Here is a 461373-nt window from a genome sequence, read left to right as displayed (position 1 = left end):
TCGCCCATACCGATGATGCCACCAGAACAGATCTTCATTCCGGCATCACGCACATGAGATAACGTATCTAAACGATCTTGGTAAGTACGAGTGGTAATAATGCTGCCGTAGAATTCTGGAGACGTATCAAGGTTATGGTTGTAGTAGTCCAAACCTGCGTCGGCTAGCTCACCTGCTTGATCCGGCGTTAACATGCCCAGTGTCATACAGGTTTCTAACCCCATACCTTTCACACCTTTGATCATGTCAGTTAGGTGAGGCATATCGCGTTCTTTCGGGTTTTTCCATGCCGCGCCCATACAGAAGCGAGTTGAGCCCGCATTCTTGGCTTTTTGCGCCGCATCCAAAACACGCTCAACTTCCATTAAGCGTTCTTTGTCGACATCCGTTCGGTAGTGAGCACTTTGAGGGCAATACTTACAATCTTCAGGACAAGCACCTGTCTTTATCGATAAAAGCGTACTCACTTGCACGTGGTTGTGCTCTTGGTACTGTCTATGAACGACTTGAGCTTCAAACATTAAATCCATAAACGGTTTTTCAAGCAGCGCTGTTACTTCAGCAACTGTCCAGTCATGACGAACTTCCACGTGTCGATCCTTTTTTTATTTTTTGATGTTACAACTCTGTGTCTAGAGTTTGCATTTATGCTTGGCTAGTCTACCGACAAGCTTTAGACTGTCAACACATTGATAATGTCAAAAGTTTACATCTGGTTATTTTTTGATCAACACCAAGAATGGAAGTTACTATGGATCTCGCCTTTGATCGCCAGCATATCTGGCATCCCTACACATCAACGTTAACACCTCTGACCTGCTACCCAGTCACCAATGCAGACGGCGTTTACTTAGAATTAGAAGGCGGAAAACGAATTATTGATGGCATGTCGTCTTGGTGGTCAACCATTCACGGCTACAATCATCCAGAGCTGAATGCCGCTGCTCATAGCCAGATCGATAAGGTTTCACACGTTATGTTTGGTGGTATCACCCACCAGCCTGCCATCGATTTATGTAAGAGGCTTCTCAATCTAGCACCAAGTAATCTTGAACATGTATTCTTGGCCGATTCAGGCTCAGTTGCCGTAGAAGTGAGCCTTAAAATGGCGCTTCAATACTGGCATGCCAAAGGACAACCTCGTTCAAAGTTCCTCACACTCAGAGATGGCTACCACGGTGATACCTTTGCAGCGATGTCAGTGACCGACCCTGAAAACTCTATGCACAGCCTCTACAAAGGCTTTTTGCCTGAACACATTTTTGCCGATTCACCGAAAACAGGCTTTTGGGATCAATGGGACGCTAACGACATAAACAGCTTCCGTGAAAAGCTAGCAACACATCATCAAGAAGTCGCAGCCGTTATCTTGGAGCCGATCGTTCAAGGCGCTGGCGGTATGCGTATTTACCACCCTGAATTTCTGAAACAGGTGCGCTTGCTGTGCGATGAATTCAACGTATTGCTGATTTTGGATGAGATTGCGACCGGGTTTGGTCGCACTGGGAAACTGTTCGCGTGTGAGCATGCCGATATTCAACCGGACATTCTATGCTTGGGTAAAGCGCTGACTGGCGGCTACATGACCCTTTCAGCAACGCTAGCGAGCAAAGAAGTCGCTGATACGGTATGTGGCGGTGAAGCAGGCTGCTTTATGCACGGGCCAACCTTTATGGGTAACCCATTAGCTTGCGCGGTCGGTGCGGCAAGTTTATCGATCATAGAGCAAGGTCATTGGCAGAGTCAGACTCAGCAGATTGAACAGCTTTTCTCTGAATTGCTGCCACCTTTGCGAGAGCATGCATTGGTTAAAGACGTTCGCTGGTTGGGCGCGATTGGTGTAGTTGAAACCCATTCACCTGTCGATATGGAAACCATTCAAGCTCACTTTGTTGAACAAGGCGTTTGGATACGCCCATTCGGCAAGTTGATCTATATGATGCCTCCTTTCATTAGCAAACCTGAACATATTGAACAGCTCGTTTCAGCCATTGATAAGGCACTTAAACGTCCTGATTGTTTCAAAGAGACCTAATTGTTTTAAATAAATCTGAATGTGTTCAATATAAAAATTATCGATTCAGCCTGTGAAACACAGGCTGAATTATTAAAATTAAACCTCTGTTTAAGAAGGGATTTATTGAAAATACAATCACAATTCTTATTTACCCTCTCGACAAAAATAAATTCAAAAATTGTATTAGCAGCTGAATAAAATGTCGTCATAGAATGCGGGACTTTTCATCGCTCGCTAACTTTATGAAGACCCTGTTTCTCTTATTAATCGCTCTAACTTCACTCTCTTTTTCCAGCACAGCTGAAGAAACCACATTAAGTGCAGCCCAGCATAGCTATATCCAAAATAAGCAGAAGCTAGTCATTGCGAAACCTATGTACCTGTTTAATCAAGTTTGGGAAGACTTTGTCGTCAATCGCAATCAAGACACGTGCGATAGCGTCCAAGGTATGCTTAGGGATTACTTGAATATAGAAGTGGAAGTAAAAGAGTACTTCTCTTCCAGAGCTTTATTATCTGCGATTGCTAGCGGTGAAGCTGACTTAACCATTGGCTTTGCGGAAACACGCAGAAGAGCTGAACAATTTGAGTTTTCAGACAGCTTATATGACATTCAAAATGTGTATTGGTACAGAGATGACGTCGCCAAGAATACGCCGCACGACCAACTAAAATGGGTATGCATTAAAAGTTCACTGTTCTGCCAACTGCTCAATCAGCAGGGAGTGTCTGACCCTATGGTTGTGAATAGCACTTCTGAACTGTTACCTGCGATAGCGAATGGCTTTGCCGATGCGACGATTTTAGATCTGACATCAGTACAAAGTTACTACTCCGTCATGACCCCCGGAGAATGGCAAGGTGCACTCTCGTTCAGCCAAGATCTGCCCAAATTTCCCGTTCAGATCATGATGAACCAGAATGACAGCGTAATGCACAGCATCATCGAAAAATTCATTCACGACAAAGAAAACGACATTGCCAATTTGTCTTCGGAACAGTTCTATCATTTTTACGATGATCTCGTGAACCAGATAATCCAAAGCCAATATGGCAAACGCCCTATTCGCTTCACGGTGACGGAAGGGATCTATCCATATTCATATTTTGATCCTACAACTCAAGAGGCCGTAGGGTTCATTCATGATGCGATCAAGCTGATTTCGAGAAAGCTAGGATTGAAGTTTGAATATGTGCCGCCAGAAGGCAGAAACATCATCGATATGCTCAAGAATGGTGAGGTTGAGTTTTTGCCCGGTTTCGATGTAGAGAACGTAGATTCTACTCAGTTTATCGCCAGCGAACCCTTCATGACATTCGAATGGGCGTTGATTGAAACTAACCGAGAGTCTTTAAATAAAAAGACCGCTATTTTGGATCGAACGGGCTACTTCATTCCAAAGTCGAGTTTAGAAGATCATTTAGCTGACGCTTTGATGTACAAAGACATGGACTCAATCATTACCGCGATGAGCAACGGTCAGATTACGCATGCCTATATTCCAAAGAGTATTGCTAACCTATACATTTTTAATGGTTATGATGCGCTGTTTAACATCGTTCCACAAACTGCTGAAGTTTCACTGCAACGTAAAATGGGCGTCATTTTAAATCCGAGTTCGTCGTTCTTACAAAGCGTGATCGACTCAGCTATTTCGGTCACAACACAAAATGAAATTGATCTTCTAACACTGAAGCATCACAACATCGTTGCTCAATACGGATTCAGTAAAGAGCGAATTGTGGCGTATACCTTAGCGATATCAGGAGTGATATTCGCTTTGATTACCTTTGGCTTAATGAAGACTCGTCGACTGTCTCTATCGCTGTCGCGTGCTCAACAGTCTGAACAGCGCAGTTATGATCAGATCCAATGGCTAACGACCTTGCTAGATAACTTACCTAGCCTGATTGCGATTCACGATAAAAGCGGCCAATTGGTTCTTTCCAACAGTGCTTTTGATAAGCAAATGGCACACTGCTTTACACAGCAACACGATGAAAACCCAGAATTTTGCTGGCTTAGAGATAACGATGAAAAAACAGGGAACAAATTAGGCGTTTGGAGCACCATCAAGTGTGACTGCAGTGGCGGCGAACAGCATTTTCGCGTGATTCGTCAGTGTTTGGCCAACGCATCAGAGAAAGACCCTTACGTAATCACGGTACTTGATGACCTCACAAGGTGGGAAAAACAACAGCGTGAGCTTGAGATATCTAATAAGAAAGCGCAAGAAGCGATCAAAGCTCGAGATCTATTCTTAGCCATCGTCAGCCACGAATTGCGCACGCCTATCGCGGCCATGATTGGCCTGATGGAGCTACTCAGTACCAAGATAGAAAACAAAGATGACATGGAGCTTCTTAGCAATGCTCAGTTGTCAGCTGAACGTTTGAAATTGCTGGTCAGTGACATTCTCGACATCTCAAAAATGGAGGCGAATCAGCTTCATTTAGAGTCGAAGATAAGCAATATCTATGACGAGCTGTGCCCGATATTTAGGACATTTGAGAGCAATGCTCGACTCAACAATCTTAACTTTAAATTAGATTGGAAAGTCGACTCGATATCCAGAGCAAGCTTGGATTGGCTTCGAGTCACTCAGATTCTTAATAACCTATTGAACAATGCGATTAAGTTCACCGAGAACGGCTTTGTGTTGGTTACGGTAAAAACATCGAGCGAACAACTGCAGCTTTCGATTACGGATACAGGCTGCGGTATGTCTGACCAACAAATAGCGCGTGCGTTTCAACCTTTCGCACAAGGCGACCGCAGTATTAGTCGACGCTACGGCGGCACAGGTCTTGGGATTACGGTGGTCCAACGCCTAGTCAACATGATGGATGGTGACCTAAAAATTGAAAGCAAGTTGGGGCTAGGCACTAAGGTTTCGGTGAGCTTACCAATTAAAGGAACAGCGAGCCCAATAAAAGTGGTTACACCTATGCACTCTGAAGATAGAGAGATCTTAGCGTGGTTTAAAGCTTGGAAAATCGAGAATCAGATGAACGATTACAGTCAGGCAATTGAGCGCTCCACACAATGGCAGAACCTGTATCCAGACCTATTGCTGAGCGATATCACGGCTCAAGGCAAAAGCGTGACTCACGCTCCGGCGTCAGAGTACCACTTTACCGGAACCGTGCTTATCGCCGATGACGACCCAATCAACCGCTTGTTGTTTGCAAAACAGCTTAAGCGCTTTGGGTTAAAGACGGTCATCGTAAAAGACGGCCAAGAAGCGATGGAAGAATTAGAAAATAGCGAAACACTGGTGGATATCATCATCACCGATTGCCATATGCCGAACATGGATGGCTATCAATTGACTGAGAAGATTCGTTCACTCGACAAGCTGAAACACTTGCCAATTATTGGCTGTACAGCCGAAGACTCGAAGCTGGTTATTGAGAAGGCTGAACGTGTGGGGATGGATCAAGTGATCTACAAGCCTTATTCGTTTGAAGAGCTCGCATGTGCGATTGAGGAATTACTGCCCCAACAAGCGATAGAAACAATCCAAGCAGACCAATCCTGGGCACAGAATTACAGCCCAGAAGAGCAGCTTCAAATGGCGACTGTTATTTTGGATTCGTTCAGCTCAGATAAAGCGATGTTGCTAGAGACAGACCCAAACATCAAAGCGATAGCACACAGAATCAAGGGTTCGGCAAGCCTACTCGGCTTAGATTCTCTCAATCATGCAGCAAAGGATTGTGAGAAAAATGCAGAAGACCCTATGTATTGTCACAAGTTAATTGAAGAGCTGGACTTAGCGATTGCCTCAGCTCAAGCGGTTATAAACAGGTTAGATTCACTATGAAAATTCTCATCGTTGAGGATTCATTGTTACAAGCAACACAAATTCAGATCCTACTGAAACGCTACAGCGTGGATGAGGTGTATACCGCTTACAACGGCGAAGATGCGATAGAGCTATGCAAACAACATCGCTTTGATATTGCGTTCTGTGACCTTCAGTTGCCACAGATTGATGGCGTGTCGTTACTGGCCTCTTCGGAAGCTCAAGGTTCAATACAAACTGTTGTCATCTTGAGTGCGATGGCTGATGCTGCGTTGGATTCAACCAAAAGCATGTGCAAACTCATTGGCTATAACGAAGTCGAAGCGATACCGAAACCGGTAGATGAAACGCATATCCAGCGTTTGCTGTCGTCGTATAAACGCATCCAAACCGCTAAGTCTATTCTGCCGACCGAAGTTAAGTTAGATGAACAGCAGACCATTGAAGCCTTTGAAAATGAATGGTTCACCAATGCTTATCAGACGCAACATGACGTTGAACAATCGAAATTGGTGGGTGTTGAGGTACTTGCTCGCATTATGCATCCAGAATTAGGGTTGCTCACACCTTTCCATTTCATGGACACATTGCGTCAACTTGGGCTGATGGATCGACTTTTCTTCACTGTGCTTGAACTGGCTCTGAAAGATATCTCGTCGATGCGTATGCCGATCCACTTTGCGATCAATATTGAGCAGTCAACATTAAAGCTTGAGATTGCGGACCAAGTCGCAAGCTTATGTGACAAGTACAAAATTGATCCGTCACTGCTGACATTAGAAATTACAGAGCACGAAACGATCCTGCTGGATGCGCATTGCTATAAGAACATCGCAAAACTCAGCATGTTAGGCGTTGGATTGTCAGTTGATGATTTCGGGACAGGTTATGCGTCTCTGTCTCAGTTGTCGAGTTTGCCTTTTACTGAGCTAAAAGTAGACCGCAGTTTTGTAAACAACATTAGCGAAAACAAAAAGAATCAGATTCTAACGAAAGCTTGCATCAATTTGGCAGAAAACCTTGGCCTTTCTTGTATTGTCGAAGGTGTAGAACAGCAGCAAGACCTTGAATACTTAAAAACAATTGGCATGACCAAATATCAAGGTTTTATTACTTCAAAGCCTGCAAGCTTTTCGGAATTCACGTCAGTAAATAATTTAAAATAAACATGAAATTAACTCAATTAAATGCACTTATCGTTGATGACTCAGCGATAGTGCTATCCACTATTCGCAATATGCTGGTTCATATTGGCTTCTCAGAGCGTTTGATTTCAATTGCTAAGTCACCTCGTATCGCAATGGCTCTCACCAGCGAAACAACCTTTGATGTGATCATTTGCGATTATAACTTTGGCAACACCATCAACGGCAAACAGTTATTCGAAGAGTTGAAGCAATCCAAAAGATTAAAAGACGACGGGATATTTATCCTGGTAACAGGCGAGAATTCAGCTTTGTCGATCCGCCCTATCTTAGAGCTTCGACCAGATAACTACCTATTAAAGCCGTTCAACCGCGAAACGTTGAAGCAACGTATTACCAGTTCTCTGAAAAAGAAGCTGGTGTTGCAGAATATCTACAAGGCTGAAAGAGAGAACAACTACCAAGCGGGTTTAGAATTTTGCGAAGAGTTAGTCGCATTCCATCCAGAATATTTCGCGACGATTCAACAGTTCCGTGGAAGCTTTCTATCAAAGCTTGAACTCTACGACGAAGCTAAGCGTGTTTATGAAAAAGCTCTTGATGAAGGCAGTTTCGATTGGGCTCAAGCTGGGCTTGCGAACAGCCTTGCGAACTTAGGCCAGCTTAATGAAGCACAACGCATGATCGAAAGCTTGATTGATTCAGCGCCCACCAGCACTTTGTATCGAGACCAAGCCGCTCAGGTCAATCTGATCAGCAACAAGATTCCTGCGGCGATTGCACACTTTAAGTTGGCGAGCGAACTCACCCCTGGAAACTCAGAACGAGAGTTGGCAATCGCGAATCTATGTTTGTCGGTAAATGACTCGAGAACTGCACTGCTTCACTATCAAAACTACGTGCAGATAAACAGAGACACCTTCCGTGACAACTTGTACATGAAGTTGAATCATATTCGGTTCTTGCTCTACTGCGCGTCGGATGGCATTGATAAGCAAGCGAATTTGGATCAGGTCAATTACCTGATTTCTAAAATCCCGACCGAGGCAAGATCTGGACTTCAAACCGACTTGGCATTGATAGCAGCTCACATAGCGATGGAATCCAAGCAGTATCAAAAGGCGGTGACAATTTTGACCGCACTGCACGACAAGAATGACTTCAACGCATTTCCTGTGATTTATCACCATGCATGGTTGTTGGATAGAATGAGTTGTGAGAACGAATTCAAAGTCGCTGAGAATCGCTGCGGCATGTTGATCATCAAAACAGCAAACGAAACCGTCGTTTCGAGTCAAATGACGATGTGTACCGAGATGAAAAATCGCAACACAGAAAAAATGACATGGCTTAAAGAGAAAAACATCATTATTAAGCAAGGCCAATCAGATTATAAATTGGTGCTCGTGGCTTACTTAGATATTCATAAGCGCTGCCCGATGATCAAAAACGTCTGTATGAACATCGTGAAACTGCTTTCTGTGATTTGGCCAGATTCTATGGGTGCTAAGCAAGTGCTCACTATCATCAAGCAATGTGATGAAGTGATCACCCAGCTTTATACCATTGATGAGCTGACAAAAAACAACTATCAAAACTACTACCGAAAGGCGCTTCTAGCGTGTAAGCAAGCAGATACTGCGGCTAACGCCAGCTTCTCTTTTATGTAACGGTTCTTTGAATTAGCTTCTCTAAATAACTGTCGCATACAAAAAATAACGCCACATATAAAAAAGGCTTTGCCATTACAGCAAAGCCTTTTAAATAATCTATTTCGCGCGAGGCGCTAAATAATTAGATTAACCGATGTGCGTTACGCCGCCCATGTATGGCTGAAGTACTGCTGGGATAGCAATACGGCCGTCAGCTTCTTGGTTGTTCTCAAGAATAGCAACCATAGTACGACCTACAGCAAGGCCAGAACCATTTAGTGTGTGTACAAGTTCAGGTTTCTTCTCGCCTTTACGACGGAAGCGAGCTTGCATACGACGCGCTTGGAAATCCCACATGTTTGAACAAGAAGAGATTTCACGGTAAGTCTCTTGTGCTGGAACCCATACTTCTAAGTCGTAAGTTTTCGCAGAACCGAAGCCCATGTCGCCCGTACATAGAATCACTTTACGGTAAGGAAGCTCTAGAAGTTGAAGTACTTTCTCAGCGTGACCTGTTAGCTCTTCAAGAGCTGCCATAGAGTCTTCTGGTTTAGTGATTTGTACTAGTTCAACTTTGTCGAATTGGTGCATACGGATAAGACCACGAGTGTCACGACCGTAAGAACCTGCTTCAGAACGGAAACATGGTGTGTGAGCTGTCATCTTAAGTGGCAGTTCAGCTTCATCAGTAATCGTGTCACGAACCATGTTCGTTACCGGTACTTCTGCCGTTGGGATAAGCGATAGAGTCTTAAGAGGTACGTCACTTACTTGCTCAGTTAGCGGGCTCGTGTGAAACAAGTCTTCGCCGAACTTAGGAAGTTGACCAGTACCGTATAGGCTATCGTGGTTCACTAGGTACGGTACGTACATTTCTGTGTAGCCGTGCTCATCAGTGTGAAGATCCAACATGAACTGAGCAATAGCACGGTGTAGACGTGCAAATTTGCCTTTCATCACGATGAAACGAGAACCAGAGATTTTAACTGCGCTAGCAAAATCAAGGCCGCCAGACATTTCGCCTAGGTCAACGTGATCTTTAACTTCGAAGTCGTAAGTCTTAGGTTGGCCCCAACGAGAAACTTCTACGTTATCGTCTTCATCTTTACCATCTGGCACTTCTGCGTCAGGAAGGTTAGGAATAGACATTGTGATCGTTTCTAGCTCAGATTGAAGGTCAGCCAATGCTACTTTAGCTTGGTCTAGTTCTGCGCCTAAGTTGCCTACTTCTGCAAGGATACGCTCAGCTTCTTCATGGTCGCCTTTTGCTTTCGCTTGACCAATGGACTTCGATCGAGAGTTACGTAACGCTTGCAGCTCTTCAGTTTTCATCTGAAGGGACTTACGTTTTTCTTCAAGTTCACGAATTGTCTCTACATCAAGGGCGAAGCCTCGACGTGCTAATTTTGCCGCTGTTTCATCCAGCTCAGCTCGAAGTAATTTAGAATCCAGCATTGCTAATCCTATGCTTTAGTTATTTGAATATTCAGTAGTTTGCTACTGAATCACTGCTAAACCCCTAAAATTGGTGCTATTTCGACCAACTTTTAACGATTTAATATAAATTTTATGACTAGGTAACGATATCCAAAAAAGACTACTTTTCATAGCGTTTTTGTGGGCTTTTTGCGTCCAAATCCGCCAGATAATCTAGCTTCTCGCCAATTTTGGTCTCTAAGCCTCGTTTTGTTGGGAAATAGTATTGTTTCTCTCCCATTTCAGGAGGCAGATACTTTTCGCCAGCCGCGTAGGCACCCGGTTCGTCATGAGCATAACGGTATTCTTGTCCGTAGCCCATGTCCTTCATCAAAGTTGTCGGTGCATTTCGTAAATGATGAGGCACTTCATACTCAGGAAGGTTGTGCGCATCAGTTAACGCTTGCTTCCAAGCGGTGTAGACGGCATTACTCTTTGGCGCACAAGCTAAATACACAACCGCTTGAGCAATCGCACGTTCTCCTTCAGCAGGCCCAATACGTGTGAAGCAATCCCAAGCCGACATCGCGACCTGCATCGCCCTTGGGTCTGCGTTACCAATATCTTCAGAGGCAATCGCCAGTAAACGCCTTACGATATACAGAGGGTCACAACCCGCGGCAATCATTCGCGCCGACCAATACAGCGCTGCATCAGGGTTCGAACCACGAATCGATTTGTGAACCGCAGAGATTAGGTCGTACCAAATATCGCCCTTGTTATCAAAGCGAGCGACTTTCTCACCTGCTACTTCAGCAAGCAACTGCAAAGTTATCGCTTTCTCGCCCTTATCGTTGTCTTCTGCCATGTCATACAGCAACTCAAGATAGTTGAGCGACATACGCGCATCACCGTTCACCAACTCAGCGAGACGGTCTAAGACGTTATCAGCGAAGTCGGCAGACACATCACCCAATCCACGCTGTTTATCTTCAATCGCTTGGCGAATAACAAGGGAGATGTCGTCAGTATTGAGGGAAGTCAGTTTGTAGACACGCGCACGTGACAACAAAGCGTTGTTCAATTCAAAAGAAGGGTTTTCTGTAGTCGCGCCGATAAAGGTAACCGTGCCATCTTCAATATGAGGAAGAAAGGCATCTTGCTGGCTTTTGTTAAAGCGATGGACCTCATCCACAAACAGAATCGTTCTGCGTCCTGCTTGTTTGTTTTCTCGGGCTTTCTCAATGGCGACCCGAATGTCTTTCACACCCGATGTTACCGCTGATACACGCTCCACTTCTGCATTGGCGTAATTTGCAGCCACTTCCGCCAACGTGGTTTTACCGGTACCCGGAGGCCCCCATAAAATCATGGAGTGAATATGGCCCGCTTCCAACGCTCTGCGAAGTGGTTTACCAGGGCCTAATATATGCTGCTGACCGATGTACTGTTCAACAGTTTCAGGTCTCATACGAGCAGCAAGGGGACGAAAATCTTCGTCCCCTGCAAAATCTAAGCTGTAATTACTCAATTGCAATCTCTTGATTCGTTGATGGCATAATGCCTATCGACTTACGACCAAACGATCTGCCTGTTTGGATCAATTTCTTTGGTCGTCGACCTCGACACCTTCTGGCGCCACAAAAGTAAAGCGGTCTGCTGATGGTTTACCTAAATCAACATTGCTGAAAGTAAACTCACCTTTCTGGCCATCTTGTTCAATCACGTTAAAGCCCTGAACAATGCCCTTTTCGGTGATGTTAATTTGGAAATCACCTTGGTTAGAGTCCACTGCCGTTGGCGTTAGCGTAAATTGGTTACCCGTTTGCGCGACGTTGTAGTTATCCCAATCGCTTTCTTGGTTGCGAGTCAGCAGTACGAAAGGCGTTTGCGATGTCGCTTGTTCTTGCCAGTAAATGCTCACTTGCTCAATGAACGGGCTGTAGTACCACAAGCTTTGGCCATCAGATACCAATAAGTTCTCATCAGGGAACGTAGTTTCCCAACGGAACAAGCTAGGACGTGCAATCTCAACGGTGCCCTCGCCTTCCATCACCACATCGCCCTCAGGGCTGGTCACGACTTGTTTAAAGTCAGCACTAAAACCTGCGTTCAATGCCAAACGGCTACTCAGCTCTTCTTTCGGAGAAGCAAACACTGAGAAGCTCATAAATAAAAGTGCGAATACTTTTTTCATCAATAATCCTGTTAAAACATAAGTCGGTCATATTCTCGATTTGACCGACTTAATGGGCATGAGTTCCTAGTAGAACTAATCTTTTGGTGGCGCTGGTGCTAAGACTTCTCGGTTACCGTTATGACCCGGCGCACTTACAATACCTTGAGCTTCAAGTTGCTCGACAATACGTGCAGCACGATTGTAACCGATCTTGAATCGACGCTGTACGCCAGAGACCGAACCACGACGTGAATGAACAACGTGTTCTACTACTTGATCAAACAGAGGATCAACCTCTTCATCACCTTCCATCTTCTCGCCCGGAAGCAAGGTTTCAGGAGTTTGTTCACCGTTGGTGATTTCATCAATATAGTTTGGCTTACCACGCGCCTTCCAGTTATTCACCACCGCGTGTACATCATCATCCGATGCAAAAGCACCGTGAACACGGATGGTATGACTAGAGCCCGGCGGTAAGTAAAGCATATCACCCATACCAAGTAGCGACTCTGCACCACCTTGGTCAAGAATGGTTCGAGAGTCGGTTTTGGTTGATACGGTAAAGGCAACACGCGTTGGAATGTTGGCTTTAATTAGACCGGTAATTACGTCTACCGATGGACGTTGAGTCGCAAGAATCAAGTGAACACCCGCCGCACGTGCTTTTTGTGCCAAACGCGCAATCAGTTCTTCAACCTTCTTACCGACCACCATGATTAGGTCGGCAAATTCATCGACGATAACCACGATGTAAGGCAGCTTCTCTAGCAATGGCGCTTCTGGATCCATGCTATCGCCCGGTTTCCATAATGGATCATGGATTGGGTGACCCGCATCAGCGGCCATCTTAAGCTTATCGTTGTAGCCTTTAATGTTACGAACGCCTAACGCTGACATTAGCTTGTAACGACGTTCCATTTCGCCTACACACCAACGAAGGGCATTCGACGCATCTTTCATGTCAGTAACGACTTCAGATAGTAGGTGAGGAATACCCTCATAAACTGATAACTCAAGCATTTTCGGGTCAATCATGATGAAGCGAACATCTTCTGGAGATGCTTTATATAGCATACTCAAGATCATCACGTTCACACCTACCGACTTACCTGAACCAGTCGTACCCGCAACAAGAACGTGCGGCATTTTCGACAGGTCAGCAATCACCGCTTCACCTGCGATATCTTGCCCTAGAACCACTGTCGTTGGCGATTTCGCTTCTTGGAACTGAGTGCTGCCCACAACATCTGAGAAGAATACCGTTTGACGACTCATGTTCGGCAGTTCTAGACCCACATAAGGTTTTCCTGGAATAACTTCAACCACACGTACTGCTAATGCAGACAGTGAACGAGCCAAGTCCATAGAAAGGCCAGAGATACGGCTTACTTTCACACCTGGAGCCAAATCCAACTCAAATCGAGTGATCACTGGACCTGGGAAAATATCGACGACGTCGGCTTTAATTTTGTAATCCGCAAGTTTCGACTCAACCAAACGAGCAATCGCTTCTAGTGCATCACGGTCAATGAATGTTTCACGCTTTTCAGGGTGGAACAACAGCTCAAGCGTTGGTAGAGGTTCTGCAGGCTTCGGTAAGTTAACATCTTGTTGAACCAAGAACGGGTTCTGTGCCGCCGCCATATTGGCTTGCGCTTCAGAGACAATGCTTTGGAATGCTTCTACGTCTTTATCTTGGTTCAGAGGCTCATCTTCTGTCACCTCTTCCCAAGGAAGATCAATCGCTGACTCTAGGCTTTGTTCTGTTGGCTGTGAATCTTCTTCTTGGTAAGAGAAAGGTTCAAATTGCTCATCAGCTAATTCTTCATCAGCTTGATCGGCTTCAGTCTGTTGCGCTGCAGGAGCGAAAACCTGTTCGTCACTCTGATCTTCAACTGCATCAAACGGTGAAGCTTGTGCAGAGAAATCTTCTTGTATTGTTTCTTCTGGCTCACCCATTGGTGAAGCATATAGAGATTCAGGCTGAACCTCTTCAGCATCGAATTCACTCGTTACTTCTGGCGAGCTATTGATTTCTGGTTCTGCACTTTCAAGATCCGTATCTGTAGGAGTAACGTCTTGTTGCTCATTCTGCATGTATTGCTGATACGCGACCTGAGATTCATGCGCATCAACCTGCTCTTGCTCAGCAAGGTCATCTTCATACATAGCGGCGTTTTCTAGCTGCTCGATAGTGGCATTGAGCTGCTTAGAACGTTCAACACCTTCTTCTAAAGGCTCTTCTGGTGCTTGGTAAACCGGCGCTACAGGGATCGGCTCAGGTTCAACTTGAGGTTGAATTTGAGGCTCAGCTTGAGCTGAAGCATCTTGTTTCGCAGGTGCCTCAACGGGCATGTGAATATTGTAATGGCGCTTCGGTGTCGCAGCGCTCTCTAGCGCACTTGCAGTCGTATCTGACGAATCATTAGTCGCAGAGAAGCTCAGTGCAGGATCAAGCGGGTCTTGCTCTGTTGAGTATTTGTTGTCTTCTATAGCAGGAACGTCGCGGTAAGTAGGCTCTTGGTGACGTTCTTCGATTAAATCGCGGTCAGCTGATTCTCTTAACTGAGGCTCAAGCAACTCTTGGTCTTGGCCACGCGCTTTGTTTACAACTGACGTGAACAGTTTGATCGCACGTTCACCCAACCATTCAACAATGCTTAACCAAGAAATACCCGTAAGTAGAGTAAAACCAGCACCCCATAAGAAAAGAAGAACTAACGTACTGCCAAGAACATTTAGAGTTGGAAGTGCAAGGCTAGTTAATACATCACCCACCACACCACCTGATGAGAAGTACCAGATGTCGTCAAAGTTGATATCCGCTAGACCACAACTAGTCAGAATAAGGACAGTAAGGCCAAGTAAGCGAGTACCCCAAAGCATAAAGTCGATCTGTTCATCTTCATTACGCTTGCGGAACAATACCCACGCTGCAACCGTGACTAGGATAGGCAGAGGGTAAGCCAAAGAACCAAATACAAAGAACAGCGTATCCGCTAACCATGCACCTAGGTAACCACCGGCATTCTGAATGTCCCCCCCCCACGCCGTTTGCGACCATGATGGGTCTGCAGGGCTAAAGGTTAATAACGCAACGGCAAGTAGAATAGAGAAGAGAACACCCAAAATCAGGCTGCACTCTTTGAGACGTTGAGAGCCATTCAAACGAGGAGACTGAGGCTCTTCACTCGTTTTAATGATTGTTTCTACTTTATTACTGCTCTGCTTGAACATAAACCAACTTAATAATTAAACGGGATAAAAACATAGCGAGCGGCACACGCCGCTCGTTTCAATGAAACTACTGTTGATTTAACCATATCAAACCAAAAAACCCAATTCCAGAAAGCAAGAAAGCGGAACAAAAGTCCGCTTTCTTTCATTTCACCAATTGTGATTAACGAGTTTTAATCACAAGTTGATTAGTTTGTTTCACTTCTTCCATTACAACGTAGGTACGAGTGTCGTTTACGCCTGGTAGACGCAGTAACGTATCACCCAGTAACTTACGGTAAGCACCCATATCCGATACACGTGTTTTTAGAAGATAGTCAAAATCACCCGACACTAAATGACACTCTTGGATGTCATCAAGTTTCTGAACAGCGGTGTTGAATTGTTCGAACACATCTGGCGCACCACGGTTCAAAGTAATTTCAACAAACACTAAAAGTGAAGCATCAAGGTACTGTGGGTTCAGCAACGCTGTGTACCCAGTAATGTAACCTTGACGTTCTAAACGACGAACACGCTCAAGACATGGAGTTGGAGAAAGTCCTACTCGTTTTGAGAGTTCAACGTTTGAGATACGACCGTCTTTTTGCAACTCATTAAGAATGTTGCGGTCAATACGATCTAGTTCCTTGGACGGCTTCTTATAATTGTCTGCCATTTTTTATTCCACCTTATTACTTCCTTGCAAAAAAATATACTACAACTTTTTAATATTCAGTATCAAATTTTATCTGAACATATCTATACTAGATATTAATTCGACAGAATTACCCTACACATAGATAAAACAACCAAAATAAAATGAGGAGTCAGGATGATCATTGGCGTACCTAAGGAAATCAAAAACCACGAATACCGCGTTGGTATGACCCCAGCTAGCGTGAGAGAACTAATCTCACACGGCCACCAAGTTTTTGTAGAAACCAATGCCGGTACTGGTATCGGTTTTTCAGACGATGATTACATCGCTGTAGGCGCATCCATTCTTCCTACTGCTGCTGACGTTTTCGCGAAAGCAGAGATGATTGTAAAGGTTAAAGAACCTCAAGCTGTCGAGCGAGCTATGCTTCGCGAAGGGCAAATATTATTTACCTATTTACACCTTGCACCAGATTTTCCACAAACTGAAGAGCTGATCAAGAGCAAAGCTGTCTGCGTAGCCTATGAGACTGTAACAGATAATATGGGTCGCTTGCCACTATTAGCACCAATGTCTGAAGTCGCTGGTCGCATGTCTATTCAAGCAGGTGCACAAACATTAGAGAAATCTAACGGTGGTTGTGGTCTTCTTCTTGGTGGCGTTCCTGGCGTTGAACCAGCAAAAGTTGTTGTTGTTGGCGGCGGTGTTGTAGGTGCTAACGCAGCACGTATGGCTGTTGGTCTTCGCGCAGATGTTACAATTCTTGACCGTAACGTAGATACACTTCGTCGCCTTGACGAAGAATTCCAAGGTCGCGCAAAAGTGGTTTATTCTACTGAAGACGCTATCGAGAAGCATGTTCTAGAAGCAGACCTAGTGATTGGTGCAGTACTAATCCCAGGTGCAGCGGCTCCAAAACTTGTGACAAAAGATCACATCGCTAAGATGAAGCCAGGTTCAGCTGTTGTTGACGTTGCAATCGACCAAGGTGGTTGTTTCGAAACTTCACACGCTACAACGCACGCAGCCCCAACTTACATCGTTGACGATGTCGTTCACTACTGTGTTGCTAACATGCCAGGTGCCGTTGCTCGTACTTCAACTTACGCACTAAACAATGCAACACTTCCTTACATTGTTAAGCTAGCGAACAAAGGCTACCGCGAAGCACTTCTATCTGATAAAGGCTTCCTAGAAGGTCTAAACGTAATCCACGGTAAAGTGACTTGTAAAGAAGTTGCAGAGAGCTTTGACCTAGAATACGTAGACCCAGCAGAAGCTATCGCAATGTTTAACTAATCATGTAGTGACTAACTGAGCGTAAATTTTCTCGTTGAAGCGTTCAGTTACAACACACATTAAAAAAGCCAGTCCGACATTTGTCGAACTGGCTTTTTTGTATCTATAGCACTATCACTCGTGAACTATGATCAACAGCTTGTCTTATACTCGTGAGATTTATCAGCCGCTCTTAACACCATGAATCAACAGATTTCGTGGCGTGACACTGCGTTCACAAAACTCTTCGATGCTTGCCTCATAGCCTTGCTCTTTCAGGTAAAGAGCGCGATCCAAAGCTAGCCATATCTCCAATGGTCGCCTGAAAACTTGCTGAACTAAGCTCAGCTTCTCCATTTCCCAGAAAAGTTTCTCTCCTTGAGCAAAATAGAATTCAAAATCCATATCCGAACCAAGTGGTAACTCTTTCACTTCAGAAGCCCACAGACAAAACGATTCAAACCCTTCAGATAATTCTGATTTTTTGATGCTCGGTACTGGGATGTATTCATCGATGTTTAGTTCAGACTTAAGTAGTTGGCTAAAACCCAAACGATAGCTCATCTCTAACTGACGATGTCGCTTTACTCTTTCACCACCAGTAACCGTTTCTTGAAGTGGGATTCGTAAATCACTCTTGCTCAATGTTAAAGCCGAGCTTTTCGCAACCGAAGACATTGGTTGATAGTTTTCTTCACGAATAAGGTGATAACAACAAGGAGAGATAGTGACTGCTGGTAGACCATGTGACACAGATTTTTTAACCAACTCAACATGAAGGTCACCACAGGCATGCAGTGCCACAGCGTGTTGATTTGGATTAAATACCTCATCTGCACTTTCAGAAAACGCATCACCTTGAACAAACGTCATTTCTAAACGTTGTGCATCTGCAATCTTTTGCCCGCTTTCGCACAGCGATTGCTGCCACTCGAAACTGGTCACCTTTTGCTTAGATTGTTGAGATAAGATTCGACCAAGGAAGCCCTTTCCAGAACACCACTCCAGCCACTCTTTGCCATGATGATGTTCAAGCGAAGCCTCGCCCATCGAAACAATCTGTTGTAGCTTTCTTCCCGGAATACCATCTTCGGTACCTCGTGGAAGTGTTAACCCTTTAAGTGCTGTGGTAGTGAACTGAATGCTTTGATTCGCTTCCTCTAATTCGGGAAGAAAACCAATAAGCTCTTCTACCAACACTTGAGGCTGCTCTTTTAGAATCTGAATACTCTCAATACTCAAGCTATCCAACCAATCGACAAGCGGGCGATTCACATCAAACCAAGGTTGTTGCTGGGTTTGGCATAGGTGAAAAGGCTCTGAACGCCAGTAAACCTGGTGCTCAAGCAGAAATGAATCGAGTGTTTTAAATCGTGAATGCATGCTTCCCCCTATGGTGCGAGGATTGTAGGGGTAACAAACGGAAATGGAAAGGCTCGATATAAAAGAGAGCAGTAAAGAGAGTTCGAAATCAGAAAGAGAAACGGCCTGTAGATACAGGCCGAATAAGAATATAGATTTGCACGATGAGATTAACGAACAGGTAACTCGATATCTTTAAACATCTCTTCAATCTCTTCATTAGATTTCAAAGAAATAGCCTGCTCAACAACAGGACGAGTTAAGTGCGGTGCAAAGCGCTCCATGAAATCAAACATGTAAGAACGCAGGAAAGTGCCCTTTCTAAAGCCGATGCTTGTCGTGCTCGCACCAAATAGGTGGCTTGCATCAATGGCAACCAAATCGGTATCTTGCTCATGGTCAATCGCCATACTCGCGATAACACCAACACCAATGCCCATACGAACATAAGTTTTGATTACATCGGCATCCGTTGCTGTAAATACCACGCGTGGTGTTAGACCCACTTTGTTAAATGCTGTATCAAGCTCAGAACGGCCAGTAAAACCGAATACGTAGGTCACTAGAGAGTAAGCAGCAAGATCTTCAATGGTAATATTTTGCTTTTGAGCGAGAGGGTGATCTTTGGTTACTACGATTGAGCGGTTCCAGTGGTAACAAGGCAGCATGATCGCGTCTTGGTAAAGATGAAGTGCTTCAGTCGCAATCGCAAAGTTTGCAGTCCCTTTCGCCACGGCCTCAGACATTTGGCTCGGTGTACCTTGGTGCATGTGAAGTGAAACTTTAGGGTAACGTGCTGTGAAACCTTTAATCACATCAGGAAGTGCGTAACGTGCTTGGGTATGAGTCGTTGAAATGTTCAATGTACCCATCTCAGGATGAGTATGCTCACCCGCTACCGCTTTAATACTTTCAACACGAGCTAAAATCTCTTGAGAGATACGAATGATATCCTCGCCAGCTTGAGTCACCTGTGTTAAGTGCTTGCCGCTTCGCTCAAAGATCTGAATACCCAGCTCATCCTCAAGCAATCTAACCTGCTTACTGATGCCTGGCTGAGATGTGTATAAACTCTCTGCGGTCGCAGAAACATTTAGGTTATGGTTTACAACCTCAACAATGTACTTCAGTTGCTGTAACTTCATATCTAACCTCGTAATCCTTTACTCATTTCTGTGCTAACTTATTTGCAAAGAGAGCGTTATAGTCTCGTGTAATATAATTAATAGTTATAACGCTTCAAGCACAAAAATGACAGAAAAATTGAGCTTTTATAGCTTAACAAACAAAAACATCACTAACACTTTGCAACCCACTCCTCATTCTCATACATTAATTGGTAAATTTTGATTGCCGATTGCGCTCAACAAGAGATAATCAGAAATTGCAATTTACGAGTGCCGATACATAATGGAATCGTGTATCCTCTCCAGTTAGCTATAGAAAACAACAAGCAGACACAAATATATGAATATTGGTTTAATAATCGCCTTAGTAGCCGTTCTTTTGGTGTTGGTTTTAGGCTACAACATCATGCTTCAATACAAAGTTAAGGTAGAAACAGCGAAGAAACAGGAAGCTTCTCGTTATCTAACCATTATTGACGGAACTGAAGAGCTGATTGGCAATGCTCACCATATGCCGTTTAGCCAAGATCTTCTTGTATGCTTAAATAATCGAATTCTTGATGCATTAGAAAACATGTATCAGCTCGACCCTAAAAATAAGCAACTCGCTCAACGTATCGAAAGCGTAAAGCAGCAAATCACTCAGCTTAAAGAGAACTACCAAGGTGGCGAAAGTACAGCTTTCCGCGTGCCAAGCAGTGATAAGCAAGCGATCATGATGCTTAAGCTAGTCAAACGCCTTCGCGATACAGTTCGTAATGAACACAACAAAGGTCGTTTTGAAACCCAAGCTTATGTGGTTGAGAACGCTCGTCTTGAGACAATTCAAATTCGCATTAACATCGAGAACGTTATCAAACGTGCAAACGACTCAATTTCACGCGGCCAACCAGGCACAGCGATTCAGTTACTGCGTAAAGGTATTGATGCGTTAGCAACCAAAAACGACTCATACTCTAATCAAGCAAAAGAGAAGCTTCAGCAGATGCTTAACGACCTTGATCAGAAGCGCCAAGATAAAAACGCGCAAGATTTGCAACAGATGGAATCTAAAGAGCGTGACGACGATATGGATGCCCTATTCGGTCAGAAGAAGAAATGGTAATCGTCTAACCCAAACAAGAAAAGGCCGCCTTATTTACTTAAATAGGCGGCCTTAATTATATGGTCCGCCTCACTCTCAAGCCCTTAAGCTTAGAGTAGGCTCTCAGAATGAGGTGAACCATATGTCTTCTATTCATATTTTAGGTATCGACCTAGGTAAACATTGCTTCCATGCTATCGCACATAACCGTTGTGGAGTGGAGGTGCTTCGTCGTAAATTTAATCGTAACCAACTCTTAATCTTTCTTAGTAAAATAGAACCAACAACTATTGCTTTCGAAGCCTGTGGCGGTGCTCATTGGCTTGCTCGAAAGTGTGGTGAACTTGGTCATCAACCCCGACTTATTCCTCCTCAGTATGTAAAGCCTTATGTCAAAGGCAATAAAAACGATTTCATCGATGCTTCAGCGATCGCAGAGGCTGCGGGTCGACCGACCATGAGGTTTGTAGCTGTAAAAAGTGAAGAGGCTCAAGTCATCGCAGCGATTCATCGAGTCAGAGATAGTTATATCAAGGAGAGAACTGCCACTATGTCGCGGATCGGCGCGATCTTACTTGAGTTCGGCCTTAGCTTTCCCAAAGGGCATGCAAAGATGAAGTCTCTGTTTCAATGGTTAGCTGAACAAACCGTCTCATTACCAAAAAGCTTGCTATGTGAATTGATATCTATCCACGAACATTACAAGTACCTTAATGAACAAATCAAAACTCAAGATAACAAGCTTCAAACTATTGTTAATAACAATGAAAGTGCTCAATTATTAAAAACTATCCCTGGAATTGGCGATCTTACCTCCACATTGTGTATAGCCGATGTAAGCTCTCCGAATAACTTTACCAATGGCCGTGAGATGGCGGCTTGGTTGGGGCTTGTGCCAAGGCAATTCTCAACGGGAGGAAAGACCAAACTACTTGGTATGAGTAAACGAGGGAATAAACACCTCAGAACTCTGTTTGTCCATGGGGCAAGGGCTGTACTCTCTAGACTAGAGACGACAGGGAAAGTGTTCGGAGAGTGGCTTGCGAACCTACGAGCCACCAAACCATTTAATGTAGTGGTAGTCGCATTAGCCAACAAGCTAGTGAGGATAGCTTGGGCGGTGTTATACCACCGCCAAGCTTTTAAGGCTGTTTAGCTATAACCAAGTTTGCAACGCCAATGAACGTGATGACAAAAACGGTCAATCGGCCAGATTAAGAACCTGACACAAAAAATAGCAATCAATGCTTTGGGCTTTTTAAGGATAATCTGGCGCGGATATCATCGTGGAGCTGGGAAGCTAGTGCTCCCAACAAGGACTCCGAATACATTAGCGCAAACCAACTCCGTTATTACTTAATTGTAGTTGCAATAACGGGGCGGACCATACATTTTTGTACCTAGTTAATTTCCTTTCTCTGTATAGGGAGATCTAGTGAGCTGTGATAAAATCCCGCATTATCAACAAACTTGCCCCGACCATGTATCAAGAACTATTAGCTCCAATTCACTCCTTTCTTAAAGCTGAAACGCCAGATTCATGGATCGATGAAGCCAAAAAGCCAGAAAACCTTCACATCATTCTTCGTGATCACATGCTTTGTGAGCTAAAAGCAGCTCAAAACGCTCTGTTCCTTATCCGCAAGTACGCGGTTGATAAAGAAAGCGCCAAGCAACTGAATGAGTGGATCTTGCCATACGAGCAGTTTGCTTACCGCCGTATTGGAGATCTAGAGTCACTTCGTGGTAAGAGCAACGTATCAAAGCAAATCACAGCGAAAGAAGGCTGTAATTACGGTGCTGACCTTATCGACAAAATGGTTCTACTGATTAAAGAAGAATTGCACCATTTCTATCAAGTGATGGAATTGATGGAAAAGAAAGGCGTGACTTACCAACCGATTGAAGCGGGTCGTTACGCGAAAGGATTGATCAAGCAAGTTAAAACTTACGAGCCAGACGCGCTAGTTGATAAGCTGATCATCGGTGCGTTTATTGAAGCTCGTTCTTGTGAACGCTTCGCTAAATTAGCTCCTTTCTTAGAAGAAGACATGGCGAAGTTTTACGTGTCTCTACTTCGCTCAGAAGCCCGTCATTATCAAGATTACCTTGAGCTAGCAGAGCAGATCGCTGGTAAAGATATCTCTGAACGTATCGCACACTTTGCTCAAGTGGAAGCTGACCTGATTACTTCAGAAGACAGTGACTTTAAATTCCATAGTGGTGCACCGGTTTAAGTTAAACCAGTCTAGTACAAATGAGTTCTGTTTATCGCAAACAAGAAGGCCAGCAACTTGCTGGCCTTCTTTATTCGTATCATTAGCTTAGAAAAGAAACTTAAGCCAGAGTACCGTTAATCTCAGCAAGAACCGCTGCAGGGTCTATAGCTTGAGTAATTGGACGACCGATAACAAGGTAGTCAGAACCCGACTCAATCGCTTTAGAAGGCGTCATGATACGCTTCTGGTCACCAACATCGGCACCCACAGGACGAATACCTGGAGTCACTAGTTTGAACTCCTGACCAAGTGCACCTTTCAACAATGAAGCCTCTTGTGCTGAACATACCACACCGTCTAGACCAGAGTTTTTAGTAAGAGAAGCCAAGCGCATTACTTGCTGTTGTGGCTCCAGGTCTAAACCGATACCTGCTAGATCAGACTGCTCCATACTGGTTAGTACTGTCACACCGATAAGCAGCGGACGATCTTTACCATACGGTTCTAAGATTTCACGAGAAGCCGTCATCATACGCTCACCGCCACTTGCGTGTACGTTCACCATCCATACACCAAGCTCAGCAGCAGCACGCACTGCTTTTGAACATGTGTTAGGGATGTCGTGGAATTTAAGGTCTAAGAATACTGAGAAACCACGCTTATGTAATTCACGAACAAACTCAGGGCCAAACAAGGTAAACATCTCTTTACCGACTTTTAAGCGGCAAGATGCTGGGTCAATACGATCAACGAAGGCTAACGCATCCGCTTGGTTGTCATAATCCAAGGCTACAATGATTTTTTGGTCGTTCATTTCATCTCCTAACGCAGTTAACTTTCTACAAAATATTTACTCACCTACACATAGCAGGTGATAAATAACAGTCATAAAAATGCAGCCCGAAAGCTGCAATTAAAAATTTGGTCTTAAAATGACCACAAATCTATTCACCATCAAGCCCACGAATAGGCTTGATCGTCCCCCACCCTTTACATGAAGGACAGTGCCAATACATTGAGTGTGTTGAGAAACCACACTGGCGGCAACGGTAATGAGGCTTAACTTTAAGCTGCTCACCAACCATGGATTGAAGCGTGGTTAAGCTATCTTTCGCTCGACCTTCTTCTGCTTCTGCTAGGTGGTAATCGATTAATCGATAAAAACCTTTCATGGTTGGGTTTTTAACAAGTTGCTTGGTCAGTAGTTCTTGAGCAGAGCCAACATCTTCATGGTGAGCAACCAATTGAGCAAGCATCAGTTCCGCAGATACGCCAGCTTTCTTCTGGATACACGCTTTAAGGAATTCGACCAGTTGAGCTTCTTGTCCAAGCTTGTGGTAACACTCAGCAAGTGTTGGCAACACTTCACTAATGAAGTCGATATCTTGCTCAAGTACCGATTCAAGACAATCGATGGTCTTTTGGTAATCTTCGTTCGCTAAATGGAACTTACCTAAAGCAATACTAGCACGAACACATTTAGGGTCCTCAGACAGAGCTTTCTTGAAGTGTTGAAGTGCCTTAGAGCGGTTACCGTCGGCTTGTTCTTGCATCGCAAGCTCACACCAGAAATGCGCGACTGTGGCACGCATCTTCATTTTCTTCTTACCGAGTTTAACTAAGATATTTCCGTAATGGATCGCTTTGTTCCACTCACGTGTTTGCTGATAAATAGCAACCAACTGTTGCAGTGCACCCTCTTTATGGTCGGGTTCTTCTACAAGCTGTTCAAAGATTTTTTCGGCGCGATCAAGAAAGCCAGAGACCATATAGTCTTTAGCTAATTGTTGCAATGCGAGGTTTTTCTGATCGAGAGTTAATCCCGAACGAGAGATAAGATTTTGGTGAATGCGAATCGCGCGGTCGACTTCGCCTCTTGAACGGAACAAGTTGCCCAAAGCCAAGTGAGTATCGATGGTTTCATTGTCTACTTGAAGTAGCTCGATGAAGTGATCAACCGCCTTGTCAGATTGGTCTGACAGTAATAGGTTCAAACCCGTCACGTATTGACGGGAGATCTGGTGTGATTGTTTTTGTTTTTCTTGCTGAGCGTTACGATTACCCATATACCAACCATAAGCGGCTGCGATAGGCAAAAGTAAGAACAGTAACTCTAACATCAAATATAGCCTTTAAGCTTTAGTATCAGCAGCGACCTGCTTTGATTGCTTATTGAGTTGCTTCTTCAAGCGATGAATTTTTAGCTGAGACCGCATGTGCATGTTACCAAAGACTAACCAAGCAAGGCCAAAGCCAGAAACGAATACAACACCTAATAAACTTGATAGGTGGAAGTCACCTTGTGCAAGCAGATAGTTGAAATTCACAGTTGTTTGGTTTTGAGAGCCTAAAGCCAGTGCAATTAGGAAAAGTGCGATAACGGCGACTATTTTTATAATTTTCATAGTTCATCACTCATTGGTTGGTTAGCTGTACGATTATGCAGGAAAATTACTAATCAGACCACCATATTATGGTCATAAAAAAGCGGCATACATTATAGTATGCCGCTTTTCTTAATTCCGATAAGTAGACTACATTCCTGAGTTTACTCGTTCACGCAGCTCTTTACCTGGTTTGAAGTGAGGAACGTATTTACCTTCTAACTCTACTTTGTCACCAGTCTTTGGGTTACGTCCAACACGAGGCTCACGATAATGCAGAGAAAAGCTGCCAAAACCGCGAATTTCGATTCGATCACCACTTTCTAGTGTTGAAGCCATATGCTCTAAAATGTCTTTTACAGCGTCTTCAATTTCTTTTGCAGAAAGATGCGTTTGCTCAGCGCACAGTCTTTCAATCAATTCAGACTTAGTCATAGTTACCCTCGTTGGTTTTCTTTTTAGAAATTATAGACCTATCGGAAAAATAAGCAAAAAAAAAGGAGCCTTACGGCTCCTTTCTTAGCGAAAAATTAAATTATTCGCCTTTAGCAGCTTTGAATGCGTCTGCCATTGCGTTACCGAACGCGCCTTCTTCAGACTTGTTCAGTGAAGCCATTGCTTCTTGCTCATCAGCTTCATCTTTAGCTTTGATAGATAGGTTGATTACGCGGTTCTTACGGTCTACACCAGTGAACTTCGCTTCAACGCTGTCGCCAACGCTTAGGATTAGAGATGCATCTTCGATACGATCGCGAGAAACTTCAGAAGCGCGGATGTAACCTTCAACGCCTTCGATTAGCTCGATAGTAGCGCCTTTCGCGTCAACTGCAGTAACAGTACCGTTTACAAGAACACCTTTCTTGTTGTCAGCAACGTATGCGTTGAACGGGTCGTTTTCCATTTGCTTAACGCCAAGAGAAATACGCTCACGCTCTGCATCTACTGCTAGAACAACTGCTGAGATTTCGTCGCCTTTCTTGTACTCACGTACAGCGTCTTCGCCAGCAACATTCCAAGAAATGTCAGATAGGTGTACAAGACCGTCGATACCGCCTTCTAGACCGATGAAGATACCAAAGTCAGTGATAGACTTGATCTTACCAGTAACTTTGTCGCCCTTAGCTTGCATTTCTGCAAATGACTGCCATGGGTTAGCTTTACACTGTTTCAGACCTAGAGAGATACGACGACGTTCTTCGTCGATATCAAGAACCATAACCTCAACTTCGTCGCCAACATTAACAACTTTAGAAGGGTGGATGTTCTTGTTAGTCCAATCCATTTCAGAAACGTGTACTAGACCTTCAACGCCTTCTTCGATTTCAACGAAGCAGCCGTAGTCAGTTAGGTTAGTAACACGACCAGAAAGCTTGTGACCTTCTGGGTAACGCTTAGCGATTGCTACCCATGGATCTTCGCCTAGTTGCTTAAGACCTAGTGAAACACGAGTGCGCTCACGATCGAACTTAAGAACTTTAACTAGGATTTCGTCACCAACGTTAACGATCTCTGATGGGTGCTTAACGCGCTTCCAAGCCATATCTGTGATATGTAGAAGACCGTCAACACCGCCAAGGTCAACGAATGCACCGTAGTCAGTAAGGTTCTTAACGATACCTTTAACTTCAGTACCTTCTTGTAGAGTTTCAAGAAGTTCGTCACGCTCAACACTGTTTTCAGATTCGATAACAGCACGACGAGAAACAACAACGTTGTTACGCTTCTGGTCTAGCTTGATTACTTTGAACTCTAGCTCTTTGTTTTCTAGGTGAGCAGTGTCACGGATAGGACGTACGTCTACTAGAGAACCTGGAAGGAAAGCACGGATACCGTTAAGTTCAACAGTGAAACCGCCTTTAACTTTACCGTTGATGATACCAACAACAGTTTCAGCTTCTTCGCAAGCTTTCTCAAGTACGATCCAAGCTTCGTGGCGCTTAGCTTTCTCACGAGAAAGTTGAGTCTCACCGAAACCATCTTCAACAGCGTCTAGAGCTACGTCTACTTCAGCACCAACTTCAACTTCAAGTTCGCCAGCAGCGTTCTTGAATTGTTCAGCAGGGATAGCAGATTCAGACTTAAGACCAGCGTCTACAAGAACGAAACCGTTCTCGATAGCTACTACAGTACCTTTAACGATGCTGCCTTGTTGGAATTCTGTTTCGTTTAGAAACTCTTCAAAGAGTTGAGCAAAAGATTCAGTCATTATTTAATCTTCAATAATTAAACGTCCATGGGTATCCTACCGCATGGGGTTGATAAATTCGCCGGTCATCATCCTTGCGACCAACGTTCTTGCCAGCCGGGTAGAATTACCCAGCTAGTTTCGATTCAATATAGTGTAGTGCTTTTTCTACTACCTGCTCAATATTCATTGAGGTGGAATCAAGCACTAGAGCATCCTCTGCAGGGCGAAGTGGCGCCACTGGGCGATTACGATCTCGGTCGTCTCGCTCTTGGATCTCGCTCAAAAGGTCGTCAAATTTAACATCTAACCCCTTCTGTTGCAACTGTTTAAGGCGGCGACTCGCACGCTCTTCTGCACTTGCATCTAAAAATATTTTTGCTTCAGCTTCAGGGAACACAACCGTTCCCATGTCACGGCCATCAGCCACTAGGCCAGGCGCTGCGCTGAATGCACGCTGACGACGAAGCAGAGCTTCACGAACGCGAGGTAAAGCCGCTACTTTCGAGGCCGCCATGCCAGTCTCTTCTTTACGAAGTTCACCCGACACGTCTTCGCCTTCTAAGATAACCTTAACTAGGTCGCCTTCAGCAATAAACTGCACGTCTAAGTGAGTTGCAAGAGGTACTAAAGCGTCTTCTGATTCAGTATCTACACCGTGATGAATTGCCGCTAATGCCAGTACGCGATAGATCGCACCTGAGTCTAGAAGATGAAAGCCTAGCTTATCTGCTAGCAACATACACAGGGTACCTTTACCTGCACCACTTGGTCCATCAACCGTAATCACTGGGCTTTGAGAAGGCATCTTTTACTCCACGTTTTGTCGTAAGTTTTATTCTGTACTAGCGATTCGCCACTACTTTATAGGCGGCATATTATAGAGAAAAATTGGAAGTCGAGCGAGGTAAATCTCAGATAATTCAGAGTTGATGATGCATTGACGAATGCAACCGACTCAATATCCACTAGCTTAGGTCAATAAGACACGCAAACATTTTCTATCGGCATAAAAAAGCCTCGCAATAAGCAAGGCTCATGATTTTGCACTTCATAGCGCAAAGAAGTGTTCGCTCAAAGACGCTTAACCAATGATGGCGCGAACCGCTTCTAGGTCTTCAGGGGTATCGACACCCGCTGCAGGCGCTTCAACCGCAACGTCAACGTGGATCTTCTCTCCGTACCAAAGTACGCGAAGTTGCTCTAGGCACTCAATGCGTTCCAAAGTACTTGGTTCCCAATTGATGTACGTATTGATGAAACCCGCTCGGTAAGCGTAGATACCAATATGACGAAGCAAAGGAGATTCCGCAGCTGTACCGTTGTTCGCGTAAGCATCGCGATCCCAAGGAATCGTCGCACGACTAAAATACAGTGCGTAACCGTCTTTATCCGTCACGACTTTTACAGCGTTAGGATTAAACACTTCATCAGCGTGAGTAATTTCTACGCCTAACGTTGCCATTGGTGCGGTGCTGTTTGCGAGGTTATTCGCCACTTGATTAATAATGGCAGGCGGGATAAGTGGCTCATCACCTTGAACATTCACTATGATGTGGTCATCAGGAATCTTCATTACCTCAATCACTTCAGCTAAGCGCTCAGTACCTGATTCATGATTCGGTGATGTCATACAAACGGTTGCACCAAATGCTTTCGCCGCTTTTTCAACTCGAGCGTCATCGGTAGCGATAATAACGTTATCAGCACCTGCCTTCATTGACTGTTCGTATACCCATTGAATCATCGGCTTGCCGCCAATGTCAGCCAAAGGCTTACCTGGCAAACGGCTCGATTGGTATCTTGCCGGTATAACAACCGTGTAAGACATTATTTGCCCTCGTCCATTGAAAGAGTGCGAGCTTCAGGTTCAAGAAGAACAGGAATACCCTCTTTGATTGGGTAAGCTAAGCGATCGATTTTACAAACAAGCTCTTGCTTATCCTTGTCATAAGTTAGTTTACCTTTACATACAGGGCAAGCAACGATCTCAAGCAGACGGTGATCCATAGTATTCCATAACCTCATTTATTCTTTTTAAAATTTGCTGTTGCGAACCTTCATCGAACTGTGCAGAAACTGGAAGATACCACCAGTTATCTTGAGCATATTCTCCGCATTTAACAGCGTCTTTTTCTGTCATAATCATATTCATACCTTTCTTTGCTAAGGCATGAAGTTCATCTTTATCAAAATCCTGATGATCGGCGAAGCCTTGTGTGAAAACCACATCACCAGCAAGATCATCTAATGTTTTAAAAAAGCGTGGCGGATGACCTATTCCTGCAAAAGCCACCAGCTTTGGTAATTCAGCAACCGATACTTTCTGACCAGTTTTTAGATTGACTGCTTGGCTTGGTAGCAAAGACATTGAGAGCTCTCGCCCTTGCGCCTTTCCGCCATTGTTAATCAAAAAATCAACATCATCTAAACGTGATACTGGCTCTCGTAATGGACCGAGGGGAATCAGGCTCTCATTACCGAAACGTCTTGCACCGTCAATAACTGAAAATTCAATGTCGCGTTCAAGTGCATAATGCTGTAACCCATCATCAGTGATAATGACATTAACACCTTCACTCAGCAAAGCCTTTACGGCATTCGCACGTACAGGGTCAACCGCAACAGGGCAACCGGTTCGCTTGCGAATCAAACGAGGCTCATCACCCGAATGTTCGGCTGGTGTATTTTCGTCTAGCACAAGTGGATAGTTTGGCGCTTTAGCTCCATAACCTCGAGACACCACACCAGGTTTAAAGCCATTGGCTTGCAGCATCTCAACCAACCAGATCACAACGGGTGTTTTACCGTTCCCACCAGCGGTTATGTTGCCAACAACAATCACTGGCAGAGGTGGTCGATAGGTCTCTTTTTTACCAGAAAGGTACGCATCACGACGTTGACTACTGATCATTTTGAACAGCTGACTCAGTGGCCACAGAAGTGGCCAAAGTAGATATTTCAACGGATGATTGTTAAACCAAATCTTTTCGATCACAACAACGACCTAATCTTATCCGCTGAACTGAATTCGGTGCAGCTGCGCGTACGCACCGTCATGTTCAATAAGTTCTGCGTGTGCGCCTCTTTCTACAATTTGGCCATCATCAACCACTAAGATCTCATCGGCTTGCTCGATAGTCGATAGACGGTGAGCAATCACCAACACAGTCTTATCTTTTTGTAGTTCTTCCAATGCAGACTGAATCGCTCTCTCTGATTCAGTATCCAATGCAGACGTCGCCTCATCAAGAATCAGCACAGGTGCATCTCTTAATAGAGCACGTGCAATTGCAATACGCTGTCGTTGACCGCCAGAAAGGCTCGCGCCATTTTCACCAACAACGGTATCGATGCCATTTTCCATGCCTTCAATAAACTCACTTGCATGAGCAAGTTTAGCCGCATGTTCAATCTGTTCGCGAGTATATTGCTCTTCTGCGGCATACGCGATGTTGTTCGCGACCGTATCGTTAAACAGGTGAACATTTTGAGAAACCAGAGCAAAATGCTCACGTAGGTTTCTCAGTTCATAATCGCGAATGTCGTGCCCATCCAATTCGATAGAGCCCGAATCTACGTCATAGAAACGAGTAAACAGGTTAGCAATAGTACTCTTACCCGAGCCTGAACGGCCGACAAGTGCGACCGTCTTACCTTTCGGTATATTAAAGCTGACCTTATCGAGAGCAGGTTTCTCTGCACCATCATAAGTAAACGTCACATCTTTGACAGCAACCTCACCAGTCACCGTTTTAGGCTTCAACGTACCTGTGTTTTGCTCAGTATCTAGATCCATCAAACCAAACAGAGTTGTGCTAGCTGCCATACCGCGTTGGAATTCAGACGTTACGTTCGTTAGCGCTTTTAGTGGACGCATTAAACCAAACATTGCTGAGAACACAACCGTGAACGTACCTGGCGTTAGCTCAGCCTTGATAGAATCAACACTCGCAAGCACAAGAACCACCACAATCGCCACTGAAGCGATCATTTGAATGATCGGGTTCGCAGCTGCTTGTGCCGTTACTAGCTTCATGCTTTGTTGACGCATCTGGTTACTCACTTTGTCAAAGCGGTGTTTTTCTAGATCCTGACCACCGTAAGTGAGAACCACCTTGTGGCCTTTCAACATTTGTTCAGCTGAAGAAGCAACGTGACCCATGCTGGTTTGCATATTTTTAGAAATCTTTCTAAATCGCTTCGATACGATGCTGATCGCCCACGCAACAAGGGGAGCAACCGCAAATAGAACCAAAGACAACTGCCAGCTGTTCCAGAACATCAATGTTAGCAAACCAATAATACTTGCACCTTCACGTACAATGCTTACTAGCGCTTTGCTTGTTGCGGCAGACACTTGCTCTGAATCGTAAGTAATTCGAGATAACAGCGCACCCGTCTGTTCTTTATCGAAGAAAGAAACAGGCATATGCATGAAATGACTGAAAATTTTTCGACGAATTTCCATAACCACATTGCCAGAAACCCAGCTCAAGCAATAGGTTGAGACGAAACCACTGACACCACGAATGAACATCATGGCAAAGATAATGATTGGAAGCGTGCGTAAAAAGTCAGATTCAGCATTACCAAAGCCTTCATCAAGTAACGGCTTTAGTAAGGAAATCATATAGGTATCAGAGACGGCATTTATAATAAGCGCAATAACCGCAACACCAAGGCCAGCCTTATATAGTCGAATATAAGTCCAAAGTCTTTTAAACGTGACCCAGGTAGTTTCATCTGTTTGTGTTGACATAGAATCGCTTAATTTTCTCACAATAATCTGTCTATTCTACTCCCTTACGGAGCATCTGCCTATACCACTGCCTGCCTTGTTCCTCTCTAATCGTATGATATTGCCAACCTTCTTGGGTGAGAGTGATGGTTATTTGTCCGCTTTCTCCTGTATCAAGCCAGGTGCTCCCCACTTCTTGATAACGTGCAATCACCGATTCGCTCGGCATTCCCCATTGATTTCCTTTGCCTAGAGAAGCTATCGACAACTGAGGTGACACAGCCTCAATAAACGGCTTAATCGATGACGAATCGCTACCATGATGCGGAACCAACATGGCATAACTTTTAAGTCGTTCACCTTGACGAGCAAGTAACCACTCACTTACTAGTTCGATATCACCCGTTAACAGCATCGAAAACCCTGAGTTTGACTCATATATTCTGACAACACAAGAGTGCGGGTTATATGCCCTCTTCACTTGTTTGGGAGGCCACAGCACCTCAAACTTAATGCCCTGCCAGTTCCAAGCCTCTCCAATAGTACATGCTTGAATATTAGACTGAGCTTGAGTGATAGGTTGAGTTTGTAGGCTAATGTTCTGACTGGTTCTTATCCACTTAGGATCGTAACTGTCAAGTAATGCGGGATAGCCACCAGCATGGTCTGAATCAAAGTGGCTGATTATCACACCTTCGATATCTCTTATGCCTCTACTATTTAATGTAGGGATCAACAAAGATTCGACAATCGACCCACCCGGCCATGCATTACCAAGGTCATAAACCACAACTTGATTGTTCTTTTCTAAAACCAAAGACAGTCCGTGTCCAACATCCAAGATATCAATGGTGAAACTATCTGATTTGGATTCGTTAAGTTCCCACCACAATATAAATACAGAGACTGTTAATATTGATAACTTCGATTGGATGTATCGGCTGACAAAACCGAAAAACACGATCAGGAATACAATTAGCTCACTCGTGTGGTTGTCCACCTGAATCCAAAACTGTTCAGAGAAAGGGAGACTAAAAACCAAAGGTTCCAGTGATAAATCAACCAGCTTCCACAACTTAAAAGCGAAACCATGAGTTAAAGTATTCGATCCAAACAAAAATTCGGAGAACAAGCTCAAAAACATCGCCAGAAACAGCAATGGAATCGTAACTATCGACACCCAAGGCAGCAACAGCAGGTTATAGAAAACAGAGACCAGACTCACCCCTTGGAAAAACAACATCGAAAAAGGAGCAATTAGTAACGTCAACAGGAACTGTATCTTTATGAGCTTGAATACTCGGCCGACAAAGGTGGGGCTTGCAGAAGATGAGATGTTGTTCAAAGCAATGTAGAGCACCGCGCCTAACGCACCAAAGGATAGCCAAAAGCTACTCGATAATGCTGAAAATGGCCAAATCAACAAAACCACACACAAGCTCAATGCCACATAGCGAATCAAACTGATACTTTGGCCACGCCACAAAAAGTAACTCGCGAGAACACACATCACCAGAGCTCTGAGTGTAGGCAAAGTAAATCCTGCAAACCAACTGTAGAAATAGGCCAAACCAAGACCAAATAGCGTGGGTAACCAGAGCAGTGAAGGAGAAATCAATCGGACGACCTTCCCCAATTGATAACCAATGCCAAAAGCAATCCCAATATGGAGCCCTGAAATAGCCATCAAGTGAATTAACCCGCTACTTTTAAGCAAGTCCCATCGCTGAGGGTGAATGAGTTCTCGATAACCAAAGCTCAGTGCCACAATAAGATCGGTGTTGGCCAGCCTATTTAGCCTTTGTAGGCTGCTCTCAAACCACTGAGAGCGCAAGTTGGTGCTAGAGTGAATCCGATATCCAGTACCTGCTCGGTAAGTGACATTAGCCACAACCCCCTCACTGAACAGATACTTTTCCAGATCAAAGCCCGCCTCGTTGAGCTTGCCCCAAACGGGCTTTATTGAAGCCGACAAATAAACTTCATCTCCGAGCGTCAACTTGAAAGGCGTAAACAACCGCAATTTTATCAATTGAGGAAAGATTAATTTTTCGCCGCCAATTGTTCTGACTACTATTACGCTTTCAAAACCGTGGCTATTTTCACTAAAAAGGCTAACAACCGACGCATTTATGGTAGTATTCTGCCCTGATTGGAATAATCGATTCGTTTGTATTTCAATTGCATTCCCTAGGCAGATAACTAGTATCAATGCTGTTACTGGACCTCTTGCACTCCGGAAAACGCTATACTTTATTGATGCTATCAGTAACAACAGTATCAATGGTGCCCAAACCCGATGTGGCATCACAGGCCAAAAGCTGGCAGACACAACTGTCGCAGCGAATGAAATCAAGAACCAAGTGTTAAACAAGAGAGTAGCTTCCTCCTATGCCAAGAAAGTTTATCAAACGATTTATGCCTGACCATGAGCTCATCAAGCGTCAGAAAGCATTGAAAGTTTTTGGCAATGTTTTGTACAACCCCAACTTATGGTGCCTTAATCGTCGCTCTGCGGCTGGCGCGTTTGCTGTTGGGTTATTCATGGCGTTTGTCCCTCTACCAAGTCAAATGATTATGTCTGCAGGCCTCGCTGTCGCATGCGGCGTTAATCTACCCTTGTCTGTCGCTCTTGTTTGGATCAGCAACCCGGTCACCATGCCTGTACTCTTCTACTTTGCGTATAAAGTCGGGGCGTTTGTGATGCATGTGCCACCTCAAGCCTTTCACTTCGAGTTGTCTTGGGACTTTATCTTGGCGCAAATGAGCACGATAGGACCTCCGTTCCTACTAGGTTGTCTGATTTGTGGCGTGGTTTCAGCGATGATTGGCTACTTTGGTATTCGCGGCTTATGGCGTTACTCAGTAGTGAGAAGCTGGAAGAAACGAAAAGCAAGGTACTAAGCGACCTACTCTGTTTTTAGATCTACCCTTGTATCCGATCCGAGTAAAACGGAAACAAGAAGAAATCAGATGAACAGCTTACCTCTGCAACAATGGCATGTAAGAAAAGTCGTAAGAAATGCAATTTGAATTCAATAAAAAAGGATCCCATCGGGGATCCTTTTTTGCATCTAGAGAAAGACAATTTATTTGTTATTAGAAGCGAATGTTATATAGAGCTACCATTATTTAGAACTTAACACCGAGGCAGGGTTCAACTTCGCTGCTCGCGATGCTGGGTACCATGTCGCCAATAAACTTAAAACAATCGCAGTACCGGACACGACAATAACATCCGTCATGTTCAGCTGTGATGGCAGGAAGTCGACAAAGTAGATATCGCCCGATAGGAACTGATGGTCGATCAACTTCTCAAGCCCTTTTATAATCGTGGTTAGATTAAGGGCGACTAAAACACCAAATGCACTACCAACTAAGCTACCTAACACTCCCGAGAATACGCCCTGCCAAACAAAGATGCGTTTTACCAATCCATCAGATGCGCCCATGGTTCGTAGTATCGCTATCTCTGATGCTCTGTCTTTTACTGCCATCATCAAAGTCGAGACAATATTGAAACAAGCCACACCGATTACTAGCACCATAACTAGGTACATGATGGTGCGAACCAGCTGAATATCTCGGTATAAGAAACCAAACTTCTGTTGCCAACTGCGCAGATACACATACACATCTAGCTGATTGCCGACTTCACGCACAATCGAGTTGGCATTCAGTACATCGGTTACTTTCAAAGAAACACCTGTCACCGCTTCACCTAGGTTTGCGTAAACCTGAGCATCACCAAGAGGGATCAAAGCCAAGCTGTGATCAATCTGGCCATTAAGAGTCAGCAGACCAACCACTTTGACTCGAACTCGTTTTGGCGCTTGAACCTTCACCGTACCGTTCACAGTTGGAATCATCAGGGTTAGGTAATCACCGACTTTAGCGCCGAGCACATTCGCAACACCGGAGCCTAAGATGATCTGCTGTTGCCCTGCTTTAAATTCACTCCAAGCTTGTTTATCGATAAAGTTAGACAGGCTTGATACTTCTTGCTCACGCTTAGGATCAACACCGCGCACTTCAATCGCTTTCAGCTCTTTGCCCTTTTCAGCAAGCGCCGTAATTTTCACATAAGGCGCTGCTGCCACAACCTTGTCGTGTTTCTCTGACTGTTCAATCACATGTTCCCAGCGAGTGACTGGTTCATTCACGCCCTCAAACTCACCGTGTGGAATAACAGAAAGCACACGCGATTCAAGCTCACGTTCGAAACCATTCATGGCCGACAAACCAATAATGATCACCGCAACACCAACCGCAATGCCAATTGTCGAAGACAAAGAGATGAACGACACCATCTTGTCTCGTTGTTTGGCTCGACTAAAGCGGCCGCCTATCAATAGAGATAAAGAAGAAAACACTTAGCCCTCCTCTTTTTCTACGTTAACCAACAAACCATCTTGCATGTGCAGTTGACGATCCATCTTGCCAGCGAGCTCACCATCATGGGTTACCACCAAGAAAGCAGTATCGTATTCACGGTTGAGCTCACGCATTAAGTCGTATATAGAAAGCGCAGTGTTATGATCAAGGTTACCCGTCGGTTCATCAGCTAAAACTAAAGCTGGTTTATTTACCAATGCACGAGCAATTGCCACACGCTGTCTTTCACCACCAGAAAGTTCAGAAGGTCGATGATCAACACGATGACTCAGCCCGACTTTATCAAGTAACAGTTGTGCTTCTTGTTTTGCTTTCGCAGGTTTCTCGCCGCCGATAAGTAACGGCATAGCTACGTTTTCTAGTGCAGAAAAATCAGAAAGCAGATGGTGGAATTGATAAACAAAACCAAGGTGCTGGTTGCGCAGCTTAGCTTGCTTGTTCGAACTTAAAGACGCTAAATCTTGACCAAGAAAACTCACACTGCCCGCAGAGGCATCATCTAAAGCGCCTAATATATGCAGTAGCGTACTTTTACCTGAACCAGAGGTACCGATGATCGAGACCAGTTCCCCTTTCTCAATGTCAAAGCTAACACCTTTAAGGACTTCGGTATCCAACGAGCCTTCACGGTACGTTTTACGGATATCATTACATTGAAGAAAATTACTCATAACGAAGGGCCTCAGCAGGTTTCACAGACGATGCACGATAAGAAGGGAAAACAGTGGCAATCAAGCTAAGTGCAATAGCCAGAACCACAACAACTGCGATTTGAATTGGGTTAATCATTATTGGCAGTTGACCACCAAACGAGAACAGAGCAACACCCATCGCCTCTAAGATAGTATTCAAGTTCATGGCCAAGACAACGCCTAACACGCCACCTGAGAGCGCACCAATCACGCCGCTACTTGCACCTTGAACCATAAAGATACCCATTACTTGACCATCAGTCATACCTTGGGTTTTAAGAATCGCAACTTCAGATTGCTTCTCCATCACCACCATAATCAGTGCAGAGATAATATTGAATGCAGCAACACCGATGATCAGCCCAAGCATCAAGCCCATCATGTTTTTCTCCATGCGCACGGCTTGGAACAGCTCGCCGCGTTGGTCACGCCAATCACTCCACAACCAGCCATCTGGCAACAGTTGATTTGATAGCTCCGCGACTTCAAACGGGTCATCAAAAAACAATCGCCAGCCTGAAATGGTGTCTGACTTGTAACGCATCAAACGCCCTGCATCTTGAATGTTGCTTACCATGAGCTGAGCATCAATATCCGAACCCGTGTTAAAGATACCGGCTACGGTGAAATTTCGTTGGCTTGGAATACGCCCTAATGGTGTGTATTGACTCGCGCTGGTCACCATTAGACGAACTTTATCGCCCATGGATACTTTCAAGTTTCTCGCCAAAGTATGACCAAGGAACAGCTGATATTGCCCTGCTTTGAGTGAAGATAAGCGACCTGCAATTAAGTGGTCCTGAAGAGGGTCATCGGAATTTGGCTCGATACCTATCAAAAGACCAGCCGACAATTGAGCCGGGCTCTGAATCACCGCCTCACTACGTACAATCGGTTCGACGTGGCCATTAAGCGAGATCTGTTCTGCGAAGCTTGGGGCTTTTTCAGAAAGTGAGGTCGTGCCCCCTTGCTCGTAGACCACAGCCTGAGGCAGAACGCCGAGAATTCGGTCTTTTAATTGCGCTTCGAATCCATTCATTACCGATAAAACAGTAATCAAAGACAGCACACCAATGGTGATACCTGCCGTCGACATGTAAGAAACAAAACGGCTAAAGCGATCACCTGAACGGCCTTTCAAATAACGCAGGCCAACAAACATTGAAATAGGATGAAACATACTTTGAACCATCAAAAAGGGATGCGGGTTAATGTAACGGGTATTGCTGTTACTGTGTAGGGGTTAATTGAAAATATAGAGTGAATTAACTCAATTAGTTAGGCTTCAAAAACAGAACCTTGTCAAATAGCGATATTTCAAACAACTATTTGAGACTTTCAATTAACTGACCTTGATTACTGCGGCCACATAGCGATAATCAATAGATCACTTCAAGGAACTAACGCATGACAGAACAAGAGTTTTTCACCGTTCACCACAGCCTTACCGCTAATATAGAACCAATGGAAAGTAACTTCACTTTACCTTCTCAAATTCAGTTCGAATCCGAGATCCCTGCCCCTTTCGTTGTGGCGAGTGAATTTAGCCAATTGGACCTGTTAGCCGACAGTGCTCGCGCTGAACTGAAAAACAGCGACTTGAAGAATGTCACCAGTTTATTGGATGCACAGAACTCTAAATTAAACCTGTTGTTGAGCTTTATGTTATCACAGCAAGATGAAGAGAAGTTTCGTACTCACACCTACTCTTTCGGTGCGAGTCAATTTTCCTGTTTTTCAAAAACAGATATCGAAGCGGGACGTTTGGTAAAAGCTAAACTGTTCCTAGAACACCCAGCCGCAGCCATTTATTGCTATGCGGAAGTGTTTGCGAGCCAACCTAAAGATTCAGGTTTCGAAATCAACTTCAAATACGCTCATCTTCGCGATACTGACCAAGACCTGCTAATTAAAGCGGCACTTCATCAACAACAGAAACTTTTGCGTCAACGCTCTCTAGAACGAGATAACAAGTAAATTAACATGACCAAACAATCTATTTTTACACTACCTACACTCAAAGGAGCCGGTGACAAAAAGCACATCGGTAACCTAGTCGGTTCGTCTCTCGCTCTGGCCATCGCTAAACTCGCAGAGCAGCACAACAGCCATACCGTACTTGCAGTACCAGACCCACAAGTCGCTCTGAAGCTGCAATCTGAAATTGAACAGTTTACGGCACATGAAGTCGCACTATTCCCAGACTGGGAAACACTGCCTTACGACAGCTTTTCTCCACACCAAGAGATCATTTCAGATCGTATTGCACGCCTTTATGCCTTACCGACATTAAAAGACGGCATCACGATCGTACCGATTAGCACGCTACTTCAGCGCCAATCACCGCGTGACTTTTTGCTGCAACACACCCTAATGGTGAAAACAGGCGATCTTTACTCTTTAGAGAAACTGCGCCTGCAGCTTGAAAAATCAGGCTATCGTTACGTAGATCAAGTGTTTGGTCCGGGTGAATACGCAAGTCGTGGTTCGATTCTTGACCTGTTCCCAATGGGCAGTAAAGACCCGTATCGCATCGACTTCTTCGATGATGAGATCGATACCATTCGTACCTTCGATCCTGAAAACCAACGTTCTATCGAAGACATCTCTGAGATCCGCCTGTTACCTGCTCACGAATTCCCAACCTCGGAAACAGCAATTGAAGATTTCCGTATTCGTTGGCGCCAACAGTTTGATGCACGCCGTGAACCAGAATCGGTTTATATGCAGGTATCTAAAGGCACATGGCCAGCTGGTATTGAGTATTGGCAACCGCTGTTCTTCGATCACACAGAAACGCTTTTTGACTATGTTGCCGACGAAGCGCAACTCTTGGTTCTGGGTGATGTAGAAACCGCTGTTGATTCTTTCCTTGCTGATGTCGCTCATAGATACGAGCAACGTGGTGTTGATCCACTACGACCACTGCTGACACCTGAGCAACTTTGGTTGAAGAAAGACGAGCTGTTCGCTCACTTCAAACAGAAGCCACAGGTCAACCTAAGCCTAGAGTCGATTGAAGAAAAAGCAGGCCGCACCAACTTGCCTGTCGTGTCATTGCCTGACCTTAGCGTTCAACATCAAAATAAAGAGCCTTTAGCTAACCTAAGAAAGTTCACAGAGGCCTTCGATGGCAAAGTGGTATTTTCGGTTGAATCAGAAGGTCGTCGTGAAGCACTGAGTGAACTACTTCGTGGTATTAAAGTACGACCAAGTGAAGTTGAAAACCTCGATGCTGCCATTAAAGCGAAAGACAAGTTCAGCCTCATTCTTGGTTCAGCTGAACACGGCTTTATCCATGAAGAACAAAACATTGCACTTATCTGTGAAAGCGACTTACTTGGCGATCGTGTTGTTCAGCGTCGTAAGAAAGATAAGAAAAGCGTCAACAGCGACACGGTAATTCGTCACCTTGCGGAATTGAAACCGGGTCAGCCTGTTGTTCACATTGACCACGGTATTGGTCGCTACATCGGCCTGCAGACTCTCGAAGCCGGTGGCATGAAAACCGAATACGTAACCCTTGAGTATCAAAATGATGCCAAGTTGTACGTGCCTGTTGCTTCTTTGAACCTCATTGGACGCTACTCTGGCGGAGCTGAAGACTCTGCACCACTGCATAAACTCGGTGGCGAAGCCTGGCAAAAAGCGCGTAAACGTGCCGCTGAAAAAGTGCGTGACGTTGCCGCAGAGCTACTTGATGTTTACGCCAAGCGTGAACTCAAACCGGGTTACAAATTTGTATTGGATCGCGGTCAATACGCAACCTTCAAATCTGACTTCCCGTTTGAAGAAACCGATGACCAAGCAATGGCAATTAATGCGGTTATGTCTGACATGTGCCAAGCAAAAGCCATGGACCGCCTAGTGTGTGGTGATGTTGGTTTTGGTAAGACAGAAGTGGCGATGCGCGCAGCGTTTGTATGCACTGATAACAGCAAACAAGTGGCAGTGTTAGTTCCTACCACCCTACTTGCTCAACAACACTTCGAAAACTTCCGCGACCGTTTTGCCAACTTGCCGATTCGTGTCGAAGTTCTGTCTCGATTCAAATCAGCTAAAGAGCAGAAATTAATCATGCAAGATGTCGCCGACGGTAAGGTCGATATCTTGGTCGGTACTCACAAGCTACTTTCTAGCGATATTAAGTTCAAAGATCTTGGCTTGTTGGTTGTCGATGAAGAACACCGCTTTGGTGTACGTCAGAAAGAGAAAGTGAAAGCGATGCGTGCAGATGTCGACATCTTAACGTTAACTGCAACGCCTATTCCACGAACGCTAAATATGGCGATGAGTGGCATGCGTGACTTGTCTATCATCGCAACGCCTCCTGCACGACGCTTAGCAATCAAAACCTTTGTTCGTCAAAGTGATGATGCAGTGGTGAGAGAAGCGGTACTGCGTGAAATCATGCGTGGTGGGCAGGTGTACTTCCTACACAACCAAGTTGATACGATAGAGAAAACGGCTGAGTCACTACAGAAACTGATTCCAGAAGCGCGCGTAACTGTGGCTCATGGTCAAATGCGAGAGCGCGAACTAGAACGTATAATGAATGACTTCTACCACCAGCGTTTTAACCTTCTGGTGTGTACAACCATCATTGAGACCGGTATCGATGTTCCAACGGCGAATACCATCTTAATGGACAGAGCCGATAACCTTGGTTTGGCACAACTGCACCAATTGCGCGGCCGTGTAGGTCGTTCTCACCACCAAGCTTATGCTTACTTGTTAACGCCACATCCAAAGGCGATGACCAAAGATGCAATCAAGCGACTAGACGCGATTGCCTCTCTGGAAGACTTGGGCGCGGGTTTCACCCTCGCAACTCACGACTTAGAGATTCGTGGTGCTGGTGAACTATTGGGTGATGAGCAGAGTGGTCAGATCCAGTCGGTTGGTTTCACCTTGTACATGGAGATGCTTGAGCAAGCAGTAGAGGCATTGAAAGAAGGTCGCGAGCCTTCACTTGATGACCTATTGCGTGAGCAAACTGAGATTGAAATGCGCTTGCCGGCTCTATTGCCAGATGACTATATCCCAGACATCAACACACGTTTATCAACCTACAAACGTATTGCGAGCGTGAGTGATACCGATGAATTGGCTGAGCTTAAAGTTGAGTTGATCGATCGCTTCGGTATCCTTCCAGATGCCACCAAGAACTTGTTGTCAGTTTCTGAGCTTAAATTAGCGGCTGCGTCTATCAAAGCTAAGAAAATTGAAGCTCACGATAAGGGCGGATTCTTAGAATTCTACCCGGATGCTGACATAAACCCGGCCTACCTTGTTAAACTGTTGCAATCTCAACCGCAAAAGTTTTCAATGGAAGGACCAACTAAGTTCAAGTTTACGATACCATTGGTCGACAGACGGAAACGAATTCAATTTGTTAGTGATTTATTGGGCGAATTCAGACAGAACTTGCTGCCTTCAGCATAAGTCCCAATCCACTTGCACATATAAATTATCCAGCCGGTAGTTCGGCTGGAAGACGGAGTAAAAATGAAAAGACTGATCCCACTGCTACTATTGTTCGTCTCACTGCCAAGTTTGGCGCAGAGACAATTTGATATAGAAGTGATCATTTTTAAGCGCGCTGTTGATGCAGAAAAAGTAAATGAATCTTGGCCAAACACACAGCCTAAGATTTCACTTGAGCGCGTTGGTTCATTTCAAGATACCCAATACCGAGCGAAGAAAGGCGTGCAGATGCTTCCTTACTCGGAATACAAGTTAACACCTCAGAAAGACAAGCTACGTAAACACGCAGGCTTTGAAGTTCTGATGCACACTGCTTGGCGTCAAGGTGACCAAGGTAAGAGCTCAGCACCTGTTTTCCATATTCAAGCAGGTAAAGACTTCTCTAAACAGTTCAATGCCGACGGCTCTGAGAAAGGTGCTGTGACTGCATCAAATCCGGATGGTTTCCAAGAAGAGACCATTGATAAGCCGCTTTACGAATTAGATGGCAAGCTACAAATCTACGTACAGCACTACCTATATGCTGAAACGACGCTTGATTTAAAAGCGCCAAGCGTTCGTGAAGTGACGCTGCAAGAACAGCAAATCGAACTAGATTCGCCAGTAAGTGGTGCAGAGAGCAATGTTCAGGTGGGTAACCTTACCGAGATCTCTCCGACCGTTGAAGTGCAAGAGTTCCTTAAGAGCTACCGCATGGAACAAAAACGTCGCATGCGCAGTACAGAGACTCACTACCTAGACCACCCGCTTCTTGGCATGGTGATTCAAGTACGTCGCGTCGCTCAATAAGCCACGTAATCAGTCTTCAGCTAGCAGCTCAACTATTCTTATAGAGAGTGGAACTTGATATAAAGAATTGAAGTTGTATTAAGCATTGAATACGCCCTCCGTTGTGAGGGCGTTTTATTAGCCGTTACATGTTATTTGGTGCGTCCTATGAGCCCAGACTTTCAGATCAATACACAGAATCTAAGCCTCAAAATCATTGAAGCCTCAGATGCTCAAGAGTTTGCTCAGCTGATAAAATCTTCACCGAGCTTATTACCTTGGGTAGACTGGTGTCATGATGAGTTTTCTATTGTCGAAGCCGAAAAATTCATTCTGGCAACTCGTCTGAACTGGGTCAAAGCCGATGCGTTTGGTTTTGGTATTTTTGAGCGAAAAACCGATAAGCTGGTCGGAATGGTTGCGATCAATGAGCTTTACCACACCTTCAATATGGCAAGTTTAGGTTATTGGGTCGGTGACGAGTTTCAAAGGAGAGGCATTGCCAAAGAAGCGATGCTGGCCTTGTTTGAGTTCTGCTTTGCTCAGCTTAAGCTAACGCGACTAGAGATCGTTTGTGATACCGAAAATCTACCAAGCCAAAAGCTGATAGCAAAGTGTGGTGCAGAGCGAGAAACCATTGCCAAGAATCGATTTCTGTTTGACGGAAAACCGAAAGATGGCGTCGTTTACTCTGTATTGCCGCCAACGGCTTAACCGCTACAACTCAGTGATAAGCGTAAATCACTAAACTGGGTAAATGTCACTAAACTGGCACGATCAAAAAAGAGCTCCGAAGAGCTCTTTTTTATTATCAGCGTGAAGCCATTTATCAGGCTTACCTGATTAGTGAAGCTTTAGGTTTGGACGAAGTACACGGTTAATACGACCAACCAACATCATCAGTGATGTTTTGATCAAACCGTGAAGTGCCATCTGGTGCATGCGGTACAAAGAGATGTAAACCACACGCGCAATACGACCTTCAACCATCATCGAACCTTTAGTCAGGTTACCCATCAAGCTACCTACAGTAGAGAAACGGCTTAGTGAAACCAGTGAGCCTTTATCTTTGTAGATGTAGTCTTTCAGGTCACGACCATTCAGCTTAGCAATGATGTTGCTAAACGCGCAGCTTGCCATTTGGTGAGCCGCTTGTGCACGTGGTGGAACGAATGAACCATCCGCTTGCGTACATTGCGCCAAGTCACCAATAGCAAAGATGTTGTCATCAAGCGTCGTTTGCAGCGTGTTTTTCACAACCAGTTGATTGATACGGTTAGTCTCAAGACCACCAATATCTTTCATGAAATCTGGCGCTTTAATACCAGCCGCCCATACCATGATTTGTGCAGGGATCTTGTCGCCGTCTTTGGTTGTTAGGCCATCAGCATCAGCTTGCGTCACCATAGTATTCGTACGAACGTTTACACCAAGCTTCGTTAGCTCAGAGTGCGCTGCGCTTGAAATACGAGGAGGAAGAGCAGGAAGAATACGCTCACCCGCTTCCACTAGGTTTACGTTCAGCTTGCTTGAATCTAGATCACCGAAACCGTAAGTACGAAGCTCTTTAACCGCGTTATGTAGCTCTGCAGAAAGCTCAACACCTGTCGCACCAGCACCAACAATCGCGATGTCTACCGTGCCTTGACCATTTTTAGCGTGCAGCTTTAAGAACTGGTTGTTCATTTCAGTACGGAAACGGTGCGCTTGTTCTGGGCTATCAAGGAAAATACAGTTGTCACGAACACCTGGAGTGTTGAAGTCGTTCGACGTTGAACCTAGTGCCATAACAAGAATGTCGTATTCAAGTTCACGGCTTGGCATCAGCAGTTCACCGTGCTCATCTTTCAGTTCGCTCAGTGCAATCACTTTGCGCTCACGATCGATGTCGTTCAGGCTGCCCATTTGGAAGTCGAAGTAATGGTTTTTTGCATGTGCGCGGTAGCTTAATGCATCAACACCTTCATCCAGTGAGCCAGTTGCTACTTCATGAAGTAATGGTTTCCATAGGTGGCTTGCTTTACGGTCTACCAGAGTGATCTGGGCACGTTTCTTACGACCTAAAGTTCGGCCTAGCTTAGTTGCTAGTTCTAAACCACCAGCACCGCCGCCTACTACGATAATTTTTGTCACAATGACAATCCTCTACAAAATGAATAAATGGGGTTCGGTCCGATTGCTCCAACCGATAAATTCTATGTATCTACTCGGCCTTGTTGATAAGGCTGTGACATATTGGATAACCGCGAAAAAGAATAACGACAGCTCACCGAGTAGTTAGAGGGATTACAAACAACAAACATTCGTTTGTCGCTCTGCTCACATGGATAAAAAAGGCGTCTAGCTGAGAGATAGAACGCAAATTATGGGCAAGTTCTTCACTCGCTCTCAATTTTTTTTGATATTTGTCAAAATATTTTGCTTGGGAACATTATATATAGCAAAAAGATGACCGCAACAAAAATCCTTACCCGCAATGAGGATTCGCGGCTAATTAGTTAACGTTTGCGCAAACTTATCTATAAATGCACAAACTGAGCAATAAAACATATACAACTGCTTTATCAATACCAATCTCCAAGATTCAGATGTGAAAAAGCAGCACCCAAATGAGTGCTGCTTTTATAAAATAACCGGAGTGATTAGGCGTTCTTAAACGCTTTCATTGCCTGAAGGTGCTGAGAGATCTTTTTGAATTTATGACTCTCTTTCTCGTCCCAGATTACGTCGTAGTAATCTTCGAGCGCAGCGGCTGTTTTGCTATTGTCGTGAATTTCATCTTCACGAGAAAGCACCACCAAACAGCGACCTTTGTTCTTCATACGATATTGAGCAACACACTTAGTGGCGATATCTTCGTACTCTTCTGGACGGTCAATGCGACCCACCATGTTGTTCTCAGGGTGTAGATTCGGGTTGAAGACCACCTGCTTAATACCACATAAGAAACCAATACGCTCAGACCAAAAACCACCTAAACCAACACCACAAATGATTGGATGCGGATCATCGGATTGCTCTATCACTTTATGCACTTCTTTTAGCAAATGCTGCATATCGTGTTTTGGATGCAAAGTACTGTAGTTAATGAAACGAACATCATCATCAATGAATTGCAACTGCAGTATTTTTTCGTGATTGCCCGGGCTTGTTGAGTCGAAGCCATGTAGATAGATAATCATTGTACCTCCCCCGTTGAATATTGGTACGTTTTGATCAATCTAACACGAAAAACAAGGTTTTAAAGGGAAGACCACCGAAATTATATTTTTCACTTCCTAAACGTGATCCTAGCTACATAAAGTGTGACTTAGAGCCTCTGCTTCGCGCAGGTAACTTTCATCACCCCATAACTGGTGAGCAAGCAAATACCATAACATCGCCATCATTTGGCTTCTTGGTAACCATGCTTCTACACCATCAAGCCAAGGCTGAACATCATGAATACCTCGCAGCTGACAATACTTGTTAACCGCTTCCGAAACTGGTACACCTGCAACCGCAATGGTTAAGGTTAGATCAAGCCTAGGGTCAGCTAGCGCGGCGTATTCCCAATCAATAATCTTAATCTCGTCGCTGCTTCTCACTAGGTTGTAACCACCTAAATCAAAATGGCACAAAGACAGATCAACGCTTGGAATACTTGGAGCGGTTCGCCACTCTTGGTAAATTTTGGTGCAGGTTTCCGTCTTATGAATCGCATCAAGCTGCAGCCAGTAATGGTCAACTCTCGCTGTAAAACTGAAAGGTTGGAGCGGCAATCGCGCAGTGTTAACCAGATGCACTGAGATCAACGTTTTCAACAGGTCTTCAATGTCTAACCCTTCATAAAGAGTCTCACCATCAATCCATTCAACCAGTAGCCCTTGCTCATTCACTACCACCGGGCTTGGGCCAATACCAAGACGCTCAATCGCAGAGAGCACTTGATACTCCTCATGGCGAGAGATAAAGAAGGCTTTGGTAATCGGTGTGATTGGGCGCCACACATACGCTGTGCCATCGGCTGAAACCAACTTCCAACATCGATTAGTCAAACCGCCTGTCAGAGTCTGCGCCCTAACTGGGGGCTCAGAAAAGTAACCATCAAGCGAACTCAAACTGGTATCAAGAAGCTTAGCCTCAGACCAAGAAAAAATTGCCATTGCTTATTCCCTATAAACGTCTTTGTTTCCCTACAAAAAAGACACTGACAAAAAGCCAGTGTCTCTTCATTAACAGCACATCATGTACTGCATTGGCGTGTGACCAAGCTATGCACTCTCAAGATTAAGCACCGTCAAGATCAAGCTCTTTCAAGAGTAAGCGCTGTCAAAACTGGCGGCGCATAGTTGGCAAGTAAGCGAAATTAAAGACCCAGTAGGCTCTTAGATTGTTGCTTACGGATTTCAGTCTCGTCAGCCCATTCAATCAAGCCAGACTCAAGATCCATCAGACGCATCGTCATTTTGTAGTATACGTCTTCATCGCTACCGTCTTTCTTAACGATGCTTGATAGGTTGCCGTACAACATGTACTGAGCACCAACCATTTTACCGAACTGGATTGCTGAGCTTTGGTTAACTAGCTCATCATTGTTTTGGAAGTTCAGTTGGTCACGAACAGACTCTACACGGTCCATATCAACGAAACGGAACTTACCAGAGTTCAACATCTTAGTACTGATTGTGTCAGTGATTGACTCAGTATCGATGTGCTCGCTTGTTTTGTTCTTGATTCGCTCAACGAACACGATTGGACGCTGTTCACGAGTAATGTAAGACACTGAACCAGAAGCCATCATGCTATCGACCATTTCACCCGCAATCGTTTGAAGGTCAGTTGAACCGAAATCGATTGTCGTGGTTTCTACTGCTTGTGCATCACCGTAGCTTACCTTGTTCGAACAACCGCCTAAAATAACCGCTAAACCTAGTAGCGCAATGACACTCTTTTTCATTTTGTTTCCTCAACTTATCACTGAGTGGGGTTACCCACACTCTTAAATTCTTGTCTGTGCGAATCAATGAATTCGCTTTCTGAAACTCTAGTTGATGTTAACTAAAGCCAGTTGTCACTAAATCTATTCTAATCGAGCTTACTGCTCTCGGAACTGAACTCGGAACTGAGTTGCCTTCGGGTTTACCGACACTTCCGACAACGAAAGACTTTCAAAGCCACGAACAATCGCTTGTTTCCAAGGGCCTTGTTTTAGGTTGACCTCAAGCCCAGCATCGTCGTACCAGTAAAAACGATAAAGGATATGTTGATCGCCTTTATAGTTACTGTTTAAACGAACGATTCCTCGCGTATGACCGTCGACTAGATCGGTGCGGATATCTTCAACCTGTAAACGGCTACCCAATACCTTGTCACCAAAGAAAACGTTCTGAGTCAGACTATCAACCCTTACGCCAGCTGTATTATCAGCACAACCAGCCAGAGCCATAACCGCTGCTAAGCTCACTAACCACTTTTTCATTACAGCCTCCCTAGCTGTTTATGCCACATTGTTGCGTTATTCCCTTGTCGAGAAATCCAAACCAAGGTGGTTTGCCCTTCTCGAATATCAAAGTCATACGTTTTAGCGCCCGCTTCTAACGTATATTGACCGCTATTTGCTACAAACGTGCTGCTCTTAATCTCTGCAGGCAAAGATTGCCAACTGCGCGTATCTGGTTGCTCTGTCAGTGTGTTCCACACATTGAACAAGATATTACCGACATCATCGCCCTTGGTTGCTTCTTTACGAATGCGATCTTTCGCGACCACACGCAGCGCTTGGCGAATAACAATTGTCGTCATACGCTCAGATAAATCGTTCTGAGCCATCGCGTTTACATCCGTAATCAAGTGTTCTTGTAACGGTTGTCCGCTGATTCGTAACGCAGAAAAACGCTCTACGTTTTGGCTCGGGTAATATGGCAGCGCAAGAGAATATATTGCCCCTTGATCGCGACTGTCATAAACAGGTAAATCCAATCGCCAACTGTCCATTGCTTGAACAGCGCTTTGCTCTTGAAGAACAATCACACGGCCTTGACCGCCAGCAAGCTTAGACGATTGCTTGTAACGCTTTTCAAGTGTCTCTAAATCTTGTCGCATGCCTAAACGAGCGGCTGTCGCCATCGTTCTATCGATGATCTCTTGGTTCTCCGGCATAACCGCCAAAGCGCGTCGATAGTCGACATAAGCACTGTTTAAATCGTTTGAAGCTTCATAAAACAGCCCCGACAAAAACATCAAATACGCATTCTGGACTGACTGTAACTTCTTACCCGCATCCGGATAATTTGCAAGGATACTACCGACATTGGCAGACAAGCCTTGCTTCTTCGCATCGTTAGCGGCTCTTTCTAGCTCGGCTTCACGTTGTTTCTTTGCTTGTTCTTGAACTTGGTTGGCGCGACGCATTTCAATCACCGCACCTTCTAAATCGTTTTTCTTGAGGTAGTTCAAACCGAGGTAGAGATGAAGAAAGCCTAACTCGTAATCAGGCGGCACATACTCGGTAATGTTGTCGTTAACAGCCAACGCACCTACGCTGGTCGCACTGTCTGAAATAGAGATCACAGCTTTGTTTTGTTGATCTTTTACGGCCTGATCAGCCAGTTCAAACGAAGACTTACTCTCAGGGTATTTTTGATCCAGCAGGTTAATTCTGCCTCTTTCAAAGTTATCAAGGATGTCGCCTGCTGCGTAATCTGGTAACTCTTGTTGAGCCTCTGAATAATCTCCAGATTTCACTGCTTGATAGATAGCTTTGTTTTGCGCGCTGTAATGACTGAACAGGCTGCCTGCAGACATACTCGCACAACCCGCGGTCAACGCCGATAACAGGGCAATGGAAGCGAATCTAAACTGTTGCTTCACTTATCGTCTCCGTGCATGTTTAAAATGCCAACTTTATGTGTCTCATTATCAAAACGAAACGTGTTGTTAAAAGGATCTTAAGCAAGTGGATACCTTGCTTTTTAGGCTCTACCTAATCGATGCCGATATTCAGACAACAGATAAAACTTAAAGTTGGCATACAAACTACAAATTTTCCAACTAGCTACTTATGTTACTTAACTCGTTAGCTTTTTTGGCTAGCTCATTAACTAACGCACTAGCTCATTAGCAGAGGGCCAAGTGGACGGCCACCCACTAAGTGCATGTGAATGTGGTAAACCTCTTGGCCACCGTGAGAATTACAGTTCACGATAAGACGGTAACCATCTTCTGCGATGCCTTCTTCTTTTGCTAACTTACGAGCAACAGTAAACATACGTCCCATCATCGCTTCATCTTCCACTTCAACATCGTTGGTCGTTGGAATCAGCTTGTTCGGGATAATTAGGATATGACTAGGAGCGCGAGGGTTAATATCGCGAAACGCCGTTACTAAGTCGTCTTGGTATAGCAGATCTGCAGGAATTTCTTTATTGATGATCTTACTAAAGATGGTTTCTTCAGCCATGTTTTTCTCCGATAAAACATTTACTTTTTAATGTTTTGAGTATGCGCTATGCCGCACCAAACCACAATAAATCCGCTTTAAAGCATAATAAAAAACACCGTTCAAATCAAAGAAAACCAGTGTTAGCTCTCAAGAATGGCATGTTGATTATAACTGAGGGTTATTTTTGCCGTATGCGTCATAAAATGCGTAAGCGGAGCTCAATAGAATGCTGACAATTTTGTTAGTTTTACTTTGACCTGACATTAGGTCTGCATTTTTATTAGGGAGAAAGCCATGAAGGGATCTGTGATCAAGCGTATGTACGCTGGTTTCGCACTGATCATCATCATGTTCGCAGTCACGATAACCATCATGATGAACAGCATGAATCAGATACACAGCAATTTTGAGAGTGTCTCAGAAACCTCATTACCGCTTGTTGCGCTTTCAAATCAAACAAGTGTTCAATTGCTCTCTGCTGACAAGTCATTCAAAGACTTCTTAACCACACAAAACGCTGAACGCATGTCTGCAATGCGCACAGAGTTTGCTGCATCTCAAAACTCTTTTTCTGAAGTTCTAAGCAATCTAGAAGCGGCAAGCCAGAACGACTCAACACTCATCGAACGCATCGCACAATTACGAGCGATGGAAGAACGCTACTTTACAGAAGCAGACGAAGCAATGAACAACTACGTCGCGATGTTTGAAGCACAAGAACAAGTACAAAAAGCATCACGTGACTTCCAACGCCTGCATTCAGAATTAACGGTTGGCATGAAAGAGTACGTTGCTGACCAAAAAAGTATCTCTGTAAAAGTGATGGCGAAGAGCTACTTCATCAAACTGCAAGACGCTGAAGTAATCACTTCAGATGCACTAGCAAGCTCTGATGTTGCCTTCGTACAGAAAGCCGTAAACCAAAACAAGAAAGCAGTGACACACCTAAACTACGCATACCGTGGTTTAGCGACACAGCTGCCTGCTCTTAAAAATGTCTTCGATGAATCGGTTCAGAAATTCACTAAAGACGTTGGTCAAAAAGGCGGCGTTTTAGACAAACACAACAACTACCTGCAAGCGAAACAAGCACTGTACGTCAACATTGCAAACCTAGCAGTCGAAGTAGACCAAGCGATGGCAGTATTGGATTCATTCAACGTAACTGCAGAAGAGCAACTTAACGCTTCACTGGCAGACGCGAGCAGCATTTACGATAAAGGCCTATTCAACGCAATTGCGATTGGTATTGTTGTAACGGTATTCGCTGCTGCAATCGGCTACCACATTGCACACAGTGTAAGAGAGCCACTAACTCGCATTTTAGGGACATTAGAAGGCCTAACTGAAGGTGACATGACTCAGCGTATCGACATTCGTTACGACAACGAATTCAGCCGCGTGAGCCGCCATATCAATACCTTGGCCGATAACCTACACAATATCCTTGTGAAGTTGAATGACGCTTCAGATGACTTAACTAAAACGGCAAGCGTAAACCAGAAAACATCTTCTGAAACGCAGGCTCAACTGAACAGCCAACGTGAACAAACCGCGACCGTTGCGACAGCAATGACAGAGATGTCTCATTCTGTACAAGAAGTGGCGAACAGCGCGCAAAGCTCATTAACCATGGTTCAGCAGGTAGAGTCGGCTTCTGAATCTGGTCGTCAAATCATGAACACCAACATCAGCACCATCAACCAACTAGAGGTTCGCTTGAACGAATCTGTAGGTGCTGTGGGTGAGCTGCAACAGATGAGTAGCCAGATTGGTTCAATCCTAGATGTGATTCGTGGCATCGCAGAGCAAACCAACCTACTCGCACTAAACGCAGCCATCGAGGCAGCGCGTGCGGGTGAGCAAGGTCGTGGCTTTGCGGTCGTTGCCGATGAAGTTCGAGTACTAGCACAGAAGACGACGCAATCGACGTCTGAAATCGAAACAATGATCAGCAACCTGCAATCAAGCTCGAAAACGGCAAGTAACGTGATTGAAAGCTGTATGAGCGATATGGACATGTCGGTTCAACAAGCGTCGAGTGCGAACAGTGCGATGGAAGAAATCCAAGCATTGATTCTAGAGATCAGCCACATGAGTACACATATTTCTCAAGCTGCCGCGGAGCAGAGTGAAACGTCTGGCGATATTGCACGTAACATCGAAGACATCAACCACATCGCAGACAAGAGTTACCAAGCGATGTCATCGATTGCAGAAGCGAGCCAAAACCTAACAATTCTGGCAAATCAGCAGGGTGATTTAGTACATCAATTCAAACTATAGATAAATGAAGAATCGATAGATATTTAGTGAGATTCTTGAGACTTCTTACCCAATAGTGGTAACTAATTGAGCTAGGGCAACTTTTATCAAGGGTTGCCCTTGTTTTTTATGAGCTTTGTCATTATATGATTATTAAGGCTTGCTGCTTCCCGTTTTTTCTTTCACCTTTATGAGCGAGCCGCTATTAAGGAATTTATATGGCTGTTCATGTTGGCATTATCGATCAAGACCCCATTCGCTTGCTCACCCCTTTACTTGATAACCGAACGGTCAGCACTCACATCGTGTTTATCGGCGACAAAAATCAAGTCAGTATGTACAAACGTTTAGACAGCGTTTTGCAGAAGCGCGACATTACCAGTGAGTTTTTCGAGATTCCGACCATCGTAAACACATCCGTTATTAAAGAATCTATCCAAACTCTTGCCGAAGACCTCAAAGCTCGCGGTCAAGAAGTGAAGCTCAACGCAAGTTGTGGCCTACGTCACCGCCTACTTTCCGTTTACGAAGTATTCCGCACTTACCACTGGCCAATCTTCGTGGTTGAACCAAACAGTGACAAGCTTTGCTGGTTGTACCCAAATGGCAAAGAAGACGCACAAGTTCAAGACCGCATTACTATCGACGACTACCTAACGGTATTTGGTGCTCGTGGTGAATTCAGCGATGTACAACTGTCTCCGCAACTTGATCAGAAACTGTATGAACTTGGTGAACGTTGGGCAAGTAACGCACTCGAATTAGGTCCTGGCCTTGCGACATTAAACTACCTAGCAACGACCTGCCGTAAAGAACAGAAACTTGATGTTGGACTATCTGAGAAGCAACAAGGTTACCGTGAACTGAACATGCTATTGAGTGATTTGGTTGAAGCGAAGATTGCGACTTACGACAACGGTATTTTAACCTTTGCCAACGAAGACGCGCGCCGCTTCTCAAACGGTGAATGGTTAGAAACTCTGGTTCACAGCACAGTGAAACAAATCCAAGATGACATGCCGACTATCCAAGACCGTTCGTTGAATGTTCAGGTATACCGTCAACTTGGTGAGCGTGAGGTTCGAAACGAGCTTGACGTAGCATCAGTAGTGAACAATAAGCTGCACATCATCGAATGTAAGACCAAGGGCATGCGTGACGATGGTGATGACACCTTGTACAAACTGGAATCGCTGAGAGACCTACTAGGTGGCCTACAAGCGCGTGCAATGTTGGTCAGCTTCCGCCCGCTTCGCCATAACGACATCACACGAGCAGAAGATCTTGGCCTTGCACTGATTGGCCCTGACGAACTGAAAGATCTTAAGACACACCTAACAGCATGGTTTACAGCTGCTGGCGGTAATGAAGATTTAGAGTACTAAAAACAAATTGACTCTTGGAGCTCAACGCTCTTAAGCAAATCTAAAAAAGGCGAATGACCATTAAGTCACTCGCCTTTTTTGTTGTCTGTTTTCTCTATTGATTACTTTCAGACGGCACAAAAAATGGCCGCATTATTCAATGCGGCCATTTTCAAAATTTAATGTCACTTGAAGACTTAATGCTCTCTAAAACTTAGAGCACTTTAAGACTTAAAGCATTTTTCGAGCAGCTTCTACAACCACTTTGATTGAACGTGCTTCAGTTACTTTTAGCGTATCGTGGTCAGGCGTCTCTTTTTGAGTACGGTTGATGATTACACCCGCAACACAACCCGCTTTCAGACCAGAACTTGCACACATAGTTAGCAGCGTTGCAGATTCCATCTCGAAGTTTAGAACGCCCATGTCTTGCCATTCTTGCATAGAACCTTGGAAACGCTTAACAACGCGACCAGAGAAGGTGTCGTAACGCTCTTGACCTGGGTAGAAAGTATCACTTGAAGCCGTTACGCCCATGTGAACTGCAGCGCCAGACTCTTCAACGGCTGCTTTCATTGCTGTTGCCACTTCGAAGTCAGCTACTGCAGGGAACTCCATTGGAGCAAAGTGCAGGCTAGCGCCGTCTAGACGAACAGAACCAGTAGAAACAATCATGTCACCCACGTTTACGTGAGGTTGGATAGCACCAGTAGTACCAACACGAAGGAAAGTGCGAACACCCAGTTGAGCTAGCTCTTCTACAGCGATAGAAGTAGATGGACCACCGATACCTGTTGAACATACAACAACTGGCTTGCCGTCTAGTTCTGCGCGGTAAAGTGTGTATTCACGATGGCTAGCAAGAAATACTGGATTCTCCATCTCTTCTGCAATTTTTTGTACACGAGCAGGATCACCAGGGATGATCGCAAGAGTAGCACCGTTAAGATCTGCTTCAGTAACACCTAAATGGAAAACAGCTTGAGACATAGTTCGCTCCTTTTGGCTTATTGGGATTTTTACCCTTATTTAAGCTCATAGTAAATTCGTGGGGTACGAACACACTCTAACCAAGCTCACCACAAAATGAAGTGATACCCGTCACATGAATGATCGCAACAAGATTTCAAGTTTCACGAAAAACCGATTGGCATCACAAAAATAAGCAATCCATACGCCTGTGTTGCATACTAATGAGACAAAAAGCGCCTTTAGCGTATTACCGCTAAAGGCGCTTTTTATATTAAGAATGCTCTATGTCGGTGAGCTCGATTTAATCCGCTTTAGATTTGAATCGAAGCAGACGCAATGCGTTCAATGTCACCAATGCAGTTGCGCCACTATCGGCTAACACTGCAACCCACAGACCGGTAATTCCGAACAAGCTCGTCACCAAGAACACACCTTTCAAACCGAGCGCGAGAGCCACGTTTTGACGAATATTGTTCATGGTTGCTTGCGATAGCTCAATCATCGCTGGCAGTTCTGTTAAGCGGTTATGAGTCAGTGCTGAATCCGCCGTTTCTAACGCAACATCAGTCCCTCCGCCCATCGCGATACCCACGTTGGCGGTTTTCATCGCTGGCGCATCATTGATGCCATCCCCGACCATCGCAACGTGCGATTGTTGAGAAAGCTCTTCAACATAAGATACTTTATCGCTTGGAAGTAGGCTCGCCTTGTACTGCATACCAATCTTGCTACTTATAGCCGCCGCACTGCGTGGGTTGTCACCCGTCAACATGATAGATTGAATACCCAAGTCGTTAAGTCGTTCAATCGCAACCTTAGCGTCACTGCGTAACGTATCTTGCCACGCAATCAAACCAATCGGTGTCGCTTGCTCTGCTGATTCTTCTTGATGCTTAAGCTCTAAGGCAATAACAACCGTCTTACCCTCGCCTTCTAGAGCTTCTACCTGAGACACAACCTCAGTATCAAGATCGAAAGTCACTTTAGAAGGAGCTAGAACTTGGTATTTAACACCATCGACATCGCCTTCCACACCACTACCAATCAGCGCTTTCTTGTTGTGCGATTCTGGGATCTCAATATTCAGATCGTTTACTTTAGCCACCAGCGACTGCGCCAATGGATGAGTAGATCCCACTTCGATAGCACCAACCACACGAAGCATCGCGTTTTGTTGCCAATCTGATAATGCCTGAATATCGGTTACTTGAGGTTTACCCTCAGTCAATGTACCCGTCTTATCAAAAGCAATGGTTTGAATCTTGCCAAGCTGCTCTAGTGCTGCGCCGCCTTTAATTAGCGCGCCACGCTTCGCTGCTGCTGCTAAGCCTGAAGTAATCGCAGCTGGCGTCGAGATAACCAAGGCACACGGACAAGCAATCAACAATAACGCTAGACCACGGTAGACCCATGTTTCCCAAGGTTGAGCGAACAACAGTGGCGGCGTGATGATCACCAACAAAGCAACCAACATCATTAACGGCGTGTACCAACGGCTGAACTTATCAAGGAAACGTTCCAGTGGTGCTTTACGAGATTCCGCCTCTTCAATCAGGTGAAGAATACGGTCAATCGCATTTTCACCTTGCTTAGAGGTGATAGTAATACGCACGACTTTATCGACCACCACAGCGCCTGCCATGATGCTGTTACCTTCGATGTGTTCAACAGGAACAGATTCACCCGTTAACGCGCTTTCATCAAAGCTCGCGGCATCAGTCATCAGCTGACCGTCAGCAGGCAAACGAGAACCCGCCGCCACTTCAATGACATCACCAGGGACAAGTTCACTTACCGCCACTTCAACACGTTCACCGTTGATAATCTTGGTCGCGTTCTCTGGTACTAATGCCATTAAAGCTTGAACGCCACTTCTTGCTCTTGATGACGCAAACGCTTCTAGGCGCTCACCAATCAAGAACAACAGCAACACCATCGCCGCTTCCGCGGTTTCACCAAGATACAAAGCACCGAGCGCAGCGACACTCATTAAGGTTTCGATGGCAAAAGGCGTACCCGAGCGAGCCAATTGCACGGCTTTCTTCGCTACCGGGTATAAACCGAGTAAACAGGTGACAGTGAATAAGCCTTCACTTAATTGAGGAGAAGTACTTTTCAGAAGCGCAGCGAACAGCATTGCAGCTGCAATCGCTATGATCTGTAAATTGGGTTGAATATGAGCTTGCCAAAAGGTCTCTGGTTGTTGTTTTTCTTTCTTAGAACCCACTTCCGTTAATGGGAAGCCAGTTTTGATAGAGACTTGTTCAATGGTGTCAGCAAGACTTTCATTATCAAATTTCACAACCAGCTTTTCGGTAGCAAAGAGAACCTGCGCTTGAATCACACCGTCAATGTTACTGATCGCGTTTTCTATTTTTCTTGCACAAGCTGGGCAGTCCATTCCGGCAACCAACCAACTTTTGGAAAATTGGGCATCGAGAGATAAGGTTGAGGACTGACTGTCTTCTTCTCCACTATCCGATCCACAGCAATCATCTCCAGACGACGATGACGCCGCTGCAGAAGAGCTGCAACATCCTGACGAAACGCCAGCTGCAGTGATGCTTGAAATTTTAGGGCTAGAGCAACCGGCTCCCACCGCTTGAGGTTGAACGTCCACTTTTGCTGAGCGGCACGCTGCGTGTTTTGCGCACATAATGTATCTCCTTAATACTCAAAAGCCTTGAGGCCGTTGTCGTTTAAGCACAACAACAGAACCTTAAGTTCATCGAAAGTATAAACCTTGGAGGTAGCTCCAAGGTCAAGGAGAAGTTATCGTTTAATGCAATTTATTTAAAAGTCTCAACCAAGTAGGTCACTCTTACTGAGGCTTAAGCTCGGCACACTCTTCTCTATTTGCGGATACATCATCAATCAGAACGGCATCGTGTGAACAGAAAGGCTGTGTATTCAAGCTCACAATAGACACATCGTCTTCGACAGGGTCGACCTGAGATCCTTCCATCAACTCTGAGATATGGTAACGAAGCACCAAGATACCCAACAAACCGAACAAGATATTACCCAGCGCTTGTCCGTACAGCACACCTAACGCGCCATACCATTGTGAACCCAAGTAAACGAATGGCAGAGTACCCAGTGTCGCCTTACCTAAGTTCAACGCCGTTGAGTAAAGAGGCTTACCTAGATTATTGAATGAAGTGTTCGCGACAAACAGGGCACCGTTAAAGGTGAAGGTCAGCGCTACATAAGTACAAAACGCAGCAACAATAACGGCCGCATCACCTTGCAGGCTGAAGCCTTGAATCACATAGCCTTGCATGAAGTACAAAAGAATACACACAGCGATGGTGTACACCGTGGTCACTAACAGCGAGTTATTCAGCGTCTCTTTGACTCTGTCCATTCGCTCGGCACCGAAGTTCTGACCAATGATGGGGCCTACCGCACCAGACAAGGCAAAAATCACAGCAAAACACACGGGCGTTAAACGGCCAATCACAGCAAAGCCTGCGACGAAGTCTTCACCGTATTGCGCAATACCGGTCGTCACAATCGCATTACCGATCGGTGTGGCGGTATTAGTGATAATTGCGGGGATCGCGATTGCTAAGATTGGGCGAATATTGATGCGCCACTGCACCAGTGACGGAGGAGCTACAAGCTCATGGCTGCGAATCAAAGGATAAAGCGAGAAGAAAAGAACCGAAAAGCGTGCAACGACAGAAGCAATGGCCGCCCCTTCGATGTTCCAACCAAAACCAAAGATAAATAGAGGATCCAAGATTGCATTAACAATACCGCCAGACAAGGTCGCCCACATTGAACGCTTCGCATCTCCAGCTGCTCTTAAACCGGCACCCGCCGCCATTGCCAAGGCTAGGAATGGCCCACTAGGGAGCAAAATCTGTAAATACGCTTGTGCACGTTCTGCCGCCAAACCTTTCGCACCAATCGCCGCGAGCAGTTCAGGGATGTAAGCGTACATAATCGCAGTGACCGTCGAACTGATCACAAACGCGGTTAACATGATACTGGTGCTGAGGTTTCTTGCGTGGTCTCTGTCTTTAGAGCCTATCGCCTTTGAAACCAACGCGCCCATTGCAATAGAGGTGCCGATCGAAACGGAAGTAGAGAAGAAAGTGAGAGTACCTGCAAAACCGACTGCGGCGGCCAATTCAACTTGTCCCAACATACTGATAAACAGCATATCGAGTAAATCGACCACAAACAGTGCCATCAAGCCAACAGAGCCAGCCCCCGACATCACCAAGATGTGGCGCATCGTTGAACCTTCTACAAACTTTGCAGTTTGGTTTGACATGAAACCTCCAAAAGCTGGAACACCACAAGTCAAAGCTTCGCTGTTTGAGCTCTATGACAACAGATCTACAAAAACTCTACGAAGAAAAAGGCGCTAGTGCGCCTTTTGTCATTTATGGGTGTTGAGAAAAATAATCGTTCTTAACACGTCACTATACAGGATGTTTGAAGCATTCATCTAAGTTCTTGCCAATTGCTCTTAAAACATCTGTCCTGGTGATAATTCCGACCAACTTTCTGTTGTCGATCACAGGGTAAGCTTTTGGTTTACCCACTTGCATCATGTCTGCCAATTCAATAATGGATAGATCTGGCGATACCGACAACACCTCTTGATACATGCAATCGCCAACAATGTGTGTGTCTTGACAGAAGTAACTTACCTTAACCAATTTTTCTAATAAATCTTGCTCTGAAAGGAAACCAATTACTTGTTCATTATCATCAATAACTGGGCCGCCCATGTGATGACTGCGCATCACTTTGTCTAGCGCTAGACTTAACGGCATATCAGGAGTGAATGTCACAACCTGCTGCGTCATGTAATCTTTCACTTTAATTGAATGCATTGCGTTCTCCCTAAAATACTTTCGTGATGTCTTTATCTATCTCGTTAACTTAATTGTTGTCTAAAATCTTGATTTTACTAAATGGATTTCAACAATTTTATTGATAGGTAAAACCTAACAAGCCTTAAAAACGAGACAGCAAAAGGCTCGGGAGAGTTTTTGTGGCACAGAAAAAAGAAAAAAAAGAGCCCTTACAAAGCCTTACTTTCTCTTGCTTAGCCTTACTTAGCCGAACTAGCCTGAATAGATAAACCCTGTAATCTTCACCACACTAATAATTAGAAAGTCCCGATTTAGGTAGTTTATGCAACACGACAACAACATGTACGCGTACGTTTATTCAGGTAACGACGGTACAGAAAACACACTCATCGCCACTGTCGATAACCAAGAGCAACCACTTATCTCAAGCTGTGTTCACGAGATAAAACGCATGTCGAGCTTGGCGATTGATTTAGCGGCGCAACACAACCTGAAAGTGAAGCTCATCAAATATCAGAGAGAACAAGAGATCGACTTCGGTCTCTTCGTAAAGTAGTCCGTCAAAAGCACAAATTTGGTGGAATGATCATAGGCAGTCGCTCAAGTAGCGTTAAAGCATTAGCCGTAATAGCGATAACAATGGTGCGATAACCACGACTGCCTAATTCGATCTGACAATCTTATCTGTGAAGCGTTATAATAAAGACAACGGTGCCTTTGCCGCTTTTCATTGTCTCAACACGGTTCACTATGCCCTCTCCAACCTCAAATCAAACTTATGTCTCTAAGTATCGCTCTAAGTTAAAGGCCTACTTCAACGAGTTATTGGATTTCCAATCGCGTATTTGGGTTGTACATATTTTTGAAGATTCCATCACTGATCAATCATTTGTGATAAACGAAGATGGTTTTAAAGAACCGTTAGAGTGGATGAAAAAACGTGACTACCAAGCCAAGATGCTTGATCGTGTTGATAAGATGAAAATCTCACAAGTGATTGAGATTCAGTTTGAAGATAAGATGCACCAACTGATGCGAGTTAAATAACCTTTAGTATCGGTTCATTGTCGGTAATACCTATGTCAAAAAAGTACTCACGACTCATCAGACACAAAAAAGGCCAGCACTCGCTGACCTTCTCTTAATGATTTTTCAAACCGCTTTACACTTATGAGCAAGTGCTAGCGAGCACAATACGCATCCCAAAGACGGATAGCTTTTGTGTAGGCTTCAGTTTTATCGTGCGTTTCAGCGAAAAGAATCGCCGTCATGCTGTCGACAACAGTGTTTGCCATCAATTCCATCTCATCTTCCGGCGTACCCAGAACACACTCACTCGGCAATGAAATATCAGAGTTCATCATCTCTTCCCAATAGAAAGATTCAACCTTGTCAGGAGAACTCATCCACACCGTTTGGCTAACCTTAGGGTTGTATTCCGACTCACCATTCATGCCTTTAAATGAAATTACCGAGTGGGATTTATTACCAATCACACTCTCAACTTCGGCATGAAGTTGTGGGAAGCCTGGATGGAAACTGCCGCGCAAACCCAAACGACCGCCACCAGGGTTTAATGCACGAACCACAGTGTTGATTGGCGTACGCAAACCGTAACGGTGTTTCCAACCAATCATCGTTTGAGCTTCTGGCGCAAAGTTGGCGAGCGGTAAGTAAGCAATACCATCCTCTTCCAGAATTTGCTTGGCCTGTTGCGGATCAGCAGCACTACGAACACCGACAAGATCGAGGTGAGTCTCTACGTGTGTGCGTCCACTTGGCTTGTCCATGTAGCCATGCATCAATACCTTGTAACCATCGTCAGCCAGTATCTTCGCTGCTAGCAAATTCCAAGGCTTACCACTCGCAGTATCATTACGCTTACCCGCGTAGCAAGGCCAATCAATATCGGCCCCTAAATCCGGAACGCGAGATTGAAATGCTTTTACAAAGCCTGCAATTTCTTCATTGGTTTCATTCTGCACACGAATCAACATAAGTAGCATTGCCATTTGGTCGTCGCCGACCTCACCGCTTAAATACTCATCCATGATGCGATAGGCTTGTTCGAACGATAAAGGCTTGCGCCCTCTTTCCCCTCGTCCAACAGTACGAATACACTCTAAAATACTACTCATTGACTATTAATTCTCTTCCGTAGACATCAATAAAATTTAATACCTCTTCGATTCTATGACACCAATAGCGCGTTGCATAGCGATTCAAGTACTTCTCATCGCTATCCCACTCCACTTCCTCAATCTAAAGGCAACTGAATTCGGAGGAGAAAAGGAAACGGACTGCGGTTCTAAAAGTAAACTTAGTGGTGTAAAATTGGCGTATGCAATACTAACCGCCAGATTGAGTAGTACCCAAATGACTGTCAAAAAAACACTGAGCCAGAAGAAACGTGAATCTATCGTTGCTGCCGCTATCGCAGAGTTTACCGAGCGTGGTTATAAGGCCACCAGCATGGATAAAATCTCTAGCCGAGCCGAAGTATCGAAGCGCACGGTGTATAACCACTTCGCCAGTAAAGAGTTATTACTGGATGAGATATTAGACAGCATTTGGAGCAAAACACTCGCCGCGACCCATTTCCCATACCAAGCTGAACAACCATTGGCCGAACAGTTGACGTCTATTGCCAATCAAGAGCTTGAGCTTTTAGAGTCCGAAGGCTTCATCGACTTATCTCGCGTGCTGTTCTCCGAGTATTTCCATAATGCCGAACTTGCTCATCAAGCGATGGAGAAATATTCCCAAGCCGAGAGTGGCCTGACGATTTGGATCAAAGCCGCTTTAGCTGACGGTCGTTTAGTCGAGCTCGACCCACTGTTTGCCTCAACTCAATTCATCGCCTTGCTTAAGTCGTTTGCCTTTTGGCCGCAGATCATCGGCCATGCACCGTCACCGGACGCACAGCACAAGCAAGTGATCATTAACTCTAGTGTCGAGATGTTCCTTAAACAGTATCAAGCGTAATACTGGCGGTTAATGGGAATTCAACCACAATGAAACCATCACTGGTATCCGTGGTTATTTTCCCTATACTGCAACCCAATTTCGTGACTCACGATTCAACAAATTCAAACTTTAGGTAGCCCTATGATTACTTTCACCACCAACTTTGGCGATATCGAGATTGAACTCAACCTTGAGAAAGCACCAGTAACCTCGAAAAACTTCCTGAAATACTGCCAAGATGGCTTTTATGAAGGCACCACGTTTCACCGTGTGATCGAAGGTTTTATGATTCAAGGTGGCGGCCACACTATCGACATGACAGAAAAGCCAACGCGTGCCCCTATCGTGAACGAAGCGAACCGTGGCCTCAAGAACGTGATTGGTTCTGTAGCTATGGCTCGTACCGATGCACCACATTCGGCAACGGCGCAGTTCTTTATCAACCTTAATGACAACGATTTCCTAGACCACACATCAACGACCAACGCAGGTTGGGGTTACGCTGTGTTTGGTAAAGTGTCGGCAGGTATGGATGTGGTAAACAAGATTGCTGTAGCTCCAACGACCACTCGCTGGGGACATGAAGATGTGCCATGCGAAGACATTGTGATCTCAAAAGTTACTATCAACGACTAAATCAGATTCAATAAGCTACGAGCTATAAGTAGCAACCAAGAAACAACCCTCAAATGGTGGGAGCCCTTCTCACCATTTTTACTGTCCATGTTATCAATTGCTCTTATTTTTGTACGGTATATTTCCAATACCTACCGTTCCTCTGCTATTAATCAGTATTCGTGACGTGTTATTATCGCCGCTCGCCGACTATGAAAGTTGAATGCGATTCACTATACATTGGACGTAACACCAACCATGACTCGACACTCTTTTCTGACAGCAGCCTTCTCTTGCTCTGTTGCCAGTTTCTCTGTATCTGCCTTTGAAGTTGATACCCGAGAATCACAAGAACCTGAACTCGATGACCAATTTCGTGTCATTGCTATCCCCTTCTACGATCCAAGTGTCGATACTGGGATTTCGGTTGTTCCTATCTACAACTTTTACGCAGATGGTGAAACCAAGAACGCATCAACCTTATCGGCAACCCTTACTTATACCCAAAACGACAGCTACTACATCAAAGTCAATGCCGACCTTTTATTGAACGGTGATTCCCTGCGCTTTACTGGTGAGATGGGCTTTTCGAGCACCAACATTACCTTGGTCGATTTGGTCGATACTAACCACCAAGAGTACAGCTTCGATGGCGACTTCTACTTTAAGGTTTACGACAACATCTACCTTGGTATGGGTTTAGACTACTCAACGGCTCGCTATCTAGCAGATACACCACGCGACAAACTTTTGCTTAAACTCACAGGGTTCAGTGAAGAATATGAAGCGGACACGGGTGCCAAGCTTTCATTCTTATGGGATGAAAGGGAGCATTACTACTATCCGTACCATGGCTTCTTGTTTGAGCTGACTTATGAAGATCATGGCGCTTGGTTAGGTAATGATGAAGATGCGACTTACTCTTCGCTGTTTTCTGACTACCGTTTTTTCTACAGCTTGACGCACAACGACAATCACATCATCGCAAGCCGATGGGTCACGCGTTACCTACTTGATGCCGAGAATGCCCCTAGCAGTGCCTACAGTACCTATGGTCGACAAGGACGAAACGTTCAACGTGGTTTCGTCGCGGGTGATCACATCGCTTCACACATGACCAACCTTGAGATGGAATACCGCTACTCGATTTCTGGCTCATCAATTAATTTTCTAAACAACGTCGCCGTAGTCGGTTTAACGGGTGTCGGTAAAGTGTTTGGCGAAAGGCTCAACCCGAAAGACCCTTATCATAGCTTTGATGATGGCGACCTTCTGACCATGGTTGGCCTCGGATTGCGCTATCGATTAATGCGCCAAGAACGTATCAATGTACGTATGGACTTCACCTACAACAACGAAGATGAAGTGCTGGCGTATTTTAGTTTGGGTGAGAACATTTAACCCAACCTATCTAACCTAAGCTCTAGCGCACTTGCTTACTTATTTGCATACCGTACCAAGCCTGTCGCGATTCGATTCGCACAGGCTTTGTTGTTTTTAAGCCTCTCAAAATGACTTACCAACGCGAACGATAAGTACGATGACACGCTCGGCACGTGTTGTTGGCCGCATCTAAACCACGTTTAGCCTTGCTAAGGTCCTGCTCAATACTCGCCTGTTGTAACTCCGTAAAACCTTGATTCATCTGTAGCATCAGCTGATTGAATTTCTCTGGCTTACTCCACACCGTTTCTTTTGCCTTACCGCCAGTGTCACTCTCAGCAAAACTGCTGTTCAGTACAATTCCATGTTCAACCAAACTCTCACTTAACTCCTCAACCTTTTTCCAATCTGTATTTCGGTTTCCTAATTCTGAAGACACTTGTTTATTGAGTTTTTCAATGGAACTGAAAGCCTGTTGGCGATTATTCACAACTTCCGTTGCAGCTATAGCCATTACTGGCACGGCGATAAGTAAAGCGATTGTCAGTTTTTTCATAGTGTTATTCCTATTCATTGGTCAGTTGATTTGTTGAGCTTTCAATCGGGAATCGATGAGATGCATTTAATTCACACAACAACAGTTGCGAACGCAACTATTGTTGTGTAAATTAATCTCACCTTAAAAATGACAAGCAGGAAATTGAACAATGAAAATTTGGGATCTACCAACTCGACTCTATCACTGGCTGCAGGCCGCTCTGTTTATTGGCCTTGCTGGATCAGGCTTTAGTGGCAATGGCCCGCACATTTATCTAGGACTCGCACTGTTTAGTTTGATTCTATGGCGCTTGGTCTGGGGAATGATTGGTAGTGATACCAGCCGTTTTTCGCAGTTTATGAGCTCACCTCGATCTGCTTGGCAGTACTTACGAGGCCGAGTTCAACCTAAGCCGGGGCATAATCCTCTAGGTGCTTGGATGGTTGTGGGGATGATTACAACCTTATTCGTCCAGTGCATCACTGGCCTAGCGATAGCGGGGTTCTTCGACACATTGCCGTATTCAGAAGTCATCATCACAGACGCTGTGTTTGACCTACTCGTCACCGCTCATGCTATTGCCGCACGTATGTTAATCGCTTTTGTAGCACTGCATTTATTGGCTATCTTGGTCTACAAACTGCGCTCAAAGCCTTTAGTGCTCGCTATGATCACAGGCAAACAAAATCAATCGTTATCTACCGCTCATTTCGGAAATGGCACTCAATTGGCTTTTTCATCAAATAGGAAAGCGTTGTTGGTGCTAATTGCGTCGGTATTAGTTACGATTGCAATAGTTGTTATGTCATAAGAATTAGGGGCTAATCAATGCCAGAAGAGTTTGATAGACAGAATAGTTTTGGATGGATGATCAATGTGATCGCCAACAAAGCGACCAAAGATTTCGATCTTGAGCTAAAGAAACACGGCTTAAGCATCGCATTGTGGCCAACCCTGATGTGTTTATGGGAAGAAGAAGGCGTTACCCAGCGTGATATTGCCGCTAAGTCGAAAGTAGAAAACTCAACGACAACACGAACCTTAGATAAGTTGGAAAAGCTTGAACTGGTAGAACGCAGAGCTGATCCACACAGCCGCCGCTCTTTTAGAATCTACCTAACAGAGAAAGGTAAAGCACTTGAAGAAGTGTTAATACCCATCCCTGTGAAGTTGAATGAAGAGCTAATGGCCGCGCTTGATGCAAAAGAGCAGCAACAGATGATCGGTTTACTTAAAAAAATGGTCGCCGCTGTTTAGTTCGAAGCTAACACTAAAGAAACCACTTAGAAACTGAATGAGACCCTCGCCCTAAACGAGGGTTTATTTTTTCCGCGACCATTTGATGTAGCAAAACAGCGAAGCAATGATCACCGCTCCACCGATCAATTTTTGCACCTCGACCGTTTCACCTAGCATGCTCACACTGAGTAGCAGTGTCCATACTGGTTCTAGAATCATGATAAGTGCCGCCACTTCCATGTTCACTGAGTGCTGGCCCACCGTTTGTAATAGGTAGCGAATAGACGTCGCAACAACCGCCGACACAATGAACCAGAACACTAACGTTTTGGTGATTTCAAATTCCGGCTGTGTCGTCATCGAGGCAAACGCCAAACCACTGACTCCGACTACGAAAAGCTGAATACAAATCGAGGCAATTGGCTTGATGTTGGTGATCACACGTTTGTTCATCACAAAATGAATCGAGAGCAACATTGACGCTAACAAGAAGTAGATCTGGCTTTGCTCAACGTGCCAACCGTTGGTGAGAGTAAGCAGCAACATACCAAGGATTGCGATAGGAAATGACATCCAGAATGCACGATTTGGCTTCACTCGAAACAGAACCCAAGAGACAAACGGCGCAATGATCATCGCCAAGCTCATGATGAAAGCCCCTTCCGATAAACTCTCCGTGACCGAAACGGCAAACACCCAAACCTGAAGTGAAGCAGACAAGAGTAAACCGACACCGCACAATGACAGGACCTGCTTAAATGACAGCTTGCGAATATGATGAATACAGAATGGCAGTAGAATCAGACTCGCGACAACAAAACGCACACCAATGAACACCGGGCCCGGCATTTCCATGACCACCAGCTTAGATGCAATCCATCCTACCCCAGCCAATAAAGTGGCACACAAGAGGTAAAGCTCGCCACGCATCGCTTTTACGTTCATCATTTTTATTCGTTCCAATAACAAAAAAGCAACCCGACTCTGCAAGGTTGCTTTTTATAAACTCTTAACAGGATCAAGATACTATCTTAATACTCTGTTTCAGGCAGCAGTTTTTAGCCTGCGTATTCTGGGTAATCCGTTAAGCCTTTTTCAGCACCGCCAAACAGCGTGTTTGGATCGTGCGGAGCTAGAGGAAAACCATTTTGAATACGAGCTGGTAAGTCTGGGTTTGCTACGAATGGACGACCAAAGCCAACCATATCTGTCACGCCTTCTGCGACCGCTTGCTCGCCACGTTGACTGTCGTATTTACCTGCGTAAATCAGTACACCTTTGAATGCTTCACGAACCGCAGCTTTGAATGCTTTTGGCGTTTCAGGCGCATCGTCCCAGTCTACTTCTGCGATGTGCAGGTAAACGATCTTGTATAGGTTTAGGTACGCGGCCGCTGCTGTGTAAGTTTCAACTGGCGTCGCGTCAACCGTGCCATTTAGCGAAGTAAACGGAGCAAGACGAACACCAACACGGTCAGCACCAATCGCTTCAACCATAGCTTCAACCACCTCACCTAAGAAACGTAGGCGGTTTTCAATTGAACCACCGTATTCATCGGTACGGTTGTTTGCTTCAGAATCAATGAATTGGTTAATCAAATAGCCATTTGCCGCGTGAAGCTCAATGCCATCAAACCCTGCTTCGATTGCGTTAAGCGCTGCTTGGCGGTATTGCTCAACCACTTCTTTGATGTCTTCTTTGGTCATTTCACGAGGTTCAACCACGTCAACAAAACCCGGTTCATCAGTGCCGTTATCGATGAAGACTTTCACGTTTTCCGCTTTGATAGCTGAAGACGAAATTGGCTGTTCACCACCGATGTTATCTGGGTGAGTTACACGACCTACATGCCAAAGCTGAGCAAAAATAACGCCGCCTTTTTCATGTACGGCATCGGTTACTTTTTTCCAACCAGCAATTTGCTCGTCAGAGTAGATACCCGGTGTCCAAGCGTAACCCTGACCCAATGGAGAAATCTGTGTGCCTTCTGCGACAATCAAACCCGCAGAAGCGCGTTGAGCGTAGTAAGCCGCCATCATTTCGTTTGCTGAGTTACCAGGTTGCGTTGCACGAGAGCGAGTCATCGGAGGCATAACAATACGGTTTTTTAGTTCGATATTACCAAGTTGAATTGGTTGAAATAGTGCGTTTGTCATTGTTATTTCCTCGATTAACCTAGTTGAATCAGTTCGATTTGGTAGCCGTCTGGGTCAGTGATAAAAGCGATGTGTGTTGAACCACCTTTTACAGGGCCCGCTTCACGAGTCACATTACCACCTAGCGATTTAATCTTGTCACATGCCGCGTAAATATCTTCCACACCCAATGCTAAATGGCCAAATGCGTTGCCCATTTCGTATTCGTTGGTATCCCAGTTGTAAGTCAGTTCGATGGTTGTGCCACCTTGCTCGTAGCCAACAAAAACCAACGTGTAGCGGTAATCATTATTGTCATGACGCTCAAGTTCTTTCATACCCAATACCTTGGTGTAGAACTCAATAGACTTATCTAGATCAGCAACTCGAATCATTGTGTGTAGGAATTTCATATTTCACCCTTATTAGCACCACAAGCATGGCGCCGTTATTATTTTGAGTGGAGGTTATCCACTAATCTCTGGGTGAAATAATACGATTCAGCGAGGAATTAAGGAAATTATCAAAAATTCTCAATGTGATAATTTTTTGTTATGAACTTTATGACTAGCACGAACTCAATGACACAAAAAAGGGAAGCCAATGCTTCCCTTCGAGTTAGACCCTAAATTAAAACCGCAAACGCCTATCTTTAAGCGCCTTCGACATTGCATCTGACGTACTGATGACTTGTTCTCTGAACCATTTATGAGCGGGGTCGCTGTTCTGCTTCTTCAACCAAATCAGGTAGTGAGACATCGGCTGATACTCAAAGGGTGGCTTGAACAGCTGTAAACTTAACTTTTCTTGGAACTGCACGGCCATAGATAAAGGCACGACAGTGATGTAATCGGATTGGCTACACAGCAAGATATTACTGAACAGCGAACGCCCATGAAATACGATTTTACGTTGGGACAGATCCAAAGAAGTGTAGTGATTCAAACTGCGAACTTTGCGTCGTGTTCTGTCTAATACGGCATGCTTTTCACTTAGGAACTGAGCTTCGCTGATTTCACCTTGGATTCGCGGGTGATCAGCTCGACACACGATCACAAACTCGCCCTCATAAAGTGTTTCACTGACGATACTTGGGTGTTCAGGCACCACAATATCGATCATCGCATCGAATTCTTGAGTCAAAAGGTCTTCGTAAATACGCTCATCACTGTCTGGTTGATCAAAGACTTCTAATGACAAGTTTTGATTAGGAAGCGCCGCAAAACTATTGAGCAGCACCCACTGTAAGTGCTCAGGCGCAGAAATCACAAACTTACGTTCAGAAGATTGCTCATCAAAGTTGGTCATCGACTGAAACACGCCATTGAGTTCATTGATCGGCGCTTTAATTTGTTCATACAAGCTTTGGGCATAAGACGTAGGCGCAACCCCTCTTCCTTTACGAACAAAAAGCTCTTGGCCAATCTCTTTTTTTAAGCGGGCTAATGCGGTACTGATGGTCGACTGGTTGGTACTGAGTTGATCCGCAGCTTTACTTAAACTGCCCTGCTCCATTACCGCAGAAAACACGGCAAGTAGATTGAAGTTTGGGATGTCGTTGCTCATATATCATTACTCGTTAGGCGACCATGAGCACCATGCTATCGTAAAAACGATAGAATGAAATGTTAATTCGCTATTTTTCGACCCAATTTGTGAGACTACTATCAGCGCCTTAAAAACAGCTCCCAAAATAGGTTCTATTCCATGAAAAAACACGCACTTGCCATTGTAGTGTCAACGCTTTCAACCCATGCAATGGCGGCTGGCCCATTGCTTCCTGAATTAGGTTCATTGAACGCAAGTACTGCAGGAGCTGGTACCGCAGCTCTAGCAGAGAGTGCTTTAACAGCTTGGACTAACCCGGCCGGCATGTCTCAACTCAAAGAAACCAACGTTACTGTAAATGCTTCCATTTTAGACACGACATTTGATTACGCTGATCAAGGATCAACAGGCCCCGCATTTTCAAATGGGGAGAACGCAGATGGCGGGACAACAACCCCAGCAGGCAGTTTCTACTTTGTCACACCAATCAACGATCAATTCCACACAGGCCTTTCAGTTGCATCACAGGGTGGTTCCGGCGTTGATTATGGTGACAATTTCCACGGTGGTAATCTATTAGAAAACGTGGAGTTTATTACCGTACAAATTGCACCAGCTATATCGTATAAAGTAACTGACAAGTTTGCTGTTGGTGCTGCCATCAATCTGGAATACTTCTCGGCAAATGGTGAGCTCGATGTATTTCCTGGAGTTATCTCAACGATTGGAGAGGGCAAGCTTGAGGCCAATGCCGACGATTTTAACGTAGGTTATACACTCAGTGCCTTTTACAAATTCAACGAAGCACATCGTATCGGTTTGATTTATCGCTCTGAGATCGCTCACTACGGTGAAGGTGATGTCAAAACAACGCAGCCAGGATTCAGAGGCAATATCGTCAACATGGATGTTGGACTAGATTTCATCATGCCACAACACGTTCAAGCAAGTGGTGTTCATGCCGTTAATCCGCAATGGGACATGCTTTGGAGTGTGACTTGGTATGACTTATCAACTTGGACAGACCTAACGCTCGACCTGAACAATGCACCAATTGAAATCGTTCAACGCGATTTTGATGATGTATGGAATTTCGCGATCGGTACACACTACCAACTTAATGAACAATGGCGATTAGAAACCGGAGTGAGTTACGAAACCTCACCGCAAGATGATCCGACAAAGGTATACATGGACCTCCCGATAAGCGACATATGGCGCTATGGAGTCGGTGCGACTTATCGAGTAAATGATTACTGGCAAGTACGTGGTTACTACGACTACATCGACCTAGGTACGCCAAACATTGATTACACACTCGGCCTTGCACCTTCGCTAGGTAACCTTAACGGTCAATACAAGAGTTATGCACACTACTTTGGCCTACAAGCGAACTATCGCTTCAAGTAACGTTCAGTCCTGATCAACACTCACTCAGATAAGAATTAAACTTAGTCATTTGGTTAACTCTATACTAAATACCTGAAACTTTTATCTAAATATAAAGCTTAGTGCCCTGCTCGCTAAGCTTTTTTATTTGGACTAAGCATTTCATTTACTTCTCTTTTTGCTCTCCATCGATAAGTCATTTGTCACCGTTTTTATTTGTATTGATTATCAACCTAATACAACGCACAAACAAGGGCTTATTGTCTCATTTTTCATGACACTGTTTCACAGTCGCTTTCAGCTACTCAGCAAAGCTCTTTGTCTTTTTCACAACGCAGGCTGAAAATTGTGCATTTCACAAAACACGGTTCTTTCAACTAAACCTCTTAATTATCGAGCGTTATAAGCTTCAGCCCTTATTCAGCCTAATGTCGGAAATTGGAGGAGCGCTTTATCTACACGCTATTTATCTAAAGCCCAACAAATATATCAGTTCAAAAAATAGCCCCTTATTTTTATAAAACTCGCTACTAATGAATAAAAAGCATCAGCTATCGTATTTGCGATGATTACAAAACGAATTATTACGTAGATTCATATTATTCACATCTTCTATATTTCTCGCCAACGAATAAACACTTCATGACTGTGAAGGTGAAGTGAACCCCCAACAAGTTATGACTAAGAGTATAGATATGCTTAAAATTAAAAAGAGCTTCCTTTCTGTTGCCATTACTGCAGCAGCATTACTTTCAACAACAGCAAGTGCGCAAGAACAATTATCAGTACAAGAAGCAGCAAAAAAATCAGCCAACCCTGTGTCAGATGTATGGATGCTAATTACTCAAAATGATTATACCTTTCTAGAAAAAGAAGATGGTCACCATGAGATGCAAAACCGCTTCAGCTTTCAACCAGTAATGCCTGTACCTATCATGGATGGAGAATGGAACTTGGTGAACCGTTTGGTTGCCAACCACTACAGTTCACCAGGCGATCGTGAAAACGGTGATTTCTTTGAAGGACGTACAAACGGTATGGGAGACACTGTCTTTCTATCAATGGCAGCCCCTAACCGTGATGATGGGTGGATTTGGGGTGTTGGTCCAACGATGATCATGCCAACAGGTACTGATGGTTTAACGCAAGACAAGTGGCAAGTCGGCCCTGCAGCAATGGTCGCTCGCCTTGGTAAAGAAACAGGTAACCCAACCAGTATTGAAAGCTGGAACGTTGGTTTCTTAGCTCAGCAATGGTGGGACGTGGGCGGCAGTGACAGCGTTACTGATTCAACCAATCAAGCGGACATCCAGTATTTCTTAAACTATCGTGTCAGCAACACCGCGTTAATTGGTATGACACCTAATATTCAAATTGATTGGACAAAAGATGGTTCCGACCAATTTACTGTACCTGTCGGATTAGGCTATATCGATATGTTTAAGGTTGGGCCAATGCCAGTTCGTTGGGGTGTAGAACTTCAATATTACGTAATGAAACCAGATGCAAATGTTAATACAACCAATCCAGCTGAGTATGTGCCATATGCACCAGATTGGAACCTGAAATTCTTTATTGCTCCTGTTACATTAAACCCGTTCAAATAATCGATTAAAATCCCCCTACAGGTTGGTCTAATTTATTTAATATTTTATGCCAGTCTTTTTAGCACTTTTCATCGACTTCTATGATCCAAACCAAGTTAATGAACAATGTTTTTTATCTGTATATGAGCCTTTTCAAATAAATCGACCTACCGATTTAGAGTTATAACTACTAATCGTAATTACGATATTATCAAATCGTAATTCTAGGTAGATACTGGTCAAAACTCTTCCTATTATCCTGCTAACAAATCAATTATTAGCCAAAACAGAATGCTGACAAATGTTTTACTTTGGTATGTCAATTGTCATGGAAGAGCCCCTCGATTGCCGAGGTAATACACGTAATAAAGACAGTAGCTGAAAGAAGCACGAATATTAATTCGAACGCCTCATAGCCATCTAATTTACGTCTGCTGACAAATAATAAAGATTGATTTGTAGAGGAGCATATTCGCTTCTTGATACCGAGAATCGGTTGTCTAGACTGAGCAATATCACTTTAAATATCATCTGTTACTTTTGTTTATTATGAGCACCAATCTACCCACATAATAGACATCTACTTTTTAAGATGTCATTTAAGGTGACTTCTAGGCTGCAAATTCTCTCTTCTTATTGATGTAGGTTGAGATATGAACTTTATAAAAATCGTTTTCCAGAAGATCTGGGCCGTTGTGATGGTCTTGATTAAATTCTGCCTGTTTATGGCGGTAATGTTTGCTGGCGCATGGGCTCTTGCACCGTTAGGCACTATCCATTCTAAAGACATCGACATGTCTCAATTCAACAACCATCCCAATGAAATGATGATGAACTTCTTCCAGATGGAGTACTTCTCAGGTTACTTGTTCTCGGTGACAATTGCTGTGGTATTAGCCGGTGTTTACGGCATGTGGCAGTTGCATGAACTGGGTGTGCATAAAGCAAAAGAGCACAAAAGCGCCCACGTACAAATCGTGTTTGCACTGTCACTTTGTGGACTGTTCATCAGCAAAACATTCTGGGTTATCGCCTTGGTTATCGCATTGGCGAACTGGAAACATATTGGTCAATCACTGAGTGATGTTATTCGCCGTGGTGTTCAGCCTAAACAAGATGCGACCAATACAGAGACAGCCGCAGTCCACGTATCACCTGAACAACCGGTAACAGAGCCGTCTTCAGTAGAGCAATCTTCAAAAGAACAGGCTTCAGAAGAAAAGACTCCAACAACACCATCCGCTACAGAAAAAGAGGTCGCATAATGAAAGAGATGATGATCCCATACATCCTAATTGTATGGTCACTATTTGCGACAGGCGCACTTAAGAAGAACTTCAAGAACTATACATGGGCTGCCATTGGCGGTGTAACGATTCTTGCGGTACTAGCGGTTATCTCTCGCTTGTGGGCACCCGTTGATTTAACCAACTCAACCACAGTCAAAGCACCACACGCGGTGATGTCACCAATTTTTGGCCAGCAGATCGACCAAGTACTTGTTGAGCACAACCAAATGGTTAAAGAAGGCGACATAATCTACACGCTCGTCGACATCGATTCTGCCGCAGACAAAGCAAAGATCGAATCTTCAATTGTTCAGAAAGAAGAAGAGATCAAGCAAATGACTCGCGACTTAGAGCGCGCTGAAACGTCACCTGAAATCTTCAATATGCGTGACGTAGAAAAGTACGAATCCGATCTTCGAGTGCTGCACGCTGAACTTGTGTCGTTAAAAGCCGATCTTCAAAAAGTAAATTGGGCGCAAGAGAAGAAAACCATTAGAGCTGAATTTGATGGTCAGGTATCGATCGTGAATATTGCTGAAGGTTCTGTCATGGGTAACATGCACCTCTACAACACCAGCAAAAAATTCCTTGAGATGCGCATTTCAGACCAAACTTACGGCTATGTTCAAGTAGGAGACTTCGCAGAGTTCTTCGTTGATGCCTACCCAGGGCATGTGTTCCGAGCAAAAGTACACAGCTTTAATGCAGGTACGGGTGAGTCGAGTATTTCTCCACTTCAGGGGCCACAAAGCGTCGGTCAACACGTGGTAAGAAACGGTAACGGTTTAGGCCGTACCATCGTACTTGAGATCATCGAACCAGAAGGTTTCAATATCCCAATTGGTTCAGCTGGCGCAGCTTGGATTTCTGCTGAGAAGCCACATCCGTTCTGGGGCTTTATTGATGTAATCGGCGCAGCAACGGTTCGCCTACAATCTTACAAGTCATACTTAGGTGCTTGGTAAGCGCTTAAGCTCTTGGTATACGATTAGCTCTTGGCAAACGATTAAGCATTCAATGATGTGACTGTTATTCACTCGTATAACAGCCACTCATTAGCCTGCTACTAATTTCCAAACAAATGCCCCGAATTTCGGGGCATTTTTATATCTGTTGCAAGCTCATTTACTAATTGATTCAGATCAATATAAATCGTCAGTACAATTATTTGGTGAGCAAATCATCGAAAAAACGATGAGTTGAAATCTTATTAGCGCGTAGATAGCAACCTCCCCCACCTCTATCATTTGGCTCAAGAAATCCAATTCCTGTATCCAAATATAAGGTCACGACCATGACTAATACATTCAAAAAAATGGCGCTTCCTGTTGCTATCGCCAGCGCTCTACTTGCTTCTGGTTTTGCATCTGCAACTCCAACTGTAGAAGCGACATCCAAAGTAGGCCAAGAACTTCAGACGGCAAACGCAGCGCAATACCAAAACATTGACCTTGATGCTCGCTACAAGAGCGAAGTTCTATTCGAACACAAATCAAACATGTTCTGGGGCAAAGGCGAGCGCATCCAAGTTGTTTCGAAAACGGGCGACTCTCTGGCTTACACAGAAGAATCTGATCACGTTCATCCGATCCTAACCAAGCATGGTCGTAAAATGGACCAAGCAATCATCAAAGTGGATGACAATGTTTACCTAGGTTACGGTTTTGGCCTAGATACACCAGTAATGATCGAAGGTACGGACGGCATCATCATTGTTGATCCAGGCGAGTCGGTAGAAATGGCTCAGTCTGTTAAAGAGCAGTTCCGTCAAATCACAGACAAGCCGGTTAAAGCCATCATCTATTCTCACAACCACATCGACCACATCTCTGGTGTGCGAGCATGGGTTACTGATGAAGAAGTGGCGTCTGGTGAAGTTAAAATCATCGCAGAAGAAGGTTTAACCGCAGCGGTTGCTAACTGGTCTTCAAACCTAGGTACTCTATTTGGTCACCGTACTTCTTACACAGGCGCTAAGCACGTAGAAGAAGGCGAGCACGGCACAGTAAACGACGGCCTTGGTCCACGCTTTATGCAAGGTGCTATCTCGTTCATTGAACCAAACCTGCTAGTACCAAGCCAAAGCCACATCGAAATCGAAATTGCTGGCGTAAAAATGCACATCGAGAACGTGCCATCTGAAACTAAAGATGAGTTAGTGGTTTACTTCCCAGATCAAAAAATCCTGCACGCAGCTGAAGTACTTCAAGGTGAGAACTTCCCTAACCTTCACACCATTCGTGGTACTAAATTCCGTGACCCATCAATGTGGTTCAAGGGCATCGACGTAATGCGTAAGTTCGACACTGAGATCATGATTAACTCTCACGGTCGTCCTGTTGAAGGTAAAGAAGCAGTAGCTGACGTACTAACGGCTTACCGTGATGCGATTCAATACACTCATGATCAAACTATCCGTTACATGAACAAAGGTATGACGCCAGACGAGCTAGTTGAAGTAGTTAAACTTCCTAAGCACCTTGCAGAACACCCTTGGTTAGGTGAACACTACGGTACTGTTGCACACGCCGTGCGTCAGATTTACGTAGGTTACAACGGTTTCTTCGAAGCGGATCCATGGCAGCTAGAGCCAATGGCTTACGAGCAACGCGCTAAAGCCTTCGTAGAGATCATGGGCGGTCGCGACAACATCCTTACTACTGCACAAGCGGCAATTAAGGCTGAGAACTACACATTTGCAGCAGAAATTCTTTCTTACCCAATCACGGTAAACAAGCAAGATATGGAAGCTCGCGAGATGAAAGCACAAGCTTACAAAGCATGGGCTGCAGACCAAGTGAACATCAACTGGCGTAACTGGGCGCTTAACGCGGCGGCTGAACTAGAGAACAAACGTGACTTCTCTAACATGATCAGCTTCGCTTCTGTTGACGTTCTTACTGCGCTACCAAGCAAGCAGATCTTCGACATGATGACTTCAACGCTTATCGCAGAAAATTCGTTAGACGTGAACATGATGCTAACGTACAACTTCTCTGATACGAACGAAGCATTCACTATCGAAATCCGTAACGGTATTGCTCAGTTACACGAAGAAGCAGTAAAAGGCGCAGACGTTCAAATCGACACCACTCGTGCAGTATTGAACCAAATCTTGATTGCAGGTCCAAACGCTCAACAAGTGATTGGTACCAACCTACAGTCTGGTGCATTCAAGTTCTCGAACGGCGACATCAAAGGCTTCGGTCAATTCATGAGCTACTTCGATAAGCCAATGACTCCAGAAGAGATCATGCTCATCGTTCGCTAATAGCGAGCTCGAACGGTCGCTCTTCGACGATAGCTACTTAGCAAACAATCTCGCTAAATATCTATCAGTCGATTCGCTGACCGCTTCACATGGACGACAAACAAATACAGGGACCCTTTGTGGTCCCTTTTTTATCGTTAGGTTCGGCTTCTGCCGTCAGATTCTTAATCCTTTTACAGGTCTCGATAACCATTATGTTAAAACGATTTGCTTTGATTCTTTCACTCTCCTCTTCACTCACGTTTGCCTGTGGTCTTCACCAAGATACCGGATTTAGTTTGGTGACAGAGCCCGGTTCACTCGAGGTGTTTGGCAACGTCATCACAGCCAGACAAGACAATGAATTCAACAACCTCAATAAGCCAGATCACTTTCGACTCTTTGCCATCAAAGCTGCGCTTGCGAAACCCCACCCAAGCAAAATTGAGTTCAATTTATTCGAAGCAATTAAAGGTCATTACAGCCAAGTGAAGTTTGAGAAGGGTGTCGATGTGTCAGGCAGAGATACTTTGCCTACCGAGGAAGATCTATTACTGATTACGGAACTCGATGTGTTCGATGCGCTAGCAACTGGCACCATCTCTTGGGATCACGCGATACTAAACGGCTTAGTGATCATCAACGGCCCACAAGATAAACGAGAACAGCTTGAAGATTGGCTTGGTGATATTTTTGAAGAGCAATAGCTTAAAGCGGAACAGATAAAAGGTCGTCGAACGCTCGGATTTCAAAACATTGAAGGTTCAACGACAAAACTAAATCAAAAAAGCGTAGGCAACGGAATCAGTTCCAGTCCAAGTACGCCGCTGATGCTCATCACCACCAGAAGAGAGACCTTGAAGACAGTCTTTGACCACTGAATGTAGTTGAGGCAATCGACCTTGCGGAATGTCACTTTGGTCCACATAAAACAAACAGCCGCCGACACCGCTAGGTATTCGTAACCCGCTTCTCCGAGCAAAAATAGTCCCAGAGCAACCGCGCCAAACGCGACAACATACGCTTTCATGTGCTGATGTGCTTTGTCGACACCCTCTTTGACCGGTAACACAGGTATACCTGCATCGCGGTAGTCTTGAATGCGGAACATCGCAATCGCATACGAGTGTGGCATCTGCCATAAACAGAACATGATGAACAATAGAACGGCTTCTAAGCTCAGGTAGTTAGTCACGCCAAGGTAGCCAACCAATGGAGGAACCGCGCCAGAGATGCTTCCCACTAAGGTGCCGTAAACCGAATTACGCTTGTACCACATGGTGTAGAAAAAGACGTAAAACACATAGCCAAGCAACACCACCACCGCAGACATCGGATTAACGAATTGAAACAGCAACGCCGTGCCTGCCAACAACATGACCAATGCATAGATAAATGCCACGTCTGTGTTGATGTTGCCCTGAACCAATTCACGGTTCTGGGTTCGTTTCATTTTCTGGTCGATATCTCGGTCAAAGATGTTGTTCACCACACAACCTGATGCAATCACAAGCCCTACACCCGCTAATGTCGTCAGTAACAACATCGCACTGGCTGGTTCTGTTTTTGCGGCGAGGAAGAACCCCGCCGCAACAGAAATCAGGTTGCCGAAAATGATGCCCGGTTTGGTGATAGACAAATAACTTTTCAGCATACCCTAGCCTACAACTTCATGTTGACGTTCATGTTGTAGATGATCCATACCGAGCCAGCGATAAGGATCAATACAACAATGGCGGTAAACATCAATGACACCAAGTTCCAACGTCCATCGGACGATTTCGCTTCCATGTGCAAGAAGTACTTAAAGTGCACAAAGATCTGTACCAACGCACAACCGAACAAGATCACGTAAGTTTCAGTGCTTGGCAGCGCATGTGCCCACACAATGTAGAACGGAATAATGGTTAGAATTAGTGACGCAATAAAGCCTTTCACGTAATCCGTTGCACCGCTATCTAGATGCTGTTCCATTACATCACCCCCATTAAGTACACGATGGTAAATACACAAATCCAAACAATATCAAGGAAGTGCCAGAACAAGCTCAAGCACTGGAAACGCATCGACATGTTGTCGTTCAAGCCTTTGGTTGAAAGCTGGTGATAAGCCACTGCCATCCAGATAAGGCCGAACGTTACGTGCAAACCGTGTGTACCAACCAAGGTAAAGAACGCAGAAAGAAACGCACTCTCTTGAGGACCATAGCCTTCTGCAATCAAGTGATGGAACTCATACACTTCCATACAGATAAAGGCTAAGCCCAATAAGAAAGTCACTTTGATCCATCGCTTCAGTCCTAAAACATCTTTTCGCTTCATTGCAATCATGCCAAAGCCAAAGGTGATACTACTGAACAGCAGCATCATGGTTTCGACAAACACAAATGGCAGTTCAAAGATGTCTTTGCCTGTAGGGCCTGCGATTGATCCACTCTCAAGCACGGCATAAGTCGCGAAAAGCGTGGCAAACAGGACACAGTCACTCATCAAGTAAACCCAGAAGCCGAACAACTTGTTGCCCGCAGCTTCGTGGTGATGATCATGCGAGTGTGCAAGATCATAAGTGTGTGACGGAGTATTAGCTTGCATACGTCGTCTCCAAATCATCTTTGTTTTCGTTGTTATCACTGTCACCGTCAGCGCTGCTACCACGACCAGAGTTGTCGCCTTTCACTGACTGTTTCTTAGCTTCTTCAAGCTGTGCACGTCGAGCCGCTTCAATCGCTTTGATCTCTTCAACTTCAACGTAGTAGTCCACATCGTCGTTGTAGCTGTGTTGAATACACGTCACCACGATACCTACCAAGCTTGCTGCTGCTAACCACCAGATGTACCAAATCATTGCGAAGCCAAATGCCAACGCCCATGCCGATACATAAATGCCTGTCGGTGTGTTCTTCGGCATATGAATACGTTCGTATTCTTCTTCCTGAGTTGGGTCAAACTCACCACTTTGCTTTTGATACCAGAATGCATCTAGCTCATCGCCCTTAGGCAGTTTTGCAAAGTTGTAGAACGGCGGTGGTGAAGACGTTGCCCATTCAAAGGTACGTCCGCCCCACGGGTCACCCGTTAGATCTCGGTTTTGGTCTCGGTCACGAACACTCACGTAAATTTGAACGAACTGACAAACAACACCCATCGCAATTACGCCTGTACCTGCAGCTGCAACCGCCAGTAGAGGGAAGAACTCAGGGTTGATGTCTTGGCTCAAACGACGCGTCATGCCCATAAAGCCCAGAGCGTAAAGCGGTAAGAACGCCATCAAGAAACCGATGATCCAGCAGTAGAATGCGCGTTTACCCCAAAGCTCGTTAAGAGTGAAACCGGTCGCTTTCGGGAACCAGTAACCAATCGCAGCAAAACAACCGAATACTACGCCACCGATGATTACGTTGTGGAAGTGCGCAATCAGGAATACTGAGTTATGCAGAATGAAATCTGCGCCCGGTACCGCCATTAACACGCCCGTCATACCACCAACGGTGAAGGTGATAAGGAAGCCAACTGTCCACAGCATAGGCGTTGTGAAACGGATGCGACCTTTGTACATAGTGAACAACCAGTTGAAAATCTTAACCCCGGTCGGGATAGAGATAATCATGGTTGCGATGCCGAAGAAGGCATTCACATTGGCGCCTGAACCCATGGTAAAGAAGTGATGCAGCCAAACCACAAACGCAAGGATAGTGATAGCCACCGTCGCCCATACCAGCGAGGTATAACCAAACAGTTTTTTGCGAGAGAAGGTTGCAGTCACTTCAGAAAACACACCGAAGATAGGCAAGATTAGGATGTACACCTCAGGGTGTCCCCATGCCCAAATCAGATTCACATACATCATCACGTTGCCACCAAGGTCATTGGTGAAGAAGTGCGTGCCGATGTATCTATCCAAAGTCAGTAACGCGATGGTCACCGTCAGGATTGGGAAAGAGATGATGATCAGGATGTTGGCACACAGAGACGCCCACGTGAATACTGGCATCTTCATCATTGGCATAGACGGAGTACGCATGCGCAAAATAGTCGCGAAGAAGTTCACACCCGTTAATGTGGTACCCACACCAGATATTTGCAGCGCCCATATCCAGTAATCGACACCCACTCCAGGGCTTGCCTCAATGCCGGAAAGCGGCGGATACGCCAACCAACCCGTACGGCCAAATTCACCCAAGCCCAGCGACATGTTGGTGAGGATAATACCCACAACAAACAGCCAGAAGCTCAGGTTATTCAGATAAGGGAATGCAACATCACGAGCACCGATTTGCAGCGGCACGATGATGTTCATCAAACCGATAACCAAAGGCATCGCTACGAAGAAAATCATGATCACGCCGTGAGCCGTGAAGATCTGGTCGTAGTGATGTGGCGGTAAATAGCCCGTTTCACCGGCAGCAGAAAGCAATTGCTGACTACGCATCATGACCGCATCGGCAAAGCCACGAACTAACATCACCATTGCTACAGCAATGTACATGAAGCCCAATTTTTTGTGGTCTACAGAAGTAAACCATTCATTCCAAAGGTATTGCCACTTACCGGCTTTGGTTACCGCATACACCACTAAACTGCCCACTAGAGCGATCATGGTTAACGTGACCAAAATAATGGGTTCGTGGTAGGGAATTGAGTCTAGAGTTAATCTTCCAAACATGACGATTATCCTTGGGTTTCCGGCAAACAGTTCATTGAACCAGGGTGCTGGGTCACGACATCGGTGAATAAAAATGGTGGGATACTGGAGAACAGAGTGACGGGTTCAGCCACACTTGGCGCAGCCAATGAACGGAACTGCTCCCAATCTTCAATGCGGTCAGGGCTTGCTTTCACTTTTTCCACCCAGTTTAGAAATGCCACTTGATCAGGCATGGCTGATGCAGTGAATTTCATCTGCGAGAACCCTTTACCACTGTAGTTCGATGCAAAACCTTTGAAGTCACCTTCATGGTTAGCAATCAAGTTCAGCTTGGTCACCATTCCCGGCATCGCATAGATCTGCGAACCAAGACGCGGGATAAAGAACGCGTTCATGATGTTGTCTGAAGTTAGCTTAAACGTCACCGGAACATCTTTCGGGAACGCAACATAGTTAACCGTCGCAATGTTTTGCTCCGGATAGATGAACAGCCACTTCCAGTCCAGAGAGACCACTTCGATCACCATAGGTTGCACATCACTTTCCAGAGGCTTTGAAGGCTCTAGTTCATGTGTTGTTCGCCAAGTGATGGTGGCAAGAATCGCGATGATGATGATTGGAATCGTCCATACCACCACTTCGATCTTGGTTGAGTGCGCCCAGTCAGGTGCATACTCTTCTGTGGTATTACTTTCGCGGTATCTATAAGCAAAGTAGATGGTCATCAGAATCACGGGGATGACGACTATTAGCATCAGCAACAAAGCCGTGATAATCAGCTCCTTTTCCTGAACGCCAACGCTACCTTTTGGGTCGAGCAATGCGGAGTTACATCCTTCGAGCATCAGGACGGTTCCCACCAAACCAATCCTCGACAGATTTGCTCTCGATAAAATGCGTTTATATCTTGAAGCTTCCATTAACTTTCTCGATGGTTATCCAGCCTCAGAACGAACGCCCGAGTACTGGTTGTCATGGTCATTAGAATATTTATGTGTTGAGCATGTGAAACGACGCATCTCAAAGCGAAACGGAATTAAACCCATCTCTGCATAGTTAAAACTGCCAAATTAAAACGACAGCACAGCGTAGCCGAAACATTGCCGCACGGTTAAAACCACACAAAAAATATGACTTAATTGTTACACTTTGAAACACATTGTTACATTTGGCGCATTATGAGGAGTCGAAATTGAAAGCTCACCAAACAAACTTGGAAACTAACCTTCCAGTTATGAAAGTGAAACATGGGAAATAGATAGAAAATCAGCCGCACGACATAGGCGTGCTACACGCGTAAAACCAACACTGATAAGGGATGAGTAAGAATCTTAGAAACTAGCGACCAACAATGACGAAGCGAAGTGATGTTTGAGTACATTAGAAATAGCGAATTAAACAAAGTGTGACGATTATCAAATTTATGAATTCACATAGAATTTTAATGGTATTTAGAAAAGATATTACTCTGACCAGCAACTCATTAACCACTCGAATAACACACTGCTTTTCATTGATAATAATGCCAGTTAGGTGTCGAGAATTAATGGCAAAGATCGACCTAAAAAGCCGATTTGATGAGTATTTTGATCTGTTTCAAGTGGGTATTACTCCCCTCAAAAGAGAGGAGTAATAGTCATTAAGAGAGGGATTATGCTGTTGCTGTGACGACTTTCTTGCTCTGATTTTTAGTCATTAAGTGATAAACCACAGGCACAAAGTAGAAAGAAATAAGCGTGGTTAACACGGTTCCGCCAACAATCGCGACCGCGAACGGAGGCCAAAAGCCACCACCAGCGATGATCAAGGGCATAAAGCCCCCAACCGTCGTAATCGTGGTTGAGCTGATATGACGCGTACACGACATCACCGCCTCAACTACCGCATCCACATTGCCTGATGAAGCTTGTTCATCGAGTTTCAATTCCGTCAGAATCACGATGGCAGCGTTAATCGCTAAGCCCGCAATCCCGAGCATGGCGATGATCACCGTAAAACCAAATGGATAACCGAAGATCCACACCGACAGTAACCCTAGACCACCAGCCAATCCCGCAACCATGAAGATGATGCTACTCATTCGGAACGAGTTGAACGACATCACCACCACCAACACCATCAATACCACCACAACGGCGACATTCGAGATAAGGCTGTTGACTGAATTGTCACGCTCAGCGGATTCACCACCAAAACCAATCGTATAACCCGATGGCATCTCATAGCTTTCTAAGCGTTTCTGGAATTCATTAAGCACGGTTTGAGGTAAAACACCCGCTTCAATGTAACCTTCAATAGTATTCACTCGTTGCCCGTTACGACGAGTAATCGCGCCGCGACTGGTCGTCAGTTCAAGCTCTGCCAGAGTCGAAACGTTAATCCCCGTTGAGTAAACATCAGAACTGATCGGCAAACGAATATTGCTTAAGTGCGCTAGATTTTCACGCGCATCATCTGCGACACGAACACGAATCGGCACCGATTCACTGCCCTCAATCACTGAGCCACTTTCACGACCAGTTAGCGTAGTTTGCAGCATACCAGCAAACTGATTCAGTGATATACCGTTGAGTTTTGCCGTGTCTTCATCGACCTTCAACCACACCTTAGGCGTACCTGGTTGCAATGTTTCTCGTGTGTGAGTCACATGAGGAACACCTGCCAGAATCAGTCGAACATCTTCACCAATCGCTTTTAATGTATCGAGGTTTTCACCATAAACACGCAGCTCAACGGGCGCAGTAAATGGAGGCCCTTGATTAAGCTTCCGTACCAAGATTTGTGCTTCCGGCACCTCGTTATCTAACACCTTTTGCAACTCAGGAATCAGCGCATTGGCTTGGTCAAAGTTCTCTGTTTTGACCATAGCTTGAGAGAAGTAAGGCGCATTATTTTGCCTTGCCTGCAAGTTGTAATAGAAAGATGGGAAGTTAGCGCCCACTAGCCAATCAATACGCTCCACTTCTGGATAGCGATGAATGATGTCGTCTATTTTTTCAGAGGTATTTTTCGTCGCATAAATGCTAGCTTGAGGCGGCATGTATACCTGAATCTCAAACATGTCTCTATCTGATGGCGGGAAGAACTGCTCAGTCAGCTGGGACATACTCCAGTAGCCAGTAAACGGAACCAACAAAACCAAAGCAATAGTGATGATTGGATGCGTGACACCAAAGCGAACAGAAGACGAAAACCAACGTGTTAAAGCGGGGATTCTTAAGCCCGTCATGTACCAACGGTGCTGCCCTTTCTTATCGACATCACTGAGTTGTTTCGGCAGTAGCTTGGTCGCTAAACCTGCAATCAAGGTATGCGAAATTACATAAGAACCGATCAATGAGAACGACACAGTAATCGCAATACCACCGACAAACTCACCCGATGCACCCGGCATTAGAATAATCGGTGCAAACGCCAATACCGTGGTTAATGTTGAGCCCAGTAACGGCACCCATAAATGTTTCAACGCATTCATGGTCGCTTCCGCTCGCTGTTGCCCTTTCAAGCGATATGCCTGAATGGTATCAACCATCACCACCGCGTTATCCACCATGATCCCGAGTGCAACAATTAAGCCCGTCACCGACATCTGGTTTATTGGCACACCGGTCATCTTCATGATCGACAGCGTAAGAAGTGAAGTCAGTGGCAGAGAAATCGCCACCAATATTGCGGCGCGCACACCTAAGGTCACGAACAGAACAATCAAGATCAAGCCAAAACCGGTCATCAAGCTCTTGCCTAAATCGTCTAAACGAGTTTCGGTATAGCCTTGCTGATTGAACAACACGGTGACATCGATATTGCTTGGCAGTTCTTGTTGAAACTTCTCAATCAGAGCATTTGCTCGCGACGTCCAGTTATCGACTCGGAGATCAGGATGCATTCTTGCGGCGACAATCACACCCGGTTCACCATCAATAATGGCAATCTGGTCTTGTGGGGTTTTCTCGCCACGCCTCACCGATGCAATGTCTTCCATGCGGATGATATGACCATTGCTGTCAGTCGCGATTGGGACTTGTTTAATACGTTCAATCGAATCAAGTTCCGATTCAATCTCTAAACCAAAACGAGAATAAGCACTGACCAATTCACCCGCCGAGTTCTTAGCATCTGCGCCTTCTAAAGATTCGGCGATATTAGCACTCGAACGCCCAAGCGCTGCCGCATCAGCCGTTCGTAGACTTATCTGGATTTCTTCTTGTGGCATCCCATATTCGTCAACGAATTCAGTACCCGACAAAGTTCGTAATCGCTTAGCCAGTTCTTTGGCATAGCGCCCGAGTGTTAATCGGTCTGGCTCGCCTGCACCAGACCAAGTCAGAGAAGCAATGGTTGTAAATGCGTAGGTATGGTCGCTGTCGAGATCGGGAGAATGCGCACCCGCAGGTAAAATGGATTCGATATCAGACAGTTTGTCGCGCGCTTGTGACCAAACCGGTTCAGGCTCGGTGATGGTGTCATTAAGCTCAAGCGTAACAATCGACACGCTCGGCCTTGAAGTTGAGCTCACCAGTTTAACTTCACTCAGCTCACGTAACTTGTTCTCAATCACCTCAGTGACTAAGGTTTCTACACGTTCGGCACTGGCACCGGGAAAGCTGGTTATGATGTTTGCATAACGGTTGATGATGACAGGGTCTTCTGCGCGTGGCAGCGTCATAAACGCAGAAATACCACTCACCATCAGCAACGCTGTCATCAAGATGAGCAGTCGAGTATTGGAAATAGTCTCTATGATTTTCATACTATTTCCTATTCAGCAGTAACGCTGGCTGGCTTCACGGTTTGACCGGGAACCAAGCGATGTAAACCACTCGCGATCACCTGTTCGCCGTCCTCGATTGCACCACTCACGTACGCTTGTTGATTGTTGGCAAACAACACTTGAACACTGCGGCGCTCGACCTTATTGTCTTCACCGACTACGAAAATGTTCCACACACCGCGTAAACCATCAATCAAACCCGTTAATGGCACCCAATAACCTTGGTCGTCGATTTGCTCGTCAAACTTAAGGTAAGCAAGTTGACCTTCTAAAACAGTTGCTTGCTCAGGGAAAAGATAACGTAAGCCAACACTGCGAGATTGCGTGTCAACCATAGCACCCGGATTTAGCAGCGTCACTGCATAATCATCTCGCCCAACACGAATGCTTGGCGAAGAGAGTGAGGTTACCTTTGTCATCTGGTGGGCAGGAATACCGATAAAGGCTTCTTTGCCTTCCGATGCCAATAGAGTAAGCGTTGGATTACCGACATTGACCACATCGCCGAGCGATACAAAACGCGTTGCGATGGTGCCCGAATACGGCGCAAGAATTGTCGATTTTACTAGTTTGAGATCGTTGCCTTTTACCGAGGCATCAATGCGCAGTAAGTTAGCTTGTAACACACGTTGTTCACTGGTTAGCGAATCAATTTCCGCTTCGGCACTGAAGCCTTTTGCTTTTAGTGAACGTTGACGTTTCAAGTTCGCAGCAACAAGGCTCAGTTGAGCTTTCACTTCTTCGGCTTGCGCTTTTAGTTGGCTCGATTCAGTCTGTAACAGTTGAGTGTCTAATCGAATCAGGGGCTGATCTTCGGTTACTGTATCACCGACATCAACTAGAATCTCATTCACTTTACCCGCCAGTTCGAAACCTAAATTGGCTTGCTGACCCGCCTTAACCACACCAACATACTCACGCTGCACGGCATAAGAGGAAGACAGCGCTAGGGCCATCGTTTCTACAGTTAAAATGGTTTGGACGCTCGAAGCCGTTTGATTGGCTGAATCAACCGAATCTTGGGCTTGTTCCTTTTCGCCACATCCAACAAGAAAAGCCGATAGAGACAACGCCACCGCACTTCCCTTCATCAATTTATACATACTCACTGTTCCTATGCAGTACTCAATCATGTTCTTTTTTTAGACTAACCAAACCAAACTAGACTGTCTAGTTTGGTTGTGTTAAAGATAAGTTTCATCGTTAATGATTGATAAAACCATCACAAAAAGCATAATGCTTAGCGCAGAACCAAGTGTATTAAGCTGAGCAACACTAAGTACCAAGTAAGTAACGAGAAGCAGCACGTGACTAAAATCATCAAGAGTGAACAGAAGAGATCGCAGATCTTAACCGCAGCAAGCCAGCTTTTCTCTGAGCATGGCTTCAAAATCAATATGGATCAGATAGCCAAAGCGGCGAACGTTTCCAAGCAAACGGTCTACTCTCACTTTAAAAACAAAGACGAACTTTTCGAAACCTGCATGCAAACCAAGTGTGCAGAGCGCGAACTTAGCCCTGCTGCCTTTGATATGAATGCGGCGGTGGGTGATGAGTTGGTGAAATTTGGTGTGAAGTTTCAGGATTTGTTACTTGATGAGCAATCTCGACAAACCTTTCAGAACGCGGTGAGTCAATCCAACACGCATCCAGAAATTGCCTCTATTTATTTAGAAACGGGGCCACAGAAGACCACTAAGTTACTCGCCGATTACTTGCAGACTAAGATAGAGTCTGGCGACTTAACGCTCTCTTCTACAAGCTCGCCAATCATAGCGGCGCGCCAACTGCTGCTGATGTTTCATGGCAAGTCGGCGTATTGGTCATTCTTCGGCCACGATAGCGGAGAATCTGAAGAAGAAAGGCTTCACTACACTCGTGAATGTGTCGCACTATTCTTGAACGGTAACCTGCCTCGTTAATAGCTCATAGCTAACTATCTCATAACTAAATGTCTCATAGCACTTAGTCCGCGTTCTGGGCTGATTCAAGAAGCAGTTCATAAAAACGCTTTGCGGCTGGGCCTGTCTTCGCACCTTTCGGCAGAGTCAGATGCAGCGGCACGTGATAGCCACTGCCATTTTCTACATTTAACACAGTGAGCTTGTTACTTCCTCGGCTATCAACAATATGTTTAGGTAGCCTGCAATACCCTGCACCCTGCTCTACCGCACCAAAGGCATGGTCGAAATTATCAACCGTAATACGCTGACTCGACTTCAACCAACCCACATCCTTCTTCTCTCCCAACTTTTCAACCGAGCCTAAATCTCTCACCACTATTTGTGGCAACGACGACAGTTGATTGAGCGATATGGATGACACGTTAGCTAAAGAGTGCGAACTTGCTACAACGGGCTCCATCTTAGTAAACCCAAAAGCTTCAGCCGAGTAATTGGTAATTGGCAAATTAATGATGGCAACATCGGCTCGTTCTTGAGTGACCATTTCAGTGGTCTTCGACAAGGATGTTTCTACCACTTGAATTGAGGTGGTGTTGTTCTCTGCCATAAACGCAGCCATCGGTTTATAAAGGCGCTCAAGGCAGCACAAATGGTCAACGGCGACCACAATTTCTGACTCCACACCCTTTGCTAACTGCTCACTGATCAACTCCAATTCCCGAGCTTGTTCCAGCATGCTGCTCGCTCTACGCAATAAGGCTTTGCCATCTTCCGATAACACTGCCCTACGGCCTTCAACCTGAACCAAAGACACGCCCAATTGATCTTCCAGTTTTCTCAACGCATAAATCAGCGTGGTGTGGCTCTTATTCAATTGCAGTGCCGCCGCCTGAATGCTGCCAGCGCGGTCTATCTCATAGAGGGTTTGCCATTGGTCTAGGGTGGTCTTCAATCTCATCGGTCTAAAATCCTGACAGTTAATGGCAATATTATGAACTTTTCTGTCTGTTTTTTACAGGTAATATCTATTTCAACAGGCAATATAAATCTCAACAACAAACGAGAATGGCTTGTTTGTCTTACACACCTATTTTTAAGCGGATTTTGTTAAACGAAATTTGTTAAACGGAGAAACACCATGAAACTACTACAAGTTGATTTTGAATTTAACGGCCCTTTCGGTGAAGAGATGTCGAACGCACTCGTTGACCTAGCCAAGTCCATCAACAACGAACCGGGCATGATCTGGAAAATCTGGACAGAAAACCAAGCCGAGAAACTGGGCGGTGGTGTCTACCTTTTTGAAGATCAACTTAGCGCTGAGGCTTACTTAGCCATGCATGCCGCTCGCTTAAAAGAGATGGGCGTAGAAGAAGTACGCGGCGTGATTTTTGACGTGAACCAGCCATTAACTACCATTAACAAAGGCCCAATCAACGGCTAATGGAATGAATAAAGAGCTAGCGAAAGACACGAGATAGAGAGATAACAGATGAACAATAAAACGTTTTTAAGCCTACACGGCATCATTTACGCAGGATTTGCCTTCGCGTTGTTTTTCCTACCAACGGTCATGTGGCCTATGTACGGCGTGGAAATTAATGATAAGTACGCTTACTTTCTCTCTCAACACACCAGTATCTTCCTTGGTGGTATTGCAGCGATAACATGGTTACTGCGAGATATTGAAGCGGGAATCAGTGCTAAGAAACTCATCCAAGGCTTGGTTGTCACCAATATGCTGGGTGCCATTATCACTTTGTATGCCGCTTTCACGGGTATATTTGTTGGCTTTGGTTGGAGCGATCCTGCGTTCTTCCTTTCGCTATCAGTACTGAGCGTGTTGCAGGTTCGCAAGCAAGCTTAGTGCGTATGATTTATAGGTAGCACAAACAAAAAAACACTCGGTATATGCCGAGTGTTTTTATATTCACCTTTCAACCAAGACCAAAATTAGATTCGTTAAATAAGAGATAATCTTGATGTCTGATTTTGCTATTTACTAACAGACGATGAACGACCAAACATGCGGCTCAGTGTGCCATCTTTGTCGACTAATTGGTGTTTCAATGCACCCAAAACATGCAGAGCAAACGCCACCATAATCAAGTTCACCGCATTAACGTGAACGAAAGAAGCCGCAGACTGCAACCACTCCGTTTTCTCACCTGCAGCAATCAACTCTATGCCGAATAGCTCTAATGCACGTCCACCAGCAACACTCATCACGGCACCAGAGATTGGCATCGCTAACGTCACTAATAACAAGAAATGATGAACGCCTTTCGCGGCAATTTCTTGTGCTCTTGTTAATACAGCCACACTCTCAATTGCCCCTTCTTTCAAACGCCATACAAAACGTGAAAGTGCGACAACCAAAACAATCAAACCTAATGATTTGTGCAGCCCCATTAACTCGCCTTTTTCGGGACCTCGAGGCATGCCTTCGAATTGAAGTCCAATAACAAACACAGCGATAAACAAAATGCCGGTAAGCCAATGGAAAATAACCGTCTGTTTCGATAATGATTTATTCATAATGACCGCTCTATGTCTCTGACCTAGATGTTATTTTGACTCATTATCATTACACTTAACATGGTCTTTGCGTAAAGTTACGTAAAGACCAAGAAACCGCTACATACCGTTATTTTGAGTGCTCGACGTAAATCAATTCATCGGTGTTGAAGCCACGCTCTTTCGACATCGCTTTGAACTTCTCCATAACCTCAGATGAGACTTCTGGGGTTCGAGAAAGCAGCCATAGGTAATCGGTATCTGGGCCAGAAACAAACGCGTATTGGTAGTTCTCTTTATCCAACTCGAACACCACATAAGCGCCATAGAATGGACCAAAGAACGACACTTTCAGATAGCCCTGATCGCTGCCTTCGACAAAATACGCCTTACCTTCCGCTTCATTCCATTCGCCATCTTCATCTGAATAGCCGCGGTTAATCACCTTCACGCCACCATCATCACGCAGGCTGTATTCAGCACTGATGCTATTGAGGCCACGCTCAAACGAATGGTCCAAACGAGCCACCTCGTACCATTTGCCTAAGTATCTATCCAATTCAAACTGTTGAACGGGCTTGACTGTTTCAGGCATGCCCACGCATCCACCCAACAGAATGACACTCAGCAGCAATAATATTTTCTTCATCCTAACCTCGACTTGTTTTCATAGTAATTCGAGTAAGTCATGTGAGAGCCCTAACTTACATCCTTGGTAATACGTAAATCCATTTTTAAAGTTCATATAACAGTAAATTATTCAGAAGCTTATGGGAATTGTTTCGTTGGTGAATGAATCAGTGATGCTTCATTGCCGCGCGATATTGAGTCGGTGTGACCTGCTTATAGAATTTAAACTGGCGATTGAAGTTAGCTTGGTTGTCGTAACCCACCTTCTCTAGAATCAAGCTAATAGGTAGTGATGTATTGAGCAACAAATCACATGCCACATTGAGCCTAATTTTCTTTAACCGCTGACTAAAACTCTCATTATAGTGCTTTTGAAAAAGCCGCCTAACACTGCTCTCACTGATATAGAGATGCTTGGCTAAGTCGTTAACTGAGATATCTCGAATAAAGTTGTTCACCAAGAAGGCTTCAACCTTGTCCAACTTATCGCTGACCTCATCTTCATCATCCGAATTGAAGACAGGGTTTATCAACTGCACCACTTCTTGATCCTCAAGCAACAGCGCAAACAGAGAGAACAAGGTCAGCAGTTGCTGATGTGGTGACTGGTCCATCACCTTATTCAACAGTCCCGTCGCTTTTTCTGCGGTAACAGGCGAAAACTGCAGCCCTTTTTTTGAATCTTCCAACAAAGCACGCAGCGGTTCTAGCTCGCGGCAGCACGCGATTAATTGCTCTATCCAATCTTTGCGAAACCAAACCACGTGGGTTTCACATATTCGCGAGTCGTCTGCACTCTCTTCTGAGTAGATAGCATGTGGCAAATCTGGGCCAACCAAAATCATGTGATTGTGAAACACATCGCTTTGGTGATGGCCGATAAAGCTATGTCCAGAAAAGTGACGATGTATCGCTATCTCGTACTCTTCATGTCTATGCCAACCGTAGCTTTTACTGTTCTCGACAATTTTCTTATAGCGCCATGATGTGCCAATTCGTTGTGGCACCTTTTCCAAGTAACCCTTCATTGCGATGCTCAGTGACTTTTTAATATTGAAAGTATACGCATCAAACCATTCAAATGAGCACATTGACTGAAAAGTATTGAACATTGCGCTAACGATACTCATCCGGTGGTCACCGCTAAATATACTGCAGGTGAACTCAACCAGGAGAGCAACTATGGACACTTTATTATTAAAAATCCGCGCTATGATTCTTGCCACACGTCAGCAGTGGATCGGAGAGATCACCTACAACCACAACATTAAGGGTGATCACACTTGGAAACTCTATGGCTATAACTCTTATGACGAATACAAAAAAGATCTGCGTAAAAGCCTAAGGCAGAGTCGTAATTAAAAGCTCATTCAAACGACAGCTTGTTGATTAAACGCAGTTTTTATTTGTCATTCATGTAGAGTTTCACACTGGCCACTCGCTTTCTATACTTATTAAACAGTGGAACATGGAATACATAAGAATGAACAACAAGCTCACTTTGCCACGCACTACATGGATCGCTTTACTCGCCAGTTTAGGCGCTGTTTCGCCCGTACTTGGACAAGACAACATCGTTGTACAAGAGAAAACAACGGCCCAAAGCCAAGCCGCAACTAATAGCCAAACCGCTGATCAAATCTTTACTAATGCCGATATCTACGGGCATCGTGAATCTGACTCGATCGTTACCCATAAAGGCAAGATCATCTTCATTGGTGAACGCTCGCAAGCGAAAACTTTTCAAGGGCAGAATACCGATGTCATCGACTTAGACAATGCCTTTGTTCTTCCGGGCTTCATTGATAATCATAACCATGTTTTCGAAGCCGCCTCAGAGCTGGGTGGTAATTGTGAACTGGATTCTGAAGCCACATTAGAAGAACAAATCCCCTACCTAGAAGCGTGTAAGATCAATGCTGATACCGATGGCAGAGGTTGGCTAATGGGTTATGGTTTTTCTTTGGAACCGACTCTCGACAGCGATTCTGAATACACACCACTAGAGATCATCGACAGTGTCTTCCCAAACCGCCCCGTAGTCATCATGGAGCAAACCTCACACTCGATGTGGGTCAACTCTAAAGCACTGAAAATCGCACGAATCAGCCAACAATCTCCAGACCCACAAGGCGGTGCATATCTAAAAGATCCTGATAGCGGAAAGCTTAACGGCATCTTATTGGATAACGCTGGCGATCAAGTCATGGAGATGGCGTGGAACAGTCAAAGCGAGTTGTTTGAACAGAGCTACCAAGGCTTAATGTTCGGGCTTGAGGAAGCCGCAGCACATGGCATTACCACCATTGGGGACGGTCGGATGTATTGGAAGCGAGGTTGGTATGATGTTTGGCTAGAAGCGGAGCAAAACCAAGATTTAACTGCGCGCGTATCGTTACGTCCTTGGGTTTACCCATCAATGGCGATCCCGTCTCAGCTCGAGGTATTCGAGAAGATGTATTCCGATAACAAAAGCCGTCTGCTACTGGTCGATCAGGTAAAAATGTACAGCGATGGTATCTTCATTAATGGCACAGCAAAAACACTCGCACCCTACTTAGAGACTTACTTGCCACAGTCGCCGAACGGCTTAAACTACATTCCACCAGCACAGATGAAAGAGTGGCTCAGCGCACTCGATAAAATTGGTTTTAGTGCACACATTCATGCAATTGGTGACGGTGCCGTTCGTGAATCCCTTGATGCAATCGAAAGCGTGCGTCAACAAGGCTCGCAAAAACCATACACGTTAACCCACGTTGAATTGATCAATGATGAGGATGTTCCCCGCTTCAAGCAGCTTAATGTGTCGGCGGATTTCCAAGTAGGATCTGATTACATTGCAAGGCATCAGCACCAGTGGGCGGAAGCTTTCCTAGGCGCTCGACGAGCCAAAGCCATGATGAACCTCGACGCGATACTCAAAACCGACGCCAATATCACCCTAAGCAGTGACTGGAACGTGCACGACATCAACCCTTTAGTTGGCATCGCGAACAGCTTAATCATGGGCAAAACAGGCCTAACCGATATCTACACAGCCATCGACGCTTACACACTCAACGCAGCCAAGAGCCTAGGAATTGAAGACGTAACAGGTTCTATTGAAGTTGGAAAATCGGCTGACTTCGCCATTCTTGATAAAGACATCACCACCTTGTCAGCAAGAGGCATCGCCAAGACTCAAGTGTTGATGACGGTGTTACGAGGGGATGTGGTTTACGAGAAGTAAAACCAACAAATGTATCGGATAGATTAAGGTTATACATCACACAAACGAAAACGAGCCAGCAATTAGCTGGCTCGTTTTTTATGTCAGTCTCAACTGGGCGATGGACTCGCCTTTAATTATGATTGCGCTGCTGGTTTGCCTTCAGCGGCTTTATCATCAAGCGCAAAGTAGATCTTCGATACAATCACTTCAGCAATCAGAATCGTAAATACCACTGCGAAGAACGCTACTACACCATTCCAAGGGCCAGTAAAGCTCACCTTCTCTCCGAACAATAAGTTAATCGCTTCTAGCATCACGAATTTTGAACCCACCAAGATGATGTAAGTAGTGATTGCTCGGTAAACCTTAGGCGCTGTACCCGGCTTACTTTTGAAGTGCTCGGCAATCTTGTGTTCCAAACCAATAGAGAGCTTCAACAATAGCTGTAGCAATAACGCCGCTATCAAAGAAATAGTGAAAGACTCAATGTTTACGAAGTCCCAGTACTCATCGAAGAAGTTAAGGACCACTAAGTCTACAAGCACAGCTAACGTGTAACCTACGAATAGACGTTGTGGTGTGTTGAATCCGTAAACTTTGTCTGATTTAGTCATTCTGTTTCTCTCTAATTGGATAAGTAGTCTCGATTTGAAATACATCTTAGCGTTCGAATCGGAGCAAAACTTACCATTTGATGACACCACAACCATTCCATTCGAAATTATTAGCTTTTATTGATTGATCATTTCTCACACCAATAATTAGCTTCCTGCTATAAAGCAATTTTCAAAAATATAGAAAAGCACCAAAAGATAAGTCTCATCATTGCTTGTCACCAAATGGCCATTTTTCAAATGCTGCCCGCCATAAGATAACTCCATCAGCGACACACACTCATTTCCAAAAGGTGCAGACTATGAAAAAGCTAATCACTAACGCGAACGTATTTAACGGTGTTGATAACAACCTAATCGAGAACGTATCACTTCTTATTGAAGACAACTTGATTACTCAAATTGGCGAGGTTGATGCAACGTTAGCGGATGAAATTATCGATGCTCAAGGTGGCACGGTAATGCCAGGTTTGATTGATGCGCACGTTCATATCACGCTATCTGCACCTTTCAATGTGATTGATACCATGACTCGTGAAGAAGTGGCGATTCGCTCGGCGAAGATTTCAGAAGAGATGCTGATGCGCGGCTTTACCACCATTCGTGATGTCGCGGGTAACACGCTTGGCCTTAAGAAAAGTATCGACAACGGTTACGCAACTGGCCCACGTATTCTGCCTTCAATGGCCGCGATTTCACAAACTAGTGGTCACTCAGATTACCGACAAAACCAAGCGCAAGAACGTTTGGCTAACGGGCACGAAGACTCGCCAATGATGAAGCTTGGCGCAATGCGAGTGGCTGATGGCCGTTCAGAAGTTTTGAAAGCGGTACGTGAGCAACTGTTTATGGGCGCGTCACAAATCAAGATCATGGCAGGTGGCGGTGCATCATCAACCTTCGACCCGCTAGACACATTGCAGTTTACTTCGGACGAAATGGAAGCCGCAGTACAAGCCGCTTCAGACTACGGTACTTATGTTGCCGCGCACATCCACACTTCTGATGCGATGCGCCGAGCTGCAGAAGCGGGTGTGATGTCTTTCGAACACGCGACCATCATGGATGACGACATTGCCGAGATCATCAAAGAGAAAGGTATTTGGGTGATTCCGTCTTACTTTACCTCTTCACTGATTGCAGCGCGTAAGATCCCACTGCCAAACGAAGAGACATACCGCAAAACAGAGCGTGTAGGTAAGGCCATGTTCAAGTCGGCAGAGCTTATCAAGAAATACGATATCCAAAACATCGCCTTTGGTACCGACTGTGTGGGTGAAACCAATGTGCACGCAACTCAACTGAATGAGCTTGGTGCGATTGAACAAGTGTTCGATACCATCACGGCACTTCGCATGGCGACATCAAACTGCGGACGCTTGTTCGAAATGTCGACTTACCAAAACCCTTACCAAGAAGGCAAGCTAGGTCAGATTGTTGAAGGTGCGTATGCCGACCTATTGATTATCGACGGTAACCCGCTGGAAGGCGTGGCATGTGTGGCAAATACAGAGACACAAAAGCTGATCATGAAAGACGGCAAAGTGTATAAAAACAGCCTTTAATCGAAAGTCTAAAGATTAAAATAACAGCGGTGCTATGGCGAATTCGTCATGGCACCGTTTTATTTCACCCTCTAATCCTCTTCCTTTAAACACCCTCACCCCACTTCTCACAGAAACCTAATCCACTGATTATTAAAAATTAAATCCATTCAAAATATAGCCATCCCTAAAGAAAACCATAAACCACAAGCACGCTTAACCTAGTCTGTTTTCAATTAACTTAAATATACACACTTGCACGATTGCGCATGTGTGTATATGATTCAACCTCTTTTCACTTGCTAGAGATTCCAATTGTGGATGCTAAATTAGTTATTGCGTTAAATGAGTTCTTTTATGTGGCCAAAGGTCTGGTCGTTATCATCGCCATTGTGTCGGTTCTGACTGGCATCATGCGAGAGTATATCCCTCAAGATAAACTCCAAGCGACGCTGACCAAACACGATAAATGGGGAACCTTATTGGGCGCGTTGTTCGGGATGTTGACCCCATTTTGTAGCGCAGCTGTGGTTCCGGTGACCATGGCAATGGCGTCGATGGGTGCATCATTAGGTACTGTGATGAGCTTCATCATCTCGGCGCCACTGTGTAACTTCATCGTATTGGCTATGGTGTACGCCGCGTTCGGATTGAAGATCACCGTGGTGTACTTCTTGGTGACCTTTACCGCAGCGGTTCTTGGTGGTTACTTGATTTCTAAATCTCCTTGGAGAAACGAGATCAAACGCGGTGCTGAGCTAGAAGACACCAAAGGCAAAGGCTGCTCAGGTTCAAGCAATACCAAAAACACAGGCAACACCTGTGGCGCGGCTCCTTCTTCAGCATCAAGAATGCGTAATGCAATGGGCGGAGCTTGGGCTTTGTTCAAGCGAATCATCCCGTATGTACTATTGGGTGCGGCGATCAGTGGGTTCTCGGCAGCTTACTTACCTGCAGATCTGGTAGAGAAGTACGTGGGCGGTGACAGCTTCCAATCTATCGTGGTCGCTTCCTTGATTGGTATCCCACTTTACCTACGTATCGAGATGGCAATTCCGCTGCTTAACGTATTAATTGCTAAAGGAATGGGCTTAGGCGCGGCATTGGCACTAATTATTGGCGGTACAGGTGCCAGTTTGCCGGAAATCGCGCTAGTATCTGCAGTTCTAAAAAGAAAAGCCGTAATTGCGTTTGTAGGAATCGTCTTAACGACAGCCATCATTGGTGGCGCTATCTTCCAATACGTTGTGTAAAATCGGTTACTCAGAACAAAATAAAACTTCGCGCCGCTCATAAAGAGTGGCGCTACTCAGTTGGAAGGGTAAAACCATGATGGATGAAAAATACATTGATTCGCTAAAAGCCTTATCAGAACCAAATCGACTGCGATTGTTCTGGTTGTTCCTGCATGTGGATGAATGCATGGCAGTGGCTGAAGCAATGGACATCATTGGTGAAACTCAATACAACGTGTCTCGTAATCTTAAAATGCTCTACAAAGCTGGCCTGCTCAATCATGAGAAGAAAGGCAAATGGGTGTTCTACACCTTAAAAGAGCAAACCGCTCCGCACTGCAAAGCCTTGGTCGATTCAGTAAGACACTTACCTGAAGACGATTTCAAAGAAGTGGTCAAACGCTGCTTGATTCGTTTATCAATGCGAGTGGATGGCGAATGTGTTGTCGGCCCAGACAGCGAGATTTGGCACAGCAAGATTAGCTAGCTCTCGATAGAAAGAAGCTCAATAGACAGAAACACGATAACAAAAGAGAGACAGCGAGAGACGCAACAAAGGGATGCCCAATATCAGTATCCCTGTGAAAATGGTGGTGTGAACTATGAATACCTACACTCAGCAAGAGCTTGATTCTATTCTTCAACAACACAAACTGTGGCTAGAAAACCAAGGCGGAGAAAGAGCGCAATTACGTAATGCCGACCTAAGCCACTTAGCACTTCAAAACCTAGACCTGCGTTGTGCCAACCTAATCCGAGCCAACTTTAGTGGTGCCGATTTATCAGGCACAAACATGAATGAGGCTGACATCACCTACGCCAATTTCAGCCACGCGAACCTGAACAACGCGACATTCCGTGATGCTGATTTGCGAAACGCAGACATGAGCCACGCACAAATGCTCAACGTCGATCTGTATCGCGCGGATCTATTCCGTACCGATTTCAATCACGCCAATCTTAGTGATGACTCGCTGAATCGTATCGACCCAAGCAAAACGATCATCAAACTGCGTAACCCGAACCAAGAATGTTTCGCGGCCTCGTTAGGCAAGCAATAACCACACAACTCCGCTCTATGGCTAAAGAGCCTCCTCCCTCTTTAGCTTATTACTCCCCGTAAACTTTCGCTCCAGATGAATCTCGAATCCAAACAAAGTGCAGTACAAAGTCACTCTCACCCAAGTTAAACCTGCCTACAACCGCTCCCAAAAAACGATCTTTAAAGATCTTGCGTCCCTCATTGTTGTTGTATATTATCCGCACCATGAACTACAGACCGGATAGTCGGTTTGTAAATTAATTGAGTGATTCCCATGGACAAGAAGCAGCAAGCAATCCAAGCCGCGATTGAATTATTCGCGACACAAGGCTTTGAAAAAACGTCTATCGCGCAAGTGTGTGAAACGGCAAAAGTATCGAAGGGTTTAGTTTTTCATCATTTCAAAAACAAAGATGATCTACTAAGACAAGTGTTTGTTCGCATGGCTGAAATCATTAGCGAAGTGGGCGAAAGTGTTGACCAATCGAGTGAAGGAATGTCGGCAAAAGAGAGGTTTATTAACCTTATCGAGCACATCTTCTTGTCGATGGCCGACCCACAACAAAAACGGTTTTATCAACTTGATTACCAATTGAAATGCCAGCCCTCAACAAGGCTGATATTGAAAGACCTATTAGATGAACGCTATCAACTGATGATGGAATCTTTCGAAGTGATTGTTCGTGATATTCCAAACACCAACAGCATGGTTGATGGCCATATGTTGATCGCCGATATCGATGGTATCGCACTCAATTACTTGTTCTCGGAAGGTGATTACCCGTTAGAACAAATTAAAGAACGCTTCATAGCTAAGTACTTACTGCTGCTGGATTTATAAGTACCTCGCTTAAAGCTCAATAAAACGTTGTTGGCTATCTAAAGCAATCAGATACCTGAAACGCCAACGACAATTAATTTAAGTTAGGAATTTTTCAAATGAAAACCCCTTATGAAATTCAATACGAAGCTTTCGCCGCCGCAGGCGGGCTTTACGACGAACGCCATGCAAAACTGTACGCAGAGTTTGCCGACGATCTTATTGCTGACGGCAGCTTTTCTATCGTGCATGAAGGCGTAGCACACGCATGCTATACCCCAATCACAATAGACGCAGCACCACACCTGAAGTGTTATGTACTTGCACCTTTAGCTGTGGTGCCAGAATACCAAGGCAAAGGCTACGCGACTCGATTAATGGAAGAAGCCGAGAAACAACTCGACGCTGACGTTATCTTCGTGATGGGCGAACCGTTCCACTACGGCAACCGCTACAACACGCCACACAACGTGCTTCCACCAGTAAGAACACTTGCACCACTTGAGTGCTGGTTCGCTAAAGCACTGACCCCTGGCGCACTAGACGGCGTAGGTGAATCTACCTCAAGCGTCACTGGCCCTTACGCAAGCGAGCTAATGTGGGGACACCCAAGCGAGCAAGTTTAAGGTAAATCAGATACGAAAAATGGAACGCTCAGGCGTTCCATTTTTTTGGGTGAAGCGTAATACTATTCTGAATTGAGAGCGTTGATATCCCGTGCGTTCGGTCTGATTTAGAACACCCTCCCCTTCTAACTCCCCTCATGTTAAGTTCATCAACCTCTTTAGATCTGCGACCGAGGGGGAGAATCTTCTTTGCCGCTGAATGTGTATCTGCGTATGTAACGATCGGCATTCTGTCCCTCCCCTTTCCACGAACCACAATGGATCGAAGATGCTGATTAAGGGGAGGCTAGGAGGGGATTTAATTATGAGCTAACACGGATTTGCCCCAAAGCTTGCTTCAGCAATATTGTGAATGATTTACTGACCTACAAAGTCGACCAAAGTATGGTACTACGACAAAATATGCTGCAAGCGTCTGGTTTTCTAAGTTATTTTCTGATGAACTGAATGTAAAGAGGATAAACTAAACTGATTTAACTTTGATGATTAGTGAATTGCAACGCATAAATCAAAAGTATACGGGCGAATTATGAGCGCGAAAAAACAAACAACAGCTCAAAGTAAGTTAATCGGTGAACATCCTAGGTCGGGTTTGTTTTTTGATTGGTTTGAGTGTGAAGATACACTTGCAACAGTCAACAAAAAACATAGAAAGCTTACAAATAAAGGTATAAGCAGCGCTACTCTAGTTGATCATTTGTCGCAATGGGTAATTAAACATCATGCAACCGAAGCTCGTATCGCTAGGATAGAGAGGAAAAAACAAATCTTAGCTAAGCATGGCTTCGCTCAGTATATGGAAGGAAAAGTTCCTTTTCCGATTAAGTCTGCAACTACGCAAAAAGGTAATCTAGGCGAAATAATCCTTGCAGAATACCTTACTGAAACATCAGGTTTAGAAATCCTTGTGTACAAACTGCGGTACAACCCGAATGTAGAGCAGTCTATGAAAGGAGACGATTTATTACTATTTGAAAAACAGAATATTCAAAATAGAGTAATAATGGGAGAAGCAAAATTCCGTTCGACTAAAAACAAAAAAGCTTTAGATGATATTGTTGAATCGTTATCGAACAAAAATTTACCCATATCTTTGACCTTTGTTAGTGACAGACTAGAAGAAATGGGAGATGAACTTTTAGCAAACGAAATTGATGATTTGATCACGAACCTTCATACCCAAAAAACTCCAGTTACATATGTTGGCTTTTATCACAGTGAAGCTTCTACATATAAGACCATAGAGAAACACTTAAACTCTAATAATAAAAACCTTGTCATAGTATCTTATGGTGAAGATAACCCAGCTCAGCTTGTTAAGAATAGCTTTGACGAAGCACTAAAAATGGTGATGGAGTAGAAATGGATACCGTAAAAGCTCAGAAGCTGTTTGATAAGCTTGAAAACGATGAATTCGCTCAGAACTTAATTGCGCAAGCCAACGCGAAGAATATTCTTTTAGCTGTCAAAGAAGATGAAGCTAACTTTCCAAATTTTACAGAAGGATTAACGGATAGGGTTAATAGTATTGCCTTCGCATATTTATCTATAGGTTGTGCCATAACTGAAAAAAGTGAAATTGATGATGTTGCTCTGCAAGCATTTGAGAAAGCAGGCGACATTATACATTACATTCACGCCCCTAATACTGAACTTAGCAAGAAAAGTAGCTTTTACTTGGTTGTTAGTAGTTTATCTTTTTACCTAGCTTCTCAGTATTCAAAATCGTTTATAGCGATTAAAAATGTCAAAGCTAAAACGCCATTAATTAATCTATTTAGCAGTTTTCTGAGAAAAGATCTGCAAGCACTTATTCACGAAATTAACAACATTCAGTTTGACGATGAATATGATAAAGTTTCTGAGGACGAACTAGAACAGAACAACAAGCATTATGCAATTATCTTATCTAAATCCCTAAATTTAGTGTTGGAATACATTTACTCGGGCAAAGAAGAATATCTTTATCTCGGACAAGAATCTCTAACTGACTTGAAAGAATTGGCTTCTATTGATGACGAACCTACTATTTGGTGGTTGTCGAGGTTGTTAATAATATTACTTAATGTTTTTAAGAAGTACTCATTTTGGAATGTGATACCAAAATTAATTAAGAGTGATATTACAGATGATTATGTAGCACAACTAGCATTACGAACACCACCAATTATGGAGTTATTCTTTGCTCAATATAATGCATTACAGGCAATGCAAGATGATAATGATATTGTCCTGAGTCTACCAACAAGTAGTGGCAAAACCAGAATAGCTGAGATCGCTATTTTGGAAGCTTTGATTGATAACCCTTTTTCCAAAGTACTATACCTTGCTCCATTCCGTTCATTATCTTATGAGGTAGAGGAATCAATGGAGAAGACATTAGCCCCCTTGGGGTTTTCTACTACGTTCCTATATGGCGGAGGACAATTTAGTAAGCTAGATAAGGCACTAATCGAAAACTCAAATGTGATTATTGCAACCCCTGAAAAAGCCAAGGCGATAGTTAGGGCAGATGAAGATATCGCCAATGGAATTAGTTTACTTATTATTGATGAGGGACACCTGCTTGGGGCAGAAGAAAGATTAATTAAAATTGAGTTGTTTATCGAAGAGCTAAAGCATCACGTCAATAAAAATGATGGCAAGATTATGCTTCTTTCCGCTGTCCTACCTAATACAAATGATATTGCCCAATGGATAGCCGAGGATAGTAGCAGTGTTTATCAAACCGATAAGACAATTGCAGACAAGCGATTTGGAACAATTAAATGGACTCACGCTAAAAATGTAACAATAGAATGGTTTGGCGAACCAACCTCATTTAACAAAAATTTTGTCGAAAAGTTCTTACCACCTCGCGCAAGAACTAAATATTTTCCGAGTGACAAAAATGAAGGAATTGCAGCTACAGCATTAAAGCTATCGCAACTTGGGACTGTCTTGATGTTTGTTGCTCAGGCTAGATATGTCGTATCTTCAGCTAATAGGGTACTGAAGGCAATGGGAGGAACTCCCGAATTACACAACTATAATAACGAAGTACTTTTTGAGTCATTTAGGCTCGCTTGCGATGAAGCTGGCGTTAGTGACATATATGAACTGGCTCGATATGGAATTCTATGTCATTTCGGAAAATTACCTACCGATGTCCGAATTTTGACTGAGCAACTAATGCGAACGGACAATGTTAAGGTTATTGTTTCGACCACTAGTCTAGGGCAGGGAGTTAATATAGGCATATCAACAGTGATTTTTGCTGATGTATTTATGAATCACCAAGACGCGGTAAAAATAGATTCAAAAGATTTTTGGAATATTGCTGGGCGAGCAGGAAGAGCCTTTACAGATATTGAAGGAAAAGTCTTGTATTGTATTGATGAGACTAATTGGAGCTATCAAAGGGATCTTGGTTTTTGCCATGAATACTTTGACTCATCGAAAATGGAACATGCCAAGAGTGGATTGCTGGCACTAGTAAAATATTTAAAGGATATATCAATACAATGTAATGTTAGTTTTGAATTATTGTTAGATCTAGTTGCTACTAATGATTTTTCTCAGTTTAAATCTGATAATACAGATTACTCAAATATATTTCCGCAAGTATTCGACTGGATTGATGACACACTTTTAGCATTAGACTATAAAAATAAAGCACACGAATTACCAGATCCTTCGAACTGGATTGACACAGTTTTTAGGAACTCATTGGCTTATATTCAAGCAGGAGATGATGAGGTGGTATCTCAAGAAGATATCATTAATTTTCTTAAAAGCAGAAATAGAGCAGTGCTCAACATGGCTGGTGCTTATGTGAATTGGGAAGGTATGGTTAAGTCTGGCATTCCATTAAGCTCGTCAAAAGCATTAGACGATTATATTGACCCAATAAAAGAGAGCATAAAGGTTTACAAAGAGTCAGAAGGTTGTGCTACTGACCTAGCAGAATTTTCAAAAAGTATTGAAAAGTTAGTTCAACAACTCCCAACAGTTACTTTTAAGCATGATTATGAAGAAGCTGAGTTAGATGAAGTCCGATTGAAGTGGTTTAGCGCAAAACCACTGTCACAAATAGCTATTCACGAGAATGGTCAAGAGATATGTGTTTCTTATTTTTCAATGACGCTACCTTGGGCTATTAATGCAATTACAAGAAAGCTATTTGACTTAGAATTAGATGACGAAGCTAAATTGCTCGAAGAATTAGCGCTTTATTGCGAAATAGGCGTTCCTAATATGGATTCGGTGAAGATCTATTTGGCGGGATTAAAATCACGAGTAGCAGCATTTGAACTTTCTAATATACCACTAGGAAAACTTACTAGTTTAAACAAAGTAAAGTTAGTTAAGTTGCTAAAAGATAATTCAGTAAACATTGAATTACTCTGCGATGAAGTAACAAAAAAATGGGTAGAGTTGTTTACTAAGGAACAAGATGGCAAAGAAGAAGATGAATTGACTCAAATTAGTAATTTTGTCTTAAAAAACACTGAGCCTGAAAGCCATCAGCTAAATGTTCGTAGTTTCAATGGTAGCCTATATTTATGCAATGCAGGTTTGACTGAGAAAATATTGATATCTTCCAGTAAAAAATTCCCGTTTAAAGCCATCGCTGACAACCCTAAAGTCTACTTTGAAAAAGAAGCTTCGTACTGGGCTATGAAAGTCAGAGCCAATCGGAACTCAAAAATATAGTATTGAAGTCTCAAGGTGTCTTCTCCAGTGATATCAAATGAGTTAGCTTTTTTCTAACTCATTTATGTCCAAATCCAATTTAGCCTCCCAAAACAAAAGGGATTGGTATCTCTACCAATCCCTCTCCTAAGATCTCTTTCTACTTACAAGCTCTCAATTGCCTTTTGAACTGCAGGGCCAATCTGGCGCTTACGTGAAGTGACGCCTTCCAAAGTCAGCATGTCGCTGTTTGGTTCAGCATTGAAAGCCGATTTAATGACTTGATAGTCGCTTTCGTCCACCCACAATAGGTTAGCTTCTTTGTTCTTGGTGTCTGTGATTGAGAAGAACAGATGGTCTAAGCCGTTTTCTGCCTTGTAAGACTTCATTGCCGCCAAAAGCTCGTCTTTACGGTCAATCAGTTGTTGAGCGGTTAGTGTTTCAGCAACGCCGATTCCCACCTGTTTTCCACCGTACTTAAAGTTCTTGTAGTCCAGCGTCAGAATGGTTTCAGAAGAAAGATGGCTAAGGTCTGATTTAGCAATCAACATCTGTTGACCGAAGTCTTCGATATCTGAAATGTCTGCAATTTTTGCCAACTTCTCTGCGTATTCACGATCGTGCTCAGTCGTGGTTGCAGATTGGAATACCACGGTGTCAGAAAGAATTGCCCCTAATCCAACACAAGCAAGGTGTTTAGGTAAGGTCACATCGAGCTTTTCAGCGTTGTCCGCCAGAATAGTCGCAGCTGAACCCCAACCTCGAATATCCATCTCAACTATTTGAGGCGTATTAATCGGTGAGCCACCAATCGCATGATGATCGACCACTGCCACAATAGATGCTTGATCAATGGTTGGCGCTAGTTGAGTCACTTGGTTGAAGTCCACCAGCCCCACTCGGTATGAAGAGTAATCTGCCTCTACTCTTGGTGATTCAGCATTACAGTAGTTCAAGATAAACGTTGATTCAGGGTTGATAGGCTCAGGCACTGTCGCCGTACCACCATAAATATGAGCCGCGAGCATCGCAGACATTACCGTGTCGCTGTCTGGGCTAAGGTGCCCCGTCCATACGAGATCTTCACTGTTTTCATTGGCTGATTGTTGCAAGCTAAAAGCAAAACTTGCTGAACTGAAAGACATGATTACGGCGGCAACGGCAGGTGTTAGCTTCACGGGTATTTCCTTATTTGGATTCGTTTTAGAACCCCATAAGCTAGCCATCAAAAATTTCAGAACCGTTTCAGCGATGTTTCAGATTTACTTCAATGAGTAACGAAATGTAATTCGCCTTTCCTTTCCCATTGCTAGCCAAGTTGCACATCATTTGGGGTTAGGTCAGCTTTTCATTATTTCACAATGAATTTTAGTGAAGCTTGATGAGCCGACATTTAAACTACTGAATCATGGAGATATAAAAGACCCAATTCAAATTCTTAGAATTAGCTAACCTAATTAAAATGATACTAAGAAGGATCAAAAAAGGCTGCAAACGCAGCCTAATCAAATAAGCATAAATGTACTGTACATTCATCAAGGTCGACGGTTAGTTCCTCCCCTTTCCATTGCTGGTAAGGGAGCGGAGATGTAAACCAAGGGGAGGTTAGGAGGGGATTCTAATGCTTATACCTAAAGGTATTGCTGTCATCAACAATCTCGATTTTGACAGGCACGGTGCCTTGCTTAACATCACCGATTTTTGCAAATGCCTTGTGCGAAAGGTCGATCACTCGGCCTTTGACGTAGGGGCCTCGATCGTTAATTTTCACATCAACAGACTTGTTATTGTCTGTATTGGTCACTCTCACTATAGTCCCGAATGGCAAGGTTTTATGAGCCGCCGTATTCGCATTCATATTATACGTTTCACCACTTGCTGTGAGCCTTCCATGGAATTTATCACCATACCAAGAAGCTTTACCAGTCAGAGCATGTGACTTGGCATATTCCTTTGTTTTAGAACTGCCGACCGCCGACGTTGAGGTGCATCCGGCTAATATCATGAGAATAAGAGCGGTAAAGATAATATGTGATTTTTTCATGTTATGTGGGTGCGCTAATCTATGCATTTTCTCTATTTTCGTTGTTATTGGTTAGCAATGTAGTGCTGAGTATAGTCACTGCTCAGCCAAGGCTACCATTCGGTATGATGGCGCAATGTTTTCATGAACAACGCTTTATTCCGTCATATTCATGAAAGGTTTTATCGTCAAAACGTCAAATTTAACAAAGCCTTAAAATTGCATATTTCTCATTCACCTCATATAGATATAGCCACTCAACCAAAAAAATCCAAACAAAAAAGGACTGGCATCTCTACCAATCCTCTTTAGGGGGGCGGTTTTCCTACCTATGGAAGGCAGTAACGCTATTACTCGTAATCAGTCGCGTATGTATCTTCGTATGTGTGCGAGCAAGGTTTGAATGCTACACCTCATAAGCATTAATTCGGCTCACTATTCTGATCAATAGAGTGCCTAATTAAAATACACTAACTACAGTCCTGCATAATCATCGACTTCAATATCTCTCTAATAGAAGTGAATACATTGTCAATAACACCAACATTCTGAATAATATCAACATTTTCAACCCATCCTAGATGTTCATGTTCTAAGACTAAAGGAACTAATTTCCCTTCTTCAACTGCCGACTTAGCAATAGGTGCAGGCAAAATTGTCCAACCTAAAGAAGCTTTAGCCATCTCTAAGAGAACATAGTAGTTATCGGCATACCAGATATCAGGAGAAATAGGTAACTGTCGAAATTTATTCTCATTATTCTTAGATTCTATTTTCAGCTGTCTATGTAGCTTTAATGAGTCTTTAGTAAATTGAACACTTCCAGCTAAGGGGTGCTGTGAGCTCACATAAGCCTCGAATTTAATTGACCCTATATTCTCAGAGTTCATTTTATTCGGTTGTAAATGCTGACTGAATACAACACCCACCTGTGCTCGATCGTTAGACACCAGTTCTAAAACATCATGACTATTAGCAATAAGTACTTCGAGTTGTAACTGAGGATAATTGTTAACTAACTGGGGGAGTAGAGCGGCTAGTTGCGTATATGGAGCTCCTTCATCTAAGGCAATGGTAACCTTTTTCGACTCATTTACACCGAGTGCTTCCAATTGCATCTCAAGCCGATTGTGTTGCTCGACAACAGCTAAGGCATATGGAAGCAAGTTCATTCCTGCTTCGGTCAACTGAGGATAGCGACCAGTTCGATTAAACAAGATCTGATTACAATCAATTTCCATATTAATAATATTTTGACTAATTGTAGATTGTGCTTTGCCTAGCTCTCGCGCTGCTTTAGAAAATGAGCCAACTTTCACTGTAGTCGTAAAAGAAAGCAGTTGCTCCAAGTTCAACATATCGTCCCAACCGATGGATTGTAATTTTCATAAAGATTAAAGGTCAGTGATAATTCTTGCAATAGCTTTATCAGACTTACTAATTTTTGGAGAATTAAATGAATGTACTAGGTTATCTACAACGGCTCGGCAAAGCCCTAATGTTGCCTATCGCCACCCTCCCAATTGCCGGGATTTTGTTACGCTTGGGGCAACCCGATGTATTTGATATCCCTTTCATTGCAGAGGCGGGCAATGCCATTTTTAGCCAGTTGCCGCTCTTATTTGCCGCAGCCTTAGCTGCAGGCCTGAATAAAGATAATGATGCAGCAGGAGCGATTGCTGGTATTGTTGGCTACTTTGTATTGACCGAAGCTCTTGCTGTTTTGGACCCGAGCCTAAATCTAGGTGTCTTTGGTGGCGTCATTATGGGTATAACTGCGGGCGAGTTATATCGTCGCTTCCATACTATTCGCCTTCCTGAGTTTTTAGGGTTCTTTGCTGGCAAACGGTTTGTTCCAATAATCACCGGAGTGAGCGCATTAGTGATAGCTCTCATCATGAGTGTTGTATGGCCGACAGTCAGTTCCGGTATAGACATCATGAGTAATTGGATGCTTGAGAGTGATATTGGAGGTAAGTTTGGTTATGGCTTCGTTAATAGGATGCTACTGCCCATTGGTTTACACCATATTCTAAACTCAATTGTTTGGTTTGGTATGGGCGAATATGAGGGTGTTACAGGTGAAATGCTACGTTTTGCTGCAGGTGACCCATCAGCAGGCCTAATGCTATCTGGTTATTATGTCGTGACTTTATTTGCTCTACCTGCTGCCTGTTTAGCTATTTACCAATGCGCGCACAAAGATAAAAAAGCTGCAGTTGGTGGAATGTTAGCCAGTATTGCGTTTACCGCATTTTTAACAGGAATAACAGAACCGATAGAATATACATTCATGTTCTTAGCACCAGTTTTGTACTTCTTCCATGCAATATTAACTGGTCTAGCATTAGTTATAGCTGCTGCACTTAATATTCATATGTCATTTGGCTTTTCTTCTGGCCTAATTGATTACTTCATTTTCTTTAATGCACCTGCCGCCAATAATGCATGGATGCTACTTCCACTGAGCCTAGTGTTTGCACTTATTTATTACACACTATTTGTATTTGCAATCAAACGTTTTGATATCAAGACACCAGGCCGAGAAGATGAAGTAGAAGCAACGGTTGTTGCATCAAAAAATGAAGATGAGTTAGCACAACAATACTTATTGGCCTTAGGTGGTAAATCTAACTTAGATTCAATTGATGCATGTATTACTCGCTTACGTTTAACGCTTATTAACCCAAGTTTAGTTGACGAAGATACGTTGAAACAACTAGGGGCAAAGGGAGTCGTCAAAGTGGGTGAAAAGAATTTACAAGTAGTTCTGGGACCCCTTGCAGAAATTATGGCTGGTAAAATGAAAAATACGTCAGCTTAACGAATCAAAGGGAATTCCCTCCCCTTTGTTGCACTCTAGTCAAGTGCAGGAGGGCTAATCAGCCCTCCGATTCAGGTGGTCATTTTATGGCCACCTTCTTCACTCTAATATATTCAAAACGGGACACAAAAAAAGGACTGGTATCTCTACCAATCCTCTTTAGGGGGTGTTTCGGTTTTTCTACCTATGGAAGGCAGTAACGCTATTACTCGTAATCAGTCGCGTATGTATCTTCGTATGTGTGCGAGTAGAATTCGAATAGGTTGCCAAACGGGTCTTCTAGGTAAACCATTTGTGCTTGTTTTAGTTCGTCTTCTGGGTGGTAACGCATTATGTCCATACGAACCTTACCGCCATACTCTTCAACACGCTTGATTGCTGAATGGAACTGCTCTTTTGGAAGCTGTAGACAGAAGTGGAAGATGCCTAGGCGAGAGAAATCAACTTCGTGACGCTCTTGGCGATCTTTCATTTCGAATAGCTCAACACCGATGCCATCAGATGTTACTAGGTGTGCAATGTTGAAGCCTTTGAAGCCTTCACCAAATACTGCGATACACATACGGCCGATTGCTGATTCGCGCTCTTCCATCACTTTGGTGTTGTTCATTACGATTCTTAGACCTAAAGCTTTCGTGTAGAACTCTACTGCTTGGTCCATGTCGCCTACCATGATGCCTACGTGATTCATTTTCATAACTTTCTCCAATTCGTTTTTATTCTGTGCTTTTCGAAGTCTAGCTTCGGTATTTCGTTTCGATGGAGAGAGTATAGGGAGACAGGCTGATTAACTGAAATTATCATAAATTATATTAATGATAATTTTTTGTTATTAAATGTTCTTTGAATTTTGAATGGCGTTGGTTAACGAACATGTGCCCTAAGAGCTATTGCTCTTAGAACACATAGATCATATTGACGATTGTTAGTGGTAATTATTAGACATTAATTCAGTGCTTCGATGAGCGTGATCTCACGTTTGATATGCTCACTCTCTTGCTCAGTCGCTTGTACCAGTTTGTTTTTACGTTCCGTTATGGCTGCTTGTTTAGCTTCTGCGGTGTCGAACATCAGACCTTTTACATTGATTGAAGCGATATTCGTGTAGCGGCCATCGTCACTTGTTGGGACTGATATAGCTTCATCATTTATCAGTGATTTTACGATCTCACGCTGTGCGTCGTAACGACTCTCTAAACCAGAAAGTGTCCAGCGCTGTTGAGGCTTGCCTTCATACTGGCCATTCTTTTCTTCTGTTAGATACTTGATGGTCATGTTACGAATTGTGCCGGCTTCCTCACCATACTCTTCCTCTGTATCAAACAATACAGGGAATGATTCGCCTTCTAGAACGCCACCTTTTTTAGTTAGGTGACCCATTCGATAGCTATTCATACCAATACGGATTTCGGTTTCATCTTTAACAGGTGTGCCATCAGCAAACTCAAGGTTGGTAATACGTTTACCTGCAGGCTGAGTTAGGTCAATGGTATAAGTCACTCCCGCAAAGAAATCATTGGTCGAGTATTTGGATGCTCTGCGATCTGGATTAAAGCTGTAGGTGACATCCCCAGGTTGTACCGAGTTGAAGTAACCAGCAGACCACTCCATGTAGGTTTTGAGTTCTTTACCTGTCATTTGATAAACAGTGATTTCGCCACCAGCATATTGGTAGTTGTAAGCGATGTCTTTGGCTTTAATCGGACCAACATCCAGCTCAGCATTGTCATTATCAATTTGGAGTGCGATGACATTAGCTTTTGGTGCATAGAAGAAGCTCGCTTCTTGGTATAAAGCACTAATACCGGTGTCTTGAATATGAACTTGAGGGATACCGCGGATTTCATTTTCAGGGACCAAGTCAACGCCAGTTAGCTGAGCCACAGGTCGATTTGCCATTTCTCGAAGTTGTTTGTGATATGGCTGATACAGCGCATCCATATCCTCATCGGAATCGACGCCATTAATCTTGTAGGTGAAGCTGTCTTTATTCACGAGAGTAAATTTGCCATCGCGCTCTTCAAATTGAAGATCGATGCGAGATAGCGCTCGGCCATACTTGTCGGGCTCGGTAATGATCACTCCGTTCACAACCGCCTTATCGATACGTGTGTGCATATGACCCGCAACAATGGCATCCAGCTCTGGGTTAGCATTCGCAATGTCGGTGACACCTGTATTCGCGATGTCATTTTCGTTTTCAATACCCATGTGTGCGACCAATACGATGGCATCGACTTGGTCATCAATCTCTTTGACTATTTTCTTAACTTCCAGTGTTGGGTTCGTGAAAGTGACCCCTTCTAAACGGTTGGTGCCTTGTGCAAAGACCTCTGTCATTGGTGTGTCCATTCCTATCACACCGATCTTAACTCCGCCGCGTTCTAGAATGGTATAACCCGGCAGGAATGGGTTTCCATTTTTGTTCTTGATGTTGCCACCTAAAGACTGGCCTTTAAATTGAGTCACGGCTCTGTTGAGCGTTTTAAGGCCGAAGTCGAACTCATGATTACCTAAAACCCACACATCATATTTCATGTGATTAAAGCCAAGCATCATTGGATCAACGGGATCATCTTTGAATGTTTCTACGAAGTTACCTTGGATGGTATCGCCAGCGTCTACGAGGATAATGTTTGATTGCTCTTTGCGGATATCACCCACTTTCGTTGCTATTTGGCTTAAGCTGCCACGAGTGTTGAGTTTATCTGACGCGTAATCCCATGCCATAAAATGACCGTGGATATCTGAAGTTCCGAGTATCGTGACGTCGTGTATATCGCCATCAGCGGCGAAAGCAGGAAAGGTAAGAGAAAGTAGGATTGCACTGGATAATAAATGTCTTTTCATCTGCGTGTTCACATAGTGGATTAAAGTATGACGCCACCATATAGAATTGAGCCTACCTTATGGGTGACTAGTGTCATACTTTTAATGATACAAGCTTTTGATATTTCAAATAAACGTGACTGATGACAACCTTAAAACAACTTATGTAACTATGCGAGCCACACCAGCAGCAAGTAAATGACAGAGCCACATATCAAGTCATGTGGCTCTGCTTAAACGTCCCAATTTGAACCCTAGTCAAACCACTACGCTTTACTGGTTTGTACTGAATTCGTCATCGGTTTGGTTTTGTTTTCAGGTACCAAAGACATCAACCCGGTAATCACAAGCGCAGCGATGCCCGACATCGTTACTGGTGAGCCAAATATGCTTTGCGCTAGCTTGGGTGCTTCTTTCAACAAGTCTGGCACTAGCATTACTCCAAGTCCTAAACCTAATGAGATGGCAATCGTCATGATTCTACGTCTATCCAACTTTTCATTAGCAATAATTTTGATACCCGCAGCAGCAACCGTACCGAACATCACCAATGTCGCTCCGCCCAATACTGGTTTTGGAATCGTCATTAATACCGCGCCTAAGATGGGAAATAGCCCTAACAGAAAAAGAATGGCTGCAATGAAGTAGCCAATGTAGCGACTCGCGATTCCGGTAAAGTGAATCACACCATTGTTCTGACTGAAGGTCGTGTTTGGAAAAGTATTGAATACAGCCGCGATAAGCGAGTTCACGCCGTCACCTAGCACGCCAGCCTTGAGTCGATTGATGTATTTCGGCCCCTTAACTGGTTGGCCTGAGAACATGCTGTTGGCGGTAAGGTCACCCGTCGTTTCAATCACGGTAATTAAGTAGATAAACGCAATAGGTAGGAAGGCTTGCCAATCAAAAGCGAAACCATATTTAAACGGAACTGGGATACTCAATAACGGTTGAGATTCAAAAGAAACCATGGGGGCTTTGCCCATCAGAATAGCAACACCCCACCCGACAACCAGACCGACCAAAATCGACGACAGCCTTACCATAGTGTTGTTGCTTAGGTTAAGTGCCACTATGGTTCCGAGCACAATCGCACCCAGCAGCAGGTTACTTCCAGAGCCAAAATCTTCCGCGCCAACGCCACCCGCAATATCAGTAACACCAACTTTAATCAAAGAGATACCTATCGTCGTGATAACGATTCCGGTCACAACTGGCGTGATAACCACTTTGAGTTTTTCGATAAAGCGCGAAAGTACGATTTCAACAAAGGCACCAAAGAAGCAGACACCGAAAATGGTCGCGAGCATTTCATCCGGCCCGCCTCCATTCGCTTTAACCAGAAAACCTGCCCCTAGCACTGACCCTAAGAACGCAAAGCTGGTTCCTTGGACACAAATCATCCCTGCGCCAACTGGCCCTATTTTTCTCGCTTGAATGAAGGTACCGACCCCAGACACCATGAGTGCCATGCTGATCAAATAAGGGATGTGTTCACCCAATCCTAAGACACCGCCAATAATGAGTGTGGGCGTGATAATGCCAACAAAGCTTGCTAATACATGCTGCAGCGCTGCATAGCTGGCTGCTCTGACTGATGGTCGATCGTCTAATCCGTAGATCAATTCACTGTTCTGTTCCATGTGACTTCCTTTATGTATTTTTTATTGTATACAATTTACATAAAGGCAATAGAGCAACATATATGCCAATGGTTTAACATCATACTTATCAATCAGTTAAGTTTCATATCTAGCCATTGCTGCACTATAGAGCAACACTGTCGGCTTGTTTTAGTGCAACGGAGAACACAAAGCACTCCTTTGACCTGGTTTATCCGTAACCTCTCACCCAATAACGCAGACACGAAAAAAGGATTGGTATTTCTACCAATCCTCTTTAGGGGGTGTTTCGTTTTCTACCTTACGATAGGTAGGTAGCGCCTATTACTCGTAATCAGTCGCGTACGTATCTTCGTATGAGTGCGAGTAGAATTCGAACAGGTTGCCAAACGGGTCTTCTAGGTAAACCATTTGTGCTTGTTTTAGTTCGTCTTCTGGATGGTAACGGTGAATATCCATACGTACCTTACCGCCAAACTCTTCAACGCGCTTGATAGCTGAATGAAACTGCTCTTTTGGAAGCTGCAGACAGAAGTGGAAAATGCCTAGGCGAGAGAAATCAACGTTATGACGCTCTTCACGGTCAACCATTTCGAACAGCTCAACACCGATACCATCTGAAGTTACTAGGTGAGCAATGTTGAAGCCTTTGAAGCCTTCGCCAAATACAGCGATACACATACGGCCGATTGCTGATTCGCGCTCTTCCATCACTTTGGTGTTGTTCATTACGATTCTTAGACCTAGCGCTTTCGTGTAAAACTCTACAGCTTGGTCCATGTCACCTACCATGATGCCTACGTGATTCATTTTCATAACTTTCTCCAATTCGTTTTTTATTCTGTGCTTTCGAAGTCTAGCTTCGGTATTTCGTTTCGATGAAGAGAGTATAGGGAGAGACCGTGATTAACTTAAATTATCATAAATTATATTAATGATAATTTTTCGTTATTTATGGATTAGTAGTAGATCTCAGCTCACTTAAAGAAACACTGTCTACATAGCTGTTCACGCTATACATAGATACTCACACGATAAATCGATGTTCACGCTAATAGAGATAAGCCAAATGTAGAGGGCAGCTTAAAGAGCATAGCTCCTCAAATCTGTGAGGCTGATGTTTAATGACTTTTGCTAATAGTTTTTGTTGATAGCTTTTATCGATAACTATCTTCTATCAAAGATAGGATTTGCCTATTGAATCTATAGAAATGTCCGATTTCACTAATTTTCGGTGCCAATGCAATATATCTCCATCGACGCGGGATAGCGTTAAACACTACAAATTAGAAAGAGAGTCCAACATGATCAACACAGAAATCAAACCATTCAACGCAACAGCATTCAAAAACGGCGAATTCGTAGAAATCACTGAGCAAGACGTTAAAGGCAAGTGGGCTGTATTCTTCTTCTACCCAGCAGACTTCACGTTTGTATGTCCAACTGAGCTAGTTGACCTACAAGACAAATACGCAGAGCTTCAATCTCGCGGCGTAGAAGTTTTCTCAGTATCAACTGACACGCACTTCTCTCACAAAGCATGGCACGACACGTCTGACAAAATCGGCACTATCGAATACTTCATGGTAGGCGACCAAACAGGCAACATCACCAACAACTTCAATGTTATGCGTGAAGGTCAGGGCCTTGCAGACCGTGCAACTTTCCTAATCGACCCTGAAGGCGTTATCCAAGCAATGGAAATCACAGCTGAAGGCATCGGCCGTGACGCTGAAGACCTACTACGCAAGGTTAAAGCAGCACAATACGTAGCCGCTCACCCAGGTGAAGTTTGCCCAGCAAAATGGAAAGAAGGCGAAGAGACTCTAGCGCCATCTCTAGACCTAGTAGGCAAGATTTAATCTAAGCCCAGCTAAACGAAAGAACAAATAAAGCAGAACAGTTAAACGGTTCTACAGGCGCGCTTCGGCCTCCCTCCTAAAGGGCAGTTGCGCGCCACCCTTTCAAGCCATCAACAACACAATATTTGCCGACTTGCGCCCCCTTTTTATTTTCCTTTTTCAGCAAGAAGGTATTGGTCAATACCAAGACACAGAATTTAAGAGCAGGCACGATTATGTTAGATCAAGCAATGAAGCAGCAGCTAAAAGCATACCTAGAAAACCTAAAAACCAATGTTCAGTTAGTGCTGAGCCTTGATAGCAGCGATACCGCGAACAAACTTCAAGATCTGGCGAATGATATCGCCTCTCTCACCGACAAAATTGAAGTAATTCGTGATGATAACGCAAGCACTCGCCGCCCTATCATGCAGGTAGTGAACCAAGAGAAAGGCACTGCGATCGGTTTCGCCGGTTTACCTATGGGTCACGAATTCACATCATTGGTACTGGCACTGCTTCATAGTGGTGGTCACCCTATCAAGCTTGAAGCTGACGTAATCGAACAAATTAAAGAGCTTAATCAAGAGCTTAATGTAGAGATTTTCATCTCACTATCGTGCCAAAACTGTCCAGAAGTGGTTCAGGCATTCAACATGATGTCGGCGATTAACCCTCTGGTTAAGACAACCATGATCGATGGCGCAGCATTCCAAGACGAAGTGAAGTCTCGCGACATCATGGCAGTTCCAAGCGTGTTTATTAACGGTGAGCTATTTGGTCAAGGCCGTATGTCTCTGGCTGAGATCCTGAACAAAGTTGACTCAGGCGCAGCAGAAAAGAAAGCGGCTAACCTAAACGAACAAGCGCCGTTTGATGTATTGGTTGTCGGCGGTGGCCCTGCGGGTTCTTCAGCGGCTATCTACGCAGCACGTAAAGGCATTCGTACCGGTGTGGTTGCTGATCGATTCGGTGGTCAAGTGATGGATACGATGGCGATTGAGAACTTTATCTCCGTGAAAGCGACAACAGGTCCTAAGCTAGTAGCTAGCCTTGAAGAGCACGTAAAAGAGTACGGTGTTGAGATAATGACTGAGCAGCGCGCTGCGAACATCATTGCAGCCGAAGACACAGAAGACGGCTACATCCACGTTGAACTAGAAAGCGGCGCAACATTACGCTCTCGCACAGTTATCACAAGTACGGGTGCTCGCTGGCGTGAAATGAACGTTCCGGGTGAGCAAGATTACCGCAATAAAGGTGTCGCTTACTGCCCACACTGTGACGGTCCATTGTTCAAAGGCAAGAAAACAGCGGTTATCGGCGGTGGTAACTCAGGTATTGAAGCCGCTATCGACCTAGCAGGCATTGTTGAACACGTAACCGTGCTTGAATTTGCAGATACACTGCGCGCTGACCAAGTGCTTATCGACAAAGCGAACGCAACACCAAACATCGAAATCATTAAGATGGCTCAAACGACACAAGTATTGGGTGATGGAAATCGTGTAACCGGTCTGGAATACAAAGACCGTAACACAGACGAACTGAAACAAATCGAACTCGCGGGTATCTTCGTTCAAATCGGCCTAATGCCAAACAGCGAATGGTTGAAGGGAACGAAGGTAGAACTATCACCACGCGGTGAGATCGAGATTAACGCTCATGGCGCAACATCAATGAAAGGTGTATTCGCAGCGGGTGACGTAACAACCGTACCTTACAAACAGATCATCATTGCGATGGGTGAAGGTGCGAAAGCAAGTTTAGGTGCGTTTGACCACCTAATCCGTAACTCAGCTCCGGTTAAAGAGGCTGAAACCGCTTAAATCTTTTAAGCAAACATTCCTTAAAACGTTCTTGTTAACTTACGAGTTATTAGTAATTTACTAATTATTGTTAACCACTTAGTCGATTTTTAGACACCACTCCTATGGATTTAGGAGTGGTTTTTTTATTTGTAGCGAAGCTTTATGCTGGTTGATAAAGCATAAAGGCAACCACTAGTGCGAGACTTCCGCCCAAACAACGGTTTACCACCATCATCTGTTTTGGTGATTGAAGCAGCTTTTTAAGCATAGTGCCGCAATACGCCCACACCAACATGCACGGTACGCCCGTGATCACCATGCCTGCAATAATGGTCACCACTTGAATCAGATAGTCTGCATTCGGAGTGATGAACTGCGAAAACACAGTTAACGAAGCAATCCAACCTTTAGGGTTCAAAACCTGAACCAACACACCCGACACAAAGCCCGAACGGTTATCGGTGGTACTCTCTTCGATTTGCATATTGGCAATCGACCATGCCATGAACAGCAAATAAGCTGCGCCCGCGTACTTCAAAATGTTGTATAGCTCTGGGTAAAGAGTGAATAGGCTCACCAAACCGACACTGGATCCTGCCAGTACGATGATGATGCCAAAAGCGTTCCCAGAGATAAAAGGCAAAGTTGCAGCAAACCCATAACGACTTGAAATCCCAAGTAATGCGATATTCCCTGCCCCAGGTGTAATTGCAATCGATGTTGAAAATAGCAAGAACGCCAGCATTAATTGAGAGCTCATTTCCTCTCACTCCTAGTAAGTAAAGTATTGATAGGGAGAGAGTTTACAGATTCGACTAGGAATTAAATTGCTATATAGGCTAAGATTAATGCAAATTTGAGCAAAACTTTTCTAAAATAACCATGAAACAGAAAGAATCCACCAAAGAAGTATTAGATGACACAGATATCGCCATCTTAGGGCATATCCAACAAGACGGTCGCATGAGCAACAGTAAGCTCGCCGAGAAGGTAAACCTCAGTGAAACTCCATGTTGGCGCCGTTGGAAACGCATGGAAGAAACAGGCTATATCGACGGTTATGCTGCCAAACTCAATCGCAAGAAATTAGGCTTTCATGTGGCAGGTTTTACCTTAGTCACGCTGGGTAACCACGAAGTTGAAAACACAGAACCATTCGAAGAATTTGTTGCCGTTACCGATTGGATTCCGATGTGTCACTGTATTGCAGGCGGTGCCGACTACATGGTGCAAGTGTTAGCAAAGGATTTGGAAGAGTACTTTGAGCGTATTAGCTCAATAAGACGAGTCAAAGGCGTGAGTGCGATTCAATCCAATATCTCCGTGAAAGAACTGAAAAACAGCTATCAACTTCCTCTTGAGGACTAGTTCACTTCTTCTGACTGCCCTGTTCTTTCAGCAAAACAAAAGCCCAGCGCCCTAGGTTTCTGAAACTTAGGGGCTGGGCTTTGTTTGAAACAACTATCGTTATTTACGCTTTCTATTCACAAGGGTGAGCTAAATGAATCAACGCTAAGCCGCCAAGAGACGTTTCACGATACTTCTTATTCATGTCTTTACCCGTTTGGTACATGGTCGCGATGACCTTATCCAACGAAATCAAAGATTTGCTATTGCGTTTCAATGCCATGCGAGACGCATTAATCGCCTTCATCGCACCCATCGCATTTCGTTCAATACACGGTACTTGTACTAAGCCACCAATCGGATCACACGTCATACCGAGTGAATGTTCCATCGCAATCTCTGCAGCAATGCAGATCTGCTCATTACTGCCACCGCGCAGCGCAGTTAAACCTGCAGCCGCCATAGAAGATGACACACCTACTTCACCTTGGCACCCAACTTCGGCACCTGAAATCGAAGCATTGGTTTTGTACAAAATACCAATCGCACCCGACACCGCTAAGAAGTCTTTGAGCTGCTTGGTATCCAACTCTTTAATAAAGCGATGGTAATACATCAATACCGCAGGAATCACGCCCGCGGCACCATTAGTTGGTGACGTCACCACTTGGCCACCCGCCGCGTTTTCTTCACTGACGGCAAAGGCAAACAAGTTAATCCAATCCATGATTTCCATTGGGTCGTTCTCAACGGCTGCATTCGCTTCTAGCTTTTTCAATAGGTTTGGCGCACGGCGAGTTACATTCAACCCACCATCAAGAATACCTTCAGTTTCAAAACCGCGTTCCATACAACGCGACATCACGCGCCAGATCTGGTCTGCCTTTTCTGCAATAGCATCTGCATCTTGGAAGGCCGACTCATTTTTCAGAATCATTCCACCTAGGCTCATGCCGTTGTCTTCAGCTTGTTTCAGCATTTCATCGGCATTCTTGAAAGGGTAAGTCACTTCTACCGATTCAGTTTTGGTACCGTTTTGCAGCTCATCCGCGGTTGCAATAAAACCACCACCAATCGAATAGTAGGTTTCATCGATAATCGCATTTCCAGCTTGATCAAACGCGGTAATCATCATGCCGTTTTCATGCAGGGGCAGATTGTCTTCGTGAAAGAGCATGTCGGTTTGGTAGTTAAAGCCAATCGCGTGGTTGCCACTCAATTGCATTTCACCACTGTCGATAGCACGTCGCATCGCTTCATTAGCGCTGGTGATCTTAATGGTGTCTGGCTTATTACCAAGCAAACCCAAGATGGTCGCTCTATCGGTGTGGTGCCCTATTCCGGTTAACGATAACGAACCATAAAGATCGACCTGAACACGTACCACCTCTGTGATTCTGTCTGCGACTAATTGAGTGAAATGAAAACCCGCAATCATTGGGCCGTTAGTGTGTGAGCTCGATGGCCCCACACCAATTTTGTAGATATCAAAGATCGATAACATAGATATACCAGTAAAGAATCGGTCAATTAAGAAAGAGCGGCATAAAGCCAATCAGGGATAACAGTACAAGCAGCGATCGTCACAACCGCAAAGACCAACAAGCCGTAATGACTCGCGGTAGGCTTAGCGAACAAGTGCTTTTGCTTGGCGATAAATTCGTGTTGTTGCTGTGTCACCTCTCCCCAGAGACGGCTCACAACAACACCTAGAACTAAGAAAACCACCGTGCCAATTAAGGCAAACCAAGGCCAAGAGATGCCACTGTATTTGGCAATAAATACCACTACGACACTGCCGATACTGCCCGCTATAACGCCTTTTTCATTCGCTTGCTTGAAGAACAACCCAAGGATGAAAGAGCCAAGGCGAATACCAACAAAAATTGAAGTTAGGCTGGCAATAGTTTTAAGCACTGATTCATTAGAGACCGCCAGTAAAGCAGGCACAACAACCGAAGCGGCAGCAACGAGACTCATTTTTCTTGCCACCGATTCATAATGCGCATTGGAGGCTGTTTTACGGAAAAAGCGCTTATAGAAATCGAATGTCGCCACAGTTGCCATTGAGTTATAAGTAGAATCCAGTGTCGACATCGCTGCTGCCGACAATGCAGAAATTACAAGCCCAACAATGATTGGGTTAGTATGGTTAAACACGAAATCGAGAATCACTTCATTGCTGTTCTCAAAGCTGGTGTCTTGATAAAAGACACTTAGCAACACACCCATCACAGCAAAAAACAGATAGATGAAGAACGCGCCGTAACCACAAAGCAGCATGGATTTTTGCGCTGTCTGAACGTTTTTTGTCGCCAGTGTTCTTTGAATAATCAGTTGGTTAGTGCCATATACGCTCAGGTGTAAAAAGCTCACTGCCACTACACCCGCCCACAATGTGGTGTCGACGCCAAGATCAAAATCTAGGTTGATGATATTCAGATGCTCAGGAGACAACATCTCGCCCGCATCGATTTTCATCAGCAATAAAACAAAGATCGCAATGCTGCCAATAATCAACACTGCTGACTGAAGCATGTCTGTCCATATGACGGTTGAGATGCCCCCCGCATAGGTATACAAGGCGGTAAACAGGCTGATGTAGATGATCGCCTCGGAGATACTCACCGGCAGCACTTGCACCAAGATCAATGCCACCGCATACAAAATCACCCCCGCCGAAATACACTGAACCACAATAAACACGATGGAATTGATCGTGCGAGCAACAACGCCAAAGCGGTGCTCTAAGTATTCATAAATCGAGGTCAGGCCGAGTTTGTAGAACACTGGAACAAAGAAAACCACAGCGAAAAAGATCACTATTGGGTAATTCAGATGAACGCTCATCGCTTCCATGCCAGAGCTATAAACCCAGCCCGGCATACCCACGAACGTCATCGCACTAATGTAGGTTGCAAGAATCGACACACCCGCCGTAAACCAACCAAATTGTTTTCCACCAGTCGAAAAGTCGCCACCAACGCTATAGCGTTTGTTTACTAAGTAGCTGATAAATAAAGTAGTTAACACATAAAGAGCAATAACCACAAAACTTGAGTACGTAACCATTTTTAGATTCCGTTTATTGTATTCTTCTAATCATTCGCCGCCAATATTACTCAAAATTGGATATTTTCCCTCAAAAACCCACAGTAAGTGTGACTATTATCACTAAGATAGACGATTAAACACTCAAATCGTCCCACAAAGCACAAAAACGCAGTTAAATGAGATCAAGATCACTAAAATACACAAAATGGGTACGCACTCATTTTAAAATTGACTTTGATCACGGATCTAATAACCACAAAAATTCTATTATCTCTCCCGAAATGAAGACGGTGTGATGAAGCTAAATAATCAACACACAATAATTAAAACCAAAATCACCCTATATAAAATAAAGGTTTATCGGTCATGACCATTAAAAAACACATGAGCGAAGTTCCTATGATTCAAAGGGTAGCCGCATATCTAGCAATTCTAGTCGGCTACTTTTTCTATTGTTATAACTTTGTAATTATTGACTACGTACGCCCATACATCGTGGAAGAATATGCTGGTATTAGCCTTTCTGATACCGCTCAGTTCTACACTTGGCAGTCAGTTGGTGCCCTGATTGGTGCACTAAGCTGTGCATGGTTCGCAACAAAATTTGGTAAGAAATCCACTCTTATTGCCATCACAGCGCTAAACGGTGGTGCAACCATCATCAATATGATGTTCACCGACTACGCCACTTGGGCTGCAATGCGTTTCATCATTGGTTTATCACTGGGTGGTTACTTCACTGTAGCAGTGAGCCTAATGATCGGCCTATTCACACCGACGGTACGTGGTAAGTTGACCGCATTTGCTTCTTCAATGTTCTCTGTTGCCTTAGTAGCAATGGGCGCTTACGCAGCCTTCATTACAAGTGTTGATGCACCTTGGCAGAGCCTAATGTGGGTAGGTGGTATTCCACCGCTTGTAGCAGCAGCGTTAATGATCTTTGTATTACCAAGCGACAAAACAGTGATCGCCTACGGTGAAGAAGATCAGCAAACAACAACCAATGCAGCTGGCGAAGTAACCGAAGCTAAAAAAGGTTCTTGGGGTGAGATGTTAAGCAAGCCTTACCGCAAAATTACGATTACTTGTTTACTTCTTTCTGGTCTTAACTTCTACGGATTCCAATTCTTCGGTGGCTTTGTAACTACCTACCTGAAAGATGTTCGTATGTTTGATGGTGCAACCATCGGTTTGATCTTCTCTATCTCAGCATTTGGTTCACTCTTCGGTGCATGGTTCTGGGGATGGGCAGCAGATAAGTACGGTCGTAAGATCAACGCATTCGGCTTCATCCTCGCAGGTATCATGGTTTCTATCTTCTTTGTCGCACCTGGCGACATGGTGATTGGTGGCTTAAACATGCTGGCTCTTCTAGGCCTTATCTACAACTTCGGCCTATCTGCTTCTGCAGTATGGGGCGGTTACTTCTCTGAATTGTTCCCAGCACGCTTGCGTAGCTATGGTGCAGCTTTATTCCATGGCGGTCGTATTATCGGCATGTGGGCACCAATGGTTCTTATCTTCATCCAAGAGCGTACCGACCTACAAACAGCAATGTGGGGCTCACCAATCGTATGGATTATCGCCGGCCTACTATGGCTAACACTGCCTGAAACTCTTAAAGGTGGCGTCTTCGATAAGAGCAAAAAAGCTGAAGCAGCAAAAGCTTAATTCGACACTCATACGCTGAAGTTCAAATACGAAAAATGTAAAGCCGGCTGATAAGTCAGCCGGTAACAAAATCCAAATCGAGTCCTGTTCCGAATGTTGACTCGACAACACAAAGAGAAATTATTATGTCTAAATATCAAGAAGCTAAACGCATTGTTCGTGAATACTTCGATGCAATGGAAAACGCAACTCACGAGAACGTTGCTGAAGTTTTAAAAGCACACACTTCTGAAGATTACTTGTGGCGCGGTGTTTACCCATTCCGTGAGCAAGAAGGCGCACAAGCAGCAGCTGACGTATTCTGGGCGCCAATGATGAAGTCGATGACTCGCATGCAGCGTCGTCAAGACATCTTCATCGGTGGTAACAACGAAGTTAACCCAGATGAGATTTGGGTAATGAGCATGGGTCACTTCATGGGTCTATTCGACGCTGAATACCTAGGCATGCGCCCTACTGGCAAGATTATGAACGTTCGCTACGCAGAATTTAACTGTGTTGTTGATGGCAAAATCACTAAGACAGGCTTGTTCCTAGACCTTCTAGGCATGATGGATCAAGCGGGTTGTTACCCACTTCCACCGTCAACTGGTAAGCACTTCGTATACCCTGGCCCACGCAACCACGATGGTCTGCTATTCGAAGACGCGGCTCCAGAGGAAGGTGTTGCGACACTTGCTCTAGTAAACAAAATGGTTGATGACCTGTCTGCTCTTAACGACAGCGGTGCGATGGGTTGCCCACCAGAAGTGCTAGCGAAGAGCTGGTCAAAAGACATGATTTGGTACGGCCCATGTGGTATCGGCGCGTCTTACACAATTCCTCGTTACCAACAGCAGCACCAACTTCCTTTCCGTAACAACCTGAAAGACAAGAAGTTCAACGGCCACGTTTGTCGTTTCGCTGAAGGTAACTTCTCTTGTTTCTTCGGTTGGCCAAACCTATCAAACACACCAACAGGTGGCTTCCTAGGTATGACTGGTGGTGAAGTACGTGCAAACATGCAAGTAGTTGACGTTTACTACCGTGACGGTGACAAACTGTCTGAGAACTGGGTTCTTATCGACCTTCCTTACTGGCTACAACAGCAAGGTCTAGACGTGTTCGAACGCACTTCAACCATCATGAACCCAACGCTGTAACTGTGTCCTATTGTCTATCTAGTCCTTACCTACACTAGATAAACATGACTGTCGAGGGCTCCTTCTCGCCCTCGGCAACTTGCTCCACCCAAGATAACCAACTTGTGCCTAACGGATGGGCACACCCTGCCAAACCATTACCTATATAACGGGCTTGAAAGCACGGTGGCTTTCTACGGCTTGAATAAAGAGAATTACAATGAAAAAGTCGATTCTTTCTGCAGTGATCCTGACAGCACTTACCTCAGGTTCTGCTTTTGCTGCACACACTTTTACCAATGACGCGGGCGATAGCCTGACTCTAGATGGTCGTTTCGACGTTCGTTACCAAGACAAAGGTGGCGACCATAACGGCGAATGGAACAGCGGTAGTTCTCGTTTCGGCCTTAAAGGTCAAATGGGACTAGACAACGACTGGACTGGCTTTGGCCATGCCGAATGGGGTTACAACTCAGGTGCTAACGGCGACAATATTTACGACCGACTTCTATACGCTGGCGTAGAGCACGAAAAATACGGCAAGATTGCTGCGGGTACTAAGCAATGGTCGACCTTCTACGATGTGGCTTGGTTTACCGATATGGGCCGCGTATTTGGTTCACGTGGTTCTGGCTATTACAACCTATCTGACTGGGGTATTGCTTCTGGTACAGGCCGTGCCGAGAACTCAATCACCTACCGCAACAACATCAACGACAACTGGAAATACGGCTTCACTTACCAAACCACTCGTGAAAATGTTGGCCTAGCTGACGGTTTAACCGCAACGCTGAAAAACGGTATGGGTGCATCAACGCTTTACACTGTGATGGATGGCTTAACCATTGGTTTGGCTTACCACCAAAATGAGTTTGATGATGTTGATGCAGGCGTGCAAAACATTAAAGATGGCGATACCCAGCGCATCGGTTTGTTGGGTGTGAACTACACCAATGATGGCCTATTTGTTGGTTTCACCTACAGCCAGGGCTCAAACTGGGAAACCACCAGCCAAGCTGAATTCTACGACCACCGTGGTGCTGAATTCTTCACGTACTACCACTTTGAAAACGGTCTGCGTCCAACATTTAACGTTAACTACTTAACGGATACAGACGACAACGCTAACGGCTATGAACGTCAGCTGATCATCCCTGGCCTTGAGTACCACTTTAAGAAAAACAAATTCTTAGTGTGGACGGAATACCAATTCGACAACGGCAACGACAAGTCAGTGGGTAACCGTTACGAAAACAGCGACGACCAATTCGCTGCTGGTATTCGTTACTACTTCTAATGGCTGAATAAGGCATTAGACAAGTAAGAAATATTGAACAAAACTGTCCAACTAAAGCTCTACAATATGTTTATGCATGTACGTAGAGCTTTCTTTTGGGTCATACCCAAGGTAATACCCAACAACCTCAATTAGCCCTTATCTTTCATAACATTCTCATGCATTGCTTTTTTGAATACGTACCTATCTATGGTACTCTATAGGCCGTTAAATTGGCTTAAAAGCATGGTCTATGAACTCACCAAAACACTCCACGGCGTCAAAGCCAACCGTCACATCTAAAGATGTCGCTAAACTTGCGGGCGTTTCTCAATCAACTGTATCTCGCGTATTTGTACCGGGCAGTTCAGTGTCTGAAAAGACCAAGCAGAAAGTGTTCGATGCAGCAAAATCGTTGAATTATCGTCCCAATGCGTTTGCCCGTAGTCTGACGACAAATGAATCCAAATTGATTGGCTTAGTTTTCCCAGATGCCGACTACCCAATTCACATGAAAACCCTGCAGCTCATCTCTACTGAGTTACAAAAACAGGGCTATTCTGCGGTGCTTATCCCGTGGCAAGTCGATGGCAATGACAACCACTCGATTCCTAACATCTTCCAGTATCGAGTTGATGGTGTGATTGCCGCTTCTGCGACGTTCAATAAGTCACTTTATGAAGAGTGTGAAGAGTTCGACATCCCTATTGTTCAGTATGCTCGTGTAGTTGAAGGCACGAAGAGCAGCCATGTGGTGAGCGATAACTATGCAGCAGGCCAAGTTGCTGCTCAGCATTTACATAGCGTAGGAACAAAGTCAGCGGTTTACCTAACAGGTAACGTGCCGACTTACACCAATGGCGAACGTGAAGCGGGCTTTTGTTCAGAGTTCGAAGACCTAACAGGCAAGCAAGCTCGTGTTGTTGAAGCGGATTATGACTACCTTGATTCACTGGATACGATTCGCGCTCTGTTTTCCGAGCCAACACAGCCGCAAGCGATATTCTGTGCGACAGATAACCTCGCTATGGCGGTCATGGATGTAGCGCGCTTAGAGTTCAATCTGCGTATTCCTGAAGATCTGCAAGTAATTGGTTTTGATGATATTCCACAGACTCAGTGGTTAAACTACCAACTCACCACCTTCAAGCAAGACTTCAGACGCCTTGCCCGTGAGTCAGTGAAAATTGTCGTTAGCCAGATTCAAGAGCAAGACACTAGCTTGGTTAAATTGATGGTACCAGTGAAGTTCATAGAGCGGGAAACAACGCTAAAATAGAGCTAAAGTTAAGACGCATTCCAATTAAAAATCCCGCTCACACAGAGCGGGATTTTTTATGATATTTAACTAATTCCCCACACCACCGGTTTTCTCAGCCGGAGATTCAGGTGTTACTGGCGGCCACTCTTCGAAGGTTGCTAAGTGTTGCTGAATAGCGGCTTGAGCAGGGCCAAACGCCCACATCTTCTGTCCCATCCATTTCAAGTACATCCCAGATTCTTCAGCTGCTCGCTCGTAAGGGTCGCGGCGCAGGTTGAACAGTAGTGGTGCATTAAGCTCTTCTTTAGGACCGCTCCAACCGTGATTCTGAACCACGAAGTGCGCTTTCCAATCTCCAACTCGAACGGCTTGTAGCTTGTCTCGCTCGTAGTAGTAAATCTCTTTACGATTCGACTCGCCTTTTTCCGTTAACATATCGACTTGGTTGTAACCATCGAGGTGTGCTTTAAAACCATCGTGACCTTTCAGCATTTTCTCTTTCAAGTCTGTCGGGCCGCCCGCCGCTGCAATCAGTGTTGGTAACCAATCCATACCATCGAAGATGCCATTGCCGACACTGCCAGCTGGGATTTTGCCCGGCCAACTCACCAATGCAGGAGCACGAACACCACCTTCCCATGTTGTGCCTTTCTCACCATGGAATGGTGTCATACCGCCATCTGGCCATGTCATGATTTCAGGGCCATTATCGGCCGTGAAAATGATGATGGTGTTATCTGCAATGCCGAGTTCTTCCATTTTGGCAAGCATTTCACCAACGTGATCATCGAGATCTTTCATCACCACTTCTTGCAATCCCCACCCGTTCTGGCCAAGCATAGCTTCATACTCTTCCGAAAGGTGCGTCCAAACGTGACCTCGTGATGGGCAATACCAAGTAAAGAATGGTTTCTCCGCTTCCACCGCCCTTTCGATAAAGTTAATAGCGTGTTTGTTGACTTCATCATCCAGTGTACGCATACGCTCAATCGACAGCGCGCCATCATCCTCGATGGTTTGTCCGCCCTTACCATCCGCTCTTGAATAGATCACGTTACGAGGCGCAAATGCGTCTAACGAGCCGTCTTTTGGCCAATCCGGGTCTTCGGTGTATTCCATCGCATTCAAGTGATACAACCAACCCCAATATTCATCAAAACCGTGCATTGTCGGTAGGAATTCATCTCGGTCACCTAAGTGGTTTTTACCAAATTGCCCTGTCACATAACCCATGCTCTTGAGCATTTCTGGAAGCGTTGGGGTATCCGCACTCAAACCTACAGGGCCACCCGGTAATCCAACAGAGTGCATTCCTGTTCGTACTGGTAACTGCCCAGTTAAGAAGGCGGAACGACCCGCGGTACACGAAGGTTGAGCGTAGTAATCGGTAAGTAACATGCCCTTCTCGGCAATGCTGTCGATATTCGGTGTTTCACTGCTCATCACGCCATTATGATAGGCACTCAGGTTTGAGATCCCCACATCATCAGTGAAGATAACAAAGATATTTGGCTGCTCTTGATCTGACCATGCTGATAGCGAAAAGCTACTCAACACACTCAGGATAAGAAGATGGAAAATCCTTTTCATAAAATGTCCTTATACTGTTTCAGATTGCTCGTTATGAATCATTTTTAAACCGACTAAACCAAAGCCAAGTTCCAAGATCAGATAGACGAAAAGTAGCCAATGCGGCATGCCATCCAATACCAAGCTGATGACTCGGCCCGCAGCTAAACCCAACATGAAGACCACCAAGCTATACAACGCAGGCAGTCGATACTTTTTGATCAATGCGCCACCGATCCAAAACAGAGCCAACGCCAAATAAAGCCCCATCACAGCGCGAAATATATGTGTCACGTTAATCGGACTCGCATCGATCCCGAAAAGGTAATTCATAGAAATAGCCGGTGCAAAGCCGTACGACAATGCAATGGGTGTTAAACCCAGAACCGCGACTAACAAGAAAATACTTTGTGGCTTCATATCCTTACTCTCAAAATTTGGCTCTTTAAAAAAAACATAGTCTACAATCAGAGATATACAAGTTGCATATAGGCAAAGTGACTCAAAGATCTAACCATTCATTAAGGCGCTGTTTCACATCGAATATAGGGATATCAATATGGCTAAGTGGCATTACCTAATCGCACCAATGTTAGTTGTCAGTTCAACCGTTACTGCTCAAGAAGCAAGCTCAGAAACGAGCATGAAAAAATGGCAGCACAGCATTGAGATCTATGCTCAAGCTCTGAATATTCGTGGTGACACCACCATTGGAAACCTATCCGGCGAAGTCGATGTTGACCCAGCATTCATCATGGATAATTTCGATATGGGCGCAATGCTTCGCCTTGAAGGGATTTATGATAATCAATGGGGTTACTACCTTGATTACAGCTTTATGGATTTAAGTGCTAAGTCCAACTCGGTCATAGGTAATGCAGAGATCCTCAATGGTAAACTTGAGATCAGGCAAGGCGTGTTAGAGGTAAAAGGGTTCAAACGTTATCAATACGATATTGGTAATATTGATTACATGGTCGGATTACGCTGGTGGGACAACGATATTGATTCGAAGCTCTATACAAGCAACGGAACAACTTTGAATTCAAGGTCTTTGGAGGAAGATTGGATTGATTACCTTATCGGGGTTCGTTGGACCAAAGCACTCCACAAAAATTGGATGGTACACACTAGCCTAGACATAGGACTTGGCAGCGATACTGACTTTACCAGCTCTTTATTAACTGGGGTTCGCTATCAAATCAACGATTGGTCAGATTTAAACATCGCGTACAAATCCACTTGGGTTGATTACGAAAACAAAGGCACTTTTGAATATGACACCGCATCACAAGGTTTCTTAGTAGGTTGGGCTGCTCATTTTTAATCCAACGTATTCGGCTGATTGATGAAGCTCTCACGCTAGGTTTCGCATGAGACGTTTAATACTTATTAAAATGTTGCCTCGACAGATTTAAGTCCCAGCGATAGCTCAATCGCTGGGACTCATTGCAACCAATGTGAACTATTCCATTCAACAGAGAAAAACACCTATAAATCAAACACAAACACTCACCAAAGCACCAGTCACAGATCTAAAAAAATATCTTTTTTGAACTAAAAAAACAATCTTCAGATTTTGATTAATTTAATCTTTATTGAATATCTCACACAGCATTCGAACAGTGTTTTTTATTTTCAGAATGTCGCTAGAATTCTCTCCCGAAATATACAAACTTCGGAGAATAATATGAAAAAACTACGCTTAGCGGTGCTTATAGCGATTGCCGCTATGACAACTAACTCAGCTTTTGCATCCAATGAAATGTATGTATTGGGTGGTGCAGGTGTGGATAGCGGCGACATTGGCGCTCAGTTCACACTAGGTAGCCAGATTGTACAAAGTAACTGGTATATTGAATCGACATTACTGGTTATCAGTACAGATTATAAACATACTCAATCTTACGACGATACTTGGCGACGTACAGAAGAAGAGTTTGATTCTTTGATCGTGTCATTAGCACCTATGTATAAGCACAGCTTCAACGAAAACTTCTCTATTTACGGTAAAGCGGGGGCTCTCTACACATACTCAAAGACCAAATTGGTGTTCAGCTCTAATAATAGTTATGACGTTCACAAAGGATCACATGATGACTTAGGTCTAACCTACGGTATAGGGGCTGAATACAAGTCATTAAAACCGGTATTTGGTCACTCTAAATTTGTCACTCGAGCGAGCTTTGACTGGTATGAATTTGGTGGGACTACTGGTCGGAACCTTCCTGAATCGGTTCTGGGTATACAAGCTGGCTTAACCTTTTAAGCGTTATAATACCATTAAGATAAGTAAGCCTTGTGCTAAACAGGGCTTATTTAACGACACACTCTTTCTTCATGATCGTTAGACCAGCATCGAGAGTTTCCGCCCACGCTTGTTCAACTTGATCATTATAGTGTGGGTCATATTTCTTGACGGTATTCAGTAATGAGTGAAACCACTCGTTGAGCTCTTGTTCAGAAATGTCCATCCCGAGATCTTTGTGTTGCTTACCAAGCCTTTTTACAGAGCTCCGCACACTGGGTAAACCAGAAGAGTTATAAATCAGGATGATTGAGGCCTTGAGCATCTTAGTTTGTTGCTCTAGTCCTATGTTTTCAAAACGCTCTGAAAACCTAGGATTATGCTCACAGAAATCAGCCAAGAATGTTTCTAAGAATTCTTGGTCGATTCTGCAACGCTCAAAGCTCTCATAAAACAATTCGTTTGGTGTCATCTAGCCAATCCTTTGCAATGGTTCGTTCGCACTGAACAACCGAGATGACTTAATTATACGCCACTGTGGCATAAAATGAACTATGCCTTAAACCGAACTGAGGCATAACGTGAACTGAGGATTAAGGAGAGCTAAGGCATAAAGTGAGTTGCACAGATCTTGTTTCCATCAGGATCTCGCAAATAAGCCATGTAAAGTCGGCGCTCGTCAGAACCTCTCGCACCCGGGCCATTTTCAATGCTCGTGCCACCATTTTCTACGCCAACACGATGCCATTCGTCCACTAGCTCAGGGGAAGATGCTAGGAAGCCGATCGTCATACCATTGCCGTGCGTTGCAGGCTGACCATCAATCGGTTTGGTTAAACCTAATACACCAGTTTGGCTCACGTAAATGCAGCGACCTTTAGGGTCGACAGAACCTTCGCTGTAGCCAAGCACCTTCATGATTGGGTCATAGAAAGACTTCGCGCGTTCAATATCTTCGGTTCCAAGAAAAACATGGCTGAACATAACTAACCTCTTCTTATAGTGAAAGAACATCCTAAACTAGACCCTTAGTTCCGGTTTGTCTAGAGGCGCATCTACTACAACTGCTGCTTCATCCATTGAGCAAAAACCTGGAACTTGGTGCGTTGTTCCATCCCTTTTGGGCACACCAAATCATAGCCCTTGCCAGATTCAATACTCATCAATGGAGCCACTAACAGCCCCTGCTCTATTTGCGGTTTCATGAACTCTAAACGCCCTAATGCGACGCCCATCGACAATATTGCAGCATCCATTGCTAGGCGGTTATCACTGTAGTAATCGCACATTAGCGTGCAATCGACATCACTTTGCTCTTCAGCTAACCAACGTTGCCAAGAGGTTACATCTCCACTATGAATAAATTGCACACCCGCTAATTGTTGGGAGCCCTTCTCAAGGTTAAACCTCTTGGCATATTCAGGACTACACACAGGCGTTCTAACTCCGGAAAATAACCGCTCACTATAGTGATTAGGATAGTGGCCTTCGCTATAGAAAATTGCCACATCATAAGGTTCAAACTGGAAATCAGATTGGTTCTGTTTGGTTTGCAATTTCAGGCTTAAGCCTGGGTAGAGTTTTCTAAACTCAGGCAGTCGTGGCATCAACCAAGAAGATGCAAAATAAGGAGAGGTTGCGATATAGAGCTCACCACTCAGCTCGCCCGTTTGAATATCCATCAGCTCAGAGAATATCGATTCAAAAGAGACATTAAGCATAGATAGAACTCTTTGCCCTTCCGGTGTGAGTTCCAGCTTGCGAGTTTTGCGCACGAATAAGCTGAATTTCAGCTGCTGCTCCAACTTTTTAATACGATGACTGACGCCACCCTGAGTTAAAAACAGCTCATCAGCAGCTACAGTAAAACTCAAATGTTTGGCAGCGACACTGAATGTGTGCAGCAATGACAGCGTTTGTTGTCTGTTCTCAAACAACCCCATGGATTACCCTTACTAATTCATATATAGCCGATACTGGTTTGTCGGCTTAGTTACTCATCATATAGATTAAATCACGTAATCTAAAAATATAATGGTGAAGAACATGAAACAAGAACATAAATTGAAAGTCGCCGTGATTGGTGGTGGTTCAAGTTACACCCCAGAGCTAGTTGAAGGCTTGTTAAAACGTCATCACGAACTGCCTATCTCGGATCTTTGGTTAGTTGATATCGAAGCTGGATTAGAAAAAGCACAGGTGATTGCGGATCTAACTGAGCGCATGATCAATAAAGCCAACTGTCAAATCAAAGTGCATCTCACCACTGACCGAAAATTAGCTTTGAAAGACGCGGATTTCGTCTGTTCACAATTCAGGGCGGGTCGAATGGAAGCAAGATTACGTGACGAGAGGATTGCTCTGAAGTATCGCATGATAGGACAAGAGACCAACGGTTTAGGTGGTTTTTCGAACGCCTGCCGCACTATCCCCATTGCATTAGAAATCGCAAAAGAGATGGAAACACTGTGCCCTAATGCATGGCTACTTAATTTTACCAACCCATCAGGCATGGTCACTGAAGCGTTGGTTAAGCACTCAACCATCAAAACTGTCGGCTTGTGTAATGTGCCAGTGAACATGGAGCGCGGCGCAGCCAAAATGCTTGGTGCCAAACGTGAAGATATGACGATGCAAATTGCGGGCTTAAACCACTTAGTATGGGCTCGTAAAGTGCTTCATGAAGGCCAAGATAAACTTGGCGAGCTGATCGAAGAGCTTATTGCGGGAAATGATCAAATGATGCCGAAAAACATCCCACCTTTCGAGTGGGACGGTGAGTTGATTCACTCACTTAACATCGTTCCGTGTGCTTACCTACGTTATTACTACCAATCACGAGATATTCTAGACAAAGAGTTTGCAGCTTCAGAGAGCAAAACTAACCGTGCCGACCTAGTAGCTGAAGTTGAAAAACAGCTGCTTGAGATCTATCAAGATCCAATGCTAGATACCAAACCTCAATTGTTAGAAGAGCGTGGTGGCGCATACTACTCTGAAGCAGCTTGTGAGTTGATGAGCAGTATTCACAACAACAAACGTTCTATCATGCACGTCAACACGCGCAACAATGGTGCGATTCAAGGATTACCTGATGACTGTGCGGTAGAAGTAAGTTCGGTGATCACCAGCAGTGCGATCCTGCCACTAAACGTCGAACCTTTTGATAGCGACACGCTGCGCTTGATTCAACAAATGAAAGAGTTTGAAACCTTAACCGTTAAAGCGGCCATGACCGGAGATATTGCGTTAGCCAAGCGCGCTTTGATTCTAAACCCTATTGTCGATTCAGGCTCGCACATCGATGAGGCTTTACTAGAAACGATTCGTGAGAACTTAGACTTCATGCCTGCGTTTGCTCACCGACTCGCTCAAAGTGAGCAATAACCCAGCCCATATTAGCTCAGTTTACGCTGGGCTAATCTAAGTCGCTTAGTCCAACATAGCCAAAAGAGTCTAACCATGAAACTGATACTAAACGCCGATGATTTCGGCCTCACAGAAAGCGTGAACCTTGGCATCATCGACTGCTTTAAAGCGGGTATGGTCAAATCCACCACCATCATGATGAACCAACCAGGCACACAACATGCCATCGAACTGTACCACAAGGGTCTGGTTCCTGAAGTGGGGCTGCATTTTACGGTCACCGCAGGGAAACCACTGACGTCGCCAGAGCTGGTTCCGAGCTTGGTCGACGAACACGGCAACTTCTTTAGCAACGTGACCCTGTTCGATAAATCAGATGTGAATGAAGATGAAGTAATACTCGAACTCAACGCACAATACCAAGCAGCTATCGATGCGGGTTTAAAGATTAATCATATCGATAGCCATCACTTCGGTGGCGTCTTTCAACCTCTTAAAGCTGCGTTTGCTCGAGCTGCCAATAACATCGGCCTGCCCGTGAGACGAATCGACAATATTGTGAGCGGGCAAGATTCACTTTTAGTGCCAACGCCAGATGCGTTTGATATGCGATTTTTTGATGACGGGGTTTCACTAACCGGTTTACAAGATTTGCTGTTGAGCCACCAATCCATGATGCCTAACGGCACAGTCGAGTTAATGTGCCATCCCGCGATGTTTGCCAGTGACGAACTGAGATCACTGTCTAGCTATCTTACTAAGCGAGTGGAAGAACACGCCTTACTAACTGCCCCAGCCTTGCGACAGTGGCTCTCTGACAATGGTATTGAATGTATTGGATTCGATCACCTTTAAGCTAAGGTTTTAATCTAGGCTAATCAACAATACGCTGAGCGCCCTGCCCTTGGTCATGCAGAATATCTTCTGGGTTTAATAGATGGCACTTTTGCATGCTCAAACAGCCGCAGCCAATACAACCGGTAAGGTTCTCTTGTAGCGAGCGGATCTGTGCCATCTTGCTGTCGAGTTGTCCTTGCCATTTCTTCGCCACTCGCTCCCAATCACGCTTGGTTGCGGTGTGGTTCATCGGCAAACTAGACAACTCTTCGGTGATCTCTTCAAGCGTAAAGCCTATCGATTGGGCGACTTGAATCAAAGCGATTCGACGCAGCATTGCAGATTGGTAGCGGCGCTGATTACCATTGGTTCGAATAGAGGCAATTAACCCTTTGGTTTCGTAAAAACGCAGCGCTGAAGGTGCCACGCCGCTGCGCTCCGAGAGTTGACCAATCGTTAAATACACGATGTTTTTCATGTTGTTACTTCCCTTTTCGAATATCCAATACGTGCTCTAATTTCTGCAATCCAATACACTTAAGAGCACTATACAAAGCTCAGCATATAAAACAGCAGAGTTCACTTTAACTTTAGGTCTAGATCTGAATTTAGGTAAATCTCTCACCGAGGATTGATAACTGATATCTACAATGATCGATTATGGCTTCGCGGTACGATTACCATACATCTCATCAAAACCCGCAATACCCTGCTCCCAAATTGGCAGTTCTTCCCCGACTATCGATTTTAAAGTATCAATAAACAACTTGGTTTTTATCGGCGCGTCTCGATGAGGGTAAACCGCATAAAAGGTACCAAAATCATCCAATGCCAAATGCGTCATGATAGGCACTAACTCGCCCTTTGATATTTCATCAGTAATCATTTGTGCCGTGACCACCGCCAAGGTGTTGCCTGTTAGCGCACTCTTGGGAATCATCTCCACATCATTCACCTTATAGGTCGCATTAAGCTGAAAATGCTGTGTATTGCCCTTATCATCGCGGTAAGAGAATTTGTCTATCACCAAGCCCGGTGCGGCATAAATGGTGGCAGGCAATGATTCTAGTTTTTCTATGGTGTTAATAGCCCCATGCTTTTCAATGAACTCAGGTGACGCGACAATCAAGAGTCGGCTTCTCGCTATCTTGCGACTGATTAAGCTAGAGTTTTTAGGCTTACCAATACGAAAACCAATATCAAACCCTTCTTTGACCATATCAACGATGCGATCTTCGAGTCTCAGTTCAAAATCCACATCCGGATACTGTTTCTGAAACACTGATATTGCCTGCTGAACATATTGCCTGCCAAACATGGTAGAGCTGGTAATTCTTAACAGACCTCTAGGCTCGGAATGATAATTCTGTGCCAAGCGTTGTGTGTCGTTGAGCAAGGCTCGCAATTGATGGGCTTGGTTGACCATTTCGTTGCCTGCTGCCGTGAGCGACAAAGAACGAGTGGTTCTGTTCAACAGTCGAACATCGAGTTCTTCTTCAAGACGACTGATCTGTTTAGAGATGACAGATCGGTCAACGTTCCTCTGCTCCGCGACTTTGACAAACGAACCTAACTCAACCACTTCTAGCAGCAATAATAAACGACTTGATGTATCCATAACGACCTTTGTTGCATTTAGAGCACCAATTAAGTGCCAATATGACTATTTTTCTCATCTTATTGCAAATTTATAGTAGCTGCACATAACGGAGACAATATTCAGTCCCAAATTATTAGAGGAAACAAAGATGACACTACTATCAATTACTAATCAAAATGGCATTGCTACTGTATCAATCAACAATCCACCAGTGAACGTATTAACTTTCGATTTAATTAATGAAATCAATGAGTTTGTTCTATCTCTAAAAGATGACCGTGATACTAAAGTGGTGGTATTCAAATCACTGCATGCTGAGTTCTTCCTAGCTCATTTAGATCTTAATGTGATCAACGGCACTCAGGGTGGACAGGCTGGCTCAATCGAATTCAACCACATGATTGAAAACATCAAAGCGATGAAACAAGTGTCTGTCGCTGTTGTTGATGGTGTTGCTCGTGGGGGCGGTAATGAATTTGTGATGGCGTGTGACTTAGCTTATGGCACTGAAAACTCGGCGTTCGCACAACCAGAAATTCATGTAAACATCCCAACAGGTGGTCAAGGTGCGGTGCAGTTTGCAAGACGCATGGGCAAAAACAAAGCACTACAAGCCCTGTTGCTAGGTAACGATTTTACGGCGCAACAAGCTGAAAGCCGCAATATCATTACTCAGTTCGTGCCAAAAGCAGAGCTTGAAGATTTCTTAGCGGCAACGCTAGGTGTGATCAGCCAATTAGAAGTACGTGACATCGTGATGTACAAAGAGATCATCGCTACCTCAATCAAAGATGAGCAAGCGGGTGCAGAGCTAGAATTGCGTTACTTCTTAGAGCGTGCAAAAGAGCAAAAAACAGCAGCCATCATTGCAGCATTCCTAAAGCACGGTGGTCAAACTGAGCGCGAAGCAAAAGACATTCAAGGTATCTTCGTTGATACCGCCGCTGAGTTATCAAACTAATACAGCACCTAAGGCAGCCATGACGTTATGGCTGCCTCTTCATTTATGATCTACCCGCCCACGGCATGAAGCGAATGAACTGAGTGTACAAAAGCTACTTAACCGATCTTTTTCATGATCATCTTAAGATTGTCGATCATCTCTAGGTTAGTCATCTCGCCCGTTTCCATATCGAAGTTATCGTAGAAGCTCGGAACAGACATCGATCCTTTTACATCGGCATCGAAGTAAGGCGCAGAGTTAACCGCAGAAGATAACACCGACGTCGCACCACCAGGGCCCGGAGAGGTAGCCAGCATTACCACAGGTTTGCCTTGGTACACTTTCATATCGATGCGCGATGCCCAATCAAATACGTTTTTAAAGGCCGCTGTGTATGAGCCGTTGTATTCCGCAAAGGAGATGACGACCGCATCTGACTCTCCAATCTTCTCGAAGAAGCGTTGAGCGTGTTGATGAACACCTGAATCTTGCTCTCTTTTCTCGCTGTAAATTGGCATCTCGAAATCATTAAGGTCGAGCACCTCGACTTGTGCGCCTTCGACTAAACCTGCTGTGTACGCTGCAAGTTGTTGGTTAATTGATGTTGTACTGTTGGTCGCACCAATCGCTAATACTTTCATTATTTATCCTCAAATTTGGTTAGAAACATTTCTTTAAAAGTGAAAAAGGTACGTTGAGTGTGAGCCCAAAGTAAGTTTGTAAGGCTGCAAAGTAAGACGCCTCGTCCTCTAATGACCACTCTTCGGTAATGCCGTTTTTGGTCACTTTGATGGTTTGGTTGAGTAGCGTGACAATCCCATCTTCAATAGGCAGCGCTGCAATACAGTTCGATGTAAAAATCGATTTCGGGCTGTTAGAGGTAAAGAAGTTACTCGACTCTAAATCGTTCGCACACACGTGAGTCATGTCTAGGCTGTATACCTTCATCCACTCTTCGCCCTGCTTAATTTGCAGTAGCAAGCCGTATAGCTCGTCTTCTACGAAGCGGAAGGTTTGTAAGTCATTAGATTGTTCCAGAGCGGTTTCTAGCAGCAATGGAGCTCGAGGTGTAAAGGTGCCAAAGCCCGCATCCACCAACCACTGCTTGTCATCGATGGTCACCATGGTGACTCGATGGCTGCGCCCTGTCGGCTCGCCGACTAGGTGCACTCGGCCAAGTAAACTTCTTGCTTCAAAGCCCAAATGGGTGAGCACGTTCAACAACAGTCCATTTAACTCTTGGCAGTAACCGCCTCGTTGATTTACCACCAGCTTTTGATGCAGTGCCTCTGCTGAAAGCTGAATAGGTTGACCATTAATCACATCAAAGTTTTCAAACGGGATACTTCTGTGTTGATTTTGATGAATCGCCTTTAGGCTTTCGATTGTGGTGTTGCTTGGCTGAGATAAGCCGATTCTTGAAAAATACTCGGTGATCTGACGCTGCTCCATACCTAACCCCTGATTCGTTTTCATCACCTAATGACTGACGTCTTCCAAGCTTACAATACTCAAAAATGACAAGGTGATTGTTTATGTTTTTCGATTGGGGAGGATGATAAAACCTCAAGTTAACTTGAGGTAAAGCGATATTTTCAAAAAATAGAAAATAATTTAAAAACGACTATAAATCATATGATTACAATGGATGGAGCATGGCATCGTATGACACAGGCAAAAATAAGCACACCTACAAATGCAGTAGGTGTGCTTTATTGAAAGGTTATTTACTTAAGTTTATTTAATGAACTGAAACCCGAATAAGCAACGCCCGATAGCTCCGCCATTTCACGATTCCATGTGGCTAAATCATGAGGGTTAAATTGATTCAAATGATCATGCCCACATGCCCTCGCCATCACTTGCATTAATTCTGTCGAGGCTTCGAAGAAGTTCTTAAGCTGATTCGATGCCTTCTCAACATTTAAACGCTGGCGTAAGTCGGCCTTTTGAGTCGCAATACCCGCTGGGCAATTATTGGTGTTACACATTCTTGCCGCCACACAACCTATCGACTGCATAGCACTGTTTGAGATAGCGACACCATCAGCACCAAGTGCCATCGCTTTCACAAAGTCCATCGGCACGCGCAAACCGCCTGTAATGATCAATGTGACTCTGTCACTGACCCCTTGTTTATCGAGATACGCTCTAGCACGAGCGAGGGCTGGGATAGTGGGAACACTGATATGGTCACGGAACATCTCTGGCGCCGCCCCAGTACCGCCGCCACGCCCATCCAAGATGATGTAATCGGCACTGGCATCAAGCGCGAACTGAATGTCTTCTTCGATGTGATTAGCACTTAACTTAAAGCCAATCGGGATGCCGCCCGTCACCTCTCTAACTCGGTCGGCGAACTGTTTGAAATCCTCGACCGTTTTAAGGTCGACAAAGGTGGGTGGAGAAATCGCAGCCGTGCCCGCTTCTATGCCACGCACTTCCGCGATTTTACCTATGTTCTTCGCGCCCGGTAAGTGCCCGCCCGTTCCGGTTTTGGCACCCTGCCCACCTTTAAAGTGAAAGGCTTGAACGTTCTTGAGCTTGGCTTCATCGTAACCAAACTGAGCACTGGCTAACTCATAAAAATAACGAGAGTTCGCCGCTTGCTCTTCGGGTAACATACCGCCTTCACCGGAGCAGATGCCCGTCCCTGCGAGTTCAGCACCTTTCGCCAATGAGACTTTTGCTTCTTCAGACAGCGAGCCAAAGCTCATATCAGACACAAACAAAGAGATGTCCAATTTAAGTGGCTTCTTCGCTTTGGGACCAATAATCAGTTCAGTTCCAACTTGCACGTTCTCCAGCAAAGGCTTGGTGGCCATTTGCGTGACCATTACTTGAATATCATCCCAGTGAGGCAATAGGTGTCTTGGCACGCCCATGGAGGTCATTGGCCCATGATGTCCGACCTTGGATAAACCATCACGCGCTAACTGATGAATAAACTCGACGGTCGGTTCTTCTTTGGTTGCGCTCGCAGCCGGCGACAAATCTGGCGCAGCCGCTTGAATGTGAACCTCTGGGCCTTCTTGCCCAACTTGTTCAGCAGTAAACTGTTTATGAGTGCCATCGCAGAAAGGAAGGTTGTTGGAATACTTACAGCGGCAAAGGTAGGCGTCTCCGCTTTCTTCGGCGACAAAGCTTTTCGGTTTGAAACCCGTACCGGCATGGGAACCGTCACAAAAGGGCTGACTTTTAGATCGGCCGCAGGTACAAAAGTAATACTCTTCTCCCTCTGTCAGCTCGACTTTGACGGGTTTGTTATCCGCGATTACTGGACTCTTCATTGTTCGTTCACCTTTTCTTTTTTATGATTTGATGACTGAAGCGATGACTTGCTCACAAGAGTAAAGTAAAGGTGAGATACGCGGCTAATTCAATAAATGGCCAGATCGGTGAAGTTGATGTACTAGATCGATAGAAACAAAAATGGCCACCCAGTAGGCAGCCATTATGTGTGAGCTTAGTCAAAGCTAATGCATGAAGGGTTAATCGAACAGTTCGATGACCAGCTTATTGTCTCTGATCACCAGATTGGGTTCTGATGATTTAATCAACGACTCTTGAACTTTGTTGCTATCGAGTTTGTAAACGGGAGACTGAGACAAAGCAAAACCTATCATCGATACCGCTGGTTTGAGTAGTGTTTCTATTTCAGGCGAAAGCTGTTTGCCTTTTTCTTCAAAGCGCTCTAGTCGCAGCGACTTTAGATATACCTCGCCACTTTCCTTGTCGTATTCAGGAATCGCGCTGAACTCTAAGTCTAAATCCAACCCCATATTAGGCATATTGAACACTTGAACTTTTGCATTGGTATTCGCCAACACGGACACGCGTTGTTCATCGGCTCGGCCAATTTGTACTTCTAGATCATCCACAGCCACTTGTGCGTACATAACGTTTTGTACACCCACTTCCTGTTCTAACATCACGGAATCTTCAAGGTACTTCGTCATTTCTTGTTCGGTAATGCTATAGCTAACACAACCACTGAGCATCAGGGCTGTCACAGCTATAATCAAACGGTTCATTAACTTTGTTGTCATTGGAGATAGGCTCTTATTTTTTAAATGCATGGAACGGATGTTACCTCGAGATGATACTGTAAATTAGTTGTCACAATAACAGTGTCGGATAACTGGGCAGAATGATCCACCTAAATGGTAATGTCGTATCAATTGAAATTGATGAAAATAGTAAGGAAAACAATGACTGCATTAACGATATTTTACGATGGAACCTGTCCACTTTGTGCAAAAGAGATGGCAGCGCTGACTATGTCTGATTCCAAAGATCAGATCCAGACCGTCGATATCTACAGTGAAGCGTTTTCAAACTACCCGCAAATAGATGCCGAGGCAGCCAATACAATCTTGCATGCACTGGACGAAAACGGAAAGCTGTTGCTTGGTTTAGATGTGACTTACCAAGCGTGGAAGCTAGTAGGAAAGGGTTGGCTGTATGCCCCATTACGTTGGGCGATCTTTAAGCCAATGGCAGACTGGTGTTATCTACGGTTTGCCAAGAATCGATATAAAATTTCGTTCTGGCTAACCGGAAAGTCACGTTGCAACGGTAACAGCTGCACTAAATAGCTGTACTAAATTGCATTGGAATTAAGACATGCCGCTGGCGACTTTGTAGTACACGATGCCAAACAGAGCTCCGAACACCAATACCGTAACGGCCACTTTCAACCAAATAAATTTCATGCTTTGTCCTTTTAATTCTGTTTACTGTTCCACGCGACAAGTTAGCACAACAAAACATACGGTTGTGTAATGATTGATAGAACTTTGTAGTCATACCAATCACAGTAAGTAAGTGTCCAGAAATAGCGCAGGAAAAAAGCTTGAGAACAAGGCGGCTCTTTTCGACAAGAAGTTTCGATAAGTAGTTATTCTACAATCAAAAAAATCTAACGACGTTATCGAGATTTTTAACAAGCTAGGGTGAACAGTTATTTACTACGATTGGTATCAACCCTGATTCCCAGAGAGAACCTTTATGTCGGCAAAAGAGAGAAACCTTCCCACACATCGAATTTCTAGATTCAGTAAGTTTGCCTCGCTGGCGACAAGGGTCGCGGGCAATGTGCTAACGGAAGGCACCAAACAGATTGCACAGGGCAACAGGCCCAAAGCAAAAGACTTATTGTTAACGCCACAAAACATTGCTCGCCTGACCGATCAACTCGCACACCTGCGCGGTGCGGCTATGAAGTTAGGGCAGATGCTGTCAATGGATGCGGGTGACGTCTTGGAGCCGGAGTTAGCCGACATTCTTTCTCGCCTGCGTTCAGACGCCGATCCGCTGCCAACCAAACAACTCAATCAAGTCTTAGAAAGCTCGCTCGGGAACCATTGGAAAACAGAATTCCTGTCCTTCAACTTTAAACCGATTGCCAGTGCGTCTATCGGCCAAGTTCACCAAGCCTATAGCGATGCGGGGGACAAACTCGCCGTCAAAGTCCAATACCCAGGCATTCGAAAAAGCATCGACAGCGATGTTGATAACGTCGGCACACTGCTCAATATTGTTGGCTTGATACCAAAGTCGGTCGACTACAAAGGCTTGTTAGAAGAGGCAAAGAAACAGCTCCACGATGAAGCGGACTATGCTCGTGAGGCTGACTACGCGACTCGTTATCATGATGCATTAAAAGCGCACTCTCACTTCGTGGTACCTAAGATCCATCAGCAAGTCTCTTCAGAATCCGTGCTCGCCATGGACTTCATCGAGGGCGTTTCGATAGAGCAAATCGAAAGTTACGACCAAAGCACACGTGACTTTGTAATGCACAGCTTGCTCGAGCTTCTGTTCAGAGAATTGTTCGATTTCAAGATGGTGCAAACCGATCCCAATTTCGCCAACTACTTATACGTTGAAAACACCCGACAAATTGGCTTATTAGATTTCGGAGCAACCCGAGAATACAGCGACCGCTTCAGTGAGGGTTATCGCTTAGCCTTTTCGTCAGTGATTAATAACGATGAGCAAGGGCTCAACCAAGCGTTAGAGCAAATTGGATTCTTTAGCGAGACAATCCTCCCCGATCAACGCCAAGCGATTCTAAACCTCGTAACAATGGCCTGTGAACCGATGTTGGTTGACGAAGAGTACGACTTCAAAGCCAGTGGATTAGCACAAAAGCTTCGTGAAGCGGGCACCATATTGAGCATGGAGCAAGAGTATTGGCACACACCGCCCGCCGATGCGCTGTTCCTACACCGAAAAATTGGTGGCATGTATCTATTAGCGGCGCGTCTTGGTGCGAAAGTGAATATCAGCCGTTTGGTCGCTCCATATCTTATGTCAGAGAGCAAAAGCACAACTAAAAACGAGAGGGGAAACGATAGCGAAAGCGACAGTAAATAACGAGCAAAGTGATCATTTCAACGTGCTCAAGAGTAATAACCATTACGCTAACTAAAATGAGCCAAACCTATGAAATGTTCACTACTTTGCTCAACCGTATTGATTACCAGCCTAACAAGCTCTATCGCTTTTGCAGCGAGTTGCCCCGAGATACTTAATGGCAAACAACGCTTGTTAAACTCAACCGAAGAAATCGCCCTGTGTGATGAATTTCAAGGCAAGACTTTGTTAGTGGTTAATACGGCAAGCCAATGTGGCTTTACTCCGCAATTTGAGCAGCTCGAGCAACTTCATCAAACCTATAAAGACCAAGGATTCACGGTTATCGGTTTTCCAAGTAATGATTTTCGCCAAGACAAGGGAAGCGAAGAGAAATCAGCTAAAGTCTGTTACCTCGACTACGGTGTGACATTCCCTATGATGGCGCGAGCTTCGCTGTCTGGCACTAGTGCCAACCCAGTATTTGCCGAGATACAGCAGCAAGCAGGCGTAACACCCAAGTGGAACTTCTACAAATTCTTGATCAGTAAAGAAGGCAAAGTGGTCGCAACCTTTCCTAGCTCAATATCTCCAGTGAGTGCCACACTCAAAAACGCGATTGAGCAACAGTTATGAGGGCGGATTACATGGCGACAACTCAAACCCGTAACACCATGGCCAAGTTGGGGTACATGGGGTTAGTCCCTTTTCTATTCGGCCTACTGCTGTCTCTGACCGACAGCCAATTCATCGGAATAAGTGGGGAAACGCTATTCATCACCTACAGCGTGGTTATCTTGAGTTTTCTTTCAGGAATCTTGTGGGGAAATGGCATCGAAAACTTCGAAAGCCAAACCAGTAACAAGGCGCTAATTCTCAGCAACGTGATTGTATTAATCGCATGGTTGGCAGTGTTGCTTGGAGAGCAAAAAGAGTTTCTCACTACTCTGATTCTCATCCTTGGATATATTGCGGTTTGGCGAGCAGAAAGAGCTATGAGAGAAGAGAACCAAAGTGAAGGTCCTGATGGATACTTTGACATGAGAACTCGGCTCACCTCTAGCGTGGTATTGATGCACGGTATCGTGATGCTAACATAGCCCTGTGAGAGTTTGGTTGAAGCGTAAGCCTTTGACCAAAACCGTTAGCAAAAATCTAGATGATGAGCTGCATCACCAGTCTTGCCTCATCATCACCAAAGTAGTTTTCTTCTTGCGTAATAGTAACGAACCCCATCGATGCGTAAAGCGCACAAGCCGATGCGTTATTTGGATCCACAGTTAGTAGTAGCTTAGACTCTTGAGGAAGTTGCGCTATTGCATGCTGCATCAGTTTTCGGCCAATCCCCATCCCACGATAATTCGGATCCACCGCCAATGATAATATCCAAAACTCATGCTGCTTATCTGTGGTTGTCATCAAAGCATAGCCCGCAATCTTAGATTCTTGCTTAGCAACCAATAAGCCTTTGCCCCAGCAATCAAATGCCTGACGAAAGAAAAACTGCGGATAGGCATGGTCGCCAAACAAAGCATGTTCAAGCTGATAGATATCAGCCAGTTCTTGTTTTTCCGCACAGACAATATTCATAGATAGACCTCATTTAAACCGAACCTCAAGTTTAAACATGCAAGCTCAAAGGTGCTATTAATAATATATATCAACAGCCTAAAGGCTTTCGGACTGCCTTAGCTGCCATTTAACTGATGCCTGAGGGATAGATTAGGTTACTTATGTTTTACTGTCGACTAACCAACAGATTGGCGCCAGATAAGGCAAGAAAAACCGAGCACGCTTTGTTGAAACGTTTTGCCATTTGTGGCTTGGAGAACCAGTTTCTGAGGTATAAGCCAAATGCAGCGTAGATAGAAATCGCGAGCATTTCTAACACTAAGAAGGTGCTTCCTAAGATAAAGAATTGTGTGTTCACATTCGCGGTAACATCAACGAATTGAGGTAGGAACGCAGTAAAAATAAGTATTGCTTTTGGATTACCAGCGGCCAGTGCGAATTCTTGTTTAACAAGGCCAAACCAATTCTTATTACGTTCAATGTCTGCTACTGGGCTGGCTTGTGAACGCCATAGGTTGTACGCAATCCACAGCAGGTACATTGCACCAAAAAGCTTGATAAGAAAGAACAAGGTTTCAGAAGTATAAAGAACAACAGCCAAACCCGATGCAGCTAGCGCGATCATGCCAGAAAATGCTGTAATTCGACCTAACCCCGCGACTAGAGCCGCTTGAAATCCATAACAACGAGCGTTGTTCATTGATAACAAATTGTTGGGGCCCGGGGTCATATTGAGCGCAAAACAAGCCGGGATAAACAGCAGTAACTTCCAGATTTCCATTGGTGCTTCCTAATTGCCAAATGCCGCGATTATAAAATCCTTAAACAAGGTCTTATCGTTTATAACAGCATTTAATATCTTTTGTAACTGCATAAAAAGAAGCACCAAATCTATACAGTCACTTTTTCAATCAGTTCTCAAAAAACTGTTCGTACTCAGGTGTCGATAGATTTTCAGCAACGCCAATCTCACCGACGAAATAGATGGCACTCGCAATTGTGTCTATCGTTGGGTTTGATTCTCGCTCTGGAAAATCGCCAACAACGGGAACCGATTTTGGCGCAGACACCGAACTGCAAACAAGGCTGTTACATACCCTGTTTTGATTTTCTAAGGAGATAGCTTCAGGTACGTCGAAGAGCTGGTCCTGTATGTCGTGGTTAGACAATTCAGAAGAAGCGTACGATAAGGTTGAGAATAGAGCTGAGAGCACAATCCACTTGTTCATGTATCTTTCCATTGATGGTATTCATTGAATTTATAAATACTATCGAACCTTACACATTATGAACAGTGTTTTATTTCAATTTGCGTGAGACTGCTTTCCCAGCATCAACTTGTCGAGCAGAGCTTGCGGGACAACGATCACAGAGTATTTCACAAAGGCCACCAGCGTAATTAGACCAACAGCCGTCCCAAGGATAAAGTCATGGACATCAACCAACACCAATCCCAGAAGTTGATCACTCGCTATCGCCACTAATGCGATGCTGACTGCGGTTACCCACTTGCTGTGTTCATAAGGTAATTGTTCCATCGCTTGGCTTACAACATACAGAAGCATGAGTCGCACAACATAAGTTGCACAAAGAACCACGACAACACCCCACACGCCATAAATAGGCGTCACTGTGAAATAACCAATGGCCGCTAAGACAGCACATCCACCTTGAATCCACATTTGAGATTGGCTTGAATCACCGCTAAAACAACCCAGATTCAAATAATCACCTGCATTTTTGATAACGCTAATCGCAAGCAGCGCAACAACAATGGTCCCCGCGTATTGATAACTGCTCGGTAAAATGAGAGATATAAATCCGGGTACCGTTAGAATCATCAACGAACCTAAAACAATAGCGAGGTTCACTCCGACCAACGCCCTATCGGCGCACAATTTGCTGCCACCCGGCTGTTGAAGCATAGCGACACGGTTTGGAAACCACCAAAGCGCGTAAGGCTGTAGCAACAAACCAAGAATCAACGCGAACTTTCCGCTAACCGCATAAATCGCGAGTTCTTCGACACCGACGAAGCTTGCCATCACCCAGCGGTCGAGCCCCATGATCATATACATTGATGCCCCGCCAACCAAAACGGGCAGTCCGAATTTTAAGATCTTCGCTGAGTATTTGAAGCAACCAAAAGATCCCATCTCTTGCCATTGATAACGCACCAAGCAAACCATTAGCAACACACTGGATACCGCAGCTGAAATCAACACACCATCTATACCATATCCAGCCTCAAGTAGAACAAAAGTCATGATGGCTTGAACACCGGCTTTCAAAACATTGAGCATGCAAAAACGTTTCGCCATCGCGTTCATTCGCATCAGCGTTAGCGGGATAGAAATCGCCCCATCGAGCATGGTAGGAATAAGCAGAAGCAGTATCTGGTAAGGCTGGAATTCAACAGGCAACATTAAGATTAACAACGGCATACTGAGGGCAATCAAGGCGCCCCCAAGCACGCACACCAACACACTCAATGTGAAGCAGTTCGAGACGAGCTTTCGCTTTTCATCACCTTCGGCGACACCCACATAACGATACATGGCATCGACAATACCGAAGCTGAACAATATCGTCCCAATGTCTGCCAGCAAGACGATGGCTTCTAAGGAACCATATTCTGCCAACGTCATATTGTGCGTAATGTACGGGATCATCACCAATGAGATCCCTTTCATCATTAATATGCCGATGGCGTAATAAGCCGACTGCTTTAGTGAACCCATAGTCGTCACCTATTCCTTACCAAGCTGGCTTTAGGAAACTTTTACAGTCTCCAATTAGGTGTCGCAATGTGCGTTTTTGAGGTGACATGACCAAAGAACGGAAACTGTAGGCAATAGCCTGTCTGTTCTGTTGTAAACCTCGATAATAGTCAGCATAACCTTCAAGTATTCTCGCCTTGGCAATATTGAAGCTAGACTGCGGTAGGTTCCAACTTTCGCTATCGTCTTGATAGCGTTGAAGAATGGATTCTATGGACTGCAAGTTCCTAAGTTTGAGATTTTCAGTTTGGGTCACTGAGGTGGCTCTCATCAAGTACCCAACCTGCACCGAGTTCAGCACACCTATCTGATGATTTTCACTCATTCGGAGCCATAACTCCCAATCTTCACCGTACTTGATGTCTGCATTAAAGCTGTCTGTTTTAGAGAACACCTCAGCCTTGACCATGACGGTCGAGGTCCCAATCACGTTGTTTTCGATAATGAACTCTAAAGGGTTTTCTATATTGATGAACAACTCGTCTTGGTCTTGAAATTGTGACCAATAACTAAAGCAGTCAACAATGACTTCGTAATCTTCAGTTAGGTGTTCGTAATTGGTAAAGCTCATCGCCAGATCAGGGTATCGCTCATGAAACTCAAGTTGGCGTTCGATTTTTTCTGGGAGCCAAAAGTCATCCGCATCTAAAAATGCGATGTACTCTCCGGTCGCTTTCTCAATACCAAGATTTCTAGCTTGAGGCGCGCCAACACCTAAGGTCGATACCTTAATAATGCGTTCGTCGTGTATCGTCGCAAGATAGGTCGACGTCCCATCGTTGCTGTTGTCGTCAATAATGATCAGTTCGACATCTTGATGAGTCTGTTTAAGCACACTACCGATCGCTTTCGGTAGATAGTCTAAACAGTTGTAGGTAGGAATAATGATACTTACTTTAGCCATAATGACGCTCTCACAGTTATACGTTATATGACCAACATTGCATGTTCTGTGCCGATCACTTATCTCTACTGGATTGCTTTTATATCAGCGACCTACAAGCCTATTCGCAAAATGACGACGAGACGTAAACAACGGAGAAACTCAAAATTCCAATTTGATTTCCATTTTGAGAAAACCAGCTCTATTTGAGCGATAACCGCAGGAAAATCATCCCTATCCCCTCTAAAACGCCCTTTAAAACCCCATTCAATCTTGGTTCGTATTTTGCTTTATTAGTTATTACCTTGGCTTAATAGCTTTAATCACATGAATTTGAGGAGTAAGGAATGAAGAAAGTAGCATTTGTGGCGCCAACCTACCCAGTACTCAGTGAGACATTCATTCAAACAGAAGTCGAGTCTGTGAAAGCTTGTGGGCATGATGTTTGTGTAATGACGTTCAAAATTGAAAACAGCGAAAAGCAGTTCGACTACGACATTGTCGAAATAGGTAAGAATGTACGGATGGGTAAAATCCCCAGCATTAACTGGCTAGGGTTCATCAAGGCTGTTTCATTTGTCTCCAAGCAAAACAGCATGCCCAAAAGATCGCTTTTCGTTTATGGCTTTAAACTGGCTCTGCAACTAGCAGAAAAAGAGATCGACCATGTTCATGCACACTTCTGCCAACACACAACCGCGCATGCCATTGTTGCCGCGAAACTTCTCAACATTACTTGCTCGTTTGTCGCCCACGGACACGATGTATACGAGTTTTCTTATGATATTGAACACAAGATTTCATCGAGCGATTTCGTGGTAGCGGTCTGTAAAGACATGCTCACCGATTTCAATAACATGGCAAAAGGCAACATCAAACTGCTGCATTGTGGTGTGAACACCAACCAATTTAAGCTGCAACCCAAAACGGATACCAAGCTTCTGCGCCTTGTGTTCCTTGGCCGACTCGTCGAGCAAAAAGGCATTCATTACTTGATAGACGCGTTGGCACCGATTGCTCAACCTCTGAATATCCACTTGGACATCGTTGGGACTGGGGACATGGAGCAGCAATTGAAAACCCAAGTAGATCAACACGGGCTAACTCAAAATGTCACCTTTCTTGGCGCACAACCTCACGAATGGGTAAAAGAAAACCTACCCAATTACGATAGCCTAATCGCCCCATTCTGTTTTTCAGAAACAGGCTGTGTCGACACAGGGCCACTCGTATTAAAAGAAGCGATGGCTGTTGGTACGCCTGTAATCACGACCAACATTATGGGGTGTAAGGAGATTGTCACGCCAGAGACTGGATTTTTGGTCAATGAGAAAAGTGTCGAGGAATTAAGAGAAACCATTGAGCGTTTTGCACAGCTCAGCAGCAACGACAAAACAGAAATGGGGATGAAGGCAAGAACAAGAGTCGAGCAGAACTTCAATTCATTTAAGCAGGCACAGCAGCTGTCTCACTGGATAGAAAACCCAGCTTAACGCCATAAGAAATAAGAAATAAGAGATAAGAGATAAGAGATAAGAGATAAGCGTTATAAAATGAGGCAGGAACAAAGCGTTACATTGATGCACACTGTAACGCGATGGCTGTGATGCTTTAACTATCGAGCCTTCTTATCCGGCGCGCAAAGCTAAGATTTCAGTGAGATCGTCAGTGTCTGAATATCGACTCAGGTTCTGCTCTTTAGAAGAAATCGCCACAATAGACATGCGGTCGGCCAGTTCGTTGCCTTCAATACCTACGTGACCATTAACGTGGTGGATGGTAATTTGAGAAGCGAGTTCTTGATAAAGCGCATAAGCAGGCTTGATGATATCGAGGTTTTTGATCTCGCCTCCCGACTTCGTCCAACCTTTTTTCTCCCAACCTGATGCCCACTTAGTAATGCAGTCTATCGAGTATTTCGAGTCACAATAAATCGCCACAGATAAACCCGCTCGGAGCTTTTCTTGCGCGAGGATGAAGGCTTGCTTTAAGCCTTGAAGCTCTGCGGTATTGTTCGTGCCCATCGGTTGATACAAGCCATACCACAACTCGGTTAGCTCATTCTGCAAGTAGACCGCTAACCCCGTTCCTGCTTCACCAGGGTTTGGCTCACAGGCACCATCGGTAAAGATCTTGATGTCAAAAGGCATATCCGTAATTTGCTGCTGAGAAAGAGGCGGAACCTTCGCTTTAGTGGCTGTACGTGGCTTCGCAAATGCAGGCTTAGCACCTGAACTCGACTGAGATGCAGAAGACGCTTTACCACCGAAAGCAGACTCAGCTTCGCCTAATGTTGGAAACGATTTATATCTCGCACCAGCAAAACCATCAACTTGCGACTTACACTCATTCCAAGTGGTAAAAATACCCGGTGTACGACCTTTCCAAACCACATAATACTTCTTAGCCAAATTAACTCCTTACCTGAACCTAAATACACAAATAGTGAATCAATACATTAGAAGTCACCGCGCCATACGTTGCAAGGTCAATCAGTCAAAAACAGGTCTAAAGAAGCTACGTTCATAACTAACAATACAATCGACCTCATCAGCAAATTCGAAGGCTTTGATACACTCAGGATCATTTAGCGACTGAGTACGATACTCTTCATAAGCCGCCAAACTATCAAAAGAGAATAGTGCTAACGCGATATTGTTCGCTCCCTCTGATGGCAAAAAGTAACCATTGTGTTGACCGCCAAATTTAGCCACTAAAGGAATCCACATTTTTGCGTAGGTCTCGAACTCCTTTATCTTTTTAGGATCAATCACATATCGAACATAACAAGTAATCATATTTATACAGCCCTTAAATTATGAGGAAGGAATAAACCTATAATGGCAATCAAGAAAAAAGATATTCAACCGCGACAAGATTGTAGAACAAGAACACCGCCATGCTGACACCGATCGTTAGTAACACATTACCCGTTTTCCATATCAACAGACCTGTCACCACCGCTCCAATCAGGTATGGGTTCTCTAGGCTTGGCCAAAGTGTTTGTTCTGGTGCAAACACAATCGGCCCCCAAATCGCAGTCAGCACTGCGGGGCTTGAATAACGTAGCAAACGTCGCGCTGTTTGGTTTAATCGAAGTGGAATGGCAGGCTCAAGAAACAGATACCGGCTAAAGAACACAATCGCTGTCATGAGTAATATCGTTAACCAAATCATCTCTATTTCCCTTCTGCGATGGGCTTGTTGCCATTGTTTCGCTCTTGAAACGACTCACTGAAAAAGCCCGCTAACATGCCAGCAATCGCTGCAATCATGAGTCCACCTTCAACGTTGTTGACCGACATAGCAACCGATGTAACCAGAGAAACCACCACACATACAACTACAGGCAATGTTCTGATTAACGGGAATACCAACGCGATAAACGTCGCAGCTACCGCGAAGTCGAGACCGATTTCATTGAGTGACGGGATTTGGCTTCCTGCGACAATGCCAACGAAGCTCGCGATATTCCAAACCAGATAAAAACCGCCTCCTACACCCGCCGCGTACCAACGATTAAACTCTTGTTGAGATTGCCCACTGCATATCGCAAACAGTTCGTCAGTGAGCCAAAAACCGAGTAATAGACGCCAGCGAGCCGGAAGATGACTGATTTTGTCGCGCATCGATACACTGTATAAAAAGTGCCTTGAGGTGATGAACAGCGTGGTCAGCAACATAGTGCCAAGGCCAATACCCGCTTTGAACATACCCGCTGCGACCAGTTGCGCCGAGCCTGCGAACAGAATCGCTGACATCGCTTGTGCTTGCAGTTGATTCAATCCAGCGTCTATCGCGTATGAGCCCGCGAGAATTCCCCACGGGATCACGGCGATACTCAGCGGCATTCCAGCTAAAACGCCCTTCCATAACTGAGTGCGCCTATCCATCTTTTGATTATCCATATGATTCTTTTCTCTCTTCACATTGGTTATTCAATGTAAAAACACCTGAGTGGGTTCGATTGTACAAACTTGCTCGATTTCGCGACCGAACTAACGAGTCCAATTTAGAGCATTTTAATGTATTGCCCCGGCGTGTAGCCGTTGGCTTTTTTAAAGTGTCGATGAAAATGGCTTTGATCATGAAAGCCACACTCTTGCGCGGTATCTGAAATCGTATGCCCTTGCTTCAATAACTTGCGAGAAAGCCTCAACCGAGATTGGATCTGATATGCGTGCGGCGGAAGACCAAACTCTTTTTGGAAAGAGCGCACTAAATGAAACGGGCTTAAAGCAGCCAGCTTAGAGAGTTCCTCTAGGGAGACATCGGCCTGCGGAAAATCATCTAAAAACTCTTTCACCAGAACAAGCTGACGCTGAGTTTTGCCATCTAATTGGGGTTTAAGGCTCGATTTCCCATGTCGGCTAATCAGCTTAACCAACATTCCGTACATCAAGGTTTCGCGTAACAGGCGATTATCCGATTCATCAATCGCGTTGAACACCAACCTCAACTGATTAGCGAGCTCAGGATCTTCAACCACCGCTCTTGGGAAATAAGGCGCGCCGTAATTGGGTAAATTAAGCTCTTGAGTGATTTTGGCGAGTTGTTCTGGAAGTGGATACATTGCGCGATACGCCCAACCACCTTCAGTGGCAGAGTGTCCACTGTGAACTTCGTCGGCATTGACCAGAATGATGGCATCTTGTGGTGCGATATGATGCCCGCCCGTACGATAAAAACGTTGAGCACCCTGCTCAATAACACCAAGTGTGTAGCCCTCGTGGCTGTGGCGAGAGAAGTTCTGCTTTTCGTATTCAGCATTCAGGATTTCAAGGCCACCGAGTTCTTCTGTGATCTTATATTCGGCCTTTTCTTTAGAGCGTTTCTTGTTCTCCATAACAATTCCCAAGCCTGTTAATTATCGAGCGACTTATCAGTCTACTCTATAGGCTCTGTCAGCTTTTGTACAAAATTGCGCTTTTGGCGGTTGATGCACTTTTTGACCGAAGAATTAAACGGCTCAATAACGCGTTCTAATTGCGAGCAAGATCGTGCTCTTTAAGCAGTTGGCGAAGAATTGACAAATCAGTGACTTAATCATGCTCATAATTCCCGCCAACTATTGGTAACTGTTCAGAGATATGATGAAGAAAGCCTTAGCATTGATCTTTTTCTTGAGCCTTACAGGCTGCACGCACAATCAATCCAAAGCACTAAGCATGAACTCCTCGTCGGTTAATACATACCCACAATCGATGTCGAACCTGCAACTATGCGACACCTTGTATTACGGGCGCTCAAGCAATCAAACATTGGCAGCGATTGGCAGTGAGTTTAATCGAAGAGGATTATCAAAGAGTTGGTGTGATACCGAAACCAACAAGCTATATCTAACAAAGACAATTGATTGGGTAGCTGAGCAAGTCGAAGACAAGGAAGATTCAGAGGAAGAAGCGTCTGCGGTTGTGCTGCCTGCGAATTAAATTAGGAAATTAGAACTGAACGTCTCTTCGCACTTAATTACCTCGTTTGCTTAGGTAACTGTGTGACCTATTTTTACTCAAAAACTCCCAAGTTAACCTTGCTGCATTCGAAGAAAAACAACCACTTCTTTTCGCTACACAAATATTACGAGGGTACTCCGGCGCAAGAGGAATAACATTTACGCTGGGATGAGATTCTGGAACGGCAAGCTCTGCAACAATAGAAACACCTAAGCCCGCTCTAATCAAAGCAAGTATCGAGGTCAATTGAACAATGGTGTGTTTTTCCTTAAGGCGAGATTTTGATAGCTTAAACCATTCTCTAATGAGCGCCTCGCTGCCCCCTTTACTCAATATAAAATCTCGGTCTTCGATATCCACAGCTGACAAAACTGGTAACTGGGATAAAGGGTCATCTTCATGAACTAAAGCCACCATACGGTCAGTAAAAACTGGGATGATATCTAGATCCAAATACTCTTTATCAACTGCGATTGCAAAATCTACGCGCCCCTCTCGCAATGCCAGTAATGCTTCTTCGTCTGTAAACTCGCTTATTTCAATTTTAATTTGAGGTAAGTGTTGGCTGATCGCATGAATTAGGTTAGGTAAAATATGCGTGGAAGCGGATGCGCCAAAAGAAGCCACTTTCACCTGTCCAGCACCATCTTTTTGAATAAGTCGAAGCTGTCTTAATAGCACTTCTCCCTGCAATTCTTGCTGTTTAGCGAACTCAGCAATTAGCCTTCCTTCCTCAGTTAACAGTAACGGACGACTGTCTCTTCGAATTAAAGCGAAACCTAACACATCTTCAGCACGTCGAAGTGCTTTGCTCGCAGCGGGTTGACTGACTCCTAATACCTGAGCGGCATCAGTGATACTTCCGAGCGCTATTAGCTGTAGAAGTAATTTAGGAACTAATGATGGAATGCTCTCCAAGTCTTCAACCATTTATATAACCTCAAGTTATTTTGATATCTATCTCTATGCTAGCAGACTACTTTTTCCGAAAAATAGAGACTAGTCACCCGGAGAAAACAAATGACTATAGAAACATGGCTAACCTTCTGCCTCGCTTCACTTATCTTAACCATGACGCCAGGTCCCAGCATTTTGTTGGGAGTCATTCATTCAATGAAATATGGCGTTAATAAAGCTATTTTTACGGCACTAGGTGATATCTCAGCAAACTTCATACAGATGATCATTGTTGCAATTGGACTTGGCGTCATAATGTCAGCGTCTGAACTAGCGTTCGCCGTTATCAAGTGGCTTGGGGTCACAACATTGCTGTATATGGGTATCAAGATGTTGTTTGATAAACCTGAGTATGAAGCACAGATAGTCAACAATTCACCCACTGTAATTTCAGGCCACAGACTCTATTTAAGTGGGTTCTTCGTTGCAGCTGGCAACCCCAAAGCGATTGTGTTTTTCACCGCATTCTTCCCCCAGTTCATTGTTCCAACCAAACCCTTGTTATCACAAATGTTGGTGATGTGCCCCACAATGGCAGTGTTGGATTTTACGTGGGTTATGATTTACGCCATATCTGCCAAGAAGCTTCTTGGGGTTATGCAAGATCGCCCAACGTACCTGAATAAAATCAGTGGCTCAGCGCTGTTAATCGCAGCGGTTGTACTCGCTGTCACAAATCACGGTTCCAACCTATAGTCGAGCTAGTAAAGAATAATTACCTTTCATTTGAGAGGTAACAAATTGCTTTCTAGAATTATATTCTGTTGTGATTGTTTACTAGCTTAGAGAGAGTTTTAAAAATTGGGAATTGTCATCGTTCGTCTAAGATATGTAAACACATCTAAGTATTGTACAAACTGCAGATAGCAAAAAGCCGCTCATTAAGAGCGGCTTTTCATATGGGTGGAAGCCCCAGCCACATCCCGGCACACACGTCGCCTGCTGCGGCTGCTCCCTTCCAGGCCTGACCGAGTTCACAAGTTAGTGTTGCGGGAGGACCAGAGCCTCCATAGATTCTTTTTCTAAGAGGCTTGCCTCAAAGAGTGATTGGATTATTAAGCATCGCAGCAACCATTGCAAGCACAAAGCGACTCTTTTTAAACAAATGTGGTTCAAGTGATTACCCTTTACCCAACACACTGTAAAACTGTCGGATAAAGCATCACCTTTGTCTTTGTTTCGCAACACATTCATTCAAACTGCCAGTGCTTAGCTCTGTTCAGGAAAAACGAACCATTACCGAATCACAACTAGAGATCGGTATCTTCGTTCTCTTCCGTTCGAATGATGTAGTCTGTCATCCATGCGGTACCCAACAAACACAACCACACCACAAACACAGGGCTTGGTACTTCAATGCTTGGCGTTATCACCAAAGCAGCAAAACCAACCGTGGGCAATGTCCAACACAGGAGTTTGTTCCAACGGAAAGTTTTCAATCGATTGAGTGTTTCCATCGATGCCATGATACCCGTGACACACAAGGCCACTAAAGCTGCATAAGGTAAGTCAGCTATCCATAATGGCAATATCAAGCCCAATGACCACCAGCTGTGTCGACTCGCGGGTTTCAGATGATTCGCAGCCCACCAAATCACGATGATAGACAACGTCTGCAGTGTGGTTATCCAAGGTGCGCCATCAAGCTTTCCTGCCGATTGCGTGACCATAATCCCAACCTGTAAGGTGGTGACAATCAAACCTGAAATAATCACGACGGACAAACTGCTGCGTCTTGAGAACACAACCATAAGCAGTGGGAATAGCACCCATGCACTGACTGAAAGCGTGATTGGCTGTAAAGGAAGGGTTAAACCGTAAGTCGTCATAGCAGCAAGCAAAGCTAAACCTGCGATACCACCCTGCGGCAGAATCCATAATGCAGGAATGACCATAGCAAGCACTGGGATGTCCCCTTCACTCAAACTGATTGCTCTAGCGCAAACAACGGCTAATAATGTCGTAATTAGAAATTGAAATGTCGAAAAAACCATAGCTCTCTCCTTCTACCGATCCGTGGTATTAATGAACTAGGAACATTTAGTATGGACCAATTTTTGAGCCAAATCTTTGCTGTGATTCACCAAATTCCATATGGGAAAGTAACAACTTATGGAGACATAGCACGTTTTTCAGGATTTCCGGGCTATGCGCGGCATGTAGGAAAAGCGCTGGGGAATTTACCAGAAGGAAGCAAACTGCCTTGGTATCGTGTGATCAACAGTAAAGGCGAGATCTCTTTGAAGGGTGATTCGTTTGATCGCCAGAAGAAACATCTGGTTGCAGAAGGGATTGAAGTGAGTGACGTAGGAAAGGTCAAGCTCAGAATATACAAATGGCAGCCCTAGAGCTGCCACTAATCACCGAGTTAGCTAAAAGACGAATTAGCTAATTAAGATGCCTTAACTGTGGCATCCATTTCTAATTAACGAACACCAACCAAGCGTAGGTCTGCTTGTTGCGTGTTTTCTACGTCTGTAATCACTGACTTAATCGTGTCAGTTGTGAAGCGCAGTTTGCCGTCAACATGAATCGATGCGCGCATGTTGTAACGGTGGTTAGGTTGAATTTTGTTGTTGTCGTAACTCAGTTCGAATGCGAACGGTACTTGCTTACCGTCAGTGGTGAATTCTTGAGTTGCGATAACTGTCGATGGTGCGTCAGCCAGTGAAATATCTTCTAGCGTAACGGTAACCACTGCATTCTCTGGCAATGCAATTCTTTCGCGATAGCTTACTGTTCCTGAAATCACTTGAGTGTTCTCTGCAGCCACTTCCTGAGAAGCGTTCGTTTCTGATGTTGCTTGGCAGCCAACAAGTAGGCCAAACGATACTAAAGACGTAATAAGAATTAGAGCCTTTTTCATATTCAATTTCTCTCAACATGTTTGCCGGACTCGGCAAATCTACCCACCAATTATAAGAGAGCTTTCATATTCTGTCTTGAAACCCTATGATTTATTGACAGATATCTGACTAATCTTAATGATTAACACCATAATCTGACATCCATTTTACGAAGAGGAATGCTGGCGATGAGTCAACCTTTACAAGAATTACTAAGTTTACTTCAGCTAGAGAAACTGGAAGAAGGTTTATTCCGTGGGCAAAGTGAGAACCTTGGTCTGCCACAAGTTTACGGCGGTCAGGTATTGGGACAAGCGCTTTCTGCTGCTCGTTATACTGTTCAAGATGACCGTAGTGTTCACTCGTTCCACAGTTATTTTCTGTTTCCCGGCGATCCTGAAAAGCCAATTATTTACGATGTTGAGAACCTAAGAGATGGACGCAGCTTCAGCACACGCCGTGTTAAAGCGATTCAAAATGGCCGCCCTATTTTCTATCTCACGGCTTCTTACCATGGTGATGCACCAGGTTTTGAGCACCAGAATGAAATGCCAAACATCCCTGGGCCAGAGAACTTTGCCTCTGAAACTGAGCTAGCAAGCCACATTGCGGAGTTCTTACCAGAGAAGCTACGTAAGACTTTCTGTGGCGAAAAGCCGATTGAGATGCGCCCTGTTACTGTTGTTAACCCACTGAAGCCTAAAAAGACCGAAGCAAAGCAGTACCTTTGGGTGAGAGCGAATGGTGCGCTGCCAGATAACCAACTTATTCACCAATACCTGCTTGCTTACGCATCGGATTGGGGGTTCTTGGTGACAGCGCTTCACCCTCATGAAGTGTCTATCATGACACCAAACTTCCAAGTCGCGACGATTGACCACTCAATCTGGTTCCACCGCCCATTCAAGATGGATGAGTGGTTACTTTACGCGATTGAAAGCCCGACAGCGGCTAATACTCGTGGTCTAGTGCGCGGCGAGATCTATAACCAGAAAGGTGAGCTAGTAGCGACCGCCGTTCAAGAAGGTGTGATGCGCTTTACTAAGTAATGAGTAGGCGTTTTTTACAAACACAACACACGCACACCAAATAACAAGGGGCTAGGTATGATACCTAGCCCCTTTCTTTTCATGACATCAACGAAGAGTCGTTGTTCAAGAATCAATAATTCTATTCAGTTTCTAGCGTCGGCTCGAATTCACTTTGTACTCGCGTTTTAATGCCGTCTCCCGCATCTCTAAGCAGGTTGAATGGTGACAACACCACCCCTTTCACAGCACCTTCGGCAGCGCCCTGAGCGAGTGCTTTACTCTTATCGGCCAGTAGGTTTGCTTGATCCAAGATACCCGGCACTTCGGCTCTCAGCATTTCAGATTCAGCCACAACAACTGGGATCGTTTGTTCGCGGTAAGATTTACTTTCCGCAAGCATTGGTGGCATCACATCGACACGGTAGCGTTTCAACTCAGTCAGTGTTGGTGGGATAACTTCGGTTCTTACCTGCTCAACTTCGGTGCGAACGTTTTTCACTTCATCCAAAATCGCGGGGATTTTGCCATCAACAGACGAAACGGTTTGGTTAACTTGGTCAATGGTCTTTCTCACTTCATCAACCGTGTCTAACACCTGAGGAGCCAATTCACTGACATGCTCAGCAAACGCTAACATCTCTTCGACTTTTAACCCTTTGGTGAGGCCTGATAAATCCTCGATAACCTGCGGGTAAGTATCGACGATTTCACCGACTTTATTGGTGAACGAGTAGATGGTGTAGCCCAAATAAAAAATGGAGACAGCTAACACCAATTGGATAGCGGTAGAGACTTTTGCAAACATGAATAATCCTTTTCTTTATCGCAGAGGCGATGTCTAAACTGAGACAAGATGTAGCGTGGTGCTAAGGCTAACTATAGTGGCAGTGCTGTTGTGTACTTCAATGGTTCCATAGCAAACGTTGAAGTCACATTAGAAATCCCATCAATGCTGTTAACCAAACGCTTATAGAAGTCATCAAAGCACTTCATGTCTTTAACCTGCACCTTCATCATATAATCATACTCACCGGCCATGCGATAGAACTCCATCACTTCTGGAAAGTCCGACACAGTATTCACAAAGCGCCCATACCACTCATGAGAATGGTCGCTGGTTTTCACCAATACGAACGCGGTAAAAGAAAGATCTAACTTCTCAGGATTGAGCAACGCCACCCTTTTTTCGATGATGCCGTTCTCTTCAAGACGCTTGAGTCGCTTCCAGCAGGGCGTTGTTGTGAGGTTAACGGCTTCAGAAATATCGTTCAGTGACAGCGTGCTGTCTTCCTGTAACAACCCTAATATTTTTTTATCTACGGCATCTATCACACTTTCACCAAATCGCATTTAAATAGAATAATTTTCTACATTTTAGTCAAAATAAAGCAAATATGGCAAAGTTTTTCTCTCCAGTTCTAGCTAAATTATAACCATACCAATTACAAAGAATTCCTACACAAGATCAGGAGAACGCTTATGTGCACTGACCATCAATGGATTAACAATGCGATTCGTAAAATTGAAGCCGACTACCAACGCTCAGCGGATACGCACCTTATCAAGCTAGACCTTCCAAGCATCGAAGGCATTGATATCTACCTTAAAGATGAAAGCACACACCCAACAGGCTCTTTGAAGCACCGTTTAGCGCGTTCTCTGTTCTTATACGCTATCTGTAACGGTTGGGTTGGCCCAGAAACGACGATCATTGAATCGTCATCTGGTAGCACGGCTGTGTCTGAAGCGTACTTTGCTCGCCTACTTGGTCTTCCGTTTATTGCGGTAATGCCAAAATGCACAGCGAAGAAAAAGATTGAACAGATTGAATTCTACGGCGGCCAAGCACACCTTGTTGACCGTTCAGATGAAATTTACGACGAGTCTCGCCGCTTAGCGACGGAACTTAATGGCCACTACATGGACCAATTTACTTACGCCGAACGTGCAACCGACTGGCGTGGTAACAACAACATCGCGAACTCGATTTTCAATCAAATGCAGATGGAAGATCACCCGGTTCCAACTTGGGTAGTCATGAGCCCGGGTACAGGTGGTACTTCTGCAACAATCGGCCGTTTCATTCGTTACCAACAACATGAGACTAAGCTTTGTGTTGTCGACCCTGAGAATTCAGTATTCCATGAGTACTTCAAAACGGGCAATACGAATGTGAAAGGCAACACATTCAGCAAGATTGAAGGCATCGGTCGTCCACGAGCAGAACCAAGCTTCATTCCAGGTGTGGTTGACGAAATGCGTAAGATTCCAGACGCAGCAAGCATCGCTACGACACATTGGTTGTCAGACATTCTTGGTCGCAAGGTTGGCGCATCTACAGGTACCAACATGTACGGTGTGCTTCAACTGGCAAGCGAGATGAAAGCACGCGGTGAGAAAGGCTCTATCGTGACTTTGCTTTGTGATAGCGGCGAGCGTTACCTAGACACTTACTTCAATGACGAGTGGGTGAACAACAACATTGGTGACCTACAACCTTACGCAGCGAAGTTGGAAGCTTTCTCTCAAACGGGTGAACTGGCTTAAGTTCATTAACTAACAAGTTTACAATAACAAAAAGGACGAAGTTAACTTCGTCCTTTTTCTTTATAACAAGCCCCTATTAAGAAACTTATTAATCGCTATTACTGTGTTATTTTTGTCACTACAGACAAAGATGCATTATCACTATAAGTATCTACAAACAAAAACCCTTCCAGTTTAATTTTACCTTTTGTGTTAAACAGAGTTTCAAACGCATTATCAATATATTTATCTAATGAACAACATGACACTAGAAAGTTATCTGTTTGCACTAAAAAGCTACACCCCGGATAAGAAATATCATCGACAGGTTGAATATTCTTTTTAGTCAGGCTACTTTTCACAATAAAACCCGTCACGCCAAATTGATTCATATTAATATCCTGAAAGTTTGATTATTAATCGTAAATATTAGAAATAATAGGCGAACAATAAAGTTCACTTTAACAATGGATGATTATGAGCTCACTTCAAATGCTTCTGATAACGCCTCTACAGAGGTTTCAGAGACAAACTCACCATCAACAAAGTACTTAACGTTTGCACCTTCCTTCACGCCGGTTACCGTTGAAGAAGTGCCGTCAACATAAGTCACTTCCATCTCAATAGTATTTTCGTCAATGGTTCTTATGTGGCTGTCTTCAATGTTGTGGTACGTCAGAGGATCAATCGGTGCATCACGCAGTGAAGGATCAAGATCTCCATTAATATCAATCATTGTCTCGACTTTACTATCAAAGATATGCGGAGTGCCGTCGAAAGGGTTTGACCCCGTCCAGAACTCGATTGAGTTAACAACGAAGTAATCTGCCAATGTTGTAAAGCCATAAACGGGTACCAATAAGAAGTTAACACCGCCACGTGCATAGCGGTTATCAACAACCTTTATGTTGAATTCCATTAACTTTTTAGTCGTGAAATTGCTACCGACACAACCGCTAAGAATTGGGACAAGTAACAGGATACCCGCAAGCTTGATTGAGCTCTTTTTACTGAAGATTTTCATTTCATCTACCTACAACTTAGAAATAGTAACCGAATTCGATACCAACAGAGGTATCGTCAAATTCATACATAGTTACGGATGCATTCACATCAACATTGCCGTTAGTCCAACCCAGAGCATTTTCAAACACAGTGTCGACATCAGAATCCAAGAAGTAAGTAAAATCACCGCGGTAATACATGTTACCAAATGGCACCAAAACGCCCGCTTCTAGGTCAAAACCGTCGCTCACATCACCCGTTGAATAGTTGGCGCCCACGTTCCATGCACCAAAGCCAGCATCAGCGACGTAGTTACCACCGACGGTAAGATTGTCGTAGTCTCCAGAGATATTCCACTCACCATCAATAACAATGTTATTTGAAATATTGTATTGGCCAGATAGTGTAATGACATCTTCTCTATCATAATGGTCATTTAATTTATCATTACCAAAGTCAATATCAAGAGTATCGTAGCTTAAACCGATGCTAGCTTTATCATTAATACCGTAGGTAGCTTCAACGCCTATTATATTCACGTCATATCGATCAAACTCTTGTGTATCGTATCCAGCTTTAATACTACTCTGAACATTTCTGATATCTTGATTGTGATAATTATTTTCAGCTTGTACCTCTTGTTCTACATTTTCTGCATTCGTTGTATCGTTTGCAGATACTACACTAGAAAAAGAAATAACAAATAAAGAAGATAATGTTAAAAATTGTGTTTTCATGATATTCCAATGGTTAAATTTCAATGCCAAAATGGCAGCGTTAAAATTAGGCTATTAAATTAGCCGTTGTTTTTAGGTAATAAAAAGCCACGCCATAATTTTAAAAACATGGATTTTTATTAATGTGAATTAATTAGATGTTAATTATCGATATAAATCGTAAGGCGATAGATTATTTTTCTACCGCACCGCCGAGAGTTTTACCCAATCGAAAGTTGATGACCTTATGAGAAATTGCATTGTCCTGATAATGGAGTTCAGACATGTCGACAATATTATTGTAAGCAACCGTCACTTGACCGTTTTCTTCAGTCACTAATACTTTTTGGCCAAAAGCATCCAATCCAATACTTGGGAAATCGGTCATTGCTTTTGCACCTGGCGCTGGCCCACCAAAAACGAGCAGGGTCGCATTAGGTAGTGACTCACCAATCGCTTCTGCTCTAGCCTTAAAATCCCAGTTCATAAACCAAACCGTGTCACCTTGAGCAAGAACATCTCGTTTAATATTGTTCAGTGTCGTTTCAAAATCATACTCTGATACTAATGTTTCAATGCCGTAGTTCTTTGTTAAGCCTTCGCTCTGAACTGGTGCAATGTTATCTAGCCCATTAGTTAGCGATGCCGTTTTTTCTGCGTACTGCTCAAGGGCTTCGTTATCCATTATTCCGTGTCGCTTTTGAATAAACTGAGCATCGGTATAAATTACTTTTTGCTCGCCATTTTCAACATAATTCAAAACACGAAATGGTAAATCGAGCCCTACTTGTAAACTGTCTTTGAGCAACTGAATATTCAGCTGGTCGTCGGTATAAAAGTCCACTCGACTTGGTGCTAAATATTCACTTGCCTGTTCTGCTAATCGAGAATGGTCGATAGTTAACACTTTATCTAACCCGTTATCTTCAGCGTTTCGATCAACAATGAGCACACTATCATCAACGGCATTTAGTTGAGATTGATGAGCGTTCTGATCAACGGTCGTTTCGCAACCTAGAATGGGCAGAACAAACAAAGCAATTAAAGACAGTTTTTTCATAGATAACCTCTCTAGAGTTTGAAAATGATTGAAGGCAAACGAAACAATCAAATCTATTGAATATTATGTTCGGAAACAAAGTCTTCAAGGACCGAGTGGGCGCGCTTTAGGTCACCATCATTCAAATGGACTAAGTACCCATACAGCGCTTTTTCATGCTCAACCATATAAGTCATTTCTTTTTCATAACCGACTGGGCTGGATGCTTGAATATCCTTGAGCTGATGAACAAATCGCTCTGCGCTGCCCTCTAAATATCTCGCCCCTAAATATGGCATCACTTTCAAAGACAACGTCACTGTTTTAGCAAAAAACTTATCTTTACAATGAATAGTGCTATCAACGCCATGTTGTTTGCGGACAGGGTTCATCACAATGGTATTGTGTTGCTCCATTTTACTGAGCAAGTCCAAGCTGTTTGCTGTCATACTGCCTGGCGGGTTATGTTTGAGTTCAGAAAATACCTGTTTACCTAAGTTTCGAAATACCAACTCATACTTAAGTCCCTTCGCAAACTCTCTGTACTCAGCTTTCTCAATTCTCGTCATCATATTTTCTCCACTCATAGCAACGAACGATGGCAAAGTTAACACCATTATCATGAGGAACTTGCCCCACTTTAGTTGGCTGTTATAGCAAATCATCAACAGGGGTCTCGCCTAGCCAGATATTCCTTAAAGCAACACTCTGTTTTGAAGATGCTTTAGCCTGATACACAACGTCATTGTTATATTGAATCTGCATCGTTTCCCCTCTGTAGATAATGGCAATCACATCGCCTTTAATCAGCGGCATGGATAGGCTATCCATTAGTTTTTGAATATTTGAGTCTTTCATATTGATGCCTGGGTTTGACTCTTCCAGCGCCTCAATCGTGGCTGTTGTGACTTTTCCTTGTGTTAACTTCTCAGGCGTAAACGTCAATAGAAGTGCGCTATCACCTTCTTTGCTTTTCAAGTGTCTAATATCGTAATAGTCGACAAACCATAATGTGCGAGTATTTTCTGCGACCATTCGATAATCATCGTATACCCACGAATCAAATTGCGCATGCGAAGACTCGGCTTTTAGCTCATGACTGAACGCTTCCCCGGCCATCACAAGAGTCATCAACAAAAATGTTACTTTGTATCTCATTGGTATCTCTTCCTACATTCAGGTTTAAACATCGCAGGTACTCGCTCATGCCGAGATGGGGCTAAGACGCTAGCTTCATCATGTCGAGAGAATCTAATCTCTCCACCTTTCTTGAGCTCGGAAATGTCAAATGAACCAAAATGCTGTTTGCAATATTCGATGCTTGAATTGGTCGATATTTTTTCATTCTGCCGATCATCATCGGCTTAAGTACCTTAAGAGCACCTTGAAGTAACTTTTCATCAGTTCTCTTCTCCTGTCGATCCCCCGCCAACGGGCCCGGATGTAGGAAAGTCGTTTTCTCAAAATCAAGTAATTCAACGTCATTTTCCATCTCCCCTTTGCAGCGAAGGTAATGTGAGCGAGCTTTACTATCAGCTCCAAGACATGACACGACGATCAGGTGTTTTACTCCAAGATCTTTCATGTTTGCTGCAGTCGACACGACTAGGTCAACATCAATTGCGCGAAGTTTATCTTTGGTACCCGATTTTTTAATCGTGCTACCTAAAGCGATAATCCCAACGTCCGGAAGATCTGAATCTAAATGGATTGCAGGAACACTTAGATTACTGTCAATTATCTGCTTCAATTTCTGATGTTGCGTATTGAGTTCACGTCGAGACAGTGCGTAAACAGTACTGATATTCTGACTGCCTAATAAAGTACTCAGCGTTTCTCGTCCAACTAAGCCACTCGAACCAGCAATAATGATTGATCTATTCATATGGAATTCACCGTTTAAAGTTATGTCGTCTCGACGTTGTATATATAATAAACGCAACAAACCGACCGGTCTAGTCAGAATATTGTCAACTTTGTCAGAATTAGACTGATCGGTTTACATATTCGAAGCTGAAACGCATTGGGATATGGAATATAGATCTGATTAGTGAGGGGTTAAAATGCGAACGCTCGACAAGTTTTGGGGAGATCATTACTGATACTACAAGAACCGGTAAGAGCCGATTTAAGTATCAGTATAGATATAGATGACTTGGTCATTAAATGAGCCGTTGAAATGTTTGGTACTTAAAACCGAGCGAGAGCTCAATGAGGATATCTAGGGGGATAATAGCTTTCAAATCGCCAATGGCAACGAAACAACATGAACACTTTACGTGTTAGGAGTTAGACTGCGTTTTGCTCACTGCAAGTTGTATAAATTGATCTATTTATTGCTGAATATTCTCAAGAACAGACTCGGGAATAATGTTCTCTATCGCCACATACTGACCAACATCTAGGAATGCAAAACAGCTATAAGCCAAGCTACTCCAGCCTAAAATAGACAATGTAAGCATGCCAAATGTTTTCACGCCACTTTGATTCAATCTTTTCGAAACAAAGGTATAACTCGGAATTCCGACTAAAACAGGAGCCAAAATAGCCATTGAAAGTTGACCATATTGATTCCATTTTTTCATGAATTTCCTGAGCTTAGGTTTAAAGACAGCGCCTTTTTGTTTCTTAAATAAAGTTGAATAGACGGGAGCAATTTTCCAACCTGCATACGCAGCAATCATCGCTGGGATTAAATTAAACAACAGCATTTCTGGGTAGGAGTAAGATAGAAACGCGGCAATAGCAGGCCCTGAATAGGTTTTCCAAAGGCTTAACAACGCCATCGATAAACCAATAGCCAAGTATGTTTCAAATGCTAATGTCATGCTTTGATCTCCTCTCTCCGGTTTACTGCTTCAATGATCTGATTGTCTAATTTGAAGTGTTGAATGAATAATACACAATACAGACCGACCGGTCTAGTTGTAATTTTATTATCCTACGAGGACCTAGAAATATGAGGGGTACATACTCAAACCAGAGTGAATGAGTATTGGCGTCAATCTCGCAGCCGTGTAGACTCTAATTAAGGATAATCATTAACTTGAAAAGGAAAGAGTTTTGGCTGAATTCAAATACAAGCAACTAACTCAAGAAGAACAAGACAAGCTAGATGCCGCTTCATTTCGTCGCCTATTATCTCATCTAGACAACAATAAAGACGTGGCTGGTCTAAATAGTTAAGAACTAATCAAACTATCAAGTTGAATTTTAAGTTATTGAATTTTAGCTTTTTAAGTGTTCTTTTTTTTGATTGAGTTTGATTGTTTATAATCAAAGTCCTCTGTGTATGTGTTTACAAATGAACACTCGATACTTTCGCTTCTATGCGAGTACTAATAGTCATATCTACAAGCCATATAACGATACACTAACCTTTCCGCTACCTAAGTGCTTCTACAGCTACCGATGTATTACCTAACGAAATTTATACACCTCTCGACATCTGTTCTTTGTCTTGATCACAACTGGGAAAATTCGACCTATGAAGCTTTTGGACAAAAGCGATTTAGAGGTATAAACCCAAACCGTTTCTGATAAATTAGAAAAAGTATCTTGAAACTTCACCTATGAGTTAACACAATCGCCCCGTAGTAGCATTTTTCATTTGTAACATTGGAAATGTATAACTTGTTAACGTACTCCAATTCAGAATTACTATCTTTGGGAAGCTTGTCTCTAACAAAGTCTCGAACATCAGATATACCGCTACCAAGCCAGTGATGTTTTGTTTCATGGGACAGGTCTTTATTCAATGTGAATTGCTCAGTACTAGATTCGTAATCAACAACGATATGATCAAAAGATGCAAAGTCCTTAAGATCGATTTCTTCCTGCAATGTAATGAAACGCGCAGTACCAGCTAGTTTATCTCTAGCTCTTTCATTACCACCTGCGTTGAGTATGAATGAGTTATGGGTGTGGCTTAGATTTCTCGCTATTTGGGTGTCATTAAAACCAAGCTCCTGAAAAACAAAATATATTAACAATGTTAAAAGGCGATCCTTTATTTGAACTTCTTTAGTTATTTCTCCTTCTATCATCGTCTTGTAATTTAGCCCGTGCGCTACACTATTTCTAAGTCTCTTTAGTACATTAAAATCATAGTCACTGAAGGAAATAGCTTCTTTAATTTCATTGCTTGTTTTGCTCATCAAGAAGTCATATTTATGCTGAAGAGTCGGGTGGGATGTATTTCTTAGGTTAGCGAGAGCACTCGAAAACCCTTCTAGAACCAATCGGTCCTCAGATGAAAGAACATTATCATCAATAAATGCTTCTAGCGTTTTGTTAAGCTGTGACGTTAACTCATTATATTTTTCTTTGTTTAATTTATGTCCATTGCCCTTTGACTCTTGTTCACAGTACATTTCGAGTGTTACAACGACAGATAGAATCTCATATTCCCAAATTCCAGAACTAGAACGAGCTAAAGGGGCAACTAAGCGGTTCCAAATCGTACGGAACGATTTAACACTGAAGTAGTTTTTTATGATGGGTTCCCAAAGATCCCAGTTGAACAAATTATTAACGTGGCAAAGCGCTTGGTGGTAATGATCAAACGGTTTCTCTTCATAGGCTACACTTGGGAAAGTAACGGATTGATAATCATGTCGCTTCCCTGAAGGAACCAAGTAAAGGTTTTTGATAGAGAGGGAATACCCCAATAGAAGTGAAAATAGGCTTCTTATCTCCAAAGCAATACTTTTTGCTTCATTTAGTGTAAATCCGCCATTTTTCTTTTTAACGATAAAACAATCTTGTATTCTTATGTGATGATCGGTTGATGTGATCGCAGTTGATGATACGTAACGATGATTTTCTATCGAGTAGTCATTTTTATTATAGTTAAAGTTAACTAAGAATTTGTCTATAGAAGTACATCGCTTGAACTCCGTTTCTGTTATCTCTGAGCTTCGTAACCTTTCAAACCAAGTAGATATACCTGTCAGGTGTACTTCTATCAGATTAATGTCATTCGTAATTAAAGATCCAGTAGTGACAAATCCACATATAATGACCCCACCTCTTTGAAGTTCTGATTGATGTAGAGTAAATGTCTTATTCGAACCAATTTCATGACAAGTGATTGGATATTGAATTATTCTGCGTTCTTCGAACTGCAAGCTGTGATTTTCTGTGTGTATTTTAAGCTGTGGGATACCTGCCTGATTAATAGAAAGAACGCCAGTAAAATCAGTATCATCAAAGTTGAACTTTACCGTAAATTCGTAACTTTCGAAGAAATTTAGATCCCTTTTTAACATTCTTTTACTCTCCCATTTTTCTATTGAAATAGTGTACTCTCTCATTAGTTTGAAAAAAATAGGTAGTTATAAATAGAGTAGAAAGGAACTGTTATTGCTTCATTTTTTCCATAAGTTCAAGTATTGCAAAAGTGGAACACTTAAATCAACGCGAGGGTCGTTGCTGAAGAGCTTCGGGGCAGAAGCAAGCTTGCCACATACAGTTCTTAGCTTTAAACTAACGTTGAGAGCCTCGGGTATCCCTGCTTTTTCTTGGATGTACTATTTACTGTCTGGCCAGAAGTAATTGTATCGAATTGAACTTGGCTTAATTGCAAAGCAGACCACCGAGGACATATGATAAGTCTAGGTGCTTTCCCTTCCATATACTTTGGTGATAAAACACCCGACGCTGCACACAGAATGTGTTCCCTCTTCGTTTTGAATGACAAACATTCTGTAGCTGTTTACAAAGCCATAGGCATTGCCTGTGGCTTTGTCGTATCTGGGACTAAAAAAACTGGTGCAACAGGCTTACACACAAATTAATCTATTGATAGTTTCTTATGCTCTAAACGTTTAGGGGCAAAAGTGTGTCGCTTCGCGCAGTCAACACAATAGTCTGCCCCTATAGTGTGTTAATCAGAAGCACGTATCCCCCTTCTTACAGAAAGCAATATTTCAGGTGGTTTTAACTTCACATCGCAACCTGCGCATCGCAACTTGCGATGTGGGTAATCACTTAAGAAGCACCCGCGTAAACTACAAAGGATTAGTAATTAAAGTCAATAACTTAAACCTAATAACACTATGGTATTACTAATAATTAGGCTTCGAGTTGAGAGAGCACATCGCATAAAAAAGCTCTCCAGAATTGAGAGCTTTGATGGGTTATCGGTAGTATTGGTTTTGGCGCTTCGAGTTATACTTCCAACTTTTTGCTAGGCCATACACATAAGACGGGTAGTCGTCCCATGGGTTAGCTAATGCTCTTCCTCGCGTGGCGCGCAGCTTAACTGGGTACTCTCTGCACTCAATCTTGTGAAGAAAGTAATAGCTCTTTTCCTGCTTGGTAGAAAAGTGCTTGTGGGTTCCACTACGAACGCTCGGATAAAGATCCAAAAGGTGTTGGCGCTGGTATTTAATGCGCTCTCGGTACTGCTGTTTTAGCTGTTTCATTTGCCCTCCAGGTTTACATTACCTAGAAGGGGTCCTCTGCAAAGTAATTCATTCTGGCCTCCCCAATGTGCCTTTAGTGAAAATGTAGCCTATGGTTTCTTCAATTACATGGAAGAGAAAGCCGAGATCACTCTCTGCTTAAATGCCCCAAGTCGAAGCTCATCAAACATTCCTAATGCTCCATAGAGACTATTTGAACTTTCTGTACTGCTTTCCCAAGATACTGTTGTTCTCGCGCTGTTTTGGGGCTCAAGCGGAGGCGCGACACTTAAGCTATTTCGTCGACCAGAGAACTCTGTTTCGATAGGTTTCCCCATACTTACATAGAGACGAGACTCAGGAATATCCTGTTCAATCCTTTCAGAAAACTCAATCAGGCTTTGCTCTGCAAAAGTGAATAACCACGCTTGTTGGTTTATTGTATTATTCACACGAAGTATTCGTCCGAGCACCTGCCTGAAATACAATTCAGTTTTGACTGAACTCATATGGCAACATACTTGAAGGCGCGGAATATCAGTACCCTCACTGATCATACCTACACTAACAATCCATTGTGCGTCGCTTTGTCGATAACGCTCTATTTCTGCTAGCGGCTCTTCATGTCGATAAGTGACGATAGAAACGGTTTGCCCAAACTTTTGAGATAGTATCTCTTTGATTGTTTGCGCATGTTGAACCGAAGCTGCAACAATCAGCCCACCGGCATTGGGTGATCTGAGACGTGCTTTTTCTAGCTGCTCACATCCTAAACCGAGTAGATATTCCATCGCCTCTTGGTTGTGAATAACACTCTGGTAGGATGCTTTTGTCTGTTTAAGCATCTCTAATATTGATGAAAAGGATTCGACTTTTTCTCTACTACTAACAGACAAGTGTTCATTATCAACCAAGACGATTTTGGGCGTTCTACAAACACCATCAGCTATAGCTTGTTTAAGAGTGTATTGGTAATCGACAAGAAGCTGCCCGTCTGGGTCGCTGTACTCACCCATCACAATGGGTAAAGAGTCTGAACGCCACGGTGTACCTGAAAGTGCGAGGGTAAAAGTAGCAAGCCCTTGAATCTTAGTGAGAACTTGCTGCCCCCAAATGTTCGCATTTTCAACCTCAGAGCCAGAGCAATGGTGTATTTCATCAAAGACAACAAAGACCCTGTGATTCCGCAATGTTTGCCAAAATTCGTCATTGAGGAATTGGATAGATTGGTATGTTAAAGATTGCCCGACAGATCCCATGCCACCATTAAACGTACACTTAAGTCTCGACGAAAAGGTTCTTTTTATACCATCAGAAACCGTCAACGATGGTGAGAAGCACAATACAAGGTCTACCATGTCACTTTGTAACAACCTTGACGCAATATTAGCGGCAAGCACTGTCTTACCTGCTCCAGGTGTAGCTTGGCAAAAGAAATGGGAGCAGTTGGATTGATATTTTTTCAACGCTCTGTCAGAGCATTCACTTTGCCACTTCCTTAACACTGTTCATTTCCTTCATAGAGAGTATTAAGAACCTTTGTTAAAACGTTCACTTTTCCGAGCAATAAAGCGGCGCGCTCTTTAGCCTCTTGATGCAAAGGGGCCAGTTTATTCTCTAGCTCAGGAAATCGAGATACGATCGACTGATACTCGTCAATCTCCCCAAGTATTATTTCCAATTCGCCCTTATATTCGTTACGTTCATTGCTTAAAATGGAATAGTTTTGAATGGGTACTTTAGGCTTCATATCCGCTTGGTTATTCGTTGTTACATTGTTATGTAACTCTTTAAATTGTTGCGTTTGAAAGTAGCGTTTTTTCCGGCCTGAGCCCTCACTTCGCAACCAACTTTTCTTTTCAAAGTGAAAAATTGCTCGGTACACCTTTTTGTGAGCTTCGGCAGAATTGGAGTCCACATTATCAAGGGATAGCCACAAATCTCTCGCTTCTAGCACGGTGAATCCATCTAACCCATTTTCTATCAATAACTTGTGCATGACAGCACTAATTCTTCGAGCCCGTTTCATTTCCAAAATTACACCAACCAAAAACTAAGGATTGCTTAGTATACAGAAATCCATAAAACTAAGAAAATCTTAGTTAACTTGAGATCAGAGAAATGAAATCTAAGTGTCATTTAAAAACCCAATCCCAGAGCGACTCAAACAAGCTCGAAAAAAAGCAAAGCTCTCTCAAAAATCCCTGGGAGAAAGCATAGGTATGGATGCAAGTTCAGCAAGCCCTCGAATGAATCAATACGAGAAAGGCAAGCACGCCCCAGATGTTCAAACCTTAAAGCTAATCGCCGATGAGCTTGGTGTGCCGCTCAATTATTTCTTCTGTGAAGATGAAAGCTCTGCTGAACTGGCGTGCATGATCTATGAAATGACAGAGAGCGAAAGAAAGAAACTTATTGCAGCACTGAGCCAGAAGAAAGACTTATAATAAGAGAGTTTACTTTAAGTAATACTGATGTTGCTTATGGCGGGAGAGTGAAGTAACGGCAAATTCAAAAGTTATGAACAAAGCTCTGGGTTTAGGTATGCTTATTAAGAACTTAACAGGTAGGTTATGTGAGGTAAGTGATTCCAGCCTGATTTTAAGTAATAACGTAGTGATAGCGTCTTATGCTATCCAAATTGTCTATGAGGTTCGTATCTATGCAGTTTCTGGACATAAATCAGTTTCGGAAAATCGAATATTAGCAACCCATGAATAACTTCAAGTATGGCAAATGAAGTTTTACTCGTTTTTCGACCTACCCAGAACCGGGCTAATCACTTACACAGTCTAATGCCTTAAGAATATAACTAAGGCGAAGTTACCACTAAATATGATCGCATAATTTACATATAGAAGAATCAGACTTGTTCAACACTCGGGATTAAGTTTATTCACGCGCCATGGCTTTCATAAAATTTGTCACATCCTCGAATTCTGGAAAATCGCTTCCCTGTCTTCCCCAAAACTCACCTACATCTACAAACAATAGGTACAAGTAAAAGTGATACTTTAGATAGAAATCGGTTAAGTTGAGGTCTTTAGTACGCTCATAAGACGCATGACCAGCAACCTTGTTACGATAAACCCTAAAGTCCTTTGCAAATGATTCTGGTATAGGTAGAAGTTTTTCATAGTGCGATATGTCATTTTCATAACTTGGAGCCTGTCCACGACTAATACGGTCAATTCTTGCATTTACCGCACGATAAGCATCCTCTTCAATTAGTGAGTCTATGAAATGATTTTTCTGAGGACCTTTTTTGTCGGTTATATTTTTATTTTCAAAGTCTCTTGCGTGGCAAGCAATGAGAAACTCGTACAGGTGATGTATAAAATATGAATATGAATTGTATGTTCGATAAGATTTGTACTTATCATGACCGGACAGAATTAAATGTTCGGCGGATTGCCGAAATTGTTCAAAAGCATCGCGACACTTGAAGTATTCATGTTTAATTGCGATACACTGGTGGTAATCCGCCTCTGTACCTGTTTTTATCTTCATATGCTGAACTCCAGATAAACTTAAGATTTTATTGTGTGCCTGTTCCTGCATAGTGATCTTGGACTATTTCCATAGCAGACTTTATGGCGGCACTATGGTCATCAAACGTTTGTTTATAGAAATAGAAAAACGCGACCCCAAACTCAGCTAACTCTATGAATATAAAATTATTTGTAGAATGAAAGAAATGAAAGTCTTTGTTTGTAGTATGGATAATACAAAGGGAATTAAGCTTATCAGCCTTTGATTTCACACTCAATACTTGCAATGCCGAACGAAAATTTGAGAACACCTTTGCAGGACTCGTATCCATAGAGCCTTGGAACATAGCAATAGGCATTTTGCCAATAAAAGGAATGTACTCTGCACCTTTTACCTTATTTAAATTTCTGCGAAGGTCGAGTACTTGAAATTTGTATTCTAGAGTTTCTAACCATAGGATGATTAACTCTAAGGTCTCTTGTGAGAACTCTTGGTGACTAACATCGACTTTTTCAAATTCATGCTTCAAATGTCTCTCCAAATAACCAAGGAGATTCGAGTTACAATCTTTGCATGCAGGTAGTGTGGTTTTATTGTAAGTCTGAGAAATACCGTTAGTTGTTGTTTCGAATGTTCGTTTCGTACAACGATTATAGACCCATTGAGGTATCACATGCTCTCTAGTCAATTGATCTTGAGAACCACAAATTATGCACATTTCTGCTGAGTGATCGTCAATGATTGCGCTAGTTACTTTCTTTTTATTTGCTCTGATTTTCTTTCGAAGTTGAACCAACTTTAACTGAATACTCATGTAAGACATGACTCCTAACTCGCTCTGGCACATAACGCTATCTGTACGACTATACTTCGTATTTTATGTACATATAATGCAACCTTTCTTCGGGAACTTCAATTTATAATCAATAGGTTAGTGGCTATGTTGATAGGTTAGACCACACTGTGAAGCATAATTTATAAATGTGCTGCATTCGGATAAGTTTTGGTAGGTCAAACGCACATTAACAGGATATGTATGAGTAATAGGTCTAATGCAAAAAGGGGCAGAACTGAGCTAGCTGGCACTTTTTAGAAAAGTGCCATGAGTAAAACTTCAGGTCTATCAAGCCTCTGGACAAAAGTTACTTAGAGCAATTACGTAAATTAAGGAAATACAGATAACGTCAGGTATGGGAAAGTCGCTTAGTGAAGTGTCCAGTCTGATTGGAGCAGATCAGAATTAGCACTTAATGGATTAGGTGATTTCCTGTAAACGTACTTTTAGGTGCTCAAAATCAGAACCTATAATATGGTCGCTGCTATCTCAACGCATATACTCGTTGAAGAACCCCTTAAAGAATAACTGGCACTCAGCAAAGTATCACAAATTCTAACTAGCCTGATATCGTAATAAGAGAACAGGCTCACAACGTCGATATCACGTTATATAATCACTAATATTTACTTCATCAATTTGCTCAGGCTGTAAATAGTCATTGGCAAAGCGTTTATAAACCCCTGAACTTAAAAATAAAGCGAACAGATCTGGGTCAATATGTTGATCTTTAACCATAAAACTCATTATCTTAATCGACTCCGATAACGTTTTTGCTTTCTTATAAGGCCGATCGGAACTGGTCAATGCTTCAAAGATATCGGCGATGGCCATGACTTTTGTGGTAAGAGACATCTCTGCTCCCGTTAAACCCATTGGGTAACCTTCACCATTCATTTTTTCATGATGGCCTCCCGCAATTTTTGCTACGTTTCGCATATGTCGTGGGAACGGCAGTGACTCCAAAATATGGATGGTTTGAACAATGTGATCGTTGATTATAAACCGTTCTTCCTCTGTCAATGTGCCACGCTGTATACCTAAGTTGTGGACTTCTCCCTTGTTTGCCTGATATTGAGTCGGCTTCATTGTGAATCTATCATCAAATTTGTCTGTGTGATTCCAATCAATAAGATGTTCGGGCCGGTCGCTAAGCAATTTTTCTTCAGTTGGGTATTCATCTTTTTCCGTGTACTGATTCATTTCCTCTGAAGAGATACCTAGTTGTTTACTTAAGGTTCGAGTCCACGTTCGTGATGCAATTTCATTTAATCTATCAAGGTCAGTTTGTGTGACAAACTCTGATCCCAAATTAAGCTGAGCCACAAACTCAAAATCTTGATTCAACTGTTCACATTTTTCCATTAGTTGATCTCGCCATCCAACTGGATACGCTTGGACCAAAGACTTCAAGCTCGTAATTTCTTCATCGCGCTTGAGAACCTCGAAGCGCATTCTGACCTCGTGGATTCGGTTATAAATTGTTTCTAGCTTTGTTGCTTTGTCGACCACATATTCGGGAGTAGTGATTTTTCCACAATCATGCAGCCAACTCGCCATTTTCAACTCTTGCCACTCTTTTGAGTTAAGAGAAAAATGCTCAAACGACGGTAATGTAGATTCTTGAGCTGCGAGAGTTAACCACTCGGTTAATATTGGAACACGTTGGCAATGGTTACCTGTATAAGGCGATTTTTTATCTAACGACCCTGCAATAACTTTGATGAATGAGTCAAGAAGAGCTTGCTGAGCAGCCATCATGGTGTTCGTTTCTATTGCAACGGATGAAAAGCCTAATAACGAATCTAAATAATCAGCAAATCGCTCATACTGAGCTTGGGCTTTACCGCCATCATACAATACACCAAAAGACCCAATCACAACCCCTTCGCGATCTTTCAAAGGTATAATCACCACCTGACTAGTTTGGTTATCCTTCCAATCAACCTCTAAGTTCGGGAGTTCGCTTGCTTGGAATATATGGTATTTCTTTTCAATGAATATCTGCCGAATAAATTGGCCCGACTCAGCGGTGGGAACCTTAGAATTTAATACTCGATTTATATCGGCTTTTGTTGCGCCTTCCCACCAAACGTATTTGGGTACTAAGCACTTGTTCTCTGCGTCTAACAAATAGAGAAACACACCATTGGCTTCTGCTGCACTAATGGTATCGCGACAGACGAGTTCTAGCAGTGCCTCTAGGTTTTCTTCGTGGGCAATGTTATTCGTTAAAGAAATGAATCGGCTAATTGTGTTTTGAGTGGCGATTTGAGCGTTGTTGAGATCTTGGATTTCTTTTATGTAACTCTGGGAGTTAATAGGAGTAGAAAAATTAAAACCCTGAATCTCTTTCGCTTTTTGTGTCGCCATTTTTATAGGTTTAGAAATTGAACGGGAAACTAAGTAGATGACAGGCAACATCAAAGCAAAAATCAACAACGAGCCAAAGAGTGTCTGGCGTTTGATTAATCCACCTTGGTCAAATAATTCTGAAGCTTTTGCTGCCATTAACAAATGGACATGGTTACTTTTTAGTGGTTTTAGCGTGATTATCTCACCAAACCAACGTTCTTTTTCAAACTCAAAGATCCCTAACTTGCCATCACGGTGATATTGCTCAATAGCGAATTGCACTAAAGGGTTATCTAGCTTCTCAAAGCTTGATAATGACATATGCGATGAGGGTTCAGAACGAGAAGTTTCGCTATATGCAAGAACGGTTTTTGAATCGTCATAAAGCACTCGTATCGAGGATTCATTGGCTAACGTATCGGTTAACGAATCCCGCAACCCAGCCAATAATACTTCAGCGGCAACAACCGCTCCGTTATTACTTGCTCGATAAATAGTTATCCCCGGCTCATTAACGCCTCTGAGTAGGCTTGGTTCTGAAATTATATTTTTGTCTTGCACTGCGTTGTAAAATTGGTGCTGTTTATCAAACTCCAAGGAGTGTGATGTATCAATGTTTTCGGTGAAAACTAACGATGAATTCAAACCTTTAATACTAACGAAGTTTGAGCTTCGATGAGTGGCCACAAAAATAGTATCTTTTTGTAGCCCCATACGCTCCCTCATCTCAAGGTCGTTTATCCTCGTCACGGAAAAAACATCTTCATTAGGGTAATAAATAGCGTACGACGTGACATGTGTGTATTCGGTAAGCAGGTGAGTAAGTTCTGGCAGAAAATCATTTCTTTTTTCTATCGTTTCAGCTTGAACAATTTTTCCCTTTGAAAAAGTACCAATTGCGGTAAAAGCAGCGCCATAGTGTGCATTCATTTGACTGCGCGTTTGAGCCGCGATCCTTTGAAATACATTCCTATTAGTTTCAAAGATTACGTCTGTTAATCCTTTATTGGTAAGCCAAATTTGAACACCAGAGACCATAACAACAAGCACAATAATGACAGTGGCGATGTGGATATGAATAGGGAATGTTCTAGGTGCTTTATTCATCTACTGTTAAGGCCTATTTACTTTAGAGTTATAATGAGAATAGTTGTATTTAATTGAATCGGTAGTGTCTCTCTTCAATTTTGGCGTTTTTGCTTAAAAAACATTTAATTAATGAGCTAGAAGCGCCTTTAGTGCAGTACCTAAATTGCTCGTGTAGAATTACGAAATTTATGAGATAAATAATCTTGAGAATAAAGTGGGAAATGCAGTCAATTCGAATGAAAATAGCAATGAAGAACCTAAAGTATCAATTCCGATACGGGGTGCTTCCAATTGATGGACAATACAAAACCATCGTAGGAAGCAACCACTTACGAACATCATATAAGAATGATTGAGTAAATGGGAATATTTATCCGATTAGGGTGGGAGCCTTACAACTCATTTTGAGGCAAACCCTAGCTAGCTTATGGACAAAAGCTTGTTAGATGTGATGTTCAAAAACAATCTATAAATACGGGATGATTGTTTCGGACCTATCCCTTTACCAGGTTTTATCTAAATCTTGTGCATATAAAGAAATCGCTCTCTGATAGGCTTTAATTGCTTCGCTGTTCGTGGTTGATACTAAAAGCTCGAGCAGTAATGAAGTCGCTTCTTTATGACGCCCTAAGTTGTAAAGGCACATTGCATAAAAAGGTTGAACCGCAACAGAGCTAGGATAATCTTTAAGAGTTTGTTCAAAATAGTTTAGTGCCTCTGCGTACATACCAAGGCTTTGGTAAGTACTCGCCAGACCGAACAAGGCATCAAACCTTTCCGTCAAAGAGAGAACACCCGAGAGCGACAACAAATAATGAGTGATTGCCTCTTTCTCTTTACCCTCATTGTCATACGACCATGCGATTTGCAAATGAGCCCTCGCAGAATACTTGTCATTGTTCAACAAAGAGCCAAGCAAAGCTCTAGACTCTCTGTACTTAGCTTCTTTACGCCGTTCTATTGCTTGCTCTTGCTCGATGATTTTTTCCATTATTTTCCTTTAGACTGAACAACAGCTGTTTAGATCTTTGGTGATGGATATCAATTCAATTCTAACTACTTTGGAGGATAAATGTATGTTTTTTTCCCTATAAAACTAACTCCCTATCAATGCTGAATTAGGTTATCAACTTGATAGGGTGGCGTGGTTATTATTTACATTTCAGACACTTCTGTTACATTTGGGTGTATGTGTAAACTATTCACTCAAGGATGAGAGTCGTATGAAAAAATTACTAGCTTTAATAGCAACCTTACTTGCTTCAAACTCCGTTTATTCAGATACCTTTCAAGTGACTAGTAATGCCGCTTCAGGAAGTGGGACCTTGCGATGGGCGATTGAACAAGCGAATCAAAACCCAGGACCAGACATTGTTGAAATTCGTGCGGGTTTTGGCAGTAACGACCCGATATACCCTGGTCTCGCAGGTAATGGTGTCTCTTTTAACCCGATTCTTATTGAAGATGATGTAATAATTCGTGGGCTCGGTAGCGAAAGAACAGTCATAGATGACAAGCAAAGGTGGATAACAACCGATGGCCTTCTCAATACAGGTTACCCATTTAGTTCTGGTGTAACCATACTCAAACCCTCTGCATTACTGTTCAGAGTGAATCGGAATAATGTTGCAGGACGAATTATTGATGTCACGATTGAAAATATTGCAGTGACTCATACAGGCAGTGTGCTCAATGCTGATGATGCGAACGTTACTCTGAACAATGTCGCATTGTTTAATAACGTCGCACATTCAAGCGCTTATAATTTAATTTTACAAGGCACAACAGATACATCGGGATCAACAGTGGGTAGCCTTACCATTAATGACAGTTTGATTTTTGAAAATCGCGTTAATGACGGTAAAGAGATAATTCTAACTAGTAATACTAACCTCACTATTTCTAACACGGCCATAGCAGATAACTTTACTGGTGTGCAAGGGGTAACCTCATCTCGCATCCTTTTCCATATATCAGAAGAGCAAAGCAAGGCGACGTTAAAAGATTCATATTTTTCAGGATTTTCGGCTGCTGGTTTACATTTTAAACAAGCGGATGTTGAAATAGCAAACTCACTTTTCGATGGCAGAAGCTCTGTTGCTACTCGCAGCTTACGAGTCGATGATGGCGATCTGACATTGACTAATAGCACTTTGTACTTTACACCACAAACTTCAGGCGGCTTTCCCAGTGTTTTCAATGCGACACATATTGATCTTTTGGGCTCGGCACAACTTATCGCAAGCAATAATTTGATTTTTTCTACGGATCCAGAAAAAAATACATTGCCATTGATCTCTCCATCAGATTGGGACGATACGGCAACATACCCAAGGGCTGTAAATAAAAGCAACTACCTTTCTATTAATGGTGTTGCTGATACTGCTTTGAACTTAAATCCACTTGGCTGCTTTAATCGTAATCGCTGCTTTGTTCCAAATGAGCTATCGGCGCCGCTTGTTGATATGGGTGACAATGCAGCCGCGAACTATGCGGATGGAACTTCAATCACTAGCGACTACCTTAAGGAAGTTCGTCCACAAGGTGGGGCCATTGATATTGGTGCCTATGAAAAGCACGAATCGCTTTATCCTCATAACGACACTTATACCACCGAAGAGGGTGTCGCTATTCTCACAAATAGCGCAGATGGCGTTCTAGCCAACGACACCACGCCCGGAGGTTTAGATGCCACTCTAACTAAAGATGTTCTGCACGGCACTCTAACGCTCGAGGCAGATGGCGCATTCTTATATACACCCAACGATGGTTATTATGGTCATGATTCCTTCGAGTATGAACTAGGAGGAAAAACGGCAACAGTAAACATTGATATACAATCAACTAACTGGATTTCCATTCCAGCCAACACCCGACCAACGACTCTACAAGATACGTACAGCCTTCATACAACAGAAGTGTTAACCATTAGTGGACCAGGAGTTCTTGCCAATGACAGAGACGATCAAAATAGTTCAGAGCCATTCTATCAGGGACTAACATCAAGGCTTTACAGTGATGTTTCTAACGGACGGCTTCTACTTAACTCTGATGGAAGTTTCACTTATACACCAGATGCTAACTTTGTAGGTATTGACGAGTTTTATTATGACGCAGTCGATCTAAACCTCGCACACAGTTTTCCTCAAAGAGTGACTTTGCAAGTCAAGGCGGGTGAACCTCTGATAACTGAGGAAGCCAGTTCAGGAAAAGCTGTCGTAGGTGGTTCAGTAGGATATTCCGGCTTGATGGTTTTGCTATTGCTCATCTATAGACGTCTAACTTCAATTAGAAGCGGTCTACTAGCAGTAGCATTATCGTCAGTTGCGTTATCCGCCAATGCATCGTCTAATGACAATAGTAATGAGGATAAGGGGTTTTTCGTTAACGCCGATTTAGGAATGTCTTACTTATCTCCTGATTTAGGCGATACACAATGGAAACAAGATGATAAGTACCAGCCTGCTTTTGGTATCGGCTTTGGCTACCAATTCGATTCCAGCTTGTCTACCTATGTTAGCTATAACTGGTTAAATGAGGCAACACTAGAATCAGACGCTGTCGGCTACCCCAATACTGATGTTCAGTATCACTTGTTTAGAGTGAATGCAAAATACCGTATTAACCAGCTTTGGGGAGAAAACTTTGCCCCTTTCGTAGTGCTTGGGATTAGCTATATAGAGCCGAGTATTGATGGTGCATCAGAGCTTGTCGATGTAGATGAAAATACTCATTTCAATTACGGGATAGGTATTAACCTTAACCGAAATGACTACGGGAAAATCGACTTGCTGTGGGAAAATGTTTCTGACGATGTACAAATTGTCAGCGCACAATTTGTATTTGACTTACCGCTTTAGCCATCTGCTTGAGGCTTATCGAGGGCCTCTTTACCTATGGATAATGCCTTCGTAGCAACTGAAGCCCCAAAGTTTTTGTAACACACTTTGGGGCAGAACTGATTTAGCACAACCTGTCAGAGATGGTCACATCGAGTAAACGAAACTAACAGATTACGTTCAGACTAATTAAAATAATTATATCGAAGGATAGAAATAAGCCTCGCATTCGCGAGGCTTAATAATAGTTATTTGTAGTACTGGTGACGTCTTTTCGAATTATGCTTCCAGCACTTAGCAACGTCATATACGTATGTAGGATAATCATCCCAAGGATTGGCCAGTATTTTCCCTCTAGCCGCTCGCAGTTTGATTGGGTACTCACGATACTCAACTTCATGAAGGAAAAAGTAACTCTTTTCCTGCTTAGTTGAAAAGTGCTTATGAGTCCCACTGCGAATACAAGGATACACATCCCATATAATACGGCCATTAGATTTGATATGGCTTCGGTACTGTTGCTTTAGTTTTTTCATTTGCCCTCCAGGCTTACATTACCTAGAAGGGGTCCTCCGCAAAGTAGTTCATTCATCCACCTTTATGTACAGTCTTACTTAGTCTAGCAAATTAGCGTTAGAGCCTGAAATCGGAGTCAGAGCTTATCAACCAAAACATATTTTTTAAAACACCTCGAGGCTGATGCTTGTCATTTGTCCCAAAGTTACGATACGAGCAAGACTCCCTATCTAAAACTGATAACAAATTTGTCTAGATTTAAGCTTGTACCCAAAAATGATAATTGGAATTGTATCCCTCCCAAAGAGTTTTTTTAGTTAGACGTCATTTAACAAATGGTTCAGGAATAGCATGAATAAAGAGGGCGCCGTTATTAATAAAATAATAATCACTTACTTGATGGGATGTTAAGATGACCTCAGGTGTGGTTAAAAGGTGCCCCAGCGGACTAAGAGACAGGCATATAAAAGAATGGAGCTCTAAGGTACATTAAGTTAGGAGAGCTTGCTTTGCTACCATAACTTCTTGTTCTGGTTGGCTACTAAAAGGATAAACAATGATTTTCTGGATCCCCTCAACTGTCATTCAACCACTACATTTCTGGGCTAATCAAAAGTCATATACTCCCTTGCATTGCCAGGTGAGTGATTGGAACGGTACGTTTTACCCAGATTTTGAATTGTTATTGGAAGAGCAATTAGGGATAACATGCCTATCCATAGAGCTAGATGGTTCGAATATTGGCCAGTGCATTGATACGATTTATCGCTACGCTTTAAAAGATAAAGCAACAACTTTAAAGTACATACATACTCAAAAAGAGTCTCGTCGAGAACTTTTTTTAAATCAGCAAAAGAACCATGGAAAGATTGATATTGGGCTTTATGACTGTGGTAACCTCCTCTCATTATTAGATGAAGAAGTTTTACTCTGCTTTCGTTTGAATGGTTCTGTTCCTGATTATCTGACGTTCTGGTTGGACTACACTGCTAAAAGAGCCCAAATAAAACCGTTACTTCTGACAAATGAAGGAACTAAGTTTCTCGATAGGTTGAAGGGTGTTGAGAAAGTCACGTTACCAGACATCACCAGTGATGAGGTTTTGTCAGCTTGCTTAAGCGCACTTAAGTCATTAACAGGGAAAACCATCGAAAGAGTCGACATAGAAGAACTGCTATCTATGAGTGATTCATGGGAGAAGTTTTTGCGCCTAATTCAACTCAGAGCGGTACAGGGAACGCTTACAAAAATTGAATAATGTGTGTGATTCATAGACATCCTTTCAACTATACTGGGTGTCTATGGACAGAGAAATCCAACAAAGACTACGGTGGGTAAAAATGTATGAGGAATGTGGTGATGCAGGCCTTGTATGTCGACGCTGTGGTATTTCCAGACCAACATTACGTAAGTGGGCTAAACGATATAAGCAGTATGGAATCGCTGGTCTGGAAAGCCAGAGCAGACGCCCTCATTCATCTCCAGATACCAAACTCAATGATGAGCTAAGAGCATTGATCCTTACGATGCGTGAGAAACGCAATTTAGGGGCGCGGCGTTTACAAACGGAATTAATCCGACTTCACCAAATACACCTAAGCACAGCGACACTCCATAAAGTTTTATCCGAAGCATCAGTCAAACCCATCGTAACTTACCGACGCAAAAAAGATTTCCAAAGATATGAGCACCCAATTCCTGGTGATAGAGTCCAGATGGACACCTGTAAAATAGCGTCTGGAATTTACCAGTATACAGCTATTGATGACTGCTCTCGCTATCGGGTTCTAAGGTGCTACTCTCGGCGCACAGCAGCAAATACAGTCGACTTTATCGATTGTGTCGTGGAAGAGATGCCATTTCCTATCCAGCGTATTCAGACGGACAGAGGGCGTGAATTCTTTGCTGAGAAAGTCCAGAAACAACTCATGATTTATGGGATCAAGTTTCGCCCAAATAAGCCTGGCTCACCTCACTTGAATGGTAAAGTGGAACGGTCGCAGAAAACAGATAAAAGTGAGTTCTATCCGACCATAGATGTCTCTGTAGGGTTGGAAGAACTGGATCTGCTGCTAGCTGAATGGCAACACTACTACAACTGGGAGCGGCCCCACAGCTCGTTAAATGGGCTAACTCCGATAGACAGGATTACTGAGATATCTGATCAAACCCCTTTGTCTGAAGAGGTATCTCAGAACTACCAGACCAAGAAAGAGAGGTTTCAAGAGCAGAATTACAAGCTCGACCTTCAGCTAAGAAAAGTGAAACCATCTCTATGAATCACACAGCTCAATTACTTAGACTCGTTTTTAATCTGGCGAGCTTCGAATGCTGCCAATTGCTCCGGCGTCGCCTTAGGTTGGTGATTTGCTTTCCACTCGTTATAAGTCATGCCATAAACGCGCTCTCGTGCATCATCTAAGTTTATGTCTACACCTTGTTGTTCTGCTTCTTCTGCATACCATTTACTGAAACAATTACGGCAGAAGCCAGCTAAGATCATCAGGTCTATATTGGCAACTTCTTTGTGACCGTCTAAATGTGCTAATAGGCGACGAAATGCCGCAGCATCTAGTTTATCTTGTTGATCTTGAGACAACTGCTTGTATTTAAATTGAGCCACAATGTTTTCCTTTTTTAAACTTTGCTTTTAGATGTTATGGTTTATGACGCAATGCTACTTAATCAAATGCTAAATTGATAGAGCTGTTTCATCCATCTTTTATAGTATCTATAGTGATTATTTTACCGATTGCATCTGCGAATCCTATTTCAAAGACCTCAGCACCGTTGGCATTCTCAATGCTACCGCCTTCCCCCAACTTTAGACCAAACGTTTTTAGTCTTTCTGGATCAATTGCAGATTTAAGTGAATCAAAGTCAGTTTCGGTTAAGTGAGAACTCGTATTATAAGATTGAATTCGTGATTGAGTTAGGGTAACTACTAGGTCATTTTTGTTAGCAAGAAGGTTGCGCAGTACTTTGTTTTCGTCCCTTAATTTTTTCAACTCGGACTGCATGATCAGAACGTTACCTTTGATGCCCGGTTGTTGTATCTGGTCAATCCAATTTCTAGATGTAGATGTTTTCAGCTTTATGGGTAGCGGGTAGGCTCGTTGATATGCATTTATCAAATCTCGATATCGTTGACCGTTTTTGTTACTGATTGATTGTGCGCTTGGTCCTCCTTTAGATTTTGCTAAATTACCTACTACGGAAGTACTAAAATCCCTCGAACCCTGCGCTATTTCGGAACATGTTTTGTTTATAATATCTATGCTGTTTTTAGAGCGTGCCGTTTTACATTCAGTCCGCAAGGATTGATATATAGCGTCAATCTCTCTACACAACTTTTCATCTTTAACTTCTATGCTTTCACTACTCATTATTAACTCTCGACTTTTTGCACGCTCATAGGATAGGTCTCAATGTTAGAGCCATTAATGATCAGCGACATTTCCTCTTTGAGTATTTGAAAATTGCCATCATTGTCAGTCATTAAGTCTAACAGTTGCATATCACCATAGATTAGTTTTTCTACGCTCTTCCAACCTTTTAGTCGATTTAGCAATAGTTTTTGCATTTGATTTCCGATGAACCTTGATTGTTCTTCATCAAGTTGAAAAAACATTGCGTCAAAGCCGTTGTTTGTAAGCATGGAATCAAGATATTTTGCACGTAGGTTTACCGCTTCACTATCATCGATACTGTCATAAATTTGTGCATCTTCACACACCTCTGCCAATATCCTGAAGTCGCTTGACTCATTTAATGACACACCAACCTCAGCCTTGGTCCTGTTTAGAATTAGCGCAACGCCTTGCGTATCATTTTTTTCATAGCTTGCGTCATTTATCTTCCTGATGCATTTCAGAACCTTACCGAAAATTGCCGCTTGATCTGTTGAAATATCATAGAACTTTACTTGTTCAGCATCTATGGATGTATTGATTTGTTCTAATTGAAGTTTAATATTATCCGTCGGCAGTTGTTGATCTTCGGTCTGTTTCTTTTTCAATCGTATTTTTTTCTTTTTACCTTCTAGCGATTCAATACGACTATTCGCGCGTTTTCTAGCAACATTAACCTCATTGAATTTGGCAACTAGTCCTCCGAGAAAAGCAGGTCCTGTAACAAAAAAACGACATTGGTAGCAGGACTTCGCTCTAGCATAGATCAATGTTTTTGCGTTGGGATTGATTGGCAGCCCACCTTCATCGCAACGACCATTTGCGACTGGGCAGATTCCGCTGTCTTTAAAGCGCATTGCTGAGTTTTCCCAAGCTACCTGACCAGCGCCATTACTAAGATAAATAAGCTCGCCTTTGGCTTCTTCTAGGTTCCGTGATAGTAGAGATGCTTGATATTGCTTTTGTTTATTCGCAGCTATTTCTTTGTATTGACTTGTTAACTTATCACGCATTTGCTCGCTATTTATAACTCCGTAGTATATTGTCATAACTAAATTGGCGTGGCCAACGAGCTTTTGAACAATAACAGGGTCGAGTCCATCTCCTTCAAATAAAAGGGCTGAAACATGGCTAACGCGTAGGGAGTGTGGTGAATAATTTGATTGGAAATCACTATCACGACTTCCATTCCTGCCTGTTCGTATTTGTGCCAGCGGTATGTCATCGTTTTGGATTAAATATAGTAACTTCTCAAATGCGCGGTATGCTGAATTAGGAAGAAATGGTTGACTGCCTGGTGGGTTAGTTTTTCTTTTCAGAGAATCACGTGGGTCTCTGAACAAGAAACACTGACCGCCACGTTTTTTTAGTACTTTTTGGTGCATTTCAGTAGGCGTGGCGATGTCACTCCAAGATGTAGGTGCATTAAGAGGGTTATATGTTGACTGCCAGTCTCGAAGACGAATTACCCACTTCGCTACATCTAGTGGCATCCACGGTACTGTGTACCCTCCTTCTTTTGTGCTGGTTTTATTTGTCGATACGTTCATTCCAACTTCATCACCAATTTCTCGGTGTAAGAAACCTTTGTTATTAAGTTGTCCAGCAAGGAGGTTGTCATTCGGCACCCATGCAAGACTTCCATCTTCTTGCTCAATCAGTTTGTCACTATCTGCTTCACCACTATCAAGATAGCAAACCTGGATGCCTCGGAGTGGTAATGAAAACAATAGATACATAGCGATAGCTCTAACAGGTGACCAAATTTTATAAACTTTTTGTGTTGCTTCTTTTAACTCAACTTTTTTTGTGATTACTTGAGTTTTAGTGGCACAACTAGGGTCGTTTATTGCACGCTTATATGTATTTTTATCTACTTCAAACCAATCTGATTCGAATAGTTTGTGTGCATTAATGAGGTCCGAAAAGGAAGTACAAGGTCGCTTATTGCCTTTATCATCATGAACAAAATCAGGAATGATGAATTGTTTTGCGGTATCTATATAGACAAAATCTAGAGGTGGTTTAATCGTTTGGTTCGGTCTACCTTTTGATTCGAGCTCTACATTTACGTTTTGGTAAGGATGGCGAAAGTGAAAGTCTGGGTTAATGGAAATTAGTTCACCAGTATCCTCGTCGCGGTCGTAACAGCAATCTTCCATCACGAATTTTACAAACTCAATGATTGTGGACTCTAGGTATTTTCCGTTATGTGATCGCTTTATCAGCGGTTCTATCGGTTCGATATAGTTGCCTGCTATAAATAATTTGAACGGTTTACTAGGCAGTGCATTTTTAGATATCAGATGTATTAGAAATTGATTTATGTGTTTACTTTTTGTTTGAAAACCACGTTTGGCATTGCTACTTAGAAATTGTCGCGCTATTTTTGCCCATTGTTTAAATCCTAAGTATTCAATGTTATCAAATAGATTTGCTTTATATAGAAATTCACTAGCTTTGGTAAATCCCTCAATTGCTTGGTACCTAACTTTCAAGTAGACATTTTTTTTTGCATGTATAATGTATTCTCGGATGGAAGATATTTTGTTGTCTTCACAGTACTTTTTGACATGTTTGATGTCCCAGTAACTAAACTCAACGAACTCTTCATAGCTGCTTAGGCCATAATATTTGACTGGTTCAGCAGGTAATTTAACATCGTTACGATAGTTTTTTTCATATTCTTTGTACCTGAACCATTTATTCTCTACGGCAACCGCACGAGCTTTGTCTATATCGTACTTCATGGTTCCAGAAAACTCTTTCCATCCTTTCCATTCATCTTGATATGGTTTATACCGATCAATAGATGGAGGTAACCTCGCGTCTAATTTTGCAATCTCAGGGTAAGTTCGACTAGTGATTTTAATTCCTAATTGGTTAGCTATTTTTACTGCTGAGCGTTGTGCATCACTGAGAGTGTTATAACGTCCGTCATTGACACCAAAAAAATGCTGTAGAGTGCGCCACTGACTCAAATAAGCTTTTTCAGGGTACTGAGGAAACATTGAGTCTTCGATACGTAGGCGAGCATAAGATAGCGTAGTCGCTTCGTTTTCAGTATAGCCTTTGCATTTTGCTATTTGCCGAGCTTCTAAGAAGTTATAGAAGCTTTTTCGTTGGCAGAAGTACTCGAATCCTAGCCAGTGTTCCCTATAAACGACATTAGGGCTATCTGGCATTTTAGGATCGTTTTCAGCTATTAGGTCAACAAGATGAGTTAGAGTGATTTTATTAAGGTTTATGTTTTCATTCTTTTTTAAATAGGCTTGAATTGCATTCTGGGCTTCATGGTAGCTGTACCATCTTGATTCGCTCAAACCAAACAGGTTACGATAATTTTTCCAGCCTTTATCTGCGTAATAGGTCTGTGGAGTTGAGGGCATACGGACATCTTGTTTACGCAGGATAATATATTCATTTCTCAAAGAATTAATTGACTCAGGTTCGACTTTTTTTTGTTTTAGTTTTTGTTTGATTACGAATTTAAGCTCTTCAAATGGATAGTACTCAAAACCAAAGAGGTCACGGAAATTTGTCCACCCCTTTTTTGCGTAATAGGTATGTGGGGTTGAAGGCATGCGAACATCTTTTTCTCGCAAGGCGTGATACTTCTTTTGTAGTCGTCCAAGAGAGATAGGTTCAGAGTTTTCTTGTTTCAGCATTTGCTTAATCGTAGATTGAAGCTCTTCGAATAAGTAGAAATCTTTTTCAGGTAGATCAAACAAATTATAAAGGCCTTTCCATCCCTTACTTGCGTAATAGGTTCCTGGAGTTGAAGGCATACGAGCATCATTTTTACGTAGGGCAGAATATTTTTCTGTTAAAGCACTAATGGATTCAAGCCCAGTATCTTCTTGGTTTAATCTGTATTTGATTGTTGATTTAAGCTCTTTAAGTGAGTAGTACTTTATGTTTGGTAGGCCAAACAGATCCCGATAACCTTTCCATTCTGTTTTAGGGTAATATTCACTTGGGTGTGAGGGCATACGATCATCATTTTCACGTAGGACAAGATATTTTCTGTACAAATTACTTATCGACTCTGGTTTAGTGCCTTCTTGTTCAAGAGTCTGTCTTATAATAGATTTTAGAACTTTCATTTGGTAAAACTCTGCGTCCGGTAGCCCAAACAGGTCAGGAAAGCTTTTCCATCCCTTTTTTTCGTAATAGATATTTGGATGTGCAGGCATACGAACGTCTTTTACACTCAGAGCGCGATATTTATGACATGTACTGATAATTGATTCAGGTTCGGTACCTTCTCGTTTTAGTATTTGTTTAATCGTGGACTTTAGCTCTTCGAATGGGTAGAACTCTATATCCGGTAGACCAAAGAGGTCAGGAAGACTTTTCCATCCCTTTTTCGAGTAATAGCTATACGGAACTGCAGGCATACGAGAGTTATTTCGACGCAGAATTTGGTATTTGTTTGTTAATCCACGAATTGATTCAGGCGTAATGCCTTCTTGTGTCAGAGTTTGTCTTATCGCGGATTTAAGTTCTTCTAGTGAGTAAAAATCTATGCTCGGTAGACCAAAGAGGTCGCGATAACTTTTCCAACCTTTGTGAACGTAATACTTGTGGGGAGTCGAAGGTATACGAGTATTTGTTTTACGTAAGGTGTCATACTTGGTATTGAGGTTACTAATTGTATCTGGCTCGGTACCTTCTTGTTTTAACGTTTGTCTAATCACAGACCTCAGTTCTTCAAATGAGTAGAGTTCTGCGTCCGGTAGACCAAATAGGTCGCGATATCCTTTCCACCCTTCTTTAGCGTAATACTTGTCTGGGTTCGAAGGCATATAAACATCATTTTTTCGTAAGGCGTGGTACTTATTTTGTATTTGGCCAATTGAATTAGAATCGATGCCTTCTTGATTCAGGGCTTGTGCGATCGCCGATTTCAGCTCTGTGAGCGAGTATAAATTTATGTCCGGTAGACCAAATAAGTTACGATAACTTTTCCACCCTTTTAAAGCATAATAGGTACGTGGAGTTGAAGGCATACGAGCGTCTTTTTCTCTCAAAGCACGATACTTATTTTGTAAATGTACAATTGAATTTGGCTCGGTGTTCTCTTGTTCCAGAGCTTCTTTGATCACGGATCTCAACTCTTCTATTGGATAGAACTTTGTTTCTGATAGACCAAATAGATCACGATAACTGATCCAACCGTTTTTTGAGTAATGGGCATTTGGTCTTGCAGGCATACGAGAATCATTTTTGCGCAGTGTTTGATATTTACGGGGCATAGAATCAATCGATTCAGGTTTGGTGCCTTCTTGTTCAAGAGCTTGTGTTATATATAATTTTATCTCTAACAGTGTATACAGTTTATGTTTCTTCATAATAACTAACTTAAGTATTCAGATAATCGAGAGAAGGTTTCCGTACTGGTATCTTTTATTGAATCAGAAAGTAGTTCGAGTGCATTACGTTCGTTTGCAATCTCTTTCAATGCGGCAAAGCCATTATGTAACTCTGACCTGATTGTTTCATCGGATGGGTGTATATAGACGTATTGCGATAATGGGCTCGAATGTCGTAGTACTTTTTGTAATATGACGGGATCTTTTGTCACTTCCCAAACGTCAGAACCATATCTATGGCGGTGTGAGTGGGGGGTGGTGCCATTCTCTTTGGCTACAATAAGCCCTATTCGTTCTACTGCGCGTTTGTGTGCCTGTAGAAAACTACCGTAAGAGGCAGGGTCCCCGTTTCTGCTTGTAAATGCAAATGGATGAATTCGGTCTTGAGATGACTCGACCCGCTGTTGCGTCATATAAAGAACCCAAAGCTCCCAAAACCATTTTCCCGCCTCAACAGGAAACCATTTAACAGTCGTTACTTCATTGATGTATTGGCTTTTCCAGCCTGAGTAGTATGAATGTGGATTATGCTTATCTGTCCTTGGCCTTAATCCCATCTTTGCTAATTTTTCCCTGCGACTATCTGGATGATATAGCTTTACTAGCGCTTCACCCGAGTGGTTTGGATTCTCCATTATATCTTCAACAAAAAGGTGAAACGGTTCAGATACGCGTAATCCTCCAAAATGCATGAGTATAGTAATGAGTATGTCACGCAGGTTGTGTGTCTGTATAAAACTACCGACTTTTACTCGTGTACCGAAAGCATATAGCAGGTCGAATATTCGCTCTCTATCAAAGGTGTAAAGTTTGGTTTGCTTTTGCATTCGATACTGGGACTTAATGTTATACGCAGCGTTGATTTGGTCTTTATCTAACGTTTTTGTGTGAGCCAGAAATGAGTTTGAGTGTTTATGGTGCCAGGCTGCAAGGTTTACATGTTTCTCATAGAGACTAGCAGTTCGTTTTTTATTTAAGAGTATAGCTTTAAGTGGTACTTGCTTTTCGACTGCCAGTTCCTTTGCTCTTTTGTAATTGTATTCGTTAAATTGAGTAATATAATTTATTGTTTTATTTAGATTTTTTAAAGATTTTGGCGCCCAGAATAGATTGCTTGGGTCTTCTGAGGTTGTTGGGTCGATCGTACCGAACTCAAGATCATCAATGAACGATTTGAAGCAAGAAACAGGATCAGAAAAATCTTTGCGACGATTTATTAAATATCTAATGAACAACGCTACCGAGCTAGCACTTTTCTGATGCCAAGAAGATGACTTGTTTCTCTTTTCGTATGCATATTGGGCATAGGAAACAAGCAGATTTTCATTTACAAAGATCAAAGGGAGGGCAAACACATTCGCATCACGAACAGTCATCCGTATTGAAATTTTTGCAACTAAGACTATGGACTCATTTTTTGTCATTTCTATTGGTAGTTTAATTGTTTTTTATATATTAAATACTAGTCCAAAAAGAAATCCTTGCAGCTTTAAATACTAGTTTTCTAGCAACTTTTTGAGGGTTTGATTAGTTGATTGTAACTATTAAGACTGCAAAACATCGACCTAATGATCTTGGCTGGCTTTTGCCGAAATTGCTTTAGCAAATGGTATGCAGCAGAAGCTGAATTGATGGGAGTCGATTTAGATTTAGACGATGCACGTGAACGTGTTTATGGCATGACTTACGATGAATGGAAAGTTAACCATCAACCGAAAGCGACGCCTGAACAATTGGCCGCGTTTGAAGCTCGCCAAGCGAAAAAGAGTTAAGAAATTGAACACCAAATAAGAATTCGTATCCTGAGCGAAGTTTTATTTTCGATTGAACGCATTCCTACTTTCAATCATCAATATTTAGCAAACAAAAAGCCCGACAACTAACAGGTTATCGGGCTTTATTGATTAGCGTTGCTACTAATCGACGTGATTAAGCACTCAGATTAACCGTGGCTGGTTCTGCCCACGTTGTCATGGCTTAGCTCTTTGTTTAGAAGCGCTTCTACGTGACCCGGAGAACGTGTCGTACCAGAAATCAATCGATACATCGCAGGGATTACGAACAGAGTAACCAAAGTCGCAAAGCCCATACCGAAGAAGATAACCGTACCCACAGCCACTCGGCTTTCATAGCCTGCACCCGTTGAGGTAATCAATGGAATTGCGCCTGCTAGCGTAGTAAATGCTGTCATCATGATTGGACGTAAACGTCGAGCCGAAGCATCAATGATTGCCTTTTCAAACTCGATACCACGGTCACGAAGTTGGTTAGCAAACTCTACGATCAAGATACCGTTTTTGGTTACCATACCGATCAACATGATCATACCGATCTGGCTGTACACGTTGAGGCCTTGACTCATCAGCACCAAGCCTAAGAAGCCACCAAAGATACCCATAGGTACGGTGAACATCACCACCAGCGGGTTAATGAAGCTCTCAAACTGCGCCGCAAGTACCAAGTACGCCACCAACATCGCTAACGCAAATACCACTAAAATGCTCGATTGGTTCTCTTTGAAGTCTTTAGACTCACCTGAGTAGCTTACTGAGATATCACCCGGCAGCTGTTCAATCGCTTGCTCATCAAGGAAATCTAGCGCATCGCCCAGCGTGTAACCTTCCATTAAGTTCGCTTTGATGGTCACCGACTTCTGCTTGTTGTAGTGCGACAAACGAATCGATGATGCCACTTCTTCAATGTGTGTCAGCGTATCAAGCGTGACTAATTCGCCAGACTGAGTTCGCATGTAGATTTGGCTTAAATCGTTGGCGTTGTTGAAGCTGTTTTCATCACCACGCAGGTAAACATCGTACTCTTCACCACGGTCAACAAAGGTGGTTTCACTGCGACCGCCAAGCATGATTTCTAAGGTATCTGAAATATCAGAAACGCTCACACCTAACTCTGCGGCACGCTGCTTATCTACGGTTACCAATAGCTCTGGTGTTTTCTCAGAGTAATCGATGTCCGCGCCTTCCATCATTGGTGAATCTTCAGCGGCTTGCTTTAACAGTTCGCCCCACTTCTGAAGTTCGGTGTAATCAGAACCGCCCAGTACGAATTGAACGGGCTCACTTGAACCACCTTTGAAGCCCGGCATGAACGGGAATACACGTACATCAGGGATGCCATTCAACGATTTACGAACTTCATTCAAGGCTTCTTGCGCGGTCACATCACGCTCGTCCCAATCTTCTAGAATCATGATAACGAAGCCTGTTTGATCACCCGCATTACCACCAAACGCTGGTGATTGAATGCTGAATGATTTCAAGAAACCTTGACCAAGCAACGGCATTAGGCGCTCTTCAACGATGTCCATGTTGGCAGACATACGGTTATAACTGGTTGCATCTGCACCACGTACGAACGCAAAGATAACACCACGGTCTTCTTGCGGAGTAAGTTGCGAAGGCACTTGTTGCATCAAACCATAACTACCGCCCATACACGCAATAATGATGATTGGAGCTGCCCAACGCCAGTTTAGAGCACGGCGCAATACCGCTCTGTAACCTTTTTCAAGCTTGCCGAACACGCGCTCAATGAATAAGTTGAAGCGGTTAGGTTTCACATTCGCTTTTAGGATCTTACTGCCCAGAACTGGCGTTAACGTTAATGCCACGACAGACGAGAAGATCACCGACATCGCCAGCAATACTGAGAACTCAGTAAACAGGAGGCCTACCATGCCATCCATGAACGAGATTGGTAGGAATACCATTACCAATACAAGCGTCGTTGCGATTACCGCAAAGCCTACTTCACGGGTACCTTTATAAGCGGCAAGTAGTGGTGATTCGCCACGTTCAATGTGGTGGAAAATATTCTCTACTACCACGATGGCGTCATCTACAACCAGACCGATAGACAGGATAAGTGCCATCAAGGTAATCAGGTTGATAGAGAAACCGAAGTAGTACGCCGCGATAAACGACGAGATCAGAGATACAGGAACCGTCACCGCTGGGATCAATGTTGCACGTGCTTGACCAATAAAGACGTAGAGCACAAGGATAACCAAGCCACCCGTAATAAAGAGTGTGCTGTATACCTCTGAGATAGAACGATCGATAAAGACCGTTGAGTCATAATCGACAGCCAAACGCGTACCGTCAGGCAGGAATTTTTGAATCGCTTCAACTTCTTTATGGACTAAGTCTGCCACCTCAAGTGGGTTTGCATCTGATTGAGGCACAATACCCATACTTACGTTAACAACGCCGTCACTCTTAAAGGTCGAGTTTTCGTTCTCTGCACCGATGTAAACATCTGCTACGTCTTTCAAGTAAATAGGCGTGTTATCAGAAGCACGTTTTACAACGAGGTATTCGAAGTCTTTTGCTTCAGTATAAGAACGCGCAGTACGGACCGACATCACTATCGCATCGTTACGTACTTCACCACCCGGGCTTTCAATATTCTCACTGTTCAGCGCTGCAGTAATGTCAGACGCTGTTACACCGCGGCCAGCCATCAGAGCAGGTTTCAGCTTCACGTACATTACTTTGTACAAACCACCCGAGATATCCACCGAGCTCACGCCAGAGATCAGACTGAAACGGTCAATCAACACACGTTCTGTGTAGTCGGTTAACTGCGTTCGGTCCATCTCGGTTGAACTTAGGTTGATGTAAACCGATGCTTCGCCGCTACCGTTGTTCTTATAAACAATCGGATCGTCGGCTTCATCTGGCAAAGAACGTTGCGCACGAGCTACCGCATCACGAACATCACTGACACCCGTATTAAGGTCGTAACCCAATTCGAAAGTAATCGTGATACGCGACATACCGTTACGCGTCGTGGACTCGATCTCATCGATACCACTGATACCGGATAACTGGTCTTCAAGATTGGAGGTTATTTGGCTTTCAATGATGGTGGCCGATGCACCCTCGTAACGAGTACTGATCGAAACCACTGGGCTTTCAATATCAGGCATCTCACGCACGGCGAGCTTATTGAAAGAGACAATACCAAACACAACCAATAGCAGGCTCAATACGACAGCCGCTACTGGTCTCTTTACAGAAACATCAGATAACAACATTAGTTAGCGCCTTCTTGTGCTTTTTTATCACTTGAAGCATCCGCAGGGCGATTAACAGCGAGCTCTTGAACCAACACACCGTCACGCATATTCACAATGCCTTGAACAACGATTTTCTGGCCAATCTCGATGCCCTTTTCGATCACAACTTCGTTATCGATACGTGCGCCAAGGAAAACTTCGGTACGAGTCGCTTTATCATCTTCACCAATCACGTAAACAAAGCGTTTAGTACCTGAGTATTCCAACGCTTGTACAGGGATGATCGGCGCTTCAACCGGCGGGAAGTCCATATCAGCCGACACTAACATGCCCGGCTTTAGGTAATCGTTATTGTTGTCGAAGTGAATTCGAACTCGCAGGTTCAGAGTTTCAGCATTGATACGAGAATCAATGCCAACCACTGTACCGGTAAATTGAGTATCACCCCACGCGCTAGTGCGAGCGGTGACTTTCATGCCTTTTGATAGCATTGAAAGGTAGCGTTCTGGGATCTGCAGGTCTAACTGCATCACAGACAGATCATCTAGAGTCACCAGTTCAGTGCCTGATGTCACCATTTTGCCTCGGCTAAAGTCGATAAAACCGACCGTGCCAGAGAAAGGCGCGCTGATGTGAAGATCTTTTAGGTTGGCATTTGCTGCTGCTAAACGAGCGTTCGCAATCTCAACATTGGTTTTCTGTGCATCGATTTCCGTTTGAGTGATCGCGTTACGTTTCACTAGGCGTTGAAATTCCGCTAGCTTACGTTGCTCATCTTTTAAATACGCTTGAGCTTCTGCAACGGCTGCTTTCGCTTTGTCGTCGTCTAGCTGAACCAACATCTGCCCTTTAGTGACATCTTGGTTCGCTTTGATCTTGATAGAGTCGACTCGGCCAGCCACTTCAGAAGTGATCATTACAGATTGTTCGGCTTCTAACTTACCGACTAAAGAAAGAGATTGGCTAACTTGGTGAATATCAACCTGCTCAGTAACAACAGTGACAGTGCTAGGGCCCATACGTTTAGCAAGTGCGGCTGGAGACGCCATAAGGATAGACAAGCTAAGCAGGGTTATAACAGATTTATGCTTCATAATAATGGTCTGCAAGTAAGGTTATACCAATCACAGTGAGCAAGTGGTCAGAAATAGCGTAGGAAAAAGGCTTGAGAACAAGACAGGATTTTCGATAAGTAGTTATTCTACAATCAAAAATTCTAACGCCGTTATCGAGCATTTTAACAAGCTAGGATGACACCTAGATTTACTACGATTGGTATTATTATCTATAAATGAAATTAACCGTATTCTATCAACTAATGAATACTGTAACGTCAAGAAGTGTAAATCTAGATTAAATTCCATTTACGTTTCATCACGCTTTAGACACATTGAACACAATACAGAAAGCCAATTACCTCAAGGTGTTACCCCTCAGTACGTAAACCTTAGTACAGATGTTCACTTCACGAGCAATATGCGTACTTTTCGCCATCTTTGCCCAAAAAGGCAGCATTTAACACAAAACCATAAGAAAAACCCTTTACACGTTTAACGTGTTTGCTATGATGCGCTCCGCACTTGAGAGATGCGTTGGGAAAAACATCTCTTTAGCCTATCCATTATGAGTTAGGAAAAAACACCCTGGAGGGGTTCCCGAGTGGCCAAAGGGAGCAGACTGTAAATCTGCCGGCTCCGCCTTCGATGGTTCGAATCCGTCTCCCTCCACCATATTTCTTCTTACCTCTTTCGAGAGTTAAGAGAGCAATCTGATTGATGGGCTTATGGGAAAACATCAATTTAGGCTTACTTTGTGAAGAGTAAGACACACCCTGGAGGGGTTCCCGAGTGGCCAAAGGGAGCAGACTGTAAATCTGCCGGCACTGCCTTCGATGGTTCGAATCCGTCTCCCTCCACCATATTCTTCTTACCTCTTTTAAGAGTTAAGAGAACAACCTGATTGATGGGCTTATGGGAAAACATCAATTTAGGCTTACTTTGTGAAAAGTAAGACACACCCTGGAGGGGTTCCCGAGTGGCCAAAGGGAGCAGACTGTAAATCTGCCGGCACTGCCTTCGATGGTTCGAATCCATCTCCCTCCACCATATTCTTCTTACCTCTTTCGAGAGTTAAGAGAACAACCTGATTGATGGGCTTATGGGAAAACATCAATTTAGGCTTACTTTGTGAAAAGTAAGACACACCCTGGAGGGGTTCCCGAGTGGCCAAAGGGAGCAGACTGTAAATCTGCCGGCACTGCCTTCGATGGTTCGAATCCGTCTCCCTCCACCATATTCTTCTTACCTCTTTCGAGAGTTAAGAGAACAACCTGATTGATGGGCTTATGGGAAAACATCAGTTTAGGCTTACTTTGTGAAAAGTAAGACACACCCTGGAGGGGTTCCCGAGTGGCCAAAGGGAGCAGACTGTAAATCTGCCGGCACTGCCTTCGATGGTTCGAATCCGTCTCCCTCCACCATATTCTTCTTACCTCTTTCGAGAGTTAAGAGAACAACCTGATTGATGGGCTTATGGGAAAACATCAATTTAGGCTTACTTTGTGAAAAGTAAGACACACCCTGGAGGGGTTCCCGAGTGGCCAAAGGGAGCAGACTGTAAATCTGCCGGCACTGCCTTCGATGGTTCGAATCCGTCTCCCTCCACCATATTCTTCTTACCTCTTTCAAGAGTTAAGAGAACAACCTAGTTGATGGGCTTATGGGAAAACATCAATTTAGGCTTACTTTGTGAAAAGTAAGACACACCCTGGAGGGGTTCCCGAGTGGCCAAAGGGAGCAGACTGTAAATCTGCCGGCACTGCCTTCGATGGTTCGAATCCGTCTCCCTCCACCATACTCTCCTTAATTGGAAAATCGAAAAGCCAACTCATTGAGTTGGCTTTTTTCGTTTCTGAACGCTTTATTGGTAAGCCCTGCCTTATCAAAGCTAAATTTAAACCGCTTCTGTCTAAGTTCAACACTTCAAACTTCTATCCGTAGATCTCACAACAAGATTGAATCTCTTGAAGATCACTGAGCGCTCAGTCTCTCCAGACTTCCATGTGGCGTTCACATACCAAGTAAGCAGCGCAGCCTAAGCAGTTTGTAGACACATGCTCCTCACACTTATCCGCTATTTGTTGTTTCTGCTGTAGTGGTATTTCAGGTTCTAGTATCGGCTCGAAAAACTCAGTCGTCACGATTAACACCTCTATCTTGGCTAGATACCCAAATTGAATATCTAAATAGCGTTCAGCCTAACTCACCGTTAGCACAAAGTATCACTCTAAATAATTGTCGTGATGATACCGTTTTCTACCAACGCAAATATCTAAAGAACTACATTTTCTATAACCCGAAGACAAGCGCCCTTCTTAAAATTTACAGTTCCAAACAACCAGACACAAAAAAGCCCCTACAGATTTCTCCGTAGGGGCTTTCAATAATCAAAGTAATGTCTCGTTAACTCATTTTTAGTTAACTATCGAGATTAACCTTGAATACCAACAATTAGCCAAGGCGCATTGTCAGTAGTTAGATCGCGCTCTAAGTGCCAGATATCGGTGATATCTTCTTCGATGCCATCCGCTGTATCACGGTAACGACCACTAAACTGTAAGCTTAGTTGTGCTTTGCTACCATCGTGGTCAGCACGAACGATTTCAGCATCAACGTACATTACGTCTGTGTGCTGATCACCATCTAGCTTGTTACGCTCAGCTTTTAGGTCTTCAAACAGGCTTGGAGACACGTACTCTTCAATCGTGTTTAGCTCGTTGTGGTTCCATGCACCTTGCAGTGTACGGTAGTGCTCACGAGAGCCATTGATGAAGGCCGCTTGATCAAAGCCCGGTGGGTAGTTATGTGGAACATCGCTTTGCGCACCAAAACCGAAACCACCAGCAGTACCTTGTGATTGAGGTTGTGCTTGCTCGAAGTTATGAACATTTGGCTGTTGCTGCTTTGGTTGTTCAAACTTGTTCTGACCCATGCCGCCGAATGCTGGCTGTTGACCACGTGCATTCTGCTGATTCATAGAGCCCTGCTTAGCACCCAGCATTCCGCGTAGGAATTTAAACGCTAGGAAAGCGATCAGACCCATAATCAGAATATCCATGAACTGGATACCTTCAAATGCGCCACCAAAGAACGCCGCTAATAGACCACCAGCAAGTAGACCACCTAGCAGACCGCCCATAAGGCCTTTCTTGCTAGAGTTCGCAGCTGTGTTCTTACCCGTTTGATCTTGACGGATCGAATTCGTATTTTGTTGTTTTGGTGCTGGAGCCGTTTTAAAGCTTTTGCCAAATGACTTACCACCACCAAACTTTTTCGCTTCCGCGATTGGCGTCACCGCGACTGTTACCAACAGGATCGCGACTAGTGAGAAAAATCGTTTCATTATTATCCTTTATAGGTTTCTTTATCTTTCGACACCTTAATCATACTCGTTAACAAAGAACAATGAAATATTCACGGTGTTTACACATGTATCATAATATTGCGGCTATTAATTGGTTACTTAATTAGCGGAAGGATTGACGGCTATCGGGGAGGGCATTAAAATATTGAACGATGTTCATTTACTAGAAACTAATCATGGCACGCAGAAACGATCACACTCGAGAACAATTAGTTCAGCTGACTTTAAAGACAGTGACAGACTTTTTAGACCAGCACTCTTATCACGAGTTAAGTCTACGTAAAATTGCCAATATGATTGGTTACGTTCCTAGTACATTGGTGAATGTATTCGGCAACTACAACCTACTGCTTTTGCACGTTGTTGCTCAAACATTAGATGAACTGGCGTCTGAATCAGCGGCCGCAGTTGAACAATCGAGCAATCCTCAGCAAGCTCTATTCAACCTTGCTTACTGCTACCATGACTTCGCACAAAAACACCCTCACCGTTGGCAGCTTATTTTCGAGCACAACATGAACGGTGAAAACCTTCCTGAATGGCAATCGAACCGTATCGATAAAATGACCGGTATGCTTGAGCAGCTTCTAGTCGCGATTGCTCCTGAACATACAGAAAGTGAAGTCGTTAAAGCCAGCCGTGTATTATGGTCTGGAGTACATGGAATTACTCTACTTAGCGTTGATGATAAGTTTTTTGCTTCTGAGCCTATCGATGGTAAAGAACTGATCAATAACCTAGTCTCAAACTACCTAACCAACTGGTAAGCATCCAAGGAAAGAGAATGAACAACAGCAGCCAATCTTCGCTGTTAACGCAAAAAAGGTTCCTACCCTACTTTATCACCCAATTTCTGGGAGCCTTTAATGACAACATATTCAAAAATGTTCTGTTACTGTTTGTTGCTTTCGCCAGCGTAGACACGCTGCCTATCTCCAGTAATTTATTCATAAACTTGGCTGCAGGCCTGTTTATTCTGCCCTTCTTCCTATTTTCTGCATTAGCCGGTGTACTGGCTGATAAATACGAAAAATCTTGGTTTATCCGAAAAGTTAAGCTCCTGGAAGTGGTGATTATGTCACTGGGTGCGATCGGATTTATCTATGAAAGCTACGGAATATTGCTACTACTGCTGTTTCTGATGGGGACACAAAGTGCCTTCTTTGGCCCAGTAAAATACGCCCTACTTCCACAGCAACTAAAGACAAAAGAGCTCGTTTCTGGCAATGCTCTGGTTGAGACAGGTACATTCCTAGCGATTCTGATTGGTACTCTTGGTGCTGGCATTATTGCTTCAGAAGAAGGCGCTAAGCTTATTGCTGCGGTGTGCATCGTGTCATTCGCCGTTCTTGGTTACGTATCAAGCTGCTTTATTCCTGAAGCGCCAAGTAACGCCCCTGATTTGAAAGTGAAGTGGCAGCCAGTAAAGCTGACCCGAGCAACACTTGCGATTGCCAAAAAAGACCGCCCAACCTTCCAAGCGCTGATGTCTATCAGCTGGTTCTGGTTCCTTGGCGCGGCTTATCTCACTCAATTCCCAAATTTCACTAAGCTGCACCTAAATGGCACTGAAAGTTCGGTCGCCTTTTTATTGGCACTTTTCTCGGTAGGCATTGCCATCGGTTCTTTAGCGTGTGACAAGTTATCCAATCACCGAATTGAAATCGGCATCGTGCCAATGGGCAGCTTGGGGATTTCAGTATTTGGCCTATTGATGGCGATATCGATTCCTGAGTCGTTGCCTGATTTCGGCTCATTCCACCAATTCGTCACCCACTCCGAACTTTGGCCACTGTTTGCTTACTTGTTACTGCTTGGGATATCTGGCGGTATCTTTATTGTCCCTCTGTACTCCTTGATGCAGTTACGAGCAAAGCCAGATGAGCGAGCGCAAGTGATTGCCGGTCTCAATATTTACAACTCACTGTTCATGGTGGGAAGTGCTGTACTCGGCATCGTTTGCCTGAGTGTGCTTGATCTTTCCATTCCACAGCTGTTTGTGTTGCTGGCGGCAGGTAACACTTTGGTGATGCTGTACCTGTTTTATCAGGTGCCTATCTATGCGTTCCGCTTTTTCACTTGGGTGGTGACTCACACCATGTATCGTGTAAAGCATAAGAACCTACATCACTTGCCCGAGAAAGGCGGCGCACTAATCGTCTGCAATCATGTGAGTTATATGGATGCACTGCTGCTGAGTGCGGTTTGTCCACGTTTGATTCGCTTTGTGATGGAAGAGGATTACACCAAGTTACCGCCGATTCGACGCTTCTTGAAAAGAGCTGGGGTTATTCCAATCTCCGCGACCAATCGCGGCTCTATTCGTAACGCTTTCAAAGAAGTGGAACAAGCGCTTCATGAAGGTCACATCGTGTGTATCTTCCCTGAAGGTAAACTCACCTCTGATGGTGAAGTAGCAGAGTTCATGCGTGGCATGGAGCTGATTATTAGACGCTCTCCTGTCCCAGTGATTCCAATGGCACTCAAAGGCCTTTGGGGCAGTTACTTTAGCCGCTTCAAAGGGCGAGCATGCAAAGGGCTACCAAGCCGTTTCTGGACTAAGTTAGAGATTGAAGCTGGCAAGCCCATCTCACCGAAGGAAGCGACGTGCGAGACACTTCGTCAATCGGTTGCTGAGCTCCGTGGATCGCTACGATAACTCGATGAACTCACGCTTTATTACGCCAAATTCATAGCCATGAACAAGCGTTCAGTTTTTCTTAACGTTTGTTCAATTCATTTAGACTTACTTATCATTAAGTTAAGCGTATAGTCTTCGCTATGCTGCCATAACCAGAAATGACAAAAACAATATAATGAAAATGAATAAGTCCATTCCGTTTTATCTTGCTGCTCTATTTTGCTTAACCCCATGGGTAAGCTCCCCTACAGCACTGGTTATCGGCTTTCTTCTTGCGAGCTTAGGCTTAGTGCCTGAGAATGTAGAAGTTGGCAAACTGACTAAAAAGCTTCTGGCCTACTCGATTGTCGGCTTAGGTTTTGGTATTCAATTCGAGAAAGCGCTAGCAGTAACAGGTGACGGTATCGGTTTGATTATCACTACCATCATCGGCACGCTAGTTATCGGTTGGTTCTTAGCGAAACGCATGGGACTAGATCGCACCACGGGCTATCTTATCTCTTCTGGCACCGCTATTTGTGGTGGTAGCGCTATCGCAGCAGTAGCGCCAGCCATCAAAGCAGAAGATGAGCAGATTGGCTTGGCGTTGGCTACCGTCTTCGTGCTGAACTCAGTGGCGCTGTTTCTATTTCCAATGATTGGCCATGCGCTTGAATTAAGCCAACAGACGTTCGGTACTTGGGCAGCAATCGCGATTCATGATACCTCTTCGGTTGTGGGTGCAGCATCAGCTTATGGTGAGGAAGCACTGACTACCGCGACAACACTTAAGCTAGCGCGTGCACTTTGGATCATCCCAATTGCTTTGGTCAGCGCAATGATCTTCAAGAGCGATCAAAAGAAGATTACTGTTCCCTACTTCATTTTCTTCTATTGTGCGGCTATCGCTGTTAGTGACTTATTGCCACAGTTTGAGATGGTGTATCAGGGGATCTTTGATGTGTCTAAGCGTGCGTTGGTTGTGTGTCTGTTCTTGATTGGCTGCGGCATCTCAGTAGAGAAACTGAAAGCAGCTGGGCCAAAGCCATTGATGTTTGGTATTTCGATGTGGGTGATGATTTCTACAGGTTCGTTAGCTTGGTTAACTCTCGCTTAATCTACCTAAAACTTAGCCGCTCGTAAAAATAACGAACAACAAAACAAAAAGGCAAAGCTCGTATGGGCTTTGCCTTTATCGTTTGTCATCTATATTGACCAAACTACTAATCAAACAGGGGCTTATCACTCTTCTTACTCTCTCTTTTCATCAAAACTAATACCACAACTAATACAAACGCGGTGAGCTCAGCTAACGAGCGTGTCAGCCCTGACGATGTTATCGCTTGGCCTATCTGCAGTAATACCGCAATGATGAGCGCAATTTTCATAATAAGACCTTATTCTATAATCCGTTATTTATATGGCTTATTATGATGGATGGTTATAAAGATAATAAATTCTGTTTTGAACTATCTAATTGCTAAATTAACTAACCTAGTTCAACTGCCCCTCTAACCACTTAATAAAGGTTCTGACTTTAGGTCGCTTTTCAGTGCCTAGCGGACAAATTAAGTCATACCCTTTGTCTGTCTCCATGCTCGGATAAGGCGTGATCAGCTCGCCTGTCTCTATGTATTGTTTAACAAAGTGATAGCGTCCCATCGCGACACCGATGTTGTACAGAGCGCTCTTCACACCCATATCTCGATGGCTCACACAGTAAAACTGTTCGAACAGGTTCACATCCAAATTATTGTGCTTAATCCAACGTTGCCACACGTCGGAACCTAATGCATGAATGAAGTTAATCCTATGGAGCGAATCCAAACCATCATCAAAGATCTTGTGTTCCGCGGCATAACTCGGCGTACAGACCGGAATGTACTTTTCACCAAACAGGCGTTGTCGGTGCATGTCTTTGAGGTCTTCCGCGCCGTAATAGATAGCAACATCAAGGTGATTCTGATGAAAGTCCTGCTCCTCTTGCGAGAAGATATTGAGGTTAAATTTAGGATATCTCTGCTTAAAATCAGCGAGCCTTGGTAGTAACCAACTATTGGCAAATGCTGGACTAGTGCCGATATTGATCTGCCCATAGAGATCGGTGTTGGTAATGTCTTCAATCTCACCAAAAATCGAGCTCAACGACTTAGACAAGGTTCTTTGGAAGCGCTGACCTTCTTCCGTTAACTCCAGTTTGCGAGTGCCTCGAACAAACAAGTTAAACCCAAGCTCACCTTCTAACACCTTGATTCGATGACTCACCGCCCCTTGCGTCAGATGGAGCTTTTTCGCAGCCAGCGTGAAGCTCATTTTCTCTGCGGCGACATTGAAGGTATGAAGATTTCTAAGTAAAGACTGATGGTTGGCCATAAGCATTCATGCATTAAAAATTTTAATTCATACTACTACCCGTTTCGTTTGTTTGCATTAAGAAATAAGTTTCTAATAGCCGCTGTTACTTAAAATACTGCATTGATCAATATTTGGTTCCAAGTCTTGATGTGCGGGAACATTAAAAAAATTAATTTAAAAATTTAGGGGCACGTATGAATATACTCGGGTATATGCAAAAAGTAGGTAAGGCATTGATGGTTCCAGTCGCCACACTGCCAGCTGCGGCAATCCTTATGGGGATAGGCTACTGGTTGGATCCTGTTGGGTGGGGTTCAGAAAATATCCTAGCCGCATTCTTGATCAAATCTGGTGGTGCGATCATCGACAACATGGCGGTTCTATTCGCAGTAGGTGTCGCATTTGGCTTGAGCCGAGACAAGAACGGTTCTGCTGCGCTATCTGGTTTTGTGATGTTCCTTGTTGTGACCACACTACTTGCACCGGGCTCTGTGGCTCAGCTAATCGATGTCGAGTTAAATCAAGTACCCGCCGCTTTTGACAAAATCAGCAACCAATTTGTGGGTATCATTGTTGGTATCATCTCGGCTGAAATCTACAATCGCTACTCGACCGTTGAGCTGCCTCAAGCTCTCGCATTCTTTAGTGGCAAGCGCTTAGTGCCTATCCTGACGTCGATTGCAGGCATGGCGCTTTCATTTGCTCTTCTTTACATCTGGCCTGCTGTTTACGATGCGCTTATCGTTCTGGGTATCAAGCTAGAGAGTATGGGTGCTGTTGGTGCAGGTCTGTTTGGTTTCTTCAACCGCTTGTTCCTATCCGTAGGTATGCACCACGCGCTTTACCCTGTGTTCTGGTTCGACGTTGTCGGCATCAACGACATTCCAAACTTCCTAGGTGGTGCTCAATCTATTGCTAACGGTACTGGTATTCCTGGTAAAACAGGCATGTATCAAGCGGGCTTCTTCCCAATCATGATGTTCGGCTTACCAGCGGCAGCATTGGCTATGTACCACTGCTCTGATGCGAAAAACAAAAACCAAGTATTCGCAATCATGCTTGCAGCGGCAATGGCTTCATTCTTCACTGGTATCACAGAGCCGCTAGAGTTCAGCTTTATGTTCCTTGCTCCGGTACTGTTCCTACTGCACGCTGTGTTAACGGGTCTATCACTTTACATCGCGGCAAGTATGGAGTGGATGGCAGGCTTCGGATTCTCAGCAGGTTTTGTTGACTTAGTATTGTCTAGCCAAAACCCACTCGCGGTAAACTGGTACATGCTATTGGTACAAGGTGTGGTGTTCTTCGCGCTTTACTACGGCATCTTCCGCTTCGCTATCATCAAGTTCAACCTACGTACTCCAGGTCGTGGTGAAGAGATGGAAGCAGAAGGCGAGACTGCATCTCCTGAAGCTCTGATTAACCTAACCAACAACTACATTGAAGCGATTGGCGGTGCTGACAATATCCTTGAAGTCGACAACTGCATTACTCGCCTACGTCTAACGGTAAAAGACTCATCTATCGCTGACAGTGACAAACTGAAAAAGCTAGGTGCTGCCGGCGTGGTTCCAGTAGGTAAAGGTGGACTACAAGTTATCATTGGCCTAGGAAAAGTGGATAAAGTCGCAGAACAAATGAAGAAGGCTCTCGCTTAACACGGCACCTTTGATGACAAAATAGAACAGTAAGAATTTGTGATGGCTTCACCACCATCACAACCCCCTGAAGCGCAATTACGACTAGTCACCGTGTATTGCGCTTCGTTTTATTTGGAGCGAACCTCTTGTAACCACAGAGCTAATCCCGCTCTCGATACCTTGATACCCTGTTGTTCTTGCTCTGGCATGCGGTAGTATTCAATTGGAAACTTAAAACGCTCTAGGCTTCCTTGTAGCTGTTCTGCGAACCATTCTTTGTTTGGCACTTCATCACAATCCACAATGGCAACTGGCCTAAAACCAAATTCACTGTCTTCAACGGGTACGATAAAGGCTTGCTTAACTTCGGGCAGCTGATTGAGGGCACGCTCAATTTCTTCACAGTGAATGTTCTCACCTCCAGAAATAAACTGATTGTCGGCTCTGCCAATAATCGACACTTGCTCACCAACCCACAAGCCAAGATCTTTGCTATCAAACCAACCGTGCTCGTCCACCAATGGCGTTAATTGGCCTTGATAGTAGTAACCGGAAGCGAGGGTGTCACCTCCAATATAGATACGTTGGTTTTCAATTTTTAATTGACGATGATTAAGCACGACACCAGCAGTGCTGCTTGCCTCAACAGGTTTTGCAGTCACCGTTGAGGCTGCTTCTGTCATACCGTAGCCAAGCCAAGTCTCAATTCCCATTTGCTGAGCTTCAAGACCAAGCGCTTCTGGAATATGGCTTCCACCCAACAACACATGGGTCAAAGTAAGTGCTTGCTTACCCTTTAATAATCTGTGCAGCTGAGTAGCGACTAACGAGGCATGACTGCAACCTTCAATGTCTGATTCAAGCTTACCAGAGCCTATTTTAATACAGCCACCAGCAGCTAACCAACGATGGACAATCGCCAATCCTGACACATGGTACATAGGCAAGCTAAGTAACCAAGTATCGTTACCTTGAAATTGGAATACATCCAATAATCCAACGGCAGAGCAAAGGTGTTGCTCAAATGTATGAGCCACTGATTTTGGGTTTCCAGTAGAGCCGGAAGTAAATACGATGCTTGCGAGATTGTGAGGATTAAAACTAGAAGAATCTAAAGGAGCGACTAGCTGTTCATCGACATCCAGTTCATTCAAACAAGGTAAGGTAAGTAACTGAGTGTTTGGTTCAGCAACGTCTGATTGATTTAAACTACCGCCCTCTAACAACCATAGATAACGTCTATCCGATGGACTATACAGCGATTCAAGCTTTTGCATTAATCGAGCTACAGGCTGAGGCATAGTGAACGCACAAAGCACACCCAAATTAAGCGCCGCAAGATAAACGGGGATCACTTCAGCTTGGTTCTTACCAACAATGGACAACACATCGCCTTCAGAGAGACCTTGTTCGGATAACTGTTGTTGGTAACTACTCACTAATGCTGAAACTTGCAGCCAAGTATAAGTCCAGTTGGGAGTCACTAACGCTGTTTGATGTGGGTTCTGCTGCGCCCACTGTACCCAGAGCGGGTGATGATTAGATTGTGGGCGCATCATAAGATAACCAAGTTATAGATTGAAACTGACTAAGCCAACCGAACAATAAGCCTAAGAAGACCAAATCAGTTGCTGCTGCTCAAGAGTCGCAACGGGAAGTTGGCAACCCGGCCATGACACTTCTAGCTGTTGTTGATACAAGCCAATTGTATCAAGCCCCGGCACTTCATTAGGTAAGTATTGCTGTGCTAATCGTGCAATCTGAGTTAAGCCAAGGCTCGACTCAATGCTTGAGCTTAATACTGGTTTAATCCCAAGTTGTTGTGCACGCTCAATGATTGCCACACAACGCTCTACCGAGCCAATCAAGGTTGGTTTAATCACGACCGCTTTAACACCAGTCAGATCGCTGAGATCAAACTCAGGGCTTCTTACCGCTTCTTGCAAGGTTTCATCCCACGCAATTGCAACGCCGTGGTCGATGGCAAATGCCAAGCTGTCTTCTGGCTTTTGGCAAGGCTCTTCAATAAAGCTAATACGCTGACGCAGAGATGGCGAGATGTACTTGATGAACTGCTTCGCTTTTTCAGGTTTCCACACGCGGTTAGCATCAAGTCTTAACGTTAAATCAGGAATCGATTCAAGGAATAAGCTCACCAGCATGCCATCACGGATCGCTTCATAAAGACCAACTTTTACCTTAGCGACCTTCTCACCTTCCATCTCATTAAGCACAGGAATAAGTTCATCAGGGTCACCGGTACATAAAGGTGCAGCTTGATAGTTACCTTCCGCGTTGAGTTCGCCTTTAAGCTCCATCAATGCCATCGAAAAGCCAAACGCAACTGACGGATATAACTCATCGAATGAGGTGTGAGGCTTATTGTGACTCCAAAGCTCTAGCTCGTTTTGCAACTGAATACCGGCTTGCTCAGCATCTTCTTGGCTAAAGCCCGGCAGAGGCGCAACTTCACCAAAACCAGTTTTACCATCACACTCAAGCTGGATGATGTAACCAACGCGCTCGTTCAGCTTATTGTTACGCAGCACCACACCGCTATCCATAGGTAATTGATAACGATACAGTTTAGCGTGACGCTGGGAATTCATTGAATTCATAATGGTTTCCTAAAAAACGGGAACATCAAAACAAAACGAGCCGCTATTTAGCGACTCATTTTGAAGAGGGTAAAGCTATGGGTTACGCGGGAATTTGTCGAAATCAGGTCGACGTTTCTCGTTAAACGCATTGCGGCCTTCTTGGCCTTCCTCTGTCATGTAAAACATCATAGTTGCGTTACCTGCTAGCTCTTGCAGACCCGCTTGACCATCACAGTCAGCATTAAGAGCGGCTTTCAAGCAACGTAGAGCCATTGGGCTATGTTGAAGTACTTCACGACACCAACGAACGGTTTCTTTTTCTAGGTCAGCGACAGGAACAACCGTGTTTACAAGGCCCATGTCCAATGCTTCATGAGCATCGTAGAAACGACATAAGAACCAGATTTCACGCGCTTTCTTCTGACCAACAATACGAGCCATGTAAGAAGCACCCCAACCGCCGTCGAACGACCCTACTTTAGGACCAGTCTGACCGAATTGTGCGTTTTCAGCGGCAATAGTAAGGTCTGCCATCATATGAAGAACATGACCACCACCTACAGCCCAGCCAGATACCGCTGCGATAACTGGTTTTGGACAAGTACGAATTTGACGTTGGAAATCCAGCACGTTCAAGTGGTGTGTACCTGAATCATCTTGGTAGCCGCCGTAGTCACCACGGATACTTTGGTCACCACCAGAACAGAACGCCTTTTCACCAAGACCCGTCAAAATGATTACGCCAACTTTCTCGTCATAACGAGCATCAGCCAATGCATTGATCATCTCTTTTACGGTTTGTGGACGGAACGCATTGTGTAATTGAGGACGAGCAATCGTGATTTTCGCAATACCGTCGTCAGACTTGTGGTACTGAATATCTTCAAATTGACTGCTTTCATCGCGCCAGTTAACGGCTGCGTAAAGTTCTTCTTCGGTGATGCCTACTGTTTTAGCCATGGTGATTCCCATTGTTCTATTAGAGACCACGACTAACGAATAGTCGTGACGGTGTTGCTCTGCTTTTGATAGTGCTTGATACGAGAGAACCGCTCAGTCAGTTTAGCGACGACTGGCGATACATTGAATAATCAGATTTGAAAACAACTCTGGTTGCTCGAAATGAACATTATGACCAGCGTAATCAACCTGACTATATTCAAAGCCACTATTCTCAGCTAGCTCCATGAATTTACGATCTTTTTCACCACACACATAATGCAATTGATGCTCATGAGATTTCAATGTGGCACGTAAATCCGGTTGCTTAGCTAACGAAGTAGATAACAACATATTTGCTACGGATACTCCAAGGTTACCACTACGCTTTATGACCAAAGTTTGTCTTTGCTCATGATTTAGTGAAGAAAAGACGCTTTGTTGATACCAATCGTCTAAAACATCTTCAATCGACTGCTGCGCGAAGCGAACGGCCCATTGCGTATCATGTACTAACCTTTGTGCTCTTTCTTCATCACACTCCAAGCCAAAGTTGCCACCTTCGATGATGACTTTCTCTAGGTTAAGAGTTTCGAAGCAAGGGCTTGTTACCCCATACATGGCAAGCCTTCCGCCCATCGAATAGCCAATCACTACGATAGGATAATCGGCAGGAAGATCATTCGCTGCCAGTTGATAAGTGATGCACTGAACTATTTTGGTACAGCAATGATCAAAGCCTACAGGGTCGATAAAGCGGCTTTGTCCGTGTCCGGGCAAATCTATGCAAAGACGAGGAAAATCCTCGAGGAAGGGGTGACATGCACTCCAATCATCCCCGCTTCCGAGTAAACCATGTAAAAAAACAAGCAAAGGTTTGTCAGAAGATTCTTGTACTGCTGGGTAATAATTGGAGTAAAGCATGTAAAGTCCTTAGGCTAATGCCTCAGTGAGCATTGAGCTGAATTGCTTCAGCAAAGTAGACGCTTGTTCGGGAGGCGTCTTAACTTCTACGAGCAAGGTACCCTGACCTTGTTCGAAATGTTGTTCGATAAGCGTTTGATAGCAATTCAAGGTTTCTGGCGCTGCATAACCAAGCTGGAATTGCGCAGCAGCATGTTCAAAATTGAAACCGTGAGGCATCTGATATAGAGATTGTTTTTGTTGCTCAGGAACTGGCAACAAATCAAAGATTGCCCCGCCATCGTTATTGGTGACCACAATAACCATTGGCGTTGTGTTATGAGTGAGCAACGCCAGTGAATTGAGGTCATACAACAAAGAGGTGTCGCCAATCAGCATCATCAAAGGGTTTTGGTTGGCTTTTATCACGCCCGCAGCCGTCGCAACCAAGCCATCAATGCCCGATGCACCACGGTTGCTGTAAACTTGAGTCGTAGATATTGATGACAACATATCCACCAGCCTTACCATCAAGCTATTTCCCACAAACAGCTCTCTGCCCTTAAGTCTAGACGACAAGTCAACGGCCACGCTCAACTCTGTCAGTTGGTCGTTATTAGAGATTTGCGCCAACGCTAACTGCTGAACCGTATTCGCTACTTCCACTAAAGGCGTCGCCCAATCAGAATGTTCACCCAACAAGCTTGGTAAATGCTGCTCTGATAGCCATTGTTCGATGTTTGCAACGATATGAGTTTGAGGCAGATGGTCTTGATTAATACGGTGAGAATCTGGTGAAACCACAACGTATTGCAATGAGTGAAACAGAGCGGCTTGCGCCTTTATCCATTGGTTAAGACGCTTAGAAACGATACGCTCGCCAAACTGAAGAATAAAATCACACTGGCTAAGCTGCGCTTTGGCTACGTCACTTTGCATCCATAAATCATAGTGTTGCCAATCACTGTTTACACCCGATTGAGGGTCACAAAAGATAGGCCAGCCCAGAGCAGAAGCAAACTGCTTGGCTTTGGTTGCGGCTTCGTTATCGATAGAGCCAATAACCACCGCACCTTTTCGTGCGACATAATCACTCGGCACAACCGGTTGCACATTCAAATGATTAGCTAAATAAGTATTGGAATAAAGGCTTGCTGAGTCTCTCCACCCTGCCACACTCTTGGTGTAATCCGCATATATCTCAGCGCTGTTGGCTGAATAAAGTGGCTCTGGGAACGGACAGTTGATGTGAATGGCTCCGCCAACACTGCGTTGTTTCGCGAGTGCGTTATCAACTGATGTCAAAAGCCAGTTCAATGAAACTTGTGTGGTTGGGCTTGGGAGGTTGAGCGCCGTTTCAACATGGGAAGAAAAGATACCCTGCTGCTGAATCGCTTGGTTAGCACCACAGTCGACTAAATCGATAGGTCGATCTGAGGTCAACAAGATCAGCTTCTCTCTTGTTAATCCAGACTCAGCGGTCGCAGGCAGAAGGTTAGCCACCGCAGTTCCTGAGGTCACAATCACTGCAACTGGCTTGTTGCTCGCCTTCGCTAAACCTAAAGCTAGAAACCCAAGACCACGCTCATCAAAGTGTGTGTGTAAAGTGAGCTTAGAGTTAGCTTCGGCTTCGAGTGTTAATGGTGTTGAGCGAGAGCCCGGTGCGATACAAACATGTTCAACACCGCTGCGTGCAAGCTCTTCAAGTAATGTGTTACACCAAACTCTGTTTAATACAGCTTGGTCGTGATTCATGATGCCACACCCAATGGTGGGTGATCTGAAATTAGGCTCAATAGGGTCGACATTTTTTTGTTCAATTCTTGCCACTCATGTTCGGCAACCGATCCTGGCACGATCCCCGCGCCCGCAAACAGTTGTACTTGATCGTTTACAACCAATGCACTTCGAATTGCCACACAGAACTCCGCACGTTGATGGCTAATATATCCTACTGAACCTGCATACCACCCTCTCGCAAACGGTTCGTGTTCCAGAATGAAGTCCATTGCTTCTTTACGTGGTAAGCCGGCAACGGCTGCGGTTGGTTGCAAAGCAGCAAGCAACTGGACACCGTTAACACCGTTATTAAGCTGTGCGTGAATATTACGCTTGAGATGCTGCACCTTACGCAGACGCACTAGACGCGCTTCTTTCTCTACGTGTACCGATTGGGAATGAGGAGTCAGACGCTCAATGATGTCGTCAACCACATATTGATTCTCATTGAGGTTTTTAGTGTCTTGTGAAAGCCAGTTCGCTAGCTCCATGTCTTCGGTAGCGTTTTCTCCGCGACCGATGGTACCCGCAAGTGCTTCGGTGTCGAGCTCAGTGCCATGACGGCTATATAAGCGCTCTGGCGTCGAGCCAATAAAGCTGTGTTTAGAATCCAACACCAACATGAAATGGAAGCTGTGGTGGTTTTGCAGATAGCTCGCTTTTAAGAGTTGAGCTGCACAAATAGGCGCATCAAGCTGGAGCGTGGTTTTACGCGCTAAAACGACTTTCTTGTATTCTTTGTCGCTAATACCTTTTAGAACTTTCTCAACCAAACCGCCCCACTGTTCTCTTTCTGGAACGTGGTTTATTTCTTCTATATGGGCAGATAACGGCGCTAATATCGCCGCTTCAACAGAAAGCTTATTTAAGGCATTAATAGAAGCAACGCGATCAGGAGACAAATTAACGGCCAGCGACCAAGTATTGTCAAAGCGGATTAGTTCAACCTGAGGAAGGAAGAAAAACGATTCCATGCAGCGACGATTCTTTGCGGTGTGCCCGTCAAATGAACGTCCACCCCAGATGCGTTGGTCTTCACCTAAAATCGCATATGCGGGTGCTGGATCTGAAAATGTATGTAACTGCCCGAGCGCAACAACCTCTTCACGAGTGTCGCGTGACTGCCAGTAGAACTTAGGAAAGAGCGGTTGAGCATGAAGCCATTCAATAAATGCAAACGATGGTTTTTGCGTTAGAACTTCAACACAACGAACTTCGCTTGCTTGGGCATTTTGTACTCGCTCAATCAAAGCGGAGATAGTTTGCTGGAAATGTGACAAATCGACCTCGTTCACATCTAAATTATTATTATATTAGTTTGATACTTTAAGGAGAGCACCCACTTAGATCAAGAATGTACTGTATCTTTTCAACATTCCTGTGATTTTAAGCGATCCTACCCCTTTATTCATCTTAGCCAATAACCAAGAAAGCGATTAATTAAAATTTAGAAAACAGTGACAACAAAAAGACCAAACGTGACACTGAAATGCGACATTCATCAGATTTTTATTCTATCAAACGCCATTTTGCGGTACTTTAATAAAGTATTTAAATTAATTTCAGGAAATCGGCAATGCAAAATATCGGGATGTCGTCAAAACTCAACAGCGTATGCTACGAAATCAGGGGGCCTGTACTCAAACATGCTAAGCGCATGGAAGAAGAAGGGCATAAAATACTAAAGCTTAATATTGGTAACCCCGCCCCATTTGGTTTTGACGCCCCTGATGAAATCCTTGTTGACGTAATCCGTAACCTACCGACATCTCAAGGTTATTGCGACTCAAAAGGTATCTACTCAGCCCGTAAAGCGGTTGTTCAACACTACCAGAAAAAAGGCCTACGTAACCTTGACGTAGAAGACGTTTACATCGGTAACGGTGCGTCTGAGCTTATCGTTATGTCTATGCAGGCGCTACTGGATAATGGTGATGAAATCTTAGTTCCCGCTCCAGACTACCCACTATGGACAGCTTCAGTGGCACTTTCTGGGGGCACTCCGGTTCACTACATGTGTGATGAAGATGCCGATTGGTACCCAGACCTTGATGACATGCGCGCGAAGATCTCTCCAAAGACTCGCGGCATAGTTCTTATCAACCCGAACAACCCAACAGGTGCGGTTTACAGCCGTGACTTCCTACTGCAAGTTGTAGAGATTGCACGTGAACATGGCCTAATCATCTTCGCTGACGAAATCTACGACAAAGTACTTTACGATGGTGCAGTGCATACCTCTGTTGCAACACTTGCTGAAGACGTATTAATGGTCACGTTCAACGGTCTGTCTAAGGCTTACCGTGTATGTGGTTTCCGTGGTGGTTGGATGTTCTTAACGGGGCCTAAACACCTAGCAAAAGGCTATGTCGAAGGGCTAGAGATGCTCGCCTCGATGCGTTTGTGTGCCAACGTACCAATGCAGCACGCCATCCAAACGGCATTAGGCGGCTATCAGAGTATCAATGAGTTGATTCTTCCTGGTGGTCGACTGCTTGAGCAACGTGACCGCGCATGGGAATTGATCAACAAGATTCCTGGCGTTTCTTGTGTGAAACCAAAAGGCGCGATGTACCTGTTCCCTAAGATCGATACCAAGATGTACAACATCAAAGACGATCAGAAATTCGTACTCGACTTCCTGAAACAAGAGAAAGTGTTATTGGTTCAAGGCACGGGCTTCAATTGGCCTAAGCCTGATCACTTCCGTATCGTGACTTTGCCACACATTGAAGATCTTGAAGTGGCGATTGGTCGACTAGAGCGCTTCTTGCAAACTTACAGCCAAGACGATCTTATCGACGCTAAATAAACACTACAAGAGGTGGCTACAATTTGCTGTTTTAAAAGACTTTAACTTGTATTCAATCACTTCTATGCTTAAAAGGCTCCTGTTTAGGAGCCTTTTTTGTATCCGCTGTCTCGTGCAGTTTGTGGCAAACACAAGGTACGAGTGGAGCACTCTCTAGATAGGACACTTATGAAACAGAGCCATTTCTTCGCCCATCTCGCACGCATGAGGCTTATCCAGCGCTGGCCTTTGATGCGCTCAGTCTCAAGCGAAAACATTTCAGAACACAGCCTACAAGTTGCTTTCGTTGCCCACGCCTTAGCACTTATCAAAAACAAGAAATTTGATGGCAAACTCAACCCAGAACACATAGCCCTACTCGGAATGTACCATGACACCAGTGAGGTACTGACTGGTGATTTACCTACTCCGGTTAAATACTACAACCCAGATATCGCCCAAGAGTATAAAAAGATAGAGGCCGCAGCAGAGCAAAGACTGCTTTCAATGCTGCCAGAAGAGTTTCAAGACGACTTCGCGCCCTTCTTAATTTCAGGAACAGCCAGTAAAGAAGAACAAAGCATCGTAAAACAAGCCGATACCATCTGTGCTTACCTCAAGTGTTTGGAGGAGCTCAGTGCGGGCAACCATGAGTACGAGCAAGCCAAGCGCCGACTCGAAGAGACACTCGAACAGCGTAAAAGCCCAGAAATGGACTATTTTCTCACCACATTTGCGCCGAGCTTTGAATTATCACTAGACGAGATAAGCTAGCTGGGTATAAGTTGTTTTTAATTAGCTAAATAAAATCAATTTGATAGGTGCTATTTTGAATTCTCAACTCGAACCACCCTTTGTACTCGAACAAGAATGGCAACATCGAAATGACGATGAACATAAAATAAGACGTGACGATCACCGCAGCCCGTATCAGCGTGACCGCGCGCGCGTGCTTCACTCTGCTGCTTTCCGTCGCCTACAAGCTAAAACCCAGATTCATGGTACCACGGTGAACGACTTTCACCGTACACGCCTCACCCACTCGCTAGAAGCCGCTCAGCTTGGCACCGGTATTGTCGCCCAGCTTAAGAAGAAGCAACCCGAATTCAGAGACCTATTACCTTCAGACAGTTTGATTGATTCTTTGTGTTTGGCGCACGATATTGGTCACCCTCCCTATGGGCATGGTGGTGAAGTGGCGCTGAACTACATGATGCGCGACCACGGCGGCTTTGAGGGTAATGCCCAAACATTTCGTATTGTCACTCAGCTCGAGCCTTACACTGAACATCACGGTATGAACCTGTCTCGACGCACGCTACTCGGGCTAATTAAATACCCTTCGCTGCTCAGCCAAGTCCAAGCGAGATTACAGTCTGAACCTGTAAAACATCAACGTCAGTTAAGAGCAAAAGATTGGATGCCAGCGAAAGGTATCTACGATCATGATGAAGAGCTATTCAATTGGGTGCTTGAGCCGCTCTCAAGCAACGACCAACAGCTTCTCAAACAGAAAAGAAAATCACACACCGAGCCTCTTGAGCACAATAAAACCAAGTACAAGTCACTCGATTGTTCCATTATGGAGTTGGCTGATGACATCGCTTATGGCGTGCATGATCTAGAAGATGCGATTGTGCTTGGTTCAGTGACCAAAGCGCAATGGGTCGAATCTGCTTATCCTCAATTGAAAGAGATGGCTGACCCTTGGATTTGCGAGCACCTAGATTCAATTACGGAAATGCTGTTTTCTGGAGAACAATACCGCCGTAAAGACGCCATTGGCGGAATAGTTAATGCGCTGCTGACCAGCATCTCGATTAAGCGAGTGGATGAAGCTTTTGAGAATGTACTGCTTGCCTACAATGCCGTGCTTGAACCAAGCATGGACGCCACGCTTGATAAGCTGAAACACTTTGTCAGCGAGTTCGTGATTCAGGTGCCACAGGTTCAGGTGATCGAATACAAAGGACAGCAGATCATCATGGATATGTTTGAGGCATTCAGCGCCGACCCTGAACGTCTGTTGCCACTGCCGATCAAAAAGCAATGGCTATTGCATGACGATGAATCGAGAAAGATGCGAGTGATCGCCGATTACATCTCATCAATGACCGATGATCTTGCGCAGAAAATGCATCAGCAACTGTTCTCAGCACATACCGAGTTTTAGCTGCTGACTCATTTGGTTAAAGCAGCTTAATCTAGGTAGTTTTTCTCAAATACACCGGGCGGCATTTGATTGATTTGAAATTGAATCATTTGGTCAAATGCCGTTAGCAGCGGACTGAAATCTCGGTCGCCCTCTAACAAATTCAGCAAGTGATATCCGGCTTCTACCGTCGACAAGCTGTTTTCGCTCGGCGCCTTACGAATTCGATAGTTACCTTTAAGGTCTTTGGGTAGGTGGACGGTTTGTAACGCGTGCAAGTTACTCGACACCTGCCACATCTTAAATGCCTTCTTCCACGTGCCGTCCAATAAAATCACACGCATTTTTTTGCTTGGGCGTGTTGCAGACTCAACAGACACAGAGTGCTCACTTGGGTACAAAATCACGTGTTGGTAATCTTCATCGGCCAGCAGTTCGTTCAGTTTTGTATTATCTGAAAAGTCTTCCCCAACAAGCGTCACGCTGTTTTTTAGAGATAACAAGAGAATACGTGCGGTTCCCATCGGGCGATGCTCTTCTGATGGGTGCTGAAGAATGATAAGCTCAACGTTCGATTCTAGTGGCGTAACCCACTGACAAATACAAGCTTTCAAAGCCTTGCTGCATTGGCGGCAATAACGAGACATGGATTTAATGTGTACCCTGTTTTAATTTTCACTTCACTTTTATGCGTCTTATTCCAACTAGAGCCTGTGCAGGCTTGGGTAGTTTGGGATAACAGTGCGATTGCCGACGGGCAATGGTGGCGAATCCTAACAGGAAACTTTTCACATACCAACTACTCGCACCTTGTGATGAATTTAGCAGGCTTGTGGATCATCAGCTATCTGTTTCAACCGAGCAAAAAACAGCTTGTTGTTGCTTTACTTGTGATTAGTTTAGTCACGGGATTGGCGCTGCTGCTGTCGAGCATTCAAATTTATGTGGGTTTGTCGGGGACTTTGCATGGGCTGTTTGGCTTGTTCGCGCTCAGAGAAGCGTTAAACGGCAGAAAATCGAGTTGGCTGTTAGTGGCAGGACTAATAGCTAAGATAGCGTGGGAGCAGTTTGTCGGCCCTTCTAGTACGACTGGCGAGCTGATCAATGCTCGCGTTGCGATTGAAGCCCACCTAGCAGGAGCACTGACTGGAGGCTTCATGGCTATCGCTTCATTTGTAATGAATAAGAAAACCGATCAAAGCTGAATTCTTTCGCGGTTCTTTTCAACCGTTGCCTCACCTATCCCTTTCACGTTAACCAAGCTGTCTGCGGAGGAGAATTCTCCGTTTTTCTCTCTGTAATCGACGATCTCTTTCGCCTTCTTGTTACCCACACCTACCAATAATGCTGATAGCTCTTCTGCTGTCGCTGTGTTGATGTTTACCGTGATCTCAATGCCATCATATAGCTCAGCTTTAGTTGGGCTATCAGCAAACACTGCAGAGCTGAAGGTAACAAGAAGTGAAAGAAGTAATGTTGAATATATCGCGCGCATAAACCGTTCCTTTGTACAAAAAACGTAACTTATGCATTTGTAATGAGAGAGAACACAATCACCAGATAAAAATAAAGCGGGTCACCTAAGTGACCCGCTTTGTTATACATATTGTTTTCATCAGCTTGCTTGTTGGCTCACAAATCTCTTATCACCCAACCATCGCATGATGAATCTCGGTAGTCAGTCGCTAAACAGGCTTAACTACCAAGGTAATCGATGCTTACTGACCTTGACCTACTACGTAGTATTCAACGTCTGCGTTTTTGCGTAGTACGTTTAGTACGTTAGTCAGATCTTGCTGATTACCAACACGTTCCAACTGCGCACCAATTTGAGTGCTGTAAGCTGGATTAATTTCAGCTGTCACTTTAGAAAGCTCAACAACAACGATGTTACCGTCTTGGTCTTTCGATTGACCGAACACAGCTTGACCTTCTTCTGGTTTCGCTAGAGCGAATACAGAAGCTGCTAGTGGAGAGTTACGGTCAATAGTTTCAAGTTCAGTGAACTCAAGGTTATTGTCCGCAAGCACAGCTTCATTGCCAGCTTTAAGTTCGTTCACTAGAGAAACACCTAGCTCAACCGCTTGTTGCTCTGCTTGTACCGCAGACAGTGCAGCCACAACTTGATCTTTCACTTCAGCTAGAGGAAGAACAGTCTCGTCACGAGTCTCTTCTACACGAACAACAATCACGTGCTCAGGAGCTACTTCGATAACTTCAGAGTTTAGACCGTCTTCTTTCACTTCAGGGCTCAAGATAGCTTGCATTACTGCAGGCGTCATCAGAACTTCTGGCGCATCAGCTTGAGAGATGAAATCAGTCGTCGTAATTTTCGCATTAATCGCTTCAGCAGAATCATCTAGAGAATCTGGGAATTCAAACGCTACTTTTTCAAGTTCAGTTTGTTGCTCGTAGAACTGATCAACGGCATGTTGGTCTAGAAGCTCTGTCTTAATCTCTGCCGCTACTTCTGCGTAAGGCTGAGCTTGAGACGCTTTTAGTTCGTCTAGCTTGATGATGTGGTAGCCGAAATCAGATTTAACTAGGCCAGTCGTGTCACCAATATTCTCAAGAGCGAAAGCCGCGTCTTCGAATGCTGGGTCCATAACATCACGTTCGATCCAACCTAGGTCACCGCCAACGTCAGCACTGCCGAAGTCGTCAGATTTCTCTTCCGCTAGCGTAGCAAAATCAGCGCCTGCATTTAGTTCGTCTAGGATAGACTGAGCTTTCGCTTCGTCATCGCCTTGAACTAGGATGTGGCTAACTTTACGTTGCTCTTCAGTTGAGTACTTGTCTAGGTGCTCTTGGTAGTATTTCTGCGCTTCTTCATCGCTTACTTCAAGCTGAGACTTAAGTGCTTCAGCAGAAAGCTCAATGTAAGATACCTTCGCTTGCTCTGGACGAGTGTAAGCTGCAGGGTTCTCTTGGTAGTACTGTTCGATTTGTTCGTCAGTTAGCTCGATGCCTTTCGCAAGGTCAGCAACAGACAGTGTCACTGTACGAATGTCACGAGTTTGAGCAATCAGTTTGCTTTGCGTGTCGATTTCGCCTTGAAGAACAAATTCACTTCCTTGAAGTGCAGTCACAAGCTGGTTGCGCATTAGGTCACGACGCATGTATTCAGCGAAGCTCTCTGCGCTGAAACCTGCACGACGTAGTGCCGATTGGTAAACTTCTTGGTCGAATTGACCAGCCGTTTGGAACTGAGGCATTTCTAGAATCATGGTACGGATTTGAGAATCACTGATTCGTAGGCCTAGAGACTCTGCTTGCTGCTCAAGTAGAACGTCGTTGATCATGCGATCAAGGACTGATTTACGGAAAGACTCTACGTATGCAGGGTCTGCAAGCATTTGAGCAAAGTAATCACCAAGTTGAGATTGCATGCGATTACGTTCGTTTTGGTAAGCTTGTTCGAACTCACCACGAGCAATTTCTGTGTTGCCAACTTTAGCTGCTGCGTTGTTACCGCCACCGGTGATGTAGCTGCCTACACCTGCGAATACGAATGACAGGATAATCAACCCAAGGATAATTTTTACCGCGATGCTATTCACGCCTTCGCGTAATCGATCCATCATAATTTAAGTGCTCTCCGGATATGAAGCATTGGCTTCAAAATAAAAATCTATTCACGCGATATTATCAGAAAAAGAAATGCGCATCAGTAGGATGCGCATAATTTAAATAAGTTCAATGTGCTTTGCACACTTACTGTTTAAGAATGAAACATCATTTTTCAAACAGTAAACGCATTTTACAGCCTTCCCCTCGCAAAACTGAGGTTTCAGCCGTAGAAATTAGTTACATGCGTCTTTAAGTGCTTTACCCGCTTTGAAGCCAGGTACTTTAGCTTCTGCGATTTGGATCTCTTCACCAGTTTTTGGGTTACGACCTGTACGAGCAGCACGAGTACGAACACTGAAAGTACCAAAGCCAACAAGTGCAACTTGGTCGCCTGATTGTAGCGTTGTGCCAACTGCTTCGATGAAAGCGTCTAGAGCGCGACCAGCTGAAGCTTTAGAGATGTCTGCGTTTTCTGCGATTGATTCTACTAGTTGTGTTTTATTCACTGTTTTTCCCCTATGTGTCATCTGTGACTACTTCTCGATGACTGTACGTTCCATTTTGGTTTTAATTTAGCCGCAAGCCTTATTGCAAAAGGGCTGCCGCTTTAGTCAAATAACTTAGCGTCCAAAAAAAACGCTGACAAGCCTTTTCGAGCCTATCAGCGTAATTCTTTACTTATTTTTGCTATGCATCACTATTTTTTCACGTCAAACTCGACCCCTGACGGATCTCGTTCTAGCGCGACTTTCAGTACTTCATCAATCCATTGGACCGGGATCACCTTCAGGTCAGCGATTACGTTGTCTGGAATCTCTTCCAAATCACGCTCATTGTCCTTAGGAATCAGTACAGTTTTGATGCCGCCACGGTGTGCAGCAAGCAGTTTTTCTTTCAAGCCACCGATAGGTAAAACTTCACCACGAAGAGTAATTTCACCTGTCATACCGACCTCTGCTTTAACCGGGTTACCCGTTAAGCTAGAGACAAGTGCAGTACACATTGCGATACCCGCACTCGGGCCATCTTTCGGTGTAGCACCTTCTGGTACGTGAACGTGAATGTCGCGTTTTTCGTAGAAATCTGAGTTGATACCCAGTTTTTCAGCACGCGAACGAACCACAGTCATTGCCGCTTGAATCGATTCTTTCATCACGTCGCCAAGTGAGCCAGTTTGCGTTAGCTTACCTTTGCCCGGCATTGCTTCGGTCTCGATAGTCAGTAGATCACCACCCACTTGAGTCCACGCTAAGCCAGTTACTTGACCAATACGGTTGCTTTCATCCGCTTTACCGAAATCGTGACGTTGAACACCTAAGTACTCTTTTAGGTTATCAATGTTAACCGTTACAGACTTAAGGTCGCTGTCTAGCAAGATGTTCTTCACTGCTTTACGACAGATCTTAGAGATTTCACGCTCTAGGCTACGTACACCCGCTTCACGCGTGTAGTAACGAATAATGCCGATGATTGCAGAGTCTTCAATCTCAATTTCATGAGGCTTAAGACCGTTGCGTTGAACTTGCTTGTCCAGTAAGTGGCTCTTCGCAATGTTCAGCTTCTCATCTTCTGTGTAACCCGATAGACGAATCACTTCCATACGGTCCAGTAGAGGTCCAGGAATGTCCATCGAGTTCGATGTAGCCACGAACATAACATCTGACAGATCGTAATCTACTTCTAGGTAGTGATCGTTAAATGCGTTGTTTTGCTCTGGATCTAGTACTTCTAGAAGCGCTGAAGATGGGTCGCCACGCATATCAGAAGACATCTTATCGATCTCATCTAATAGGAACAGTGGGTTCTTAACACCAACTTTAGACATCTTCTGGATCAGTTTACCCGGAAGTGAACCGATGTACGTACGACGGTGACCACGAATCTCAGCTTCATCACGAACGCCACCAAGTGCCATACGTGTGTATTTACGACCCGTTGCCGCAGCAATCGAACGACCTAGCGAGGTTTTACCTACACCAGGAGGACCAACAAGACAAAGGATTGGACCTTTTAGCTTATTGATACGGTTTTGTACCGCCAAGTATTCAAGAATACGTTCTTTAACACGCTCTAAGCCGTAGTGATCTTCGTTTAAAATCTCTTCCGCTTTCGCTAGATTCTTTTTAACTTTTGAACGCTTAGCCCAAGGAACGCCCACCATCCAATCAATGTAGCTACGTACTACTGTTGCTTCAGCAGACATTGGCGACATCATTTTCAGTTTTTGCAGTTCTTGCTCGGTTTTTTCACGAGCTTCTTGAGGCATCTTAGAGTCTTCGATCTTCTTCTTCAGAGTCTCGAATTCATCAGGTGCGTCGTCCATCTCGCCAAGTTCTTTCTGAATCGCTTTCATTTGCTCATTCAGGTAGTACTCACGCTGAGATTTTTCCATCTGCTTCTTAACGCGGCCACGGATGCGTTTTTCAACTTGCAGGATGTCAATTTCTGACTCCATTTGGCCCATCAAGAATTCCAGACGTTCTGTCACATCTAAGATTTCTAGAACGTGCTGCTTGTCTACCAGTTTAAGTGGCATGTGTGCAGCAATCGTATCAGCAAGGCGAGCTGCCTCATCAATACCGTTCAGAGATGTTAGAACCTCTGGTGGAATCTTTTTGTTCAGCTTAATAAAGCCTTCGAATTGATTGATCGCGCTGCGAACAACCACTTCTTGTTCTTTTTCGTCAAGCTCTGAGGTTACAACGTATTCTGCGTCCGCTAAGAAAAACTCACTTTCTTTGAATTGATGAATTTTTGCACGCTGCTGACCTTCGACAAGCACTTTAACAGTACCATCAGGGAGCTTTAGTAACTGAAGAATGGTAGCGACAGTACCTACTTTAAATAGGTCGTCAATTGAAGGCTCATCAGTGTCCGCTTCTTTCTGCGCTACAAGTAGTACTTGTTTGTTAGCTTCCATTGCCGATTCAAGGCAAGTAATCGATTTTTCACGACCAACAAACAATGGAATAACCATGTGTGGGTAAACCACTACATCACGTAGAGGTAGCACGGGGATTTCGATACGCTCGGAACGTTCCAAGTTCATATATTTCTCTCTTCCGCTTTAACTTATAAAGCAGTATATGGGGCTTAAACGACTGGATTCAATGGAAGAATAAAAAAAAGGAGGTAATTGCTTACCTCCTTTTTCAATTTGAGTGACTTGTCTAAAAAAGACCTACTCTGCAACAGCTGCTTGGTTATCTGAGTTGCTGTAAATTAATAGTGGTTCTGACTCACCATTAATTACCGACTCATCAATCACAACCTTGCTTACATCAGTTGAAGATGGCAGTTCGTACATAGTTTCTAGTAGAACACCCTCCAAGATAGAACGTAGACCACGAGCGCCCGTTTTACGGTTCATTGCTTTCTTAGCAATGGCACGTAAAGCGTCTTCACGGAATTCTAGCTCTGTATCCTCAAGCTCAAATAATGCAGCGTACTGTTTTGTCAGTGCATTCTTTGGCTCACAAAGGATTTGGATTAGCGCTTCTTCATCAAGCTCTGTCAGTGTTGTTGTAACAGGTAGACGACCAATGAATTCTGGAATTAGACCATACTTCACTAGATCTTCAGGTTCTACTTGAGTGAACAATTCACCGATAGTTTTGGTTTCGTCTTTTGAACGCACTTCTGCGCCGAAGCCGATACCTGAACCTGTTTCTACACGTTGCTCAATCACTTTATCTAGGCCTGCAAATGCACCACCACAGATAAATAGGATCTTAGACGTGTCCACTTGCAAGAACTCTTGCTGTGGATGCTTACGACCACCTTGAGGTGGAACTGAAGCAACTGTACCTTCAACAAGTTTTAGTAGAGCTTGCTGTACACCTTCACCAGACACGTCACGCGTGATTGATGGGTTTTCAGCTTTACGAGAAATCTTGTCGATTTCATCGATGTAAACAATGCCGCGTTCCGCTTTCGCTACGTCGTAATCACATTTCTGAAGCAACTTCTGGATGATGTTTTCAACATCTTCGCCCACGTAACCGGCTTCGGTTAGTGTTGTTGCATCTGCCATTGTGAAAGGAACGTCTAGGAAACGAGCCAGTGTTTCAGCAAGTAGCGTTTTACCACTACCAGTAGGACCGATAAGAAGAATGTTACTCTTACCTAGCTCTACGCCTTCAGCCGTTGTATCACCATTGCGTAAACGCTTGTAGTGGTTGTATACCGCAACTGCTAGCACTTTTTTCGCGTATTCTTGACCGATTACATAGTCGTCAAGATGCTCACGAATCTCACGCGGCGTTGGCAGCGATTCCGATTCTTTCTTAGGAAGAACATCTTTAATTTCTTCACGAATAATGTCGTTACATAGATCGACACATTCATCACAAATGTAAACAGAAGGACCTGCGATTAACTTGCGAACTTCGTGTTGGCTTTTGCCACAGAAAGAGCAGTAAAGCAGTTTACCGCTACCACCCTCTTTGCTTTTATCTGTCATTCGCTAACCTCTTAGCCTTTACTCTCTATGCTTGAGTGTATATCAATTTGAATCACTTTGCGTTAAACAATTGCCCTGCAATTATTGGCCGCGGTGATTAAGAACTGAATCCACTAAGCCGTATTCTACTGCTTGATCAGCAGACATGAAATTGTCACGATCAGTATCACGCTCAACAACTTCTAGAGGCTGACCAGTGTGCTCTGCCAATAGTTTGTTTAGCTTTTGTTTGATCGTTAGGATCTCTTGCGCGTGAATTTGAATATCAGACGCTTGGCCTTGGAAGCCGCCAAGTGGCTGGTGAATCATTACACGTGAGTTTGGAAGCACGTGACGCTTACCTGGAGTACCACCCGCTAGTAAGAATGCACCCATAGAGCAAGCTTGACCCATACATACTGTGCTCACGTTTGGCTTGATGAACTGCATTGTGTCGTAGATAGACATGCCTGCTGTTACGCTACCGCCAGGTGAGTTGATGTAAAGATAGATATCTTTGTCTGGGTTTTCTGATTCCAAGAAAAGCAGTTGAGCCACGACAAGATTTGCCATGTGGTCTTCCACTTGACCTGTTAAGAAAATGATACGTTCTTTTAATAGACGAGAATAAATATCGTAAGAACGTTCACCACGGGAAGTCTGTTCAACCACCATAGGAACTAGTGCGTCCATAATCGATGGCATTGTATTTTTTTCTTGGTAGCTCATATTCTTATGTCCCTAAAATAAATGGCCCGAATGATTAAATCATACGGACCATTGTTAGCAGAATTGTTGACCGTACGTCAACCTTCTACGTCAGATATTACTATATTAAGCAGGTTGCTGATTCATTAGCTCGTTGAAGCTAACTTCTTTATCAGAAACTTGAGCTTTAGCGATGATTGCATCAATAGCTTGCTCTTCTAGAGCAACGTTGCGCATGTTGTTCATCATTTGCTCGTTTTGCTCGTAGTAAGCAATAACTTCTGTTGGATCTTCGTATGCTGTAGCCATCTCTTCGATGATAGCTTTAACTTTCTCGTCGTCAGCTTTTAGCTCTTCAGTCTTGATTACTTCACCAAGAAGAAGACCTACAACTACGCGACGTTTAGCTTGCTCTTCGAACAGCTCACGTGGAAGTTGGTCAGCAGCTTCAGTGTTGCCACCGAAACGTTGAGCAGCTTGTTGACGTAGCACACCGATTTCTTGATCGATAAGAGCAGAAGGTACGTCGATGTTGTTTTCGTTAACTAGACCGTCGATAGCTTGCTCTTTGATGCGGTTCTTAACAGCTTGCTTAAGCTCACGCTCCATGTTCTTACGAACTTCAGCTTTAAGACCTTCAACACCGTCAGCAGCGCCGAACTTAGAAACGAATTCTTCGTTTAGTTCTGGAAGTTCACGAGCTTCAACTTTGTTCAGCTTGATAGAGAACTTAGCTGCTTTACCTTTTAGGTTTTCAGCGTGGTAATCTTCTGGGAAGTTTACGTCGATTTCGAATTCCATACCTGCTGTTTTACCAACGATACCGTCTTCGAAGCCAGGGATCATGCGACCAGCACCCATCTCTAGTGGGAAGTTCTCAGCTTTACCGCCTTCGAACTCTTCACCGTCGATAGAACCAACGAAGTCGATAGTTGCACGAGAACCAGCGTCAGCTGCAGCTTCAACTTCAGTCCAAGTTGCTTGTTGCTTACGTAGAGTTTCGATCATCTCTTCAACGTCTGCGTCTTTAACTTCTACTGCTGGTTTCTCAACAGTGATGTTTTCTAGACCTTTCAGCTCAACTTCTGGGTAAACTTCAAAAGTTGCGTTGAATACTAGGTCAGCGCCTTCGTTGTTTTCAACTGGTGCGAAAGTTGGTGCGCCAGCTGGGTTGATTTTCTCTTTAACGATCGCTTCGATGAAGTGACGTTGCATTACTTCGCCCATCACGTCTTGACGTACTGCTTTGCCGTACATTTTAGCAACCATCTTCATTGGCACTTTGCCTTTACGGAAACCATCGAAACGACGGTTTTTCGCGATGTTGCGTAGTTCAGCTGTAACTGCATCTTCGATGTTAGCAGCAGGAACAGTAATATTAAGACGGCGCTCTAGGCCTTCTAGCGTTTCAACAGTAACTTGCATTATATAAACCTCAAAACTGGCTCAGTAATCTGAGCATATGAGCCGTAACTTAGCTTTAATTCAAAAGCCGACGTTGTTGGCTGCATCCTTGTGTAGTGCTCTATCCGAACACCTAATTTAAAATCGAGCATTGATGTCTGAATTGATTATTCAACCAAACACCAGACTAATCAGCGATATCTTCGTTCTTCACGCGTCAATTAAAACGCAACAAAGCTTGTTTTCAGAAACAAGAAAGGTATCTCCGATTAGCCTCAGGACAGAAATTTTAGACGCGACATTCTAGCGATCTGTTTAATCTCTGTCGAGCCGTTCACCTCTGCTTGATGATGAATGCTCTAAATTCGTCCAACTAAATGATACAAAAACGATCAAAACATCACTTAGCACAACAGAAATGGGGACAATAGCGACTTTTTCAAGGGAATCGAGGGCTTTTTTTCCTAAAAACCTTAAAAAGAGATCTTGCTCTTGTTTTACCCCTCAGAGTCGATAACTTTTTCAACAATCTCCGTTACAAAGCCTTAACCTAAACCTATCTACTGGCTCTCTATTTTCAGTAAAAACTACCGCTAATTACTGTGATGAATGAGAGAAAGCAGGCTTTGTATTGTTAGCCCGATTTAGCGGAGAACCACCATGTTTCAAGCTTTGAGAATTCGTATCCTGTTGTTGGTCACCTACAGCTTGCTGATGATCGTTGGCGGCCACTGGGTATGGAACACAAGCCATCAAAGTTTGTTAAATGATCATCAATCTAACTTAGACCGCTTTTCCGTCCACGTTGCCAGCCAATTGGACAAGTTCGCCCACATCCCAGAGCTGCTTTCAAAAGATAAAGAGCTGATCGATGCCCTACACTCACCAAGCAATTCTGCCCAGATAGAACTCACCAACCGCTATCTAGAGCACGTCAACACAGTAATTCAGGCATCCGACACCTATTTATTGGATAGCATCGGCACCACTATCGCAGCCAGTAACTGGAACCTAAAACACTCATTTGTCGGGCGTAATTTTGCGTTTCGTCCCTATTATCAACAAGCCATTCAAGGGCATGAAAAACAGTACTTTGCCTTGGGCTCAACCTCGGGCAAGCGCGGTTACTATTATTCTTACCCTGTTTCCTATGCCGCTGAAATCATTGGTGTAATTGTGGTAAAAATGGATTTGTCTTTGATTGAAGCGAGCTGGCAAGGCAAACAGAGCTTTTTTGTCGCTGATGATAAAGACCAGATTATTTTCATGTCGAGCAACCCCGAGTGGCTATTCAAGAGTCTTCAACCTCTGGATGCTGCACAGCAAACTCGTATTCGAGAAAATCAACAATACCTCGATACTCAAATTGAAAGCCTGCATTTCTCTGGCGACCTAGAAAGTGCCACCAGCAGTATTCGCTCCTCGCACCCGTTAGTTAAAGAGAAGTTTTTCACCTCTTCACGCTTTCTACCTGATCCTGGATTAACGGTCAGGGTCTTCTCTCCCACCCACTTGGTCTGGTGGGACTTGGTCGCCTATATGGTGGTACTGAGTTTGGTCTTTGCAATTATTTATCTGGTCATCCAACTTAATCTGCACCGTCAACACCGACGCGCTCAGATCGATAGGCTACAGTCAGAGGCTAACCAGAAACTAGAGTTTCAAGTTCTCGAAAGAACCTCTGAGCTACACGTTGAGATCAAGCAACGCATCGAAACCGAGCGCGTACTCAGACACACCCAAGACGAGCTCATCCAAGCGGCAAAATTGGCGGTATTAGGCCAAATGTCAGCAAGTATTAGTCATGAATTGAATAATCCACTCGCAGCGATTCGTAGTTATGCTGACAATGGCCGATTGTTTCTCGCCAAAGAGAAAACCGATCGTGTTGATGACAACTTATCGCGTATTTCAGCCCTTACCGACCGCATGGCGAAAATTAGTCACCAGCTTCGCTCCTTTGCTAAAAAGTCGACCGCGGAAGAGCTGCACATATTACAGATCCTCCCTGTATTGCATTCATCTCGGGAGTTGATGAAGCCACAACTCAAGAGTGAACGAGTTAAGACTAATGAACTACCTGAAACCTTTGACGCATGCGTGCTCGCTAATGCCATCCAGCTCGAACAAGTCATTATTAACCTGTTAACCAACGCAGTTCAGGCGATGGAAGGCCAAGACGACAAGCAGTTAGCTATCCTGTTAGAAGTTAAAGAAACGGATGAAGCCAACACGCTACTGATCCACGTCGATGATAACGGCCCCGGCTTTACTTCCTCTTCGAGCGGAAACTTTTTCGAACCCTTCCATACGACTAAGAAAAACGGTCTTGGATTAGGGCTATCAATCTCTCAACAGATAATCAGCGGGATTAACGGCAAACTCACGACAGGAACCAGCCCACAAGGCGGTGCTCGATTTAGCATTGAATTACCCGTTATTGAGCAACCGTAAGAACAAGAGCAAAGACAGCAAAGACAAAAAGAATAAAACCCAGTACACGAAGCAAAAATAACAGACTGAGATGAGTCCGTTCAAATACTGCCTAATAAACAAACTCAGCGATAATCAGTATAAAAGAGTAAAGGAATAACTATGTGTCACGTCTACTTCATTGATGATGAATCTGACCTAAGAATGGCGATTGAACAGAGCTTCGAGCTCGCCGATATTGATGCCGAATTCTTTCCCGATGCGGAATCGGCCCTGCTCGCGATTCAAGAGAGTGGATTGCCTCACGTGATCATCACTGATATCTGCTTGCCGGGTATCTCGGGGCACGACCTGCTCAACACAATCATGCATAAAGACAAAGAGATTCCCGTCATCATGATCACTGGTCATGGTGACATCTCGATGGCGGTGCAAGCGATTCAAGATGGCGCCTATGATTTCATTGAAAAGCCATTTGCCAATGAACGCCTTATCGAAACCACCAGACGCGCCATTGAAAAGCGTCAACTGACCTTAGAAAACCTCGAACTCAAGCGTTCACTCAAAGCCAGCAAAGCACTCGGTCCGAGAATCATTGGTGACACACAATCCATGACCGAGTTACGTTCCATCATCACCCATGTTGCCGACACCAATGCAGATATCTTGCTGTTTGGTGAAACAGGTACAGGTAAAGAGTTAGTTGCGCGCTCTCTGCATGAACAAAGCGGCCGTCGAGAGCAAAACTTTGTCGCGGTCAACTGCGGCGCGGTGCCTGAGAACCTGATTGAAAGTGAACTCTATGGCCACGAGAAAGGCGCGTTTACTGGTGCAGAGAGTAAGCGTGTTGGTAAGTTCGAATTTGCTCAGGGCGGAACCTTATTTTTAGATGAAATCGAATCCATGCCGATGCAGGCACAAATTCGTTTGCTGCGTGTACTACAAGAGCGCGTCATCGAAAGAGTAGGCTCGAACGGGTTAGTCCCCTTAGATATCCGCGTAATTGCGGCAACCAAAGTCGACTTAAAGAAAGCGGCTGAAGAAGGCACCTTCCGCCAAGACCTTTACTACCGACTCAATGTCGTCACCCTAGACTTACCCCCACTAAGAAGTCGACAAGAAGACATCCCTGCCCTTTTCCACCACTTCCTATTGGTGGCGGCGGCTCGCTATGGCAAGACAGCCCCGGCACTTCCTCAAAAAGAGCTGCATGCGCTTCTAGCTCATGATTGGCCGGGAAATGTTCGAGAATTACGTAATACAGCAGAGCGTTTTGTGCTATTAGGTAAGCTTTCTCACTTATCAGACAGCATCAGTGAAACGTCTCAAGAACTGTCCTTAGCAGAACTGGTATCTGACTTTGAAAAAAACACGCTGAAGCAAGCACTTATTGAATGTAATGGCAGCATAAAAGAGACCATGGAGAGGCTGCAATTACCAAGGAAAACCCTCTACGATAAGATGCAAAAACACCAGCTCACGAAAGAATCTTATAAGGTAGAACCAAACTAAATTAGATTTGGGAGCAAGATCACCTATACTTATTTCAATAACAGGATGTTATGCAATAAATATAATAAGGAAGTGGTTATGGGTGAGAAAACGAGAGTACCATCGATTACTGATACTTTTGAGATAGATGGCATTTACTATACTGATCAGCATGTCGATTTAAATACGCCGGAATTGGAAGCGAAAAGAGCATTATACGAGCAGATCAATCCTCAGGCTAAACGAGGTAGACATATAGATGAGGAGGTCTAGCGACCTCCTCATTTTTTATGGATTAAATTCCATGCCAGTGAATGGCTCAAATAACTACTTGGAGCAAATAGCTACTTGGATTAGCTACGTGGAATAACTACTTAGTTATGATTTCCGGCCCCATCAAGGTAGTTGGTAACCATGTAGAAACCCAAGGCACGTAGGTTACGATAATCAAGAACAAGAACATCACGCCCACCCAAGGCAGTGCCGCTTTGACCACGTTCATCATCGACATTTTCGCGACCCCTGCAGTCACAAACAAATTGAGCCCAACTGGCGGGGTTATCATCCCTATCTCCATGTTCACCACCATCATGATACCAAGGTGAATTGGGTCGATACCTAGTGCAATAGCGATTGGGAATACCAACGGCGCAACAATGATCAGCAAGCCTGATGGCTCCATGAACTGCCCACCAATCAAGAGTAGTACGTTCACTACAATCAAGAAGGTAATCGGACCTAAGCCTGCAGAAAGCATAGATTCTGTGATCATTTGAGGAATACGTTCTTCCGTCAGTACGTGCTTAAGAATCAATGCGTTGGCAATGATAAACAGCAACATGATCGTCAGCTTGCCCGCGTCGTAAAGCGTATCTTTGGTGTCTTTATGGAAGAAGGTTTGGAACACTTTAACCAGCGCTGGCTTGGTGTTGTTCTTATCCGCAAATGGGCCCATATCTTTATAGATGAAGTTGGCAATAAAGAACGCGTACACCGCTGCAACAGCCGCCGCTTCTGTCGGAGTAAAGATACCGCCGTAGATACCACCCAAAATGATGACAATCAGTAACAAGCCCCAGCTCGCATCTTTCGCGGCTGCGAACATCTCGCCCCAACCCACAAATGGCTGTGCAGGAATCTTCTTAATACGCGCCGCAATGTAGATAGCAATCATCAGCATCACGCCCGCCAACAGGCCAGGAATAACACCACCAAGGAACATACGACCAACAGATACATCGGTCGCCGCTGCGTATACCACCATCACAATTGAAGGTGGAATCAAGATGCCCAAAGTACCCGCGTTACAGATAACCCCTGCAGCGAACTCTTTTGAGTAGCCGTTCTTGATCATACCCGCGATAACAATACTACCGATTGCAACTACCGTTGCCGGAGACGAACCAGACAGCGCTGCAAACATCATACATGCCACAACTGACGCCATCGCCAAGCCACCTCGGAACCAACCTACCATTGCGATTGCAAAGCGAATAATACGTTTTGCCACACCACCAGTAGACATAAAGCTCGACGCTAAAATGAAGAATGGAATCGCTAATAATGTGTAATGACCAGCAAACGCGTTAAACAAAGTTTGAGCAACAGAAGCAAGAGAGGCATCTGAGTGCATGAGAAGAAATATGATACTGGATAAACCCAGTGAAATAGCAATTGGTACACCCACTAGCATGAACGCAATTACCATCAAAAATAGAAATAACATTGCCATGATTAGTCTTCCTTACCGTTAGGTTTTGTATCCGACTCACTCGCCTTGTTTGGCTTCGTCGAATCCAATACCGCTGTCGCGTCTTCATCAGAACCCGCTAGCACGTCCGCTTTCAATGCATCCAGCTCTTCTTCGGCTTCGTGCCCAGCAATCATGCGATCGAGTTTGCCTGTTACTACTTGGTAAGCAACTTGAGCAAAACGGAACGTAAGCATTGCCATACCAATCGGCAGCGCCATATAAGGGATAAAGCGTGGCAGTTTCTCGTATCGCTCACCTTCATTCAGCCAGTCAGCAAGAAACTGAAGCATCTCTGGCATTGGAATATCATCGGTCTCGTACCATGCGCGATCGGTCGCGAATGGGTACCAATAATTCCAAGAGCCGATAAGAAGTAAGATTGAAAATGCTAGACAACTGGTCACCGCGATTAACGCATACACTTTGCGTAGCTTTTCAGGGGCAAGGTTGATGATGACATCAACACCAATATGGAAGTGTTTTTTAACACCGTAAGATGCGCCGACCAACACCATCCATGCAAACATGAATACCGTCAGTTCCAATGCCCATAAAATGTTGTCATTGAATGCGTATCGAAATACCACATTGGCAAAAGTAAGTAGCGTCATTGCGCCAAGGAAAAATGCGATTAATGACTCTTCAATCGCATCCGTAACTCTTCCGACTTTGGAAAAAAGAGAGGGTTCCAGTGCTGATTCGCTAGAATTTGGTTGTTCCATTTGAGGCTTTTCCATAATTGACTCCGCTTATAATTGTTTTAATAAAGGGCAGCGGTAGGGAGCCGCTACCCTATAGCGGTGTTATTGGTTTGAAGCTAATGCTGCATCGATAAGATCTGAACCGATGTCTTTTTCAAACTTCTTCCATACTGGTTGAAGTGCCGTTACCCAAGCTTGACGCTGTTCTGGCGTCAACGTACGAACCTCACCACCAGCTTCGATGATGTTGTTTTTGTTCGCTAGGTTAACTTTTGAAGATTCCGCGTTACGCGTCTCAGACACTTCTTGAACGATAGTGCCAAGCTGCGTGCGTACATCTTCAGGTAGGTCTTTCCAGAAGTCGTTCGAGGTTACAACTAGGTAATCCAAGATGCCGTGATTGGTTTCAGTCACGCCGTCTTGTACTTCAAAGAACTTCTTACCGTAGATGTTTGACCATGTGTTTTCTTGGCCATCGATAACCTTAGTTTGCAGGCCACCGTATACTTCTTTGAAAGACATCTTCTGCGGGTTAGCGCCAAGCTGTTCAAACTGAGCGACCAATACATCTGATGCTTGAACACGGAATTTCAAACCTTCCGCATCTTCAGGGTTGATAAGAGGTTTGTTCGCCGACATCTGTTTCATGCCATTGTGCCAAAACGCTAGACCCTGTAGGCCACGACGTTTCATTGCATTCTTCAGTTTTTCACCAGATTCTGAGTTTTGGAAACGGTCAACGGCGTCTACATCTTCAAATAGGAACGGAAGGTCAAAAATGCGGTATTTCTTAGTGAACTTCTCAAATTTAGACAGCGAAGGTGCCGCCATTTGAACATCACCATTTAACAGGGCTTCCAGTACCTTATTATCATCGTAAAGCGTCGAGTTAGGGAAAACTTGCATACAAGCTTTACCATTCATTTCAGTGTTTACTCGCTCTTCTAGTAGAGAAGCGGCAATGCCTTTCGGGTGCTTATCAGTATTGGTTACGTGACTGAATTTAATCACGATTTCACCAGGGTCACAGTTTGCAGCAGCATTAAAACTTGTGAGCGCTAGAGCAGATACAGACAGCAGGGTAAGAGGCTTAAACATTATTATTCTCCTTAGTAAACAAAGCAGCCCTTCAATGGGAACTGCGTGCTTTCACTAAGGCAATTAGCGCGCCATATTGATACAAAACATTAACAAGCCTTTAACCACAAGGCTTCATCATAGTTGCCAACATGAGTCGTCCACTCTTTGCAAAATTTAATGGGTGGAAAATGACACATAGAATATTTATAAATGGGTGGGAGTTGACCAAAGCATCAGTGATAAATGAGGTCTGACCAAAAGCCCCTTTCACGATGATGCCTTGAAGTAATTTCAACCTATCCTGTAGAGTGCTGCACAACTTAGTCAGATTTACTGATCCACTACTTACCAAGAGTTGTTACCCATGAGTCAGATCTACCATCACCCAGTACAGATTTACTACGAAGATACCGATCACTCAGGTGTGGTTTATCACCCTAACTTTCTTAAATACTTTGAGCGTGCGCGCGAGCATGTGTTGGGCAGCGATAAACTGGCGACATTATGGAATGAGCATGGACTGGGGTTTGCGGTGTATAAAGCTAATATGACCTTTCAAGACGGGGTCGAATTCGCAGAGATCTGCGATATCCGAACCTCTTTTGAACTCGATGGCAAATACAAAACCTTATGGCGACAAGAGGTATGGCGTAAAGATGCGACCAAACCTGCCGTGATTGGTGATATCGAGATGGTTTGCCTAGATAAAGACAAACAACTTCAGCCTGTACCCGCTGAAGTATTAAAAGCGATGCTTGGCGAAACGAGTTAACTAAGATTGTTAGTGGCTGAGAGCGGGAGTGGCTGAAAGTGCGATTAGTTGACAGTAGGCCTTGTTCCAGATTAGAAGCTCAAGGTTCTAGTGTAACGAGCGTAAACTCAGCCAAGTAGCTTCGATTTGGGAAAGCACTTCATCTCTAATTGCATAGGAAGCGTTGCACCACCATGCGTCACGGCAAATCGAAACTGGTTATTCAACCTTCCTAAACTGCATTGCCAATCTGTTGAAACATCGCCTTGTTCAGTAACATCCAACCCAACTCCGTAGTTTACAATGATTTCGCCATGTAACTCTGGTGGTAAACCCGACGAATGAACTGGCAGTGTTTGTTGAGTAAGATTGGAAAAGTCGAACGAAAAACTTTTCAATGATGTGGCCAATCCCTTTCCTGTCGCTTTGATGTACGACTCTTTCAGTGCCCACAAATCAAAAAAACGTTCTCTTTGAGATACCTCATCCAGCTCGAGTAAGTCGTTAATCTCAAACTCCGAAAAGTAATGCTTCATTATCGCCGCGATGTTGGTCGAACTTCTTGCATGTTCAATATCCACCCCAAGCTGTAGTGATTGCCCTTTCGTTTGGCAGACAGCAATCAGTAAATGATCTTGGCTGTGGCTAATATTGAAATTCAGTCCGGTTTTGTGTTGCTGCTCTGCAATCAAGCTTGGTTTTCCTTTTTCACCATACTCAAACCGCCACTCTTCAGCCGTCAAATCAGAGTAGATCGACAGAACCTCTCGTAAGTAGTTACGAACATAGAGCGCTTGGATCTGAGATGAAGGCATTCGATAACGCTCCACCTTGGCGACTTCATCGTCGGTCAGTTTCTGTTTAAGGCGCGACACATGATCAGTATCTTCATCCAAATCGCTTAGAGAACAAAGCCACAAATCAACGACTGGTGTTTCCATCTTTCTAGCACTCACTTATTAAAAATCACTCTTCATAAAGCCATCAATAAAACATCAAAACGAACAAATTTAACTCACCTATGTTTTGAGATAAACATAGAGAATTTGGGCAGGAAACACCCTTCATATGCGGACTTAAAACTAATTTTTCAAATAATAACAAATTAAAACACAGATCACACTTAGCCTTACAGAACAGGCATCTATTAAATGTTACTTACAAAAATCTGACATAGATCTCACCAAGTCAAAATATAGAGTATAAACACTAAAAAACAAGTCATACCCATTAATTATCAATAAGTTAATTACATTAAAAATACAAAATTCAAAAACACACAAATTTCATCTGGTCTGAACAGATCATAGTGGCCTCTGGGAGCATTGTATCGGCAACTCACCTCGGGTAGCCTGCTCAACCATTAAACAAATTCACACGTTTTCATTGCGGATAACTGCTTTCCGTTAAGCAGTACTTTGGACAGGATTTAAATGGACATTACCCTCACATTCGAATACCCCCTTCACGCATGAAACACGTTCTCAACGTCTGCAAGTCAATGAACTTCGCACTCCCTATTTCAGTCAGGTGGCCAATTTTCGGCAGCCTTACTCTTCAGCTGCGTTTGCCCAAATCTGTTTCAGATTTATTTTCGATTCAATTAAAAGCGCAGCCTCAAAACACGACATCGCCCTCAGTGATTTCAAGTGGAGACTCATAATGAGCCAACCCGAAAAAAATACACCGGAATCAGTCGACGACACTCGACTTAATAAACGTCTTAAAGACATGCCTATTGCTATCGTTGGTATGGCAAGCATGTTTGCGAACTCTCGCTACTTAAACAAGTTCTGGGATTTGATCAGCGAAAAGATCGATGCAATTACCGAAGTGCCTGATACGCACTGGCGTCCAGAAGATTACTACGATTCAGATCGTACGACGCCAGACAAGTCTTACTGTAAGCGCGGCGGTTTCATCCCTGAAGTCGACTTCAACCCAATGGAGTTCGGCCTTCCGCCAAATATCCTAGAACTGACTGATACGTCACAGCTGCTTTCTCTGATTGTGGCAAAAGAAGTACTTGAAGATGCCAAACTTCCAGAAGGTTACGATCGCGACAAGATCGGTATTACGCTCGGTGTTGGTGGTGGTCAGAAGATCGCTCAAAGCTTGAATGCTCGTCTGCAATACCCTGTTTTGAAAAAAGTCTTCAAGAGCAGTGGCATCAACGACGAAGACAGCGAAATGCTGATCAAAAAATTCCAAGACCAATACATCCACTGGGAAGAGAACTCATTCCCTGGTTCATTGGGTAACGTAATTTCAGGTCGTATAGCTAACCGCTTTGACCTTGGTGGCATCAACTGTGTAGTAGACGCCGCTTGTGCAGGTTCTCTAGCTGCAATGCGCATGGCTCTAAGTGAACTGGTTGAAGGCCGCAGTGAAATGATGATCACTGGTGGTGTGTGTACTGATAACTCGCCAACCATGTACATGAGCTTCTCTAAAACACCAGCATTCACCACTAATGAAACCATTCAACCTTTCGACATCGACTCAAAAGGCATGATGATTGGTGAAGGTATCGGCATGGTTGCTCTTAAGCGTCTTGAAGATGCAGAGCGCGATGGCGACAGAATTTACTCAGTGATTAAAGGTGTCGGTTCTTCTTCGGACGGTAAGTTCAAGAGTATCTACGCGCCTCGCCCTGAAGGACAAGCAAAAGCACTAAAACGCGCTTACGATGATGCTGGCTTTGCACCGCACACGCTTGGCTTACTAGAAGCGCACGGCACCGGTACTGCAGCGGGTGATGTGGCTGAATTTGGTGGCCTAAACTCGGTATTCAGTGAGAACAACGAAGAGAAGCAACACATTGCGTTAGGCTCTGTGAAATCTCAAATTGGTCACACAAAATCAACTGCGGGTACTGCTGGTTTGATCAAAGCCGCATTGGCATTGCACCATAAAGTACTTCCGCCAACGATCAACGTGTCGAGCCCGAATCCTAAACTGGACATCGAGAACTCACCGTTCTACCTAAACACACAAACGCGCCCTTGGATGCAGCGTGTCGACGGCACACCGCGCCGTGCAGGTATCAGCTCATTCGGTTTTGGTGGCACTAACTTCCACGTTGTATTAGAAGAGTACAGGCCAGAGCACGCTCGCGGTGACAAATACCGTCAGCGCCAAGTGCCGCAAACTCTATTATTCAGCGCAGAATCTCGCCAAGCACTGATCAACGAGCTAAAACAGGTTTCGACTCAAGTTGCCGATGCTGCGTTCAAACTGGAAGCACTTGCTGAGCAGCACGCTCTGCGCGAAGTAGACGCTCAGCATGCTCGTCTTGGTTTAGTCGTGACTGACCAAGCAGACCTTCAAGCGCAACTGGCTCAAGCGATTTCTATGCTTGAGAGCCAAACCAAAACACATTGGCAGATGCCGAACGGTACTAGCTACCGTGAGTCAGCACTGATTGCTGAAAACGGTGCAGCTAAAGTCGCGGCACTATTTGCAGGTCAAGGTTCGCAATACCTCAACATGGGTCGCGAGCTTGCTTGTCATTACCCAGAAATGCGCCAACAGCTTGCTCAAGCGGATCAAGTATTTGGTCAGCACAAGAAGACGGCCTTATCGCAAATTCTGTTCCCAATTCCAACTTTCACACCAGAAGCAACCAAAGCTCAAGAAGCGTTACTAACCAACACGGCCAATGCGCAAAGTGCGATTGGTACTGTGTCTATGGGTCAGTTTGACATCATGACTCAAGCTGGCTTCAAAGCAGACATGGTCGCAGGCCACAGTTTTGGTGAGTTAAGTGCACTATGTGCATCGGGTGTTATCTCGCAAGACGATTACTACCAGCTAGCTTTCGCTCGTGGTGATGCGATGGCTGCAACACCTGAACAAGGCGATAGCGGTACTATGTTTGCGGTCATCCTAGACGCAGACAAGCTTCCAGCCGTTGAAAGTTGCATCAGCCAATTCGAAGGTGTGAGCATTGCCAACTACAACGCTCCAACTCAACTGGTTATTGCTGGCCCAACAGCGACGGTTCAACAAGCAGCACAAGCGCTAACTGAACAAGGCTTCAAAGCGATTGCTCTGCCAGTTTCTGGCGCTTTCCACACACCGCTTGTTGCTCACGCTCAAAAACCATTTGCTGCTGCAATTGATAAAGCTTCATTCAGCGCTCCTACGCTACCGCTTTACTCAAACGCAACGGGCAAACTGCACAGCAAAGACGCGAAAGCGATCAAGAAAGCGTTCAAGCAACACATGCTGCAATCGGTTCGTTTCAGCGAGCAAATTGAAGCGATGTATGAAGCAGGCGCTCGTGTATTCGTAGAGTTCGGTCCTAAAAACATTCTTCAGAAGCTGGTTGAAAAAACATTGGCTGATAAGAACGAAGAACTGTACGCAATCAGCATCAATCCAAGCCCTAAAGGCGACAGTGACCAACAGCTTCGTTTAGCTGCGGTTCAACTGTGTATAGCGGGTGTTTCATTAGACAACATTGACCCTTACCAAGCTGACATTGCTGAACCTGCAAAGGCATCACCAATGAACATCAAGCTGAATGCAACCAACTACATCAGCCCAGCTACTCGTAAGAAGATGGATCAATCATTGGCTTCGGGCAACGTCACCGAGAAGACTGAGATTGTTGAAGTGAAAGTTGAAGTCGAGAAAATCGTGGAAAAAGAAGTGATTAAAACAGAAATCGTTGAAGTACCTGTGGCTGCTCCTCAAGCTTCAAATGCACAACAGTCAGTTACTCCAGCACCAAGTGCACAAGTAGCAGCAGCAGCTCCGCAATCACAAGTGGTTCAAACAGCCCCAGCGACTAGTCAGCCAACAGCTCAAGTAGCGGTTGATGAATCTTCACTGCAATCGTTCTTCAATGCTCAACAACAAGCAGCAGAAGTACATCAGCAATTCTTGGCGATTCCTCAGCAATACGGTGACACGTTCAACACCCTAATGTCTGAGCAAGCGAAAATGGCAACAGCGGGCGTAGCCATTCCTGAGAACCTACAGCGTTCTATGGAGATGTTCCACCAGCACCAAGCTGAAACGCTAAAAGCTCACGCTCATTACCTAGAGATGCAAGCGCACAGCAACAACTCAGCACTTAATATGCTGACGCAAGGTTCAGTGCAAACCGCACAACCAACCTTCGTTGCGCCAGTAAATGCTCAACCAGCGATTCAAGCCCCAACTACTCCAGCAGCTATTGTTCAACAGTCTGTTGCTCAAGTACAAGCGACTCCTGTTCAAGCTCAGTCTGTTCAAGCTGCGCCGGTTCAAAATACAACAGCTCAGAAAGCTCCAGTACAGAAAACCGCTCCTGCACCACAAGTAGCGGCTCAAGCCGCAGCGCCTGTTGCAGCTCAACCTGTGCCAGTTAAAGCGCAAGCGGCTCCTGTGGCTGCACCAGTAGCAGTACAATCAGCAGATGCTGAAAAAGTGATGCTGGAAGTGGTCGCTGAGAAAACGGGTTACCCAACGGAGATGCTTGATCTAGAAATGGACATGGAAGCAGATCTTGGTATCGACTCAATCAAGCGCGTAGAGATCCTTGGTACCGTTCAAGACGAGATGCCAAACCTACCTGAGCTGAACCCTGAAGATTTAGCTGAGTGTCGTACTCTTGGTGAAATCGTTACCTACATGAACAGCAAGATGCCTTTTGGAGTTTCAACTAATGAAGCTGCACCAGTTCAAGCAGTTGCTGTAGCTAATGGTCTTGATGCAAAAGTCGTTCAACAAACCATGCTAGAAGTGGTTGCTGAGAAGACAGGTTACCCAACGGAAATGCTTGATCTAGAAATGGATATGGAAGCAGACCTTGGTATCGACTCAATCAAGCGTGTTGAAATTCTTGGTACAGTTCAAGATGAACTGCCTACTCTTCCAGAGCTAAACCCTGAAGACTTAGCTGAGTGTCGCACTCTAGGTGAAATTGTTGCCTACATGAACAGCAAGCTTCCAGCGTCTGCACCAGTTGCAGCACAAACGGAAGTAGTTGCTCCGGTAACGTCTAACAACGGACTAGATGCTGCTAGCGGTTTGGATTCAGAAACAGTCCAGAAAACCATGTTAGAAGTGGTAGCAGAGAAGACGGGCTACCCGACTGAAATGCTAGACCTAGCAATGGATATGGAAGCTGATCTTGGTATCGACTCAATCAAGCGTGTTGAAATCCTAGGTACGGTTCAAGACGAGCTACCGACTCTTCCAGAGCTAAACCCTGAAGACCTTGCTGAGTGTCGTACTCTAGGCGAGATAGTCGACTACATGAACAGTAAGCTTCCGGCTTCTGCTCCAGTAGCAACTCAAGCATCTGAACCAGCGCAAGCAGTATCAAACGGTTTAAACGCAGAACAAGTTCAAAGCACAATGTTGAGCGTAGTGGCTGATAAAACGGGCTACCCAACAGAAATGCTAGACCTAGCAATGGACATGGAAGCTGACCTTGGCATCGACTCAATCAAACGTGTTGAGATCCTTGGTACGGTTCAAGACCAGCTACCAACATTGCCCGAGCTAAATCCTGAAGACCTAGCTGAGTGTCGTACTCTGGGTGAAATCGTTGACTACATGAACAGCAAGCTAGGCACTAATGCTGAACCTGCTCCAGAAGCAACAGCAACCGCTGTAGAAAGCGCGAGCAACGACCTAAACCCTGCTCATGTTCAATCAACAATGATGGAAGTGGTTGCTGACAAAACAGGTTACCCAGCAGAAATGCTCGATCTAGCAATGGACATGGAAGCAGACCTTGGTATCGACTCAATCAAACGTGTTGAGATTCTAGGTACGGTTCAAGACCAGCTACCAACGCTGCCAGAGCTAAACCCTGAAGACTTAGCTGAGTGTCGTACGCTTGGTGAAATCGTTACCTACATGCAAAGCAAGCTTTCCGCTGCTGCACCTGTAGCGACCGCTAAAGCTGAATCAGTAACGCCTATCGCAGAAACAGCGACAGCGGAACTTCCTCCACACAATGAGGTGGCGCTAAAAAAGCTACCAGCGGCAGATAAACTCGTCGATTGTTTCTCAAAAGACGCTTGTGTCGTGATCACAGATGATGGTCACAACGCCGGTGTTCTAGCAGAAAAGTTGACCGCTAACGGCATCCAAGTTGCTGTAGTGCGCAGTGCTCTTTCTGCCGCGTCACCTTTAAACAGTGAAATCGCAAGCTACACACTCAACAGTATCGATGATACTGGTGTGACAGCTGTGATTAACGACATCGAAGCAGACCTTAAAACGTCAAACAAAGTGATTGCTGGCTTCATTCATTTACAAGCTATCGTTGATGCGAAACAAAGCAACGAGCAAGCGGTTAACTTGAATGCAGACTCAAGAGCTTCACTGACGACAGCGTTCTTATTCGCTAAGCACCTAAATGGTCAGCTGAATGCCGTTTCAGGTCGCAGCGTGTTCTTCACGCTAAGCCGTATCGATGGTGGCTTTGGTTACCTAGATACTAAGCAATTAGCGAATGCAGAACTTAACCAAGCCGCGTTGTCCGGTCTCACTAAGACACTGAGCCATGAATGGTCAAACGTGTTCTGCCGTGCATTGGATGCTGACGCTTCTATTGATGCTCGTCACCTAGCTGAAGCTATCACAGGCGAACTGTTCGATATCGATACCAACACGGTTGAAATCGGCCTTAGCCATGCAGAAAACGGTGATTCTGGTCGTGCAACATTGATCGCTGCAGCACCAGGTGCAGCACAAACCAAAAACACAGGCGCTCAACTCACCAAGAGTGACAAAGTTCTCGTAACGGGTGGCGCTAAAGGCGTGACGTTTGAATGTGCACTGACGCTTGCTAAGCAATGTAAGTCTCACTTCATTCTTGCAGGTCGTAGTAAGCATATTACTTCAGCTGAGCAACCTCAGTGGGCACAAGGCAAGCAAGAGAAAGAGCTAAAACCAGCGGCTATCGCTCACCTACAAGCAACAGGTGACAAGCCAACGCCGAAAAAAGTTGATGCCTTGCTAAAGCCGGTATTGAGCAGCCTTGAAATCAACGCAGCACTTGCCGCTTTCAATGAGATTGGCGCGAGCGCTGAATACCTAAGCCTAGATGTTTCGAACCATGAGTCAGTAGCGAAAACGCTGGCGAATTTCGAAGGCATCACAGGTTTAATCCACGGTGCAGGCGTACTGGCTGACAAGCATATTCAAGACAAAACGCTTGATGAACTGAACATGGTTTACGGCACCAAAGTGGGTGGATTAGAAGCGGTTCTTGGTGGTCTTGATAGCAGCAAGCTAAAACTGATTGCGATGTTCTCTTCGGCGGCGGGTTTCTACGGAAACACTGGCCAAAGTGACTACTCAATGTCTAACGAGATCCTAAATAAAGCGGCTCTACAACTGTCTGCTCGTAACCCTCAAGCGAAAGTGATGAGCTTCAACTGGGGACCGTGGGACGGCGGCATGGTCAACGCAGCACTGAAACGTATGTTTACAGAGCGCGGTGTGTACGTGATTCCTCTTCAGGCGGGTGCAAAGCTATTTAGTTCTCAGCTACTGAACGAAACTGGCATTCAATTGCTGGTTGGTACGAGCATGCAAGGTTCTGACAACAAGGAAGCTGCTGTAAAAAAGCTTAATGCGGAGTCTGTGCATCTTGCAAAGAGTCCGCTGAATACAAGCATCACTGTGACACGTCGTCTTGACCCGAAGGCATTGCCTTTCATTCAAGATCACTGCATTGCCGGTAACCCAGTGTTACCGACAGTGTGTGCCATCCAATGGATGCGTGAAATCGCAGAGCAACTGTTAGGGGTGAACGTTAGCGTTCACAACTACAAACTGCTTAAGGGTGTGATTTTTGATACTGATGAAGTGCAAGAGCTGAAACTGGTTCTTTCTTCTGACGCTAAATCAAAAGATCAGCTAAAAGCAGTGATCAGTTGCCAAGGGCGACCACAGTATCAAGCTCAGTTGCAAGTTGCCTCAGTGCAAATGTCTGAAGATGTTCAACAAGCGTCAGTAAAACGCTTTGAAGCCAGAACTTCAACACCTGTAACAACGGCACAAGCTCTATACAGTGACGGCACTCTGTTTCATGGACCAAGATTGCAAGGTATTACCTCAGTCGAACGCTTTGACGACTTAGGTTTATTGGCTCAATGCCAGCTACCTCAGATCGAAAACAGCGACTGCGGATCATTTATTCCGAAGCAAGGCTTTGGCGATAGCCAACCATTTGCAGAAGATTATTTACTGCAAGCCATGTTGGTATGGGCTCGATTAAAATACGGCGCGGCAAGCCTACCGTCTGCCATCGGTGAGTTTATTTGTTACGCACCGATGCACAATGGTGACCAAGGCTGGCTAGAACTGAACGTGATAAAAAGCACGACTCGTTCACTGCAAGCTGATATCTCGCTTTACCACCAGGATGGTCGCTTAAGTGCGGTAATGAAAGGTGCAAAAGTCACCATCAGCAAGAGCTTAAACGACGCATTTTTGGCGAAGTCTAGCTCAGCAGTAGCGAGTAAGCCTAAAGCGGACATGAAAACAGAAAAGGAGCAATTGTCATAGTGACTGTTCCTACTAATAAAGCGATGCCATTGCGCATCGCTCTTTTAGCTCAGCCAGCAAATGCGGCTGAGCTTTCTGCCGACTTATCACCTTCGCTTCCTGAGATGATGACTGTTGTGGTTGATGGCAGTTTTAATCAAGCGCTTACTCAAGCGATTGAGGCAATCAATCAAGGTAGTGCTGTTAAGCTTTGTTTGGATTCTCTCGCTCCATCATTGGTGATGTTGAGTGCACTGACCGCTGCTCAAAACAAGATTCATCCACACGCTTATCTAGCGAGTTTTGCAGATGCAACTATCGAAGATAGCGTTCAGCTTGCTCTGGATATTGCACGCCGCCCCGCGACAGATCTAAGCCATCAACAGCAATACTCAGCACTCTCTGCTTCGCAGCAGTTTGATGAATTGTTGAATATGGTTAATGCGATATCGAGTCGTTCATTGCCGAGCCATTCATTAGCTAATAATTACTGGTTCACTGAGCCGAACAAAGCACGTGTTGCTGCGTTAACTTTCAATGACGATAGCCAAAACGCCACCAGCCTGATACTGACTCAAGCTACCGGTTTGCAAGAACCAAAGCCCTTGCTATCGAGCGAACGTTTGATGTTTGTGGTTTCTGGCAATGACAAAGCTAAATTAGTTTCTCAGCTAGCCTCGTTGAGAGAAGAGCTAAAATGCATTAATGATTCAGCGGACAGCGAACTTGCTATCGCCAACTTGATGCATTCAAACCTAAGCCACTTCCAAAGTGTTCAGCACAATGCTGACCTTGGCGCGAACATCGTGATTCAAGCAGCTTCAATTGAGGCTGCAATACAAGAGATCACAGCGCTAGAAAATGCGTTGCCAAAAATAATGGCAGACAATAGCCAATACAAGACTCCAGCGGGCAGTTGTTTCTCACCGAAGCCTCAAAGCAAAGGTGGCGTTGCATTTGTTTACCCAGGTGTTGGCACGGTTTATCCCGGTATGTTGCGTGAATTTCACCACCATTTCCCACAGTTATTTGCTCGTTTAGAGCGCGAAGGTAACCTGAAAGAAATGCTGCAGGCTGACAAAACCTACGCTGAAGACTCGCAAGAAATGTCGCTTAGTGAATTAGCAATTGCAGGTGTCGGCAGTAGTTATCTGTTAACACAACTGCTATGTGATGAGTTCAAAGTGCAGCCAGACTTCGCTTTAGGTTACTCCAAGGGTGAAGCTTCCATGTGGGCGAGCTTAAATGTTTGGAAGAACCCACATGCGCTGATTGAGATGACTCAAACTAGCCCTATCTTCACCACGGCTATTTCTGGCGAGCTCACCGCAGTGCGTCAAGATTGGAAGCTGAACGGCGACGAAAGCATCCAATGGAATAGCTTTGTGGTTCGCAGTGATGCACAAGCGATTGAAGCTCTATTACCAGAGTTCCCACGCGCTTATCTCGCTATCATCCAAGGTGACACCTGCGTACTGGCTGGTTGTGAAAACACTTGTCGTGCTCTGCTCAAAAAACTGGGTAAACGTGGCATTGCCGCGAACCGTGTTACCGCAATGCACACCACACCAGCGCTAAGTCAGCATAACCAAGTGCGAAAGTTTTACACGCAACCACTGTTCGACGAGTTACCAAAGCATATCCGCTTTATCAGCGCAGCAGGTCTACCGACTGGTGCACCAATCAATATCGACAGCGACAGCATCGCCCTTTCAATTGCCGACACCTTCTGTTCAACGCTGGATTTCACCGCGTTGATCCAGAGTGCACGTCAGCAAGGTGCTCGCCTGTTTGTTGAAGTGGGTGCCGATCGTCAAACCAGCACATTGATCGACAAGATCAACCGCAGCGACAACGTAGCAGACCAATACTGCTCAATCGCTTCCAATGCCAAGGGTGGTAACGATGTTGTCACGCTCATCAAGTGCATTGGTCAGCTCATTACTCATCAAATCCCACTGTCTGTCGAGCCACTTATTCAAGGGCTAGAACAACAGATCACCGCCGCTAAGCAATTAAGTGGTGTGTCTCAAGGCAGCGCAGTGAATCATCAAGGAGAGCTAGTATGAGTTCTCAATATCAGGCTCAAGCCAAGACTAAGCAGCAAGTGAAGTGCAATAAGATCGCGATTGTCGGTATTGCCAACCAATACCCAGAAGCTGATACGCCAAAAGATTTTTGGCAAAACTTGCTAAGCAAAAAAGATTCTCGAACCACATTAAGCGCTGAAAAATTAGGTGCTAAACCTGAGAGCTATCAGGGCGTGCAAGGTGAGTCGGACCGCTTTTACTGTGATAAAGGCGGCTACATCGAAAACTTCAATTTCGATAGCAATGGCTACCGCTTAACCGCGGAATCATTCAAAGGCGTCGACCAGAGTTTCCTTTGGGCGTTAGATACCAGTCGCAAGGCGTTAGTCGACGCCGGCATTGATTTGAATGCCGATGTTTTAGAGCGTACAGGCGTGATCATGGGTGCCCTTTCGTTCCCAACTACACGCTCAAACGACTTGTTTCTGCCGATGTATCATTCGGTGGTCGAGAAAGCACTACAAGCTAAATTGGCTAATGATCAGTTTTCACTGCTACCAACCAATGAAACGGCTCATGACCTCAATCCGATCAACGGTGCAGCAGCACACAACGCCTCTAAGTTAGTGGCTGATGCATTGGGTCTAGGCAACGTCCAACTTAGCCTAGATGCGGCATGTGCAAGTTCAGTGTATTCATTAAAGTTAGCGTGTGATTACTTGAACACGGGCAAAGCCGATATGATGTTGGCGGGCGCGGTATCCGGTGCAGACCCATTCTTCATCAATATGGGTTTCTCAATCTTCCACGCTTACCCAGACCACGGTGTTTCGGTTCCGTTTGATAGCAACAGTAAAGGCTTGTTTGCTGGTGAAGGTGCTGGTGTTTTAGTGCTAAAACGTTTAGCTGATGCAGAGCGTGATGGCGACAACATCTACGCAGTCGTCAGCGGCATTGGCTTATCGAACGATGGCCGTGGCCAGTTCGTATTAAGTCCAAACAGCAAAGGACAAGTACAAGCCTTTGAACGCGCTTACGAGGCATCAAACCTAACCCCAGACAGCATCGAAGTGATTGAGTGTCACGCAACCGGCACACCATTAGGTGACAAGGTTGAGTTAACCTCAATGGAGCGTTTCTTTGCTGAGAAATTGAATGGTTCTAATCCGCCATTGATTGGCTCTGCCAAGTCAAATCTCGGTCACTTACTGACTGCAGCAGGTATGCCAGGGATCATGAAGATGATCTTCGCGATGAAGGAAGGCGTGCTTCCGCCAAGTATTAACTTGGACAAGCCATTGTCTTCACCAAAAGGTTTATTTGGCTCTCAGACGCTACCAACGCAGGTGCAACCTTGGCCAAGTAAAGCGGGTAACCAAGAGCGCTGTGCAGGCGTGTCTGTATTTGGTTTCGGTGGTTGTAACGCTCACTTACTACTTGAAGCGTATTCAGACACCAGTCATGCAAATCAGACTCTAGAGTCAGCGTCTCCAAGCCTACAATCGCCTAATTTAAGCATTACTGGCCTCGCATCGCATTTCGGTTCCCTGCAAAGCATCAACGCGCTGAGCACTGCGATTGAAACCAACAACGATGCTTTCATTGCTTTACCTAAAAAACGCTGGAAAGGCTTAGACCAACATCCAGAACTTCTGAATCAGTTTGGTTTACACGGCATTCCAAACGGGGCTTACATCGATCAATTCGATCTCGACTTCCTACGCTTTAAAGTGCCGCCTAATGAAGATGACCGTTTGATCTCTCAGCAGTTACTACTGATGAAAATTGCAGACGAAGCCATCAAAGATGCCAAGCTTGTAGCAGGCCAAAAGGTTGCAGTACTGGTAGCGATGGAAACTGAGCTTGAGATGCACCAATTCCGTGGACGTGTAAACCTGCATAGCCAATTGGCTGACAGCTTTGCCAACATGGGGATTGAGTTGACACAAGACGAATACCAATCGCTAGAAGCCATTGCGATGGACAGTGTGATGGACGCAGCCAAGCTGAACCAATACACCAGTTTCATTGGTAACATCATGGCTTCGCGTATCTCTTCACTGTGGGACTTTAACGGTCCTGCCTTTACGATTTCAGCCGCTGAACAGTCGGTTGCTCGTTGTATCGATGTCGCGCAAAACCTCATGTCGCAAGAATCAATGGATGCCGTGGTAATTGCAGCCGTTGACCTTAGTGGCAGTGCAGAACATGTGATTCTGAAGAACAGTGTGAGCCCTGTGTCACTTGCTCCAAAATTCGGACAACCGCAAGACGGCAGTTGGAATGTAGGCGAAGGCGCAGGTGCGATTGTTCTTGTTGAAGAGAGTCGAGTAACAAGCAACCAAGATACGGTTTACGGCAGCATCAACGCGCTGGCCTTTGGATCAAGTGAGCGTAACAACGCCGTTACCGATGAATTACTGACTCAAGTCGGTATGAGCTCGAACGATGTTTCTCTGCTTGAGCTTAACAATGCACCAGAATCTTCATCTCATCAGTTTTCGTCTCTAAGTTTAGGGTACACAAAGACGACTCAAGCAAGTCAACGTGTGGGTCATTGCTCTGCTGCTTCTGGTATGGCAAGCCTGCTACACGGTCTGCTCAACCTGAACCTTGAGTCTCTAAATCCAAATATCAGCTCTAAGAGCGCGATTGTTGCCAACATCAGCGAAGGACAATGTTCACAGCTGCTACTAAGCCAATCGAGTGTTGAATCTCAATCACTTTCTGTTCGCTTAAGCAGTGAACTGGCAAGTGATGCTAAGCGTCAATTGGTTAAACAAGTGACTCTCGGTGGTCGCGATATTTATCAACACATCGCAGAGACACCAATCGCTAACCTAGCGCATATTCAACAGAAAGCTTCTGGTAAACAAGCAGCAAGAGTGGCGCCGGTTCCAACGACAACAAGCATTCAAGCAGCCCTTGCGCAAAAAGAGTTAGAGAAGAAAGCATTAGCGCAGAACGCGCTAGAGCCAGCTATCGAAACTCCTACATCAGTATCCCCTACTCTGGCGCCAACTCGTCACAGTCAGCTAACAGGTAACCACAGCAATATGACTCATGTCCTATCCGCTAAAAATGGCGTATCAAATATCGACGCTAATACGGATGCAGTATCACAGCCATCTGTAACACCACACAGCCAAGCCTTTGCTCAAAACCAGCAGGCGGCGCAGCAAGTTCACAAAGCCTTTTTACAAACACGTGCACAAGGCCTGCAGATTGCCGATGCTCTATTGAAAGCACAGCTAAACGCCGTTACGTCTGGCTTAGATAGCTCAGCCGTTTCTCAACAAACGAATGGTCAACAAACAACTGCTCAGCAAACGATTAGTCAGCCTGTGCAAGCTCAACCTGCTCAGGTTCAGTCAGTGCCAGTCAACGTGCTTGCGACGCCTGCACCAGTAAAACCTATCCGTAAGCCATGCATTTGGGATTTCGATGATCTGGTTGAGTACGCGGAAGGTGATATTGCGAACGTGTTTGGCCCTGACTACGCGATCATCGATAGCTACTCGCGCCGCGTTCGCTTGCCAACCACTGATTACCTATTGGTATCTCGCGTTACTAAGCTCGACGCGACCGTTAACGAGTACAAGCCAAGCACCATGACCACAGAATACGACATCCCTGTTGATGCGCCGTATCTTGTAGATGGTCAGATCCCTTGGGCTGTTGCAGTTGAATCTGGTCAGTGTGACCTAATGCTGATCAGCTACTTAGGCATTGATTTCGAAAACAAAGGTGAGCGTGTTTATCGCCTACTTGATTGTACGCTGACCTTCCTTGGCGACTTGCCTCGTGGTGGCGATACGCTGCGTTACGATATCTCAATCAATAGCTTTGCTCGCAATGGCGACACCCTGCTGTTCTTCTTCTCTTACGAATGTTTCGTTGGCGACAGGATGATCCTGAAAATGGATAACGGCTGTGCAGGTTTCTTCACTGATGAAGAGCTAGCAGACGGCAAAGGTGTGATTCACACTGAAGATGAAATCAAGGCTCGTAAGCTTGCGACTAAGCAACGCTTCGACCCTATGCTGCACTGCCCTAAAACCCAGTTTAACCACCAAGAACTGCGTCACCTACTGACTGCCAACATCGCAGAGTGCTTTGGCCCAACTCACCAATCTGATCGCCACCAGCCTTCTCTATGCTTCAGCTCAGAGAAGTTCATGATGATCGAAAAGGTCAGCCGTGTTGAACCGCAAGGCGGCACATGGGGGCTTGGTCTGATTGAAGGTCACAAGCAGCTAGAGCCTGAGCACTGGTACTTCCCTTGTCACTTCAAAGATGACTCAGTAATGGCTGGTTCTTTGATGGCAGAAGGTTGTGGTCAACTGCTGCAATTCTTCATGATGCACCTTGGCATGCACACGCTTGTTCAAAATGGTCGTTTCCAACCGCTTGAAAATGCGCCTCAACAAGTACGCTGTCGTGGTCAAGTTCTACCACAATCGGCAGAACTGACTTACCGCATGGAAGTAACAGAGATTGGTCTAAGCCCTCGCCCATACGCGAAAGCTAACATCGATATTTTGCTCAACGGCAAAGTGATTGTTGATTTCCAAAACTTGGGTGTGATGATCAAAGAAGACGACGAATGTACTCGTTACCTGCCTTCTTTAGAAACAGCTGTTGCGACCCCTGTTATCAAAAACTTGGGCCATACACCAGCAGTCAACCAACAGGCTTCAGCGAATGCACCACTGATGGCGCAAATTGAAGACCTGAAAACTGCACCAAATAAAGGTGTGATTCCTCTTCAACACGTTGAAGCTCCGGTAACGCCTGATTACCCGAACCGCACACCTGATACGGTTCCATTTACGCCATACCACATGTTCGAATTCGCAACTGGCGATATCGAAAAATGTTTCGGTCCTGACTTCTCTATCTACCGTGGAATGATTCCACCACGTACTCCGTGTGGCGATCTGCAATTAACCACTCGTGTCGTTGAAATCGACGGCAAGCGTGGTGACTTCAAGAAACCTTCATCGTGTATCGCTGAATACGAAGTGCCAGAAAATGCATGGTATTTTGATGAAAACAGCCACCATACCTTGATGCCTTACTCGGTATTGATGGAGATTTCACTGCAGCCAAACGGCTTCATCTCTGGCTACATGGGCACCACTCTGGGCTTCCCAGGTGAAGAACTGTTTTTCCGCAACCTAGATGGCAGCGGCAAAATGCTGCGTAACGTCGACTTACGTGGCAAAACGATCACCAACGATTCTCGCCTGCTTTCAACCGTAATGATGGGCACTAACATCGTACAGAGCTTTAGCTTCGAACTGAGCACAGATGGCGTGCCTTTCTACCAAGGTACAGCGGTATTTGGTTACTTCAAAGGTGCTGCACTGAAAGACCAACTGGGGTTAGACAACGGTAAGGTGACTCACCCTTGGCACGTTGATAACAACCGCACGCCGGATGTAAACATTAACCTGCTAGACAAAACGACGCGTTACTTCAATGCACCTGTCTCATCTACTTGTGAGGTACAAGAGCACTACAAATTGGCTGGCGGTCGTTTGAACTTTATCGATACCGTGCAGATCACTAGCGACGGTGGTAAAGACGGCCTTGGCTACCTATACGCTGAGCGCACGATTGACCCAAGCGATTGGTTCTTCCAGTTCCACTTCCATCAAGATCCAGTAATGCCAGGTTCTCTAGGTGTTGAAGCGATCATTGAGCTAATGCAAACCTATGCGTTAAACAAAGATCTTGGCGCAGGCTTCCGTAATCCGAAGTTCGGTCAAATCCAGTCTGAAGTGAAATGGAAATACCGTGGTCAGATTAACCCTCTGAACAAACAGATGTCTCTGGATGTACACATCACTGCGATTAAAGACGAAGACGGCAAACGCATCATCGTTGGCGACGCAAACCTGAGCAAAGATGGCCTGCGTATTTACGAAGTAAAAGACATCGCGATTTGCATCGAAGAAGCCCCTGCTAGCGATAAAGTTTCTGGTATCAAGACAGCATAAGCCGCCATTAGAGACAAAGAATTAGGAAAGAATTTAGTATGACAACTCAAACTACAATTAATAACGAAAAGCTATCTCCGTGGCCTTGGCAGATTGAAGAGAACACAACTCACTTTGATAGCGCGGCCATGTCGACCATCTTAAAAGACTTGAGCCTTGCTTGTTACGTAGTAAACCATCCAGAAAAAGGCTTGGGCGTAAGCCAACAAGCTGAAATTACCTCGGGTGATTCAGCAAGTGCCGCAAACAGCCAACCTGTTAGCGCCTTTGCTCCTGCACTCGGTACACAAAGCTTGGGCGACGAAGAGTTTCGTCGCTGCCATGGCGTAAAATACGCGTACTACGCAGGCGCAATGGCCAACGGGATCTCATCCGAAGAACTTGTAATTGCGCTTGGTCAGGCTGGTATTCTTTGTTCATTTGGCGCGGCGGGCTTAATCCCGTCTCGCGTTGAGCAAGCGATCAACCGTATTCAAGCAGCGCTACCAAACGGTCCTTACGCGTTCAACCTGATTCACAGCCCAAGTGAACCAGCACTAGAGCGCGGCAGCGTAGAGCTATTTTTGAAGCACAAAGTGAAAACGGTTGAGGCTTCAGCCTTCTTAGGTTTAACACCGCAAATCGTTCACTATCGTGCTGCTGGCCTTAGCCGTGATGCAAAAGGTGAAATCCAGATCGGCAACAAAGTCATCGCAAAGGTGAGCCGTACCGAAGTGGCAAGCAAGTTCATGCAGCCTGCTCCTGTGAAAATGCTGCAAGCCTTGGTTGATGAGGGTCGAATCACAGCAGAACAGATGGAGCTAGCACAGTTGGTTCCAATGGCGGATGACATTACTGCAGAAGCCGATTCCGGTGGTCACACCGATAACCGCCCTCTGGTAACCCTACTGCCAACGATTCTTGCATTGAAAGAACAGATCCAAGCTCAGTACCAATTCAAAACACCGCTGCGTGTTGGTTGTGGTGGTGGCGTAGGCACGCCTGATGCCGCTCTAGCAACGTTTAACATGGGCGCGGCATACATTGTTACTGGTTCAATCAACCAAGCCTGTGTTGAGGCTGGCGCAAGCGAGCACACACGTAAGCTGCTTTCGACAACTGAAATGGCTGACGTGACTATGGCTCCGGCGGCAGACATGTTCGAGATGGGCGTGAAGCTGCAAGTGGTTAAGCGCGGTACCTTGTTCCCAATGCGTGCGAACAAGCTTTACGAGATCTACACGCGTTACGACTCCATTGAAGCGATTCCAGCTGAAGAACGCCAAAAGCTAGAGAAGCAGGTATTCCGTTCAACATTGGATGACATCTGGGCTGGTACAGTCGCGCACTTTAACGAGCGTGACCCTAAACAAATCGAACGCGCTGAAGGCAATCCGAAGCGTAAAATGGCGTTGATTTTCCGTTGGTACTTGGGTCTTTCTAGCCGTTGGTCAAACACCGGTGAACAAGGTCGTGAAATGGATTACCAAGTATGGGCAGGCCCTGCACTTGGCGCATTCAACGCATGGGCAAAAGACAGCTATCTAGATGATTACCAACAGCGTAATGCGGTCGACCTTGCAAAGCACCTGATGCACGGTGCGGCTTACTTAGCTCGTGTTAACCTGCTGACTTCGCAAGGTATCAAACTTGCCCCAGAACTAGCACGTTGGAAACCAACTCAAAGAATGGCGTAAATGACCGAAATGGGCTGGTTGACGAGTAACTAATTACTAAGCGACACGAAACAAAAAGCGACCTTATCGGGTCGCTTTTCTTTTGGTTGTTCTTTTCAGGCTAGCTAAAAGATTAAGACTTCTGCATACGTTTTTTCAAGCGCGCTAAATCAATTGCACTTGAACGTACAGTCAGCTTAATACACTCGTAGTCGTACTCTTCCTTCACCACACTCATGTTTGAGCGAATCTCACCGATGATGCCTTGTCCAGAATAAGGAATCGTGATCTCTTCTTCGATCATGCCTTGTTCAGCCACACCCACAATGTACTTGTGCAGTTTGGTGATATCGAGCGGGTCACGCGTTGAGGTCAGCATGGCATCAGGGAATTCTTCAATCAGCTCTAACTGTTCTTCTTCGCTCAATCTATCGCACTTGTTCAGTACCAATAGTTTTTCACTGCCCTCAACGCCCACTTGCGCTAGTACTTCATGTACCACCTCAAGTTGTGCGCGGAATGAAACGTCAGAAGCATCAACCACATAGAGCAGTAATGAAGCATCATGCGCTTCTGCTAGCGTAGAGTGGAACGAAGCAACCAAATCGTGTGGCAGTTTCTTGATGAAACCTACTGTATCTGAAACCAGAATACGCGGCTGAGTAATTGGTTGAAGCGCACGAACCGTGGTGTCTAGAGTGGCGAAAAGCTTATCTTCACCGCTCACTTCGGTTGCTGTCATAGCGCGCATCATCGAAGATTTACCCGCGTTGGTGTAGCCAACCAGAGCAACAGTGAAAAGCTCCGAACGCTGTGTGCGTCGGTTCTTCATTTCGTCTTGAACACTAACCAACTCACGCTTAAGCGCAGCAATTTGGTCACGTACTTTACGGCGGTCTAGCTCTAGTGAAGTTTCACCAGCACCTTGACCCATTTGACGCTCTTTATCACCGTCGGCTGTTTCACGCAGTCGAGGCACTAGGTAGTTTAGGCGAGCGATTTCAACTTGCAGACGTGCGGTACGAGTACGAGCATGGCGGCTGAAGATTTCGATGATGATACCAGTACGGTCAAACACTTCGACACCCAAATGCGCTTCTACATTACGCAGTTGAGATGGGCTCAAATCACAGTCAAATACCACTACGTCAGCAGTACCAAATTCCACGTCTTCAGATGGAAGATCATCAAAATCTAACTCATCGATACCAGCGCGAAAATCAAAGGATTCATCGATAAAATCTTCATCTTCGGCTTCTTCAATCGAACCTTGGTAACCGGTTAAGTGTGCAATTTCTGCAAGCTTACCTGCGCCCAACACGTTTTGTCGTTGTGTTGAACTGTGGTGCTGTGATTGGGTACCGACCACTTTAAACCCTAGGGTTGTTACTAAGCGAGCAAGTTCGGCAAGAGACTCTTTTGCTTCGTCACCTTTGAAGTCCGGTGTCGTAATAGAAATAAGTAAAGCGTTACTAGCTGAGGGTTTTGCTGTTAGTTTCATGTATTCTTCTGTTTATGCACTAATGTGCAACCTAGTATTTGGTCTAAAGTAGCGCGATCCTACGCTGTTCTCGGTCAGCTTTATAGAGCTAACGGAGGCTAATTAGCGATATTATTGCAGTTAATCCATTTATCTCGTTGATCCCTCTGTTTTCGTGAGGAAATAAAACAGGCTAAAACAACAAAAAAGACAGCATCACGTTACTTATTATAAGTTAGTGATACTGCCTTTGTTTAAGCTTAGACTCTCATTGAGCTACTGTCTCAAAAACTAAAAATCAATTCTCGCTTCAGTCTGAGCATCAAAGAATACCGCCTTTGATAAGTCAAAATGCAGCGGCGCCATTTGCCCAACTGACACTTCAAATTCTGGCGACAAGCGACATGCCACTTCTTGGTCGTTCACTTTCACCATAGCAATCGTATCTGGCCCTGTTGGTTCTAGTACTTCTAACTGCAAGTCTAGCTTGGTCGTTGCCGACACATCTTCACTCTCCTGCTCAGTGATGTGTTCAGGGCGCAGGCCTATCACCACTTCTTTGCCATCTTGCTCACGCATACTTTGTGGCAATCGAATGTGATGCTCTTGTTCAGCCGTACCCGTCACTTTGATGATTGGATTCTGCTCATCATCCAAATCCACCATGGTCTTAATGAAGTTCATAGATGGTGAACCCATAAAGCCCGCCACGAACATGTTATTTGGCTTGGTGTAGATCTCTTGCGGCGTACCGAGTTGCTGCAGTTCACCATCTTTCATCACTGCAATACGGTCCGCTAAAGTCATCGCCTCGATTTGGTCATGGGTGACATAAACAATGGTAGTGTTCAGCTTTTGGTGCAGACGTTTAATCTGATGACGCATCTCAACACGCAACTTGGCATCCAAGTTAGAAAGCGGCTCATCGAATAGATACAGCTTAGGACGACGCGCCAGAGCACGGCCCATTGCTACACGTTGGCGCTGGCCACCAGATAGCTGTGATGGTTTACGATCAAGCAGTTGTTCGATTTGTAGCATTTCAGCAACTCGATTCACTTCTGCATCGATTTCGTCTTGTGGCATCTTGCGGATCTTCAAGCCGAAGGCGATATTGCCGCGTACCGTCATGTTTGGATAAAGTGCGTATGATTGGAATACCATCGCGATGTCGCGGTCTTTGGGTTCAACCTGAGCCACATCAACACCATCAATCACAATCTCACCCGAGCTAATATTCTCTAGCCCAGCAATGGTGTTCATTAGGGTGGATTTCCCACACCCCGAAGGGCCGACAAGTATCAAAAATTCCCCCGAATCGATACTGATGTCGATGCCCTTTAACGTTTCGTTGTCCGCGTTGCGATAGGTTTTACGGATCTGTTTTAAATCTAATGTTGCCATGGGTAATTATCCTTTTACTGATCCTGCCGTTAGGCCACGAACAAAATACTTTCCTGCGAAGACATACACCAACAGCGTTGGCAGTGCGGCGATAATAGCGGCAGCCATGTCGACGTTGTATTCTTTAACGCCCGTGCTGGTATTGACTAAGTTATTTAATGCCACGGTGATTGGCTGAGTCTCTGAGCCTGAATACACCACCCCGAACAAGAAATCGTTCCAGATTGCGGTGAACTGCCAGATCACCGTCACCATGATGATGGGTGTAGAGATCGGTAATAAGATCTTAAAGAAAATGGTGAAGAACCCTGCACCATCCAGTTTTGCCGCTTTAATCAGTTCATCTGGAATCGAGATGTAGAAGTTACGGAAAAACAGAGTCGTAAACGCCATGCCGTAGATAACATGCACAATCACCAAGCCGATGGTTGTGTTCGCCAAGCCCATCTTGCCAAGCATGGTCGCCATTGGCAGAAGGACGACTTGGAACGGAATAAAGCAGCCAAACAACAGTAAGCTAAAGAACAGGTTTGAACCTCTGAACTGCCATTTTGTTACTACGTATCCGTTGAATGCACCGAGCAATGTCGAGATCGCGACCGCAGGAATCACCATTTGGAACGAATTCCAAAAGTAGCCTTTGATGCCTTCACATTTTACGCCAGTGCACGCGGTGTCCCACGCTTTATACCAAGCATCAAACACCCACTCTTTCGGTAAACTCATCAAGTTACCTGCCTTAATGTCTGGCAGGGTTTTGAATGAGGTCAGTACCATCACAAACAGTGGCATTAGGTAAACCAAGCAGAAGAAAAGCAGTGCTGAATAGATAAACATTCGAGCAAAGTTGATGTTGTTCATCATGACTTTTTCTCCCTAAGTTCAGAGTAAAGGTAAGGCACGAGAATCGCTAAAATACCCGCAAGCATCATCATGGCACTGGCAGCACCAAGGCCGATTTGTCCGCGTGTAAACGAGTGTGCGTACATGAATAGCGCAGGAAGATCCGATGAATAACCTGGGCCGCCCGCTGTCATTGCCGTCACAAGGTCGAAACTCTTAATCGCAATGTGTGAGGTGATGATCACCGCACTGAAAACCACAGGGCGCAAGCAAGGCAGAATAATTTTGAGATAAATGGTGGGTAAGCTTGCCCCATCAATTTGAGCGGCTTTGATGATAGAAGAGTCGATGCCACGAAGACCGGCTAAGAACATCGCCATCACGAAGCCTGAAGACTGCCAAAGCGCGGCAATCACTAAGGTGTAGACCGACATTTCAGAGTCGACCAACCAATCGAATTTGAAGTCGGTGAAGCCCCAATCTTGCATCAATTTTTCAATACCAAGCCCCGGATTGAGAATCCATTTCCAAGCTGTACCCGTCACGATGAATGACAAAGCCATGGGGTATAAATAGATGGTACGAATCGCGCCTTCTTGCCGGATGTTCTGGTCAAGCAATACCGCCAAACCCACACCTAACAAGATAGCAATCGCCATGAACAGAAAACCAAACACACCGAGGTTGGTGATTGAGGTTATCCAGCGATCGTTGTCCATCAGTTTTTCATATTGAGCTAAACCGACAAAGTTGAAGCTCGGTAAAAATCGAGAATTCGTGAACGACAGCGCCGCCGTCCAGAATATATAGCCGTAGATACACACCACGGTCACTAACGCGGTCGGCGCCAGTACAATCTTGGGTAACCAATGTTGCAACCTGTCAGCAAAGCTAGGCTTGGGCGCAGGCTGGCTCCTTGTGGGTTTTGGAGTCGACTCAGTCAAAACATGCTCCATAACTTATCCTTGTTGCACAATCGAGCCGATGGCTTACCTCTCGGCACCACATCAGCATCACGCATATTAGAATTGGGAATGAAGAGCAGATAGGCTCCCTACGAGCCTACCCACCCTGGGGGTTTGGTGTTAAACCAAATGAGATTAGATAGCCGCTTTCACTGCTTTTGCTAACTTAGCTGCCGCTTCTTTTGGATCGGCATCTTTCTCATTGAAGAAGTTGGTCACTACATCATAGATAGCGCCTTGAGCGTAACTTGTCGTCGCTAAGCCGTGAGCCATACTCGGAACAAGATCGCCAGACTTCGCACTCGCTTTGAAGGTTGCCATTGAATCCAACGCACATTGGTCGAACTTAGACATGTCCATATCTAGACGTACAGGGATAGAACCTTTGTTCAGATTGAAGACTTCTTGGAAATCTTTAGTAAGAATGGTTTTCGCTAGATCTTGCTGCGCTTTTTGGTTCTCTTTGTCACTTAACTCAAAGAACGCAAAGCTATCGATGTTGAAGGTAAATTGACCGTCAGTACCCGGAGCTGGCGCACAGATGTAGTCTTTACCCGGCACTTTGCCTGCTGCAGTAAACTCACCTTTCGCCCAGTCACCCATGATTTGCATTGCAGCTTCGCCATTGATAACCATTGAGGTTGCGACGTTCCAATCACGACCTGGCGAGTTGCTGTCGATGTAATCGCGCATCCTTTTAAACTTAGTGAACACTTCCACCATTTTGTCGCCAGATAACACGTCCATATCAAGATCAACGAACGCTTTGTTGTAGTCTTCACTGCCTAGTACATCAAGTGCTACCGCTTCGAAGACTGTCGCGTCTTGCCAAGGTTGACCACCGTGAGCCAGAGGAATAAAGCCTGCTGCTTTGATCTTGTCTGCCGCCACGAAGAATTCGTCTAATGTGGTTGGAACCGTCACACCTGATTTTTCTAATACGACAGGGTTAGCCCAAAGCCAGTTAACACGGTGGACGTTAACAGGAACCGCTACATATTCGCCGTCCCACTTCATCACTTTAGTGACAACTTCTGGCAGTAGTTCATCCCACTGCTCTTGTTTTGCTGTTGCATCGAGAGACGTTAGAAAACCTAAACCACCCCACTCTTGAATATCATGACCTTTGATCTGCGCTGCAGACGGTGGGTTGCCTGACACTGCTCGCGTTTTCAAAACGGTCATCGCACTTTCACCGCCGCCACCAGCCACTGCAAAGTCTTTCCATGTATGGCCTTGTTCTTCAATCATCTCTTTCAGTACCGCAGCGGATTTTGCTTCGCCACCGGCAGTCCACCAGTGGAGCACTTCCACTTCACCAGCTTGAGAAAATGTTGAGGCAGCAAGAAGAGATAGAGTAAGTAGGGTTTTATTGATTTTCATTATTATCTTCCATGTTTAGCGGACTCGACGTCCGGTTCAATAAAGAGTCTACTTATTTTGATTTTTAGGATTGAAACAAAAGGTAAGCCCAGTGTAACACAATTGTTACATTACACTTCTAGGCCTCTAGGGATATAGACTTTGGCCTCTAAGCCGCCTTGAGGGGAGTTACGAATAATGAGATCTCCGCCGTGTCCGTGCAGGATGTTTCGGCAGATCCCGAGCCCTAAACCGTGTCCTTGGTCGTCGGTAGCAAGCCTAAAGTATGGTTCAAACACCAGTTCAAGTTTATCTTCAGGAATACCTTTGCCGTGGTCTTGAATCGTCACGATAACCCACACCGAATCACTGCTGATATCGACCTCAGCTGATGTTCCATATTTCACAGCGTTGTCGATAAGATTGGTGAGCACACGTTTAATCGCTAGTGGCTTGGCGACTAACGGTTCAACCACAGTAGGCTCAAACTCAACCAAGGTTTGATTTTGGTTATGCAGTTCAATCACAGAGAGCATCATCTCATTGAGATCGATAATGGCGTTGTTTTCGTGAAGGTCAGTATCTCTTACCGCTTGTAACGCGCCCTTGACCATCATTTCAAGCTCATCTAAATCCTTGTTGAACTTGTCTTTCTTGACCTCACTTTCCAATAGCTCAGCTCGAAGCCTTAAACGGGTAATTGGCGTCTTCAAGTCATGAGAGATAGCAGAAAAAAGGTGTTCTCGGTCGGCCACATAACGACGAATACGTTGCTGCATTCGATTAAAAGCCCGAGTCGCCGTAACCAGTTCAGTTGCCCCCTCTTCGTTAAGCGGCGGCTGTTGAATATCCATGCTCATTTCATTAGCCGCCCTTGCTAGCTTTTTAAGTGGGCGAACTTGGCGGCGAATCATTAAGTAGGTCAACACCAGTAGAATCAGCGTTGAAGAGAGCAAGAAGATCACCTGTTCACGGCCAAGAATAGTGTCATCCAGTTTTACGTAAGGTGCAGGCAGCAGTGCGGCAATGTACACCCATTCATGACTGGCTAATTCAATTTGAACAACCAGAATCGGAGGATTAAGAGGCTCTAAGGTTAATGTATGATGTGCCCACGATCGCGGGAGATCGCTCAAATAGATGTCATTTTTAAGCAAACGAAGATGCTCTGGACGAGAGAAATCGACACGTACTGATTCCACTTTATTAAGCTTGTTACTCAACACACTTTCTATGGCTTCTATCGATGCGGTTTTTAAGCGGGTATCGGGGATCGGTTCAACAATCAACGCCTCTTTATTAAAAGAGACGAAGAAACGCGTCCCGCCCATATTTCGAATTTGGTCTAATACGATATGGCGATATTTGACTGGCAGAGACTGAAAAAAAGTCACCGTTGAAGCAAACATGTTAGCCATGCTCGATGAGGCCGAACGAATTCCTTCCAGTTCTTTATGTTTAGATTCGCTATACCAAATAGAGGTTGCGATACCTTGAGCGATGACCACCGCCAACAAGGTTAATAACAAGGTTCGAGCAACCAAGGAATTTGGCTTTAAACTTCTCAACCACTTCATAAGGACTTCTTGCTCAGTGCTCATAATGCACAGGCACAGCCAGAATGTAGCCGTTACCACGCATGGTTTTGATGTAGTGAGGATATTTACCACTGTCACCCAATCGGCTTCTCAGGCGACTAAGCTGCACATCAATGCCACGCTCAAAAGGCAACGCTTCACGGCCTCTAGTGGCGAAAGAGATAGTATCTCGGTCTAACACTTCATTAGGGCGAGTAAGGAACAACATTAACAATGAGAAATCACTGCCCGACAAGTCCATCTCTTCTGAGCTTTCATTGTGGGAAATTCGATGTGCGAGCGTATCGAGCGTCCAATCACCAAAAATGATTTGCTTTGGCAGTGCATCATTGGGTTTGTCATCCACCACTTGAACGCGGCGTAACAATGCTTTGATACGCGCCATTAATTGGCGTGGGCTAAACGGCTTAGCAATGTAGTCATCAGCACCAATTTCTAAGCCGATAATCTGATCGGTTTCATCCGATACCGCAGTCAGCATGATGATAGGCACATTCGATTGTTTGCGGACGCGTTGGCACAAGGTAAAACCGTCGTCACCGGGTAGCATCACATCAAGAAGAATCAGGTCTGGGTAACCTTGGCTTTGCAGGTGAGTTTCGAGTTCAACACCGTCTCCAACTGAGGAGACATCGAAACCCGATTTTGTGAGGTACTCTTCCAGCAGCTCGCGGATTTCTTGATCATCATCCACCACGAGAATTCGAGTATTTGTTGGCATCGCCCAAACCTATCAAATTTACAACTTATTCACATAGTGTATAGGCAGGTTGAGCATTTGATTATTGATATGTTTGTAAAATTAGAAGAACAAACAGACAGAGATCACAACTAAGTGACCTCTGTCTACTCGTTTGATTTGACGTACTGCTTTACGACGAGCAGCTGATCTCCATCGCTTTGCCCCACTCTGGTGGTAACGCGGCAAGATGTTCGTATTCAGGGTGTTCCGCATAAGGATCGGCCAACACCACCACTAATGCGTCAATATCACTGCTATCACCGCGCTCGGCTTTATCTATCGCCAGCTGTGCGAGGTAATTTCTGAGGATGTATTTAGGGTTTACCTGTCTCATCTTTTCGCAGCGCTCTGCCACTGAACTCTCTTCGAGTTCACAGCGTTGCAAATAGTTATCCAGCCATAGCTTGGTAGCATCACGATCGATAACCAAATCAATCACTTCCTGCGCTGGCAGGGTATCTAGGCTCGACAGCGTTCTAAAGAACCTTGGGTAATCAACTTTATTTTGCGACATCAACTCGAACATAGATTCAAACAAGCGGCTGTCACCTTCATGTTTAGAAAGCAGCCCTAACTTACGACGCATCAACTGGCTGAAATAGCCGTTCATTTGTGGCTCATACTGTTCTAACGCAGCTTCTAAATCAGCTTTCTCCACCAGCGGCGACAGAGAGTGAGCCAGAGCTGACAGGTTCCATAATCCAATTCTAGGTTGTTGATTAAAGGCATAACGACCTTGATAGTCGGAGTGATTACAGATCAATCTCGGGTCATACTCATCTAGGAAAGCGAACGGGCCGTAATCAAACGTCTGTCCAATAATCGACATGTTATCGGTATTCATCACCCCGTGGGCAAAGCCATTCGCTTGCCACAACGCAATCATCTCCGCGGTACGGTCAACAATCTGATTAAACATAGCAGCGTAGGGCTTGTCTTCATCAAGGCATTCAGGGAAGTGCCACTCGATGACTTTATCAGCCAACAATTTATGCTCGGCCAACTGATTGGTATAAAACAGATGTTCAAAGTGACCGAAACGAATGTGTGATTCAGCAGCACGCACCAACAATGCGCCCCACTCTTGCTTCTCTCGATAAACAGGCGTGTCGCTGGTCATCATCGCCAACGCACGTGTCGTTGGGATATTAAGCCCAGCCATCGCTTCGCTACATAAATACTCACGAACAGTTGAGCGAATCACGGCGCGCCCATCACCCATGCGCGAATACGGTGTTTTACCTGCACCTTTTAGGTGTAAATCGAACGTTTCACCACTTTTAGCGACAACTTGTGCTAATAGCAAACCTCTGCCATCACCTAAATCGGGGTTATAAGAACCAAACTGATGGCCTGCGTATTTCATTGCTACAGGTAAAAATTGCTCTGGTTCAACGTTGCCCGATAGAGTTTCAAGCAACTCATCAGAGACGTCCTCAAATGATGGAAAGCCGAGTTCACTGGCTAGGTTTTGGTTCCATGCAAGCCATTGGACATTATTTAGAGGTGTAGGTTGAATTGGGGTATAGAACAGTCGAGGTAACGTCGTAAATCGATTGTTAAATGAAATTGAATCCCAGACAGACATGAGAGATACACTGTAGGTAATAGATAACTTAAGATTATCACAGTTTGATAACAACTTCAGATCAGGTTAAACAATGAGTTTATTAAACAAATGGGGAATCAGACAAAGAGAGTATTATGGGAAAGAAGATGTTCAGAGAAAGGTACAGCGAGAAAAGGTTAAGTGGCTAGCCTGATGAGAAAAGCCACGTTTATGAGATAAAGAGTTCTGACTTTGAAGACTTTTTAACAAGTGATTTCATAATAAAAACTGAAAATATAGAGCCATTAAGCTGACTACATTAGAGCAAGAATACCCACTAGAGAAAGGGTAGAGAAAATCCAAGTGCGGCTGATAACGCCAAAGTTACTGTGTTGTATCATTTCTTGATGCTGCATATGTCTCTCCTTGAGAACGTGATGGTGTAACTACAATATATCGGCTTTTCACCAAAAGCAGCAAGCACATTAATATTAACCTTTTATGACAGCATTAAGAATTTTCTGTAACTATTCAGCCCTCTGATAAATCAAAAATTTATGCTCGGCTTGTCGTCGAAAGCAGCGCGCCAGCACCAATAAACACGCCACCTGTAACACGATTGAAAACCTTAGCTCTGCCTTTCGCAAACAGCCAGTTTGACGACTTCGCACCTAAATACGCGTACACCAATAGCCAAGACAACTCCATCACAGCAAAGGTTAAAGCAAACACCGCAAACTGGGGAAGCAAAGCGAGTGACGGGTCGATAAACTGAGGGAAAAGTGCGGTAAAAAACAAGATCGCTTTCGGGTTACTCGCGCCAACAATAAAACCACTTAAGTAGTGTTGCACCGCGCTTTCTTTAACAAGTTGAGAATCGGTTTGTTGACTGGATAGATCGTCGTAATCTTGCTGGTTAGAACTTAAAGACTTCCAGCCAAGATAGATAAGATACGCAGCGCCTGTCCATTTAATGACATTAAACACCACTTCCGATGAAGCTATGATCACCCCTAAACCGGTGAACGATAACGTTAAGATTCCGGTGATCGCCGTTAAGCTGCCCAGCGCAGTAAATATTGATAATTTAAAACCCGATTGCACACCTTTGGTCATGCACAATAAAGAACTTGGGCCCGGCGATGCCGTTAAAATCAGTACTGCCAACAAATAATAAATCCATGTATCAAAGCTCATCGCGAATTCTCCTTAACTCACTAAAACGGCTAAACATTAGCCACCAATATGTAATAGCTATTCATATTAGGCAACTAAATATTGAACATTATTTATCCTGCGTTGATGACTTAACCCCAAAACTAAGGCAATAAAAAACGCCATGCATTGCTGCATGGCGTTTAAATTAAACGTTTTAAATAGAACGTCTTACCAAGTACTAGGCTAAAACTAGCCGTCATTACCTAGTCTTTGTAGATAGAGAACTCGTCAGCGCAAGCCACTAGCTGCTCGCGAGTGATCATGAATACACCGTGACCACCGTTCGAGAATTCAATCCAAGTGAATGGAATCTCAGGGTACTGATCCATCATATGAACCATTGAGTTACCTACTTCACAGATCAGAATACCGTCATCAGTTAGGTAGTCTGGTGCGTTAGCTAGGATACGGCGAACCAATTTCAGACCGTCAGTGCCAGCTGCTAGGCCAAGCTCTGGCTCATGAGTAAACTCGTCTGGCAGGCTGTTCATATCTTCTTCGTCCACGTAAGGCGGGTTAGATACGATCAGGTTGTATTTCTCTTTCGGCAGATCACGGAAAAGATCTGAACGGATTGGGAACACTTGTTGCTCCATGCCGTGATCTTGAACGTTCTGCTCAGCAACTTGAAGTGCGTCAGTAGAGATATCAATCGCGTCTACTTCAGCATCTGGGAATGCGTGCGCACAAGCGATAGCAATACAACCACTACCCGTACACATATCCATGATACGAACTGGCTCTTCAGTTAACCAAGGTTGGAATTGAGCTTCGATCAGCTCACCAATTGGAGAACGAGGCACAAGAACGCGCTCATCAACGAAGAACTCAAGGCCACAGAACCAAGCTTTGTTGGTCAGGTAAGCCGTTGGTGTACGATCATTAATACGCTTGATCACACGCTCTACGATACGCAGACGTTCGCTGCTCGTTAGACGAGAGTTCATTACATGCGAAGGAACATCAATCGGCAGATAAAGAGTAGGTAAGATAAGTTGTACTGCCTCATCCCACGCGTTATCAGTGCCGTGACCATAAAATAGGCCAGCTGCGTTAAAGCGGCTAACAGTCCAACGAATCACATCTTGAAGCGTGTGTAGTTCTGATACCGCTTCTTCTACAAAAATCTTATCCAAAATTGTCTCCGAAAAGCGCTACAATACTGCTAATTACGTTTCTAATTAGAATTCATAACCTGATGAGCAAAAAAGACACCGACTTCGATGACGATTTCGCCCTATTCAACGATGCAGTAAAGGGCGTTAAAAAGTTGCAACAGGATACCATAGTCCAGCAGCCAAAAAGAAATGCCAAGCAAAAAGAAATTACTCGAACGGCAAGACAAGCGAGAGATAGCGAGTTTTATTTCTCGGATGAGTTCATTCCGCACCTTAGCGAAGACGGGCCAACACGTTATGCGCGTGATGATGTCTCTAAATATGAGGTGAAGCGCCTGCGTCGTGGTGTTTATGTTCCAGATGTCTATCTAGACATGCATGGTATGACTCAGCAAGAAGCCAAACGCGAACTTGGCGCGATGATCGCGCACTGCATTAAAGAAGGTGTGGCGTGTGCCTGCGTTCAACACGGCATTGGCAAACACATCCTTAAGCAGAAAGTGCCTTTGTGGTTAGCACAGCACCCAGACGTGATGGCTTTTCACCAAGCGCCATTAGAATTTGGCGGTAACGGTGCGTTGTTGGTACTGCTCTCGATTCCTGAGAAGTAATGCTGGTTTGCGAATCACTCCATCACCAAAAACAAAAAGGGCATCTCAAATCATTGAGATGCCCTTTTCACTTTAGTCTTCCAATTAAAAGGTTGCCTTCACCTTCACTATGGATTGATGTTCCAAAGCAACTCACCTTTTTGTGTTTCAAGGTTAAAATCGATGCAGGCTAGGCCAGACGTTGGGAACATCGGCGGAGCCATACCAGTTGCAAACTCTGCTGTTAGGTAGCCCACTAGAGGTAAATGAGAAACAAATAAAATGGTCTCTAGTTTTTCTACTTCAGCCATTGCCAAGGTCAAATCAAACACATCGTCGGACATTCCATAAGGCGTAATATCATCACAGGTTTCTACTTTCGTACCAGAAAACGCCTGAGAGATCTCTAACCACGTTTCTTGTGCCCTTAAATATGGGCTCACCAGCACTTTATCGAATTGACTAATCCCCTGCTCATTTGCAGCTTGTGCCACTGCAAGAGAAGCCATTTTCCCGCGCTTGGTCAACGCTCGTTCTGCATCCGAGTCCGCAAAATGTTCTGCTTCACCGTGGCGCATAATGAATATTTTCATGTTCAATCCTGTCTTCGTAACATGTCGAAAGTCGATATATCCCATATATCAGCGAAACGCTACTTAGGTTTGGCTCTCAATCCAGAGAAACCGCAGTCAATATAAATAATTATATCAAGTCACTTGCCAAAGAGTTCGACTTTCTTAACAATCTTGTTAAAAGAAAATAAATTACTGATAAAAATCGATAAAAGTGATTTAGAAATCGCCAAAAAGCACTTCATATCCCAAAATATGATTACAAGGTTTGCACGCCGAATCATCGGGTACATAATTTAAAAACCACCTTCTCTGGAGATGCTCCTGTGCACTTAAGCCCAAATGATGAACATCAATACCGTTACATAACCTTAAATAACGGGTTACGCGTACTGTTAGTTCAGGACCAAAATGCTCAAAAAGCAGCAGCCGCATTAGCCGTTAATGTGGGGCACTTTGATGACCCTACAGACCGAGAGGGTTTAGCTCACTACTTAGAGCATATGCTATTTTTGGGAACTGAAAAGTATCCAAAGGTCGGAGAGTTCCAAAGTTTTATCAGCCAACATGGTGGTAGTAACAATGCTTGGACGGGAACAGAGCACACCTGCTTCTTTTTTGATGTTGAATTGAATGCGTTTGAAACCGCACTCGATCGCTTCAGCCAATTTTTCACTGCTCCCCTGTTCAACGAAGAAGCATTAGATAAAGAACGCCAAGCCGTTGATTCAGAATATAAGATGAAACTCAACGACGATTCGCGACGCTTGTACCAAGTTACCAAAGAACTGGTGAACCACAATCACCCATTCTCGAAGTTTTCTGTCGGTAATATCGATACGTTGGGCGACAGAAATGGCGAGACGATTCGACAAGAGATCCTATCGTTCCACCAGCAACAATATTCTGCAGACCTGATGACGCTGACGCTGTCTGGCAATCAATCCTTAGATGAAATGCAAGGCTGGGTTGAGGATCGCTTTAGCTCGATTACCAATCACAACCTGCAAGGAAAAAAGGTTGAAGTACCGATTGTTGGCGAATTAAGCACTGGCGTTCAAGTGCACGTTGAGCCGATAAAAGAAGTACGTAAACTCATCTTAACCTTCCCTATGCCAAGCATGGACGAGCACTACGGCGTTAAGCCACTGTCGTTCTTTGCACACCTTTTAGGTTATGAAGGTGAAGGCAGTTTGATGATGCAGTTGAAAGAGAAAGGTTGGATTACTTCTCTCTCAGCAGGTGGCGGCGCAAGCGGCAGCAACTATCGTGATTTCACAGTCAGTTGCTCATTGACCATCGAAGGTTTAACCAAAACCGATAACATCATCCAGGCAGTATTTCAGTACATCAAGTTGATTGAACAACAAGGTATTGAGGAGTGGCGCTATCTAGAAAAGCGCGCCGTTTTAGAGTCAGCTTTCCGCTTTCAAGAACCAGCAAGACCACTTGATGTCGTGAGTCATCTGGTGATCAACATGCAGCACTACCAAGAACAAGACGTAGTGTATGGCGATTATAAGATGTCGCATTTCGATGACGAATTACAACGCTCTTTGCTTCCCTACTTAACCGTCGACAATATGCGCGCGACCATTGTTGCCCAAGGTTTCGAGTATGACAGAGAAGCGAAATGGTACTTTACGCCCTACTCTGTGACACCTTTTAGCTCAGAGCAAACCCAATGCTTTATGTGCATCAATCCCGGTTGGCAGTTTGAGCTTCCAAGCAAAAACCCGTTTATTTGCTATGACTTAGATCCGGCAGAACTCGAAGGCGACGCTAAACATCCACAACTGTTAGAAGAGTTGGACGGCTTTAAGCTGTGGCACCTGCAAGACCATCAATTTCGAGTTCCGAAAGGTGTGGTGTATATCGCTATTGATAGCCCGCACTCGGTCGCTAGCCCTAGGAACATCGTCAAAACACGCTTATGTGTAGAGATGTTCTTAGATTCTCTGGAGAAAGATACGTATCAGGCTGAAATTGCAGGTATGGGTTACAACATGTATACCCACCAAGGTGGTGTCACACTGACTCTGTCTGGATTCAGCGAAAAGCAGCCACAATTGCTCAATATGATCCTTGAACGCTTTCAAGCACGCGACTTTAGTCCAACACGCTTCGAAACAATTAAGCATCAATTGCTAAGAAACTGGAATAACGCGTCGCAAGATCGTCCTATTTCGCAACTGTTTAATGCAATGACAGGCATCTTACAGCCCAACAACCCTCCTTATGCGGTGTTGATTGAAGCGCTAGAGACGATTGAAGTCGATGAGTTATCTTCATTCGTTCAATCTATTTTGGCTGAACTTCATGTTGAAATGTTGGTGTATGGCGACTGGAAAAAAGCCGCTGCACATAAGATGGCAGAAACACTAAAAGATGCCCTACGTGTTCAAGACCAAGCTTATGAAGAGTCACTGCGACCGTTAATTATGCTGGGTGAAAACGGCAGCTTCCAACGTGAAGTCGTCTGTAATCAAGATGATTCGGCGATCGTGGTTTATTACCAATGTCCTGATATTTCACCTCAAAATATCGCGCTGTACTCACTCGCTAACCACTTAATGTCGGCCACTTTCTTCCATGAGATTCGTACTAAACAACAACTGGGCTACATGGTCGGCACTGGCAACATGCCACTCAACCGACACCCAGGTATTGTGTTGTACGTGCAGTCTCCCAATGCAGCTCCGGCAGACTTGTTAGCCTCTATAGATGAGTTCCTTAATGCCTTTTACATGGTGTTATTGGAGCTTAACGATTATCAATGGCACAGCAGTAAACGTGGTCTCTGGAATCAGATTTCAACTCCCGATACGACTTTGCGAGGTCGTGCTCAGCGCTTATGGGTTGCGATTGGCAATAAGGATGTGGAGTTCAACCAGAGAGAGCGTGTGCTTGAAGAGCTCAAGGGGCTCACTCGCTCTGACATGATGCGTTTTGTGGTTAGCCAACTGAAACCACGCACGGCCAACCGTCTGATTATGCACGCGCACGGTAATGCGCATCAGGAAGAAGATAAGCTGTCGGCGGGTGTGGAAATAGGCTCTATTGACGAGTTCCAGTTGCGCCCGAAAGATACTGAGCTTGGTTGATAAGGGTGTTTTAGAAATCAAAGGTTGATGTGAAAGCATCAACCTTTTTTATTGGTCGAACATAAAAGCAGATCTCCTATTGCGCTCCTTCGTCGCTTTAGGAGATGACGGTAGTTTTGATTGAGATGTGTTTGACCGCCGTTCTTATCAACGCAATAGCTTACTTTCGACCGTCATTACCGAGAGAGAGAGGAACGACCGAGTTGGGAATCTCATTCCTTTCACTCGCCCATTAAACAGAAAAGCCCGCATCAATGGCTTGATACGGGCTTAATAATTAGCGAACTAGAGAGTTACTTGTAGAAAGACTCATCCAAGCCAGCTCGTGTCAGTAGACCATCACATGGCGCAAAACGATCGCCGTACTTCTTAGCGAAGTCATTCATCATCTCAACCAGTGACTTAATACCGATTTGATCCATATAACGGAACGGACCACCTAAGAATGGAGGGAAACCGATACCGAAAATAGCACCAATATCGCCATCACGAGGGCTACGGATAATACCATCGTCTAGACAACGAACCGCTTCATTGAGCATAGGTAACACACAACGCATTGCGATGTCGTTATCACTTAGCTTAGGTTCAGGTTGTAGCTTAAGCAGTTTGTAAACTGACTTATCGACTTCCTTCTTCTTACCTTTGTAGGTATAGAAACCCTTACCACTCTTGCGGCCTTTACGGTTGTCGTTCAGAAGAATGTCGAACACATCAGGACCTTGGAAACGATCGCCTAATTCATTAACCAGAATCGGGATGATCTTAGCTCCGATATCTACACCCACCTCATCTAACAAGGTAATTGGGCCAACAGGGAAACCGAAGTCCAATAACGTGCTGTCGAGCTTTTCAATCGGCTCATTTGCCAATAGCAGATGTGCCGCTTCATTCATGTACGGAGCAAGAATACGGTTCACATAGAAACCGGCAGTATCTTTAACAACAATCGGTGTTTTGCCTTGTTTCTTCGCTAATGCCACTACAGTCGAGATAGTCTCTTCTGAGGTTGTCTCATGAGGAATAACTTCAACCAGCGGCATTTTCTCAGCAGGGCTGAAGTAGTGAAGACCGACCACATTTTCTGGTCGCTTCGCCTTCTCCGCAATCTTATGGATTGGTAGCGAAGATGTATTCGTCGCGAAGATCGTCTCTGGCTTAGCATTTTCTTCAATGTCTGCAACCATCGACTGCTTAAGGTCAAGGTCTTCAAACACCGCTTCAATCACTACGTCAGTGTGGTTAAAACTCGTAAAGTCGATACCACCAGAAAGCTGAAGCATCTTACTTTCAAGGTCAGCACGGCTCAGAATACGACGCTTACGCTGCTTATCGAACAACTTGTAGTTGTAGTTAAGTGCGTTCAGCACACCTTCATTTGATACGTCTTTAATACGGACTGGTACTTTTGCTTTAGCTACGCTGACATGGCTGATACCTGCCCCCATAAGACCGCCGCCTAAAACGCCAACACGCTTAACCGCTTTCGGTTCTGCATCTGCACCGTGTTCTTTCTTCATTTCAGTGGTTGCAAAGAAGATTGAACGAAGGGCTTTTGATTCAGAAGTCATTACTAACTCAGAGAAACGCTTCGCTTCATATTGAAGGCCTTTTTCAAAGCCGTTCTCTAGACCATAACGAATCACATCAAGAATCGCGTCTGCCGCTGGGTAGTTGCCACGTGTTTTCTGATTGGTCTTCTTCGACGCTTGTTCAAAAATCACTTTACGGCCAAGGCCATTACGCGAAATCAGTTTCTCTTTGGTTGAAGCTTGGCTTTTAGACGCTAGACGTTTACCTTTTTTGCTGCCCGTATTCTTTTCAACGAAGCTTTTCGCCACTTCAAGCAAAATAGTATCAGGGACACAAGCATCCACAACACCAAGCGATTTCGCTTTCTTAGCACGAAGCTGTTTACCGGTGAGAATCAGATCGAGCGATGGTAGCAAGCCAATCAAACGAGGCAGACGCTGCGTACCACCAGAACCTGGTAGTAAGCCTAATTGTACTTCTGGCAGACCAAGACGTGTCTTATCGGAATCGGTACATACACGGTAGTCACATGCTAGTGCGAGCTCTAAGCCGCCACCAAGGCATGGGCCGTGAATTGCTGCGACGACTGGGTAAGGGAGATCAGACAGCGCTTGGAACATTTCCTGACCTTGACGAGCTAGAGACTGCGCTTCATCAGCGGTTTTACACGCATCCAGCATTCGCACATCAGCACCAGCGATAAAGTTATCAGGCTTAAGAGAATGAACGATTAGGCCTTTAACGCGGCTTTGCTTCTCTTTTAACTGCTCAAAGATCGCTTTCATCTCTTCAGCAAAGGCGGCTTGTAGCGTATTCATTTTCTCGCCCGGTACATCGATCGCTAGCCAAGCAATGTCTTGGTCATCGATATTAAGAGAGAATGCGGTTGCTTTCTTTTTGGTTGATTCAGTCGCAGACGTTGAATCTGGTTGAGCGACTGTTTCTTTTTCTGTTGTTGCATCAAGAGTCGTAGACATTATTCTACCTCCAAGATCATTGCTGCACCTAAACCACCAGCAGCACAAGCTGTGTTCAGTGCCAAGCCGCCACCGCGACGTTTCAGTTCACGTAATGTTTGAGTCATCATGCGCGCACCAGTCGCAGCAAATGGGTGTCCGTAAGCAATAGAGCTGCCCAGTACGTTGAACTTCTCCATATCAATCTCACCGATCGCTTTATCGCGGCCAAGATTTTTCTGAGCAAACTCGTCACTTGCAAACATTTTCACATTCGCCAGCACTTGTGCAGCGAATGCTTCGTGCATCTCGATCAGCGTCAAATCTGACAGCTCTAGGCCAGTGTTCTTCAATACTTGCGAAGTCGCGTAAGTCGGCCCCATCAGCATATCTGTTTCAACACCGATTGCTGAGAACGCATAGCCACGAATATAACCAAGCACTTCTAAGCCTAGCTCTTTCGCTTTACCTTCGCGCATCAACATAACCGCAGCGCCGCCATCAGTCAGAGGCGTTGCATTGGCTGCCGTTACACTACCGTATTTTCTGTCGAATGCAGGACGCAGCTTCGCGTAACCTTCAACCGTTGAGTCGTGACGAATGTTGTTGTCTTCCGCTAGATACTTTTTGTAAGGCGCTGGGAATGCAGTCATCACTTCGTCTTTAATCTTGCCTTCTTTCCATGCTTGAGAAGCCAAAGAGTGAGAACGGTGGGCAAGTGCATCTTGAGCTTCGCGCGTAATACCGTGCGTCTTCGCCATCTGTTCAGCGGTTTGACCCATGGATAAACCAGTCGAGTATTCAGCAACAGCTGGCGGTACTGGCATAAGGTCTTTCACTGAAAGGGTTTTAAGAATCTTCAGCTTTTGCCCCATGGTCTTGGTTTTACTCAGCGCTAATAAATTTGCCGCTAACTTTTTCGAAACACCGATTGGCAATACTGAAGACGAATCCGCACCACCTGCAATGCCGACATCAATCGTGCCCGCCATAATGCTTTCAGTAACGTTGACTGCCGCTTGGAAACTGGTCGCACACGCTCGGGTCACACTGTAGGCATCGGTATTGATGTCCATGCCTGTGCCCAACACGATTTCACGCGCGATGTTTGGTGCTTCTGGCATCTGAACAACTTGGCCGAAGACGACTTGTTCAATAAGCGCAGGATCGACATCAGTTCTTGCAAGCATTTCGCTCACAACCATTTTGCCTAAGTCGACCGCAGGCACTTGACTAAATTCTGTGCTCTGACGAGCGAATGGGGTTCGTAATCCAGCGACAACGGCAACACGTTCTCCAGAACGCGTTTTGACTTCCTGTTTGCCCATGGTTTCTCCTTAAAGTTAAGAGGTCTGACCTGAAGCATTGTAAAGAAGTTGTTAATTAAATCAAACGAGCGTTTAAATAAACGTGATACGAGTATCTCACTGTTTGAAAATATAACTGCACATTCAGGCGAACCTTTTTGGGGGTAAGGTTGTCGTAAGAGACTAAACTATTGTAAGCAAATACTGTTATCGCTTTGTAGGGATTGGTTTTCTTGAGGCAAAAAAAAACCACACAAAGCTGTGTGGTCGGAATGTGTATAAAGCAATTAACTTGACGCCAATTGAAATAATCAGTTTCCTGATTAGGAGAAAGTAAAGTCAGCCTTCAAAAGGAAGTGTCGTCTTGCTCAACATGCTAGCCACGAATGACTAACTAGACGACAAGGTGTACTATAACGGGTTCGAGGCCTTAGATTTTGAAGTAGATCAATTTTAATGTGATTTTACGATTTCCTGCCGATCGTTAGCTCTAAAAACGAAACAGAATATAAAAACGAAGCACAACGTATAGAGGACAGCTATACGCAGAGCAATTATGGAGGCTCGTGTGTCAATAATAAAAATGTTTGGAAAGAAAACAGCCAAGCGTCCGGTCAACTCTGATATGGACAAACAAAGAAAATACGAAGCACTCGTGCGTGCCTATCATCGTGACCTCTTTCGCTACGCCTATTGGTTATGCAAAGACAAAAGCATTGCCGAAGACTTAGTTCAAGAAACTTGCCTTCGTGCATGGAAGTCACTTGATAGCCTTCAAGATGAAAAAGCCGCTAAATCTTGGCTGATTACCATCTTGAGGCGCGAGAACGCTCGACGTTTTGAACGCAAACAGTTTGATCTGGTTGATATAGACGATCACGGTAACGATGCTAGTGTCAGTGATGACCCGCACCATCAGCATCAGTGGTTGCAAGCCCAGATCATGAAACTTGAAATTGATTACCGTGAACCTCTCTTCTTGCAAGTGATTGGTGGTTTTAGTGGTGATGAGATTGCCGATATTCTCGAACTCAACAAAAACACGGTGATGACACGTTTATTCAGAGCTCGAAATCAATTGAAAGAGATGCTGGATACAGAAGAGGCAGAGAGGGGGCAACATAATGGATGATTTGGAATTTCGTCGTCGTGTATTGTCGGAACCTAAACAACGTACACAAGATATTGTTGATGCGACCGCGAATAGCGAAGCCAATAGTAACTTCTTAGACGATGTACTAGCGCTTGATAAACAGATCCACTCTGCGATGAATGTGGATGTGCCAGACGATCTTGCTGATCGTATTCTGTTCAATCAGACCTCAAGCGAAGAAAGCAAAGTAGTAAGGCCTACTTTTGCTAGGCGAGCAATGGCAATGGCAGCCTCAGTAGCATTTGTTGCAGGCTTATTAGTTGGCCAAGTGAATTGGGGAAATGCATTAGTCTCTCCAGCACAAGCAAGCTTAGCTGATACGGCAATGAAGCACGTTGTTGATGAAAAGAGCTTTATTAGTGGACTTGATGAACAGGTCACATCGCAACAGATCAATGCCAAGATGAACCCCTTTGCTTTTCAGTTTGACGAAGCTTTCCCCTATCACGTTTATTACTTGAACCATTGCGGTTTTGGTAAGTCGAACGCCATGCACATGGTCTTCCAAGGTGAAAAAGGCAAAGTCACGCTGTTCTTAACTGGGATTCCAACAGACAAACCGGTCGACTTTGACGAAAAAGGTATGTCTGGTTCGGTGACTCCGATCGATGACAGCAGTCTGATCCTTGTCGGTGAAGATGGAGAGGACGTTTCTAAGATCGCCGAAAAGCTCACCAAAATGATCAAACCAATGGGCTAATTCGCTCTCAAAGCCCCGTCATTAAAGGCCCAGCAATTATACTCTTGATATTGCTGGGCTTTATTTATAAATAAACACCAAATCCATTCACATAACCAATAACTCTAGAGTTAAAACTCTAAAAAGTAGCATTTCCCACCATTTTCGTGCCAGATAGGCGTCATTTCCATAATTTTCCACTCAAATTTCTCAATGGTCGGATTTGTATATCGTATACTTCCGAATAGGATCAGCCACCATTGAGCAATTGCTCAAATTAATCGCCCTGTAGAGGCGGATATATAAAGGAATAAATGAATGACTACCAACAACACGCGTCTGTTTAAAAAGTCTCTTTTAGCAGTAACAATTACACTGGCGTCTTCGCAAGCGATGGCAGCAGGTTTCCAACTTAACGCACAATCAGCTACCGGCATCGGCCGTGCTTTCGCTGGTGATGCAGTAATCGCAGATAACGCGTCAGTAATGGCACGTAACCCTGCAGCAATGGCACTATTTGACAAAACTGAGCTTTCTCTTGGTTTTGAAAGCATCACTTCTATGATTGAAGTTAAGGATGCTACTTACACAGGCTTCATGGGCGGTAATTCTAGCAATGCTGACTATGACGATGCTGGCGATACTTCGATTGCACCAAACATTCATCTAATCGTTCCAGTAAATGATAAATTTGCATGGGGTGTAAATGCTTATTCTAACTTCGGTACAAAAACTGAATTCAGCGATAGCTATGTGGGTGGTGAATACGGCGGCCTAACAGATGTAAAAAGTGTTAACTTTGGTTTAGCTGGTTCATACCGTCTAAACAAACAGTGGAGCTTTGGTGCAGGCCTTGACCTTATTTACGGTAAAGGTGAACTGAAACGAACAATGAGCTCGGAAGTTAATACTCCGCCAATCCCAGGCTTGCCACAAGCAGGTCAAACAGTTCTTGATGCTGAAGCGGATGGTTGGGCTGTGGGCTTTAACCTTGGTACTGTTTTCGAGTTAAATGAAAATAACCGTTTTGGTTTGGCTTACCACTACTCTCCGAAGCTTGAAGCTGAAGGCGATATCAGCTACCAAGGCACTGAATATAAAGATGATACCCTTCATATGCCTCTACCTGATATGGTTGAGTTCTCTGGTTTCCACAAGATTGAAGATACTAAATTCGCAGTTCATTACTCAGTGCAATGGATTGGTTGGAGCTCATTTGACAAGCTAGAAGCAGACAAAGCAGGTGTTCTAAACAATTACGAATGGCAGAATGGTATGCACTACTCTCTAGGTGGTACATATTACATGAATCGCGATTGGACACTTCGTGCCGGCTACATGTATGACACAAGTGCACAAGATGAAGTCACTTCAGTTTCGGTTCCAGATTCAGATCGCCAATGGTTCTCAGCTGGTTTCACATACCACATCAACGAAGCGTCAAACGTAGACTTTGGTTTCACATACTTAATGGGCGACGATGTTAAAGTTAATGAATCAACTTCTGTTGTTTCGTCAATTTCAGCAACAACTCGTGCAGATGCAATCCTAATGGGTCTGCAGTACAGCCGTAGCTTCTAATATAAGCTAATAAGTAATCCCCAAAGGGTCGCATTATGCGACCCTTTTTTATTGCCTAAACCACTGACCAATCTCAATTTAAGCTTACAGCTGTAGCCTGCAAGGTCAATATATGACTACAAGTGTACGCTCAAATTTCGCAACACAGCCGAAACATTCAGACTATTTACCTAATAATTAGCCACAATTACTCATTAAATCCCTAAAACACTGTTTTATTCGAATTTCGTTTTTAAAGTAATGACTCTAAAAGTAGAATCACGCCACTAAATACTTATGATTCAGCGAACATAATAATGAAAATGAATAAGACACTTCTATCTGCTGCAGTGGCAGTTGGACTACTTTCGACTTCTACCGTAACTCAAGCGGCAGGTTTTCAGCTAGCAGAATACTCTGCAACAGGTCTTGGCCGTGCATACGCTGGTGAAGCAGCAATGGCTGACGGTGCTGACGCACAATGGCGTAACCCTGCAATGCTAACTTACCTAGAAGGCACTCAAGTTTCTGTTGGTGCTATCTATGTTGACCCAAACATTGATATCGACGGTACTTCTACGTCTATGATGGGCAAAACGACCTCATCAAATTCTAGTGATTTTGCACACAGTGCAGTTATCCCAAACTTTTATGTTTCTCATAAGTACAACGAAAAGTTTGCTTTAGGTTTCGCTGCGGGCACTAACTACGGCATGGAAACAGACCTAGGTAAAGACTTTGGTGGCGCAAACCACGGTAACGAAGCAAGCGTTACCACAATGGAGCTGAACCTAAACGCTGCATACCAAGTACTTGAAAGCGTATCTATCGGTGGTGGTATTCGTTACATCATGGCTGAAGGTAGCTTTGGGGCAGTATCTACTGCGAACTCTCTAGTTCAGATCCCTCAAGGTACAGCTTTAAAATACATGGAAGGTGATGACACAGCGTGGGGCTGGCAAGTGGGTACAGCTTGGCAAATCAATGAAAACAACCGCCTAGGCTTTACCTACAAATCAGAAGTAGACCTAACGCTTGAGGGCCACGCTAACGGTGTCGCTTTTGATGCTGTTGCTGGTGCTTTAGGCTCTCCAGTGAAGTCAAAATACAACGGCTCAATGGAACTAGCATTACCAGCTACCGCCGAACTTGCAAGCTTCCATCAACTATCAGATAAAGTCGCTGTGCATGCGAGCGTGAACTGGACTAACTGGAGCAGCTTTAAAGAGCTAGTGGCTGATATCCCTGAATTTGGTCCTGCGCGAACTCAAGATATCAAGCAAGAAAACTGGGAAGACAACTACCGCTTTGCTGTAGGTACTACTTACCAAATGACACCTAAACTAGCTCTACGCTCTGGTATCGCATATGACACATCAGCGGTAAGCGAAGAGCACCGCACGGCAACTATTCCAGAAACAGACCGTACTTGGTTGAGTGTTGGTGCTGGCTACCAGTGGTCTGAGCAACTAACTCTAGATGCTGGCTTCACTTACATCCTAGCGAAAGATGCAAAAATGGTTGAAGATGACGCAAGTTCTGCACCATTTGGTGGTGACTTCGAAGGTGAAGTAACAGGTAGCATCTGGCTAATTGGTATCCAAGCTAACTACCGCTTCTAATCTGTTTGACTTAATTTAAAGTCACAAACATTAAAAAGGCTCGATGTTGCTTCCAACATCGAGCCTTTCTTTTACCTGTTATTCAGGGGCTTCTATTTAGTAATCTTCTAAATAGCCATCAATGAAGTCTTCTTCATCAAGATCAACCTCTTCAGGTTCAATCTCCGCTTTAAAGTCACGACGTTGAATATAAACATCACGCGTTAAAGCGTATGGATCCGGAGAGTCATCTAACAAGGCTTCTTGCGATACTAACTGAGCTCGAGTTTCCATACCCTCAAATGCCCACTTGCCTAGGCTAGCCCAGAAGTTCAAGAAGGACAAAGGTACATACAAACCATCGACGGTTTCAGTCACTTCACGTGTTGTTAATGGACCATAACCCGGCACCATAAAGTACGGTCCGTTCCCTACTCCATAATGACCAATCGCATCAGAGAACGACTTGTCATCGTATTTGGTGATCCCTGCTTCGCTGGCAATATCGATCAAGCCTAACAAACCAAAAGTTGAGTTAATCCAAAAGCGGTTAAAGTGGTCGAGTGCTTTCTCGCCATTGCCCATAATGAGATTATTCACCATGCTTGATGGCTCGTCTAAGTTGGCTAGAAAATTGGAGATACCAGAACGAACCGGTACAGGGGTGTAGTCAACATAAGCAAGAGAAACGGGACGAACCAAGTAAGGGTCTAGATATTCGTAGTTGATATCCCACATCGCTCGGTTGAAACCTTCAAAAGGATCATTGGGGTGGGATTCTTCGACGTATTCAGAGGTTTCGAGATTATCATCGTTAACGCTCTCATCTGGTGCGCTAGAGCAGCCCACCGTCAAGCTTGCGATAAAGAGTAAACTCGAGAGTCTTAAGACACTGACAGACATATCACCTTTTCCATAAGGAATTCAAATAATAAAAAAGGCCAGCAATCGCTGGCCTCAATTGTTTGGCTAAGTCTATACCGTTTATAAACAAATCGGAATAGCTAACACCTATGCAAAGTGATGATTAATATTGCTTATTGATTTCCATAGTCACTGGGGCACCCAATTCAACCACTTCACTTTCACCGTACCAATCACCGTCGCGAGTTGATACGTTACCATCTGTATCAAGCCTAGCTCTAACCATCAGAGTTTCAAGGCTAGACAGCTTCTGGCCTTCCATCATGCTGTTGCCATCATCAAGCACAACAGTGCGAGGGAAAGTACCTAATGGGTAACGAGCAGCAGCAACAGGCATTGGAGAGCCATCAGCTCGATGCACTGAAACAACCAACACTGAGTTTGGATCCGCGTTCACATCACCAGATAACTCTAGTGTTACAGCAACAGTCTTGCCTTGGTCAACGCCCATGGCGTTGCCCATTTTTTGCTGAGCACTTTCGATACTGCGTGAAAGCATTTCGTAACGACTGTCTTGTGGACCAATCATCTGTTGCATGATGCTCCAGTACTTCACAGCACCTGGGTAATCTTGACGCTCAAATGCATCGAACGCTAGCAATGAGAACACACGAAGGTCAACGTAATCGTTTTGAATCAAACGGCTCAGAAGCAGACGAGCTTGGTTTTGGTCTGCTTCATCAGGAGAAAGCATCAGTGCCTGTGCGAAACCTAACTGAACATCTTCATTCTTAGGCTCAAGCTTGTACGCTCGTTCCATAGAATCTTTTGCTGTTTCAGCGTCGCGGTTAGCCAAAGCAATACGACCAAGCAGCAACCAACCCGTCGAATCTTCAGGTTGGTAGTGCAAACGAGTACGCAGCGCTAGCGTCAAATCTTCCAGTTCATCATCCGTTAACGCGCCACCTTCTGATGACATTAGCTTTTTAGACAATTCCGGAAGGTTCGAGCTCACTTCTTGCCAGTGTTGAACTTTGTCTAATGCACCAAATTTAAAGTACATACCATAAGTCACAACAACGACAAGAATGATCGACGGTACAACCACACCAACCGTTGAAATGTGAGTCTTCTTCATCTCTTCTTGCGCAGGAACATCATCAAGCAGAGATTGTTTCAAATCAGCGATCAGCTCCTGCTGGTTATCAACAAGGCCTTCCTCTGCTTCTACTTCTAGCTCAACTAGACGATCTTTATAGAATGCTTTGTTCAACTCGTCGCGAAGCATTTCATCGTTGTTCGCCTTCTTATTAATGAAGGGCAGAACAATTAAGAAAATTGCCGCTAGCGAAAGGATAATGGTAGAAATCCAAAATAGAGTCATTACTGTTTGTCTCCGTCGTTCTCTTCATCGAGTAACGCTTTTAAACGTGCTTCTTTGTCTGCATCCCAGTCTTTATCTGACTCTACTGCCGCTTTCGATTTTGACTTTCTGCTGCGTAAGATGATTAAACCAAATCCAAACACAACCACAGCAAATGGTCCAACCCAAAGGATTGAAGTTGCTAGTGTCAGCGGTGGATTGTAAGTAACGAAGTTACCGTAGCGAGCAATCATGTAATCAATGATGTCTTGCTTCGACTTACCGTCCTTTGTCATCTCGTACACTTTTTGGCGTAGATCGACCGCCAGTTCAGCGTTCGAATCACCAATGGTGTTGTTCTGACACTTAGGACAACGAAGCGTGTTGCTCAACTCTTTGAACTGCTGCTCTTGGTCGACGTTATCAAATTCATGGAACTCGATAGGTGCAGCAGAAACTGTCGCTGAAATCGCAAACGTTGCAAATAGAGTAATCAGTGCCTTCTTAATCATTTCGCTTCCTCCAACAAGTCTTGATACATCGGCTCAAGCGTCGATGCCCAGTTGGTTGGATTCACGTCGCCCACATGACGGTAACGAACGACGCCGTTAGCATCAATTAGGAAAGTCTCAGGAGCGCCGTACACACCAAGGTCTAGACCTAACATACCGTTACCATCAAAAAGACTGATTAGATACGGGTTGCCTAGCTCATTTAACCAACCAACCGCTTTGTTGCGATCATCTTTGTAGTTAAGACCAATAATCTTAACGCCTTGATCAGCGAGCTTGTTCAGGTAAGAGTGCTCTGCATAACAAGTAGGACACCAAGTCGCCCACACATTAAGAAGCAGCGGCTCACCTTTAAAGATTGCTTGGTCATGTAGCTTACCTGGTTGCTCTAGATCTTCTAGGTCAAACTCAGGAACAGGCTTACCAATCAATACGGATTCAAGCTTAGTCGGGTCATCGCCCGACTGGTTGCGCATCAATTGCGTTGCAAAGATTCCAGCTAGAACCATGAACGCAATCAAAGGAATGAATAAAATCTTCTTGTTCATTCTAATTAAGCCTCCTGCTCTTGAGCCGACTTTTTGGTTGGCTTACGGAAACGGTAACGGCGGTCACTGATAGCAATAGCACCACCAATCGACATAATCAAAGAACCAGCCCAGATCCAACGTACAAACGGTTTGTAGTAGATACGAACAGCCCAAGACTTGTTGTCGTCCAAACGTTCACCCATTGCGATGTATAGGTCACGAGTTACGCCACGGTCAATCGCCGCTTCTGTCATCATAGACTTAGCAGTAGTGTAGAAACGTTTTTCCGCGTGAAGCGTGTTGATGTACTTACCTTCTTTAGTTATTTCAAAGTCAGCAATGTAACCATCGTAGTTTGGACCGTCTTTGTCACGAACGCCTGTGAACAGGAAGCTGTACTCTTCAAGCTGGTAGCTTTCGCCAGGTGCCAGACGAACATCACGTTCGATGCTGTAGTTTTGCACCATTGCGATACCAATCACGGTTACCGCTAAACCGATGTGACCACACACCATCGCCCAGTGGCTACGAGGCAACTTAGTTAGACCTTTCATAAACGTATGACGGTGAGTCGCACGCTCATGCAGTTCAAAACCGTGCATGAAGATGATCCAGAATGCCATTACCCAACCAGCAAATGCAGTACCACTGAAGCGGTCAGCCAATAGAGCAACCATTAGCGCACTCAAGCCAAGTGAGAATGCACCAGAAATCAGCATTGGTTTAATAAGCTTAGACAGGTTGTCACGCTTCCAGCGGATCAGAGGACCGATACCAAGCAGGAACGAGAACGGAATCATTAACCAGAAGAACAGCATGTCAAAGAATGGAGCACCGATAGATACCGAGCCCAAGCCTAACTGTTTGTGAACTAGAGGTAACAGCGTGCCTACTAACACAACCACTAGGGCAGCGATCAATAGGATGTTGTTACCAAGCAGCGCGTTTTCACGAGAAACCAGATCGAAGTTACCACGAACACGAACCGATGCGCCTTTCACAGCAAACAACAGCAGTGAGCCACCGATAACGAAGACTAGGAAGCCAAGGATAAACATACCGCGAGCAGGATCCGACGCAAACGCGTGAACCGATACCAAGATGCCCGAACGAACTAAGAATGTACCTAGTAAGCTTAGCGAGAATGCAGAGATAGCCAGCAATACTGTCCAAGCTTTAAATGTGCCACGCTTTTCGGTTACCGCAAGTGAGTGCATTAATGCAGTACCTGCCAACCAAGGCATGAATGAAGCGTTTTCTACTGGATCCCAGAACCACCAGCCACCCCAGCCAAGTTCGTAGTAAGCCCACCAAGAACCTAGTGCGATACCTACAGTTAGGAATAACCAAGCAGCGATTGTCCAAGGACGAGACCAACGAGCCCATGCCGTATCTAAACGACCGCTCATTAGAGAAGCGATCGCAAAAGAGAACGCTACCGAGAAACCTACATAACCCATGTAAAGCATTGGTGGGTGAATGATCAAGCCCGGGTCTTGCAATAGAGGGTTCAAGTCACGGCCATCAACAGGGAAGAAAGGCAGCGTACGTAGGAACGGGTTAGACGTTACGATAATGAACAGCAAGAAGCCGACAGTAATCAAACCCATGATAGCTAATACGCGAGCCACAGACTCTTGAGGCATACCGCGGCTAAACGTCGCAACAGCAACTGTCCAACCCGCTTGGATTAGAACCCAAAGCAGCAATGAACCTTCGTGAGCGCCCCAAACTGCAGTAATTCGGTAGTACCAAGGCAGTTGGCTATTCGAGTTACTTGCTACGTATTGAATCGTAAAATCATTTGTGTAAAACGCGTAACACAAGATAAAGAACGAAATCGCTAAGAATCCGAACATACCCCACGACAATGGTCGTGCGCTGTTCATCAATAATGTGTTATTTCGAGCGGCTCCATACAGTGGGAGCACGCTGAGCAGCAATGCTAATCCCAAGGATAGGATCATCGCAAAATGGCCGATCTCGGCTATCATTGAGCATTTCCTTCTTTTTGTTCAGTCGTGTATTGCAAAGGCTCATGGGTTTTCTTCATTGCTTCCGCAACTTCAGAAGGCATGTACTCTTCATCGTGCTTTGCCAACACCTCAAACGCTTCGATTGTCGTTGCATTTTTAAGGATACCCTGAGCAACAATACCTTGGCCTTCACGGAAAAGATCAGGAAGGATACCATCGTATAGAATTGTTACTTTAGGGCCTACATCCGCCAAATCGAAGCTTACACGTAGTGATTCATTGTCACGGCTTACAGAGCCGACTACGACCATGCCACCAATACGTAGGCGTTGACCAACTTCAGGTTTTTTACCGTCTTTGCCGTTAACCAGCTCAGTTGGCGTGTAGAACAGATCCATGTTCTGGTTAAGTGCGTAAACCATCAATCCAACAGTCGCACTGATACCAAAAAAGATCGCTAAGACAATGCCCAGCCTCTTTTTGCGTCTTGGGTTCATAGAGTGTTCTCCATATTTTTTGCTGCATCGATACGAGCTTGACGATCAATCTTAGCTTGTACTTCATTTAGTAATTGCTTACCACGACGAACGCTTACTACCAGTAAGATGATCATCGCGAGGAATGTGATTCCAAATGCACTCCATACATATGAGGCGTAGCCCCCCATTGCAAAGAAATCACTCAAAGATTCAAAATACATAATTACCTACCCTACTACGCTTTTTCAGCCGCAAGCTTGCGGACCCATGGACGGTGACTCTCTTTACTGATGATCTCGTTACGGAAACGAACCATAGTCACAGCACCAAAGAAAAAGGCGAAGCCGAAGATGTTAAGAAGAAGCGGCCATAACATGTCACTTGAAATAGAAGGCTTGTCGAATTTAGTGATCGTCGCGCCTTGGTGAAGTGTGTTCCACCACTCTACTGAAAAGTGAATGATAGGTAGGTTGATAACACCAACAATTGCCAAAATGCCTGCTGCTTTAGCGGCTGTTTTTTGGTCGTCAAACGCGTGGTGAAGTGCAATCACACCCAAGTATAAGAATAGAAGAATCAGCTCTGAGGTTAAACGTGCATCCCAAACCCACCAAGCACCCCACATTGGTTTACCCCAAACCGCACCCGTTAATAGTGCAATGAAGGTAAATACAGCACCAATCGGCGCCATAGCCAATGCGGCCATGTCTGATAGTCTTACCTGCCATACCAAACCGATAAATGCAGCAATCGCCATCGACATGTACACGCCCATAGACCAAATTGCAGACGGAACATGGATGTAGATGATTCGGAAACTATCACCTTGTTGGTAATCTGAAGGCGCAAATGCAAGCCCCCACACGGTACCGACGGATAGACACAATAGCGCTAGGATCGAAAACCATGGCAGAAGTTTACCAGCAAGCTGATATGACGTTTCTGCTTTGGCATAGGGATGGAGCCATTTCCACATGTTGTAATCTCACTCTTACTTCATATTGCTTACAGCTATTAAAGCTATAATTATAATAATTTATTTTGTCTTGCTTTCAGTTTTGCTGACTCTATGAGTCCGACCGACACATTTGCTTCACATTAGCTATACGATAACGGAACCCTTATCAGTTCACACTCACTCTAAGTGCGGCACTGATCGCAAAAGGTGTCAGAGTCATCGCACCCATTAACATCGCCCCAAGTACCGCCAACTGGCCGTTGTACGCAACGCCCAATGCCGCAGCGTCAATCGCTGACGTCGCGAAAATCAAAATGGGGATGTAAAGCGGCAGAATTAACAGGCTTAACAGGACTCCGCCCTTCTGTAACCCAACGGTCAACGCAACACCAATCGCACCAATAAAGCTCAATGCGGGTGTACCTACCAACAAGGTCAACACAACTGAGAGCCATGTATCAAAATCTAAAGACAGCAAAACCGCCAACAATGGGCTGATTAGAATCAATGGTAACCCGGTCAACAACCAGTGTGCTATGACCTTGGACAATACTACCAACTGCAACGGGATGGGCATCAGCATCATCTGTTCGAGGGCACCATCTTGAAAATCATCACGGAAAAGGCGCTCTAAAGAGAGCAATGCAGAGAGTAAAGCGGCTACCCAAACAATGCCCGCTGCAATGCGTGCAAGTAGGTTTGGCTCAGGGCCGATACTTAAAGGGAAAAGCGTGATAACAATGATGAAGAACCACAGAGGGTTAAAGATATCCGCTTGACGTCGGAATGCGATAAGCAGCTCACGTCGGATAATCGTGGTCATAGAAGAGATCATATTACTCACCCAACTTTATTTTTCTTAGTTTCGGGCTATCAGCAAACATATCTTGGTGCGTGGTTAATAGCACGATGCCACCGTTGTCTGCATGCTGAGAAAAAAGAGATTCGAGAACTTTCACGCCCTGCTTATCAATCGCAGTCAGCGGCTCATCGAGAATCCACAACATTTGTTTGCTCAACCAAAGACGAGCCAACGCCACTCGGCGCTGTTGACCTGCAGAAAGCTGCCCAGCAGGGACATCTTCTCTACCTGCAAGACCTACTTGAGCCAGAGCATGGTAAAGATCTTCTTTGCTCGAACCACCACTGTGAATCGATTGATAGAAACTTAGGTTCTCATAGGCACTAAGCTCACGCTTTACGCCCGTTTGGTGACCAAGAAAAAGCAAATTTTGATGATAAACATCTCGACTCGATTCGATGGACTCACCATCCCAAGAGATAGTGCCATCATCACGATCACCTAGACCAGTAATAATCCTAAGGAGTGTCGTTTTCCCAGTACCGTTACGACCTTCAACCTGAACCAGTTCACCTGGTTTTAATTGAAAAGACAACGATTCAAACAGAACCCTGTCGTCACGAATAGCAGTTAAATTTGAGACTTCTAGCATAGGAAAATTTAGTCGAGTAATGAGAGGGCTATAGTAGCACACCAACATGGTGACAAAACAGGACTAGGCGTTTTCGATAGAACAAACTCCGTAAGAAACTGTTACCACCGCATCACAATTTACACATTTTAATCAACAAACAAGATATTGTCGTAGATACAAGCACTTATAAACATCGTTCTATATACAACAGACAGGCATAAAAAAAGAAGCCGAAGCTTCTTTTAAGAGGAATGCGTGATAAACATCAAGTGCTCGATACGCAACAAGCGCTCAATTTATCGGCGTCGAGGTGGGTCTCTACGATCACGAGAAGACGCAGGTTGTTCATCAAATGATGAAGGATTACTTCTTAGCGAAGGAATTTTCTCTTTGCCAGTAAGCTTATTTTGCAGAGACATCATTAGCTCAGCTTCCGCTTTTGGCAATTCGCATTCTTCGATCAGTTCGTTAATCCCAGCACCAAGCTGAACCATTTTCGTTGCACGCGTGTACAAACGTCCATCGGTGTCCGCATGTTCCAACTCAACAATACGTTCATTCAAGTGCTTGATCAGATCTTGCTGCTCAGTCACTTTCTGGCCAAGACCAACCACAACAGAGCGAACCTCAAGTAATTGTTTACTCGATTTTTGTAGCTCTTTGTCCAAGTTACGAACTTGAAGGCGTGACTGATCAAGCTGCTTTTGAATCGCACGTTTTACTTTGCTAATCAAAATCAGGATGAATAACGTAAAAACCCCGACTCCTGCAATCAGAGCAACAGGGGTTAAAGGAAGCGCTTCAAACATTACAGGTGAGCCATCTCATCCCATTCGTCTTCGCTTAGTAGTTTGTTCAAATCTACTAAGATAAGCAGCTTGCCATCGCGGTTGCTTACGCCCTGGATGAACTTCGCGCTTTCATCAGTACCAACACTTGGTGTTGTATCGATTTCAGAAGAACGTAGGTAAACCACTTCAGCAACGCTATCTACTAGAATACCAATCACTTGACGCTCAGATTCAATAACGATGATACGAGTATTGTCTGTAATTTCACCTTGCATCAAGCCAAAGCGAGAACGAGTGTCGATAACAGTAACAACATTGCCACGCAGGTTAATAATACCTAGCACGTAGTCTGGAGCACCCGGTACCGGAGCAATTTCGCTGTAACGTAGTACTTCACGTACTTGCATTACATTGATGCCGTAAGTTTCTTCTTCTAGCTGGAATGTTACCCATTGAAGTACTTCGTCATTAGTTTGATCTTTTCTTACTTCAACTTCACTCATTTGAGACATAGATAATCCTCTTGCCGTCGTTACCGACCACTATTATTAACTTGATGCTTTTGTTGTACCAATCGTAGTACTAGCTCAATGCTTTTACATCTAGCCCTGCGTTTAGCATGGCGATTAATGCTTCGACATGGATCAAAGCACACATTTTTTCTTTTACCATACCAGCGAGCCAAGGGCGCTTTCCCGCCGTTTCTCGCCAGCGTACTTTATCTGTATTCAGCAACTCGGTGCCTTTGAGCTCAGTGCCCGCAAGGCCCCACAAGCTTTCTCCAAGCATCACTATATATTGATAGTTTTCTTTGTATTCGTCACCTGATAGTTTCTCAGACATCACCCATTTTGCGGTATCGACCACATCTAGCTGACTATCACGATTGGTTTGCAACCCCAAATACCAAGTCGGTTTACCAATAATGTGATTGACCTCTTCTAGGCGATGGATACCACCGAGTTCATCAAGCGGCACCGCAAAGGTCACACCATTCACATCAAAATACAGTACTTGAAAATCTTCTGTTCGAGTTTGGCTTTCCCAAGAAGTAAATTGGTCAGCACCTCCAGCTTGAGTTTCAAGCTCAACAACTGGCTCGATGGAAGGAGCTTCAAGCTCAGGTTCTATCACTTCAGCTTGTTCAGTTTTTACTAACTCAGATTGAGCGGCGAACTCAACTTCAATTTGTTGCTCTTCAATTGACGGTGATTCAGCCAAAGGCTCCACAGCAATTGATAAATCGGTTTCTGGAAGATTCCAATCTTGAATTTCTGGTTCTTCAAACACTTGAACAGATTCGACCGCAGCATCAAACATTTGCATGTCTGTTTGCTGAGCGATTTTCTGAGTGTTCTGATCCATCAACTCATCAAGATTCAGTTCATCAACCACATTGGTTGCTTCTAAGCGACTGAGTAGCTTTTGAACATCCTCAAGATTAGGCACTTCAAACTCAGCTGCGCGAATTTCCGCGTAGCTTGAATGATGACTCGCCAATTGTCGCTCTGGCTCTGGCTCTGGCTCTGGCTCTGGCTCTGGCTCTGGCTCTGGCTCTGGCTCTGGCTCTGGCTCTTCAGATTGTGATTCGTCGTTAGACTCGTCAACAAAAAAATCGTCAGAATCGAAGCTTTCATCGCCTAACAGCGCGGTAAAATAGTCATCCAGTGCTTGTTCACTCGATAGACTTGGTCGCGCCATTGTTGATTCTTTATTCGCGCTCATTTATCGCCAACCTTTCGAGATAAATAAGCAGTTGTTTGTAAGCAAATACACCACGACTACCCGATGCAAAATGAGATGCTGGCAAGCGCTTTAGGCTTGCGTCTCTAAACTTGGTATCAATCGGCACAGCAGACGTCCAAACTTGGTTCGGATAATCCTCTTTAAGCTGCGTTAATGTTTGCAGTGAAGCCTTGGTTCGCTTGTCGTACATGGTCGGGACAATCGTCACCTTAAACGGTGTTTTCCGAGACTTCTGCATGATGGTTAGAGTGCGAATCATGCGCTCCAAGCCTTTCATTGCCAGAAACTCAGTCTGTACCGGAATCAAAATACGATCACTCGCCGCCAATGCGTTCACCATCATCACACCAAGAATTGGCGGACAGTCGATCAGCACGTAGTCGTAATCATCTTTCAACGCCGCTAAAGCACGCTTCAAGATTAATCCCATGCCGCTTCGATTTCCCATCACACGATCAAGTGTTGCCAATGACATGTGTGCAGGAATGATATCGATGCCTTCAACGTCGGTTTGCAACGTCAGTGGTCTTACTGTCTGCGCAGAAAACTCACGCAACTGGAACAGATCAAACAGGCTCGACTCCACCGTATCTGAGTCGTAACCCAGATAGGTGGTCAGTGATGCATGTGGGTCAGTATCAACCAACAGAACACGATGCCCTTTTAAGGCAAGCAAGCCTGCCAAGGTCACTGTCGTGGTTGTTTTACCAACACCACCTTTTTGGTTTGCAACACTCCAAACAATCATCTCGATTTACCTAAGCTAACCCAACTTCAACCAAGATCCTTTCCGCAATGCGGTCTAGAGGTAGGTCTTCAGTAGAAATGCCAGCTTTTGCTACAGCTTGAGGCATACCATATACAACACAGCTATCTTCGTCTTGTGCCCAAATTGTCGAGCCCGCAGTCTTCAACATACGCGAACCTTCTCGACCATCTGCGCCCATACCAGTCAGGATCATAGACAAGACTTTGTCGCCGTAGATCTTCGCAGCAGAGCCGAAAGTCACATCCACGCATGGTTTGTAATTCATGCGATCGCCGCCATCGATAATTCTTAAGCGAGCAGAGCCAGGGCGGCCATCAACCATCATCTGTTTGCCACCCGGCGCAAGATAAGCCACACCAGGTTTCAACACGTCACCATCTTGAGCTTCACGCACTTCAATCTTACACAAGGTATTCAATCGGCTCGCAAAAGCAGCAGTGAAGGTTGCAGGCATATGCTGAACTAACACAATCGGATGTGGATAGTTGGCAGGGATGCGGGTCAAAATCTTCTGTAGTGCAACCGGACCGCCAGTCGACGTGCCAATCGCGGTTAACTGATACTTTTTACCCGAAGCTCTAAACTTGGCTGCTGATGCAACTGCAGGCTTCGCAGATGAAGCAGCAGCCGAAGTCGCTGCTGACATCGGTTGGCGTAATGGCGCTGATGTTGAAGTCGTTGCAGTAGCTCGCGGTGCAACAGGTGTACGACGCATGAATGCACGCTTAGCGGCAATCTGAATTACACGCTGTTGAAGCAATGCGACTGCGTCATCACGGTTACGAGCGATGTCTTCAAACTTCTTAGGTAAGAAATCTAGAGCACCGGCATCTAACGCATCTAACGTTGCTTTCGCACCGTCATGCGTTAACGATGAAAACATCAAAATAGGCGTTGGAGACGCAGCCATAATTTCACGAACGGCTGTGATGCCGTCCATGACAGGCATTTCGATGTCCATCGTAATCACGTCAGGTCTTAGCTTCTTTGCTTTCTCGACCGCTTCTTTGCCGTTTACTGCTACATCGATGACTTCTAGGCGAGCCTCTGAGTTGATTATCTCGCTAACGCGACGACGAAAAAAGCTCGAATCATCAACGACTAATACTTTAATCGCCATATTTATCCTTAAATTAAATTCTTGACGCAGCTGCGTACTGCTTCAACAAGTCCGGCACATCTAGAATCAATGCAATGTGTCCGTCACTTGTGATTGTCGCGCCTGCCATTCCTGGCGTGCCTTGCAGTAGTTTATCAAGTGGCTTGATGACTACTTCTTCTTGACCGATAAGTGTATCGACAACAAAACCAACACGTTGACTGCCCAGTTGTACGATAACAACATGGCCGTGTCCTTTGCGCAGTTCAACGATACCCGCTTTAGGCGCAAGCCAGTTTTGCAAGTAGAACAACGGAATAGACTTGTCACGAACGATGATGGTCAGTTGACCATCAACCACGTTAGTGCGGCTTAAATCTAGGTGGAAGATCTCATTTACAGATGCCAATGGCAATGCGAATGGGTGGCCTGCCACACCGACCATCAAGGTAGGTAGAATCGCCAGTGTCAGTGGCACCTTGATCGTGATCTTGGTGCCCTGTCCCATCTCTGAATCGATATCAATTGAGCCATTCAGTGTGTTGATCGCTGTTTTCACAACGTCCATACCTACACCACGACCAGAGATATCAGAGATCTGCTCTTTACTTGAGAAGCCAGGAGCAAAGATTAGGTTGAAACATTCTTTGTTTGATAAGCGAGACGCAGCGTCTTCGTCCATCAGACCACGTTTAACTGCGATAGCGCGAAGCTTATCAGGGTCCATACCACCACCGTCATCAACGATAGCCAGCTCAATGTGATCACCCTCTTGAGAGGCAGACAGAATCACTTTACCGGTTCTTGATTTACCCGCCATCACTCGGTCTTCCGGCATTTCAATACCGTGGTCAACTGAGTTTCTCACCAAGTGAATCAGTGGATCAGCAAGTGCTTCTACTAAGTTTTTGTCTAGATCCGTTTCTTCACCACGCATCTCAAGAACGATGTCTTTTTTCAGGCTACGTGCAAGGTCGCGGACAACTCGAGGGAAACGACCAAATACTTTCTTGATCGGTTGCATACGAGTCTTCATTACCGCACCTTGTAGGTCTGCAGTAACAACATCTAAGTTAGAGACAGCTTTCGACATTTCTTCGTCGTTACTGTTTAAGCCAAGGCTAACGAGTCGGTTACGAACCAATACCAATTCGCCAACCATGTTCATAATGGTATCGAGTGTTGATGTATCGACACGAACAGTTGCTTCAGCTTGTTGCTTCTTCGCTGGCGCTTTCACTTCAGCTTTTGCTGGAGCGCTAGGCTTCGGTTCTGCTTTAACCGCAACCGGGGCAGCAGGCTTAGGCGCAGCTTGTGGTGCAACTGGCGTAGGTTTAACTTCTGCAGGCTTAGTCGCTGCATCAAGCTCTTCAATCGAAGGCCCGTTACCTGAACCATGCAGTTGGTCTAGTAACTTCTCGAACTCTTCGTCCGTCATCAGATCATCGCCTTCAGACATCGCCGAAACAGGTGCTGCAGGAGGTGCTGGCGGTGGTGGAGGCGTTGAACTTGCCGCTGTCGGGCTCTTACCCGCACCGTGCAATTCATCTAATAACTTTTCAAATTCGTCGTCAGTAATATCACCGCTGTCTGCGACAGGCTGAGGTGCAGCTGGAGCCGGCGGCGGTGTTGGTGCAGAAGCCGATGTTGGTGAACCACCTTTACCATGAAGTTCATCAAGTAGGCGTTCAAACTCATCTTCAGAGATATCATCAACAGAAGATGCGCTGATGCTTGCGCTTTCAACAACAGGCTCAGGCGCTGCAACAATAGGTTCAGGGATAATAGGTGCTGGTGCTTCTACTGGTGCAACTTCATCAGCAGACTCTGGTTTGCAGAGACGATGAAGCTCATCCAATAGAGATTGGTCTGCTGGCACTAAAGGTTCCTGATCTTGCACGGCTTGGAACTGTGTATTAACAGTGTCTAGAGCCTGCAGCATGGTATCCATCAAGCCTGATGTTACGCTGCGTTGGCCGTTGCGTAGAATGTCGAACACATTCTCGGCACCATGACAAGTATCCACCAGCTCAGTTAATGCTAGGAAACCAGCACCACCTTTTACTGTATGGAAACCACGGAAAATAGCATTTAATAGGTCTTTGTCGTCAGGGTTATTCTCAAGTTCTACCAGCTGCTCTGATAGAAGCTCAAGGATCTCTCCTGCTTCGACTAAAAAGTCCTGAAGAATATCTTCGTCTAAATCGTAGCTCATACGTTACCTTTAAAATCCAAGACTGGATAACAAATCGTCGACTTCATCCTGAGAAGCAACAGCGTCTTCGCGCTCTTCTGGATTCATGATTGGCCCTTCTGGAGCAATCGATGCTTTCTTCTCTGATTTTGGAGTTGGCTCAACCTGATTCGCACCAAATACGGTGAGAATCTCGACTAAGCGCCCTTCAACCTCATTCACCAAGGTAATAACTTTGCTAATAATCTGCCCAGTTAAATCTTGGAAATCCTGAGCCATCAAGATTTCAGTCAGTTGTCCACGTAGTTCGGTACTATCGCCCTCTACTTGGACAAGCAATCCATCAATGCGGTGACATAAAGCTTTAAATTGTGCCAGCTCAATGCGGCCATGCATCAGTTCATTCCATTGAGGCCTTACTTGAAGTAAACACTCGTGTAGGTTGTCTGCGATTGGCATACAGCGATCGACAGCGTCCATCGTTTTATTTGCCGCCACTTCCGTTTTATCAATGACATACTGAAGGCGATCCCTTGCATCAGGGATTTCATCATTTGCGATAACGCTAATGCGCTCGTCAAAGTTGAATTGTGTCAAAGAGTCATGGAGGTCGCGAGTCAGACTACCTATTTCTTGAAGCATTGGATTGTCTTGAAGACTAAAGTTGTCTTCATAAATGCTTCTAACAAGAGAATCAGCATCTTGCTGCTCATCGTTTTCAAGCAGCTCTACTAATTTTTTTGCTTGTTCTAATGAAATCATCCTGAGTTCGGCCTTACTCCGCATATTTGTGACGCTTCAACGTTTGAGAGAAACGGGAAACTAAAAAGTTAATGTCTCTCTAGAAGCGCCTAAAACAGGTTATTTTTAATGCTTATAAGCGCTCAAAAATCTTATCTAGTTTCTCTTTAAGAGTTGCGGCAGTGAAAGGCTTCACAATGTAACCATTAACACCCGCTTGCGCAGCTTCGATGATCTGCTCACGCTTCGCTTCTGCTGTGATCATTAGCACTGGAAGGTGCTTCAGTTCAGCGTCTGCACGAATGTGTTTTAGCAGGTCGATACCTTGCATGCCCGGCATGTTCCAGTCAGTTACCACGAAATCAAATTCGCCTTTTTTCAGCATAGGTAACGCGGTCAAGCCATCGTCTGCTTCTTGTGTGTTGTTGAAACCTAGGTCGCGAAGTAGGTTTTTAACAATTCGGCGCATCGTTGAAAAATCATCAACAATGAGAATTTTCATGTTTTTGTTCAAATTAGCCTCCACTGAATAAAAATCAGTGTTGTTAGTCGTTCTGTGTCCAAGCACTTAACTTAGTGCGTAAACGCTGCATAGATTGGCTCAATATTTGGCTGACACGAGATTCGCTGACACCTAATACTTCCCCAATCTCTTTTAAATTGAGTTCTTCGTCGTAATAAAGAGAAAGCACTAAGCCTTCCCTTTCCGGAAGCTGTTTTATCGAATCGATCAGAGCTTGACGGAATGACTCATCAGCAACCCCTTGAAAAGGCGCGTTATCTTGAGAGTCTTCATTCGGAGATATTACATCATCTGAGACGCCTAAATCTTCGATCCCGACCAGTCTTGAGCAATTAATATCAGTTAAAGCACTATGATACTGCTCTAAACTAAGTCCCATGTGCTTTGCCACTTCGGCATCGCTTGGGTCGCGGTTGAGAGTGCTCTCTAATTCCGCAATTGCACTGCTGATTTCTCGATTGTTTTTATGAACCGATCTCGGCACCCAATCCCCACGGCGAATGTCATCCAACATTGCACCACGGATTCGAATACCGGCATACGTCTCAAAGCTTGCGCCTTTGGTACCATCATAGTTTTGTTGCGCTTCAATCAAGCCGATCATGCCAGCTTGAATCAAGTCATCAACCAATACATTAGGCGGTAATCGCCCCAACAAGTGATGAGCGATACGTTTAACCAACACAGAGTACTTCTCAAAAAAAGCCTGTTGGCTATTGTGATTAGCGTGTTGGTCGTAGGTAAGCGCTTTATTCACCAAATGGTTCCTCTACAAATTCAGTACGGTTCAGCAGCCTTTCAACAAAGAACTCCAAGTGTCCACTTGGTGTTTTTGGTATTGGCCAGGTCAATGCTTTATTAGCCAGTGAGCTGATTGCCAACGCAGCTGGAGAGCGAGGAAACGCGTCGACTACGATTTTCTGTCTCTTGACTGATTGACGTACTTTATCATCTAAAGGAATACATGCTACGAGTTCGAGGCTCACATTCAAGAAGCGCTCTGTGACCAAAGTCAATTTTGCAAATAATTCTCGGCCTTCGCGGTAGCTTCTGACCATATTTGCAACAACTTTAAATCGCTGAACCTGATGTTCTCTGCTCAAAAGCTTAATCAGCGCATATGCATCAGTGATTGAAGTAGGTTCATCACAAACCACAACCACGACATCTTGCGCTGCTCTTGAGAAGCTAATCACCATGTCCGAGATACCCGCAGCGGTATCAACTAACAAGATGTCCATCTCGTCTTCAAGCGAACCAAACGCTCGAATCAAACCCGCATGCTGTGCATGTGAAAGCTCAGTCATGCTCTGTGTACCCGATGTCGCTGGAATAATTTTAATTCCGTGCGGACCTTCGACAATCGCATCCTTAAGTTCACATTCACCTGCCAACACATGTCCAAGGTTTCGTTTAGAACGAATTCCCAGCATGATGTCGACGTTCGCAAGGCCTAAATCAGCATCCAGTACCATGACTTTTTTACCTTGGCGCGCCATACAAATAGCCATGCCTAAGGTCACGTTAGATTTACCAACGCCGCCTTTACCACCCGTTACAGCAATAACTTTTGTGAGTGAAGGCTTGGTTAAGCGACGGAGGCCGCTAGCTTGATCATGTATCATATTTTCGTTCATATTTATCCGCCGCCTAGAGCCCTTCAGAATCGCTGTTCCAGTAATGAGGTTCATTCTCTGTAGATTTTTCTAATAACTCATTGGCCTTAGCAATCATGTACTTTGGCTGAGCTATAACGATATCTTCAGGAACTCGTTGACCATTTGCTATGTAAGCAACTGGTAATGCATTTTGTATTACGACACTGATGAATTCACCTAGACTTAGGGATTCATCCAGCTTAGTCATGATGCACCCCGACAACGGGATTCTTCTAAAGTGTTCAATTGTTTCTTGTAGCACTTTGCGCTGCGCGGTTGCTGGCAACACAAGGTAACTATTAATAACGGAACCACTCTCTTGCATCAGTGTGTCTAACTGCTCAGATAGGCGAACATCTCGTTGTCCCATGCCTGCAGTATCGACCAGAATTAGGCGACGATTACGTAACTGGTATATTACATCGGCCAATTCACTAGAATCTTTAGCAACTCTTACAGGACAACCCATAATTCGACCATAAATCGATAACTGCTCATGTGCACCTATGCGATATGTGTCCGTTGTCACTAGTGCCACATTGTCGGCGCCATATTCCATGGCAGCACGTGCAGCGAGCTTTGCAACCGTCGTTGTTTTACCTACGCCGGTTGGACCAAGCAGAGCCACAATACCGCCGCGTTTTAAAATATCTTTTTGTGTCACAGAGATTTGGTCAGCAACAAGCGCTAACAACGCCTTCCAAGCTCGAGCTGGTTTGGTATCTTCCGGGATGTAGCAAGCCATTTGATCCGCAAGCTCAGCCGAAACGCCCATACGTTCAAGGCGTTTGATAAGCATGGCTCTGAGGGGTTCACGACGCTCAACTTCTTGCCACATTAATCCAGACACTTGATGTTCCAAAAGACGGCGAATCGAGGTCATCTCTTCGCGCATCGTTTCCATTTCAGTATCTGAACCTTTGGACTGAGTATTCTCACGACCACGATCATAGCGAGTAGGATCCAGACGAGGAGCAGGGCGCTCAACTCGACGGTCTTCTGCAATCAGTTTGGATAAACCTGTTTCACGCGCAAATGCAGAATCGAGGTTACCGCTCGATTGCTGATTATTCTGCGACAAGTGACTGTTGCCTGATTGGCGATTCAGTAGGGCTGACAACGAATCTTCGTTTTCAGCACGATGTTGTGGCTCGTCGTCTGCACCATGACTGTACTGCTTAAGCATGTTGGCAAAGCGTTTAGTCATTGAGCGACCACCTTCAGCATTCGACTGAAGGCTAACCTTGTCATCGTCTAGCTGACGACGCCCTGATGGTGCTGCAGGAGCGGCCATCTGCGTATATTGGCTTGGTGCAGGCTGCTGAGGTTTATTGAGTCTCTGAGGCGCTGTCGATGGGCTGGATTCGCCATCAATAGCGGCAACAATTTCCACGCCACCTGCGACCTTTTTGTTAGACATGATCACCGCTTCCGAACCAAGTTCTTCTTTAACTTGGAGCAGCGCAGTTCGCATATCTTTTGCAAAAAATCGTTTAATTTTCAATTCGATCGTCCGTTCTAATTAGGCGGCTTAATTACCAACAGCTTGTACTATGCGTATCTGCTTTTCGTCCGGTATCTCTTGGTAAGATAATACTCTCAAGCTTGGGATCGTGTTCTTCACGAACTTAGCCAGAGTAGAACGCAACACACCAGAGGTCAGTAACACCGCTGGCTCACCTTTCAGCTCTTGCTCTTGTGTGGCATGGCTGAGGGAGGTCTGTAAACGTTCGGCTAAACCAGGTTCAATACCAGCAGATTCTCCGCCGGATGCCTGCATGGTTTGATGCAAGATTTGTTCCAGCTTAGGAATCAAGGTTATAACCGGCAATTCTGGTTCTATACCATTGATTTCCTGAACAATTAGTCGTTTCAATGATATACGAACAGCCGCGGTTAGTATGTCAGGTTCTTGACTCTTACCTGAGTACTCCGACAAAGTTTGGACTATTGTTCGAATATCACGAATTGGAATGGCTTCATTGAGCAGGTTTTGTAGAACTTTCACAACCACACCCAGTGGTAACTGATCCGGTACAAAGCCTTCCACCAGTTTAGGTGTTGAACGGCTAAGCATCTCAAGCAGGTTCTGTACTTCTTCGTGACCAATCAACTGCGATGCGTTGTTGGTGAGCAATTGGCTGAGGTGTGTTGCCAGTACGGTCGATGAATCCACAACCGTGTAGCCAAGAGCTTGTGCGTGTTCACGCTGCTCTTCACGAATCCATACCGCTTCTAACCCAAATGCTGGGTCAATCGTCGGCTCACCATCGATCATTCCATATACTTGGCCCGGGTTAATCGCGAGCTCCATGTCAGGCTTAATCTCAGCCTCACCGACCGCAACCCCCATCAAGGTGATTCGATAGCTGTTTGGTGTCAACTCTAGGTTATCGCGAATATGTACGGCAGGAATCAAGAAACCAAAATCTTGAGACAACTTCTTACGCACACCTTTAACGCGCTCTAGCAATTCACCACCTTGGTCCCTGTCTACCAGTGGAATCAAGCGGTAACCTACTTCTAGGCCAATGATATCAACGGGCTGAACATCATCCCAAGAAAGCTCTTTCTGCGAACCTGTTTCTCCGCTGGCTTCAACTGCCGCCGGAAGGCTTGGCTCCAAAGCCTTCTTCTTCTGTTTCTTATCGATGTAATACGCACCCGCGCCCGCGACTATAGCTAAGCTCAAGAATGAGAAGTGCGGCATGCCCGGAACAATACCCATGATGCCAAGGATAGCGGCAGTGATCATCAGAGCTTTTGGATTATCGAACATTTGGAAGACAAGCTGCTGCCCCATGTCTTCATCGGTGTTTTGACGCGTTACCATCATCGCGGCAGCGATAGAAAGTAATAGCGATGGAATTTGTGCAACCAGACCATCACCGATAGTCAGTAGCGTATAGATTTCGATTGCTTCACCAAAGCCAAGGTCAAACTGAGCCATACCAATGCTCAAGCCACCAATGATATTGATGAAGAGGATAAGGATACCGGCGATCGCATCGCCTTTTACAAACTTAGAAGCACCGTCCATCGAACCGTAGAAGTCAGCTTCTTTGGTTACTTCAAAACGTCGTAGACGCGCCTGATCTTGGTCGATCAAACCCGCGTTCAAATCGGCATCGATTGCCATTTGCTTACCCGGTAAGGCATCCAAGGTGAAACGTGCACTTACTTCCGAAATACGGCCTGCACCTTTGGTAACAACCATGAAGTTAATGATCATCAAGATCAAGAACACCACTAAACCAACCGCGTAGTTACCACCGATAACCACGTTACCGAAGGCTTCAATCACGTTACCAGCCGCGTCGCCACCTTCGTGACCATGCAGTAAAACCACACGCGTAGAAGCAACGTTCAAGGCTAATCGAAGTAGTGTCGCAATCAGAAGGACTGTAGGGAAAGCGGCGAAATCCAAAGGTCTGCGGGTATATACCGAGACCAGTAGCACAACCATAGACAGTGCAATGTTGAAGGTGAAGAACATATCCAACAAGAACGCAGGAATGGGCAACACCACCATAGCAAGCGTTGCAAGTACCATAACAGGCGCACCAATCGCAGGCATGGCACGGTTAGGGATTTTCGGTAGCTTGTCCGCAAAAGGCAGGGTGAATTTCATAAATCTAGACAGGTTCGCTATGTTGTAGCTATCTCACCAAGCGTATTGACGCTCAGATCTAAGCTATGTTGCTATGTTTAATAAAAAACAGGTTTATAATGCACAGGTTGATAATACACAGGAGTAATAATGAACCAGTTATTATGTTCGGAATTGATATAGCAAACACTGTACCAACATCTTACGTCAAATTATCGCCATCACCTCTTTGAAAAGAGCAATAGCTAAGCCTCTATTATCAGGGTTCATCACGCTGAGCTCAAGCAATTGATCTAATGACGTAAATCAGGTGGGATCGGCATATTAGAATCTTGCAGTTTTGGCCTTTCTCCCCCACGCTTTCGATACTGTTTCAGTTGAAAAACATAGGCGAGTACTTGAGCAACTGCTGTAAACAGACCGTCAGGAATTTGTTGTTCGAGCTCTGTTGTGTGATAAAGCGCCCTCGCCAATGGCGGTGCTGGAACAATATAGATGTCATTTTCACGGGCAATTTCACGAATCTTCATCGCCATGTGATCCACACCTTTCGCGACCACGATTGGCGCTTTATCTTGGTTCTGCTTGTAGCGCAAAGCCACCGAGAAGTGCTCTGGGTTGGTGACAATAACGTCCGCTTGAGGTACATCAGCCATCATTCGACGCTGAGCCGCTTCCCTTTGCAACATACGAATTCGACCTTTAACCTCAGGCTTACCTTCAGTGTCTTTGAATTCGTCTTTCACTTCTTGTTTTGTCATCTTCAGCTGATCCGCGTGTTGCCAGATCTGGAATGGGATATCAATAGCCACCACTATCAACAAAGAGCAACTGATCAACAGAATGAAATTAAGCAAGATATCCAAGGCATGGAAAATGTTCTGCGGATAGACATCCATGCTTAGCTGCATCAAGTCATGCTGAGAGGCTTGAATCAGATAAATCGCCATGCCCGACACGAGCGCTACTTTCAAAATAGATTTGAGCAGTTCAACCCAGCTTTGTAGGCCAAACATCCGCTTAATACCGCTGAGAGGGTTGAGCTTCGACGCTTTAGGCATTGCAGCTTGCATCGAAAAGTTAATCCCGCCGACACCTGCAGCGCCAATAACAGCCGCAACAAACAAGGTGATCAGAATTAAGAACAGCGGAAACAGCAGGTTCACCAGTGCGCCACCAGCGATTTCAAGAAGCTTATTGGTGTCAAAGATTTCGTCGCGACTTAAAGAGAACAGGCGCTGCATAGCCTCGAACAAAGCCTTCGCCATGGATTCGCCAAACCACATTAATGCAATCGCACCGACAATTAATACCGACGCTGACGCTAGCTCTTTTGACCTTGCAACCTGCCCTTTCTCTTTGGCCTGTTGCAAGCGTCTGGGCGTGGCGTCTTCTGTGCGTTCTTGACCGTCTGACTCTGCCATTTCAGTCTCCTAGCAATCTAACCGGATTAGACGACATATCTGTTGCTCGCCTTGCATCCAGAATAGCTCATAGTGACTATACAAGCCGCCAAGGATATACCAACAAAGTAACAGACCCACGAGTAGCGCAAATGCAAAACCCAAAGAAAAAATGTTTAACTGAGGTGCAGCACGCGTCATTACACCAAAAGAAAGGTTAATCGTCAGCAGTGCAATAATGCCAGATAAAGACATCGCCAATGCCGTTTTGAACATGATACCGAGCCACAATGCGAGTTCTCTAAAATCGACTGAGGTCAGAGAACCACTGCCGATAGGCAAAGTTTTAAAACTGAATACCACTAGCTGCAACATCTTCAAGTGACCGTCGGTCGCCAAGAAAAACATGGTCGCAAGCAACATGAATAGCTGGCCGAGTACTGGCGTGTTCTGACCGTTTGCCGGGTCAACCATAGAGGCGAAGCCCAAGCTCGATTGCATACCGAGTATCTGGCCGAGCATAACGAAGGTTTGAATCATGAACTGAGTGACAAAGCCCATCGCCACGCCGATCACGATTTGCTCAAAGACAGTAAGGAAACCTTGAAAAGACAACAGTTCAATCTCTTTGGGAACCGCAGGGATCGCGGGCATCACCGCGAAGGTAATCGCCAAACCTAAATACAGACGAATACGCGGCGACACAAAGCGTGCGCCGGTGACCGTCATCACCATCAGCATGGCTGAGATGCGAGTGTAGGGCCAAAAATAATTGGCTAACCACTCTAGTACAAGGCTCGTTGGGTATTCCATATCGATTTAATACAGAACTTGAGGCAAGCGTTCGATGAGTTCAAAAAAGAACTCCATCATCATCTGAGTCATCCAGTGTGCAAACAGCATCAAGGCCAATAAGGTCACGATCAAACGCGGCAGGAAACTCAATGTTTGTTCGTTGATCGAGGTCGCCGCTTGGAAGATAGCCACGACCAAACCGATCAGCAGGCTAGGAATAATAATGGCGCAAACCATAATTAATACCATCCAAAGCGCGTCTCGGAACAACTCTACGAATATTTCAGGATTCATGATTTCCCCCAGCTACAAGGCAAAACTGCCGGCGAGTGTGGAGAGTATCAAGTTCCAACCATCAACGAGAACGAACAGCATCAACTTAAACGGCAAGGATACAATCATCGGTGACAACATCATCATACCCATCGCCATCAATACCGACGCCACCACCAAGTCGATGATCAGAAACGGCAAGAACAGCATAAAGCCTATCTGGAAAGCCGTTTTCAATTCCGATGTGATAAACGCAGGGATCAGAACCGCCATTGAGACATCTTCTGGGTTGGTCACTTCCGCCCCAGAGATCTCAACAAAGGTCTCTAGATCTTTAATTCGAGTCTGTTTCAGCATGAATGATTTGATCGGGCCTTGGGCAACATCAAATGCCTGTCGCGCCGATATTTGTTCATTCAAATAGGGTTGAACCGCCTGCTCGTTAACCTGATTGATCACAGGTGACATGATGAAAAAGGTCAAGAATATCGCGATACCAATGATCACTTGGTTGGAAGGCGTTTGTTGCAAACCCATCGCCTGACGCAAGATAGACATCACCACCACGATGCGGGTGAACGAAGTCATCAATATCACCATTGCAGGCAAGAAGCCAAGCATGGTCATTAACGCTAGAATTTGCAGGTTTATCGAGTAATCTTCACCACCATTGGCATTGGTTGTCATGGTGAAAGCAGGAATACCACCCCCATTACCCGTCAAACTGCCAGTGGTCATGGTGGTCGATTTAGCTTGGTCTTGTTCCATCGTGCTGATGGTGACCGACTCTGATCCCGCGGTGTTGGCAGGGATTACAGTGCCGTCTTCAGCCTGTGCGAATACCGACACACTGAATAAAAGGGTACAGAGAAGAGTAAGCTGAACCAGTAGCACTTTCACCGCGCGGAAAGATCCGGCTTGGCAAGAGTAAGATGAGTTCAAAAGTCCGTTATTTGTTTGCATCTTTTTTCATGAGCTGGGAAAGCTGACTTGAGAATGTACTTTTTTCCAGCATCTCCTGAGTAAGAGGTTTATCAAGCTTAGAGATCAGCTGAATGGATTGTGTGGTAATGCCCACCAAGAACTGCTCATCACCCGCTTGCACGATAGCAATACGCTCTTTTGTGCCCACAGGGATTTGCCTAACAATTGCTAAACCTTGCTGATTGGACATCGCTGGCACTTGCATTCGTTTCAGTAGCCAAGCAATAAATAAGATGAAGGCTATAACGAAAATTAGCGACCCAAAAGTGGTCGCTAAATCAAGAGAAGGCGGCGTTGCAGCAAAGGCAATGGAAGGAGTAGTTAATAACCCTATTCCCAAGCCTACTTTTAACAGGCGCGCTAGTCTTTGAGACAAAAGACTCATTAACGCAGCTTCTTAATGCGTTCTGTTTGGCTAATAACGTCAGTCAAACGAATACCAAATTTGTCGTTTACCACAACCACTTCACCGTGAGCAATCAAAGTACCGTTTACCATCACATCCAGTGACTCACCGGCGATTCGATCAAGCTCTACAACCGAACCTTGGTTCAATTGAAGTAGGTTACGAATACTGATCTGAGAACGACCCACTTCCATCGAAATGGTCACTGGGATATCCATAATGGTATCCAGCTTACGACGCTCATCTTCAGAAATCGGAGACGATGAATCGGTTAGCTCATCAAGTGGTGCCGCGAGCACATCATCAACATCAATTGACGGCGCTGAAGGGTCTTCACCAAGTGCTGCAGCCCATTCGTCTGCTAGCTTTTGATCTTCACTAGGTTCCATTACCAATTCCTATACTTTTATCTATTTTGCTATTCGTCATCATCGCTATTTTCTAGCTCAGACATTAAGTCTTTACCTAGAAAGGCGAGATCAGTTTTGACCACATGTGGTCGTTGAATTTTTTCAGAAATCTGTACCGCGAGCTTTTCACCCGAACGACCCATTTTCACACGGTACGTCGGCAATTCTTCAACAAACATGGTCGCGTGTTCAGGCATATTCATTGGAATCACATCACCTGGGCGCAACTCCATTAAGTCGCGCAGCGAGATGTCTTGCTCTAGAAGGTTGACGCGGAAGTTAACAGGCACATCCATGATTTCATCACGCAGTGCTGTGCTCCAACGAACGTCGGTTTCCATTTTGTCTGATTGAACACCCGCATCCAGCAATTCACGGATCGGTTCTACCATTGAATAAGGCATCACGACGTGGAAGTCACCACCACCGCCATCTACCTCAATGTGGAACGAGCTCACGACGATCACTTCTGTTGGGCTCACAATGTTCGCCATACTTGGGTTCACTTCAGAATCCAGGTATTCAAACTCAACCCCCATCACTGGAGACCAAGCTTCTTTGTAATCTTCAAAAACAATTTTCAGCAGCAGCTGGATAATACGTCTTTCAGTCGGCGTAAATTCACGGCCTTCAATCTTGGCGTGGAAGCGACCATCACCACCAAAAAAGTTCTCTACGAGAATGAAAACAAGACGTGCTTCCATGGTGATCAGTGCCGTACCTTTTAACGGACGGAAACGCACCATGTTTAAACTGGTGGGTACATACAATGTGTTTTGGTACTCACCAAACTTCATCATCTGTACGCCGTTGATCGACACTTCAGCCGTTTTACGTAACATATTAAACAAGCTGATACGCATATGACGTGCGAAGCGCTCGTTAATAAGTTCAAGGGTCGGCATTCGACCACGGACGATTCGATCTTGAGATGAGAAGTCGAAATTGACCGCGTTGTCATTTTCGGTTTCTAAGACATCTTCAACTTCTTCAACATCATCAACGCCGTGTAACAGCGCATCAATTTCGTCTTGGCTTAATAAATCGGTCACAAATTACCTATTGAATTACGAAGTCAGTGAATAGCACTTTTTCAATCACAGGCTGGCCAACAGCTTGAGACAGACTGGCTTTAATATCTTCAGTCGCCTTATCACGCAGTTCAACTCGCCCTGTTGGGGAACGCAGTTGGTCAACTGTTGCCGAAGCGAACGTTGCTAGCAGTGTACTTTCGACAAGTGGAGAGTGGTAACGCGCGAGATCTTCATTCTTACTGCCGCGTACCATCAGCTGTGCTTTTATCTGGACTAGGCGATCTTTTTTATCACCGGTCACATTGAACAAGAAAGGCTGAGGAATATTAACATACATAACAGGCTCAGCAGCGACCACAGCAGTTGCGGGTTGAGACTGAGATTCAGAAGCACCATCATCTGAGCCTAGGAAAAAGAACAGTGCACCACCAACGCCAAGCAGTAAAACGACTACGGCAATTATGATGATTAGGAGCTTACTTTTCTTTTTAGCTGGGTCTAGTTCTGCGTTCATACTGTTCTTTAACTTCCTGTTACTTCCACTAACGAGCTGCTATAGGCCTGATATTAGGCATAATAACTAATTCCATCACGCTTTGATGCGACATTCAATTCAAGATTGCTGCCGCTATCAAGGTTTTCATCACCTTGAGCATCATTTGTGCGGTTAGAGCCGGATTGTTGCTCACCATTGTTGTATCTATCTTGCCCTTGACCTGAATTCTGTTGCTGAACAGACGAATCAGCGAGCTGCATACCTTGTTGAGCAAGCATTTCTCTTAAACGAGGTAAGGTTTGTTCTATCACATCCCTCGCTTGTTGGCTGTTCACTGTGAAATGAACGCTTGCCACATCATTGTTCATGGTCATGCGAATCTTCATTTGCCCCAACTCTGGTGGGTCGAGGCGGATGTCTAAGTTCTTAAGGTTCTTAGACATCATCATTTGTACTTTTTCCGCGACCTGCTCATTCGCGAGTTCTTTAGTCAGCTGTAAAGGTGCTTGTTGAGCCGCTTGAATCTCAGCTCGGGTTGGCGCAGAACCCGCAGTTGCAGCGCCTTGAACACCCGCAGCAGAAGCTATCTGTTGAGCAAATGTCGAATCTTTAGAGTCTTCTTTAGCACCCGCTTTCCCAAGACCAGACAGTGCCGCTGCTCCGGCTCCAGCTTTAAGTAACATGTCCGTCGAACCTGCTTTGGTCGCGGCTGGTGCTGCATTCATCGCCACCCCTTGCGCAGTTAAAGCAGGGTCTAACGCAGCTTGTTGAGGTGAAGCAAGGTTAGCTTGTTGAGCCGCAGCCTGTTGGGCCGCGTGCGCATTATTAGCGTGCAACATTGCTGCCTTGTCTGAAACAGCATTGGCGGCAGCTTGAGACGAGGCCTGTGATGTCGCTTGCTGAGCAGCGGTCGCGACAGCTGCTGTCGATGCTACTGCCGCTAAGGCCTTAGCTTCATTCGAATCTGCATTATCCCAATCAATCGCGGTTGGGTTAGCTGAGGTGCCACTCGCATTCGGGGCTTGGCTTAGTAAAGCAGTAGCTTGCTGTTGAACATTGGCTAGTTGTTGATTCAACACTTCTATATTAGAGGTAGCTTTAGCTAAGGCAGCTTGCTCATCAACCGTTAACTTAGCGCCGCTTTGTTGCTTTTGTAGCAAACCGTCCACAACAGACTGCTCTGATTCAATCTGAGCATTCAATTGGTTCAGCGCTTTAGTATGAGCATCAACCTGTTTCGCTAGCTCGAGTTCAGCTGGTGAGAGTGTTTGGCTTTGATCGGTAACAACTGCGCTAGCCGCATTTTTCTGGTTCAGCTCTCGGCTCATGCTTGCTTCGATCTGCTCAGGGGTCACGCCTTTGTCCATTAGCTGTCGGACTTCATCATCAGTCAGCTGAGAAACACCTTTACCGCCAGTAAGCACCGCAATTTCAGAGTCCACTTCAAGAGCGCTTTCTGTGTTTGCCGTATTATTTTGTTGTGTCGCCAGACCCGCAACGGAGGCACCTGCAATAGGAGCACCCGTGATATTACTTTGAACTTGGTCTATCTGAGCTTGCTGAGGCAAGCCTTTGCCGTTCGGTGTCTTATTAAGCGTTTTGTTTGCCTCGTCCAACTGACCAAGCAATTTATTGCCTTCGCTCATCGCTGCGTTGGCTTGAGAAGCATCTTTGGCTTTTAACTCTGCAGTTTGATCTTTTGAATGTTGACCAGCAGAAGCAGCTTGAAGTTGTTCACCTTGAGATTGAGTTTTCTCAGCAGAGGTGTCGTCACCCGCCATGTTCGATGAGGCTTTGTCTTTCGACTGCGAATCTAATTCAGCCGTTTGTTCAACACCTGACTTATTGGTCTTCGCATCTTCAACAGACGCCTTTTCAGCATCTACCGCTGTACCAGCTTGTTTGGCTTGAGCCTCGCTAGTCGCATCTGTGCTCTTTGATTCAGCTACATCGCCTTGCGTTTTCCCCGCCGACCCACTGTTAGCCTTTTCAGAAGACGCATCACCTTCAACCGAAGGTTGTTTGCCTTCAGATTTTGAAGCACTTTCTGCGTCTTTTACTGCAGCCTTGCTGTCACTTTCTTCAAAGCCGAGCGCTTCTTTAAACGATTCAAAAAAACCTTTTGAATCGCCGGTTTCTTCTACCTTTGAAGCGGCAGAACCGGTGTCCAACAACGATGACGTTTTGTTGGTCGCTGAATTTGAGGAAGGACTAACATTCATATATACAAGCTCTATCTACTAGCTTTGCTGCCAAAAATCGGCAACAAAAAGAAAGTCGGGCGCTTTTGATACCTTTGGCAGGCAAAAAACGCAATTTTATATAAAACGGAGCAAGAAACATGCCTATAAGTTTCGATACTACAATCTAGCGAATATCACCGATGTCATTCGTGGCTTAGGATCACATCTTCTTTCGGCTGTACAATAGCGTTGAGAACTCGTCCATCTGCTTTTGTTCTCTTTGATCTTGCAGTCTGGCTTTCTCTTTCTGCTTTTTCTCCATCAACCACTCATAAGATTTGCGTTTTTTACGCAATTCCATCCAGTAGTTCTGGCAGTTATCAACCTGATTTTTAAAGTGATGCTCTGCTTCCCTCTGTTTAGAAAGCGTTTCATCCAATTGGGTTAAGAAGCGATTCAAGTGACCATATTGACTGGCGGTTAATCCAGCCTTACCGCGGTCAACGAGTTGCTGACAGTAATCCAGTCGATACTTTTCAATCTGCGCAACCTGTTCGTAGTAACCTTGTAGCTCTGCATTGGCTTTATTCAGCGCTAAAACAGCTTGGTTTTCTTGATCTTTGGCTTGATCGAGAAGAAACTCTAATGCGTTATCCATGACTAACCTTATTCATTGTTAGCCACCCAGCACATGCTTCAACATGTTGACGCACATGTCGTAAGGAACCGTTTCTTTCATCTTCTGCTGTAAATACTCGTCCAGTTTCGGCTTCAAGGTGAAGGCGCTATCAATCGCAGGGTCAGTACCCGGTTTGTAAGCACCAATCGATACCAAGTCTTGGTTTTTGCGACAAATAGAAAGCACTTGCCTTACCGCTTTCGACATCAAGACATGTTCTTCGGTGGTGATTTGAGGCATCACACGGCTGACGGATTTTTCAACATCAATCGCAGGGTAATGACCCGCATCCGCCATCTCACGTGACAAGACAACGTGACCATCAAGAATCGCTCGTGAAGCATCGGCAATCGGATCTTGTAAGTCATCGCCTTCGGTTAACACGGTAAAGAAAGCGGTGATAGAGCCTTGTTCATCGTTGCCGTTACCTGCACGTTCTACCAGTGCTGGAAGCTTGGCAAAAACAGAAGGCGGATAACCTTTGGTTGCTGGTGGCTCACCAACAGACAGGGCAATTTCACGCTGAGCCTGTGCAAAACGAGTCAGTGAATCCATCAATAGCAGAACATCTAAACCTTGGTCACGGAAGTATTCCGCTACCGTCAGTGCCGTTTGACAGCCTTTCAATCGCATCAATGGCGATGAGTCTGCAGGAGCCGCAACGACCACCGACCGTTTACGACCGTCTTCACCGAGAATCTCTTCGATAAATTCTTTTACTTCACGTCCACGTTCACCGATTAGACCAACTACAACCACTTGTGCGGTTGTGCCTCGTGTCATCATGCCTAGTGTTACGGATTTACCGACACCAGAACCCGCAAATAGACCAATACGTTGCCCTTTACCTACGGTCAGCAAGCCGTTAATCGCCTTTAAGCCAACATCAAGCGGCTCGGAGATTGGTTTACGTGCTAGAGGGTTAATAGGCTCTGCATTAAATGAAGCGCGTTGCTCGGTATAGATAGGGCCAAGTCCATCCAGAGGATTACCGACACCGTCGATGACACGACCAAGCAGTTCCATCCCGACAGGAATGCCACTTTCAGAGGTCATTGGTGTAACTCGAGCACCGGGTAAGATCCCTGTGATTTGTTCGCTTGGCATTAAAAATAGGTTATCGCCAGAGAAGCCAACCACTTCGGCTTCCATCTGACCAGACATGGTCTCAACCAAGCACAAGCTACCAATCGGCGCTTTACAGCCTGTTGCCTCAAGGGTTAAGCCGACAACACGCACCAATTTACCGGAGGCAACGGGTCGTGACTTTAGCCCTTCGATTTTGTATTGGCTGAGACGATTTGCTAACTCAAGCATTACACATGGCCTTGATGACGATTAGCGCCGCAGAAGCTTTGAATCACGTTCTTCACGCGCTCTTCCATTCGATAGTTGACGCTCGATTCCCCCGCTTCGATTTGGACATCGCCACGGTTGAGTGCAGGCTCGGCAACTAACGTCCAATTACGGCAATCCAATTCGGTTTCACCATACGCAGAGCGAATAATTGCAACGTCTTCAGGGTTAAGCTTCAAGGTGATAGCGTGACCAGAGATTGGTAGTGACTCGACCGACTCTTTCACTGTATCTAAGATGATTTGTGGGTTGGTTTGAACTTCAACGTGAACCACTTCTTTAACCATGGTTAACACCATGTCGACCAGTTGCTTCTCAACTTGAGCATTCATTAGCTCCAAAGGTTGAGCAAACTGGTTCGCGAGACCCATAAAGATGGCGACTTGCTGCTGGATATACTCTTGACCAGCAGTCACGCCCTCAAGCTTACCGGCTTCATTGCCTTCGGCATGGCCAGCGACAAAACCTTCTTCTTTGCCCTTTTCGTAGCCTTGCTTGAAGCCCGCTTCTTGACCTTGATGAAGACCTTCTTGATAAGCGCCCTGCTTAATCAGTTCGATTTGCTCTTCAGTCAGAACAAGCTCTTCATCTTCAATGGCTTCTTCTACCGTAGGCATCCAACCCGGATCGTAGTTAAACGCCGTTTCTTTGGCTTGTTTACTCACATCAGAGGTGTAGTCAGGCAGCCCCCATTTCTGAGGTTGGGCAACCGTATTATCTTCTTCAGGGCGAAGGAAGCCGCGTTTTCTATCACCTGACATATCAGTACCTATTTATGAGTGAGTCAAACTGCATTGTAAATTCAAGCAGTTAAACTTAATTAATCTGTGGTTCGAGATTGGATAAAGAAAAGCCCCAACGGTGTGGGGCTTTTGAGGTTTCTATATTAAAGGAACTCGTCGGCGCCACCAGACAGCATAATCTCGCCACTGTCGGCCATCTTCCTCGCAATGCCCAAAATCTCTTTCTGAGCCGCTTCTACATCAGAGACTTTCACTGGCGGCATCGCCTCAATATCGTCTCTCATCATATCGGCAGCACGTTTAGACATGTTCTTGAAGATTTTCTCACGCAGACCTTCATCAGCACCTTTAAGCGCCTTCTGTAGAATGTCTTGCGGAACATCACGCAGCAGTCGTTGAACACCTTGGTCATCAACTTCAATAAGGTTTTCAAAGACAAACATAAGATCTTGAATCTGAGTTGCCATGTCTTCGTCTTGATCACGGATTTGATCCATCAAGACACCTTCGACGTTGTTGTCCATGTAGTTCATGATCTCAGCCGCAGCTTTCAGGCCACCAATTTTGGCTGCTTGAGCACCAGCTTGACCCGCGAACTGTTTCTCCATGATTTCATTCAGTTCAGCAAGTGCTGAAGGTTGAACTTCTTCAAGGTTAGCAATACGCATCATCAGATCCAGACGAACACGCTCTGGGAACTGAGACAGTATCTCTGCCGACTGATCAGCATCGAGGTACGACAATACAATCGTTTGAATCTGCGGGTGCTCGTTGATGATGATGCTCGCCACCTGACGAGGATCCATCCACTTAAGAGAATCCAAACCTTTAGAGCCGGTTCCCAGAAGGATTTGGTCAACAAGGTTATTCGCCTTGTCTTCACCCAGAGCAGCCACCAGCGCATTACGCATGAAGTCTTCGCTGCCCATACCAATGTTGGTGTACTTCTGAATATCATCCAAGAAAGCACGGTGCACTGCGCCTACCTTCTCTTGTGATAAATCCGTTGCACGAGCCATCGCACTACCCACACGTTGAACCTGTTTAGGTTCTAGGTGACGAATAATACCCGCCGCATCTTCTTCGTTTAAACTTAACAACAAGATCGCTGCGCGCTCATCGCCTGAGATTGAGGCGATATCCACACTCGCGACATCAAGCACATCACCGCCTTCAGCTTGTTGTGGAACAATTTCGTTAGCCATCTGTCATCCAATTCTTAACTACTTGAGCTGCTAGCTCTGGTTCATTCGCTACAAGTGCACGTACTGCTTTGAGCACGTCCTCGTCTTTGTGCAGGTTAGGTAAGTCGATGCTTGAACCAAATTCAAACAGCTCACCACCTTCAATATCACCGCCAATTAGGCTGGTTTCGCCGTCGGCACCAATTGGCATACCATCAGGGCCGTACATTTGATCATCGTTGTCAGCTGCTGGGTTAAGCAGTTTCTTCATTGCAGGGCGAACAAGGACTAATACCACCACAATAATAACCAACGCACTCGCAAACCAGCGAACCCAATCATTAAAGTTTGGATGTTCCCAAATCGGCACATCAGCGACAACATCGGTGACTTGAGGTGCGAACTGCATGCTTAATACGTTGAGTAAATCACCACGAGTTTCGTCAAAGCCCACCGTACCAATCAGCACTTGGCGAATGGCATTGATTTCGCTCGCTGGAATTGGCGTGTGAACCACTTCACCTGTATCTGGGTTCAATGATTGACGGTCTTTAATCGCGACAGAAACTGTTTGACGGTTCACCGTACCAGTCTGTTTACGCTCGTGACTGATGGTTGTGTCTAGCTCGAAGTTTCGGGTCGCTTCTTTATGAACCGAACCTTGACCTGTCAGAGCACCGTCTTTCATCTGAGCAACGTCTTGCGGGATTGAAGCATCAGCAGGGGGCTGATTACTCAACGCACCCGGAATGCCAGCCACAGTATTGCCGTTGTTATAATCTTCTAATGTGTATTCGCTTCGTGTTGCTGGCGTGTTCGGATCAAAACGCTTTCTCGTTTGCTCCACAGCACTGAAATCGAGCTGAATATCAACCTGAGCGGTATAGTTACCAAACCCAAGAATAGGAATCAGTATAGAGTCAATTTTCTCACGCAGCGCTTGCTCTTGGTTACGCTCTAATTCGTGTTCTTTACGGCGCGCCGCTGACATTGGGTCCTGAGAACCTGAACTCAGAAGTCGGCCGTGTTGATCGGTTACGGTAATGCGTGAAGTTTTCATCCCCGGAACGGCACTCGCCACCATATCCACAACAGAATCGACTTCTTGCTGCTTGAGGTTAGTACCTGTTTTTAGAGTTAAGAATACTGAGGCAGAGGCTTCTTGGTTATGACGCACAAACACGCTTTGCTTCGGCAAGGCTAATAAAACCTGCGCTTTACGCACTTGTTTCATCTGCTCAATGGCTTTTGCAAGCTGTCTTTCTCGGCTTAACTTAAGGCGCTCTTGCTCTAAACGCTGTGATACACCGAAGCCCATGTCTTGCATGAGGATGTCATCACCCGCGTTTCGTTCTTGATTCAAACCAGCTCGTACCATATTCAGCTTCAACGAGTTGTACTCACTAGCAGGAACAGAGATGGTATTGCCTTCAAGAGAGTACTCGATCTTTTGCAGATCTAAGTAATCAAGAACGGGAATCAACTCTTCTGTTTCGTAGGCCCCTAATGGACGCATTTCTGGCTCTTTAACCCAGAAAAACAGCATCACAATCAGCGCTACACAGATAGAGATGGAAAGGACTAGGACCACCTGACGAAGTAAATCGAGGTCACCTACTGCCATATCGAACTTCGATGAACTGCGTTCACCTAGATCGGGATTTTGCCCTTCGCCATCTAGCTCAGAACCTGCAATAAGTGCGTGGTCGTTGCTATCGCTCACGGTTAAATCTGTTGTTTGACTATTATCTGCCACTATTTAACTACCTAACTTATACCGGCATGTTCATCAGCTCTTTATACGATTCGACCAATTTATTTCTAATTTGGATCGTCGCCTCAAAAGCCACACTAGATTTATTACGAGCAATCATCACGTCTGATAGAGACACGCTTTGGTCACCACTATCAAAACGAGCTTGAAGATCACCTGAGGTCTTCTGTAATGAGTTCACATTATTGATGGCATTAGTCAGCATGTTGCCAAAATCTGCACCGACCGCTTGCCCCGTTGCTGCGGGACGCGCGCTGGCAGCTTCGACCATCATTGCCTGCATTTCGCCTTGTAAACCATCTATTCTCATCTACTACCTCAGGAGTCAAAATTATGACTATCTATTTAGCTGTATTATTGACAGAGCAATTAGCGTGCCACACATTAAATTGACTAGATATCGTATTACACTAGTCAGAAAGCTGACACTACTAATCTATCCTCAGTTTGGGATATCTATTCCAGCATCGCGCATTTTCGCTAACTTATAACGCAAAGTACGAGGACTAATACCCAGCTTTTCCGCCATATCTTTGCGTCGGCCATTGCACGCGATCAGAGTTTCAAGAATGATCGCATACTCTTGATCTCTAAGCTCATTACCAAGCCCTTCGCTGCTAGCCGCCACTTTACTGATTGGATTTGCTTCAGCAATCGGCTTAATGTCTGGCGCTGCAACGTCATTACCTTCAACGATTTGTTGTAGGCTGCTTGCATCTTGCCAATCGACACCTTCAAGCAGAATGTGCTCACCAGAGATATTCTCTTGCTCGCTTAAGATTAACGCACGCTGTACCACATTATCTAATTCACGAACATTGCCCGGCCACGGATAATTGACGAGTTTGCTGATCGCTTGCGCTGACATCACTGGCACTGGCATGCCAAGTTTGGTGCAGTGGCGCTCAACTAAGTGCTTGGCTAAAGGCTCAATATCGCCTTTACGCTCACACAGTGGTGGCCAAGAAATTGGGAATACATTCAGTCGGTAATACAAGTCTTCACGGAAATTCCCTTCAGAAACATACTGTTTGAGATCTCGGTTACTGGTCGCTAACACACGAACATCTAACTTGATGCTCTTACGACTGCCTAAACGCTCAACCTCGCGCTCTTGTAAGACACGCAGTAGTTTGGCTTGAAGGCTAAGATCCATTTCACTGATCTCATCCAACAAAATAGTGCCGCCTTGCGCTTGTTCGAACTTACCCGGACAAGCTTGAATAGCGCCAGTAAATGCGCCTTTCTCGTAACCAAACAGGGTCGCTTCCAACATATTGTCTGGGATTGCTGCACAGTTGATCGCGACAAACGGACCATCTTTACGACTAGATGCGTTGTGAATATAACGAGACATCACCTCTTTACCTGAACCACTAGGTCCAAGCACCATGACATTGGCATCTGTCTTCGCGACTTTATCAGCCAACATCATTAGCTTAATGCTTTTCTCATCGGCAACGATGGCATCACCATTGTCGTCCGATTTTACGGGAGCGTAGCGGCTCACCATGTTTAACAATACTTCAGGCGCAAATGGCTTCGCCATGTAATCGATCGCGCCCTCTTTCATTGCTGCAACAGCGTCTTCAATGTTGGCGTAAGCAGTCATCAATAACACTGGTAAGTTTGGCCAATGCTGCTTGATGTTTCTCAGTAGCGCCAAACCACCCATGCCTGCCATTTGAACGTCAGACACAACAATATCAACGGAGTTGGATTTTAATTTGACCAGAGCATCTTCCGCGCTATCTGCTTCCAGCCATTCATAGCCAGCCAGCGCGAGAGTGTCGACAAGGGCTTCGCGTAGGCCTTCATCATCTTCGACGATTAACACTTTGCTTTGAGCCATAGGATTCTCCAGTGTAAATTCAATTAAAACTTATTAGTCTTCAGTAGAAGCGCTTCTTTCTAGCGGCAAGCACATAGTAAAACATGCGCCATCACCTTCTTCTGAGATCAATTCCAGTCGGCCTTCATGTGCTCGACATACCATTTGTACAACGGCTAAGCCTAAACCTGTACCTTGAGAACGAGTGGTAAAGAATGGTTCCATAATTTTACCTTGAAGCTCTTTCGGTACGCCGGGACCACTGTCTTGTACTGATATTTTAAGCTCGCCGTTTACTGGTCTAAAAAACACATCAATCTGCGATTCCTTGCCAGCAATTTGAACTGCATTCAAAACCAGATTACTTAACGCTGATGCGATGGCGTTGGCGTTGCCAAACATTTGAGTCTCTTCGCCTTCAACTTCTTGGCAGTAATCAATCTGGTTGGATTTCAGTGCCGCTTCCACCATAGGGTGAAATTCGGTAATCAATTCAGCGACAGTAAATGGCTTAACGACCTTGTTGTCGCCGCCTTTGGCAAACAACAGCATGTCGTTCACTTGCTTCTCTAAGTCATGCAATCTATCCATAAGCTTAGATTGAAAACGTGTCTTTGTTGCCGGTGGCAGATTTGGCGCGGCAAGGTTGGATGCATACAACATCGCACTAGAAAGCGGCGTACGAACCTGATGGGCAAGCGAGGCCACCATTCTGCCTAATGACGACAAGCGCTGAAGATCACTCACGCGAGACTGTAAAAGACGAGTTTCTGTCAGGTCGGTAATCAAGATAAGTTGACCCGTAGTAGAAGCTGAAATCGCCAAACGTACTTTTCGTCCGTTCTTCAATGAGATCTCGTGACCATCATCGTCTTTAGGGTCGAAGGCACTTTGAATGACCGAAAACCACTTCTCGCCTACGAGCTCTACCCCAAGAATGCGGTGCGCTTCAGGGTTGGCTTCTCTCACTTCGCCATGTGTATCTAACAAGATGACCCCTGCTGGCATCACATCGAGCACTTGCTTATAGCGCTCAACCTGCTGTTCAACAGAATCTAGATGTGATTGATTTTCTGGTTCGTTAGATACGTGCATGTCAAAAATTTGCCTCAAATACTAAAACAGCCTGACACGTAAAACACGAATCAGGCTATTTGCTATATTTATCACATAGTTAAGCAAGCAACAACTCGACTATGGTTTATCAGTTCACTTAGCTAGCGTTACGAAATAGCTAAAATGTGCGTGCTAGTTTTCACTTTCGTATAAAACTGGACACTAACGCTGCAAGTTATATTTACGCATTTTTTCAACCAAAGTGGTTCTGCGCATTCCAAGCATGTCAGCCGCACGAGCAACAATACCGCCCTGCGCTTCCAAGGCTTGGTTGATCATATTCACTTCCATATCCGCGAGCAGCTCTTTCAGGTTTACCCCTTCTGGTGGTAGCTCTTGAGGTGCGTTTGCGTTGTCAGCGATATCATCTTGCTGATCAAAGCTGAAATCTTCTGAGAACAAGTCAGCCAGTGCATCACGCTCTTGTTCTTCTTCAGACACAAAGCTATTAAACTCCGGCTGGAACTCAGGAATATCGCTGTATCGATACTTAGTTGGCAGATGGTTTACATCAACCAAGCTATTTGGATAAAGGATAACCATGCGCTCAACTAGGTTCGCTAATTCACGAACGTTGCCCGGCCAGTAGTGCTCCATCAAAGAGTTAATCGCGCGAGGTGTAAAGCAAATAGGCATGCTGCCTTCTGCTTCCATTCGTGTCATTAGCTCTTGGAGCAACAGTGGAATGTCTTCTTTGCGATCTTGCAGCGCTGGCATCTCAATCGGGAATACATTCAAGCGGTAGTAAAGATCTTCACGGAACGAGTCATCATCGATCATGTCTTCAAGGTTGCGGTGTGTTGCCGCAATCACGCGAACATCAGCTTGAATCGTGCTGTTGCCACCTACACGCTCAAAACATCGTTCTTGTAAGACGCGTAGCAGCTTAACCTGCATCGCCATTGGCATATCGCCAATCTCGTCAAGAAACAGTGTGCCACCTTCAGCCAATTCAAAGCGGCCTTTACGTGCAGTAATCGCACCAGTAAATGCGCCCTTCTCATGGCCGAACAGTTCGCTTTCCAATAAATCTGGCGGAATTGCGCCACAGTTCACTGGCACGAAAGGCCCAGAACGACGCTTAGAATGATAATGAATATTACGTGCTACGACTTCTTTGCCCGTGCCTGATTCACCAAGAATCAGTACATTCGCTTCTGTCGAAGATACTTGTTCAATTAAGTGACGTACTTCTTGAATGCCAGCACTTTGACCGACTAAGCTACGAAACAGTGTGTTCTTACGTGCCGAAGAGACAACTTGAACACCCTTACGGCCTAAGAAGTCTTTACAGTGTCTTAATGCATCACTTAATTGCGGGTAGTTAAGAGGAAGTTCGAGTTCACCAACAAAGTTAGTGAGCTCATCAACCGGGTGATTATTTTTGCCAATCACTAATAGTGGGATGTGATTGGCGTGAACAAGCTTTTCATTCAGTAATGCGTTGAAGCCTTTACCTTTAATTGAGCCAATGATGCAACCGGCCCACTGTTGTGACCAGTCAACCTTGCGCGCTTGTTCAGAGCTGATTACTTCGCAGCTCTCTCCTACAAACTCTAATATTGTGCTTAAATTGTGACGATCTTGAGCGTTATCGTCGACGACAAGCAGTTTTGCCAAACCTTGCATAAGTAGGAATTATTGCCTTTATTTTGGTGCGATGCGGAAAAACGGTGAGCGACGTAATCTATAAAACAGAGATATGTATCAATGATTATGTTTTACGTGGACAAATTTAGGAAATCAGCAACGAAAAAAGCCATTAGGCTATCTAATGGCTTCTATTTTATTTGATTAAAAAAATAAGGCAACCAACCAATTAAGGGATATGAGATTGGTTAAAACTGCAATTTTTCTTTAAATACCTACGTCAGCAGACGTCAAGTTGTGATATTCATTCGGAATTTGGTCCCAAGCGCTCTTAATTTCGCGGATAATATCGATAACATCATCAATAGGCTGTGGGTCATTTTTGTGATTTGCCGCAGAAATTTGCGTGATCATGAACTCATAAAGTTGATCTAGGTTTTTCGCAATGTCGCCGCCATCGTCCATAGACAGGCAACTACGTAAGCTAATAATGATATCTAGAGCCTTACCAAGTCGCTCACCTTTCACTGGAATGTTGCCAGCTTGCATTGCCGCTTTGCCTTGAATCAGACGCTCGATAGCACCTGCCATTAGCATTTGTACAATTTTATGCGGTGAGGCAGCTGTTAGCTGACTATCCACTGATACCTTTTTATATGCCTGTAAAGAACCGCGCATAGTAAACCTCTTCTATAAAAACTTTTTGTATTGTTGAACTGATTTAGCGCCGTGACGGTATTTGTGTAGGGTCTTACCTACTCGACTCGTCTCAGACTGCATCAATTCGACCAATTTTCTGGTTCTGGTAATGGCTTCAAACCACTCAGAACTTTGCTTAACGTCGGGGTGTGAGTCGATTAATTGAAGCACGTTTTGCAATAACTGTTCTCTGTTATCGACAAGCTGCGTTATTTCTTCAGCATTAATTTCACTAAATTCGAGCTTAGAGATAATTAGTTGATCTAGTTCACAAAGCTCTTGAAGCTGGCTATTCATCGATTAGCCCAACGCATTCATCATACTGCCCAGCTGAGATTGCATCTTACTGGTCGCGTCTTGCATCGCGGTGAACTTAGAGTGGGTACGGCTCTCTAAGCTATCCATGCGGCGATCGAGCGCGCTTTGGTCATCCGCGAGGCGGTAGTTTTGCTCGACTAAGCTCTTTTCTCTTGTACGAATCGAGCCTGTGATACCTGTGATACCTTGAATCGCGTCTTCGACTTTTTTAGCAAAACCGTTGTTGCCGCCAAAGAACTCTCCCAGCTTATCGAAGTTGTTATTCAGTTGGCGGTCGAGCATGTCGTAGTTGATCTCTAACGAACCTTGTCTTGTGGTCGTGATACCAAACTCAGTCAAAGATTTTAGGTTATCAGGCGCGCCTTCAATGCTTGATGAGAACACACCTTTTAATCGTGAGTCAGCGTTACGCACAGTACTGTCGCCAGACAGCGGTCCTTTTTGGCCAGTCGTTGGGTCAACGCCCGCCAAGTTTTTAGACACTTGGTAAAACTGATTGTAAGAATTAACGAAAGCTTCAATGTCTTGGCGAACACTATTACGGTCGTACTCCACACCAATCTCTGCCGGCGGCTTATCTTTGGGTGTTTTTCCTTTTACCGTAATATCGATGCCTTCTACCGCATCTTCAATCACATTATTGTTACTTGAGAGCTGAGCTACGCCATCCAAGACAACCATTGAGTCTTGTCCCGCTTGAACTTCCGTCATACCACTGTAGGTATCGAAAGACTCTTGAGCCTGAGCAAGATCAGCTTGTGCTTTATCGACCTTCTCTAATTGCTCACGTTCTTCCGGATCGAGTTTGGCACGCTCAATCTTTTTGGCTTGTTCAGCGGTCAATTCGCCTTTTTGAACTTTCTCTGCCAGCTCTGCTTTTTCTTGTGAGATCTTTTCTTCGATACGCGCTTGTTCCGCCTCAAGCTTTTGCTGGGCTTCTTTTGGCGTCACGTAGGAATCTGTCAACGTACCTGAGGCAGCATTTGACCACCCCGGAACATCGGGTGCTTTCTCTATCGCTTTTTCATCAAGCTCTAGTTCTGGTGTGTAGTAAGAATCAAGAAGCGTACCAGAGGCAGTTTCCGTCCAACCTGGAATATTGTCTTCAGGCATGACAGATTTTGCCGCTTTAGCTGCATCAAGGGCAGCTTGGCCGTCGGCAGCGGCTTGTTCGCCGTAGCTAAGACTTTGAGAGTCTTCGTCAGCAACGGAGGTAGAATCGGTTTGGGATGCAGGGATAACATTGCCGCCTTCATCGAGTGCTTCACTCGCATTTGGGTCATCGTTCGAAATCGCGTCATCAACAAGTTGTGCGGCTTTTCCTGCGGGTGTCAGAGCAAGGACGTCTTGAGCGGCAAGGCGCGCTTTCTCTAGCGCTTTAACACGCTCTTCCAAAGTTTTGTATTCGAGTTTTTTGAGAGGATTGGCAGCATCAGAATCGACGTTGATACTGATCTGCTGATCGGAACCGGACTGGTTCGAGGCAACAATAAGTCGCGGACCTTCAACATCATTGATAACCGATGCGCGAACGCCTGGGTTACTATCTGCACCGTTTATGCTTCGAACGATATCGATCAGTTTCGATCTATCGCCAACTTGCACATCAAAGCTGTCATCACCAAGCGAAACCTGCAGCTTACCTGGGCCAAATTTCATGTCTTCTGATAGCACATCAGAAGCCACTTTATGGCTTTGGGCAAGCTGCAACACATCGATGGCATATTTGCCAGCGATCGCTTCGGTAGTCGCGGTTGCAGAGACAAGCGCTTCATCGGTACTTTCCACTGTTCGCACAGCAAAAGCTTTTTCCTGACGAAAGTTTGTCATCAGGTTTTTCATCGAATCAAGGGATTCTCTGAGTCTTCCATAGGCGCTAATGCTGGTATCGATTCGCGTTCGTTCATTGTCGATTCGTTGCTGTTTAGGTACACGCTCCGAATCAACAATTTTGCTGACCATGGAATTGATATCCATGCCAGACGAAATCCCCATTGGGCCAAAACTCATTAAACCACCTCAATAATACGACTTAAACCTTCACCTCAAATATTCGACTATTCGAGTTTTGGGCTGCTAGGCGTCTTAGAATTTCAAGCATTTCTTCATCGGGTATTTGGCGAATAATATCACCGGTTGTGGTCTCATAAATGGTCACCACATCCCTACCTGACTCTTCATCAACCTTAAAGGCAACACCCTTATTGAGAGAGGAGATAAACTCGTTTACCTTCTCCACCATCTTGACTCGTTCTTCATCATTAAGCTCTTGTCTATGTTGAGCTAATTGAATCGCCGCTTCGGTAGCTTCCTCTTTCGATTTCTCTACCTTGTCATAAGGTGTTGCTTCTTTCAGTCGTGAAGTGCTCGACGCACTACTACCTTCATCGCTTGCAAATTTAATGCCATTAGGTGAGCCATAAGGCTGGATGTTCGATGCGTTGGATGATATTTCCATAACACTCTCCCTCCCTCCTTTATGAGCCATACAGTAAAACTCTACACAGGGTAGAGTTTACCGCTACTTACCGAGGTAAGTTTAGCCCAATAAGCTTAGAGCTGCTGATGGTGATTGTTTTGCTTGAGCTAGGATAGAAGTACTCGCCTGTTGTAGGATTTGAGACTTCGTCATTGCCGTTGTTTCTTTCGCGTAATCGGTATCTTTGATACGACTCTTAGATGCATTAACGTTTTCGTTGATGTTATCTAAGTTGCTGATTGCATGGTCAAAACGGTTTTGGAAAGCACCAAGAGAAGCACGGTTACTATCAACAGATTTTAGTGCGCCATCAATGATAGATACCGCTTCGTTTGCACCAGCAACCGATGTTACATCGATATCGTTAACAGTAACGTCTTTACCAGCACCGATACCTAGTTCACCAGCAAGGCTGCCACCGAACTCAACATCGCCTTCAACTTTTTGACTTGAAGCGAAAAGTTGCAGTTTACCGCCTTCGCCTACTGACGCTTTAACGTCTTGGCTTTGACCGTTGATGTAAGTTGCTAGCTCTTCCATGTCGTTGCCTTCCTTCGCAGAAATAGACAACTCTTGTGCTTCACCAAACTTATCGTTGTATTTGATCGTTAAGTCAGCACCTGCACCTACACGCCAAGAAGCATCTTTGCCTTCTGTAACGCCATAGCTCTTGCCACCCATGTCTTGAGTGTCAGTACGCATGTTATTCATTGTAAGCATTACTGCTTCACCAGAGTCAGCACCGATTTGGAAAGATTGGCTGCCGTAAGTACCGTTAAGAAGCTTGTTACCACCAAAAGAGGTCGTTTCAGCAATACGGTTAAGTTCTGTATTTAGAGCTGAGACTTCTTCTTGGATCGCAACACGTTCAGATTTGCTGTTCGAACCGTTTGAAGATTGAAGAGAAAGGTCACGCATACGTTGCAGAATGTTGGTTGACTCATTCATTGCACCTTCAGCTGTCTGTGCAATAGAGATACCATCGTTCGCGTTTTTTACAGCCATATCTAGGCCACGACTTTGCGACGTTAAGCGGTTAGAGATTTGTAGGCCTGCAGCATCATCTTTTGCGCTATTGATTTTATAGCCAGAAGACAAACGCTCCATTGATTTTTGAGTACCTTCAGCCGCGCTATTTAGGTAGCGCTGAGCCGTCATTGCAGACACATTTGTGCTTACATTAATCGCCATAGTTGATCTCCTTTAGGCATTTTTTAATGTACTTATGTGACTCTCACCTCACACAAATACATGTCAATTTTGTTTATGCACCAGTGTCTCTCTCACCTTACATTGGTACATATCATTTCTCTCAATCCCTTTAACGGCCCCTTAATTAGAAGCTTTAATAAAAAATGCGCTTTTTTTCATATTCTTTTCAACAACAAAGGAAAGTGTGATCGGGCTTCAATTAATAGGGCGACATTCGCTAAAGTTGCCCCATTATTTAAGTTAATGAGTGTGGTGTTGAGTTTAAAACCAAAAGAGATCCCTGATATCTCGTTCTACTCGGTTCTGGAATGACGATAAAAGTCTTTGTTCTAGCTGAGTCGTTACTTACTCTGACCAACCGTACTTATATTGCAAAGCAATAGGATCATCATCGCCCTATTCCCGTCATTCCCTACAGTGAGGCACGAACGTGATAGGGAATCTCGCTTTTGCTTCTGTTTACCAATAATGCACTTCTCCAAATACGCCTTCGTTAAATAACAGGCAATAAAAAACCCAGCCGAAGCTGGGTCTGTTTAGCGCTCATCTCTCACCACGAGCTAATTTGTGGAAGCCTAACGTTGACGCTTATAGTCAACGTGGCTTTTTAATCGATTAACCTAGTAGGCTAAGTGCCGAGTTCGGTGCTTGCTTCGCTTGAGCAAGAATCGAGCTTGAAGCTTGAGAAAGGATCTGAGATTTAGTCATCTGAGTCGTTTCTTTCGCGAAGTCGGTATCTTTAATACGGCTCTTAGATGCGTTAACGTTCTCGTTAATGTTGTCTAAGTTGCTGATTGCGTGGTCGAAACGGTTTTGGAAAGCACCTAGCTCAGCACGGTGACTGTCTACGTACTTAAGTGCCGCATCGATTACTGCTACAGACTCTTGTGCGCCGCCAACAGATGTTACGTCGATAGTATCAACCGTTACGTCTTTAGCTGCTTGAATACCTAGCTCACCCGCAAGACCGCCAGAGAAAGACACATCGCCGCTCACTTTGTTGTTGCCTGTGAACATTTGTAGCTTGCCGTCTTCAGTAACAGACGCTTTAACAGAATCTTGTTGACCGTTGATGTAAGTCGCTAGCTCTTCGATGTCGTCACCCGCTTTTGCGCTGATGTCGATTTCTTGTGCTTGACCAAAGTTATCAGTGAACGACAATTTCAGGTCGTTAGAGCCCGCTTGAACGTTCCAGTCTTTGTCCTTCGCATTCTCAGTTTGGTAGCTCTTACCACCCATCTGAGCGTTATCAGAGCGCATGTCTTTCAGTTGAAGCATTACCGCTTCACCGTTATCCGCACCGATTTGGAATGATTTAGTACCGTGAGTACCGTTAAGTAGCTTGTTGCCACCGAAAGACGTCGTTTCCGCGATACGGTTTAGTTCGTCGTTCAGTGCTGTTACTTCTTCTTGAATCGCTACACGCTCAGATTTTGAGTTTGAGCCGTTTGAAGATTGTAGAGACAAATCACGCATACGTTGCAGGATGTTCGTTGTCTCGTTCATTGCACCTTCAGCAGTTTGTGCAATAGAGATACCGTCGTTCGCGTTACGTACAGCAACATCAAGACCACGGCTCTGAACGTTCAAACGGTTCGAGATTTGTAGGCCTGCAGCGTCATCTTTTGCGCTGTTGATTTTAGAACCTGAAGCTAGACGCTCCATTGATGTTTGTTGTGCGCTGTTTGCGTTGTTTAGGTAACGTTGCGCTGTCATCGCTGAAACGTTTGTATTTACATTCACTGCCATGGTGATTTCTCCAATTGATTTTCCGGTATAGCGGTTTCCGACGTCTCGGAAAACCAAAGTAGTTCTCTCAAAGTTACTTTTAATAACGGCGCGAAATTCAGAAGCTTTAGAAAAACTTTTAAAAAACCACAAAAAAATTATTAAATTAATATTTTTCAGACACTTAAAGATTACATTTTTCTATAACAACTGCAGACTTCAATTGGTACAAGATCTCGAACTGTTTAAAAAACAGACTGAACGCCGTAGAAATTGGTCAACGTATAGAAATGAGCGATCATCAAAGATCCTCTATGCGGACAGATTTAATACATTGAGGTGGGATATTTTCCGCGGTAACAGGTGAAGTTAATTCAAGGTTGAGAACTGGAGTGACAAGCGGTTAGGCAAACTAAGTAGATAGCGAAGAAACAGAAAGGTAGACGTCAGAAAGGAAAAAGCCCCTTTTCCTTTGAGAGAACCGGGGCTAGTTGGCGCGTCAGAGCCTGTGTGGAGATCATCGAGAAATGAACACATTTCCGACTTGCCGTTGCATTCTTACCGTAAAAATGGATAGCAGGTGAGAGATGAGAGAGCTAAACACTCAATAGTAAGTATGCTTGCCAGTTTCCCTTGCTGCATGGCTCACGTCTGAACACGAGCAGCAAGTTCAACCAATAACTATTGCAATAATGTCATTGCAGAGTTAGGCAACTGTTTTGCTTGAGCAAGTATCGAAGTACCTGCTTGTTGCAGAATTTGTGACTTGGTCATTTGCGTCGTCTCTTTCGCAAAGTCCGTATCTTTGATTCGGCTGTTAGAAGCGTCAACGTTCTCTTGTACGTTTGCCAAGTTATTAATACTGTGGCTTAGACGGTTCTGTTTCGCACCCAAATCAGCACGCTGTGAATCTACGTACTTCATTGCAGAATCAATCACACTGATTGCGTTCTGTGAGCCTGCAACGCTTGTTAGGCTGATATCTTGAACTGATGTAGCACGGCCTTCACTCTTAATACCTAGCTCAGATGCTAGACCACCAGAGATAGACATTGAACCCTCAAGATCAGGTTCAGCAACGAACAGCTGTAAACGGCCTTCATCGGTAACCGATGCGTTCACTAGATCAGATTGACCATTAATGTAAGTCGCCAGTTCTTCAATATCGTCACCCGCTTTGGTGTTGATATCTAGAATGATGTCTTCGCCCGCTTTAGTCTTAAATTCGAACTTAAGATCGCTTGCGGTTGGCGGCACTTGCCAATCTTTATCTTTCGCGTTTTCTGAATCAAACGTAGTACCACCCATGCGGAAATCATCGGCACGAATGCTAGTCAACGCCATGATCATCGCTTCACCAGAGTTAGAACCAATCTGGAACGACGCTTCACCAAATGAACCGTTCAATAGACGACGACCACCAAAAGAAGTTGTTTCCGCGATACGGTTAAGCTCATCTTGAAGTGCCATTGACTCTTCGTTCAGTGCAGTACGCTCTGCTGGAGAGTTAGTGCCGTTTGACGATTGAATCGCTAGATCACGCATACGTTGTAGTACGTTGGTTGATTCGTTCATCGCACCTTCAGCGGTTTGAGCGATCGAAATACCATCGTTAGCATTACGCATTGCTACATCAAGACCACGTGATTGCGCTGTTAAGCGGTTCGAGATTTGCAGACCAGCCGCATCGTCTTTCGCGCTGTTGATCTTGTGACCAGATGACAAACGCTCCATAGAAGTCGCTAAGTCATTAGACGCTTTATTCAGGTAACGTTGTGCTGTCATAGCAGATACGTTAGTGCTTACATTGATAGCCATTTTGCTCTCCTTATGAGTTCGCAAACTTTCTGCGAAGCGGCCAGCTTTACTCTCATATGGATAAGCACTGACCGTGTATTACTCGATAAACCCTATTCAGGATTTAAGATCTGTATTAATCATTTATAACCAACACAGATACAAGTTGTATGCCAAGTTTAATTTTGTATAAATAATTTTTTAATTAAATAAAAATCAAAAACTTACACAAAATTAAACGCGATTATGATTGTTTGTCCTTTGAGGGTGAAACAACGTATACCCTCCTGATTGCCGTTTTTTGCCGCTATCTTGAAAAACAAAATGTTTCGTACAAAAAAGCGGCAAGCATTGGAGTCATTCGCACGTATGGCATAGCACATAAGGCAAAGAATCGACTCCGTGATGAACAGCAGTTCACCACTAGATCGTTATATATAGTTAAACAAGGTTAGGTCTTTTGTTTTGCCAAACGCTTGTTGTGAAGCTTGGAGTGCCCGAGAGTTTTCATTGAACTCAATGATGGCTTTCGAATAATCCAAGTCTTCAAAGTTGCTTTTCGCTTTCGCCAAAGACAACTTAAAATCTTCATGTTGTTGCTCTTGAATATCCAAGGTACTCAAGCGTGCACCGACATCTGTTCTCGCCTTAGTTAAATGGATAAACGCAGCATGGAACTCTTCTGTTACTTGGTGCAATTTCGCCGTTGCCGATGCATCCGATACAGGGTTTTCTGCTTGTTCTGCCGCCTCTTTGAACGTATCAAAGATCGAAAATGTCTCTCTCGGCTCTAAGGTGATGGAATCACCCTTAGTGATCTGGCCTTTGACTTGAATATTCAGCCCTTCGTAAACAATACCTGTCGAAGGATCAAAATCTTCTGCTGCAACCACTGCGCCGTCTTTTTCAAGTTGATAAGCGAAATTACCCGTCTGCATGTCGACAAAAGTCACTTTATAAGTAGACCCATCTTCATCGCTGTTGGTCGCACGCCCGAGCAATAACTCAGACGCAGGTTCAAGCTCATATTGAGGCTCGTAATCACCGAACGGGTTGTCTATTTCCATAAACATTTTGCTGCCGGGATCATTCATCGCCATTTCAAAACTGCTTGCCACACGCATCTTGCGTTGGTAGTCATCACCTTGATACGTCACATTCCCTTCGTTATCTCGAAAGAAAGGCTGATTCTTCGGCTTAGTGCCTGCAAATGTGTAGTTACCCGACTCATCTTGAGAGTTGGCCAAGTGTAGGAAGTTATTCGCTAACTCTTGGATCTCACGCTTTTTAGCTAAACGGTCTTCAGGAGACAGCGCACCGTTGATCATTTCCATTACGGTTCGTTTTGCTTCATCAGCAAAACCTTCCGTGTTGGAAACCAATACTTCATGATGCTCGAGGCGGTTTCTGACCAAAGTAATCGCATCTACATATTGTTTAAGCTGCTCTGACTGCTGACCGATGTTTTGCAAATAGTGCGTCGCTAACGGGTCATCACTCGGCGACTGCAGCTTCTTACCTGAAGCAAGCTGCGCTTGGTTGTGATGCACCTTGTTCTCTTGGCGGCGCAAGTCATTTTGTACTGACTGATAGTTATGGAAGCTAGAAATACGATTCAACATTTATACTTCCTACCTCAGAGCCAAAATAGTATTAAACGTGTCATTGGCTGCTTGCATGATGCGTGAAGAAGCCATGTACGCTTGCTGAAATTTCATCATATTTGCCGCTTCTTCATCGAGGTTAACCCCCGAGATCGAAGCAATACGTTCTTGAGCTGACTGCTTTTCTAGCGTCGCGATATCACTCAAACGATTTGCCGTTGAAGACTTCAAGCCCGTATTGGTATTCAAGTTGTGGTAAAGGTCTAAAATCGTAGACTCACCATCATTCAAGATCTTGCCGGTTTGAAGATCTTGTAACTTACGTAGGTTTCCGTTGTCACCTTCTGATGGGACAAGGTTTGCCGTAAATTTATCGTTTGCCACCGCGCCAGCCGTTAGCTCAAAGGTGGTGCCATTGATGGTCACAGGCCCTTGTGGCGGATACGGTTGCGGCTGCATTAAAATGTTGCCCTTCGGATCCGTCACCGCAAACTGCTCACCTTTTGGTGACACAATCACTTCAAACTCACGCAGCTGACCAGCTTCTAGGATTTTGAATCCAGCCGTACCTTTGGCAAAAGTGGTCGAAGCTTCATAACTTTGTGCTGCGATGTCTTTTGGATCTTTGGTTTCCATCTGAATCTGAGCGGCAAAGTTGCGCGTAGGGCGCAGTAATAGCTTCTCGCCAAGTTCAGGAGGATTGCGCACTTCTACTCGCATACCATCAAGATAAAAAGCGTTGCCACTCGAGTCGGTCGTCACCTTAACGGTTTCACCATTCGGCTTAGTCACCACATAGTCACTGCCGTCATACTTAAGGCCGTATTCACCACCTTTTAAGGCAGAGGTATCATCGATATATACCGCAACATCGGCTTTCGACTGCCCACTGGCCGTAACACGAGATTTTGCCACCAGCTCTGAGTTCACATCGGTAAACAGGTCCTTACCCACGTTGCCGTTGAGATCCAAACCTTGCTCTTGAAGACTATTTACCTTGTACGAAAACGCCGTCGCCAAACGGCCAAGCTCATCCATAATTGCTGGAATATGCTCGTCTCGCATGTCTAACATGGCACCGATTTTTCCGTCGATATCACTGCTGGTGATCGGTTTTAAGGATTTCCCTTCAACAATCGCCAAGCGACGTTGATGCGCATCGGGCAAGCCATCAACCATTTTCAGTTGGCTCGCTTCACTACCTGAAACCAAGGTGTGGCCATTGCCGATATGGACGTTAAATCCTTCGGCATTTGAGCGCGGAGTTACCGTTACTTTGGTGTAACCAGAAAGCTCATTAATTAGCTTTTCGTGCTGATCTCGTAGGTCATTATGTGGCCCAGGAGTTCGCATCATTAAGCGTTGTACGTCACGGATCTCGTAAGCCAGTTGGTTAACTCGCTCGATACCCATGTCTAATTTTTTGTTCGTAGAATCAGACTGTTGGCGAACCGTTTCATGAAACTCATTCAACGTTTTACTTAATAACCCAGCCTTTTCTAATACAACCTTTCGCGCGCCAACATCATTCGGTGTATCGGCCAGTGTTTTAACAGAATCAAACCACTCGTTGAGGTTTTCAGGGATCTTCTTCGAAGCCACCGATGACAACATGCTCGACAGCATATCTAGGTTCGCTTCGGTATCACCTTTGTTGGCGGCATTGGTTGTCGATAGGTTAAGTTCATTGACGGCAAATTGATCCCAAGAGCGGCGAACATTTTCCACATGCACACCCATACCGTAGGTTTGACCACCATACTGGCGCGGGTCATTCACACCTTGAATCACAGATTGGCGGCTATAGCCCTCTGTGTTGGCGTTAGAAATGTTATGACCTGTGGTGTTTAGCTGTCTCTGAGCGGTAAGAACACTTTGTGCCCCTACATTCAGAAGATCCGACGCCATAATGCCCCCAAAAAACTTAACAAAATCAGGATGAACTGATTAACTACCAGTTTAAAAAGCAATATATGTGCCAATAGAGATAGATAAGAACTAAAGGACAATAATTTATTGACGTGTAAGGAGATAACTTTGAGTAACGCGGCAAGGTTTGAGGTGATGGATAAGAAAAGAGCCTGCCAATAGCAAGCTCTCGATGTTCATTAAAGGTGATTAGTTCATCTCATCAATCTTAGCTTTAACGCGCAATACCTTATCTGCATAGTTAGGGTCAGTTGCGTAACCCGCTTGGTGGATACCTTTGATGAAGTTCTCTGAATTACCTTGATGCTGAAGTGCCGTTTTGTACCTTGGGTTTTCGTTTAAGAACTTCACATAGTCATTAAAGCTGTCTTCAAAGTTTGAGTAAGAACGGAAAGAAGCGGATTCTTTAACGGCTGTCTTACCGTGGAACTCAAGAGTTTGAGTCGCGACCTTATCGCCCTTCCAGCTTCTGTCCGCTTTGATGTTGAATAGGTTATTACTGTTACCCAATGAGTTCTTAACCATTTTGGAACCCCAACCTGTCTCGAGTGCCGCTTGTGCCAACAGTAGAGATGAATCTACACCAAGCGCGCTTGCTGCTTTTTCTGCGTAAGGCTTCATTGAAATAACAAATGACTCTGGAGAATCGAAAGAGACGGGTTGTTTAACCGTTGACGCAGATTGAACTTCAGATGCTCTATCTTCTGAACGACCTGAGTATTGAGGTCTTTGCAGTGAAGTATCAAAGCCTTCACTACGAACCTTATCTTCTGTCGTATCGCTTGCTTGACCAGCGCTTAACTGCGCCACAATCATATCTGCAAGACCTAACGAACCTGAAGCACTCAACTCACTCGCCATTTGGTCATCTTGCATCTGACGATAGAACTGCTCGTTCTGACTATTCAACATGTCCGACTTGAAACTCGAGTTCGCATCGCGCATCGACTTAAACAACATCGAGGTAAAAATCGATTCAAACTGTTTTGCTGCAGCCGTCAGTGCTTCTTTTTCGCTGCCCTCTTCACCATTTACCGCTTGTTGACGAAGGCGGTCTAGGCTGCCGATGTCGTGAATAAAGCCGATGTCATTGTTATTCTTAATCATGCTTTATCCCTTAGATAATGATCAATTGACCTTCAATCGCACCCGCTTGTTTCAGTGCTTGAAGGATTGCCATTAAATCAGAAGGCGCTGCGCCTACTTCGTTAACTGCGCGAACCAAATCATCCAGCGTTAAGCCCGGCTCAAACTTGAACATCTTGCCATCAGCTTCCGTTACTTCGATATCTGAATCAGGAACGACTACCGTTTGACCACCTGAAAATGCATTCGGTTGGCTTACGTTTAGGTTTTCTTTGATAGCAACCGTCATACCACCGTGCGTTACCGCTGCCGCTTTGAGGCGAACGTGCTTACCAACCACAATCGTACCAGTACGAGAGTTTACGATGATTTTTGCAGAGCCTTCAGCAGGGTCGAACTCGATGTTTTCGATAGCCGATAAGAACGCCACACGCTGGCTGATTTCACGCGGTGCGCGAACTTTTACTGAAGTTGCGTCTACCGCTGAAGCCATTTGTGGGCCTAGGAAATTATTAACCGCATCAGCCATACGCTGGGCCGTTGTGAAATCTGATTGGATTAGATTGAAGGTGATGTAGTCGCCACGGCCGAATGGCGTTGGGATCTCTTGTTCAACCGTTGCACCGCTAGAGATGATGCCAACGTTAGGGTTGTTACCGACAATCTTTGAACCGTCGTTACCTTGTGCACTAAAACCACTTACTACCAGGTTACCTTGCGCTACGGCATACACTTGGCCATCAAGACCTTTTAGAAAGGTTTGTAGCAGCGTGCCACCACGTAGGCTTTTTGCCGAACCGATAGAAGATACTGTTACGTCAACTTCCTGACCTTGCTTAGAGAAGGCTGGCAGTTCAGCAGTCACAATAACGGCCGCGACGTTTTTGGTTTTTGGCTTAGTGCCGGGCGGCAATTGGATGCCAAAATTTTGCAGCATTGCGTTAAATGTTTGATCGGTAAAGGGAGTTGTCTCACCAGTACCCGGCAAGCCCGTGACCAAACCATAACCGACAAGTTGGTTACTACGAACACCCGCCACTTTTGCCACGTCTTTAATACGCGCAGCATGAGCACTGGTGGCAAGAAATAGCATGCCGAATAGTACGAGTGTCAGTTTTTTCATTGAGTAACCTGTCTGTATTGCTTTAATTTATAATGAGTTAGCTTGAAATTAGATAATTACGAGAGAGTCAGTAATCCGACACTCTCTCAAGCTCTACAGAGATACATTAAAGAATCGTGCCAAGAATCCAGGCTCTTGCATATCTTTTTGCACGCCAGTGCCAGAGTATTGAATTCGTGCGTTAGACACACGGTTTGAAGCGATGGTGTTTTCGAAATCAATGTCATCAGGACGGATGGTGCCGCTTAGGCGGATATACTCATCACCCGTATTCAGTGTCATCCACTTTTCGCCACGAACCACTAGGTTGCCATTAGCTAATACTTCGATGACTTCAACGGTAATGTAACCGCTGATGCTGTTACTTTGGTTGGCTGACGCATCACCTGCAAAGGTATTGGTGTTGCTCAGGTCATAAGAGAAGTTGTACTTGTCGATCGTCAGCTCTTGGCCACCCACAGCCAGAGGTTCCATCGATGCATCATTTGACTTAGACATGTCAGCATTGGCTTTTTTGGTCGCTCGAGTATTCTCATCCAGCGCCACGGTAATAATATCACCAATACCACGCGGTTTTGAGTCATCATACATGCTGCCAATATGGTTAATATTAAACAGTGAGCCTGTTGCCGCTGCGTAATGCTCTGGTTTTTCTTTTGGATTGATTGGCGCCCACGCTGGGTCACCAGCAATAGGATCGGTTCTGCCACGAAGCGTGTCGATGATGCCTGAGCTTTCTTCTGCCGACTTATCGCCTTCTACCGCATCAACCACTGTGGTCGCGTTCTCTTGCGCTGGTGTCTCAATTGGATCCAGTACTGTACAACCAGTCATCGAAGCTAACAGGGCTAAACAAAAAATACGTTTCATGGCGATATACTCTCAACAAGTCGTTGTAAATAGTAGACAGTGGCAAACACGTCGATTAATGCGAAACAAGTAAGCGGCGATAAACCAATTACAGCTGTTGGTTAACAAAGCTCATCATCTTGTCGACCGACGAGATAACTTTCGAGTTCATTTCGTAAACACGTTGAGCTTCGATCATATTCACTAGCTCTTCGGTTACGTTTACGTTCGATGTTTCTAGCATCGACTGGCGGATGTTACCTAAGCCATCAAAGCCCGGAACACCTTCTTGTGGGTCACCACTCGCACCAGTCGGCAAGTAAAGGTTTTGACCGACTGGTTCTAAACCGCCTGGGTTTACGAAGTCTGTAATCGTGATTTGGCCTACGACTACGTTGTTTTGCTCACCACGAAGACGAACCGATACTTCACCGTCGTTGCCAACCGTTACCGAGATCGCATCTTCAGGGATAACGATTTCAGGTTGCAAAGGATAACCTTGACCCGATGTTACGATTGCGCCGTCACCGTTCAGAGTAAACTGACCATTACGGCTGTAACCTGTTTCACCGTCTGGCATCTCAACTTGGAAGAAGCCGTCGCCTTCAATCATCATATCTAGGCTATTCGACGTCGTTTGTGCGTTACCGTGCGTGTGAACCTTTTGAGTTGCTACTACCTTAGAACCGGCACCCAACATCAAACCACTTGGCAGCTCAGTGTTCTGAGACGATTGGCCACCCGGTTGGTTGATGTTTTGGTAGAACAAGTCTTCAAATACCGCGCGGCTCTTTTTAAAACCAATAGTCGAGGCGTTGGCAAGGTTGTTCGAAATCGTTGAGATATTGGTTTGTTGGGCGTCTAAACCTGTTTTACTTACCCATAATGCTGGATGCATAGCAATTTCCTTTAAATTCTATTAGCTCATACGAAGCAGTGAATCAGACGACTTGTCCATTTCCTCTGCTGTGCTCATCATCTTGACCTGCATTTCAAACTGACGTTGTAAGTCAATTAAGCTGGTCATTTCACCTACGGCATTTACGTTACTGCCTTCGATAGCACCTTTTAGCAACGTTACCGCTGCATCTGCTTCGTATGCCTGATCTGGGTTTTTCGAACGGAATAGACCATTCGTATCTTTAAACAAACTTTGGTTGTCTGGACGCACAAGCTTAATACGATCAACCACGGCCAATTCTTCAGCTGGAGCGCCTTGAGGAATGACTGAGATCGTACCGTCTGTACCAATTTCTACTTTACTAATTGGGATTGGCAGTGTGATTGGTGCGTCGTTTTCACCGAGCACTAAGTGACCACTTGCGTTGGTTAGTAAACCGTTTTGGTCAACCCTTAGGTTACCGTTACGTGTTAAACCTTCACGGCCAGTATTGTCCATCACTGAAATCCAACCATCACCTTGAACGGTGACATCTAGATCTCGGCCAGTAGTAACCACACTACCCTGAGCGAAATTATGACCCGGACGCTCTGTCATGCTGAAAACACGAGTAGGCATGCCTTCGCCATACGCTTGCATTGAACGTGCCTGTGCTAAATCAGCACGGAAACCCGTTGTACTTACGTTGGCAAGGTTGTTTGCACGTAGCTGCAAAGCTTGCATATTTTGCTTAGCGCCACTCATGGCAAGAAACAGTGCGCGATCCATAATTTTGCTCCAAAAATCATCTTCTGGGGCTAATAAAGCAAACACTGTGCCAATATTTTTAACTGTTATTTATCAATGATTTAAATAGAAAACAAACAAGAAAGGTGATCATCAAAGGATCATTCAGGATGAATTATTGCCAGTGGCATTACCGTGCGGCAATAGGGGCGGCAAATAAAAAGACAAACAACAATACCCAATTCAATAACATTGAATTGGGTATTCGCAGATGATTCAAACGCTTTAAACGATTAACGAATCTGAAGAATATTCTGTTGTAGCTGGTTGTGTACTTCTAGAGAACGCGAGTTCGCTTGGAAGTTACGTTGAGCAGAAATCAAATCAACCAGTTCTTGAGTCATATCGATGTTCGACTGCTCTAGAGAGCCGTTGTTGATGCTACCAAATGAACCTTTATTCGATTCACCCCAGATTTTGTCACCTGAGTCGTTAGTAGAATCCCATTGAGTGCCGCCTTTCTTATCTAGACCTTGCTCATTTGGTACACGAACCAAGCCTACACGGCCAAGCATCACGTTTTCACCATTTGAGTAAGTACCTAGAACACTGCCGTACTCATCGAAATCGATTTTGGTTAAGAAACCTGTTGTCGCACCATCTTCATCAAACTTAGTCAATTCAAACGGAGCAGCAAACTGAGTTGAAGAATCTAGACCAAACTTAAGCACTTGTGTTGGATCCGCACCGTTCAAGTCAATTGGGTTCGCGCCAGCACCTAGAGGATCAGAGTTAATCGGCTGACCACTGTTCAGGCTTGCTAACGTACCATCATTGTTGAACTTCATTGTATGACCAACATGACCTGTTGCATTCGTCGCATCACCGCCTGTAATGTTCAATGGTTTCTCGCCATTCTCATCTGACATGGTGTAGTACGTTTGCCAAGTGTTTGGTTGGGTCTGATCTTTGAGGTAGTAAGTCGTTAACTTGTAAGACTGCCCCATAGAATCGTATACCGTCGAAGACGTTGCACGGTTGTATGTATCAGCATCTTGGTAGTTAAATGCAGCTGGGTCTTTAAGATCACCGTTTGCAGGCAGGTTAACCCCTACTTCAATGTTTTCTGTCTGTTTTGGCTTACCAAACTCAGCAGGAATGTCGAGAGGCTTTGGCGCGTAAGAAAGAACTTCACCCGAGTTAGGATCAACATCGTAGCCTAAAAGAAACTCATCGTTAGCTGTAACCATGTAGTTATCTTTGTTTAGGTGAAATGCACCATTACGCGTTAGTTCATTAATCTCTGGCACCATGCGATCTTTCGCTACAGCAAAGAAACCTGTACCACTGACACGTAAGTCCATTGGGTTGTTTGTATAAATACTTGAACCTTCGTGGAACTGTTGCGCCACTTGGCTAGCTTGCGCACCGCCACCTGACGTCGTTTTTGCGTTAGTGAACAACGAGTTTGAGTAAACATCACCGAACTCAGCACGAGACTCTTTAAAGCCAAATGTGTTCGCGTTCGCAATGTTGTTACTGGTTGTATTCAGGTCTAATTGTGCAGCGGATAGGCCGCTTAAAGCTACATATGACATTCCAATATTCTCCTAATCTATCTAGCTAGCATAGTCACTCAATAAAGAGCTACGCTTTACCAACTTCTAGTACTTCAGCAAGTCGTACTGGCGATGTGAAACCAGCCAGATTGAGTAGTACGTTGCCATCACCCTTACCAAGAAGCACACTGTTCACGTTCGCATAACTGGAAACTTGGAACTCTGTGTTCTCGCCATCCAGCAAACCCGACGCTTTCACGTTGTATTTACCGGCCGGCAATGGGTTACCGTCTTCGTCTTTTCCGTCCCATTCAACACGTGTGTCACCAGAAGGTTTAGAACCGATATCAAATGTGCGAACTAATTGGCCAACTTCGTTCTCAACACGGACCATTACATTGTCCATTGCCTGAGGAAGCTTAACCATTGCCGCCATACCGCCATCACCGGGTTTCACACCTGCCGCACCAGGAACCAATACATCACGGCCAACCAAAGAAGAGGCCTGCAGTGCTTGGTTAGAGGTCATTGATGAATTCAAGCTTTCAAACTGTGTATTCATTTTGCCAATGCCATCTACGGTCGCAAATGAAGCCATTTGCGCAATCATCTGGTCATTGCTAACCGGCTTGAAAGGGTCTTGCTGTGCTAATTGCTTAGTCAACAAAGATAAGAAATCTTCTTGTTTAAGATCCTGCTTACCTGTTGTTTCGTCGGGCTTCTTAGCGCCATCTTGAAGACTCTTCAGCTGGTCAACATAGGACAAGCCGCTTTGACCAACATTGTTGTTGATTCCAGCCATGTGCTACCTCCTTATCCTTATTGACCCATCTGCAGCGTACGCAGCAGCATTTGTTTACTTGAGTCAGCAACCTGTACGTTCGTTTGGTACGCACGTGATGCCGAAATCATGTTTGCCATCTCTTCCATAACGTTCACGTTCGGCTTGTAGATGTAGCCTTCGTTGTTCGCTAATGGGTGATCCGGGTTGTACTCCGCGCTTAGCGGCTTATCGCTTTCAACAATACCTAATACTTTCACAGGCACAGTGTGGTCACTGTTGCGTGCTCGATTTAACTCAGCGCCGAACACTGCGTGGCGAGCTTTGTAAGTTTCTTCAGCAGAACTACTTACACTGTCCGCGTTCGCAAGGTTACTCGAGGTCGTATTTAGACGAACAGATTCAGCACTCATCGCAGAACCAGTCACATTGAATACATTAAATAAGCTCATCTAATTATTCCCCTTTAATCGCTTTAGTTAAATTCTTGAACTTACTTCCTAGGAAGTCGAGAGAGGCTTGATGCCTAATTTGGTTTTGCATGAAAAGGTTTCTTTCCAAATCCAAATCAACCGTGTTGCCATCTCCTGTATCAGGTTGTGTAGGAATTCGATACTTCGTTTCCCCGTTCACCGTTGTTGAGGCAGAAATGTGCCGACCATCTGTGCGGCTAAGACCAATGCTTGCCCCAGAACTTGCCGCTTGCAGCGATTTCTTAAAGTCTAATCCCTTTGCCTTATACCCAGGCGTGTTTGCTTGCGCGATATTGGTGGAAAGCACCTCAGCGTTACGCTCACGTACACCAACTGTGTGTTGGTGAATGCCTAAAGCATTGTCAAAAGAAATAGCCATGTAAACCTCAACTCAAGAACTGACTGTTATGAAATAACCAAAGCAATATATATACCAACTTTTAAAACAAAGCGGTCTATCAATACTTTTACAGGTTACTCATGGGTAAACTTGCAATATACAAGCCAAAAAATAGAGTAAATTGGAATGTCACTCTGACTTAAAGATATAGGTTAAGCAGGAAAAAGAAAACCCAGCACTTGGCTGGGTTTTGAAATTAGACAGTAAGGCCGCACCTGATTCTGGTGCCAACCATTACTTTAATTTGTAGATGATGCCTGGATTACAGCGAACCATTTCAAAACGATCCGTTAAGCCTGTTAGTGATTCCGACGCGCCTAATAGCAGGTAACCACCAGGGTTGAGGCTATTGGCCATCTGGTTAAGTACCTTTGACTTCATATCAGGTGAGAAGTAAATCAGCACGTTACGACAAAAGATGATGTCGAACTTGCCTAACAGTGCATAGCTGTCCATCAAGTTTTGAGGACGGAAGTTCACCATGCGCTTTACGTTGTCTTTCACTTTCATACGACCATCGCCCGCATCTTCAAAGAAGGTACGACGACGCTCTGGAGAAAGTCCGCGTCCCAATGCAAGGTTGTCGTACGCGCCCGTGCGGCACATATCCAACATACTTGCTGAGATGTCAGTTGCGGTAATCGATACATTTGGCAGCATACCCGGCTTACGAGCTTGAGTCTCAAGCACCGTCATTGCCATTGAGTATGGTTCTTGGCCTGAAGAACTTGCCGCAGACCAAATCTTAATAGGACGTTTATTTGCCGCTATTTCCGGTAGAAGTTTATCCGCAAGCACAGCAAACGGGTAAGTATCTCGGAACCAAAGTGTCTCGTTCGTCGTCATAGCATCCACTGCTGCCACTCTCAACTCACGGTTTCGACCTGTCACTACATCTCTTAGCAAATCAGATAACGACGCTACATTGAACTTCGTTACTAATGGGCTTAGACGGCTGCGCACTAAGTATTGTTTGCTGTCACCTAATACAATGCCACATTGAGATTCTAAGAAACGGCTGAAATCGCGATACTCTTGATCACTTATTGTTATAGCAGTCATTAATGTCTCTTTTAGTTAGTTAACGCAGCTTTAACCGCTGCACCAAGCTCATCAGGGTTGAATTTCGCGATGAAGGAGTTAGCCCCTACTCGCTCAACCATGGCTTGGTTAAATACACCACTCAATGATGAGTGTAAAATTACGTATAAATCTTTCAATTCTGCGTGACGACGAATCTCAGCAGTCAGCGTGTATCCATCCATTTCTGGCATTTCGATATCTGAAATCACCAATGAAATCTGATCGTAAATACTGCCCTCGGCTGACATCTGCATCAACTTCTCGTAGGCTTCTTTACCATCTTTCACTGAGATAACTTCAAAACCAATCGACTCGATAGCACGTTGAACCTGCTTACGAGCAACCGTCGAATCATCAGCAATCAAGATACGGCGAACCAATTCTTTCTCTTGTTCTACTTCTGCGATTTCTTCAGCAATTTTGCTGTCCATTGTTTCATCAACAGGTGAAATCTCAGCAAGAATCTTTTCAACATCCAGAATTTCGACTAATTCATTATCGATGTTGGTTACCGCTGTCAGGTAGTTGGCTTTACCTGCGCCATCAGGCGGCGGAAGAATAGATTCCCAGTGCATGTTAATAATGCGCTCAACTGAACTTACCAAAAAACCTTGAATGGTTCGGTTAAACTCAGAGATAACCACAAAACACTTTTCAACATCCGTTGTAGGACGGCCACCAATCGCTAAGCTCAAATCAATCACAGAAATCGTTTGGCCACGAATGTGTGCGACACCTTTAACCAGTGGGTTCAAGTTTGGCATCTTCGTCAGCTTAGGGCATTGAAGCACTTCTTTTACTTTAAAAACATTAATGCCGTAACGCTGACGCCCCATTAGGCGAAAGGTTAGTAATTCTAATCGGTTTTGACCGACGAGTTGCGTACGCTGATTCACCGAATCAAGAATACCCGTCATGAGCTCATCTCCATATCAAACTTTTTTGTATAAAAAGTGTTAGTCTACTGCAGGCTACGAACCACCAGAGAAACGGAATGACGTATTATAAAACAAATTTGCCACCTCTTTCCATAGCAATGTGTAGAGCTACTTTTAAAACTGTCGCTAAGTTTATCGGCATTTTATCAATATTGTTTAGTTTTTTTGTGCAAGCTGCGACCCCAGAACAAATTGAGATGATTCAGTCTGCGGCGGAGCAACATATCCTTGATACCGTTGAACAGCCACGAGGCGGCGAACTCTTTGTTAATTCAGCAAATGTTGACTCAAGAATCAAAGCAACAGACTGCCCAATCCCTCTCGAGACAAGTGCCTCAACCACCACCAATACCCGCAGCAGTATTACGGTTTTAGTGCAATGTGTTCCAGATGAGTGGCGAGTTTATGTGCCGGTACGCCTTTCAATGTCAGTGCCGCTTGTAACAACAACTCGAGCACTCGCGAGAGGCGAAATTGTTGGTCAATACGATGTGACAACCGCGATGATTTCTCTTAACAAGTTTCGTCGCCAAGGTTTCACCGCTCCAGAGCAAGTCGTCGGTGCCAAGGTTAAAAAGAACCTAAGACCCGGAGATGTTGTTGAAAGAGGCGATATCTGCGTCGTATGCCGAAATGAGAAGGTTATCATACAGGCTGTAAAAGGTGGCATGACCATTACTACCAAAGGCACAGCACTCACCGATGGTTCGATGGGCGATCAAGTAAGAGTGAAAAATGATAAATCACAGCGTATAATTGAAGGAATTGTTACCAGCATGTCTGAAGTCACGGTTTACTTTTAACTCTTTACTTCTAAATTGACGGTATCGTTAGTAATTTCGCTCTCAACTCTAGCGCTGAAAATCACAGCAGCAGTGTTTGGTCCCTTTTCGACTATTGAGCTAAAAATTGCTAAAGTATTTGAACCCTTGGTCGATATTGACTGTACAGGTTCCCATTTTTGAAGAAAAAGGCTTAACTATGGCAGGCATTGATAATATTCGTTCAGGGCAAACCCTAACGACCACCAACCGATCAGCAGTACGCTCTGATTCTAGTTCTGAGGCATCTCGTTCTGATGTGTCAACTAAATCACCAGCGAGCAAAGATGCGGTTTCTCTAAGCCAACAAGGCAAAGCGATTGGTCAACTCCATCAAGACATGGCAGCACAGCCAAGCTTTGATTCTGTGAAAGTAGCAGCGATCAAAGAAGCAATTGCGAACGGTTCATACACGGTTGATCCAGAAAAATTGGCTGACAACATGATCAAGTTCGAAAACGAATTAAAAGGTCTTTAAGCACTAACCCTTAGATTAAGTGGTTAACTTAAAACACACGAGGTTATTGATAGGTTTACGTTATGGCGGCACTAGCAGACTTAGTTAATTTTCAACTTCAAAATGCCAAAGCCTTATCTGAATTATTAAGTTCAGAGAAAACCGCGATCACGAGCCGACAATCCAATGATATTGAGCGAATCGCCAAAGAAAAAGTGGTTCTTGTCGAACAGCTAAGATCAACCGATCAACGCATCGCTGCCCATACCAATATCTCAGAACTGACCGAGAACCCTGAACTGGCTCAGTTAGTCGCAACCATCAAGTCCATAGTGCACGATTGCCATCAAGCGAACCTGGTTAATGGCGAAGCCTTGAATCGAGCACACCTTAGCTTCAAAAAACTCAGCAATATGATGCAGCAAAGCCACGGTAAAATTGGCATGACCTACAATGCCGGTGGTCAAACGCATACTATTTCTACGCTGGGAACCAACGTAAAAGCCTAGTTAAGTCTCCCTTTTCAGTAATACCCCTTATTAACCTTCTGCTTGTATCTGTATCTGTATCTGTATCTGTATCTGTATCTGTATCTGTATCTCAGCTTATCTACATTTCGAATCCTATCAAACACCTACATATCTGAAAGTACGCCCAAGACAACAAAAACAAAAAGCGGCAAGTATTTTCATATTTGCCGCTTTTACATTCATGCTAGTTATTGGTTGCCGATACGCCATCTGGAAAGCGAGTGGCAGCCAATATCACTGAATATTCAATTCAAACACCGGAACTAGAACAGTGTTTGTTGTCTCTTCTCAGGTACTGCCTGAACTTCACCGTAATTACGGAGCTGATCCATCTTACGGATGTCTAACTGAAGCTCGGTCACGTAGCTATCACCCACTGGGTAACTGCGCACGACTTCTGCACCACGAATAACACCATCAACCGCACCTGACGTACGTTCAGTGCCAAGGCGTTGATCTTCAAGTTCAGCACGGCCACTTACTCGCATGCCGTAAACCTGTTCAGCTAACTCACGATAAGCATCGATCTTAGAGGCTCTCATCGCACGGATGCGTCTCTCTTCGTCGTTACGGCCTTTCTGCTCACTGATACTCGCGTAGCCAACAGCTACTAAAAAATCATCAGGTCTCATGCTCTGCAATGGCTGACAACCAACAAGCAATAAAGCGGCAACAACAAACATTAACTTCTTCATCTCGAACTCCTAAGGGCGAAGAATAACAGTATAAGGCTGGCTGATCGTTGGGTCAGAACGAATGATCACGCCATCTTGAGTTCGAATACTGTTCAGAGTATCGAGGTCACGTCCAATACGGTCAGCAGGCAAGAAGCCTTGTGCAGAAGCCACCACTATACGTGTTTGCATTCCAACCACACGAGCATTCACTAGAACACCGCCTTCTTGACGAAGCATAGTGCCTGTCAGCACGTATTGAACGTCTTGCTCTTGAGCTAAGTCTTTCCAATCACGGCTTAACGCAAAGTCACCTTGGTGAGTCACTTGGATAGAACCCGTCGTTTTAAAATCAACAACCTTGAAGCCGCGACGCTGAAACTGATGAATGAAACCTTCTGATACTGAGTTACCGAGCCAGTTTGTTGTGTCCATGTGTTGTAGGTCAACAAACGAGGTAATCGCAATCGGCGTTCTTGCTGAAATACTCGTATTCGACACGATCAAATCTTCGGTCATACTTTCAACGAAAAAATCCATGGTATGACGAGGGCTGTCCATCAACATAAACTGACTGCCTGAATACTCAGACTTGCCGTTGTAGATTGGCGAATAAGCGCATGAGGTCAATAACATGACACTCACTACTACGAGCCATTTTTTCATTCTCTTATCTCCAGATAGTTTTAGTGCTACCTGTTCCAATATGTTCTCACCATTATTCTTTTCAATGGATTACAATGTTGGAACAGTCTTTGCTTTTCATTAATGGTTCAGATTAAGAAAAACGCACTTAAGTCAGCTTCAAGCTTATAGTTATTTGTTAAGCAATATTTATACCCAACTGGTAACGAATAGATGAAAAAAATAATTTCTTACTTATTTTCAATAAGTTCACTGATAACCATAAGCTTCAGTGCTCATGCCTCTTGGTATGAAGTTACCGGTACAGCAGCCATCGTATCGACAGAAGAAAGCGCAAGGGTCCACGCTCTGGAAGACGCGGTTTACAAGGCTGTTCAGTTCTCAGGCGCTGATATTGGTAGTATCTCCAACCTCACGCCCTATCTAGATTCGAGCAAGAAAGAGTTCCAGTTTACCAACCACGAAGTACGTTACATCTTGGTTGATAAAGAGAGAACACGCGGTGGCAATTTAATGATCACCGCAAGGATCGACATCTACCCTTCGGCAAATGCTTGCCATGAGAGCCAATATAAGAAGACGTTTTTGGTCGGCAATATTGATGTGGCCTCGCCTCAACAAGCCGTGATGGGAAGAATCTATAACATCGGCGATGATTTCAGCCATGTGGTTGACAGGCAGCTAGCGCAAGAGTCTCGCAGTTTCGTTTCTGTCGGTACAACCAATTACGACATCGATAAGCGTCGACCGGAAGTGATCAAGATGATCGCTCAAGACACAGGTGCGCAGTACATCATCGGTGGCGACATTACCGACTTAACGGCGACGATCGAATCTAAGCTTTTGAAAGACGACGTTATCAACCGTCAGTTCGCACTAGAGATGCAAGTGTTTGACGGAAAAACAGGTCATCAAGTTTACAATCGTAGCTATCGTGAAGTGGCAAAATGGCCATTTGCTAAGACCAGTGAAGTCGATACACGCAGCGCGCGCTTCTGGGCATCTACCTACGGCAGCATGATGCTTCGCGTCAGCCGTAATATCATGCTGGACTTGGAATCAGAAGTATCGTGTAAGATCACCCTGCCAGAGGTTGCGGCGGTCTACGGCAATACAGTGACCATTGATTTGGGCCGAATGCATGGTGTTCAACAAGGTGACAAGCTTCAGTTATGGCACACAGGTTCGTTTATCGACCAACGCGGTTTGCCACGCAACAAGGTTTCTCAAAGCGATATCACCCTAACGGTTTCTCGCGTTTATGAAAACGAAGCGGAACTGACGATTGATCAACCAAGCCTTGCGGGAAGCATTCAAATTGGTGATGTGATGCAGAAAATCATGTAGTTAGCGATACGCTCGTCTCAGAGTTTCTAATAAAGCCTTAGCAGTTTTGTTAAGGCTTTATTTTTTTCATGATGATTAGTTTCGGTTTTAACGTATTTGTCGTAACCTTATTAATAACATAATCATCATTTAGCAAACTATGAGCCAGAATAATCTAATTGGTGCTACCGGTTACCGCTTTATCTCGAAAGGTAAAACCGCTTTTAAGATCCACATTCATACACCCGAAGACACTGTGCTACACAGATCTGTCGGCTTTGTTCGTATGGGTGAAGACAAAGCACTGAAGAAAACCATTAAGTTAAGAGATGAGCTGGGCAGAGAGCTTTGGGGTAAGTTTTGGCCTAAAGTCCTCAAAGAGCCCTACTTAATGACGCGCCTGCCTCATAGTTTAGAGCCTAAAATCGTATTCAAACCAAACCCTACGCAGAGTGACCCCGAGCATCGTGATGAGTGCTATATCGCTAAATGGCGTGTGTTCTCTGAGAATGGTGATTACAAATACAAAACTAAGGTGTGTTCGATCAGAAAGCACGGTCGACTGGCCGCGTATAGCCAAACCAAACGCGCACTGCTTGATGCTCACAAAGATGTGATCGATTTGCTCGTTTTTATGGGACGATTGAACAGCATCGACCTAAAGTAGCTTTCACTCGATTGAATTGAATTTCCATACTTTCAGATACAAAAACAGCCGCATTTGCGGCTGTTTTTATTTTTAGGTTAGTCACCTTGGTGCTTGAAGATGTTCTCACACACGGAATAGACCACCTAGCTTCGGCAGATCTCTGCCAGTGTCGTCAATCGGCGTTTTGAGTCTTTCACATAAGGATTGGTTTGATCCCATGCGTAGCCCGCTAAAATAGAGCACACCATTTGTTTAATCTTCGGGTTTGGATCTTGATAGAAAATCACATCCTGCAAGGTACCTGAGTACCACCCTTCAACATACGTTCTAAAGGTGTTTACGCCAACCATCAACGGATCTGCATAATCGCGTTCCCAATCAACCTTCTCACCGTTAAGCTGCTTTTCCACACACTCAACCGCAAACTGTGCCGACTTCATCGCTATCGTCACGCCTGACGAGAATACTGGGTCAAGGAACTCACCCGCATTACCGAGCAGTGCATATTTGTCTGTCGCAAGATGCTTCACGTTAGCAGAATAGCCACCGATTTCACCTGCAGGGTTTGGATACTCAGCGCTTGCCAGTATCTCAGCCAAACCCGGTTCTTCCATTGCCAATTGCTTAATCGCGGCAATCTTGTCTTGTGGGTAGGATTCAAAGAACTTAGGCTCTCCTACCACACCAAATGAAGACACACCGTTGCTGAATGGGATCAACCAATACCAAACATCAGGGTTGGTTGGGTGCACCGAGATCAGAATTTTATTTCGGTCATATTCAAGAGCGGTATCCACCTCTGCAATATGATCGTTGATGTGCGTGAAAATGGCTTTGCGAGGAGGAAGCGATGACGGCTCTTCCAAATCAAGCATTTTCGGTAGTACTCGACCAAAGCCACTGCCATCGAGAACGTATTGAGCTTCTAGCTGATAGCGCTCTCCATCAAGTACTTGAACCTCTAAAATCGTGCTGTTGTCGGTGAAATTAATGCCCATCAACTCATGTTGGTAATCAATAGCGACACCTTGCGCCTCGGCTGTGTCTGCTAACACCTTATCAAAGGCGCCGCGCTGAACCTGAAATGTAGTTCCAGGCCCAGCAGAGAACTTATCTTCAAAATTGAACGCCGTGTACACGCCATTTTTACGAAAAGCTGCGCCATCTTTGTATTGGAAGTTGGCGTTGATTACTGCGTCAGTCATCCCTGCCTGTTCAATCACTTCCATACAAGCGGGTAATAGGCTTTCACCAATAGAAAAACGCGGGAATACGCTCTTTTCAATCACTCGAACATCGATGCCTTTTTTATGAAGCAAAGACGCAGCAATAGACCCTGATGGTCCAGCTCCGATGATCACTACTTGAGTTGACAGTTTTTTCATTAATTTAAGCCATGTTTGTTATTTTTTATTGCACGCCAGCTTTCAGTTCAAGCAATGTATGACCAAGACCGATATCATCGGTACGTGTCACCACTTCAAAGCCAGCCTCTTCAACGATCTCTAAGAAGTCTTCACTGCGGTAAAAACGGCTGTTGCCATTGGCCAAGCACGTAAAGTACAGCGAAGTCGCATTTAAGCTATAAGAAGCCGCATCGTATTTCTGTGCATCCCAGAACAGTTCAAGGATATAGACCGTCGCTTCTTCTGACATATGAGAGCGAACACGCTTTAATATGCTCAGAATCTCCATTGGCGAGAAGCAATCAAGGAATTGGCTCATCCACCACACATCCGCGCCTGTCGGCAACGCTTGCTGTTTGTCGAGCATATTGGCAGGGAATGGCGTCACTCTATCTTGATGACCATGTTGCTTAGCGTTTGCCATTGCCATTTCTAGCTGCTGCGGAAGATCGACAATGGTGACTTCTACGTCTGCATCGTGGTTACAACACTGCATTGCCCATTTACCGGTGTTACCGCCAATATCCACCAGCGATTTAGGTTTCTTGCTAAAGACTTTCTCGAGCAACACAGGGAATGAACGATCGGAATAAAAGTGATCAAACTTGAACCAGCTCTCTTTTGCTTTTTCTGGCAATTGAGATAAGCCCTGATAAATGGTTTCCCAGTCACCCAGCTCTTTTAAGCCCGCAGGTGTGCCTTCTTCAATCGCTTCGGTAAGGTGCATCATCGCGGCGTAACAAACATCAGCAGTGAAATCCATGTTTGCGTTCGTCATACCATCGTGCAGAAGGTAGAAGCCAAGGTTAGCCATTTTGTAGTTAGGCTTTTCCCAAGTCACAATATGAGCACTCAACGCCATATCGAGCAGAACTTTCACTCCGTACTCGGACACTCCGGTTAATTCAGAAAGCGTCTCTGCTGGTAAACCATCACTGCCCGCATCATCTAAGGCTTTTAAAATACCTAAATCACGAAGTGTACGAGCAGTGTGAAAAACAATAGGAGCGAAAGACAATTTTTGAGCTTCTGTTTTTGCTTCTAATGCATTGAATGGATCTAATTTATATTCCGACACGAAAAACCTAACTTTAAATAATAGAGAGTTACTCAGCTGCCATTTGCGCAAGCTTACGTTTAATATCAACGTTTAAGTTATTAACCCAACGGTTGTAATTACGGTGTATTTCACCATCGTCATACTTCAAATTCTCTGATTCAACGTAAAGAATAGAGTAAAACTTGTCGCTATAAGGAATTTCAACCACAGCATGGTGTGAGCGAACATACAGCTCTGCACGGATCAAGCCAGGTTTTATTTCTGAAACCAACCAGCCTCGATTCTCAGCCGACTCATAAATAGCTGATTTCACCTGTTTACTTTGAAGATTAAGTGCAACTGGAGTATCCTCAACATTCATTACAGGTTGGACACGTCCACACCCTGCAAGAACGAATATGAATAACATTGAAACGGCTATTTTTAGTAATTTCATTTAAATTCCTTATCTGTGTTTATTTATAAGCACGCATAGTATTTAGTTAGACCCAAAGCAAATCAATACTCTATGTCAAATCAGTCCCAATTAATGTCGTTTAATATTGAGAAATGGTCTGCAAATTCTGCCGGCCTCAATTCCGATGCCGAATGGCAAGCGTGGAGCACTCATTTAGATTGGCCACAAGATGGCTCAACTGAATTCAAAGCGATCCCTCCTATGATGCGCCGCCGAATGAGCCTGCAAAGCAAGCTTGCCGTCCAAACCGCATTAACGCTATTAAAAAACACCTCGATTGATTATCTGGTTTTTGCTAGCCGACACGGTGAACTGCACCGAACCGCCACCTTGATTCAGTCGATATTGGAAGGTGACGATGCCTCGCCAATGGCCTTCTCACAGTCGGTACATAATACCGCAGCCGGGCTAACCACCATTGCCGCAAAAGCGCCGATTCCATTGACCTCTATTGCAGCAGGGCAAGATACTTTCCATAACGCTCTGATTGAAGCCTATCTTTACCTGCACCAATACCCGTCGCATCGTGTGTTAATTATCGATTTCGACCAACCTCTGCCTGAGCTCTACCAAGAGTTCGAAACTCAAAGTTATGCCGACTATGCGCTGGGCTTAGTGCTCACCTCTGGCAATGACTACTCGGTATCAAGAGCCGCATCGACATCAAGAAACGTATCGTTATCAAAAGCCGTAACCAGCGAAAACTCAGTAGCTGAATTGCCTCAGGGCCTGCAAGCACTGCAGAACATCCTTCAGAGCTCACAGAGCTGGACAGTAGCAGGCAAACGCCAAGATTGGACTTGGGTAAATAACGCAAAAGCCGGAGCCGTATAAATGAGCAAGGTCGACCAATATTGGCGAGTATTCGCGACAGGCCTCTGCTTTACCATCTTCGGATTAGGAGGCTTAGTGCTGAGCTTCTTGATCTTGCCATCGATCGCCCTCATCACGTCAGACACCATTCAACGAGAGCTTAAGGCTCAGCGATTGATTCGTTTTTCATTCAATGCGTTCTGCCAGATCATGAAATTCACTGGCGCGATTGATTACCGAATTGATGGTGCGGAACTACTGCGTGAAGATCGCAACTGCATCATCGTCGCCAACCACCCAAGCTTGATTGACTATGTACTGATCGCCTCTCAACTTCCACAGTGTGATTGTCTCGTTAAAGCAGCCATTTGGGAAAACCCATTTATGAAGAGGATCGTCAAAGCCGCTGGTTATATTCCTAACCAAGCACCTGACGATCTTTTAGAGCGTTGTGACGAACGTTTTTCTCGTGGAAACGTTCTGCTTGTTTTTCCTGAGGGAACTCGCACAACGCCCGGAATTGAACCATCCTTACAACGTGGTGCAGCGCAAATCGCGACTCGAACACAAACTGATTTACGCGTGATTCACATTACGGTTTCTCCGACATTCTTAACGAAAGAAAAAAAATGGTATCAAGTTCCTGCTACGAAACCCTTTTTTCATGTCGCGGTGAAAGGTAAAATAGAAGTCGCACCATTTATTGAGAATTCGAATAATTTAACTTCGGCAGCAAGACGCCTTAATCATCATCTTGCACACACTATTTTCCCTTCCGAAGAAAACATTTAGTTCCTCAATATAACAGCAGGCGATATCAGCATTTCGAAAATACCTCGCATAATGTAGAATCGCCCCCTTAAAGCAGCATTTAGATAAAGCATTAAGTAGGCCAAAGTGGAAACATTACACAACGAACTGAAACAACTGATCATCGACGCATTGAACCTTGAAGATATGAGCATCGATGAGATTGAAACGGAAGCTCCACTATTTGGTGATGGACTTGGATTAGATTCTATCGATGCGCTAGAGCTTGGTCTTGCTATCAAGAAAAAGTACAACATTGTTATCGATGCCGACGACTCAAACACTCGCCAGCATTTTGCATCGGTTGAAAACCTAGCGAACTACATCTCATCTCAAACGAACAACTAGACAGATCTTTATGACACAAGCGAACCAACAAGAAGTATACAACCAGGTTAAAGATGCGCTTATCGAGCTGTTCGAGCTTGACGCTGAAGATATCACGCCTGAAGCTCATCTCTATCTTGATCTAGACCTAGACAGCATTGATGCGGTTGATTTGGTCGTTCACCTACAGAACGTAACAGGTAAGAAGATCAAGCCTGAAGAGTTCAAAGCAGTACGCACCGTTAATGACGTTGTAGAGTCTGTGGTTGAACTATTGAAGGACGCATAATGCGTCCTCTGCTGACTTTACTGTCGGCAATCATACTTTTCACTTATCCAATAGCGGTTTACTTTGGACTCAACAAGTTTGGCCTACAAACCGTTGGTATCGCCTTGGCCGCTATCTTTGCTGTCCGTATTTTCACCGGTGGTCAGGCTAAAATCAAAGAGCTAAAACACCTAGCTTGGATCAGTGGAAGTGCCGGTATTGTTCTGCTGGCCTTAGGCTTAGCCTTTAAGCAACATGGCTGGCTAACCTATTATCCCGTTATCGTTAATGTTTGTATGCTGGTCGTATTCGCTTCAAGTCTATGGCAACCACAAACGATTATCGAGCGCCTTGCTCGCCTTCAAGAGCCCGAACTTCCGCAAAGTGGCGTTGATTACACGCGAAAAGTCACCAAAGTTTGGTGCTTGTTCTTTGTTATCAATGGCTCTATCGCCCTTTACACCTGCTTCCAACCTCTTGAAATATGGACCCTATACAATGGCTTACTCAGCTATTTGTTTGCTGGGTTACTCTTTGCAGGAGAGTGGGTAGTAAGACAGCGCATTCGTCAGAGTTAAATTGTTATGACCCAAACCGTATCTTACACCTCGTTGTCTGAGCTTCTCAGCCAGAACAAAGCCCCTGAATCTATTGTCTGTTTTGGCGACAATAGCGAGATTACGTGGCAAACCTTTAACGACGACTTATCTCAACTCGTGCACCTTTTATCTTCATCCCCTTTTCAACGAGTTGCGATTTGTACCCAAGATAGCTACCTATTTTCGATAGCATTTCTGGCGTGTGCAGCAGCCAACAAACACATCATCTTACCGGGCAACTACCAGCCTTGTGCACTTGCTGAATTAAGTGAACATTTTGATTGCTTGTTAGTTGATGATTCAATTGGCGAAGTTGAGGTGGGTGATGCTCTCAATATTCAAGCCTTATTGGACTCAAGCACTGAAGTAGAAAAACCTCAGTCCGATAGCCTTCCGGCCATTGATTTGGCAGCCACCCATTTGACCCTATTCACTTCAGGTTCAAGCGGTACGCCAAAAGCGATAGATAAAACGTTAGAACACCTAGATATTGAGACCGCTCAGTTAAACAAAAACTGGGGCGAATTACTCAAGGGAAACCGAATCCAAAGCACCGTTTCTCATCAACATATCTATGGTTTGCTGTTTAGAATCTTATGGCCACTATGCTCTGGTGTGCCATTTGCTCGAAACAACCTTGAATACCCAGAACAGATCTTGTCTCACGCCAATAAAAACTGTTTGCTAGTCAGCAGCCCAGCGCTACTCAAACGATTAAAGCATGAGACCAACAAGGTACAACTTGCAGGAGTCTTCTCTTCGGGTGGTCCATTGCCTACCGAGTCGGCTCATCAATCACGAGAGTTACTTGGTCATTTACCTATAGAGGTGTTTGGCAGTACCGAAACCGGTGGCATCGCATTTCGTCAGCAAGAGAGCGCTCAAACGCCTTGGCAGCTTTTTGACTGTATTGAGGCAAGTCTCAACAGTGAGAATTGCATTAAGTTATTGTCGCCCTACATCGATAAAAATAACTGGTATCAAACCGCAGATGAGTGCGAAATGGTCTCAGAGAATCAATTCATATTGAAAGGCCGAACAGACCGAGTAATTAAGATTGAAGAGAAACGAGTGTCACTGGTTGAGGTGGAAAAACGGCTGGAGCAACTGCCTTGGATAAGTGAGTGCGTGGTGATTCCATTTGAGGAGCCTGAGCGATTAATTTTAGCCTCTGTTTTGGTATTATCAGATGAAGGCCAAGCCACTCTATCGACCATGAGCAAAGGTAAATTCTGGTTGATGCTGCGCACAGAACTCAGAAATTGGTTAGAGCCAATCGCTATCCCAAGAAAGTACCGTATTATTGATGAGATTCCTCTCAACAGCCAAGGTAAGCGATTAACATCTCACATAGAACAGCTAATAAAATCATAGAAACCGCTGATCGTATTTTACACTGAGATTATCTTTTTATATTTTTGTCAAAGAACCAATATTTGCCCAAGGATTCTAAGCACGCCCTATGGATAAAAGAAAACCAAACATCATTGCTGTAGACACGATAGAGAATGAGTCGACCCTGACACTTCATGTTAGCGCAGATATCACCGATTTTAAGGGACACTTCAAGAGCTTCCCGATTCTACCGGGCGTCTCGCAAATTGATTGGGCACTTCACTACGCAGTCCAAGAATTAGGTGTCCCTGGTTTCTTTAAAGGCATGGAAGTCATCAAATTCCAAGAGCCTATCTTGCCGGACGCCACAATCCAACTATCGCTCAAATGGGATGCTGACAAAAGCAAGTTGAGCTTCAACTACACCTCAAATAACGGTGAACAAACCCATTCTTCGGGCAAAATGAAGCTGGGAGAGAAAAGTGAATAGCACTCCCGTCGAGGCTACTTCTCAACACCAAACAAAGGAAAGCAGCTACAAGGCATGCTTCCTTATCCCGTGCTTTAATCATGGCGCAACCATGCCTGCGGTGGTGTCGTCACTCCATCATTTTGAGTTACCGATCATCATCGTTGACGATGGTAGTGAGCTCGCTACAAAACAGTTTCTCACTCCCCTAGCAGAGCACTCACACGTAACTTTGGTGACACTTGAGCAGAACCAAGGCAAAGGCGGAGCGGTAAAAGCCGGTATCAAAAAAGCACAACAACTCGGCTTTAGCCATGCCATTCAAATTGATGCTGACGGACAACACGACCTTGAAGCCTTACCAGCATTGATTGAGGCATCACAAGCTAAGCCACAACGTCTTATATCAGGCCAGCCTGTCTACGACGAGAGTGTGCCCAAAGCGAGGCTCTACGGGCGCTACGCGACACACATTTGGGTATGGATAGAAACCCTGTCTTTATCAATTAAAGACAGCATGTGTGGCTTTAGAGCGTACCCAATCAACCAAACACAAGCGGTGCTTAGCAAATACGATGTTGGTTCGAGAATGGATTTCGATATCGAAATTCTTGTTCGCCTGTATTGGGAAGGTTGTGACATAGACTTCGTTGAAACTCGAGTCATCTATCCTGAAAACGGCATTTCCCATTTCGATGCATTGTGGGATAACGTCAAAATCAGTTGGATGCATACGCGTCTTTTCTTCGGCATGCTGCCAAGAGCACCAAAACTGATTGCTCGCCATTTCAAATCCGATTCAGCTGATAATAACCAAAGTTTATCGACGGATTCAGAACCACAAGCTTCTGAACAACCCCACTGGTCTCGCACTCAAGAACGCGGCACAGTATTAGGCATCAAGCTGTTATTGACCATCTATACCTTGTTAGGTCGCGGTGTGTTCAACCTCATTCTACGTGGTGTGATGCGTTACTACCACTTAACGGGCAAGCGAGCGCGAAACGCTTCTGAGCAATACTTGTTTCAACTGAAGGCGTACGCAGAGCAGCAGAACATAGAGTTACCTGCAGAGCTAACCAGTTATAACCACCTGCTTTCATTTGGGCATACCATGCTCGACAAGCTTGCGGCATGGAAAGGCGATTTCTCAGCAGAGAACCTCACTATTCATGGCCAAGACCAATTCGAAAACATGGTAGCAAACCAGCAAGGTGTGCTGATTTTAGGCTCACACCTAGGCAACATCGAGTTGTGCCGAGCTTTGGGTCGTAGACACTCGAACATCAAAATCAATGCTTTGGTTTTTACAGAGCACGCAGAACGTTTTAACTCTGTGATGAAAGCGGTGAACCCGCAATCTGACTTAAACTTGATTCAAGTGACTTCAATGGGGCCTGATACGGCGATCTTGTTACAGCAGAAGTTGGAGCAAGGCGAATGGATTGTGATTGTTGGTGATAGAACTTCCACCAGCAAAGAGAGCCGCTCGGTATGGGCTGAGTTTTTAGGTAAGGAAGCTCCGTTTCCTCAAGGACCATTTATGTTGGCCTCGGTTCTCAAAGCACCCGTATTTTTGCTGTTTGGTTTACGTGATGACTCACAATCTAAACCGCACTTTAATGTCTATTTTGAGCATTTTAGCGACAAAATCGAGCTACCTAGAAAGACACGCGAACAATCTTTAAAGCAAGTCGTTCAACAATACGCAGACCGACTTCAGCACTACACACTGAAAGCACCGCTTCAGTGGTACAACTTTTTTAATTTTTGGACATTGAGCAAGCACCATGACGAAAAAGAATCCAAATAGCATCACCTTTGGTGCCGAACGCCTCACTATCGAGAACGTTGTCGCTATCTCACAGGGCGCAAAAGCCTCGATGAACACCAGCGACGAGTTCACTTCAAAAATCGACCGCGGTGTTGCTTTCTTAGAACGCCTATTGAAAGAAGAAGGCGTGATTTACGGCGTAACAACGGGTTACGGTGACTCTTGTACGGTTGCGATTCCGCCAAGCCTTGTCGATGAATTGCCTCTTCACCTAACACGCTTCCACGGCTGTGGCTTGGGTGAAATACTGTCTCACGAGCAAGCTCGAGCAGTTCTTGCAACTCGTCTTTGTTCGCTATCACAAGGCGTCTCTGGTGTGACTCACGATCTGCTTAACCAGATCGTTACCCTAATCAACCAAGACATCTCACCGCGTATTCCTCAAGAAGGATCCGTGGGTGCCAGTGGCGACTTAACTCCTCTATCTTACTTAGCAGCCGCGCTAATTGGTGAGCGTGATGTCATCTACAAAGGTGAAGTGCGCCCAACCAGTGAGGTCTACAAAGAGCTAGGCATCAGCCCTATCAAGCTTAAGCCAAAAGAAGGCTTGGCATTGATGAATGGTACGTCTGTGATGACGGCATTAGCTTGTATCGCTTACAAGCGCGCGGAATATCTAGCTCAGCTATCGACCAAGATAACCGCTATGGTATCGGTAGGTATGCACGGCAATGACTTCCACTTCGATGAAGCGCTATTCGCAGTGAAACCTCATCCGGGTCAACAACAAGTTGCGGCGTGGCTACGTGATGATTTGCAAGCGGATCGCCCACCACGTAACAGTGACCGCCTACAAGATCGTTACTCTTTGCGCTGTGCTCCGCATGTTATCGGTGTGGTTCAAGACTCTCTACCTTGGCTTCGCCAGATGATTGAGAACGAACTAAATAGTGCCAACGACAACCCGATTATCGATGGTGATAACGAGCGCGTACTGCACGGCGGACACTTCTACGGTGGTCATATCGCAATGGCGATGGATACGCTAAAAACTGCCGTAGCCAACCTTGCTGATCTGCTTGATCGCCAAATGGCGCAGCTAATGGATTACAAGTTCAATAACGGCCTGCCATTCAACCTAACGGGTGCTGAAGGTGAGCGTAAGCCAATCAACCACGGCTTCAAAGCGGTACAAATCGGCGTGTCAGCTTGGACAGCAGAAGCATTGAAACATACGATGCCTGCAAGCGTATTCTCTCGCTCTACTGAGTGTCACAACCAAGACAAAGTGAGCATGGGTACTATTGCAGCTCGTGACTGTTTACGTGTTCTAGAGCTAACCGAACAAGTAGCAGCCGCCTCACTACTTGCAGGTACACAAGCGCTTGAGCTTCGTAAACGCCACAATGAACTTGATGAGCACCACATGAGTGAGAACCTCAAGCACATTCGCGACGAAGTACTGAAAGAGTTTGAGTTTATTGTCGAAGACCGCCCGCTGGAAGGCGATCTACGCCACTTTATTTCTCGTATTCAAAGTCAGCATTGGTCACTTTATTAAAAGAACTTTACTCATAGAGTAGTTAACCTCATAAAGTAGCTACCCCTTTACGCATATTGTTGAGAGCGATTTATGTCTGAAATCCTTCATCCATTACAATCTGAGGTGACACTTATCACCTCATTCCAAGATGCCGACCCAATGGGCGTGATCTATCACGGCAACTACTTCCGATTTTTTGAGGAAGTAAGACGCGTCATGATGGATAAGATTGAATACAACTATCATGAGATGAAGGATTCTGGCTACATGTGGCCTATCATCGATACGCGGGTGAAATACATCAAAGCGATACCGTTTAATCACAAGATTAAAGTAACGGCGAAGCTCACCGAATGGGAAAATCGCTTGCGCGTTGATTACGAGATTCATGATGCCAACACAGGTGCTCGCATGACACGTGCTCATACCATGCAGGTTGCCGTGACCATTGAAGAGCAAGAGATGTGTTTCGCTTCACCGAAAGTGTTTACCGATAAAGTCGAGCACTGGCATCAGTTCGGTTGCTTACCTCTAGCTGAACATCAATCTCAAGCCTCTAACCCACAACAGGTGAATCATGAGTCTGTTTAAACGCAGTCGTAAACACATTAGCGTCTTGCTGCTAGGGCTTGCTTCTATGACGATAAGTGGCCTTGCTACCGCTAATCAGAACACCACTCCCGTCGGTTCTATTTCAGAACTGCAAACGGTGTTGAGTGAAAATAGCATTGTTCGTGGCGAGTTTACTCAAACACGCAATATGGAAATGTTCGCCCAACCTTTGACGTCGCAAGGTACATTCCTGTTAGACAAATCAAGTGGCCTACTTTGGACACAAACCACACCGTTTCCTGTGAACTTGGTGCTCACCGACAACAAATTGAGCCAAATTTTTGCCGATCAACCCGCGAAAATTATCACCGATAAAGAAAACCCAATGGCATTTTATTTCAGCCATATTTTCCTATCAGTGTTCCACGGTGATACACAAAAACTTCAAGAACAATTCTCTCTGTCATTCGAGCCTGCAACAATACAAAGCCCAGACGAGAATACTAACAACAATTCATGGACACTTATCCTTACGCCAAAAAGTGCACCAATGAATGCGGTATTTGAGGCCATCACGCTACAAGGCAACAGTGATATTGAGCGAATCGAGCTAAAAGAGATTCGTGGAGATAGCACGGTGATCGAATTCAGTCAGCTAAGCCATCAACCGGAAGTATTGTCAGATGCCGAAGCGCAACAATTTCAACTCTAAGCTTGCCCTTGTTTGGCTAGTTATCGTGGTGCTTTTTAGCGGACTGTTGATCAAACAGTTCGCTTTTTCTTCTTCAGTGCCCATCGAAAGCAACATCATGAAATTGCTACCTGAGAATCAGCAAGATCCTATGGTTGAACAAGCTTTTCAGCAGATTTCCAACTCGATGAGTGAGCAAGTGGTGTTCATCTTGAGCGGCTCTGATATCAAGAGCACTATGGCGGCAACCCAAACCTTTGAGAAATCGCTCAATCAAGACGCCTTTTCTGACAGTTCAGCTCTCTTCAAACATGTTCAAGGCAAGATCAACGCCAGCACACAAAGCCAATGGAGTGACTTCTATTTTCGTCATCGCGCTCAACTGCTGACCGAACAACAGAAAGAAACATTAACTCATGCACCAGAATCACGTGCTCAATATGTGATTCAATCCTTATACAACCCTTTTTCAGGCGTGACAGCGACCGAGTTAACCTTAGACCCATTCCTATTATTTCGTGACTATATAAGCGAGGTTGGCACCCGTTCGAGTAACTTTGGGATTAAAGAAGGCTATCTAACAGCACAATCACAAGATCAATCACACATTCTTGTTACCGCAACGTTGGCTGGCTCTCCTTATAGCTTAGCGATTCAAGAACAACTTCCCGCATTAGACGCTTTAGAGCGAGAAATTGAGAAGCAATTTGACGTCAAAGTTCAGCACACTGGCGTAGTTTTCTACGCAAATTACGGCACCCAAAGTGCGAAGTCTGAAATCAGCACCATTGGCTTAGGCTCATTGGCTGGCGTGATTCTATTGGTGTGGCTGACGTTTCGTAGCGCGCTACCGCTTGCCTTGTCTTTGCTCTCAATCAGCACGGGGCTATTGGTCGCATTGGCGAGCACCGTCGCTATCTTCGGTAAGGTCCACCTATTCAGCTTGGTATTTGGGGCCAGTTTGATTGGTGTATCCATCGATTATTCTTTTCACTATCTTACTGACCGTTTGGCTGCGGGAAGCCAGTGGCAGAGTGATAAAGGACTAAAGCATATCTTCATTGCGATTACTCTAGGTTTAATCACCAGCCTGATCGGCTACCTAGGGCTTCTAGTTGCCCCCTTCCCGGGCCTACAGCAGCTTGCTTTGTTCTCATCTATTGGGCTTATTGCCGCTTATGCCAGTGTGGTGTGTTGGTATCCAGTATTAGCCTTCAAGCCAAGCCAAGAGCGTACGCTTCCGTTGGCTAGCCTTTGGTGCACATGGCTAAACTTGTGGAGTAAACCCAAGTTTAAAATCGGCTTACCTTTAGTAGTGACGGTGGTGAGTTTGGCGTCAATTACTCAGGTTCGTTACGACGACGATATCAGGCAACTTCAAGCGATGCCTGAACAACTCAAACAACAAGAGCAAGCCATCTCAGAAATCTCTGGCCTAGGTAGCGCTCAGAACATGCTATTGGTGACGGCGAACAGCAATCAGGCGTTACTGAACAAATTAGCGTTGATCAGCTCGAAATTAGATTCGTTGGTCGATCAGCAAGTTATCTCAGGCTATCGCAGCGTCAATCAGCATCTGCCAAGTGAGCGAGAGCAATACGACAACTATCAGTTGGTTAAGAAACTCTACGCTAACCAAAGCGCGACCTTGCAAACCACACTCGGTTGGTCGAGCTTCCCAGAGCTACCAAAATATCATCCCATCACACTGGATGAGTTTTTGGCATCTCCGGTATCCGAGCCGATTCGCCCACTTTGGTTACAACCAATCGATAACCAAGCGGCGTCGGTCATCATGATCAAAGATGTCACCGATTCTGATCTATTCTCAAATTGGTTAGATTCAAGCTTTGCTCAACAACAAGGTGTGAAATACCTCAATAAAGCCGATGAAATCTCATCTCTGTTCGCTGAGTACCGCGTTAAGATTACCGAGCTGTTATTGATAGCATTAGCGGCTATTGGCATGGTGTTAGGTTGGCGCTATGGCGTGAAACAAAGTTTGTTGATGCTGCTGCCATCATTGATTGCAGGCGTAGCGGGTTTAGCGGTCACTGGGGCTTTAGGCTCAACATTGAACCTGTTTAATCTGCTTGGTTTGATTCTGATTTTAGGGATTGGTATCGACTACACCCTGTTCTTTGCTGAACAGAAGAAGTCACTGAGCACCTTATTAGCGATCACCTTATCTGGTCTCACAACATTGCTTTCATTCGGCTTGCTATCGTTGAGCCAGACTCACGCCATTCATAGCTTCGGTATTACCGTGTTAACCGGTATTTTTGTGGCGTGGCTGCTTTCTCCACTCGCAATCAACAGCGAACAAGCCACAGAAAAAACCAAACCTCACGAGGCCTTTAGATGAACAAAACAGTCAAGATAGCGCTCTCCGTCGTACTAAGCTTACTACTCAACGCCTGCTCAATGGTTTCTCAACAACCAACAGGCGCAAGTATCATTATCGATCAAGAAACAGAATTAGCCTTACCTCTTCCTGCGGATCTTGGATACTCATTGACGGCAAGTCAGTTGATTAGCGCGACTTGGCAAGACGACACCCAGCAGTTACCTGTTCAAGTTGAAGTCACTCCCGAAAAGGTCGTTTTAGCGGGCTTCTCTTCTTGGGGTACGCGTATCCTATCGCTGCAATACCAAAACCGGTCTATTGAAACACAAGTTCTATCTGGCCTTGGTACTACTCTGCCGCAGCCCGAACAGGTGCTATTTAATTTAATGCTCACCTTATGGCCAACAGAGGCGTGGGCTCAGCCTCTGCAAAGTATTGGCTGGCACTTGGTCGACACAGATAACAGCCGCACCGTATATGACGACAACCAGCAGGCAATCATTCGAATTGATTACCAAGCCGAGCCTGGTACACACAAAACGACGGGCAATATTGTGTTCAAACATTTGACCCAAGGCTACACCATCACTATACAAACGTTGAACTCAACGATTGTCGATAACCCAAGTAAGAGCTAAACACTATGCCTATTTATATCCAAGACTGTGGTTTCCACTCAGCGTTAGGCTCAAGTATTGCTGACATTCATGGATGTCTCAAAGACGAACGTGAATCAAACATGGTTGAAGTGAGCGATATGCTGAACGACGGCAAGCATACTGTCGTTGGTAAAGTGTCTGGCGAACTGCCAGAGATTCCACCAGCTCAAGCGCAATACGCCACTCGCAATAATCAATTGGCACTGTCGGCTCTTAATCAAATTGAAGACTCTATCGAACAAGCAAAATCTCAATTTGGCGCAGACAGAATTGCAGTAGTTATAGGCACCAGTACTTCGGGAATTTCGGACGGTGAAGCGGCATTCAAACATAAACTGGCACACGGTGAATTTCCTGAGCATTACCATTACTCGAAACAAGAGTTAGGCAATACCTCTGAATTCGTTAGCCAGTATTTATCATTAACCGGACCAAGCTACGCGATCTCGACCGCCTGCTCATCCAGTGGCCGTGTATTTCTCACTGCCCAACGTTTATTAGATTCAGGCATGGCTGATGCTGTGTTGGTTGGCGGTGTTGATACACTGTGTAAGCTGACGCTCAATGGTTTCCATGGCCTTGAAGCTCTTTCGACCACGCATTGTAAGCCATTTAGTGCCACTCGAGATGGCATCAATATTGGTGAAGCAGCGGCGTTTATGTTGCTCAGTAAAACAAAGCTCGCGCCAACAAGTCCAACCCAAAACTCACCATACATTGCCTTATTAGGCTGTGGTGATAGCTCTGATGCACACCATATTTCAGCGCCTCATCCTGAAGGAAATGGCGCTGAGCAAGCCATGAGAAAAGCGTTAAATTTTGCTAACTTACAAGCAGAAGACATCGGTTACATTAATGCTCACGGCACTGCGACACCACTCAATGATTCAATGGAAAGCAAAGCTATTCACCGTATTTTTGCAAACAAGGTTCCCGTTAGCTCAACCAAGCCGCTCACCGGGCATACTCTAGGAGCAGCAAGTGCGATTGAGGCTGCAATTGCGTGGCATATTTTGAAATATGACTTACCGCTTCCCTTACAAAAATGTCAGGATAAAGCTGAAGATATTGAGATTGATTTGGTAAACTGTTCGCAGAAACTTAAAGTAAAGAACATCTTAAGCAACTCATTCGCTTTTGGTGGCAACAACATTAGCCTGATTTTTGGTGTAGTAAATGACTGATATCCCTTCTGTAGACCAACTCCTCCCTCACGATGATCCGATGATATTAATCGATCGTGCTATCAGCGTAGAGGCGTTGTCGATCCACTGTCAGGTCGATATTGGTGACCATAATCTGTTCTTTGACGCCGAATCTCAAACGGTCCCAGCTTATGTTGGCATCGAGTTTATGGCGCAGTCTGTTGCGGCGTGGTCTGGATACCATGCGCTGAAAAATGGCACCACTCCCCCAATCGGTTTCCTGCTTGGCTCTCGTCGCTACAAATCACTTTGCGATGAATTTGCTCAAGGTCAAACCCTTGATATCTACGCCGAACAGCTTATGGAAGACAGTGGTATGGCCGTGTTTACCGCAAGAGTCGAAGACCAAGGCGAGTTGGTGGCTCAATGCCAACTCAACGTCTACGTGCCAACTGAACAAAAATTACAAGAAATGAAAACTAGGAGCCCATCATGACCCGTCAGGTTTTAGTCACTGGTGCCAGCAAAGGCATCGGTAAAGCGATCGCTATTCAACTCGCGAAAGACGGATTTGAAATTGCCGTTCATTACATGGGTGACAAACAGGGTGCTGAAGAGACTCTACAATCGATCACCGAACTGGGTGGCGCAGGGCGTCTTATCCAATTTGATATCAGCAACCGCAGCGAATGTCGCGAAAAGCTTGAGTCTGATATTGCTGAACATGGCGCTTACTACGGTGTGGTAAACAACGCGGGCATTACTCGTGACACCGCATTCCCAGCGATGACGGAAGAAGAGTGGGACGGAGTGATCCATACCAACCTCGACAGCTTCTACAACGTACTTCACCCTTGTGTGATGCCTATGGTTCAAAAACGTAAAGGCGGTCGCATCGTCACCCTTGCGTCTGTATCCGGCATCATGGGTAACCGCGGTCAAACCAACTATGCAGCTGCAAAAGCTGGCGTGATTGGTGCGACTAAGTCTCTTGCTCTAGAACTCGCCAAACGCAAGATCACCGTAAACTGTGTGGCTCCGGGCTTAATTGACACTGGCATGGTTGATGAGCATGTAAAAGATCATGCGCTTCCTCAAGTACCACTACGCCGCATGGGTGAACCAGAAGAAGTGGCAGGACTAGTCAGCTACCTAATGTCTGATATTGCAGGCTACGTAACTCGCCAAGTGATTTCAGTTAATGGAGGCTTAGTATGACCCGCCGCGTTGTTGTAACTGGTATGTCTGGCGTTACTGCCTTTGGTAACGACTGGCAGCACATCGAACCAAAACTAAAAGCCTGTGAAAATGCCACACAATATATGCCAAGCTTTGAGCAATATGATGGTCTCAACACTAAGCTTGCTGCACCTATTGATAACTTCCAACTCCCTAAACACTATAAGCGTAAGCAAGTACGTGGCATGGGGCGAGTATCACGCCTAGCAACGGTTGCGACAGAAAATGCATTGGAGCAAGCAGGGCTGATTGGCCACGACATTTTGACCAATGGTGAGACTGGTATCGCTTACGGTTCTTCTACTGGCAGTACTGATGCCGTTGGCGCGTTCGGTGTGATGCTGAACGAGAAGTCGACACGAGCAATCACAGCAACCACTTACGTTCAAATGATGCCACATACAGCTGCGGTAAACGTAGGTCTGTTCTTTGGTCTGCGCGGCCGTGTCATTCCTACCAGCAGTGCGTGTACTTCAGGAAGCCAAGCCATTGGTTACGCTTATGAGGCTATCAAGCACGGCTACCAAACGGTAATGGTTGCCGGTGGTGGCGAAGAACTCTGCCCTACTGAGTCTGCCGTTTTCGATACCCTTTTTGCTACCAGTTTAAAAAACGACACACCCAAGAAATCCCCTAGCCCATACGACAGCGAGCGTGATGGCTTGGTTATCGGTGAAGGTGCCGGTACGCTTGTTCTTGAAGAGTATGAACATGCTGTTGCTCGCGGCGCGAAGATCTATGCTGAGATCATTGGCTTTGCCAGCAACTGCGATGCGGCTCATGTGACCCAACCTCAGATGGAAACCATGCAAGTTTGTATGGAGAAAGCATTGAGAGATGCACAGCTTCCAGCCGAGAAGATTGGCTATGTTTCTGCACACGGCACTGCAACTGAAAAAGGCGATATTGCAGAGAGTAATGCGACAGCGAATATCTTTGGCGAAGTGCCTATTAGCTCTCTTAAGAGTTACTTTGGTCATACGCTTGGAGCGTGTGGTGCGATTGAAGCTTGGTTAAGCCTAGAGATGATGCACAGCGGTTGGTTCAGCCCAACCCTAAACCTTGAGAATGTCGATGAGCAGTGCGGCAAGCTCGATTACATCACAGGCTCTGGTCGCGAATTGGATGTTGAATACCTGATGAGCAACAACTTTGCTTTTGGCGGAATCAACACTTCAATCATCTTCAAGAAAATCTAGGATAGATAATGAAAAATTGGTTAGTTGCTGCTGTTGTCGTTTTACTCGCAGGTTGTAGTGCACCTAAGTATTCAGGAAACGCACTTCCAGAAGCAAATACAATCGAGCAGGTCACGATAGTTGAGGATGAGAAAACTCGTGCGGTCTTCCTCGATTCAATGCTCGACTGGTGTCTGAATAATCAAGTCAAATGTAAGGTTGTTGCAGATGGTTCACAACACAACCCTGAAGAGATTACACTAGATTACGTGTCTCGTTGGAGTTGGGATTTCAGAACCTTTGTGGCAGACGCTAAGATCTCGGCGTATCAAGATCAGCAGCGCGTAGGCAATGTTGATTTTAAAGCGCCGAATAGCGGCAACTTTTCGAAATTTGGTGACGATATGGAGCGCATCAAAGCGATGATGGATATCCTGTTCGATAAGAAAACAGCCGCGCAAGCGACTCAAATGATTGCCGACGACCAGCTATAACGAAGTTGTTTAGATAATAAAGCTCGAGACAAATAAAAAGGGTCAGTAACCAAGTTACTGACCCTTTTGTTGAATCTAACAATCGCTTAATTAAGCGTTAGCTTCACGCTCAGCGATGAACTCAAGAGCCATCTTGATGCGAGCGATTACGCGCTCTTTACCAACAAGCTCCATCACAGCATCAACAGAAGGAGACTGACCGCCGCCTGTTACTGCTACGCGAAGTGGCATACCGATTTTACCCATGCCGATCTCTAGCTCTTCACATACTGCTGCAATCACACCGTCTTTGATGTTTACAGTAGTGAAATCTTCAAGTGCTTCAACCTTAGCAAGAGCAAGCTCTAGTGGGCCTTTAGCAACACCACGTAGGTGCTTCTTAGCTGCGCCAGCTTCAAACTCAGAGAAATCTTCGTAGAAGTAACGAGATTGCTCAGCAAGTTCGATAAGTGTGTTACAACGCTCGCCAACTAGCTTGATCACTTCAGTGATAGCTGGACCGTTTGTTGTATCGATCTTCTGCGCATCTAGGTGCCATTGCAGGTATTTTGCAACGTACTCAGGTTCAGAAGTCTTGATGTAGTGGTTGTTCAACCAAAGTAGCTTGTCAGTGTTGAATGCAGATGCAGACTTGCTGATTGCGTTTAGGCTGAAGAATTCAATCATCTCTTCTTGAGAGAAGATCTCTTGGTCACCGTGAGACCAACCTAAACGAACTAGGTAGTTGTTTAGTGCATTTGGTAGGTAACCTTCGTCGCGGTATTGCATTACAGATACAGCACCGTGACGCTTAGAAAGTTTCGCACCGTCATCACCTAGAATCATTGCACAGTGAGCGAACGTTGGAACTGGCGCGCCTAGTGCTTCATAGATGTTGATTTGACGAGGTGTGTTGTTGATGTGGTCTTCACCACGAACAACGTGTGTAATACCCATGTCCCAGTCATCCACTACTACTACGAAGTTGTAAGTAGGAGCGCCATCTGTACGGCGAATGATTAGGTCATCAAGTTGGCTGTTAGCGATTTCGATGCGACCACGGATTTGGTCATCAAATACTACGCTGCCTTCTTTAGGGTTACGGAAACGGATAACGCATGCATCGCCTTCTTTTGCTGCTTCGTTTGCTGCAACAACTTTAGGGTGGTTAGCATCGTAGCGAGCCATCTCTTTGTTTTCTTCTTGCTCTGCACGAATTTCATCAAGCAGTTCTTTAGACGCGTAGCATTTGAATGCTTTGTCTTCAGCAAGTAGCTTATCAACCATTTCGTTGTAACGGTCAAAACGCTTAGATTGGTAGTAAGGACCTTCGTCCCATTCCATACCCATCCATTGCATGCCTTCTAGAATTGCATCAACCGCTTCTTGAGAGTTACGCTCAAGGTCTGTGTCTTCGATACGTAGAACGAATTCACCGCCTTGGTTTTTAGCGAATAGCCAAGAGTAAAGTGCAGTACGTGCACCACCAACGTGAAGATAGCCAGTTGGGCTAGGAGCAAAACGAGTTTTAACCGTCATTTAAATACCTTGATTATGTAGGTGATTCTTTTAGTGGAGCCGATTACAAAGCCTGTAATGGCAAAATATCACTAAATTTTGGGCGCTATTTTATCACCACCGCTTAAATCTACAATCAGTAGTGAATGATTAATGTGCTGTTGTTGTACGAAAGCGATTATAGAAAGCCGAATTCCGCCTTCAAAGTAGCAACACTATAGCTTTAGCCAGTAGATTATAGTCGCGCATGCTTTTTCCACTCTGCTATTTAAAACTTGAAGCCACCAGCTAACACACCACTAAGATCAAATTCTTGAATTTATGTTTGACCTTACCCTTACGGGAAGGTTTATGTTAGGCGTAGATGAGAATTGGAGTATCGATATGAACCACTACACAACCGCGCTCAACGGCCTAAATTGCATGGGTTGTGCGAAGAAAGTCCGCACACTGTTTGCTGATCTCGACAACACGACGATCAATGATATATCGCCGACCTACATCGATATTTCGACTCCATTCAGTTACGTTCACCTCAACGAACAGTTAGCGTCACTTGGCTACAGCATGGGTAACAAACTGCACCTTTCTCTATCCGGTCTTAACTGTGGCAAGTGTGTGAACAAACTGACTCAAGCGCTTGAACAAACCGAGCAAGCCTCAAACATCGAAGTCAGCAAACAGGAATTATCACTAATCACTCTGCTTTCTGAATCTGAGGTGGTTGAGTTGGTCGAAAGCGTGGGTTATCACGCCGTCCCATACGCTGAATCTAATGACCTCTCACTAAGTTCCGAGTTAGAAGAAGATAAAAAATCGGCACCTACAAAAACAACGCCTACTGAACCCGTTGCGAGTCAATATACTTATCACCTTGTTCTTGAGGGAATGACGTGTGCAAGCTGTGTTTCTTCAGTCGAGAAAGCACTGAAAAAGAATGAGTTCGTCGACCAAACTCAGATCAACCTTGCCGAGCAAACGGCCTTGGTTTTCACCTCTAAAACACGTGACCTGATCGAAAACGAACTCATCCAATCGGTTAAAGCCGCAGGTTATGGCGCCGAGTTTGTTGATGATGCGGCAACACAACAACAAAAGCAGCAAGAGCAACAACTTCGCACTCAACAAGCCTTTCTGAAAAACTCAGTAAGTGCGCTACTGCTTGGATCTCCGCTGATGGCTTGGGGTGTGTTCGGCGGCAGCATGACCATTACGACATTTAACGACCAACTGGCTTGGGGATTAATCGGTGTGGTCTGTTTGGTACTGCTGGCCACTTCAGGTCGTAGCTTTTTCACTAACGCGTGGCAATCACTGATGCACAAGCGCGCGACTATGGATACGTTAGTTGCTTTGGGTACAGGTGCAGCATGGTTCTACTCAATGCTGGTCGTACTGATTCCATCATGGTTCCCAGAACCATCTCGCCATGTCTACTTTGAGGCGAGCGCGATGATAGTAGGCCTTATTTCTTTGGGTCACTACATTGAAGCCAAAGCCAAAGCTCGCACCACAAAATCACTACAAGCTTTGATTAACCTACAACCTCAAAAAGCGGTGGTCATCGTCGATGGCAAAGAACAAACTATTGCTGTAGAAGCTATCCAAGTAGGCATACAAGTACGCGTCAAACCGGGTGAGAAAGTGCCAGTTGATGGTGTTGTGGTTTCTGGTGAGTCTTACATCGATGAATCCATGCTGACTGGTGAACCGCTTCCCAACGTAAAATCGGTGAGTGATGGCGTTTCGGCGGGTACCATTAACGGCGATGGCAGTTTAGTTATTGAAGCGACAGGAATTGGCTCAAGCACCATGTTGGCTCGAATCATTCAGATGGTTCGCCAAGCACAAAGCAGCAAACCTGCGATTGCGAAGCTTGCCGACTCTATCTCGGCCGTGTTCGTACCCGTTGTGGTCGCGATCGCAGCTGTTGCCGCCCTAGTTTGGTTTTTTGTTGGCCCACAACCAAGTGCAAGTTACATGCTTGTGGTATCGACTACCGTGCTGATCATCGCTTGTCCGTGTGCCTTAGGCCTAGCAACGCCGCTTTCGATTACTGTCGGCGTAGGTAAAGCCGCTGAGTTTGGTGTTCTAATCAAAGACGCCGATGTGTTGCAATCAGCCAGCAAGATTGACGCGGTTGTATTTGATAAAACAGGCACCCTAACCCAAGGCAAACCAAGCGTTCAGCAGGCCTTTTATCACAACCTATCAGAACAAGAACTGTTGGCTTACGCCTATTCGGTTGAAGTCGGTTCAGAGCACCCACTTGCGAAAGCCGTTTGCCAGTATGCCGAAAACTTAGAAATTTCAGCACTCCCACACAGCGACTTTGAAAACCGCCGAGGCCTTGGAGTACAAGCCAACATTAACGGTAAACACGTTCAAGTCGGCTCTCTTAAATACCTAACCCAACTTGGTATTGATACTAAAATTGGCAGTGACTTTATCGAGCTTTGTCGTACACAAGCATGGACACCCATCTTCGTAGTCATCGACCAGAAACTGGAAGGCATCTTAGGCATTTCAGACGCCTTAAAAATAGATAGCAAACAAGCCATTGCTCAACTAAAATCCGCCGGAATTCACACCGTGCTACTAACAGGCGACAACGATTCTGTTGCTCAAGCGATTGGCAAAAGCGTCGGTATCGATGAAGTAATCTCGGAAGTACTACCGGAGCAGAAAGCTCAGCATATTATTCAGCTTCAACAACAATATAAGAGTGTGGCTATGGTTGGAGATGGCATTAACGATGCACCAGCGCTTGCTCAGGCCGACATAGGTATCGCAATGGGCAGTGGCAGTGATGTTGCGATTGAAAGTGCACAAATGACACTCCTCAACTCGTCGCCACTGTCTGTAAGTAACGCTATAGAACTGTCCCAAGCGACCGTGAGAAACATGAAGCAAAACCTATTTGGAGCCTTCATCTATAACTCGCTTGGCATCCCTATTGCGGCCGGTGTGCTCTACCCGTTTTTTGGATTTCTGCTTAGCCCAGTAGTTGCAGGAGCAGCTATGGCGATGTCGTCAATTACTGTCGTAAGCAATGCCAACAGGCTGAGATTGTTCAAACCAACTCATTCTAATATCAATAAAAACCATATTCATGAGGTTAACCATGATTCGTAAAGTTATGACTCTTACTGCACTCGCTGCAATTTCAGGACAGGCTTTGGCTACTGATGTTCTAAACCACAAATCTCCATACTGCGGCTGCTGCACAGAATGGACAGAGCATATGCGTGATGCCGGGTTCGATGTAACAGAGAAGCTCCACGATGATATGAACCCTATCAAACAAAAGTTAGGCGTAACGCAAGAGCTGGCTTCTTGCCACACCGCAGAGATCGACGGTTATGTGTTTGAAGGTCACATTCCAGCGGAAGACGTAAAAGCCTTTTTAGAAAACCCACCACGTAATGCGATTGGTTTGGCGGTTCCGGGTATGCCAATGGGCTCACCGGGTATGGAATATGGCGATAAGAAAGACGAGTACTCTGTGTACGCGTTTAATGATAAAGGTCAGGTGTTTGAGTACCGTCACTATAAAGGTAACTAAAGTACACAAACACTAAGCTAGAAATGAAAGCATAAAAATAGAGCCTAGTATTAAGCAAACCCAAGACTGTGGTTTACTTACTAGGCTCTTTGCTTTTGGACAGTAAAGCAAATCTTGTCGCGACACTAACCGGGCTGTTAGTGCCGCTTAATCCCCTCGCTCATTCACGAAGGAAGTGCTTTGGCAAAAAAGCTATTTCGCGGATAGTCTCATTGACTAAACCGCCAAATAAATCCGCTTAGAAGCCGTAAGAAGCACCGAATACGAATGCGTTGTTCTGCTTAGAATCGCCGTTTGCGAAGTCTACGCCGTTAGCTTGGCTACGGAACTCAAAGTAAGGTTGAACGCCTTGACGAGTCCATGTTGCACGTAACTCGTGGTCCATAGCTTCTGCATCAATCATGTATACGTTGTTGTAGCTAAGTGCTAGGTCAGCATTCACTGTGTAAGCAATGCGGTTATCCATGCGGTAGTCAGTATCTGCATTAGCAGAAGTATCATCAATGTGTGCACGAGTACGGTTGCTAATAGAGATACCGTTATCGAAGTTGTAGCCGATCTTAACTAATGGACGGAACTGAATGCTTTCACCTGCAGAGAATAGGTGTTGGTAACCAGCAGCAACCCATAGGTTGTCAGTGATATTGAAAGATTGCTCACCACCTACAGTGATACCAGGAGTAGTATTACCTGCACCGCCATTTTCAGATTCAAGTTTACCCAGTTGGATACCATCAAACTCAGAGTAAACCGTGAAGCCGCCTAGAGAGTTGTCAAACGTGTGACCAGCTTCTAGCGTAGAAGTCATATCAGAACCGTGGATACGGCCGTCATCATGAATTTGGATGTTACCTGTTACGTAAGAAGAACCAGCAAAAGCACTAGAAGCGAAAGCAAGAGAAAGAGCACTTAGAGCGATAATTTTTTTCATAGTAAACTGCCTTAGTTTGATTTTTTCAGCGGCATATCTTCGGTACATCATTCACCTTCACCGCTTGAGTAGTTGGTCGCCTCCCTGGCATGAAATCTATGTTGCTCGAATTAATTTGCGTTTCAAAATAAAAGAGCAGACAGAGTGATCTCTCTCACTATCAAAAAAGAACAAGTTATTTAACACTTTAAAATCAAACACTTAAAAACATAAAAATTGATAAAAAACTCAAGATGGAAAAATGTACAGATCGGGATCACATTATTTTACGGTGCAAAATTAGATTTGGTTAATTGAATCACACCTGATTTAGAGTTTTTTATGAGGGACTTATTTTTTGAAGAGAATAATGAGAAGCGCGTCACTTTTGCGATGAACCTCACCTTATGTGCATTGTTGACGTTATAAACAAAGACGGTTTCTATATGTTCCCGTTTTGGATGAGAGCCTAATTCGCAACAAACAAAAAGAGCTCCCACTTTTAACCTTAAGTAAGGTAATAGCTAGGGAGCTCTTCTATTAATGTTGCTTATCGATTATTTAACTGACGTTACTCGACTTACTTTCTCGCCACTTTCAGAGATAGAACGGATGTACGTTTCACCAGAAACCGATGGACGTTGCTGCTCATCATACGTTAGCCAGTTTTCACCATCAGCAGAGTATTGCAGCTCTACGCCTGGGAATTGAACGTTCATCGCCAGCTTACCATCAACAACTTGAGCGCCTGGAACTGGTAGACGGTAATCAATACCCGCTTTTTCAAGCTTAGCCAGTTCACGTTGACCAACAATATTCGCGAAGCGATTAAAGTCGCTGTTTAGAGCCTGCTTGTTCACTAGGTTAGTTTCTTGAGAGTACTCAACGCCCACTTTGTAATCGTTTTCCCACTCAGCTCTGTGCCATGCGCGCTCTGCTGCTGCAAGTACGCGAGGGAACACCATGTATTCATATTGCTCGTCCGTACGAACTGTTTCAGACCAAAGTTGTGCAGACAAACCATAGAAAGGTTTCGCTTCAATTTCACCTTTACCAGAGAAGCCATTACCGTCACGGTCTAATGATGTTTCTGCGTTTTGTGGCATGTTTTCTGGTGCGAAGCCAAACATCTTGCGAGTATCGGTTGCACGCGTTGCCCAGTAGTAACCGCGCTCTGCTGCATCAACTTCGTATGGCATATCCATGTATACGTAGTCTGGGTTGGAAACAATCACGTCATACCCTTTCGCAGACCAATCGTATACTGATGAAGTGCCGCCCCAGTAAAGAACATCCCAGAAGTTCACGCGAGTGCTTTCGGTTGCAAATGCTTTCTCGCCTTCGCTGTATTTCAGGCCATCTTGCCATGCTTGGAAGTGAGGAATGCCTTTGTCAGCAACAATCTTAGATACCTGCTCTGCAAAGTGACTTGGCAAGTGACCAAAGTCGCTCACAGTACCATCAGCGATCAAAGACTGACACTGTGGAGACTGTTGGAATGGCTTATCTTGCTTAGACAAATCGATGTTGCCTTTCCAAGCCACTTTATCTTCTGCATTAATATCTTGTAAGCCTGCGCCTAACTTGATGTTTTTCGCTTCATCGCCGCCGAAGTGCCAAGTCGTTAGTGGAACGCCCGCTTCTTGGTGCATTGCCGCCACTTCAGAGATCACTTTATCGACAAAGTGAGTCGAAGATTCCATACATGGGTTGATGAAGCTTTGCTTATCGTAGAACTGAACCGTGGTTACGTTCGATGTATCTTGTGGATCCATCAAGCGGTATTCATTTGCTTCCGCTTCCTTACCTTCCGCCATTAGGCGAGTGTAACGCGCTTCCATTGATACCACAGCAGAACGAGCGTGTGCTGGCATATCAATTTCTGGAATTACTTCGATACTGCGCGCTTTTGCGTAGCTTAAGATCTCGACGTAATCCGCTTTACTAAAGAAACCAGAGCCAAAGTTGTCTGTTGTTGGACCTGAACCTAGCTGAGGCAGTAAACAGCTTTGCTCTTCCAAATCAAAACAACGGTTAGACCCTACATCTGTTAGCTCTGGTAAACCTGGGATTTCTAAACGCCAGCCTTCATCATCTGTTAAGTGAAGGTGCAGTTTATTCATCTTGTATGCTGCCATTTGGTCTAGCGTCGCTAGGATGGCATCTTTTGAGTGGAAGTTTCGAGCAACATCCACCATCACACCACGGTAATCAAAGCGCGGTGCATCTTTGATCGACAGTTGTGGTAATGATTCAGCGTTCTGACTGTCTATTAGGCCAAAAATAGACTGAACTGCATAGAAAGCACCTGTTTTATCAAACGCTTTAATCGCAATCCCCTCTTCCGAGATGCTTAGTTCATAAGCGCCAGATTTCGCTAAATCACCCGTAAACTGAGTAGGAACAACGGTAACACTTACTGGAAGGTCACCACTCACATCTACGTTTACCACATCTGCACGTTCTTCAATTGCAGCGAACTGATCAGCATCGAATGCGTCTTTTGGTAGGGCAATACCACCAGCAATGCTCACAGATCCTTCACCCGCTTCTACCGACATTGGCGTTGGTAGTAGCGTTGTTGATACATCTTGAGTTGCCAGATCAGCATTCTTTTCGAAACGCGTCACCGCTGTAGCCATTACGTTATTGTCATCAGGTGTACGTTTAAGGTTATTACCCTTTAGACCCGTTACGAACGACGCGACATCTTCTGTATTCAATGAAGCGATCATCTTTGGTTCTGCATTTGGCGCAGTAACAAATGCACCCGGCATGAAGTCGGTTTCAAACAGTTGCCAGTATTCACTCGTCAGTGGAAGAATTACTTCTTCACCCGCCGCAAAGCCATCGAACTTATCTGTAGGTTCTAGTTTGTGTAAGTCACCCGTTACACGAGTGATTTTAAACTGTTCGTTATCAACATCTAAAATAAGGCGAATACTGTGGAAGTAAATGGTCCAATCTTTCGAATCAATTGCTTCACCGTCATTGGTCAGGGTCATGTTCACTTTGTTACATGATGCCCATTCAGCGCCGAGATCCTGACAAGCCATACCTTCATTCGCACCGTGATTGGTTAGAATTTCATATTGCACATCAAGGTTATCAGCCAGTGCATTAACAACCTGCTGTTCTGGTGCTTGTGTTACTGCACAACCCGTCAGGCCAGCTAATACCGCTACAGATAGTAAGTTTCTCTTCAACATCGTATTCACCCATAAATTTAAAAAATTGAGTAAGAAGCAAAGTGGAGCGCTTCTGAAAGTTAGATAAACTATATGGCCTTATTTTTTGGCGTGAATTAAATCAGGCCAATTCAGTGATCGGCTTCAAATCTCAAAAATACTGATAAATTTAATTTTAATAAAATCATAAGGTTATACTTAACGACACTTCCGTCACTTTTATTTTGACGTAATAACTGAGAATTAAATCACAATCTTTTCATAGGATTTCATAAAATCGTGTCGTTCTTGGAGAGAAAAGTTTTAGAGTTTGCTCGTGTTGTTATACTTTTCGTACAAACAACGTGACATCGTTCTCAAAAAAAACCGTTAAAAAACTCCGTCAAAATCTTTTTTAACGAGCCTATGTCTTTCTAAAGGAGCTTTCTTTGCGCACATTCTTGTACCTTACGCTACTCACACTTGCCTTTTCAGCAAAGCAAGCTGTCGCCGAACCTCTTTATTGGCAGGCAAAAAAGGATGATCTGACCCTCACCATCTTAGGTTCTGTGCATGTTGGAGACGAGAGCATGTACCCGCTTCCCACACAAATCACTGACACGTTAAAAGAGAGCGACGGATTAATTATCGAGACAGATGTCAGGAAGACAGAAGGCGTGGTGTACCCTACCACCACGGTCACTACAGCCGATGTATTAAGCGAAGATCAACAACAGTTATTAACAAGCATTTCCAAATCTTTGGGTATGTCGACACAACAACTACTAAGCTCCCCGCCTTGGGCGACATCTCTGTCGATACAAATGCAGCAGTTAAAGAACCTTGGCTACGGTTCAGCGGGCGGTGTAGACGCAACACTCGCCTATAAAGCGACAATACAAGACGTTCCAGTGATCAGCTTAGAGCCACTACAATTTCAAATAGACCTCATTGCAGGGCAAAAAGATTCTGGTAAAGAGTGGCTAGTGACAAGCATTGAAGAATTTGACCAAACGGACCGTGTCGTACATTGCCTCATTGAAAGCTGGAAAGCGGGCGATGAATCCAAACTTGAGGATTTTGCGAAGTTGTCTGAAATGCCAACCGAGCTTGAGAAAGCATTTCTAACGGATCGCAACGTTGATTGGGCAAACAAGCTATCTGCCAAAGATTGGAAACTCGACTCAAATGGACACTACGTGCTGGTCGTCGGTACTTTACACCTGATTGGAGATGGTAACCTTTTACAGTTGTTAGAAGATAAGGGGTTCAGTGTGACTCAACAATCACAAAGCCAACAAGCTCGGTGTCAGTTCGAGGTTGACGAAGACAGCTAGTTAGTTAGGACATGACCTTTTCATTATAAAAGCATGTCCTTAATAACAGAATTCTTACATTTAATGACACCATACAGGTGCTATTATCTTTCGCTCTTTTTACATACGGTGTTGTTCTCATGAAACCAGTACTTTTTGCTTTCCCTTTAGCTCTAGCGATCCTGATGCCCACAGTAGCGTCTGCCAAAGAAACTTGTACGATCGAACAATTCCAGCCGATAGACATTCAGCCAGACACCAAAGGCGGTGTGTTAGATAAAGAAAGCGGACAGTTTCTGATTACTGAAAAGCCACCAATGCGATGCGCGAATATTACGTTCACGACATCAACGACACGCAACCGTATCGCAAGCCAAATGAATGGTAATTTTGAAGCAAGCTTCTACGATGGTCAGACGGATAATTCTCACTCGGTGACTTTTAACGAAGATGAAGTACAGGCAGGTTACATTCGAATTGGTCCAAATAACCCTGTTGAAGCTTATGTTTGTTTTGTTACCTCAGAGACACCAATCAAAAACATCACTTGTGATGTGAGCTGATCAGTTAACGAAAAAACAGGGCTAAGGGAAAAATCCGTTTTCCGCATAGCCCTATTTTGCTGCTTACTCGGTTTTCTAGAGGATGTCTGTGTCTGCCGCTAAGTAGCGTGCGATAATTGGATGTCTGATTGCGTTCGGGTCACCTGGCGACCACATTCCACGCTTCATTCCTTTGACGATTAGATGGATCACCGCCGCATCAATGGCCGACATTACCGCGATATTAACCGGCTCATTGTGGCTATAACCCATTTCAACTTCGAGTAGTTCTTTGTAATCGACAAATCGAAAAGCACCGAAGCCAATCTCATGTGAAGAAATGGTTTTGGATGTGGTGACACTCAATAAAACTTGCCCCGTTCTTACATCCACAGCTCTTAAGTTCACGGTCACTTGATCAGTTCGATATTGCCCTGAACCACCTATACCCAAGTACTTCGCACCAGCCCCGCCCGTTACGATATTGGAATCGTAAGCCACAATCCCACCTTCGATGACAATGTTTGCGGAACTCAAGGATGACAAATCCGCCCCATGGTTATTGACGACTTTATCCTTCTTCTGAGCGGCACGAATGATCTTACGTTCCGTCAACAAGTTCTGGAGCCCTTCACGCTCCAGAGGAACAAACCACTGGGAATCTATCAATGCCGTGGTCAGTAAAGACGTTCCGCCCTGTGGTACAGCTGTTGAGAAGTTACTGTTGGGTTGAGGTTTATATTGTCCTGTCTGATCTCTAAAGTCATACACTGACACTAGAATTTTACCGCGAGGCTGAGGCAGTGAGATCAGGTCTGTATAGGTTGACCCTCTGGGCATCAGCTTGGGCGTTTCAGAAGTCTCCGGAATTTGCATAGAGTAAGTGCATCCTCCCAACACAAAGGCCAGGAAGACGATGATGATCGATTTCATAGCACAATCCTTGTGAATTAGAGGTCTGGGTTGAGTCCCGATACGCTGATTTCGGTTGATTCTCCTGTCGCTTTATCAACGATTTGAACCAATAACGTCCCTGAGTCATCCACAATGTTCAGGAAAAAGTCATCGGTTTCTAGTTGTCCTGTGTTGCCATTACCGACATCCGCAAGCAATTGGCTAATCAAACGAGACTCTAAACTCGATGCTAATCGATCTAACGCAGATTCTTGTTCATCAAAAATGTCCCGAGCACTAGGGTCTTCGAAATCATTGATGGCATTGGCGTGATTAAAAAGGTGAGAACTGTTTAAAGCGTTTCCGCCAAAACTTGGGTTTACGGGCGTATAAACTAACTCGCTTGCATAAACTAAAGGCGAAACGAGCAGCGCAATGAGCGCAGTCTTTCTGAAAAATATCGACATCCTTGGCTCCTTAGAATTCATCATGGTCTAGGTCGTAAGTGTCCTGAAAGATCCGCTCTGCTTGCCATCGGATGATGTAATTCCCAACCACTCTTGTTGCATCGGCAGCACGTTCTTTTGCTTGTCTACGACCAGGGGACAACGCCGTACGAAAGATCGGTTTCCTAGAGTGTTGAACCTCTATGATGCTTCCAGATAACGCCGTTGGCCTTTCTTTTACCGTCAAATTTTCCTTAAGGTCGGGATAACTATCATTGAGCGATTGCGAGAAGAAAAAATAGAAATCCTCTCCGAGCCGCGTGATGGTTCTGTCCACTATGATTCCATCAACTTCACTAAAGTCGTTGAATTTTTCCTTAAGTTTGTTTGTCGAATCCTCAAATTTTTGTCCGTTTTCTAAAGGAGCAGCATTTTCAAGACCATGACTCTTTTCTTCTGCGTGAATAGCAAAAGAAAGCAGAGTTATTGTAAGCAGCTTGATTTTCATGAGTGCTCCCATTCAAAGTCCATTTACAAAATGAGAATGTGATTCATCGAATCTGAATAAAGCGTAATTCATGCTTACAGTGGCATATATAAACTTTGGGATTAATTGCTGAAGGGAATTGATTAACTAAGGTTGGCAGACGGCAGCTGAATACTAATTAAATTTCATATGTAAACCAAAATATTTTCAACTTTAAGTTTATAGCTGTTCGTAAATTCAAAGCCTAGGATTTCGATAAGAAACAGGTTCACTCACTTCCCTACGAAATTTATTTTAGTAGGGATCATAATCACGAACACTTTAAGGCGAAGATGATGGTAATTGGGCAAGCATCACTTATCAGCTTAACTTGTTTATATTTTTTATCAGGAGGTTTTAATAATGCTATCGCATCAGATATAGAGGGCGATTTTTTACATAATGTTAGTCAGGATATCATTAATGATTATAACGACTTGGAAAACTTTCCTTCTGGGGATTTAGATAATTATTCAGAAATTAATATATCTAATGCTTCTGATTCAACAGCAATAATTAAACAACGCAGTCCTGATATTACCGCGAACAACAGAGCAAAGATAACGCAAAGCGGAAGTTCTAATTCCGCATTTATAGGTCAAACTGGGCGAAACAATACTGCCTTGGTTGATCAAAATGGTTCAAATAACTATGCAGCGATTGGTCAGATCGGAGTCAATTCTGAAGCGCTAATTTCCCAAGACGGAAATAACAATTTAGCAGTTATTGGACAAGCTAATTTCTCTGGAAGCAGCAGCAAACTGAGTATCGATCAACAAGGAAATAACAATACTGCATTTATGGCTGGTGCTGGAGGGGACAATTCAGGAATTTCTCAAAATGGGCATGATTTTGCAATCGTAAACGCGTCGAGCTCAATGAGAATATACATCAATCAAGCAAATTAGCGCGCAGTATGGACGCTTGATTCGAGTTGCTTCTCTATGAAGCAACAACAACGTCGACATGGAAATGTATAAGGATACAACTTATGAAACTTACAAAACTTGGAATTATAGTCGGTGCCGTTATTGGCTTAAACGTAGCTCACGCAGATGATTTGCCAGCTCCATTTCCTGCATCTGAGCCAGCAACGGGAGTCATTGAGGGAGTAGCAGACCTTGGTATCAAGAGTAAAGTTGATGCAATTCAGCCTTTAGCTATGGACAATACAGCGGTGTGGCAAATGGGGAGTGGCGATATGGCTAATGTAACCATTATTCAAAACACATCAGGTGTTACTAATGGTCATGTCGCGCTTGTCGATACACATGCCAGTTATAATTCAGACGTAGTTGTTCAACAGAGCGGTAATCTAAATGAGGCAGAGGTTCAGCTACGTTACAAACATAACGATGCTTGGGTTAAACAAGATGGATTGCGAAACCAAGCTAAAATAAAAGTTGAACGTTGGGGGCAAAACAATGATCTGCGTGTCACCCAAATGGGCGATGATAATATCTCTGTAGTTAAAGCTCTTGGCGGTGCTGACTTCAATGAAGCAGATGTGCAAGTCAATGGTCATTCAAATGTAACATATACTGAGTTCAGCGACCGAGATGCTGATTATAATGATGTTGATATCAATGTTACTGGTGATAGCAACTACGTCCAAAGTATCGTTGATACTCGCAACATTGGTCCCGCTAGAGACAATTTGGTCGACATCGAAATTTCAGGTGATGGCAACCGAGTTTTCACGGAACAAATTGGACGAGAATCAACAGCCATGGTTAACCTACAGAGCAGTAGCGCTAATGAATTCCTAATTCATCAAACTTCGTATGATGCTGCGTATGTTTCAGGTAACGGTGCATACGGCAATGTTGGTCTAATAAACCAAAACTAATATGCTTGTTAATGCACATATTAAAACGGCGCTGGTCGCCGTTTTATTTATTTCTTACCATTTAAATGGATTTGCTTATGATTTAAATTCAGTACAGTGCCTGATAAAAAATAAAAATCTTATTCTGACCGTAAATAACAGTGTGGCATCTTCATTAACATTAAGTACGAACACCCATTCGACTTTCAATCAGAATACAAAAAGTGGTGTTACGACGTTGATTCTTAATATAAATCAGTTTCCAGTCACTATAAAACTTCTTCCAAACAAGGGGATCTGGAAAATTCATAAAGACTGTACAATCAATAAAATAAAACCATAAATCTCGGTAATTCCCTCTTTCTACTTAAGTATTATTTTACCTTCGACAATACTATTAAATTCATTTCATAAATTTGATGAATAATTAACCTTAAAAGTTAGCAAAATAACAATACGTGCTTTAAACTAAAACACCTAAAGTTCAAGTAATGAGTTAAGACAAGGAGTTCCACATGGCTAAGCTGGAAGCTCATAACGCCATTTTACTTGCGGAGAACAATTTACAATCAATATTACTTAAAGAGTCTATAGAACAAAAAGTTAACCTGAACATAAGGCTCATATCACCAGAACGGTTAAGTATTAAGTCGCTACAGAATCAAGGCTTAGATCTAGTTATTATTGATTTTCCGATAATGAGTAAACAGTACATTGAGAGATACCAGGAGATCAGGGATGACGTCGCAAGTAACGTTCATGAAGTGTTACTCAATACACCAGACGACTTTCCACATTCAGAAATGCTAAAATGGCAATACCTTGTTGGCATTTTTTATACGTCGGACACCCTTGAAAAGCTCGTGGCTGGGTTTAACTGCATTTTGCAAGGCGAGATGTGGATGAGCAGAAAACTGATCTATAAATACATCCGTTTTTATAGAGACAGACAATGCGCCAAAACCAGCCCTAATTACCTCAAACTGACAAAACGCGAGCAGCAGATCATTAAGTTACTCGGTGATGGAGCGTCTAATACTCAGATAGCAGATACCCTCTATGTCAGTGAGAATACGGTCAAAGCACACCTTCACAACACGTTTAAAAAAATCAAGGTGAAGAATCGCTTACAGGCTCTGATTTGGGTGAAAAACAACATTGCAACGAGTGAGTTCGTTCAATAAGACTAGGCTTAGACTCAACTGACGATGATAGGTGACCGACACTGTCCTAGAATATAAAAAGCCGTAGCACTTTCTATTACAAAGAGTGCTACGGCTTTCTTTAATGCGGCCGGTGAAGAGCTTATTTTTAATATCAGGCGAACCCCACTTGAGTTCCAAACCAAAACGAAACGTTCAAATGCAAAAAAGCCGTAGCCCCTTCTATTACAAAGAGTGCTACAGCTTTCTTTAATGTGGTTGGTGAAGAGCTTATTTCGAACATCAAGCGAACCCTAGTCTAGTTCGAATCCCATTTACAATAGCTCAAAACGACGAAAGCCTGCTCATTGAGCAGGCTTCCTAAATGTGGTCGTTGAAGAGCTTATTTTGAACATCAGGCGAACCCCACTTGAGTTCCAAACCAAAACGAAACGTTCAAATGCAAAAAAGCCGTAGCATTTCTGCTACGGCTTTCTTTAATGTGGTCGGTGAAGAGGGATTCGAACCCCCGACCCTCTGGTCCCAAACCAGATGCGCTACCAAGCTGCGCTATTCACCGAGATATCTAACTGGCTCATTGCCTGTCGATGGAGCGTATAATACGGGTTCTGAATTTATCCGCAAGGGCTTTTTCTCATATTTATTGCGATTTTGAATCGTTCGAACAAAAGACATACAACAACGAGCATGATGTGACGAAAAACACACAGTTACCAACAAGTATTTAACTTATGAAACAGGATTGATCCAGATCAGTGAATTGATAATGCTTGTTAATACACTAACCCATGTCATATAACTTTGAGGTATACACATGGACTTTTGGCTAGATCTCCTATTTGGTAATGCGGTGGGACTATCATCAATGATAGTAATCTTCGGGGCTCTGGGTCTCATGATGTTTTATGGAGGCTTCTTCATCTACAAAGTTATGACTGACAAATCTCCTCACTAGAGTCGCTCAGCCTAAATCATTTGCTGTTAAGTATCATTTACTTGATAAGTAAACGTTAAAACGCTTTGCACCGGAGCTGACTTCTCTTGTCTCCTCCGGTTTTTTCATTTTTAAACCCAGCCCCAACTTAGGTATACTTAACCTATCCTTCTCTAACTTGAGATGCACACTATGTCTCATGATGACGATTTAGATTTATTCCAAGAAATGATGGGCGATGTGAAACGTATCGACCACGACACCGCTGAACACCAGAAAGTACACCGCGTAACGGAATCTCACCTAGCCAAGCGTGAAGCCGCAATGTGGCTGTCTGATGACGAGAAAGATTACCTCTCGCTCGACTACTCTCCGATGGTGAAGCCAGATGATGTTATCGCTTATAAGAAAGATGGCGTTCAGGAAGGCGTATACAAAAAGCTACGTCTAGGTAAGTACCCTATTCAAGCCAAGCTTGACCTGCATAGAAAAACACTCAAAGACGCACGTAATGAAGTGCTCTCATTTTTACGTCAATGTTTAAGGATGGATGTTCGTACCGTCATCATTGTTCATGGCAAAGGTGAACGTTCGAATCCACCCGCAATGATGAAAAGCTATGTTGCCAACTGGTTGACTCAAATTAACGATGTCCAGTGTGTGCATTCGGCGCAACAATTTCATGGTGGAACAGGCGCGGTCTACGTCATGTTGAGAAAGAGTAATGACAAAAAACTCGAAAACAGAGAACGACACCAGAAGCGATCAAGTTAGTACCAGTTGTATTGATAGCCTCGACGACACGCTCATTGTCACTCCAATTTGCTAGACAATAGATATTTAGTGCCGAAGTAGACACTAGGTGCTAAAATTGTCGTCAGTTAACAAATTCAAACGTAAAGCAACTGCCCTGTAGTTGCTTTTTGTTTATCTATATTTCCGTTGTGAAACGCTAAGAGAATATCATGTCACAAGAATCCCAAGCTAAACGCCTTAATAAGTACATCAGTGAAACTGGTTTTTGCTCACGCCGCGAAGCCGACAAACTCATTGATGCTGGCCGAGTTACTATCAATGGTAAGATCCCAGAGATGGGTACGAAAGTAATGCCAGGTGATGACGTTGAGATCGACAACAAGCCCGTTCGTTCGAAAGAAAAGCCTATCTACATTGCCCTGAATAAGCCGACCGGTATTACTTGTACGACTGAGCGAGATATTCCTGGCAACATCGTTGACTTTATTGGTCATCACAAGCGTATTTTCCCAATTGGTCGCCTTGATAAACCGTCTGATGGTCTTATCTTCCTGACCAATGATGGCGACATCGTAAACAAGATTCTTCGTGCGGGTAACAACCACGAAAAAGAGTACGTGGTTCGTGTCGACAAGCCGATTACGGGTGAGTTCTTACAGAAAATGGCAGCGGGTGTTCCTATTCTGGATACGGTGACTTTGCCATGTAAAGTAGAGAAAGAGACTAAGTTCTCTTTCCGAATCACACTAACGCAAGGCCTTAACCGCCAAATCCGTCGTATGTGTGAAGCACTTGGTTATGAAGTTTTCAAACTGCGCCGTGTACGTATCATGAACATCTCTTTAGAGGGCATTCCAAATGGCAAATGGCGCTACCTGAGCGACGAAGAGATCACTGAAATCTTAGCGATGTGTGAAGGCTCAGTGAGCACTGAAGATGCGTCAAAGATGAACGCGAAAGGCCAGCGCATTCGCAAAGCGACAGACGCTAAACTTTTTGATAGCCGTGAAGAGAACCAAACCTCAACAGCGCGCCGCAACCAAAAAGAGAACCGTACTCGTACTTATCGTGGTAACAATGCCGATGAATTCCGTCACGCGCCTAATTCAAAGCGTGGTCGTAACTCAGCGAATAGTGAAAGCGGCGGCAATACCGAGAACTGGAAATCGAACTCTCGTTCAGAGCGTTCTAATTCAGATAGAAGCAGTTCGGATCGTAATCGTACAGACCGCAATAACAACGATCGTAGAAGCGGCAAGCCAACAAACCGTAGTCAAGACTCAAACAGACCAAACAAACCGGCACCTAAGCGCGTTGGTGGTACATTAGGTCTTAAGAAGTAATATTTACTCTTTAATACAGAAACGCCCACTAGGTTATCTTAGTGGGCGTTTTTTGTTGTTGGCTAAGCCAAAGCTGCGTACGAAGACGGTATTTAGCTCGACAGATTAATGGCTTTTATTATCGCCCGTCTGTTACAAACACAAATCAGTAAATTGAGCTCGGGTAAGCATGGCTAAGTCCTTTGGATCTAGCTCGATTTCCAAGCCCCTCTTTCCTGCGCTCACACATATCGTTTCAAAATCCGTCGCAGTGGAGTGTACAAAGGTAGGCAATGCTTTCTTTTGACCAAGCGGGCTGATTCCACCCACCACATAACCCGTGGTTTTCTGTGCAATTTCAGGATTCGCCATCTCTGCTTTTTTACCTTTCGCTGCTTTTGCTGCAAGTTTTAGGTTTAGCTTTTGGTCCACAGGAATAACCGCCACAGCCAAGTCTTTAGCCACACCGTTCAAACAGAACAAAAGCGTTTTGAACACGCGTTTAGGATCCTGACCAAGCGCTTCAACCGCTTCCAAACCATAGTTGGTATTGTTGGCATCGTGATGATACTGATGAACGCTATGAGCGATTTTCTTTTTCTTGGCGAGATTGATTGCTGGGGTCATAACAAATCCAAACGATAGATAAACAAAAAGCGACGCCGGGGCGTCGCTTTAGTTAAATTTATCATGGTGCTAGAGTCAATCTAATTCAGCACCTAGTGATTAAATTTATTGGGTTCAATTACTTGTAAACCATTTGGCCAGAAGGTGCGTACTTGTTCACGTCTACTGGGCTGTTTGCTTCTAGGTACTCTTTCAGTACTTCTGCATCAACAAAGCCAGTGTTTACGTAACCAGGGTGGTCAGACAGTTTAGGGTAACCGTCACCACCAGCAGCGTTGAAGCTTGGCACTGTGAAGCGGTATGTTTCATCTAAACGTAGCTGCTTACCACCGATGAATACATTCGATACTTCACCGTTTGCTACCGTCATTGAGATGCCAGCAAACTGTGCGTAAGCACCAGAATCGATTGGCTTAGTCGCAACTACATTTAGGTAATCTAGAACTTCTTTACCCGTCATGTCTGTGTAAGTCAGGATGTTTGCAAAAGGTTGTACTGTTAGTACGTCTTTGTAAGTTACATCACCGGCTTCAATTGAATCACGTACACCACCCGAGTTCATCACAGCGAAGTCTGCTTTTGCGCGCTCCATGTGAGAAGTCGCAATTAAACGACCTAGGTTAGTCTGTTGGAAACGAACAACGTTACGGTCACCTTCAAGCTTGCCATTAGTTTCAGCAATTTGAACTTCTAGCTGCGCTTGGCCTTGCTCTTGGAAAGGACGTAGGAACTCAAGTAGTTCTGGGTCTTGTGCGATTTCATCTTGAATAAAGACACGCTGTTTCTTGCCGTCAATCTTAACTTTTTTCTTAAGGTTTACTGGAACAAGATTGTAGCTCACCATCTCTAGCTCGCCATTACGGAATTCGTAGTCAGCACGACCTACGTATTTGCCCCACTCGTGAGCTTGAACGATGTAAGTACCGTTTTGAAGGTCAGGCTTACACTCATCACCCGGCTTGAAGTTTTTCTTCGCAACGTTAGGGCCTTCCATACATACAGGCTCTTGAGAGTGACCACCAACGATCATGTCTAGATCACCTTCATCTAGGTAACGTGCTAATGCCACATCACCCGGTGCGTTAACGCCACGCTGACCATTTTCGTAGTGGCCCATGTGAGTCACTGCGAAGATAAGATCTGGTTTTTCTGTTTCTTGAAGTTCAGCGATCAGTTGCTTCGCTTCTTCTTTAGGGTCACGGAAATCGATACCAGCGATGAACTCAGGGTTACCAATCTTTTGGGTATCTTCAGTTGTTAAACCAATAACCGCAATCTTGATGCCTTGCTTTTCGAACATCTCGTAAGCTTGGAACTTGCGCTCACCTGTCGCTTTATCGTAGATGTTTGCAGACAGCATTGGGAAATTAGCCCAATCGATCTGCTTTTGTAATACGTCTAGTGAGTTATCAAACTCGTGGTTACCCAATGCCATTGCATCGTAACCAATCTTGTTCATACCTTTGAAATCAGGTTCAGCATCCTGAAGATCTGACTCTGGCACACCTGTGTTGATGTCACCGCCAGATAGAAGCAACACGCTACCGCCTTCTGCTTCAACTTCCGCACGAAGTTGATCAATTAGCGTTTTACGCGCAGACATGCCGTATTCGCCGTATTTGTTCTGCCAGAAACGACCATGGTTGTCGTTAGTGTGAAGAATAGTTAGCTTGTAAGTTTCGTCTTGGTTCCAATCATGGGTCGATTGAGACGCACAACCAGCTAAAGTAGCTAGGATTGCAGCACTTAGTGCTGTCTTTAGAATAAGGCGTTGCTTCATTGTCATACCTTTGAACTTTTTAGGGGAATCCACTGCTTCAACCGCTCTCATTTAGCCAATGTCTACTTAAGAAACATCGTTAGAGAATGGTAAAACTTGAAGTAGTTTAAATTAAGACAGTAAACCTAACAGAGTGATTTCATATTTATGTAGGATAGATCACCTTAATCCGCTATCGAGTGTGTAACAAAGCGACAAAGTTGCATTTGAGCAAATAAGTGATCACAGGCAAACGTTTTCATAATTTTTTAGATTATTTGTGATTTACTCAATTCAACGCCCCAATTAAGTGACCCTCGTTAAATTTATTTTATTAATCAAAGCCTTGAATGATACGTTATAACATCTCAAAGCATGCATTAACTTGGTGTAAACATGTCGAAATACCTGTAGCTCATTTTACAATAGGTACAAAAAAGCCGGCACTTATGCCGGCTCTTGATACTTTGAAATTCGATTATTTGATATCGATGTGTTCGAAGCCTTTGATAAGATCATCAAGTGCTTTCATCTGCTTCAAGAACGGCTCTAGTTTATCTAGAGGCAGTGCAGATGGGCCGTCACAACGTGCTTGATCTGGATTAGGGTGAGCTTCGATAAACAGACCCGCAATACCTGTCGCAAGACCCGCTTTCGCAAGTTCAACCGTTTGCTCACGACGACCGCCAGATGCAGCACCTGAAGGGTCGCGCATTTGTAGAGAGTGCGTCACGTCGAAGATGATTGGGCTACCGTTTGAAGATTTCTTCATCACGCCAAAGCCAAGCATGTCCACAACAAGGTTGTCATAACCCATACAAGCGCCACGCTCACATAGGATGATCTTGTCGTTGCCACACTCAGCAAACTTATCAACGATGTTGCCTACTTGGTTCGGGCTCATGAACTGAGGCTTCTTCACATTGATTACAGCGCCAGTCTTCGCCATCGCTTCAACTAGGTCAGTTTGACGAGCTAGGAACGCTGGAAGCTGAATAACATCAACCACATCTGCAACTGGCTGAGCTTGTGCTTCAGTGTGAACATCAGTGATGATCTTCACGCCGAATGTGTCTTTTAGCTCTTGGAAGATCTTAAGACCTTCTTCCATACCTGGACCACGGTACGAATGAACAGAGCTGCGGTTCGCTTTATCGAAAGACGCCTTAAATACATAAGGGATACCCAGCTTCTCGGTTACTTTCACGTAGTGCTCACAGATCTGCATTGCTAGATCGCGAGATTCAAGAACGTTCATGCCTGCAAATAGCGTGAATGGCTTGTCGTTAGCAATTGGCATGTCGCCAATGTGAACTGTTTTCTGTTCCATCATATTCTCTCTAAATAATTATTAATTAGTGAACGACCACTGTCTTTTCGTTCATGACGTTCACTTGAGATTTCAGTAACTCAGATGCAGGGTCATCTGGGCATTGGTCGATAAAGTATTGATAATCCGTTGCTGCTACTTGGTGGCAATCTAGCTGTTGATAAATAAAGCCACGATCGCGGATTTCATACGGGTCATCCGGTACAAACGTTAATGCTAGGTCAGTACATTTCAATGCAAGCGTATAACGCTCTTCTCTTAGCAGTGCACTCTTAAGCAGTGCTAGCCACTTACCAATAATGGTTGGGTGGTCGGCCACTTCTAAATGCTCCGCTTTAAGCTTAGCTAATGGACCATCATGTCCAATCAGCCATGCACGCAAGGTTTGCTCGCCAACATACTCACCGTTGTAAGGGTTAATATAGACAGCAGCTTGCCCGTACCAACTGACTTTAAGCAGAAACTGAGTCGGGAAAGAGACTCCTTCTACAGGAAAGCCTAGCTTGCGACCTAAAAAAAGAAAGATCGCGCCAAGGCTTACTGGAATGCCTTTCTTTCTCTCAAGCACTTTATCAATGAATGCGTTTTCTGAAGAGAAGTACGCATCTTTATCGCCAGCGAAGCCCCACTCATAGAAGAATAGTCGAATAAAAGACTCAAACTTCTGCTGTTCGTCGGTTTCATGAACCAAAGCAAATTCAGCTTCTTTAAACAATCTTGCTAGCTCTTGCTCAGCCCAGCTGTCTTGAGTTTCTGAGTTAATCGCTTTATTTAAGATCAATGCACCTTCAGCTAATTCTAGCTGGTCAAAGTCTTCATCAAAAAATTCGTACATAGATAGTTAACCGAAAATAAGGAGATAATTAACCGAAAAATGTTGGTGTCTTCGTCATTGCGATTTTGCCTGCCATCGCTAACCAGCCAAGTGCACCGAAGAAAGAGAAAACTCTCAATAGCTTGTTTTTACCTAACTTAAGCGCAAAGAAACCCAATGCGATGTAAGCCATAACACAGGTTAGTTTTTCGGTTAACCATGGAGCTGCCGGTGTAAATGGAATAAAGCCAGTGATAAAAATCAAACCAATACCCGATAGCAGTAGCAACGAGTCATTGATATGAGGAAAACGCTGCAAGAAAGGATGCTTAAGCTTCGGAGAGTTAGCCATCATAAGAGCGAAACGAATCGAAAGCAGCAGTGCGCTTATCGCAATCGTTAGTAAGTGAAAATGTTTTAAACCTTCGTACATGATATTCCTTTATATTTTTATATGTGCTTTCGTTAACACGAGCCACACAATACCCGTTAATGCTCTGTATTTCTGCGTTAAATGCATCACCGAGTGAAATGTATTGTCGAGTTAAAGGTATAAATTTAGCAAGTTCATCATCTATTGCTCACAAGATGATTAACCGCAGCCGATGGACAGTCGCTATCTATGAGCAGTCACGACCTATGAACAGTAACGACCCAATGTCACTCGGTCATTACCACCGTAATCTTTCTCTGTGACAACATCGAGATAACCGAGCGCCTGCATTATCTCACGTACCGCCAAGCCTTGGTCGTAACCGTGTTCAAACGCCAACCAGCCTTCATTTTCCAAAAAGCCACGTGCATTTTCAGAAATGTATCGAATGTCAGCCAATCCTTTCTCTTCAGCAACCAATGCGGTAATTGGCTCGAAACGCACATCCCCTTGAGATAAATGAGGGTCATCTTTCTCAATATAAGGTGGGTTAGAGACAATTAAAGAGAACTTGGTATCGTTGCCATCAGAAGCTAGCTCGCTTAAAGGATCAAACCAACTGCCATGTAAAAATGTTGCGTTGGTGATGTTTAAGCACTTCGCATTTTCTGTCGCAAGCTCTTGAGCTTCAGGGCGCAGATCAATACCCGTCACAGAGCGGTTTGGCATTTCAGACGCTAGCGCCAATGCGATCGCACCTGTACCCGTCCCCAAATCTAGAATCGCACCTTGTTTGCCATAGGTTTTATCCAAAGCCACTTCAACCAAACGTTCAGTGTCTGGACGAGGGATTAAGGTAGAAGGAGAAACTTTTAACGGCAATGACCAAAACTCTCGCTCACCAACAATGTAAGCCACTGGCTCACCGGTTAAACGACGTTTTAGTAGGGTATTGAATTCAGATTCTTGTTCTGAGGTGAGGTGCTTCTCAGGCCAAGTAAGTAGGTAAGATCTTGGTTTGTCTAAGGCGTGACATAGCAGTACCGCAGCATCAATCGAGGGCGATGTGTTATCGCCCTCTTGTAGCTGCACGATTGCTGCTTTTAATGCACTTTCAACCGTATAAGCAGACTGCATATCGTTAGTTATTTTCTGCCAATGCTGCAAGTTGGTCAGCTTGGTGTTCTTGTAGAACAGGATCAAGCAGACTTTGCATATCACCTTCCAGAACTTCGTTCAGACGGTAGATAGTTAAGTTGATGCGGTGGTCAGAAACACGGCCTTGTGGGTAGTTGTACGTACGGATACGGTCACTACGGTCACCTGAACCTAGTAGGTTACGACGTGTGTCAGAGATTGCTGCCGCACGACGCTCTTCTTCAGCTTGAACGATACGAGCCGCAAGAACTGCCATCGCTTTCGCTTTGTTTTTATGCTGAGAACGCTCGTCTTGACACTCTACTACTGTACCTGTTGGTAAGTGAGTAATACGGATTGCTGAATCCGTGGTGTTAACGTGCTGACCACCCGCGCCTGATGCACGGAAGGTATCAATCTTAAGATCGCCCGCTTTGATTTCTGGAAGATCCGCTTCTGGGATCTCAGGCATAACAGCAACAGTACATGCAGATGTGTGAACACGACCTTGAGATTCTGTCTCAGGCACACGTTGTACACGGTGACCACCTGATTCAAATTTCATTGTACCGTAAACACTGTCGCCACTGATCTTAGCGATCATCTCTTTGTAGCCGCCTTGTTCTGAGTCATTGCTGCTCATTACTTCAACGCGCCAGCCTTTCTTCTCTGCAAACTTAGAGTACATACGGAAAAGGTTACCAGCAAAGATACCTGCTTCATCACCACCCGCGCCTGCGCGGATTTCTAGGAAACAGTTACGCTCATCGTTTGGATCTTTTGGAATAAGAAGAATCTGTAGCTCATCAGTCAGACGCTCAATCGCTGCTTTCGCATCTTTGATTTCATCTTGAGCCATTTCACGCATTTCTGCGTCGTCTTCGTTTGCCATCTCTTCAGCAGCTTCTAGATCTTCTTTAGCTTGCTGGTATGACTGGAAGCAAGCTGTCACTTCTTCAAGTTGAGAGTACTCTTTTGAAAGTGCACGGAATTTGTCTTGATTCCCGATTACATCTGGATCACCAAGTAGATGTTGAACTTCTTCATAGCGTTCAACAAGTGTTTCAAGCTTTACTAGAATCGAGGCTTTCATAATGTCTTATCTTGTTGGAGGTCTAATATTATTGAGGGTTTTCTAAGCCCAAACTCTGTCTAATGACCATTAATTTTGCAGGTTCTCCTTGCTCAGCTGCACTTTGAAGTGCGCGCGTTGGAGCATGGATCAATTTGTTTGTGAGCTTATTGCTGAGCTCGAGTAAAACTTTTTCAGGGTCACCGCCAGCGGCAAGTGATTGTAAACTTTTACTTAATAATTCTTCGCGGATTTCGTTAGCCGATTTACGGTAATCTCGAATACTGTCTACCGCTTGCAGTGAGCGCATCCAACTCATGAACGCGGCACTTTCTTCACTGACGATCGCTTCAGCTTGAATCGCTTCTACTTTGCGTTGTTCGATATTGCCATCAACGATCGACTGCAGATCATCAACCGAATAAAGGTAGGCATCATTCAGGTCGCCAACCTGCGATTCAACATCACGTGGAACGGCAATATCAACCAATAACATCGGCTGATGCTTTCTTGTTTTTAGAGCAGTCTCAACCATACCCTTGCCAATAATAGGTAACGGACTTGCGGTTGAGCTGATTACGATATCCGCTCGATGAAGATGATCAGGGATCTCATTCAAGCTGATCACTTCAGCGCCAAACTCTTCTGCTAGCCCTAAAGCACGCTCTCGAGTTCGGTTCGCCACGATCATTTTTGTACAGCCATTCGCCGAAAGGTGCTTAGCCACCAGTTCAATGGTTTCACCTGCACCCACCAATAATACGGTTGAATCTGCGATGGATTCAAAAATATGCTTGGCTAAGGTACAGGCTGCGTAAGCAACAGAAACCGCGCTTCCACCGATTTCCGTTTCAGTTCGAACACGCTTCGCAACAGAAAATGATTTCTGGAATAGTTTTTCCATTGAAGCATCAACGGATTTGTTCTCTCGCGAGTCCGTATACGCTTGCTTTACCTGACCTAAGATCTGCGGTTCACCCAAGACTAAAGAGTCCAAACCACAAGCAACGCGCATTAAGTGTTTAATCGCGGCTTGCTCTTCATGGATATAAAGGCTTGGCTTTAGCTCTTCAGGGCTAACTTGATGGAAAACCGACAACCAATCGATGAGTTTGTTTTTAGCCACGCCTTTAACGTCGCAATACACTTCAGTTCGATTACAGGTAGAAAGTATGACACTTCCATTCACGTGTGCATTTGCGTTAAGTTGCTTGAGTGCCTCAGATAATTTATCTGGACCAAAAGCGACTTTTTCTCGCAATTCAACCGACGCTGTATTGTGATTGATACCTACGGCAAGCAAAGACATGTATCAGAAGTTCTCGATCAGGGAATGGAAACAAGGGGCGAATTTTACTTGATGCATGGCTCTATTTAAAGAGCAAGCGGGATTTGTTTTCCTGAGTTCGTGAATTCAATGCTATAGTTGAAGCGTTTTTTAGATAAATTTGAACAAGTTGTGAGCAAATATGAGCAAACTTCGTAGAATCACGTCTCTTATTTTTATGACCATAATTATAGTGGGTTGCTCGTCTATACCTGAACAACCGACCAGTGTTGAGTGGCAAAGTCACCAAAACCGACTTCTACAGATAGAAAGCTACCAAGCCTCGGGCAAGCTCGCCTACATTTCTCCCGAGCAGCGCCAAAGCCTAAACTTCATTTGGAAGCACTCACCAAATCAAAGCCAATTGAGGCTCACGACGTTCCTAGGTCAAACCGCATTGAACCTGACCATAGATCCGTCGGGTGCCAAAGTGGTGACCTATGACGACCAAATATTTACTCACGCAAGTGCCTCTGTATTGGTTGAGCAACTGACAGGTTTGCAGATCCCTATTGATCACCTGCCTCAATGGTTCCTTGGCATTCCAGACCAAGCTGACAGCTACCAGTTAAATACAACCAACACGCTTGAGTCTCTAACCAAACAAGTCAGCAGCCAGCTATGGACACTGAACTTCGCTAATTATCGAAATACTGAGATGCCGAGTAAGCAGCTATCAAATGAAGACAACACTAATGTAGAAAGCATCCCCCTCCCTACTCGATTGTCATTCAAGCAAGACGATAACAAAATCAACATTGTAGTTTCGAAGTGGACACTGAAAAAATGATAACAACGCCAACGCATTGGCCTTCTCCGGCTAAACTGAATCTATTTCTTTACATCACAGGTCGACGTGACAATGGCTATCACGAGCTCCAAACCTTGTTTCAGTTTGTCGATTTTGGTGATGAACTAACGGTTACCGCGAATAAAGAAACCAACTTAATTACCATCACACCGGAAATCCCAGGCGTTGCGACACAAGACAACCTGATTTGGAAAGCCGCGACCGCCCTTCAACAATATACATCGACTTCTTTCGGTGCCGATATTGAGCTAAAGAAAGTACTTCCGATGGGAGGTGGCATTGGTGGAGGCTCTTCAAATGCCGCAACCGTATTGGTCGCACTTAACTATCTGTGGCAACTCAACCTGTCTGATGATCAACTCGCAGAGATCGGATTGAAACTTGGCGCTGACGTTCCTGTGTTCGTTCGAGGCCATGCAGCCTTTGCGGAAGGCGTTGGAGAACAGCTTCAACCCGCTAATCCGGATGAAAAATGGTATCTCGTTGTTAAGCCTCAAGTGAGCATAGCAACTGTAGACATATTCACACATTCAGAATTAACTCGAAATACGCCGAAGCGAGCGCTATCAACGCTTCTAGAGCAAGAATACGTAAACGATTGCGAAAAAATTGTGCGAATGCTGTACCCAGAGGTTGATAAGCAACTTTCATGGCTGCTACAATACGCGCCGTCGAGATTGACTGGCACTGGTTCATGCGTTTTTGCTGAATTTAGCAGCAAAAAAGAAGCCGAATTGGTGTTGGAACAACTGCCTGACACAGTTTCCGCTTTTGTAGCGAAAGGACGAAACATTTCTCCTTTAAAAGAAACTTTGGCTGAATACCACTCAGCCCACCCACAATCTATTTAAAACTGGACGCAACCCGAGGTTTCCACCGTGCCTGATATGAAGCTATTTGCTGGTAACGCAACACCTGAACTAGCCCAACGTATTGCTGATCGTCTATACATCTCTCTTGGCGATGCTACTGTAGACCGTTTTTCTGATGGCGAAGTCGCTGTTCAAATCAATGAAAACGTTCGTGGTAGCGATGTATTCCTGATTCAATCAACTTGTGCACCAACCAATGACAACCTAATGGAATTGGTGGTAATGATTGACGCAATGCGCCGTGCTTCTGCTGGCCGTATTACTGCTGTAATCCCTTACTTCGGTTATGCCCGTCAAGATCGTCGTGTACGTTCTGCTCGTGTGCCAATTACTGCAAAAGTTGTTGCAGATTTCCTTTCTAACGTTGGCGTTGACCGCGTTCTTACTATCGACCTACACGCAGAGCAAATCCAAGGCTTCTTCGATGTACCTGTTGATAACATCTTCGGCACTCCAGTTCTTCTAGAAGACATGGCGAACCGTGGCTTAGAAAACCCAGTAGTGGTTTCTCCAGACCTTGGCGGTGTTGTACGTGCTCGTGCTACTGCTAAAGCGCTAGGTGATGTTGACATCGCTATCGTTGATAAGCGTCGTCCACGTGCTAACGTTTCTGAAGTAATGAACCTAATCGGTGATGTTGAAGGCCGTGACTGTGTGATCGTTGATGACATGATCGATACGGGTGGCACACTATGTAAAGCAGCTGAAGCGCTTAAAGAGCGCGGTGCTAAACGTGTATTCGCTTACGCAACTCACGCTGTTTTCTCTGGTACTGCTGCGAACAACATCAAGAACTCTGTTCTAGACCAAGTTATCGTAACGGATTCTATCTCTCTATCTCCTGAGATGGCTGCGACAGGTAAAGTAACAACACTTAGCCTTTCTCGCATGCTTGCTGAAGCGATTCGTCGTATCAGCAACGAAGAATCAATCTCAGCGATGTTCAACTAATCAAGGCTATTTAGCTTTGTTTTAGAAACTCGTTAGAGAAAGAAATTAAGCACTTCATTTGATGAAGTGCTTTTTTTATGTCTAGTGACCGTTGTTTATCACATCCTGGAATAATCATGGTGCTATCAGCTAGCTCGCACCTTTTTCATAAACTGTGATATCATACGGCGCTTTTTGAAATCCCAAGAGAGATCCATACCTTGAGCCAACAAATAAAACTTCTCGTTGGACTGGCTAATCCAGGTCCAGAATACGCCAAAACTCGCCACAATGCGGGTGCTTGGGTAGTTGAAGAATTAGCACGTGTACACAACGTGACACTGAAGAACGAACCAAAGTTCTTTGGCCTTACGGGTCGTATCATGGTTCATGGTGAAGATCTTCGTTTGCTGATCCCAACGACTTTTATGAACTTGTCAGGCAAAGCAGTTGCAGCTTTGGCAAAGTTCTACCAAATTAAACCTGAAGAGATCATGGTTGCTCATGATGAGTTAGACCTTCCTCCTGGTATTGGAAAGTTTAAAAAAGGTGGTGGTCACGGCGGACACAACGGTCTGAAAGACATCATCAGCAAACAGGGTAACAATAAAGAATTCTATCGTCTTAGATTAGGCATTGGCCATCCAGGACACAAAGATAAAGTTGCAGGTTATGTATTAGGCAAAGCTCCACAAAAAGAGCAAGAGTGTATCGAGGCCGTCGTTGACGAATCGGTTCGCAGCCTAGACATCTTATTAAAAGATGGCCTACCAAAAGCACAAAATCGCTTACATACGTTCAAAGCAGAATAAGGTTTATATCATGGGTTTTAAATGTGGCATCGTTGGTCTACCAAACGTTGGTAAGTCAACTCTGTTTAACGCACTGACTAAAGCAGGCATCGAAGCAGCAAACTTTCCATTTTGTACGATCGAACCAAACACAGGTATCGTTCCGGTTCCAGATCTACGCTTAGATGCATTAGCAAAAATTGTTAATCCACAGAAGATCCTTCCAACAACAATGGAATTCGTAGATATCGCAGGCCTAGTTGCTGGCGCATCTAAAGGTGAAGGTCTTGGTAACAAATTCCTAGCTAACATCCGTGAAACTGACGCTATCGGTCACGTTGTACGCTGCTTTGAAAATGAAAACATCGTTCACGTTTCTGGCAAAGTATCTCCAATCGAAGATATCGAAGTGATCAACCTTGAACTTGCACTGGCTGACTTAGACAGCTGTGAGCGTGCAATTCAACGTAACGCTAAGAAAGCAAAAGGCGGCGACAAAGACGCTAAGTTCGAAATCACTGTACTAGAAAAGCTACTACCAGTTCTTACTGAAGGCGGTATGGCGCGTACTGTTGAACTAGGCAAAGAAGAAGCGGCAGCAATCGGCTACCTGAACTTCCTAACGCTGAAACCAACAATGTACATCGCAAACGTTGCTGAAGATGGTTTTGAAAACAACCCTTACCTAGACGCTGTTCGTGAATACGCAGAAAAAGAAAACAACGTTGTTGTTGCTGTTTGTGCGGCTATCGAATCTGAGCTTTCTGAGCTGGATGACGAAGATCGCGAAGAGTTCCTAGCAGACATGGGTATCGAAGAACCAGGTCTTAACCGAGTGATCCGCTCTGGTTACGAACTACTGACTCTTCAAACTTACTTCACAGCTGGCGTTAAAGAAGTTCGCGCATGGACAATTCCTGTAGGTGCAACAGCGCCACAAGCTGCTGGTAAGATCCACACTGACTTCGAAAAAGGCTTCATCCGAGCTGAAGTTGTTGGTTTTGATCACTTCATCGAATTTAACGGTGAGAGCGGTGCAAAAGATGCAGGTAAATGGCGTCTTGAAGGCAAAGAATACATCGTAAAAGATGGCGACGTTGTTCACTTCCGTTTCAACGTATAATTGTTGATTTAATATCAAATAAAAGGCCAGTGAATTCACTGGCCTTTTTGTTTTTACCCTTTCGAAATAGTCCTGCATCAGAAAGTTAACTTCCTATATATATCGCCTTTTTGACCTGTTTTTTGCCGACAAATACGCCTCTTTGCCTAAAAAGAAACCGAACAGATGTTTATTCGCGATTTATTCAAAAAAAAAGTTGACGGGTTTCACTCAACTCCGCATAATGCGCCCCGTTCACAGCGAAGCGGCAACGTTTCAAAATGAACGACAATATGGAAATGGCTACTTAGCTCAGTTGGTTAGAGCACATCACTCATAATGATGGGGTCGCAGGTTCAAATCCCGCAGTAGCCACCATTTCCTAAGCACTCTATTTGATATTAAAGTTTGTCTTTAGTAACAAAGAGTTTTTAGGAAATAACGCGGTCGTGGCGGAATTGGTAGACGCACCAGATTTAGGTTCTGGCGCCGAGAGGTGTGAGAGTTCAAGTCTCTCCGACCGCACCATATTGAGATGTCTTCAAGACATCATTATTGGGCTATCGCCAAGCGGTAAGGCACCGGCTTTTGATGCCGGCATTCCCTGGTTCGAATCCAGGTAGCCCAGCCACAATTTAAAGTGTAATTATCTTTAAAAAGATAATGGCATTGAAAGCAAGATTATATTATATTGTCTCGCTCTCAGATGGCTACTTAGCTCAGTTGGTTAGAGCACATCACTCATAATGATGGGGTCGCAGGTTCAAATCCCGCAGTAGCCACCATTCTTTCTTCGAGAAAGAAAAGACAATGTTGTATTGAATCACCAATATTCAGTATGACTAAAAGATTTGCTGCGGTCGTGGCGGAATTGGTAGACGCACCAGATTTAGGTTCTGGCGCCGAGAGGTGTGAGAGTTCAAGTCTCTCCGACCGCACCATTATTTGGAATGTGTTTCTTTTAGTAGATGACCATTCATTGTTGGGCTATCGCCAAGCGGTAAGGCACCGGCTTTTGATGCCGGCATTCCCTGGTTCGAATCCAGGTAGCCCAGCCACATACAACGTTACTTAGACAAACCATAAGTCTTCTTAACTATACTCTTCGCTAGAGTAAAAGCTTTGCTGCGGTCGTGGCGGAATTGGTAGACGCACCAGATTTAGGTTCTGGCGCCGAGAGGTGTGAGAGTTCAAGTCTCTCCGACCGCACCATTATTTCTCTTTCATTAGAGAACAAATAGTGAATCTATTAGATTTATTATTGGCTACTTAGCTCAGTTGGTTAGAGCACATCACTCATAATGATGGGGTCGCAGGTTCAAATCCCGCAGTAGCCACCACTTATACAACGTCTTATTGAATCACCAATATTCGATATGACTACAAAGATTTGCTGCGGTCGTGGCGGAATTGGTAGACGCACCAGATTTAGGTTCTGGCGCCGAGAGGTGTGAGAGTTCAAGTCTCTCCGACCGCACCATTATTTAGAATGCGTTTCTTTTAGTAGATGACCATTCATTGTTGGGCTATCGCCAAGCGGTAAGGCACCGGCTTTTGATGCCGGCATTCCCTGGTTCGAATCCAGGTAGCCCAGCCACTATTTATAACTCCTTGCAAAAGCAAAGAGCACAACGTCTTATTGAATCACCAATATTCAGTATGACTATAAAGATTTGCTGCGGTCGTGGCGGAATTGGTAGACGCACCAGATTTAGGTTCTGGCGCCGAGAGGTGTGAGAGTTCAAGTCTCTCCGACCGCACCATTATTTCTCTTTCATTAGAGAACAAATAGTGAATCTATTAGATTTATTATTGGCTACTTAGCTCAGTTGGTTAGAGCACATCACTCATAATGATGGGGTCGCAGGTTCAAATCCCGCAGTAGCCACCATTTATACAACGTCTTATTGAATCACCAATATTCGATATGACTATAAAGATTTGCTGCGGTCGTGGCGGAATTGGTAGACGCACCAGATTTAGGTTCTGGCGCCGAGAGGTGTGAGAGTTCAAGTCTCTCCGACCGCACCATTATTTGGAATGTGTTTCTTTTAGTAGATGACCATTCATTGTTGGGCTATCGCCAAGCGGTAAGGCACCGGCTTTTGATGCCGGCATTCCCTGGTTCGAATCCAGGTAGCCCAGCCACTATTTATAACTCCTTGCAAAAGCAAAGAGCACAACGTCTTATTGAATCACCAATATTCAGTATGACTATAAAGATTTGCTGCGGTCGTGGCGGAATTGGTAGACGCACCAGATTTAGGTTCTGGCGCCGAGAGGTGTGAGAGTTCAAGTCTCTCCGACCGCACCATTATTTAGAATGTGTTTCTTTTAATAGATGACCATTCATTGTTGGGCTATCGCCAAGCGGTAAGGCACCGGCTTTTGATGCCGGCATTCCCTGGTTCGAATCCAGGTAGCCCAGCCACTATTTATAACTCCTTGCAAAAGCAAAGAGCACAACGTTATATTGAATCACCAATATTCGATATGACTATAAAGATTTGCTGCGGTCGTGGCGGAATTGGTAGACGCACCAGATTTAGGTTCTGGCGCCGAGAGGTGTGAGAGTTCAAGTCTCTCCGACCGCACCATTATTTAGAATGTGTTTCTTTTAATAGATGACCATTCATTGTTGGGCTATCGCCAAGCGGTAAGGCACCGGCTTTTGATGCCGGCATTCCCTGGTTCGAATCCAGGTAGCCCAGCCACTATTTATAACTCCTTGCAAAAGCAAAGAGCACAACGTCTTATTGAATCACCAATATTCAGTATGACTATAAAGATTTGCTGCGGTCGTGGCGGAATTGGTAGACGCACCAGATTTAGGTTCTGGCGCCGAGAGGTGTGAGAGTTCAAGTCTCTCCGACCGCACCATCATTGAATGAAACCCAGCTTTTTAGCTGGGTTTTGTTTTATCTGGAATATGTAAATCTGCTATCCAGGTCACCAAGTATTTTTTCCTACCTAATCACTTCATGACTTTTTTATAAGACAATGTCTGCTCCATTTTCTAATTGAGTATGACTGCCTATGAAAACCCTACCTTTAACGATTGGTTGCTACACATATACTCCAAGTAAAAGCCAAGGCGTGTATCAGACTCAATTAAATTTAGATAACGGAAAGCTATCACCGTTAGAACTCGTTGCTGAATGTATCAATCCATCTTTTGTCGTAGCGACACAACTCGGTATCTACACGGCTTCTGAAGTTGACCAACCCAAACAGCCAGAGTTGATTCATATCGCGAATGCTAGCTCAAAGACTACTAATAACTCAGGCGCTATCTCTGGCGATCACCCTTGTCATATCACCATTGATCCTAGCCATAAGTTTGCTATTACGTCGCAATACTCATCAGGCACATTCGATATCTTTAGTTTAAGTATCAACGGCAATATCGATAAACGACTCAAAACAATCAAAATGGTCGGCTCTGGTCCAAACAAAGAACGACAAACAGGACCACATGCTCATCAGTGTCTGTTCTTACAAAACTCACCACAATTTGTCACCGTCGATCTTGGCGCTGATCGAATCAACTTCTATTGCTTCGATGAAGAACAGGAAGAGTTTCTAGACGAACCAATACAATCCATAAAAGCTCCTGCTGGTAATGGACCTCGTCATTTAATCTTCAATAAGGTTGAAGATAAGGCCTATGTGATCTGTGAGCTATCTGAAACAATACTCATGTTGGAAAAGGTTCTAGGTGTATGGATCATTGTGGAGGAGGTAGATGCTCTTCCCAATATGGAGAGAGGCGAAGCAACGGCTGCAATAAAACTATCACCGGATGAACAATTCCTATACGTGTCTTGCCGACACCAATCAAGGATCAGTAGTTTCAAAATCGAACCTACCACCAAAATGCCTATTTTTATTGATAGCTATAGTACTGAAGGTAATTTTCCTCGTGATTTTCATATTACCGACTGCGGGCAATGGCTTATCGCCGCAAACCAGCACTCCAATAACATCACCTCATTCAAACGAAATATTGAGGATGGCTCCCTGGTTTACACTGGCTGCTCTTTGGAACTAGATGCACCTGTTTGTGTGACGCAACAGCGATAGTAATCATCGGATACAAGAAAGGAGAGCATTCGCTCTCCTTCTCTTTATAAGCAGTCTAAAAGTTCGACTAAAGACCCAAAGCGTATTTCAATACTTGAGCTTTAATCGGGCCTGAATTTTCAGCAAGCTTAAGCGCAGCATTACGCATAAATTTCAGTGGGCCAATATCATTACTGAATGTTTTATAGAAGAAATCCATACCGCTTTGCATCATCAAGTTATCGCCTCTTCTCATCACCTCATAACGCCTTGCGACAGATTGATTCAGCTCACCTTTCTCTTTGGTCACATCCAATAAAGCGGCAACATCTTTAAAACCCAAGTTTACGCCCTGCCCTGCTAATGGGTTGATCGTGTGGGCCGAGTCGCCAATCAGAATGCAGTTGTTCTTAGCGTAAGATTGCGCATGACGTCGAGTGAGGGGGAACGAACCAGAGTTGAGGACTTTGATGTCTCCCAGTTCCGCAGGAAAGTTAGCAAGTACTTCATTGCGTAGCTTGTCTGGGCTCATTGCCGACAGTTGCTTGATGCGAGATGGCGAGTCATACCAAACCAATGAACCCTGCCCGACTTCTTTCCCTTCTAAAACGACAGAACACAGAGGAAGAAACGAACGAGGACCACTCGGTAGAAATTGTTGCCAAGTAATATCTTGTTGAGGGAGTTCAGTTTCCACATTGATAAGCATGCAGTGCTGTCGGTAGTCCCAAGCAGTGATACCAATACCAGCTTGCTGTCTAACCGCTGAGTTAGCGCCATCAGCACCAATAACCCATTTAGCCGATAACTCAGCACCAGATTGAAGCTTAACGATATTAGTTTCACCAAATTCAATAGAGTCCAACTTTTCAGGGCACAACAGTTCCAAATTGTCATAAGCATCAAACTGAGACCATAAGCCCAATTGAATCAGTCGGTTTTCAACAATGTAGCCTAAACGAGGTAAATCTAGTGATGCGGCATCAAACCGAGTACGACATTCTGGGTGTTCCCACGTCTCTAAGCGCTTATAAGAACATACTCGCATCGCTTCTATGTGTTGCCATGCGCCAAGATCGTCAAGCAAATCGACCGATGCTTGAGAAATCGCTGACACACGAATGTCCATCGCTTGTGACTCATCAAAAGCTTGTGGGGCAAAACCTTCGATTACCGCAACACTCAGACCTTGCTTTGCAAAACCGATAGCTGTTGCTGCGCCAACCATGCCGCCACCGACTACTACAATATCGTAACTGTTCATATTTTGTACTTATCAGTTTGATTCTTTGACTGTTTTTGATTGTACTTTTTCATAACTAACTTGTAACCAAAAACCTTATTCGAAAAAAGGGTTACCCCTTATCGCATATGGCGTTAACGATAATAAAAACCACTACATAAGAGATTTGTTCAGACTACTAGTCAGTCGGTTTTGAAACCAGTACAATACGCCGCTTGCTGCTAGAGCCAGTCATAAAATGAATACCTAATTATGACAAATGGTCCTCGCAGATGAATACTGGGCGATTTGCTCCCTTAAATTAAACTAACGATCGAGCGAACAAAAAATGAGTAAGAAACTGCTAATTAAAACTTGGGGCTGTCAGATGAATGAATACGATTCATCAAAAATGGCCGACCTGCTTAACGCTGCAAATGGCTATGAGCTAACTGAAGTACCTGAGGAAGCAGACGTACTACTATTGAATACTTGTTCTATCCGCGAAAAAGCACAAGAAAAAGTATTCCACCAGCTTGGTCGTTGGAAAACGCTTAAAGATAAGAAAGAAGGTGTGGTGATCGGTGTGGGTGGCTGTGTAGCGACTCAAGAGGGTGATCACATTCGTCAACGTGCACCTTACGTAGACGTTATCTTTGGCCCACAAACACTGCACCGTCTGCCAGAGATGATTAAATCATCACTGTCTAACGAAAAGCCAGTAATGGACATCTCTTTCCCAGAGATCGAAAAATTCGATAACCTGCCTGAGCCAAAAGCTGAAGGCGCGACGGCATTCGTTTCTATCATGGAAGGTTGTTCTAAATACTGTACTTACTGCGTTGTACCATACACACGTGGTGAAGAAGTTAGCCGTCCAATGGATGATGTACTGTTCGAAGTGGCTCAACTTGCAGAGCAAGGTGTACGTGAAGTTAACCTGCTTGGTCAAAACGTAAACGCGTACCGTGGTCCAACTCACGAAGGTGATATCTGTTCATTCGCAGAACTGCTTCGTCTTGTGGCTTCTATCGATGGTATCGACCGTATTCGTTTCACAACAAGCCACCCGCTTGAGTTTGGTGATGACATCATCGCAGTTTACGAAGACACACCGGAGCTAGTGAGCTTCCTTCACTTGCCTGTACAAAGTGGTAGTGACCGTATTCTTACTATGATGAAGCGTCCTCACACAGCGATTGAGTACAAGTCAATTATTCGTAAGCTACGTAAAGCGCGCCCTGACATTCAAATCAGCTCTGACTTTATCGTTGGTTTCCCTGGCGAATCTAACCAAGATTTCCAAGATACGATGAAACTGATCAAAGACGTTGATTTCGATATGAGCTTCAGCTTTATTTTCTCTCCTCGTCCGGGTACACCTGCTGCTGATTACCCATGTGACGTGCCAGAGCAAGAGAAGAAAGATCGTCTATACGAACTACAGCAAACTGTGAACACACAAGCAATGCGCTACTCTCGCCTAATGCTTGGTACAGAGCAACGCGTATTGGTTGAAGGTCCATCGAAGAAGAACCTAATGGAACTGCGTGCTCGTACTGAAAACAGCCGCGTAGTGAACTTTGAAGGTTCTGCTGACCTTATCGGCCAGTTCGTAGATGTGAAAATCACAGAAGTATTTGCTAACTCACTACGTGGTGAAGTAGTACGTACTGAGAAAGACATGGATCTTCGCAGCGTGATCTCGCCGACTCAAATGATGGCGAACACAAAACGCGAAGATGAGCTAGGTGTAGCGACATTTACGCCATAGGCAATACAACTGTTTGAGCACAAAGCGCAAACACAAAGCTTGAAATTACCTAACTAAGTGACCATCTTAGAAATAGGGATATCACCATCAGAAGCCCGGTCTAAATCGGGCTTTTTGCTCTTTGCTTTATTTAAGAGCGAGTGGCACAAAATGAGAGGCTAATTTGAGCAATAAAATCGTTACCTTAGAGATAAATCTAGAGCCAGCAGACAACAAGCGCTTGGCTAGCTTATGCGGACCATTCGACGACAACATCAAGCACCTTGAGCGTCGTCTTGGCGTTGAGATTAATTACCGTAGCAACTTCTTCACAATCGTTGGTAAGCCTCACACTACTGCTGCTGCTTTAGACATCATCAAACACCTCTATGTTGAAACGGCTCCAGTTAAAGGCAACATCATCGATATTGAACCAGAGCAAGTGCACTTAGCGGTCACTGAATCTGGCATTTTGGAGCAACACGTCGAGTCTGAAATTGACTACGGAAAAGAAGTCACGATTAAGACTAAAAAAGGCGTGATTAAGCCACGTACTCCGAACCAAGCACAATACCTAATGAACATGGTCACTCATGACATCACCTTTGGTATTGGCCCTGCTGGTACAGGTAAAACGTACTTAGCGGTTGCGGCGGCAGTCGATGCACTTGAACGCCAAGAAGTTCGCCGTATTCTACTGACTCGCCCTGCTGTTGAAGCGGGTGAGAAGTTAGGTTTCCTTCCTGGTGATTTAAGCCAGAAAGTCGACCCATATTTGCGTCCACTTTATGATGCACTTTTTGAGATGCTCGGTTTTGAACGTGTTGAAAAGCTGATTGAACGTAACGTGATTGAAGTTGCTCCACTGGCTTACATGCGTGGCCGCACTCTGAATGATGCCTTCATCATTCTCGATGAGAGCCAAAACACCACGGTAGAGCAGATGAAAATGTTCTTAACCCGTATCGGTTTTAATTCGCGTGCAGTGATCACAGGTGATATTACGCAAATCGATTTACCTCGTGGCGCGAAATCTGGCCTACGTCATGCAACAGAAGTGCTGAGTGAAGTGGATGACATCAGCTTTAACTTCTTCATGTCTGAAGACGTCGTTCGTCACCCAGTTGTTGCTCGTATCGTTAACGCCTACGAGAAATGGGAAGCAAAAGACCAAAAAGAGCGTAAAGAGTTTGAGAAGCGTAAACGTGAAGAACGCGAAGCCAAACTTCTTGAGGCTCAGCAAACAGTTACGACACAATTAGCAACACAAAATAGTTCTGAGATTACAGAACAAGGTGATAAATAGATGTCTATTGAACTAGACCTGCAAATTGCGGTCGAAAATGAGCAAGGTCTTCCAACGGAGCAAGATATTCAGCTTTGGTTAGACAAGACAATTCCTCAGTTTCAAGAGAACGCCGAGTTGACGGTTCGTATCGTTGATACGGAAGAAAGCCACCAGCTCAATCATGAATACCGTGGTAAAGATAAGCCAACCAACGTGCTGTCTTTCCCATTCGAAGCTCCTCCAGGAATCGAATTAGATCTTCTGGGCGACCTCATTATTTGCCGCCAAGTTGTCGAAAAAGAAGCAGAAGAACAAAATAAGCCTCTGCTAGCACACTGGGCTCATATGGTTGTACATGGCAGTCTGCATCTGCTAGGTTATGATCATATCGAAGATGATGAAGCTGAAGAGATGGAGTCACTCGAGACAGAAATCATGCAAGCTATGGGGTTTGAAGACCCTTACATTCTAGAAAAGTAAATTGATTCTAGGTAAGTAGTTTGCAGAGAAACAATGACTCATCGAACCTGTTATTTTCAGGAATCTGAGTTGTGATGTGTGCTATCACACTTCTGATAGCGTTATTTTTTGAGAAATCATGAACGAAGGTAACCCCCCCACTTCTGAGGGAAGTAAAAAATCTGAAGGTCCGAGTAGAAAGTCCTTCTTTGAACGCCTAGGCCAACTATTTCAAGGCGAGGTAAAAGACCGCCAAGAGCTCGTAGATGTAATCCGCGACTCAGAAATTAATGACCTAATTGACCACGACACACGCGACATGCTCGAAGGTGTTATGGAAATTTCAGAGATGCGAGTACGCGATATCATGCTGCCTCGCTCTCAAATGGTTACAGTTGAACGCACCGATGACTTAGATACATTGATTGCGCTTATTACTGATGCTCAACACTCTCGCTACCCAGTGATCAGTGAAGATAAAGACCATGTTGAAGGCATTCTATTAGCGAAGGACCTACTTAAGTACTTGGGTTCAGACAGTGCTCCATTTGACATCGAACAAGTGATTCGCCCTGTAGTTGTTGTTCCTGAAAGTAAGCGTGTTGATCGCCTACTCAAGGAATTCCAAGAAGAGCGTTACCACATGTCTATCGTTGTCGATGAGTTTGGCGGTGTCTCTGGCCTAGTAACCATTGAAGATATCCTCGAAGAAATCGTTGGTGAAATTGAAGACGAGTTCGACGATGAAGAAGAGTTAGATATTCGTAAGCTGAGTAAGCATACTTTCTCTGTTAAAGCTTTAACCACTATTGAAGAGTTCAACGACACGTTTAACACGACCTTCAGTGATGATGAAGTAGATACTGTGGGTGGTATGGTGATGACAGCACTCGGTCACCTGCCAGTTCGTGGCGAAATTGTAGAAATCGAAAACTACCATTTCAAAATTACGTCTGCAGATAACCGTCGTGTGATTCAGCTACAGGTAACCATTCCTGACGAACAGCCTCTTCCGACTATCGAAGAATAACAACTTCTCTCTAAAGAGATGACAGAAATTAGATGACTAAAACTTTTATTCATCGCCTATTACGGCCGCTTGCGGCCGTTTTTGTTGGCGCAATAACAACCCTTTCATTCGCTCCATACTCAATATGGCCTCTTGCTATTCTCAGCCCAGCATTGTTGCTGTTATTGATCCACAACCGCTCTCCTAAAAGCGCACTTTGGATTGGTTACGCATGGGGTTTAGGCCAATTCACAACGGGGATCAGCTGGGTATACGTCAGTATTGATGGCTTTGGTGGAATGCCACTGGCAGCCAACTTATTCTTGATGGCACTGCTTGTGGGCTATCTAGCCGTTTACTCAGGGCTTTTTACCTGGAGTTTAAACAAGTTCTTCCCTGCTAATAACCTAAGTCGCTTTTTCCTAGCCGCTCCCGCACTATGGTTAATCAGTGATTGGTTGCGTGGCTGGGTAATGACGGGCTTCCCGTGGTTGTGGCTAGGTTACAGCCAAATCGATTCCCCGCTAGGTTCATTCGCCCCTATTGGTGGTGTAGAGCTAGTGACTCTTACAATTATCGTCTCGGCTTCTGCGCTCGCTTATACGATCATCAATAAAGCCTGGAGTGTCGCCGTCATTCCTGCCGTTGTATTTAGCACGGGCTTTGGTCTTCGCAATATCGACTGGGTGACACCGAACCCTGACAAAACAACGTCAGTGGTATTGATTCAAGGCAACGTTGACCAAGACAGCAAGTGGCTACCAAGCCATCGCTGGCCGACCATGATGAAATACACCGATCTGAGCAGAGAAAACTGGGATGCGGATATCATCATCTGGCCTGAAGCGGCTATTCCTGCATTTGAGGTAGAGATTCCGTCTTTCCTACGTAACTTAGATAGCGCAGCCAAGATGAACAACAGCTCTATCATCACGGGTGTATTGAATCAGTCTGAAGATAAGAAGTACTACAACAGCATTTTGTCGCTTGGGGTAAATCCATACGGCGAGTACAGCTACGATCCAAACGAACGCTACCACAAACACCACCTATTGCCATTTGGTGAGTTTGTGCCGTTTGAAGACATCCTACGCCCGTTAGCGCCGTTCTTTAATTTGCCAATGTCATCGTTTAGCCGTGGCGATTACGTTCAACCAAACATCGTTGCTAATGGTCGTCACCTTGCACCAGCACTTTGCTATGAGATCATCTTTAATGATCAAGTTAGACAGAACGTGACCGATGAAACGGACTTTATCTTAACGCTCTCTAACGATGCATGGTTCGGCCGTTCAATTGGCCCGTTGCAACATATGGAAATCGCACAAATGCGTGCTCTAGAGCTTGGTAAGCCGCTTATTCGCTCGACCAACAATGGTGTAACGGCAGTAACGGATCACAAAGGCAAGATCATCAAGCAAATCCCGCAATTTGAAACAGCAGTATTAAAAGCTGAGCTTGTTTCAACAGATGGTCAAACCCCTTATCACGTGGTCGGTACTTGGCCGCTGTATATCTGGGCTTTGTTGAGCTTGGTGATTGGCTGGCTTGTGAGAAGAAAAGACTAGATTCGACGAAAAGTGTTTGAGGGTTGGCCAATTTCGGTCAACCCTTTTTTATTACTACGATTTTGAACTGGTGATGCTATCGCTCGGTATTTATGGTTTAAGCGCTTTACGACTAAATCCTTTCGAACCACATTTAATACACGGAATAATCGTGGTTGGGTGATTATATTCGGTTTGATGACCACACTCATCACATACCAGCGTACCAAGACCAATAACCTCATCTGCTTGATACAAGCCTTGATGCTCTAAATCTTGGAACAGCTCAACCCATTCCACTCTGGTGCGGTCAGTGATATCCAATAAGCCTTGCCAAATGGAATCAGCGATCATCAAGTAGAACGGGCCGCTTTTACTCTCTTCATAACTTTCAGAGAATTCTTTTAAGTCCGATTTCACATAAGCTGAAATCAGCGATAGTTCATCTTTAGTCATGTCATTGGCTGCTTTCGCAAACTTTCCTGACGTTTCGATTTTGTTGTTGAGCTCTTCAGGACTATGCTTCAGCGTTTCGATGACCTCTTCAACCACTTCTTCATAGAGTGCTTTTTTCTTCGGCATAATAACCTCCTTAAGATAACCAACTTTTAAGCGAGTAAACGGATGTACCTCAATGCACTCCCGCTCACAAACAAATGCAATTCATACTCTTAAGTATAGTTGCCCTGCGAAATTCAGTGAAAATTACGCCATCTACTAGGCAGCAACTGCAAGTATGAAGGGTATAACTATTGTTGTACTAGGCTCCTTTAGGTATTCTATGACGATCTGTAAGATTCTGTTCTAACCGAACTCACAAATTCCAAGATAACCGGATACCATCGATGCAAGAACAATATAACCCGCAAGAGATTGAACAAAAGGTTCAACAACACTGGGATGACAGCGAGACTTTCGTTGTAAGTGAAGACCCAAACAAAGAAAAATTCTACTGTCTTTCTATGTTCCCATACCCAAGTGGCCGACTGCACATGGGTCACGTGCGTAACTACACCATCGGTGATGTGGTATCTCGTTTCCAACGTCTACAAGGCAAAAACGTAATGCAGCCAATCGGTTGGGATGCATTCGGCCTACCTGCAGAAAACGCAGCTGTTAAGAACAACACAGCGCCTGCACCATGGACTTACGAAAACATCGAGTACATGAAAAACCAGCTTAAGCTTTTAGGCTTTGGTTACGACTGGAACCGTGAATTCGCAACGTGTACGCCTGAGTACTACCGTTGGGAGCAAGAGTTCTTCACTAAGCTTTACGAAAAAGGCCTAGTTTACAAGAAGACTTCTTCTGTTAACTGGTGTCCGAACGACCAAACTGTACTTGCAAACGAGCAAGTAGAAGACGGTTGCTGCTGGCGTTGTGACACTCCAGTAGAACAAAAGAAAATCCCACAGTGGTTCATTAAGATCACTGAGTACGCTCAAGAGCTACTAGACGATCTAGACAACCTAGAAGGTTGGCCTGAAATGGTTAAGACCATGCAGCGCAACTGGATCGGCCGCTCTGAAGGTGTTGAGCTATCTTTCGCTGTTAACGGTGAAGAAGCGCCACTGGAAGTTTACACAACTCGCCCAGACACACTGATGGGTGTTTCTTACGTTGGTATTGCTGCAGGTCACCCACTTGCAGAGAAAGCCTCTCAAAACAACCCTGAGCTTGCAGCATTTGTTGAAGAATGTCGTAACACTAAAGTTGCTGAAGCAGAGCTTGCAACGATGGAAAAGAAAGGCATGGATACTGGCTTAACGGCTATCCACCCTCTCAACGGTCGTGTTGTTCCTGTCTTTGTTGCTAACTTCGTTCTTATGGATTACGGCACGGGTGCGGTAATGGCGGTTCCTGCTCACGATCAACGTGACTACGAATTCGCAACTAAGTACGGCATCGACATCATCCCAGTAATCAAGCCAGAAGACGGTTCTGAGCTAGACGTGTCTGAAGCAGCTTACACAGAGAAAGGTGTATTGTTCGATTCTGGTGAATTCGATGGTCTTGCTTTCCAAGAAGCATTCGATGCAATTGCTGCGAAGCTTGAAGCTGAAGGCAAAGGTAAGAAAACAGTAAACTTCCGTCTACGTGACTGGGGCGTTTCTCGTCAACGTTACTGGGGTGCACCAATCCCAATGGTAACCACTGAAGACGGTGAAGTTCACCCAGTACCAGCAGACCAGCTACCAGTAATTCTTCCAGAAGACGTGGTAATGGATGGTGTGACTAGCCCAATCAAGGCAGACAAGTCTTGGGCTGAGACAACATTCAACGGCGAACCTGCTCTACGTGAGACAGATACATTCGATACGTTCATGGAATCTTCTTGGTACTACGCTCGTTACTGTTCACCACAAGCGGACGACATCCTAGATCCAGAAAAAGCGAACTACTGGCTACCAGTAGACCAGTACATCGGTGGTATCGAGCACGCTTGTATGCACCTATTGTACTCTCGTTTCTTCCATAAGTTGCTACGTGATGCAGGTTACGTAACGTCTGACGAACCGTTTAAGCAGCTTCTATGTCAAGGCATGGTTCTAGCTGACGCATTCTTCCACACGAATGAAAAAGGCACGAAAGAGTGGATTGCTCCTACTGACGTGACTATCGATCGTGACGGTAAAGGCCGTATCGAAAAAGCTGTCGACAACCAAGGCCGCGAAGTTGAACACTCAGGCATGATCAAGATGTCTAAGTCGAAAAACAACGGTATCGACCCACAAGAGATGGTAGACAAGTACGGTGCTGACACAGTACGTCTATTCATGATGTTTGCTTCTCCTGCAGACATGACACTTGAGTGGCAAGAGTCTGGCGTTGAAGGCGCAAACCGCTTCCTTAAGCGTGTTTGGAAACTGGTTCACGCTCACTCTTCTAAAGGTGCTGCTGAATCTGTTGATGCTTCAGCTCTGTCTGGTGACCAAAAAGCACTTCGCCGTGATATCCACAAAACTATCGCGAAAGTAACGGACGATATCGGCCGTCGCCAAACGTTCAACACAGCAATCGCTGCGATCATGGAGCTGATGAACAAGCTAGCGAAAGCACCTCAAGAATCAGTACAAGATCGTGCAATCCTTGATGAAGCACTAAAAGCTGTTGTTCGCATGCTTTACCCGATGACTCCTCACATCTCTTACGAAATGTGGATTGCTCTTGGTGAATCAAACGTAGATTCAGCAACATGGCCAACTTTCGATGAGAAAGCGCTAGTCGAAGACGAAAAGACTATCGTTGTAATGATCAACGGTAAGCTACGTGCGAAACTGACCGTTGCTGCTGATGCGACCGAAGAGCAAGTTCGTGAACTTGGTCTAAACGATGAGAACGCTAAAAAGTTCCTAGATGGCCTAACGATCCGTAAGGTTATCTTCGTGCCTGGTAAGCTTCTAAACATCGTTGCTAACTAATTTCGTTAGCACAACGCAATTGCTAAAGAATTAACGAACTTAATTCATCAAAAGCAGTCTGTAGACAGGGTAGCTAATTACCCTGTCTACTTATTTAAACGCTTTACTTTCAGTGACTAACCCCACGCCAACAAACTAAAGCCTTTAAATAAGTATTCTACCTTCATGAGAGCCATCAAATAATGCGCCTGATTTCACTATCTTCATTGAAAGTTACTATCGTTGTTCTAACCGTTAGCCTATTGAGTGCCTGTGGTTTTCACCTACGTGGTGATTACTCAGTGCCAGAAGAACTGAACAAGATCTCTGTGACCAGTTACGACCAATACAGCACGTTTACACGTATGATGAAAGGTCAACTGCGCATGAATGATGTAGAAATTGTGCCACCTGCTGAGAACACTCCTAACCTTCATATCATTAGCGAAAGCGTAGGTGAGCGAACTCTGTCCCTTTACCAAAATACTCGTGCGGCAGAAATTGAACTGACTTTCTACGCTTCGTACCGTGTAACGATCCCAGAGCTAGGCTCAAAAACATTTTCAACCAGCGTAACCCGTAGCTACCTAGACAACCCGTTAACAGCTCTCGCGAAATCGGTTGAGCGCGACATGATCGAAGATGAAATGCGTAAGCTGGCAACAAGCCAAATTCTTCGTCAAATGGCTCGTCTAAAAGCGAATATTGCAGCTGACAGCATGGACCTAGAATCACTAGAACACAATCAGGTTAAAGAGCTTGAAAAACAGTACAACATCAAAAATATTGAAGTTGAAGACGTTGAGGTTGCTCCAAGCTCAGAAGAGCAGACGGAACTCAGCGAATCTGCTGAATAATAGGTTTATTTGATGCGTATTTTTGCCGATCGTCTATCGGAGCAACTGTCTAAACAGCTGAGCAACGTTTACCTGATTTTTGGTAACGAACCTCTGCTGTTACAAGAAAGCCGAGAAGCGATCATGAAAGCAGCTAAGCAACAAGGTTTCGAAGAACGTCATCGCTTTACGATCGATAACAGTCTCGACTGGAATGAGGTTTACGATTGCACTAAAGCACTCAGTCTATTCTCTAGCCGTCAGGTCATCGAACTTGAGCTTCCGGAGTCGGGTGTGAATGCGGCGATAGCAAAAGAATTGCTCGCCATTTCTGAGCATATTCATAGTGATGTTCTATTGATCTTGGTTGGCACTAAGCTAACCAAAGCTCAAGAGAGTGCAAAATGGTTTAAAGCGCTCTCTAATCAAGGACATTGGGTCAGCTGTTTAACTCCAGATGTCAGTCGATTACCTCAATTTGTTCAGACTCGTTGTCGTCAAATTGGCTTATCTCCAGATCCTGAAGCCGTTCAAATGCTTGCGCAATGGCACGAAGGCAACCTTTTTGCGTTGACTCAAAGCCTAGAGAAACTGGCGCTACAATACCCGGATGGAAAGCTCACTTTAGTACGCTTAGAAGAGTCGCTGAGTCGCCACAACCATTTTACTCCGTTCCATTGGAGTGATGCGTTACTGGCAGGTAAAGGCAATCGAGCACAGCGGATACTAAGACAGTTAGAGGCTGAAGGTGTCGAGCCTGTTATTCTGCTGCGTAGCATACAACGTGAGCTTGCTCTGTTATTGCAGATGCAGCAACAAATGAAACAGATGCCAATTGGTCAGGTTTTCGAAAAACACCGCATCTGGCAATCTAAAAAGCCGCTTTATAACGCCGCGCTAACAAGAGTTTCGATTTCTCGATTACACTCCTTGTTCGCGTTGCTCACTCAAGCTGAATTGATGACAAAAACTCAATACGAGCAGTCGCCATGGCCACTAATTCATCAGTTAAGCGTAGAGTTTTGTATCCCTTCAGCTTCAATACCATTCCACGCATAAAAGCGTGTTATATTCTAGGGTCAACAAGCCCTAAACAAAGCTAAATTCAGATTAAAGGAACACCCAGTGTTACGTGAAGAACTAAAAGATTTTCTTGCAGACAAAGCCGACGACATGAAAGCAGAATCGATTGTAACTATCGATGTAGAAGGCAAATCAAGTGTGACGGATTACATGATTGTTTGTACTGGTACCTCTAAACGCCATGTTGCTTCTATTGCACAGCATGTTGCTGATGAAGTGCGTAAAGCGGGTATGCAGCCTCTAGGTATGGACGGTCAGCAAGAAGGTGAATGGGTTGTTCTAGATATGGGCACAAGCATGCTTCACGTTATGCAAGAAGAGCATCGTGAGCTGTACCAACTAGAAAAACTTTGGGGCTAAGCTTTGAAGATCCAGTTAATCGCAGTTGGCACAAAAATGCCAAAGTGGGTTGAAGAAGGTTTTCAAGAATACAAACGCCGCTTCCCTCACGATATGCCATTAGAGCTCATTGAAATTACTGCAGGAAAGCGCGGTAAAAATGCAGATATTGCACGCATTCTTCAAAAAGAAGGCGAAGCGATGTTGGCTGCAGTTCCAAAAGGCAACCGCATTGTCACGCTCGATATCCCAGGTAGAAAGTGGGATACCCCTCAACTTGCTGAGCAATTAGAAAGTTGGAAGTTGGATGGACGTGACGTATCTATCCTAATTGGCGGGCCTGAAGGATTAGCACCTGCATGTAAAGCGGCTGCAGACCAAAGTTGGTCTCTGTCTGCGCTTACTCTCCCTCACCCATTAGTACGCGTTATCATGGCTGAAAGCTTGTATCGAGCTTGGAGCATCACTACTAACCACCCTTATCATCGAGAATAAGCGTTAATGTTACGTAAACGTAGCCAAATCCGTGATTACAAAGCAGAAGCACGACTATTTACTAGCCGTGCTTTTGTTGCGTTTGCGGGGATCATAGTCATGATGTCAATGTTGGTTGTTAACCTGTACAACATTCAGGTCAATCAATACCAAGACTATAAAACTCGTTCTAACGACAACCGTATCAAGGTCGTTCCAATCGCCCCTAATCGTGGTTTGATTTACGATCGCAACGGTGTACTTCTTGCTGAAAACCGTCCTGTTTTCAATCTAGAAATCATACCCGAAAAAATCAAAGATATGGATGACACGCTTGCTCGTCTGCAAGCATTAATCGAGATCCCACCAGAACGTATCGAGCGCTTTAATCGTGATCGTCGTAATTCACGACGCTTTAAATCGGTACCGATTCTTAATCAACTCTCTGAAGAACAAGTTGCCGTCTTCTCTGTAAACCAACACAAATTCCCGGGGGTTGAAGTTACAGGAACATTGAAGCGTTTCTACCCGTATGGCGATGTGCTCACTCACGTGATTGGCTATGTATCGCGCATCAATGATCGTGATATGCAGCGCTTGATGCGAGAAGAGAAAGACGCCAATTACCAAGCTACTCGTGATATCGGTAAGCTGGGCATTGAACGTTATTACGAAGACATGTTGCACGGTACGGCAGGCTACCAAGAAGTTGAAGTTAACAGCCGTGGACGAGTGATTCGTACCCTCAAATTTGTACCTTCGGTTCCAGGCAAAGATATCGTACTCAACTTAGATATCAAACTACAGCTATACGTACATAAGTTACTTGATGGCCGCCGTGGTTCAGCTATCGTTCTCGATCCGAAAGACAATGGCGTGTTAGCCATGGTATCGAGCCCAAGTTACGACCCAAACGCATTCGTGCATGGTATCTCGTCTAAAGGCTATAACGCGCTACTCCAAGACAAAAACCGCCCTTTGGTTAACCGTGCCACGCTAGGTATTTACCCACCGGCATCGACGATCAAACCCTTTATTGCTGTTGCTGCTCTGCAAGAGGGTGTTATTACACCAAACACTACGCGCAATGACCCAGGCTATTGGAAGATACCAAACTCAAAAACGAGACCATTCCGTGACTGGTTACGTTGGGGACACGGAGTCGTGGATATAGAGAAAGCAATTGAAGAGTCGGTAGATACCTTCTTTTACCAAATTGCTTATGATCTCGGCATTGATCGCATATCCAAATGGATGATGATGTTCGGCTTTGGTGATTATACTGGCATCGATATCTACGAAGAAAGCAAGGCCAATATGCCAACTCGTGATTGGAAGATGGCCAGACACCGTGTGCCTTGGTATCAGGGTGACACCATTCCTGTTGGTATTGGACAAGGCTACTGGACAGCGACACCAATGCAGATTGCAAAAGCAACCTCTGTCTTAGTCAATGAAGGTGAAGTGACAGCACCTCACCTACTGCGTTCAACCATTGATAATGGCCGTCCATTCGATGAACAAATCATGTCAGACATTGAAACTTACCCACCGCTAACCGGGGTTAAGAAGAAGTATTGGGATATCGCTCAGGAAGGCATGAGGCTGGCTAACCACGGTAAGAAAGGTACAGCAAGACGTTCATTCCAGAAGATGTCTTACCAAACCGCGGGTAAATCGGGTACTGCGCAAGTATTCGGCCTTAAAGAAGATGAAGAGTACAACGCGGACGAAATCGCAGAGCACTTGCGCGATCACGCCCTCTTTACTGGCTATGCGCCTTTTGAAGATCCTGAAGCCGTCGTGACTATCGTTCTAGAGAATGCCGGTGGCGGTTCTTCTAATGGCGGCCCAGTAGTAAGAAGGATTTTAGACCATATTATCCTTGCAGAAGATTATCAAAGTGAGCCAATTAAATAATGAAACTTGATCCCTCAACTGGACGAAATAGAGCCTTATTCGAAAGGCTACATATCGACCTGCCATTATTGCTTGGCATTTTGGTTTTAATGGGCTTTGCCTTATTGATCATGTACAGCGCAAGCGGACAAAGCCTTGCGATGATGGACCGTCAAGCTATGCGTATGGGTCTGTCTTTGGGTGTGATGATCTTTTTAGCGCAAATCTCACCACGGACCTACGAAACCTTAGCTCCGCTGCTGTTTGCTGGCGGTGTCATTTTACTATTGGGCGTATTGTTCTTTGGTGAGGCCTCTAAGGGTGCTCAACGTTGGTTAAACTTCGGCTTTATTCGATTCCAACCTTCCGAGTTGTTGAAGCTGGCGGTACCTTTGATGCTGGCTCGATTTATCGGTAAGCGATCACTACCACCAACTTTCCAAACACTAGCAATCTCGCTAGTGATGGTGTTTGTCCCGACGATTTTAATCGCGAAGCAACCCGATTTAGGTACTTCTATCCTTATCGCTGCGTCGGGTATCTTTGTAATATTCCTAGCGGGTATTAGCTGGAAGATCATCGCCAGTGCTGCGATAGCACTTGGGGCGTTCATACCAATTTTGTGGTTCTTCTTGATGCGTGAGTATCAAAAAGTACGTGTAAGAACCCTTTTTGATCCTGAATCAGATCCATTAGGTGCGGGCTACCACATCATTCAGAGTAAGATTGCGATAGGTTCTGGTGGTATATCAGGAAAAGGCTGGCTGCAAGGTACTCAATCTCAACTAGAGTTCATTCCAGAGCGTCACACCGACTTCATTTTTGCGGTTATTGCCGAAGAATGGGGTATGATCGGTATTTTGTTCTTGCTTGCTATCTACCTGTTTATTATTGGACGTGGTTTAGTACTGGCTAGCCAAGCTCAAACGGCCTTTGGTCGAATGATGGGAGGCAGTATTGTACTAAGCTTCTTCGTCTATATTTTTGTAAACATTGGCATGGTAAGCGGCATCCTACCGGTTGTAGGTGTCCCTCTTCCTCTAGTCAGTTATGGCGGTACTTCAATGGTTACCCTCATGGCTGGTTTTGGTATTTTAATGTCGATCCACACACACAGAAAAGCATTCTCAAAGGCGACCTAATCGATGTCTATTACAACGTTTTCAAAAAAAGCATCCTTGGTTGATGAACTGCCAATTAAAAAAATCCTCTCTATTGTTGGGCTAGCTGTTTTCATCAATGGTTGTTCTTCACAGCAACCAACGGGGCGCTACGATATTGATTCAGATATTGCGCCAGACGCGCCTATCTCGGTAGAGCATTTAGAGGACGCTCACCCACAGTATGAACCCTACAGTTTAGGTGGTAACAATGACTACACGTTGCGCGGTGAAGACTACAAGATCGTCAAAGAGACGGAAGGATTTACCGAGAAAGGAAAAGCATCTTGGTACGGTAAGAAATTTCATGGCCATTTAACCTCAAATGGCGAGATTTACGACATGTATTCGATGTCTGCAGCGCACAAAACATTGCCGATTCCAAGCTATGTAAAAGTGACCAATACCGACAACAACAAAACCACGATTGTTCGCATCAATGACCGCGGCCCATTCCACGAAGGCCGAATCATTGACCTTAGTTATGCGGCTGCTTACAAGCTCGATGTATTAAGAACTGGCACTGCAAATGTTGAGATAGAAGTCATTACTGTAGCTATGCCAACCGACGCTAAGAAAAAGGCCGCTTTGCCGCAATTTATTATTCAAGTTGCCACATCTCCGCATGAAGATAGAACAGAGAAGTTAGCCAAAGATCTAAGCGAAAAGCTAGAAGTAGCAACGTTCTTGCAGCCAAATGATGACAACTACCGTTTGATGCTTGGGCCATTTCATGACTATGCTCTGACTCAAGAGAAATTAGAACAAGTTAAGCTAATGGGTTACCCGTCAGCTTATATAAAAAAACACACCCTAACTCGCTAATTAATCTAACAGTTACTTCTGGTAATCAGCGCTCTGGTGTGACAGAGTGATTCTGTTAATATATGAATAGTTCACCAAATAATTGCATTCAAAATGATTAAATCTAATAAACTTGTTAAATCGATTTTTGCTACTTCTGTTGCGCTTTCTGCAACGATAGCTACATCGTCATTCGCCGCTCCTATTGTTGTTCCTGATGCACCTCAAATCGCCGCTAAAGGTTTTGTTCTGATGGATTACCATTCAGGCAAAGTACTAGCAGAGAAAGAGATGAATACTCAACTTTCTCCAGCAAGTTTAACCAAGATGATGACGAGCTACGTGATCGGCCAAGAGCTTGATCGTGGCAACATCAACCTAAACGACGATGTTGTAATTAGTGAAAATGCTTGGGCTAAAAACTTCCCAGATTCATCTAAGATGTTCGTTGAAGTTGGCACAACCGTTAAAGTTGAAGAGCTGAACCGCGGTATCATCATTCAATCAGGTAACGATGCTTGTGTTGCAATGGCTGAACACATTGCTGGCTCTGAAGACGCATTCGTTGACCTAATGAACGCTTGGGCAAGCTCTATCGGCATGAAAGACACGCACTTTGCTAACGTGCACGGTCTAGACAACCCGAACCTATACTCAACGCCTTACGATATGGCGCTACTTGGTCAGGCGCTAATTCGCGACGTTCCTGATGAGTACCGTATCTACTCAGAGAAAAAATTCACTTACAACGGCATCACCCAATACAACCGCAACGGTCTGTTATGGGATAAGAGCATGAACGTTGACGGCATCAAAACTGGCCACACAAGCAACGCAGGTTACAGCCTAGTAAGCTCAGCAACAGAAGGCAAAATGCGCCTAGTTGCGGTTGTAATGGGTACTAAGAATGCGAACGCTCGTAAAACAGAAAGCAAAAAGCTTCTTAGCTACGGTTTCCGTTTCTTCGAAACAGTGGCACCGCACACTGCTGGTGAAACCTTCGTAGAAGAGAAAATCTGGATGGGTAGCAAGGACACAGTTGCGCTTGGTGTCGACGAAGATACTTTCGTGACTCTACCTCGTGGCCAAGCTAAAAACCTAAAAGCAAGCTTTGTACTTGAGAAAGAGCTAGAAGCGCCAATCAGCAAAGGCGATGTGGTTGGTAAACTATTCTACCAAGTTGATGGTGAAGACGTTGCTGAATACCCACTACTAGCACTGGAAGACGTAGACCAAGGTAGCCTATTTAGCCGTCTGTGGGATTACCTAGTACTGCTGTTCAAAGGCTTATTCTAAGTAAGTAAAAGGTTTGTCCTAAACAAAACCTAAGCTTATTGGAAAGCTAACCTAATGAGTAAGTTCATTATTTACTCATTAACGAAACCAAAGCCGCCATGTGCGGCTTTTGTTGATCTTGAGTTCGGTGATATTTACACGTAATATTCCGCCTTATTACTCGTGTCTGTAGACCGAACATGCTTTTTATCGACTATCGCCAATTTGCGAGAGTCTAGCCTTTTGGAGCTAATCATGAACATCAATTCTGATGCAAAACTAAAAGACCTCTTAGAGTTCCCTTGTTCATTCACTTACAAAGTAATGGGCCACGCTAAGCCAGAACTGACTGAGCTAGTGCTAGAAGTGATCCAGCGTCATGCTCCTGGTGACTACAGCCCAACGCTAAAACCGAGTGCGAAAGGTAACTACCACTCTGTTTCTATCAATATTACTGCGACGTCAATTGAGCAGGTAGAAACACTATACAAAGAACTGGGCGAAATCGAAATCGTTCGTATGGTTCTGTAATCTTCGATTACGCATGAAAAACAGCGGCTTATTGCCGCTGTTTTTGTTTAAAGCACAGTATCGACACCAAATTCATTCAACTTAATTTTAAATAAATACAAAGAAAGTTGAAAAACCTTGCAGTCCGTCTGTAGTTAGAATCATGTTTCGCGTTTATAATGCGTTCACTTTATTAATCCTTGAGGGAGTGCCGCTTTGCAAAATAAGCTAATCGTAAAAAAATTAGGCCGTCAGGATTATGAACCTGTATGGAAAGCTATGCATAAGTTCACAGACGAACGCACGGAAGAAGACGTAGACCAAGTTTGGTTGGTTGAACACAACCCTGTCTTCACTCAAGGACAAGCAGGCAAAGCTGAGCATGTATTAAATGCCGGTGATATCCCTGTGATACAAAGCGATCGCGGTGGCCAAGTGACTTATCACGGTCCAGGTCAGTTAGTTGCTTACTTTCTGATTAACATTCGCCGCAAGAAATTCGGAGTGCGTGATTTGGTTACTCATATCGAGAACCTCGTAATCAATACTCTGAAAGCTTACAATATAGATTCAGCTGCCCGACCTGACGCTCCTGGTGTTTATGTCGATGGCAAGAAAATCTGTTCACTCGGATTACGTATTCGACGCGGCTGCTCGTTCCACGGGCTAGCACTGAACGTCGATATGGACCTGTCTCCATTCCTGCGCATTAACCCATGTGGTTATCAAGGCATGGAAATGGCACAGGTCAGCCAACTTGGCGGGCCAAGTGAACTAGAAAACGTTGAGCAACAGTTAATACAAGAGCTCGTAGAGCTACTCGGCTATGACCAAGTAGACATTCAAGCCACCAGTAACATTACAGCAGAAGCATAAAATCATGAGCAAACCAATCCAAATGGAAAAAGGCGTTAAATATCGTGACGCTGACAAAATGGCATTAATTCCCGTAAAGAATATGCCTGCTGAACAGAAAGAAGTGCTACGTAAGCCAGAATGGATGAAGATTAAACTTCCTTCAGACAGCCATCGTATCCAAGAAATCAAATCAGCAATGCGCAAAAACAACCTGCACTCAGTTTGTGAAGAAGCGTCTTGCCCTAACCTAGCCGAGTGTTTCAACCACGGTACGGCAACGTTTATGATTCTTGGCGCTATCTGTACACGTCGCTGCCCGTTCTGTGATGTTGCCCATGGTCGTCCAGTTGCTCCTGAAGCGGAAGAGCCGAAGAAACTGGCTAAGACAATTAAAGACATGAAACTGAAGTACGTGGTAATCACTTCAGTTGACCGCGATGACTTGCGTGACGGCGGTGCTCAGCACTTTGCTGACTGTAACCGTGAGATTCGCGAACTAAATCCAAATATTCGTATCGAAACACTGGTACCAGACTTCCGCGGTCGTATGGACGTTGCGCTTGACCTAATGAAAGACAACCCGCCAGATGTATTCAACCACAACCTAGAGACAGCGCCACGCCTATACCGTAAAGCGCGTCCAGGTGCGAACTACAAATGGTCTCTAGATCTACTGAAGAAGTTCAAAGAACAACACCCAGATATCCCAACAAAGTCTGGTGTAATGATGGGCCTTGGTGAGACGAAAGAAGAGATCGTTCAAGTACTGAAAGATCTTCGCGAACACGGTGTAACTATGCTGACATTAGGTCAATACCTAGCACCAAGCCGTCACCACTTGCCAGTAGAACGCTACGTGCCGCCTTCAGAGTTCGACGAGCTTAAAGAGATTGCTCTTGAACTTGGCTTCACACACGCTGCTTGTGGTCCGTTTGTACGTTCTTCTTACCATGCAGATCTACAAGCTCAAGGTATGGAAATTAAGTAAGCGATTACTTAACTCTCCTCTATTTAAAAGGCGCGTCCCCTCGGGTATGCGCCTTTTTAGTATCGACAGACCGTCACGTTACATCACCATAGTTCCTATACAACAAAGCCGCTCTAGGAGAGCGGCTTTGTTAAATTAAGACGAGTGAACAATTATGGTTAATTAACCGAAAGAAGCCCAGATTACCGTTGCCACTAAGATTGGGCACACAAACTTCACATACATCGGCCAAACCTTACCAAACCAGCCAAGCTGAAAATCAGGGCAACCTTGCTCAAGCTCTTTCACTTTTGAAGCTCGACTCCACACCCAGCCACCAAACAGACAGAACATCAATGCAGCAATCGGTTGAAGGTATTGAGTGGCTATCATCGCCACCATGCCAAACATCGCAGCAAAGTTGTAAACAATTACCACGCTGAACAGTGCGATAGCACCACCAATCACCCAACTTGTTGGCGTTCTTCTGGTATTGAAGCGCTCACTCACTAGCGCTACCGGGCCTTCTAGCATTGAGATAGAAGAAGTCAGTGCGGCAATCGTTAGCAATAAGAAGAAAACAATCGCAAAGATCTGGCCAAGCACACCTAAGCTATCAAACATTAGAGGTAGAACCGTGAACACTAGCGTGTCAGAGCTTAACAGCGAGCCATCTTCTGCGTAGATTTGAACGCCTTTTTGCATCGCAACAAACATCGCAGGCATAACCACTAAGCCTGCAATAAACGCAACAGCAGTATCAACCAAGGTTACGTTCATCGCCATTTTTGGCAGGTTCTCTTTCTTACTTAAGTAAGAGCCATAAACCAACATTGAACAGCCACCAATGGTTAGCGAGAAGAAGCCTTGTCCCATCGCCGCTAGGATCAGCTTTCTATCCCACACCTTCTCAAAGTCTGGAACTAGGTAATGTTTTAAGCCTTCCATCGCGCCAGATTGCGTCATAATGTAGACAAACAATAGGCCGAACAATACAAACAGTGCCGGCATCAAACGCGTCGACCACTTCTCGATACCTTGCTTAACACCGCCCTGCACAATCAAAATCGTCAGTACGTAGAACGCAACTGTACCAAAGACATTACGCTCAACGCTGAAGCCTTTAAACCAATCCGCAATCGCCTCAAGGCCAATCAGATCAGCAACAGCGCCGATTAAGAAACAGATCAACCAACCGCCGACAATGCTATAAAACGCCAACACTGCGCTTGGAACACTGAGGCCAATCCAACCAACAAATTCACCGACTTTCTTGCCTAGCGGATTAGCAGTTAGTGAACGCATACTATCAACTGGGTTCGCTTGGCCGTGGCGGCCAATCGCCATCTCCACCACCAGCATAGGGAAAGCAACCACGAAGATCATGATTAGGTAAACAAGCAGAAAAGCACCACCGCCATTGCTCGCAACTTGAGTTGGGAAACCCCAAATATTACCCAAGCCAACAGCTGCACCAGCCGCTGCTAAAATAAAACCTAAACGAGAACTAAATAGCTCTCTTGAAGAGGAAGATTGTTGGTCCATATTGCCCGCATAAAAATCAGTGAACTAGTTGAGAAGTACAGTAATCAAAAGCAATGATAGACACAACCAATAAATGAACAATTGTCTAATTTTTACAATCAATACGCTATTTAGAACCACAAAATTAACAACAACCCAGTTCGATAGTTTTCCAACAATAGACACAAAAGGATTATCAACATAGCCTAGCCACAAAGTTGATACTTATCATTGAGTGAACAATACAAACAAAAAGAGCACCAACCGGTGCTCTTGTTATTCATCACTAGACTCGAATTAAATAGTGAATACTTGGTAATCTTTCAGGTTCGGAATGATTTCATGCAGTTCTTGCTCTTGTTCTGCCATCTCATCAAGTGAATCACAGAACTCAGTGCCTTCTTCTTGCATTTGCTGAGCATGTTCTTTCATTCGTTCTTCAACTTTAAGCTTGAGATCCGCCATGCTGTCAGCCAGTTCAGTCAGGTTTAGCCCACCCTCTTGCTTCATCTTTTCAGACATCGCATTGAAAGCACTCGAGATAAACTCTTGATTAAAGATCTCCTTAGCCTTCTCGAAATCTTCAGACCAGCCATTTGCCATCGAGTCGAAACTGTCTGCTGGTAATACTAGCTCACCATCTTTGTAGTAACGCGCCTCAAGTTCAGCAAAATACGTCTCCATTGACTCTTTCACATTATCAAACGACTCAGGCGAATCTAGGCTAGCGGCAATATCATCAATAACGTCATTGGCTAATGCTAAGCTCTCGTTAGCCATTTGCTTTGCGCGAGGTAAATACTCACTCATGCTGTCACGATACTTCTCTATCGCGGCTTGTTGGTCAGCATCGAGCTCAACTTTCTCGCCATGGATATAGAGGTCATTGTTTTCATCGAAGACCGCAGTATCACCATTCACCTGATGGATTTCGACTTTTTGGTCATCGATTCGTAATTCATTCTTCAAATCAACTCGACACTGCGCTGCAAACGTTGGCAGACTCACAACAGCAATAACCGCTGTTAGTGATGCAATTAATACATTATTTTTCATAAATACATTGCTTTTCATAACATCCTCTCATCAATCTGACAAATTACTATACCTTGGGTTTATGCTTCTTTGTCAGAGAAACGTTTTATATCTATTAGTCCGTTAGTTAGTCGATAGATATAACTTCGTAGCAAAACTGTTTATCAGCAACCTTAAACTCAATCTCATCGCCAACTTCTTTACCCATTAGAGCCTGACCAAACGGCGCGTTCGAGGTCACGATAGCAACTTCATGATCATTCCACATAACAGAGAGTCCACCAACTCTCGGCCCCATAAAAAAGTGTTTATATTGGTCATGCTCGTCAATCACAACCACATAACTGCTCACCGTAATTTTTTCACTGTCTCGCAATACAAGGTTTCGATAGCACTGAATATCATCTTCACACTCTTGCACTCTCACCGCCTGTCCATGGGCAAGATACGAGGCTTCTAGAGCTAAGGTGTCGTACTTGTGCTCTGGCACTGTCTCTTCATCGGTTGCGGCGTCAATGGCACGCTGGGTAGCGGACTGCGCGATACGTAATCGGGTTTCGAGTTGCTCAATGATTATTTGTCGAAGCTCAGACTTATTCATACTATTGGGGTGCTTTTCTATAGGAGCTACAGAATAGAATTAGGTACAATCAGGTGCAAGACATTTGATTCAACAAGCGACGCTATCATGAATAGACGCCCGCTTTAGCATCAATACGACACTTATTAAATCAGGTAGAACATAAATGATTGAGCAGAAGCTAAAACAAGTATTCGGATTCGATTCACTACGAAACGGACAAAAGCAAGTCATTGATAATGTTCTATCTGGTCACTCGACAGCCGCGATATTCCCGACGGGATCAGGTAAGTCGCTTTGCTACCAATTACCCGCATTAGAGCTTCCTCATTTAACCTTGGTGATATCGCCACTGTTAGCCTTAATGAAAGACCAACTCAGCTTCTTACACAGTAAAGGCATCAGCGCGGCTGCCATCGAATCAAGCCAAGACAGACAAACCACACAACAGGTTATGCAGTCCGTACGTAACGGTGACACAAAAATCCTAATGATCTCGGTTGAGCGCCTGAAGAACGAACGCTTTCGTCAGTTTATCTCCCAGGTGCCTATCTCGTTACTTGTGGTCGATGAGGCGCACTGCATCTCAGAATGGGGTCACAACTTCAGACCAGACTACCTAAAACTTCCTCAATACCAAAAGCAGCTGAATATTCCTCAAGTGCTATTGCTCACGGCAACCGCGACGACCTCTGTTATCCAAGATATGAAGTCTAAGTTTGATATCGATGAGGAACGTGTTGTGGTTACCGGCTTCTATCGTCAGAACCTACACCTTTCAATTCAACCTTGCGAACAAGCCAGCAAACTAGAAACCTTGTGTAATGTCGTTAATCAAGCTTCTCTCGCTCCGACTATTGTGTATGTCACTCTTCAACAAACAGCAGAGATGGTCGCTCAACAACTTCGTAATGCTGGCGTAAATGCCGTGGCTTATCATGCCGGCCTTAAGCCAGAAAACAGAGACGCCATCCAACATCAGTTCATGATTGATGACGTCAACTGCATCGTGGCAACCATTGCATTTGGCATGGGTGTCGACAAGTCGAATATTCGCCGAGTGATTCACTTTGATCTTCCAAAATCGATAGAGAACTACTCGCAAGAGATAGGCAGAGCAGGACGAGACGGACAAGCTTCTGAGTGTATCTTGCTCGCGAACAAACACGGCTTGAGCACACTAGAAAACTTTGTATTTGGCGATACGCCAGACAACATATCGATCCAGGCAGTATTAAAAGAGATCTACGAAAACCAAAACACTAATGCTTCGGGTTCGAATCAATGGGAGATCATGCTTAATCAGCTATCGCGTGAATCCAACATTCGTCAGCTACCGCTGAAAACACTCCTAGTTTACCTTGAAATTGAAGGGGTGATTGAGCCGAAGTACAGCTACTTCGCGGATTACAAATTTAAGTTCATTCGCCCTAAACAGCAGATCTGCGAACAGTTCCAAGGTGAACGTCGTAATTTCGTAGAAGCGATTTTCCAATGTTCACCACAAGCAAGAGTCTGGTGCCAAGTTGATTTCGAGGCGCTCTGGACACACTTCCAAGCGGATCGCCAGCGTGTGATTACGGCTATTGATTACTTTAATGAACAGGGCTGGATTGAGCTAGAAAGCAAACAGATCACGGATGTCTACGCGATTCACAATACCTCTGAAGATATGATGCAATTATCTGAGCGATTAACTGAGTTGTTTAAGGCAAAAGAGAACAGTGAAATCAATCGTCTTAATCAGATGCTGAGCTTCTTTGAAGCCGACACCTGTCTAAGCTCACGCCTTGCAAGTTACTTTGCCGATGACAAAGCACCAACAAAGTGTGGTCACTGTTCTGTATGTCGCGGTCAAGTAGCAACCTTACCAACCGTTGATGTTGAACCTATTGATGATGAAACAGTAATGACATGGATTCACGAGTTCATTTCCGCAAGCCAGCAGTTGATTACAGACGAAGCGATTACTCGTTTTCTATGTGGAATCGCTACCCCACTTTCAACCAAGCTTAAAGCCAGTAAAATGGTCGGCTACGGAAAGCTAGAGCAACAACCATTCAGTGATACTTTAGCGCGAGTGAAACAACTTCCTAGGTAACTCTTACCTATAAAAAACCGACTAGGCTATGAAGCGTAGTCGGTGCTCACTAAACCCACTATCTCTAAAAAAAGCTCAGCTGACGCATTTGGTCTTTGGGTTGTAACATCACACTTAGGCCTAGTAAGCGTATCTCTCGCCCTTGTTGCCTTTTCAGTATTTCACTCAAGAGCTCTTTGAAATGTTCACGATCGAGTGAAGCGTGTATGTGCTCGATAGTGGTTTGCTGAAAGTCAGCGAACTTGAGTTTGATTCCCTGCTTGATGATCGCTTTACTTGGGCTAGCCTTTTCTAAACGAGTTTCGAGCTCAGGAAACAGCTTGTCTTCTATGACCTGCCAACATTCAGCATAGGTCGATATGTTTTGGGTAAAGGTTCGCTCAACGCCTACCGACTTTCTTTCACGCTCAATGATCACTTCTCGGTCATCAATGCCATGGCTGCGCTTCCAAAGTGACGCTCCTTGGCGGCCAAACTTGAGCAGCAGGTCGCGATAGTCAGATTCTTTAATATCTTTACAGGTAAAGAAGCCCGCTTGATGCAGCTTTTCAATACTCACCTTGCCAACGCCTGGGATCTTTTCGAGGGGTAATTCATCGATCACCGCTTGCACGTCTTGAGGAGGAATAACAAATTGCCCATTAGGTTTATTCATATCTGAGGCGACTTTCGCCAAGAACTTTATCGGAGCAATACCTGCGGAAGCCGTTAAATTGAGTTCGTTCCAGATATCACGACGGATCGACTCTGCAATGAGCGTCGCCGAGCCATGGCACTGTTTTGAGTCAGTCACATCAAGAAACGCTTCATCCAAAGAAAGCGGCTCAATCACTGAGGTATATCGAGAAAAGATTTCGCGGATCTTCTTAGATATCTCGACATAGACTGACATTCTTCCCGGCACGACCAGCAAATTAGGGCAGAGTTGCAGCGCTTTACCAGTAGGCATAGCAGAACGAACGCCAAACTTACGCGCTTCGTAGTTGCACGTGCTCAACACGCCGCGTTGTTTTTCATGACCACCCACTGCGAGCGGCCGATTTCGGTAAGATGGGTTGTCTCGCATTTCTACAGCTGCGTCCACAAAACCACGGGTGTAAAAAGTAAGCTTTACAGATGAAATGAAATTTAATACTTAATTAACAGTATTTTGAAAAAAAATAATTGCTTACAGAGTTAACTTACAATACACGATTTACCAATTAAGCGTCATCTGAGGAGTCGACAGTTCTTCTTTAGGCTCTAGTCCTACAGAAAGACCAATAAGGCGGATACCTCGACCATCCGACCGCCCTAAAGCTTCTTTCAACAGCTCAAAGAAAAAAGCTTTATCAAGACTAAGTTGCTTATGTTCAACAGTTGTCTGCTTAAAGTCACTAAACTTAAGCTTAAGCCCTTGCCTTATAACTTTTTTTTCTTCCGCTATCCTGTTAAACCTTGTTTCCAACTCTTCATATAATGATTCGATAGCTCCAATACATTCCTCTTCAGCATGTATGTCTTGCGCAAATGTTCTTTCTACACCCAATGACTTTCTTATTCTTGTAGGTATCACTTCACGTCTATCGATACCATGGCAGCGTTCCCACAAAGAGCGACCAAACTTACCAAAATGCTTTAGTAGCAAGTGTTGATCGTAATTTTTCACATCTTCTCCTTTGTGCAAACCAAGCTTGTGAAGTTTTTCTAATGTGACCTTCCCTACACCTGGGATTTTTCCTAAGTCCAACTTGTCAATAAACCCTTCTATTTCAGGTGGAGTTACAACACAAATACCATTTGGTTTATTAACATCCGATGCTACTTTTGCAACGAATTTGATAGGAGCTACGCCTGCACTGGCTGTTAGTTTTAGTTCAGATTCAATAGCTTTACGTATATCTTCTGCAATCAATGTAGCTGAGCCTCTAAATAGTTTTGAATCAGTTACATCTAAATAAGCTTCATCTAGTGACAGTGGTTCAATTAGATCTGTATAACGTCTAAATATCGCATGAATCTGTTTAGAGACAGCCTTGTACTTTTCCATATCTCCCCGAATTACAGTAAGATTAGGACAAAGCTTGAGAGCATGAGCGGTAGCCATGGCAGAACGGACACCGTACTTCCGTGCTGGATAATTGCATGTTGATATCACGCCTCGGCGATTCTGAGAACCACCAATTGCCAATGGTATATCCCTTAGCTTTGGATTATCACGAGCCTCTACAGCGGCATAGTAGCAATCAAGGTCTATATGAATAATTTTCCTAGTCATATGGTTTTACTTTCGAGTCTAGATAAGAGGCAAGTCTAATGGTAGAACAGCAAGACTGTATATATTAACAGTATAGGGAAATGTAAACAATCAAGCAAAAACTAGATTTCCTCCCTCGCTAAGCAACTAGTTAAACATCTGTAAACTCGTCTTAACTTTAACTTCGTCATTCTCGTCAGAACAATAATAACTTTTTACTAGAGGTTACCGTTGTGAGATTGGTAGCCAGTTCAACGTATATCTCATAATAAGAACAATATTGTTAATTGGATGAGGCACTGCCATATTCTTATGTGTTATATTTCATAGCATTACAATCAACCACTAGGTCAGCATAAGGCTTCTGTTGATGAATAGTTTTGATTATGAACGCCACATCTTGGCGTTAAATGATGTTGAATTAGAAAAGTTAGTCAGACAATGGGCTGATTGCCAGATTGAAAAAAAATACCTATCGGCAATGCGGTATGGCGGCGCAGGAGATCTCGGACGTGATGTTGTTGGTTTTTACTCAAACCAAAAGCATGAAGACGAGTGGGATAACTATCAATGCAAACAGTATGGTAAAAGCTTACCGACTGCCGAGGGGATGTGTGAACTTGGGAAAATCCTCTACTTCGCTCAGCAAGGAAACTTTTCGGTTCCCAAGAATTACTACTTTGTAGTCCCTAAGGGTATCAACAAGAATTTAAAAGGTTGGATACAAAACCCCAGCCAACTTAGGAATCAATTGATTTCACAATGGGACAACTTCTGCAAAAGCAAAATCTCACAAGGAAAAGAAATAGAACTTACTCCTGAACTACAGAAATTCATTAGTGGATATGATTTTTCAAAAGTCCAGATTATTGATTTAGATAAAATGATATTAGACCCAGCATTTCGTGGAGTTCTTGTTCATGAATTTGGTGGAGATCTACTAAGTGCCCCTACTGCCGAAACGCCTAAAGATGTGCATGAGAGTGAGATGGTCTACGTTAGTCAAATACTTGATGTATATAGTGAGCAAGATCAGGTTCGTTACGACAGCCCAGGTGACCTAGTTGGGCATAATGAGTTTGAAGAAGATTTTATGGATCAAAGAGAAAGGTTCTATAGCGCTGAAGCCTTTCGTGCGTTTTATCGAGATAATACCGTCCCAGGAGTTTTAGAAAACTTTGAAAAAGAAGTGCTGAAAGGAGTTAAGCCAATGTTTCGGATGAAATATTCTGACTCATTTGAGCGAATGTGTTCTGTACTCGTCGAAGCAGGGAAACTGCAACCCTCAGGTAAGTTAGCAATCCATGGAAAGATAGATGTAAAACAAGGTTATTGCCATCAATTTGTAAATGAGAACTTACTGAGTTGGAGAAAAAAAGATGATTAAGGAATCTGTGTTTAATAGCTCTCTAGAAGCAGGTATGAGAGCTATTGCCTTTTTAGATACATATCATCCGAAAAGCTTAGACTTCGAGCAGCTCTTGAAAGTTGACTATATACTTGTAAATTCAGCCGATTTTGGAGGGTCTGCGAGCCTTCATCCTGAAATACCAAATAGACAAGGAGAGCTTAGCTCACGTAGAGAAGTCGTGCGATCTGGCATTGAGTTGATGAAACGCTTTGGGCTAATCGAAGTAAAGCTTACAAACCGTGGTATTTACTACAAAACAACAGAAGAAGCAGAGCCATATTTAGACCTAATGAGACAGAAGTACTCCCTAGCTTTGAGGGACATCGCAGCATGGTTAACTGAAGAAGTAAGCCAATTTGGTTTTAGACGTATTGATTCAAACTTGGGTAAAAAGGTGTTTTGATGAGCTTAGGGCTAAGAATTAAAGAGATCATATTCAAAGGTAATAAGAAAAAATCTCTTGTAAGCTTCGACAATCCAGTTTGCTTCGTTCATGGAGCATCAAATACTGGTAAATCACTTTTAGTAGAAGCAATTGACTACATGTTAGGTAAAGGCGACCTAAGAAAAGTTCTTCCACAAAGTGAGGGTTACGACGAACTTGCTATGAAAGTAACTTTAGATGGGGATGATTTTACCTTGTTTAGGAGATGGCCATCTATCGATTTTGAAGTATACCATGGACACATTGATTCTAAGGATAACGCCAATTTCCTTAGCTATTATCGCCAAACGTCGCCTACTAAGAAAATACCATCAATAAACGAATTTTACTTTAGAAATCTAGAACGACCTGAACTCCTTCGAAATCTATACGGAGAGAAAACATCATTAACTATTAGGCTGCTCTCTAGAATCATTATATCTGGTGAAGAGAAAATTATTCGTACTGACTCCCCTATAATTGTTGGGGACAGCAATGAAAACAGTAAAAACAAGTATGTTTTCAGATACCTTTTAACAGGAAAAGATGACTCTGAAGTAAAAACTCTAACCAGAGGAGGCGAGTTCAACAGTGAGAGAAATGGACGAAAGTCAGTTCTTGAAGATGTTGTTGACGCACTAAAGTTAGACTTGAACTTTCCTGATGAAAACACAGAAAGCTTAGATAATAGAGTCCAAAAACTTGAAGCTGCTATATCTAAGGGGTTGGCAAAACTAGAAGACTCACAAAAAAGTTTATCAGGTGTAATATCAGAGAAAAAATCAACAGCAGAAACTTTGATGAAAACAGCCGAGCGAGCTAATGTTATCGCAGCAAACTTGGCTAACTTTGATACCCTAAAAAAGCTATACCTCAGTGATATAGAAAGGTTGAGTTCTCAAGAGGAGGCAGCCTTTCTACTGAGTGTAGGACACTACGGTCAATGCCTTGTCTGTGGTAACACTATAGATACAGCATGTGACGATTTAAGCAATATTAATCATTTAGCTGAAGCATCAAAAGCCGAGATACAAAAAATCAAGTCAAAATATCACGAGCTACAAGATACGACAAAAGCGCTACAGTACCAGCTAGATGACTTGGAAAGTAAAGCGGTTAATCTTAAAATCCAACTCAAGCAAATAGATTATGAAGTTGAAAGGTGTACTCCTGTTATCAATTCAAACGACAACCAGTTAGCAGAGCTGAGAAAAGAACGAGCTGCAATCCAATTTGATCGCAAGTTACACGACCGTATACGTTCTTTCACAAAAAAACTTCAAGAGATAGAACTTGCTTCGACACCTAAACAATATAAATCTGAAGAGTTTCTCCTTGAAACTGATGCCATTAATGGCTTTTGCAAAATCTATAGCTCAATACTTTCTGCAATTAAGTTTCCTGGAGAACATCATGTAGATTTCGACTTTCAAAAATTTGATGTCATTATTGATGGAACCCCTAGAGACTTAAATGGTAAAGGTGTCAGAGCCATCTTGCATTCAGTTTTCAAGATAAGTCTATTAATACACTGTAGAGAGAATAACATCTATCACCCAGGTATTGTTATTCTTGATTCACCATTAGTAACTTATCGAGACCCGTTGACAAGCAAACATGGTGAGCTAGGCAAAGATGAAGAACAACTTGCTAAGACTAAGATAAGTTACCACTTCCTTAACTACTTGTATCAAATTCGTCACTTGGGGCAGTTTATAATTGTTGAAAACATAGATATTCCAGAAACACTTCGAAATGTTATTGGTGTTGAAACATTCTATGGACAAAGTGCTACAACAACCCAGAGAGTTGGATTACTTTAGTCTAATAACTAATTCAACAACATGAAATTACTCCCTATTTGATAAATTATAACCCTATGATATGGAAAACTTTTATTAGCTATGATTAATTATAGTTTTGATTCTCTAAATGATAAAGAATTTGAAGAATTGGTTAATGACCTATTAACTCAACATCTAAAAAAAAGAGTAATTCGATACGCTCCTGGACGTGATCTAGGGATCGATGGAAAGGTTATCCAAGAGAAAAATACTGTAATTATTCAGTCTAAACACTATATAAATTCAGGTTTTGATCTCCTTTTAAGTACGCTAAAAAAAGAAAAAGAAAAATTAAAAAGTTTAAAACCTAACCGTTATATTATTGCGACCTCTATTGATTTAACACCAGTGAGAGTAAAAAAAATTGTGGATCTTTTATTTCCATATTTGAAAGAAGAAGATGTATATTTCAAATCGACAATTAATGACTTATTAAAAGATTACCCTCTCATTGAAAAACAGCACTATAAACTATGGTTAACAAGTACAAATGTGCTAAGCCATCTGATAAATAATGGCATATATAGCATTAGTAACTTTACTCTAAAAGATGCAAGAAAAAAACTTAATATATACACAAAAACCGCAGCTCATGATATAGCAATGAAAAAGCTGCTTGAGGACAGATGTGCCATTATCACTGGCGAACCTGGAGTAGGAAAAACAACGCTCGCTCAACAACTTTGCAATGAGGCAGTGTCAAAAGGGTATCATTTTTACGATATTGATCATGACATAAATGATGCATTTGCTGTTTTCAATGAGAATGAAAAGCAGATATTCTATTATGACGACTTTCTCGGCTCGAACTATTTGGAAGCATTTGAAAATAATAAAGACTCTACGATAGTTAAATTTATAGATTGTATCTCTTCACGAGAGGAAAATGATAAATTATTTATATTAACATCACGAGCATCCATTTTCTCTCAAAGTGTAAGAAGATCAGAAAAGTTCATTAATAAAAATATAGAATCTAATAAATTTGTACTTAACATTACTGAGCTAACACTGTTAGATAAAGCATCAATATTATATAACCATATTTATCACTCTCAGATTAGTGATGAATACAAGTCAAAGATATATAATGACGAATTTTATTTTGAGATAATAAAGCATAAGAACTTCAACCCTAGACTAATAGAATTTATAACCTGTCGAAAAAGAATCAAACATATTGATAGTGAAAACTATATCAAACACATCAGACATAGTTTAGATAACCCTAGTGATATCTGGCATCATGCTTTTACTGAACAATTAAAAGAGCTAGACCGAGTTATAATATATCTTGTCGCTTTTAGTAAAAAATTACATCCTGACGATCTATTCCAATTAGTAAAACTATACTTCTCTATTAAAGGCAATTCCTTAGATGATGAAGACTTCAACAAGTCAATACATACTATAACAGGTTCATTTATATTAAATGAAATATCTAGAACTGGTGGAGTGTTTCAGCTTTTTAACCCATCCATCAAAGATTATTTAATCTCTAGGTTAGAAAAAGAAGAATATTTATCTAAGTTGATATTTACCACTATTAATGATCCATCAACTATTGAAGTAGTTTATCCTGTAACCAAGTTCCAAAGAGAGATATCAAAAAGACTGGTAGCATCATATAATGAGTATGACTTAGAAAAATATTATGAACTCCTTATCAAGTGTGCTGTAAATACAATTAACTTTAAGGATGGGATTAATGACTCTCTTTATGATGACTTATTGAAAAAAATATTAACAAACTCTAAAGGCAAACCTTTGGAATCTACTGAATTAGTCATTATCAGTAGATGTGTAAATAATAACAGAAGTTACGAATTTTTAGTTGAGATATATGACCTAATCGAATCAAAATCATTTTATAACATTTCAGAAAGTAGTTTAGAAGCGCTATCTTCAATAATATCCATATATAATAGTTTATATTCTGAATTAAAACACAAGGCTGACTCACATTATGATGACTATGACTATGACTATGACTATGACTATGACTATGACTATGACTATGACTATGACTATGACGACAGTGAACTAGAAGGTTATGATGAAGAAAGTATTTATAGCGTCCAATCCAAAGATTTATATAACAAACTAGATAATCTCCAATCTTGCTTTGAAAGAGCCGCCTTTAATTATTGGCAAAATAACTATTCAACAATTGGAAGCAAGATTAACAAAAACAAAAAAACATTCACACACTCAGAACTGATTGATTTATTAGAAGAAAAATTAACATCATACAAAGTTATATCCGTAAACAAAATCACAGATTTCCTTGATGATAATATCGACTCAGAGACCGATGAAATATTAGCTAAACAGCAGTTCAATAGATTGTTAAATAAAAAAACAACATCTAGAACTCAAAGCAATGAACTAAACAAAATTAGAGAGTTATTTACAATAACTTAGTTGTAGTATATAGCATCCTTGAAAGAAAATCTTTATTCACTTCATCCCAAATGGTGATCTAGTGAATAAAGAGTTTTTAATATGAGCACATCACACTAGAATTACCAAATAAATTTAGGTTACTTGCCTCGATATCGAATTCCTGTCTTGTTTGATAGGTGTTTAGCAAAAGCTATTCGGCTAGTCGACCCTCCGCTATTAACTACATAATTACCACTTTCACTCAGACTCACGCAGCTACAGTCTGCCCAGTGAGAGGCTTGCCGTGAATAGTCAAGACTCCCAAGCTTCTTAGCTGCTTGATAGATATGATTCGTGCGCTCTACAGGCGCAAGACTCTGGTATGTAACCCAAAGGTTATTAAATACCAAACCTAAACCTTGAATTAAGGTTGCGACTAGCTGAAAACCAGTCCTGTCTTGAGAATAATGATCGCCTTGACCATCAATCCATGTTTCAAAAAACAAAACCAGATCGCTCTTAATTGGTTCAAGATGTTTACCTGATAGAATCGCTCCATCATTCATTTCTCTTACGCCGCGAACCCTACTTTGCATACGTTCTCCTCCTAATGCACCGAGAATGAAGCGAGTTAAAGTATTCAAAGTTAGGATGAAGTCGCTTTTCGCAGTCACGGTACTTGAGTCCAAGCTCATACCTCCATGTGACTCTACAATAGGGAGAGCACCAATTTCACGGGCTAACGAAACTACAGCATCAGCTCTTGCTAATTTCATAAGCTTGTTGGTACTCATGGGAGTGGCTTGTCCATTTACATCAGCAAAGATTTGAGCAAAGTCTGTCTCAGATAGTGCCCTATCAGTTCGAAAGATAAAGAGTACTTGCACGCTAAGATCATGCATTAAACTAGATAGCTCTACTCTACGTTTCAACCTCGAATCAGATTCTTTAACCTTTTTAAGCAGTGACTGATCATACCCCCCAAGAACCGTCGCGATTGTTGAAAGCCGATTTACACCATCAACTACGAAGTTCTTATCTGGGTGTATAACCAAGGCATCATTCATTCTTGGATCATCACTTAATTCAACTTCTACTTCTGACATGCAGCCGATCAAAACTGGTGGAATCACCCCACTAATATCAGTCGACGAAGTTAAATGTTTAAAACAATAGTCTTCAAAACCTTGTCTTCGACTCGGACTTGCAACACGTTGAATCTCTTTATAAAGGCTTTTCAGATGAGGGGGAATTAAATCAAATGAACAAGCTCGTAATAAATCAGCCACCGTCATAACCGTTGACATCGTGTGGACACCGTTAAATGAGGAGTGAGTGATACAGCCAAAAATCTGCTTTGTCGTTACACCAAAGCGCTGCTTTTCATTGATGAGTTTACTCATAAAAACTACCTAACTAAATGTTCAAATCGCCCGCATGATTGATCGGGGCGACGCCCCGATCAAGTTTTTTTTTATGTTTTTATTTATCATTTAGAGAAATCAACGTGTTAGAAAAAGAATAAATGAGAAGCACAGCAGAATTGATACGCACTGGGATTTATAGTGATAAATTACTTGGTGGTTTATCAGTGCTCCAATGCTATATAAGCATAAAAGAGTTAATGGATTCCCTTCCTCAAGATCACCTATTACTAGATCGATTTGCAACTAGTTATGAGCGTTCTGTTAATAAAGAAAGACTTCTCAAACTCAAAGAGCACCTCCTAGATAGTGTAGAAAGGAGTATTCCACTCTCCATGCCTGAGGTTGCGCTATATGTATATGGGAGCAGTCGCAGTAATCATGCGAATGACAAACTGGGAACACTGCAATATAACAAAAATAAAGCAGTCGTCTTAGATGGCTTCTTATTGATAAGTGCTCTAAGTGAGCAGCTCGACCTAATCGACCCATTTACAGGCAAACGATCTGAGCTTAGTGGGCTTTCCACTCAGCAAAAACAACATTTAGAATCAATTGATGTTCGCCTTAGCATTTACTTCGGTACTGAAGAAAAGATAGATGAAGCAATCGTATCAAAGCTCTTTTTTGACCTTAATGCTATAGACTCAAAAGTCTACTCACAATACATCACAACACACGCTCAAGAGTCACCACTAACTCTCGGTGCAGATAGGCTTGCTGAAGCCCTTAAATTGGACGCAATTGGTGGCGCTTCTGAACTCAACAAAATTACGAAGTCCGATAGCTACGTAACAACAAAAAGTACACTCATTCACATCCTACTCGCTACCCTAAGCGGTAGAGGAGCTAGGATTGAAAAGCAGTTACCCACGCACCTACCGAACAAAGCTCCAATAACAAAACAAGTCATCAATGACGCTTTAGAAACCGTTCTTCCATTGGTTGCAGGGTGGATTTCATGTCTAGAAAGCAAATTTAAGCAAAATAAGAATGGATTTCATCGTTCCATGCAAGTCTGGCAAGCTTTAGGTATCGTCGCGCATTACTTATCAAACAATGCTGATCTTACTGAATCAGAACTATTTTCCGCAGGGCAAGTGTTAGGTCAATTGGACTATGATAAGAGTGCCTCTCATTGGGGTAACTGTGCAGCTTTCAAAAAGGATTCTAGTGGCCGTTTCTGGATAAATGCCACTGGAGGAGGGCGCACTTTTAGAGACAAAATTTCTGAATATTTTATCGATGTTTTACGAGGAAACTGCCGAAAATTGGAATAGATAAATCAAACCTTTAAGCGCTGAAGATCTCTCAAGTACCATTGATGAAACTTACTAAACTCTGATTGTTTAACTTCTGCTTTGTTATCGTAAATTGCATTACTTGTGATCAGGCAAGCGGTATAGCCAGCTTCGTAAACAAAGCGAGTCGCAATTGGGGTTCTTTTTGGGGTGCTGTCCCAACCATTGCTCAACCATCGATTTAGAGCATCATCTTGAGGAACAACGATATTTAGCTGCTGTTTGGTTCTAGTCATTCCCACATAGAATAGACGCCGCTCTTCCTCGCCCTCCTCATTTGTAATGCACTCATCGTTGGATGGTAATACATGATAATTACCTTCAGACTTCCCTCCAGGATACTCCTCATCATTTAAGCCGATTAATATAACATTATCCCATTCAAGACCTTTTGAAGCATGCAGCGTAGAAAGGACAAATGGTTCACAATTAACCGAAGCTTCTTCTGGATTGAGAATTAGATTTAAAAATGAATGAGCACTAATTTGGCTCGATTCTAGTAACTCTTCAATTTTTACAACTGCTCTTTGTCGATCGTTTGAGCTTGTACGACTAACACCTTCCGCCCCAATGCTATCCATAAAGCCCGCTCTTTTTAGTCGTAATAATATGTCTATCGCAAGAGATTCCTCAGTTTCCTTCTGACTAATTTTAGTTAGTCTATTCGCATATTCTCTTTGAAGATCGTCGCTATCGAATATTGTTCTTATAACAGAATTTAAATCCGAATTCGGTACGACCAACGCACTCAGTGCAGACTTAAATTGCCCTTTTTGCCAACGAAAACCAGCTTCCCTTAAAAAACCATATAGCAGGGGTTGTTTGTGGGGGTGGTTCTCTAGCAAACGAAGGTCGCCGTATATAGACCACATGATACCTACAACTAGCATCCCGATTTCTGTACGGGTGTGCAATGATGAAGTTCCACTCTGATAGTGGTATGGCAAACCACACAGACGTAAAGCAATCTCAGCCTCCGCGAGGCTTGCTTTGGTTCGGGATAAGATCGCTTGTGTACCATCACTGTGACATAGCTCTTTCAATACCGTTGATAAGCAATTATCAACATATATTTGGGCCTTAGTTTTGGGAGCACTAGGATGACTGACGCACAATCGGGTCAACTTTGTCGAATTACGTCGAATGACAGAATTAGCCATTAACGAAAGTTGATGTCCAAACCGAAATGTACACGAAAGCTGAAACACTTTGCTCTTCTCGAAATGCTTTTCAAACAGACCACCAATAAAGTCTGGTCGAGCACCACGCCATTCATAAATACATTGGTTTATATCCCCGACAACCATAACTGATGCATCTGCCCCAGACAGACAACGAATCATATTGTGCTGTATCAGGTTGACATCTTGATACTCATCAACGATGACGTGCTTAAAATGAGCCGATAAATTAGGGATGTCACGCAACAGAGAAGTAGCTTCAATTAAGCAATCATCAAATGTTCTTGAATTACTCAGCGCCAACAAATCACAATAGTGACTATAGGCAAGAAGAAGCTCTCTTTTTACTTCACTGAAGATTGGATCTGTCGCAGCATCAGTTGGAGTTAAACCCGCAGCCCGACATCGAGTAATGAATAGTTCAAACTCCTCTATATCATTAGGATCTATATAACTTGCCTCATGCTCAAAACCACAACGGTAGGCTTGCTTCACTATTTTCTCGTAATGAGGGTGCTCAGGAGTAAGTAGTTTTCTTTTCTTGATTAATCGTTGACGCTCTGCATAAGTAATTATCTTCAACGCTAAGCTATGAAAAGTGCGAACTTCAGGGACAGAACTTGACTTCAAAGCCTGCTGTAACTTGTTTTTGAAACTTATCTGCGCTGATTTGTTATACATTAAGATAAGTATAGAACGGGGATCTGCCCCTAATTTAACCAAGCGTTCAACACGTTTTACTAGAGTAGTCGTCTTACCACTTCCAGGTACAGCTTTAACTAACGCGTGTCCCGCATCATGATTTACTATGCTCTTTTGCTCCCAAGTAAGTCTTTTGGTCATTTTTTTACCTTATAGGCAGCGCACTGGAGAGCTTCAGTATATGGTACATATTTAGCTTTACTGTGGCACATAAGATACCCATTATCCCACGAGCTAGCCTGAGAACACATAATACAGTTATCGTGTAACATTTTGGGGTCGACATGGCGAAGAAAGTTTTCAAGATTGTTTTTCTGCTCAACAAGTTCTAGCTCTCTAGGCCATGTGTTTATCTCTGTATTAATTGCTAGATCCACGCCAGCTAAGGGAATAATCGTTTCATTAAGCCTACCTGTGTCACTCAAACTCCAAGTGGACATCTCGGTTTTACCCAGAGAGCATGTATTACTACACGTTGAATCTACCTGGGGTGGAGGAAACCAGTTGAATGCCGTTATCCTCTCATCCTCAATTGAAATGCGATTACCAAATAGCATTTCAATGTCCTGAACTGATTGGATGCGAAATTCAATAATCGGTATTCCTGTATCAACTTTATCCTGAGTACAGGGATGCGTAACACAAATTTCTATATAACAACGCGTTGTACTCGATGATTCACTCAACATGATGTCAGGTTGTAGCCCATTAACTAGGTCACGCTTTTCTAGATCTACCTGATCGAAAAATTTCGTCAAATCATAACGTGCAGGTACAGTTCGAGAACATGGCTGAATCTTACTCTTTAACAGCTCTAAACGAGGATCACGGCAAGAGATGTTACGCTCTAGCTCCAATGTAATGGGAGAGCTGGAATTTAGTGCTTGTTTATACCAACGAAAAAATACTTCTTTAGCAGTCTTATGTAGGTATGTTTCTAAAGAGCAACATTCTTCGAGATGACGGAAATGTTTTGCATTGATCTCACCCAACACAGGGCTAAGCCTCTTTCCACACCCTAAACAAGTATAGGAGTGCTCACGCTTGGCTTTGCTAATATGTGTAAGAATCCCAAATTCATCTAAAGCAAACGCATACTGTACTGAGTTAGATTGAGCAGCCATAGGTTGACTAGACTCCAAGTGACTAATCGAAGGGAAAGTTTATCACTTGGAGAGTACAAGTACTGTTATTGTTGTGCATTGTTTTTCATAAAATCAGATACTAAAGCGAACCCTAGAACAAGTAGCAGACTTTCCTTAAAAGTACCTAATCTAACAAATCACTCTAGTTTTTATTACTCTGTATAAAGTACAACGTTGGTTCCCTTACAAGAACAGAGTCTTCACTTTCAACTGAATAGGTCTTGTAGTTTAAACTGCTGCTACCAATCACCCAGTACCTATGCAGCCTTTCTGACAAATCACGACGAATAGAATTTGCTAAGAAGCCTTTATCTTCAACCTTTGATATTAAGCTAGTACTTTGCAAAAAACCGATAGCTCCATCAATAGCATCCAGACTGACCCCTGTCTTTTGCGCTATCCTCCCTCGACTAAGATCGACGTAGGTTTTACTATTACTTCGGCTAGCAAGTATGTACAAAAAGCATTTCAACGCATCACGCTCGTGTGAATACCTATTTAGAAAAGCCTTCATTGCTGAGATTTCTTCTTCATTTTTGACAAGTGCCCGTTTAGGAAGCTTACACCAACCTCTATAGATTCCTTGAGTAAAGGTATAAGTTTTTGTTCGAACGCCAGAGGAGGATAATAATCCCGTAGCATGCAACTTCTTTAGCCCTCTGGACACTAATGAACGGCTAAGTGAACACATCTCTGTAAGTTGATCATATGTTGCTTTAACTTCCAAGACATCATGTACCGACATACCACTAGAACGGTTAACTTGCTTCGCCAGAAGGCATAAGACAATGAACAGCTTCAAAGCGGCTATATCATCACTAACGCCCTTCCCTCCGCTAAAGGATTCTCTCAGGACTCCCTTAGAAATCCAATCGGAGGGCATTTTAGACCAGAGCATTAAAGTCATTTCGTCACCGCCATAAAGTTATTGATGAAAGCAAGTAAGTCACTACCTAATAAGGCTAATATGAGAATAAGGATTGTTAACTGAGGCTGAATCTTAGCTACCCTTTCCAAACTACTTAAAAACAGTTCTAGCATCACTACCTCCTGAAAGCCTTCAATTCGCAGAACATAAGTACTTTTTACATGAAGCAGCCTCGTCTTTGAACATGTCTTTAGCTAATCTTTCTAGAGAATAGCTAATCTAATATATCAATAAACCACTGATTAAAAACATATAGTTAAATAATAAAAGTGTTCCATTAGTTCATGGCAATACTCTATTAGTTCATAGTAAAGTGTGGTTAATGAACTAAAAGATAATTGAACTGAGCTGTCCAATGGTTTGGCCGATTAGTTACCTCTTGCTACATATTAAGCTTCCGCCTTAGATCGAGAGGCATTTCCTTGAGGAGCTGATCCAATGTTTCCTTCACATTAACAGCTTCAAGTTCTTGTACCTTCTTTCGCAGCAGTTGTACGTCATCAACAAGCTCACCTTTCTTTTTTATACGTACACCTTTCTTTCTGCTTCGTGACCTTTGCTTCTTTTGTTCTTTTTCATGAAGAGCCAACAATTCAGCATTCACATTATCGAAAAACTCCAATACATGCTTACTAAACTTTGATGTCCTGAATATGCTTTGTGAACTAATACCAACCATATTCGCTACTTCGGCTTTCTGTATCTGGTACAAGCGTTTAGGTGTTTTTTTATCCGCCACTCTGCCAAATGTCTTAACTGCTTGCTCTTTTTCCGATTTTAGGCTCAAAATCGAAGCCCAAGCCTTATAAGTTGTGTGTTCATTCTCGTTATTAACCCAGGAAGGTCGGGAATCATTTTCAGTCGTTACATTGTCTTCAACCGAATCCAAAGTATTGAAGAAATCTTCCGATATCAAAGCATCTAAGTCTTCACTATGCATAAAAGCTTTCCTCTTCGAGCTTTGCTTCTATATTTTGTATTGCTTTCTCAATAAAATGCAGAATTTTATTAACACTCTCTGCGTTTTTTTTAGATTTCAGCTTTCTAATTCGATGATGACCTGAGCGTAAGATCGGTAAATGTTGCTCTAGCATAAACCCCATAACATCCTCATTTAAAGCTTCTTTCACAAAAGGTTGAATGGTCATCCACAGCCCCTTTAGATTACCTTCTGTGATCACTGCGTTGGTGCAGTTAAGACAGAAAGCAGGTTTTGCATTATGAGGATTGATATCTCCAAACTCAGCACATTTTGCTCTGCTCTCAGCACCTTCTCTTGGTACACAATTAGCAAAATGAGAGGGTCTTATGGATATAACGCGCCCTACAATTTTTTGTCGAAGTTCGATTAACTCACTTTGATTAACCGCTTTCGTTAGCTGTGTCGCTTTTCTTACATATCGAGAAAAACCGCCAAGATAGCTTTGCCCGATATGCTCTGAATCAATAAGTAAAGTGTCTACTATCGAATTGAGTACCGTAATACGTGCTGCTTTTATGAGGTACTGCGGCTCTTTATCTCTCAGGTATGCCATAAAGAAAGAATCATCAAGGTGACAAAATTGATGACGAATCACCGCGCCTACATCTCCTTGATAACGAGTAAGCACGGCTTCTGCCCATATGTGGCGGAAAGCATGAGGTGAAGGATAACGCACGCCTTGCAAAAGCTCTTTTGAGATATCCATCATGGCTTTTCTATCAAAGCTGATGCTTTCTGAAATGAGCCAATTCTTTGTCTCGGTCGAAAGATGTTTTTCTACAACCTCAGCATAGATATTATTCGAAATTCTACCTGTGTTATTGAGTTCGACTAACGAAGCTTTAAAACCTGTTTGTATCTTAGAGCGACTGCCTCCAATAATGGTGGAACATCTTAATCTAAATAAATCCGCTCTAACCTCTTTGCATGCCTCTAGAATATGTATTGTACGTGAGCTGCTGAGATCATACTTTGCTTGTAATAACTTCAACGTGGCTTTCTCACTAGAAGATAGCTCGGCTTCATTTATTGTTGACAAATGATCGAGTGCTACTACATCTTCAAAGGGCTGATAATGATTAACAAATGATACCCAATTGGCATTTACACGAAGCTCTATAGCAGCAGTTGAACAGCTTGAAGGAGTACGATAAAGCGAACTACCCAAACTCTCGTACAAACAAGGCATATCTCCTGTCGCTTTAAATAATTCACTTAGTTGCGATGCTACTTGGTAGCATTGAGAAGTAATCTCTCTATCTAACTTGGTAGTACCATTGGTTTTAGGTACGACCCACTTTAGCTTGAACCTAAAGGGCACGTAAGAATTGTCTAGAATATCGCCATTGGGCTCTACTGTAATTGCATTTACAGGAAATCCAAATTCAGACTTACGATAACCGAGCCAAGACACAACAAGAGAGGTCATTGCATGAGTCACACGCTCCATCTGCCCCGATAGCTCACTAAAATGATTCGCGTGTGCCCCACCCATCAAATTGAATACCCAATCCTTTAGCGACCGCATGAAAGACACTTTATCCAGTTTTTCCTTCAAGATTAATTGGGTCATCTTCGTATACACATCATTCGATGTGAGAGTTGAAACTATACTGTTATTAATAGATGTTTTATCAAGAGAGTTGAGGTAATTCTGCCAAACTTGCTCTGCTGTTTTATGTGTTGAAAGCGGATAGTACTTTTGAAGCATTAGAATTCGAACGATCTCTACTGCATCGAATCTCATTTCAAGCCCTAGCTCCAACACAAGTTTGTGAATGAAGCCTTCATTAAATGAAAATGCCTTTTCTAAGTTCAAGTTGTATTGTGTAAACAGCGCTGTATTAATAGCCTCATGCACCGCAGTCCGAGTCCTAGTGCGGGTAGCTTTGTCGTGCTTATTCGGAGTATAAGTCCCTTGAATCGTATCTAAAAACAATCGATTCCAATACGTTGATGAACGTTCAAGTGAAAATTGGTGAATTACAGAATCTATCGTTTCGCGGAGAACTAAAGTATAAAAGTAATCTTTATCATAAACTTGTCTCATATAGTCAATATAATACTGACCTAACTCCAAACCCAAGAAATTATAACTCCCTCCATCTTTATACTCATTCAACCCGACACTAAATATAGAATGACAAACATTACCCAACGTTTTTTCTATATTTTTCTGATTCAAATCAGTGCCTATGACCCCTATAACACCCATGGTATTAAGTTTATTTCTTACCTTTGATAACTTCACAGCACCATAAGTAGCTTTAAAGCTAGGAGGGCTCAACTGCTTGCTAAAACCCTCCCTATTAACAGACTGGGTCAAGAAGCTAATATGAAAATCTTCGATGTTATTTTTTGTAAGTAACAATTCATTTTTGATGTTGAGAAATGCACAAATATGCATCAAAACCTTATAGGTTGAAACTACAGGATATGCTGCTTTAGAGGATATGGAATTTAAAACAAAAAGCTTAACATACTCTTTTAGTGACAATGAATAAATGTCACCTTTGACATTAATAAACGCGACATTTTCGATTTTAAAAAAAGGTAATTCAAAGATAGAAAAATCCAAGCGTGAGACAAAGCCCTTGGTGTCTTTAAAGCAAATTATATCATCAAATAAACTTCCATTTTCCTTTATGAAAGCTGGGTGAGCCAGCAACTTTTGATTTTGATCTTCCCAGAATCCCTCTAACTCAGTAGACAGAACATTTAATGACATAAATCCACCTCTCGTAACTACACAGAGTGAAAAACGCTAATAGAAGTGCCGCTTTCTCTCATTTGATTAAATAGCTTTTTCCCTTCAATTAAAGAAGATTTACTAAGGCTATCCAAAACATGTTCCATCCACTCTATGGTCGGCATTGCTGTTCTAAACAATAAATCAGGATTACTACTAAACAATTTTTTATAGTTCTTACGGAATTCATACCTATAATTTAAAATCCTAAACACGGTTACTGGACTGTCTAAAACATAAATTGGCTCAAATCCTTGAGCGTCATTTTGATTAGATATTGACAAAACTCCAACCTCATTTACTTTACCTTTCTTTTGTCCTGTTACTACTTTTATCCGAGAGATCATTTCACCACTTTTATAAGAAAGACTATTTGTAAGGGTTGTGAATTCACTATTGAACTTTGCTTTAAGTTCATCTGAACGATCTTTACCTAAATTTTCAAACCCCAAATCAAACACATTATTAATTAAATCTAGCATGACACTGCGAGTAATTCGTCCAGATGAATTGATCCACTCTTCGTTATCAGCATTTAAATAATGTGCTTTCTCTGTTTTGTTCGTGTGTGAATTTCGATTAATTAGAAAGTCCAATGTATAGGGGTCACTATAGGCATGAACAGATGAATTTTTAATCGCTTGTAAGCTGAATAAGTTAGTTGGACAAGGTGACTCAGACTCAGCCACAAGTCTTCTTCTGTCCTCTATAGGTGTTCCCTTTACAGATAAGACTACATTTCCTGTGTGCTTTCCATTGCTCAAAGCCTTCAATGCAGCAGGAAAGGAGGTCGGTACGTGACCTTGCTGTTTATGAACAACACAAATACGCTCATTGATTAGGTCAATACTTAATAATCCAAATAACAGACCAGATATAGATGACAAGCCTGTCGAAATCACTGGAGACCCACCATTGAAAAAATCTAGTGTTTCCCCTTTATATTGACTTAGGTAAAGATAAAGAGCTTTCCCTTCTGGCTTCTTTGTCGACAATGCACGAGTATGATGTATAGCCCCAGATCGAGACTTGAAGTACTCACATTCTATATGAGTTACTTTTCCCCCTACTTTTAAAAAGCGAAATGAACGTTGAGTAAGCTTTTTTATATCTGAAGGTTGGACAATCAAACTAGCCATTAACCATGAGAACATTAATGCTTCTACCTTGGTAGCTACTAGTCCAGATCCAGAGTCAACTAAACTCATTAAAAATTCTAAGCTAAATAATGAACCTGTGTCGCTTCGTACAAATACTTTAGACGTGAAATCTGTGCTAATCTTTCTTCCGTTGTCTCTTTTGGGTTTAAATATTCTTCTCATTTTTTCTTCACTTTCTAGTGCCGAAATGAGTATCAAATAATTTTTCCAATTCGTAGCATTTGAAATTAAAATTAATTCTATCGCAGTCTTAAGGTTTTTATTCTTACGTTCGCTTTCATGGTACTTGCAAAGTATATTGTAAATAAAGCTCCCAATGTAATTTGCCCTAAAGAACTTTGTTTTACTTTTAAACGAATTACTTTCATATGAGCTACTGCCAAATTTATTCTCAACTAAAAATCTTTTGATTTCCACCTTGCTTTTATAAATCTCAATCAAAATAGTAGATATTGATAGTTTGAGAGATTTAACTGTTAATTTTGGTGATGCTAGGATTTGATAAAGTTCTTTCCCTATACCAATATCCTCTCTTCTAAGCCAATCTAGCTTCCCAAAATAACTAGCTAATGATTCTTGCTTTTTATTTAAGTTGGGACTTATTTTCGTTTCTTTTAGAGCTTGAAGATATTGTAAATCTTCAGGTGACAGCACCAGTCTAAGTTCATTACTTCTCTCTAATGCATAGAAAAAAACTGTTCTCAAAGAAGTGAGAGCACTATATCCACCATGACTACCTAAAAGGTCAAAACGATAGGACTCATACTCCTTCAATATATTATATCGATTAAAAACCTCTATCTTATTCAACCAATCTACAAATACAAAAACAGAGCTACTTACAATTCCTTTCGCAGATAAAGGTGCACTCTCATCTAAAAACGCGTAATTATAAGCAGCAATTGTCATCATATAAAGCAAACGCTTATCTTTATTTTTCGGATCTAAGAAAACTATATGCCGTTCTGGTTGCTGCTCGTCTTTCAGAGATGGGATTACAATAGAGCTTGCCGTTAAAGGATATCGAATACTAATAATTTTTATATTTTCATCATGCTTATTCTTGATTTTATCCTCAATGTAACTAGAGTCACCGATCAACTCAACATCAACACTATTTTTAATATCCATTTATAGACTCCGTTAATAACTGCTCTCGAAGCCCACAACTATGGATATATTCTTTAGTTACGTTGTTCGCCATTCTTCCTTCTACTTTATGACCTAATCGAACTGCCGTTGTTAGATAAATACTTGATGAAGTAACAATTGACTCATATCTCTTATTTTCATTTCGACATAGATTATAAAATAAGTCAGTTCCAAAAGAGTGTCTCAAGTGGTGGTATACAGTAAGTTTTTGTATTTCTTGATAGCTAGTGAAACGCTCTGGATGTTTGTCGATTTCAATCATGAGCTTGCTTCTGACTTTTGCAAAAGTGTCTGTAGCAAACCTTTTTGATATACAATCCCCATAGGAGTGATTACTAGAACTGGATACAAATAAATGATTTGATTCAGAAAGTGGGCGCTCTGTATCATAGTAGAGCTTCATCTTTTCGAGTAGAGATCTGGGAATATACAACGTTCTAGAACGGCTATACTTTGTGTAAAGAGAACTAAGGTGGTACTTAAACTCTTCCTTTTCTGGGTGTCGTTCTAACTCATCAAACAAGGTTAATATCCCTTTATGTTTTTGAGTATTTGCCGTGTAGTCATTCAACAGCAGCCCTTGATTTTCCTTAGTACGAAGACCAAGCTCCCCACCACACCTAAGAACTAACTCCTCTAGAAGCGAGTCGGAGTTTTGATAGAAAAGCTGTCTTGTTTGGGGAAGAAGATATTTAACAGTCTTCTCAGCTCTGCTGTTGTTTCTTGCTGCCTCACGAAATTTTGGTTTGATGTATATTGCTTTGTACTTATTATCAAAAAAGTACATCAGCCAATTATAATATGCAGACAATGCATTTACGGCTTGCCTCGCAACATGTTCACTACCTCGACACTCTTCAATAAGGTAGTCGTTAATGTATTCATTAATAATTTCTTGAGGTAACGCTGTGTGAATAGAAAGCTTGACGTAACAATTTCTATCGTAAGCATCTACCCACTCAAGGAAACGCCCTAAATGGTTACATATTTTGTAACTAGCATCTGTGCCGATCTCAGCAAGTTTGATTACATCCTCTTTCTGATTCGTATCCCTGTTTTTATACGATTTGATCTCAACTCTTACACCTTGTAGCTCCGTATACCTAGCAAACAAACATGGGAGTAGGATTGGACGCTGATACTCATCAACGTATATATGATGCATGTTAACTGTACTATCAAACCGTCTTTCCATACATTTAAAACCACACGAATTGCTCACATAGTTTCAATGTAGCAGAAGATAAGTGACTTACAAATTGATCACAAATCATGTCACCCGCAAGTTTAAAAACAATCCATATCGACATGGATTATTTTTCTGACTTTCTCTTGGTCCGAACTGCACATTTAGAAATAACTCAACCTTACAACTGTATCTATGAACAGTATAATCAATTATTCTCAGATTTAAAATGATCTGGAGTCCAGCTCAACAGGTTTCACTTCATTCGCCGCCCACTATTCTGATAGTATTGTTAGGAGTATTTAGTCTATAAGTAGGGATAGCTTTTGAGTGAAAAAATACTAGTGGTAGAAGATAGTCGCGCATTCAGAAACTATCTTTACCAGCAATTTAAGAACGATGGCTATGAAGTTGCGCTGGCGGAATCTGTAGAAGAAGCCAAAGCGATCTTAGAGCAAGAAACGGATTTCTTGTGTGCAGTCCTCGACTACTGTTTACCTGACGGCCAAGACGGCGAGATCATTGATCTTGTACTGGGTTACCAGCAAAAGATCATCGTGCTGACCGGCATGTTCAACAACACACTTCGAGAGCAAGTGCTTGCCAAAGGTGTGCTTGATTACATCCTTAAAGACAGCATGTCATCTGTCAGCTACTTGCTTCCTCTGGTTAATCGAATCTCCAATAATCGCCACCACAAAGCGCTGGTCGTTGATGATTCTGCTGTGGTTCGCCGATATGTCGTCCAACTTCTCGAACATCAATATATTCAAACCGTTCAAGCCGAAGACGGTGAGCAAGCACTCACGCTTCTTCAGAACGATCCTGATATCACTTTTGTTGTGACCGACCATGATATGCCGAATAAAGATGGCATTTCGATGACCCGCGATATTCGAGTCCATCATGACCGTAATCAACTCGCGATTCTTGGACTATCTGGTAGCGATGATCGCACTATGACGGCACGCTTTCTCAAAGCTGGCGCCAACGACTTCCTATATAAACCTTTCAACCAAGAAGAATTTTTCTGCCGAATCCACCAATTATTGGATATGAAAGAAGCCACCAATGAACTGTTTCGTCATGCCAATGAGGATGCCCTTACCGGGTTATGGAACCGTCGTTACCTGTTCAATCAAACGTGTAAGGGTTGTGAGCAGCGCAGTATCGCCATGATGGATATCGACTTCTTCAAGAAAGTGAACGACACCTACGGTCACGATGGTGGTGATGCAGTACTAGTAGAAGTCGGCAAGATCATCAAACACTACTTTAAAGATGATGTTGCGGTTCGCTTCGGCGGTGAAGAGTTTTGTATTCAATCATGCGGTCCATTTGAAGACTTTGTCGAAAAGTTAGAGTCGATGCGAGTGGCAATACAAAACCAAGACGTCATGCACGATTCACAGCTAATCAAGGTCACTATGAGTATCGGCGTCACTGACTTGGTTGGCAGCTTAGATGAACAAATCAAAGCCGCTGACGAACTGCTCTATACCGCAAAAGAGCAAGGCAGAAACCAGTTAGTATGTGCTCGTAATAATCTTCAACTTGCTAACGAGTAACTCCAATGCTCTAGAGATTTAATCGAGAGAATTGTGTGGTACTAAGAAAGCGTAGAAACGAAAAGAGCCCAAGGCGTTAACCTTGGGCTCTTTGCTTTTTGGGGAGCCGAATTAACTCCTAATCAGCATCACCAATTAAGCGATACGATCTTTGTTCCAAGCCGCTTCTTTTTGCTGACGCTCCGCAAGCTTCTCTTCGCGGTATGCTTCACGTGCTTCACGTTTTTTACGTGCATCACAAGGTTCTGGGCAGTTACATACTTTATCAATGCCAACAGCACCCAAGCCACCACAGCTGCCTTTCACAACTTTCTTTTGGATAATGTAGCCAATCGACATTGCTGTGATCACTGCTAGAAAAACACCAAATGTAATCAGAAATGTATTCATAATTATCTCGCTTACCTTATTTACCTAAGTATGGCTTAAATGCTTCAGAAGCAATCTCTTTAAAGCCATCTGCTGTTTTTACCACCATGAACACAGGGATGTTATGTTGGTTTGCGACTTCCATTCCTTTCTCCTCACCTAAGACCATAAGGCCCGTAGATAAGCCGTCTGCAGTCATTGAAGACGGGTTTAAAACAGTTACAGAAACCACTTTATGATGAAGAGGTTTTCCTGTTTCTGGATTGATGATGTGTGAGTAACGAACACCATCACGTTCAAAGTAGTTACGGTAATCACCCGATGTTGCGATTGCCATATCACCCGGTTCGATGATCTCTTGAATGTTGCGTTCATCGACACTTGGCTTCTCGATAGCAATACGCCAGCCTACACTTTCACGGTTTAGGCCTTTCAGGCGGATTTCACCACCCACTTCAACCATATAGTTATGAATGCCGATTGAATCAAGGTAGTCAGCAACCACATCCACACCCCAACCTTTTGCGATGGTTGAAAGGTCAACATACAGGTTCGGTAGATCTTTAGTCAGCTTATTGCCTTCAACACTTAGGTGGTGAATACCTACTTTTGCTTTACGAGCTGCCAGTTCTTCATCTGTTGGCACCACTTCAGGACGTGCTTCAGGACCAAAACCCCAAAGGTTAACTAATGGACCAACCGTCACATCCAATGCACCTTCAGTAAGACCGTTCAAACGAATCGCTTCTTTCACAACAGTCGCAGTTTGTTCCGATACTTCGAAAGCATCCGCGCCTTTGTGTTGGTTAAAGCGGCTTAGTTCAGAGTCTTCACGGTAGGTCGACATCTGGTCGTTCACTTCTTCAAGTAGACGATCGATCTCGGTATGAACTTCATTAGACTCAGGAAATTCATCACCGTTGATGTATTTAATATTGTAGCTAGTACCCATAGTTGGGCCACTTAAATGCACTTGCTCTCTTGGCTGTTCACAGCCCGCAAGAAAAATCAAAGAAGTTAATGCAACAAGCCAAATTCTCACTTGCTTACTCCTGTCTAATGTTGAGGATTTATATAAGGAAAAATAAGAGTAAAAAATAGGTCTTTCGAATACCTTACTCTTTCTTATATAAGTCAGTATGTTGTCAAAAGCAGTCTTAGAAAAACAAATGGCTGACTCGCAGGAGTCAGCCATAATATCAGTCACTTAAGTGGATTAACCACCGAAGTCATCTAGTAGGATGTTTTCATCTTCTACACCAAGATCTTTCAGCATGCCGATAACAGCCGCGTTCATCATTGGTGGACCACACATGTAGTACTCACAGTCTTCAGGAGCTTCGTGATCCTTCAGGTAGTTTTCGTACAATACGTTGTGGATGAAACCAGTGTAACCGTCCCAGTTGTCCTCAGGTTGAGGATCAGACAGTGCACAGTGCCACACGAAGTTCTCGTTTGCAGCCGCTAGGCCATCGAAGTCTTCAATGTAGAACATCTCACGCTTAGAACGTGCACCGTACCAGTAAGACATCTTACGAGTAGAGTTAAGACGCTTAAGTTGGTCGAAGATATGTGAACGCATTGGCGCCATACCTGCACCACCACCGATGAATACCATTTCATTGTCTGTGTCTTTAGCAAAGAACTCACCAAATGGACCAGAAATAGTACATTTGTCGCCTTCTTTAAGAGACCAGATGTATGAAGACATCACACCAGGAGCTACGTCAGGGTTGTTTGGCGGCGGAGTTGCGATACGCACGTTAAGCTTGATGATGCCTTTCTCTTCTGGGTATGAAGCCATAGAGTAAGCACGGATCGAATGCTCTTTAACGATAGACTCGTAACGGAACAAGTTGAACTTATCCCAGTCACCACGGTATTCCTCAGGAATATCGTAATCTGCGTATTTCACGTGATGTGGTTCAGCTTCAATCTGAATGTAACCACCCGCGCGGAACGGAACTTCTTCACCTTCAGGGATTGCTAGTGCAAGTTCTTTGATGAAAGTAGCTTCGTTGTTATTCGAGATAACAGTACATTCCCACTTTTTAACACCAAAGATATCTTCGTCTAGTTCAATCTCCATGTCAGTTTTCATAGCAACTTGACATGCAAGACGTTCGCCTTCGCGAGCTTCGCCTTTAGTGATGTGATCAAGTTCAGTTGGTAGGATGTCGCCACCACCAGACTTAACTTTTACACGACACTGACCACAAGAGCCGCCGCCACCACAAGCAGAAGATACGAAGATACCAGCGCCAGCTAAGGCACCAAGTAGCTTGCTACCAGGTTGAGTAACGATCGCCTTTTCAGGGTCGCCGTTTACAGCAATAGTGATGTCACCTGATGGTACTAACTTAGACTTAGCGAAAAGAATCACTAGTACTAGAGCCAATACAATAATGGTAAACATCGCTACGCCAAGAATAATGCTTTGCATTTGTTATTCCTTATTACTGGGTGCTTACCCTACAGTTGAACACCAGAGAAAGACATAAAGCCTAACGCCATCAGACCAACAGTAATGAACGTGATACCAAGGCCACGAAGACCTGGAGGAACGTCAGAGTACTTCATCTTCTCACGGATACCCGCAAGAGCAACGATAGCTAACATCCAACCCACACCAGAACCGAAGCCGTAAACAACAGATTCAGCAAAGTTGTAGTCACGAGTTACCATGAAAGATACACCACCAAAGATTGCACAGTTAACTGTGATCAGTGGAAGGAAGATACCTAGTGCGTTGTACAAAGGTGGGAAGAAACGGTCTAGAACCATCTCTAGGATTTGTACAAGTGCCGCGATAACACCGATGAATGCGATGAAGTTAAGGAAACTTAAATCGACACCTTCAACAAGCGCGTTTTCTTTTAGGATGTGCGTGTAAACAAGGTTGTTTACAGGAACAGCGATTGTAAGTACTACAACTACCGCAACACCAAGACCAAAAGAAGTTTTAACTTTCTTAGATACCGCTAGGAATGTACACATACCTAGGAAGAAAGAAAGCGCCATGTTTTCGATGAAAATCGATTTAACTAGCAGACTAATATAATGTTCCATGACTACCTTACCCCTTCGCTTCTACTTGTTCTGGTTTGAACACACGAATTGCCCAAATCAAGAAACCAATTAGGAAGAACGCAGAAGGTGCTAGAAGCATCAAGCCGTTTGGCTGATACCAACCACCGTTGCTCACTAGAGGTAGTACTTCCATACCAAATAGTTTGCCAGAGCCTAGAAGCTCACGGAAGAAACCAACAGTGATAAGAACGAAACCGTAACCAAGACCGTTACCAAGACCATCGATTAGAGATGGGATTGGTGCAGACTTCATTGCGAATGCTTCAGCACGACCCATTACAATACAGTTAGTAATGATTAAGCCTACGAATACAGATAGCTGCTTAGAGATATCGTATAGGTATGCTTTAAGCACTTGGTCTACCACGATTACTAATGATGCGATAATTGCCATCTGAACGATGATACGCACACTGTTAGGAATATGGTTACGGATCAAAGAAACGAAGAAGTTAGACAGAGCAGTAACGAACATTACCGCGATAGTCATAACAAATGCTGTTTCTAGCTTAGTGGTTACCGCAAGAGCAGAACACACACCAAGAACCTGTAGCGCGATTGGGTTGTTGTCCAACACCGGCGCTAAGATGCTCTTTTTAATTTCTTTTGCACTAGACATTAGTTCAGACCTCCGTCACGAACTTTTGCTAGGAACGGACCAAAGCCCATATCACCTAACCAGAAGTCAAATGTATGTTGAACACCAACGCTAGTCAGTGTTGCACCAGAAAGGCCATCTACACCGTGCTCAGAACCTTGAGGAGCGCCACCTTTAACAACCTGAATAGCAGGTTTGTGGTTTTCGTCGAATAATTTCTTACCAACGAATTGAGCGCGCCAAGTTGGGTTCTCAACCTCACCACCAAGTCCAGGAGTTTCACCTTGCTCGTAGTAAGTGATACCAGAAACTGTGTTGCCATCAGTTTCTACCGCAACGAATGCGTACATCATTGACCATAGGCCGTTACCGTGAACAGGGATGATAACTTTAGAAGTTTCAGCGCCATCTTTCACAAGGTATACAGTACCTGTGTTAGCACGACGAAGGATCTTAGCAATGTCTTCTTCAGCTGAAAGCTTGATTGACTGAGCTGGATCTTTTGCCGCTTTACGTTGGTCGTATGCAGCAGCATCGCCGTCAACGAAATCGCCAGTAGCGAAATCAACTAGACGAGGTTCGATGTTCTCTGCGTACAACGCTGGAATATCACCTGCAAGGTCAATGCCCGCAACTTCAAGGATCTTAGTTTGCTGATCCAGAACTGCGTTAGCTTGTTGCTTAGGTTTAAGAACAACTGCAGCTGTTGAAACGATGATTGAGCACACTAGGCTCAATGCGATAACAACAAACAGCGTCTTTTTAATGCTATCGTTATTACTTGCCATAGCGCGCTAGTCTCCGCTTAATGTTCTTCTCGATTACAACGTGGTCAAACAGAGGAGCAAATAGGTTTGCGAACAGAATCGCAAGCATCATGCCTTCTGGGTATGCAGGGTTAACTACACGGATCATTACACACATTGCGCCGATTAGGATGCCGTACCACCACTTACCATTGTTGGTAAATGAAGCTGATACTGGGTCTGTCGCCATGAAGAACATACCGAATGCGAAGCCACCTAGAACTAGGTGCCAGTGCCAAGGCATACTGAACATTGCGTTAGTATCAGAACCGATCACGTTAAACAGCGTAGACACAGCAATCATACCGATCATTACACCAGCAATGATGCGCCATGAAGCGATACGCATGTAAACGATCATCGCTGCACCAATCATAAGTGCTAGAGTCGAAACTTCACCGATAGAACCTGGGATGTTACCAATGAATGCATCCATCCAAGTGATTGCTTCACCAGATGTAACGTTCATTAGTGCGCTACCGCCGCCTTGAGCCCATTGGCTAAGAGCAGTTGCACCAGAGAAACCGTCTGCAGCAGTCCAAACTACGTCACCTGAAATCTGTGCAGGGTATGCAAAGAATAGGAACGCACGGCCAGC

Annotated in this window: 397 protein-coding genes, 27 tRNA genes, 1 other RNA gene and 3 pseudogenes (2 of these 428 running past the window's edge); 181 read left to right on the top strand and 247 right to left on the bottom strand. The window is 44.3% G+C overall.

Annotated features, from left to right (window positions below; genetic code table 11):
- On the bottom strand, window positions 1-590 hold the 5' portion of the coding sequence (bioB, locus tag OCV12_RS05410; protein ID WP_048609384.1) for a biotin synthase BioB. Its footprint begins 463 nt before the window's first position; the window shows 590 of its 1053 coding nt (coding positions 1-590); it begins with the start codon at window positions 588-590; its stop codon lies off the left edge, out of view.
- 161 nt (window positions 591-751) lie between these two features.
- Here bioB and bioA point away from each other — a divergent pair, with 161 nt between their 5' ends.
- From bioA to OCV12_RS05390, 4 genes are all read left to right on the top strand, one after another.
- Window positions 752-2035, top strand: coding sequence for an adenosylmethionine--8-amino-7-oxononanoate transaminase (bioA, locus tag OCV12_RS05405; RefSeq protein ID WP_261885547.1), 1284 nt, complete (start codon window positions 752-754; stop codon window positions 2033-2035).
- A gap of 224 nt (window positions 2036-2259) precedes the next feature.
- The gene (locus OCV12_RS05400) at window positions 2260-5844 is read left to right on the top strand and encodes an ATP-binding protein (RefSeq protein WP_261885546.1); all 3585 of its coding nucleotides are present in this window, start codon (window positions 2260-2262) and stop codon (window positions 5842-5844) included.
- Window positions 5841-6992, top strand: coding sequence for an EAL domain-containing response regulator (locus OCV12_RS05395; RefSeq protein ID WP_261885545.1), 1152 nt, complete (start codon window positions 5841-5843; stop codon window positions 6990-6992). The genes OCV12_RS05400 and OCV12_RS05395 overlap by 4 nt, the downstream gene beginning before the upstream one ends.
- Window positions 6993-6994: 2 nt before the next feature.
- The gene (locus OCV12_RS05390; protein WP_261885544.1) at window positions 6995-8641 is read left to right on the top strand and encodes a response regulator; all 1647 of its coding nucleotides are present in this window, start codon (window positions 6995-6997) and stop codon (window positions 8639-8641) included.
- A 129-nt stretch (window positions 8642-8770) separates the two neighbouring features.
- On the opposite strand, the gene serS is transcribed toward OCV12_RS05390, so the two are convergent.
- From serS to lrp, 5 genes are all read right to left on the bottom strand, one after another.
- On the bottom strand, window positions 8771-10078 hold the full coding sequence (gene serS / locus OCV12_RS05385; protein ID WP_019822476.1) for a serine--tRNA ligase: 1308 nt from the start codon (window positions 10076-10078) through the stop codon (window positions 8771-8773).
- 142 nt (window positions 10079-10220) lie between these two features.
- Window positions 10221-11576: a replication-associated recombination protein A gene (locus tag OCV12_RS05380; RefSeq protein WP_261885543.1), complete on the bottom strand. Its 1356-nt coding sequence runs from the start codon at window positions 11574-11576 to the stop codon at window positions 10221-10223.
- Window positions 11577-11639: 63 nt separating this feature from the next.
- Window positions 11640-12236: an outer membrane lipoprotein chaperone LolA gene (lolA, locus tag OCV12_RS05375; RefSeq protein ID WP_261885542.1), complete on the bottom strand. Its 597-nt coding sequence runs from the start codon at window positions 12234-12236 to the stop codon at window positions 11640-11642.
- A 75-nt stretch (window positions 12237-12311) separates the two neighbouring features.
- Window positions 12312-15455: a DNA translocase FtsK 4TM domain-containing protein gene (locus OCV12_RS05370; protein WP_261885541.1), complete on the bottom strand. Its 3144-nt coding sequence runs from the start codon at window positions 15453-15455 to the stop codon at window positions 12312-12314.
- 163 nt (window positions 15456-15618) lie between these two features.
- Window positions 15619-16113, bottom strand: a complete 495-nt coding sequence (gene lrp, locus OCV12_RS05365; RefSeq protein ID WP_004734558.1) for a leucine-responsive transcriptional regulator Lrp — start codon at window positions 16111-16113, stop codon at window positions 15619-15621.
- Window positions 16114-16269: 156 nt separating this feature from the next.
- Between lrp and ald the strand changes: the two genes are divergently transcribed.
- Complete coding sequence (gene ald / locus OCV12_RS05360; protein WP_261885540.1) at window positions 16270-17394, top strand: alanine dehydrogenase; 1125 nt, start codon at window positions 16270-16272, stop codon at window positions 17392-17394.
- Window positions 17395-17556: 162 nt separating this feature from the next.
- Here ald and OCV12_RS05355 read toward each other — a convergent pair whose 3' ends face one another.
- Both OCV12_RS05355 and cysB read right to left on the bottom strand, forming a co-directional pair.
- Window positions 17557-18756, bottom strand: a complete 1200-nt coding sequence (locus OCV12_RS05355; protein ID WP_261885539.1) for a methyltransferase — start codon at window positions 18754-18756, stop codon at window positions 17557-17559.
- Between the two features lie 149 nt (window positions 18757-18905).
- Window positions 18906-19880 carry an HTH-type transcriptional regulator CysB gene (gene cysB / locus OCV12_RS05350; RefSeq protein WP_004741986.1) on the bottom strand — a complete coding sequence of 325 codons (975 nt, stop codon included), beginning with the start codon at window positions 19878-19880 and terminating at the stop codon, window positions 18906-18908.
- Between the two features lie 322 nt (window positions 19881-20202).
- Between cysB and OCV12_RS05345 the strand changes: the two genes are divergently transcribed.
- From OCV12_RS05345 to miaE, 3 genes are all read left to right on the top strand, one after another.
- Window positions 20203-20967, top strand: a complete 765-nt coding sequence (locus OCV12_RS05345) for a hypothetical protein (RefSeq protein WP_017629879.1) — start codon at window positions 20203-20205, stop codon at window positions 20965-20967.
- 121 nt (window positions 20968-21088) lie between these two features.
- Complete coding sequence (locus tag OCV12_RS05340) at window positions 21089-22102, top strand: IS110 family RNA-guided transposase (protein WP_261885538.1); 1014 nt, start codon at window positions 21089-21091, stop codon at window positions 22100-22102.
- 286 nt (window positions 22103-22388) lie between these two features.
- A complete protein-coding gene (miaE, locus tag OCV12_RS05335) occupies window positions 22389-23183 on the top strand; it encodes a tRNA isopentenyl-2-thiomethyl-A-37 hydroxylase MiaE (protein WP_315972795.1) in 795 nt (264 codons plus the stop codon).
- A 100-nt stretch (window positions 23184-23283) separates the two neighbouring features.
- Here the strand turns inward: miaE and pyrF are convergent, their stop codons facing one another.
- The 11 genes from pyrF to OCV12_RS05280 all read right to left on the bottom strand — a co-directional run bounded on the left by pyrF (window position 23284) and on the right by OCV12_RS05280 (window position 34849).
- Window positions 23284-23979: an orotidine-5'-phosphate decarboxylase gene (gene pyrF, locus OCV12_RS05330; RefSeq protein WP_017078954.1), complete on the bottom strand. Its 696-nt coding sequence runs from the start codon at window positions 23977-23979 to the stop codon at window positions 23284-23286.
- 130 nt (window positions 23980-24109) lie between these two features.
- The gene (gene lapB / locus OCV12_RS05325) at window positions 24110-25285 is read right to left on the bottom strand and encodes a lipopolysaccharide assembly protein LapB (RefSeq protein WP_016769333.1); all 1176 of its coding nucleotides are present in this window, start codon (window positions 25283-25285) and stop codon (window positions 24110-24112) included.
- Window positions 25286-25297: 12 nt separating this feature from the next.
- Window positions 25298-25570, bottom strand: coding sequence for a LapA family protein (locus tag OCV12_RS05320; RefSeq protein ID WP_010439925.1), 273 nt, complete (start codon window positions 25568-25570; stop codon window positions 25298-25300).
- Window positions 25571-25699: 129 nt separating this feature from the next.
- Entirely contained in the window at window positions 25700-25984 is a 285-nt protein-coding gene (gene ihfB, locus OCV12_RS05315; RefSeq protein ID WP_017060238.1) for an integration host factor subunit beta, read from the bottom strand.
- 100 nt (window positions 25985-26084) lie between these two features.
- A complete protein-coding gene (gene rpsA / locus OCV12_RS05310; RefSeq protein ID WP_061031784.1) occupies window positions 26085-27755 on the bottom strand; it encodes a 30S ribosomal protein S1 in 1671 nt (556 codons plus the stop codon).
- A gap of 106 nt (window positions 27756-27861) precedes the next feature.
- Complete coding sequence (gene cmk, locus OCV12_RS05305) at window positions 27862-28542, bottom strand: (d)CMP kinase (RefSeq protein WP_017060237.1); 681 nt, start codon at window positions 28540-28542, stop codon at window positions 27862-27864.
- Window positions 28543-28818: 276 nt separating this feature from the next.
- A complete protein-coding gene (kdsB, locus tag OCV12_RS05300; protein ID WP_017086094.1) occupies window positions 28819-29565 on the bottom strand; it encodes a 3-deoxy-manno-octulosonate cytidylyltransferase in 747 nt (248 codons plus the stop codon).
- Entirely contained in the window at window positions 29565-29744 is a 180-nt protein-coding gene (locus tag OCV12_RS05295) for a Trm112 family protein (RefSeq protein ID WP_176681649.1), read from the bottom strand. The genes kdsB and OCV12_RS05295 overlap by 1 nt, the downstream gene beginning before the upstream one ends.
- Window positions 29725-30732: a tetraacyldisaccharide 4'-kinase gene (gene lpxK, locus OCV12_RS05290; RefSeq protein WP_261885537.1), complete on the bottom strand. Its 1008-nt coding sequence runs from the start codon at window positions 30730-30732 to the stop codon at window positions 29725-29727. The genes OCV12_RS05295 and lpxK overlap by 20 nt, the downstream gene beginning before the upstream one ends.
- A gap of 15 nt (window positions 30733-30747) precedes the next feature.
- Entirely contained in the window at window positions 30748-32496 is a 1749-nt protein-coding gene (gene msbA / locus OCV12_RS05285) for a lipid A ABC transporter ATP-binding protein/permease MsbA (protein WP_261885536.1), read from the bottom strand.
- Between the two features lie 31 nt (window positions 32497-32527).
- Window positions 32528-34849 (bottom strand): DNA internalization-related competence protein ComEC/Rec2, encoded by a 2322-nt coding sequence (locus OCV12_RS05280; RefSeq protein WP_261885535.1) that lies wholly within the window; start codon window positions 34847-34849, stop codon window positions 32528-32530.
- Window positions 34850-34866: 17 nt separating this feature from the next.
- Here OCV12_RS05280 and OCV12_RS05275 point away from each other — a divergent pair, with 17 nt between their 5' ends.
- Entirely contained in the window at window positions 34867-35379 is a 513-nt protein-coding gene (locus tag OCV12_RS05275) for a DUF2062 domain-containing protein (RefSeq protein ID WP_017631697.1), read from the top strand.
- Between the two features lie 224 nt (window positions 35380-35603).
- Here the strand turns inward: OCV12_RS05275 and lolE are convergent, their stop codons facing one another.
- From lolE to lolC, 3 genes are read right to left on the bottom strand one after another with little or no spacing between them, the layout of a single operon-like run.
- A complete protein-coding gene (lolE, locus tag OCV12_RS05270) occupies window positions 35604-36848 on the bottom strand; it encodes a lipoprotein-releasing ABC transporter permease subunit LolE (RefSeq protein WP_261885534.1) in 1245 nt (414 codons plus the stop codon).
- On the bottom strand, window positions 36849-37541 hold the full coding sequence (lolD, locus tag OCV12_RS05265) for a lipoprotein-releasing ABC transporter ATP-binding protein LolD (RefSeq protein WP_261885533.1): 693 nt from the start codon (window positions 37539-37541) through the stop codon (window positions 36849-36851).
- Window positions 37534-38742, bottom strand: a complete 1209-nt coding sequence (gene lolC, locus OCV12_RS05260) for a lipoprotein-releasing ABC transporter permease subunit LolC (RefSeq protein WP_261885532.1) — start codon at window positions 38740-38742, stop codon at window positions 37534-37536. The genes lolD and lolC overlap by 8 nt, the downstream gene beginning before the upstream one ends.
- Window positions 38743-38969: 227 nt before the next feature.
- On the opposite strand from lolC, the gene OCV12_RS05255 reads away from it, so the two are divergent.
- The 4 genes from OCV12_RS05255 to OCV12_RS05240 all read left to right on the top strand — a co-directional run bounded on the left by OCV12_RS05255 (window position 38970) and on the right by OCV12_RS05240 (window position 44531).
- The gene (locus OCV12_RS05255; RefSeq protein ID WP_048669044.1) at window positions 38970-39539 is read left to right on the top strand and encodes a hypothetical protein; all 570 of its coding nucleotides are present in this window, start codon (window positions 38970-38972) and stop codon (window positions 39537-39539) included.
- 6 nt (window positions 39540-39545) lie between these two features.
- On the top strand, window positions 39546-43007 hold the full coding sequence (gene mfd, locus OCV12_RS05250; RefSeq protein ID WP_261885531.1) for a transcription-repair coupling factor: 3462 nt from the start codon (window positions 39546-39548) through the stop codon (window positions 43005-43007).
- Between the two features lie 63 nt (window positions 43008-43070).
- Window positions 43071-43838 carry a peptidoglycan binding protein CsiV gene (locus OCV12_RS05245; protein ID WP_019822453.1) on the top strand — a complete coding sequence of 256 codons (768 nt, stop codon included), beginning with the start codon at window positions 43071-43073 and terminating at the stop codon, window positions 43836-43838.
- Window positions 43839-43985: 147 nt separating this feature from the next.
- Window positions 43986-44531, top strand: coding sequence for a GNAT family N-acetyltransferase (locus OCV12_RS05240; RefSeq protein ID WP_261885530.1), 546 nt, complete (start codon window positions 43986-43988; stop codon window positions 44529-44531).
- A 129-nt stretch (window positions 44532-44660) separates the two neighbouring features.
- Here OCV12_RS05240 and OCV12_RS05235 read toward each other — a convergent pair whose 3' ends face one another.
- The 7 genes from OCV12_RS05235 to hinT all read right to left on the bottom strand — a co-directional run bounded on the left by OCV12_RS05235 (window position 44661) and on the right by hinT (window position 51258).
- Entirely contained in the window at window positions 44661-45950 is a 1290-nt protein-coding gene (locus tag OCV12_RS05235) for an NAD(P)/FAD-dependent oxidoreductase (protein WP_017632170.1), read from the bottom strand.
- 509 nt (window positions 45951-46459) lie between these two features.
- Window positions 46460-46999 (bottom strand): alpha/beta hydrolase YcfP, encoded by a 540-nt coding sequence (gene ycfP, locus OCV12_RS05230; RefSeq protein WP_017632171.1) that lies wholly within the window; start codon window positions 46997-46999, stop codon window positions 46460-46462.
- A 108-nt stretch (window positions 47000-47107) separates the two neighbouring features.
- Entirely contained in the window at window positions 47108-47962 is an 855-nt protein-coding gene (locus OCV12_RS05225; protein WP_261885529.1) for a phosphotransferase, read from the bottom strand.
- A gap of 203 nt (window positions 47963-48165) precedes the next feature.
- Entirely contained in the window at window positions 48166-48756 is a 591-nt protein-coding gene (gene lpoB, locus OCV12_RS05220) for a penicillin-binding protein activator LpoB (protein WP_017107631.1), read from the bottom strand.
- Between the two features lie 138 nt (window positions 48757-48894).
- A complete protein-coding gene (locus OCV12_RS05215; RefSeq protein ID WP_017632173.1) occupies window positions 48895-49278 on the bottom strand; it encodes a YcfL family protein in 384 nt (127 codons plus the stop codon).
- A complete protein-coding gene (locus OCV12_RS05210) occupies window positions 49278-50669 on the bottom strand; it encodes a COG3014 family protein (protein WP_261885528.1) in 1392 nt (463 codons plus the stop codon). The genes OCV12_RS05215 and OCV12_RS05210 overlap by 1 nt, the downstream gene beginning before the upstream one ends.
- 238 nt (window positions 50670-50907) lie before the next feature.
- Entirely contained in the window at window positions 50908-51258 is a 351-nt protein-coding gene (gene hinT / locus OCV12_RS05205; protein WP_004736268.1) for a purine nucleoside phosphoramidase, read from the bottom strand.
- A gap of 276 nt (window positions 51259-51534) precedes the next feature.
- Between hinT and OCV12_RS05200 the strand changes: the two genes are divergently transcribed.
- Both OCV12_RS05200 and OCV12_RS05195 read left to right on the top strand, forming a co-directional pair.
- On the top strand, window positions 51535-53526 hold the full coding sequence (locus tag OCV12_RS05200) for a methyl-accepting chemotaxis protein (protein WP_123310059.1): 1992 nt from the start codon (window positions 51535-51537) through the stop codon (window positions 53524-53526).
- Window positions 53527-53723: 197 nt separating this feature from the next.
- Entirely contained in the window at window positions 53724-54890 is a 1167-nt protein-coding gene (locus tag OCV12_RS05195; protein ID WP_017632175.1) for a DUF1887 family protein, read from the top strand.
- Window positions 54891-55100: 210 nt separating this feature from the next.
- Here the strand turns inward: OCV12_RS05195 and udp are convergent, their stop codons facing one another.
- From udp to OCV12_RS05175, 4 genes are all read right to left on the bottom strand, one after another.
- Window positions 55101-55859, bottom strand: coding sequence for a uridine phosphorylase (gene udp / locus OCV12_RS05190; protein ID WP_017632176.1), 759 nt, complete (start codon window positions 55857-55859; stop codon window positions 55101-55103).
- A gap of 283 nt (window positions 55860-56142) precedes the next feature.
- Window positions 56143-58497 (bottom strand): zinc/cadmium/mercury/lead-transporting ATPase, encoded by a 2355-nt coding sequence (locus OCV12_RS05185; protein WP_261885527.1) that lies wholly within the window; start codon window positions 58495-58497, stop codon window positions 56143-56145.
- Window positions 58498-58662: 165 nt separating this feature from the next.
- Window positions 58663-60126, bottom strand: a complete 1464-nt coding sequence (locus OCV12_RS05180; RefSeq protein WP_261885526.1) for an MATE family efflux transporter — start codon at window positions 60124-60126, stop codon at window positions 58663-58665.
- Between the two features lie 151 nt (window positions 60127-60277).
- Entirely contained in the window at window positions 60278-60694 is a 417-nt protein-coding gene (locus OCV12_RS05175; RefSeq protein WP_017632179.1) for a CBS domain-containing protein, read from the bottom strand.
- Window positions 60695-60998: 304 nt separating this feature from the next.
- Here OCV12_RS05175 and OCV12_RS05170 point away from each other — a divergent pair, with 304 nt between their 5' ends.
- Both OCV12_RS05170 and OCV12_RS05165 read left to right on the top strand, forming a co-directional pair.
- A complete protein-coding gene (locus OCV12_RS05170) occupies window positions 60999-61232 on the top strand; it encodes a hypothetical protein (RefSeq protein WP_017632180.1) in 234 nt (77 codons plus the stop codon).
- 194 nt (window positions 61233-61426) lie between these two features.
- A complete protein-coding gene (locus tag OCV12_RS05165; RefSeq protein ID WP_261885525.1) occupies window positions 61427-61723 on the top strand; it encodes a hypothetical protein in 297 nt (98 codons plus the stop codon).
- A gap of 134 nt (window positions 61724-61857) precedes the next feature.
- Here the strand turns inward: OCV12_RS05165 and OCV12_RS05160 are convergent, their stop codons facing one another.
- Window positions 61858-62814, bottom strand: coding sequence for a glycosyl transferase family protein (locus OCV12_RS05160; protein WP_261885524.1), 957 nt, complete (start codon window positions 62812-62814; stop codon window positions 61858-61860).
- A gap of 238 nt (window positions 62815-63052) precedes the next feature.
- Between OCV12_RS05160 and OCV12_RS05155 the strand changes: the two genes are divergently transcribed.
- The 3 genes from OCV12_RS05155 to OCV12_RS05145 all read left to right on the top strand — a co-directional run bounded on the left by OCV12_RS05155 (window position 63053) and on the right by OCV12_RS05145 (window position 65659).
- Complete coding sequence (locus tag OCV12_RS05155; RefSeq protein ID WP_261885523.1) at window positions 63053-63661, top strand: TetR/AcrR family transcriptional regulator; 609 nt, start codon at window positions 63053-63055, stop codon at window positions 63659-63661.
- A 123-nt stretch (window positions 63662-63784) separates the two neighbouring features.
- A complete protein-coding gene (locus OCV12_RS05150) occupies window positions 63785-64279 on the top strand; it encodes a peptidylprolyl isomerase (protein ID WP_261885522.1) in 495 nt (164 codons plus the stop codon).
- Between the two features lie 237 nt (window positions 64280-64516).
- Window positions 64517-65659 (top strand): BamA/TamA family outer membrane protein, encoded by a 1143-nt coding sequence (locus tag OCV12_RS05145; protein ID WP_261885521.1) that lies wholly within the window; start codon window positions 64517-64519, stop codon window positions 65657-65659.
- A 115-nt stretch (window positions 65660-65774) separates the two neighbouring features.
- Here OCV12_RS05145 and OCV12_RS05140 read toward each other — a convergent pair whose 3' ends face one another.
- Entirely contained in the window at window positions 65775-66197 is a 423-nt protein-coding gene (locus OCV12_RS05140; protein WP_261885520.1) for a c-type cytochrome, read from the bottom strand.
- 151 nt (window positions 66198-66348) lie between these two features.
- Here OCV12_RS05140 and OCV12_RS05135 point away from each other — a divergent pair, with 151 nt between their 5' ends.
- Window positions 66349-66990, top strand: coding sequence for a cytochrome b/b6 domain-containing protein (locus OCV12_RS05135; protein ID WP_261885519.1), 642 nt, complete (start codon window positions 66349-66351; stop codon window positions 66988-66990).
- A gap of 17 nt (window positions 66991-67007) precedes the next feature.
- Window positions 67008-67436, top strand: coding sequence for a MarR family winged helix-turn-helix transcriptional regulator (locus tag OCV12_RS05130; protein WP_017633082.1), 429 nt, complete (start codon window positions 67008-67010; stop codon window positions 67434-67436).
- A 63-nt stretch (window positions 67437-67499) separates the two neighbouring features.
- On the opposite strand, the gene OCV12_RS05125 is transcribed toward OCV12_RS05130, so the two are convergent.
- The 4 genes from OCV12_RS05125 to OCV12_RS05110 all read right to left on the bottom strand — a co-directional run bounded on the left by OCV12_RS05125 (window position 67500) and on the right by OCV12_RS05110 (window position 71119).
- On the bottom strand, window positions 67500-68366 hold the full coding sequence (locus OCV12_RS05125; protein ID WP_261885518.1) for a DMT family transporter: 867 nt from the start codon (window positions 68364-68366) through the stop codon (window positions 67500-67502).
- A 110-nt stretch (window positions 68367-68476) separates the two neighbouring features.
- A complete protein-coding gene (locus tag OCV12_RS05120; RefSeq protein WP_261885517.1) occupies window positions 68477-69574 on the bottom strand; it encodes an alkene reductase in 1098 nt (365 codons plus the stop codon).
- Between the two features lie 14 nt (window positions 69575-69588).
- A complete protein-coding gene (gene gloA / locus OCV12_RS05115; protein ID WP_008221701.1) occupies window positions 69589-69966 on the bottom strand; it encodes a lactoylglutathione lyase in 378 nt (125 codons plus the stop codon).
- A gap of 217 nt (window positions 69967-70183) precedes the next feature.
- Window positions 70184-71119, bottom strand: coding sequence for a LysR family transcriptional regulator (locus OCV12_RS05110; RefSeq protein ID WP_017066788.1), 936 nt, complete (start codon window positions 71117-71119; stop codon window positions 70184-70186).
- 141 nt (window positions 71120-71260) lie between these two features.
- Between OCV12_RS05110 and OCV12_RS05105 the strand changes: the two genes are divergently transcribed.
- The 6 genes from OCV12_RS05105 (at window position 71261) to OCV12_RS05080 (ending at window position 79322) form a co-directional block, all read left to right on the top strand.
- The gene (locus OCV12_RS05105; RefSeq protein WP_261885516.1) at window positions 71261-72511 is read left to right on the top strand and encodes an OmpP1/FadL family transporter; all 1251 of its coding nucleotides are present in this window, start codon (window positions 71261-71263) and stop codon (window positions 72509-72511) included.
- Window positions 72512-73185: 674 nt separating this feature from the next.
- The gene (locus tag OCV12_RS05100; protein ID WP_261885515.1) at window positions 73186-74097 is read left to right on the top strand and encodes a hypothetical protein; all 912 of its coding nucleotides are present in this window, start codon (window positions 73186-73188) and stop codon (window positions 74095-74097) included.
- A gap of 632 nt (window positions 74098-74729) precedes the next feature.
- Complete coding sequence (locus OCV12_RS05095) at window positions 74730-75341, top strand: magnesium transporter (RefSeq protein WP_261885514.1); 612 nt, start codon at window positions 74730-74732, stop codon at window positions 75339-75341.
- Window positions 75341-76330, top strand: a complete 990-nt coding sequence (locus OCV12_RS05090) for an efflux RND transporter periplasmic adaptor subunit (protein ID WP_261885513.1) — start codon at window positions 75341-75343, stop codon at window positions 76328-76330. Before OCV12_RS05095 ends, OCV12_RS05090 begins: the two co-directional genes overlap by 1 nt.
- 329 nt (window positions 76331-76659) lie before the next feature.
- Window positions 76660-78636 carry an alkyl sulfatase dimerization domain-containing protein gene (locus OCV12_RS05085; RefSeq protein ID WP_261885512.1) on the top strand — a complete coding sequence of 659 codons (1977 nt, stop codon included), beginning with the start codon at window positions 76660-76662 and terminating at the stop codon, window positions 78634-78636.
- 194 nt (window positions 78637-78830) lie between these two features.
- Window positions 78831-79322 carry a hypothetical protein gene (locus OCV12_RS05080; RefSeq protein WP_261885511.1) on the top strand — a complete coding sequence of 164 codons (492 nt, stop codon included), beginning with the start codon at window positions 78831-78833 and terminating at the stop codon, window positions 79320-79322.
- A 74-nt stretch (window positions 79323-79396) separates the two neighbouring features.
- On the opposite strand, the gene cyoE is transcribed toward OCV12_RS05080, so the two are convergent.
- The 7 genes from cyoE to OCV12_RS05045 all read right to left on the bottom strand — a co-directional run bounded on the left by cyoE (window position 79397) and on the right by OCV12_RS05045 (window position 89133).
- Window positions 79397-80269: a heme o synthase gene (cyoE, locus tag OCV12_RS05075; RefSeq protein ID WP_261885510.1), complete on the bottom strand. Its 873-nt coding sequence runs from the start codon at window positions 80267-80269 to the stop codon at window positions 79397-79399.
- An 8-nt stretch (window positions 80270-80277) separates the two neighbouring features.
- Entirely contained in the window at window positions 80278-80589 is a 312-nt protein-coding gene (gene cyoD / locus OCV12_RS05070) for a cytochrome o ubiquinol oxidase subunit IV (protein WP_016786088.1), read from the bottom strand.
- Window positions 80589-81206, bottom strand: coding sequence for a cytochrome o ubiquinol oxidase subunit III (gene cyoC / locus OCV12_RS05065; protein ID WP_261885509.1), 618 nt, complete (start codon window positions 81204-81206; stop codon window positions 80589-80591). Before cyoC ends, cyoD begins: the two co-directional genes overlap by 1 nt.
- A complete protein-coding gene (cyoB, locus tag OCV12_RS05060; protein WP_261885508.1) occupies window positions 81196-83277 on the bottom strand; it encodes a cytochrome o ubiquinol oxidase subunit I in 2082 nt (693 codons plus the stop codon). The genes cyoC and cyoB overlap by 11 nt, the downstream gene beginning before the upstream one ends.
- 5 nt (window positions 83278-83282) lie before the next feature.
- Complete coding sequence (gene cyoA, locus OCV12_RS05055) at window positions 83283-84179, bottom strand: ubiquinol oxidase subunit II (RefSeq protein WP_080968015.1); 897 nt, start codon at window positions 84177-84179, stop codon at window positions 83283-83285.
- A 731-nt stretch (window positions 84180-84910) separates the two neighbouring features.
- Entirely contained in the window at window positions 84911-88009 is a 3099-nt protein-coding gene (locus OCV12_RS05050) for an efflux RND transporter permease subunit (RefSeq protein ID WP_261885507.1), read from the bottom strand.
- Window positions 88010-88017: 8 nt separating this feature from the next.
- A complete protein-coding gene (locus tag OCV12_RS05045) occupies window positions 88018-89133 on the bottom strand; it encodes an efflux RND transporter periplasmic adaptor subunit (protein WP_261885506.1) in 1116 nt (371 codons plus the stop codon).
- Between the two features lie 204 nt (window positions 89134-89337).
- Between OCV12_RS05045 and OCV12_RS05040 the strand changes: the two genes are divergently transcribed.
- On the top strand, window positions 89338-89952 hold the full coding sequence (locus tag OCV12_RS05040; protein WP_261885505.1) for a TetR/AcrR family transcriptional regulator: 615 nt from the start codon (window positions 89338-89340) through the stop codon (window positions 89950-89952).
- Between the two features lie 43 nt (window positions 89953-89995).
- Here the strand turns inward: OCV12_RS05040 and OCV12_RS05035 are convergent, their stop codons facing one another.
- Window positions 89996-90892 (bottom strand): LysR family transcriptional regulator, encoded by an 897-nt coding sequence (locus OCV12_RS05035; RefSeq protein WP_261885504.1) that lies wholly within the window; start codon window positions 90890-90892, stop codon window positions 89996-89998.
- A gap of 180 nt (window positions 90893-91072) precedes the next feature.
- Between OCV12_RS05035 and OCV12_RS05030 the strand changes: the two genes are divergently transcribed.
- Window positions 91073-91378, top strand: a complete 306-nt coding sequence (locus tag OCV12_RS05030) for a monooxygenase (protein WP_017633097.1) — start codon at window positions 91073-91075, stop codon at window positions 91376-91378.
- Between the two features lie 48 nt (window positions 91379-91426).
- Window positions 91427-91801, top strand: a complete 375-nt coding sequence (locus OCV12_RS05025; RefSeq protein WP_017633098.1) for a hypothetical protein — start codon at window positions 91427-91429, stop codon at window positions 91799-91801.
- 128 nt (window positions 91802-91929) lie between these two features.
- Here the strand turns inward: OCV12_RS05025 and OCV12_RS05020 are convergent, their stop codons facing one another.
- The 3 genes from OCV12_RS05020 to OCV12_RS05010 form a co-directional block, all read right to left on the bottom strand.
- Window positions 91930-92472, bottom strand: a complete 543-nt coding sequence (locus tag OCV12_RS05020) for a cytochrome b (protein ID WP_261885503.1) — start codon at window positions 92470-92472, stop codon at window positions 91930-91932.
- Window positions 92473-92581: 109 nt separating this feature from the next.
- Window positions 92582-93100, bottom strand: coding sequence for a lipocalin family protein (locus OCV12_RS05015; protein WP_026084473.1), 519 nt, complete (start codon window positions 93098-93100; stop codon window positions 92582-92584).
- Window positions 93101-93248: 148 nt separating this feature from the next.
- Window positions 93249-94211: a helix-turn-helix domain-containing protein gene (locus OCV12_RS05010; protein WP_261885502.1), complete on the bottom strand. Its 963-nt coding sequence runs from the start codon at window positions 94209-94211 to the stop codon at window positions 93249-93251.
- 52 nt (window positions 94212-94263) lie between these two features.
- On the opposite strand from OCV12_RS05010, the gene OCV12_RS05005 reads away from it, so the two are divergent.
- Together OCV12_RS05005 and OCV12_RS05000 are read left to right on the top strand one after the other, a co-directional pair.
- Window positions 94264-94443: a hypothetical protein gene (locus OCV12_RS05005; protein ID WP_261885501.1), complete on the top strand. Its 180-nt coding sequence runs from the start codon at window positions 94264-94266 to the stop codon at window positions 94441-94443.
- Window positions 94444-94564: 121 nt separating this feature from the next.
- Entirely contained in the window at window positions 94565-96313 is a 1749-nt protein-coding gene (locus tag OCV12_RS05000; RefSeq protein ID WP_261885500.1) for an amidohydrolase, read from the top strand.
- 116 nt (window positions 96314-96429) lie between these two features.
- Here the strand turns inward: OCV12_RS05000 and OCV12_RS04995 are convergent, their stop codons facing one another.
- Window positions 96430-96909: a hypothetical protein gene (locus tag OCV12_RS04995; RefSeq protein ID WP_261885499.1), complete on the bottom strand. Its 480-nt coding sequence runs from the start codon at window positions 96907-96909 to the stop codon at window positions 96430-96432.
- 302 nt (window positions 96910-97211) lie between these two features.
- Here OCV12_RS04995 and OCV12_RS04990 point away from each other — a divergent pair, with 302 nt between their 5' ends.
- The 8 genes from OCV12_RS04990 (at window position 97212) to OCV12_RS04955 (ending at window position 106871) form a co-directional block, all read left to right on the top strand.
- Entirely contained in the window at window positions 97212-98474 is a 1263-nt protein-coding gene (locus OCV12_RS04990; RefSeq protein ID WP_261885498.1) for a metal-dependent hydrolase family protein, read from the top strand.
- A gap of 296 nt (window positions 98475-98770) precedes the next feature.
- The gene (locus tag OCV12_RS04985) at window positions 98771-99706 is read left to right on the top strand and encodes a permease (protein ID WP_261885497.1); all 936 of its coding nucleotides are present in this window, start codon (window positions 98771-98773) and stop codon (window positions 99704-99706) included.
- Window positions 99707-99782: 76 nt separating this feature from the next.
- Window positions 99783-100175, top strand: a complete 393-nt coding sequence (locus tag OCV12_RS04980) for an ArsR/SmtB family transcription factor (protein WP_008221742.1) — start codon at window positions 99783-99785, stop codon at window positions 100173-100175.
- A gap of 115 nt (window positions 100176-100290) precedes the next feature.
- A complete protein-coding gene (locus OCV12_RS04975) occupies window positions 100291-100749 on the top strand; it encodes a pentapeptide repeat-containing protein (protein WP_261885496.1) in 459 nt (152 codons plus the stop codon).
- A gap of 336 nt (window positions 100750-101085) precedes the next feature.
- Complete coding sequence (locus OCV12_RS04970; RefSeq protein ID WP_315972800.1) at window positions 101086-101571, top strand: TetR/AcrR family transcriptional regulator; 486 nt, start codon at window positions 101086-101088, stop codon at window positions 101569-101571.
- A 98-nt stretch (window positions 101572-101669) separates the two neighbouring features.
- Window positions 101670-102176, top strand: coding sequence for a GNAT family N-acetyltransferase (locus OCV12_RS04965; RefSeq protein WP_261885494.1), 507 nt, complete (start codon window positions 101670-101672; stop codon window positions 102174-102176).
- A 529-nt stretch (window positions 102177-102705) separates the two neighbouring features.
- On the top strand, window positions 102706-103536 hold the full coding sequence (locus OCV12_RS04960) for a DUF1837 domain-containing protein (RefSeq protein ID WP_261885493.1): 831 nt from the start codon (window positions 102706-102708) through the stop codon (window positions 103534-103536).
- Between the two features lie 2 nt (window positions 103537-103538).
- Window positions 103539-106871 carry a DEAD/DEAH box helicase gene (locus OCV12_RS04955; protein WP_261885492.1) on the top strand — a complete coding sequence of 1111 codons (3333 nt, stop codon included), beginning with the start codon at window positions 103539-103541 and terminating at the stop codon, window positions 106869-106871.
- A 143-nt stretch (window positions 106872-107014) separates the two neighbouring features.
- Here OCV12_RS04955 and OCV12_RS04950 read toward each other — a convergent pair whose 3' ends face one another.
- From OCV12_RS04950 to OCV12_RS04940, 3 genes are all read right to left on the bottom strand, one after another.
- On the bottom strand, window positions 107015-108028 hold the full coding sequence (locus OCV12_RS04950) for a manganese-dependent inorganic pyrophosphatase (protein WP_261885491.1): 1014 nt from the start codon (window positions 108026-108028) through the stop codon (window positions 107015-107017).
- 440 nt (window positions 108029-108468) lie between these two features.
- Window positions 108469-108921, bottom strand: coding sequence for a septal ring lytic transglycosylase RlpA family protein (locus tag OCV12_RS04945; protein ID WP_261885490.1), 453 nt, complete (start codon window positions 108919-108921; stop codon window positions 108469-108471).
- A gap of 422 nt (window positions 108922-109343) precedes the next feature.
- Window positions 109344-110231: a LysR family transcriptional regulator gene (locus OCV12_RS04940; protein ID WP_239847088.1), complete on the bottom strand. Its 888-nt coding sequence runs from the start codon at window positions 110229-110231 to the stop codon at window positions 109344-109346.
- Between the two features lie 98 nt (window positions 110232-110329).
- Here OCV12_RS04940 and nagE (OCV12_RS04935) point away from each other — a divergent pair, with 98 nt between their 5' ends.
- Window positions 110330-111697: an N-acetylglucosamine-specific PTS transporter subunit IIBC gene (gene nagE / locus OCV12_RS04935; RefSeq protein WP_261885489.1), complete on the top strand. Its 1368-nt coding sequence runs from the start codon at window positions 110330-110332 to the stop codon at window positions 111695-111697.
- A gap of 205 nt (window positions 111698-111902) precedes the next feature.
- Here nagE (OCV12_RS04935) and OCV12_RS04930 read toward each other — a convergent pair whose 3' ends face one another.
- The 4 genes from OCV12_RS04930 to OCV12_RS04915 all read right to left on the bottom strand — a co-directional run bounded on the left by OCV12_RS04930 (window position 111903) and on the right by OCV12_RS04915 (window position 116964).
- Window positions 111903-112394, bottom strand: a complete 492-nt coding sequence (locus OCV12_RS04930) for a VOC family protein (RefSeq protein WP_029223140.1) — start codon at window positions 112392-112394, stop codon at window positions 111903-111905.
- Between the two features lie 248 nt (window positions 112395-112642).
- The gene (locus OCV12_RS04925) at window positions 112643-114547 is read right to left on the bottom strand and encodes a bifunctional metallophosphatase/5'-nucleotidase (protein ID WP_261885488.1); all 1905 of its coding nucleotides are present in this window, start codon (window positions 114545-114547) and stop codon (window positions 112643-112645) included.
- 245 nt (window positions 114548-114792) lie between these two features.
- Window positions 114793-116169 carry a uracil-xanthine permease family protein gene (locus OCV12_RS04920; RefSeq protein ID WP_261885487.1) on the bottom strand — a complete coding sequence of 459 codons (1377 nt, stop codon included), beginning with the start codon at window positions 116167-116169 and terminating at the stop codon, window positions 114793-114795.
- Window positions 116170-116472: 303 nt separating this feature from the next.
- On the bottom strand, window positions 116473-116964 hold the full coding sequence (locus OCV12_RS04915) for a VOC family protein (protein WP_008220945.1): 492 nt from the start codon (window positions 116962-116964) through the stop codon (window positions 116473-116475).
- 488 nt (window positions 116965-117452) lie between these two features.
- Between OCV12_RS04915 and ahpC the strand changes: the two genes are divergently transcribed.
- Both ahpC and ahpF read left to right on the top strand, forming a co-directional pair.
- On the top strand, window positions 117453-118010 hold the full coding sequence (gene ahpC, locus OCV12_RS04910; RefSeq protein WP_004736364.1) for an alkyl hydroperoxide reductase subunit C: 558 nt from the start codon (window positions 117453-117455) through the stop codon (window positions 118008-118010).
- Between the two features lie 215 nt (window positions 118011-118225).
- A complete protein-coding gene (ahpF, locus tag OCV12_RS04905; protein ID WP_261885486.1) occupies window positions 118226-119818 on the top strand; it encodes an alkyl hydroperoxide reductase subunit F in 1593 nt (530 codons plus the stop codon).
- Window positions 119819-119960: 142 nt separating this feature from the next.
- Here the strand turns inward: ahpF and OCV12_RS04900 are convergent, their stop codons facing one another.
- Window positions 119961-120560: a LysE family translocator gene (locus tag OCV12_RS04900; protein ID WP_017629766.1), complete on the bottom strand. Its 600-nt coding sequence runs from the start codon at window positions 120558-120560 to the stop codon at window positions 119961-119963.
- A gap of 122 nt (window positions 120561-120682) precedes the next feature.
- On the opposite strand from OCV12_RS04900, the gene OCV12_RS04895 reads away from it, so the two are divergent.
- Window positions 120683-121168 carry an Lrp/AsnC family transcriptional regulator gene (locus tag OCV12_RS04895; RefSeq protein WP_019825927.1) on the top strand — a complete coding sequence of 162 codons (486 nt, stop codon included), beginning with the start codon at window positions 120683-120685 and terminating at the stop codon, window positions 121166-121168.
- A gap of 112 nt (window positions 121169-121280) precedes the next feature.
- Here the strand turns inward: OCV12_RS04895 and OCV12_RS04890 are convergent, their stop codons facing one another.
- Together OCV12_RS04890 and OCV12_RS04885 are read right to left on the bottom strand one after the other, a co-directional pair.
- On the bottom strand, window positions 121281-122651 hold the full coding sequence (locus OCV12_RS04890; RefSeq protein WP_261885485.1) for an L-serine ammonia-lyase: 1371 nt from the start codon (window positions 122649-122651) through the stop codon (window positions 121281-121283).
- 26 nt (window positions 122652-122677) lie between these two features.
- Complete coding sequence (locus tag OCV12_RS04885; protein WP_261885484.1) at window positions 122678-124219, bottom strand: sodium:solute symporter family transporter; 1542 nt, start codon at window positions 124217-124219, stop codon at window positions 122678-122680.
- Between the two features lie 348 nt (window positions 124220-124567).
- Here OCV12_RS04885 and OCV12_RS04880 point away from each other — a divergent pair, with 348 nt between their 5' ends.
- The 4 genes from OCV12_RS04880 to OCV12_RS04865 all read left to right on the top strand — a co-directional run bounded on the left by OCV12_RS04880 (window position 124568) and on the right by OCV12_RS04865 (window position 129548).
- Entirely contained in the window at window positions 124568-125872 is a 1305-nt protein-coding gene (locus OCV12_RS04880) for an MFS transporter (protein WP_210445343.1), read from the top strand.
- Window positions 125873-125997: 125 nt separating this feature from the next.
- On the top strand, window positions 125998-127014 hold the full coding sequence (locus OCV12_RS04875; RefSeq protein WP_048616719.1) for a nuclear transport factor 2 family protein: 1017 nt from the start codon (window positions 125998-126000) through the stop codon (window positions 127012-127014).
- A 199-nt stretch (window positions 127015-127213) separates the two neighbouring features.
- Window positions 127214-128290, top strand: coding sequence for a porin (locus OCV12_RS04870; RefSeq protein WP_261885483.1), 1077 nt, complete (start codon window positions 127214-127216; stop codon window positions 128288-128290).
- 232 nt (window positions 128291-128522) lie between these two features.
- Entirely contained in the window at window positions 128523-129548 is a 1026-nt protein-coding gene (locus OCV12_RS04865; RefSeq protein WP_261885482.1) for a LacI family DNA-binding transcriptional regulator, read from the top strand.
- Between the two features lie 69 nt (window positions 129549-129617).
- Here the strand turns inward: OCV12_RS04865 and OCV12_RS04860 are convergent, their stop codons facing one another.
- On the bottom strand, window positions 129618-131120 hold the full coding sequence (locus tag OCV12_RS04860; RefSeq protein WP_261885481.1) for an arylsulfatase: 1503 nt from the start codon (window positions 131118-131120) through the stop codon (window positions 129618-129620).
- Between the two features lie 9 nt (window positions 131121-131129).
- Window positions 131130-131519 (bottom strand): DUF4345 domain-containing protein, encoded by a 390-nt coding sequence (locus tag OCV12_RS04855; protein ID WP_261885480.1) that lies wholly within the window; start codon window positions 131517-131519, stop codon window positions 131130-131132.
- A 139-nt stretch (window positions 131520-131658) separates the two neighbouring features.
- Between OCV12_RS04855 and OCV12_RS04850 the strand changes: the two genes are divergently transcribed.
- Complete coding sequence (locus OCV12_RS04850) at window positions 131659-132426, top strand: hypothetical protein (protein ID WP_261885479.1); 768 nt, start codon at window positions 131659-131661, stop codon at window positions 132424-132426.
- A gap of 363 nt (window positions 132427-132789) precedes the next feature.
- Window positions 132790-133368, top strand: a complete 579-nt coding sequence (locus tag OCV12_RS04845; RefSeq protein WP_261885478.1) for an outer membrane protein — start codon at window positions 132790-132792, stop codon at window positions 133366-133368.
- Window positions 133369-133414: 46 nt separating this feature from the next.
- Here the strand turns inward: OCV12_RS04845 and OCV12_RS04840 are convergent, their stop codons facing one another.
- The 3 genes from OCV12_RS04840 to OCV12_RS04830 form a co-directional block, all read right to left on the bottom strand.
- Complete coding sequence (locus tag OCV12_RS04840; RefSeq protein ID WP_261885477.1) at window positions 133415-133819, bottom strand: globin; 405 nt, start codon at window positions 133817-133819, stop codon at window positions 133415-133417.
- Window positions 133820-133950: 131 nt separating this feature from the next.
- Window positions 133951-134331: a VOC family protein gene (locus OCV12_RS04835; protein WP_239847104.1), complete on the bottom strand. Its 381-nt coding sequence runs from the start codon at window positions 134329-134331 to the stop codon at window positions 133951-133953.
- 74 nt (window positions 134332-134405) lie between these two features.
- Window positions 134406-135290, bottom strand: coding sequence for a LysR substrate-binding domain-containing protein (locus tag OCV12_RS04830; protein WP_261885476.1), 885 nt, complete (start codon window positions 135288-135290; stop codon window positions 134406-134408).
- Window positions 135291-135393: 103 nt separating this feature from the next.
- Between OCV12_RS04830 and OCV12_RS04825 the strand changes: the two genes are divergently transcribed.
- Both OCV12_RS04825 and OCV12_RS04820 read left to right on the top strand, forming a co-directional pair.
- Window positions 135394-136734 carry a 6-phospho-beta-glucosidase gene (locus OCV12_RS04825; protein WP_261885475.1) on the top strand — a complete coding sequence of 447 codons (1341 nt, stop codon included), beginning with the start codon at window positions 135394-135396 and terminating at the stop codon, window positions 136732-136734.
- A gap of 75 nt (window positions 136735-136809) precedes the next feature.
- Window positions 136810-137571, top strand: a complete 762-nt coding sequence (locus tag OCV12_RS04820) for a carbohydrate deacetylase (RefSeq protein ID WP_261885474.1) — start codon at window positions 136810-136812, stop codon at window positions 137569-137571.
- Window positions 137572-137590: 19 nt separating this feature from the next.
- Here OCV12_RS04820 and soxR read toward each other — a convergent pair whose 3' ends face one another.
- Entirely contained in the window at window positions 137591-138031 is a 441-nt protein-coding gene (gene soxR / locus OCV12_RS04815) for a redox-sensitive transcriptional activator SoxR (protein ID WP_008220909.1), read from the bottom strand.
- A gap of 180 nt (window positions 138032-138211) precedes the next feature.
- Window positions 138212-139171, bottom strand: coding sequence for a LysR family transcriptional regulator (locus OCV12_RS04810; RefSeq protein ID WP_261885473.1), 960 nt, complete (start codon window positions 139169-139171; stop codon window positions 138212-138214).
- Between the two features lie 130 nt (window positions 139172-139301).
- On the opposite strand from OCV12_RS04810, the gene OCV12_RS04805 reads away from it, so the two are divergent.
- Entirely contained in the window at window positions 139302-140114 is an 813-nt protein-coding gene (locus tag OCV12_RS04805; RefSeq protein ID WP_261885472.1) for an enoyl-CoA hydratase/isomerase family protein, read from the top strand.
- 98 nt (window positions 140115-140212) lie between these two features.
- Here the strand turns inward: OCV12_RS04805 and OCV12_RS04800 are convergent, their stop codons facing one another.
- From OCV12_RS04800 to OCV12_RS04785, 4 genes are all read right to left on the bottom strand, one after another.
- Window positions 140213-140737, bottom strand: a complete 525-nt coding sequence (locus OCV12_RS04800) for an NADPH-dependent FMN reductase (RefSeq protein WP_261885471.1) — start codon at window positions 140735-140737, stop codon at window positions 140213-140215.
- Between the two features lie 19 nt (window positions 140738-140756).
- On the bottom strand, window positions 140757-141548 hold the full coding sequence (locus OCV12_RS04795) for an arylamine N-acetyltransferase family protein (protein ID WP_261885927.1): 792 nt from the start codon (window positions 141546-141548) through the stop codon (window positions 140757-140759).
- A 275-nt stretch (window positions 141549-141823) separates the two neighbouring features.
- Window positions 141824-143386 carry a glutamate synthase-related protein gene (locus OCV12_RS04790; protein ID WP_261885470.1) on the bottom strand — a complete coding sequence of 521 codons (1563 nt, stop codon included), beginning with the start codon at window positions 143384-143386 and terminating at the stop codon, window positions 141824-141826.
- 201 nt (window positions 143387-143587) lie between these two features.
- Window positions 143588-144145 (bottom strand): DUF1439 domain-containing protein, encoded by a 558-nt coding sequence (locus tag OCV12_RS04785; protein WP_261885469.1) that lies wholly within the window; start codon window positions 144143-144145, stop codon window positions 143588-143590.
- A gap of 162 nt (window positions 144146-144307) precedes the next feature.
- Between OCV12_RS04785 and OCV12_RS04780 the strand changes: the two genes are divergently transcribed.
- The 4 genes from OCV12_RS04780 to OCV12_RS04765 all read left to right on the top strand — a co-directional run bounded on the left by OCV12_RS04780 (window position 144308) and on the right by OCV12_RS04765 (window position 147556).
- Complete coding sequence (locus tag OCV12_RS04780) at window positions 144308-144694, top strand: thiol-disulfide oxidoreductase DCC family protein (RefSeq protein ID WP_261885468.1); 387 nt, start codon at window positions 144308-144310, stop codon at window positions 144692-144694.
- 412 nt (window positions 144695-145106) lie between these two features.
- A complete protein-coding gene (locus tag OCV12_RS04775) occupies window positions 145107-146477 on the top strand; it encodes an ABC1 kinase family protein (protein WP_261885467.1) in 1371 nt (456 codons plus the stop codon).
- A gap of 69 nt (window positions 146478-146546) precedes the next feature.
- Window positions 146547-147092 carry a glutathione peroxidase gene (locus tag OCV12_RS04770; protein WP_261885466.1) on the top strand — a complete coding sequence of 182 codons (546 nt, stop codon included), beginning with the start codon at window positions 146547-146549 and terminating at the stop codon, window positions 147090-147092.
- On the top strand, window positions 147089-147556 hold the full coding sequence (locus tag OCV12_RS04765; protein ID WP_261885465.1) for a DUF3429 domain-containing protein: 468 nt from the start codon (window positions 147089-147091) through the stop codon (window positions 147554-147556). The genes OCV12_RS04770 and OCV12_RS04765 overlap by 4 nt, the downstream gene beginning before the upstream one ends.
- Before the next feature lie 55 nt (window positions 147557-147611).
- On the opposite strand, the gene OCV12_RS04760 is transcribed toward OCV12_RS04765, so the two are convergent.
- The 5 genes from OCV12_RS04760 to OCV12_RS04740 all read right to left on the bottom strand — a co-directional run bounded on the left by OCV12_RS04760 (window position 147612) and on the right by OCV12_RS04740 (window position 151712).
- Entirely contained in the window at window positions 147612-148046 is a 435-nt protein-coding gene (locus tag OCV12_RS04760) for a GNAT family N-acetyltransferase (RefSeq protein WP_261885464.1), read from the bottom strand.
- A gap of 148 nt (window positions 148047-148194) precedes the next feature.
- Window positions 148195-148809: a LysE family translocator gene (locus OCV12_RS04755; protein ID WP_261885463.1), complete on the bottom strand. Its 615-nt coding sequence runs from the start codon at window positions 148807-148809 to the stop codon at window positions 148195-148197.
- A 130-nt stretch (window positions 148810-148939) separates the two neighbouring features.
- Window positions 148940-149257, bottom strand: coding sequence for a hypothetical protein (locus OCV12_RS04750; RefSeq protein WP_261885462.1), 318 nt, complete (start codon window positions 149255-149257; stop codon window positions 148940-148942).
- 75 nt (window positions 149258-149332) lie between these two features.
- On the bottom strand, window positions 149333-150769 hold the full coding sequence (locus tag OCV12_RS04745; protein WP_261885461.1) for a lipopolysaccharide biosynthesis protein: 1437 nt from the start codon (window positions 150767-150769) through the stop codon (window positions 149333-149335).
- 16 nt (window positions 150770-150785) lie between these two features.
- Window positions 150786-151712 (bottom strand): glycosyltransferase family 2 protein, encoded by a 927-nt coding sequence (locus tag OCV12_RS04740; protein ID WP_261885460.1) that lies wholly within the window; start codon window positions 151710-151712, stop codon window positions 150786-150788.
- 326 nt (window positions 151713-152038) lie between these two features.
- On the opposite strand from OCV12_RS04740, the gene OCV12_RS04735 reads away from it, so the two are divergent.
- A complete protein-coding gene (locus OCV12_RS04735) occupies window positions 152039-153184 on the top strand; it encodes a glycosyltransferase (RefSeq protein ID WP_261885459.1) in 1146 nt (381 codons plus the stop codon).
- 135 nt (window positions 153185-153319) lie between these two features.
- On the opposite strand, the gene OCV12_RS04730 is transcribed toward OCV12_RS04735, so the two are convergent.
- From OCV12_RS04730 to OCV12_RS04710, 5 genes are all read right to left on the bottom strand, one after another.
- Window positions 153320-154102, bottom strand: coding sequence for a ribonuclease H family protein (locus OCV12_RS04730; protein WP_261885458.1), 783 nt, complete (start codon window positions 154100-154102; stop codon window positions 153320-153322).
- 81 nt (window positions 154103-154183) lie between these two features.
- Complete coding sequence (locus tag OCV12_RS04725) at window positions 154184-154489, bottom strand: NIPSNAP family protein (RefSeq protein ID WP_261885457.1); 306 nt, start codon at window positions 154487-154489, stop codon at window positions 154184-154186.
- Window positions 154490-154538: 49 nt separating this feature from the next.
- A complete protein-coding gene (locus OCV12_RS04720; protein WP_261885456.1) occupies window positions 154539-154868 on the bottom strand; it encodes an AzlD domain-containing protein in 330 nt (109 codons plus the stop codon).
- Window positions 154869-154870: 2 nt separating this feature from the next.
- Window positions 154871-155599: an AzlC family ABC transporter permease gene (locus tag OCV12_RS04715; protein WP_161679099.1), complete on the bottom strand. Its 729-nt coding sequence runs from the start codon at window positions 155597-155599 to the stop codon at window positions 154871-154873.
- Between the two features lie 104 nt (window positions 155600-155703).
- Entirely contained in the window at window positions 155704-156537 is an 834-nt protein-coding gene (locus tag OCV12_RS04710) for an AraC family transcriptional regulator (RefSeq protein WP_102268974.1), read from the bottom strand.
- Between the two features lie 247 nt (window positions 156538-156784).
- Between OCV12_RS04710 and OCV12_RS04705 the strand changes: the two genes are divergently transcribed.
- Window positions 156785-157123 carry a hypothetical protein gene (locus tag OCV12_RS04705; protein ID WP_017631023.1) on the top strand — a complete coding sequence of 113 codons (339 nt, stop codon included), beginning with the start codon at window positions 156785-156787 and terminating at the stop codon, window positions 157121-157123.
- A 33-nt stretch (window positions 157124-157156) separates the two neighbouring features.
- Here the strand turns inward: OCV12_RS04705 and OCV12_RS04700 are convergent, their stop codons facing one another.
- Window positions 157157-158074, bottom strand: coding sequence for a LysR family transcriptional regulator (locus tag OCV12_RS04700; protein WP_261885455.1), 918 nt, complete (start codon window positions 158072-158074; stop codon window positions 157157-157159).
- A 90-nt stretch (window positions 158075-158164) separates the two neighbouring features.
- On the opposite strand from OCV12_RS04700, the gene OCV12_RS04695 reads away from it, so the two are divergent.
- Window positions 158165-158797, top strand: coding sequence for a LysE family translocator (locus OCV12_RS04695; RefSeq protein WP_261885454.1), 633 nt, complete (start codon window positions 158165-158167; stop codon window positions 158795-158797).
- 211 nt (window positions 158798-159008) lie between these two features.
- On the opposite strand, the gene ffs is transcribed toward OCV12_RS04695, so the two are convergent.
- Both ffs and OCV12_RS04685 read right to left on the bottom strand, forming a co-directional pair.
- Window positions 159009-159105, bottom strand: an RNA gene (gene ffs / locus OCV12_RS04690) — signal recognition particle sRNA small type.
- 246 nt (window positions 159106-159351) lie between these two features.
- Entirely contained in the window at window positions 159352-160095 is a 744-nt protein-coding gene (locus tag OCV12_RS04685; RefSeq protein ID WP_261885453.1) for a VP0952 family biofilm-associated protein, read from the bottom strand.
- Window positions 160096-160146: 51 nt separating this feature from the next.
- Here OCV12_RS04685 and OCV12_RS04680 point away from each other — a divergent pair, with 51 nt between their 5' ends.
- On the top strand, window positions 160147-160449 hold the full coding sequence (locus tag OCV12_RS04680; protein WP_261885452.1) for an MGMT family protein: 303 nt from the start codon (window positions 160147-160149) through the stop codon (window positions 160447-160449).
- 77 nt (window positions 160450-160526) lie between these two features.
- Here the strand turns inward: OCV12_RS04680 and OCV12_RS04675 are convergent, their stop codons facing one another.
- Entirely contained in the window at window positions 160527-160967 is a 441-nt protein-coding gene (locus OCV12_RS04675; protein ID WP_017631049.1) for a YbaY family lipoprotein, read from the bottom strand.
- 168 nt (window positions 160968-161135) lie between these two features.
- Here OCV12_RS04675 and tesB point away from each other — a divergent pair, with 168 nt between their 5' ends.
- On the top strand, window positions 161136-161996 hold the full coding sequence (gene tesB / locus OCV12_RS04670) for an acyl-CoA thioesterase II (protein WP_026084268.1): 861 nt from the start codon (window positions 161136-161138) through the stop codon (window positions 161994-161996).
- 121 nt (window positions 161997-162117) lie between these two features.
- Here tesB and OCV12_RS04665 read toward each other — a convergent pair whose 3' ends face one another.
- Together OCV12_RS04665 and OCV12_RS04660 are read right to left on the bottom strand one after the other, a co-directional pair.
- On the bottom strand, window positions 162118-162783 hold the full coding sequence (locus OCV12_RS04665) for a hypothetical protein (RefSeq protein ID WP_048658196.1): 666 nt from the start codon (window positions 162781-162783) through the stop codon (window positions 162118-162120).
- 71 nt (window positions 162784-162854) lie between these two features.
- A complete protein-coding gene (locus OCV12_RS04660; protein WP_017631052.1) occupies window positions 162855-163328 on the bottom strand; it encodes an Lrp/AsnC family transcriptional regulator in 474 nt (157 codons plus the stop codon).
- Between the two features lie 129 nt (window positions 163329-163457).
- Between OCV12_RS04660 and OCV12_RS04655 the strand changes: the two genes are divergently transcribed.
- Entirely contained in the window at window positions 163458-164525 is a 1068-nt protein-coding gene (locus OCV12_RS04655) for a PLP-dependent cysteine synthase family protein (protein ID WP_017631053.1), read from the top strand.
- A gap of 98 nt (window positions 164526-164623) precedes the next feature.
- Here the strand turns inward: OCV12_RS04655 and OCV12_RS04650 are convergent, their stop codons facing one another.
- The 8 genes from OCV12_RS04650 to OCV12_RS04615 form a co-directional block, all read right to left on the bottom strand.
- Window positions 164624-164896, bottom strand: a complete 273-nt coding sequence (locus OCV12_RS04650; RefSeq protein WP_261885451.1) for a hypothetical protein — start codon at window positions 164894-164896, stop codon at window positions 164624-164626.
- 83 nt (window positions 164897-164979) lie between these two features.
- Window positions 164980-165528: a DUF3332 family protein gene (locus OCV12_RS04645; protein WP_176681746.1), complete on the bottom strand. Its 549-nt coding sequence runs from the start codon at window positions 165526-165528 to the stop codon at window positions 164980-164982.
- Between the two features lie 16 nt (window positions 165529-165544).
- A complete protein-coding gene (locus OCV12_RS04640) occupies window positions 165545-166246 on the bottom strand; it encodes a hypothetical protein (protein ID WP_176681747.1) in 702 nt (233 codons plus the stop codon).
- A 172-nt stretch (window positions 166247-166418) separates the two neighbouring features.
- On the bottom strand, window positions 166419-167285 hold the full coding sequence (locus OCV12_RS04635; RefSeq protein WP_239847141.1) for a DUF302 domain-containing protein: 867 nt from the start codon (window positions 167283-167285) through the stop codon (window positions 166419-166421).
- 53 nt (window positions 167286-167338) lie between these two features.
- Window positions 167339-167836, bottom strand: a complete 498-nt coding sequence (locus OCV12_RS04630; RefSeq protein ID WP_239847142.1) for a hypothetical protein — start codon at window positions 167834-167836, stop codon at window positions 167339-167341.
- A 79-nt stretch (window positions 167837-167915) separates the two neighbouring features.
- Window positions 167916-168422 (bottom strand): chalcone isomerase family protein, encoded by a 507-nt coding sequence (locus tag OCV12_RS04625; protein WP_239847144.1) that lies wholly within the window; start codon window positions 168420-168422, stop codon window positions 167916-167918.
- 61 nt (window positions 168423-168483) lie between these two features.
- Window positions 168484-169149, bottom strand: coding sequence for a Rossmann-fold NAD(P)-binding domain-containing protein (locus OCV12_RS04620; protein WP_050634818.1), 666 nt, complete (start codon window positions 169147-169149; stop codon window positions 168484-168486).
- 448 nt (window positions 169150-169597) lie between these two features.
- Window positions 169598-170092, bottom strand: a complete 495-nt coding sequence (locus tag OCV12_RS04615; protein WP_048614791.1) for a hypothetical protein — start codon at window positions 170090-170092, stop codon at window positions 169598-169600.
- A 235-nt stretch (window positions 170093-170327) separates the two neighbouring features.
- On the opposite strand from OCV12_RS04615, the pseudogene OCV12_RS04610 reads away from it, so the two are divergent.
- Window positions 170328-170444 (top strand): annotated as a pseudogene (locus tag OCV12_RS04610) (DUF1244 domain-containing protein); the annotation flags it as partial.
- A 386-nt stretch (window positions 170445-170830) separates the two neighbouring features.
- On the opposite strand, the gene OCV12_RS04605 reads toward OCV12_RS04610, so the two are convergent.
- The 4 genes from OCV12_RS04605 to OCV12_RS04590 form a co-directional block, all read right to left on the bottom strand.
- Window positions 170831-172534 (bottom strand): ApeA N-terminal domain 1-containing protein, encoded by a 1704-nt coding sequence (locus OCV12_RS04605; protein ID WP_261885450.1) that lies wholly within the window; start codon window positions 172532-172534, stop codon window positions 170831-170833.
- A gap of 870 nt (window positions 172535-173404) precedes the next feature.
- Window positions 173405-173692 carry a hypothetical protein gene (locus OCV12_RS04600; protein WP_061026029.1) on the bottom strand — a complete coding sequence of 96 codons (288 nt, stop codon included), beginning with the start codon at window positions 173690-173692 and terminating at the stop codon, window positions 173405-173407.
- A 104-nt stretch (window positions 173693-173796) separates the two neighbouring features.
- A complete protein-coding gene (locus OCV12_RS04595; protein ID WP_261885449.1) occupies window positions 173797-175176 on the bottom strand; it encodes a DEAD/DEAH box helicase in 1380 nt (459 codons plus the stop codon).
- Window positions 175170-175700 (bottom strand): hypothetical protein, encoded by a 531-nt coding sequence (locus OCV12_RS04590; RefSeq protein WP_061026026.1) that lies wholly within the window; start codon window positions 175698-175700, stop codon window positions 175170-175172. The genes OCV12_RS04595 and OCV12_RS04590 overlap by 7 nt, the downstream gene beginning before the upstream one ends.
- Before the next feature lie 103 nt (window positions 175701-175803).
- Here OCV12_RS04590 and OCV12_RS04585 point away from each other — a divergent pair, with 103 nt between their 5' ends.
- Window positions 175804-176118, top strand: a complete 315-nt coding sequence (locus OCV12_RS04585; RefSeq protein WP_061026023.1) for a helix-turn-helix domain-containing protein — start codon at window positions 175804-175806, stop codon at window positions 176116-176118.
- Between the two features lie 445 nt (window positions 176119-176563).
- On the opposite strand, the gene OCV12_RS04580 is transcribed toward OCV12_RS04585, so the two are convergent.
- The 4 genes from OCV12_RS04580 to OCV12_RS04565 all read right to left on the bottom strand — a co-directional run bounded on the left by OCV12_RS04580 (window position 176564) and on the right by OCV12_RS04565 (window position 182433).
- Window positions 176564-177181, bottom strand: coding sequence for a hypothetical protein (locus OCV12_RS04580; RefSeq protein ID WP_102336715.1), 618 nt, complete (start codon window positions 177179-177181; stop codon window positions 176564-176566).
- Between the two features lie 28 nt (window positions 177182-177209).
- On the bottom strand, window positions 177210-177977 hold the full coding sequence (locus OCV12_RS04575) for a hypothetical protein (RefSeq protein WP_102336708.1): 768 nt from the start codon (window positions 177975-177977) through the stop codon (window positions 177210-177212).
- A gap of 624 nt (window positions 177978-178601) precedes the next feature.
- Window positions 178602-181460: an HD domain-containing phosphohydrolase gene (locus OCV12_RS04570; protein WP_261885448.1), complete on the bottom strand. Its 2859-nt coding sequence runs from the start codon at window positions 181458-181460 to the stop codon at window positions 178602-178604.
- A gap of 484 nt (window positions 181461-181944) precedes the next feature.
- On the bottom strand, window positions 181945-182433 hold the full coding sequence (locus OCV12_RS04565; protein ID WP_261885447.1) for a tetratricopeptide repeat protein: 489 nt from the start codon (window positions 182431-182433) through the stop codon (window positions 181945-181947).
- A 232-nt stretch (window positions 182434-182665) separates the two neighbouring features.
- On the opposite strand from OCV12_RS04565, the gene OCV12_RS04560 reads away from it, so the two are divergent.
- The 3 genes from OCV12_RS04560 to OCV12_RS04550 all read left to right on the top strand — a co-directional run bounded on the left by OCV12_RS04560 (window position 182666) and on the right by OCV12_RS04550 (window position 188076).
- Entirely contained in the window at window positions 182666-185302 is a 2637-nt protein-coding gene (locus OCV12_RS04560; protein ID WP_261885446.1) for an Ig-like domain-containing protein, read from the top strand.
- Between the two features lie 1051 nt (window positions 185303-186353).
- Window positions 186354-187055 carry a hypothetical protein gene (locus OCV12_RS04555; protein ID WP_171306210.1) on the top strand — a complete coding sequence of 234 codons (702 nt, stop codon included), beginning with the start codon at window positions 186354-186356 and terminating at the stop codon, window positions 187053-187055.
- Window positions 187056-187098: 43 nt separating this feature from the next.
- Entirely contained in the window at window positions 187099-188076 is a 978-nt protein-coding gene (locus OCV12_RS04550; RefSeq protein WP_261885445.1) for an IS481 family transposase, read from the top strand.
- Window positions 188077-188090: 14 nt separating this feature from the next.
- Here the strand turns inward: OCV12_RS04550 and OCV12_RS04545 are convergent, their stop codons facing one another.
- From OCV12_RS04545 to gmtY, 4 genes are all read right to left on the bottom strand, one after another.
- Window positions 188091-188420 (bottom strand): DUF1244 domain-containing protein, encoded by a 330-nt coding sequence (locus OCV12_RS04545; RefSeq protein WP_171306209.1) that lies wholly within the window; start codon window positions 188418-188420, stop codon window positions 188091-188093.
- Between the two features lie 88 nt (window positions 188421-188508).
- On the bottom strand, window positions 188509-189183 hold the full coding sequence (gene gmtX / locus OCV12_RS04540) for a gamma-mobile-trio protein GmtX (RefSeq protein ID WP_171306208.1): 675 nt from the start codon (window positions 189181-189183) through the stop codon (window positions 188509-188511).
- 2 nt (window positions 189184-189185) lie between these two features.
- On the bottom strand, window positions 189186-194561 hold the full coding sequence (locus OCV12_RS04535; protein WP_261885444.1) for a VPA1269 family protein: 5376 nt from the start codon (window positions 194559-194561) through the stop codon (window positions 189186-189188).
- Window positions 194562-194566: 5 nt separating this feature from the next.
- Entirely contained in the window at window positions 194567-196006 is a 1440-nt protein-coding gene (gene gmtY, locus OCV12_RS04530; RefSeq protein WP_261885443.1) for a gamma-mobile-trio recombinase GmtY, read from the bottom strand.
- A 126-nt stretch (window positions 196007-196132) separates the two neighbouring features.
- Between gmtY and OCV12_RS04525 the strand changes: the two are divergent.
- Window positions 196133-196354, top strand: a pseudogene (locus tag OCV12_RS04525) (DUF1244 domain-containing protein); the annotation flags it as partial.
- Window positions 196355-196524: 170 nt separating this feature from the next.
- On the opposite strand, the gene vexH reads toward OCV12_RS04525, so the two are convergent.
- Together vexH and OCV12_RS04515 are read right to left on the bottom strand one after the other, a co-directional pair.
- Window positions 196525-199638: a vibriobactin export RND transporter permease subunit VexH gene (gene vexH, locus OCV12_RS04520; protein WP_108020301.1), complete on the bottom strand. Its 3114-nt coding sequence runs from the start codon at window positions 199636-199638 to the stop codon at window positions 196525-196527.
- Window positions 199638-200714, bottom strand: a complete 1077-nt coding sequence (locus OCV12_RS04515) for an efflux RND transporter periplasmic adaptor subunit (RefSeq protein WP_261885442.1) — start codon at window positions 200712-200714, stop codon at window positions 199638-199640. The genes vexH and OCV12_RS04515 overlap by 1 nt, the downstream gene beginning before the upstream one ends.
- Window positions 200715-201265: 551 nt before the next feature.
- Between OCV12_RS04515 and OCV12_RS04510 the strand changes: the two genes are divergently transcribed.
- The 7 genes from OCV12_RS04510 to OCV12_RS04480 all read left to right on the top strand — a co-directional run bounded on the left by OCV12_RS04510 (window position 201266) and on the right by OCV12_RS04480 (window position 202473).
- Window positions 201266-201350: transfer RNA gene (locus OCV12_RS04510), tRNA-Tyr, on the top strand.
- A 103-nt stretch (window positions 201351-201453) separates the two neighbouring features.
- A tRNA-Tyr gene (locus OCV12_RS04505) sits at window positions 201454-201538 on the top strand.
- 102 nt (window positions 201539-201640) lie between these two features.
- A tRNA-Tyr gene (locus OCV12_RS04500) sits at window positions 201641-201725 on the top strand.
- A 102-nt stretch (window positions 201726-201827) separates the two neighbouring features.
- A tRNA-Tyr gene (locus OCV12_RS04495) sits at window positions 201828-201912 on the top strand.
- A gap of 102 nt (window positions 201913-202014) precedes the next feature.
- A tRNA-Tyr gene (locus OCV12_RS04490) sits at window positions 202015-202099 on the top strand.
- 102 nt (window positions 202100-202201) lie between these two features.
- Window positions 202202-202286: transfer RNA gene (locus OCV12_RS04485), tRNA-Tyr, on the top strand.
- A 102-nt stretch (window positions 202287-202388) separates the two neighbouring features.
- Window positions 202389-202473 (top strand) — tRNA-Tyr (locus tag OCV12_RS04480).
- A gap of 636 nt (window positions 202474-203109) precedes the next feature.
- Here OCV12_RS04480 and OCV12_RS04475 read toward each other — a convergent pair.
- On the bottom strand, window positions 203110-204021 hold the full coding sequence (locus tag OCV12_RS04475) for a Tim44 domain-containing protein (protein ID WP_108020797.1): 912 nt from the start codon (window positions 204019-204021) through the stop codon (window positions 203110-203112).
- Window positions 204022-204218: 197 nt separating this feature from the next.
- On the opposite strand from OCV12_RS04475, the gene OCV12_RS04470 reads away from it, so the two are divergent.
- The 3 genes from OCV12_RS04470 (at window position 204219) to OCV12_RS04460 (ending at window position 207779) form a co-directional block, all read left to right on the top strand.
- Window positions 204219-204809: a TetR/AcrR family transcriptional regulator gene (locus OCV12_RS04470; protein WP_210473111.1), complete on the top strand. Its 591-nt coding sequence runs from the start codon at window positions 204219-204221 to the stop codon at window positions 204807-204809.
- Window positions 204810-204826: 17 nt separating this feature from the next.
- Complete coding sequence (locus OCV12_RS04465; protein ID WP_261885441.1) at window positions 204827-206701, top strand: MFS transporter; 1875 nt, start codon at window positions 204827-204829, stop codon at window positions 206699-206701.
- 157 nt (window positions 206702-206858) lie between these two features.
- Window positions 206859-207779 (top strand): YeiH family protein, encoded by a 921-nt coding sequence (locus OCV12_RS04460; RefSeq protein ID WP_239847151.1) that lies wholly within the window; start codon window positions 206859-206861, stop codon window positions 207777-207779.
- A gap of 106 nt (window positions 207780-207885) precedes the next feature.
- Here the strand turns inward: OCV12_RS04460 and OCV12_RS04455 are convergent, their stop codons facing one another.
- Together OCV12_RS04455 and OCV12_RS04450 are read right to left on the bottom strand one after the other, a co-directional pair.
- Window positions 207886-208050 carry a hypothetical protein gene (locus OCV12_RS04455; protein ID WP_202603630.1) on the bottom strand — a complete coding sequence of 55 codons (165 nt, stop codon included), beginning with the start codon at window positions 208048-208050 and terminating at the stop codon, window positions 207886-207888.
- A gap of 106 nt (window positions 208051-208156) precedes the next feature.
- Complete coding sequence (locus OCV12_RS04450; protein WP_261885440.1) at window positions 208157-209035, bottom strand: LysR substrate-binding domain-containing protein; 879 nt, start codon at window positions 209033-209035, stop codon at window positions 208157-208159.
- 194 nt (window positions 209036-209229) lie between these two features.
- On the opposite strand from OCV12_RS04450, the gene nagE (OCV12_RS04445) reads away from it, so the two are divergent.
- Complete coding sequence (gene nagE, locus OCV12_RS04445; RefSeq protein ID WP_261885926.1) at window positions 209230-210675, top strand: N-acetylglucosamine-specific PTS transporter subunit IIBC; 1446 nt, start codon at window positions 209230-209232, stop codon at window positions 210673-210675.
- A 110-nt stretch (window positions 210676-210785) separates the two neighbouring features.
- Here nagE (OCV12_RS04445) and menE read toward each other — a convergent pair whose 3' ends face one another.
- The 6 genes from menE to OCV12_RS04415 all read right to left on the bottom strand — a co-directional run bounded on the left by menE (window position 210786) and on the right by OCV12_RS04415 (window position 218158).
- Window positions 210786-212216: an o-succinylbenzoate--CoA ligase gene (gene menE / locus OCV12_RS04440; protein WP_261885439.1), complete on the bottom strand. Its 1431-nt coding sequence runs from the start codon at window positions 212214-212216 to the stop codon at window positions 210786-210788.
- 51 nt (window positions 212217-212267) lie between these two features.
- On the bottom strand, window positions 212268-213275 hold the full coding sequence (gene menC, locus OCV12_RS04435) for an o-succinylbenzoate synthase (protein WP_261885438.1): 1008 nt from the start codon (window positions 213273-213275) through the stop codon (window positions 212268-212270).
- Window positions 213276-213350: 75 nt separating this feature from the next.
- Window positions 213351-214217: a 1,4-dihydroxy-2-naphthoyl-CoA synthase gene (menB, locus tag OCV12_RS04430; protein ID WP_261885437.1), complete on the bottom strand. Its 867-nt coding sequence runs from the start codon at window positions 214215-214217 to the stop codon at window positions 213351-213353.
- A gap of 102 nt (window positions 214218-214319) precedes the next feature.
- On the bottom strand, window positions 214320-215120 hold the full coding sequence (gene menH / locus OCV12_RS04425) for a 2-succinyl-6-hydroxy-2,4-cyclohexadiene-1-carboxylate synthase (RefSeq protein ID WP_176681762.1): 801 nt from the start codon (window positions 215118-215120) through the stop codon (window positions 214320-214322).
- 9 nt (window positions 215121-215129) lie between these two features.
- On the bottom strand, window positions 215130-216854 hold the full coding sequence (gene menD, locus OCV12_RS04420) for a 2-succinyl-5-enolpyruvyl-6-hydroxy-3-cyclohexene-1-carboxylic-acid synthase (protein ID WP_261885436.1): 1725 nt from the start codon (window positions 216852-216854) through the stop codon (window positions 215130-215132).
- Window positions 216851-218158: an isochorismate synthase gene (locus OCV12_RS04415; protein ID WP_261885435.1), complete on the bottom strand. Its 1308-nt coding sequence runs from the start codon at window positions 218156-218158 to the stop codon at window positions 216851-216853. The genes menD and OCV12_RS04415 overlap by 4 nt, the downstream gene beginning before the upstream one ends.
- Before the next feature lie 296 nt (window positions 218159-218454).
- Between OCV12_RS04415 and OCV12_RS04410 the strand changes: the two genes are divergently transcribed.
- The 3 genes from OCV12_RS04410 (at window position 218455) to OCV12_RS04400 (ending at window position 221842) form a co-directional block, all read left to right on the top strand.
- On the top strand, window positions 218455-219690 hold the full coding sequence (locus OCV12_RS04410) for a pyridoxal phosphate-dependent aminotransferase (protein WP_107899290.1): 1236 nt from the start codon (window positions 218455-218457) through the stop codon (window positions 219688-219690).
- 168 nt (window positions 219691-219858) lie between these two features.
- On the top strand, window positions 219859-220443 hold the full coding sequence (gene yfbR / locus OCV12_RS04405) for a 5'-deoxynucleotidase (RefSeq protein ID WP_261885434.1): 585 nt from the start codon (window positions 219859-219861) through the stop codon (window positions 220441-220443).
- 55 nt (window positions 220444-220498) lie between these two features.
- The gene (locus OCV12_RS04400; RefSeq protein WP_261885433.1) at window positions 220499-221842 is read left to right on the top strand and encodes an anti-phage deoxyguanosine triphosphatase; all 1344 of its coding nucleotides are present in this window, start codon (window positions 220499-220501) and stop codon (window positions 221840-221842) included.
- Window positions 221843-221868: 26 nt separating this feature from the next.
- Here OCV12_RS04400 and OCV12_RS04395 read toward each other — a convergent pair whose 3' ends face one another.
- A complete protein-coding gene (locus OCV12_RS04395; RefSeq protein ID WP_261885432.1) occupies window positions 221869-222468 on the bottom strand; it encodes a tRNA-uridine aminocarboxypropyltransferase in 600 nt (199 codons plus the stop codon).
- 9 nt (window positions 222469-222477) lie between these two features.
- Here OCV12_RS04395 and rrtA point away from each other — a divergent pair, with 9 nt between their 5' ends.
- On the top strand, window positions 222478-223026 hold the full coding sequence (rrtA, locus tag OCV12_RS04390) for a rhombosortase (RefSeq protein ID WP_261885431.1): 549 nt from the start codon (window positions 222478-222480) through the stop codon (window positions 223024-223026).
- Here the strand turns inward: rrtA and OCV12_RS04385 are convergent.
- The 8 genes and pseudogenes from OCV12_RS04385 to OCV12_RS24900 all read right to left on the bottom strand — a co-directional run.
- Window positions 223017-223316, bottom strand: coding sequence for a ComEA family DNA-binding protein (locus OCV12_RS04385; protein ID WP_261885430.1), 300 nt, complete (start codon window positions 223314-223316; stop codon window positions 223017-223019). The two genes, rrtA and OCV12_RS04385, sit on opposite strands and share 10 nt — an antisense overlap.
- A gap of 223 nt (window positions 223317-223539) precedes the next feature.
- The gene (gene ppiD / locus OCV12_RS04380) at window positions 223540-225405 is read right to left on the bottom strand and encodes a peptidylprolyl isomerase (protein WP_239847161.1); all 1866 of its coding nucleotides are present in this window, start codon (window positions 225403-225405) and stop codon (window positions 223540-223542) included.
- A 219-nt stretch (window positions 225406-225624) separates the two neighbouring features.
- Window positions 225625-225897, bottom strand: coding sequence for an HU family DNA-binding protein (locus OCV12_RS04375; RefSeq protein WP_004736083.1), 273 nt, complete (start codon window positions 225895-225897; stop codon window positions 225625-225627).
- A 191-nt stretch (window positions 225898-226088) separates the two neighbouring features.
- On the bottom strand, window positions 226089-228440 hold the full coding sequence (gene lon / locus OCV12_RS04370; protein ID WP_017060619.1) for an endopeptidase La: 2352 nt from the start codon (window positions 228438-228440) through the stop codon (window positions 226089-226091).
- Window positions 228441-228572: 132 nt separating this feature from the next.
- A complete protein-coding gene (gene clpX / locus OCV12_RS04365) occupies window positions 228573-229853 on the bottom strand; it encodes an ATP-dependent protease ATP-binding subunit ClpX (RefSeq protein ID WP_009847283.1) in 1281 nt (426 codons plus the stop codon).
- A gap of 81 nt (window positions 229854-229934) precedes the next feature.
- The gene (gene clpP, locus OCV12_RS04360; protein WP_004736080.1) at window positions 229935-230561 is read right to left on the bottom strand and encodes an ATP-dependent Clp endopeptidase proteolytic subunit ClpP; all 627 of its coding nucleotides are present in this window, start codon (window positions 230559-230561) and stop codon (window positions 229935-229937) included.
- Between the two features lie 105 nt (window positions 230562-230666).
- The gene (tig, locus tag OCV12_RS04355) at window positions 230667-231965 is read right to left on the bottom strand and encodes a trigger factor (protein WP_017631415.1); all 1299 of its coding nucleotides are present in this window, start codon (window positions 231963-231965) and stop codon (window positions 230667-230669) included.
- 294 nt (window positions 231966-232259) lie between these two features.
- A pseudogene (locus OCV12_RS24900) lies at window positions 232260-232442 on the bottom strand (hypothetical protein); the annotation flags it as partial.
- A gap of 162 nt (window positions 232443-232604) precedes the next feature.
- On the opposite strand from OCV12_RS24900, the gene OCV12_RS04350 reads away from it, so the two are divergent.
- The 3 genes from OCV12_RS04350 (at window position 232605) to OCV12_RS04340 (ending at window position 236141) form a co-directional block, all read left to right on the top strand.
- Window positions 232605-234398: a sensor histidine kinase gene (locus tag OCV12_RS04350; protein ID WP_261885429.1), complete on the top strand. Its 1794-nt coding sequence runs from the start codon at window positions 232605-232607 to the stop codon at window positions 234396-234398.
- 141 nt (window positions 234399-234539) lie between these two features.
- Window positions 234540-235889 carry a sigma-54-dependent transcriptional regulator gene (locus OCV12_RS04345; protein WP_261885428.1) on the top strand — a complete coding sequence of 450 codons (1350 nt, stop codon included), beginning with the start codon at window positions 234540-234542 and terminating at the stop codon, window positions 235887-235889.
- A gap of 78 nt (window positions 235890-235967) precedes the next feature.
- Window positions 235968-236141 (top strand): hypothetical protein, encoded by a 174-nt coding sequence (locus tag OCV12_RS04340; RefSeq protein WP_165905190.1) that lies wholly within the window; start codon window positions 235968-235970, stop codon window positions 236139-236141.
- Window positions 236142-236238: 97 nt separating this feature from the next.
- Here OCV12_RS04340 and OCV12_RS04335 read toward each other — a convergent pair whose 3' ends face one another.
- The 3 genes from OCV12_RS04335 to OCV12_RS04325 form a co-directional block, all read right to left on the bottom strand.
- Window positions 236239-237600, bottom strand: a complete 1362-nt coding sequence (locus OCV12_RS04335; protein WP_193841697.1) for a TRAP transporter large permease — start codon at window positions 237598-237600, stop codon at window positions 236239-236241.
- A gap of 2 nt (window positions 237601-237602) precedes the next feature.
- Window positions 237603-238358 carry a TRAP transporter small permease gene (locus tag OCV12_RS04330; protein WP_261885427.1) on the bottom strand — a complete coding sequence of 252 codons (756 nt, stop codon included), beginning with the start codon at window positions 238356-238358 and terminating at the stop codon, window positions 237603-237605.
- Between the two features lie 66 nt (window positions 238359-238424).
- A complete protein-coding gene (locus OCV12_RS04325) occupies window positions 238425-239420 on the bottom strand; it encodes a TRAP transporter substrate-binding protein (protein ID WP_010439482.1) in 996 nt (331 codons plus the stop codon).
- A gap of 346 nt (window positions 239421-239766) precedes the next feature.
- On the opposite strand from OCV12_RS04325, the gene OCV12_RS04320 reads away from it, so the two are divergent.
- Window positions 239767-240174 (top strand): thioesterase family protein, encoded by a 408-nt coding sequence (locus OCV12_RS04320; protein ID WP_009847292.1) that lies wholly within the window; start codon window positions 239767-239769, stop codon window positions 240172-240174.
- 107 nt (window positions 240175-240281) lie between these two features.
- Here OCV12_RS04320 and OCV12_RS04315 read toward each other — a convergent pair whose 3' ends face one another.
- Window positions 240282-241094 carry a 4'-phosphopantetheinyl transferase family protein gene (locus OCV12_RS04315; RefSeq protein WP_261885426.1) on the bottom strand — a complete coding sequence of 271 codons (813 nt, stop codon included), beginning with the start codon at window positions 241092-241094 and terminating at the stop codon, window positions 240282-240284.
- A 721-nt stretch (window positions 241095-241815) separates the two neighbouring features.
- Here OCV12_RS04315 and OCV12_RS04310 point away from each other — a divergent pair.
- The 4 genes from OCV12_RS04310 to pfaD are packed head-to-tail and all read left to right on the top strand — an operon-like array spanning window position 241816 to window position 259365.
- Window positions 241816-249675 carry a type I polyketide synthase gene (locus OCV12_RS04310; protein WP_261885425.1) on the top strand — a complete coding sequence of 2620 codons (7860 nt, stop codon included), beginning with the start codon at window positions 241816-241818 and terminating at the stop codon, window positions 249673-249675.
- Window positions 249675-251723 (top strand): PfaB family protein, encoded by a 2049-nt coding sequence (locus OCV12_RS04305; RefSeq protein ID WP_261885424.1) that lies wholly within the window; start codon window positions 249675-249677, stop codon window positions 251721-251723. The genes OCV12_RS04310 and OCV12_RS04305 overlap by 1 nt, the downstream gene beginning before the upstream one ends.
- On the top strand, window positions 251720-257689 hold the full coding sequence (locus OCV12_RS04300; protein ID WP_261885423.1) for a beta-ketoacyl synthase N-terminal-like domain-containing protein: 5970 nt from the start codon (window positions 251720-251722) through the stop codon (window positions 257687-257689). The genes OCV12_RS04305 and OCV12_RS04300 overlap by 4 nt, the downstream gene beginning before the upstream one ends.
- 38 nt (window positions 257690-257727) lie before the next feature.
- Window positions 257728-259365, top strand: a complete 1638-nt coding sequence (gene pfaD / locus OCV12_RS04295; RefSeq protein ID WP_261885422.1) for an eicosapentaenoate synthase subunit PfaD — start codon at window positions 257728-257730, stop codon at window positions 259363-259365.
- A gap of 112 nt (window positions 259366-259477) precedes the next feature.
- Here the strand turns inward: pfaD and hflX are convergent, their stop codons facing one another.
- The 10 genes from hflX to prmB all read right to left on the bottom strand — a co-directional run bounded on the left by hflX (window position 259478) and on the right by prmB (window position 271641).
- The gene (gene hflX / locus OCV12_RS04290; protein WP_229647704.1) at window positions 259478-260845 is read right to left on the bottom strand and encodes a GTPase HflX; all 1368 of its coding nucleotides are present in this window, start codon (window positions 260843-260845) and stop codon (window positions 259478-259480) included.
- 270 nt (window positions 260846-261115) lie between these two features.
- Entirely contained in the window at window positions 261116-262228 is a 1113-nt protein-coding gene (locus tag OCV12_RS04285; protein WP_017066148.1) for an ABC transporter ATP-binding protein, read from the bottom strand.
- A gap of 6 nt (window positions 262229-262234) precedes the next feature.
- Window positions 262235-263092: a carbohydrate ABC transporter permease gene (locus tag OCV12_RS04280; RefSeq protein ID WP_048661487.1), complete on the bottom strand. Its 858-nt coding sequence runs from the start codon at window positions 263090-263092 to the stop codon at window positions 262235-262237.
- Window positions 263089-264027, bottom strand: a complete 939-nt coding sequence (locus OCV12_RS04275) for a carbohydrate ABC transporter permease (RefSeq protein ID WP_017060634.1) — start codon at window positions 264025-264027, stop codon at window positions 263089-263091. Before OCV12_RS04275 ends, OCV12_RS04280 begins: the two co-directional genes overlap by 4 nt.
- A gap of 144 nt (window positions 264028-264171) precedes the next feature.
- Window positions 264172-265419: an ABC transporter substrate-binding protein gene (locus OCV12_RS04270; protein ID WP_261885421.1), complete on the bottom strand. Its 1248-nt coding sequence runs from the start codon at window positions 265417-265419 to the stop codon at window positions 264172-264174.
- 110 nt (window positions 265420-265529) lie between these two features.
- On the bottom strand, window positions 265530-266975 hold the full coding sequence (locus tag OCV12_RS04265) for an ATP-binding protein (protein WP_261885420.1): 1446 nt from the start codon (window positions 266973-266975) through the stop codon (window positions 265530-265532).
- 13 nt (window positions 266976-266988) lie between these two features.
- Complete coding sequence (locus OCV12_RS04260; protein WP_060468185.1) at window positions 266989-267717, bottom strand: response regulator; 729 nt, start codon at window positions 267715-267717, stop codon at window positions 266989-266991.
- A 151-nt stretch (window positions 267718-267868) separates the two neighbouring features.
- A complete protein-coding gene (locus tag OCV12_RS04255) occupies window positions 267869-269326 on the bottom strand; it encodes a protein adenylyltransferase SelO (protein WP_261885419.1) in 1458 nt (485 codons plus the stop codon).
- A 516-nt stretch (window positions 269327-269842) separates the two neighbouring features.
- Window positions 269843-270484 (bottom strand): LysE family translocator, encoded by a 642-nt coding sequence (locus tag OCV12_RS04250; protein WP_261885418.1) that lies wholly within the window; start codon window positions 270482-270484, stop codon window positions 269843-269845.
- A gap of 224 nt (window positions 270485-270708) precedes the next feature.
- Window positions 270709-271641 carry a 50S ribosomal protein L3 N(5)-glutamine methyltransferase gene (gene prmB / locus OCV12_RS04245; protein ID WP_017633131.1) on the bottom strand — a complete coding sequence of 311 codons (933 nt, stop codon included), beginning with the start codon at window positions 271639-271641 and terminating at the stop codon, window positions 270709-270711.
- A 62-nt stretch (window positions 271642-271703) separates the two neighbouring features.
- On the opposite strand from prmB, the gene smrB reads away from it, so the two are divergent.
- Window positions 271704-272234 (top strand): endonuclease SmrB, encoded by a 531-nt coding sequence (gene smrB, locus OCV12_RS04240; RefSeq protein WP_261885417.1) that lies wholly within the window; start codon window positions 271704-271706, stop codon window positions 272232-272234.
- 107 nt (window positions 272235-272341) lie between these two features.
- On the opposite strand, the gene sixA is transcribed toward smrB, so the two are convergent.
- Window positions 272342-272806, bottom strand: a complete 465-nt coding sequence (gene sixA, locus OCV12_RS04235; RefSeq protein WP_017633129.1) for a phosphohistidine phosphatase SixA — start codon at window positions 272804-272806, stop codon at window positions 272342-272344.
- A gap of 305 nt (window positions 272807-273111) precedes the next feature.
- Here sixA and OCV12_RS04230 point away from each other — a divergent pair, with 305 nt between their 5' ends.
- A complete protein-coding gene (locus tag OCV12_RS04230; protein ID WP_261885416.1) occupies window positions 273112-275889 on the top strand; it encodes an insulinase family protein in 2778 nt (925 codons plus the stop codon).
- A gap of 293 nt (window positions 275890-276182) precedes the next feature.
- Here OCV12_RS04230 and fadJ read toward each other — a convergent pair whose 3' ends face one another.
- Window positions 276183-278399: a fatty acid oxidation complex subunit alpha FadJ gene (fadJ, locus tag OCV12_RS04225; RefSeq protein ID WP_261885415.1), complete on the bottom strand. Its 2217-nt coding sequence runs from the start codon at window positions 278397-278399 to the stop codon at window positions 276183-276185.
- The gene (gene fadI, locus OCV12_RS04220; RefSeq protein WP_048607862.1) at window positions 278399-279706 is read right to left on the bottom strand and encodes an acetyl-CoA C-acyltransferase FadI; all 1308 of its coding nucleotides are present in this window, start codon (window positions 279704-279706) and stop codon (window positions 278399-278401) included. The genes fadJ and fadI overlap by 1 nt, the downstream gene beginning before the upstream one ends.
- A gap of 562 nt (window positions 279707-280268) precedes the next feature.
- On the opposite strand from fadI, the gene OCV12_RS04215 reads away from it, so the two are divergent.
- The 4 genes from OCV12_RS04215 to OCV12_RS04200 all read left to right on the top strand — a co-directional run bounded on the left by OCV12_RS04215 (window position 280269) and on the right by OCV12_RS04200 (window position 284699).
- Entirely contained in the window at window positions 280269-280817 is a 549-nt protein-coding gene (locus OCV12_RS04215; RefSeq protein ID WP_060468192.1) for a sigma-70 family RNA polymerase sigma factor, read from the top strand.
- Window positions 280810-281538, top strand: coding sequence for a DUF3379 domain-containing protein (locus tag OCV12_RS04210; RefSeq protein ID WP_261885414.1), 729 nt, complete (start codon window positions 280810-280812; stop codon window positions 281536-281538). The genes OCV12_RS04215 and OCV12_RS04210 overlap by 8 nt, the downstream gene beginning before the upstream one ends.
- Window positions 281539-281835: 297 nt before the next feature.
- Window positions 281836-283098, top strand: a complete 1263-nt coding sequence (locus OCV12_RS04205) for an outer membrane protein transport protein (protein ID WP_102320197.1) — start codon at window positions 281836-281838, stop codon at window positions 283096-283098.
- Between the two features lie 296 nt (window positions 283099-283394).
- Entirely contained in the window at window positions 283395-284699 is a 1305-nt protein-coding gene (locus OCV12_RS04200) for an outer membrane protein transport protein (RefSeq protein WP_261885413.1), read from the top strand.
- Between the two features lie 96 nt (window positions 284700-284795).
- Here the strand turns inward: OCV12_RS04200 and OCV12_RS04195 are convergent, their stop codons facing one another.
- The 60 genes from OCV12_RS04195 to OCV12_RS03900 all read right to left on the bottom strand — a co-directional run bounded on the left by OCV12_RS04195 (window position 284796) and on the right by OCV12_RS03900 (window position 345848).
- On the bottom strand, window positions 284796-285581 hold the full coding sequence (locus tag OCV12_RS04195; RefSeq protein ID WP_048664289.1) for an MlaA family lipoprotein: 786 nt from the start codon (window positions 285579-285581) through the stop codon (window positions 284796-284798).
- A 124-nt stretch (window positions 285582-285705) separates the two neighbouring features.
- Window positions 285706-286926, bottom strand: a complete 1221-nt coding sequence (gene ccmI, locus OCV12_RS04190; protein ID WP_261885412.1) for a c-type cytochrome biogenesis protein CcmI — start codon at window positions 286924-286926, stop codon at window positions 285706-285708.
- Window positions 286926-287417 (bottom strand): cytochrome c-type biogenesis protein, encoded by a 492-nt coding sequence (locus OCV12_RS04185; RefSeq protein ID WP_132762565.1) that lies wholly within the window; start codon window positions 287415-287417, stop codon window positions 286926-286928. The genes ccmI and OCV12_RS04185 overlap by 1 nt, the downstream gene beginning before the upstream one ends.
- On the bottom strand, window positions 287414-287965 hold the full coding sequence (locus tag OCV12_RS04180) for a DsbE family thiol:disulfide interchange protein (protein WP_017631754.1): 552 nt from the start codon (window positions 287963-287965) through the stop codon (window positions 287414-287416). The genes OCV12_RS04185 and OCV12_RS04180 overlap by 4 nt, the downstream gene beginning before the upstream one ends.
- 5 nt (window positions 287966-287970) lie before the next feature.
- Complete coding sequence (locus OCV12_RS04175) at window positions 287971-289941, bottom strand: heme lyase CcmF/NrfE family subunit (protein WP_261885411.1); 1971 nt, start codon at window positions 289939-289941, stop codon at window positions 287971-287973.
- On the bottom strand, window positions 289938-290420 hold the full coding sequence (gene ccmE / locus OCV12_RS04170; RefSeq protein ID WP_261885410.1) for a cytochrome c maturation protein CcmE: 483 nt from the start codon (window positions 290418-290420) through the stop codon (window positions 289938-289940). Before ccmE ends, OCV12_RS04175 begins: the two co-directional genes overlap by 4 nt.
- The gene (ccmD, locus tag OCV12_RS04165; protein ID WP_009848525.1) at window positions 290417-290623 is read right to left on the bottom strand and encodes a heme exporter protein CcmD; all 207 of its coding nucleotides are present in this window, start codon (window positions 290621-290623) and stop codon (window positions 290417-290419) included. The genes ccmE and ccmD overlap by 4 nt, the downstream gene beginning before the upstream one ends.
- Window positions 290624-290637: 14 nt before the next feature.
- Window positions 290638-291378, bottom strand: a complete 741-nt coding sequence (locus tag OCV12_RS04160; RefSeq protein WP_017064107.1) for a heme ABC transporter permease — start codon at window positions 291376-291378, stop codon at window positions 290638-290640.
- Between the two features lie 148 nt (window positions 291379-291526).
- A complete protein-coding gene (ccmB, locus tag OCV12_RS04155; RefSeq protein ID WP_004736228.1) occupies window positions 291527-292195 on the bottom strand; it encodes a heme exporter protein CcmB in 669 nt (222 codons plus the stop codon).
- A 1-nt stretch (window position 292196) separates the two neighbouring features.
- Window positions 292197-292814, bottom strand: coding sequence for a cytochrome c biogenesis heme-transporting ATPase CcmA (gene ccmA, locus OCV12_RS04150; RefSeq protein ID WP_171349718.1), 618 nt, complete (start codon window positions 292812-292814; stop codon window positions 292197-292199).
- 278 nt (window positions 292815-293092) lie between these two features.
- The gene (locus tag OCV12_RS04145) at window positions 293093-293605 is read right to left on the bottom strand and encodes a DUF2802 domain-containing protein (RefSeq protein WP_261885409.1); all 513 of its coding nucleotides are present in this window, start codon (window positions 293603-293605) and stop codon (window positions 293093-293095) included.
- Window positions 293605-294099, bottom strand: a complete 495-nt coding sequence (locus OCV12_RS04140) for a chemotaxis protein CheW (RefSeq protein ID WP_004739873.1) — start codon at window positions 294097-294099, stop codon at window positions 293605-293607. Before OCV12_RS04140 ends, OCV12_RS04145 begins: the two co-directional genes overlap by 1 nt.
- A 70-nt stretch (window positions 294100-294169) precedes the next feature.
- The gene (locus tag OCV12_RS04135; RefSeq protein WP_261885408.1) at window positions 294170-295312 is read right to left on the bottom strand and encodes a chemotaxis protein CheW; all 1143 of its coding nucleotides are present in this window, start codon (window positions 295310-295312) and stop codon (window positions 294170-294172) included.
- On the bottom strand, window positions 295299-296081 hold the full coding sequence (locus OCV12_RS04130; RefSeq protein WP_239847198.1) for a ParA family protein: 783 nt from the start codon (window positions 296079-296081) through the stop codon (window positions 295299-295301). The genes OCV12_RS04135 and OCV12_RS04130 overlap by 14 nt, the downstream gene beginning before the upstream one ends.
- Before the next feature lie 10 nt (window positions 296082-296091).
- Complete coding sequence (locus OCV12_RS04125) at window positions 296092-297222, bottom strand: protein-glutamate methylesterase/protein-glutamine glutaminase (protein WP_261885407.1); 1131 nt, start codon at window positions 297220-297222, stop codon at window positions 296092-296094.
- A gap of 13 nt (window positions 297223-297235) precedes the next feature.
- Window positions 297236-299416: a chemotaxis protein CheA gene (locus tag OCV12_RS04120; RefSeq protein ID WP_261885406.1), complete on the bottom strand. Its 2181-nt coding sequence runs from the start codon at window positions 299414-299416 to the stop codon at window positions 297236-297238.
- A gap of 9 nt (window positions 299417-299425) precedes the next feature.
- Window positions 299426-300157: a protein phosphatase CheZ gene (locus OCV12_RS04115; RefSeq protein WP_261885405.1), complete on the bottom strand. Its 732-nt coding sequence runs from the start codon at window positions 300155-300157 to the stop codon at window positions 299426-299428.
- A gap of 112 nt (window positions 300158-300269) precedes the next feature.
- Window positions 300270-300638, bottom strand: a complete 369-nt coding sequence (gene cheY / locus OCV12_RS04110; RefSeq protein ID WP_008218307.1) for a chemotaxis response regulator CheY — start codon at window positions 300636-300638, stop codon at window positions 300270-300272.
- A 43-nt stretch (window positions 300639-300681) separates the two neighbouring features.
- Window positions 300682-301416 (bottom strand): RNA polymerase sigma factor FliA, encoded by a 735-nt coding sequence (locus tag OCV12_RS04105; protein ID WP_004739861.1) that lies wholly within the window; start codon window positions 301414-301416, stop codon window positions 300682-300684.
- Window positions 301409-302296, bottom strand: coding sequence for a MinD/ParA family protein (locus OCV12_RS04100; RefSeq protein ID WP_017631764.1), 888 nt, complete (start codon window positions 302294-302296; stop codon window positions 301409-301411). The genes OCV12_RS04105 and OCV12_RS04100 overlap by 8 nt, the downstream gene beginning before the upstream one ends.
- Window positions 302297-302309: 13 nt before the next feature.
- On the bottom strand, window positions 302310-303821 hold the full coding sequence (flhF, locus tag OCV12_RS04095) for a flagellar biosynthesis protein FlhF (protein ID WP_215403494.1): 1512 nt from the start codon (window positions 303819-303821) through the stop codon (window positions 302310-302312).
- A gap of 27 nt (window positions 303822-303848) precedes the next feature.
- On the bottom strand, window positions 303849-305948 hold the full coding sequence (gene flhA / locus OCV12_RS04090) for a flagellar biosynthesis protein FlhA (RefSeq protein WP_261885404.1): 2100 nt from the start codon (window positions 305946-305948) through the stop codon (window positions 303849-303851).
- A gap of 272 nt (window positions 305949-306220) precedes the next feature.
- Window positions 306221-307351, bottom strand: coding sequence for a flagellar biosynthesis protein FlhB (gene flhB, locus OCV12_RS04085; RefSeq protein WP_017631767.1), 1131 nt, complete (start codon window positions 307349-307351; stop codon window positions 306221-306223).
- A gap of 9 nt (window positions 307352-307360) precedes the next feature.
- Window positions 307361-308143: a flagellar biosynthetic protein FliR gene (gene fliR, locus OCV12_RS04080; RefSeq protein ID WP_017060672.1), complete on the bottom strand. Its 783-nt coding sequence runs from the start codon at window positions 308141-308143 to the stop codon at window positions 307361-307363.
- Between the two features lie 6 nt (window positions 308144-308149).
- Window positions 308150-308419, bottom strand: coding sequence for a flagellar biosynthesis protein FliQ (gene fliQ / locus OCV12_RS04075; RefSeq protein ID WP_004739854.1), 270 nt, complete (start codon window positions 308417-308419; stop codon window positions 308150-308152).
- Between the two features lie 12 nt (window positions 308420-308431).
- Window positions 308432-309361, bottom strand: coding sequence for a flagellar type III secretion system pore protein FliP (gene fliP, locus OCV12_RS04070; protein ID WP_261885403.1), 930 nt, complete (start codon window positions 309359-309361; stop codon window positions 308432-308434).
- Window positions 309348-309767: a flagellar biosynthetic protein FliO gene (fliO, locus tag OCV12_RS04065; RefSeq protein WP_261885402.1), complete on the bottom strand. Its 420-nt coding sequence runs from the start codon at window positions 309765-309767 to the stop codon at window positions 309348-309350. Before fliO ends, fliP begins: the two co-directional genes overlap by 14 nt.
- Window positions 309767-310177, bottom strand: coding sequence for a flagellar motor switch protein FliN (fliN, locus tag OCV12_RS04060; protein ID WP_004739851.1), 411 nt, complete (start codon window positions 310175-310177; stop codon window positions 309767-309769). The genes fliO and fliN overlap by 1 nt, the downstream gene beginning before the upstream one ends.
- Window positions 310178-310206: 29 nt before the next feature.
- Entirely contained in the window at window positions 310207-311250 is a 1044-nt protein-coding gene (gene fliM / locus OCV12_RS04055; RefSeq protein ID WP_017631770.1) for a flagellar motor switch protein FliM, read from the bottom strand.
- A gap of 7 nt (window positions 311251-311257) precedes the next feature.
- Window positions 311258-311746 carry a flagellar basal body-associated protein FliL gene (gene fliL, locus OCV12_RS04050; protein WP_239847202.1) on the bottom strand — a complete coding sequence of 163 codons (489 nt, stop codon included), beginning with the start codon at window positions 311744-311746 and terminating at the stop codon, window positions 311258-311260.
- 53 nt (window positions 311747-311799) lie between these two features.
- Window positions 311800-313950 (bottom strand): flagellar hook-length control protein FliK, encoded by a 2151-nt coding sequence (locus OCV12_RS04045; RefSeq protein ID WP_261885401.1) that lies wholly within the window; start codon window positions 313948-313950, stop codon window positions 311800-311802.
- A 181-nt stretch (window positions 313951-314131) separates the two neighbouring features.
- Window positions 314132-314569, bottom strand: a complete 438-nt coding sequence (fliJ, locus tag OCV12_RS04040; protein ID WP_239828448.1) for a flagellar export protein FliJ — start codon at window positions 314567-314569, stop codon at window positions 314132-314134.
- Window positions 314570-314587: 18 nt separating this feature from the next.
- Complete coding sequence (fliI, locus tag OCV12_RS04035; protein WP_176681810.1) at window positions 314588-315907, bottom strand: flagellar protein export ATPase FliI; 1320 nt, start codon at window positions 315905-315907, stop codon at window positions 314588-314590.
- Window positions 315907-316707: a flagellar assembly protein FliH gene (gene fliH, locus OCV12_RS04030; RefSeq protein ID WP_261885400.1), complete on the bottom strand. Its 801-nt coding sequence runs from the start codon at window positions 316705-316707 to the stop codon at window positions 315907-315909. The genes fliI and fliH overlap by 1 nt, the downstream gene beginning before the upstream one ends.
- 125 nt (window positions 316708-316832) lie before the next feature.
- Window positions 316833-317894: a flagellar motor switch protein FliG gene (fliG, locus tag OCV12_RS04025; protein ID WP_176681812.1), complete on the bottom strand. Its 1062-nt coding sequence runs from the start codon at window positions 317892-317894 to the stop codon at window positions 316833-316835.
- Window positions 317887-319629 (bottom strand): flagellar basal-body MS-ring/collar protein FliF, encoded by a 1743-nt coding sequence (fliF, locus tag OCV12_RS04020; RefSeq protein ID WP_239847207.1) that lies wholly within the window; start codon window positions 319627-319629, stop codon window positions 317887-317889. Before fliF ends, fliG begins: the two co-directional genes overlap by 8 nt.
- A 16-nt stretch (window positions 319630-319645) precedes the next feature.
- Window positions 319646-319957, bottom strand: a complete 312-nt coding sequence (gene fliE / locus OCV12_RS04015) for a flagellar hook-basal body complex protein FliE (protein WP_017060684.1) — start codon at window positions 319955-319957, stop codon at window positions 319646-319648.
- Window positions 319958-320089: 132 nt separating this feature from the next.
- Window positions 320090-321499, bottom strand: a complete 1410-nt coding sequence (locus OCV12_RS04010; protein ID WP_176681814.1) for a sigma-54-dependent transcriptional regulator — start codon at window positions 321497-321499, stop codon at window positions 320090-320092.
- Between the two features lie 33 nt (window positions 321500-321532).
- The gene (locus OCV12_RS04005; protein WP_017631777.1) at window positions 321533-322573 is read right to left on the bottom strand and encodes a sensor histidine kinase; all 1041 of its coding nucleotides are present in this window, start codon (window positions 322571-322573) and stop codon (window positions 321533-321535) included.
- Window positions 322574-322756: 183 nt separating this feature from the next.
- Window positions 322757-324223 carry a sigma-54 dependent transcriptional regulator gene (locus OCV12_RS04000; RefSeq protein WP_017631778.1) on the bottom strand — a complete coding sequence of 489 codons (1467 nt, stop codon included), beginning with the start codon at window positions 324221-324223 and terminating at the stop codon, window positions 322757-322759.
- 228 nt (window positions 324224-324451) lie between these two features.
- The gene (gene fliS, locus OCV12_RS03995) at window positions 324452-324862 is read right to left on the bottom strand and encodes a flagellar export chaperone FliS (RefSeq protein WP_004736194.1); all 411 of its coding nucleotides are present in this window, start codon (window positions 324860-324862) and stop codon (window positions 324452-324454) included.
- A 12-nt stretch (window positions 324863-324874) separates the two neighbouring features.
- Window positions 324875-325180 carry a flagellar protein FliT gene (locus OCV12_RS03990; protein WP_132762574.1) on the bottom strand — a complete coding sequence of 102 codons (306 nt, stop codon included), beginning with the start codon at window positions 325178-325180 and terminating at the stop codon, window positions 324875-324877.
- Window positions 325181-325183: 3 nt separating this feature from the next.
- Window positions 325184-327211, bottom strand: a complete 2028-nt coding sequence (gene fliD, locus OCV12_RS03985; protein WP_261885399.1) for a flagellar filament capping protein FliD — start codon at window positions 327209-327211, stop codon at window positions 325184-325186.
- A gap of 22 nt (window positions 327212-327233) precedes the next feature.
- Complete coding sequence (gene flaG, locus OCV12_RS03980; protein WP_239847213.1) at window positions 327234-327659, bottom strand: flagellar protein FlaG; 426 nt, start codon at window positions 327657-327659, stop codon at window positions 327234-327236.
- Between the two features lie 81 nt (window positions 327660-327740).
- The gene (locus tag OCV12_RS03975; protein WP_017631783.1) at window positions 327741-328871 is read right to left on the bottom strand and encodes a flagellin; all 1131 of its coding nucleotides are present in this window, start codon (window positions 328869-328871) and stop codon (window positions 327741-327743) included.
- A 636-nt stretch (window positions 328872-329507) separates the two neighbouring features.
- Window positions 329508-330641 (bottom strand): flagellin, encoded by a 1134-nt coding sequence (locus OCV12_RS03970; protein ID WP_102300543.1) that lies wholly within the window; start codon window positions 330639-330641, stop codon window positions 329508-329510.
- Between the two features lie 660 nt (window positions 330642-331301).
- Complete coding sequence (locus OCV12_RS03965) at window positions 331302-332438, bottom strand: flagellin (RefSeq protein WP_076651682.1); 1137 nt, start codon at window positions 332436-332438, stop codon at window positions 331302-331304.
- A 410-nt stretch (window positions 332439-332848) separates the two neighbouring features.
- Complete coding sequence (gene flgL, locus OCV12_RS03960; protein WP_048661936.1) at window positions 332849-334039, bottom strand: flagellar hook-associated protein FlgL; 1191 nt, start codon at window positions 334037-334039, stop codon at window positions 332849-332851.
- A 9-nt stretch (window positions 334040-334048) separates the two neighbouring features.
- Window positions 334049-335929, bottom strand: a complete 1881-nt coding sequence (flgK, locus tag OCV12_RS03955) for a flagellar hook-associated protein FlgK (protein WP_176681817.1) — start codon at window positions 335927-335929, stop codon at window positions 334049-334051.
- Window positions 335930-336139: 210 nt separating this feature from the next.
- Window positions 336140-337057, bottom strand: a complete 918-nt coding sequence (flgJ, locus tag OCV12_RS03950; protein ID WP_261885398.1) for a flagellar assembly peptidoglycan hydrolase FlgJ — start codon at window positions 337055-337057, stop codon at window positions 336140-336142.
- Between the two features lie 10 nt (window positions 337058-337067).
- Complete coding sequence (locus OCV12_RS03945) at window positions 337068-338159, bottom strand: flagellar basal body P-ring protein FlgI (RefSeq protein ID WP_008218243.1); 1092 nt, start codon at window positions 338157-338159, stop codon at window positions 337068-337070.
- 93 nt (window positions 338160-338252) lie between these two features.
- Window positions 338253-339029 carry a flagellar basal body L-ring protein FlgH gene (gene flgH, locus OCV12_RS03940; RefSeq protein ID WP_017631736.1) on the bottom strand — a complete coding sequence of 259 codons (777 nt, stop codon included), beginning with the start codon at window positions 339027-339029 and terminating at the stop codon, window positions 338253-338255.
- 88 nt (window positions 339030-339117) lie between these two features.
- On the bottom strand, window positions 339118-339906 hold the full coding sequence (flgG, locus tag OCV12_RS03935) for a flagellar basal-body rod protein FlgG (RefSeq protein WP_004739713.1): 789 nt from the start codon (window positions 339904-339906) through the stop codon (window positions 339118-339120).
- 21 nt (window positions 339907-339927) lie between these two features.
- A complete protein-coding gene (locus OCV12_RS03930; RefSeq protein ID WP_261885397.1) occupies window positions 339928-340677 on the bottom strand; it encodes a flagellar basal body rod protein FlgF in 750 nt (249 codons plus the stop codon).
- A gap of 251 nt (window positions 340678-340928) precedes the next feature.
- Window positions 340929-342233 (bottom strand): flagellar hook protein FlgE, encoded by a 1305-nt coding sequence (gene flgE, locus OCV12_RS03925; RefSeq protein WP_017631737.1) that lies wholly within the window; start codon window positions 342231-342233, stop codon window positions 340929-340931.
- Window positions 342234-342282: 49 nt separating this feature from the next.
- Window positions 342283-342996 (bottom strand): flagellar hook assembly protein FlgD, encoded by a 714-nt coding sequence (flgD, locus tag OCV12_RS03920; protein ID WP_010439286.1) that lies wholly within the window; start codon window positions 342994-342996, stop codon window positions 342283-342285.
- A gap of 17 nt (window positions 342997-343013) precedes the next feature.
- The gene (gene flgC, locus OCV12_RS03915) at window positions 343014-343427 is read right to left on the bottom strand and encodes a flagellar basal body rod protein FlgC (RefSeq protein WP_017631739.1); all 414 of its coding nucleotides are present in this window, start codon (window positions 343425-343427) and stop codon (window positions 343014-343016) included.
- A 4-nt stretch (window positions 343428-343431) separates the two neighbouring features.
- Entirely contained in the window at window positions 343432-343827 is a 396-nt protein-coding gene (gene flgB / locus OCV12_RS03910) for a flagellar basal body rod protein FlgB (RefSeq protein ID WP_004736175.1), read from the bottom strand.
- Window positions 343828-344082: 255 nt separating this feature from the next.
- Window positions 344083-344910 carry a protein-glutamate O-methyltransferase gene (locus tag OCV12_RS03905; protein ID WP_017631740.1) on the bottom strand — a complete coding sequence of 276 codons (828 nt, stop codon included), beginning with the start codon at window positions 344908-344910 and terminating at the stop codon, window positions 344083-344085.
- An 11-nt stretch (window positions 344911-344921) separates the two neighbouring features.
- A complete protein-coding gene (locus OCV12_RS03900; RefSeq protein WP_017631741.1) occupies window positions 344922-345848 on the bottom strand; it encodes a chemotaxis protein CheV in 927 nt (308 codons plus the stop codon).
- A gap of 77 nt (window positions 345849-345925) precedes the next feature.
- Between OCV12_RS03900 and flgA the strand changes: the two genes are divergently transcribed.
- The 3 genes from flgA to OCV12_RS03885 all read left to right on the top strand — a co-directional run bounded on the left by flgA (window position 345926) and on the right by OCV12_RS03885 (window position 347656).
- A complete protein-coding gene (gene flgA / locus OCV12_RS03895) occupies window positions 345926-346672 on the top strand; it encodes a flagellar basal body P-ring formation chaperone FlgA (RefSeq protein WP_026084342.1) in 747 nt (248 codons plus the stop codon).
- A 178-nt stretch (window positions 346673-346850) separates the two neighbouring features.
- Window positions 346851-347168, top strand: a complete 318-nt coding sequence (gene flgM / locus OCV12_RS03890) for a flagellar biosynthesis anti-sigma factor FlgM (protein ID WP_017631743.1) — start codon at window positions 346851-346853, stop codon at window positions 347166-347168.
- Between the two features lie 62 nt (window positions 347169-347230).
- Window positions 347231-347656, top strand: a complete 426-nt coding sequence (locus tag OCV12_RS03885; protein ID WP_016784737.1) for a flagella synthesis protein FlgN — start codon at window positions 347231-347233, stop codon at window positions 347654-347656.
- A 284-nt stretch (window positions 347657-347940) separates the two neighbouring features.
- On the opposite strand, the gene flgP is transcribed toward OCV12_RS03885, so the two are convergent.
- Together flgP and OCV12_RS03875 are read right to left on the bottom strand one after the other, a co-directional pair.
- Complete coding sequence (flgP, locus tag OCV12_RS03880) at window positions 347941-348372, bottom strand: flagellar assembly lipoprotein FlgP (RefSeq protein ID WP_016791311.1); 432 nt, start codon at window positions 348370-348372, stop codon at window positions 347941-347943.
- A gap of 9 nt (window positions 348373-348381) precedes the next feature.
- Window positions 348382-349017 carry a FlgO family outer membrane protein gene (locus OCV12_RS03875; protein WP_016791310.1) on the bottom strand — a complete coding sequence of 212 codons (636 nt, stop codon included), beginning with the start codon at window positions 349015-349017 and terminating at the stop codon, window positions 348382-348384.
- Between the two features lie 192 nt (window positions 349018-349209).
- Between OCV12_RS03875 and OCV12_RS03870 the strand changes: the two genes are divergently transcribed.
- A complete protein-coding gene (locus tag OCV12_RS03870) occupies window positions 349210-350343 on the top strand; it encodes a flagellar assembly protein FlgT (RefSeq protein ID WP_176681822.1) in 1134 nt (377 codons plus the stop codon).
- A gap of 139 nt (window positions 350344-350482) precedes the next feature.
- Entirely contained in the window at window positions 350483-350989 is a 507-nt protein-coding gene (locus tag OCV12_RS03865) for a hypothetical protein (protein WP_016791308.1), read from the top strand.
- 125 nt (window positions 350990-351114) lie between these two features.
- Here OCV12_RS03865 and OCV12_RS03860 read toward each other — a convergent pair whose 3' ends face one another.
- Genes OCV12_RS03860 through OCV12_RS03850 form a run of 3 tightly spaced genes read right to left on the bottom strand, consistent with a single transcriptional unit; the run spans window position 351115 to window position 353873 of the window.
- Window positions 351115-352356 (bottom strand): NAD(P)/FAD-dependent oxidoreductase, encoded by a 1242-nt coding sequence (locus OCV12_RS03860; protein WP_261885396.1) that lies wholly within the window; start codon window positions 352354-352356, stop codon window positions 351115-351117.
- A gap of 25 nt (window positions 352357-352381) precedes the next feature.
- Window positions 352382-353455 carry a methyltransferase gene (locus OCV12_RS03855; protein ID WP_261885395.1) on the bottom strand — a complete coding sequence of 358 codons (1074 nt, stop codon included), beginning with the start codon at window positions 353453-353455 and terminating at the stop codon, window positions 352382-352384.
- Window positions 353456-353483: 28 nt separating this feature from the next.
- Entirely contained in the window at window positions 353484-353873 is a 390-nt protein-coding gene (locus OCV12_RS03850; protein WP_019824137.1) for a hypothetical protein, read from the bottom strand.
- Window positions 353874-353945: 72 nt separating this feature from the next.
- Between OCV12_RS03850 and OCV12_RS03845 the strand changes: the two genes are divergently transcribed.
- The 18 genes from OCV12_RS03845 (at window position 353946) to OCV12_RS03760 (ending at window position 370137) form a co-directional block, all read left to right on the top strand.
- On the top strand, window positions 353946-354728 hold the full coding sequence (locus OCV12_RS03845; RefSeq protein WP_261885394.1) for a beta-ketoacyl synthase chain length factor: 783 nt from the start codon (window positions 353946-353948) through the stop codon (window positions 354726-354728).
- A complete protein-coding gene (locus OCV12_RS03840; RefSeq protein WP_261885393.1) occupies window positions 354729-355499 on the top strand; it encodes a lysophospholipid acyltransferase family protein in 771 nt (256 codons plus the stop codon).
- A 105-nt stretch (window positions 355500-355604) separates the two neighbouring features.
- Window positions 355605-355865: a phosphopantetheine-binding protein gene (locus OCV12_RS03835; protein ID WP_004736154.1), complete on the top strand. Its 261-nt coding sequence runs from the start codon at window positions 355605-355607 to the stop codon at window positions 355863-355865.
- A gap of 10 nt (window positions 355866-355875) precedes the next feature.
- Window positions 355876-356133, top strand: coding sequence for an acyl carrier protein (locus OCV12_RS03830; protein ID WP_004739745.1), 258 nt, complete (start codon window positions 355876-355878; stop codon window positions 356131-356133).
- Window positions 356133-356690 (top strand): COG4648 family protein, encoded by a 558-nt coding sequence (locus OCV12_RS03825; RefSeq protein WP_261885392.1) that lies wholly within the window; start codon window positions 356133-356135, stop codon window positions 356688-356690. Before OCV12_RS03830 ends, OCV12_RS03825 begins: the two co-directional genes overlap by 1 nt.
- A 6-nt stretch (window positions 356691-356696) precedes the next feature.
- On the top strand, window positions 356697-358085 hold the full coding sequence (locus tag OCV12_RS03820) for an AMP-binding protein (RefSeq protein WP_261885391.1): 1389 nt from the start codon (window positions 356697-356699) through the stop codon (window positions 358083-358085).
- An 88-nt stretch (window positions 358086-358173) separates the two neighbouring features.
- Window positions 358174-358536, top strand: coding sequence for an ApeI family dehydratase (locus OCV12_RS03815; RefSeq protein WP_261885390.1), 363 nt, complete (start codon window positions 358174-358176; stop codon window positions 358534-358536).
- Entirely contained in the window at window positions 358529-360328 is a 1800-nt protein-coding gene (locus OCV12_RS03810; protein WP_261885389.1) for a glycosyltransferase family 2 protein, read from the top strand. The genes OCV12_RS03815 and OCV12_RS03810 overlap by 8 nt, the downstream gene beginning before the upstream one ends.
- Window positions 360306-361850 carry an HAL/PAL/TAL family ammonia-lyase gene (locus OCV12_RS03805; RefSeq protein ID WP_261885388.1) on the top strand — a complete coding sequence of 515 codons (1545 nt, stop codon included), beginning with the start codon at window positions 360306-360308 and terminating at the stop codon, window positions 361848-361850. The genes OCV12_RS03810 and OCV12_RS03805 overlap by 23 nt, the downstream gene beginning before the upstream one ends.
- Before the next feature lie 72 nt (window positions 361851-361922).
- The gene (locus OCV12_RS03800; protein WP_261885387.1) at window positions 361923-362423 is read left to right on the top strand and encodes an acyl-CoA thioesterase; all 501 of its coding nucleotides are present in this window, start codon (window positions 361923-361925) and stop codon (window positions 362421-362423) included.
- Window positions 362410-363096 (top strand): LolA family protein, encoded by a 687-nt coding sequence (locus OCV12_RS03795; RefSeq protein ID WP_261885386.1) that lies wholly within the window; start codon window positions 362410-362412, stop codon window positions 363094-363096. Before OCV12_RS03800 ends, OCV12_RS03795 begins: the two co-directional genes overlap by 14 nt.
- Window positions 363068-365440 carry an MMPL family transporter gene (locus OCV12_RS03790; protein ID WP_261885385.1) on the top strand — a complete coding sequence of 791 codons (2373 nt, stop codon included), beginning with the start codon at window positions 363068-363070 and terminating at the stop codon, window positions 365438-365440. Before OCV12_RS03795 ends, OCV12_RS03790 begins: the two co-directional genes overlap by 29 nt.
- Window positions 365437-366060, top strand: a complete 624-nt coding sequence (locus OCV12_RS03785; protein WP_261885384.1) for a DUF3261 domain-containing protein — start codon at window positions 365437-365439, stop codon at window positions 366058-366060. Before OCV12_RS03790 ends, OCV12_RS03785 begins: the two co-directional genes overlap by 4 nt.
- A gap of 5 nt (window positions 366061-366065) precedes the next feature.
- Window positions 366066-367265, top strand: a complete 1200-nt coding sequence (locus tag OCV12_RS03780) for a beta-ketoacyl-[acyl-carrier-protein] synthase family protein (RefSeq protein ID WP_261885383.1) — start codon at window positions 366066-366068, stop codon at window positions 367263-367265.
- Window positions 367258-367722 (top strand): hotdog family protein, encoded by a 465-nt coding sequence (locus OCV12_RS03775; protein ID WP_261885382.1) that lies wholly within the window; start codon window positions 367258-367260, stop codon window positions 367720-367722. The genes OCV12_RS03780 and OCV12_RS03775 overlap by 8 nt, the downstream gene beginning before the upstream one ends.
- Window positions 367719-368444 carry a 3-ketoacyl-ACP reductase FabG2 gene (locus OCV12_RS03770; protein WP_017085315.1) on the top strand — a complete coding sequence of 242 codons (726 nt, stop codon included), beginning with the start codon at window positions 367719-367721 and terminating at the stop codon, window positions 368442-368444. Before OCV12_RS03775 ends, OCV12_RS03770 begins: the two co-directional genes overlap by 4 nt.
- Window positions 368441-369664, top strand: a complete 1224-nt coding sequence (locus tag OCV12_RS03765; RefSeq protein WP_261885381.1) for a beta-ketoacyl-ACP synthase — start codon at window positions 368441-368443, stop codon at window positions 369662-369664. Before OCV12_RS03770 ends, OCV12_RS03765 begins: the two co-directional genes overlap by 4 nt.
- A gap of 8 nt (window positions 369665-369672) precedes the next feature.
- A complete protein-coding gene (locus tag OCV12_RS03760; protein WP_261885380.1) occupies window positions 369673-370137 on the top strand; it encodes an Sbal_3080 family lipoprotein in 465 nt (154 codons plus the stop codon).
- A gap of 90 nt (window positions 370138-370227) precedes the next feature.
- Here the strand turns inward: OCV12_RS03760 and gltX are convergent, their stop codons facing one another.
- The gene (gene gltX / locus OCV12_RS03755; RefSeq protein WP_261885379.1) at window positions 370228-371655 is read right to left on the bottom strand and encodes a glutamate--tRNA ligase; all 1428 of its coding nucleotides are present in this window, start codon (window positions 371653-371655) and stop codon (window positions 370228-370230) included.
- Window positions 371656-371955: 300 nt separating this feature from the next.
- Between gltX and OCV12_RS03750 the strand changes: the two genes are divergently transcribed.
- Complete coding sequence (locus tag OCV12_RS03750) at window positions 371956-374769, top strand: heavy metal translocating P-type ATPase (RefSeq protein ID WP_261885378.1); 2814 nt, start codon at window positions 371956-371958, stop codon at window positions 374767-374769.
- A complete protein-coding gene (locus OCV12_RS03745; protein WP_017631063.1) occupies window positions 374759-375199 on the top strand; it encodes a DUF411 domain-containing protein in 441 nt (146 codons plus the stop codon). Before OCV12_RS03750 ends, OCV12_RS03745 begins: the two co-directional genes overlap by 11 nt.
- 238 nt (window positions 375200-375437) lie before the next feature.
- Here the strand turns inward: OCV12_RS03745 and OCV12_RS03740 are convergent, their stop codons facing one another.
- Window positions 375438-376130 (bottom strand): oligogalacturonate-specific porin KdgM family protein, encoded by a 693-nt coding sequence (locus tag OCV12_RS03740; protein ID WP_017064150.1) that lies wholly within the window; start codon window positions 376128-376130, stop codon window positions 375438-375440.
- A 536-nt stretch (window positions 376131-376666) separates the two neighbouring features.
- On the bottom strand, window positions 376667-379318 hold the full coding sequence (locus OCV12_RS03735; RefSeq protein ID WP_261885377.1) for a beta-N-acetylhexosaminidase: 2652 nt from the start codon (window positions 379316-379318) through the stop codon (window positions 376667-376669).
- Between the two features lie 407 nt (window positions 379319-379725).
- On the opposite strand from OCV12_RS03735, the gene OCV12_RS03730 reads away from it, so the two are divergent.
- Window positions 379726-380613 carry a TraB/GumN family protein gene (locus OCV12_RS03730; protein ID WP_261885376.1) on the top strand — a complete coding sequence of 296 codons (888 nt, stop codon included), beginning with the start codon at window positions 379726-379728 and terminating at the stop codon, window positions 380611-380613.
- 119 nt (window positions 380614-380732) lie between these two features.
- Window positions 380733-381155, top strand: coding sequence for a hypothetical protein (locus OCV12_RS03725; RefSeq protein WP_261885375.1), 423 nt, complete (start codon window positions 380733-380735; stop codon window positions 381153-381155).
- A gap of 75 nt (window positions 381156-381230) precedes the next feature.
- On the opposite strand, the gene OCV12_RS03720 is transcribed toward OCV12_RS03725, so the two are convergent.
- From OCV12_RS03720 to OCV12_RS03710, 3 genes are read right to left on the bottom strand one after another with little or no spacing between them, the layout of a single operon-like run.
- Window positions 381231-382067 carry a CsgG/HfaB family protein gene (locus OCV12_RS03720; protein WP_176681848.1) on the bottom strand — a complete coding sequence of 279 codons (837 nt, stop codon included), beginning with the start codon at window positions 382065-382067 and terminating at the stop codon, window positions 381231-381233.
- A 17-nt stretch (window positions 382068-382084) separates the two neighbouring features.
- Entirely contained in the window at window positions 382085-382495 is a 411-nt protein-coding gene (locus OCV12_RS03715) for a curli assembly protein CsgF (protein WP_261885374.1), read from the bottom strand.
- A gap of 10 nt (window positions 382496-382505) precedes the next feature.
- Complete coding sequence (locus OCV12_RS03710; RefSeq protein WP_239847249.1) at window positions 382506-382982, bottom strand: curli production assembly/transport protein CsgE; 477 nt, start codon at window positions 382980-382982, stop codon at window positions 382506-382508.
- Between the two features lie 311 nt (window positions 382983-383293).
- Here OCV12_RS03710 and OCV12_RS03705 point away from each other — a divergent pair, with 311 nt between their 5' ends.
- From OCV12_RS03705 to OCV12_RS03695, 3 genes are all read left to right on the top strand, one after another.
- Window positions 383294-383908, top strand: a complete 615-nt coding sequence (locus tag OCV12_RS03705) for a curlin subunit CsgB (protein WP_261885373.1) — start codon at window positions 383294-383296, stop codon at window positions 383906-383908.
- A gap of 83 nt (window positions 383909-383991) precedes the next feature.
- The gene (locus tag OCV12_RS03700; protein ID WP_176681852.1) at window positions 383992-384849 is read left to right on the top strand and encodes a curlin; all 858 of its coding nucleotides are present in this window, start codon (window positions 383992-383994) and stop codon (window positions 384847-384849) included.
- 494 nt (window positions 384850-385343) lie between these two features.
- Entirely contained in the window at window positions 385344-386012 is a 669-nt protein-coding gene (locus OCV12_RS03695) for a LuxR C-terminal-related transcriptional regulator (RefSeq protein ID WP_261885372.1), read from the top strand.
- A gap of 461 nt (window positions 386013-386473) precedes the next feature.
- Here the strand turns inward: OCV12_RS03695 and OCV12_RS03690 are convergent.
- Window positions 386474-386550 (bottom strand) — tRNA-Pro (locus tag OCV12_RS03690).
- Window positions 386551-386805: 255 nt separating this feature from the next.
- Between OCV12_RS03690 and OCV12_RS03685 the strand changes: the two genes are divergently transcribed.
- The 3 genes from OCV12_RS03685 to rluF all read left to right on the top strand — a co-directional run bounded on the left by OCV12_RS03685 (window position 386806) and on the right by rluF (window position 389024).
- Entirely contained in the window at window positions 386806-386946 is a 141-nt protein-coding gene (locus OCV12_RS03685; RefSeq protein ID WP_004739790.1) for a DUF3149 domain-containing protein, read from the top strand.
- 171 nt (window positions 386947-387117) lie between these two features.
- Entirely contained in the window at window positions 387118-387699 is a 582-nt protein-coding gene (smrA, locus tag OCV12_RS03680; RefSeq protein ID WP_026084095.1) for a DNA endonuclease SmrA, read from the top strand.
- Between the two features lie 191 nt (window positions 387700-387890).
- The gene (rluF, locus tag OCV12_RS03675; RefSeq protein WP_261885371.1) at window positions 387891-389024 is read left to right on the top strand and encodes a 23S rRNA pseudouridine(2604) synthase RluF; all 1134 of its coding nucleotides are present in this window, start codon (window positions 387891-387893) and stop codon (window positions 389022-389024) included.
- A 132-nt stretch (window positions 389025-389156) separates the two neighbouring features.
- Here rluF and ybaK read toward each other — a convergent pair whose 3' ends face one another.
- The 8 genes from ybaK to hemA all read right to left on the bottom strand — a co-directional run bounded on the left by ybaK (window position 389157) and on the right by hemA (window position 397424).
- Entirely contained in the window at window positions 389157-389630 is a 474-nt protein-coding gene (ybaK, locus tag OCV12_RS03670; protein ID WP_239828494.1) for a Cys-tRNA(Pro) deacylase, read from the bottom strand.
- A gap of 118 nt (window positions 389631-389748) precedes the next feature.
- Window positions 389749-391410, bottom strand: coding sequence for a bifunctional UDP-sugar hydrolase/5'-nucleotidase UshA (gene ushA / locus OCV12_RS03665; protein ID WP_176681856.1), 1662 nt, complete (start codon window positions 391408-391410; stop codon window positions 389749-389751).
- A gap of 457 nt (window positions 391411-391867) precedes the next feature.
- Window positions 391868-392722, bottom strand: a complete 855-nt coding sequence (gene kdsA, locus OCV12_RS03660; protein WP_174571129.1) for a 3-deoxy-8-phosphooctulonate synthase — start codon at window positions 392720-392722, stop codon at window positions 391868-391870.
- Between the two features lie 22 nt (window positions 392723-392744).
- A complete protein-coding gene (locus OCV12_RS03655) occupies window positions 392745-393554 on the bottom strand; it encodes a SirB1 family protein (RefSeq protein WP_261885370.1) in 810 nt (269 codons plus the stop codon).
- Window positions 393555-393582: 28 nt separating this feature from the next.
- A complete protein-coding gene (locus OCV12_RS03650) occupies window positions 393583-393966 on the bottom strand; it encodes a SirB2 family protein (RefSeq protein WP_009848726.1) in 384 nt (127 codons plus the stop codon).
- 204 nt (window positions 393967-394170) lie between these two features.
- The gene (gene prmC / locus OCV12_RS03645) at window positions 394171-395043 is read right to left on the bottom strand and encodes a peptide chain release factor N(5)-glutamine methyltransferase (RefSeq protein ID WP_261885369.1); all 873 of its coding nucleotides are present in this window, start codon (window positions 395041-395043) and stop codon (window positions 394171-394173) included.
- Window positions 395044-395047: 4 nt separating this feature from the next.
- Window positions 395048-396136 (bottom strand): peptide chain release factor 1, encoded by a 1089-nt coding sequence (prfA, locus tag OCV12_RS03640; RefSeq protein WP_017632898.1) that lies wholly within the window; start codon window positions 396134-396136, stop codon window positions 395048-395050.
- A gap of 28 nt (window positions 396137-396164) precedes the next feature.
- Window positions 396165-397424 carry a glutamyl-tRNA reductase gene (hemA, locus tag OCV12_RS03635; RefSeq protein ID WP_017062312.1) on the bottom strand — a complete coding sequence of 420 codons (1260 nt, stop codon included), beginning with the start codon at window positions 397422-397424 and terminating at the stop codon, window positions 396165-396167.
- A 160-nt stretch (window positions 397425-397584) separates the two neighbouring features.
- Here hemA and lolB point away from each other — a divergent pair, with 160 nt between their 5' ends.
- From lolB to OCV12_RS03510, 25 genes are all read left to right on the top strand, one after another.
- Window positions 397585-398232 carry a lipoprotein insertase outer membrane protein LolB gene (gene lolB / locus OCV12_RS03630; protein ID WP_261885368.1) on the top strand — a complete coding sequence of 216 codons (648 nt, stop codon included), beginning with the start codon at window positions 397585-397587 and terminating at the stop codon, window positions 398230-398232.
- On the top strand, window positions 398229-399104 hold the full coding sequence (ispE, locus tag OCV12_RS03625; protein WP_261885367.1) for a 4-(cytidine 5'-diphospho)-2-C-methyl-D-erythritol kinase: 876 nt from the start codon (window positions 398229-398231) through the stop codon (window positions 399102-399104). The genes lolB and ispE overlap by 4 nt, the downstream gene beginning before the upstream one ends.
- 27 nt (window positions 399105-399131) lie before the next feature.
- Window positions 399132-400076, top strand: a complete 945-nt coding sequence (locus tag OCV12_RS03620) for a ribose-phosphate pyrophosphokinase (protein ID WP_004739814.1) — start codon at window positions 399132-399134, stop codon at window positions 400074-400076.
- 200 nt (window positions 400077-400276) lie between these two features.
- The gene (gene pth / locus OCV12_RS03615; RefSeq protein ID WP_004739815.1) at window positions 400277-400867 is read left to right on the top strand and encodes an aminoacyl-tRNA hydrolase; all 591 of its coding nucleotides are present in this window, start codon (window positions 400277-400279) and stop codon (window positions 400865-400867) included.
- A gap of 10 nt (window positions 400868-400877) precedes the next feature.
- Window positions 400878-401969 (top strand): redox-regulated ATPase YchF, encoded by a 1092-nt coding sequence (gene ychF / locus OCV12_RS03610; RefSeq protein ID WP_017632894.1) that lies wholly within the window; start codon window positions 400878-400880, stop codon window positions 401967-401969.
- Between the two features lie 280 nt (window positions 401970-402249).
- Window positions 402250-402326: transfer RNA gene (locus tag OCV12_RS03605), tRNA-Met, on the top strand.
- A 65-nt stretch (window positions 402327-402391) separates the two neighbouring features.
- Window positions 402392-402476, top strand: a tRNA-Leu gene (locus OCV12_RS03600).
- 28 nt (window positions 402477-402504) lie between these two features.
- Window positions 402505-402579: transfer RNA gene (locus OCV12_RS03595), tRNA-Gln, on the top strand.
- A 77-nt stretch (window positions 402580-402656) separates the two neighbouring features.
- Window positions 402657-402733 (top strand) — tRNA-Met (locus OCV12_RS03590).
- A gap of 71 nt (window positions 402734-402804) precedes the next feature.
- Window positions 402805-402889 (top strand) — tRNA-Leu (locus tag OCV12_RS03585).
- 42 nt (window positions 402890-402931) lie between these two features.
- Window positions 402932-403006: transfer RNA gene (locus tag OCV12_RS03580), tRNA-Gln, on the top strand.
- Window positions 403007-403075: 69 nt separating this feature from the next.
- Window positions 403076-403160: transfer RNA gene (locus OCV12_RS03575), tRNA-Leu, on the top strand.
- A gap of 51 nt (window positions 403161-403211) precedes the next feature.
- Window positions 403212-403288: transfer RNA gene (locus tag OCV12_RS03570), tRNA-Met, on the top strand.
- Between the two features lie 55 nt (window positions 403289-403343).
- Window positions 403344-403428, top strand: a tRNA-Leu gene (locus OCV12_RS03565).
- Between the two features lie 42 nt (window positions 403429-403470).
- Window positions 403471-403545 (top strand) — tRNA-Gln (locus OCV12_RS03560).
- A gap of 81 nt (window positions 403546-403626) precedes the next feature.
- A tRNA-Leu gene (locus OCV12_RS03555) sits at window positions 403627-403711 on the top strand.
- 51 nt (window positions 403712-403762) lie between these two features.
- Window positions 403763-403839 (top strand) — tRNA-Met (locus tag OCV12_RS03550).
- A gap of 55 nt (window positions 403840-403894) precedes the next feature.
- Window positions 403895-403979: transfer RNA gene (locus OCV12_RS03545), tRNA-Leu, on the top strand.
- 42 nt (window positions 403980-404021) lie between these two features.
- Window positions 404022-404096: transfer RNA gene (locus OCV12_RS03540), tRNA-Gln, on the top strand.
- 81 nt (window positions 404097-404177) lie between these two features.
- A tRNA-Leu gene (locus tag OCV12_RS03535) sits at window positions 404178-404262 on the top strand.
- A 42-nt stretch (window positions 404263-404304) separates the two neighbouring features.
- Window positions 404305-404379 (top strand) — tRNA-Gln (locus OCV12_RS03530).
- A gap of 81 nt (window positions 404380-404460) precedes the next feature.
- Window positions 404461-404545 (top strand) — tRNA-Leu (locus tag OCV12_RS03525).
- Window positions 404546-404587: 42 nt separating this feature from the next.
- Window positions 404588-404662: transfer RNA gene (locus tag OCV12_RS03520), tRNA-Gln, on the top strand.
- 81 nt (window positions 404663-404743) lie between these two features.
- Window positions 404744-404828: transfer RNA gene (locus OCV12_RS03515), tRNA-Leu, on the top strand.
- Window positions 404829-404984: 156 nt separating this feature from the next.
- Window positions 404985-406031 carry a lactonase family protein gene (locus tag OCV12_RS03510; protein ID WP_261885366.1) on the top strand — a complete coding sequence of 349 codons (1047 nt, stop codon included), beginning with the start codon at window positions 404985-404987 and terminating at the stop codon, window positions 406029-406031.
- Between the two features lie 67 nt (window positions 406032-406098).
- Here OCV12_RS03510 and OCV12_RS03505 read toward each other — a convergent pair whose 3' ends face one another.
- Entirely contained in the window at window positions 406099-407274 is a 1176-nt protein-coding gene (locus OCV12_RS03505; protein WP_261885365.1) for a 2-octaprenyl-3-methyl-6-methoxy-1,4-benzoquinol hydroxylase, read from the bottom strand.
- 307 nt (window positions 407275-407581) lie between these two features.
- Here OCV12_RS03505 and miaB point away from each other — a divergent pair, with 307 nt between their 5' ends.
- The 5 genes from miaB to lnt all read left to right on the top strand — a co-directional run bounded on the left by miaB (window position 407582) and on the right by lnt (window position 413309).
- On the top strand, window positions 407582-409006 hold the full coding sequence (gene miaB, locus OCV12_RS03500) for a tRNA (N6-isopentenyl adenosine(37)-C2)-methylthiotransferase MiaB (protein ID WP_261885364.1): 1425 nt from the start codon (window positions 407582-407584) through the stop codon (window positions 409004-409006).
- Window positions 409007-409169: 163 nt separating this feature from the next.
- Window positions 409170-410291 carry a PhoH family protein gene (locus OCV12_RS03495; RefSeq protein ID WP_017631905.1) on the top strand — a complete coding sequence of 374 codons (1122 nt, stop codon included), beginning with the start codon at window positions 409170-409172 and terminating at the stop codon, window positions 410289-410291.
- Complete coding sequence (gene ybeY / locus OCV12_RS03490) at window positions 410292-410753, top strand: rRNA maturation RNase YbeY (protein WP_017631906.1); 462 nt, start codon at window positions 410292-410294, stop codon at window positions 410751-410753.
- 118 nt (window positions 410754-410871) lie between these two features.
- Entirely contained in the window at window positions 410872-411762 is an 891-nt protein-coding gene (gene corC, locus OCV12_RS03485) for a CNNM family magnesium/cobalt transport protein CorC (RefSeq protein WP_239828506.1), read from the top strand.
- Between the two features lie 32 nt (window positions 411763-411794).
- Window positions 411795-413309, top strand: coding sequence for an apolipoprotein N-acyltransferase (gene lnt, locus OCV12_RS03480; protein ID WP_261885363.1), 1515 nt, complete (start codon window positions 411795-411797; stop codon window positions 413307-413309).
- A 90-nt stretch (window positions 413310-413399) separates the two neighbouring features.
- Here lnt and OCV12_RS03475 read toward each other — a convergent pair whose 3' ends face one another.
- Window positions 413400-413870 carry a zinc ribbon-containing protein gene (locus OCV12_RS03475; protein ID WP_261885362.1) on the bottom strand — a complete coding sequence of 157 codons (471 nt, stop codon included), beginning with the start codon at window positions 413868-413870 and terminating at the stop codon, window positions 413400-413402.
- A gap of 263 nt (window positions 413871-414133) precedes the next feature.
- Here OCV12_RS03475 and leuS point away from each other — a divergent pair, with 263 nt between their 5' ends.
- The 12 genes from leuS (at window position 414134) to lipA (ending at window position 426915) form a co-directional block, all read left to right on the top strand.
- Entirely contained in the window at window positions 414134-416710 is a 2577-nt protein-coding gene (gene leuS / locus OCV12_RS03470; protein ID WP_261885361.1) for a leucine--tRNA ligase, read from the top strand.
- A gap of 182 nt (window positions 416711-416892) precedes the next feature.
- Window positions 416893-417546, top strand: a complete 654-nt coding sequence (locus tag OCV12_RS03465; protein ID WP_261885360.1) for an LPS-assembly lipoprotein LptE — start codon at window positions 416893-416895, stop codon at window positions 417544-417546.
- A gap of 12 nt (window positions 417547-417558) precedes the next feature.
- Window positions 417559-418584, top strand: coding sequence for a DNA polymerase III subunit delta (gene holA, locus OCV12_RS03460; protein WP_261885359.1), 1026 nt, complete (start codon window positions 417559-417561; stop codon window positions 418582-418584).
- Between the two features lie 66 nt (window positions 418585-418650).
- Window positions 418651-418968 (top strand): ribosome silencing factor, encoded by a 318-nt coding sequence (gene rsfS / locus OCV12_RS03455; protein WP_004735247.1) that lies wholly within the window; start codon window positions 418651-418653, stop codon window positions 418966-418968.
- A gap of 3 nt (window positions 418969-418971) precedes the next feature.
- On the top strand, window positions 418972-419442 hold the full coding sequence (rlmH, locus tag OCV12_RS03450) for a 23S rRNA (pseudouridine(1915)-N(3))-methyltransferase RlmH (protein ID WP_261885358.1): 471 nt from the start codon (window positions 418972-418974) through the stop codon (window positions 419440-419442).
- 6 nt (window positions 419443-419448) lie between these two features.
- Window positions 419449-421341 (top strand): penicillin-binding protein 2, encoded by a 1893-nt coding sequence (gene mrdA, locus OCV12_RS03445; RefSeq protein WP_239847273.1) that lies wholly within the window; start codon window positions 419449-419451, stop codon window positions 421339-421341.
- Window positions 421341-422462 (top strand): rod shape-determining protein RodA, encoded by a 1122-nt coding sequence (rodA, locus tag OCV12_RS03440; RefSeq protein WP_261885357.1) that lies wholly within the window; start codon window positions 421341-421343, stop codon window positions 422460-422462. Before mrdA ends, rodA begins: the two co-directional genes overlap by 1 nt.
- Before the next feature lie 3 nt (window positions 422463-422465).
- Complete coding sequence (locus tag OCV12_RS03435) at window positions 422466-423305, top strand: septal ring lytic transglycosylase RlpA family protein (RefSeq protein WP_261885356.1); 840 nt, start codon at window positions 422466-422468, stop codon at window positions 423303-423305.
- 93 nt (window positions 423306-423398) lie between these two features.
- Complete coding sequence (locus OCV12_RS03430) at window positions 423399-424580, top strand: serine hydrolase (protein ID WP_017068508.1); 1182 nt, start codon at window positions 423399-423401, stop codon at window positions 424578-424580.
- 231 nt (window positions 424581-424811) lie between these two features.
- Window positions 424812-425090 carry a DUF493 family protein YbeD gene (gene ybeD, locus OCV12_RS03425; protein WP_026084358.1) on the top strand — a complete coding sequence of 93 codons (279 nt, stop codon included), beginning with the start codon at window positions 424812-424814 and terminating at the stop codon, window positions 425088-425090.
- Between the two features lie 195 nt (window positions 425091-425285).
- Window positions 425286-425945, top strand: a complete 660-nt coding sequence (gene lipB / locus OCV12_RS03420; RefSeq protein ID WP_004737632.1) for a lipoyl(octanoyl) transferase LipB — start codon at window positions 425286-425288, stop codon at window positions 425943-425945.
- 4 nt (window positions 425946-425949) lie between these two features.
- Window positions 425950-426915 (top strand): lipoyl synthase, encoded by a 966-nt coding sequence (gene lipA / locus OCV12_RS03415; protein ID WP_017059920.1) that lies wholly within the window; start codon window positions 425950-425952, stop codon window positions 426913-426915.
- 162 nt (window positions 426916-427077) lie between these two features.
- Here lipA and OCV12_RS03410 read toward each other — a convergent pair whose 3' ends face one another.
- The 3 genes from OCV12_RS03410 to OCV12_RS03400 all read right to left on the bottom strand — a co-directional run bounded on the left by OCV12_RS03410 (window position 427078) and on the right by OCV12_RS03400 (window position 430054).
- Entirely contained in the window at window positions 427078-428439 is a 1362-nt protein-coding gene (locus OCV12_RS03410) for a sodium-dependent transporter (protein ID WP_176681872.1), read from the bottom strand.
- Between the two features lie 276 nt (window positions 428440-428715).
- Entirely contained in the window at window positions 428716-429492 is a 777-nt protein-coding gene (locus OCV12_RS03405) for a YggN family protein (protein ID WP_261885355.1), read from the bottom strand.
- Between the two features lie 88 nt (window positions 429493-429580).
- The gene (locus OCV12_RS03400) at window positions 429581-430054 is read right to left on the bottom strand and encodes a GreA/GreB family elongation factor (protein WP_176681874.1); all 474 of its coding nucleotides are present in this window, start codon (window positions 430052-430054) and stop codon (window positions 429581-429583) included.
- Between the two features lie 145 nt (window positions 430055-430199).
- Here OCV12_RS03400 and OCV12_RS03395 point away from each other — a divergent pair, with 145 nt between their 5' ends.
- Window positions 430200-432134, top strand: coding sequence for a RecQ family ATP-dependent DNA helicase (locus OCV12_RS03395; RefSeq protein ID WP_261885354.1), 1935 nt, complete (start codon window positions 430200-430202; stop codon window positions 432132-432134).
- 64 nt (window positions 432135-432198) lie between these two features.
- On the opposite strand, the gene dinB (OCV12_RS03390) is transcribed toward OCV12_RS03395, so the two are convergent.
- A complete protein-coding gene (gene dinB, locus OCV12_RS03390) occupies window positions 432199-433218 on the bottom strand; it encodes a DNA polymerase IV (RefSeq protein WP_449361572.1) in 1020 nt (339 codons plus the stop codon).
- 111 nt (window positions 433219-433329) lie between these two features.
- Complete coding sequence (gene dinB, locus OCV12_RS03385; RefSeq protein ID WP_261885353.1) at window positions 433330-434391, bottom strand: DNA polymerase IV; 1062 nt, start codon at window positions 434389-434391, stop codon at window positions 433330-433332.
- A 349-nt stretch (window positions 434392-434740) separates the two neighbouring features.
- Here dinB (OCV12_RS03385) and OCV12_RS03380 point away from each other — a divergent pair, with 349 nt between their 5' ends.
- From OCV12_RS03380 to OCV12_RS03365, 4 genes are all read left to right on the top strand, one after another.
- Window positions 434741-435757 carry an ABC-three component system protein gene (locus tag OCV12_RS03380; RefSeq protein WP_261885352.1) on the top strand — a complete coding sequence of 339 codons (1017 nt, stop codon included), beginning with the start codon at window positions 434741-434743 and terminating at the stop codon, window positions 435755-435757.
- A complete protein-coding gene (locus OCV12_RS03375; protein WP_261885351.1) occupies window positions 435750-436184 on the top strand; it encodes an ABC-three component system middle component 2 in 435 nt (144 codons plus the stop codon). The genes OCV12_RS03380 and OCV12_RS03375 overlap by 8 nt, the downstream gene beginning before the upstream one ends.
- A complete protein-coding gene (locus OCV12_RS03370; protein WP_261885350.1) occupies window positions 436184-438028 on the top strand; it encodes a coiled-coil domain-containing protein in 1845 nt (614 codons plus the stop codon). Before OCV12_RS03375 ends, OCV12_RS03370 begins: the two co-directional genes overlap by 1 nt.
- Window positions 438029-438109: 81 nt before the next feature.
- Entirely contained in the window at window positions 438110-440473 is a 2364-nt protein-coding gene (locus OCV12_RS03365; RefSeq protein WP_261885349.1) for an ATP-binding protein, read from the top strand.
- 119 nt (window positions 440474-440592) lie between these two features.
- On the opposite strand, the gene OCV12_RS03360 is transcribed toward OCV12_RS03365, so the two are convergent.
- Entirely contained in the window at window positions 440593-441837 is a 1245-nt protein-coding gene (locus OCV12_RS03360) for a ParB N-terminal domain-containing protein (protein ID WP_261885348.1), read from the bottom strand.
- A gap of 122 nt (window positions 441838-441959) precedes the next feature.
- Here OCV12_RS03360 and OCV12_RS03355 point away from each other — a divergent pair, with 122 nt between their 5' ends.
- Complete coding sequence (locus OCV12_RS03355) at window positions 441960-443138, top strand: hypothetical protein (RefSeq protein ID WP_261885347.1); 1179 nt, start codon at window positions 441960-441962, stop codon at window positions 443136-443138.
- 5 nt (window positions 443139-443143) lie between these two features.
- On the opposite strand, the gene OCV12_RS03350 is transcribed toward OCV12_RS03355, so the two are convergent.
- The 7 genes from OCV12_RS03350 to OCV12_RS03320 all read right to left on the bottom strand — a co-directional run bounded on the left by OCV12_RS03350 (window position 443144) and on the right by OCV12_RS03320 (window position 454323).
- Window positions 443144-445183: an ATP-dependent helicase gene (locus OCV12_RS03350; RefSeq protein ID WP_261885346.1), complete on the bottom strand. Its 2040-nt coding sequence runs from the start codon at window positions 445181-445183 to the stop codon at window positions 443144-443146.
- Window positions 445180-446166 (bottom strand): competence protein CoiA family protein, encoded by a 987-nt coding sequence (locus OCV12_RS03345; protein WP_128161765.1) that lies wholly within the window; start codon window positions 446164-446166, stop codon window positions 445180-445182. The genes OCV12_RS03350 and OCV12_RS03345 overlap by 4 nt, the downstream gene beginning before the upstream one ends.
- A 163-nt stretch (window positions 446167-446329) precedes the next feature.
- Window positions 446330-447094: a hypothetical protein gene (locus OCV12_RS03340; protein ID WP_128161767.1), complete on the bottom strand. Its 765-nt coding sequence runs from the start codon at window positions 447092-447094 to the stop codon at window positions 446330-446332.
- A 403-nt stretch (window positions 447095-447497) separates the two neighbouring features.
- Window positions 447498-448055 carry a hypothetical protein gene (locus OCV12_RS03335; RefSeq protein WP_128161769.1) on the bottom strand — a complete coding sequence of 186 codons (558 nt, stop codon included), beginning with the start codon at window positions 448053-448055 and terminating at the stop codon, window positions 447498-447500.
- Window positions 448048-450825: a hypothetical protein gene (locus OCV12_RS03330; RefSeq protein WP_261885345.1), complete on the bottom strand. Its 2778-nt coding sequence runs from the start codon at window positions 450823-450825 to the stop codon at window positions 448048-448050. The genes OCV12_RS03335 and OCV12_RS03330 overlap by 8 nt, the downstream gene beginning before the upstream one ends.
- Before the next feature lie 17 nt (window positions 450826-450842).
- Entirely contained in the window at window positions 450843-453137 is a 2295-nt protein-coding gene (locus tag OCV12_RS03325; protein ID WP_261885344.1) for a hypothetical protein, read from the bottom strand.
- Window positions 453127-454323, bottom strand: a complete 1197-nt coding sequence (locus tag OCV12_RS03320) for a site-specific integrase (protein ID WP_261885343.1) — start codon at window positions 454321-454323, stop codon at window positions 453127-453129. Before OCV12_RS03320 ends, OCV12_RS03325 begins: the two co-directional genes overlap by 11 nt.
- Before the next feature lie 347 nt (window positions 454324-454670).
- On the opposite strand from OCV12_RS03320, the gene OCV12_RS03315 reads away from it, so the two are divergent.
- On the top strand, window positions 454671-455912 hold the full coding sequence (locus tag OCV12_RS03315) for a diguanylate cyclase (RefSeq protein WP_261885342.1): 1242 nt from the start codon (window positions 454671-454673) through the stop codon (window positions 455910-455912).
- 135 nt (window positions 455913-456047) lie between these two features.
- Here OCV12_RS03315 and nqrM read toward each other — a convergent pair whose 3' ends face one another.
- The 7 genes from nqrM to OCV12_RS03280 all read right to left on the bottom strand — a co-directional run.
- Window positions 456048-456302 (bottom strand): (Na+)-NQR maturation NqrM, encoded by a 255-nt coding sequence (gene nqrM, locus OCV12_RS03310; RefSeq protein WP_004737624.1) that lies wholly within the window; start codon window positions 456300-456302, stop codon window positions 456048-456050.
- A 16-nt stretch (window positions 456303-456318) separates the two neighbouring features.
- Window positions 456319-457323: an FAD:protein FMN transferase gene (locus tag OCV12_RS03305; RefSeq protein WP_132762746.1), complete on the bottom strand. Its 1005-nt coding sequence runs from the start codon at window positions 457321-457323 to the stop codon at window positions 456319-456321.
- A 174-nt stretch (window positions 457324-457497) separates the two neighbouring features.
- On the bottom strand, window positions 457498-458724 hold the full coding sequence (gene nqrF, locus OCV12_RS03300) for an NADH:ubiquinone reductase (Na(+)-transporting) subunit F (protein WP_017631923.1): 1227 nt from the start codon (window positions 458722-458724) through the stop codon (window positions 457498-457500).
- 29 nt (window positions 458725-458753) lie between these two features.
- Window positions 458754-459350 carry an NADH:ubiquinone reductase (Na(+)-transporting) subunit E gene (nqrE, locus tag OCV12_RS03295; RefSeq protein ID WP_009848375.1) on the bottom strand — a complete coding sequence of 199 codons (597 nt, stop codon included), beginning with the start codon at window positions 459348-459350 and terminating at the stop codon, window positions 458754-458756.
- Between the two features lie 7 nt (window positions 459351-459357).
- Complete coding sequence (locus OCV12_RS03290) at window positions 459358-459990, bottom strand: NADH:ubiquinone reductase (Na(+)-transporting) subunit D (RefSeq protein WP_008223083.1); 633 nt, start codon at window positions 459988-459990, stop codon at window positions 459358-459360.
- Entirely contained in the window at window positions 459990-460757 is a 768-nt protein-coding gene (locus OCV12_RS03285) for a Na(+)-translocating NADH-quinone reductase subunit C (protein ID WP_176681879.1), read from the bottom strand. Before OCV12_RS03285 ends, OCV12_RS03290 begins: the two co-directional genes overlap by 1 nt.
- Window positions 460747-461373: the 3' portion of an NADH:ubiquinone reductase (Na(+)-transporting) subunit B gene (locus OCV12_RS03280; RefSeq protein ID WP_123306317.1), read on the bottom strand. Its footprint extends 618 nt past the window's final position; 627 of the gene's 1245 nt are visible here — the last part of the coding sequence; the start codon falls outside the window, past its right edge — the gene reads right to left on this strand; its stop codon occupies window positions 460747-460749. The genes OCV12_RS03285 and OCV12_RS03280 overlap by 11 nt, the downstream gene beginning before the upstream one ends.

Source organism: Vibrio pomeroyi (genome assembly GCF_024347595.1).
Classification (GTDB): Bacteria; Pseudomonadota; Gammaproteobacteria; order Enterobacterales; family Vibrionaceae; genus Vibrio; species Vibrio pomeroyi.
Note: the sequence above shows the minus strand (reverse complement) of the source record. Positions and strands in the feature narration are given on the sequence as shown.

Coding starts and splice junctions, on each gene's coding strand:
- bioA (WP_261885547.1), top strand. CDS start 752: ATGGATCTCGCCTTTGATCGCCAGCATATCTGGCATCCCTACACATCA.
- OCV12_RS05400 (WP_261885546.1), top strand. CDS start 2,260: ATGAAGACCCTGTTTCTCTTATTAATCGCTCTAACTTCACTCTCTTTT.
- OCV12_RS05395 (WP_261885545.1), top strand. CDS start 5,841: ATGAAAATTCTCATCGTTGAGGATTCATTGTTACAAGCAACACAAATT.
- OCV12_RS05390 (WP_261885544.1), top strand. CDS start 6,995: ATGAAATTAACTCAATTAAATGCACTTATCGTTGATGACTCAGCGATA.
- serS (WP_019822476.1), bottom strand. CDS start 10,078: ATGCTGGATTCTAAATTACTTCGAGCTGAGCTGGATGAAACAGCGGCA.
- lolA (WP_261885542.1), bottom strand. CDS start 12,236: ATGAAAAAAGTATTCGCACTTTTATTTATGAGCTTCTCAGTGTTTGCT.
- OCV12_RS05370 (WP_261885541.1), bottom strand. CDS start 15,455: ATGTTCAAGCAGAGCAGTAATAAAGTAGAAACAATCATTAAAACGAGT.
- lrp (WP_004734558.1), bottom strand. CDS start 16,113: ATGGCAGACAATTATAAGAAGCCGTCCAAGGAACTAGATCGTATTGAC.
- ald (WP_261885540.1), top strand. CDS start 16,270: ATGATCATTGGCGTACCTAAGGAAATCAAAAACCACGAATACCGCGTT.
- OCV12_RS05355 (WP_261885539.1), bottom strand. CDS start 18,756: ATGCATTCACGATTTAAAACACTCGATTCATTTCTGCTTGAGCACCAG.
- cysB (WP_004741986.1), bottom strand. CDS start 19,880: ATGAAGTTACAGCAACTGAAGTACATTGTTGAGGTTGTAAACCATAAC.
- OCV12_RS05345 (WP_017629879.1), top strand. CDS start 20,203: ATGAATATTGGTTTAATAATCGCCTTAGTAGCCGTTCTTTTGGTGTTG.
- OCV12_RS05340 (WP_261885538.1), top strand. CDS start 21,089: ATGTCTTCTATTCATATTTTAGGTATCGACCTAGGTAAACATTGCTTC.
- pyrF (WP_017078954.1), bottom strand. CDS start 23,979: ATGAACGACCAAAAAATCATTGTAGCCTTGGATTATGACAACCAAGCG.
- lapB (WP_016769333.1), bottom strand. CDS start 25,285: ATGTTAGAGTTACTGTTCTTACTTTTGCCTATCGCAGCCGCTTATGGT.
- OCV12_RS05320 (WP_010439925.1), bottom strand. CDS start 25,570: ATGAAAATTATAAAAATAGTCGCCGTTATCGCACTTTTCCTAATTGCA.
- ihfB (WP_017060238.1), bottom strand. CDS start 25,984: ATGACTAAGTCTGAATTGATTGAAAGACTGTGCGCTGAGCAAACGCAT.
- rpsA (WP_061031784.1), bottom strand. CDS start 27,755: ATGACTGAATCTTTTGCTCAACTCTTTGAAGAGTTTCTAAACGAAACA.
- cmk (WP_017060237.1), bottom strand. CDS start 28,542: ATGCCTTCTCAAAGCCCAGTGATTACGGTTGATGGACCAAGTGGTGCA.
- kdsB (WP_017086094.1), bottom strand. CDS start 29,565: ATGTCTTACACGGTTGTTATACCGGCAAGATACCAATCGAGCCGTTTG.
- OCV12_RS05295 (WP_176681649.1), bottom strand. CDS start 29,744: ATGGATCACCGTCTGCTTGAGATCGTTGCTTGCCCTGTATGTAAAGGT.
- msbA (WP_261885536.1), bottom strand. CDS start 32,496: ATGTCAACACAAACAGATGAAACTACCTGGGTCACGTTTAAAAGACTT.
- OCV12_RS05275 (WP_017631697.1), top strand. CDS start 34,867: ATGCCAAGAAAGTTTATCAAACGATTTATGCCTGACCATGAGCTCATC.
- lolD (WP_261885533.1), bottom strand. CDS start 37,541: ATGAGTAATTTTCTTCAATGTAATGATATCCGTAAAACGTACCGTGAA.
- lolC (WP_261885532.1), bottom strand. CDS start 38,742: ATGTTTCATCCTATTTCAATGTTTGTTGGCCTGCGTTATTTGAAAGGC.
- OCV12_RS05255 (WP_048669044.1), top strand. CDS start 38,970: ATGACAGAACAAGAGTTTTTCACCGTTCACCACAGCCTTACCGCTAAT.
- mfd (WP_261885531.1), top strand. CDS start 39,546: ATGACCAAACAATCTATTTTTACACTACCTACACTCAAAGGAGCCGGT.
- OCV12_RS05245 (WP_019822453.1), top strand. CDS start 43,071: ATGAAAAGACTGATCCCACTGCTACTATTGTTCGTCTCACTGCCAAGT.
- OCV12_RS05240 (WP_261885530.1), top strand. CDS start 43,986: ATGAGCCCAGACTTTCAGATCAATACACAGAATCTAAGCCTCAAAATC.
- ycfP (WP_017632171.1), bottom strand. CDS start 46,999: ATGATTATCTATCTACATGGCTTCGACTCAACAAGCCCGGGCAATCAC.
- OCV12_RS05225 (WP_261885529.1), bottom strand. CDS start 47,962: ATGGCAATTTTTTCTTGGTCTGAGGCTAAGCTTCTTGATACCAGTTTG.
- lpoB (WP_017107631.1), bottom strand. CDS start 48,756: ATGAAAAAGAGTGTCATTGCGCTACTAGGTTTAGCGGTTATTTTAGGC.
- OCV12_RS05215 (WP_017632173.1), bottom strand. CDS start 49,278: ATGAAAAAGTGGTTAGTGAGCTTAGCAGCGGTTATGGCTCTGGCTGGT.
- hinT (WP_004736268.1), bottom strand. CDS start 51,258: ATGGCTGAAGAAACCATCTTTAGTAAGATCATCAATAAAGAAATTCCT.
- OCV12_RS05200 (WP_123310059.1), top strand. CDS start 51,535: ATGAAGGGATCTGTGATCAAGCGTATGTACGCTGGTTTCGCACTGATC.
- OCV12_RS05195 (WP_017632175.1), top strand. CDS start 53,724: ATGGCTGTTCATGTTGGCATTATCGATCAAGACCCCATTCGCTTGCTC.
- udp (WP_017632176.1), bottom strand. CDS start 55,859: ATGTCTCAAGCTGTTTTCCATTTAGGTGTTACTGAAGCAGATCTTAAC.
- OCV12_RS05185 (WP_261885527.1), bottom strand. CDS start 58,497: ATGTGCGCAAAACACGCAGCGTGCCGCTCAGCAAAAGTGGACGTTCAA.
- OCV12_RS05180 (WP_261885526.1), bottom strand. CDS start 60,126: ATGTCAAACCAAACTGCAAAGTTTGTAGAAGGTTCAACGATGCGCCAC.
- OCV12_RS05175 (WP_017632179.1), bottom strand. CDS start 60,694: ATGCATTCAATTAAAGTGAAAGATTACATGACGCAGCAGGTTGTGACA.
- OCV12_RS05170 (WP_017632180.1), top strand. CDS start 60,999: ATGCAACACGACAACAACATGTACGCGTACGTTTATTCAGGTAACGAC.
- OCV12_RS05165 (WP_261885525.1), top strand. CDS start 61,427: ATGCCCTCTCCAACCTCAAATCAAACTTATGTCTCTAAGTATCGCTCT.
- OCV12_RS05160 (WP_261885524.1), bottom strand. CDS start 62,814: ATGAGTAGTATTTTAGAGTGTATTCGTACTGTTGGACGAGGGGAAAGA.
- OCV12_RS05155 (WP_261885523.1), top strand. CDS start 63,053: ATGACTGTCAAAAAAACACTGAGCCAGAAGAAACGTGAATCTATCGTT.
- OCV12_RS05150 (WP_261885522.1), top strand. CDS start 63,785: ATGATTACTTTCACCACCAACTTTGGCGATATCGAGATTGAACTCAAC.
- OCV12_RS05145 (WP_261885521.1), top strand. CDS start 64,517: ATGACTCGACACTCTTTTCTGACAGCAGCCTTCTCTTGCTCTGTTGCC.
- OCV12_RS05140 (WP_261885520.1), bottom strand. CDS start 66,197: ATGAAAAAACTGACAATCGCTTTACTTATCGCCGTGCCAGTAATGGCT.
- OCV12_RS05135 (WP_261885519.1), top strand. CDS start 66,349: ATGAAAATTTGGGATCTACCAACTCGACTCTATCACTGGCTGCAGGCC.
- OCV12_RS05130 (WP_017633082.1), top strand. CDS start 67,008: ATGCCAGAAGAGTTTGATAGACAGAATAGTTTTGGATGGATGATCAAT.
- OCV12_RS05125 (WP_261885518.1), bottom strand. CDS start 68,366: ATGATGAACGTAAAAGCGATGCGTGGCGAGCTTTACCTCTTGTGTGCC.
- OCV12_RS05120 (WP_261885517.1), bottom strand. CDS start 69,574: ATGACAAACGCACTATTTCAACCAATTCAACTTGGTAATATCGAACTA.
- gloA (WP_008221701.1), bottom strand. CDS start 69,966: ATGAAATTCCTACACACAATGATTCGAGTTGCTGATCTAGATAAGTCT.
- OCV12_RS05110 (WP_017066788.1), bottom strand. CDS start 71,119: ATGAGCAACGACATCCCAAACTTCAATCTACTTGCCGTGTTTTCTGCG.
- OCV12_RS05105 (WP_261885516.1), top strand. CDS start 71,261: ATGAAAAAACACGCACTTGCCATTGTAGTGTCAACGCTTTCAACCCAT.
- OCV12_RS05100 (WP_261885515.1), top strand. CDS start 73,186: ATGCTTAAAATTAAAAAGAGCTTCCTTTCTGTTGCCATTACTGCAGCA.
- OCV12_RS05095 (WP_261885514.1), top strand. CDS start 74,730: ATGAACTTTATAAAAATCGTTTTCCAGAAGATCTGGGCCGTTGTGATG.
- OCV12_RS05090 (WP_261885513.1), top strand. CDS start 75,341: ATGAAAGAGATGATGATCCCATACATCCTAATTGTATGGTCACTATTT.
- OCV12_RS05085 (WP_261885512.1), top strand. CDS start 76,660: ATGACTAATACATTCAAAAAAATGGCGCTTCCTGTTGCTATCGCCAGC.
- OCV12_RS05080 (WP_261885511.1), top strand. CDS start 78,831: ATGTTAAAACGATTTGCTTTGATTCTTTCACTCTCCTCTTCACTCACG.
- cyoE (WP_261885510.1), bottom strand. CDS start 80,269: ATGCTGAAAAGTTATTTGTCTATCACCAAACCGGGCATCATTTTCGGC.
- cyoD (WP_016786088.1), bottom strand. CDS start 80,589: ATGGAACAGCATCTAGATAGCGGTGCAACGGATTACGTGAAAGGCTTT.
- cyoC (WP_261885509.1), bottom strand. CDS start 81,206: ATGCAAGCTAATACTCCGTCACACACTTATGATCTTGCACACTCGCAT.
- cyoB (WP_261885508.1), bottom strand. CDS start 83,277: ATGTTTGGAAGATTAACTCTAGACTCAATTCCCTACCACGAACCCATT.
- cyoA (WP_080968015.1), bottom strand. CDS start 84,179: ATGGAAGCTTCAAGATATAAACGCATTTTATCGAGAGCAAATCTGTCG.
- OCV12_RS05050 (WP_261885507.1), bottom strand. CDS start 88,009: ATGAAAATCATAGAGACTATTTCCAATACTCGACTGCTCATCTTGATG.
- OCV12_RS05045 (WP_261885506.1), bottom strand. CDS start 89,133: ATGTATAAATTGATGAAGGGAAGTGCGGTGGCGTTGTCTCTATCGGCT.
- OCV12_RS05035 (WP_261885504.1), bottom strand. CDS start 90,892: ATGAGATTGAAGACCACCCTAGACCAATGGCAAACCCTCTATGAGATA.
- OCV12_RS05030 (WP_017633097.1), top strand. CDS start 91,073: ATGAAACTACTACAAGTTGATTTTGAATTTAACGGCCCTTTCGGTGAA.
- OCV12_RS05025 (WP_017633098.1), top strand. CDS start 91,427: ATGAACAATAAAACGTTTTTAAGCCTACACGGCATCATTTACGCAGGA.
- OCV12_RS05020 (WP_261885503.1), bottom strand. CDS start 92,472: ATGAATAAATCATTATCGAAACAGACGGTTATTTTCCATTGGCTTACC.
- OCV12_RS05015 (WP_026084473.1), bottom strand. CDS start 93,100: ATGAAGAAAATATTATTGCTGCTGAGTGTCATTCTGTTGGGTGGATGC.
- OCV12_RS05010 (WP_261885502.1), bottom strand. CDS start 94,211: ATGAGTATCGTTAGCGCAATGTTCAATACTTTTCAGTCAATGTGCTCA.
- OCV12_RS05005 (WP_261885501.1), top strand. CDS start 94,264: ATGGACACTTTATTATTAAAAATCCGCGCTATGATTCTTGCCACACGT.
- OCV12_RS05000 (WP_261885500.1), top strand. CDS start 94,565: ATGAACAACAAGCTCACTTTGCCACGCACTACATGGATCGCTTTACTC.
- OCV12_RS04995 (WP_261885499.1), bottom strand. CDS start 96,909: ATGACTAAATCAGACAAAGTTTACGGATTCAACACACCACAACGTCTA.
- OCV12_RS04990 (WP_261885498.1), top strand. CDS start 97,212: ATGAAAAAGCTAATCACTAACGCGAACGTATTTAACGGTGTTGATAAC.
- OCV12_RS04980 (WP_008221742.1), top strand. CDS start 99,783: ATGATGGATGAAAAATACATTGATTCGCTAAAAGCCTTATCAGAACCA.
- OCV12_RS04975 (WP_261885496.1), top strand. CDS start 100,291: ATGAATACCTACACTCAGCAAGAGCTTGATTCTATTCTTCAACAACAC.
- OCV12_RS04965 (WP_261885494.1), top strand. CDS start 101,670: ATGAAAACCCCTTATGAAATTCAATACGAAGCTTTCGCCGCCGCAGGC.
- OCV12_RS04960 (WP_261885493.1), top strand. CDS start 102,706: ATGAGCGCGAAAAAACAAACAACAGCTCAAAGTAAGTTAATCGGTGAA.
- OCV12_RS04955 (WP_261885492.1), top strand. CDS start 103,539: ATGGATACCGTAAAAGCTCAGAAGCTGTTTGATAAGCTTGAAAACGAT.
- OCV12_RS04945 (WP_261885490.1), bottom strand. CDS start 108,921: ATGCATAGATTAGCGCACCCACATAACATGAAAAAATCACATATTATC.
- OCV12_RS04940 (WP_239847088.1), bottom strand. CDS start 110,231: ATGTTGAACTTGGAGCAACTGCTTTCTTTTACGACTACAGTGAAAGTT.
- nagE (WP_261885489.1), top strand. CDS start 110,330: ATGAATGTACTAGGTTATCTACAACGGCTCGGCAAAGCCCTAATGTTG.
- OCV12_RS04930 (WP_029223140.1), bottom strand. CDS start 112,394: ATGAAAATGAATCACGTAGGCATCATGGTAGGCGACATGGACCAAGCA.
- OCV12_RS04925 (WP_261885488.1), bottom strand. CDS start 114,547: ATGAAAAGACATTTATTATCCAGTGCAATCCTACTTTCTCTTACCTTT.
- OCV12_RS04920 (WP_261885487.1), bottom strand. CDS start 116,169: ATGGAACAGAACAGTGAATTGATCTACGGATTAGACGATCGACCATCA.
- OCV12_RS04915 (WP_008220945.1), bottom strand. CDS start 116,964: ATGAAAATGAATCACGTAGGCATCATGGTAGGTGACATGGACCAAGCT.
- ahpC (WP_004736364.1), top strand. CDS start 117,453: ATGATCAACACAGAAATCAAACCATTCAACGCAACAGCATTCAAAAAC.
- ahpF (WP_261885486.1), top strand. CDS start 118,226: ATGTTAGATCAAGCAATGAAGCAGCAGCTAAAAGCATACCTAGAAAAC.
- OCV12_RS04900 (WP_017629766.1), bottom strand. CDS start 120,560: ATGAGCTCTCAATTAATGCTGGCGTTCTTGCTATTTTCAACATCGATT.
- OCV12_RS04895 (WP_019825927.1), top strand. CDS start 120,683: ATGAAACAGAAAGAATCCACCAAAGAAGTATTAGATGACACAGATATC.
- OCV12_RS04890 (WP_261885485.1), bottom strand. CDS start 122,651: ATGTTATCGATCTTTGATATCTACAAAATTGGTGTGGGGCCATCGAGC.
- OCV12_RS04885 (WP_261885484.1), bottom strand. CDS start 124,219: ATGGTTACGTACTCAAGTTTTGTGGTTATTGCTCTTTATGTGTTAACT.
- OCV12_RS04880 (WP_210445343.1), top strand. CDS start 124,568: ATGACCATTAAAAAACACATGAGCGAAGTTCCTATGATTCAAAGGGTA.
- OCV12_RS04875 (WP_048616719.1), top strand. CDS start 125,998: ATGTCTAAATATCAAGAAGCTAAACGCATTGTTCGTGAATACTTCGAT.
- OCV12_RS04870 (WP_261885483.1), top strand. CDS start 127,214: ATGAAAAAGTCGATTCTTTCTGCAGTGATCCTGACAGCACTTACCTCA.
- OCV12_RS04865 (WP_261885482.1), top strand. CDS start 128,523: ATGAACTCACCAAAACACTCCACGGCGTCAAAGCCAACCGTCACATCT.
- OCV12_RS04860 (WP_261885481.1), bottom strand. CDS start 131,120: ATGAAAAGGATTTTCCATCTTCTTATCCTGAGTGTGTTGAGTAGCTTT.
- OCV12_RS04855 (WP_261885480.1), bottom strand. CDS start 131,519: ATGAAGCCACAAAGTATTTTCTTGTTAGTCGCGGTTCTGGGTTTAACA.
- OCV12_RS04850 (WP_261885479.1), top strand. CDS start 131,659: ATGGCTAAGTGGCATTACCTAATCGCACCAATGTTAGTTGTCAGTTCA.
- OCV12_RS04845 (WP_261885478.1), top strand. CDS start 132,790: ATGAAAAAACTACGCTTAGCGGTGCTTATAGCGATTGCCGCTATGACA.
- OCV12_RS04840 (WP_261885477.1), bottom strand. CDS start 133,819: ATGACACCAAACGAATTGTTTTATGAGAGCTTTGAGCGTTGCAGAATC.
- OCV12_RS04835 (WP_239847104.1), bottom strand. CDS start 134,331: ATGTTCAGCCATGTTTTTCTTGGAACCGAAGATATTGAACGCGCGAAG.
- OCV12_RS04830 (WP_261885476.1), bottom strand. CDS start 135,290: ATGGGGTTGTTTGAGAACAGACAACAAACGCTGTCATTGCTGCACACA.
- OCV12_RS04825 (WP_261885475.1), top strand. CDS start 135,394: ATGAAACAAGAACATAAATTGAAAGTCGCCGTGATTGGTGGTGGTTCA.
- OCV12_RS04820 (WP_261885474.1), top strand. CDS start 136,810: ATGAAACTGATACTAAACGCCGATGATTTCGGCCTCACAGAAAGCGTG.
- soxR (WP_008220909.1), bottom strand. CDS start 138,031: ATGAAAAACATCGTGTATTTAACGATTGGTCAACTCTCGGAGCGCAGC.
- OCV12_RS04810 (WP_261885473.1), bottom strand. CDS start 139,171: ATGGATACATCAAGTCGTTTATTATTGCTGCTAGAAGTGGTTGAGTTA.
- OCV12_RS04805 (WP_261885472.1), top strand. CDS start 139,302: ATGACACTACTATCAATTACTAATCAAAATGGCATTGCTACTGTATCA.
- OCV12_RS04800 (WP_261885471.1), bottom strand. CDS start 140,737: ATGAAAGTATTAGCGATTGGTGCGACCAACAGTACAACATCAATTAAC.
- OCV12_RS04795 (WP_261885927.1), bottom strand. CDS start 141,548: ATGGAGCAGCGTCAGATCACCGAGTATTTTTCAAGAATCGGCTTATCT.
- OCV12_RS04790 (WP_261885470.1), bottom strand. CDS start 143,386: ATGAAGAGTCCAGTAATCGCGGATAACAAACCCGTCAAAGTCGAGCTG.
- OCV12_RS04785 (WP_261885469.1), bottom strand. CDS start 144,145: ATGACAACAAAGTTAATGAACCGTTTGATTATAGCTGTGACAGCCCTG.
- OCV12_RS04780 (WP_261885468.1), top strand. CDS start 144,308: ATGACTGCATTAACGATATTTTACGATGGAACCTGTCCACTTTGTGCA.
- OCV12_RS04775 (WP_261885467.1), top strand. CDS start 145,107: ATGTCGGCAAAAGAGAGAAACCTTCCCACACATCGAATTTCTAGATTC.
- OCV12_RS04770 (WP_261885466.1), top strand. CDS start 146,547: ATGAAATGTTCACTACTTTGCTCAACCGTATTGATTACCAGCCTAACA.
- OCV12_RS04765 (WP_261885465.1), top strand. CDS start 147,089: ATGAGGGCGGATTACATGGCGACAACTCAAACCCGTAACACCATGGCC.
- OCV12_RS04760 (WP_261885464.1), bottom strand. CDS start 148,046: ATGAATATTGTCTGTGCGGAAAAACAAGAACTGGCTGATATCTATCAG.
- OCV12_RS04755 (WP_261885463.1), bottom strand. CDS start 148,809: ATGGAAATCTGGAAGTTACTGCTGTTTATCCCGGCTTGTTTTGCGCTC.
- OCV12_RS04750 (WP_261885462.1), bottom strand. CDS start 149,257: ATGAACAAGTGGATTGTGCTCTCAGCTCTATTCTCAACCTTATCGTAC.
- OCV12_RS04745 (WP_261885461.1), bottom strand. CDS start 150,769: ATGGGTTCACTAAAGCAGTCGGCTTATTACGCCATCGGCATATTAATG.
- OCV12_RS04740 (WP_261885460.1), bottom strand. CDS start 151,712: ATGGCTAAAGTAAGTATCATTATTCCTACCTACAACTGTTTAGACTAT.
- OCV12_RS04735 (WP_261885459.1), top strand. CDS start 152,039: ATGAAGAAAGTAGCATTTGTGGCGCCAACCTACCCAGTACTCAGTGAG.
- OCV12_RS04725 (WP_261885457.1), bottom strand. CDS start 154,489: ATGATTACTTGTTATGTTCGATATGTGATTGATCCTAAAAAGATAAAG.
- OCV12_RS04720 (WP_261885456.1), bottom strand. CDS start 154,868: ATGATTTGGTTAACGATATTACTCATGACAGCGATTGTGTTCTTTAGC.
- OCV12_RS04715 (WP_161679099.1), bottom strand. CDS start 155,599: ATGGATAATCAAAAGATGGATAGGCGCACTCAGTTATGGAAGGGCGTT.
- OCV12_RS04710 (WP_102268974.1), bottom strand. CDS start 156,537: ATGGAGAACAAGAAACGCTCTAAAGAAAAGGCCGAATATAAGATCACA.
- OCV12_RS04705 (WP_017631023.1), top strand. CDS start 156,785: ATGAAGAAAGCCTTAGCATTGATCTTTTTCTTGAGCCTTACAGGCTGC.
- OCV12_RS04700 (WP_261885455.1), bottom strand. CDS start 158,074: ATGGTTGAAGACTTGGAGAGCATTCCATCATTAGTTCCTAAATTACTT.
- OCV12_RS04695 (WP_261885454.1), top strand. CDS start 158,165: ATGACTATAGAAACATGGCTAACCTTCTGCCTCGCTTCACTTATCTTA.
- OCV12_RS04685 (WP_261885453.1), bottom strand. CDS start 160,095: ATGGTTTTTTCGACATTTCAATTTCTAATTACGACATTATTAGCCGTT.
- OCV12_RS04680 (WP_261885452.1), top strand. CDS start 160,147: ATGGACCAATTTTTGAGCCAAATCTTTGCTGTGATTCACCAAATTCCA.
- OCV12_RS04675 (WP_017631049.1), bottom strand. CDS start 160,967: ATGAAAAAGGCTCTAATTCTTATTACGTCTTTAGTATCGTTTGGCCTA.
- tesB (WP_026084268.1), top strand. CDS start 161,136: ATGAGTCAACCTTTACAAGAATTACTAAGTTTACTTCAGCTAGAGAAA.
- OCV12_RS04665 (WP_048658196.1), bottom strand. CDS start 162,783: ATGTTTGCAAAAGTCTCTACCGCTATCCAATTGGTGTTAGCTGTCTCC.
- OCV12_RS04660 (WP_017631052.1), bottom strand. CDS start 163,328: ATGCGATTTGGTGAAAGTGTGATAGATGCCGTAGATAAAAAAATATTA.
- OCV12_RS04655 (WP_017631053.1), top strand. CDS start 163,458: ATGTGCACTGACCATCAATGGATTAACAATGCGATTCGTAAAATTGAA.
- OCV12_RS04650 (WP_261885451.1), bottom strand. CDS start 164,896: ATGAATCAATTTGGCGTGACGGGTTTTATTGTGAAAAGTAGCCTGACT.
- OCV12_RS04645 (WP_176681746.1), bottom strand. CDS start 165,528: ATGAAAATCTTCAGTAAAAAGAGCTCAATCAAGCTTGCGGGTATCCTG.
- OCV12_RS04640 (WP_176681747.1), bottom strand. CDS start 166,246: ATGAAAACACAATTTTTAACATTATCTTCTTTATTTGTTATTTCTTTT.
- OCV12_RS04635 (WP_239847141.1), bottom strand. CDS start 167,285: ATGAAAAAACTGTCTTTAATTGCTTTGTTTGTTCTGCCCATTCTAGGT.
- OCV12_RS04630 (WP_239847142.1), bottom strand. CDS start 167,836: ATGATGACGAGAATTGAGAAAGCTGAGTACAGAGAGTTTGCGAAGGGA.
- OCV12_RS04625 (WP_239847144.1), bottom strand. CDS start 168,422: ATGAGATACAAAGTAACATTTTTGTTGATGACTCTTGTGATGGCCGGG.
- OCV12_RS04620 (WP_050634818.1), bottom strand. CDS start 169,149: ATGAATAGATCAATCATTATTGCTGGTTCGAGTGGCTTAGTTGGACGA.
- OCV12_RS04615 (WP_048614791.1), bottom strand. CDS start 170,092: ATGACATTAGCATTTGAAACATACTTGGCTATTGGTTTATCGATGGCG.
- OCV12_RS04605 (WP_261885450.1), bottom strand. CDS start 172,534: ATGTTAAAAAGGGATCTAAATTTCTTCGAAAGTTACGAATTTACGGTA.
- OCV12_RS04600 (WP_061026029.1), bottom strand. CDS start 173,692: ATGAAACAGCTAAAACAGCAGTACCGAGAGCGCATTAAATACCAGCGC.
- OCV12_RS04590 (WP_061026026.1), bottom strand. CDS start 175,700: ATGAAACGGGCTCGAAGAATTAGTGCTGTCATGCACAAGTTATTGATA.
- OCV12_RS04580 (WP_102336715.1), bottom strand. CDS start 177,181: ATGAAGATAAAAACAGGTACAGAGGCGGATTACCACCAGTGTATCGCA.
- OCV12_RS04575 (WP_102336708.1), bottom strand. CDS start 177,977: ATGAGTATTCAGTTAAAGTTGGTTCAACTTCGAAAGAAAATCAGAGCA.
- OCV12_RS04570 (WP_261885448.1), bottom strand. CDS start 181,460: ATGAATAAAGCACCTAGAACATTCCCTATTCATATCCACATCGCCACT.
- OCV12_RS04565 (WP_261885447.1), bottom strand. CDS start 182,433: ATGGAAAAAATCATCGAGCAAGAGCAAGCAATAGAACGGCGTAAAGAA.
- OCV12_RS04560 (WP_261885446.1), top strand. CDS start 182,666: ATGAAAAAATTACTAGCTTTAATAGCAACCTTACTTGCTTCAAACTCC.
- OCV12_RS04555 (WP_171306210.1), top strand. CDS start 186,354: ATGATTTTCTGGATCCCCTCAACTGTCATTCAACCACTACATTTCTGG.
- OCV12_RS04550 (WP_261885445.1), top strand. CDS start 187,099: ATGGACAGAGAAATCCAACAAAGACTACGGTGGGTAAAAATGTATGAG.
- gmtX (WP_171306208.1), bottom strand. CDS start 189,183: ATGAGTAGTGAAAGCATAGAAGTTAAAGATGAAAAGTTGTGTAGAGAG.
- OCV12_RS04535 (WP_261885444.1), bottom strand. CDS start 194,561: ATGAAGAAACATAAACTGTATACACTGTTAGAGATAAAATTATATATA.
- gmtY (WP_261885443.1), bottom strand. CDS start 196,006: ATGACAAAAAATGAGTCCATAGTCTTAGTTGCAAAAATTTCAATACGG.
- vexH (WP_108020301.1), bottom strand. CDS start 199,638: ATGTTGTTATCTGATGTTTCTGTAAAGAGACCAGTAGCGGCTGTCGTA.
- OCV12_RS04515 (WP_261885442.1), bottom strand. CDS start 200,714: ATGAAGCATAAATCTGTTATAACCCTGCTTAGCTTGTCTATCCTTATG.
- OCV12_RS04475 (WP_108020797.1), bottom strand. CDS start 204,021: ATGAAACGATTTTTCTCACTAGTCGCGATCCTGTTGGTAACAGTCGCG.
- OCV12_RS04470 (WP_210473111.1), top strand. CDS start 204,219: ATGGCACGCAGAAACGATCACACTCGAGAACAATTAGTTCAGCTGACT.
- OCV12_RS04465 (WP_261885441.1), top strand. CDS start 204,827: ATGAACAACAGCAGCCAATCTTCGCTGTTAACGCAAAAAAGGTTCCTA.
- OCV12_RS04460 (WP_239847151.1), top strand. CDS start 206,859: ATGAAAATGAATAAGTCCATTCCGTTTTATCTTGCTGCTCTATTTTGC.
- OCV12_RS04455 (WP_202603630.1), bottom strand. CDS start 208,050: ATGAAAATTGCGCTCATCATTGCGGTATTACTGCAGATAGGCCAAGCG.
- OCV12_RS04450 (WP_261885440.1), bottom strand. CDS start 209,035: ATGGCCAACCATCAGTCTTTACTTAGAAATCTTCATACCTTCAATGTC.
- nagE (WP_261885926.1), top strand. CDS start 209,230: ATGCAAAAAGTAGGTAAGGCATTGATGGTTCCAGTCGCCACACTGCCA.
- menE (WP_261885439.1), bottom strand. CDS start 212,216: ATGATGCGCCCACAATCTAATCATCACCCGCTCTGGGTACAGTGGGCG.
- menC (WP_261885438.1), bottom strand. CDS start 213,275: ATGAATTCAATGAATTCCCAGCGTCACGCTAAACTGTATCGTTATCAA.
- menB (WP_261885437.1), bottom strand. CDS start 214,217: ATGGCTAAAACAGTAGGCATCACCGAAGAAGAACTTTACGCAGCCGTT.
- menH (WP_176681762.1), bottom strand. CDS start 215,120: ATGCTTTACTCCAATTATTACCCAGCAGTACAAGAATCTTCTGACAAA.
- menD (WP_261885436.1), bottom strand. CDS start 216,854: ATGAATCACGACCAAGCTGTATTAAACAGAGTTTGGTGTAACACATTA.
- OCV12_RS04410 (WP_107899290.1), top strand. CDS start 218,455: ATGCAAAATATCGGGATGTCGTCAAAACTCAACAGCGTATGCTACGAA.
- yfbR (WP_261885434.1), top strand. CDS start 219,859: ATGAAACAGAGCCATTTCTTCGCCCATCTCGCACGCATGAGGCTTATC.
- OCV12_RS04395 (WP_261885432.1), bottom strand. CDS start 222,468: ATGTCTCGTTATTGCCGCCAATGCAGCAAGGCTTTGAAAGCTTGTATT.
- OCV12_RS04385 (WP_261885430.1), bottom strand. CDS start 223,316: ATGCGCGCGATATATTCAACATTACTTCTTTCACTTCTTGTTACCTTC.
- ppiD (WP_239847161.1), bottom strand. CDS start 225,405: ATGATGGATCGATTACGCGAAGGCGTGAATAGCATCGCGGTAAAAATT.
- lon (WP_017060619.1), bottom strand. CDS start 228,440: ATGAACTTGGAACGTTCCGAGCGTATCGAAATCCCCGTGCTACCTCTA.
- clpX (WP_009847283.1), bottom strand. CDS start 229,853: ATGACAGATAAAAGCAAAGAGGGTGGTAGCGGTAAACTGCTTTACTGC.
- clpP (WP_004736080.1), bottom strand. CDS start 230,561: ATGAGCTACCAAGAAAAAAATACAATGCCATCGATTATGGACGCACTA.
- tig (WP_017631415.1), bottom strand. CDS start 231,965: ATGCAAGTTACTGTTGAAACGCTAGAAGGCCTAGAGCGCCGTCTTAAT.
- OCV12_RS04350 (WP_261885429.1), top strand. CDS start 232,605: ATGTTTCAAGCTTTGAGAATTCGTATCCTGTTGTTGGTCACCTACAGC.
- OCV12_RS04345 (WP_261885428.1), top strand. CDS start 234,540: ATGTGTCACGTCTACTTCATTGATGATGAATCTGACCTAAGAATGGCG.
- OCV12_RS04340 (WP_165905190.1), top strand. CDS start 235,968: ATGGGTGAGAAAACGAGAGTACCATCGATTACTGATACTTTTGAGATA.
- OCV12_RS04335 (WP_193841697.1), bottom strand. CDS start 237,600: ATGGCAATGTTATTTCTATTTTTGATGGTAATTGCGTTCATGCTAGTG.
- OCV12_RS04330 (WP_261885427.1), bottom strand. CDS start 238,358: ATGGAAAAGCCTCAAATGGAACAACCAAATTCTAGCGAATCAGCACTG.
- OCV12_RS04325 (WP_010439482.1), bottom strand. CDS start 239,420: ATGTTTAAGCCTCTTACCCTGCTGTCTGTATCTGCTCTAGCGCTCACA.
- OCV12_RS04320 (WP_009847292.1), top strand. CDS start 239,767: ATGAGTCAGATCTACCATCACCCAGTACAGATTTACTACGAAGATACC.
- OCV12_RS04315 (WP_261885426.1), bottom strand. CDS start 241,094: ATGGAAACACCAGTCGTTGATTTGTGGCTTTGTTCTCTAAGCGATTTG.
- OCV12_RS04310 (WP_261885425.1), top strand. CDS start 241,816: ATGAGCCAACCCGAAAAAAATACACCGGAATCAGTCGACGACACTCGA.
- OCV12_RS04300 (WP_261885423.1), top strand. CDS start 251,720: ATGAGTTCTCAATATCAGGCTCAAGCCAAGACTAAGCAGCAAGTGAAG.
- pfaD (WP_261885422.1), top strand. CDS start 257,728: ATGACAACTCAAACTACAATTAATAACGAAAAGCTATCTCCGTGGCCT.
- hflX (WP_229647704.1), bottom strand. CDS start 260,845: ATGAAACTAACAGCAAAACCCTCAGCTAGTAACGCTTTACTTATTTCT.
- OCV12_RS04285 (WP_017066148.1), bottom strand. CDS start 262,228: ATGGCAACATTAGATTTAAAACAGATCCGTAAAACCTATCGCAACGCG.
- OCV12_RS04280 (WP_048661487.1), bottom strand. CDS start 263,092: ATGATGAACAACATCAACTTTGCTCGAATGTTTATCTATTCAGCACTG.
- OCV12_RS04275 (WP_017060634.1), bottom strand. CDS start 264,027: ATGGAGCATGTTTTGACTGAGTCGACTCCAAAACCCACAAGGAGCCAG.
- OCV12_RS04270 (WP_261885421.1), bottom strand. CDS start 265,419: ATGAAAATCAATAAAACCCTACTTACTCTATCTCTTCTTGCTGCCTCA.
- OCV12_RS04265 (WP_261885420.1), bottom strand. CDS start 266,975: ATGAAGTGGTTGAGAAGTTTAAAGCCAAATTCCTTGGTTGCTCGAACC.
- OCV12_RS04260 (WP_060468185.1), bottom strand. CDS start 267,717: ATGCCAACAAATACTCGAATTCTCGTGGTGGATGATGATCAAGAAATC.
- OCV12_RS04255 (WP_261885419.1), bottom strand. CDS start 269,326: ATGTCTGTCTGGGATTCAATTTCATTTAACAATCGATTTACGACGTTA.
- OCV12_RS04250 (WP_261885418.1), bottom strand. CDS start 270,484: ATGAGCTTTGATACATGGATTTATTATTTGTTGGCAGTACTGATTTTA.
- smrB (WP_261885417.1), top strand. CDS start 271,704: ATGAGCAAAAAAGACACCGACTTCGATGACGATTTCGCCCTATTCAAC.
- sixA (WP_017633129.1), bottom strand. CDS start 272,806: ATGAAAATATTCATTATGCGCCACGGTGAAGCAGAACATTTTGCGGAC.
- fadJ (WP_261885415.1), bottom strand. CDS start 278,399: ATGTCTACGACTCTTGATGCAACAACAGAAAAAGAAACAGTCGCTCAA.
- fadI (WP_048607862.1), bottom strand. CDS start 279,706: ATGGGCAAACAGGAAGTCAAAACGCGTTCTGGAGAACGTGTTGCCGTT.
- OCV12_RS04215 (WP_060468192.1), top strand. CDS start 280,269: ATGTTTGGAAAGAAAACAGCCAAGCGTCCGGTCAACTCTGATATGGAC.
- OCV12_RS04210 (WP_261885414.1), top strand. CDS start 280,810: ATGGATGATTTGGAATTTCGTCGTCGTGTATTGTCGGAACCTAAACAA.
- OCV12_RS04205 (WP_102320197.1), top strand. CDS start 281,836: ATGACTACCAACAACACGCGTCTGTTTAAAAAGTCTCTTTTAGCAGTA.
- OCV12_RS04200 (WP_261885413.1), top strand. CDS start 283,395: ATGAAAATGAATAAGACACTTCTATCTGCTGCAGTGGCAGTTGGACTA.
- OCV12_RS04195 (WP_048664289.1), bottom strand. CDS start 285,581: ATGTCTGTCAGTGTCTTAAGACTCTCGAGTTTACTCTTTATCGCAAGC.
- ccmI (WP_261885412.1), bottom strand. CDS start 286,926: ATGACTCTATTTTGGATTTCTACCATTATCCTTTCGCTAGCGGCAATT.
- OCV12_RS04185 (WP_132762565.1), bottom strand. CDS start 287,417: ATGATTAAGAAGGCACTGATTACTCTATTTGCAACGTTTGCGATTTCA.
- OCV12_RS04180 (WP_017631754.1), bottom strand. CDS start 287,965: ATGAACAAGAAGATTTTATTCATTCCTTTGATTGCGTTCATGGTTCTA.
- OCV12_RS04175 (WP_261885411.1), bottom strand. CDS start 289,941: ATGATAGCCGAGATCGGCCATTTTGCGATGATCCTATCCTTGGGATTA.
- ccmE (WP_261885410.1), bottom strand. CDS start 290,420: ATGAACCCAAGACGCAAAAAGAGGCTGGGCATTGTCTTAGCGATCTTT.
- ccmD (WP_009848525.1), bottom strand. CDS start 290,623: ATGTATTTTGAATCTTTGAGTGATTTCTTTGCAATGGGGGGCTACGCC.
- OCV12_RS04160 (WP_017064107.1), bottom strand. CDS start 291,378: ATGTGGAAATGGCTCCATCCCTATGCCAAAGCAGAAACGTCATATCAG.
- ccmB (WP_004736228.1), bottom strand. CDS start 292,195: ATGATCTCTTCTATGACCACGATTATCCGACGTGAGCTGCTTATCGCA.
- ccmA (WP_171349718.1), bottom strand. CDS start 292,814: ATGCTAGAAGTCTCAAATTTAACTGCTATTCGTGACGACAGGGTTCTG.
- OCV12_RS04145 (WP_261885409.1), bottom strand. CDS start 293,605: ATGTTTGAAGCGCTTCCTTTAACCCCTGTTGCTCTGATTGCAGGAGTC.
- OCV12_RS04140 (WP_004739873.1), bottom strand. CDS start 294,099: ATGTCTCAAATGAGTGAAGTTGAAGTAAGAAAAGATCAAACTAATGAC.
- OCV12_RS04135 (WP_261885408.1), bottom strand. CDS start 295,312: ATGAGCGCGAATAAAGAATCAACAATGGCGCGACCAAGTCTATCGAGT.
- OCV12_RS04130 (WP_239847198.1), bottom strand. CDS start 296,081: ATGATTGTTTGGAGTGTTGCAAACCAAAAAGGTGGTGTTGGTAAAACA.
- OCV12_RS04125 (WP_261885407.1), bottom strand. CDS start 297,222: ATGGCGATTAAAGTATTAGTCGTTGATGATTCGAGCTTTTTTCGTCGT.
- OCV12_RS04120 (WP_261885406.1), bottom strand. CDS start 299,416: ATGAGCTACGATTTAGACGAAGATATTCTTCAGGACTTTTTAGTCGAA.
- OCV12_RS04115 (WP_261885405.1), bottom strand. CDS start 300,157: ATGATTTCATTAGAACAAGCAAAAAAATTAGTAGAGCTGCTTGAAAAC.
- cheY (WP_008218307.1), bottom strand. CDS start 300,638: ATGAAAATTCTCATTGTTGATGATTTTTCAACGATGCGCCGAATTGTT.
- OCV12_RS04100 (WP_017631764.1), bottom strand. CDS start 302,296: ATGAACGAAAATATGATACATGATCAAGCTAGCGGCCTCCGTCGCTTA.
- flhA (WP_261885404.1), bottom strand. CDS start 305,948: ATGAAATTCACCCTGCCTTTTGCGGACAAGCTACCGAAAATCCCTAAC.
- flhB (WP_017631767.1), bottom strand. CDS start 307,351: ATGGCAGAGTCAGACGGTCAAGAACGCACAGAAGACGCCACGCCCAGA.
- fliR (WP_017060672.1), bottom strand. CDS start 308,143: ATGGAATACCCAACGAGCCTTGTACTAGAGTGGTTAGCCAATTATTTT.
- fliQ (WP_004739854.1), bottom strand. CDS start 308,419: ATGAATCCTGAAATATTCGTAGAGTTGTTCCGAGACGCGCTTTGGATG.
- fliP (WP_261885403.1), bottom strand. CDS start 309,361: ATGCAAACAAATAACGGACTTTTGAACTCATCTTACTCTTGCCAAGCC.
- fliO (WP_261885402.1), bottom strand. CDS start 309,767: ATGAGTCTTTTGTCTCAAAGACTAGCGCGCCTGTTAAAAGTAGGCTTG.
- fliN (WP_004739851.1), bottom strand. CDS start 310,177: ATGGAACCTAGTGAAGATCAAAAGCTAGCAGACGAATGGGCTGCAGCA.
- fliL (WP_239847202.1), bottom strand. CDS start 311,746: ATGAACGCAGAACTAGACCCAGCTAAAAAGAAAAGTAAGCTCCTAATC.
- OCV12_RS04045 (WP_261885401.1), bottom strand. CDS start 313,950: ATGAATGTTAGTCCTTCCTCAAATTCAGCGACCAACAAAACGTCATCG.
- fliJ (WP_239828448.1), bottom strand. CDS start 314,569: ATGGATAACGCATTAGAGTTTCTTCTCGATCAAGCCAAAGATCAAGAA.
- fliI (WP_176681810.1), bottom strand. CDS start 315,907: ATGCTTGAGTTAGCAAATCGTCTCAGCCAATACAAAATCGAAGGGCTA.
- fliH (WP_261885400.1), bottom strand. CDS start 316,707: ATGTCAGGTGATAGAAAACGCGGCTTCCTTCGCCCTGAAGAAGATAAT.
- fliG (WP_176681812.1), bottom strand. CDS start 317,894: ATGGCTAACGAAATTGTTCCACAACAAGCTGAAGGCGGTGATGTGCTT.
- fliE (WP_017060684.1), bottom strand. CDS start 319,957: ATGAGAATAGATGGTTTACAAGGCGAAATGCAGGCAATGATGGTCGAA.
- OCV12_RS04010 (WP_176681814.1), bottom strand. CDS start 321,499: ATGGCTCAAAGCAAAGTGTTAATCGTCGAAGATGATGAAGGCCTACGC.
- OCV12_RS04005 (WP_017631777.1), bottom strand. CDS start 322,573: ATGCACGTATCTAACGAACCAGAAAATCAATCACATCTAGATTCTGTT.
- OCV12_RS04000 (WP_017631778.1), bottom strand. CDS start 324,223: ATGCAAGGTTTGGCAAAACTGCTTGTCGTCGACGATAACGCTCAAGAT.
- fliS (WP_004736194.1), bottom strand. CDS start 324,862: ATGCGCGGTTCTTTACAGGCATATAAAAAGGTATCAGTGGATAGTCAG.
- OCV12_RS03990 (WP_132762574.1), bottom strand. CDS start 325,180: ATGAATAGCCAGCTTCAAGAGCTTTGTGAACTAGATCAACTAATTATC.
- fliD (WP_261885399.1), bottom strand. CDS start 327,211: ATGAGTTTTGGCCCAATGGGGATTTCGTCTGGCATGGATATCAATTCC.
- flaG (WP_239847213.1), bottom strand. CDS start 327,659: ATGGAAATATCATCCAACGCATCGAACATCCAGCCTTATGGCTCACCT.
- OCV12_RS03975 (WP_017631783.1), bottom strand. CDS start 328,871: ATGGCGATTAATGTAAGCACAAATGTGTCTGCAATGACGGCTCAGCGC.
- OCV12_RS03970 (WP_102300543.1), bottom strand. CDS start 330,641: ATGGCAGTGAATGTAAATACAAACGTTTCAGCGATGACAGCGCAACGT.
- OCV12_RS03965 (WP_076651682.1), bottom strand. CDS start 332,438: ATGGCTATCAATGTAAGCACTAACGTATCTGCTATGACAGCACAACGT.
- flgL (WP_048661936.1), bottom strand. CDS start 334,039: ATGTTGAATCGTATTTCTAGCTTCCATAACTATCAGTCAGTACAAAAT.
- flgK (WP_176681817.1), bottom strand. CDS start 335,929: ATGGCGTCGGATCTTCTGAATGTAGGGGCACAAAGTGTTCTTACCGCT.
- flgJ (WP_261885398.1), bottom strand. CDS start 337,057: ATGATTAAGAATAACAATGACATCGGCTTTATTCACGACATCGGCAGC.
- OCV12_RS03945 (WP_008218243.1), bottom strand. CDS start 338,159: ATGAAAAAACTGACACTCGTACTATTCGGCATGCTATTTCTTGCCACC.
- flgH (WP_017631736.1), bottom strand. CDS start 339,029: ATGAAACGTATTTTTTGTTTAGCCCTGTTAGCTTCGATGACTGGTTGT.
- flgG (WP_004739713.1), bottom strand. CDS start 339,906: ATGCATCCAGCATTATGGGTAAGTAAAACAGGTTTAGACGCCCAACAA.
- OCV12_RS03930 (WP_261885397.1), bottom strand. CDS start 340,677: ATGGATCGCGCACTGTTTCTTGCCATGAGTGGCGCTAAGCAAAATATG.
- flgE (WP_017631737.1), bottom strand. CDS start 342,233: ATGTCATATGTAGCTTTAAGCGGCCTATCCGCTGCACAATTAGACCTG.
- flgD (WP_010439286.1), bottom strand. CDS start 342,996: ATGGCTGGAATCAACAACAATGTTGGTCAAAGCGGCTTGTCCTATGTT.
- flgC (WP_017631739.1), bottom strand. CDS start 343,427: ATGAGCTTATTTAATGTATTCAATGTGACTGGTTCTGCGATGAGTGCT.
- flgB (WP_004736175.1), bottom strand. CDS start 343,827: ATGGCTATTTCTTTTGACAATGCTTTAGGCATTCACCAACACACAGTT.
- OCV12_RS03905 (WP_017631740.1), bottom strand. CDS start 344,910: ATGACTGCTATAACAATAAGTGATCAAGAGTATCGCGATTTCAGCCGT.
- OCV12_RS03900 (WP_017631741.1), bottom strand. CDS start 345,848: ATGACGGGTATTCTTGATTCGGTGAATCAGCGTACGCAACTCGTCGGT.
- flgA (WP_026084342.1), top strand. CDS start 345,926: ATGACGTATTATAAAACAAATTTGCCACCTCTTTCCATAGCAATGTGT.
- flgM (WP_017631743.1), top strand. CDS start 346,851: ATGGCAGGCATTGATAATATTCGTTCAGGGCAAACCCTAACGACCACC.
- OCV12_RS03885 (WP_016784737.1), top strand. CDS start 347,231: ATGGCGGCACTAGCAGACTTAGTTAATTTTCAACTTCAAAATGCCAAA.
- flgP (WP_016791311.1), bottom strand. CDS start 348,372: ATGAAGAAGTTAATGTTTGTTGTTGCCGCTTTATTGCTTGTTGGTTGT.
- OCV12_RS03875 (WP_016791310.1), bottom strand. CDS start 349,017: ATGAAAAAATGGCTCGTAGTAGTGAGTGTCATGTTATTGACCTCATGC.
- OCV12_RS03870 (WP_176681822.1), top strand. CDS start 349,210: ATGAAAAAAATAATTTCTTACTTATTTTCAATAAGTTCACTGATAACC.
- OCV12_RS03865 (WP_016791308.1), top strand. CDS start 350,483: ATGAGCCAGAATAATCTAATTGGTGCTACCGGTTACCGCTTTATCTCG.
- OCV12_RS03860 (WP_261885396.1), bottom strand. CDS start 352,356: ATGAAAAAACTGTCAACTCAAGTAGTGATCATCGGAGCTGGACCATCA.
- OCV12_RS03850 (WP_019824137.1), bottom strand. CDS start 353,873: ATGAAATTACTAAAAATAGCCGTTTCAATGTTATTCATATTCGTTCTT.
- OCV12_RS03845 (WP_261885394.1), top strand. CDS start 353,946: ATGTCAAATCAGTCCCAATTAATGTCGTTTAATATTGAGAAATGGTCT.
- OCV12_RS03840 (WP_261885393.1), top strand. CDS start 354,729: ATGAGCAAGGTCGACCAATATTGGCGAGTATTCGCGACAGGCCTCTGC.
- OCV12_RS03830 (WP_004739745.1), top strand. CDS start 355,876: ATGACACAAGCGAACCAACAAGAAGTATACAACCAGGTTAAAGATGCG.
- OCV12_RS03825 (WP_261885392.1), top strand. CDS start 356,133: ATGCGTCCTCTGCTGACTTTACTGTCGGCAATCATACTTTTCACTTAT.
- OCV12_RS03820 (WP_261885391.1), top strand. CDS start 356,697: ATGACCCAAACCGTATCTTACACCTCGTTGTCTGAGCTTCTCAGCCAG.
- OCV12_RS03815 (WP_261885390.1), top strand. CDS start 358,174: ATGGATAAAAGAAAACCAAACATCATTGCTGTAGACACGATAGAGAAT.
- OCV12_RS03805 (WP_261885388.1), top strand. CDS start 360,306: ATGACGAAAAAGAATCCAAATAGCATCACCTTTGGTGCCGAACGCCTC.
- OCV12_RS03800 (WP_261885387.1), top strand. CDS start 361,923: ATGTCTGAAATCCTTCATCCATTACAATCTGAGGTGACACTTATCACC.
- OCV12_RS03795 (WP_261885386.1), top strand. CDS start 362,410: ATGAGTCTGTTTAAACGCAGTCGTAAACACATTAGCGTCTTGCTGCTA.
- OCV12_RS03790 (WP_261885385.1), top strand. CDS start 363,068: ATGCCGAAGCGCAACAATTTCAACTCTAAGCTTGCCCTTGTTTGGCTA.
- OCV12_RS03785 (WP_261885384.1), top strand. CDS start 365,437: ATGAACAAAACAGTCAAGATAGCGCTCTCCGTCGTACTAAGCTTACTA.
- OCV12_RS03780 (WP_261885383.1), top strand. CDS start 366,066: ATGCCTATTTATATCCAAGACTGTGGTTTCCACTCAGCGTTAGGCTCA.
- OCV12_RS03775 (WP_261885382.1), top strand. CDS start 367,258: ATGACTGATATCCCTTCTGTAGACCAACTCCTCCCTCACGATGATCCG.
- OCV12_RS03770 (WP_017085315.1), top strand. CDS start 367,719: ATGACCCGTCAGGTTTTAGTCACTGGTGCCAGCAAAGGCATCGGTAAA.
- OCV12_RS03765 (WP_261885381.1), top strand. CDS start 368,441: ATGACCCGCCGCGTTGTTGTAACTGGTATGTCTGGCGTTACTGCCTTT.
- OCV12_RS03760 (WP_261885380.1), top strand. CDS start 369,673: ATGAAAAATTGGTTAGTTGCTGCTGTTGTCGTTTTACTCGCAGGTTGT.
- gltX (WP_261885379.1), bottom strand. CDS start 371,655: ATGACGGTTAAAACTCGTTTTGCTCCTAGCCCAACTGGCTATCTTCAC.
- OCV12_RS03750 (WP_261885378.1), top strand. CDS start 371,956: ATGTTTGACCTTACCCTTACGGGAAGGTTTATGTTAGGCGTAGATGAG.
- OCV12_RS03745 (WP_017631063.1), top strand. CDS start 374,759: ATGATTCGTAAAGTTATGACTCTTACTGCACTCGCTGCAATTTCAGGA.
- OCV12_RS03740 (WP_017064150.1), bottom strand. CDS start 376,130: ATGAAAAAAATTATCGCTCTAAGTGCTCTTTCTCTTGCTTTCGCTTCT.
- OCV12_RS03735 (WP_261885377.1), bottom strand. CDS start 379,318: ATGTTGAAGAGAAACTTACTATCTGTAGCGGTATTAGCTGGCCTGACG.
- OCV12_RS03725 (WP_261885375.1), top strand. CDS start 380,733: ATGAAACCAGTACTTTTTGCTTTCCCTTTAGCTCTAGCGATCCTGATG.
- OCV12_RS03720 (WP_176681848.1), bottom strand. CDS start 382,067: ATGAAATCGATCATCATCGTCTTCCTGGCCTTTGTGTTGGGAGGATGC.
- OCV12_RS03715 (WP_261885374.1), bottom strand. CDS start 382,495: ATGTCGATATTTTTCAGAAAGACTGCGCTCATTGCGCTGCTCGTTTCG.
- OCV12_RS03710 (WP_239847249.1), bottom strand. CDS start 382,982: ATGAAAATCAAGCTGCTTACAATAACTCTGCTTTCTTTTGCTATTCAC.
- OCV12_RS03705 (WP_261885373.1), top strand. CDS start 383,294: ATGATGGTAATTGGGCAAGCATCACTTATCAGCTTAACTTGTTTATAT.
- OCV12_RS03700 (WP_176681852.1), top strand. CDS start 383,992: ATGAAACTTACAAAACTTGGAATTATAGTCGGTGCCGTTATTGGCTTA.
- OCV12_RS03695 (WP_261885372.1), top strand. CDS start 385,344: ATGGCTAAGCTGGAAGCTCATAACGCCATTTTACTTGCGGAGAACAAT.
- OCV12_RS03685 (WP_004739790.1), top strand. CDS start 386,806: ATGGACTTTTGGCTAGATCTCCTATTTGGTAATGCGGTGGGACTATCA.
- smrA (WP_026084095.1), top strand. CDS start 387,118: ATGTCTCATGATGACGATTTAGATTTATTCCAAGAAATGATGGGCGAT.
- rluF (WP_261885371.1), top strand. CDS start 387,891: ATGTCACAAGAATCCCAAGCTAAACGCCTTAATAAGTACATCAGTGAA.
- ybaK (WP_239828494.1), bottom strand. CDS start 389,630: ATGACCCCAGCAATCAATCTCGCCAAGAAAAAGAAAATCGCTCATAGC.
- ushA (WP_176681856.1), bottom strand. CDS start 391,410: ATGAAGCAACGCCTTATTCTAAAGACAGCACTAAGTGCTGCAATCCTA.
- kdsA (WP_174571129.1), bottom strand. CDS start 392,722: ATGATGGAACAGAAAACAGTTCACATTGGCGACATGCCAATTGCTAAC.
- OCV12_RS03655 (WP_261885370.1), bottom strand. CDS start 393,554: ATGTACGAATTTTTTGATGAAGACTTTGACCAGCTAGAATTAGCTGAA.
- OCV12_RS03650 (WP_009848726.1), bottom strand. CDS start 393,966: ATGTACGAAGGTTTAAAACATTTTCACTTACTAACGATTGCGATAAGC.
- prmC (WP_261885369.1), bottom strand. CDS start 395,043: ATGCAGTCTGCTTATACGGTTGAAAGTGCATTAAAAGCAGCAATCGTG.
- prfA (WP_017632898.1), bottom strand. CDS start 396,136: ATGAAAGCCTCGATTCTAGTAAAGCTTGAAACACTTGTTGAACGCTAT.
- hemA (WP_017062312.1), bottom strand. CDS start 397,424: ATGTCTTTGCTTGCCGTAGGTATCAATCACAATACAGCGTCGGTTGAA.
- lolB (WP_261885368.1), top strand. CDS start 397,585: ATGAGCAAACTTCGTAGAATCACGTCTCTTATTTTTATGACCATAATT.
- ispE (WP_261885367.1), top strand. CDS start 398,229: ATGATAACAACGCCAACGCATTGGCCTTCTCCGGCTAAACTGAATCTA.
- ychF (WP_017632894.1), top strand. CDS start 400,878: ATGGGTTTTAAATGTGGCATCGTTGGTCTACCAAACGTTGGTAAGTCA.
- OCV12_RS03510 (WP_261885366.1), top strand. CDS start 404,985: ATGAAAACCCTACCTTTAACGATTGGTTGCTACACATATACTCCAAGT.
- OCV12_RS03505 (WP_261885365.1), bottom strand. CDS start 407,274: ATGAACAGTTACGATATTGTAGTAGTCGGTGGCGGCATGGTTGGCGCA.
- miaB (WP_261885364.1), top strand. CDS start 407,582: ATGAGTAAGAAACTGCTAATTAAAACTTGGGGCTGTCAGATGAATGAA.
- ybeY (WP_017631906.1), top strand. CDS start 410,292: ATGTCTATTGAACTAGACCTGCAAATTGCGGTCGAAAATGAGCAAGGT.
- corC (WP_239828506.1), top strand. CDS start 410,872: ATGAACGAAGGTAACCCCCCCACTTCTGAGGGAAGTAAAAAATCTGAA.
- lnt (WP_261885363.1), top strand. CDS start 411,795: ATGACTAAAACTTTTATTCATCGCCTATTACGGCCGCTTGCGGCCGTT.
- OCV12_RS03475 (WP_261885362.1), bottom strand. CDS start 413,870: ATGCCGAAGAAAAAAGCACTCTATGAAGAAGTGGTTGAAGAGGTCATC.
- leuS (WP_261885361.1), top strand. CDS start 414,134: ATGCAAGAACAATATAACCCGCAAGAGATTGAACAAAAGGTTCAACAA.
- OCV12_RS03465 (WP_261885360.1), top strand. CDS start 416,893: ATGCGCCTGATTTCACTATCTTCATTGAAAGTTACTATCGTTGTTCTA.
- holA (WP_261885359.1), top strand. CDS start 417,559: ATGCGTATTTTTGCCGATCGTCTATCGGAGCAACTGTCTAAACAGCTG.
- mrdA (WP_239847273.1), top strand. CDS start 419,449: ATGTTACGTAAACGTAGCCAAATCCGTGATTACAAAGCAGAAGCACGA.
- rodA (WP_261885357.1), top strand. CDS start 421,341: ATGAAACTTGATCCCTCAACTGGACGAAATAGAGCCTTATTCGAAAGG.
- OCV12_RS03435 (WP_261885356.1), top strand. CDS start 422,466: ATGTCTATTACAACGTTTTCAAAAAAAGCATCCTTGGTTGATGAACTG.
- OCV12_RS03430 (WP_017068508.1), top strand. CDS start 423,399: ATGATTAAATCTAATAAACTTGTTAAATCGATTTTTGCTACTTCTGTT.
- lipA (WP_017059920.1), top strand. CDS start 425,950: ATGAGCAAACCAATCCAAATGGAAAAAGGCGTTAAATATCGTGACGCT.
- OCV12_RS03410 (WP_176681872.1), bottom strand. CDS start 428,439: ATGGACCAACAATCTTCCTCTTCAAGAGAGCTATTTAGTTCTCGTTTA.
- OCV12_RS03405 (WP_261885355.1), bottom strand. CDS start 429,492: ATGAAAAGCAATGTATTTATGAAAAATAATGTATTAATTGCATCACTA.
- OCV12_RS03400 (WP_176681874.1), bottom strand. CDS start 430,054: ATGAATAAGTCTGAGCTTCGACAAATAATCATTGAGCAACTCGAAACC.
- OCV12_RS03395 (WP_261885354.1), top strand. CDS start 430,200: ATGATTGAGCAGAAGCTAAAACAAGTATTCGGATTCGATTCACTACGA.
- dinB (WP_261885353.1), bottom strand. CDS start 434,391: ATGACTAGGAAAATTATTCATATAGACCTTGATTGCTACTATGCCGCT.
- OCV12_RS03380 (WP_261885352.1), top strand. CDS start 434,741: ATGAATAGTTTTGATTATGAACGCCACATCTTGGCGTTAAATGATGTT.
- OCV12_RS03375 (WP_261885351.1), top strand. CDS start 435,750: ATGATTAAGGAATCTGTGTTTAATAGCTCTCTAGAAGCAGGTATGAGA.
- OCV12_RS03370 (WP_261885350.1), top strand. CDS start 436,184: ATGAGCTTAGGGCTAAGAATTAAAGAGATCATATTCAAAGGTAATAAG.
- OCV12_RS03365 (WP_261885349.1), top strand. CDS start 438,110: ATGATTAATTATAGTTTTGATTCTCTAAATGATAAAGAATTTGAAGAA.
- OCV12_RS03360 (WP_261885348.1), bottom strand. CDS start 441,837: ATGAGTAAACTCATCAATGAAAAGCAGCGCTTTGGTGTAACGACAAAG.
- OCV12_RS03355 (WP_261885347.1), top strand. CDS start 441,960: ATGAGAAGCACAGCAGAATTGATACGCACTGGGATTTATAGTGATAAA.
- OCV12_RS03350 (WP_261885346.1), bottom strand. CDS start 445,183: ATGACCAAAAGACTTACTTGGGAGCAAAAGAGCATAGTAAATCATGAT.
- OCV12_RS03345 (WP_128161765.1), bottom strand. CDS start 446,166: ATGGCTGCTCAATCTAACTCAGTACAGTATGCGTTTGCTTTAGATGAA.
- OCV12_RS03340 (WP_128161767.1), bottom strand. CDS start 447,094: ATGACTTTAATGCTCTGGTCTAAAATGCCCTCCGATTGGATTTCTAAG.
- OCV12_RS03335 (WP_128161769.1), bottom strand. CDS start 448,055: ATGCATAGTGAAGACTTAGATGCTTTGATATCGGAAGATTTCTTCAAT.
- OCV12_RS03330 (WP_261885345.1), bottom strand. CDS start 450,825: ATGTCATTAAATGTTCTGTCTACTGAGTTAGAGGGATTCTGGGAAGAT.
- OCV12_RS03325 (WP_261885344.1), bottom strand. CDS start 453,137: ATGGATATTAAAAATAGTGTTGATGTTGAGTTGATCGGTGACTCTAGT.
- OCV12_RS03320 (WP_261885343.1), bottom strand. CDS start 454,323: ATGCATCATATATACGTTGATGAGTATCAGCGTCCAATCCTACTCCCA.
- nqrM (WP_004737624.1), bottom strand. CDS start 456,302: ATGAATACATTTCTGATTACATTTGGTGTTTTTCTAGCAGTGATCACA.
- nqrF (WP_017631923.1), bottom strand. CDS start 458,724: ATGCAAAGCATTATTCTTGGCGTAGCGATGTTTACCATTATTGTATTG.
- nqrE (WP_009848375.1), bottom strand. CDS start 459,350: ATGGAACATTATATTAGTCTGCTAGTTAAATCGATTTTCATCGAAAAC.
- OCV12_RS03290 (WP_008223083.1), bottom strand. CDS start 459,990: ATGTCTAGTGCAAAAGAAATTAAAAAGAGCATCTTAGCGCCGGTGTTG.
- OCV12_RS03285 (WP_176681879.1), bottom strand. CDS start 460,757: ATGGCAAGTAATAACGATAGCATTAAAAAGACGCTGTTTGTTGTTATC.